General features: G+C 61.8%; 426 protein-coding genes, 7 tRNA genes, 18 pseudogenes and 1 riboswitch (1 of these 452 cut by a window edge). Of the genes and pseudogenes, 241 read left to right on the top strand and 210 right to left on the bottom strand.

From position 1 onward, the window contains the following. The 5 genes from X744_RS163140 to X744_RS163160 all read right to left on the bottom strand — a co-directional run. Positions 1 to 2,341, bottom strand: the 5' portion of a protein-coding gene (locus X744_RS163140) for a sarcosine oxidase subunit alpha family protein (protein ID WP_023757895.1). 614 nt of this gene lie to the left of the window's left edge; the window shows 2,341 of its 2,955 coding nt (coding positions 1-2,341); it begins with the start codon at positions 2,339 to 2,341; the stop codon falls past the left edge of the window. Further along, entirely contained in the window at positions 2,338 to 2,604 is a 267-nt protein-coding gene (locus tag X744_RS163145; protein WP_031259706.1) for a sarcosine oxidase subunit delta, read from the bottom strand. The genes X744_RS163140 and X744_RS163145 overlap by 4 nt, the downstream gene beginning before the upstream one ends. Before the next feature lie 14 nt (positions 2,605 to 2,618). Continuing rightward, positions 2,619 to 3,875: a sarcosine oxidase subunit beta family protein gene (locus tag X744_RS163150; protein ID WP_023757893.1), complete on the bottom strand. Its 1,257-nt coding sequence runs from the start codon at positions 3,873 to 3,875 to the stop codon at positions 2,619 to 2,621. A 10-nt stretch (positions 3,876 to 3,885) separates the two neighbouring features. After that, complete coding sequence (locus tag X744_RS163155) at positions 3,886 to 5,034, bottom strand: Xaa-Pro peptidase family protein (protein WP_023757892.1); 1,149 nt, start codon at positions 5,032 to 5,034, stop codon at positions 3,886 to 3,888. Between the two features lie 79 nt (positions 5,035 to 5,113). Continuing rightward, positions 5,114 to 6,304, bottom strand: a complete 1,191-nt coding sequence (locus X744_RS163160; RefSeq protein ID WP_023757891.1) for a M24 family metallopeptidase — start codon at positions 6,302 to 6,304, stop codon at positions 5,114 to 5,116. A gap of 226 nt (positions 6,305 to 6,530) precedes the next feature. Between X744_RS163160 and ehuB the strand changes: the two genes are divergently transcribed. From ehuB to X744_RS163185, 5 genes are read left to right on the top strand one after another with little or no spacing between them, the layout of a single operon-like run. Next, the gene (gene ehuB, locus X744_RS163165; protein WP_023757890.1) at positions 6,531 to 7,400 is read left to right on the top strand and encodes an ectoine/hydroxyectoine ABC transporter substrate-binding protein EhuB; all 870 of its coding nucleotides are present in this window, start codon (positions 6,531 to 6,533) and stop codon (positions 7,398 to 7,400) included. 52 nt (positions 7,401 to 7,452) lie between these two features. Further along, positions 7,453 to 8,181, top strand: a complete 729-nt coding sequence (ehuC, locus tag X744_RS163170) for an ectoine/hydroxyectoine ABC transporter permease subunit EhuC (RefSeq protein ID WP_023757889.1) — start codon at positions 7,453 to 7,455, stop codon at positions 8,179 to 8,181. Next, positions 8,178 to 8,837, top strand: coding sequence for an ectoine/hydroxyectoine ABC transporter permease subunit EhuD (gene ehuD / locus X744_RS163175; RefSeq protein ID WP_023757888.1), 660 nt, complete (start codon positions 8,178 to 8,180; stop codon positions 8,835 to 8,837). The genes ehuC and ehuD overlap by 4 nt, the downstream gene beginning before the upstream one ends. Beyond that, positions 8,834 to 9,613: an ectoine/hydroxyectoine ABC transporter ATP-binding protein EhuA gene (gene ehuA, locus X744_RS163180; protein WP_023757887.1), complete on the top strand. Its 780-nt coding sequence runs from the start codon at positions 8,834 to 8,836 to the stop codon at positions 9,611 to 9,613. The genes ehuD and ehuA overlap by 4 nt, the downstream gene beginning before the upstream one ends. Next, entirely contained in the window at positions 9,610 to 10,332 is a 723-nt protein-coding gene (locus X744_RS163185) for a GntR family transcriptional regulator (RefSeq protein WP_023757886.1), read from the top strand. The genes ehuA and X744_RS163185 overlap by 4 nt, the downstream gene beginning before the upstream one ends. Before the next feature lie 27 nt (positions 10,333 to 10,359). Here X744_RS163185 and X744_RS163190 read toward each other — a convergent pair whose 3' ends face one another. Further along, positions 10,360 to 11,550, bottom strand: coding sequence for an NADH-quinone oxidoreductase subunit D (locus X744_RS163190; protein ID WP_023757885.1), 1,191 nt, complete (start codon positions 11,548 to 11,550; stop codon positions 10,360 to 10,362). 64 nt (positions 11,551 to 11,614) lie between these two features. Continuing rightward, entirely contained in the window at positions 11,615 to 11,959 is a 345-nt protein-coding gene (locus X744_RS163195; protein ID WP_245266442.1) for a hypothetical protein, read from the bottom strand. 248 nt (positions 11,960 to 12,207) lie between these two features. On the opposite strand from X744_RS163195, the gene X744_RS163200 reads away from it, so the two are divergent. After that, positions 12,208 to 12,435 (top strand): hypothetical protein, encoded by a 228-nt coding sequence (locus tag X744_RS163200; protein WP_023757883.1) that lies wholly within the window; start codon positions 12,208 to 12,210, stop codon positions 12,433 to 12,435. A gap of 164 nt (positions 12,436 to 12,599) precedes the next feature. Next, positions 12,600 to 12,800, top strand: coding sequence for a hypothetical protein (locus tag X744_RS01000000169335; protein WP_032907017.1), 201 nt, complete (start codon positions 12,600 to 12,602; stop codon positions 12,798 to 12,800). Positions 12,801 to 12,913: 113 nt separating this feature from the next. Here the strand turns inward: X744_RS01000000169335 and X744_RS163205 are convergent, their stop codons facing one another. Then, on the bottom strand, positions 12,914 to 14,788 hold the full coding sequence (locus X744_RS163205; protein WP_023757881.1) for a DUF4396 domain-containing protein: 1,875 nt from the start codon (positions 14,786 to 14,788) through the stop codon (positions 12,914 to 12,916). A gap of 181 nt (positions 14,789 to 14,969) precedes the next feature. Here X744_RS163205 and X744_RS163210 point away from each other — a divergent pair, with 181 nt between their 5' ends. After that, positions 14,970 to 15,401: a hypothetical protein gene (locus X744_RS163210; RefSeq protein ID WP_023757880.1), complete on the top strand. Its 432-nt coding sequence runs from the start codon at positions 14,970 to 14,972 to the stop codon at positions 15,399 to 15,401. Positions 15,402 to 15,462: 61 nt separating this feature from the next. Here the strand turns inward: X744_RS163210 and X744_RS1000000174365 are convergent, their stop codons facing one another. The 5 genes from X744_RS1000000174365 to X744_RS163230 form a co-directional block, all read right to left on the bottom strand. After that, positions 15,463 to 15,624 (bottom strand): hypothetical protein, encoded by a 162-nt coding sequence (locus X744_RS1000000174365; RefSeq protein ID WP_023757879.1) that lies wholly within the window; start codon positions 15,622 to 15,624, stop codon positions 15,463 to 15,465. A gap of 104 nt (positions 15,625 to 15,728) precedes the next feature. After that, positions 15,729 to 16,196 (bottom strand): YbhB/YbcL family Raf kinase inhibitor-like protein, encoded by a 468-nt coding sequence (locus X744_RS163215; RefSeq protein ID WP_023757878.1) that lies wholly within the window; start codon positions 16,194 to 16,196, stop codon positions 15,729 to 15,731. A gap of 55 nt (positions 16,197 to 16,251) precedes the next feature. Then, on the bottom strand, positions 16,252 to 16,494 hold the full coding sequence (locus tag X744_RS163220) for a hypothetical protein (protein ID WP_023757877.1): 243 nt from the start codon (positions 16,492 to 16,494) through the stop codon (positions 16,252 to 16,254). 32 nt (positions 16,495 to 16,526) lie between these two features. After that, entirely contained in the window at positions 16,527 to 16,733 is a 207-nt protein-coding gene (locus X744_RS163225; protein WP_023757876.1) for a hypothetical protein, read from the bottom strand. Between the two features lie 80 nt (positions 16,734 to 16,813). Beyond that, positions 16,814 to 18,805, bottom strand: coding sequence for a protein-L-isoaspartate(D-aspartate) O-methyltransferase (locus X744_RS163230; RefSeq protein WP_023757875.1), 1,992 nt, complete (start codon positions 18,803 to 18,805; stop codon positions 16,814 to 16,816). A 325-nt stretch (positions 18,806 to 19,130) separates the two neighbouring features. On the opposite strand from X744_RS163230, the gene X744_RS163235 reads away from it, so the two are divergent. The 7 genes from X744_RS163235 to X744_RS163265 all read left to right on the top strand — a co-directional run bounded on the left by X744_RS163235 (position 19,131) and on the right by X744_RS163265 (position 27,763). After that, positions 19,131 to 21,542 (top strand): phosphoketolase family protein, encoded by a 2,412-nt coding sequence (locus X744_RS163235; protein ID WP_023757874.1) that lies wholly within the window; start codon positions 19,131 to 19,133, stop codon positions 21,540 to 21,542. Continuing rightward, positions 21,539 to 22,726, top strand: a complete 1,188-nt coding sequence (locus tag X744_RS163240; protein ID WP_023757873.1) for an acetate/propionate family kinase — start codon at positions 21,539 to 21,541, stop codon at positions 22,724 to 22,726. The genes X744_RS163235 and X744_RS163240 overlap by 4 nt, the downstream gene beginning before the upstream one ends. Before the next feature lie 165 nt (positions 22,727 to 22,891). Then, on the top strand, positions 22,892 to 23,896 hold the full coding sequence (locus X744_RS163245; RefSeq protein WP_023757872.1) for a L,D-transpeptidase: 1,005 nt from the start codon (positions 22,892 to 22,894) through the stop codon (positions 23,894 to 23,896). 168 nt (positions 23,897 to 24,064) lie between these two features. Further along, on the top strand, positions 24,065 to 25,132 hold the full coding sequence (locus X744_RS163250) for a type III polyketide synthase (protein WP_023757871.1): 1,068 nt from the start codon (positions 24,065 to 24,067) through the stop codon (positions 25,130 to 25,132). After that, positions 25,129 to 25,839 carry a methyltransferase domain-containing protein gene (locus X744_RS163255; protein ID WP_023757870.1) on the top strand — a complete coding sequence of 237 codons (711 nt, stop codon included), beginning with the start codon at positions 25,129 to 25,131 and terminating at the stop codon, positions 25,837 to 25,839. Before X744_RS163250 ends, X744_RS163255 begins: the two co-directional genes overlap by 4 nt. Before the next feature lie 2 nt (positions 25,840 to 25,841). Beyond that, entirely contained in the window at positions 25,842 to 27,092 is a 1,251-nt protein-coding gene (locus tag X744_RS163260; protein WP_031259700.1) for an NAD(P)/FAD-dependent oxidoreductase, read from the top strand. 206 nt (positions 27,093 to 27,298) lie between these two features. Next, positions 27,299 to 27,763: a DUF2231 domain-containing protein gene (locus X744_RS163265; protein ID WP_023757868.1), complete on the top strand. Its 465-nt coding sequence runs from the start codon at positions 27,299 to 27,301 to the stop codon at positions 27,761 to 27,763. A gap of 117 nt (positions 27,764 to 27,880) precedes the next feature. Here X744_RS163265 and X744_RS1000000171600 read toward each other — a convergent pair whose 3' ends face one another. Together X744_RS1000000171600 and X744_RS1000000175930 are read right to left on the bottom strand one after the other, a co-directional pair. Beyond that, complete coding sequence (locus X744_RS1000000171600; RefSeq protein WP_023757867.1) at positions 27,881 to 28,045, bottom strand: hypothetical protein; 165 nt, start codon at positions 28,043 to 28,045, stop codon at positions 27,881 to 27,883. A 229-nt stretch (positions 28,046 to 28,274) separates the two neighbouring features. Continuing rightward, on the bottom strand, positions 28,275 to 28,409 hold the full coding sequence (locus X744_RS1000000175930; protein WP_280948937.1) for a hypothetical protein: 135 nt from the start codon (positions 28,407 to 28,409) through the stop codon (positions 28,275 to 28,277). Positions 28,410 to 28,587: 178 nt separating this feature from the next. Between X744_RS1000000175930 and X744_RS1000000175925 the strand changes: the two genes are divergently transcribed. Then, positions 28,588 to 29,061, top strand: coding sequence for an isocitrate lyase/PEP mutase family protein (locus tag X744_RS1000000175925; protein ID WP_198032180.1), 474 nt, complete (start codon positions 28,588 to 28,590; stop codon positions 29,059 to 29,061). Beyond that, the gene (locus X744_RS1000000175920) at positions 28,953 to 29,474 is read left to right on the top strand and encodes an isocitrate lyase/phosphoenolpyruvate mutase family protein (RefSeq protein ID WP_084025183.1); all 522 of its coding nucleotides are present in this window, start codon (positions 28,953 to 28,955) and stop codon (positions 29,472 to 29,474) included. Before X744_RS1000000175925 ends, X744_RS1000000175920 begins: the two co-directional genes overlap by 109 nt. A gap of 25 nt (positions 29,475 to 29,499) precedes the next feature. Here X744_RS1000000175920 and X744_RS163270 read toward each other — a convergent pair whose 3' ends face one another. Both X744_RS163270 and X744_RS163275 read right to left on the bottom strand, forming a co-directional pair. After that, positions 29,500 to 29,721: a KTSC domain-containing protein gene (locus tag X744_RS163270; protein WP_023757865.1), complete on the bottom strand. Its 222-nt coding sequence runs from the start codon at positions 29,719 to 29,721 to the stop codon at positions 29,500 to 29,502. 71 nt (positions 29,722 to 29,792) lie between these two features. Beyond that, positions 29,793 to 30,179 carry a GFA family protein gene (locus X744_RS163275; protein ID WP_245266463.1) on the bottom strand — a complete coding sequence of 129 codons (387 nt, stop codon included), beginning with the start codon at positions 30,177 to 30,179 and terminating at the stop codon, positions 29,793 to 29,795. A gap of 424 nt (positions 30,180 to 30,603) precedes the next feature. Between X744_RS163275 and X744_RS163280 the strand changes: the two genes are divergently transcribed. Then, a complete protein-coding gene (locus X744_RS163280) occupies positions 30,604 to 31,212 on the top strand; it encodes an alpha-ketoglutarate-dependent dioxygenase AlkB (protein ID WP_023757863.1) in 609 nt (202 codons plus the stop codon). A 54-nt stretch (positions 31,213 to 31,266) separates the two neighbouring features. Here the strand turns inward: X744_RS163280 and X744_RS1000000173450 are convergent, their stop codons facing one another. Then, positions 31,267 to 31,443: a hypothetical protein gene (locus X744_RS1000000173450; protein WP_023757862.1), complete on the bottom strand. Its 177-nt coding sequence runs from the start codon at positions 31,441 to 31,443 to the stop codon at positions 31,267 to 31,269. A 365-nt stretch (positions 31,444 to 31,808) separates the two neighbouring features. After that, positions 31,809 to 32,042 (bottom strand): hypothetical protein, encoded by a 234-nt coding sequence (locus X744_RS163285; protein WP_023757860.1) that lies wholly within the window; start codon positions 32,040 to 32,042, stop codon positions 31,809 to 31,811. Between the two features lie 135 nt (positions 32,043 to 32,177). Here X744_RS163285 and X744_RS163290 point away from each other — a divergent pair, with 135 nt between their 5' ends. From X744_RS163290 to X744_RS163295, 3 genes are all read left to right on the top strand, one after another. Then, positions 32,178 to 32,795: an NAD(P)H-dependent oxidoreductase gene (locus X744_RS163290; protein ID WP_023757859.1), complete on the top strand. Its 618-nt coding sequence runs from the start codon at positions 32,178 to 32,180 to the stop codon at positions 32,793 to 32,795. A gap of 163 nt (positions 32,796 to 32,958) precedes the next feature. After that, positions 32,959 to 33,123 (top strand): DUF3309 family protein, encoded by a 165-nt coding sequence (locus X744_RS1000000171585; RefSeq protein WP_023757858.1) that lies wholly within the window; start codon positions 32,959 to 32,961, stop codon positions 33,121 to 33,123. Between the two features lie 88 nt (positions 33,124 to 33,211). Beyond that, positions 33,212 to 34,498: an Nramp family divalent metal transporter gene (locus tag X744_RS163295; protein WP_023757857.1), complete on the top strand. Its 1,287-nt coding sequence runs from the start codon at positions 33,212 to 33,214 to the stop codon at positions 34,496 to 34,498. 35 nt (positions 34,499 to 34,533) lie between these two features. Here the strand turns inward: X744_RS163295 and X744_RS163300 are convergent, their stop codons facing one another. Further along, the gene (locus X744_RS163300) at positions 34,534 to 35,247 is read right to left on the bottom strand and encodes an MgtC/SapB family protein (RefSeq protein WP_032907014.1); all 714 of its coding nucleotides are present in this window, start codon (positions 35,245 to 35,247) and stop codon (positions 34,534 to 34,536) included. Positions 35,248 to 35,373: 126 nt separating this feature from the next. Continuing rightward, complete coding sequence (locus X744_RS163305) at positions 35,374 to 35,634, bottom strand: hypothetical protein (RefSeq protein WP_023757855.1); 261 nt, start codon at positions 35,632 to 35,634, stop codon at positions 35,374 to 35,376. Between the two features lie 343 nt (positions 35,635 to 35,977). Between X744_RS163305 and X744_RS01000000169320 the strand changes: the two genes are divergently transcribed. The 4 genes from X744_RS01000000169320 (at position 35,978) to X744_RS163320 (ending at position 37,820) form a co-directional block, all read left to right on the top strand. Further along, positions 35,978 to 36,130, top strand: a complete 153-nt coding sequence (locus tag X744_RS01000000169320; protein WP_245266461.1) for a DUF2934 domain-containing protein — start codon at positions 35,978 to 35,980, stop codon at positions 36,128 to 36,130. A gap of 76 nt (positions 36,131 to 36,206) precedes the next feature. Next, complete coding sequence (locus tag X744_RS163310; protein ID WP_023757853.1) at positions 36,207 to 36,392, top strand: hypothetical protein; 186 nt, start codon at positions 36,207 to 36,209, stop codon at positions 36,390 to 36,392. After that, complete coding sequence (locus X744_RS163315) at positions 36,389 to 37,285, top strand: alpha/beta hydrolase (RefSeq protein ID WP_023757852.1); 897 nt, start codon at positions 36,389 to 36,391, stop codon at positions 37,283 to 37,285. Before X744_RS163310 ends, X744_RS163315 begins: the two co-directional genes overlap by 4 nt. A gap of 124 nt (positions 37,286 to 37,409) precedes the next feature. Continuing rightward, a complete protein-coding gene (locus X744_RS163320) occupies positions 37,410 to 37,820 on the top strand; it encodes a DUF427 domain-containing protein (RefSeq protein ID WP_023757851.1) in 411 nt (136 codons plus the stop codon). A 27-nt stretch (positions 37,821 to 37,847) separates the two neighbouring features. On the opposite strand, the gene X744_RS163325 is transcribed toward X744_RS163320, so the two are convergent. Then, a complete protein-coding gene (locus X744_RS163325) occupies positions 37,848 to 38,267 on the bottom strand; it encodes an HD domain-containing protein (RefSeq protein ID WP_023757850.1) in 420 nt (139 codons plus the stop codon). A gap of 219 nt (positions 38,268 to 38,486) precedes the next feature. Here X744_RS163325 and X744_RS163330 point away from each other — a divergent pair, with 219 nt between their 5' ends. Together X744_RS163330 and X744_RS01000000169315 are read left to right on the top strand one after the other, a co-directional pair. Further along, the gene (locus X744_RS163330; RefSeq protein WP_023757849.1) at positions 38,487 to 39,095 is read left to right on the top strand and encodes an isochorismatase family cysteine hydrolase; all 609 of its coding nucleotides are present in this window, start codon (positions 38,487 to 38,489) and stop codon (positions 39,093 to 39,095) included. Between the two features lie 95 nt (positions 39,096 to 39,190). Then, a pseudogene (locus tag X744_RS01000000169315) lies at positions 39,191 to 40,449 on the top strand (DUF763 domain-containing protein). Between the two features lie 22 nt (positions 40,450 to 40,471). Here X744_RS01000000169315 and X744_RS163335 read toward each other — a convergent pair. The 5 genes from X744_RS163335 to X744_RS1000000174350 all read right to left on the bottom strand — a co-directional run bounded on the left by X744_RS163335 (position 40,472) and on the right by X744_RS1000000174350 (position 44,449). After that, positions 40,472 to 40,915: a PPC domain-containing DNA-binding protein gene (locus tag X744_RS163335; protein WP_023757848.1), complete on the bottom strand. Its 444-nt coding sequence runs from the start codon at positions 40,913 to 40,915 to the stop codon at positions 40,472 to 40,474. Between the two features lie 53 nt (positions 40,916 to 40,968). After that, entirely contained in the window at positions 40,969 to 41,220 is a 252-nt protein-coding gene (locus X744_RS1000000174960) for a plasmid stabilization protein (protein ID WP_245266458.1), read from the bottom strand. Positions 41,221 to 41,359: 139 nt separating this feature from the next. After that, positions 41,360 to 42,958 carry a DHA2 family efflux MFS transporter permease subunit gene (locus X744_RS163345; RefSeq protein ID WP_050589481.1) on the bottom strand — a complete coding sequence of 533 codons (1,599 nt, stop codon included), beginning with the start codon at positions 42,956 to 42,958 and terminating at the stop codon, positions 41,360 to 41,362. Further along, positions 42,955 to 43,899, bottom strand: a complete 945-nt coding sequence (locus tag X744_RS163350; RefSeq protein WP_245266441.1) for an HlyD family secretion protein — start codon at positions 43,897 to 43,899, stop codon at positions 42,955 to 42,957. Before X744_RS163350 ends, X744_RS163345 begins: the two co-directional genes overlap by 4 nt. Before the next feature lie 373 nt (positions 43,900 to 44,272). After that, entirely contained in the window at positions 44,273 to 44,449 is a 177-nt protein-coding gene (locus X744_RS1000000174350; protein WP_023757844.1) for a hypothetical protein, read from the bottom strand. Positions 44,450 to 44,613: 164 nt separating this feature from the next. Between X744_RS1000000174350 and X744_RS163355 the strand changes: the two genes are divergently transcribed. From X744_RS163355 to X744_RS163370, 4 genes are read left to right on the top strand one after another with little or no spacing between them, the layout of a single operon-like run. Continuing rightward, the gene (locus tag X744_RS163355) at positions 44,614 to 45,231 is read left to right on the top strand and encodes a (2Fe-2S)-binding protein (RefSeq protein WP_023757843.1); all 618 of its coding nucleotides are present in this window, start codon (positions 44,614 to 44,616) and stop codon (positions 45,229 to 45,231) included. A 2-nt stretch (positions 45,232 to 45,233) separates the two neighbouring features. Next, positions 45,234 to 46,256 carry a xanthine dehydrogenase family protein subunit M gene (locus tag X744_RS163360; protein WP_023757842.1) on the top strand — a complete coding sequence of 341 codons (1,023 nt, stop codon included), beginning with the start codon at positions 45,234 to 45,236 and terminating at the stop codon, positions 46,254 to 46,256. A gap of 3 nt (positions 46,257 to 46,259) precedes the next feature. Further along, positions 46,260 to 48,539, top strand: a complete 2,280-nt coding sequence (locus X744_RS163365; protein ID WP_023757841.1) for a xanthine dehydrogenase family protein molybdopterin-binding subunit — start codon at positions 46,260 to 46,262, stop codon at positions 48,537 to 48,539. A 32-nt stretch (positions 48,540 to 48,571) separates the two neighbouring features. After that, positions 48,572 to 49,033, top strand: coding sequence for a RidA family protein (locus X744_RS163370; protein WP_023757840.1), 462 nt, complete (start codon positions 48,572 to 48,574; stop codon positions 49,031 to 49,033). 46 nt (positions 49,034 to 49,079) lie between these two features. On the opposite strand, the gene X744_RS163375 is transcribed toward X744_RS163370, so the two are convergent. From X744_RS163375 to X744_RS163440, 11 genes and pseudogenes are all read right to left on the bottom strand, one after another. Further along, a complete protein-coding gene (locus X744_RS163375) occupies positions 49,080 to 50,789 on the bottom strand; it encodes an HAD-IIB family hydrolase (protein ID WP_023757839.1) in 1,710 nt (569 codons plus the stop codon). A 1,062-nt stretch (positions 50,790 to 51,851) separates the two neighbouring features. Further along, positions 51,852 to 52,823: an SDR family oxidoreductase gene (locus X744_RS163385; RefSeq protein WP_023757837.1), complete on the bottom strand. Its 972-nt coding sequence runs from the start codon at positions 52,821 to 52,823 to the stop codon at positions 51,852 to 51,854. Positions 52,824 to 52,934: 111 nt separating this feature from the next. Beyond that, positions 52,935 to 54,959, bottom strand: a complete 2,025-nt coding sequence (locus tag X744_RS163390) for an ABC transporter ATP-binding protein/permease (protein WP_023757836.1) — start codon at positions 54,957 to 54,959, stop codon at positions 52,935 to 52,937. A gap of 1,603 nt (positions 54,960 to 56,562) precedes the next feature. Then, positions 56,563 to 57,888 (bottom strand): annotated as a pseudogene (locus X744_RS163405) (ISNCY family transposase); the annotation flags it as partial. A gap of 306 nt (positions 57,889 to 58,194) precedes the next feature. Further along, positions 58,195 to 59,016, bottom strand: a complete 822-nt coding sequence (locus tag X744_RS163410) for an MBL fold metallo-hydrolase (RefSeq protein WP_023757832.1) — start codon at positions 59,014 to 59,016, stop codon at positions 58,195 to 58,197. After that, positions 59,013 to 59,822, bottom strand: a complete 810-nt coding sequence (locus X744_RS163415; protein WP_023757831.1) for a TatD family hydrolase — start codon at positions 59,820 to 59,822, stop codon at positions 59,013 to 59,015. Before X744_RS163415 ends, X744_RS163410 begins: the two co-directional genes overlap by 4 nt. Beyond that, positions 59,822 to 61,372, bottom strand: a complete 1,551-nt coding sequence (gene metG / locus X744_RS163420) for a methionine--tRNA ligase (protein ID WP_023757830.1) — start codon at positions 61,370 to 61,372, stop codon at positions 59,822 to 59,824. The genes X744_RS163415 and metG overlap by 1 nt, the downstream gene beginning before the upstream one ends. 140 nt (positions 61,373 to 61,512) lie before the next feature. Next, positions 61,513 to 62,463, bottom strand: coding sequence for a DNA polymerase III subunit delta' (locus X744_RS163425; protein ID WP_023757829.1), 951 nt, complete (start codon positions 62,461 to 62,463; stop codon positions 61,513 to 61,515). Further along, positions 62,460 to 63,134: a dTMP kinase gene (gene tmk, locus X744_RS163430; protein ID WP_023757828.1), complete on the bottom strand. Its 675-nt coding sequence runs from the start codon at positions 63,132 to 63,134 to the stop codon at positions 62,460 to 62,462. The genes X744_RS163425 and tmk overlap by 4 nt, the downstream gene beginning before the upstream one ends. A gap of 142 nt (positions 63,135 to 63,276) precedes the next feature. After that, positions 63,277 to 64,443, bottom strand: coding sequence for a D-alanyl-D-alanine carboxypeptidase family protein (locus tag X744_RS163435; protein WP_023757827.1), 1,167 nt, complete (start codon positions 64,441 to 64,443; stop codon positions 63,277 to 63,279). A 103-nt stretch (positions 64,444 to 64,546) separates the two neighbouring features. Continuing rightward, entirely contained in the window at positions 64,547 to 65,773 is a 1,227-nt protein-coding gene (locus tag X744_RS163440; RefSeq protein ID WP_023757826.1) for a septal ring lytic transglycosylase RlpA family protein, read from the bottom strand. 466 nt (positions 65,774 to 66,239) lie between these two features. Between X744_RS163440 and X744_RS0136020 the strand changes: the two genes are divergently transcribed. Then, entirely contained in the window at positions 66,240 to 66,443 is a 204-nt protein-coding gene (locus X744_RS0136020; RefSeq protein ID WP_032907011.1) for a hypothetical protein, read from the top strand. A 500-nt stretch (positions 66,444 to 66,943) separates the two neighbouring features. On the opposite strand, the gene X744_RS1000000174345 is transcribed toward X744_RS0136020, so the two are convergent. Continuing rightward, positions 66,944 to 67,108 (bottom strand): hypothetical protein, encoded by a 165-nt coding sequence (locus tag X744_RS1000000174345; RefSeq protein WP_023757824.1) that lies wholly within the window; start codon positions 67,106 to 67,108, stop codon positions 66,944 to 66,946. Between the two features lie 462 nt (positions 67,109 to 67,570). On the opposite strand from X744_RS1000000174345, the gene X744_RS163445 reads away from it, so the two are divergent. Then, positions 67,571 to 67,660: transfer RNA gene (locus tag X744_RS163445), tRNA-Ser, on the top strand. 170 nt (positions 67,661 to 67,830) lie between these two features. Here the strand turns inward: X744_RS163445 and X744_RS1000000171565 are convergent. The 4 genes from X744_RS1000000171565 to X744_RS163465 form a co-directional block, all read right to left on the bottom strand. After that, positions 67,831 to 68,785 (bottom strand): IS630 family transposase gene (locus tag X744_RS1000000171565; RefSeq protein WP_245266439.1). Its coding sequence is split into 2 segments (ribosomal slippage): positions 67,831 to 68,431 and positions 68,430 to 68,785, totalling 957 coding nucleotides; the frame shifts between segments, so codons are not numbered across the junction. A 220-nt stretch (positions 68,786 to 69,005) separates the two neighbouring features. Next, positions 69,006 to 69,656 carry a class I SAM-dependent methyltransferase gene (locus X744_RS163460; protein ID WP_032907009.1) on the bottom strand — a complete coding sequence of 217 codons (651 nt, stop codon included), beginning with the start codon at positions 69,654 to 69,656 and terminating at the stop codon, positions 69,006 to 69,008. Next, a complete protein-coding gene (locus X744_RS1000000170855; RefSeq protein WP_050589480.1) occupies positions 69,653 to 71,686 on the bottom strand; it encodes a glycosyltransferase in 2,034 nt (677 codons plus the stop codon). Before X744_RS1000000170855 ends, X744_RS163460 begins: the two co-directional genes overlap by 4 nt. Before the next feature lie 13 nt (positions 71,687 to 71,699). After that, entirely contained in the window at positions 71,700 to 72,458 is a 759-nt protein-coding gene (locus X744_RS163465; protein ID WP_023757820.1) for a TylF/MycF/NovP-related O-methyltransferase, read from the bottom strand. 152 nt (positions 72,459 to 72,610) lie between these two features. On the opposite strand from X744_RS163465, the gene X744_RS163470 reads away from it, so the two are divergent. From X744_RS163470 to X744_RS163505, 9 genes are all read left to right on the top strand, one after another. Then, positions 72,611 to 73,534: a class I SAM-dependent methyltransferase gene (locus tag X744_RS163470; protein WP_023757819.1), complete on the top strand. Its 924-nt coding sequence runs from the start codon at positions 72,611 to 72,613 to the stop codon at positions 73,532 to 73,534. Positions 73,535 to 73,698: 164 nt separating this feature from the next. After that, positions 73,699 to 74,496, top strand: a complete 798-nt coding sequence (locus X744_RS163475; RefSeq protein ID WP_023757818.1) for a sterol desaturase family protein — start codon at positions 73,699 to 73,701, stop codon at positions 74,494 to 74,496. Between the two features lie 123 nt (positions 74,497 to 74,619). Further along, entirely contained in the window at positions 74,620 to 75,426 is an 807-nt protein-coding gene (locus tag X744_RS163480) for an alpha/beta hydrolase (RefSeq protein WP_023757817.1), read from the top strand. Between the two features lie 102 nt (positions 75,427 to 75,528). After that, positions 75,529 to 76,188 (top strand): DUF2161 domain-containing phosphodiesterase, encoded by a 660-nt coding sequence (locus X744_RS24270; protein WP_023757816.1) that lies wholly within the window; start codon positions 75,529 to 75,531, stop codon positions 76,186 to 76,188. 92 nt (positions 76,189 to 76,280) lie between these two features. After that, positions 76,281 to 76,688, top strand: a complete 408-nt coding sequence (locus X744_RS163485; protein ID WP_032907007.1) for a DUF930 domain-containing protein — start codon at positions 76,281 to 76,283, stop codon at positions 76,686 to 76,688. Between the two features lie 182 nt (positions 76,689 to 76,870). Further along, positions 76,871 to 77,530: a TerC family protein gene (locus tag X744_RS163490; protein WP_023757814.1), complete on the top strand. Its 660-nt coding sequence runs from the start codon at positions 76,871 to 76,873 to the stop codon at positions 77,528 to 77,530. Between the two features lie 139 nt (positions 77,531 to 77,669). After that, positions 77,670 to 78,983, top strand: coding sequence for a 30S ribosomal protein S12 methylthiotransferase RimO (gene rimO, locus X744_RS163495; protein ID WP_023757813.1), 1,314 nt, complete (start codon positions 77,670 to 77,672; stop codon positions 78,981 to 78,983). Positions 78,984 to 79,079: 96 nt separating this feature from the next. After that, a complete protein-coding gene (locus X744_RS163500; RefSeq protein ID WP_023757812.1) occupies positions 79,080 to 80,195 on the top strand; it encodes an acyltransferase in 1,116 nt (371 codons plus the stop codon). Positions 80,196 to 80,261: 66 nt separating this feature from the next. Next, positions 80,262 to 80,741, top strand: a complete 480-nt coding sequence (locus tag X744_RS163505) for a GNAT family N-acetyltransferase (protein WP_023757811.1) — start codon at positions 80,262 to 80,264, stop codon at positions 80,739 to 80,741. Positions 80,742 to 80,878: 137 nt separating this feature from the next. Here the strand turns inward: X744_RS163505 and X744_RS163510 are convergent, their stop codons facing one another. The 8 genes from X744_RS163510 to X744_RS163545 form a co-directional block, all read right to left on the bottom strand. After that, complete coding sequence (locus X744_RS163510) at positions 80,879 to 81,946, bottom strand: BMP family ABC transporter substrate-binding protein (RefSeq protein WP_023757810.1); 1,068 nt, start codon at positions 81,944 to 81,946, stop codon at positions 80,879 to 80,881. A gap of 50 nt (positions 81,947 to 81,996) precedes the next feature. Then, the gene (locus tag X744_RS163515) at positions 81,997 to 82,971 is read right to left on the bottom strand and encodes an ABC transporter permease (protein WP_031259678.1); all 975 of its coding nucleotides are present in this window, start codon (positions 82,969 to 82,971) and stop codon (positions 81,997 to 81,999) included. Further along, positions 82,971 to 84,101 carry an ABC transporter permease gene (locus X744_RS163520; protein WP_031259677.1) on the bottom strand — a complete coding sequence of 377 codons (1,131 nt, stop codon included), beginning with the start codon at positions 84,099 to 84,101 and terminating at the stop codon, positions 82,971 to 82,973. Before X744_RS163520 ends, X744_RS163515 begins: the two co-directional genes overlap by 1 nt. Beyond that, complete coding sequence (locus tag X744_RS163525) at positions 84,098 to 85,675, bottom strand: ABC transporter ATP-binding protein (RefSeq protein WP_023757807.1); 1,578 nt, start codon at positions 85,673 to 85,675, stop codon at positions 84,098 to 84,100. The genes X744_RS163520 and X744_RS163525 overlap by 4 nt, the downstream gene beginning before the upstream one ends. A gap of 178 nt (positions 85,676 to 85,853) precedes the next feature. Further along, positions 85,854 to 86,831 (bottom strand): quinone oxidoreductase, encoded by a 978-nt coding sequence (locus tag X744_RS163530; RefSeq protein ID WP_023757806.1) that lies wholly within the window; start codon positions 86,829 to 86,831, stop codon positions 85,854 to 85,856. A 22-nt stretch (positions 86,832 to 86,853) separates the two neighbouring features. Further along, positions 86,854 to 87,672, bottom strand: coding sequence for a phosphatidylcholine synthase (pcsA, locus tag X744_RS163535; protein WP_023757805.1), 819 nt, complete (start codon positions 87,670 to 87,672; stop codon positions 86,854 to 86,856). Continuing rightward, positions 87,669 to 88,283, bottom strand: coding sequence for a DUF1326 domain-containing protein (locus X744_RS163540; protein ID WP_023757804.1), 615 nt, complete (start codon positions 88,281 to 88,283; stop codon positions 87,669 to 87,671). The genes pcsA and X744_RS163540 overlap by 4 nt, the downstream gene beginning before the upstream one ends. 14 nt (positions 88,284 to 88,297) lie before the next feature. Next, positions 88,298 to 89,194, bottom strand: a complete 897-nt coding sequence (locus tag X744_RS163545) for a DUF2182 domain-containing protein (protein WP_032907045.1) — start codon at positions 89,192 to 89,194, stop codon at positions 88,298 to 88,300. Between the two features lie 111 nt (positions 89,195 to 89,305). On the opposite strand from X744_RS163545, the gene X744_RS163550 reads away from it, so the two are divergent. Both X744_RS163550 and hspQ read left to right on the top strand, forming a co-directional pair. Beyond that, a complete protein-coding gene (locus X744_RS163550) occupies positions 89,306 to 90,514 on the top strand; it encodes a UbiH/UbiF family hydroxylase (RefSeq protein ID WP_023757802.1) in 1,209 nt (402 codons plus the stop codon). A 175-nt stretch (positions 90,515 to 90,689) separates the two neighbouring features. After that, positions 90,690 to 91,013 carry a heat shock protein HspQ gene (gene hspQ, locus X744_RS163555; protein WP_023757801.1) on the top strand — a complete coding sequence of 108 codons (324 nt, stop codon included), beginning with the start codon at positions 90,690 to 90,692 and terminating at the stop codon, positions 91,011 to 91,013. Between the two features lie 64 nt (positions 91,014 to 91,077). On the opposite strand, the gene X744_RS163560 is transcribed toward hspQ, so the two are convergent. Continuing rightward, positions 91,078 to 91,707: an invasion associated locus B family protein gene (locus X744_RS163560; protein WP_023757800.1), complete on the bottom strand. Its 630-nt coding sequence runs from the start codon at positions 91,705 to 91,707 to the stop codon at positions 91,078 to 91,080. Positions 91,708 to 91,939: 232 nt separating this feature from the next. Between X744_RS163560 and X744_RS163565 the strand changes: the two genes are divergently transcribed. Next, positions 91,940 to 93,760 (top strand): extracellular solute-binding protein, encoded by a 1,821-nt coding sequence (locus tag X744_RS163565; RefSeq protein WP_023757799.1) that lies wholly within the window; start codon positions 91,940 to 91,942, stop codon positions 93,758 to 93,760. Between the two features lie 16 nt (positions 93,761 to 93,776). Beyond that, the gene (locus tag X744_RS163570; RefSeq protein WP_023757798.1) at positions 93,777 to 94,457 is read left to right on the top strand and encodes a DsbA family protein; all 681 of its coding nucleotides are present in this window, start codon (positions 93,777 to 93,779) and stop codon (positions 94,455 to 94,457) included. A gap of 36 nt (positions 94,458 to 94,493) precedes the next feature. Here X744_RS163570 and X744_RS163575 read toward each other — a convergent pair whose 3' ends face one another. Continuing rightward, a complete protein-coding gene (locus tag X744_RS163575) occupies positions 94,494 to 94,940 on the bottom strand; it encodes a hypothetical protein (protein ID WP_023757797.1) in 447 nt (148 codons plus the stop codon). A 600-nt stretch (positions 94,941 to 95,540) separates the two neighbouring features. Between X744_RS163575 and X744_RS163580 the strand changes: the two genes are divergently transcribed. Together X744_RS163580 and mgtE are read left to right on the top strand one after the other, a co-directional pair. After that, positions 95,541 to 97,433 (top strand): ABC transporter ATP-binding protein/permease, encoded by a 1,893-nt coding sequence (locus X744_RS163580; protein WP_023757796.1) that lies wholly within the window; start codon positions 95,541 to 95,543, stop codon positions 97,431 to 97,433. A gap of 270 nt (positions 97,434 to 97,703) precedes the next feature. After that, positions 97,704 to 99,060: pseudogene (gene mgtE, locus X744_RS01000000169310) on the top strand (magnesium transporter). 63 nt (positions 99,061 to 99,123) lie between these two features. Here the strand turns inward: mgtE and gor are convergent. The 3 genes from gor to rpiA all read right to left on the bottom strand — a co-directional run bounded on the left by gor (position 99,124) and on the right by rpiA (position 101,949). Then, positions 99,124 to 100,515, bottom strand: a complete 1,392-nt coding sequence (gene gor, locus X744_RS163585; protein WP_023757795.1) for a glutathione-disulfide reductase — start codon at positions 100,513 to 100,515, stop codon at positions 99,124 to 99,126. Between the two features lie 116 nt (positions 100,516 to 100,631). Then, a complete protein-coding gene (locus tag X744_RS163590; RefSeq protein ID WP_023757794.1) occupies positions 100,632 to 101,231 on the bottom strand; it encodes a DUF2059 domain-containing protein in 600 nt (199 codons plus the stop codon). Then, positions 101,218 to 101,949, bottom strand: a complete 732-nt coding sequence (rpiA, locus tag X744_RS163595) for a ribose-5-phosphate isomerase RpiA (RefSeq protein WP_023757793.1) — start codon at positions 101,947 to 101,949, stop codon at positions 101,218 to 101,220. The genes X744_RS163590 and rpiA overlap by 14 nt, the downstream gene beginning before the upstream one ends. 398 nt (positions 101,950 to 102,347) lie before the next feature. Here rpiA and X744_RS163600 point away from each other — a divergent pair, with 398 nt between their 5' ends. Further along, positions 102,348 to 103,037, top strand: coding sequence for a phosphoglycolate phosphatase (locus X744_RS163600; protein WP_023757792.1), 690 nt, complete (start codon positions 102,348 to 102,350; stop codon positions 103,035 to 103,037). A gap of 190 nt (positions 103,038 to 103,227) precedes the next feature. Here the strand turns inward: X744_RS163600 and X744_RS1000000175915 are convergent, their stop codons facing one another. Further along, positions 103,228 to 103,803 (bottom strand): ISAs1 family transposase, encoded by a 576-nt coding sequence (locus X744_RS1000000175915; RefSeq protein ID WP_050589479.1) that lies wholly within the window; start codon positions 103,801 to 103,803, stop codon positions 103,228 to 103,230. Here X744_RS1000000175915 and X744_RS1000000175910 point away from each other — a divergent pair. Further along, positions 103,802 to 104,572: a hypothetical protein gene (locus X744_RS1000000175910; protein WP_032907005.1), complete on the top strand. Its 771-nt coding sequence runs from the start codon at positions 103,802 to 103,804 to the stop codon at positions 104,570 to 104,572. The genes X744_RS1000000175915 and X744_RS1000000175910 overlap by 2 nt on opposite strands. 89 nt (positions 104,573 to 104,661) lie before the next feature. Here X744_RS1000000175910 and cbiB read toward each other — a convergent pair whose 3' ends face one another. After that, positions 104,662 to 105,630, bottom strand: coding sequence for an adenosylcobinamide-phosphate synthase CbiB (cbiB, locus tag X744_RS163605; RefSeq protein ID WP_023757791.1), 969 nt, complete (start codon positions 105,628 to 105,630; stop codon positions 104,662 to 104,664). Here cbiB and cobD point away from each other — a divergent pair. Together cobD and X744_RS163615 are read left to right on the top strand one after the other, a co-directional pair. Continuing rightward, positions 105,629 to 106,675: a threonine-phosphate decarboxylase CobD gene (gene cobD / locus X744_RS163610; protein ID WP_023757790.1), complete on the top strand. Its 1,047-nt coding sequence runs from the start codon at positions 105,629 to 105,631 to the stop codon at positions 106,673 to 106,675. The genes cbiB and cobD overlap by 2 nt on opposite strands. Next, complete coding sequence (locus X744_RS163615) at positions 106,672 to 107,181, top strand: tyrosine phosphatase family protein (RefSeq protein WP_023757789.1); 510 nt, start codon at positions 106,672 to 106,674, stop codon at positions 107,179 to 107,181. Before cobD ends, X744_RS163615 begins: the two co-directional genes overlap by 4 nt. Here X744_RS163615 and X744_RS163620 read toward each other — a convergent pair whose 3' ends face one another. Continuing rightward, positions 107,182 to 107,985 carry a creatininase family protein gene (locus tag X744_RS163620; RefSeq protein ID WP_023757788.1) on the bottom strand — a complete coding sequence of 268 codons (804 nt, stop codon included), beginning with the start codon at positions 107,983 to 107,985 and terminating at the stop codon, positions 107,182 to 107,184. Between the two features lie 161 nt (positions 107,986 to 108,146). After that, positions 108,147 to 108,530: a RidA family protein gene (locus X744_RS163625; protein WP_023757787.1), complete on the bottom strand. Its 384-nt coding sequence runs from the start codon at positions 108,528 to 108,530 to the stop codon at positions 108,147 to 108,149. Between the two features lie 266 nt (positions 108,531 to 108,796). On the opposite strand from X744_RS163625, the gene X744_RS163630 reads away from it, so the two are divergent. The 7 genes from X744_RS163630 (at position 108,797) to X744_RS163660 (ending at position 115,554) form a co-directional block, all read left to right on the top strand. Next, entirely contained in the window at positions 108,797 to 109,801 is a 1,005-nt protein-coding gene (locus X744_RS163630; protein ID WP_023757786.1) for an ABC transporter substrate-binding protein, read from the top strand. An 11-nt stretch (positions 109,802 to 109,812) separates the two neighbouring features. Next, positions 109,813 to 110,640, top strand: coding sequence for an ABC transporter ATP-binding protein (locus tag X744_RS163635; RefSeq protein WP_023757785.1), 828 nt, complete (start codon positions 109,813 to 109,815; stop codon positions 110,638 to 110,640). Continuing rightward, the gene (locus X744_RS163640; RefSeq protein ID WP_023757784.1) at positions 110,627 to 111,478 is read left to right on the top strand and encodes an ABC transporter permease; all 852 of its coding nucleotides are present in this window, start codon (positions 110,627 to 110,629) and stop codon (positions 111,476 to 111,478) included. Before X744_RS163635 ends, X744_RS163640 begins: the two co-directional genes overlap by 14 nt. Before the next feature lie 78 nt (positions 111,479 to 111,556). Then, complete coding sequence (locus tag X744_RS163645; RefSeq protein WP_023757783.1) at positions 111,557 to 112,858, top strand: cytosine deaminase; 1,302 nt, start codon at positions 111,557 to 111,559, stop codon at positions 112,856 to 112,858. After that, positions 112,858 to 114,261, top strand: a complete 1,404-nt coding sequence (locus X744_RS163650) for an FAD-binding oxidoreductase (protein ID WP_031259671.1) — start codon at positions 112,858 to 112,860, stop codon at positions 114,259 to 114,261. The genes X744_RS163645 and X744_RS163650 overlap by 1 nt, the downstream gene beginning before the upstream one ends. Before the next feature lie 202 nt (positions 114,262 to 114,463). Then, entirely contained in the window at positions 114,464 to 114,967 is a 504-nt protein-coding gene (locus X744_RS163655) for an NAD(P)H-dependent oxidoreductase (RefSeq protein ID WP_023757781.1), read from the top strand. Continuing rightward, positions 114,967 to 115,554, top strand: coding sequence for an NAD(P)H-dependent oxidoreductase (locus X744_RS163660; protein ID WP_023757780.1), 588 nt, complete (start codon positions 114,967 to 114,969; stop codon positions 115,552 to 115,554). The genes X744_RS163655 and X744_RS163660 overlap by 1 nt, the downstream gene beginning before the upstream one ends. Positions 115,555 to 115,723: 169 nt before the next feature. On the opposite strand, the gene X744_RS163665 is transcribed toward X744_RS163660, so the two are convergent. From X744_RS163665 to X744_RS163685, 5 genes are all read right to left on the bottom strand, one after another. After that, positions 115,724 to 118,174, bottom strand: coding sequence for an FAD-dependent oxidoreductase (locus X744_RS163665; protein ID WP_023757779.1), 2,451 nt, complete (start codon positions 118,172 to 118,174; stop codon positions 115,724 to 115,726). Next, a complete protein-coding gene (locus X744_RS163670; RefSeq protein WP_023757778.1) occupies positions 118,171 to 119,352 on the bottom strand; it encodes a pyridoxal phosphate-dependent aminotransferase in 1,182 nt (393 codons plus the stop codon). Before X744_RS163670 ends, X744_RS163665 begins: the two co-directional genes overlap by 4 nt. Then, a complete protein-coding gene (locus X744_RS163675) occupies positions 119,345 to 120,250 on the bottom strand; it encodes a homocysteine S-methyltransferase family protein (protein ID WP_023757777.1) in 906 nt (301 codons plus the stop codon). Before X744_RS163675 ends, X744_RS163670 begins: the two co-directional genes overlap by 8 nt. Next, positions 120,247 to 122,700 (bottom strand): FAD-dependent oxidoreductase, encoded by a 2,454-nt coding sequence (locus X744_RS163680; RefSeq protein ID WP_023757776.1) that lies wholly within the window; start codon positions 122,698 to 122,700, stop codon positions 120,247 to 120,249. The genes X744_RS163675 and X744_RS163680 overlap by 4 nt, the downstream gene beginning before the upstream one ends. Before the next feature lie 99 nt (positions 122,701 to 122,799). Beyond that, a complete protein-coding gene (locus tag X744_RS163685) occupies positions 122,800 to 123,363 on the bottom strand; it encodes an XRE family transcriptional regulator (RefSeq protein WP_031259669.1) in 564 nt (187 codons plus the stop codon). 204 nt (positions 123,364 to 123,567) lie between these two features. On the opposite strand from X744_RS163685, the gene X744_RS163690 reads away from it, so the two are divergent. Next, positions 123,568 to 124,272, top strand: coding sequence for a nitroreductase (locus tag X744_RS163690; protein WP_023757774.1), 705 nt, complete (start codon positions 123,568 to 123,570; stop codon positions 124,270 to 124,272). Between the two features lie 111 nt (positions 124,273 to 124,383). On the opposite strand, the gene X744_RS163695 is transcribed toward X744_RS163690, so the two are convergent. From X744_RS163695 to X744_RS1000000173440, 5 genes are all read right to left on the bottom strand, one after another. Beyond that, the gene (locus tag X744_RS163695) at positions 124,384 to 125,001 is read right to left on the bottom strand and encodes a sarcosine oxidase subunit gamma (protein WP_023757773.1); all 618 of its coding nucleotides are present in this window, start codon (positions 124,999 to 125,001) and stop codon (positions 124,384 to 124,386) included. After that, positions 124,994 to 127,987: a sarcosine oxidase subunit alpha gene (locus tag X744_RS163700; RefSeq protein WP_023757772.1), complete on the bottom strand. Its 2,994-nt coding sequence runs from the start codon at positions 127,985 to 127,987 to the stop codon at positions 124,994 to 124,996. Before X744_RS163700 ends, X744_RS163695 begins: the two co-directional genes overlap by 8 nt. Then, positions 127,984 to 128,280 (bottom strand): sarcosine oxidase subunit delta, encoded by a 297-nt coding sequence (locus X744_RS163705; RefSeq protein WP_023757771.1) that lies wholly within the window; start codon positions 128,278 to 128,280, stop codon positions 127,984 to 127,986. Before X744_RS163705 ends, X744_RS163700 begins: the two co-directional genes overlap by 4 nt. Positions 128,281 to 128,348: 68 nt before the next feature. Continuing rightward, positions 128,349 to 129,608: a sarcosine oxidase subunit beta gene (locus X744_RS163710; RefSeq protein ID WP_023757770.1), complete on the bottom strand. Its 1,260-nt coding sequence runs from the start codon at positions 129,606 to 129,608 to the stop codon at positions 128,349 to 128,351. 14 nt (positions 129,609 to 129,622) lie between these two features. Then, complete coding sequence (locus X744_RS1000000173440) at positions 129,623 to 129,835, bottom strand: hypothetical protein (RefSeq protein ID WP_156938482.1); 213 nt, start codon at positions 129,833 to 129,835, stop codon at positions 129,623 to 129,625. Here X744_RS1000000173440 and X744_RS163715 point away from each other — a divergent pair. The 9 genes from X744_RS163715 (at position 129,818) to X744_RS163755 (ending at position 140,937) form a co-directional block, all read left to right on the top strand. Next, positions 129,818 to 132,307 carry a mechanosensitive ion channel family protein gene (locus X744_RS163715; protein ID WP_023757769.1) on the top strand — a complete coding sequence of 830 codons (2,490 nt, stop codon included), beginning with the start codon at positions 129,818 to 129,820 and terminating at the stop codon, positions 132,305 to 132,307. The two genes, X744_RS1000000173440 and X744_RS163715, sit on opposite strands and share 18 nt — an antisense overlap. Positions 132,308 to 132,481: 174 nt before the next feature. Then, entirely contained in the window at positions 132,482 to 132,745 is a 264-nt protein-coding gene (locus X744_RS163720) for a hypothetical protein (protein ID WP_023757768.1), read from the top strand. Positions 132,746 to 133,038: 293 nt separating this feature from the next. Continuing rightward, positions 133,039 to 135,600, top strand: coding sequence for an FAD-dependent oxidoreductase (locus tag X744_RS163725; protein ID WP_023757767.1), 2,562 nt, complete (start codon positions 133,039 to 133,041; stop codon positions 135,598 to 135,600). 105 nt (positions 135,601 to 135,705) lie between these two features. Then, positions 135,706 to 136,527 carry a site-2 protease family protein gene (locus X744_RS163730; RefSeq protein WP_198032178.1) on the top strand — a complete coding sequence of 274 codons (822 nt, stop codon included), beginning with the start codon at positions 135,706 to 135,708 and terminating at the stop codon, positions 136,525 to 136,527. Between the two features lie 107 nt (positions 136,528 to 136,634). Continuing rightward, positions 136,635 to 137,483 carry a DUF1194 domain-containing protein gene (locus tag X744_RS163735; protein ID WP_023757765.1) on the top strand — a complete coding sequence of 283 codons (849 nt, stop codon included), beginning with the start codon at positions 136,635 to 136,637 and terminating at the stop codon, positions 137,481 to 137,483. A 343-nt stretch (positions 137,484 to 137,826) separates the two neighbouring features. Further along, on the top strand, positions 137,827 to 138,171 hold the full coding sequence (locus X744_RS163740) for a peptidase inhibitor family I36 protein (RefSeq protein ID WP_023757764.1): 345 nt from the start codon (positions 137,827 to 137,829) through the stop codon (positions 138,169 to 138,171). Between the two features lie 163 nt (positions 138,172 to 138,334). Next, entirely contained in the window at positions 138,335 to 139,285 is a 951-nt protein-coding gene (locus tag X744_RS163745) for an ABC transporter substrate-binding protein (RefSeq protein WP_023757763.1), read from the top strand. A 90-nt stretch (positions 139,286 to 139,375) separates the two neighbouring features. After that, the gene (locus tag X744_RS163750; protein ID WP_023757762.1) at positions 139,376 to 140,149 is read left to right on the top strand and encodes an ABC transporter permease; all 774 of its coding nucleotides are present in this window, start codon (positions 139,376 to 139,378) and stop codon (positions 140,147 to 140,149) included. Next, positions 140,146 to 140,937, top strand: coding sequence for an ABC transporter ATP-binding protein (locus X744_RS163755; RefSeq protein WP_023757761.1), 792 nt, complete (start codon positions 140,146 to 140,148; stop codon positions 140,935 to 140,937). The genes X744_RS163750 and X744_RS163755 overlap by 4 nt, the downstream gene beginning before the upstream one ends. Positions 140,938 to 140,955: 18 nt before the next feature. Here the strand turns inward: X744_RS163755 and X744_RS163760 are convergent, their stop codons facing one another. From X744_RS163760 to X744_RS163765, 3 genes are all read right to left on the bottom strand, one after another. Beyond that, positions 140,956 to 141,972 (bottom strand): GlxA family transcriptional regulator, encoded by a 1,017-nt coding sequence (locus tag X744_RS163760; RefSeq protein ID WP_348626149.1) that lies wholly within the window; start codon positions 141,970 to 141,972, stop codon positions 140,956 to 140,958. Between the two features lie 265 nt (positions 141,973 to 142,237). Beyond that, positions 142,238 to 142,372: a hypothetical protein gene (locus tag X744_RS1000000175905; RefSeq protein WP_013531161.1), complete on the bottom strand. Its 135-nt coding sequence runs from the start codon at positions 142,370 to 142,372 to the stop codon at positions 142,238 to 142,240. Between the two features lie 339 nt (positions 142,373 to 142,711). Further along, a complete protein-coding gene (locus X744_RS163765) occupies positions 142,712 to 142,897 on the bottom strand; it encodes a hypothetical protein (protein WP_023757759.1) in 186 nt (61 codons plus the stop codon). 215 nt (positions 142,898 to 143,112) lie between these two features. Here X744_RS163765 and X744_RS163770 point away from each other — a divergent pair, with 215 nt between their 5' ends. Next, a complete protein-coding gene (locus X744_RS163770) occupies positions 143,113 to 144,012 on the top strand; it encodes a LysR substrate-binding domain-containing protein (RefSeq protein WP_023757757.1) in 900 nt (299 codons plus the stop codon). Between the two features lie 33 nt (positions 144,013 to 144,045). Here the strand turns inward: X744_RS163770 and X744_RS163775 are convergent, their stop codons facing one another. From X744_RS163775 to X744_RS163815, 9 genes are all read right to left on the bottom strand, one after another. Further along, the gene (locus tag X744_RS163775; protein ID WP_023757756.1) at positions 144,046 to 144,999 is read right to left on the bottom strand and encodes an alpha/beta hydrolase; all 954 of its coding nucleotides are present in this window, start codon (positions 144,997 to 144,999) and stop codon (positions 144,046 to 144,048) included. Between the two features lie 228 nt (positions 145,000 to 145,227). Further along, positions 145,228 to 145,413, bottom strand: a complete 186-nt coding sequence (locus tag X744_RS1000000174340) for a hypothetical protein (RefSeq protein ID WP_023757754.1) — start codon at positions 145,411 to 145,413, stop codon at positions 145,228 to 145,230. Between the two features lie 236 nt (positions 145,414 to 145,649). Next, a complete protein-coding gene (locus X744_RS163785) occupies positions 145,650 to 147,803 on the bottom strand; it encodes an ASKHA domain-containing protein (protein WP_032907039.1) in 2,154 nt (717 codons plus the stop codon). Next, complete coding sequence (locus tag X744_RS163790) at positions 147,754 to 148,728, bottom strand: methyltetrahydrofolate cobalamin methyltransferase (RefSeq protein WP_023757752.1); 975 nt, start codon at positions 148,726 to 148,728, stop codon at positions 147,754 to 147,756. Before X744_RS163790 ends, X744_RS163785 begins: the two co-directional genes overlap by 50 nt. 79 nt (positions 148,729 to 148,807) lie before the next feature. Next, positions 148,808 to 149,899, bottom strand: a complete 1,092-nt coding sequence (locus X744_RS163795) for a methylenetetrahydrofolate reductase (RefSeq protein WP_023757751.1) — start codon at positions 149,897 to 149,899, stop codon at positions 148,808 to 148,810. Then, positions 149,896 to 150,507, bottom strand: coding sequence for a methylenetetrahydrofolate reductase C-terminal domain-containing protein (locus X744_RS163800; protein WP_023757750.1), 612 nt, complete (start codon positions 150,505 to 150,507; stop codon positions 149,896 to 149,898). The genes X744_RS163795 and X744_RS163800 overlap by 4 nt, the downstream gene beginning before the upstream one ends. Then, positions 150,500 to 150,802, bottom strand: coding sequence for a virulence factor (locus tag X744_RS163805; protein ID WP_023757749.1), 303 nt, complete (start codon positions 150,800 to 150,802; stop codon positions 150,500 to 150,502). The genes X744_RS163800 and X744_RS163805 overlap by 8 nt, the downstream gene beginning before the upstream one ends. 306 nt (positions 150,803 to 151,108) lie before the next feature. Beyond that, positions 151,109 to 151,888 carry a formyl transferase gene (locus X744_RS163810; protein WP_023757748.1) on the bottom strand — a complete coding sequence of 260 codons (780 nt, stop codon included), beginning with the start codon at positions 151,886 to 151,888 and terminating at the stop codon, positions 151,109 to 151,111. Between the two features lie 94 nt (positions 151,889 to 151,982). Continuing rightward, positions 151,983 to 152,558, bottom strand: a complete 576-nt coding sequence (locus X744_RS163815) for a DUF4893 domain-containing protein (protein ID WP_023757747.1) — start codon at positions 152,556 to 152,558, stop codon at positions 151,983 to 151,985. Positions 152,559 to 152,705: 147 nt separating this feature from the next. Between X744_RS163815 and X744_RS1000000174955 the strand changes: the two are divergent. Continuing rightward, positions 152,706 to 152,927 (top strand): annotated as a pseudogene (locus X744_RS1000000174955) (NAD-dependent epimerase/dehydratase family protein); the annotation flags it as partial. A gap of 178 nt (positions 152,928 to 153,105) precedes the next feature. On the opposite strand, the gene X744_RS163825 reads toward X744_RS1000000174955, so the two are convergent. Further along, positions 153,106 to 153,738 (bottom strand): DUF1638 domain-containing protein, encoded by a 633-nt coding sequence (locus X744_RS163825; RefSeq protein WP_023757745.1) that lies wholly within the window; start codon positions 153,736 to 153,738, stop codon positions 153,106 to 153,108. Between the two features lie 64 nt (positions 153,739 to 153,802). On the opposite strand from X744_RS163825, the gene X744_RS24620 reads away from it, so the two are divergent. After that, positions 153,803 to 153,943 carry an entericidin A/B family lipoprotein gene (locus X744_RS24620; protein WP_023757744.1) on the top strand — a complete coding sequence of 47 codons (141 nt, stop codon included), beginning with the start codon at positions 153,803 to 153,805 and terminating at the stop codon, positions 153,941 to 153,943. Positions 153,944 to 154,029: 86 nt separating this feature from the next. Here the strand turns inward: X744_RS24620 and X744_RS01000000169295 are convergent. Beyond that, positions 154,030 to 154,491: pseudogene (locus tag X744_RS01000000169295) on the bottom strand (B12-binding domain-containing protein). Between the two features lie 275 nt (positions 154,492 to 154,766). On the opposite strand from X744_RS01000000169295, the gene X744_RS163830 reads away from it, so the two are divergent. The 4 genes and pseudogenes from X744_RS163830 (at position 154,767) to X744_RS163840 (ending at position 159,452) form a co-directional block, all read left to right on the top strand. Then, positions 154,767 to 156,341 (top strand): trimethylamine methyltransferase family protein, encoded by a 1,575-nt coding sequence (locus X744_RS163830; RefSeq protein ID WP_023757743.1) that lies wholly within the window; start codon positions 154,767 to 154,769, stop codon positions 156,339 to 156,341. An 89-nt stretch (positions 156,342 to 156,430) separates the two neighbouring features. Next, complete coding sequence (locus X744_RS163835; protein ID WP_023757742.1) at positions 156,431 to 157,120, top strand: 4Fe-4S dicluster domain-containing protein; 690 nt, start codon at positions 156,431 to 156,433, stop codon at positions 157,118 to 157,120. 107 nt (positions 157,121 to 157,227) lie between these two features. Next, a pseudogene (locus X744_RS01000000169290) lies at positions 157,228 to 157,965 on the top strand (dienelactone hydrolase family protein). Positions 157,966 to 158,273: 308 nt separating this feature from the next. Further along, positions 158,274 to 159,452, top strand: a complete 1,179-nt coding sequence (locus X744_RS163840) for an NAD(P)/FAD-dependent oxidoreductase (RefSeq protein ID WP_023757740.1) — start codon at positions 158,274 to 158,276, stop codon at positions 159,450 to 159,452. 27 nt (positions 159,453 to 159,479) lie between these two features. Here the strand turns inward: X744_RS163840 and X744_RS163845 are convergent, their stop codons facing one another. Genes X744_RS163845 through X744_RS163870 form a run of 6 tightly spaced genes read right to left on the bottom strand, consistent with a single transcriptional unit; the run spans position 159,480 to position 161,803 of the window. Further along, a complete protein-coding gene (locus tag X744_RS163845) occupies positions 159,480 to 159,887 on the bottom strand; it encodes a DUF1801 domain-containing protein (protein ID WP_023757739.1) in 408 nt (135 codons plus the stop codon). A gap of 41 nt (positions 159,888 to 159,928) precedes the next feature. After that, positions 159,929 to 160,321 (bottom strand): VOC family protein, encoded by a 393-nt coding sequence (locus X744_RS163850; RefSeq protein WP_023757738.1) that lies wholly within the window; start codon positions 160,319 to 160,321, stop codon positions 159,929 to 159,931. Continuing rightward, complete coding sequence (locus X744_RS163855) at positions 160,318 to 160,791, bottom strand: DUF1801 domain-containing protein (RefSeq protein ID WP_023757737.1); 474 nt, start codon at positions 160,789 to 160,791, stop codon at positions 160,318 to 160,320. Before X744_RS163855 ends, X744_RS163850 begins: the two co-directional genes overlap by 4 nt. Before the next feature lie 10 nt (positions 160,792 to 160,801). After that, positions 160,802 to 161,017 (bottom strand): hypothetical protein, encoded by a 216-nt coding sequence (locus X744_RS163860; RefSeq protein ID WP_023757736.1) that lies wholly within the window; start codon positions 161,015 to 161,017, stop codon positions 160,802 to 160,804. A 55-nt stretch (positions 161,018 to 161,072) separates the two neighbouring features. After that, positions 161,073 to 161,483, bottom strand: coding sequence for an SRPBCC domain-containing protein (locus X744_RS163865; protein WP_023757735.1), 411 nt, complete (start codon positions 161,481 to 161,483; stop codon positions 161,073 to 161,075). Beyond that, positions 161,480 to 161,803 carry a metalloregulator ArsR/SmtB family transcription factor gene (locus X744_RS163870; protein ID WP_023757734.1) on the bottom strand — a complete coding sequence of 108 codons (324 nt, stop codon included), beginning with the start codon at positions 161,801 to 161,803 and terminating at the stop codon, positions 161,480 to 161,482. Before X744_RS163870 ends, X744_RS163865 begins: the two co-directional genes overlap by 4 nt. 153 nt (positions 161,804 to 161,956) lie before the next feature. Between X744_RS163870 and X744_RS163875 the strand changes: the two genes are divergently transcribed. From X744_RS163875 to X744_RS1000000174335, 3 genes are all read left to right on the top strand, one after another. Continuing rightward, complete coding sequence (locus tag X744_RS163875) at positions 161,957 to 162,517, top strand: RNA polymerase sigma factor (protein WP_023757733.1); 561 nt, start codon at positions 161,957 to 161,959, stop codon at positions 162,515 to 162,517. A 2-nt stretch (positions 162,518 to 162,519) separates the two neighbouring features. Further along, positions 162,520 to 164,706: a VWA domain-containing protein gene (locus X744_RS163880; RefSeq protein WP_023757732.1), complete on the top strand. Its 2,187-nt coding sequence runs from the start codon at positions 162,520 to 162,522 to the stop codon at positions 164,704 to 164,706. 361 nt (positions 164,707 to 165,067) lie between these two features. After that, a complete protein-coding gene (locus X744_RS1000000174335; protein ID WP_023757731.1) occupies positions 165,068 to 165,337 on the top strand; it encodes a hypothetical protein in 270 nt (89 codons plus the stop codon). Positions 165,338 to 165,350: 13 nt separating this feature from the next. Here X744_RS1000000174335 and bmt read toward each other — a convergent pair whose 3' ends face one another. Together bmt and X744_RS163895 are read right to left on the bottom strand one after the other, a co-directional pair. Next, on the bottom strand, positions 165,351 to 166,373 hold the full coding sequence (bmt, locus tag X744_RS163890) for a betaine--homocysteine S-methyltransferase (protein WP_023757730.1): 1,023 nt from the start codon (positions 166,371 to 166,373) through the stop codon (positions 165,351 to 165,353). 117 nt (positions 166,374 to 166,490) lie between these two features. After that, entirely contained in the window at positions 166,491 to 167,348 is an 858-nt protein-coding gene (locus tag X744_RS163895) for a helix-turn-helix transcriptional regulator (protein ID WP_023757729.1), read from the bottom strand. Positions 167,349 to 167,577: 229 nt separating this feature from the next. Here X744_RS163895 and X744_RS163900 point away from each other — a divergent pair, with 229 nt between their 5' ends. Continuing rightward, entirely contained in the window at positions 167,578 to 168,588 is a 1,011-nt protein-coding gene (locus X744_RS163900) for a fatty acid desaturase (RefSeq protein WP_031259663.1), read from the top strand. An 81-nt stretch (positions 168,589 to 168,669) separates the two neighbouring features. Next, positions 168,670 to 169,497, top strand: coding sequence for a PhnD/SsuA/transferrin family substrate-binding protein (locus X744_RS163905; protein WP_023757727.1), 828 nt, complete (start codon positions 168,670 to 168,672; stop codon positions 169,495 to 169,497). On the opposite strand, the gene X744_RS163910 is transcribed toward X744_RS163905, so the two are convergent. The 3 genes from X744_RS163910 to X744_RS163920 all read right to left on the bottom strand — a co-directional run bounded on the left by X744_RS163910 (position 169,462) and on the right by X744_RS163920 (position 175,112). Then, a complete protein-coding gene (locus X744_RS163910) occupies positions 169,462 to 170,817 on the bottom strand; it encodes a Xaa-Pro peptidase family protein (protein ID WP_023757726.1) in 1,356 nt (451 codons plus the stop codon). The two genes, X744_RS163905 and X744_RS163910, sit on opposite strands and share 36 nt — an antisense overlap. Before the next feature lie 9 nt (positions 170,818 to 170,826). Beyond that, positions 170,827 to 173,397: an FAD-dependent oxidoreductase gene (locus X744_RS163915; RefSeq protein ID WP_023757725.1), complete on the bottom strand. Its 2,571-nt coding sequence runs from the start codon at positions 173,395 to 173,397 to the stop codon at positions 170,827 to 170,829. A 137-nt stretch (positions 173,398 to 173,534) separates the two neighbouring features. Beyond that, positions 173,535 to 175,112: a trimethylamine methyltransferase family protein gene (locus X744_RS163920; RefSeq protein ID WP_023757724.1), complete on the bottom strand. Its 1,578-nt coding sequence runs from the start codon at positions 175,110 to 175,112 to the stop codon at positions 173,535 to 173,537. Positions 175,113 to 175,415: 303 nt separating this feature from the next. On the opposite strand from X744_RS163920, the gene X744_RS163925 reads away from it, so the two are divergent. The 6 genes from X744_RS163925 to X744_RS163945 all read left to right on the top strand — a co-directional run bounded on the left by X744_RS163925 (position 175,416) and on the right by X744_RS163945 (position 181,632). Further along, entirely contained in the window at positions 175,416 to 176,594 is a 1,179-nt protein-coding gene (locus tag X744_RS163925) for an MFS transporter (protein WP_023757723.1), read from the top strand. Between the two features lie 61 nt (positions 176,595 to 176,655). Then, complete coding sequence (locus X744_RS163930; RefSeq protein WP_023757722.1) at positions 176,656 to 178,725, top strand: prolyl oligopeptidase family protein; 2,070 nt, start codon at positions 176,656 to 176,658, stop codon at positions 178,723 to 178,725. Between the two features lie 99 nt (positions 178,726 to 178,824). Next, positions 178,825 to 178,965: a capsid protein gene (locus X744_RS1000000171535; RefSeq protein ID WP_084025154.1), complete on the top strand. Its 141-nt coding sequence runs from the start codon at positions 178,825 to 178,827 to the stop codon at positions 178,963 to 178,965. A 51-nt stretch (positions 178,966 to 179,016) separates the two neighbouring features. Further along, positions 179,017 to 180,396 carry an aspartate aminotransferase family protein gene (locus X744_RS163935; protein ID WP_023757721.1) on the top strand — a complete coding sequence of 460 codons (1,380 nt, stop codon included), beginning with the start codon at positions 179,017 to 179,019 and terminating at the stop codon, positions 180,394 to 180,396. Positions 180,397 to 180,537: 141 nt separating this feature from the next. After that, positions 180,538 to 180,903: a hypothetical protein gene (locus X744_RS163940; RefSeq protein WP_023757720.1), complete on the top strand. Its 366-nt coding sequence runs from the start codon at positions 180,538 to 180,540 to the stop codon at positions 180,901 to 180,903. A gap of 81 nt (positions 180,904 to 180,984) precedes the next feature. Further along, positions 180,985 to 181,632 (top strand): cytochrome c oxidase assembly factor Coa1 family protein, encoded by a 648-nt coding sequence (locus tag X744_RS163945; protein WP_023757719.1) that lies wholly within the window; start codon positions 180,985 to 180,987, stop codon positions 181,630 to 181,632. Positions 181,633 to 181,935: 303 nt separating this feature from the next. Here the strand turns inward: X744_RS163945 and mmsB are convergent, their stop codons facing one another. Both mmsB and X744_RS163955 read right to left on the bottom strand, forming a co-directional pair. Then, the gene (mmsB, locus tag X744_RS163950) at positions 181,936 to 182,820 is read right to left on the bottom strand and encodes a 3-hydroxyisobutyrate dehydrogenase (RefSeq protein WP_023757718.1); all 885 of its coding nucleotides are present in this window, start codon (positions 182,818 to 182,820) and stop codon (positions 181,936 to 181,938) included. Positions 182,821 to 182,845: 25 nt separating this feature from the next. Further along, positions 182,846 to 184,015, bottom strand: coding sequence for an isobutyryl-CoA dehydrogenase (locus X744_RS163955; RefSeq protein WP_031259661.1), 1,170 nt, complete (start codon positions 184,013 to 184,015; stop codon positions 182,846 to 182,848). Between the two features lie 227 nt (positions 184,016 to 184,242). Here X744_RS163955 and X744_RS1000000171530 point away from each other — a divergent pair. Both X744_RS1000000171530 and X744_RS163960 read left to right on the top strand, forming a co-directional pair. Then, a pseudogene (locus X744_RS1000000171530) lies at positions 184,243 to 184,806 on the top strand (dimethylsulfonioproprionate lyase family protein); the annotation flags it as partial. Then, positions 184,787 to 186,124 (top strand): annotated as a pseudogene (locus X744_RS163960) (cobyric acid synthase); the annotation flags it as partial. The pseudogenes X744_RS1000000171530 and X744_RS163960, both read left to right, overlap by 20 nt. Positions 186,125 to 186,132: 8 nt before the next feature. Here X744_RS163960 and X744_RS163965 read toward each other — a convergent pair. The 4 genes from X744_RS163965 to X744_RS163975 all read right to left on the bottom strand — a co-directional run bounded on the left by X744_RS163965 (position 186,133) and on the right by X744_RS163975 (position 188,567). Continuing rightward, complete coding sequence (locus X744_RS163965; RefSeq protein ID WP_023757714.1) at positions 186,133 to 186,552, bottom strand: VOC family protein; 420 nt, start codon at positions 186,550 to 186,552, stop codon at positions 186,133 to 186,135. Between the two features lie 72 nt (positions 186,553 to 186,624). Further along, entirely contained in the window at positions 186,625 to 187,455 is an 831-nt protein-coding gene (locus X744_RS163970; RefSeq protein ID WP_023757713.1) for an AraC family transcriptional regulator, read from the bottom strand. A 102-nt stretch (positions 187,456 to 187,557) separates the two neighbouring features. Next, positions 187,558 to 187,728, bottom strand: a complete 171-nt coding sequence (locus X744_RS1000000171525) for a hypothetical protein (protein WP_023757712.1) — start codon at positions 187,726 to 187,728, stop codon at positions 187,558 to 187,560. Between the two features lie 53 nt (positions 187,729 to 187,781). Then, the gene (locus X744_RS163975) at positions 187,782 to 188,567 is read right to left on the bottom strand and encodes a TSUP family transporter (RefSeq protein WP_023757711.1); all 786 of its coding nucleotides are present in this window, start codon (positions 188,565 to 188,567) and stop codon (positions 187,782 to 187,784) included. 117 nt (positions 188,568 to 188,684) lie between these two features. Between X744_RS163975 and X744_RS163980 the strand changes: the two genes are divergently transcribed. Together X744_RS163980 and X744_RS163985 are read left to right on the top strand one after the other, a co-directional pair. Further along, positions 188,685 to 189,116, top strand: a complete 432-nt coding sequence (locus tag X744_RS163980; protein ID WP_023757710.1) for a TerB family tellurite resistance protein — start codon at positions 188,685 to 188,687, stop codon at positions 189,114 to 189,116. 45 nt (positions 189,117 to 189,161) lie between these two features. Next, positions 189,162 to 189,647 (top strand): NUDIX domain-containing protein, encoded by a 486-nt coding sequence (locus X744_RS163985; protein WP_023757709.1) that lies wholly within the window; start codon positions 189,162 to 189,164, stop codon positions 189,645 to 189,647. A gap of 158 nt (positions 189,648 to 189,805) precedes the next feature. Here X744_RS163985 and X744_RS163990 read toward each other — a convergent pair whose 3' ends face one another. From X744_RS163990 to X744_RS164010, 5 genes are all read right to left on the bottom strand, one after another. Next, complete coding sequence (locus X744_RS163990) at positions 189,806 to 191,428, bottom strand: dipeptide ABC transporter ATP-binding protein (RefSeq protein WP_023757708.1); 1,623 nt, start codon at positions 191,426 to 191,428, stop codon at positions 189,806 to 189,808. Then, positions 191,425 to 192,294 carry an ABC transporter permease gene (locus X744_RS163995; protein ID WP_023757707.1) on the bottom strand — a complete coding sequence of 290 codons (870 nt, stop codon included), beginning with the start codon at positions 192,292 to 192,294 and terminating at the stop codon, positions 191,425 to 191,427. The genes X744_RS163990 and X744_RS163995 overlap by 4 nt, the downstream gene beginning before the upstream one ends. Further along, positions 192,291 to 193,238, bottom strand: a complete 948-nt coding sequence (locus X744_RS164000; RefSeq protein WP_023757706.1) for an ABC transporter permease — start codon at positions 193,236 to 193,238, stop codon at positions 192,291 to 192,293. The genes X744_RS163995 and X744_RS164000 overlap by 4 nt, the downstream gene beginning before the upstream one ends. A gap of 256 nt (positions 193,239 to 193,494) precedes the next feature. Next, positions 193,495 to 194,973, bottom strand: a complete 1,479-nt coding sequence (locus X744_RS164005; RefSeq protein ID WP_023757705.1) for an ABC transporter substrate-binding protein — start codon at positions 194,971 to 194,973, stop codon at positions 193,495 to 193,497. A 163-nt stretch (positions 194,974 to 195,136) separates the two neighbouring features. After that, complete coding sequence (locus tag X744_RS164010) at positions 195,137 to 196,417, bottom strand: acetylornithine deacetylase/succinyl-diaminopimelate desuccinylase family protein (RefSeq protein ID WP_023757704.1); 1,281 nt, start codon at positions 196,415 to 196,417, stop codon at positions 195,137 to 195,139. 221 nt (positions 196,418 to 196,638) lie between these two features. Between X744_RS164010 and X744_RS164015 the strand changes: the two genes are divergently transcribed. Then, complete coding sequence (locus tag X744_RS164015) at positions 196,639 to 197,067, top strand: L,D-transpeptidase (RefSeq protein ID WP_023757703.1); 429 nt, start codon at positions 196,639 to 196,641, stop codon at positions 197,065 to 197,067. Between the two features lie 70 nt (positions 197,068 to 197,137). Here X744_RS164015 and X744_RS164020 read toward each other — a convergent pair whose 3' ends face one another. The 11 genes from X744_RS164020 to X744_RS1000000174950 form a co-directional block, all read right to left on the bottom strand. Continuing rightward, positions 197,138 to 198,121, bottom strand: coding sequence for a lipid A biosynthesis lauroyl acyltransferase (locus X744_RS164020; RefSeq protein WP_023757702.1), 984 nt, complete (start codon positions 198,119 to 198,121; stop codon positions 197,138 to 197,140). Positions 198,122 to 198,134: 13 nt separating this feature from the next. Next, complete coding sequence (locus X744_RS164025) at positions 198,135 to 199,163, bottom strand: zinc-binding dehydrogenase (protein ID WP_023757701.1); 1,029 nt, start codon at positions 199,161 to 199,163, stop codon at positions 198,135 to 198,137. A gap of 36 nt (positions 199,164 to 199,199) precedes the next feature. Next, positions 199,200 to 200,477 carry a beta-ketoacyl-ACP synthase gene (locus X744_RS164030; RefSeq protein WP_023757700.1) on the bottom strand — a complete coding sequence of 426 codons (1,278 nt, stop codon included), beginning with the start codon at positions 200,475 to 200,477 and terminating at the stop codon, positions 199,200 to 199,202. Positions 200,478 to 200,528: 51 nt separating this feature from the next. Next, the gene (locus tag X744_RS164035; RefSeq protein WP_023757699.1) at positions 200,529 to 201,719 is read right to left on the bottom strand and encodes a beta-ketoacyl-ACP synthase; all 1,191 of its coding nucleotides are present in this window, start codon (positions 201,717 to 201,719) and stop codon (positions 200,529 to 200,531) included. 56 nt (positions 201,720 to 201,775) lie between these two features. After that, positions 201,776 to 202,057 (bottom strand): acyl carrier protein, encoded by a 282-nt coding sequence (locus X744_RS164040; RefSeq protein ID WP_023757698.1) that lies wholly within the window; start codon positions 202,055 to 202,057, stop codon positions 201,776 to 201,778. A gap of 230 nt (positions 202,058 to 202,287) precedes the next feature. Next, on the bottom strand, positions 202,288 to 203,430 hold the full coding sequence (locus tag X744_RS164045) for a slipin family protein (RefSeq protein WP_023757697.1): 1,143 nt from the start codon (positions 203,428 to 203,430) through the stop codon (positions 202,288 to 202,290). Between the two features lie 336 nt (positions 203,431 to 203,766). Further along, positions 203,767 to 203,841, bottom strand: a tRNA-Leu gene (locus X744_RS164050). 2 nt (positions 203,842 to 203,843) lie between these two features. After that, positions 203,844 to 203,917: transfer RNA gene (locus X744_RS164055), tRNA-OTHER, on the bottom strand. A 228-nt stretch (positions 203,918 to 204,145) separates the two neighbouring features. Further along, positions 204,146 to 204,694, bottom strand: a complete 549-nt coding sequence (locus tag X744_RS164060; protein WP_023757696.1) for a histidine phosphatase family protein — start codon at positions 204,692 to 204,694, stop codon at positions 204,146 to 204,148. 96 nt (positions 204,695 to 204,790) lie between these two features. After that, positions 204,791 to 207,073, bottom strand: coding sequence for a tetratricopeptide repeat protein (locus X744_RS01000000169285; protein WP_245266437.1), 2,283 nt, complete (start codon positions 207,071 to 207,073; stop codon positions 204,791 to 204,793). After that, a complete protein-coding gene (locus tag X744_RS1000000174950) occupies positions 207,070 to 207,825 on the bottom strand; it encodes a caspase family protein (RefSeq protein ID WP_245266435.1) in 756 nt (251 codons plus the stop codon). Before X744_RS1000000174950 ends, X744_RS01000000169285 begins: the two co-directional genes overlap by 4 nt. A 98-nt stretch (positions 207,826 to 207,923) precedes the next feature. Here X744_RS1000000174950 and X744_RS164065 point away from each other — a divergent pair, with 98 nt between their 5' ends. The 3 genes from X744_RS164065 to X744_RS164075 all read left to right on the top strand — a co-directional run bounded on the left by X744_RS164065 (position 207,924) and on the right by X744_RS164075 (position 211,662). Next, on the top strand, positions 207,924 to 208,871 hold the full coding sequence (locus X744_RS164065) for an AEC family transporter (RefSeq protein WP_023757695.1): 948 nt from the start codon (positions 207,924 to 207,926) through the stop codon (positions 208,869 to 208,871). Positions 208,872 to 209,096: 225 nt separating this feature from the next. Further along, positions 209,097 to 210,554: an NAD-dependent succinate-semialdehyde dehydrogenase gene (locus tag X744_RS164070; protein ID WP_023757694.1), complete on the top strand. Its 1,458-nt coding sequence runs from the start codon at positions 209,097 to 209,099 to the stop codon at positions 210,552 to 210,554. 85 nt (positions 210,555 to 210,639) lie between these two features. Then, positions 210,640 to 211,662, top strand: a complete 1,023-nt coding sequence (locus X744_RS164075; RefSeq protein ID WP_023757693.1) for an aldose epimerase family protein — start codon at positions 210,640 to 210,642, stop codon at positions 211,660 to 211,662. A gap of 141 nt (positions 211,663 to 211,803) precedes the next feature. Here X744_RS164075 and X744_RS164080 read toward each other — a convergent pair whose 3' ends face one another. Beyond that, on the bottom strand, positions 211,804 to 212,724 hold the full coding sequence (locus X744_RS164080; RefSeq protein ID WP_023757692.1) for a sugar kinase: 921 nt from the start codon (positions 212,722 to 212,724) through the stop codon (positions 211,804 to 211,806). 150 nt (positions 212,725 to 212,874) lie between these two features. Between X744_RS164080 and X744_RS164085 the strand changes: the two genes are divergently transcribed. Both X744_RS164085 and X744_RS164090 read left to right on the top strand, forming a co-directional pair. Then, complete coding sequence (locus X744_RS164085; protein ID WP_023757691.1) at positions 212,875 to 213,324, top strand: FixH family protein; 450 nt, start codon at positions 212,875 to 212,877, stop codon at positions 213,322 to 213,324. Between the two features lie 7 nt (positions 213,325 to 213,331). Beyond that, positions 213,332 to 214,531 (top strand): cytochrome c peroxidase, encoded by a 1,200-nt coding sequence (locus X744_RS164090; protein WP_023757690.1) that lies wholly within the window; start codon positions 213,332 to 213,334, stop codon positions 214,529 to 214,531. 1 nt (position 214,532) lies between these two features. Here the strand turns inward: X744_RS164090 and X744_RS164095 are convergent, their stop codons facing one another. Continuing rightward, entirely contained in the window at positions 214,533 to 214,985 is a 453-nt protein-coding gene (locus X744_RS164095) for an Lrp/AsnC ligand binding domain-containing protein (protein ID WP_023757689.1), read from the bottom strand. 164 nt (positions 214,986 to 215,149) lie between these two features. On the opposite strand from X744_RS164095, the gene putA reads away from it, so the two are divergent. Continuing rightward, a complete protein-coding gene (gene putA, locus X744_RS164100; RefSeq protein ID WP_023757688.1) occupies positions 215,150 to 218,761 on the top strand; it encodes a bifunctional proline dehydrogenase/L-glutamate gamma-semialdehyde dehydrogenase PutA in 3,612 nt (1,203 codons plus the stop codon). A 13-nt stretch (positions 218,762 to 218,774) separates the two neighbouring features. Here the strand turns inward: putA and X744_RS164105 are convergent, their stop codons facing one another. The 4 genes from X744_RS164105 to X744_RS164120 all read right to left on the bottom strand — a co-directional run bounded on the left by X744_RS164105 (position 218,775) and on the right by X744_RS164120 (position 222,905). Beyond that, on the bottom strand, positions 218,775 to 219,089 hold the full coding sequence (locus tag X744_RS164105) for an antibiotic biosynthesis monooxygenase (RefSeq protein WP_023757687.1): 315 nt from the start codon (positions 219,087 to 219,089) through the stop codon (positions 218,775 to 218,777). A 54-nt stretch (positions 219,090 to 219,143) separates the two neighbouring features. Further along, positions 219,144 to 219,983 carry an energy transducer TonB gene (locus X744_RS164110; protein ID WP_245266434.1) on the bottom strand — a complete coding sequence of 280 codons (840 nt, stop codon included), beginning with the start codon at positions 219,981 to 219,983 and terminating at the stop codon, positions 219,144 to 219,146. A 274-nt stretch (positions 219,984 to 220,257) separates the two neighbouring features. After that, positions 220,258 to 220,701 (bottom strand): hypothetical protein, encoded by a 444-nt coding sequence (locus X744_RS164115; protein ID WP_023757685.1) that lies wholly within the window; start codon positions 220,699 to 220,701, stop codon positions 220,258 to 220,260. Between the two features lie 5 nt (positions 220,702 to 220,706). Beyond that, positions 220,707 to 222,905: a TonB-dependent hemoglobin/transferrin/lactoferrin family receptor gene (locus tag X744_RS164120; protein ID WP_023757684.1), complete on the bottom strand. Its 2,199-nt coding sequence runs from the start codon at positions 222,903 to 222,905 to the stop codon at positions 220,707 to 220,709. A gap of 198 nt (positions 222,906 to 223,103) precedes the next feature. Between X744_RS164120 and hemP the strand changes: the two genes are divergently transcribed. Genes hemP through X744_RS164145 form a run of 5 tightly spaced genes read left to right on the top strand, consistent with a single transcriptional unit; the run spans position 223,104 to position 227,226 of the window. Further along, positions 223,104 to 223,310 carry a hemin uptake protein HemP gene (gene hemP / locus X744_RS164125; protein ID WP_023757683.1) on the top strand — a complete coding sequence of 69 codons (207 nt, stop codon included), beginning with the start codon at positions 223,104 to 223,106 and terminating at the stop codon, positions 223,308 to 223,310. 23 nt (positions 223,311 to 223,333) lie between these two features. After that, positions 223,334 to 224,395 (top strand): hemin-degrading factor, encoded by a 1,062-nt coding sequence (locus X744_RS164130; protein ID WP_023757682.1) that lies wholly within the window; start codon positions 223,334 to 223,336, stop codon positions 224,393 to 224,395. An 11-nt stretch (positions 224,396 to 224,406) separates the two neighbouring features. After that, positions 224,407 to 225,297, top strand: a complete 891-nt coding sequence (locus X744_RS164135) for a hemin ABC transporter substrate-binding protein (RefSeq protein ID WP_031259652.1) — start codon at positions 224,407 to 224,409, stop codon at positions 225,295 to 225,297. Between the two features lie 11 nt (positions 225,298 to 225,308). Next, positions 225,309 to 226,412, top strand: coding sequence for an iron ABC transporter permease (locus tag X744_RS164140; protein WP_023757680.1), 1,104 nt, complete (start codon positions 225,309 to 225,311; stop codon positions 226,410 to 226,412). A gap of 25 nt (positions 226,413 to 226,437) precedes the next feature. Continuing rightward, positions 226,438 to 227,226 carry a heme ABC transporter ATP-binding protein gene (locus X744_RS164145; protein ID WP_023757679.1) on the top strand — a complete coding sequence of 263 codons (789 nt, stop codon included), beginning with the start codon at positions 226,438 to 226,440 and terminating at the stop codon, positions 227,224 to 227,226. Between the two features lie 39 nt (positions 227,227 to 227,265). On the opposite strand, the gene rirA is transcribed toward X744_RS164145, so the two are convergent. Continuing rightward, positions 227,266 to 227,730 (bottom strand): iron-responsive transcriptional regulator RirA, encoded by a 465-nt coding sequence (gene rirA, locus X744_RS164150; RefSeq protein ID WP_023757678.1) that lies wholly within the window; start codon positions 227,728 to 227,730, stop codon positions 227,266 to 227,268. A 199-nt stretch (positions 227,731 to 227,929) separates the two neighbouring features. On the opposite strand from rirA, the gene X744_RS164155 reads away from it, so the two are divergent. The 3 genes from X744_RS164155 to X744_RS164165 all read left to right on the top strand — a co-directional run bounded on the left by X744_RS164155 (position 227,930) and on the right by X744_RS164165 (position 230,452). Beyond that, positions 227,930 to 229,225 (top strand): DUF445 domain-containing protein, encoded by a 1,296-nt coding sequence (locus X744_RS164155; protein WP_023757677.1) that lies wholly within the window; start codon positions 227,930 to 227,932, stop codon positions 229,223 to 229,225. A gap of 113 nt (positions 229,226 to 229,338) precedes the next feature. Then, a complete protein-coding gene (locus X744_RS164160; RefSeq protein ID WP_023757676.1) occupies positions 229,339 to 229,761 on the top strand; it encodes a phasin family protein in 423 nt (140 codons plus the stop codon). 193 nt (positions 229,762 to 229,954) lie between these two features. Continuing rightward, positions 229,955 to 230,452, top strand: a complete 498-nt coding sequence (locus X744_RS164165; protein WP_023757675.1) for a MaoC family dehydratase — start codon at positions 229,955 to 229,957, stop codon at positions 230,450 to 230,452. A 17-nt stretch (positions 230,453 to 230,469) separates the two neighbouring features. Here X744_RS164165 and X744_RS164170 read toward each other — a convergent pair whose 3' ends face one another. Further along, positions 230,470 to 231,939 (bottom strand): MFS transporter, encoded by a 1,470-nt coding sequence (locus X744_RS164170; protein WP_023757674.1) that lies wholly within the window; start codon positions 231,937 to 231,939, stop codon positions 230,470 to 230,472. Between the two features lie 130 nt (positions 231,940 to 232,069). Here X744_RS164170 and X744_RS164175 point away from each other — a divergent pair, with 130 nt between their 5' ends. Beyond that, positions 232,070 to 232,960 carry a LysR family transcriptional regulator gene (locus tag X744_RS164175; protein ID WP_023757673.1) on the top strand — a complete coding sequence of 297 codons (891 nt, stop codon included), beginning with the start codon at positions 232,070 to 232,072 and terminating at the stop codon, positions 232,958 to 232,960. 8 nt (positions 232,961 to 232,968) lie between these two features. Here the strand turns inward: X744_RS164175 and X744_RS01000000169280 are convergent. Next, positions 232,969 to 234,368 (bottom strand): annotated as a pseudogene (locus tag X744_RS01000000169280) (PLP-dependent aminotransferase family protein). A 105-nt stretch (positions 234,369 to 234,473) separates the two neighbouring features. Between X744_RS01000000169280 and X744_RS01000000169275 the strand changes: the two are divergent. Next, positions 234,474 to 235,338: pseudogene (locus X744_RS01000000169275) on the top strand (DMT family transporter). Between the two features lie 24 nt (positions 235,339 to 235,362). Here the strand turns inward: X744_RS01000000169275 and X744_RS164180 are convergent. The 3 genes from X744_RS164180 to X744_RS164190 form a co-directional block, all read right to left on the bottom strand. Then, positions 235,363 to 236,403 (bottom strand): zinc-dependent alcohol dehydrogenase family protein, encoded by a 1,041-nt coding sequence (locus tag X744_RS164180; protein WP_023757672.1) that lies wholly within the window; start codon positions 236,401 to 236,403, stop codon positions 235,363 to 235,365. A 118-nt stretch (positions 236,404 to 236,521) separates the two neighbouring features. Beyond that, entirely contained in the window at positions 236,522 to 237,172 is a 651-nt protein-coding gene (maiA, locus tag X744_RS164185) for a maleylacetoacetate isomerase (protein WP_023757671.1), read from the bottom strand. Positions 237,173 to 237,176: 4 nt separating this feature from the next. Continuing rightward, the gene (locus tag X744_RS164190) at positions 237,177 to 237,872 is read right to left on the bottom strand and encodes a fumarylacetoacetate hydrolase family protein (RefSeq protein WP_023757670.1); all 696 of its coding nucleotides are present in this window, start codon (positions 237,870 to 237,872) and stop codon (positions 237,177 to 237,179) included. Between the two features lie 175 nt (positions 237,873 to 238,047). On the opposite strand from X744_RS164190, the gene X744_RS164195 reads away from it, so the two are divergent. Then, a complete protein-coding gene (locus X744_RS164195; protein ID WP_023757669.1) occupies positions 238,048 to 238,731 on the top strand; it encodes a response regulator transcription factor in 684 nt (227 codons plus the stop codon). 29 nt (positions 238,732 to 238,760) lie between these two features. Here the strand turns inward: X744_RS164195 and X744_RS164200 are convergent, their stop codons facing one another. From X744_RS164200 to X744_RS164210, 3 genes are all read right to left on the bottom strand, one after another. Further along, positions 238,761 to 239,267: a GNAT family N-acetyltransferase gene (locus X744_RS164200; protein WP_198032177.1), complete on the bottom strand. Its 507-nt coding sequence runs from the start codon at positions 239,265 to 239,267 to the stop codon at positions 238,761 to 238,763. Positions 239,268 to 239,389: 122 nt separating this feature from the next. Next, positions 239,390 to 240,730, bottom strand: a complete 1,341-nt coding sequence (locus tag X744_RS164205; protein WP_023757667.1) for a hybrid sensor histidine kinase/response regulator — start codon at positions 240,728 to 240,730, stop codon at positions 239,390 to 239,392. A gap of 14 nt (positions 240,731 to 240,744) precedes the next feature. After that, entirely contained in the window at positions 240,745 to 241,995 is a 1,251-nt protein-coding gene (locus X744_RS164210; protein ID WP_023757666.1) for an FIST signal transduction protein, read from the bottom strand. A 199-nt stretch (positions 241,996 to 242,194) separates the two neighbouring features. On the opposite strand from X744_RS164210, the gene X744_RS164215 reads away from it, so the two are divergent. From X744_RS164215 to X744_RS164230, 4 genes are all read left to right on the top strand, one after another. Beyond that, entirely contained in the window at positions 242,195 to 242,695 is a 501-nt protein-coding gene (locus X744_RS164215) for a (2Fe-2S)-binding protein (RefSeq protein WP_023757665.1), read from the top strand. A 104-nt stretch (positions 242,696 to 242,799) separates the two neighbouring features. Further along, entirely contained in the window at positions 242,800 to 245,148 is a 2,349-nt protein-coding gene (locus X744_RS164220) for a xanthine dehydrogenase family protein molybdopterin-binding subunit (protein WP_023757664.1), read from the top strand. A gap of 114 nt (positions 245,149 to 245,262) precedes the next feature. Then, on the top strand, positions 245,263 to 246,060 hold the full coding sequence (locus tag X744_RS164225) for a xanthine dehydrogenase family protein subunit M (RefSeq protein ID WP_023757663.1): 798 nt from the start codon (positions 245,263 to 245,265) through the stop codon (positions 246,058 to 246,060). Between the two features lie 254 nt (positions 246,061 to 246,314). Next, the gene (locus tag X744_RS164230) at positions 246,315 to 247,337 is read left to right on the top strand and encodes an acyltransferase (protein WP_023757662.1); all 1,023 of its coding nucleotides are present in this window, start codon (positions 246,315 to 246,317) and stop codon (positions 247,335 to 247,337) included. Positions 247,338 to 247,380: 43 nt separating this feature from the next. Here X744_RS164230 and X744_RS164235 read toward each other — a convergent pair whose 3' ends face one another. Together X744_RS164235 and X744_RS164240 are read right to left on the bottom strand one after the other, a co-directional pair. Beyond that, complete coding sequence (locus X744_RS164235; RefSeq protein ID WP_031259644.1) at positions 247,381 to 247,878, bottom strand: GNAT family N-acetyltransferase; 498 nt, start codon at positions 247,876 to 247,878, stop codon at positions 247,381 to 247,383. Further along, positions 247,875 to 248,633 (bottom strand): copper homeostasis protein CutC, encoded by a 759-nt coding sequence (locus tag X744_RS164240; RefSeq protein WP_023757660.1) that lies wholly within the window; start codon positions 248,631 to 248,633, stop codon positions 247,875 to 247,877. The genes X744_RS164235 and X744_RS164240 overlap by 4 nt, the downstream gene beginning before the upstream one ends. A 269-nt stretch (positions 248,634 to 248,902) precedes the next feature. On the opposite strand from X744_RS164240, the gene X744_RS164245 reads away from it, so the two are divergent. After that, the gene (locus X744_RS164245) at positions 248,903 to 249,358 is read left to right on the top strand and encodes a carboxymuconolactone decarboxylase family protein (protein WP_023757659.1); all 456 of its coding nucleotides are present in this window, start codon (positions 248,903 to 248,905) and stop codon (positions 249,356 to 249,358) included. A 78-nt stretch (positions 249,359 to 249,436) separates the two neighbouring features. Here X744_RS164245 and X744_RS164250 read toward each other — a convergent pair whose 3' ends face one another. Next, on the bottom strand, positions 249,437 to 249,868 hold the full coding sequence (locus X744_RS164250) for a cupin domain-containing protein (RefSeq protein ID WP_023757658.1): 432 nt from the start codon (positions 249,866 to 249,868) through the stop codon (positions 249,437 to 249,439). A gap of 258 nt (positions 249,869 to 250,126) precedes the next feature. Between X744_RS164250 and X744_RS164255 the strand changes: the two genes are divergently transcribed. Both X744_RS164255 and X744_RS1000000171515 read left to right on the top strand, forming a co-directional pair. Then, positions 250,127 to 250,417 carry a hypothetical protein gene (locus X744_RS164255; RefSeq protein ID WP_023757657.1) on the top strand — a complete coding sequence of 97 codons (291 nt, stop codon included), beginning with the start codon at positions 250,127 to 250,129 and terminating at the stop codon, positions 250,415 to 250,417. 182 nt (positions 250,418 to 250,599) lie between these two features. Then, positions 250,600 to 250,845 (top strand): hypothetical protein, encoded by a 246-nt coding sequence (locus X744_RS1000000171515; protein ID WP_084025151.1) that lies wholly within the window; start codon positions 250,600 to 250,602, stop codon positions 250,843 to 250,845. A gap of 433 nt (positions 250,846 to 251,278) precedes the next feature. On the opposite strand, the gene X744_RS164260 is transcribed toward X744_RS1000000171515, so the two are convergent. Next, entirely contained in the window at positions 251,279 to 251,557 is a 279-nt protein-coding gene (locus X744_RS164260; RefSeq protein ID WP_023757656.1) for a hypothetical protein, read from the bottom strand. A gap of 571 nt (positions 251,558 to 252,128) precedes the next feature. Between X744_RS164260 and X744_RS164265 the strand changes: the two genes are divergently transcribed. The 3 genes from X744_RS164265 to X744_RS164275 all read left to right on the top strand — a co-directional run bounded on the left by X744_RS164265 (position 252,129) and on the right by X744_RS164275 (position 254,894). Further along, on the top strand, positions 252,129 to 252,509 hold the full coding sequence (locus tag X744_RS164265; protein ID WP_023757655.1) for a cytochrome c family protein: 381 nt from the start codon (positions 252,129 to 252,131) through the stop codon (positions 252,507 to 252,509). Positions 252,510 to 252,697: 188 nt separating this feature from the next. Continuing rightward, positions 252,698 to 253,627 carry a heme o synthase gene (locus X744_RS164270; protein WP_023757654.1) on the top strand — a complete coding sequence of 310 codons (930 nt, stop codon included), beginning with the start codon at positions 252,698 to 252,700 and terminating at the stop codon, positions 253,625 to 253,627. Between the two features lie 454 nt (positions 253,628 to 254,081). Further along, on the top strand, positions 254,082 to 254,894 hold the full coding sequence (locus X744_RS164275; RefSeq protein ID WP_023757653.1) for a DUF2189 domain-containing protein: 813 nt from the start codon (positions 254,082 to 254,084) through the stop codon (positions 254,892 to 254,894). Between the two features lie 56 nt (positions 254,895 to 254,950). Here X744_RS164275 and X744_RS164280 read toward each other — a convergent pair whose 3' ends face one another. The 8 genes and pseudogenes from X744_RS164280 to X744_RS164310 form a co-directional block, all read right to left on the bottom strand. Further along, positions 254,951 to 255,424 carry an aminoacyl-tRNA deacylase gene (locus X744_RS164280; RefSeq protein WP_023757652.1) on the bottom strand — a complete coding sequence of 158 codons (474 nt, stop codon included), beginning with the start codon at positions 255,422 to 255,424 and terminating at the stop codon, positions 254,951 to 254,953. A gap of 298 nt (positions 255,425 to 255,722) precedes the next feature. Beyond that, on the bottom strand, positions 255,723 to 256,118 hold the full coding sequence (locus X744_RS164285; RefSeq protein WP_023757651.1) for a cytochrome C oxidase subunit IV family protein: 396 nt from the start codon (positions 256,116 to 256,118) through the stop codon (positions 255,723 to 255,725). Positions 256,119 to 256,144: 26 nt separating this feature from the next. Beyond that, a complete protein-coding gene (locus X744_RS164290; protein WP_023757650.1) occupies positions 256,145 to 256,861 on the bottom strand; it encodes a heme-copper oxidase subunit III family protein in 717 nt (238 codons plus the stop codon). 12 nt (positions 256,862 to 256,873) lie between these two features. After that, on the bottom strand, positions 256,874 to 257,578 hold the full coding sequence (locus X744_RS164295) for a cytochrome c oxidase subunit 3 (RefSeq protein WP_023757649.1): 705 nt from the start codon (positions 257,576 to 257,578) through the stop codon (positions 256,874 to 256,876). After that, positions 257,575 to 259,344, bottom strand: coding sequence for a cytochrome c oxidase subunit I (ctaD, locus tag X744_RS164300; RefSeq protein WP_023757648.1), 1,770 nt, complete (start codon positions 259,342 to 259,344; stop codon positions 257,575 to 257,577). Before ctaD ends, X744_RS164295 begins: the two co-directional genes overlap by 4 nt. A gap of 21 nt (positions 259,345 to 259,365) precedes the next feature. After that, entirely contained in the window at positions 259,366 to 260,268 is a 903-nt protein-coding gene (locus tag X744_RS164305; RefSeq protein ID WP_023757647.1) for a cytochrome c oxidase subunit II, read from the bottom strand. A 288-nt stretch (positions 260,269 to 260,556) separates the two neighbouring features. Next, positions 260,557 to 260,994, bottom strand: a pseudogene (locus X744_RS1000000171505) (alpha/beta hydrolase); the annotation flags it as partial. A gap of 150 nt (positions 260,995 to 261,144) precedes the next feature. Continuing rightward, a complete protein-coding gene (locus X744_RS164310) occupies positions 261,145 to 261,789 on the bottom strand; it encodes a hydrolase (protein ID WP_023757644.1) in 645 nt (214 codons plus the stop codon). A gap of 154 nt (positions 261,790 to 261,943) precedes the next feature. Here X744_RS164310 and X744_RS164315 point away from each other — a divergent pair, with 154 nt between their 5' ends. From X744_RS164315 to X744_RS1000000173425, 3 genes are all read left to right on the top strand, one after another. After that, the gene (locus tag X744_RS164315; RefSeq protein ID WP_023757643.1) at positions 261,944 to 262,837 is read left to right on the top strand and encodes a LysR family transcriptional regulator; all 894 of its coding nucleotides are present in this window, start codon (positions 261,944 to 261,946) and stop codon (positions 262,835 to 262,837) included. 346 nt (positions 262,838 to 263,183) lie between these two features. After that, on the top strand, positions 263,184 to 263,405 hold the full coding sequence (locus X744_RS164320; protein ID WP_023757642.1) for a hypothetical protein: 222 nt from the start codon (positions 263,184 to 263,186) through the stop codon (positions 263,403 to 263,405). Continuing rightward, complete coding sequence (locus X744_RS1000000173425) at positions 263,402 to 263,548, top strand: hypothetical protein (RefSeq protein WP_023757641.1); 147 nt, start codon at positions 263,402 to 263,404, stop codon at positions 263,546 to 263,548. The genes X744_RS164320 and X744_RS1000000173425 overlap by 4 nt, the downstream gene beginning before the upstream one ends. Before the next feature lie 386 nt (positions 263,549 to 263,934). Here X744_RS1000000173425 and X744_RS164325 read toward each other — a convergent pair whose 3' ends face one another. Both X744_RS164325 and X744_RS164330 read right to left on the bottom strand, forming a co-directional pair. Next, positions 263,935 to 264,123, bottom strand: coding sequence for a hypothetical protein (locus X744_RS164325; RefSeq protein ID WP_210164160.1), 189 nt, complete (start codon positions 264,121 to 264,123; stop codon positions 263,935 to 263,937). A gap of 91 nt (positions 264,124 to 264,214) precedes the next feature. Then, positions 264,215 to 264,289: transfer RNA gene (locus X744_RS164330), tRNA-Asn, on the bottom strand. A 223-nt stretch (positions 264,290 to 264,512) separates the two neighbouring features. Between X744_RS164330 and X744_RS164335 the strand changes: the two genes are divergently transcribed. From X744_RS164335 to X744_RS164350, 4 genes are all read left to right on the top strand, one after another. Further along, the gene (locus tag X744_RS164335) at positions 264,513 to 264,770 is read left to right on the top strand and encodes a hypothetical protein (RefSeq protein ID WP_023757639.1); all 258 of its coding nucleotides are present in this window, start codon (positions 264,513 to 264,515) and stop codon (positions 264,768 to 264,770) included. A 430-nt stretch (positions 264,771 to 265,200) separates the two neighbouring features. Next, positions 265,201 to 265,274: transfer RNA gene (locus tag X744_RS164340), tRNA-Cys, on the top strand. Positions 265,275 to 265,366: 92 nt separating this feature from the next. Next, on the top strand, positions 265,367 to 266,035 hold the full coding sequence (locus X744_RS164345; protein WP_023757638.1) for a protein-L-isoaspartate O-methyltransferase: 669 nt from the start codon (positions 265,367 to 265,369) through the stop codon (positions 266,033 to 266,035). Between the two features lie 183 nt (positions 266,036 to 266,218). Continuing rightward, positions 266,219 to 267,607 (top strand): TolC family outer membrane protein, encoded by a 1,389-nt coding sequence (locus tag X744_RS164350; RefSeq protein ID WP_023757637.1) that lies wholly within the window; start codon positions 266,219 to 266,221, stop codon positions 267,605 to 267,607. A 73-nt stretch (positions 267,608 to 267,680) separates the two neighbouring features. Here X744_RS164350 and X744_RS1000000174790 read toward each other — a convergent pair whose 3' ends face one another. After that, positions 267,681 to 267,860: a hypothetical protein gene (locus tag X744_RS1000000174790; RefSeq protein ID WP_210164161.1), complete on the bottom strand. Its 180-nt coding sequence runs from the start codon at positions 267,858 to 267,860 to the stop codon at positions 267,681 to 267,683. Here X744_RS1000000174790 and X744_RS164355 point away from each other — a divergent pair. From X744_RS164355 to X744_RS164375, 5 genes are all read left to right on the top strand, one after another. Next, positions 267,823 to 268,620 (top strand): PopZ family protein, encoded by a 798-nt coding sequence (locus X744_RS164355; RefSeq protein ID WP_023757636.1) that lies wholly within the window; start codon positions 267,823 to 267,825, stop codon positions 268,618 to 268,620. The genes X744_RS1000000174790 and X744_RS164355 overlap by 38 nt on opposite strands. A 344-nt stretch (positions 268,621 to 268,964) precedes the next feature. After that, complete coding sequence (locus X744_RS164360; RefSeq protein ID WP_023757635.1) at positions 268,965 to 271,748, top strand: valine--tRNA ligase; 2,784 nt, start codon at positions 268,965 to 268,967, stop codon at positions 271,746 to 271,748. A gap of 359 nt (positions 271,749 to 272,107) precedes the next feature. Continuing rightward, on the top strand, positions 272,108 to 273,337 hold the full coding sequence (locus tag X744_RS164365; RefSeq protein WP_023757634.1) for an OmpP1/FadL family transporter: 1,230 nt from the start codon (positions 272,108 to 272,110) through the stop codon (positions 273,335 to 273,337). A 307-nt stretch (positions 273,338 to 273,644) separates the two neighbouring features. Beyond that, a complete protein-coding gene (gene ilvD, locus X744_RS164370; protein WP_023757633.1) occupies positions 273,645 to 275,369 on the top strand; it encodes a dihydroxy-acid dehydratase in 1,725 nt (574 codons plus the stop codon). After that, complete coding sequence (locus X744_RS164375; protein ID WP_023757632.1) at positions 275,356 to 276,195, top strand: tetratricopeptide repeat protein; 840 nt, start codon at positions 275,356 to 275,358, stop codon at positions 276,193 to 276,195. Before ilvD ends, X744_RS164375 begins: the two co-directional genes overlap by 14 nt. Positions 276,196 to 276,217: 22 nt before the next feature. On the opposite strand, the gene X744_RS164380 is transcribed toward X744_RS164375, so the two are convergent. From X744_RS164380 to erpA, 4 genes are all read right to left on the bottom strand, one after another. Then, positions 276,218 to 276,517, bottom strand: a complete 300-nt coding sequence (locus X744_RS164380) for a hypothetical protein (protein ID WP_023757631.1) — start codon at positions 276,515 to 276,517, stop codon at positions 276,218 to 276,220. 69 nt (positions 276,518 to 276,586) lie between these two features. After that, positions 276,587 to 277,381, bottom strand: a complete 795-nt coding sequence (xth, locus tag X744_RS164385) for an exodeoxyribonuclease III (RefSeq protein ID WP_023757630.1) — start codon at positions 277,379 to 277,381, stop codon at positions 276,587 to 276,589. Positions 277,382 to 277,398: 17 nt separating this feature from the next. Then, a complete protein-coding gene (locus tag X744_RS164390; RefSeq protein WP_023757629.1) occupies positions 277,399 to 277,794 on the bottom strand; it encodes a VOC family protein in 396 nt (131 codons plus the stop codon). 1 nt (position 277,795) lies between these two features. Then, positions 277,796 to 278,143, bottom strand: coding sequence for an iron-sulfur cluster insertion protein ErpA (gene erpA, locus X744_RS164395; protein WP_031259639.1), 348 nt, complete (start codon positions 278,141 to 278,143; stop codon positions 277,796 to 277,798). A 105-nt stretch (positions 278,144 to 278,248) separates the two neighbouring features. On the opposite strand from erpA, the gene X744_RS164400 reads away from it, so the two are divergent. The 13 genes from X744_RS164400 to X744_RS164460 all read left to right on the top strand — a co-directional run bounded on the left by X744_RS164400 (position 278,249) and on the right by X744_RS164460 (position 294,308). After that, positions 278,249 to 279,463, top strand: coding sequence for a deoxyguanosinetriphosphate triphosphohydrolase (locus X744_RS164400; protein WP_023757627.1), 1,215 nt, complete (start codon positions 278,249 to 278,251; stop codon positions 279,461 to 279,463). Between the two features lie 62 nt (positions 279,464 to 279,525). Then, positions 279,526 to 281,283, top strand: coding sequence for an arginine--tRNA ligase (gene argS / locus X744_RS164405; protein ID WP_023757626.1), 1,758 nt, complete (start codon positions 279,526 to 279,528; stop codon positions 281,281 to 281,283). 103 nt (positions 281,284 to 281,386) lie between these two features. Then, positions 281,387 to 284,839: an SPOR domain-containing protein gene (locus tag X744_RS164410; RefSeq protein WP_023757625.1), complete on the top strand. Its 3,453-nt coding sequence runs from the start codon at positions 281,387 to 281,389 to the stop codon at positions 284,837 to 284,839. 133 nt (positions 284,840 to 284,972) lie between these two features. Then, positions 284,973 to 285,992, top strand: a complete 1,020-nt coding sequence (nagZ, locus tag X744_RS164415) for a beta-N-acetylhexosaminidase (protein ID WP_023757624.1) — start codon at positions 284,973 to 284,975, stop codon at positions 285,990 to 285,992. A 61-nt stretch (positions 285,993 to 286,053) separates the two neighbouring features. Next, positions 286,054 to 286,854 carry a ScpA family protein gene (locus tag X744_RS164420; RefSeq protein ID WP_023757623.1) on the top strand — a complete coding sequence of 267 codons (801 nt, stop codon included), beginning with the start codon at positions 286,054 to 286,056 and terminating at the stop codon, positions 286,852 to 286,854. Beyond that, positions 286,851 to 287,618, top strand: a complete 768-nt coding sequence (gene scpB, locus X744_RS164425; RefSeq protein WP_023757622.1) for an SMC-Scp complex subunit ScpB — start codon at positions 286,851 to 286,853, stop codon at positions 287,616 to 287,618. The genes X744_RS164420 and scpB overlap by 4 nt, the downstream gene beginning before the upstream one ends. A gap of 168 nt (positions 287,619 to 287,786) precedes the next feature. Beyond that, positions 287,787 to 288,008, top strand: a complete 222-nt coding sequence (locus X744_RS164430) for a twin-arginine translocase TatA/TatE family subunit (RefSeq protein WP_013531295.1) — start codon at positions 287,787 to 287,789, stop codon at positions 288,006 to 288,008. A gap of 29 nt (positions 288,009 to 288,037) precedes the next feature. After that, the gene (gene tatB, locus X744_RS164435) at positions 288,038 to 288,838 is read left to right on the top strand and encodes a Sec-independent protein translocase protein TatB (protein ID WP_023757621.1); all 801 of its coding nucleotides are present in this window, start codon (positions 288,038 to 288,040) and stop codon (positions 288,836 to 288,838) included. Beyond that, positions 288,835 to 289,710, top strand: a complete 876-nt coding sequence (gene tatC, locus X744_RS164440) for a twin-arginine translocase subunit TatC (protein ID WP_023757620.1) — start codon at positions 288,835 to 288,837, stop codon at positions 289,708 to 289,710. Before tatB ends, tatC begins: the two co-directional genes overlap by 4 nt. A 187-nt stretch (positions 289,711 to 289,897) precedes the next feature. Next, on the top strand, positions 289,898 to 291,202 hold the full coding sequence (gene serS, locus X744_RS164445) for a serine--tRNA ligase (RefSeq protein ID WP_023757619.1): 1,305 nt from the start codon (positions 289,898 to 289,900) through the stop codon (positions 291,200 to 291,202). Next, positions 291,202 to 291,960: a 5'/3'-nucleotidase SurE gene (gene surE, locus X744_RS164450; protein WP_023757618.1), complete on the top strand. Its 759-nt coding sequence runs from the start codon at positions 291,202 to 291,204 to the stop codon at positions 291,958 to 291,960. The genes serS and surE overlap by 1 nt, the downstream gene beginning before the upstream one ends. Next, positions 291,957 to 292,610: a protein-L-isoaspartate(D-aspartate) O-methyltransferase gene (locus X744_RS164455; RefSeq protein ID WP_023757617.1), complete on the top strand. Its 654-nt coding sequence runs from the start codon at positions 291,957 to 291,959 to the stop codon at positions 292,608 to 292,610. Before surE ends, X744_RS164455 begins: the two co-directional genes overlap by 4 nt. A 186-nt stretch (positions 292,611 to 292,796) precedes the next feature. Continuing rightward, on the top strand, positions 292,797 to 294,308 hold the full coding sequence (locus X744_RS164460) for a peptidoglycan DD-metalloendopeptidase family protein (RefSeq protein WP_023757616.1): 1,512 nt from the start codon (positions 292,797 to 292,799) through the stop codon (positions 294,306 to 294,308). A 96-nt stretch (positions 294,309 to 294,404) separates the two neighbouring features. On the opposite strand, the gene X744_RS164465 is transcribed toward X744_RS164460, so the two are convergent. Further along, the gene (locus tag X744_RS164465; protein WP_023757615.1) at positions 294,405 to 295,280 is read right to left on the bottom strand and encodes an ATP-binding protein; all 876 of its coding nucleotides are present in this window, start codon (positions 295,278 to 295,280) and stop codon (positions 294,405 to 294,407) included. Positions 295,281 to 295,556: 276 nt separating this feature from the next. On the opposite strand from X744_RS164465, the gene yajC reads away from it, so the two are divergent. From yajC to X744_RS1000000171495, 9 genes are all read left to right on the top strand, one after another. Next, positions 295,557 to 295,895 (top strand): preprotein translocase subunit YajC, encoded by a 339-nt coding sequence (gene yajC / locus X744_RS164470; protein ID WP_008876289.1) that lies wholly within the window; start codon positions 295,557 to 295,559, stop codon positions 295,893 to 295,895. Between the two features lie 51 nt (positions 295,896 to 295,946). After that, positions 295,947 to 298,496, top strand: coding sequence for a protein translocase subunit SecDF (secDF, locus tag X744_RS164475; RefSeq protein WP_023757613.1), 2,550 nt, complete (start codon positions 295,947 to 295,949; stop codon positions 298,494 to 298,496). A gap of 28 nt (positions 298,497 to 298,524) precedes the next feature. Then, positions 298,525 to 298,917, top strand: coding sequence for an Mth938-like domain-containing protein (locus X744_RS164480; protein WP_023757612.1), 393 nt, complete (start codon positions 298,525 to 298,527; stop codon positions 298,915 to 298,917). Between the two features lies 1 nt (position 298,918). Continuing rightward, positions 298,919 to 299,761 (top strand): phytoene/squalene synthase family protein, encoded by an 843-nt coding sequence (locus tag X744_RS164485; protein WP_031259636.1) that lies wholly within the window; start codon positions 298,919 to 298,921, stop codon positions 299,759 to 299,761. Positions 299,762 to 299,843: 82 nt separating this feature from the next. After that, a complete protein-coding gene (locus tag X744_RS164490) occupies positions 299,844 to 300,278 on the top strand; it encodes a hypothetical protein (protein WP_023757610.1) in 435 nt (144 codons plus the stop codon). Continuing rightward, complete coding sequence (locus tag X744_RS164495; protein WP_023757609.1) at positions 300,278 to 301,225, top strand: sterol desaturase family protein; 948 nt, start codon at positions 300,278 to 300,280, stop codon at positions 301,223 to 301,225. Before X744_RS164490 ends, X744_RS164495 begins: the two co-directional genes overlap by 1 nt. 89 nt (positions 301,226 to 301,314) lie before the next feature. Beyond that, entirely contained in the window at positions 301,315 to 301,659 is a 345-nt protein-coding gene (locus X744_RS1000000173420; protein ID WP_156938480.1) for a DUF262 domain-containing protein, read from the top strand. After that, positions 301,625 to 302,086, top strand: a complete 462-nt coding sequence (locus X744_RS164500) for a DUF262 domain-containing protein (RefSeq protein WP_023757608.1) — start codon at positions 301,625 to 301,627, stop codon at positions 302,084 to 302,086. The genes X744_RS1000000173420 and X744_RS164500 overlap by 35 nt, the downstream gene beginning before the upstream one ends. Positions 302,087 to 302,091: 5 nt before the next feature. After that, positions 302,092 to 302,751 (top strand): HNH endonuclease signature motif containing protein, encoded by a 660-nt coding sequence (locus tag X744_RS1000000171495; RefSeq protein WP_084025145.1) that lies wholly within the window; start codon positions 302,092 to 302,094, stop codon positions 302,749 to 302,751. Between the two features lie 18 nt (positions 302,752 to 302,769). On the opposite strand, the gene trmFO is transcribed toward X744_RS1000000171495, so the two are convergent. The 3 genes from trmFO to X744_RS1000000171485 form a co-directional block, all read right to left on the bottom strand. Beyond that, on the bottom strand, positions 302,770 to 304,257 hold the full coding sequence (gene trmFO / locus X744_RS164510; RefSeq protein WP_023757606.1) for a methylenetetrahydrofolate--tRNA-(uracil(54)-C(5))-methyltransferase (FADH(2)-oxidizing) TrmFO: 1,488 nt from the start codon (positions 304,255 to 304,257) through the stop codon (positions 302,770 to 302,772). Between the two features lie 570 nt (positions 304,258 to 304,827). After that, entirely contained in the window at positions 304,828 to 304,968 is a 141-nt protein-coding gene (locus X744_RS1000000171490; RefSeq protein WP_023757605.1) for a DUF1127 domain-containing protein, read from the bottom strand. Positions 304,969 to 305,017: 49 nt separating this feature from the next. Continuing rightward, positions 305,018 to 305,158, bottom strand: a complete 141-nt coding sequence (locus X744_RS1000000171485; RefSeq protein ID WP_013531315.1) for a DUF1127 domain-containing protein — start codon at positions 305,156 to 305,158, stop codon at positions 305,018 to 305,020. Positions 305,159 to 305,393: 235 nt separating this feature from the next. On the opposite strand from X744_RS1000000171485, the gene X744_RS164515 reads away from it, so the two are divergent. Beyond that, entirely contained in the window at positions 305,394 to 306,512 is a 1,119-nt protein-coding gene (locus tag X744_RS164515) for a DUF2157 domain-containing protein (protein WP_023757604.1), read from the top strand. Then, complete coding sequence (locus tag X744_RS164520; RefSeq protein ID WP_031259632.1) at positions 306,509 to 307,093, top strand: GDYXXLXY domain-containing protein; 585 nt, start codon at positions 306,509 to 306,511, stop codon at positions 307,091 to 307,093. Before X744_RS164515 ends, X744_RS164520 begins: the two co-directional genes overlap by 4 nt. A 138-nt stretch (positions 307,094 to 307,231) precedes the next feature. Here the strand turns inward: X744_RS164520 and X744_RS25320 are convergent, their stop codons facing one another. Then, positions 307,232 to 308,227: a hypothetical protein gene (locus tag X744_RS25320; RefSeq protein ID WP_156938479.1), complete on the bottom strand. Its 996-nt coding sequence runs from the start codon at positions 308,225 to 308,227 to the stop codon at positions 307,232 to 307,234. A 113-nt stretch (positions 308,228 to 308,340) separates the two neighbouring features. Then, a tRNA-Leu gene (locus X744_RS164525) sits at positions 308,341 to 308,425 on the bottom strand. 376 nt (positions 308,426 to 308,801) lie between these two features. On the opposite strand from X744_RS164525, the gene tig reads away from it, so the two are divergent. Then, positions 308,802 to 310,274, top strand: a complete 1,473-nt coding sequence (gene tig / locus X744_RS164530; protein ID WP_023757601.1) for a trigger factor — start codon at positions 308,802 to 308,804, stop codon at positions 310,272 to 310,274. A gap of 160 nt (positions 310,275 to 310,434) precedes the next feature. Next, positions 310,435 to 310,959, top strand: coding sequence for a hypothetical protein (locus X744_RS164535; protein ID WP_023757600.1), 525 nt, complete (start codon positions 310,435 to 310,437; stop codon positions 310,957 to 310,959). Positions 310,960 to 311,020: 61 nt separating this feature from the next. On the opposite strand, the gene X744_RS1000000175900 is transcribed toward X744_RS164535, so the two are convergent. Both X744_RS1000000175900 and X744_RS164540 read right to left on the bottom strand, forming a co-directional pair. Next, a complete protein-coding gene (locus X744_RS1000000175900) occupies positions 311,021 to 311,275 on the bottom strand; it encodes a JAB domain-containing protein (RefSeq protein WP_280948936.1) in 255 nt (84 codons plus the stop codon). A 173-nt stretch (positions 311,276 to 311,448) separates the two neighbouring features. Beyond that, on the bottom strand, positions 311,449 to 312,477 hold the full coding sequence (locus X744_RS164540) for a LacI family DNA-binding transcriptional regulator (protein ID WP_023757598.1): 1,029 nt from the start codon (positions 312,475 to 312,477) through the stop codon (positions 311,449 to 311,451). A 339-nt stretch (positions 312,478 to 312,816) separates the two neighbouring features. Between X744_RS164540 and X744_RS164545 the strand changes: the two genes are divergently transcribed. From X744_RS164545 to X744_RS1000000174945, 9 genes and pseudogenes are all read left to right on the top strand, one after another. After that, positions 312,817 to 313,782, top strand: coding sequence for a substrate-binding domain-containing protein (locus tag X744_RS164545; RefSeq protein WP_023757596.1), 966 nt, complete (start codon positions 312,817 to 312,819; stop codon positions 313,780 to 313,782). Between the two features lie 98 nt (positions 313,783 to 313,880). Next, a complete protein-coding gene (locus tag X744_RS164550; protein WP_084025143.1) occupies positions 313,881 to 314,936 on the top strand; it encodes an ABC transporter permease in 1,056 nt (351 codons plus the stop codon). Between the two features lie 10 nt (positions 314,937 to 314,946). Continuing rightward, complete coding sequence (locus tag X744_RS164555) at positions 314,947 to 315,771, top strand: ATP-binding cassette domain-containing protein (protein WP_023757594.1); 825 nt, start codon at positions 314,947 to 314,949, stop codon at positions 315,769 to 315,771. 89 nt (positions 315,772 to 315,860) lie between these two features. Next, positions 315,861 to 316,862 (top strand): Gfo/Idh/MocA family oxidoreductase, encoded by a 1,002-nt coding sequence (locus X744_RS164560; RefSeq protein WP_032906992.1) that lies wholly within the window; start codon positions 315,861 to 315,863, stop codon positions 316,860 to 316,862. Next, complete coding sequence (locus X744_RS164565) at positions 316,859 to 317,818, top strand: sugar phosphate isomerase/epimerase (protein WP_023757592.1); 960 nt, start codon at positions 316,859 to 316,861, stop codon at positions 317,816 to 317,818. The genes X744_RS164560 and X744_RS164565 overlap by 4 nt, the downstream gene beginning before the upstream one ends. A gap of 1 nt (position 317,819) precedes the next feature. Beyond that, positions 317,820 to 318,593: a TIM barrel protein gene (locus X744_RS164570; RefSeq protein ID WP_023757591.1), complete on the top strand. Its 774-nt coding sequence runs from the start codon at positions 317,820 to 317,822 to the stop codon at positions 318,591 to 318,593. Positions 318,594 to 318,630: 37 nt separating this feature from the next. Continuing rightward, positions 318,631 to 319,632 carry an inositol 2-dehydrogenase gene (iolG, locus tag X744_RS164575; protein ID WP_023757590.1) on the top strand — a complete coding sequence of 334 codons (1,002 nt, stop codon included), beginning with the start codon at positions 318,631 to 318,633 and terminating at the stop codon, positions 319,630 to 319,632. A gap of 104 nt (positions 319,633 to 319,736) precedes the next feature. Continuing rightward, positions 319,737 to 320,357, top strand: a complete 621-nt coding sequence (locus tag X744_RS1000000176185) for a hypothetical protein (RefSeq protein WP_348626148.1) — start codon at positions 319,737 to 319,739, stop codon at positions 320,355 to 320,357. A 178-nt stretch (positions 320,358 to 320,535) separates the two neighbouring features. Continuing rightward, a pseudogene (locus tag X744_RS1000000174945) lies at positions 320,536 to 320,664 on the top strand (transposase); the annotation flags it as partial. 323 nt (positions 320,665 to 320,987) lie between these two features. Here the strand turns inward: X744_RS1000000174945 and radC are convergent. Beyond that, a pseudogene (gene radC / locus X744_RS01000000169270) lies at positions 320,988 to 321,825 on the bottom strand (DNA repair protein RadC). 308 nt (positions 321,826 to 322,133) lie between these two features. Continuing rightward, a complete protein-coding gene (locus tag X744_RS164590; RefSeq protein ID WP_023757587.1) occupies positions 322,134 to 322,823 on the bottom strand; it encodes a TetR/AcrR family transcriptional regulator in 690 nt (229 codons plus the stop codon). A 132-nt stretch (positions 322,824 to 322,955) separates the two neighbouring features. Between X744_RS164590 and X744_RS164595 the strand changes: the two genes are divergently transcribed. Genes X744_RS164595 through X744_RS164605 form a run of 3 tightly spaced genes read left to right on the top strand, consistent with a single transcriptional unit; the run spans position 322,956 to position 325,877 of the window. Beyond that, positions 322,956 to 323,960 carry an efflux RND transporter periplasmic adaptor subunit gene (locus X744_RS164595; RefSeq protein ID WP_023757586.1) on the top strand — a complete coding sequence of 335 codons (1,005 nt, stop codon included), beginning with the start codon at positions 322,956 to 322,958 and terminating at the stop codon, positions 323,958 to 323,960. Between the two features lie 7 nt (positions 323,961 to 323,967). Then, positions 323,968 to 325,209, top strand: a complete 1,242-nt coding sequence (locus X744_RS164600; protein WP_023757585.1) for an ABC transporter permease — start codon at positions 323,968 to 323,970, stop codon at positions 325,207 to 325,209. Continuing rightward, positions 325,206 to 325,877, top strand: a complete 672-nt coding sequence (locus tag X744_RS164605) for an ABC transporter ATP-binding protein (RefSeq protein ID WP_023757584.1) — start codon at positions 325,206 to 325,208, stop codon at positions 325,875 to 325,877. Before X744_RS164600 ends, X744_RS164605 begins: the two co-directional genes overlap by 4 nt. A gap of 323 nt (positions 325,878 to 326,200) precedes the next feature. Here the strand turns inward: X744_RS164605 and X744_RS1000000173415 are convergent, their stop codons facing one another. Both X744_RS1000000173415 and map read right to left on the bottom strand, forming a co-directional pair. Then, positions 326,201 to 326,686 carry a hypothetical protein gene (locus X744_RS1000000173415; protein ID WP_156938478.1) on the bottom strand — a complete coding sequence of 162 codons (486 nt, stop codon included), beginning with the start codon at positions 326,684 to 326,686 and terminating at the stop codon, positions 326,201 to 326,203. Positions 326,687 to 326,776: 90 nt separating this feature from the next. Next, a complete protein-coding gene (gene map, locus X744_RS164610; protein WP_023757583.1) occupies positions 326,777 to 327,604 on the bottom strand; it encodes a type I methionyl aminopeptidase in 828 nt (275 codons plus the stop codon). A 283-nt stretch (positions 327,605 to 327,887) separates the two neighbouring features. On the opposite strand from map, the gene X744_RS164615 reads away from it, so the two are divergent. Both X744_RS164615 and X744_RS164620 read left to right on the top strand, forming a co-directional pair. Next, positions 327,888 to 328,184, top strand: a complete 297-nt coding sequence (locus X744_RS164615; protein WP_023757582.1) for a DUF982 domain-containing protein — start codon at positions 327,888 to 327,890, stop codon at positions 328,182 to 328,184. A gap of 138 nt (positions 328,185 to 328,322) precedes the next feature. Next, entirely contained in the window at positions 328,323 to 328,586 is a 264-nt protein-coding gene (locus X744_RS164620; protein ID WP_023757581.1) for a DUF6074 family protein, read from the top strand. A gap of 288 nt (positions 328,587 to 328,874) precedes the next feature. Here X744_RS164620 and X744_RS1000000173410 read toward each other — a convergent pair whose 3' ends face one another. Then, the gene (locus X744_RS1000000173410) at positions 328,875 to 329,237 is read right to left on the bottom strand and encodes a hypothetical protein (RefSeq protein ID WP_156938477.1); all 363 of its coding nucleotides are present in this window, start codon (positions 329,235 to 329,237) and stop codon (positions 328,875 to 328,877) included. Positions 329,238 to 329,574: 337 nt separating this feature from the next. On the opposite strand from X744_RS1000000173410, the gene X744_RS164625 reads away from it, so the two are divergent. The 3 genes from X744_RS164625 to X744_RS164635 are packed head-to-tail and all read left to right on the top strand — an operon-like array spanning position 329,575 to position 331,649. Beyond that, entirely contained in the window at positions 329,575 to 330,813 is a 1,239-nt protein-coding gene (locus X744_RS164625; RefSeq protein ID WP_023757579.1) for a pilus assembly protein TadG-related protein, read from the top strand. A gap of 4 nt (positions 330,814 to 330,817) precedes the next feature. Next, positions 330,818 to 331,258 carry a TadE/TadG family type IV pilus assembly protein gene (locus X744_RS164630; protein ID WP_023757578.1) on the top strand — a complete coding sequence of 147 codons (441 nt, stop codon included), beginning with the start codon at positions 330,818 to 330,820 and terminating at the stop codon, positions 331,256 to 331,258. Beyond that, the gene (locus X744_RS164635; protein ID WP_023757577.1) at positions 331,248 to 331,649 is read left to right on the top strand and encodes a TadE/TadG family type IV pilus assembly protein; all 402 of its coding nucleotides are present in this window, start codon (positions 331,248 to 331,250) and stop codon (positions 331,647 to 331,649) included. The genes X744_RS164630 and X744_RS164635 overlap by 11 nt, the downstream gene beginning before the upstream one ends. A gap of 175 nt (positions 331,650 to 331,824) precedes the next feature. Here the strand turns inward: X744_RS164635 and X744_RS164640 are convergent. From X744_RS164640 to phaC, 3 genes are all read right to left on the bottom strand, one after another. After that, positions 331,825 to 331,899, bottom strand: a tRNA-Glu gene (locus X744_RS164640). A 293-nt stretch (positions 331,900 to 332,192) separates the two neighbouring features. After that, a complete protein-coding gene (locus X744_RS164645; protein ID WP_023757576.1) occupies positions 332,193 to 333,437 on the bottom strand; it encodes a YcbK family protein in 1,245 nt (414 codons plus the stop codon). A gap of 215 nt (positions 333,438 to 333,652) precedes the next feature. Then, a complete protein-coding gene (gene phaC / locus X744_RS164650) occupies positions 333,653 to 335,488 on the bottom strand; it encodes a class I poly(R)-hydroxyalkanoic acid synthase (protein WP_023757575.1) in 1,836 nt (611 codons plus the stop codon). Between the two features lie 2 nt (positions 335,489 to 335,490). On the opposite strand from phaC, the gene X744_RS01000000169265 reads away from it, so the two are divergent. The 9 genes from X744_RS01000000169265 (at position 335,491) to recJ (ending at position 343,170) form a co-directional block, all read left to right on the top strand. Further along, positions 335,491 to 335,979 (top strand): hypothetical protein, encoded by a 489-nt coding sequence (locus X744_RS01000000169265; protein ID WP_245266431.1) that lies wholly within the window; start codon positions 335,491 to 335,493, stop codon positions 335,977 to 335,979. A 45-nt stretch (positions 335,980 to 336,024) separates the two neighbouring features. Then, positions 336,025 to 337,242 (top strand): LL-diaminopimelate aminotransferase, encoded by a 1,218-nt coding sequence (locus X744_RS164655; RefSeq protein ID WP_023757573.1) that lies wholly within the window; start codon positions 336,025 to 336,027, stop codon positions 337,240 to 337,242. A 49-nt stretch (positions 337,243 to 337,291) separates the two neighbouring features. Then, complete coding sequence (locus tag X744_RS164660) at positions 337,292 to 338,605, top strand: homoserine dehydrogenase (RefSeq protein WP_023757572.1); 1,314 nt, start codon at positions 337,292 to 337,294, stop codon at positions 338,603 to 338,605. A 104-nt stretch (positions 338,606 to 338,709) separates the two neighbouring features. After that, positions 338,710 to 339,060, top strand: a complete 351-nt coding sequence (locus X744_RS164665) for a hypothetical protein (protein WP_023757571.1) — start codon at positions 338,710 to 338,712, stop codon at positions 339,058 to 339,060. Between the two features lie 70 nt (positions 339,061 to 339,130). Beyond that, positions 339,131 to 339,298: a Thivi_2564 family membrane protein gene (locus tag X744_RS1000000171475; protein WP_023757570.1), complete on the top strand. Its 168-nt coding sequence runs from the start codon at positions 339,131 to 339,133 to the stop codon at positions 339,296 to 339,298. 206 nt (positions 339,299 to 339,504) lie between these two features. Further along, positions 339,505 to 340,488: a class II fructose-bisphosphatase gene (glpX, locus tag X744_RS164670; RefSeq protein ID WP_023757569.1), complete on the top strand. Its 984-nt coding sequence runs from the start codon at positions 339,505 to 339,507 to the stop codon at positions 340,486 to 340,488. Between the two features lie 175 nt (positions 340,489 to 340,663). After that, positions 340,664 to 340,843 carry a hypothetical protein gene (locus X744_RS0135950; protein WP_031259626.1) on the top strand — a complete coding sequence of 60 codons (180 nt, stop codon included), beginning with the start codon at positions 340,664 to 340,666 and terminating at the stop codon, positions 340,841 to 340,843. 128 nt (positions 340,844 to 340,971) lie between these two features. Then, positions 340,972 to 341,196: a DUF6434 domain-containing protein gene (locus X744_RS0135945; protein WP_031259625.1), complete on the top strand. Its 225-nt coding sequence runs from the start codon at positions 340,972 to 340,974 to the stop codon at positions 341,194 to 341,196. A 189-nt stretch (positions 341,197 to 341,385) separates the two neighbouring features. After that, positions 341,386 to 343,170: a single-stranded-DNA-specific exonuclease RecJ gene (gene recJ, locus X744_RS164675; RefSeq protein WP_023757567.1), complete on the top strand. Its 1,785-nt coding sequence runs from the start codon at positions 341,386 to 341,388 to the stop codon at positions 343,168 to 343,170. Positions 343,171 to 343,176: 6 nt separating this feature from the next. Here the strand turns inward: recJ and X744_RS164680 are convergent, their stop codons facing one another. The 3 genes from X744_RS164680 to folE form a co-directional block, all read right to left on the bottom strand. Then, complete coding sequence (locus X744_RS164680) at positions 343,177 to 344,142, bottom strand: patatin family protein (RefSeq protein WP_023757566.1); 966 nt, start codon at positions 344,140 to 344,142, stop codon at positions 343,177 to 343,179. An 84-nt stretch (positions 344,143 to 344,226) separates the two neighbouring features. Beyond that, a complete protein-coding gene (gene hisI / locus X744_RS164685; RefSeq protein WP_023757565.1) occupies positions 344,227 to 344,688 on the bottom strand; it encodes a phosphoribosyl-AMP cyclohydrolase in 462 nt (153 codons plus the stop codon). Positions 344,689 to 344,697: 9 nt separating this feature from the next. After that, the gene (folE, locus tag X744_RS164690) at positions 344,698 to 345,357 is read right to left on the bottom strand and encodes a GTP cyclohydrolase I FolE (protein WP_023757564.1); all 660 of its coding nucleotides are present in this window, start codon (positions 345,355 to 345,357) and stop codon (positions 344,698 to 344,700) included. A gap of 239 nt (positions 345,358 to 345,596) precedes the next feature. On the opposite strand from folE, the gene X744_RS164695 reads away from it, so the two are divergent. After that, complete coding sequence (locus tag X744_RS164695) at positions 345,597 to 346,091, top strand: iron-sulfur cluster assembly scaffold protein (protein ID WP_023757563.1); 495 nt, start codon at positions 345,597 to 345,599, stop codon at positions 346,089 to 346,091. 458 nt (positions 346,092 to 346,549) lie between these two features. Here the strand turns inward: X744_RS164695 and X744_RS1000000174330 are convergent, their stop codons facing one another. Then, positions 346,550 to 346,663 (bottom strand): hypothetical protein, encoded by a 114-nt coding sequence (locus X744_RS1000000174330; protein WP_198032176.1) that lies wholly within the window; start codon positions 346,661 to 346,663, stop codon positions 346,550 to 346,552. Positions 346,664 to 346,863: 200 nt separating this feature from the next. Then, positions 346,864 to 347,166 carry a hypothetical protein gene (locus X744_RS0135930; RefSeq protein ID WP_023757561.1) on the bottom strand — a complete coding sequence of 101 codons (303 nt, stop codon included), beginning with the start codon at positions 347,164 to 347,166 and terminating at the stop codon, positions 346,864 to 346,866. Positions 347,167 to 347,429: 263 nt separating this feature from the next. Here X744_RS0135930 and X744_RS164700 point away from each other — a divergent pair, with 263 nt between their 5' ends. The 6 genes and pseudogenes from X744_RS164700 (at position 347,430) to blaOXA (ending at position 351,685) form a co-directional block, all read left to right on the top strand. Then, a complete protein-coding gene (locus tag X744_RS164700) occupies positions 347,430 to 347,984 on the top strand; it encodes a heme NO-binding domain-containing protein (RefSeq protein WP_023757560.1) in 555 nt (184 codons plus the stop codon). Continuing rightward, positions 347,985 to 349,514, top strand: coding sequence for an EAL domain-containing protein (locus tag X744_RS164705; protein ID WP_023757559.1), 1,530 nt, complete (start codon positions 347,985 to 347,987; stop codon positions 349,512 to 349,514). It abuts the gene before it with no gap. Between the two features lie 220 nt (positions 349,515 to 349,734). Continuing rightward, a pseudogene (locus X744_RS1000000174940) lies at positions 349,735 to 350,089 on the top strand (ISAs1 family transposase); the annotation flags it as partial. A gap of 34 nt (positions 350,090 to 350,123) precedes the next feature. After that, a pseudogene (locus X744_RS1000000171460) lies at positions 350,124 to 350,237 on the top strand (integrase); the annotation flags it as partial. Between the two features lie 99 nt (positions 350,238 to 350,336). Then, the gene (gene yidD, locus X744_RS164710) at positions 350,337 to 350,711 is read left to right on the top strand and encodes a membrane protein insertion efficiency factor YidD (protein WP_023757557.1); all 375 of its coding nucleotides are present in this window, start codon (positions 350,337 to 350,339) and stop codon (positions 350,709 to 350,711) included. Between the two features lie 146 nt (positions 350,712 to 350,857). Then, positions 350,858 to 351,685 (top strand): class D beta-lactamase, encoded by an 828-nt coding sequence (gene blaOXA, locus X744_RS164715; protein WP_023757556.1) that lies wholly within the window; start codon positions 350,858 to 350,860, stop codon positions 351,683 to 351,685. A gap of 6 nt (positions 351,686 to 351,691) precedes the next feature. On the opposite strand, the pseudogene X744_RS01000000169260 reads toward blaOXA, so the two are convergent. Next, positions 351,692 to 352,425, bottom strand: a pseudogene (locus X744_RS01000000169260) (class I SAM-dependent methyltransferase). Between the two features lie 266 nt (positions 352,426 to 352,691). Here X744_RS01000000169260 and thrS point away from each other — a divergent pair. Further along, on the top strand, positions 352,692 to 354,668 hold the full coding sequence (gene thrS, locus X744_RS164720) for a threonine--tRNA ligase (protein ID WP_023757555.1): 1,977 nt from the start codon (positions 352,692 to 352,694) through the stop codon (positions 354,666 to 354,668). 85 nt (positions 354,669 to 354,753) lie between these two features. Then, a complete protein-coding gene (locus X744_RS164725) occupies positions 354,754 to 355,692 on the top strand; it encodes a GNAT family N-acetyltransferase (protein WP_023757554.1) in 939 nt (312 codons plus the stop codon). Between the two features lie 13 nt (positions 355,693 to 355,705). Here X744_RS164725 and X744_RS164730 read toward each other — a convergent pair whose 3' ends face one another. Then, entirely contained in the window at positions 355,706 to 356,668 is a 963-nt protein-coding gene (locus X744_RS164730; protein ID WP_023757553.1) for a hypothetical protein, read from the bottom strand. 159 nt (positions 356,669 to 356,827) lie between these two features. Between X744_RS164730 and X744_RS164735 the strand changes: the two genes are divergently transcribed. The 3 genes from X744_RS164735 (at position 356,828) to X744_RS164745 (ending at position 360,080) form a co-directional block, all read left to right on the top strand. Next, entirely contained in the window at positions 356,828 to 357,412 is a 585-nt protein-coding gene (locus X744_RS164735) for a nitroreductase (RefSeq protein WP_023757552.1), read from the top strand. Next, the gene (locus tag X744_RS164740; RefSeq protein WP_023757551.1) at positions 357,413 to 358,021 is read left to right on the top strand and encodes a flavin reductase family protein; all 609 of its coding nucleotides are present in this window, start codon (positions 357,413 to 357,415) and stop codon (positions 358,019 to 358,021) included. A 157-nt stretch (positions 358,022 to 358,178) separates the two neighbouring features. Then, on the top strand, positions 358,179 to 360,080 hold the full coding sequence (locus X744_RS164745) for a hypothetical protein (RefSeq protein WP_023757550.1): 1,902 nt from the start codon (positions 358,179 to 358,181) through the stop codon (positions 360,078 to 360,080). A 103-nt stretch (positions 360,081 to 360,183) separates the two neighbouring features. Here the strand turns inward: X744_RS164745 and X744_RS164750 are convergent, their stop codons facing one another. Further along, positions 360,184 to 361,065 carry a CoA ester lyase gene (locus X744_RS164750; RefSeq protein ID WP_023757549.1) on the bottom strand — a complete coding sequence of 294 codons (882 nt, stop codon included), beginning with the start codon at positions 361,063 to 361,065 and terminating at the stop codon, positions 360,184 to 360,186. 3 nt (positions 361,066 to 361,068) lie between these two features. Then, positions 361,069 to 361,521, bottom strand: a complete 453-nt coding sequence (locus tag X744_RS164755; RefSeq protein WP_023757548.1) for a MaoC family dehydratase — start codon at positions 361,519 to 361,521, stop codon at positions 361,069 to 361,071. A gap of 151 nt (positions 361,522 to 361,672) precedes the next feature. Here X744_RS164755 and X744_RS164760 point away from each other — a divergent pair, with 151 nt between their 5' ends. Further along, a complete protein-coding gene (locus X744_RS164760; protein WP_023757547.1) occupies positions 361,673 to 362,794 on the top strand; it encodes a DUF2336 domain-containing protein in 1,122 nt (373 codons plus the stop codon). A 140-nt stretch (positions 362,795 to 362,934) separates the two neighbouring features. Here the strand turns inward: X744_RS164760 and X744_RS164765 are convergent, their stop codons facing one another. Both X744_RS164765 and parE read right to left on the bottom strand, forming a co-directional pair. Then, complete coding sequence (locus tag X744_RS164765) at positions 362,935 to 365,001, bottom strand: FUSC family protein (protein ID WP_023757546.1); 2,067 nt, start codon at positions 364,999 to 365,001, stop codon at positions 362,935 to 362,937. Between the two features lie 45 nt (positions 365,002 to 365,046). Next, complete coding sequence (gene parE, locus X744_RS164770; RefSeq protein ID WP_023757545.1) at positions 365,047 to 367,101, bottom strand: DNA topoisomerase IV subunit B; 2,055 nt, start codon at positions 367,099 to 367,101, stop codon at positions 365,047 to 365,049. 237 nt (positions 367,102 to 367,338) lie between these two features. On the opposite strand from parE, the gene cpaB reads away from it, so the two are divergent. The 10 genes from cpaB to X744_RS164820 all read left to right on the top strand — a co-directional run bounded on the left by cpaB (position 367,339) and on the right by X744_RS164820 (position 377,564). Next, a complete protein-coding gene (gene cpaB, locus X744_RS164775) occupies positions 367,339 to 368,262 on the top strand; it encodes a Flp pilus assembly protein CpaB (RefSeq protein ID WP_245266429.1) in 924 nt (307 codons plus the stop codon). A gap of 86 nt (positions 368,263 to 368,348) precedes the next feature. Further along, a complete protein-coding gene (locus X744_RS164780; protein WP_245266455.1) occupies positions 368,349 to 369,740 on the top strand; it encodes a type II and III secretion system protein family protein in 1,392 nt (463 codons plus the stop codon). Positions 369,741 to 369,744: 4 nt separating this feature from the next. Further along, complete coding sequence (locus tag X744_RS164785) at positions 369,745 to 370,017, top strand: hypothetical protein (RefSeq protein ID WP_023757542.1); 273 nt, start codon at positions 369,745 to 369,747, stop codon at positions 370,015 to 370,017. 30 nt (positions 370,018 to 370,047) lie between these two features. Then, positions 370,048 to 371,262, top strand: a complete 1,215-nt coding sequence (locus tag X744_RS164790; RefSeq protein ID WP_023757541.1) for a response regulator — start codon at positions 370,048 to 370,050, stop codon at positions 371,260 to 371,262. Further along, positions 371,259 to 372,680: a CpaF family protein gene (locus tag X744_RS164795; protein ID WP_023757540.1), complete on the top strand. Its 1,422-nt coding sequence runs from the start codon at positions 371,259 to 371,261 to the stop codon at positions 372,678 to 372,680. The genes X744_RS164790 and X744_RS164795 overlap by 4 nt, the downstream gene beginning before the upstream one ends. Positions 372,681 to 372,684: 4 nt before the next feature. Next, positions 372,685 to 373,650, top strand: a complete 966-nt coding sequence (locus tag X744_RS164800; RefSeq protein WP_023757539.1) for a type II secretion system F family protein — start codon at positions 372,685 to 372,687, stop codon at positions 373,648 to 373,650. Position 373,651: 1 nt separating this feature from the next. Beyond that, on the top strand, positions 373,652 to 374,614 hold the full coding sequence (locus X744_RS164805; protein WP_023757538.1) for a type II secretion system F family protein: 963 nt from the start codon (positions 373,652 to 373,654) through the stop codon (positions 374,612 to 374,614). Positions 374,615 to 374,692: 78 nt separating this feature from the next. Then, positions 374,693 to 375,520 (top strand): hypothetical protein, encoded by an 828-nt coding sequence (locus tag X744_RS164810; protein WP_023757537.1) that lies wholly within the window; start codon positions 374,693 to 374,695, stop codon positions 375,518 to 375,520. Positions 375,521 to 375,664: 144 nt separating this feature from the next. Next, positions 375,665 to 376,135 (top strand): hypothetical protein, encoded by a 471-nt coding sequence (locus X744_RS164815; protein WP_023757536.1) that lies wholly within the window; start codon positions 375,665 to 375,667, stop codon positions 376,133 to 376,135. 253 nt (positions 376,136 to 376,388) lie between these two features. After that, positions 376,389 to 377,564 carry a GGDEF domain-containing protein gene (locus tag X744_RS164820; RefSeq protein ID WP_023757535.1) on the top strand — a complete coding sequence of 392 codons (1,176 nt, stop codon included), beginning with the start codon at positions 376,389 to 376,391 and terminating at the stop codon, positions 377,562 to 377,564. On the opposite strand, the gene gcvP is transcribed toward X744_RS164820, so the two are convergent. From gcvP to gcvT, 3 genes are read right to left on the bottom strand one after another with little or no spacing between them, the layout of a single operon-like run. Further along, on the bottom strand, positions 377,565 to 380,375 hold the full coding sequence (gene gcvP, locus X744_RS164825) for an aminomethyl-transferring glycine dehydrogenase (protein ID WP_023757534.1): 2,811 nt from the start codon (positions 380,373 to 380,375) through the stop codon (positions 377,565 to 377,567). An 18-nt stretch (positions 380,376 to 380,393) separates the two neighbouring features. Continuing rightward, positions 380,394 to 380,762, bottom strand: a complete 369-nt coding sequence (gene gcvH / locus X744_RS164830) for a glycine cleavage system protein GcvH (protein WP_023757533.1) — start codon at positions 380,760 to 380,762, stop codon at positions 380,394 to 380,396. 5 nt (positions 380,763 to 380,767) lie between these two features. Next, positions 380,768 to 381,868, bottom strand: coding sequence for a glycine cleavage system aminomethyltransferase GcvT (gene gcvT / locus X744_RS164835; protein WP_023757532.1), 1,101 nt, complete (start codon positions 381,866 to 381,868; stop codon positions 380,768 to 380,770). A gap of 149 nt (positions 381,869 to 382,017) precedes the next feature. After that, positions 382,018 to 382,104: riboswitch (glycine riboswitch) on the bottom strand. A gap of 283 nt (positions 382,105 to 382,387) precedes the next feature. Here gcvT and X744_RS164840 point away from each other — a divergent pair. Further along, positions 382,388 to 383,389, top strand: coding sequence for a hypothetical protein (locus X744_RS164840; RefSeq protein ID WP_023757531.1), 1,002 nt, complete (start codon positions 382,388 to 382,390; stop codon positions 383,387 to 383,389). A 47-nt stretch (positions 383,390 to 383,436) separates the two neighbouring features. On the opposite strand, the gene X744_RS164845 is transcribed toward X744_RS164840, so the two are convergent. From X744_RS164845 to X744_RS164870, 6 genes are all read right to left on the bottom strand, one after another. Next, positions 383,437 to 384,228 (bottom strand): molybdopterin-binding protein, encoded by a 792-nt coding sequence (locus X744_RS164845; RefSeq protein WP_023757530.1) that lies wholly within the window; start codon positions 384,226 to 384,228, stop codon positions 383,437 to 383,439. A 1-nt stretch (position 384,229) separates the two neighbouring features. Then, a complete protein-coding gene (locus X744_RS164850; protein ID WP_023757529.1) occupies positions 384,230 to 385,111 on the bottom strand; it encodes a cytochrome b/b6 domain-containing protein in 882 nt (293 codons plus the stop codon). Between the two features lie 97 nt (positions 385,112 to 385,208). Continuing rightward, a complete protein-coding gene (locus tag X744_RS164855) occupies positions 385,209 to 385,886 on the bottom strand; it encodes a DUF1345 domain-containing protein (protein ID WP_023757528.1) in 678 nt (225 codons plus the stop codon). A gap of 31 nt (positions 385,887 to 385,917) precedes the next feature. Continuing rightward, entirely contained in the window at positions 385,918 to 386,385 is a 468-nt protein-coding gene (locus X744_RS164860) for a YaiI/YqxD family protein (RefSeq protein WP_023757527.1), read from the bottom strand. A 64-nt stretch (positions 386,386 to 386,449) separates the two neighbouring features. Beyond that, positions 386,450 to 387,019 (bottom strand): S-(hydroxymethyl)glutathione synthase, encoded by a 570-nt coding sequence (gfa, locus tag X744_RS164865; protein ID WP_023757526.1) that lies wholly within the window; start codon positions 387,017 to 387,019, stop codon positions 386,450 to 386,452. A gap of 67 nt (positions 387,020 to 387,086) precedes the next feature. Then, a complete protein-coding gene (locus X744_RS164870; protein WP_023757525.1) occupies positions 387,087 to 388,214 on the bottom strand; it encodes an S-(hydroxymethyl)glutathione dehydrogenase/class III alcohol dehydrogenase in 1,128 nt (375 codons plus the stop codon). Positions 388,215 to 388,412: 198 nt separating this feature from the next. Here X744_RS164870 and X744_RS164875 point away from each other — a divergent pair, with 198 nt between their 5' ends. Both X744_RS164875 and dnaE read left to right on the top strand, forming a co-directional pair. After that, positions 388,413 to 390,425 (top strand): acetyl/propionyl/methylcrotonyl-CoA carboxylase subunit alpha, encoded by a 2,013-nt coding sequence (locus X744_RS164875; protein WP_023757523.1) that lies wholly within the window; start codon positions 388,413 to 388,415, stop codon positions 390,423 to 390,425. A gap of 107 nt (positions 390,426 to 390,532) precedes the next feature. Then, the gene (gene dnaE / locus X744_RS164880; protein ID WP_023757522.1) at positions 390,533 to 394,060 is read left to right on the top strand and encodes a DNA polymerase III subunit alpha; all 3,528 of its coding nucleotides are present in this window, start codon (positions 390,533 to 390,535) and stop codon (positions 394,058 to 394,060) included. 99 nt (positions 394,061 to 394,159) lie between these two features. Here dnaE and X744_RS1000000170850 read toward each other — a convergent pair whose 3' ends face one another. Continuing rightward, positions 394,160 to 394,624 (bottom strand): hypothetical protein, encoded by a 465-nt coding sequence (locus tag X744_RS1000000170850; RefSeq protein ID WP_023757521.1) that lies wholly within the window; start codon positions 394,622 to 394,624, stop codon positions 394,160 to 394,162. A gap of 157 nt (positions 394,625 to 394,781) precedes the next feature. Next, a complete protein-coding gene (locus X744_RS164885; RefSeq protein ID WP_023757520.1) occupies positions 394,782 to 395,663 on the bottom strand; it encodes a DMT family transporter in 882 nt (293 codons plus the stop codon). 184 nt (positions 395,664 to 395,847) lie between these two features. On the opposite strand from X744_RS164885, the gene X744_RS164890 reads away from it, so the two are divergent. Further along, positions 395,848 to 396,354 carry a hypothetical protein gene (locus X744_RS164890; protein WP_023757519.1) on the top strand — a complete coding sequence of 169 codons (507 nt, stop codon included), beginning with the start codon at positions 395,848 to 395,850 and terminating at the stop codon, positions 396,352 to 396,354. 24 nt (positions 396,355 to 396,378) lie between these two features. Here the strand turns inward: X744_RS164890 and X744_RS164895 are convergent, their stop codons facing one another. Beyond that, positions 396,379 to 397,707, bottom strand: a complete 1,329-nt coding sequence (locus X744_RS164895; RefSeq protein WP_031259612.1) for a DNA polymerase IV — start codon at positions 397,705 to 397,707, stop codon at positions 396,379 to 396,381. 65 nt (positions 397,708 to 397,772) lie between these two features. Between X744_RS164895 and X744_RS164900 the strand changes: the two genes are divergently transcribed. Continuing rightward, the gene (locus X744_RS164900; RefSeq protein ID WP_023757517.1) at positions 397,773 to 398,348 is read left to right on the top strand and encodes a GNAT family N-acetyltransferase; all 576 of its coding nucleotides are present in this window, start codon (positions 397,773 to 397,775) and stop codon (positions 398,346 to 398,348) included. A 190-nt stretch (positions 398,349 to 398,538) separates the two neighbouring features. Then, positions 398,539 to 400,074: a hypothetical protein gene (locus X744_RS164905; protein WP_023757516.1), complete on the top strand. Its 1,536-nt coding sequence runs from the start codon at positions 398,539 to 398,541 to the stop codon at positions 400,072 to 400,074. Between the two features lie 13 nt (positions 400,075 to 400,087). On the opposite strand, the gene X744_RS164910 is transcribed toward X744_RS164905, so the two are convergent. Further along, a complete protein-coding gene (locus tag X744_RS164910; RefSeq protein ID WP_023757515.1) occupies positions 400,088 to 400,741 on the bottom strand; it encodes a hypothetical protein in 654 nt (217 codons plus the stop codon). Further along, positions 400,738 to 401,037 (bottom strand): DUF3572 domain-containing protein, encoded by a 300-nt coding sequence (locus X744_RS164915; RefSeq protein WP_023757514.1) that lies wholly within the window; start codon positions 401,035 to 401,037, stop codon positions 400,738 to 400,740. Before X744_RS164915 ends, X744_RS164910 begins: the two co-directional genes overlap by 4 nt. Positions 401,038 to 401,234: 197 nt before the next feature. On the opposite strand from X744_RS164915, the gene X744_RS164920 reads away from it, so the two are divergent. From X744_RS164920 to ugpC, 8 genes are all read left to right on the top strand, one after another. Beyond that, positions 401,235 to 401,651, top strand: a complete 417-nt coding sequence (locus X744_RS164920; RefSeq protein WP_280948933.1) for a response regulator — start codon at positions 401,235 to 401,237, stop codon at positions 401,649 to 401,651. Between the two features lie 33 nt (positions 401,652 to 401,684). Further along, positions 401,685 to 403,058 carry a PleD family two-component system response regulator gene (locus X744_RS164925; protein ID WP_023757513.1) on the top strand — a complete coding sequence of 458 codons (1,374 nt, stop codon included), beginning with the start codon at positions 401,685 to 401,687 and terminating at the stop codon, positions 403,056 to 403,058. Positions 403,059 to 403,772: 714 nt separating this feature from the next. Beyond that, the gene (locus X744_RS164935) at positions 403,773 to 404,507 is read left to right on the top strand and encodes a FadR/GntR family transcriptional regulator (RefSeq protein ID WP_023757511.1); all 735 of its coding nucleotides are present in this window, start codon (positions 403,773 to 403,775) and stop codon (positions 404,505 to 404,507) included. After that, positions 404,504 to 405,691 (top strand): PLP-dependent transferase, encoded by a 1,188-nt coding sequence (locus X744_RS164940; protein ID WP_023757510.1) that lies wholly within the window; start codon positions 404,504 to 404,506, stop codon positions 405,689 to 405,691. Before X744_RS164935 ends, X744_RS164940 begins: the two co-directional genes overlap by 4 nt. A gap of 29 nt (positions 405,692 to 405,720) precedes the next feature. Then, positions 405,721 to 406,998: a sugar ABC transporter substrate-binding protein gene (locus X744_RS164945; protein WP_023757509.1), complete on the top strand. Its 1,278-nt coding sequence runs from the start codon at positions 405,721 to 405,723 to the stop codon at positions 406,996 to 406,998. 177 nt (positions 406,999 to 407,175) lie between these two features. Then, positions 407,176 to 408,099 carry a sugar ABC transporter permease gene (locus tag X744_RS164950; protein WP_023757508.1) on the top strand — a complete coding sequence of 308 codons (924 nt, stop codon included), beginning with the start codon at positions 407,176 to 407,178 and terminating at the stop codon, positions 408,097 to 408,099. After that, on the top strand, positions 408,099 to 408,947 hold the full coding sequence (locus tag X744_RS164955) for a carbohydrate ABC transporter permease (RefSeq protein ID WP_023757507.1): 849 nt from the start codon (positions 408,099 to 408,101) through the stop codon (positions 408,945 to 408,947). Before X744_RS164950 ends, X744_RS164955 begins: the two co-directional genes overlap by 1 nt. 4 nt (positions 408,948 to 408,951) lie before the next feature. Then, complete coding sequence (ugpC, locus tag X744_RS164960) at positions 408,952 to 410,019, top strand: sn-glycerol-3-phosphate ABC transporter ATP-binding protein UgpC (RefSeq protein WP_023757506.1); 1,068 nt, start codon at positions 408,952 to 408,954, stop codon at positions 410,017 to 410,019. A 390-nt stretch (positions 410,020 to 410,409) separates the two neighbouring features. Here the strand turns inward: ugpC and X744_RS1000000171455 are convergent, their stop codons facing one another. From X744_RS1000000171455 to X744_RS165000, 9 genes are all read right to left on the bottom strand, one after another. Next, a complete protein-coding gene (locus X744_RS1000000171455; RefSeq protein ID WP_084025140.1) occupies positions 410,410 to 410,619 on the bottom strand; it encodes a hypothetical protein in 210 nt (69 codons plus the stop codon). Positions 410,620 to 410,852: 233 nt separating this feature from the next. After that, positions 410,853 to 411,020: a 50S ribosomal protein L33 gene (rpmG, locus tag X744_RS164965; RefSeq protein WP_006201775.1), complete on the bottom strand. Its 168-nt coding sequence runs from the start codon at positions 411,018 to 411,020 to the stop codon at positions 410,853 to 410,855. A 101-nt stretch (positions 411,021 to 411,121) separates the two neighbouring features. Further along, positions 411,122 to 411,631 carry a hypothetical protein gene (locus X744_RS164970; protein WP_023757505.1) on the bottom strand — a complete coding sequence of 170 codons (510 nt, stop codon included), beginning with the start codon at positions 411,629 to 411,631 and terminating at the stop codon, positions 411,122 to 411,124. A 109-nt stretch (positions 411,632 to 411,740) separates the two neighbouring features. Beyond that, positions 411,741 to 412,919, bottom strand: a complete 1,179-nt coding sequence (locus tag X744_RS164975; protein ID WP_023757504.1) for an MFS transporter — start codon at positions 412,917 to 412,919, stop codon at positions 411,741 to 411,743. Positions 412,920 to 412,996: 77 nt separating this feature from the next. Continuing rightward, a complete protein-coding gene (locus tag X744_RS164980) occupies positions 412,997 to 413,737 on the bottom strand; it encodes an NUDIX hydrolase (protein ID WP_023757503.1) in 741 nt (246 codons plus the stop codon). Positions 413,738 to 413,823: 86 nt separating this feature from the next. Beyond that, positions 413,824 to 414,270 carry a DUF983 domain-containing protein gene (locus X744_RS164985; protein WP_023757502.1) on the bottom strand — a complete coding sequence of 149 codons (447 nt, stop codon included), beginning with the start codon at positions 414,268 to 414,270 and terminating at the stop codon, positions 413,824 to 413,826. Beyond that, positions 414,270 to 416,588 carry a ribonuclease R gene (rnr, locus tag X744_RS164990; RefSeq protein ID WP_023757501.1) on the bottom strand — a complete coding sequence of 773 codons (2,319 nt, stop codon included), beginning with the start codon at positions 416,586 to 416,588 and terminating at the stop codon, positions 414,270 to 414,272. The genes X744_RS164985 and rnr overlap by 1 nt, the downstream gene beginning before the upstream one ends. 6 nt (positions 416,589 to 416,594) lie before the next feature. After that, positions 416,595 to 419,219 carry a type I DNA topoisomerase gene (gene topA / locus X744_RS164995; protein WP_023757500.1) on the bottom strand — a complete coding sequence of 875 codons (2,625 nt, stop codon included), beginning with the start codon at positions 419,217 to 419,219 and terminating at the stop codon, positions 416,595 to 416,597. A gap of 365 nt (positions 419,220 to 419,584) precedes the next feature. Continuing rightward, entirely contained in the window at positions 419,585 to 419,962 is a 378-nt protein-coding gene (locus X744_RS165000; protein ID WP_023757499.1) for a hypothetical protein, read from the bottom strand. 183 nt (positions 419,963 to 420,145) lie between these two features. Here X744_RS165000 and X744_RS165005 point away from each other — a divergent pair, with 183 nt between their 5' ends. From X744_RS165005 to X744_RS165025, 5 genes are all read left to right on the top strand, one after another. Then, positions 420,146 to 420,892, top strand: coding sequence for a cytochrome c biogenesis CcdA family protein (locus tag X744_RS165005; protein WP_023757498.1), 747 nt, complete (start codon positions 420,146 to 420,148; stop codon positions 420,890 to 420,892). A gap of 163 nt (positions 420,893 to 421,055) precedes the next feature. Then, a complete protein-coding gene (gene glmU, locus X744_RS165010; protein ID WP_023757497.1) occupies positions 421,056 to 422,414 on the top strand; it encodes a bifunctional UDP-N-acetylglucosamine diphosphorylase/glucosamine-1-phosphate N-acetyltransferase GlmU in 1,359 nt (452 codons plus the stop codon). A 175-nt stretch (positions 422,415 to 422,589) separates the two neighbouring features. Further along, positions 422,590 to 424,413: a glutamine--fructose-6-phosphate transaminase (isomerizing) gene (glmS, locus tag X744_RS165015; RefSeq protein WP_023757496.1), complete on the top strand. Its 1,824-nt coding sequence runs from the start codon at positions 422,590 to 422,592 to the stop codon at positions 424,411 to 424,413. 31 nt (positions 424,414 to 424,444) lie between these two features. Beyond that, entirely contained in the window at positions 424,445 to 424,747 is a 303-nt protein-coding gene (locus X744_RS165020) for a HigA family addiction module antitoxin (protein ID WP_023757495.1), read from the top strand. 80 nt (positions 424,748 to 424,827) lie between these two features. Further along, positions 424,828 to 425,583, top strand: coding sequence for a DUF502 domain-containing protein (locus tag X744_RS165025; RefSeq protein ID WP_031259610.1), 756 nt, complete (start codon positions 424,828 to 424,830; stop codon positions 425,581 to 425,583). On the opposite strand, the gene recG is transcribed toward X744_RS165025, so the two are convergent. Continuing rightward, positions 425,535 to 427,643 carry an ATP-dependent DNA helicase RecG gene (recG, locus tag X744_RS165030; RefSeq protein WP_023757493.1) on the bottom strand — a complete coding sequence of 703 codons (2,109 nt, stop codon included), beginning with the start codon at positions 427,641 to 427,643 and terminating at the stop codon, positions 425,535 to 425,537. The genes X744_RS165025 and recG overlap by 49 nt on opposite strands. A gap of 92 nt (positions 427,644 to 427,735) precedes the next feature. Between recG and X744_RS165035 the strand changes: the two genes are divergently transcribed. From X744_RS165035 to X744_RS165045, 3 genes are all read left to right on the top strand, one after another. Continuing rightward, positions 427,736 to 428,023, top strand: a complete 288-nt coding sequence (locus X744_RS165035) for a succinate dehydrogenase assembly factor 2 (protein WP_023757492.1) — start codon at positions 427,736 to 427,738, stop codon at positions 428,021 to 428,023. 71 nt (positions 428,024 to 428,094) lie between these two features. Next, a complete protein-coding gene (mfd, locus tag X744_RS165040) occupies positions 428,095 to 431,595 on the top strand; it encodes a transcription-repair coupling factor (protein WP_023757491.1) in 3,501 nt (1,166 codons plus the stop codon). Positions 431,596 to 431,808: 213 nt separating this feature from the next. Further along, positions 431,809 to 433,182, top strand: a complete 1,374-nt coding sequence (locus tag X744_RS165045; RefSeq protein ID WP_023757490.1) for a 3-deoxy-7-phosphoheptulonate synthase class II — start codon at positions 431,809 to 431,811, stop codon at positions 433,180 to 433,182. A gap of 112 nt (positions 433,183 to 433,294) precedes the next feature. On the opposite strand, the gene X744_RS165050 is transcribed toward X744_RS165045, so the two are convergent. Beyond that, the gene (locus X744_RS165050) at positions 433,295 to 434,365 is read right to left on the bottom strand and encodes a diguanylate cyclase (RefSeq protein WP_023757489.1); all 1,071 of its coding nucleotides are present in this window, start codon (positions 434,363 to 434,365) and stop codon (positions 433,295 to 433,297) included. Between the two features lie 343 nt (positions 434,366 to 434,708). On the opposite strand from X744_RS165050, the gene X744_RS165055 reads away from it, so the two are divergent. Both X744_RS165055 and X744_RS01000000169250 read left to right on the top strand, forming a co-directional pair. After that, positions 434,709 to 435,125 carry a GFA family protein gene (locus X744_RS165055; protein ID WP_023757488.1) on the top strand — a complete coding sequence of 139 codons (417 nt, stop codon included), beginning with the start codon at positions 434,709 to 434,711 and terminating at the stop codon, positions 435,123 to 435,125. Positions 435,126 to 435,206: 81 nt separating this feature from the next. Further along, a pseudogene (locus X744_RS01000000169250) lies at positions 435,207 to 435,493 on the top strand (diacylglycerol kinase). Positions 435,494 to 435,553: 60 nt separating this feature from the next. Here X744_RS01000000169250 and X744_RS165060 read toward each other — a convergent pair. Next, complete coding sequence (locus X744_RS165060) at positions 435,554 to 436,141, bottom strand: DedA family protein (protein WP_023757487.1); 588 nt, start codon at positions 436,139 to 436,141, stop codon at positions 435,554 to 435,556. Further along, the gene (locus X744_RS165065; RefSeq protein ID WP_023757486.1) at positions 436,138 to 436,701 is read right to left on the bottom strand and encodes a DUF1003 domain-containing protein; all 564 of its coding nucleotides are present in this window, start codon (positions 436,699 to 436,701) and stop codon (positions 436,138 to 436,140) included. The genes X744_RS165060 and X744_RS165065 overlap by 4 nt, the downstream gene beginning before the upstream one ends. 92 nt (positions 436,702 to 436,793) lie before the next feature. On the opposite strand from X744_RS165065, the gene X744_RS165070 reads away from it, so the two are divergent. The 5 genes from X744_RS165070 to gltX all read left to right on the top strand — a co-directional run bounded on the left by X744_RS165070 (position 436,794) and on the right by gltX (position 444,464). Beyond that, positions 436,794 to 437,510, top strand: coding sequence for a DNA-3-methyladenine glycosylase I (locus tag X744_RS165070; RefSeq protein ID WP_023757485.1), 717 nt, complete (start codon positions 436,794 to 436,796; stop codon positions 437,508 to 437,510). Between the two features lie 86 nt (positions 437,511 to 437,596). Further along, positions 437,597 to 439,273 (top strand): NAD+ synthase, encoded by a 1,677-nt coding sequence (locus X744_RS165075; protein ID WP_023757484.1) that lies wholly within the window; start codon positions 437,597 to 437,599, stop codon positions 439,271 to 439,273. A gap of 398 nt (positions 439,274 to 439,671) precedes the next feature. Further along, complete coding sequence (locus X744_RS165080) at positions 439,672 to 441,477, top strand: ABC transporter ATP-binding protein (protein WP_023757483.1); 1,806 nt, start codon at positions 439,672 to 439,674, stop codon at positions 441,475 to 441,477. A gap of 233 nt (positions 441,478 to 441,710) precedes the next feature. Next, positions 441,711 to 442,892, top strand: a complete 1,182-nt coding sequence (locus X744_RS165085; protein WP_023757482.1) for a hypothetical protein — start codon at positions 441,711 to 441,713, stop codon at positions 442,890 to 442,892. A 198-nt stretch (positions 442,893 to 443,090) separates the two neighbouring features. Next, the gene (gene gltX, locus X744_RS165090; protein WP_023757480.1) at positions 443,091 to 444,464 is read left to right on the top strand and encodes a glutamate--tRNA ligase; all 1,374 of its coding nucleotides are present in this window, start codon (positions 443,091 to 443,093) and stop codon (positions 444,462 to 444,464) included. Here the strand turns inward: gltX and X744_RS25895 are convergent. The 3 genes and pseudogenes from X744_RS25895 to X744_RS165100 form a co-directional block, all read right to left on the bottom strand. Next, a pseudogene (locus X744_RS25895) lies at positions 444,382 to 445,592 on the bottom strand (DUF2865 domain-containing protein). The gene gltX and the pseudogene X744_RS25895 sit on opposite strands and share 83 nt — an antisense overlap. A gap of 90 nt (positions 445,593 to 445,682) precedes the next feature. Continuing rightward, positions 445,683 to 448,007, bottom strand: a complete 2,325-nt coding sequence (locus X744_RS165095) for an NADP-dependent malic enzyme (RefSeq protein ID WP_023757478.1) — start codon at positions 448,005 to 448,007, stop codon at positions 445,683 to 445,685. Positions 448,008 to 448,183: 176 nt separating this feature from the next. Further along, on the bottom strand, positions 448,184 to 448,963 hold the full coding sequence (locus X744_RS165100; RefSeq protein ID WP_023757477.1) for an SDR family oxidoreductase: 780 nt from the start codon (positions 448,961 to 448,963) through the stop codon (positions 448,184 to 448,186). A gap of 120 nt (positions 448,964 to 449,083) precedes the next feature. On the opposite strand from X744_RS165100, the gene X744_RS165105 reads away from it, so the two are divergent. Beyond that, positions 449,084 to 449,899 (top strand): UDP-2,3-diacylglucosamine diphosphatase, encoded by an 816-nt coding sequence (locus X744_RS165105; RefSeq protein ID WP_023757476.1) that lies wholly within the window; start codon positions 449,084 to 449,086, stop codon positions 449,897 to 449,899. A gap of 125 nt (positions 449,900 to 450,024) precedes the next feature. Then, the gene (locus X744_RS165110) at positions 450,025 to 451,239 is read left to right on the top strand and encodes an MFS transporter (RefSeq protein ID WP_023757475.1); all 1,215 of its coding nucleotides are present in this window, start codon (positions 450,025 to 450,027) and stop codon (positions 451,237 to 451,239) included. On the opposite strand, the gene dgcA is transcribed toward X744_RS165110, so the two are convergent. After that, positions 451,210 to 452,193 carry an N-acetyl-D-Glu racemase DgcA gene (gene dgcA / locus X744_RS165115; protein ID WP_023757474.1) on the bottom strand — a complete coding sequence of 328 codons (984 nt, stop codon included), beginning with the start codon at positions 452,191 to 452,193 and terminating at the stop codon, positions 451,210 to 451,212. The two genes, X744_RS165110 and dgcA, sit on opposite strands and share 30 nt — an antisense overlap. A 76-nt stretch (positions 452,194 to 452,269) precedes the next feature. On the opposite strand from dgcA, the gene X744_RS165120 reads away from it, so the two are divergent. From X744_RS165120 to X744_RS165135, 4 genes are all read left to right on the top strand, one after another. Next, entirely contained in the window at positions 452,270 to 453,457 is a 1,188-nt protein-coding gene (locus X744_RS165120) for an ABC transporter permease (RefSeq protein WP_023757473.1), read from the top strand. Between the two features lies 1 nt (position 453,458). Beyond that, positions 453,459 to 454,280 carry an ABC transporter ATP-binding protein gene (locus X744_RS165125; protein ID WP_023757472.1) on the top strand — a complete coding sequence of 274 codons (822 nt, stop codon included), beginning with the start codon at positions 453,459 to 453,461 and terminating at the stop codon, positions 454,278 to 454,280. A gap of 14 nt (positions 454,281 to 454,294) precedes the next feature. After that, positions 454,295 to 455,668, top strand: a complete 1,374-nt coding sequence (locus tag X744_RS165130; RefSeq protein WP_023757471.1) for an MlaD family protein — start codon at positions 454,295 to 454,297, stop codon at positions 455,666 to 455,668. Between the two features lie 79 nt (positions 455,669 to 455,747). Continuing rightward, complete coding sequence (locus tag X744_RS165135) at positions 455,748 to 456,356, top strand: ABC-type transport auxiliary lipoprotein family protein (RefSeq protein ID WP_050589476.1); 609 nt, start codon at positions 455,748 to 455,750, stop codon at positions 456,354 to 456,356. Positions 456,357 to 456,509: 153 nt separating this feature from the next. On the opposite strand, the gene X744_RS01000000169245 is transcribed toward X744_RS165135, so the two are convergent. Further along, the coding region (locus tag X744_RS01000000169245; RefSeq protein WP_032906985.1) for a hypothetical protein at positions 456,510 to 457,006 on the bottom strand (497 nt) is incomplete at its 5' end.

The following is a 457,006-nucleotide window of genomic DNA, read 5'->3' as shown; positions in this document are numbered from 1 at the left end:
ACCCCATATGCGGCAGCGCTTCGTTGGAAACGTCGAGCGACGGAAATGCCGCCCCCAGGATCGCTCGGCTCTTCGGTCCGGCGACCGACATCGCCGCCCATTCATCGCTCACCGAGGTGATGGCGACGCGCAGTTCCGGCCATGCGGTGTCGAGCAGGAACTCCAGCCTCGACAGCACGTCGGCGGCCTTGGCGGTCGACGTGGTCATGAAGAACCGGTTTTCCGCCAGCCGCGTCGTGGTGCCGTCGTCGAAGACGATGCCGTCGTCGCGCAGCATGACGCCGTAGCGAGCACGGCCGACCGGCAGTTTGGCGAAGCCGTTGGCATAGACACGGTCCAGGAATGTGGCTGCGTCGGGACCCTGGACGTCGATCTTGCCGAGGGTGGAGATGTCCATCAGGCCAGCGGCCTGGCGCACATTTCGCATTTCGGCGACGTAGGCTTCGTTCACATCGGCTCCGGACTGCTTGTAGAACCAGGGTCGCATCCAGAGGCCGACTTCCAGCATGTCGGCGCCGTTCGCCAGATGCAAGTCGTGCATCGGTGTGCGGCGGAACGGCTTGAAATGATGGCCGGTGGCGCGGCCTGCAAGGGCACCGATGGCGACCGGCGTGAAGGGTGGGCGGAAGGTCGTGGTGCCGGTCTCGGGAACCGTTGCGCCACGCAGGGCGGCCATAGCCGAGAGGGCCAGGAAATTACTGGTCTTGCCCTGGTCGGTGCCCATGCCGAGCGTCGTGTAGCGTTTCAGGTGCTCAACCGCTTCATAGCCTTCGCGATGGGCGAGTTCGACGTCCTTTGTCGTCACGTCCATCTGGAAATCGACAAAGGCTTTTCCGCCTTGGGCGGACGGGATTTCGCGAAGCATGGTCGTAATGGTCTCGCCCAGATCGAGCTTTGAAGGAGCTGATACAGGCGCCGACTTGCCACAGAAGGATGCAGCTTCAACGCCGGCACGATGACCGCCCTCGATAGCATCGGCGGTCGCATAGTTTCCCATCATTGCGCCGGCGCCGAAACGGTCGGCTGGAAAGGCGCCTGGCACGAAGCCGTCGATGTCTTCGCGATATCGAGGCTTGACGCCCAGATGCGAAGTGAGGTGCACGGTCGGCGACCAGCCTCCGGACACGCAGACCAGATCGCAGGCGGCCTCGGACTGGCCGTACGGTCCGGCGAGTGTCGCGCCCCTGACGGCACGGCCGCCATGCAGGTCGACAATGCGCGTTGCGGTCCGCACCGTGACGCCGATGCGTGCGGCTTCCGCGACAAGCGCCGTTGGCGGTGCGGCGCGCAGATCGGCAACCGTTACCTCTGCGCCGGCTGCAGCATAGTCAAAGGCAGTGCGCCAGGCGCCGTCATTGACAGCAGTGACGATGACTTTCCTGCCCGGCAGAACGGCGAAGCGGTTGAGGTAGGTCCGGGCGGCCGAGGCAAGCATGACGCCGGGCCGGTCGTTGTTCGCAAACACCATTGGACGCTCGATGGCGCCGGTTGCGAAAACGATCGAGCGGGCGCGAAGCAACGTGACTGTTTGCCGAGCTTCGCCGGTTCGCGGCGGGCCGACTTGGTCGCGTTGTTCGACCAGGCCTATGACATTGCCGTCATAGACGCCGAAAGCGCTGGTCCGCTTCATCAGCGTGACGGTGTCGAAGCTTTTCAGTTCGGCTTCGATCTGGTTCAACCATGAAGCAGCCGCGCCGTCCGACCGTTCCGCCAGAAGCTGGCCGCCAAGCAGGAAATCCTGTTCGATCAGCGCTACTCGCGCGCCGGCGGCGGCCGCAGCCCGCGCCGCCGACAATCCGGCCGGACCACCACCGACAATTGCGACATCGGCAAAGGCATGACGAACCTCGTAGCGATCTGGATCCGGTTCGGTACCGGCTCTGCCGAGGCCGGCCGCCTTGCGGATGAAGTGTTCGTAGACCTTCCAGGCGCGCCGCGTCGGACCCATGAAGGTCTTGTAGTAGAAGCCGGCAGAAAGAAACGGCGCGAACAGGCCATTGACGCTTTGCACGTCGAAGGCCAGCGACGGCCAGCGATTCTGGCTTTCCGCAGCCATGCCTTCGCCTAGTTCCAGCGTCGTTGCCGGCAGGTTCGGCTCGCGCCTGCCCGCTGTCCCGAGCGTGACCAGTGCGTTCGGCTCCTCCGGCCCGGCGGAAAGAATGCCGCGCGGACGATGATATTTGAAGCTGCGTCCAACCAGGGTGACGCCGTTGGCAAGCAGCGCGGATGCGAGCGTGTCACCACGATATCCGGCCATCTTTTGGCCGTCGAAGCTGAATTCGACGGGATAAGAGCGGTCGATGCGACCACCGCCAGGTAACCGCTTGTTTTGGGCGTTCATGCTCGCGATGTCCTGGCGAAGGTAACGGAAGAAACGACGTGGTTGCGCGTGTCGCGCTCGACCACCAGCCACTGGCGGCAGCCGATCACGTGCTGCCAGAACTCGCGGTGGAGGCCTGCGGGGTTTTTCCGGACATAGACATAGGCGTACCAGGCTTCCGGATCGGGATCGTCATGGGTCGGACGGCTGACGGAAGCGTCGCCGCCATAGCGGAACTCGTCATGGTCACGCGGACCGCAGCAGGGGCATTCAATGCGCAGCATTTTCTTCCCGCCTCCTATTGCAGCCACGCGGAGGGGCCGGCGCCGGCCTCGTCCAGCGTGCGGCCGGTCCGGAAACGGTCGAGCCCGTAGGCCGCGATCAACGGATGCGGCTTGCCGGTTGCGATCGTGTGGGCGAAGCACCAGCCGGAAGCCGGCGTCGCCTTGAAGCCACCATAGCACCAGCCGCCGTTGAGATAGAGGCCGTCGATCGGCGTCGGGCAGATGATCGGGCTGGCATCCGGCGTCATATCCATGGCGCCGCCCCAATGCCGCAGCAGACGGATGCGCGAGATGCACGGCATCAAGGCGATCGCCGCCTCCGCCACTTCGCGCACGACGCCGAGATTGCCGCGCTGGGCGTAGGAATTGTAGCCGTCGAGATTGCCGCCAAAGACCAGCCCGCCCTTATCCGACTGGCTGACATAGAAATGATCGGCGCCGTAGGCGACGACATGGTCGACCAGCGGCTTCAGCGGTCCGGTGACGAAGGCCTGCAAGACATGGCTTTCGATCGGCAGTTCAAGGCCGGCCTTGGCGCCGAGCACGGACGTATGGCCGGCGACGGCAAGCCCGACCTTGGCGGCGCCGATCCGGCCTTTCGTCGTTTCGACGCCGACGATCCGTTCGCCATCGCGAATGAAGCCCGTCACCTCGCAGTTCTGGATGATGTCTACGCCATGGCCATCGGCGGCGCGCGCATAGCCCCAGGCGACGGCGTCGTGCCGCGCCGTGCCCGCGCGACCCTGGAAGATGGCGCCATGGATCGGAAAGCGGGCTGTGTCGGAAAAATCGAGATAAGGCACCAGGCGGCGCACTTCGTCTCGATCGAGGATGTCGGCGTCGATGCCATTCAGCCGCATGACGTTGGCGCGGTGGCCGAAGCCGTCGAGCTGATCGGCCGAATGCGCGGTGACGAGTTGGCCGCGCTGCGAAAACATGACGTTGAAGTTCAGCGCCCGCGACATGCCTTCCCAGAGCTTCATCGAGAATTCGTAGAACTGGGTGTTGCCGTCGAGCAGGTAGTTGGAGCGGATGACGGTGGTGTTGCGGCCGACATTGCCACCGCCGATGTAGCCTTTCTCAAGCACGGCGACATTGCGAATACCGTGGTTCTCGGCGAGGTAGAATGCCGTGGCGAGGCCGTGACCGCCGCCGCCGATGACGATCACATCGTAGGACGGTTTGGGCTCCGCCGCCCGCCAGGCGCGCTGCCAGTTCTTCTGGCCGGACAGCGCATTGCGGAAAATCTGGAATGCCGAGTAAGGCGCCATCCGTGCGGGCCTATTGAACGATCGGGCCGGTCGGCGTGCGGGTCAGCACTTCGGCACCCGCATCGGTCAACAGCACGGTGTTGGAGACGAAGTCATCGCCACGACCGGTGCCCATCAGCCAGGACAGGATGTGGAAGCTCATCCCGGTCTCGATATCGAGATCGGAATCGTGCCGCAGCCCGGTCACCGAATTGCCACCGGTCCATGATGGCGGCTGGCCGGCGCCGACGAGATAGCCGCAGTGATGGCGGCGATAGTGGGCAAGGCCGGCCTCGTCGGCGACGGCCTGCCAGGCGGCGTAGACATCGCGCGCCTTGGCCCCGGGCCGCAGCGCCTTGACGACCGCGTCGAATGCCTTGGCGGTCACTTCGGCCATAGCGGCGTCTTCGTCGCTGATATGGCCGATGCGAACGAGCCGGCCGAGCGGCGCGTGGTAGCGCGAGATGCAGCCGGACAGTTCGACGAAGACCGGCTCACCCTTGCGATAAATGCCGTCGCCCCAGGTCGTATGCTCCTCGCCAAGCCGCGCGGCCGGGCGGATGAACGGGCCGAAGCCCGGCGCATGGCCACCGGCGCGGATCATCGCCGAAACACATTGGGCGGCGACCTCTTGCTCGGTGGCGCCGTCCGAGATCGCCGCGATCGCGGCCCCGGCGGCAGCGTCGGTCACCCTGGCAGCCTGCCGCATCAGGGCCTGTTCCTCGGCGCTCTTCACCCGCCGCATCCTGTCGACCAGACCGGAGACGTCGCTCCATCTGGCATCCACCTGCGTCTGCAGCGCCACCGCAAGCCCGTGGCTGAGGCCTGCCGTCCAGTATTCGAGACCGATCCGCTTACCGGACAAGCCGAGTTCCGCCAGCACCCGCGCGGCAAGATCCGCCGCCGTTTCGCTGTCGGAATGGCCGCGAAACTCCGCTGCCGCCACCTGTTTTTCGATCGTCACTCTCTCCATCGCACGGGTGACCAGAACGGGCTTGCCTGCGAGCGGGACGATCAGCAGGTGAGGGGCAAAATAGCCCCAGTGATCGAGGCCGGTGAGATAGAAGACGTTCTCCGGCGAGGCGAAGACCGCCGCGTCAAGTTCGCGCTCGCCCAGTGCCGCCCGGATCCTTGCCAGACGGCCCTCGATTTCGGCTTCGGAAAAGGGATTGCGGTCCATCAGGCATCCTCGTGCTTGCTGCTGCCGGCTTCGTTGTGGGCAGGGTCTCTCAAAAGGTCCGGCTTCCCGCGCGCCATAGTCAGTCGATAACGATGAGTTCGCGCGCCACGTCGCAGAGGCGTTCCCCGCCGCGATCCGTGACGACGAAGGATTCCGAGATGGCGATGCCGAAATCGTCGAGCCAAACGCCAGCCATGAAATGGAAGCACATTCCGGATTGCATTTCGGTGGTGTCGCCAGGACGAAGGCTTGCGGTGCGTTCACCCCAATCGGGCGGGTATGCCAGCCCGACCGGATAGCCGACGCGGCTTTCCTTCTTCAGTCCGTTCTTGCGCAAGACAGCCTGCCACGCCGCTTCCACTTCTTCTGCGGTGTTGCCAGGTCGGGCCTTTTCGAGACCGGCGTCGACGCCCTCGACGATTGCCCTGGCGATATCGAGGATAGCCGCCGGCGGCTTGCCGAAATGCACGGTGCGCGTTAGCGCCGCGTGATAGCGGCGGCGCACGCCGGCAATCTCCAGGATCGCAAGTCCACTGTCCGGCAGCGGCGCGTCGGACCAGGTTAGATGCGGCGTGCTGGTGCCCTCGCCAACGGGCATCAGCGGACAGATCGCGGCATAGTCGCCGCCCGCTCCGGGCACGCCCATGATCTGCGCATGATAGATTTCGGCGATGACGTGGTTCTGGGGGACGCCGGGCCGCATCTTGTCGATGGCGCGGTTCATGGCATGGGTGCAGATCGCACCGGCCTTGCGGATCAGCGCCAGTTCGGCTTCGGATTTGACCAGCCGCGCCCAATTGACGAGGTCGTGGTTGTTGGCGAAGTGCGCGTCGGGCAATCCTTGGGTGAGATGGGCGTGGCAGCGCGCGGTGTAGTAATGCGCGTCCATCTCGACACCGACGCGAGCGGTTCCCCAGCCGCGCGAGCGGATCAGCTGGGCGAGCTCGTCATAGGGATGTTCGACGGGCTGCTGCACCAGCCGTTCCGAGAACGGCACGATGTTTTTCTCCGGTAGGCCAGTGGTCAGGCGCGCGCTGCGGGCATCTTGAGTCCTGCCGAACCAGATCGGCCGGTCCTCCTCCAGATGGACGAGCACGCACTGCGGAACATAAAACGACCATCCGTCATAGCCGGTCAGCCAGCACATGTTGGCGGGATCCTGACAGACGATGAGGTCGAAGCCGGCCTGTTCCATGCGTGCCTTCACGCCAGCCAGGCGCTGCGCATATTCCGCCTGCGTAAATGCCCCGAAATGGTTCGCGCTCGTCACTGGATGTCCAGCCTTCTGGATATGATCCGCCCTTGGACGGGAAAATCGCTTAAATTGTGCACAACTGGATGGCTACGTGTCGTTCTGCTGTCTAATTTTCAAAGGTTTCTGCGTCTTGGCTTGCACAATGTCTAGGGCAGTTGTATACGTCTGGTCAAGCGCGTTTCAACCTCGAAGAAGGCCGCGACGCTGGGAACCATCATCAGTTGTTCAATGGGAGAAAAGCATGTTCAAATCATCGATCTCGCGCCGTATCGTCGTGAAAGCGGCGGCCTGCCTGGCGCTCGCAGCGACTTCATTGACATCGCTGCCCGCTCATGCGGAAACCACCCTGGAGCGGGCCAAGAAGGACGGCTATATCCGCGTCGGCTTCGCCAATGAGGCGCCGTTCGGCTATGCCACGCCAGATGGTAAGCTGACTGGCGAGGCGCCCGAAGTCGCCAAGGCGGTGCTCGCCAAGATGGGCATCAAGCAGGTCGACGGCGTGCTGACCGAGTTCGGCTCGCTCATCCCTGGTCTCAAGGCCGGGCGCTTCGACATCATCGCCGCCGGCATGTTCATCACTCCCAAGCGCTGCGCCGAGATCAACTACTCCGAGCCTTCTTACGGCATCGGCGAGGCCTTGCTGGTGGCAAAGGGCAATCCGAAGGCCGTGAAGGACTTTTCGAGCTTCAAGGACAATCCCGATCTCAAGCTCGCCGTGATGGCCGGCGCGGTCGAGGGCGGCTTTGCCAAGGATGCCGGTGTCGCGGCAGGGCAGATCGTTTCCCTGCCTGACCAGTCCAGCCTCGTCGCCGCCGTCCAGTCGGGCCGTGCCGACGCCGCTGCGCTAACCGCCCTGTCTATCGCCGACATGGCCAAGAAGGCCGACGGCGTGGAATCGACGAAACCATTCGGCGAAGTTGCCGGCAAGTCGGTAAAGGGCCACGGTGGCTTCGGCTTCCGCAAGGAAGACACCGATCTGCAAGAGGCATTCAACGCCGAGCTGAAGAAATTCCTTGGCTCGCCGGAGCATATCGCACTCGTCGAGCCGCTCGGCTTCGGCAAGGACTACCTGCCGAACAAGACCACCGCCGAGCTTTGCGCCGGCAAATAAGGTCCCAACTGCTGGGCGGCGCGAAGGCGCCGCCTCTTTTTCGGAGAGGCAGATGGGAATTGGCACGCTTGTAGCGATGCTGGCGATTGCACTCGCGGTCATCGGCATCCTGGCGACACAGCAGGCCTACAGCCTGTTTCTACCCGGCTTGCTGCAGGGCGCGGTCTTGACGATCGAGATCGCCATCCTTGGCAGCCTGCTCGCGGTCATCATGGGTGTGCTTGCAGCACTCGCCCGGCTTTATGGTCCGGCGCCGCTCAGATGGCTGGCCACGGTCTATGTCGAGATATTCCGCGGCACTTCGGCGCTGGTGCAACTGTTCTGGCTGTTTTTCGTACTGCCGCAATTCGGCGTTTCGCTCGACCCATTCCCGGTCGCCGTCCTGGCGCTCGGGCTGAACGTCGGCGCCTACGGATCAGAGGTCGTACGCGGCGCGATCCTGTCTGTCGCTCGCGGCCAGTGGGAGGGATGCACGGCGTTGAATATGAGCCGTGCCCAGATGCTGCGGCGCGTGATCCTGCCGCAGGCCTTTGTGGCAATGATACCTCCCTGGGGCAATCTATTCATCGAGCTTCTCAAATCGACCTCGCTGGTCTCGCTGATCACGCTCTCCGACCTTGCCTTCAAGGCGCAGCAGATGAACCAGAATACGTTCAAGACCCTTCCAATCTTCACCCTCGTCCTGCTGATGTATCTCGTTATGTCGCTGGTCCTCACCATCGGCATGCGGCTGCTCGAAAGGCGGGCGTCGGCTGGTCTGGCGCGGGGGAAGGCAGCATGATCTGGGACTGGAATTTCACCCTCGAAATCCTGCCGGTGCTTGCGCACGCGGCGATCGTCTCGGTCGAAGCGACGCTGATCGGCTTCGTGCTTGCCGCCACACTGGGCCTGGTGCTGGCGGTCGTGCGCATCGCCATACCGCGGACCGGCTGGACGATCTCGGTTCTGGTTGAACTGATCCGCTCGACCCCACTGCTCATCCAGATATTTTTTATCTACTTCGTCTTCCCGAAATTCGGCCTCGTGCTCGACGCATTCACCGCCGGCGTGCTTGCCATCGGCATTCACTACGCCGCCTATTGTTCCGAGGTCTATCGCGCCGGTTTCGACAACATCCATCGCGGTCAGTGGGAAGCCTCGATCGCGCTCAATCTGTCGGCCTGGACGACGTTTCGCGACATCATCATCCCGCAGGCGGTTCCACCGATCGTTCCGGCACTCGGCAACTATCTCGTCGCCTTGTTCAAGGAGACGCCCTTGCTTTCCGCGATCGCCGTGATGGAGCTGATGCAGACGGCCAAGATCATCGGCTCGGAAACATTTCGCTACACCGAGCCGATCACGCTGGTCGGCCTGTTCTTCCTTGCCATGAGCCTGGTTTCAGCCGCGCTGATCCGGACTCTCGAACGCATGCTCAACCAGAGGGCCACGCGATGACGGAACAACCGATGGTCTGTTTTGACAATGTGTCGAAACGCTATGGCTCACTGACCGTCCTCGACGGGCTCAATCTTGAAATCGCGCGCGGTGAAAAGGTTTCCATCATTGGCCCTTCCGGCTCCGGCAAGACGACGGTGCTGCGAATGCTGATGACGCTGGAAACGATCAACGACGGCGTCATCTGGGTCGAAGGCGAGCCGCTGACCCACATGAAGAAGAACGGCATGCTCGTTCCCGCCGACCTTGCGCATATTCGCCGCATCAGGGCGAAGATCGGCATGGTGTTCCAATCCTTCAACCTGTTCCCGCACATGACGGCGATGGCGAACTGCATCGAGGCGCCGATGACGGTGCTTGGCATGAAACGCGCGGATGCAGAGGCGCGAGCAGCCGAATTGCTGGAACTGGTGGGGCTGGCTCAGAAGAAGGATCATTACCCGTCGCAGCTGTCCGGTGGCCAGCAGCAACGCGTCGCTATCGCCAGGGCACTGGCCATGCGACCCAAGATCATGCTGTTCGACGAGGTGACGTCGGCGCTCGACCCGGAGCTTGTCGGCGAAGTGCTGCAGGTGATAAGGCAGATCGGGCGCGAGCATGATCTGACCATGCTGATGGTGACCCATCAGATGGGCTTCGCCAAGGAGTTTTCCGATCGCGTTTGCTTCTTCTACCAAGGCAAGATTTGTGAGCAGGGGCCGCCAAACGAACTGTTCGGGGCGCCCAAAAACGAGCGGACACGGCAGTTTCTGCATGCTGTCCTGGAGGCTGGATGACGCTTGAAACGGATGCCGCGCCCACAGCCGTGACCCCGCGCCCGCTCTCGGCCCGGGAGCGGTTCGAGCGCATCTACCGGATCTTGCGCGACCGCATCTGCCTGCTGGACTATGCTCCGGGAAGCCATCTCTCCGAGGAAGAACTCGCCCAGGAATTCGAGATCAGCCGGACGCCGGTTCGGCGCGTGCTGGCGCGCCTCGAATCCGAAGGTCTTGTTCAATCCGTCCATGGCGTCGGCACGATCGTCACGGACGTCGATATCGAGGAACTCCAGCAGGTCTATCATCTGAGGCTGGAGCTGGCGCTTCTGGTCGGCAAGCTGTCGCCGATCCCGCGCAAGCCGGAAGATCTCGATCGGATAAGGGCGCTTATCGCACGCTGTGACTCCGATATCCTCAACCCCGATCAGCGCGCTTTCTTGCGCCTTAACATGGATTTCTTCTACGAACTCACCGCGATGACCGGCAACCAGCCGCTGCGCGAGATCAGCGAGCGCCTGTATTTTCAAGTCGCGCGGGTCGTCCTGAAGATGATGCCGCAATTGGGCCTTGTCGAAGAATTCACCGCCTTCCGCCGGGAGATGGAGGAAGTCCTTGCCGCTGCGGAGATCGGAGACTGGGAGTCGATCGGCCACATCAGGCGCGCCCACATCTCAATGAGCTTTCGCCGCATGATGCGTCACGCCGATGAGGCCACCGATTTCGACAATGGCATGTGATCTGCGGGCATGTGATTTGCGCACCGGTCAGCGGTCGATCTCGCCGAACACGATATCAAGTGAGCCTATGATTGCGGCGACATCGGCGATCATGTGCCCTCGGGACAGGAAATCCATCGCCTGCAGATGGGCGAAGGAAGGCGCGCGTATCTTGCATCGATAGGGAACGTTACTTCCGTTCGAAACCAGATAGACGCCGAATTCGCCCTTCGGAGCCTCGACCGCCGCATAGACCTCGCCGGCGGGCACACGATGCCCTTCCGAATAGAGTTTGAAATGCTGGATGGTTGCTTCCATCGAACGCTTCATTTTGGCACGTGGCGGCGGCGTGATCTTGTGATTGGGGATCGCCACCGGCCCCTGGCCTTGCGGCGAGCGCAACTTTTCCAGGCATTGCCTCATGATCCGGACCGACTGGCGCATTTCCTCCATCCGAACCAGGTACCGATCATAACAGTCTCCATTTTTTCCGACCGGTATGTCGAAATCCATCTCGGGATAACATTCGTATGGCTGTGCCTTGCGCAGGTCCCATGCCGCTCCCGATCCGCGTACCATCACGCCGGAGAAGCCCCACGCCCAGGCGTCATCGAGCCCAATCGCGCCGACATCGACATTGCGTTGCTTGAAAATGCGGCTGTTGGTGAGCAGGTCGTCGAGATTGTCGCAGACCTTGAGGAAGGGGTCGCAGAAATCCCAGATGTCGTCGAGAAGCTCGGAAGGCAGGTCCTGGTGCACGCCGCCGATCCTGAAATAATTCGCATGCATACGGGCGCCCGAGGCGCGCTCGTAGAAGACCATCAACTTCTCACGCTCTGCGAAACCCCAAAGCGGCGGGGTCAGTGCGCCGATGTCCATGGCCTGGGTCGTGACATTGAGGAGATGCGACAGAAGCCGGCCGATTTCGCAAAAGAGGACACGGATAAGTTGCCCACGCCTTGGCACCGATATTTCGAGCAATTTCTCGGCGGCGAGGCAGAAGGCATGCTCCTGATTCATCGGTGCGACATAGTCTAGCCGGTCGAAATAGGGCAGGGCCTGCAGATAGTTCTTGTATTCTATGAGCTTTTCCGTGCCGCGATGGAGCAGGCCGATATGTGGATCGGCTCGGTCGACGATCTCACCATCCAGTTCGAGCACCAACCGCAGGACCCCGTGGGCCGACGGATGCTGCGGTCCGAAATTGATGGTGAAGTTGCGAACAGCGGCTTCGGCCATGGCGGCTCTCCGCGACATCTGCGTTTCGTTGCTTCACGGCGTAGCCGTATGTTCGGACGGCCGATCAAGTTGTCGTTTGGATGATCAGCGTCAAAGTGCCATCACCATCGATGTTGGCGGCCACGACCTGTGAAGAGTTGAGCCCGTTGGCCCTCAGCGCCAATGTTGCCTGAGGCGATGCATCGATGGAGCTCTGCAGACGCAGCAGATCTTGCGCACTGGTCTGGGTAATCACGGCTTCCGCCTGTGCCTTGATTTCCGCAGGTAGGTCCTCGACGGCGACGATGGCGACATCGGTGAAATTCTCACCAGGAGCCCCTTGCCGGGGCGGTATCGGCTCGGGCTGGGGTTCCATCGGTGTCAGCTGTGGACCCGGCGGGTCGATGGTTTGCCCATAGAGAGGCTGCATGATGACCGCTCCCGAAAGCGCGGCAACTATCGTCAACATTCGCATGGTCGTTCCCTTGCATTCTCCGCAGGACGATTGGAGACACAACCTTTATGCCGAATGATGGTTCCGTGGGTCGGCCGCATTGGGCCAACTTCAATTGTTGTCGCATATCGGCTCAGCGGGTTTTGTACGAATCATACCATCAATTGATCTCCATCTCGGACAGGCTCAAAATGAAAGCTAACGTGGCCATGGGGAGGAGCCGCATGAGTATCGCTAGGGGAGCAATAAGGCCCGTCGGTACCGCGAGGGAATTTCTGGCGTTGGAGCTCGGAAGCGCGCGATACGGCGATATCGTCTCGGTCAAAGCGGTGATCGAGGCAATTCGCAGGGACGCGCCTTACATGCGGGATACGGATAACGAATTGATGGAGGAGATCGTCGACCTGACGCGGAAGTTGGGGTTGGCCGTCCTTTTTGATTCCCGCGAATAGGGCCGACAATTTCACGCCCATAGCTGAATCGACTTCCTTCTCTCTGCGGGAGCAAGTCTGCGCTAGCTAGTGATGAACTCACAGGGCGGTCTGCGCCACTTCGTACGAAACCGACAATTGGCTCCTGATTGAAAATGCGCAATCATTGCGAAATGGGACGCCGATTGGACGACAAACTTGATTGCAAGGCTTGCGGGACGATCCAGATGGACATTCCCGACAACGCCAAGGAGTCGACGCCAATCTATTGCAGCAATTGCGGCGCCTTCCTCGGCGAATGGGGTGAATTGCAGGACGATTTCTATCGCCAGGCTCGCGGCACCGAAGCATTCGACTTGCGCGACGGAAATATTATCAAGAAGTAGGACGCGACAATAGCAGCGTCCGGACGGTTGCTGGAGCTGGAGGTTGCTGGGTCGGTATGGGATCGCTCCTCTGTCGGCCGAGCGCACCGGTTCGGCCGTGGCCTCGGTGCCGGTTAGCTGACATCGATGATGACCATCAGTCCGCCGCCGCCCTTTTCCTCGACATTGTTGTTTGTCGTGTGATGCGGAATGTGGCAGTGGATCAGCCATTTGCCGGGCCGCTGTGCCTTCCAGACGACGTCATAGCGCTGCCCCGGCCCAACATTGATCGTGTCGGCCAGGAAGCGAGCCGAAGGGGCAAGAGTCTCGCCGTCACGGGCGGCGACCTCGAACGGTCCGCCATGGATATGCATCGGATGGACAAAGCCATTGTTGGTGCCGATGAAACGCACCTTCAGCGTTTCGCCGACCTTCATATGGATCGTATCGGTTGAAGGATACGCTTTGCCGTTGATGGTGAAGAAGTTCGGCATGCCGCCTTCCATCGGCATCGCCGGGTAGGTCAGGCCGTCGCGCACCAGCCATTCCTGGAGCTCGATAACGTAATCGTGGTCGGCCTGGATCTCGTCGGCGGGATTGGCGGGGTCGATGATCAGCGCTCCGTAGAGCCCGAGTGCCTGGGTGCGGTCGGGCTTGGCGTGCGGATGATAGAAATAGGTCCCGTGCTGTGTGGCGGTGAATTCATAGGAGTAGGTTTGCCCGGGCTCGATCGGCGCTTGGGTAATCTCGGCGGGTCCGTCCATCTGGTTCGGCAGGATCATGCCGTGCCAATGCACCGTCGTTTCCTCCGGCAGGTCGTTGGTGACATTGATGCGGACCCTGTCACCTTGGCGAATGTGGATGCGCGGCCCGGGAATCTGTCCGTTATAGGCGTAGGCATCGACCGCGACGTTGGGCAGTATCTGCCAACGGATCACTGACGGCCTGAGTTCGAACACCTTGACGCCGTTCTCCAGGCGGAACGGCAATTCCTGGCCGCCCTTGGCGGACAGATCGTAGGATGCCGTCACCCGACGCGGATCGGCTGCCGCCATGTCACGCATCGCCTCGGCCGGGGTATCGCGGCCCATGATCATGCCTCGCGGCATGATTACCCCGCCGACATCACGGGCCGACAGCGTCAGGTTCAGCCAGTTAGCCGGTGCGGCCATGCCGATCGCCAGCGCAATTACGGATACAATGCCGAGTGCCGAAACCTGCGGCGTCGTGGCGTCCGTCTTCATCTGGTGGCCACTGCTTTTGCCGCTGTGGGAGGTCTCGTTGTGGCCTGTTCCGTGCGGTTGGTGAGCAGATTTCTCTCGACTGCTCGTTCCGGTGGTCTGCCGGCGCTGCGTCATCAATCCATGCTTCAGTCCGCGCGCCACCAGCCAGACATTGGCAGGGTAGGCGAGTGTGAAGCCGGCGATGACGCCGATCGACATCACGCCCCAGAACAGCAGTTCCGTCGGCTCCATCGCGCGCATGTCGCGCCCCATCATCAGGAAGCTCATGACAGGCGCCATACCCGCCATCATGAAGTTCATCGAAATGAATTCGGGCAGGAAGCTTTTGCGCACGTTTTCCCAATAGCTGCCGCCCATCATCGACTTCATGAACAGCGACTGAAAGATGAACAGACCGAAGGCGAAGCCGGAAACATATTCGACAATGAGGTCGAGCCACATAGGAAGGCCGAGCGTCGCCGTGACGACGGCGGCGAGGATGATGCCTGTAGCATCTCCGGCAACGCAGTGAATGGTCGAGCCGACGCCCTGCTTCCACAGCGGCCTCGTGAAGTCCTCGTGCTCGCCCGGTCGCGGCTCCTTGTCGGCCAACACATAGAGCAGCAGGCCGACGGGGCCCATATAGAGGGTGACCAGGATGAACCCCCATTTCATCACCGCCGGTTCGGGATTGTTGCGGTGCTGATCTATCCCGACATAGACCGTCGAGGCAGCAGCAAGAATGAACCAGGCAACAAGAAAATAGTCGATCGGCTGGACGAGCATGGGCAAACCGCGGGCAGTGATGACCCCATCTCTTCGATGAACGCGTCCGGCGCGTTTACGATCCAGCCGGTTGAACTTGGCGGTGACGAATTCTGTCAGGCTTTTGCTCTTGTCGCAGCATCGCTGCGCGATAATTCCTCTGAAGGCGTGGGTGCATCTCCCTTTGAAACAGGAGCCGACCATGAAACATCAGACACTCGACCAACTGCATGCCGTCGCCGCCATCGAGTCCTCGGCTGCATATTCGGCAATGACACGAAACCAGCGCATCGAGCGCTGGGCTGAACTTCTCGAGCAGAATCCCGAGCGGCTCCTCGCAGCGTTTTCCGGCACCGAGCATCTGCACCCGGAAGCTCGTGCCACGGTGCGTGGCGAGGGTTCGGCAATTGCCGTCGCGTTCGAAGACTCGGTGCTGCGCGCGTCGGGCCTAAGGAATGACACCTATGGCGAAGCCAAGCGCTTCTTCGAGCTGAATGACTGGCAACTGCATGACATCGTCTGCGACTGTCACGTAGGCGCTTCCATGAAGGCGCGGTGGGCGGCAGCCCGGGTCCGCGCAACGATCGGCGGCAACAGGTTTCTCGCTTGGTTGAGGCAAAGGATCATGCACTGATCAGGGTTGGGAATCGTCGCGTGCCCGTAGCCGTGCGATTCCCGCCCGCCCACCTTCCCAATCATCGCCTGTCCTGGCGATACAGCCGGTCGGTTGCGCGGTCACGCTCTTTGCTTTCGGCGGGGCCAAGGCGGCGGCGTGTCAGCAAGACATAGGCCATCAGTATGATCAGCAACAGTGGCCCGCCGGCCACGACAATCAACCACATGACGCTTTCAAACATGACGCGTCTCCTTTCCCGAACGACCGTTAAGGAGAAGAACTGTTCCGTTCACGCCGACATCGGCCACGCGATCCGGGTTCCTTCCGCCGGCTGCAAGCAACCCATCAAATCCGTTCGTATGTTCCGACGAGTTCTGCCTGCTCGATCAGATGTTTTTGTGCTTCCTGCCAGATACGCTGGACGCCGGCGCTTGCCGGAATAGCAAGGTTTGGCGTGTCGAGTGCGGCCAGCCGGAAATGATAATGATGGACGCCGTGTCCGACCGGCGGTTCAGGGCCGTCATAATAGGCGTTGCCGAAATCGTTCGTCGCCTGCCTGAGGGCCTGCGGACCCGGCTTGCCGCTTGCCGCCTCGGGAAGTTCCCGGGTGTCGGGGGATATGTTGAACACCGCCCAATGGCCGAACGTTCCGCTTGGTGCATCCGGATCCTGGACGACGAGGACAAGGCTCCTCGTATCATCAGGTACCCCCGACCACTTCAGCGGCGGAGACACGTTCTTGCCGTCCCGCGTGTATCTTTCAGGGATTTTTGCGCCTTCGGCAAAGGCGGAACTGCTGAGCGTGAGTGGCATGACTTGCTCCTGCGGAAGACAATTGCTGCGCGGATATCGGTGTATGGGGCCGACCTCAACGACCTCCCCGATGCTTGTTGTGAGAGCTTTCCTGGTTCTCTCCGCGGATGATGTTCCGATCATCGGGGTCGGCAATATCCCTCAGCTTGGGCCTGAGGTTGTCCTGCCGCGAGGCTGCGCGCTCAGCGTCGGACTTTCTCAGATCCGTCTTCGCGTCGAAGTCCTTGCCGGCATTCTTCGTATTCTCGCGCTTTTCGATTACGCGAAGGCTTTGCTCGTGGGTTTTGTTTCCGGCCATCGATAGCCTCCCTTCTCGTGCAATTCGGCACGCTACTTGTTCGTCCGCATTTTCTGCCTTGGATTGATCCCGCCGGCGGCCGTCGTGTCATTCTCGACGTCGCCTTCGATCGTGTTTTCGCCTTCAAGGTCGAGGTCATCGCCTTCCTTGATCGTGCCCTTGGAGGTTCCGATGCCCGGATTGTTCACCAGGTCGGCATCGCTCGGCTTTTTCCACTTTGGATGTCTGCTCGTGCTCATGAGACAACTCCTTCGAGGGATTCGGTTTCAAAACCCGAGGCCAGCCGAAATGTTCCGGGCCATTCGCCTTTCGCCGGCGGCTAAAGTCCGAACGGATAGGTGTCGGGAACACCAGCTCTTGCATGCTCCGGGCCAAGTGGAGTTACCGCGGTGGTTTTGTCGAACCACAAGAAGGCGTCGAATTGCTGAGGCAGCGAAACATCCGCATAGTGGCTTCGCAGTTCGGTTTCCGGCCGATAGATCACCCCGATGAAGCGCTCCAGCCTGCGCTCCAGGAGCCGCTCGCGCAGCGCCTCGTCGCGCTTCAGGTCGAGCAGAAAACGCGGAATGCGGCAGTCATGGCAAAGCCGCTCGTAGCTGTCTGCGTGTGAGGGCCGCACCTGCTTCACCTTCATTTCGCCGTCCCAGTCGGAGGCGGCGGCCACGGTGCCGGAATGCGTGCCCAGGCCGATCAGGGCTGCCCTGTCGCCGAACCGTTGCCGGCAAAGCTGGCCGATATTCAGTTCGTCCCGGACAACCCCCATTTCGGTATAACGGGCATCGCCGATATGCGAATTGTGCGCCCAGACAACCGCCTTGGAATTCGGTCCGTTGGCGTCCAGCAGATGTTCCAGCGTTTCGAACATATGCGTGTCGCGGAGGTTCCAGGATTCCGCGCCGCCATAGTACATGATCCGGTAATAGCGTTCGGCGGAGGCAATCAACCGGGCGTTCTGAGCGGCATCGAGAAAGTCGCTGCCGTCCCGTCGGGCATAGTCCAGTTGCCTGGCGAGCAGGTCTCGACATTGCTCAAGAACCGCCTGCTCGCATGCCCGGTAGCCCGAGGTCAGCGCCGCACGGCCGTAGGTGGACGGTTCATTTTGCCATGGGGTCAGGCATCCATAGCGCTCGCGCGCGATCTTTGCTGCCTGCGGATCAACCCGATCAAGATATTCGAGAACCGCAGCAATGGACCCGCTCATATTGTAGATGTCGAGACCGTAGAATCCCGCTTGCCTGGATGGCTCGAGCTTCTCGTTGTGGTCGCGCATCCAGCCGGTGAAGGCCGCGACGTCGGTGTTGCGCCACATCCAGGTCGGGAACCGCTGGAATGGCGCGCTGACACCGGCTCGTGGCTCGCGATGACGAACATAGCGGTCGATGGCCGCGGCATCGGGCCAATCAGCTTCAACCGCAACGATCGTGAAACCGTGCTTGTCGACGAGCCGGCGTGTGATCGCCGCGCGCGCCTTGTAAAACTCCGACGTGCCATGGCTTGCTTCGCCAAGCAGAACGACGCGCCGGTCGGCGAACCGATCGAACACCTCGCCAAAGGTGGGATCGTCGAAATCCGGAAGCGGTTCGGCGGCCATTGCGATCATATCGGGCAGACTGGCGGGATGCGGATGTCGGAGCGGACGACGGATCTCGGCGATCTCGCCACCTTCGGGCCAGCCTTGCTCGCCGATGAGAGGGACGAACCGCACGCCGCCAAAATCCTCCTCGCTGTAGCTTGCAGCGCCCGTTCGGGTGACCTTGAGCAGGCGTTGCGAATCCAGATCGTCACCGACCGGAATGACAAGCCTGCCGCCGACATCGAGTTGTTCCTGCAGGGCGAGCGGCGCGCCTGGTCCGCTGGCCGTCACCACGATGGCGTCGTAGGGCGCTGCTTCCGGCCAGCCCTTGGTGCCGTCGCCGGTCCTGACCTCGATGTTCTCGTAGCCAAGCCTCTCAAACCGACGCCTCGCGGTTTCAGCCAATCCGGGATGGCGCTCGATCGTGTAGACCTGTTCGACGATCCGGCTCATCACGGCCGCCGCATAGCCCGAGCCGGTGCCAATCTCCAGTACGTGGTCGCCAGCCTTGACGTCCGCCAGTTCAGTCATGAGCGCGACGATGTAGGGTTGCGAAATCGTCTGCCCGTCAGCGATGGGCAGTGGTCCGTCTTCATAAGCGAATTCTTCGAAGCCGGGATCGACGAAAGCCTCGCGCGGAACTTCCCGCATGGCCTGCAGGATCTCGCGATTGCGGATGCCACGCCGGGCGATATGCACATTGACCATCCGGTCGCGAGCACTGGGAAGATCGAGCATTTTCAGCTCCCTTGGCGGCCGCTTGTCCGCAATTGTTCAAGGATATCCTTCGACATTGGCGGGTGGGCCACTTCTTCTGCCTTCGGTGGCTCTCCCGGCTCATGCCTCTAACCGTTGAAGGGCCCCAAAGTTCCTTCTTTGTTGCAGGTGTGTTGCAGGACAAGTCCACTGACCCGGCTGGAGACGCCGACGGTTTCTTGCTTGCCCCAACGTCGCCTGGACATTCCTTCGAACGCCATCGCCAATTTGGGCTTGCTCAGGCGCGAAGTCGCTCCAGTTATCTCCAGCGAAACGATGCTGGAAAACCGATGCTGGAGACTGGGCGATGAACGACAAGGCTGCCGCGACGACGCAGGCGATCAGCCTCGAACGGATCGATCTCATGAACCGCTACTGGAGCGCCGCGAATTACATCTCGGTTGGCCAGATTTATCTGCTCGACAATCCGCTGCTGCGCCAACCCTTGAAAGCCGAGCATGTCAAGCCGCGGCTGCTCGGCCATTGGGGTACAACGCCGGGCCTCAATTTCCTCTACTTGCATCTCAACCGAATTATCCGTGAGCGTGATCTTGATGTGCTGTTTATCTGCGGTCCAGGACATGGCGGTCCGGCAATGGTCGCCAACACCTGGCTCGAGGGCACGTATAGCGAGATCTACCCCGATATCGGCCAAGGCGAAGACGGCCTGAGAAAACTGTTCCGGCAATTTTCCTTTCCAGGCGGGGTGCCAAGTCACGTGGCGCCCGAAACGCCCGGCTCCATTCATGAGGGCGGCGAACTCGGATATGCCCTGGTCCATGCTTTCGGCGCGGCCTTCGACAATCCGGATCTGGTGGTTGCCTGCGTCATTGGCGACGGCGAGGCCGAAACCGGTCCGCTCGCGGCAGCGTGGCATTCCAACAAATTCCTGAACCCGGCCTCGGACGGTGCAGTGCTGCCAATCCTTCATCTCAATGGCTACAAGATCGCCAACCCGACGATCCTCGGCCGCATGGATGACCAGGAGTTGCGCAACCTGTTCACCGGCTACGGCTACGAACCGTTCTTTGTCGAAGGCCATGAGCCGGTCGCCATGCACCAAGCGATGGCCAGGACGCTCGACAGTGTGCTCGATCGGATCCATTCCATTCAGGAACAGGCACGAGGTCCGGGACGGCCTGGCGAACGTCCGCAGTGGCCGATGATCGTCCTGCGCAGCCCCAAGGGCTGGACTGGACCGAAAGAGGTCGATGGCGAAAAAGTCGAGGGCTTCTGGCGTTCGCATCAAGTGCCGGTATCGAACGCCCGCGGCAATGACGAGCACCGCAAGATCCTCGAAACCTGGATGCGAAGCTACGAACCGGAAAAACTGTTCGATAAGGACGGACATCTGCTGCCGGAACTCGCGGCCCTTGCCCCGACAGGAACAAAGCGCATGGGCGCAACTCCGTATGCGAATGGCGGGTTGTTGAAGCGCGACCTGGCGCTGCCGGACTGGAAGAGCCTGGCGCTCGAAGTACCTCGGCCCGGAGGCGTCATTGCCGAGGCGACACGGATTTGTGGTGGCTATCTTCGCGAAGTCTTTCGCCTTAACGCCAAAGCGCGAAATTTCCGGCTTATGGGACCGGACGAGACGTCTTCCAATCGCCTTGACGATGTATTCGAGGTCACGGATCGGATCTGGATGGAGCGCATCGAACCCTACGACGTCCATCTTTCCCGCGACGGCCGGGTGATGGAAGTGCTGAGCGAGCATCTCTGCCAGGGCTGGCTGGAAGGTTATCTGCTTACAGGCCGCCACGGCTTATTCTCGTGCTACGAGGCGTTCATTCACATCGTCGACTCCATGGTCAACCAACATGCAAAATGGTTGAAGACCTCTGGCGAGCTTGCCTGGCGCAAGCCGATCGCCTCGCTCAATTACCTGCTGACCTCTCATGTCTGGCGCCAGGATCACAATGGCTTCAGTCATCAGGACCCGGGCTTTGCCGACCTTGTCGCCAACAAGAAGGCCGACACGGTCAGGCTCTATTTCCCGCCGGATGCCAACACGCTGCTGTGGATCACCGACCATTGCCTGAGAACCTACAACCGCATCAACGTCATCACCGCTGGCAAGCAGCCGACGCCGCAATGGCTGTCTATCGAAGATGCTGAAGCGCACTGCAAGGCCGGCGCGGGCATCTGGGAATGGGCCGGCACGGTTTCAAAAGGCGAGGAGCCAGATGTGGTGCTGGCCTGTGCCGGCGACGTTCCGACGCTGGAAACGCTGGCTGCGACGGACATTCTTCGCTCTGCAATCCCCGATCTGAAAATCCGCGTCGTCAACGTCGTCGACCTGATGACATTGCAGTCGAACACCGAACACCCGCATGGGCTCACCGACCAGGCTTTCGATGCGCTGTTCACCAAGACAAGGCCGGTCATCTTCGCCTATCACGGCTATCCCTATCTCATCCATCGCTTGACCTACCGTCGTGCCAATCATGACAACATGCATGTGCACGGCTTTCGTGAGGAGGGCACCACGACGACGCCGTTCGACATGGTGGTGCTCAACGAACTCGATCGCTACCATCTCGCACTTGCCGCGATCGCACGCGTGCCGGGCCTGGCCGAAAGAGCCGAAAGCCTCGCTAGCGAACTTCACGATCGACTGGTCAAGCACAAGGCCTATGTCCGCGAGCACGGCGAAGACATGCCCGAGATCCGGAAATGGAGTTGGCCGGCTGCCAACGGGGCAAAGGCTGGTCGATGAGTCAGTCGATCCTGGCGCTGAATGCCGGCTCGTCCAGCGTCAAGTTCGCGCTATACGATCTTGGCTCATCGGATGGCCAGCAGCTGGTTTCGCGCGGCACTCTGGATCTGGGCGACACGCCCAGGCTCACTGCAAAGGCGGCCGATGGGACAGTGCAGTGTGATAGGCAGTTTAACGCGGACGATCCTCATGGCGCGGGGATTGGCGAACTACTGAACCTGGTGCAGCGCGAACTTGGTGGAAGAAAACTGATCTGCACCGGCCATCGCATCGTGCATGGCGGTAACGAGTTCAGCAAACCAGTCCGCCTGACGCCCGCTACCATTGAGGCCCTGGACAGGCTGACCGCACTCGCGCCTTTGCATCAGCCTCGCAGTCTCGCGCCAGTTCGCGCGATAGCTGCATTGCAACCGGATCTGCCACAGATCGGATGTTTCGATACCGCGTTCCACCAGACGATCGATCCGCTCGTGCGGCGCTTTGCCCTGCCGCAAAAATATGAAGGGGAGGGACTGCGACGCTACGGATTTCATGGCCTCTCCTACGAATATATTGCTAGGCGGCTGAGCGAGATATCGCCCGCGCTCGCGGCAAAACGGACAATCGTTGCTCATCTCGGCAATGGGGCAAGCCTTTGCGCTCTGCACGACGGCAAGAGCGTCGATACGACGATGGGCTTTTCGGCACTGGATGGTCTTGTCATGGGTACGCGTTGCGGCGCCATCGATCCCGGCGTGCTGTTGTACTTCCTGCTGGAGAGGGGCATGGCAGCGGACGAGCTGCAGACAATGCTTTATGAGAAATCCGGACTGCTCGGCGTGTCCGGCGTTTCGGGCGACATGCGCACGTTGGAGGCAAGCAGCGACCCTCGTGCCCGCGAGGCGATCGAGCTCTTCGCCTTCCGCGCCGCGAGGGAAGCAGGAGCGCTCGCGAACACGATGGGTGGTCTCGAATGCCTCGTGTTCACCGCCGGCATCGGCGAGCGGTCATCGTCCATCCGCAAGGCGATATCCGAAAGATTGACCTGGCTCGGCGTGGCGCTCGACGAGCCGGCCAATGACGCCCACGCTGAGCTCATCAGTCGTCCGGACAGCAAGGTGGACGTGCGTGTGATTGCGACTGACGAGGAAAGCGTCATCGCGCGTCACAGCCGCGCGGTAGTAGAGGTTGGGTCCGCAACTTAGGGCGAGCAAGCTGGCTTCCACTCACTTGGCACTAGCCTTGCCGTGTCCTTCGCACGAGGTCCTTGGCAAGCAAGCCCGCCGTCATGCATCTGTCAGAAAGGGAACCAGATAGGGCGTGCCGCGTCATAGAAGTAGAGTTCTGTTGCTGTCCAGGGAGTGACATCGATGATCAGGCTCCTTCTTGTCGCCGCGGCGGCGCTCGTCCTCGCATGCGGCGGGACGGAGGCGGCCAAGCTGGACCCATCCGCTGTCAATCAGGCCCAATTCGCCGCCGGCGAGCCGACGGGCATCGATCCGACAGTTCTGAAGGCGCAGATTCTCCTGGATCGCGCCCGTTTCTCGCCGGGCCTGATCGACGGCCGGCTATCAGAGAATTTCGCCAAGGCCATTAGCGCCTTTCAGACGGCGAACGGATTCCGGGCCGACGGCAAGCTCACCCCGGAAACCTGGGACAAGCTCGTGGCAAATTCCGCCGGCCCGGTCCTGGTACCTTATGAGGTAACGCCCAAGGATATACGCGGACCCTTCACCAAGCGTATTCCGGCTCGCATGGAGAAGATGGCCCACCTGCGGCGGCTCGGCTATCACAACGCGGTGGAGAAGCTGGCGGAGCGCTTCCATATCAGCGAACAATTGCTCAGAGAGCTCAATCCGGGTGTCGGCTTCAAGAGGGCAGGCGCGACGTTGGCGGTACCGGATGTTGGCCGGGGCGATCGTCCTGACGCCGTTGCCGCTATCGAGGTCGACAAGGGCGCTCGCTTGGTGCGTGTGCTCGATCCGTCCGGCAAATGGCTCGCAGTCTATCCCGCGTCGATCGGCAGCGACGAAAAGCCGGCGCCGAGCGGCGCGGCGGAAGTCAAACGCGTGGTGCACAACCCCACCTATCACTACGATCCGGACTTCGCCTTCAAGGGAGTGAGGAGCAAGCGGCCCTTTACCATCGCTGCGGGGCCCAACAATCCCGTGGGATCGGTCTGGATCGACCTCTCAATCGAAAGCTACGGCATTCACGGCACGCCCGAACCCGGCAAGATCGGCACAACCTTCTCGCATGGCTGTATCCGGCTGACCAACTGGGATGCCGAAGACCTCGCCGCCATGGTGCAGATGGGCACGAAAGTTAACTTCAAGGACGAGATGGCGGACGCTGGCGATACGCGGCCGCAGTAGCGGTCGACAGCCGCGACACCCGTGGCAGTGCGGCCGCCCGGGATGAAATCGGCGCTATGAAGCGTTCATGGAACAACGCTCAAACCATGCGCCCTAATACTAGCGCCATTCAGCAAAGATCACTCGGGCATCCGCGCCATGCAGCGTGCGGCGCCCTGGGAGACGGAAATGCCCGCTAACGCCTATATCAACCGGATTGCGACAGCGGTTCCCGAATATGAGGTTCATAGGTTCTATCTCCGGTTCGCGGCCTCCATGATCGCCGTCCGTCACCGGAGAATTTTCGAACGGATGGCCGGCCTTGCCGGCATAGAGAGCCGCTATTCCTGCTTTGCACCTGCTCTCGACCCGGAAGGGCCATCCGCCGACCTTGGCGGAACATTCATTCGCGGCGCGTTCCCGGGAACTGCTGTGAGAATGGCGATGTTTGGCGAAGCCGCTCCTGTGCTGGCGCAAAAAGCCGTCGACGGGCTGCACCTTGGCGACGACGCGTCGCGTATCACCCATCTCATCGTCACCACCTGCACCGGATTCTCCGCGCCCGGCATCGACTTGGATCTGGTCAAACGCTGCGGCCTCCCGGATGGCATCGAACGCACGATAATCGGGTTCATGGGCTGTTACGCGGCGATCAACGGCCTCAAGCTTGCCCGCCACATCGTCAGGTCAGATCCGCGGGCCAGGATCCTGCTGGTCAATATCGAGCTCTGTACTTTGCATCTCAGGGAAAGCCCCGAACTGGAAAAGCTGCTGTCCTTCTGCCTCTGGGGCGATGGCTGCGCGGCAACTCTTGTCACCGCCGAACCGCCCGGCCTTGCACTCGACAGCTTTCATTGCATGGTAGCGGATGAGCGGCGCGACCTGATGAGATGGGATATTCGCGACCATGGCTTCGACATGGTTCTTTCCGGCCAGGTGCCGACGGCGATCCAAGAGGTATTGCGGAGCAACCATGATGCCTTTCTCGGCGACCGGCCACCGGAGGCGATCGACCTCTGGGCCGTGCACCCGGGCGGACGTTCGGTTCTCGATGCTGTCGAGAGAGCGCTGAAACTCGAGCCCGCCGCGCTGACGCCATCGCGCGAGGTGCTGCGCCGATATGGCAACATGTCGTCGGCGACGGTCATGTTCGTGATGGAAGAAATGCTGAAGGCCCCATCCGGACTGCTCGGTTGCGGTATGTCGTTCGGACCCGGACTGACGGCCGAAACCATGCTTTTTCGAACCGTGTCATGAACGCGCTCAGTCACCGCAGCCTCGTCCCGGAAATCCTCGACGGACTTGCGGCCGGCGATCCGCGGGCGCTCGCCTCGCGCCGCGACCTCCGGTGGATCAATGCGCTGATGTTTCAGGCCCCGATCATGGCGTCTTTGCTAAGGAAATTCGTGCCACGACCACCGCGCCGCATATTGGAGCTCGGCGCCGGCGACGGCACCTTCATGCTCAAGCTCGCGCAGCGAATGGCACGGCACTGGCCCGAGGTAGAGCTGACGCTGCTCGACCGCGTCAGTCTCGCCGGTGCCGGAATCCTCACCGAATTCAACAGGCTGGGATGGAGCACTGAAGTCGTCACCGCCGACGTCTTCGACTGGGCCGAAGGGAACGGGGGCGAATGGTTCGACGCGATCACCGTCAATCTCTTCCTGCATCATTTCGATGACGCCGAGCTCGTGCGTCTGTTTTCACTGCTGGCGTGGAAAGCCCCGCTGCTCCTGGCGACGGAACCGCTGAGGGCAAGGTTCCCTCTGGCCGCGACCCGTCTTCTCCCGGCGATCGGCGCCAACGACGTCACGCGACATGACGCGGCTCAGAGCGTGCGCGCTGGCTTTCGTGCTAACGAGCTTTCCGACCTCTGGCTTGCGGCCGGCGGCAGGCCACTCGAGGAGCGGCGTGCCGGTCCGTTCTCGCACGTCTTCGTCGGCGCCAGTGCGCGATCGAGATGATCATGAGACGACCATCCACCCACGATGCGATTGTCATCGGGGCCGGCCCGGCAGGCACTTCGCTGGCTTTGCTGCTGGCCCGGCGCGGGTGGTCCGTGGCGATCGTGGAAAAGAAAATGTTCCCGCGCCGCAAGGTGTGTGGCGAATACATCTCCGCAAGCAATCTGGCGCTTCTCGACCGACTGGAGGTCGGCGATGCCTGGCGCGCCAATGCCGGCCCCGAAATCCGACGCGTCGGCTTCTTTTCCGGCGCGACTTGCATCGAGGCGCCGATGCCGGGTGCAAAATATGGGCCTCCTGTAGAAGGCACCTTCGGCCGGGCGCTGGGCCGCGACATGCTGGACCATTTGCTGCTGCAGGCGGCGCGATCGGCAGGCGCGGAAATCTTCCAGCCTTGCCGCGCTGTCGCCATTGATCAGGATGGCGACATGCAAGCGGTGCGAATTCAGGCAAAAGACGAGAATTCCGGGGACGGAACGACAATCTTGCGGGCTCCGGTGGTCGTCGCCGCGCATGGTTCCTGGGAACCTGGACCGCTGCCAAGCCAGCTCGAAAAGGCCAGCCACCCGTCGGACCTGCTCGGCTTCAAGGCGCACTTCGCCGGGGCATCGCTCGCGTCTGATCTGATGCCTCTGCTGATATTTCCCGGCGGCTATGGCGGCATGGTCCTGGCGGATCATGGCCGCATGTCGATCTCTTGCTGCATAAGGCGTGACATGCTCGCGCGGCTGCGCATGAACCATGTCTCCGAACCTGATAGGCCCCGGCAGGACGGCCATCCGTCGGCGGCTGAGGCGGTCTTTCGCCATCTCATGGCTTCTTGCCGAGATGTGAGCGATGCTCTTGACCGGGCGTGCCTCGACGGTCCGTGGCTTGCAGCCGGCCCGATCCGGCCTGGCATCCGCGCCTGCTATGAAAAGGATATCTTTCGCGTCGGCAATGCCGCAGGCGAGTCTCATCCGATCATCGCCGAAGGCATCTCGATGGCACTCCAGTCCAGCTGGCTGCTGGCCGCCGAACTCGCCGGCGCGTCAAGCGGCCGGGCGGGCCGCGAAGCTGCCGGCAGACGCTACAAAGCGGCCTGGAAGAGACTGTTTTCGACTCGGGTCTACGCAGCTGCAGCCATTGCCCGAACGGCCCTCTGTCCCGGCGGCGCAGCATTGATGGGTGCGGCCGTCCGTAGTTTCCCGCAAGCGCTTACACTGGGCGCCCACATGAGCGGCAAGACCAGGGCGATCCCCGGTCTTGGATGATCCGCGCTGCGGCGCTTCGCTTGCGGTCGTGGCATTGAGCGAGCCGGGTTATGGAACATTCCGTAGCAGCCAGCGTTCTGCCTGTGGTTTCGGGTTAGGCCCCTAGCCCGCATAGACGGGCATCTTGGTCCTCTATGCGCGCCATCTTGGACATGCACTGCCGCCGGCGTGGACGCGTCGGCGCGACGTCTGTTGGAGGCATCATAATGACCCACAACCCGCACAGCACAGCCAGTGTCTCCGGCCATCCAATCCATCCCATGTTGATTCCTTTCCCGATCGCTTTTTTTGTTGCCACCTTGGTTTGCGACCTGATCTTCTGGCGAACCGCTAACCCGGGCTGGGTCACCGGTACGCTTTGGCTCCTTGGAGCGGGCCTGATAATGGCCGCCCTGGCAGCCCTTGCCGGCCTCACGGATGTCTTGGGCGATGTTCAAATTCGCAATCTTACAACGGCATGGCTTCATGCAGGCGGAAATGTACTTGTCGTCCTGATCGAACTTTACAACTGGTATTCACGATACGAGCATGGGGCGGCGGCTGTGGTGCCAACCGGCCTGATCCTCTCGCTGATAGTGGTTCTCATCCTGTTGTTTACAGGCTGGAAGGGATGGGAGATGGTCTATCGGCATCGCGTGGGCGTCGCTGACGGGTCGAACGAGTTGCGCTGAACCGGCGCGTAGCCAAGTGCCTGTTCGAACTCTCGAAGGCGCAGTTGGGAAATGTCCGCAGGCAGATGGAGGCGTTAGGACTGGACGGTGGGAGTGCGTTACTTCCTTCTGAGGCGGCTATCCTTCCGCCTTGAAGTTCTTGGCTTCCTTTTCAACCTTCGAACTGTCCTTGCCATGCTTTTGCATGAGGTCCTTGGCCTGTTTCGGCGAAACGTCGGTCGTCTCCGCCAGGCGCAATGCCTTCTTGTCCTTGCTTTCGGTCTTCGGTTTCTTGGTAGGCATAGATTCTTGAACTCCCATTGCTGATCGCGACTGCGTCAGATGCCAGGGCTGCACTCGCGATTCCCGCCCAATCGGCTTTGCCAGCATTCCGTTGGCCTCGATACGGGCACAACGGCGGGACGACGGGGAGGTTCCCCCGAGACTTCTCACAAGTCGGTTGCGGATTTGATTTCCACCGACCATTCACGCCGCCAACGGCGCTCGCAATGTCTCGAAGGTCAGTCGAACGTCAGCGAAGGTGCTCAGCGATTTCGCTGGAGACCGCCAATTCTACGTTAGCGTTGATGGTGATCTCAAACAGACGCAAACCGCCAACCGCAACGGCGCCGGTAAGCGCATCCGGCAAGGCTGCAATGTCGTTCACTGACGTGAAGCGCCGCCCTTTGCCGCCTACCGCATGCACGAGCCCAATGAAATCGGGCCTTGAGAACTGCCAACTCCGGCTGAAGTCCTTTGTTCGCCAAAGCTCCTGGAACCTCGATCTATCGATCGCGTTTCCGACCGGAGGTTCGAAAATGGTCCGGCGTCCGTCCTGGAAATCGATGATTGATCATAACGCGCCGCTGGTGTTGCCGTCGGCCGGTGACGCGCTGACGGCCCGGTTGATCGAGCGCGCCGGGTTCCCGGCCTATCAGATCGGTGGCTTCGCTATGGTCGCGGCCATGCACGCGGTGCCTGACATCGATCTCGAACAGTTCGGTGAAAAGCACGCCAGGGCGCGTGAAATCGTCGAAGCTTCCGACCTGCCGGTGCTGATCGACGGCGACGACGGCTATGGCGATGTCAAGAATGTGACGCGCACTGTCAGGAGCTACGAGGCGATCGGTGCCTCGGCCCTGTTCATCGAGGACCAGAAGCCACCAAAACGCTGCGGCCACATGCCAGGCAAGGAGGTCGTTGCGTCGGAATTCATGGAGCAAAAGATTCGCGCCGCCGTCGCGGCACGCGACGACCCGGATTTCTTCCTGCTTGCCCGTACCGATGCGCGGCAACCGCACGGGCCGGCGACGCGATAGAGCGCGGCAAGCGCTATCTCGACGCCGGCGCCGACGGTGTTTACGTCGAGGGGCCGACCAGCGTGGAGGAACTGACACAGGTGGGCGAGGCGTTTAGGGACGTTCCACTGGCCACAAGCATCCTGGAGCGCGGCGGCCAGACCCCTTGGCAATCGCCCACCGAGTTGCATGAAATGGGCTACGACATGATCCTTTATCCGACCACGCTTTTGTTCCGCGCAGTCCATGCCGTGCAGCAGGCGCTCGACGATTTGCGGCAAGGCAAGCCGCTGGCGCCGGAAGCAAGCGTCGACCTCGCCAGCTTTGAGGACATCGTTCGCATATCAGAATGGGCCGGCATCGAGAACCGTTTCATGGGTCAACCTCACGACGGCATGATAAAGAAGATCAAGCAAAAGCTGTCCGGACAGTGACCCCCGCAAAGCCCCTTAAAGCACTTCATTTCCCGCCTGCCTCCCGTTTCACAAACCGGTGATGTTTGTGCCGGTCGCGAATGAATTCATTGAAGAAGCGGCCTTTGGATGACGCCTTTCTGAAAGCGGCGTAGGTTGCCGGGGGCACGTCCTCGTAATCATAGCGAATACCACTCGGCACAAACCAGACGGAAAGGATCCTGGTCGCGGGGTCGTAGTTCGTGTCGCGGATCACAGTCGACGGCATGTCGGCACCCGTTGTCACTCGGACAAACCCCCTCAGGATTGTCCGGTTCCACGGCGGGAGATGATACTCTGCTATCTGTCACGCGGATTGCCGAATTCCGCATTGCGCTTTCTCGAATACTGATCGATGCGCGGCAGGTCGTCGTCAACATCGACCCAAGGCAGTCGCAGGTCCCAATAGGCATGTGCCTGGGGCCGGAAACGTTCGGGATTATCGAAGAAGCCGATTGTCAGATAAAGCTCATTCGGCAGGCCATCATCGCTGTACCCTATCGAGGTCCCGCAGTCCGGGCAGAATGTCCTTACGACGCCGCGAGTCCTGGAAAAGGTTTTCGGCGTTCCCTTGAGCAGCCGGAATTGCTCGGGCCGATAGCCAACCCAGACCGTAAGCGGACTTCCAATGGCCCGCCGGCAATCGTCATCATGATCGTAGCATATCCAGAAAGGCTCACCGTGCATGACGGCGACAACCCCTCCGCAGAAGCAGGCGCCGGTCTCAAGTCGCGGCATTGGGAGACCTGGTCGCTGCTGGAGTCCGATGGGAGGGCGGTGGTGATACTGCGAATCCTCGGGCGCCAGCGCTCAGCGCATCGATTGGGAGTTCTGTTGCATTGGGCATGGTCAAGGAAACTCCGATGGACGGTCTTCGAACCGGTGAACCCGAAGGTGGTTCCAAGCACGCCAACTCCAGGTTGGTAGAAACCCAACCGTCTTGCGGCCGCTCTGTTCCATTGGACAACACAGGTGACGGCGCTCGGAGTGCGCGCGCCGACGCCGCGGGAACCGCGAGGATCGGCCCGTAGTCCAAACCGCTGACTACTCGGATGAACAGTGTTGGAAACCTGGAGGTTGCGGGATGGATTCGTTTCACCATCTAAGGACCATGTCGTCGCTGAAAACCAGGACTGCCGCTTCCGCGCGCCAAACCGATCTCTTCGGTGCTGCCGACGATCTGCCGCAGGGATTTTTCTATCAGCCCGACTTGATCACGCCGGAAGAAGAAACCGAACTCGCCCGGCAACTGCAAATCCTGCCATTCCAGGCATTTGATTTTCATGGCCATCTGGCAAACCGGCGTGTCATCGGTTTCGGCTTGCGCTACGATTACGACCGGCGTGAAGTCTTGGAGGCGCCCGCGATACCTGATTTTCTACTGCCTCTGCGCAAGAAGGTCGCGGCCTTTGCAGGCCGACCTGCCGAATCTTTCGAGCAGGTGTTGATCAACGAGTACCAGCATGGCGCTGGCATCGGTTGGCATCGCGACAAGCCACATTTCGAAGATGTGGCCGGCGTTTCGCTGCTGGCGCCGTGCAGTTTCCGCCTCCGGCGAAAGAATGGCACCAGATGGGATCGACGGACCATCGTCGTCGAGCCAAGGTCGGCCTATCTAATGACCGGTCCATCGCGCTCGGAATGGGAGCACAGCATCCCACCGCTTGCGGAGCACCGTTATTCAATCACCTTGCGGACATTGCGCCCTCGAAATCCCTGATGCCTCGCGCACTGGCTTTTCAGAATCGCGGGGCCTTGCGACGCGGTCGGATCATCACGACTCCTTGAACGCGAGCCGCTCCTGGGAACATCCCAACCGAAGGTTTGTTTGAAGCAGAAGTCCAGCTGTCAGCAAGGTGAAGAATCCGATGGCCAGTTCACAGTCAATGATGGTGGTCGCCAGGCGCCCGATCCACCAGACGCCGATGGCAGTTGCTAACGCCTGTTTCATCGGACGCTGACCTATCCAGCCAACCAGGCAACGCGGAATTGGACCATCTTGCCCGAAAACTGGGAGCTGCTCCTGCGCCAGTGGGAATATTCGCATGCAATCGCCGCCGGGCTCAATGCCTTGGCGTTGCTGATGCTTTTCATGTCGGCGCTTCGCACCGTACCGCGCTAAAGCACCAAGTCATTCTGGTCTTGTGTTCCCTTACGAAAAGCCCCACCGGCGCTGGGCCGGTGGGGCATAGTCCGAAAAGCCGACGCGATGGCTTTCCCGTCGCTGGAGTAAGGCGACTGCGACCTCAACACTCAAGGAAAGCCTAAGTTCCATTGTTTGCTAATATATCATCGCGTGAAGCCCGATTGCTTCATCTAGCTCGGTGCAAAATCCGTCGGCGCTTTCACGAATGGCTCGGGCGCCTCGATAGGCAGAAACTCACCGCAATTGGCGATCAACTGGCCATGCAGGTTCTTCGCGCCTGACAGCGTCAAACCCTCGAGATAGTCGTCGATCGACCCGAAGTCCGCGTCACCCCGGATGGCGAAAAAAGAGGAATTCGCGCGACGGGAAAAGACATGGCTCCGCAGCCGGCCAACGGTCTGCATGCCGTGTCCGTCCGCGGAACAAGGATTTACCCTTGGCGTTAAATGCCAAGCGATCCCGCAACGAGTTGCATAAACGCGCCGCCGCGTGGCAGTCGCGGCGATTGCAGCTGGCTGGGACAATGCAGGAGATCTCACATGCCACTTACAGCCTTCGCCCTCAATTGCTCGCTTAAAGCTTCGAATGACAGAGAGAAATCCTCGACGGACCGGCTGCTTGCCGATGTTCTGGCGGCGCTGGTGCCATACGGCGTCAAAGGCGAAATCGTCCGTTCTGTCGACCAGGATATCAAGCCAGGTGTGCTTTCCGATCTGGGCAAGGGCGATGATTGGCCGGAACTCAGGAAGAAAATTATGGCGGCCGACATCTTCGTGCTCGGCCTGCCAATCTGGCTCGGCCAGCCCTCGAGCATCGCCAAGCGCGTTCTGGAGCGAATGGATGCGTTTTTGGAGGAGACCGATGACAAAGGGCGCATGCCGGCAGCAGGAAAGGTAGCTTTGGTGGCCATCGTCGGCAACGAGGATGGGGCGCACCACTGCCACGCGGAATGTTTTCAAGCATTGAACGACGTCGGCTTCACCATTCCCGCCAACAGCGGGGTCTATTGGGTCGGCGAAGCCATGGAAGATGTCAACTATGTCGACTTGCCGGAAACACCGGAAAAGGTCTCTGGCACTATCGAAATGGCTGCTTCCAACGCCGCCCACCTTGCTGGATTGTTGAAAGGCCAAGGCTATCCAGGCGTCGCGGGATGACCTTGGTCAAGGCATGTTGAAACTGCCGATGACCGACATGTCAGAGCCAGTGGACCCCCGCCCGGGAACTGGAAGGCTTGTGGCGAGTTCATATCCTCAGCAGGCGGCCGCCGGTGGCTTCGGACGGCGGGAAGCTGCAAAAAGGAGAGGGAGAGGAAACGTCATGAGTCTCGGCACCATCCTCATCATCATTCTAATTCTTGCATTGCTTGGCGGCTTTAGTGGACTTGGCGGCGGGCCATTCTATGGCACCGGCTATTATGGTGGCGGCGGCCTCGGTCTGGTGCTGCTTATTGTTATTATTCTGGTCGTGCTCGGGCGCATTTAGCGTCACCTGACCCGAATGTTCGGCTCGTCGCTTTTGAGCGGGCGGCGGGCTTTGTAATGCCTGACGTAAAACGACAGCGAAGGAGAGAGTGCTGAACGCCAATGCTTCCGGTGGAGTGAGGGCGCCAAAATCGCGGCTTCTCACCGTCTTCGGGCCGGGCTTGATAACCGGAGCCTCCGACGATGATCCGAGCGGCATTGCCACCTATTCACAGGCCGGCGGGCAACTTGGCTACGGACTGGCGTGGACGATGTTGTTCAGTTATCCGCTGATGTCCGTCGTTCAGGAAATCAGTGCGCGCATTGGCCGGACCACCGGCCGGGGCATTGCCGGCAACATGCGGGTCTACTATCCAGACTGGCTTCTGCAGGCGATTGTTTGTCTTCTTCTCATCGCCAACACCATCAACATCGGCGCCGACCTTGGTGCCATGGCCGATGCGTTGCGGCTTATCGTTGGCGGTCCGCAACTCCTCTACGTCGCGCTTTTTGCGGGCATATCCGTGGTTCTTGAGATATTTCTAAAGTACAGCAGCTACGTTTCGATCCTGAAATGGCTGACCGTTTCGCTTTTTGCCTATTTCGGTACGATCCTGTTCGTGCACGTGCCATGGGGAGAAGTCGCGCGCGGACTATTCGTCCCGACATTGTCGCCAGACCCGCAATTCTGGACCACGGTCGTGGCCATTTTCGGCACTACCATCAGCCCTTATCTGTTCTTCTGGCAAGCCTCGCAGGAGGTTGAAGAAGAAAAAGCCAGTCGACGCAAGCCTCTGAAAAAGGCACCGCGGCGGTTAACCCACGCCATCAAGCGCATCCGGCTGGATACTTATGTTGGAATGGCATTCTCGAATCTGGTGGCCCTTGCCATCATAATCACCGCAGGCGCCACACTGCATGTCAGGGGCATCACCGACATAACATCCTCGAGCCAGGCAGCGGAAGCGCTGAAGCCCGTCGCCGGCCAGTTCGCGTCGATGATTTTTGCCCTCGGCATCATCGGAACCGGGCTCCTGGCAATTCCGGTCCTTGCCGGGTCGGCTGGTTATGCGCTTGGCGAGGCGCGCAAATGGCCGATCGGGCTGGAGCGCAAGCCGCTGCAGGCGAAAGCGTTCTACGCGGCGATCGCCCTGGCGACGCTCCTTGGTGCGTGTCTCGACTTTACGCCTGTCAATCCGATCAAAGCCCTCTACTGGAGCGCGGTGGTCAATGGGGTGGTCGCGGTCCCGGTGATGGTGGTGATGATGCTGATGACGGCGCGACGCGATGTGATGGGGAATGCCGTTGTCCCATTGGCCATGCGCCTGGTGGGCTGGGCAGCGACAGGCATCATGGCGCTGGCGGCCGCGGTCATGATTTTCCAATTGTTCTATTAGCAGGCATTCATGTTAGGCAGGACAATCGCAATGTGTCAGTGCGCCGGCTCGCTGACGAGACTGAATTTCTTGACTTCGCAGTGCTGGTCTAAGAGCGAAAGCAAATCTGTCGGCGGGCCGCCACGGTCCGGTCGCGTCCAGGCGATTTCAAATGAGAAGACGGGATCCTGGTGATCCGGGCGCTCCATGCCAACCAAGCGTGCCCGGTAACCCAGCGGCTTGACGAGCTCGCCGAGATCGCTCGTCTTGCCCTCCCTCCAGGCGATATCGAGTTCGGCGTGATGGTCGCGGGGAATGCGCACGTCGATCCATTTCAGCACGAGAAGTGTCAACAAGGTCAGCGCCGTCCCAGCCAACCCCAAACCGTATTGGCCGCCGCCGAACGCCAGCCCGATCGCAGTCATCACCCACAATGTGGCGGCCGTCGTGACCCCGCTGACAAGATTGCCGCGGCGAAGAATGGCGCCGCCGCCGATAAAGCCGACACCGGTCAGCACGCCAAGCGGAAAGCGCAACACGTCCATGGAGGCAAAGGAACCGGGAGTTTTGCCGACGACTCCCAGCAGCAGATTTGCCTGAGACATTGTGAGAGCGGCGGCCAGACCGACCAGAATGGTTGTCCGCAGCCCTGCCGCGTGGCCGCGCGCTTCGCGATCCAATCCTATCAGCGCGCCGGCAAGCACAGTGAAAACCAACCGTGCCGCTATATCTTGCCAATCCGGACTAAGGGGCATCGCAATGACCTGCATTCGAACCCTCGTGGGCACTCAATCCGCGGTCGCACGTTAGGTTCCAGACGCCGTGTTGCCGGCGAGCCGCGCGATCAATTGGCAGATGGGATAACGGCGCCGGGTCAGCCCCAGCGAGCAATGGATTTACGGGCGCGGATGGCGAACCGGAATCTGCACCACATTTTCCGATCCAGGCAGGTCGAACGCCATGGCCAAGCGGCGGACGGAGGCCATTTCCACGATCAGTTCTTCGATCGAGAGGTCCGGCAAACCTGTCTTCACCTTCTGCCTTACCCTGGCTGCAAGTTCATGAACCCTGACGGGGACGAAAAGCGGACTGTCGTCCAGGAGGTGGCTGATTTCGATCACCACGTCGGCGTCGATGTCTTTCGGCAATTCCCGCATGGGCGTCACCTTGATCTCGAAATGACTGTCACGTCTTTCGATCCGCGGCGATCAGGGCACTGCCCATCAGCCGATGGCGGAGGCTAGGGTACAGAGCGCAGATCAACAGCCGGATACATAAAACCGTCAGCGCTGGCATGTCACGAAAAAACGTCGGTACGGCAATAACCAAGTGCTTGTGCACGCAATCCACATGCGTCTTGTTTGAAACGCAGCGCCCGCAGTGGCTCTCTCCCCGGCAGAGAGGAACAAAAAATATCGTCCCGAATTGAGATTGATAGATTGGAGGATCGAATGTCATGGACAACAGGGAAGAGCGCATCAAACGGCGCGCCTATGAAATCTGGGAGCGCGAGGGCCGTGTCCGACTGGGCGCGAGCAGGAGCACTGGGATCAAGCCGTACAGGAGATAGAGGGAGAAGGTCCGGAGACTGAACGCGGCCCCGCAGTGCCTGATCCGACAGTCGGCGCCGGCTCAAAAAGCTCGAAGGACTGAAGGCTGGCCCGAGCGCCCGCCAAGGCAACCAAATTCGCCGAGCCTCGTTTGTCGATAACAGCCAGAGGAGATTTCGATGAAGAAATCCTTGTCGCTTCTGGTGTTTGCTGCTGCTCTAGCGCTTGGCGCCTGTGATAACAGCACCGAACCGACGAAAGCCAACACCGACACTATCGACAAGAACCCGCAGGTTGACCAGGATGCCAGGTCGAAGTCGACGACTGGCGGCGACCAGCCGGTTAAAGCGCCGGAGAGTAAATGAACCCCGTCTTATCTTGCGATACGCCACTGCTGCGCATCGCCTATCTCGGTGGCGGGCCAGAAAATGGTGCGCCCGTTATCCTGTTGCACGGTTGGCCGGACGACGCGACCACTTACGCGCGCATTTCGCCGGTCCTTCATGAGGCTGGCTTTCGGACGTTTTCGCCTTGGCTGCGAGGCTTTGGACGGACATCGTTCCTGTCGAATGAAACCATGCGATCCGGCGAAATTGCCGCAATGGCGCGGGATGTACTCGACTTTGCCGACGCGCTTGGCCTCAGCCGTTTTGCGGTCGTAGGGCACGACTGGGGAGCTCGGATCTCTTACCTCCTGGCCTCGATTTTTCCCGATCGCATCAGGTGCTGTGCTGCGCTGTCGCTTGGCTGGCAACCCGGCAAGCCGGCAACGCCAGCGCCCGAACAGGCGAAAGCATTTTGGTATCAATGGTTCATGGCAACAGGGCGGGGCGCCGAGTTCGTGAGAAAGAACCGCAAGGAATTCGCCAGATTCCTATGGGACAGCTGGAGCCCATTGGGCTGGTTCGACGATGCTATTTTCGATGAAGTGGCTGTATCCTTCGAAAATCCGGATTGGCCCGATGTGACGTTGCATTCCTATCGGGTTCGCTGGGGTGAGGCGGAGCCCGATCCCCGCTACGCGGAACTGGCCCGCCGGCAAACATCGGTCAAGATCATCACTGTGCCGACCTTGACGCTTCATGGTGGCGACGACCGTGTTGTGCTGACCGCATCGTCGGAAGGCCTGGAGGAGCACTTCACTGCGCCCTACAAACGAGTGGTCCTGGATGCAGTCGGGCACTTTCCGACACGTGAGGCCCCACAAGAGGTTTCGCGACTGTTGACGAGCTTTCTCGACAGTTACGGCAGGCGATAAGCCTTTGGCTCGCCGGTCTCGGCTCATCGGACAGGCTGGAACCTGATGCATCGCCGCGCATTTCGTCTCCATGGATGGCGGACCGGAACGCCGTCGCGGTCAATGGCAGCCACGGAGAATTCGGATGCAAACCTCAGGCGCAACTTCAGAGCACCATCATCGCCCACTAACCATAGAACCGTTTGCCGGCACGGTAACAGTGCGATTCTCCGACGCGATAGTCGCAGCCACGGAGCGCGCGAAGGTACTCAGGGAAGAGGGACATGAACCGGTGTTCTATATCCCTTTCGAGGACATCTATTTCGACCTTTTCGAAAAGACAAACACGACAAGCAGCTCACCTTCGAAGGGAACCGCTAGTTATTGGCGTGTCCATGCAGTTGGTGGCGCGGCCGATGATTTCATGTGGGCATACGAGACGCCGGATCCCGCAGCGCGGGCCATTGCACGTCACGGCGCATTCGATCCGAAAAAGGCACGCATCGATATCGACCCGGTGGAGGACGAACGGCACACGCCACATGTCATGGAATAGTATCGTTGAACCTCTGGCAGGCATTTGCTAGCGCTCGGAGAATTCCTCGTCGAGGATGCGCAAGGCTTCTTCGTATTTGGCTGTCGAGGCCCCAATTTGCCGTGACTGCCAGATGTTGTCTTCGAGGTCAGCGCGTTTTACCGGCAGCGCCAGCGGATTCGATGCAGCCCGCCGCACGAACATGAAATAGTCCTCGCCGTCTCTGCGCGACATGGCATCGACCGCAGAAGCAATCGACGGTCCAAAGCCGGTCTCTTCCAGCTTGGCTCGAGACCAGCCTTCGCCTTTTTCCAGGACATCATGCAGATAGGCGACGACTTTCTGATCCATAGTCTCGACAGCGTCGACGACACGTCGGCAATGCTCGATATAGGGCCGACCGGTCTTGTCGCGCTGCGCGGCGTGAACCTCTTCCGCAATCTTGGCCGCTCGATAGAAAATGCTCATCGTCGCTGTCCCGGCCGCTTGTCGAAATGCTGATAAATGGCAGCCATCGGAATTTCTTGTGAGTTCATCTCCAAGTCGGATCCATGAGGCGAAAACGCCGATGGCTGATGTCGGTTCCTGTAGCGATTGGGAACGAGTGCCGGCACGGGACGTTCTGATCCATGCCTCCGACGGCAAGGGAAGCCTCATGAAAGAATCCGACCGGGTACGGATCGCCTGATGTCGATGCCGGGTTTGACCTATGGGCCTCTGGGCGACCGCTGCATGCATGTCTGCGTCGACATGCAGCGGCTGTTTGCCGAGCCGTCACAGTGGGCAACCCCATGGATCACTCGCGTCCTCCCTCGCATTGAGAGCCTGGTCGACAAGAAGGCGCAGCAGACGGTCTTTACGCGCTTCCTGCCTGCCCAAAAGCGGGGGCAGGGGGTCGGCACATGGAAGCGCTACTACGAGCGCTGGGCCTCGATGACGATCGAAAGCATCGGCGACGAAATGATCGAACTGTTGCCGGTGTTGGCCGCTCACTGTCCGCCGGCGGCCGTCATCGACAAGCACATTTACTCGCCCTGGTTCGAAGGTCGGCTCAGGCGTTTTCTGACGGAGCGCGATATCGATACGCTGGTCGTCACTGGCGGCGAAACCGATGTATGCGTCCTCGCCACGGTGCTCGGAGCAATCGATTATGGCTATCGCGTGGTTCTCGTCACGGACGCGCTTTGCAGCTCTTCCGATGCGACGCATGACGCGCTGCTGACCGTTTATCACCAACGATTTGCGCAGCAGGTCGAGACGGTAGAGATGGAGGTGGTTCTCTCGCACTGGACTTGATGTCGCCGGCGTTCAGCCGGACAGAAGCATCGGGTGCTTCTTCGTGCGATCTGGGATACCTATCTGTCGAGGAAACGGCAGGCATAGGAACGGACGTGGCGCAACGATCGGGAAGTGCTGATCTTCCACTTCATGGTGGACGCGTGCCGAAATGGCTTGGCGATCGCATGACGCGCCTGGGCGCCGTGATGTGCGAGGCCATCATCCATCAGTACGGCCGCAACGAGTTGCTGCGCCGGTTGGCGCATCCGTTCTGGTTTCAATCGTTTGGCGCCGTCATGGGCATGGACTGGCACTCGTCCGGCATCACGACCAGCGTCGTCGGCGCCTTGAAGCGCGGTCTGACGCCGCTCTCCGGCGAACTTGGCATTCATGTCTGCGGCGGCCGCGGCACCCATTCGCGCAAAACTCCGCATGAACTCGCAATTATTGGCGAGCGCGTCGGCTTCGACGGAGCAGGTTTGGCAACCGTGAGTCGGCTTGTTGCGAAAGTGGACAGCGCTGCCGTCCAGGACGGTTTCGACCTTTATCTGCACGGGTTCATCGTCACGGATGACGGCGATTGGGTCGTGGTCCAGCAAGGCATGAACGGCGACAGCAAGTTGGCGCGCCGCTATCATTGGCTGTCCGAAGGTTTGAAGAGTTTCGTCGATCAGCCGCACACGGCCATCGAAGGCGCCAACCAAGGCGAGATCGTCAATCTGACCGACCGGCGCGCCGAAGCTTCGCGCCGCGGACAGTTGGATCTGTTGCAGGATCTCGGTCCGGATCGCATCCTCAAGGAGTTCGCCGCATTGGAGCGCGGCACGGCACCGGCACCGCAACAGCTGTTGCTGCCGCATCTGATCATGCCAGCTCATCACGATGTGCGCGAAAGCGATGTCATCATGCGTCGGCTGCATGGAAACATGGCGGCCGCTGCCGAACGCGGCCCCGAGGATTTTTCCGAGCTCCTTTTGGTACCAGGTGTTGGTGCGCGCACGGTGCGCGCACTGGCCCTTGTCGCCGAAGTGGTGCATGGCGCGCCGTGCCGTTTTTCCGATCCTGGCCGGTTCTCTCTGGCGCATGGCGGCAAGGACAGGCATCCATTCCCGGTACCTCTGAAAGTGACGAGACCATCGGTGTGCTGAAGTCCGCCGTGCAAAAGGCGAAACTCGGTCATGAAGACGAAATCGGCGCCTTGAAGCGGTTGGACGACCAGTCGCGGCAGGTCGAGCGATACGTCACCGGCCCCAGCCTGAAGGAAATTGTCAGCGAAGAGTTCGACCGGTCGCATCTGCTCGGCGGTCGCAGCGTCTTTGGCTGGGAAGTTGCGCCAGACAAGATGCCCGCAGATACGAACAGGAAAGCGTGACAAGATCTCGCGAATTTGGGCGTCAGGCGTCCAGATCGATCAAAGCGACGCCGAGTTCAGGATGCTTGCGACGGCGAAGGTGGCCGGGCGCTTCCACAAGAGTAATTTCGAGCGTTGGCCGGACGATGCCGCCAAGCAGATGTCCACCCCGGGTGGTGCCGTCGCTCAATCCGAGCACTGCGTGGACGTGAAGGCTGGGCTTGCCATCGTCGCCGAGCGCTACGTCGCCGATCGCGCTCAGGACCTCGCATTGCTCGTCGATCGGGATTCTGCGATAGGTCCTCGCATTCGGATCAAACCAGCCCACGGTCGCGCTTTCGAAAGCCCCGATGGCGGTCAAGGACGCACTGCCGACTTTCTGGTCAACCGCAAAGGCGGTCAGCGCGGCGAACGCTTCTTCGCCGGGGTCGAGCACCACGACGAATGTCCTTTGTCCGCTGATCTCGTTGACGCGCTGCGATTTCATGCACGTACTCCCATCGCCTTGGGCCTTGTCAGCCTGAATGGGCTTCGTCCAGGTCAATGAACGTGGTGTTCGGCATTCCGCTTACGTGTTGCTGCAGCCGATTCCGATCGGCTTGCGGCCGATCGTGATGCGGATGCCGTGCCGCCGCTTTTGCCGCCCTTGTGCGCCGCAGGATGGCCGGTATGTTTGCCGCGTCCGGATCCGCCTTCTTTCTTGCCGCCGCCATCGTCCTTGTTGACGGTCGCCCATGCCCGCCTTTCGGCTTCATGCCCGGAAACCCCGCGCTTTTCATAACCTTCCGCAATATGATCGGCTTTGCGTTCCTGCTAGTCGGTGTATTTCGATTTGTCACCTCGTGGCATGACTGTTCTCCCTGTTCTGTAAAGTCTGAACGGAGAGCCACCGAGAGAGTTCCAATCGAAAGATCGCAACATGCAGGCAAGGCTATCGGCTGTCGGGTTTGGGGTTTGAAGACCGCAACAGCAAGGCGAGGGGAACAAACAGTGCCGTCACGATTGCGCAGTACCGAAACACGTCGATATAGGCGAGCAATGAAGCCTGACGCGCGATCAATTGTCCGAGCCAACCGATCGCCTGCTGCTTCGCTTCGACCATCGGTGAGCCCTGAGCGACGAAGTGCTCGGTTACGTGACGCAGCATCTGTTGATAGGTTGGTGAGGATTGCACGGTGTGGCCGACAAGATTTGCCTGATGCAGTTGCGCGTTCTGGGCGAGCACCGTGTTGGACAGCGACACGCCGATGCTGCCGCCGATGTTGCGGGCAACGTTGATCAGCGCCGACGCTTGGTTTGTTTGCTGCGGAGCGAGGCCGACGTAAGCCGCCGTCGAAATCGGGATGAACAGGAACGGCAGGCCGATCATCAGGAAGATGCGCGCAAAGGCAAAGAAGCGGAAGCTGGCATCCGGAGTGAGCGACGTCATGTGCCACAAGGCGATCACCACAACGGACATGCCCATCATAATCAAATATTTGGGCTGAACGATGCCTGCGGCAAATCCGGAAATCGGCATCAGCATCAGCATGGCAATGCCGCCGGGCATCATCGAGAGGCCCGACAGGGTCGCCGTATAGTCGAAAGCGGTCTGTTGCAGCTGTGGCATCAACTGCGTCGTGCTGAACAGCACGGCGCCGACTGCCATCATCACTAGGAATGACATACCGAACTGGCGGCTGAACAGCAGACGGATGTCGACGATTGGATCGCGGTGGCGGAATTCCCAGGGGATGAGCAGCAGGAACGAGATCGCTGAAATCACTGCAAAAATCGTGATGAAACCCGATGCGAACCAATCGTTGCGCTGACCTTCGTCGAGGAAGATTTCCAGGGAGCCAAGTGCGGTGGCGACCAGGAAGAACCCAACCCAATCTATCCTGAGGCCGCCCTTCAGCCGTTCCTGGCGTTCGCGCTCGATCACCTCCGGCTCGACGAGCAGCCACTGCACCAAAGCCAGCGACATGATGCCGAAGGGCACGTTGATAAAGAAAATCCAGTGCCAGGAGAAATGGTCGGTCAGCCAGCCGCCAATGGTCGGGCCGACCGTCGGTGCGACGATGACGGCTATGCCATAAAGGGCAAAAGCTTGGGAACGTTTTTCGGGCGGAAACGTGTCGGCAAGGATGGACTGTTCACTCGGCGCCATGCCGCCGCCGCCGAGGCCCTGCAAGATCCTAAACAGGATGAGCATTTCCAGATTGGGCGCGAGGCCGCATAGCAGCGATGCGATGGTGAAGGTCGCGACGCAAAGCATGTAGTAGCGCTTCCGTCCGATCACGCTGGCCAGCCAGCCGCTGATCGGTATGATCACAGAATTCGCGACCAGATAGGTGGTGATCACCCACGTGCTTTCGTCCATCCCGGCCGCCAGGCTGCCGGCGATGTTTCGTAGCGCTACGTTGGCGATCGAGGTATCGAGCACCAGCATGAAGGTCGCGATGGAGACGACGATAGCGATCAGCCATGGATTGCGCCCACCGGCGGCGGACCGGCTTTCGCTATGGTCGCTGACCATTTCGTCGCTCATCGCACCTTGACCGCCGGCACCACCGACAGGCCCGGGCCCAGCAGCACGCCAGGTGGTTTGTCGAAGACGATCTTCACCGGCACGCGTTGCACCACCTTGACGAAATTGCCGGTGGCGTTTTCTGCCGGCAGCAGGCTGAAGGCGGTGCCGCTGCCCGCCTGGATGCTGTCGACGCGGCCATGGAAGGATCTCTCCGGATAGGTGTCGATGTCGATGTCGACCGGCTGCCCCGGCCGCATCAGATCGAGCTGAGTTTCCTTGAAGTTGGCCTTCACCCAAACCTCGTCGGGTACAAACATCATCAGCACCTGGCCGGGTTGGGCATAGGAACCGTTGGCAACCGAGATGCTGGTTGCTCGTCCGGAAACCGGTGCCGTGATAGTGGTGCGGGACAGTGTTGTGCGCGCTTGGTCCTGGCTCGCCTTGGCCTGATCGAGTTTGGCTTCGGCGCTCTTGACCTGTGCCTGCAAGACAACGATCTGGCTCTTGGCAGCAGCCACATTGGCCACAGCACTATCGAGAGCAGCCTGATCCTGGCGCAGCGTCGACGCTGCCTGCTGTGCCTGCTGTTGGGTCGCTGTGCCCTTGGCCAGAAGGTCACGGTTGCGCTGGTCCTCGGCCTTGGCGAAATCGAGTGCCGCCTGGGCCTGCGCCATCTGCTTCTGCGCTGCATCGACCTTTGCGTTTTGGGCTTCAATCTGAGCCCTCATCTCGACAATGTCGGCTTGCGCCGAGGTTACGCCGGCATCGGCTTGCTTGAGGCCGGCCTGATAGTCGCTGTCATCGATGCGCAACAGGACGTCGCCCGCCTTGACCGGTTGGTTGTCGGTCACCGCCAGGTCGGTGATACGTCCCGATATTTCGGCGCCGATGGTTATCGTGCGGGCGTCGATGAAGGCATCGTCCGTCCATTCATATTGGCGTGCGTTCAGCCACCACATGGTCATTCCCCCGGCGGCCAGCGACAGCACGATCAGGATTGTAATGGATATGTAAGGGTGCCGCCGGGGGAAGCTTTGGAGGCTGGGCTTTTGGTTATCCGCCCCCTTGTCCCGCGCTTCGCGCTCCGGAGTGCCGGGCTGCGCCGCATCGCCCTTGCGTTTTGCCGACGCATCCGATCTGGCCCTGCTCGAAGCCCCGCGCGGATCTCTGGTTTTGTCTGGTTCTTTGGTTTCGGTTTTCGCGTCCACGGGAGAACTCTCAAGCAAAGGCGCCGACCGCTTTTTTCGGGTCAACGGCAGCTGTTCACAAAAGTTCCTGACGAACAGGCCAGCGTGACAGTTGGCATTTTTCGGGGATTGCAGCCGAAGCCATTCAGCCGACAGCGAATCTCACCACCGCTATGAGGATCACAATACCGACGAGGCCTGCGACGAAGATGATACGGCGTGTGCGGGTCCGCAAGATGATCTCGCCTTGCCGCGCCTGTTCAGCCGAAAAGACAGGGCCTTCTTTCTGATCGCTGCGTCGATCGCTCTGGTCACTGCTCATGCTCGTCTCCTTCGTTGGAGCCTGACGAAGACAACCACCGCGTTGCTGGTGAAGTTCCACGTGACCGCCCCGCAAAAGAAGCGATCACAGCGATGTGAGGACGGAACTTTGTTTCCCGCGAGCAGTTTGGTCCGCTTGAGACCTCAGCCAGTTGGGAACCAGCCATGTCTAATTCCACAAGTCCCGGCGGCCTGAGCAGACGCACCTTCATGACGGGCTCTGTTTCGGCAGCAGCGGCAATGCCCCTTGTAGCCACGTCGACGAAAGCCGCCGAGTCACCGACCGCCAAAGCGGCCGAGCCGCGCGATCTGTCGACGATTTCGATGCGGATCAACAAGCAGGCCTACACCCTCGCACTCGACAATCGCACGAGCCTACTCGACGCACTGCGTGATCATGTTGGCCTGACCGGAACAAAGAAAGGTTGCGACCACGGCCAATGCGGTGCCTGCACCGTTCTTGTCGATGGGAAGCGGGTGCTCTCCTGCCTGAGCTTCGCTGTCATGAACGAAGGCCGGGAGGTGACGACGGTGGAAGGCCTGGCTTCAGCTAACGGAGAACTGCATCCGATGCAGCAGGCCTTTGTCGACCATGATGCCTTTCAATGCGGCTACTGCACGCCGGGCCAGATCATGTCCGCCATCGGCTGTATCGACGAAGGCCATGCCGGGTCGGACAATGACATCCGCGAGTATATGAGCGGAAATCTCTGCCGGTGCGCGGCCTATCCCAACATCGTCGCGGCGATCGTCCAGGCGCGTGACGAGATCAGGAGGGCCTAGAAATGCGTCCTTTCGTCTATGAAAGACCAACGAGCGTTTCGGTGGCGATCGCCATGGCTTCCCACGTCGACGCCAGGCATGTTGCGCCAACACAGGCCAACACCCAATTCATCGCTGGCGGCACCAATCTGGCCGACCATATGAAGCTTGGCGTCGCGCAGCCTGTGCGACTGCTCGACCTCAACACTCTTGCCGAGCCTGCCCTGCGGCAGATCAGGGTAACCGATGACACCATCCGGTTCGGTGCGCTGGTCCGGATGGGAGAAGCAGCTGACAACAATGACGTCAAGCATAGGTGTCCGCTCCTTGCCGATAGCCTGAAATTTGCCGCCAGCGGCCAGCTTCGCAATATGGCGAGCCTTGCCGGCAATGTGCTGCAGCGCACTCGATGCGAGTATTTTCGTGAAACCTCCTGGGCTTGCAACAAGCGTGAGCCCGGTTCCGGCTGTGCCGCGATGGAAGGGTTCAACCGCCAGCATGCCGTGCTCGGCACCAGCGATGCCTGCATCGCTACCTATCATGGCGATTTCGCACAGGCCCTGATTGCTCTCGATGCGGTCGTAGAAGTGGAGGGACGGCATGGCCCGCGCAAGATCCCGTTCGCAAGACTGCATCGGCTTCCCGGCGACACGCCCGACATCGAGACGGATCTGGCCGCCGATGAAGTCATCGTCGCCATCGATGTTCCGCTCGAAGCATGGAGCCGCCGCTCGCGCTACCTGAAGATACGCGATCGCGAATCATATGCATTCGCGCTCGCCTCCGCGGCCGTTGCGTTGGACATGGACGGAGACACCGTCAGACAAGCGCGCATAGCGCTAGGCGGGGTCGCGACCGTGCCATGGCGGGCGAGGGCGGCGGAGGCCGCGCTTCAAGGCAAGGTGATGGAAGAAGACGTGGCCGAAAAGGCTGCCGACGCCGCTTTTGCCGATGCCAAACCGCGCGAACACAATGCGTTCAAGGTGCCGCTCGGAAAGCGCACCCTGGTGCGAGCGCTGTTCGAAACACGCGACATGAAGGTCTGAACCATGAACCAAGCCGCGCCAGTTCCAAAAGAAAACCAAGGCGAGCCGGTTGTCCGCATAGACGGCAGATTGAAAGTTACCGGGCAGGCCAACTATCCGGCCGACATCGCCACAGCCAATGTTGCATATGGTGCCCTTGCAACCAGCAGCATCGCTCGAGGCAAGGTTTCCAAACTCCACACGGATGACGCCAGGGCGGTCCCCGGAGTGCTGGATATCATAACCTATGGCGACATGGACAAGACCGATAAGCCGAAATTTGGCAACACCGGTGCAAGCTCCATAGCACCCTTGCATGACAGGACAATTTTCCACGACGGCCAGATCATCGCGATGGTTGTTGCCGAGACATTCGAGGCGGCGGAAGAAGCGGCGATGTTGATCCGCGCCGATTACGAAGACGACCCGCCCAGCGCCAGCTTCGATTCCAAAGGCGCGAAGGTGGAACCGGCGGCCGGCAAGAGCCCGATGTTGAAGGAGGATGTCAAAGTCGGCGACTTCGACACCGCCTATGCATCCGCTGCCGTCAAGATCGACCAAAAATATTCGACGCCGACCCAACATCACAATCCGATCGAACTGTTTTCGACCACGGCGATATGGCAAGGCGATCAACTCACCATCCAAGAGCCAAGCCAGAATGTCACCGGCTGGAAAATCGAACTCGCCCGGCAGTTGAAGATCGATCCCGCCAATGTGCGGATTGTCAGCCCTTATGTCGGCGGCGCCTTCGGCTCCAAGGGACCTATGACCGCTCGCACGGCAATTGTCGCGATTGCCGCGCGTCGCGTCGGACGGCCGGTGCGCTGCGTCGTCAGCCGCATGCAGGCATTCAACACCCAGACCTATCGCGCCGAGACGCGGCATCGAATCCGCATAGGCGCCGGCAAGGACGGCCGCATCACGGCGTTCGGACATGAGGGCTGGGAGGTGACATCGCGACCTGACTCTTATGTCGTCGGCGGCACGTCAGCCACCGGCCGCATGTACAACTATGGCTCGGTGCTCACTCACATCTCGCTCGTCCATGCCGATCGCAACACACCGGGCTACATGCGCTCGCCGCCCGAGACGCCCTATGTCTACGCGCTCGAAAACGCCATGGACGAAATGGCCGTGGCGCTCCGGATGGATCCCGTCGAGTTTCGGCGTGTCAACGAGCCTGAAAAAGAGCCGATCGGCGGCAAGCCGTTCTCCAGCCGGTCGCTGGTCAAATGCTACGACCAGGCTGCGCAAGCCTTTGGCTGGTCGAAGCGCGATGCCGCGGTTGGGTCGATGCGCGACGGCGACTGGCTGGTCGGCATGGGTTGCGCGACCGCCATCTATCCAACGGCCAGCGCGCCATGTGCGGCTCGTGTCCGCCTGACGGCCGATGGCCAGGTTCGCGTTCAGTGCGGCTCGCACGAGATCGGCACCGGTGTGCGCACCGTGGCAGGCCAGATGGCGGCTGAACGTCTTGGGATAGGGATGGACAAGGTCAGCGTCGAGATGGGCGACAGCGCCTTGCCGCCGGCGCCGGTCTCGGGCGGCTCGATTTCGACGGCCAGCGTCTGCTCGGCGGTTCTGAAGGCCTGTGACGCCGTGCGCGGAAAACTTTTCGCGGCAGCCGTTGCTGGAGACGGGCCATTGGCTGGTTCCGGCAATGCCAAGCTGGAAATGGAGCAGGAGAAGATCGTGGCCAGCGGCGGCAAATCCGCCAAGCTGTCGGATGTCTTCAAGGCGATGCAGATCGGTGCGATAGAAGAATATGCCGAATTTGCCCCAAACGGTTCGACGCCGGAAGCACTGAAGAAACTCTATGCCGGGCAGGCGGAATTCCACGGTGGCGATCAGGACGAGGACTCGGTGAAATATGCCTTTGGCGCCGAGTTCGTTGAAGTCCGCGTCAACAGTTACACACGCGAAATCCGCGTGCCGCGCATCGTCGGTGCCTTTGCCGCGGGGCGTATCATGAACACGCGCACCGCGCGCAGCCAACTGATGGGCGGCATGATCTGGGGTATTGGCCAGGCCCTTCACGAGGCGACGGAAATCGACCGGCGCAACGCCCGCTATGTCAATCGTGACCTGCAAGATTATCTGGTGCCGGTCAACGCGGACGTCAAACAGGTCGACGTCATCCTTGTTCCGGAGATAGATCTGGACGTCAATCCAGCCGGCGTCAAAGGATTGGGGGAACTCGGCAATGTCGGGACGGCGGCCGCTGTCGCGAGCGCCGTATATCATGCCACGGGCAAGCGCATTCGAGATCTGCCGATTAGAATAGATGATTTGATCGCCTGATGATCAGGGGCGCGACGGCGCCGAACAGGAACATGGAACTCGTAACCCATAAGAAATTCAAGAACGGCCGGTTGATGCCGTGGGGAAAAGGTACGGTCGTTACCGGAGCAAAGGGATTTGTCTACCTTTGCGGAAACACGGCAACCGCCGACGACTATGACCCAGCCGGCAAAAGGGGAGGTGGCTTCGCTGGCGATGCGGCGGCACAGTGGCGCGAAGTTTTGACGAACATCAAATCAGATCTGGAGGAACTCGGCAGCGCGCTCGACTATCTCATTCGGCTGACCTTCTTCATCAAAGGGCCATTTCCCGATGGCGGCGTCCTGAGTTCTCCGAATTTTCGCCTCGACGTGCTGGACCAGTTCTTTGCCGAGCATTGCCCGAAACACTGTAGTTATAACAATCCGCCACCCTCGGAGGTGATCGGGGTTGCGGCGCTTGCGCAAGCCGACATCGTTGTTGAAATAATCGCGGTCGCCGCGCTACCCGACTGAGGAGAAGTTCCGCGTACGGAACCAATGGCGCCGGCGTCGTTCCGCCTCATTCCGGCGCCGTGGCGGGCGCCGTATATCGCCGCCGAACCGCGTCGAGTACCCGCTTGCGGCTTTGCTCGGCTGAAAGCGTTTCGTCCTTTTCCGCCTCGGCTGTTTCGCGTGCCAGGTCCTTGTCTCTGATCTGTTGGCGGAACCATTTGGAATAGTCGCCGGCGCGCAGGTGAAACTCCCAGGTCTTGTCGTCTATGCCCTCGGCCATCTGGGCGAAAATCATCAGATTGTGGGCCCTGAGATTCATCGCATCGTCGGGGCCATGGAAATAGAAACTGCCCGCCTCATCGAGTTGTCCCTCGGCATATTTGCGGCTGTGCCGCTTGAGCGACTGGCGTGGCTCGATCACCTTGACCATGGCGAATTTCTTGCGTTTCTGCGGCCGCCAGAACAACACGCGCTCGCCCTTGGGCGAGGAGATCTCCTTAGGCGGCTCGATGCCGGTCACTTTGCAGAAGACCTTCACGACGTCCTTCGCCTTGGGGCCAAGCGCAATGATGGCTGTCACCAGGCGCAACGCGTCGGTCGAGATCGCTTCCGGGTGAACGGTGATCAAGATCGTGCCAGGCAATTCCAACGACAGGACTGCCCGCGTATCGTCGCGCCGCTTGGGCAGGAGATGGTGTGCTTCGTCGATAAGGAGCCAATGCGGTCTCGCTGTGCGACGGCGGAAACTGCCGAGGCCAGGCAGCAGGTCGGCAAAGAAATCCGGTCGCTCATTGACGCGCAGGGACAGCCCATTGACGACGATATTGCTTTCGGCCTTGGCGATAAGATCCAGCACTTGCGCCTTTGTCGGCGCGCTGGAGCCGTCTCCCAGCCGAACGGCGCCTTCGAGACCGTCATAGTCGCCCTCGGGATCGAAGACGCAGAACTGAAACCGGGTCTCGATGAAGCGTTCCGTCAGCGCGGTGGCCAAAGTGGATTTGCCGATGCCCGAACTGCCGGCAATGAGGACAGTATCGGTCGGCGACAAATAAATCTCGTTGCCGCCGGCCGATCCGAGAACGATGCCGTCATGGCGCCTCGGCACGATCTCATGATCACGCTTGATCAGTCTGTCGGTCAGTTCCTCCACGCCCTTCCCACGTGCGCCACGCATGACCAGATCGGCTGTGGCCTTGACAGCGGGAATTGCGTTATCGACGGCGACGCTGCAGCCGCACGCCTGCAGGAAGGCATGGTCATTCTCGGCGTCGCCGACGCCCACCACATTGTGTGGCGAAAGCCGAAGATCCTGTAGTGCCGCAGCCAGTCCGGTGGCTTTGTTGATGCCGCTCGGCAGGATCATCACCGCGCCCTTGTTGAAGATGATTTCCAGCTCCAGCCCCAGCTCCTTGATGACCTCGAGCACGGTGGCGTGATGGGGTTCCCAGGTTGCGACGATCGACCGCCCGACCGAAAGCGGCTTGACGCCCTGCTTCTTCAACCTGGCAACGAATTTGGGTTCCGGCGGCGGCGAAATCACCCGTTCTTCCTCACTGGCGGGCGTGTAGATCAGCGCTCCATTCTCGGCGACGACCTTGTCGAAAAGGCCGATTTCGGAAAAAACATGCTTCAAATCGGGCAGTTCGCGCCCGGTCACGAGAAGCAGCTTGCGGCCGCTTTTCTTGAACCGTTCAAGGGCAGCGAGGGTCTTCCTGGAGACTGTCCCGTCATGAGCCAGCGTGCCATCGTAGTCCGTCGCCAACGCAATGAAATACATTCTGCCGACCTTTCACCGTTCCGGTTTGCATTCCGGTTAGAACGTGTGATCGACACAAAGGCTCCCATCGGACGCGGATCGCGGCGTTTCGAAAAAGGAGTAACGGTTTCGCCCCGGAGACCAGGAACTCCTCCGGTACCGGCACGTTGACCAGCAAGCCGGGACGAGTCCCGGCTTTCGCAGGCGGCGGGCAAAAACCGCAGCCGAAATCAACCTTGATAACAATGAAAGGCGAGGCCATGGGCTTCTTTTCGAAGGACATCAAGACACTCGACGATCTCTTCGTACACACGCTGCGCGACATCTACTACGCCGAAAGGCAGATCGNAGTTCAGACGTGTGCTCTTCCGATCTCGCTGCCGAAGATGATCGACAAGGCAACCGACCCGCAATTGAAAGCCGGATTTGAAAAGCATCTCGACCAGACCAGGGGCCATATCGAGCGCGTCGAGCAGGTGTTCGAGTTGCATGGCGTTAAGGCCAAGGAGGTCAACTGCCCAGCAATCGACGGCATTCTCGAGGAAGCCGACGACGTCAGCGGCGACGTCGACGACAGGGAGGTTCTCGATGCGGCGCTGATAGCCTCGGCGCAGGCCGTCGAGCACTATGAAATGACCCGCTATGGCACGCTCATCGCCTGGGCCAAGCAGCTTGGTCGCAGCGACTGCGCCAACGTGCTGGCCAAGAACCTGAAGGAAGAACAGGCGACCGATCGCAAGCTCACCGAAATCGCGGAAAGCAAGGTAAACCTGCAGGCAGCCGAGTGAGGCTACTCGGTTCGGCCAGTCGTCGCGACGGCTGGCCGGCCGATCCAACATGATCCAATCCTGCGGAGGACACCGCCTCGGCAACGCAGGGGAATAAGCGGATCTTCATCCGGCTCCGCGATTGTTCCCCGAAAAATTGAAGCAATCGTCAGCGCGCCGGGTCGACTCCCGGCACCATCGATTTGCTGCCTTAGCGTCTCGCTATCGTGCGGCGCGTGACGTGTAGATTTCGCTATTTCCCGGACTATCCGTCTCACTCTGTGGTCATCACACGTCAGTGTCTTTTGTCCTCATGTCAGTAACCGCCGACCACCGGCAAGATTTCGCCGGTAATGTAGCTCGAGCAATGTGGCGAGGCGAGGAACACATACGCGGGTGCGAGCTCTTCCGGCTGTGCAGGCCGTTTCATCGGCGTGTCCGCACCGAATTTCGAGACGTCGTCTGCTTCCTTGTCCGATGGATTGAGCGGTGTCCACACCGGGCCTGGCGCAACGGCGTTCACCCGAATTCCCTTGCCGATAAGGTTGCCCGAAAGCGCGCGCGTAAATGCGTGAATGCCGCCCTTGGTCATCGAATAGTCGACGAGCTGCCTTGAACCTTCAATGCCGGTCACGGAGCCGGTGTTGATTATAGCCGAGCCTGGCTTCATATGCGGCACCACTTCCTGCGCCATATGAAAATAGCCATAGAGATTGGTCTTCAGCGTCGTGTCGAAATGTGCCTCGGTCAGGTCGCTGAAATCGCTGGAATGTATCTGGAAAGCAGCGTTGTTGACCAGCACATCGATCCGGCCGAATTTCTGCACCGTGACCTCCACCGCGTTGTGGCAGTGTTTGCGTTCGCTGACATCGGCCCTTATCAGAATACAGCGCCGCCCCTCTTTTTCGACGGCCGCCTTGGTCTCTTCGGCGTCCTTGTCTTCGGCCAGATAGACGATCGCAATGTCCGCGCCCTCGCGGGCAAACAGCACGGCCACCGAACGGCCGATTCCGGAATCGCCACCTGTGATGAGCGCTACCTTGTCGTCGAGTTTTTTCGACCCCAGGTAATAGGGCGCATCGTAGAGAGGAGGGGGCTCAATCGCCCATTCATGCCCCGGCTTGGGCTGATGCTGCTCGGGAAAGGGCGGCTCAGGATATTTGCGGGCGCCGGCTTGCATTGCACGTTGAGCCTTGCCGTTGCCCTTGGCTTTGTCCTTGGCGTCAATGCCGCGTTGGATATGCCGTTGCTTGGCGGCTTCGCCTGATGTCTGCGACTTCATCTGCATGTTTGTCTCCTCGGTTTCGAGAAGGAACAACGCACGTCGGACAAAAAGGTTTGCGCAAAAGCCACAGCGCTCACCGCCACCTTATCCCGCGGTATTATCTGGCCGTATTATCTAAGGTCGTGCCGCCTTTCGATTTGACGCGCCGGAGCCCCACAAGGCGCGCCCGAGCAAGTTCCGTCTGCCCTTGCGCGGGACAAGATCGATATCGCTGACAAGCTTTGCGCCGCCCTCGCGCCGCTCCAATGTGATCTTGCGGCTATGGAAGGCTTCCAACTCGGCGCGATGTGCCACACTGATGATGGTGACGTCAGGCAATTCGTGGATGACCATCTCCATCATCTTGTCCTGGCTCTTCTCATCGAGTGCCGACGTTGCTTCATCGAGCACGATGATATCGGGTGTGTGCAGCAGTAGACGCGCGAAGGCGAGCCGCTGCTTTTCGCCGCCCGACAGGATCTGGTCCCATGGCGCGTCCTCCTCGATTCTGTCGGCGAGATAGTTTAGCCCCACCTTGTCGAGGGCAGCGTTGATCTTATCCAGCGTCCAATTGTCTGCGGCAGCGGGATAGGCAACCGCGCGGCGCAGCGTCCCGGAGGGGATGTAGGGGCGTTGCGGCAACATGAACAGGCGCCTGCCGGCACGGAAATTGACGCCGCCGCCACCCCACGGCCACAGGCCTGCGACGGCCCGCACCAGCGTGCTCTTGCCCGAACCGGATTCGCCGGCCACCAGCACCCGCTCGCCCGGTTCGATCGCGACCTCGGTTTCCTTGACCACTGCGGTGCCGTCGTCGAGCGTCACGGAGAGATCGTCCAGGCTCAGTATGGCACCACCTTCGGTTTCACCGCGGCTGATGCGTCCGAGCGCGTCGCTCTGCTCGGCGCGCTCGAGCCCGTCGAGCGACATCATCAGCGAGGCGATGCGCCGAGCACAGGCGTTCCAGTCGGCGAGACGGGGATAGTTGTCGACCAGCCACCCGAATGCGCCCTGCACGATGGCAAAGGCAGAGGCAGCCTGCATCACCTGTCCGAGCGTCATCGAGCCTTCGAGAAACTTCGGTGCACAAAGCAAAATCGGCACGACCGGCGCGAATAGGCTCGATCCCTGCGACACCGCCGCCGTGCGCATGTGCTGGCCGGTCAGCAGCGCCCATTGCCTCAGCACATGGCCGAAATTCCTGTCGATGCCGCTGCGCTCCTCCTCCTCGCCGCCGAGCAAGGCGATGCTCTCGCCGTTTTCGCGCACGCGAGTCAGCGTGTAGCGCAGTTCGGCCTCTGCCTGGTTCTTCCGCTCGGACAGCTGGACGAAGTTGCGGCCGATGACCACCATCGAGGTGGAGGTGATGGCGGCATAGATCATTGCGGTGATCACCAAGAAGCCGGGGATGGTGATGCTCTCGCCGCCGATCGGCAGGGTGAGCGCGCCGCCGATGGTCCACAGCACGACGATAAAGGTCGAGGCCGACAGGAACGCGTTGAGGACGCCGGCGGTGAAATCGACCGGGGATTCGGTGGCGATGCGCAGATCCTCGGTCATGCGGGCCTCTGGGTTCGGGTGGTCGCCGCTGACGAGGTTCAACTGGTAGTACCGGCCGTTGGCCAGCCAGCGCGCGATGACCGCGGTGGTTAGCCAGGAACGCCAACGGCGCTGGATCGTCATGCGCAGGTAGACCTGCGCGACGACAAGGCTCCCGCTTCCGAGCACGAGCGGCACGAAAACAGCGCTTAGAACATAAACGGTGTGGGCATCACGCTGCTCGAGGGCGTCGAAAATCGCGCGGTTCCAGCGATTGATCCCATACTGGAAGCCGACGTTGACGCATATCAATATCAACAGTCCGATCGTGAACGGCAAGGCGAGCCGATCGCCGCTGCGGCCCCAGTAGCCGCGCGCGCTGATCCAGAAGCGCCGCAGCAAATATCGCTTGCGCGCCTGCTCCGCCTCTTCGGGCGTCAGTTCTGGACTGGGTTCGACAACCTCTGGCGGCGGTGCGGACTGGCCGTTGACCTCGGGCGCGGCCTGGCCGTCGGGCTCGGGCACGGCTTCGACCGCCGAGGCCTTTTCCGGACGCGACTTTTCAGCACCGCGCGGTTTGGCACCCTCGACCGATTTCCGCTTGAATTTGGCCCCGGACATAACCGCGATAACGGGCCAAAAATTAAAAGGTTTCATGATGTCCGTCGACATGCCAGCTATCGCCGGCATCAAGGGCCGACAGCCTTGCGTGTGATTGTTCTCCACGATCTCCCATCTGTGAACCGAGCGCAGCTTGTCGAATGTCGATGCAGGGCAGGGATGTGCTGCCCTGCATGGAACTCGACGGCATAGGCCTTCGCTGCCATGATCGTGCTGATGCAAGCGAAGGCGCAACTCCTTCACACGCCGATCCTGCAGGGGCTGACCGGCCCGCTCAACGCGACCCTTGAACTGCGGGTGTGGCGACGGCTGCTACAACAGATGTTCCCGCAGTTTGAAAAGTCACCATCTGTGCAAAGTAGAAATGTCGCATCGAGCCATTTCAGGGCAGGGTGCCGGCAAGTTAGAATGCGACAGTAACGCGCTTCCTGTCACGGACCTGAGCGTCCGGCCGGTGCCCGGTCGGGTGCGGTCATTTTTGCCCGTTAGCCTGTTCTTCGGTTTCGCTCGAAGCCAAGCCGTCAATTTCACGACGCATTACAGTAGGTAGTGGCTCCGCGCGTTCTCCCTTCCGTCTACCGCGGCGGTATTTGCTCTGATACTCGCGTCGCTGTTTCGCGATTTCGTAGAGAACGATACCCGAACTAGTTCCGAGGTTTAGGCTCTCGATCATTCCGAACATTGGGATTGCTACGCACATTGTGCCGCGTATAGTCCCCCTCATGCAGAAAGACGCTGGTCTTTCCCTTTATATGCGGTGAGGTAACGACGGACACAAAGCCCTGCTTTTCCAGATGGTTGAGGCAGGCGTCGGTGCTGTCGAAGCGTTTCACAAACGTCCATTTGACAGCCGATACAGACGTTTCGGAAAGCGACCTCCGCTGGCGCATTTGCTGCCAGTCACTGGGAAGTGGCTTTGCGTGGATCGACGATGTAGACTTTTTCAACGCCGAGAGCGTTTGCGTTTCGAATTACCGTTCCGATGTTCCTGATGTCATTCGGATCTTCGACAACGGCTACTAAGTGCTTGCAGCGAAACGACTTGACCGCGGTCGCACGCCTGCGAACCGATACTCTGGGTCGCCTCAATAGCTGCCACAACAGATGTTGCAACCAAGTTCGAATGTCGCGCTCTCAGCAAAGTAGAAATGTCGCATCCACGTCGATGCGGCCCGGCCTAGCGCAGATCTGAGCGCCCGATCGGGCGTCAGCTGGTCGGGGTTGCGCAGCCCGATCGGGGGCGATCCAGTAGATCTCCGTCGGCTTTAGCTTTGAGATCCGCGTGGCCCTCTTCGAGCTAAAAGCCGGCTTCCGTTGTCGGTTGAGCCTTCCGGTTGATTGGAAACTCGTCCAGCACTGCGAGCACATCCGCAATACGATGCCTATCGCTTTCTGTGAGTGTCAGATCGACTTTGACGGCCTGGCTCTCGACCTTGGCTGCGGGCGTTCTGGCAAATGCCTGCTCACACCGCACGACGACTGCAGGGTCCTTTGTGAAATCCGCCTTCTTGCCGGGCTTGCGGCCACGCTTCACATAGCCATTGCTCTGGCTGCCATCGGGAATGCCGAACATGTGGNCCTTTGTGAAATCCGCCTTCTTGCCGGGCTTGCGGCCACGCTTCACATAGCCATTGCTCTGGCTGCCATCGGGAATGCCGAACATGTGGTTCGTCTGTCCGGTGCGCCGCGGCCCGCGCTGGCTGCGATGAAGCTCCCGGCCAGCCTGCATCTGGGCGACCAGGTCCAGGGCAGCATCAAGTCGCTTGTTCTCGACGATCTCTGATCTGTGAACTGAACGCAGCTTGTCGAAGGTTCTGTAGGGTAGGGCGATGCCGTCGTGCATGATCTCGAGGCGACCGTCGGGATAGTCGCAGACAACGACCTTTTTGCGGGCAAGCCGCTTCGCGGTATCGGTCGGATTGAGAATGAACAGCACCTTGTCGTAGCGCAGCGTCAAAGCCTGAGACAGCGTGCGAACCTCCTTTCGGCACATGGCGCCGTCCAGATTCTCATGCTCGGCGAGGGGCCGGTGCATGTTCTTCGGATTGCGGGGTTCCTTGCCGAAGCGTGCGTTGAAGTCCGCCATGAACTCGGGCGCATAGGCATTGGCCGCTTCGATCGTGCTGATGTCGCGCAGGCGCAGTTCCTTCACAAGCCGGTCCTGGAGCGTCTGGTTGGCGCGCTCGACGCGACCCTTGGCCTGTGGGGTGTTGGCACAGATGATATCGATGTTGAGCTCGTAGAGCGCACGGCCGAACTGCGTCAGGCCGGTACTTCTATCCTTCTCGGAATCATGGGTCGCTCGGAAGACCCCATGCTTGTCGCTATAAAACGCAAGCGGCTTGCCCCATTCCCGCAGATACGCCTTTGCCGCATGAAAGTAGTCGAACGTGTTCTCGGAGCCAGCAAAGCGCAGATGAAGCAGCTTGCCGGTCGCATCGTCGATGAAGACGAGCAGGGCGCATTTGGGACCGCGGTTCTCGAACCACCAGTGATGCGAGCCGTCGATCTGCACCATCTCGCCCAGGCAGTCTCGTCGCCCGCGGGGCTGATGCAGCCGCTGCTTGCGTTCACGGCGCGACGTCCAGATTCCAGCTTCTGTCATCCACTTGCGCAGCGTCTCCTTGCTGACCGCGAGCTGATGCCGTTCGATCAGCTTCTCGCGGGCAAGCGTTGGACCGAAGTCGATGTAGTGTTCGCGGATCAGCTCCAGCACGAAGTCGCGAACACCATCGACAATGCGATTGTTGGAACGCCGGCCACGCGCCTTGTGCCGGAGAGCCGCAGCACCATCCGCTTGGAACGTCTTCAACAGACGCTGGACCTGACGAACAGAAACATCGAGCAGGTTTGCCGCCGCAACGCTTGTCATTCGCCGCTCAACAATCTTCGACAGAACCTCGATACGCCGCAGTTCGCGTTCGCTCATCAGAACCAGTCCCAATCTGCAATCTCCCACGCTCTCGAACGCGGGCAGATTGGCAAGGCAGGAGCGACATTCCTACTTTGCCAGATCCGGACATTTTAACTTAGCTGCTACAACGGAAAGTCGCATAAGATAGATTATGGAACTTTCGCGTTGAGGTAAGGCTGGAAGAAATAATAGCCCGATGTTTTTCATACGCTGACGGACAGCCGCTTTTCGCCGTCGAAGCCGATCCAAGCCGACAAGATGATCTACCAGCCTTCGCCGCATACATTGCTGTCTGCACGGCATCGGTGTGAAGAGCCGTTCCTATTGCGCTGAGTCGTAAGGGATTTCGATCACCATTCCATCATAGGCCGGCTCGACATTGGCTGGGGTCTCAGCCATGACCGCGGCGTAGTCGAGCGGCACATGCATATGCGTCAGCACGGCGTTTTTTGGTGCCAGCCGCTCGACCCATTCAAGCGCCTCGCCAAGTGAGAAATGGCTTGGGTGCGTCCGGTACTGCAGCGCGTCGATGATCAGCACGTCGAGGTCGCTCAGCCGTTCGGCTGTGGCCTCCGGAAAGCCGCTGATATCAGGGCAATAAGCGAGCGCGCCGACGCGAAAGCCGAGCGATATGATGTCGCCATGGATCTGCGGCAACGGCTCGAGGGTGAGGGCACCCCCCTCTCCTTCGATGACCAATGCCCTGGCGTGATCGATGAGATGCGGCTTGACGATCGGCGGATAGGAACTGCCCTGCGGCGTCTCGAAACAGTAGCTAAACGCCTCCCGCAGCCGAAGCATTGTTGCGCTGTCGGCGTGGATATCGATCAACTGGCGCTGATCGAGCACGAAACCACGCAGGTCGTCGATACCGTGAATATGGTCGGCATGTGGGTGCGTATAGACGACCGCATCGATGCGCCTGACGCCGGCCAGCAGCATCTGCTGGCGGAAATCCGGCCCGGTGTCGATAACGACGGTTGTGCGGCTGCCATTGGCCGCGATCCGCTCGACCAGTGCGGCGGTGCGCATGCGGCGGTTCTTCGGATTGTCCGGATCGCAATTGCCCCAGTCGCCGGTGATGCGCGGCGTGCCTGGCGACGAGCCGCAGCCGAGAATGGTGAGGCGCAGCCGGTCGGTCATCGTTCAGGTGCTTTGCTCGGCCAAGCGGGAGGTCGCGGCATCTTGCCGAACAGGCGGAAGAAATTGTTCGTTGTCAGCGCGGCGATTTCAGCCTCGCTGACGCCGATCGTTTCGGCCAGCACCTTGGCGGTATGGGCGACATAGGCCGGCTCGTTGCGCTTGCCGCGAAACGGCACGGGCGCCAGATAGGGCGCGTCGGTTTCGACCAGCAGTCGGTCATGCGGCACATCGGCGGCAATGGCGCGCAACTCAGCCGAATTCTTGAAGGTCAGGATGCCTGAGAACGACACGTAACCACCGAGCGCAACACCGATTTCAGCAAGCCGGCGCCCTGAGGAAAAGCAATGCAGGATGAACGGGAAGGCGCCCTTCCCTGTTTCGTCTTCGAGGATGGCTGCCATGTCTTCATCGGCATCGCGCGAATGGATGACCAGCGGCAATCCTGTCTCACGCGCCGCGGCGATGTGATTGCGAAAGCCCCGTGCCTGCACATCGCGCGGCGCCTTGTCGTAGAAATAGTCGAGCCCGGCCTCGCCGATCGCCACCACTTTTGGATGAGCGGCCAGCCGTACGAGCTCGACCGACGTCACGTCCAATTCTTCCGCGACATTGTGCGGATGGGTGCCGACCGAACAGTAGACATCATCGAAAGTTTCGGCGATTTCAATGACTTGCTGGAATCGCTTCACACGGGTCGAGATCGTCACCATTCGGCCGATCCCGGCCGCCTTGGCGCGCGCGACAATGGCCTCCCGCTCCTCGGCGAAATCCGGAAAATCCAGATGGCAATGGCTGTCGACGAGCATCAGATGTTCGCGTCCGGCTGTTCGACATAACGCGGAAACACGCCTTCCGGCGGGGGCAATGCGGTGCCAGGCACCAGCGCATGATCCGCGTGGACATGTGCGAAATCGCGGCGCTCCGCCGGCACTGCCAGCAGGTCGAGCAGCTTGTTGGCCGATCCCGGGACGAAGGGCTGACACAGCAGCGCCACGCGACGCACGACCTCTGCGGTCGTCCACAGCACGGTTTCCATGCGCGCCGGATTGGTTTTCTTCAACGCCCATGGTGCCTCGCCGGCGAAGTATCGGTCGGCCTCCGCCACCACGCCGAAGATTGTCGCCAGCGCCAGATGGATAACCTGCTCGGCCATCGCCTTGCGCGCACTGTCCAGGGCAGCGACGGTCCGATCCAGGATCCCGCTATCGGCATCCGTAAGGTCGCCGCGCTGCGGCACCACGCCGTCGCAGTTCTTGGCGATCATCGACAGCGAGCGCTGCGCCAGATTACCGAGGCCGTTGGCAAGGTCGGCGTTTGTGCGATTGACGATCGCGTCATGGCTGTAGCTGCCATCCTGGCCGAACGGCACCTCGCGCAGGAAGAAGTAGCGCACCTGGTCGAGACCATAGTGCTCGACCATTGCGAATGGATCGACGACGTTGCCAACCGATTTCGACATTTTCTCGCCGCGGTTGAACAGGAAGCCATGCGCGAAAACGCGGCTTGGCAACTCGATGCCGGCCGACATCAGAAAGGCCGGCCAGTAGACCGCATGGAAGCGGACAATGTCCTTGCCGATGATATGCGTGGCCGGCCAATACTGCCATTTCCCGGCCTTTGTGTCGGGATAGCCGGCGGCGGTGATGTAATTGGTCAAGGCGTCCACCCAGACATACATCACATGCTTGTCGTCGCCTGGCACTGGCACGCCCCATTTGAAGGTCGTACGGGAGATCGACAGATCCTTCAGCCCGGACTTGACGAAGCTCAGCACCTCGTTGCGGCGTTCGGTCGGCCCGACGAAATCAGGCTGGCTGTCATAAAGGGCCAGCAATTTGTCCTGATAGGCAGAAAGCCGGAAGAAGTAGCTCTCTTCTTCATTCCATTCGACGGGCGAGCCAAGCGGTTCGCGCCGCACGCCATCCTCGCCGAGCGTCGTCTCACCTTCGTCGAAATAGGCTTCCTGGCGAACCGAATACCAGCCGCTATAGCGGTCGAGATAGATGTCGCCATTGGCGGCCATCGCTTTCCAGATTGCCTGGCACGATTCATAGTGTCGCGGTTCTGTCGTGCGAATGTACTCGTCATTCGAGCCGCCCATCGCCTCGGTCATCTCGCGGAAAATCGCCGAATTGCGATCGGCGAGCGCCAGAGGCGTAATGCCTTCCTTCTCGGCCGTTTGCTGCATCTTGAGGCCATGTTCGTCGGTGCCGGTCAGGAAAAAGACGTCCCTGCCGTCCAGGCGCTGGAAGCGAGCCAGTGCGTCGGTTGCAATGACCGTATAGGCATGACCGATATGCGGCTTGCCGTTCGGATAAAAGATCGGGGTGGTGATGTAGAATTTGTCGCGTGACATGAATGAACCGTCATGAATGTCTGAAAGGAAAGGCGTGGCGGTGGATATCGCATCGGGGGGGCGATTGCCATCCCGCTGCCATGCATGCCGTCCAAAAGTGGCCCCGCTTCCAGGGGCAACGGCATGCATCAAAAAGGCCGTCACATTCGCATTGCAGAATTCAGGCGGTCGATCATGGTCAAGGCGTGTTGCTTCTTGTCGAGATTGTAGGTGTCGGTCTCAGATATAGCGTCCAGCGCCTCATGCCAAGTGTCCGACAGGGTTTTGGCCCGCGCGAGGTCGCCCGCCAGCGCCGCCTGGCTTGCCGCGTCCGACAAAAGGTCAAGCGCCCGGCGGTTGAAGATATCGAACTGGATCGCCTGGTCGCGGCCGGCGACGGCTTCGGCAAGGCGGAAGGCGCCGCCGACATCGCTCTTTCTTCCGGTAACGAGAGCGTCGAGCGTGGAAGCGATCTCCAGCCCGCCATACTGCGTCAACAGGATGGCATTGCGCGCGCTACCCCCTGCCCGGCCGACCAAAGCCGCCCGCGCAGCCGGATCGTCAGGCGGCAATGGCTCAGTCGTTTCCAGCACCGCCATCAGGTCGTCGGCGTCGAGTGGCGTCAATCGCACCACCTGACAGCGCGACCGGATCGTCGGCAGCAGGCTGCCCGGAGCATGGACGATCAGGATGAACAGCGTTCGTGCCGGCGGCTCTTCAAGGTTTTTCAGCAAGGCATTGGCGGCATTGGTGTTCATGTCATCGGCCGGATCGACGATGACGACCCTGTAGCTGCCGTCATGCGAGGTCAGCGACAGGAAGCGGCTCACCTTGCGGATTTCATCGACGGTGACGACTGTCTTGAAACTCTTGGTCTTGTCGTTAAGCGGCCGGGTCAGATGCAGGACGAGATCGGAAGAGCGTCGTGTNGTCGCCTTGCCGATGCCGATCGGTCCGGAGAAGATCAGCGCATGCGGCAGCTTTCCCGCGCGATAGGCGGCGGTGAGCATATCGGCGGCCTGCCGGTGTCCGACCAGGCGTGGCGTTTCGGATGGTTCGGGCACGCCGTCCAGTGTGTCGTGCTGCTCCGGCGCGATACGTTCGAAGATCATGCTGGCGTCGCCCGCATGTTGCGCGCCGGCGTTCTTGACGCCAGCGCCGCGAACACGGCAGCGGTGACGACATTCTCGACCGCATCCGGCTCGGCGGCCGCGTCGATCACGATACAGCGCTCTGGCTCGGCCGCGGCGATCGCCAGGAACGCTTCGCGGCGGGCCTGATGAATCGCCAGCGTCTCTTTTTCGAAGCGGTCGGCGTCTGCGTCGGCGCCGCGTCGCAGTGTTGCGCGTCTCAGGCCTTCGGCCGGATCGATGTCGAAGATCAGCGTCAGGTCGGGCATCATGCCATTGATGGCGACCTGCTCCAGCGCATTCATGAACGCTGGATCGATGCCACCGGTGACGCCCTGGTAGACGCGGGAGGAATCCAGGAAGCGGTCGCAAAGCACGATGGAGCCACGCTCGACCGCCGGTCGGATGACCTGTTCGACATGGTCGGACCGCGCCGCCGCAAAAAGCAGCGCTTCCATCTTCGGCCCAAACGGTTCGGCGGCCCCCGAAAGCAGCACGTGCCTGACCGCTTCGGCACCCGGCGAGCCGCCTGGCTCACGGGTAAGGAGGACATCGTATTTCTTGGCGCGCATCTTCCTGGCCAGCCGCTCGATCTGCGTCGACTTGCCTGCCCCTTCGCCGCCTTCGAAGGTGATGAAAAATCCGCGTGCCAACCGAGAGGCCTTCTTGTCCATGCTTGAATGGGCTTGTAGCGCTCTAGATAGTCCGCGTTCGACGAAACGTCCATGCCGTCGATTTTTTGCTTTTATGCATGTCGCTGCCCCAAAACCGGGGCGACTTTTGAGCGACATGCATTTAGCGCAGCCAGCCGACCGCCAGCTCCTTGACAGCATCGAGCGCGCGCTGCGGCAGCGTGCCGACGCCGATCGATTCGGCTGCGAAAAGCGGCGTCTCCTGACTGAGCGTATCGCCGATCCAGACCCGCAACGCCCCCACCGGCTGCCCCTCTTCCACGGGTGCGGCGACCGGGCCGTTGTAGACGATCCTGGCCGTCAGCTTGTCGCGGTTGGTGATCGGCAGGAAGATGTCGATCGGCCCCTTGGCCTTCAGCATCACCCCCGATTTGGCGCCGCCGAAAACCTGGGCTTCTCCAACGATCTCATCCTTTGCGAAGATTTCGGTCTTCTCGAAGGAGCGAACGCCCCAGTCGAGCAACTTTCGCGCCTCCTCGGCCCGCTCCTTGTCGCTGGCGAGCCCGCTCATCGCAGCGATCACCCGAGTGCCGTTATGGCTGACTGAACCGACGATGCCGAAGCCTGACGTCTCGCTGGCGCCGACCGCCAGGCCGTCGGCGCCGATATCCATCGCCAGCAGTGGATTGCGGTTCCTCTGTGAGATCTTGTTCCAGGTGAAATCCTTCTGGCCATAGTAGCGATAGAAATCCGGATAATCGCGCCACAGGTGCACGGCCAGCTGCGCCAGTTCACGCACAGTCGTCTGCTGGCCATCCGCCGGCAGGCCGGTCGAGTTGATGAAAGTCGATGTCTTGAGGCCGATCTGGCGGGCGCGCTCGGTCATCTGCGCGGCAAAACTGTCCTCGGACCCGGACATGCCTTCGGCGATGACGATGCAGCCATCATTGGCCGCCTGCACGACCACGCCCTGAATCAGGTCCTCGAGCCGGACCGCCGACTTGAGCTTGGCGAACATCGTCGATGTTCCCGAAGGCGCGCCACCCTTGCGCCAGGCGTTTTCGCTGACCACGAACGTATCGTCGAGCTTCAGGCGGCCCGACTTGATGGCGTTGAACACCACTTCCATGGTCATCAGCTTGGCCATCGAGGCCGGTGGTATCGGCTTGTCGGCATCCTTCGAAAACAGCACCGTCCCGGTCTCGGCATCGATCATGAAGACCTGCGTGGCCTTGGTCTCGAACAGCTGCGCACGCACTGGAGCCTGCGAAAACAGCAGCAGGCCAAAAACCAGAAGCCCGGCCAGAGGCTGGAGCAAGCGCAATTGCATGATATTCGACCCATTGGCCGGCCCGTCCGGCAAGCCCGCAAAAAGTATCAGGCCTTTTGCGGGCCGGATCAACCGCACAGCGGAAATCCGGCCTGGCCTCCGCTCAGTTGCGCACAGCCAGCGCATCCGGCGCGCCATGCGACCATGCTGCCTGCAGCAAATCATCCAGATTGCTGTGGCCGTCGGGATAGAGATTGACCGAATACCAATCCTCGCCATCGAGTTCCGAACGCTGGATCTCGATCTTGCCGAATGCGGCAAGCTGAGCGGCAATGCGCTTGGCCTCCGCTATACCCTCGAACGAACCGGCAGCGACGTAGTCGGTAGCCGAACCCTGCGGCTGTCGCTTCCATGATTGAAGGACATCGGCCGGCGACATACCATCGCCACCCAGTGCGGCGAACGCATTGGAGGCGCGTTCGACCCGCTCGTCCGCATAGGACAGCGAGGCCACGGCAAACGGAGATTGCCGCGGCAAATTGATTTCCGGGCGCTCCGGCACGATCGGGCCGAATTCGGGCAGCGTCAGATCGACGTAATCCGGCGCCTGCGCCGACATGTCCGGCTGGGCGACACCGGAATCGGTCAACTGACCCGGAAACGGCATGGCGGCAGCGCCGGCAGGCAGGCTTGGCGACGGTCCGTTCATGGCCACCATGACGCCGGTCGGCAATCCATCCGACGGATCCGGCGCCCTGTTGCCGGGGTGGTAGGAGGCCATCAGATACTGGTCGTCATCACCGTCGAGCGGTGCACGGCCGACATATTCGACCTTCACTTGAGCGGTGCCGGTGTTGGCGTAGTCAAGCATCTGGGCGGCGCGCTCCGACACATCGATGATGCGGCCTTCGTGATACGGGCCGCGATCGTTGACGCGAACGATGACCGAACTGCCGGTCGCGAGATTGGTGACGCGCGCATAGCTTGGCAGCGGCATGGTCGGATGCGCCGCCGTCAGGTGGGTCATGTCGTAGACTTCGCCGTTGGCGGTAAGCCGGCCGTGGAAGGCGTCGCCATACCAGGAAGCCAGGCCGACCTTGGCGTAGCGCTTGTCTTCCCGGGGGTAATACCACTTGCCGCGAACCTGATAGGGTTTGCCAAGCTGGTCACGGCCGCCGCCGCGTTGCATGCGCCCGTTCTTGGAGAACACGCGCGGGCTTGCCTTCACGCCATATTCGGATTCGGAAAAATATTCTTTGGAGCGGGTCTTCTTGTAGAGCATCGCTTTCGGCTCATGCTGCGACGCGCACGCCGCCAGCAAGGCGGCCGAAACGGCAAACAACGCAACTGTGGTAGCGCGACGAAGGCGCGGGTGCGTCGCAGCCTGCATTTTCCTGATGTCCCCTTCAGTCTCGACCTAGGACGCCGCGTTCAAGCATCAGAGGATGCCAAAACACTTACTCGACGAATATAAAAGACGCCTTGAACCCCGATCCCTTGTGCGCAGGAATTGTTTATCACGATATTAACCGATTGTGGCCAGAACCGGGCAAGATTGTGACGCTGCCGCCATGCCGACCACCCCGAAAAGTCACGGCTTTGCGTCGCTGCCTACGCGGCCCACATTGTCGACGCAATGAATGGCGAAGGCGCCGGCCTCATGGTTCGGACGTGGCCCAAAGTGACCACCTCCTTGCCCGACGGCGAGGCCGGCGTCATCGACAACAACAAGATGTAGCCGGGGCGGAGTTATATCGTTTTACACAACCCCTAATTGCTAGCTCGCGGGACACACCGGCTGTTAATTTAGCCTCAGGGCGAGGAGGGAAAGGTAGCGAACCGGGAGGATATAGCGCATGAATTACGATTTCGGCATCCATCGTTCTGAAGAGGATCAGCCTTACGAAGTTACCTCTTTCGCCAAAAAACATGGCTTGACGTTACGCGCTGCGGACGCCGTTCTTTTCGCCAAGGGCCCATCACGAACGGCCTGCGATGCGGCAGCATTGGCTTTCCTCTGTGCAGTCGCCGCACAAGCCAAGAAACAATCGACGCGCTAGCCTTCCGCGACCACGACTCGGCTCGATTTGTTTGGCCGGCGCCATCTCCAACCTGACTAGGTTGCCGGCCATTATCGTCTTGCTGAAGTCGCAAGCCGCTCCCTTTCCAGAAAGTGGCTTGTGGCTAACTGCGGCACGCGACCCTCGCGGCCGTAACAAGTCCAGGCCGCATCGACAGACCGCTTAATCGAAGGCCCGCCGCCTCATTTGCGAGGCGACGGGCCCTTCCCCACCCACAATCGCCTCGACGCAATTGCGGTGCCAAATTGATTGACCCATTATGGGTCACTAACCGCACCAGTGCTCGCCTCCCTTCCGCGATCACACCATAGGCTAACGCGATCTCGCAGTTCACAATACGACTACAAGCGGTCGATTCCTTAGGGATGTAGCCACTCCAAAAGCCCGCCGCAGGTCGCTCCCGTGGCGGGCTTTTCATCGATTAGGGGTTCGGGCCGGATTGCGGGCTTCCCATTGGATCGCCTATTGGGGCGGCCCCCTTAGCGCTTCTTCGGCTTCGGCGTAATTTCTTGAACTCGCACCTTGTCGCCGATCTCCTTGGCCATCGCCAGGGCTTTGGCCTTGTCCTTGGTGGTCAGCACGGTCCGCCAATGCGGTTTCTCGAACACGCTGACAACGTAGGTTGTTACCGGCGTGTCTTTCATCTTATGCCCTCCCCGGAACCCGCGCCATTTGCGGAGCCGATCGGACCTTGCGCATCCCGATCTTCAGCAGTGATGGGCTGAGCATCGCCTGCCGCAAGCACAACCGTTAGAGATCGCTAATGTTCCGTTAAGCCGTTTTGGCTCGCTCGAATGTTGGCTTCCAGTCCTGATTGCGCACCCTCTGTTGGCCTTCAGGAATGCATGTGAAGAACACCGGCCGGCCCGCGGCCTTACACGCCAAGCAGCCGAAGAGCCCGACCACGCAATCCGTCGGTACGCTGAATATTTATGCGCCCATGATGCCGGGCAGTTGGAAGGCACCGCAGCGGTGGTTGACGCAGCCCTCAATGCCGCACTACAGGAATGAAGCACGAACCAGTCGGCAACGCCTTCGGTGCCAATCCGGTGCCAACAGGTCAAAACCGGCCGGACGAGCAAGCCTAAGTGATGAAAAATCACGATGGAGGAATGGCCGAGCGGTTTAAGGCACCGGTCTTGAAAACCGGCGTGGGTGCAAGCTCACCGTGGGTTCGAATCCCACTTCCTCCGCCAGTCAACTTGTCCAGCCCGGAGACATGGGTAACAGTCTGTACCTAAGTGTGAGCTTTCAGAGGGTTGTCCATTCGGACCCTCCGGTGAGTGCTGCAGCTTGGTAACTCCAGTCTCCTCGGTCCGGTCCGAATGGACAACCCTTGAAAGCTCACAACTAGAGCGGCGGACTTTCATGTGAGTCCATACCCTGCGGCTGCGAAGTAATTTCTGCATTCTGTTGGAGAGAAGAGATTGCAGATATCGCCAATGGCCTGCCACAGGGCGTCGATGGTTCTGATGGCCTTTGCGCGCAGGTGCGCCTTGAGCTTGGCGAATGCCATTTCGATGGGATTGAGATCTGGGCTGTAGGGCGGCAGGAAGAGCAGCCATGCGCCTCTGGCCCGGATCGCTGCCTCGGCGGCCGGGCTCTTGTGGGCAGCGAGATTGTCGAGGATGACGACATCGCCCTTTGCCAGCGTCGGAGCGAGCTGCGTTTCGACATAGGTTTCGAAGATGCGCCGGTTCATCGGCATGTCGATACCAAAAGGGGCCGTGAGCCCATGACAGCGCAACCCGGCGATGAAGGTCTGCGTCTTCCAATGCCCGAACGGTGCCTTTGAGCGCAGCCGATGGCCCTTTAGGCAGCGGCCGCGCAGACGTGTCATCTTCGTAGTGGTCCCGGTTTCGTCGATGAACACCAGCCGATGTGGCTTAAGCCGCATCCGCGGCTGACGCCTGGTCTGCCACTCCTGCCGCGCCTTGCTGACGTCGGGACGATCTTGCTCGCTGGCCAGCAGCGTTTTTTTTTAAGCGATAGCCATTCCTGATGAGCCAGCGCGAGATCGAGGCAGGAGCGACCTGGACGTCTGTAGCAGCGGCCAGTTCGGCGGCAAGCTCCGGCATGGTGATGTCATCCTTCTCGGCCACAGGGCCAAGCAGGAACGCTCGATGCGGGTCGAGCTTGGAATGGCGGCGGCCACCGCTGGCCTTGGGCGCAAGGCTCTCGGTCTTTCGATAGTTCCTCATCAGGATCACGACAAACGAAACCGACACCCCAAAATGTGCCGCCGCCGCAGGCCGCGAGTGGCCAGCCTCGACAAACCGCACAACACGTTCACGCAAATCGAGCGAATAGGGCTTGGGCATGGCAAATCACCTCCTACAGGAAGTGAATCATGAACCACGCCTCACTGGAATCCCTCGCGATTCAAACTGAACGTCCGACGCTCTAGCTCAGATAAGATCATTTAAAGACAAATGCTTACGCGGATACTCCATGCGACGGCTTCCGCACCGTTTCGGTTCCTCCCCATGCCAGTTTCGTCGACCAGATAAGCCCAACTCGCAAATCCTGCCCGGAATAGATCTATCCCTGACCGGTCAAGAGAGACTGACGTCTGCCCTGCGGCCGTTTTTCAAAGACGACAATGCTGTCATAGACACAGATCGCGTCTGTTGTGTGGGTGAAAGCACTCGCCGCGAGGACGCCGCGTGCGTGATGTGCGTTGATCTCGTCGAGCTTTCCCTTGGCGAATTCCATGAACGAACCTACCTTGCGCAGTCCGCCACCGTAATCATCCCAATAGCTTGTGTGTGTGTCCTCGACGAAATAGACCCCGTTCGGCTGTACGTGATGGTAGAGATGCTCGAATGTCGCGATGACATGATCCATCATGTGGCTTCCGTCATCGATGACGATGTCGATAGGGCCATACTTTTCAACGATCCGATCGAGAAGTTGCGGATCATCTTGACTCCCAATGAAGACCTCTATTCCATCGGATTCGTGTACCTTGCATGTAGGATCGATATCGATGCCAACAATTCGCGCACCCTCGCCGAAATATGCGCGCCACATCTCAAGAGAACCTCCCTTATAGACGCCGATTTCAACAACGATTGGCCGTTGGTTCCGGAACCGTTCGAAATGACGTTCATAAACGTCGAAATAGTGCAGCCATTTGTACATCTCCTTGCCACTGTTGTTCAAAAAGTACTTGTGCAAGAACCCGCTCACCGCAGTCTTCTCCTCAGCCTCGCAACTTGCCGCCGCCAGCTGCTTTGATTGTGACTGTCACGCCCTTTGCCGACGAGGTTGGCTCTGAGCCGCGCAAACACGGGCTCCCATTCATTTGCGACCATGCAAAGGGATTCGTCGAGGCTTGGCTGGATCTCAACAAATTCCATATTTGCGAAGCGTTTGACCGCATCGACGATCCATGAACGATCGTATTTGTCCTTACCAAAGCCGGATATGACGCTGAGGCCGGTCCAGGGCGCGGCAATGGTGAACACGTCGAGATCCGGGCGAAGCGTCTTGAGCGCTGGAACCAATTTCCACACATCGCCGGTGTGGAATTGCGTTGTTGGCGGCACCCTTTGCGTCGCGTCGTCTAGCGGCGCTGTGTCATGTACGAGCAGAACCGAACTGGCGTCGCAGTAGCGTTCAAGGTTCGCAAAATCGCGCAGCACCTGGACGAAGGTGTGTAGCCCGTCGATGAACCCGACACCAACCCGGCGGCTGCCAAGCAGGAGGTCTGCAGCGCCACGATCAAAGAAGGCGTCGCTCGTCTCAGGAAAAATGTGCGTCTCCGCGCCGAGCGCCACTGTGGCACGTGGATTTGGATCGATGCCTATTGCAAGGGACGGAGCCTTGATCTTGGAAAGCGATACGCCGTCATAGACCCCTATCTCAACCACGACAGCGGGCTTCAGTTCTGCGTAGAGACGCTCCAGCCAATCGTAGTAAGAGGGTCCCGACATCCGTATGCTGGCCAACCCGATATGGGCGTCCACGCTATCAGCGGCAAGCGCTAGCGCGTTGCGGTATTGAACTTCAGCCGTCTCGTTCGCACCGATGGCGCGGTGTGCATCGCCGATCGCCATAAAGTAGGTGGCATCTCGTGCGTGGCTGCTCCGTGAAAGAACGCCGGCGGACAAAAGAAGTCGCGACGCTGCAAGATCGGCGGGTGCATGGCTGCTTGCCAGGCGAACGATGTCTGCCGCCGCCTTGTAGTTTCCGCGCTCGAATTGGACATTGGCCAACGTGACGAGTGCCGCCGAAGTCCGGTTCGTTGGAGCGGGCTCGTCCGATGGCTTTAATTGCGCCCTGAAGCCGGCGGCCGTGGCCGGTGCGACGCCGTGCGGAGACGCAATCATGGCACGGGCAAAGTGCGGAAGCAGCGACGCAGGCAAGGTTCCCACGAACGCCGAGGGGATGTGTAGGAGAAGATCCCCTGGCCCTCTCAATGCATCCCGTTCGGCTTTCCAGAGGGGCCAGTTTTTTGGTTGCATCTCGACGCTTGCATTGGTGGAGACACCGCCGTGCAATTGGTGAAATGTTGCCTCTCCCAGCGTGAGGATGAGCCTTGCCTGCGGCAGCTTCATTGCACGTTCCAGAGTGTCGAGGTTGACGAGGCCACCTCCCGGATAGCTGAAGCGTTCGTCCACGCCATGGATGGCATGCCAGCTCTCCCGGTGCATGAAAAGGGCATTCGCTTCGGCTATAGGCGAAAACCACGGATCCACCGACGATTCATCCATCGTCCCGATCTCGAACAGCCGATATCCATCATCCGGCCATCGGATTGATTGCAAAAGCGAATCCTCGATGGCCCTTGTATAACCGTTCCCAGGCGCATTCACCTGGACATCACTTCCAAGATACCAGCCGGGCGCTGCCACGACCGCCGTTGGGGCCATATCCACGCCGATGCGTGCGAAATGCACCAAACCGGGCGTCACGATGCGCGCGCCGTCAATCATCATGCCGATTTTGTCACCCCTGGCCGCCTTGATTCCGCGGTTGACGGCGGCCGCTGGCGAAGGTGATGCATCATCGATGCGCAGCAGGCGAAAGTTCGGCCCATATTCCGCGACCAGGCTCTCGCTGATGGCCGGTGACGATCCGTTGTCGACGACAATGACCTCGTAGTCATCCGATGTCACGCCTTGCTGGTAGGGCGACGCAAGCGAAAGTAAAGTTCGGGGCAGTTCTCGGGGAATGTTGTACGCGACAACAACGACGGACACGTGGTTCTGTTTCATCGCGCTTCCGTGCTTAATTGCCGGTGACTGGCTTTTGCCACCAACCGCCGGTCCAGTCTATCTCGTGTACCTCGGCTTCGATGGCGTTGCATGCGCGATAGTCATCGACCGCCTGCCGGCATGGTGGATGCGCAAGGTCGTCGATGATCGCGAACCCGCCGGGCGACAACCTCGGATAAAGCGCCTCAAGGCTATCCATTGTCGACTCGTACATGTCGCCGTCCAGACGGATGAGAGCTAATGGACCCGCCACCCGCTCAGGCAAGGTGTCACCAAACAGGCCTTTGACGAAGACCACCTGGTCATCCAAAAGGTCGTAGGCGGCAAAGTTGGATTCAACCTGCGCCTGATCGATCGCCAATTGGCGGTATTCGTGTAGCCGGTCACCACTGTCGGCTGGAAAATTCCCGGCATCCGGCGGTGGCAAACCGTCGAACGAGTCGGCAACATAGATCTTCCTGTTCTTGACCTCATTGGCAGCCAACACTCCCCTCATGAGGATACAGCAGCCACCTCGCCAGACGCCGGTTTCGATGAGATCTCCTGGCACATTCTCATCGATGACTCGCTGGACAAGGTCACGCACATTCGTCAAGCGTTTTATGCCCGCCATGGAATGGGCAACCGCCGGCCAATCGCGGCCCAGGAGACGATCTTCGCGATTGAAGGGGGTCGTCTCTCCCATTTTCGAGGGATCGATCACCTGCGAAGCGGAGCCGTAAATCGTATTGGCAATGACCTTGATAAGAAGATCTGTATAGAGGCGGTTCATAGTCGACCCTTCAAGGCGTCACGTTTTTCGAATTGAATATGCTGTTGCGGACTTCGAGCCAAAGTGCAACTGAGCTACAGTCATTTTTTGCGACGGTCTAACCAATTGCCCGTGCAAGCGAGCTGCAACCCAGTAATCCAGGGAGCTACCCAATGCCAACCGCAGATCAAGCGATAGGCATGATCGAGACGCTCGACATTGCTATTTTCCAAGTCAAAACCGAGAGCACCCTCTGTGACCGAACGAGTTTCCTGCGCGTGCAGAACTTTGCTCGTTCGGTGCTCGGCCATTATGTCTACCTTGAGGTTGGTTCACATATCGGCGGTAGCCTGTTCCCACACCTGCTCGATCCAGCCTGCGAGGCTGCGATATCGGTCGACCCGCGACCCGCGACGCAGCCTGACGAGCGTGCACAGGTCTTTCACTATCCTGAAAACTCGGCGGCTCGGATGATCGCCGTGCTTTCGGATTGGGTTCCCCCCACCGAAATGGCTAAACTTATCACAGTTGACCTAGATGTCTCCGATGTGCGGCCCGAGGTGATCGAGCCCAGGGCCACGCTCGCGCTGATCGACGGAGAACACACGAACACGGCCTGTTTTTCGGACTTTGTCGGTGTTTTACCGCTTATGAAATCGGAGTGCATTATTTCCTTCCACGACGCCAACCTGATCGCGGACGCTATTGTCAATGCGGAACGCTTCCTCGATCATCTAGGTATCACCCATGAGACGGTGTTCCTGCCGGACACGGTGGCCGTTATGGGTCTCGGGAAGCTCGCATCTGCAGTCCAGAATCAGCTTCAGCCTCACGCATTGGATCGGCAGAGTTACTTGGACCGATCACAACGGCAGCTATGGTCTCATATAGCCAGCGTGCACTCGCCCAAAATCCATGCTGAACTTGAGCGCCTGCGTTCTGAGAATTCGCAGCAGGCCGAGGAAATTGAACGTGCGCAAAAGGCGAGCCTGGACGCACAGACCCGCCTGGACGCCTTGATATCTAGCACGACCTGGCGCGCATCCGCCCCGGCAAGGGCGCTGGTCGATTGCATCAAGCGCGGCTTTGCGCCCTGACATGATGGTCACATAAATACAAATAAAATCAATAATTTAATAATGATTTCATGCTCACGGTTTGCGTTTGCGTTTTGCCTCTGCGCGAACACAGAACCTTTAGCCTTTGGAAAGGGGAGATGTGGTTCTTCTCAGAGGCGCAGGCGGCGCGCTGGGGCGAATGAATGGATATCTTTGGCATCAAGGCACTGTTGATCTGCGCGCTGATCTTCATTCCGTTCGAGAACCTGTTTGCCGAGCGGCCGCAGAAGGTTTTCCGCAAGGGCCTGATCGTCGATCTGATCTACATGCTGTTCAACGGCTTCTTCATAAAGATGGCCATGGCCATGATGGCGGCCGGTGTCCTCGGCTTCGCTGCGATCCTTGTCCCGCAATCGATAACCCAAGCCGTCAGTGGCCAGCGCGTCTGGCTGCAGGTTGCGGAAATCATCCTGATCACCGATATCGGCGTCTATTGGGCACATAGGGCTTTCCATAAAATCCCCGCGCTTTGGAAATTCCACGCAGTTCACCACGGCATCGAGGAACTGGACTGGCTTGGGGCTTTCCACAATCACCCGGTCGACATCATTGTCACCAAGGCGATATCGCTGACGCCGGTCTATTTCCTTGGGTTTTCCGATGCCTCGATCGCCGTTTTTTCGATGATCTACTTCGGCCACACAATGCTTGTTCATTCAAACGTGCGGATTCCTTTCGGCCCCTTGAAGTGGCTGATCGCCAGCCCGCAGTTCCATCGCTGGCACCATGCCAACCAGCGCGAAGCCTATGACAAGAATTTCGCCGGGCAGCTGCCTTTCCTCGACGTCATGTTCGGCACCTATAATGCCACCGGGGACAAAGTGCCGGAGAAGTACGGCGTCGACGATCCAATCCCCTCGACCTATATCGGTCAGACCGGCTATCCGTTCCTTCCCCGCAGGAAGCTGTCGAACCGACAAGCGCCGCGCACCGAAGCCTGACATCGATGGGTTGTCACGTCAGGGCGCTTGTCAACTCGGGAAGCACAGGTAAAACTCGCGAGAGCGCAATGCCGCGCCAGCGGTTATTGCGGGTTTTTCCCGTTTGCCTTGAGACCTTTCAGCATGGAATACCACGACGGCGACCTTCAGAAATTCGAAGCGTATGGCGCTGCCCCTCTTCCGGCCGCAAGTAACGAAGGCCAGGTGGAGCACGAAGGTGCGGAAATCTGGTACGCGACTTATGGGACAGGCTCTCCCGTGATTTTGTTGCATGGCGGCCTCGGCCACAGCGGCAATTGGGGATTCCAGGTTCCGGCATTGGTCGGGGCCGGCCACCGCGTCGTGGTGATCGACAGCCGGGGCCACGGGCGCAGCACGCGCGATGAGCGGCCGTACAAATACGAACTGATGGCCTCCGACGTTCTGGCCGTGATGGACCGTCTGGAGCTGAAGAAGGCGGCTGTGGTGGGCTGGAGCGACGGCGCATGCGTCGCTTTGATCCTAGGCATGATGGCCGCGGATCGCATCGCGGGTGTATTCTTCTTCGGCTGCAACATGGATCCCAGCGGCACGAAGGAAATCGAGCCAAGCCCGGTTCTCGACCGGTGTTTCGGCCGGCACGTCAAGGACTATGCCGCATTGTCGGCTACGCCGGACCGGTTCGCTGCATTTGTTGATGCCGTAGGCCTGATGATGAAGACCGAACCCAACTATTCCGCGGCCGACCTGGCACAAATACGCGTGCCTGTGGCGATCGTTCAAAGCGAGCATGACGAGTTCATCAAACACGAGCACGCCGATTATCTCGCCCGCTGCATCCCGGCGTCCGAGCTGATCATCCTGTCCGGCGTAAGCCATTTTGCCCCGTTGCAGCGGCCTGAGCAATTCAACAGCGTTCTGCTGGCTTTCCTCGAAAAAGTTCATTCTTGAGGACGCAGGACGCTGCATTTCCAGCCCGGGTGCTGGCGACGTGGCGTTGGACGATCGCACCGCGGGAGGCTTTTCGCGTCGAATCGGCTAGACCTTCGCGGCATGAACGAGACGTCACTCTATGCGCCGGTGAAGCTGTTCCTCGAAAGCCTCGACTTTGTCGTCAAAGGCGAGATCGGCGGCTGCGACATCGTCGCACTGCGCGAGGGTGAGCCGCCCGTCGTCGTCATCTGCGAACTGAAGCTGCAGTTCAATCTCGAGCTGGTGCTGCAAGGTGTCGATCGTGCTGCGGCCTGCGACGAGGTCTGGCTGGCCGCGCGCATGTCGGCCCGGGGCAAGGGCCGCGAAAGCGATGCACGGTTTCGCAATCTCTGCCGCCGCCTTGGCTTCGGCCTGCTTGGCGTGACCGCGACCGACCGCGTTGAAGTGCTTCTCAGTCCGATCGCGCAGGCGCCGCGCAAGAATGCGCGCCGGCGCTCCCGCCTGGTCGACGAGCACCAGCGCCGTCGCGGCGATCCCGTTGCGGGAGGGGGATCGCGCAATCCGATCATGACGGCCTACCGGCAAAGCGCCCTCGCCTGCGCTGCCGCCATGGTGGACGGACCCAAGCGGCCGCGCGACCTGAAGGCGCTGACGCCGATCGCGCCGAAAATCCTGCAGCACAATGTCTACGGCTGGTTCGCGCGCGTCGACCGCGGCCTCTACGATCTCACGGATGCCGGCCGTGCTTCGCTGGTCCGTTGGCCACAGGGCGCACGATGAATCCCGACACGCAATTTTGAACGCATCGAGCATTTGATTGATCATGCCTGCGGGGTCCAAGGTGGTCCCTTGGTTGATTCCTCCGACAAAATATGGTGCTTGTCCCGCCCATGAAGAAGCTCTGCATGATCGCCTTGGCGTCTGTGACATTGAGTTTTCCGGCCAGCGCAATGGACAGTGCATTGCGCGCAGGCCTGTTGAAACTCGATCTCCAGACCCGTCTTGAACAGCGTTGTGACGCCGAAGTGCTCGACCGGATCACCCACGATGACCGCAAGTTCAAAGCCGATCGCGTCGTCGCCTACGCCTTCGCGACACCCGAGATGGACGCTGATGCAATCAAAAGCCCGGGCGCTGCGTTTCGGAGCAACGGGCAATGGTACCGGCTGAAATTCAAGTGCGAGACGGCGCCCGACCATATGGAAGTTTTGCAACTGCGCTACCGGATCGGCGACGAGATACCGGAAGCCGATTGGGCCAAATATAATCTCTACGATTGATTTGTGATCGGCCATGGTTTTGCCCAGCTATCGACGAGTGCCGCGGAGCCTCTGATCCAGATTTGACGTAACGATGCTTCGGTGATGTCGCCACGAGCGATCCCTTGACGCCAAGGGACCGCCAAGTTAGGCCCTCGGGATAATCGAGGATCACTCGGCAAATCAGCAAGGGCTTCCGGTCGATGGACATTTTCAGCGCTGCCAGCCTGACGGCCCTGCTGCAGGTCATAGCCATCGACCTTGTGCTTGCCGGCGACAATGCGATCGTCATCGGCCTCGCCGCAGCCGGCCTGCCGGCCGAACAACGCAAGAATGCGATCCTCATCGGTGTGCTGGCGGCAACCGTGCTGCGCATCGGTTTTGCCGCGGTTACCGTCAAACTGCTGGCGATCGTAGGCCTGCTGCTGGCCGGCGGTATCCTGCTGCTGTGGGTCTGCTGGAAGATGTACCGCGAGCTGCGCACATCCCAAGCCGATGAGCTGGAAGCGACCGAGGCGCTGTCGAACCTCGATCTCAACAGCGACAAGGCGGTGGCCGGAAAGGCGAAGCGCAAGACGCTCGGCCAGGCAGCCTTGCAGATTGTCGTCGCCGACGTGTCGATGTCGCTCGACAATGTGCTGGCGGTCGCGGGTGCTGCGCGCGACCATTTCCCTGTGCTGGTCATAGGTCTCGTGCTGTCGATCGCGCTGATGGGCCTCGCCGCGACTTTCATTGCCAAGCTGCTGCATCGCCACCGCTGGATCGCCTATGTCGGCCTGTTGATCATCCTCTATGTGGCGGTGGACATGGTCTATCGCGGGGCGGTGGAAGTCTGGCCGCATATAAACGGCGCGGTCAGCTGAGGCGGCTGTCCGCCGCGTCTTCGACCGAAAGCTCCGCAGTGCAAACGCCGTGCGTTTTGCCGCATCGCAGGCGTGCCCATACCATTGCCGTAATAAGTGTGGTACTGCGCCGGCAATCCTGAAAGCCCGGAAAACCTATATGTCCGCTCCCCGCGTGAGTTTTGTCAGTCTTGGATGCCCGAAGGCGCTGGTGGATTCGGAGCGTATCATCACGCGCTTGCGCGCCGAAGGCTACGAGATCGCACGCAAGCATGACGGTGCCGACCTTGTCGTCGTCAACACTTGCGGGTTTCTCGATTCCGCCCGCGACGAGTCGCTCAATGCCATCGGCTCAGCGCTTTCGGAAAACGGCAGGGTCATCGTCACCGGCTGCCTCGGTGCCGAGCCCGACGTCATTCGCGAGAAGCACCCCAATGTGCTGGCGATAACCGGACCGCAGGCCTATGAGAGCGTCATGGCCGCTGTGCATGAGGCCTCGCCGCCTTCGCACGACCCCTACATCGATCTCTTGCCGCCGCAAGGCGTCAAGCTGACGCCGCGCCACTACGCCTATCTCAAGATTTCCGAAGGCTGCAACAACCGCTGCACCTTCTGCATCATTCCCGCGTTGCGTGGCGACCTCGTCTCGCGGCCGGCGGCCGATGTGCTGCGCGAAGCCGAGAAACTGGCCAAGGCCGGCGTCAAGGAACTCCTGGTCATCTCGCAGGACACCAGCGCCTACGGCATCGACATCAAGTACCAGGCCAGCATGTTCGGCGACCGCGAAGTGCGCGCTAAGTTCCTCGACCTTTCCGAGGAACTGGGCAAGCTCGGCATCTGGGTGCGCATGCACTATGTCTACCCCTACCCGCATGTCGCCGACGTCATCCCGCTGATGGCCGATGGCAAGATCCTCCCCTATCTCGATATTCCGTTCCAGCACGCTTCGCCGCAGGTGCTGAAGAACATGCGCCGGCCGGCACATGGCGAAAAGACGCTGGAGCGCATCCGCGGCTGGCGCGAGATCTGCCCGGATCTCGCCATCCGCTCGACCTTCATCGTCGGCTTTCCCGGCGAGACCGACGACGATTTCCAGATGCTGCTTGACTGGCTCGACGAGGCCAAGATCGATCGCGCCGGCTGCTTCAAATACGAGCCGGTCCGGGGCGCCCGCTCCAACGAGCTCGGCCTCGAACAGGTCCCGCAGGAAATCAAGGAGGCGCGCTGGCACCGCTTCATGCAGCGCCAGCAGAAGATTTCAGCGGCGCAGCTAGCCAAAAAGGTCGGCAAGCGCTTGCCGGTGCTGATCGACGAGGCGCACGGCACATCGGCAAAGGGCCGCACCAAATACGACGCGCCCGAGATCGACGGCTCCGTGCACATCCAGTCGCGCCGTCCGCTGCGTCAAGGTGACATCGTCACCGTCAAGATCGACCGCGCCGATGCTTATGACCTCTATGGTTCGGCGGTTTGACGGGCGCTATTTACTACATCCGGCGATAGTTGGGGCCCTTAACCCGTCCAACCGCGATCCGCAGTAGAGTTTCCGTACTATAAATACGGAACGCGGATGGACGCCAAACCTTCGGGGCAGGATTATATCGCGACGCTGGACCTGCTCAGGCTGGCGGCAGCACTTGCTGTCGTGCTCTTTCACTATTTCTTTCGCGGCGCGGCCGCCGAAGGCTTTCTTGCCGAGGGTTATCCGCTTGCAGCGCCGTTCGCCCTCTACGGCTATCTCGGCGTCAATCTGTTCTTTCTGATCAGCGGTTTCGTCATTGCCTGGTCGGCGGAAAACCGCAGATGGGGCGAGTTTGCGGTCGCACGTTTCGTTCGCCTTTATCCTGGCTTCCTGCTCTGCATGACGCTCACCTTCACGATGGTCATCCTTGCCGGCACACCACTGATTCCAGCCTCTTTCAGTCAGTATGCCGCCAATCTGTCGATGTTCGCACCGGCCCTCGGCCAACCCTTCATGGACGGCGTGTATTGGTCGATTGTGCTTGAGCTGGTTTTCTACGGTTGGGTGACGCTGGCGCTTTTCACCGGGCTCTTCCAGAAACGCAAGCTAGAGCTGATTTTCGTCTGGCTGGCGGTGTCGGCGTTGAACGAGTTTTTCGTAGGCAGCGGCGCGGCAAGGCTGCTGTTCATCACCGAGTTCGGACCGTTCTTCGCCGCTGGCGTGGTGTTTCATCACATCCACGCACACGGCCGTTCACTACCGGCTTTGCTGCTGCTTGTCGCATCATTCCTGATGTCCTGCGGCACACTGTCGGTGACGCAGCGCTGGATGCAGGGCCACTACGGCATCGCAGTTACATCGGCCAATCTCGTCCTCGCCAATGTCGTCATGCACGCGGCCTTGATCGGCGCGGTGCTGTTGCGCAACCGTGTCAGGCCGTCGGCGCTCACCCTGGCGCTGGGCGGCCTGACCTACCCACTCTATCTGCTGCATCAGAAGATCGGTTATCTCGCGATCAATGCCGCTGCACCCCTGATCGGCAAATGGTTTGCCGCCCTCGGCTGCATCGCGCTCATGCTGGTTGTTTCATGGCTGATCTGGCGAACGTGCGAACGACCGGCTCAGCGGCTGCTCAGGATCTGGCTCGGCCTCGCGGTCGATCGGTTACGACGTGGCCGCGATATTCAAAGAGACGGGCTCCGGGACGAAGCTAGATCGTGTTGAGCGCAAAAAACTTCATGGCTCTTGCACAAGCCAGACAGTCGGCAAATTCGATAAAGGAGTTACTCAATGATTTCGTTAAGGCCAATGCTAGACAGCGAGTTTTTAGCTTATCTCGAGTATTTTATTCCTGACTACGCATCCGAGATCGCCTCGAACTACCGGCTTTCCGATAATGAGTCTCTTGCACAAGCGAAACAGGAAATCGCATCTGACTTACCTGACGGCGTCGATACGACCGGGCACGTCTTGCTGTGCCTGGTCGATCCGACCGGAACCCCTGAAAGGCTTATTGGGTACCTATGGTACAAACAGGATCCGACGATGCGCGCGGCATTCATCAGTGATTTTCACATCTTTCCTGCCTATCAGGGTCAAGGCCTCGGTAAGCGGGCCTTAGAAGTTCTTGAAAACGACCTGAAACGCAAAGGTTTTCAACAAATAAAGCTCCGAGTGGCTGATGATAACAAACGCGCCAGGCATGTTTATGAAGCCACGGGCTTTCGGGTAACCGGAATCAACATGAGCAAACCGCTCGTGTCGAAGTGAACCCCATTTCGCCCCCTACCGGAACCGACCCCTTCTATGTCGGGCTCGCGAGATTTCGTCACACATAAGCCGGGGCACAACCTGCCGAATGAAAAAGGGCGCCTCGCGGCGCCCTCCTCATTTGTATCGCTCGCTGCTCACTGCGGCAGCTTGTCGTCGACACCCTTCACATAGAAGTTCATGCCGAGCAGCGTGCCGTCATCGGCGACTTCGCCATCCTTCAGCCACGGCGTGCCGTCCTGCTTGGCGATCGGTCCGGTGAAGGGATTCCAGCCGCCGGCGATCTTCTTTTCGGTGGCTTCCGCCATCGCCTTCACGTCGTCGGGCATGTTGGTGAAAGGCGCGAGCTTGACCGCGCCATCCTTGATGCCGAGCCAGACATTGTCGGGCTTCCAGGTGCCGTCGAGGGCTGCCTGGACCCGGCTGATATAGTACGGACCCCATTCGTCGGTCAGCGCGGTCAGCTGCGCGTTCGGCGCGAACTTGATCATGTCGGAGGATTGGCCGAACCCGTGCAGCTTGCGCTCCTCGGCCACCTGCAGGGCAGCGGTCGAATCGGTGTGTTGGACGATGATGTCGGCGCCTTGGTCGAACAGCGCCTTGGCGGCATCGGCTTCCTTGCCCGGATCGAACCACGAGTTCACCCAGACGATCTTGGCCTTGAAGTTCGGGTTGATCGACTGTGCGCCGAGCATGAAGGAGTTGATGCCCATCACCACTTCGGGGATCGGGAACGAAACGATGTAACCGGCGACGCCGGACTTGGATTCCTTGGCGGCAATCTGGCCAAGCACATAGCGGCCTTCGTAGAACCGCGCATTGTAAATGCCGAGATTGTCGCCGGTCTTGTAGCCGGTCGCGTGCTCGAACATCACCTTGGGGAATTTCTTGGCAACCTTCACTTCGGCGTCCATGAAGCCGAACGATGTGCCGAAGATCAGCTTGCAGCCTTCGCGCGCCAGACGCTCGAAAGCACGGTCGGCATCGGGGCCTTCGGAGACGTTTTCAAGATAAGCGGTCTCGACCTTGTCGCCCAGCGCCTTCTCCACCTCGAGACGGCCCTGATCATGCTGGTAGGAATAGCCGAAGTCGCCGATAGGACCGGTATAGACCCAGCACGCCTTCAGCTTGTCCGCAGCCTCGGCGGTTGCCGCCAGCGATAGGGCGGCGGTTGTTGTCATCAGGGCAATAAGCAGTTTTTTCATTGTGTTACCTCTCTGAGTTAAGCCTTGGAGCTTCCCGTTTGTTTTTGTTGTCAACGATCCGGAACGAATGGCTGCCCCAAGGAAGCCGGCGTGTTCATCATCGTCAGACGCTTGTTGCGCGAGATTAGAACGAGAACCACGACGGTTGCCAGATAGGGCAGAGAAGAAAGCAGTTGAGACGGAAATGATTTTAGGAAAGCGATGACCTTGTAGATCACCCAGGGAGCATCGACGAAGTCTTGGAGGTTGATTGCCTGCACGTGAAGCTGGCCAACCCAAATGGCGCCGAAGATATAGGCGCCGGCCAGCACCCGCCATGGCCGCCACGAGGCAAACACGACCAGTGCCAGCGCGATCCAGCCGCGGCCGGCAGTCATATTCTCAACCCATTGCGGCGTGTAGACCAACGACAGATGGCCGCCGGCAAGACCGGCGCAGGCGCCACCGAAGATGACGGAGAGATAGCGGTAGCGAATGACCTTGATGCCAAGCGCATGCGCCGACGTATGGCTGTCGCCGATGGAGCGCAGTGTCAGCCCGGTCCGGGTCTTGAACAAGAACCACGTGACGGCAGCTGTGAGCGCAATCGAAATGTAAAAGATCGGGTCCTGGCCGAACAGCAATCGGCCGATCACCGGGATCGAGGTCAGGCCGGGAATGTCGAGGTTGGGCAGCCGTTCGCCGGGCTGACCGACGAAGCTCGTCCCCATCATGCCGGAGAGGCCGAGCCCGAGCAGCGTCAGCGACAGGCCGGTCGCCACCTGGTTGGTGGCCAGGGACAGCGTCATGACGGCAAACAGCAGCGAGAACACGGCGCCCATGGCAATTGCCGCCAGCAGCCCGATCCAGGGTGATCCCGTGAGATAACTGACGCCAAACCCGCCAACGGCGCCCATGATCATCATGCCTTCGACGCCCAGGTTGAGCACGCCGGAGCGCTCGACCACCAGTTCACCGATCGCTGCGATCAGCAGCGGCGTTGCTGCCGTGGCGATGGTCAGAAGGATGTTTACGGTGATGTCCATCAACGGGCTTCCTTCAGCTTGGGCTCCGGATCGAGTTTCGCGGCACCCTCCGGTTTTGTCAGCGCCAGGCCGACCAGCCGGATGCGGTAGTGGATGAGCGTGTCGCAGCCGAGCACGAAGAACAAAAGCATGCCCTGGAAGACCCGCGCCACCTTGTCTGAGATGCCGAGTGCGCTCTGCACCGCTTCACCGCCGAGATAGGTCAGCGCCAGCACCAGGCCGGCGGCGACGATGCCGAGCGGGTTGAGGCGGCCGAGGAACGCCACGATGATGGCGGTGAAGCCGTAGCCGGGCGAAATGACAGGCTGCAGCTGGCCGATAGCGCCCGAGACTTCCGAGATGCCGGCAAGCCCTGCCAACGCGCCCGACAGCAGGAAGGCGAAGAACACCATGCGTTTGAGGCCGAAGCCGGCGAAACGCCCTGCCCGCGGGCTTGAGCCCAGCACGCGCACCTCGAAGCCCTTCAGCATGCGGCTCATCAGGATCCAGATCAGCACCGCAGCGACCAACGCGAAGACAAATCCCCAATTCGCCCGACCGGCGTCCGGCAGCAGTTCCGGCAATACGGCCGAGTCGCCGAACTGGATCGTCTGCGGGAAACCATGGCCTTGCGGATCGCGCCAAGGACCGCGCACCAGCCAGTCGAGGAAAAGCTGGGCGACATAGACCAGCATCAGGCTGGTCAGGATCTCGTTGGTATTGAACCGGGTCTTCAGGAAGGCGGGGATCGCCGCATAGACCGCACCGCCGACCATGCCGAGCAAAAGCATCAACGGCAGCACCAGCGGCCCTTCGAATTGCGGAAACAGCACCGGAATGATTGAGCCGAAGATGGCGCCGAAGATGAACTGTCCTTCGGCACCAATGTTCCAGACATTGGCCTTGTAGCAGACCGACAGGCCGACAGCGATCAGGATGAGCGGAGCTGCCTTGATCGCCAGCTCGTGCAATTGCCAGACCTGGCTGATCGGCTCGATGAAATAGATATTGAACGCGGTCAGCGGGTTGACGCCGAGCAGTGCGAACATGATGGCGCCGGCGATGATCGTCAGCGCGAAGGCGATGAACGGCGACAGGGCTGAAAACAGCGCCGAGCGTTGCGGGCGTTTGACGAGTTCGAGGCGCATCATGCCGTCTCCATCGTGTGTTCGGCGTGACCGGGTTCGGCGCCGCCCATCAGCAAGCCGACTTTCTCGAAGGTCGCTTCGGCGATCGGCATCGGCTCGGACAGCGCGCCATTGTGCATGACCGCGATCGCATCCGATATCTCGAACAGCTCGTCGAGATCCTGGCTGATCACCAGCACCGCCGATCCGCTGCGCGACAACTCGATCAAGGCTTGGCGGATGTGGGCGGCGGCACCTGCGTCGACGCCCCAGGTCGGCTGGTTCACGACCATGACGCTTGGCCGGCGGTCGAGTTCGCGGCCGACGATGAACTTCTGCAGATTGCCGCCCGAAAGTGCCGCCGCCTCCGGATCCGGCGCGCTCTTGCGCACGTCCATCGCCTCGATGATGCGTTGAGCGGCGGCGTAGATGGCCGCGCTGTCGACCATTCCGCCGCCGCCGACGAAGGCCTTGCCGTCGGTGGCATGGCGCGACAGCAGCAGGTTTTCCGAAAGCTTCATGCGCGGCGCGGCGCCATGGCCGAGGCGTTCTTCCGGGACGAAAGCGGCGCCCAGCAGGCGCCGTCCGGTGATGGAGAGATTGCCTGCATTCTTGCCGCGGATCCGCACCGAGCCGGCATCCTGCTGCAACACCTCGCCGGAGACGGATTCAAAGAACTCGCCCTGGCCGTTGCCGGCGACACCCGCGATGCCGATCACCTCGCCGGCCCGAACATTCAGGTCGATGCTCTTGAGCGGGATCGAGAACGGCGTCGCCGGCTTGCGGCTGAGGTTGCGGATTTCGAGAAGTGGCTGTGCCGTGGCGATGCCCTCGACGGGTGCGCGCACCACCGCCTGCACTTCGTTGCCGACCATCATGCGCGCCAGGGATGAGGCGGTTTCCGCACGTGGGTTGCAGTGGCCGACGACCTTGCCATGCCGCAGCACGGTGGCCCGGTCGCAGATGCGTTTGACCTCTTCGAGCCGGTGCGAAATGTAGAGGATGGATTTGCCTTCCGAACGCAGACGATCCAGCGTCTCGAACAGTTTGTCGGCTTCCTGCGGCGTCAGCACCGAAGTCGGCTCGTCAAGGATGATGAGCTGCGGCGTTTGCAGCAGGCAGCGGATGATCTCGATACGCTGGCGCTCGCCCACCGACAGGTCGCCGACCAGCGATTCAGGATCGAGCGGCAGGCCATAGCTGAAGGAAAGCGCCCTCGCCTTCGCCGCAATGCTGCTGATCGGCGAACCGTCGTCCAGCGATAGCGCAATGTTCTCGGCCGCAGTCAGCGCCTCGAACAGCGAAAAATGCTGGAACACCATGCCGATGCCGAGTTTTTTGGCCACGCCGGGGCTGGAAATCCTGACCGCCTGGCCGTTCCAGAAGATCTCGCCGGAATTGGGCTCCAGCGAACCGAACAGCATCTTGACCAGCGTCGATTTGCCGGCGCCGTTTTCGCCGAGCAAAGCGTGGATTTCACCCCTGGCGATGTCGAGATCGATATGATCGCACGCCGTCAGCGTGCCGAATATCTTGGTGAGGCCACGGACCTCGAGCAGGTTTGTGCCGTCCTGATTTGCACTCACAGTGCCTCCCATCTGGTTAGCCAGACATGTTCTGTGTTCCCGAAAGCATGGTAGGCGCGGCCGGCTCCCATCGGAAAGCGGCACGCGTCTTGAAAGAGCTTCAAGAATTTCAGCGGAAATTCAAGCAATAGCAAGGAAGAACGGACTAAGGGACTGTTTTGGCCGACAGAGTAGAGTTTGTAATCGGTCTCTAGGGAATGAGAATGGTCGTTCCCGTTGTCCTGCGGCCCTCGAGGTCGGAATGCGCCCTGCCCACGTCCTTGAGCGCGTAGCGCTGATTGATCTTGATCTTGACGGCGCCACTGAGCACGACCTCGAACAAGGCTGCGGCGGAGGCTTCGAGGTCCTCGCGCTTTGCATTGTAGACGAACAGCGTCGGCCGGGTTGCGAACAACGAGCCCTTCTGCGCCAGCAACGACATGCTGAATGGCGGGATCGGCCCCGAGGACTGGCCGAAGCTGACGAACATGCCAAGTGGCCTCAAACAGTCGAGCGAAGCCGGAAACGTGTCGTTGCCGACCGAATCGTAGACGACGTCGCACTTCCTGCCGTCGGTGATGGCGGCGACCCCGGCGACGAAATCCTGCTCCTTGTAGTTGATGACATGGTCGAAGCCGTGTTCCTTGGCGAGCTCGATCTTATCGGACGAACTGGCGGTGCCGATGACCGTCGCGCCGAGATATCTTGCCCATTGGCCGAGGATCAGCCCGACGCCGCCTGCAGCGGCATGGAATAGGATCGTGTCGCCCGCCTTCACCTTGAACGTCCGGCGCAGCAGATACTCAGCGGTCATGCCTTTCAGCATCATCGCGGCGGCCTGTTCGTCGCTGATGCCATCCGGCACCTTGACGACGCGGCTGGCGTCGATGACGCGCTCTTGCGCGTAGGCTCCAGTCGTCACGGCGTAGGCGATCCGGTCGCCGGGCTTCAGCCACTCGACGCCTTTGCCGACCCCCAGCACGACGCCGGCGGCTTCGCCGCCAGGAACAAGCGGGAACCCGCCGGGCGGCGGGTAAAGGCCCGAGCGATGATAGACATCGATGAAATTGAGGCCGATCGCCGTGTGCCGGATCAGGATCTGCCCTGCTCCGGGCTGGCCTGGATCGGCGTCCTCATAGGTCAGGACTTCCGGGCCACCATGGGCGTGAATGCGGATCGCTTTGGACATAGGCTGGGCTTCCTCTGGCTGATCAGGCCTTCTTGGCACCGAGATTGGGAAAGAACTGCATGATGCCACCAATGCTGGCGAGGTAAAGCCCCGTGATGGTGATGCCGATCTTGGTGAAGGTGCCGACTTGTTCTCCCAGCACGCCGATCTGATCGTAGAAGGCGGCGAGTGCCGCCTGTGCAAGGGCAAGCGCGCCGAAAGCACACCATAAGAGGGTCATCGCAAGGTTGATACGGCGCAGCCGCACCACCCGCACCGGATGGATGAAGTTGATCGGGACGAAAGTCAGAATGCCGGCCACCACCACCACCGCGAACGAAACCCATTGTCCGGGCTCGATGACGAACAGCGTGAACACCACCATGTTCCAGACCACGGGGAATCCCTTGAAGAAATTCTCCTTCGTCTTCATGCCGGTGTCGGCATAATAGATGGCGCTGGAGACGACGATGATCGCCGCCGACAGGAACGACAGGCCCTCGCCCATGAAGCCTCGCTGATACAGCGCGAAGGCCGGGATCAGGACATAGGTCACGTAGTCGATGATGTTGTCGAGCAGTTCGCCCGACCATGTAGGCAGGATTTCCTTGACCTCGAGCTTGCGCGCGATCGGCCCATCGATGCCGTCGACGAACAGCGCCAGCCCGAGCCACCAGAACATCGCGGTCCAGCGCTCTTCGCTTGCCGCCACCAGCGACAGGAAAGCCAGGAACGAGCCCGACGCGGTCAAGAGATGGACGGAGAACGCCCTCGCCTGCGGCCAGGTGACTTTCTTCTTCGGCCGCGGAATCCGGTCGGTGATCTTTTTGGCGGCTTTCCGGGCCGTTGTGTTCTTGCTCACGGGCCCCGCCAATCCAGCTTGCAGATTTCGGCCGAACGGCCGGCAAAATTCCAGTTGCGGCCGAAGGCCCGCATCTTGCTCTTGTCTGACCTGGCGACGATGATCTCGGGCGCGATCCAGTATTCCGAGTTGCTGATCACCGTATCCTTGTCACGATCCTTGCCGGGGACCGGTGTCACCGCACCGTCGATGATCTTCGGTATCTGGAAGATACGCGTCTTGTCACGCGTCTCATAGGTGATAGGCACTTGCTCGACGCCGAGGAATTTGCCGACGAGGATGGAGAGCAGCGATGTGGTTCCGCCTGCCTTGCCGGTGAAGATCTTCGTCAGCGCCTTGACCGCATAGACTGAGGCACGCTTGTCGATGAACAGGCCGGCGGTCCAGTTGCCGCGGCTCATGTAACCTGGGATTTCCATGACCAGCCCAAGATTGAGGCCGGATAGGTCGACGTCCCCGAAATGGCCGGCATCGATGCGAAACCCCGCCCAGGTCTGACAATAGCCTTCGGTCGGCGGATGATTGCCGAGCGACAATACGCAAGGGCAAAAAACCGTGCAATTACAGGAGAGTACTAGCTCTCCTTTCATCGCCCAGTCCTGATCTGCCATTGATTTTCCCCCACTCAGAGTGAGACTACTAGCAGCGCGGCTGCCCAGACAAGCAGTATCGCACCGGCCAGCCGGGTTGGAACCCTGCTCGCTGTTTGTTTTTCGATCAGGGTGAACAGCCCGATCAACGCCATCCAGAAGACGTTCATGACGCCGACAGCGAACATCACCATCATCAGCGCCCAGCAGCAGCCGAGGCACCAGAGGCCTTGCTTGACCCCAAGCCGGAAGATGCCGACCGGCCTTGCGCTCCAGTTCGCGAAAAGGATCGAGAACGGGTTCTTGCACTTTGTCAGGCAGGCTTCTTTCAAGCCGCTGAACTGGTAGAGGCCGGCAGTCAGAAGCGCCAGCGCACCGGCAATGCCGACGACCGGGTCCAGCATCCCGTCTGGCGAGCCGAATGCGTGGGCGGCCAAGGTCGGTGCGGCAAACGTCACAGAGGCGCCGAGCCAGACACTGAGGTAGCCGGCGACCAGCACCAGCGGATGGACGGCCGGCTCGCCCTTGATGCGTGCCGTATCGGCGATTTCGCAGTAAGTCCGGATCATCGGCGCGGCTGAAGGCAGCATCGTCGCGATCGCCATCAGGAACCACATCGAAACGAGCCCACCGGCCTGCAGGGCGAGGCTTGCATCCAGCGGCGCCGGCGACAGGCAAAGCGCAAAGAACCGTTCCAGGAAATCGGGCAGCGGCGGTTGCGGCAGCTTGCGCAGGATCGTGTCGCCGGGGGCGCTGACGCTTGCAATCCCGGCTTCGGCGCCGCGGATTGCCATCGCGGCAAGCAATAGCCAGGCGAGCAGGATACAAGCGCCGACAGCGACGTTTACCGTGACGCGAGGATTGCGCGCGATGGTGGCCGTTGCGCGGCCGGCGCGATCGAGGTGGCTGAAGTCGTCCTGCTGGCCGGTCATGTCATCCGATTGGGCCGAATCGCCGCGTTGATCAAGCGGCATGATCTGCCCTATATGCTCATCGACGGGCAGGCCGGGTGGCCGCCTCGCATTGCAAGCCGGAAGCCGATCTTGGAGCATGAGCGAACTGCGCGGATACTGGTTGCTGGCACGGGGCCGGCGGGACTGATCGCGGCGCTCGGTTTTGCCGCTGCCGGTTTCCCGGTGACGCTGGTCGGCCCCGAGGCCTCTGCCCCCGATGGTCGCACGACGGCGCTGATGAACCCTGCCGTGAAAATGCTTGAGCGGCTGGGCGTGCTCGAAGGGATCAAGTCCAAGGCGGCGCCCTTGAAGGTGATGCGCATCGTCGACGCGACCAGTCGGTTGATCCGCAGTCCGGTCGTCACCTTCCGCGCCAGCGAGATAGACGAGGACCAGTTCGGGCTAAACCTGCCCAACAGCGTCCTCAATCCGGCGCTCGCCAGTGCCGTCGCCACGGATGCCGGCATCGAATGGCACAGGGTTATGGTGGCGAACTGGCAGCTCGACGCCGCACACGCCCGTGCCGTCCTGGCCGATGGCAGCACGGTGGACGCATCGCTGGGGGTGGCAGCCGACGGCCGCTTGTCGCCGGCCCGCCAGGCTGCCGGCATCTCGACCTCGGCTCGCTCCTATCCGCAGGCAGCCCTTGTCCTCAATTTCGGTCACAGTGGCGACCATGCCTTCACATCGACGGAATTCCACACCGAGACCGGTCCGTTCACACAGGTCCCCCTGCCCGGCAATCGCTCGAGTCTGGTCTGGGTGGTGAAACCCGAGACCGCGGCCGAACTCGCGGCGTTGGACGATGCAACGCTTTCGATGCGGATCGAACAGCAGATGCAGTCGATGCTGGGTCGGGTGACGGTCGAGCCGGGCCGGCAGATCTACCCGCTTTCGGCTGTGACGCCGCTGCGTTTTGCGCGAAACCGGATGGCGTTGATCGGCGAAGCCGCCCACGTGTTTCCCCCGATCGGCGCGCAGGGCCTCAATCTCGGTATCAGGGATGTCGAAGATCTAATTGGAATCGCGTGTGAAAATCGTAGTGACCCGGGAGCTGCCAAGGCCCTGGCGGCATATGATTTCAAGCGTCGGCCCGATATTCTGGCGCGCAGCAGCGCGGTCAATCTGCTCAACATGTCGCTGCTTTCCGGCATGCTGCCGGCACAGATGGCCCGCGTTGCCGGGCTCGGCGCGCTTGGCGGCTTCGCGCCGCTCCGCGCTTTTTTCATGCGCGAGGGCCTTCGTCCCGGCAGCGGCTTCGCGGCGCTGGCCGGCGGTCGGCGAAGGCCGACACGCTGACAGCGATCTTCCCGTTTCCGACAAGCTGCGTCATCGACGATCATCGACATCGGCCGCATGCGGCAAAACCTTTGCGCCTCGTCTTGCGTAGCTTCGGAGCGCGCTGAAGCGCTTCGGGATTGAATTGAGGCCCAGTCTGCGCCAAATAAAGCCAAGGAATTCAGTGGTGAGTACGATGAAAACAGCCAAATTCGCAATCGGACAGGTGGTTCGCCACCGGCTGTTTCCATTCAGGGGCATCATTTTCGACGTCGATCCGCAATTCGCCAACACCGACGAATGGTACGAAGCCATTCCTGCCGACGTGCGGCCGCGCAAGGATCAGCCTTTCTACCATTTGCTCGCCGAGAATTCGGAGACTGAGTACGTCGCCTATGTCTCCGAACAGAATCTGCTCGAGGATCAGTCGGGGGAACCCGTCCGGCATCCACAGATCAAGGAGATGTTCGACAAGAAGCCGGATGGGGGCTACCAGCCGAAACGGCAGTCCAGGCATTAAGCGACGGTCATAAAAAAAGCGGGGCATGACCCCGCTTCTTTGTTTGGCCTGCGATATCGACCGGTCAGTTGGCGGTCTTCGCCTTGTCCTGCTCTTCCTTGAGCTTCTTGGCGAAATCCTGGTTGTTCTTGGCGACAAAATCCTGGAGCTTCTTCTGCCGGTCCTCGATATCCGACTGCTGCAGCGCCGGGCCGTCATAGGCGCCACTGAAGCCCTGCAGGGCGACCTTGATCGGGTTGGGCTGGTTCTGGAAATTGACGGAGGTCAGCGTAATCGCCTGGCCTTTCTTGAACGCGGCGACGAGCTGATCGGTCAGCGGCACTTCCGCCACGCAACGATCAGGAAAGCAGATTACATAGTCGAGCTTCTGCGCCTTGCCGGTATCGATCTGCAGGCCGATGCCGGGAGGCACCAGACGACCGGTCGGGACCGTGACCTGGAACACCTTGCGGTTCACCTTGCCCTTCAGTTCGATCAGGCTGACGCCGGTGACCAACTGGCCGTTGCCGGCGGTGGTGATGTTCTGGACATTGCAGATGTCGACGTCTTCCTGCTTGGTGCAGGCCTTGAACCAGCCTTGCGGAATCTGCTGTTGCTGCTGTGCGGAAGCAGCGGAAAGTCCTGCGCAGAGAAAGCCGACCACGCCAGCGGCCATGACCGACAGGCGGTACGCGTTGCTGTTCAGGCTCGTCATGTCGTGCACTTCCTCTCAAATGATCCCGGAACCGGCTTCTTCGTGCCGTGTGGTCCAGCTACCTGTTGCCGAAATGAGGCAACAGAATGACTTCGGAGGGCGTGTTACACTGCAAGCGGTGTCGAATCCAGCCCGATGTCAGCAATTGTTGAAAGCACGATTGGCCGGCGCGCAGCTGCGTCATGCTAGGGTACGCACCGAATCATCAAGCCGACCCATTAAGGAGACGGTCATGGGCCGCGTTCTTGTTTGGCTGATCACCGCGATATCGTTTCTCGCACTTTCGCACCAGCCGGCCGCATCCGAGCCGAAGCACGCCATCGCCATGCAGGGCGAGCCGGCGCTGCCGCCCGACTACACGCATTTCAACTATGTCAATCCCGATGCGCCCAAAGGTGGCAACATCACCTATTGCGTCGTCGGCAGCTTCGACAATCTCAATCCTTTCATCCTCAAGAGCCTGCGCACGACGGCGCGCGGCATGATGGATACGATCTATGGCAATCTGGTCTTCGAGCCGCTGATGCAGCGCAACTACGACGAGCCGTTTAGCCTTTACGGCCTGCTGGCCGAGACCGCCGACATGGATCCCGAGCGCAAGAGCATCGAGTTCCACCTCAACCCGAAGGCCAAATGGTCCGATGGTGAGCCAGTGACGCCGGAAGATGTGCTGTTCAGCTATGACGTCTTTACGGAGAAAGGCCGCCCGCCTTACAGCGACCGCATGGCCAGGGTCGCCAAGCTCGAAAAGACCGGCGACCACAGCGTACGTTTCACCTTCAATGACAAGGCCGATCGCGAATTCCCGCTGATCATCGCGCTGACGCCGATTGTCCCGAAGCACGCATTCGACAAGGAAACCTTCGACAAGACGACGCTGAAGCCGGTGATCGGCAGTGGTCCCTATACGATCGCGCAGGTGCAGCCCGGCCAGCGCATCGTCTTCAAGCGCAACCCGGATTACTGGGCCAAGGATGTCCCTGCCAAGCGCGGTTTCGACAATTACGACCAGATCACCATAGAGTATTTCCTCAACGCCAACGCCAAGCTCGAAGCGTTCAAGAAAGGGCTTTGCGCCATCGACGACGACGGCGATCCGGTAAAGCGCGAGCGCGATCTCGATTTTCCCGCGTTCCACAAAGGCGACGTGGTTGCCGAAACCTTCGACACCGGCATTCCGCCCGTGGTGACCGGTTTCCTGTTCAACACGAGGCTGCAGAAATTCGCCAACCCGGTCGTGCGGCGCGCGCTCGGCATGCTCTACGACTTCGAATGGGCCAACAAGAACCTGTTCGGCGGCAAATACACGCGCACGATGAGTTACTGGCAGAATTCCGAGCTCTCCGCGCTCGGCCATCCGGCCGACGACAGGGAGAAGTCGCTTCTGGCGCCCTATCCCGGCCGCGTGCCGGCCGATGTGATGGACGGCTCTTACCGGCCGCCGGTGACTGACGGATCCGGCCAGGATCGCCGCGTGTTGAAGGCAGCTTTCGACCTGCTGAAAGGCGCCGGCTACCACGTGCAGAATGGAACGATGCTCGATCCTGACGACAAACCTTTCGGCTTCGAGATCCTGACCGCCTCGCAGGATGAGGAGCGCCTCGCCGGCATCTACCAACGCACGCTGGAGAAGATCGGCGTCAATGTCACCATTCGCGGCCTCGACGGCGATCAGATCCAGTCGCGCAAGCAGCGCTTCGATTTCGAGGTTCTGGTCGGTTCGAGCGGCTTCAACAATTCGCTGTCGCCCGGCATCGAACAGACCGGGCGTTGGAGTTCGGCCGCGGCCAGGACGGAAGGCTCGTTCAATCTTGCCGGCGTCGCCGATCCGGCGGTGGACGCGACAATCGAAGCGATGCTGCGCGCGCGCACGAAGGAGGATTATGTTGCCGCGGTTCGTGTTCTCGACCGGCTGCTGATATCCGGCAACTACATGGTACCGATGCAGCACAACACGCAGCAATGGATTGCCTACTGGAACTATCTGGAACATCCGCGAAAGACGCCCATATTTGGGTATCAACTGCCGACCTGGTGGCGCAAACCGAAGTGAAATTCAGGAGATCGAGATGAGCGAACCGAACGCCGTCACCGTCGATGTGGTGTCCGACGTCGTCTGCCCATGGTGCTTTATCGGTCAGAAGCGGCTGGACAAGGCAATTGCCGCTGTCGGCGATATCGACGTGCATATCCGGTGGCGCCCCTTCCAACTCGATCCGTCCATTCCGCCGCAGGGCAAGAATCGCCACGAATACATGCTGGCCAAGTTCGGCAGCGACACGCGTATCCGCGAGATTCATGACCGCATCGAGCCGCTGGGCGAGGCTGAGGGCATTTCCTTTGCCTTCGACGCCATCAAGGTGGCGGCCAACACGCTCGATGCGCACCGCCTGATCCGCTGGGCCGGTGCTGCCGGCGAAGCCGTGCAGAACAGGCTTGTGCGCCGGCTGTTCCAACTGAATTTCGAGGAAGGCGCCAACATCGGCGACCATGGCGTGTTGACCGAAGCCGCGCGCGAAGCCGGCATGGATGCGTCCGTGGTCGCCACGCTTTTGCCGACGGACGCCGATGTCGAGGCGGTTCGCACCGAGATCGCCACCGCGTCGCGCATGGGCATAACAGGCGTGCCGTGTTTTCTGCTCGAAGACAGGTACGCGGTCATGGGCGCGCAGGATGCCGATACCCTGGCTGATGCCATTCGTCAGGTGGCGGCTGCCAAGGCGCGTGGCGAATTGGAGAAGGTCGGCTGAGGCCGGCCATCCCTCGCCTTCCCGACAAGGCAAGCGTTACTTCACCGTCGCCTTGGCCTTGCTTATAAAAAATCCATGTCCGTTCGTGGCCGTGCAGGTCAGTCCCTTGGTTGACGACTGGCACGAGAACGGCCCCGCACTCCAGCTGTGGCCGTAGCCAAGCTTGTCGACGTCGCTGCAGCAACCCTGCTCGCCCGGGTTCTTGATCAGCGTGGCCGGCCCCTTGGGTCCGAGGATGATGGTGATATAGCTCGGTTCGATGCGCGAGCAGCTCAGCTCCGGGCCGCCGTCCCGCGGCTCATAGGTGCCGGTGCCGCCCTTCGGTGTGTAGATGCAGCCGATGTTGGCGGACGGCGTGTTGAACTCGATCTGGCCTTCGGCGCTTGACGGGATGCCCTGCGAGGCGGCATGCGCCGGAGGTACCCAGGCAAAGAGAGGCAGCCCGGCGAAGAGGGACAGGATTGCGGCCGCGCGTGCAAGCATTGGAAACTTCCTTGTTGGAGAACCGGACATGCATGGGTGTCGACAACGCCAGGCAAGGTTCAATTCCGAACGATGAATTGTCAAACGCAGTTCCCCCTCCTCCTCGACAGGAGGGGACGCACCGCTCAGATGATTCCGGTCACTTCCTCCTCAGGAAAGGATCGTGACGGCGTCCCCCGGCGAGATCACGAACGGAAAATTTTCGGGTGCTCAGGTCAACCCGCAGTGAGAAAATCGGTCGGTTCGTGTGATTTCGAGTTCACAAAACCGTGTGAGGACCTTCCCTTGGGGAAGCTGCCGTGACAGCTGGTCGCTGCAGGTCAATTCCTTGAAATCAATCACTATATCCTGATTTCTGCCGACCGTTGCCGTCGTATTTCAGCGTGCACTCTGTTGCCTCACGGCAACGGCTGCCGGGGTAATCCAGTCGGCCGGGTTTTAAATTAATGGAAAATGATCAATTGGTGTTACCATCCGTAACAAAAGAAAAAAGGTTTGGGCGGGATCGTGATTCGGGTCGGTAGACCATCGCAAGAGTCAGTACCGGAAAAAACACCTCGCGATGCCTCAGGGCGATCGCTTCTGACGCCGGTATCGTCGATGCGCAGCTTCTGGGGCCTGATGCGGGCCTACTGGGTCTCCGACCGCTGGAAGGAAGCCTGGACACTGACGCTGGTGATTGCGCTGCTCACGGCGCTGTCCAGCAAGGCCGGTGTCTGGTTCGCCGAGGCCTCCGGCGAACTGGTCAACTCGATCGCCTTCTTCCATGACGCCGCCAACACCACGCCGCTTCGCTCGCTGCTGGTCAATGCCGGCATCCTCGTGCTGCTGGTCTTGCTCAAGGACGCCGGCTTTACCGGCATCCGCAATCTTGTCTCGGCGACATTGCACCGCAAATGGCGCGGCTGGCTCGACAGTCGCTTCAATGAAGCGTTGCTGGATGGCAATCATACCCATTTCCATGCTCAGCATGCGGCGACCGGCAGCGGCGCACCGGCCCCCGACAACATCGACCAACGCGTCCAGGAATCCATCAAGGACATGACCGGCGGCGCCATCGGCCTCGCCATGGGCGTGCTTGGCGTCGCCACTTCGCTCTATTTCGTCGGCCAGAAGCTGCTCGAAAACTCCGTCGAGGTGAAAGGCCTGGAGTTCCTCGGCAACTATGGCAGCGCCATCCTCGCCTTCCTGGGCGTCGCCACCTACGTGCCGCTGAACACATGGATCGCGGTCAAGCTCGGCAGCCTGCTCGAGCGCCTCAACGTCAGGATGCAGCAGGCGGAAGGCAGCTATCGCGGCGAGCTGACGACGTTCCTGCGCCGCAGCTTCCATGTCGCGGCGTCTCAGGGCGAAGGCGTACAGAGGACTATGCATGGCCGGCTCTATGTCGATATCGACGGCACCTGGACGCGGCTGAACATCGTCAACACGGTCTACATGTCGTTCGAACTGATCTACAATTTCATCGGCGCCCGCATTGTCGCCTACGGACCTGGCCTGGTGCCGTTCATCCACAACGGCCTCGACCTCAAGGGCTACATAACCGGTTCCGAGCTGGTCAATTCGCTGATCGGCCAGTGTTCTTGGTTCATCCATGTCATGCCCGCCATCGCCACGCTGCGCGCCAACAGCCAGCGTGTCACCGAATTGGCCAACGCGATCGAGAATGTCCAGCATCCGCAGGAATTCTACAGCCAGACCGGCCGCTCCGACTTCCAGTATGCCAGCCAGAACGCGGTTTTCGGCCTGACCATCCAGAAATTGGAGCTGGCGCATCAGGGCGAGGATGCCACGCCGTTCCTTAGCGCCGCCAATCTGCGCTTCCGGCGCGGCGAATGGACCTTCCTGAAAGGCGAATCCGGTTGCGGCAAGACCTCGCTGATCAAGGCGATCAATGGCCTGTGGCCCTATGGCCGCGGCACCATCGTCTTCCCGGAAGGCGTCAAGAGTTTCTTTGCCGCCCAGGAGGTCAAGCTGCAGCCGGTGTCGCTGAAACAGCTGGCCTGCCTGCCCGGCTCCGACCACGACCATAGCGACGCGCAGGTCGCGTCGGCGCTGCACAAGGCCGGGCTTGGCGATTTCATCGAGCACATGGCCGACGAAAACCGCGAAGGCAAAAGCTGGGATCAGGTCCTGTCGGGCGGCCAGAAACAGAAGCTGGTGGTGGCCCGCATCGTGCTGCAGCAGCCGGGGCTGCTGTTCCTCGACGAGGCGACCGGAGCGCTCGACCCCGATGGCAAGGTTGCCTTCCACCAGGCCATCAAGGACAACTGCCCCGATGTCACGGTGATCAGCGTCATGCACGAGGCGGTGGCGCCGCGATCGATCACCGGCAGCGAATTCTATCACAGCATCGTCGCCATCGCCGACGGTGTCGCCACCAAGAAGCCGCTGGTTCCGACCTTGCCCGTCGAGCTCACAACCATTCTCGCACAGCCAAGGCCGGTCGAGGACAAGTGGCTACGCTTCTCGCGCCGGCTGAAGCAGAAATAGCGCCCCAGCGGTTTGAGTTGGCCGCAATGCGGCTGCCGACGATCACAGTCGCGCGATCTCGGCCGCTCGCCGGTATTATCCTTCCTCACCGCGATTGACACGGCAAGTTGCGCTCCTATGTTGCGCCCGCTTGCAGACAGTCAAACGCGAACCCGCAAGCAGAAAGGTCACCGCGCCATGCCTGGCGACAGTCACAGTCGAACGCAACCGCCGTCCGCCTGGACGTGACCTCCAATGGTTCATGTCCTGCCGGACGGCAAGGAGTGAGCCATGAACGAATTTACCACGGTGGCGAGCGACGAAGCCGTCGCCATCGCCCGCATCCTCGCCAATGATCACGTCGCCGACATCGTCGAGGCCCTGAACAGGGAGCCGCGGGAAACCGCGACGGAACTGCTTTGTGAAGTGACATTCGAGCGGCTTGTCGAGATCTTCGATCAGCCTGAACTCGACGGCGCGTCCGAACTCATGGAGGCGCTGCCGCGCGCCAAGGCGGGCAGACTTCTTACCGCCATGTCGGTTGACCGCGCCGCCGATATCCTGCGCGAGCTCGACGAGCCGGCCCGTTCCGAGCTGCTCGGCGGGCTTGCGCCGCCTCTGCGTGCCACGCTGCTTGCCATTCTCGGCTATCCTGAAGGCAGCGCCGCATCAATCATGACGACGGAGTTAGTCAGCGTGCCCGCGGACTGGACCGTCGGGCGCACGCTCGACTACATCCGCAAGGTCGAGCGGACGCGCGAGACCGTCTACGCGATCTATATCGTCGATCCGCAAACGCATCTCCTGGTGCGGTCGACCGGCCTGCGCCGGCTGATCACCGGACGATTCGATCATGACCGTGGCGCCGGATCGTGCGCCGGTGACGGTCACCCCGCTCACCGATCGCGAAACCCTGGCGCAGACGATCTCCAAATACGATTTGCTGGCCGTCCCGGTCGTCGACCACGGCAAAATCCTTGGCATCGTCACCATCGACGACATCATCGACACGATGATCGAGGAGACGACCGAGGACGCGCACCGCTTCGGCGGCATGGAAGCGCTCGACGAGCCGTACATGAAGATGAGCTTCCTCGCCATGATCAGGAAGCGCGGCGGCTGGCTGTGCGCGCTGTTCATCAGCGAGATGCTGACCGCCAACGCCATGCAGAGCTATGAGGGCGAGCTGGAGAAGGCGATCGTGCTGACGCTGTTCATCCCGCTGATCATGAGCTCGGGCGGCAATTCCGGCTCGCAGGCGACATCGCTCGTCATCCGGGCGCTGGCATTGCGCGAGATCGGTCTTGGCGACTGGTGGCGGGTGGCGCTGCGCGAGCTGCCCACCGGTCTCGTGCTCGGCGCCATGCTCGGCGTGGTCGGCATCTGCCGCATCGCGCTCTGGCAATATATGGGCTTCTACGATTACGGCCCGCATTGGCCGCTGATCGCGACCACAGTCGGCACGGCCCTGGTCGGCATCGTCACCTTCGGCTCGCTATCGGGATCGATGCTGCCATTCGCCTTGAAACGCATCGGCTTCGATCCGGCCAGCGCATCGGCACCGTTCGTCGCCACGCTGGTCGATGTCACCGGGCTGGTGATCTATTTCTCGGTGGCGCTAGTGATCCTGCGCGGGACATTGCTGTAGCGGCTTCCTGAACTCCGCCGTGACCGTGCCGCGGCGGAGTTCCTCAAGCCCGGGTTTTGCCCGTCAATCCACCCGCTCGCCGCCCTTCACGCGATAGGTCGGCTTGTACATGGTGACCAGTTCTTCCGCGGCTGTCGGATGCACCGCCATCGTGCGGTCGAAATCGTCCTTGGTCAGGCCGGCCTTCAGCGGAATGGCCAGAAGCTGCGCCATCTCGCCGGCGTCCGGCCCCAATATGTGGGCGCCAAGCACTTTCTTCGACGCGCCATCGACCACCAGCTTCATCAGCATCTTCTCGTCACGACCGGACAGCGTGTGCCGCATCGGCCGGAATGTCGCGCGGTAGATTTCGATCTCAGGGAACCGTTTGACCGCATCGTCCTCCGACAGGCCGACGGTGCCGATCTCGGGCTGCGAAAACACGGCCGTGGCGATCGTGTCGTGGTCGGGCGCGGTCGGATTTCCTTTGAAGGCAGTTTCGATGAAGCACATCGCCTCATGGATCGCCACCGGCGTCAGCTGCACGCGGTTGGTGACGTCGCCGATCGCCCAGATGTTGTCGAAATTGGTGCGCGAGTATTGGTCGACGGCGATCGCACCGGTCTTGGTCATCTCCAGGCCGATGCCTTCCAGCCCCATATTCTCGGTGTTGGGAATGCGGCCGATGGCCAGCATCACCTGGTCGACCGTCAGCACCTCGCCGCTGCTGAGAAGTGCGTCGAGCCGGCCGTCCGGCCGCTTGCGCACCCATTCGGACACGGAATGGCAGAGGATCCGTATTCCCTTCTTTTCCATCGTCTCGTGCAGCATGCGCCGCAGGTCCATGTCGAATCGGCTGAGGATCTCCTTGCCGCGATAGACAAGCGTGGTGTCGACGCCGAGACCGTGGAAGATGTTGGCGAACTCGACTGCGATGTAGCCGCCGCCTTCGATCATGATTGCCTTGGGCAGTTCCTTGAAGTCGAAGGCCTCGTTGGAAAAGATGCAATGTTCGTGGCCCGGCAAGGCCGGATGCGCCGCCGGGCGGCCACCAGTCGCGATCAGGATCTGATCGGCGGTGACGGTACGGTCTTCGCCGAGAAGATGCACGACATGCGGGTCGACGATCGTGGCCCGCGAATGGAAGGTCTCGCCGCCGGGGCCCTCGACATTACGCTTGTAGATCGCCTCCAGCCGGCTGATCTCGCGATCCTTGTTGGCGACCAGCGTCTGCCAGTCGAAACTGGCTTGCGGAACCGTCCAGCCATAGCCGGCGGCGTCAGCAAAATGCTCGGGAAATTGCGAGGCATAGACATAGAGTTTTTTCGGCACGCAGCCCCTGATGACACAGGTGCCGCCGAAACGGTATTCCTCGGCAATACCGACCCGCTTGCCGAGTGCCGCCGCCACGCGAGCCGCGCGCACTCCGCCGGAGCCGCCGCCGATGACGAAAAGATCGTAGTCGTAACCGGCCATGACGGCTCCTCGAGCTTCGGAAATTTGAGAGACAGGTAGGCTGCAAAACGCCAAAAGAAAAGCCCGGACAAGCCGGGCTTTGCTGATGGCCGCAAGGCCGTTTGAAATGCGGGGGGTCAGTTGTTGTCCGCGGGCGCCGCACCATCGGCGGGTGCGGCATCATCCGCAGGCGCGGCTCCGTCCGCGGGCGCGGCAGGCGCGGCAGGCGCCTTTGCCTTGGCGGCCGCGGCCAATGTTTCGCCGACCTGCTGGGCGAGGTCGCGGCCGACACCGTTCTGCCAGATGTCGGCTGCCTTAACCAGGTCGCGGGTCACCGTCGGGCCGCTATCGAGGAGCTTCTTGCCCGAATCGGAATTGTAGAAGTTGGCGATGTCGGTCAGTTCCTTTTCGGAGAACACTTTTGCGTAGGCGAGTGCTGCTTCCTTCTCGAGGTCGGCGCGGCGCGAAGCAAGCGCCAGAGCCTTCTCGCTGATCGTCTTGCCGATCAGTTCCTGCATGTCCGGGTTCTTCTGGATGAGCTGCGATTCAAGCGCGGCGGCTGCCTGCGGCAAGATGTTGTCGAACGGGTCGGTCGCGTGGATCGCGGCTACCGCGGCACGGGCGGCCTTCAGGTGCGATTCCGTCACATCCTGCGAAAACGCCGGCGACGAGAAGGCGAAAACGGCTGAGGCCGCCAGAAGGATGGAAAGGCTGCGAACCCGGTTATGCAACATCATGATCGGTAGAACTCCCTGGTTTTCGGGCGGCATGGACAGTTTCGATACCGTCGCCGCCGGCGATGATGGCCACTGACGCCAGCCCGATGAAAAGACCGTGCTCGACCACGCCCGGAATGGCGTGGAGAGCATTCGAAAGCGCTCTTGTATCCGGAATGCGGCCAAAAGATGCATCGAGGATAAAATGGCCGCCGTCTGTAACAAAAGCCTGCTCCCCCGTCATCCTCAATGTGACCGGACCGGAAAGACCGAGCTTTTCAGCCGCGGCGCCGATCGCGATTTCGGTTGCGCGAAGGCCGAACGGATTGACTTCGATCGGCAGGGGAAAACGGCCGAGTGTGGCGACCATCTTCGAGCGGTCGGCGATGACGATCATGCGCTGCGATGCCGCGGCGACGATCTTCTCGCGCAGCAGCGCGCCGCCGCCGCCCTTGATCAAGGTCAGTTCCGGGTCGACCTCGTCGGCGCCGTCGACGGTGAGATCGAGTTCGGGCGTTTCCTCCAGTGTCGACAGCGGCACGCCAAGCTCGCGGCAAAGCACGGCGGTGCGCTCCGAAGTCGGCACGCCGATGACAGTCATGCCGCCGGCGACCTTGTCGGCGAGCAGCCGCACGAACTCTTCGGCCGTGGTTCCGGTGCCGATGCCGAGCCGCATGCCGTCGCTCACATGGGCGAGTGCTGCCCGTGCGGCTTCGACCTTCAATTGCCTTGCATCCATGCCGCTTGCTGCCCCGAAACCCTGACGTTTGGGGCTCGTAGCATCTTTGCCGGTCCGGTCAAAGCCCCGGCCGCTGCGTGCCCCGGAGATGTGCAGCATCGCATCGATGTTGTGCATGCGCGGTCACCGGGCGACGCAGGGGCGACGGATATTAGGAATTATTTCCTTAAACGCGTTGACCGGTGACGGCAGCTGTGCTACATATTTGTCTATGGTGCTGATTTGCGCCAACAACCCGCCGCCATGGCGGGTTTTCCATTTCTGGCGGCTCGCCGCGAAATGCCCCGCCCGATATCTCCCTGACCAGGCTGGCCCCGTGCGCTTGCCCAGTGAGCTTGCCTTGACGCGCCGCAGCCGCTATCGCCTGCCCATTGCATAAACTTGGCCCAGGACAGACCATGACCCGCCCGATCATCGTGTTCGACCTTGACGGTACGCTGATCGATACGGCGCCGGACCTGCTCGACAGCCTGAACCACAGCCTTGNCCTTGCCGCCAGCCAGATCTCGGCGGTCGACGAGGCCGGCTTCAGACGCTTTGTCGGCCACGGCGGCCGCGTGATGATCGAACGGGCGCACGCCGCCCAGCGGCGATCGCTTGATGTCGAGGAGCACGACCGGCTGCTCAAGCTTTTCCTCGATCACTACACCCTCAACATCCCCGGCAAATCACGCCCCTACCCCGGCGTCGTCGAAGCCATCGCGCGCTTCGAGGAAGCCGGCTATATCCTGGCCATCTGCACCAACAAATACGAAGCCAACTCACTTGCACTGATCGAGGCGCTCGGCATGACCAGGCATTTCGCGGCCATCGCCGGACAGGATACGTTCGCCTTCCGCAAGCCCGACCCGCGCCACCTCACCGAGACCATCAAGCTGGCCGGCGGCGATCCCCACCGCGCACTGATGGTCGGCGATTCGCAGACCGACATCGACACCGCAAAAGCGGCCGGCATTCCGGTGGTTGCGGTCGATTTCGGCTACACCGACCGCCACGTGCGCGAATTCGAACCGTCGGCTGTGATCTCGCATTTCGACGCCCTGACACTCGATCTGGCGCAAAAGCTGATCGCCGCTGCCGGTCAGTGAGGGGGAAGCCGCCAAGGCAATCGCAAAGGGGCAAAGGCGTGCGCCCTACGAATACCCCCACCCCTAACCCCTCCCCACAAGGGGGAGGGAAATTCTCGCAGGCGCGGATACCGGCAAACTACCGAAAGTCGACGCCGAGTATGATGAACAAAAGGCGCGCGGCAGCATTCCCTCCCCCTTGTGGGCAGGGCTATCGCATATGAGTAAAGAGCTGGAAGAGGAAGTCTCTGTTCCATCTGGCTCTTCGCATCTTGCTGGCGATGGGTTTGTCGAGAGGATGGGCTTGCANGAAGAGGAAGTCTCTGTTCCATCTGGCTCTTCGCATCTTGCTGGCGATGGGTTTGTCGAGAGGATGGGCTTGCAAGATGTTTTGGGCGAGGCGTCTGATGATGGCCAGGTTTTGCGGCCCGTTATCCTTGCGGGTTCGGGCATCGTCCTCATGGAAGACNACATCGAGGCTCCAGTGCAACTGGTTCTCGATGGTCCAATGTGCTCTGACGGTCTCGGCCAGTCTTTTGGGCATGAGCACTTTGGAAAGCGCGACATAGCGGACCGAGGTGGTGGGTTTGCCGCCCGCCACGCTGCGCGAGGCCTCGATGCGGCCGATCGCCTTGAGGCCGGGAAAGGCCGGCGGATCCAGCAGCCGTTTGAGCGGCAGGACCGAGGCTCTTCGTGTTTCGGTGCGACCATGCGCGCTTTCGCTGGTCTCGAAGAAGGCGATCTCGGCAGCTGCGGCGAAGCTTCGCTCCGCCGCAGCGAACNCCATGCGCGCTTTCGCTGGTCTCGAAGAAGGCGATCTCGGCAGCTGCGGCGAAGCTTCGCTCCGCCGCAGCGAACAGCTTGGGACGATTGCCTTTCAGCCCCAGCGCATAATGCGCCTTCTTGCCGATCAGCGCCTTGGCGGTGTCGGGACGGCAGTGCAGCGCATCCGCCGTCACCGTGCAGCCCTTCAAATCCAAGCTCTTCAGAAGATCCAGCGTGGCTGTGACCTCGTCGCCCTCGGGCGCGCGGGCAGCGGCAATCGACAGCCTCGTCTCGGCGTCCCACACGCTCACCATCAAAGGCGGCATAAAGACCCGACCCTTAGTGTAGCCGCGCCGCAGCGATTTGCCGTCGACCGCCACCACGCCGCGCGGCGAAGGCCCGAGCGTTTGTCGCAGCGCTGCCATGAAAGCGGCAAAGCTGCGCGAAAGCTCATCGGCATCAAGAAGTCGAAACACCCGGCTGAACGTGTCGTGGCTCGGGCAACCATGCTCCAGCGCCACGATCTCTCTCAGCTCGTCTTCCCGACCCTCAACAAAATCGGCAATGTCAACACAGCTCTTGGCCCCACACAGGGTCGCAAGCAGAGCCAAGAACAGAAGCTCCGCCAGATCATGACGCGCGTTGATGTCACGCGGATCCCGAATTTCACGCAAAATCGAAAGCAGAAACGGCATTGGGTCTCCTCTTCAAAGAGAAGGCCCCTAAAGAATCAACCTTTCCACTCAACGCAAGACTTACTCTTACTCATATGCGATTCCCCTGCCCCTTGAGGGGNAAAGAATCAACCTTTCCACTCAACGCAAGACTTACTCTTACTCATATGCGATTCCCCTGCCCACAAGGGGGAGGGTGAAATAGGTCACGCCACAATGACGATGATCGAAATCAGCCCGAACAGCGCAATCAGCAGATAGTCGGCGACGCGATAGAGTTTCAGCGCCTGCCTTATATCGGTGCTGTCGGCTTCGCGGCGGCCGCCTCCGCCCATGAAGACGTCGTCGACCAGGACGCCGCCGTAGCTGCGCGGCCCGGCGAGTGCCAGGCCGAGCGCGCCAGCCATCGCCGCTTCCGGCCAGCCGGCATTCGGCGAGCGGTGCTTCTTCGCGTCGCGCCACACCGCGTGCCAGGCATTGCGCGGGTCGGCGTCCCTGACCAGGAAAGCCGCCAGCACGATCAGCAGCGCCGTCAGCCGTGACGCCGGCAAATTGATCCAATCGTCGAAGCGTGCCGCCGCCCAGCCGAACGCCTCATGGCGCGGGGTACGGTGACCGATCATCGAATCGGCGGTATTGGCGGCCTTGTAGGCGGCGCCGCCGGCGAGGCCGCCGATTCCGGTCCAGAAGGCGGGAGCGACGATGCCATCGGAAAAATTCTCGGCCAGGCTCTCGATCGCCGCGCGGCTGATACCGGCCCTGTCCAGCGTCTCGGGATCGCGGCCAACGATGCGCGAGACGGCCACGCGGCCCAGAGCGAGGCCGCCAGTGTCGAGCGCGTCCGCCACCGCCTCGACATGTTCGTAAAGGCTTTTCTGCGACAGGAGCGAGGTTGCCAGAAGGGCCGTGATGATGAGTCCCATGGGAACGAACCAGAGCAGGATCTGCATGCCGAGGCCGATCAGCGCCGGCACGAGCACGATGACCAGCAGCGCCTGGACACCGCGCTTGCGACGCAGTGCGTCGGGATCAGCAGCGTGGTTGAGCCTGCGGTCGAGAAAGGATATCAGCCTGCCGAACCATGTCACGGGATGGCCGATGGCGCGAAACAGCCAGTCGGGATAGCCGAGGGCGAATTCGACGGCCAATGACAGGAAAGCGATCAGAACTGACATGAAGCTTCTTGAAGGAGCGGTGGACCATGGTGGAAGTCTTGGCCGGGCGAGGGCGCTGTTCCCTCACGCTTCGCGGCCTTTCGTCGACCTCTCGACCGGTATCAATCCGCACTCCTACCCGCTTTTCGACCTGCCCGCCACCTCGCTGTCGCGATTGCCGGAGGCCGCGCGCACGCGTGACCTGTTAGAGATCGCGGCCAGCACCTACGGCGCGCCGTCGCCAGCCAACCTCGCGGCGGCACCGGGCACGCAGATCCTATTGCCGCGCGTTGCATCGCTGATCGCGCCCGGCAAGGCTTTGGTGCTGGGGCCGACCTATGCCGAACATGCCCGCGCTGCGGCGATCGCCGGACACCGAGTGTTGGAGGTCAACGATTTCGAAGCGCTGGCAGACGCCGACCTTGCCATTGTCGTCAATCCGAACAATCCGGATGGACGCATCGTCGAGCGGGACCGTTTGCTGGCGCTGGCCGCCCGACTGCGCGCCAAGGGCGGGCTGCTGGTCGTCGACGAGGCGTTCATGGATGTCGGCCCGCGTGAACATAGCCTTGCCGGCGATGTCGAGAGTGGCGGCATCGTCGTCCTGCGCTCGTTCGGCAAGTTCTTCGGTCTTGCCGGGCTGCGGCTCGGGTTCGCACTGTGCGATGTAGCGACGGTCGAACGGCTGGAAACGCAATTCGGGCCATGGGCTGTCGCCGGCCCGGCGCTTGAATACGGCATCCGCGCGCTTGCCGACATTGACTGGCAGGACGCGATGCGGGCATCCCTTGCGGAAGCATCGGCGCGGCTCGATACGCTGTTCGGCCGCTTCGGCATTCTCGTCGCGGGCGGCACGACCTTGTTTCGCTATCTCCGCCTGGCCGATGCCGATGGCCTGTTTGCAGCCCTTGGCGAGCGCGGCATCCTGCTTCGGCATTTTGCCGACCGGCCACATGTCCTGCGCGCCGGCCTGCCGGGGAGCGAGGAGGAATGGCAGCGGCTTGAATCCGCTCTTGCCGAATGGACGGCGCGGCGCGAGGATCGATCAAAGGGTTCGAAGCAATGATCTATGTCTGCTCGTTGGCAAAGATCGAGGAAACGGTGGCAAGGACCGGTGCCGAGCGCATGCTGTCGCTGCTTGCCGCTGGAACGGAGGTGGTACGTCCCGCCTCGATAGCGAGTGAAAACCATCTGCACCTGGTCATGCATGACATTGCGGTGGCGCAGGACGGCATGACCATGCCGGGCGAGGATCATGTCCGCAACCTGCTCGATTTCGCGCGCCGCTGGGACCGGGCAAGGCCGATGGTCGTGCATTGCTATGCCGGCATCAGCCGCTCGACCGCCTCGGCCTATATCATCGCTGCAGCACTGGCGCCGAAACGCGACGAGGCCGAACTGGCTCAAACGCTGCGAGCGCTGTCACCATCGGCGACACCCAATCCGCGACTGATTGCGGTGGCCGACACGCTGCTCGATCGCAACGGCCGCATGGTCGAGGCGATCGAAGCGATCGGGCGCGGTGCCGACGCTTTCGAAGGCACGCCTTTCGCGCTCAAGATTGACGGCTAGCTATTTCAGCCAGTCGACGAGTTTCGCCTTGCGCACATCCCGCAGCAGGCTGATGAAACCATCGGCCTGATATTCTGCCGTCAGCCGGCCTTTTTCCGATGTGGCGATGCTGGCGTCGCCGACCACGCCATTCGGGTTGAGATCGCTAGCGATCCAGGCAAAGGCGTGGGTGCCGGTGTGGCGCAGCAGCGAGAATTCCTTTTCGGCCTTGGCGACGTTGGAAACGAAATTGTCGGCCTTGCCCATGTCGACAAGGTCCGGCCGGAAATGCAGCATCAGCGAGGTCTCGACATCGCCGCCATGGATGCCGTGACGGTCCTCGAGCTCGGTGTACATGCCGGCCGGGCGGCCAAAACGCTGCCAGCTGGTCTTCACCGCCAGCATTTTTTCGCGCACGCGCAATTCGCGCGTGACGATGCCCATGATCTCCTCGTTGCCACCGTGCGAATTGACGACGACCAGTTTTCGCACGCCGGCGCGCGCGATCGACAGGCCTAGCTCGGTCCAAGCTTCGATCAGCGTGGTTGCCGGCAAGGTGAGGGTGCCCGGCGCGTGCAGATGCTCGTTCGACTTGCCCACTGCCTGGACCGGCAGGATTCGGATGTCGAGATCATCAGGCAGGCGCGAGATGACCGTGTCCAGCATGCCATTCATGATCGAGGTGTCGGTCGAAACAGGCAGGTGCGGTCCATGCTGCTCGATCGCAGCCACCGGCAGCACGGCGACCGTCGCCTCCGGATCGATCGAGGCGTATTCGGTGGTCCGGTAGTCGCCCCACCATACGCGTTTCTTGCCAGTAGTCATGTCGCGCCTCTTCAATGATCAGGTCAGACCTAGCGCGGTGCGGCCGGCCTGTCGATCACCCGGCCGCGATGGCCTCGACCTCNACGCGCTTCTTCGCAACCGTCATGTCATGCCTCTTCGATCAACCAGCCAGACCTAGCGCGGGAAGGACGGCCTGTCGATCACCCAGCCGCGATCGCCTCGACCTCGACCTTGAATTCGGGCCGCGCAAATCCGGAGACGATCATCAGCGTCGATGCCGGAGCGGGGCTGGAGAACAGGCGGTCGCGGACATCCATGTAAGGCCGCAGATGCGCGCGGTCGGTAACATAGGCGTTGATGCGCACGATATCCCCGAGGGCCAGCCCGGCCTCGCCGAGCACCGCGGCGATGTTGCGGAAACAGAGCTCGGCTTGTGCCCCCGCGTCTTCCGGGATCTCGTCGTCCGCCGTAATGGCAACCTGGCCCGAGCACAGTACCAGCCGCTTGCCGGCCGGCACTTCGACGCCATGGCTGTAGCGGGCAAAGGGCGGCTTGATCGACTTCGGGGTGAGGAATTTGAACATGGCAATCTCCTGGATGCCGCCAGCCTAAGGCCTGACCCGTCACGCATTCAAGATGGCGGTGCATGTTGCTGGTGCGATTGTGGACAGGCGTTCAAAAAATAGGCACGATGCCTCTCGTGCAGCACGACCTTGTCCGGCTTTCGCAGATGGCTGTGGTGCAAGCGGGCGGTCCCGGCGCAAGGCGCTGGTGGCATATGTCTTGCTTCTTGATTCTTTGGTGTCGAGCTTGGCGCGTGGCGCGCCGGAGCAAACAGAGGGTGGTGTCGATGTACGGAAAACAGAAGATTTCGGCGGCGGTGGTGGCGCTGCTTGCAGCCGGCACGCTGAGTGCCGCTGCGAATGAGAAAGTCACCTTCGGCACCAACTGGTTGGCCGAGCCGGAACATGGCGGATATTATCAATCCGTGGCCGATGGCACCTACGCTGCCTGCGGCCTCGATGTCACCATCATGCAGGGCGGCCCGCAGGTCAGCGGTCGGCCGATGCTGCTTGCCGGCAAGATCGATTTCTACATGGGCGGCAATCTCCTGTCGGCTTTCGATGCCGTCCAGCAAGGCATTCCGATGCGCGTGGTGGCGGCGGACTTCCAGAAGGATCCGCAGGTCATCATGTCCCACCCCGGCGAAGGGCTCGACAAGTGGGAAGACCTGAAGAACGCCGACCAATACATATTGGGCGACGAGGGCGTGCAGACCTTCTTCCAATGGATGGTCATCGAACTCGGTTTCGACGCCTCCAAGCGCGCGCCCTACACCTACAACACCGCTCCTTTCCTCGCCGACAAGAAGTCGATCCAGCAGGGCTACGTCACCTCCGAGCCGTTCGCGGTAAAGAAGGAAGGCGGCTTCGTGCCGAACCAGTTCCTGCTGGCCGACTATGGCTGGGACACCTACGCGACGACGATCGAGGTGATGCAGGACACGATCGACAAGAAGCCGGAGGTGGTCCAGTGCTTCGTCGATGGCTCGGCCAAGGGCTGGTACAAATATCTCTACGGCGACAACAAGGCCGCCAACGACATGATCAAGAAAGACAACCCCGACATGAACGACGAGCAGATCGCGTTCTCGATCGATCAGATGAAGAAGTTCGGCCTGGCCGATTCCGGCGACACGGAAAAGCTCGGAATCGGCGCAATGACCGATGCGCGGGTCCAGAGCTTCTACGACAAGATGGTCAAGGCCAAGGTCACGCCAGCCGGCATCGACGTCAAGAAGGCCTACACGCTGACCTTCGTCAACAAGGGCGTCGGGCTCGAGCTGAAGAAGTAGGCCGTCCCGGCATGATGCAGGAAAAAGTGGCGCCAGCGCCGTCTGCGTCGGGCACGTCCTCGACGCTTCTGGCGCTGCGTGGCGTCGGCAAGGTTTTTTCCAACGGTGTGACGGCGCTGAGCGATGTCGACCTGACGATCCGGGAAGGCGATTTCCTCAGCCTGCTCGGACCATCGGGTTGCGGCAAGTCGACGGCGCTGCGGCTGATCGCCGGCCTGTCGACGCCGACCTCCGGCGTGCTCGACTGGCGCGGCGGCGGCTCGCTTGACCGCTCGAACATCGGCTTCGTCTTCCAGGAGCCGACGCTTTTGCCCTGGGCAAATGTCTTCGACAATGTCTGGCTGCCGCTTCGGCTGAAAGGCATTTCGCGCGCCAAGGCGACACCGGCGATAACGGAAATGCTGGCGCGGGTGCATCTGACCGGTTTCGAAGACGCGGTGCCGCGCGAACTGTCCGGCGGCATGAAGATGCGCGTCTCGATTGCGCGGGCCATGGTGACCAAGCCACGTGTGCTTTTGATGGACGAGCCGTTCGCGGCACTCGACGAGATCACCCGCTTCAAGCTCAACAATGATCTGCTGGAGCTGTGGCAAGACGAACGCTTCACCGTCGTGTTCGTCACCCACAGCGTCTTCGAAAGCGTCTTTCTCTCCAACCGCGTCGTCATCATGGCGGCACGGCCGGGCAGGGTGTTCGACGAACTCGCGATCGAGGCCACCTATCCTCGCGACGAGGCGTTTCGCACCTCGCCCGACTATGCGGCACTGTGCCGCCAGGCCTCCGATGTGCTGGTCAAGGCCATCAACGCAACAGCAGGCACACACCATGACGGCCATTGACGAGAGGGTGCTCGAACTCGACCCCGAGGAAGCACGCCGGGTGCGCCAGGAACGCTTCGAGCGGATCGGCCGCTGGGTGCTGCCGCTGGCGATCATGATCCTGGCGATCTGGCTGTGGGACCGCATCTGCGTGTGGAACGAGATTCCGCAGTACATCCTGCCGCGCCCCGGTGTGGTTCTGTGGACGCTCTACAACGATGCCGGCCTGCTGTTTTCCTCCCTGCTGGTCACTTTGCGCATCACCTTCCTCAGCCTGGCTCTGGCCGTCATCGGCGGGGTCGGGTTAGCGGTGCTGTTCGCGCAATCGAAATGGGTCGAGATGTCGTTCTTCCCCTTCGCGATCGTGCTGCAGGTGACGCCGATCGTGGCGATCTTTCCGTTGATCAACATCTATGTGAATGACCAGACGACCAAGCTTCTGCTGTGCGCCTGGATCGTCGCCTTCTTTCCGATACTGTCCAACACCACGCTTGGCCTCAACTCCGTCGACCGCAATCTGCGCGACATGTTCAAGCTCAATGGTGCGACGCGCTGGCAGCAGTTGCGCTATCTCAGGCTGCCGGCGGCGATGCCTTATTTTCTCGGCGGGTTGAAGATCGCCGGCGGCCTGTCGCTGATCGGCGCCGTCGTGGCCGAATTCGTCGCCGGCACCACCGGCCAGTCGTCGGGGCTTGCCTCGCGTATCATCGAGGCTGGCTACCGGCTCAACGCGCCGCGGCTGTTCGCGGCGCTGTTCTTGATCTCGCTCACCGGCATTTTGATCTTCCTCGTGCTGTCGCTGATTTCGCATCTCATCTTGCGGCGCTGGCATGAAAGCGCACTGAAGCAGGAGCGCTAGGATGACTATAATGTTGGCGCGAAATACCCCCCTCTGTCCTGCCGGACATCTCCCCCTCAAGACAGATGGGGGCAGGCCTTGATACCAGCCTCCGGCTCTTATCAGCTCGCTAACGTCCGTGTTCATCAATCACTGACGTCGGGCCTTACTGCAACTTACGACAGTGACGGTTTCGCGCTGGGCGACATTGCCGTCGCCGACGGCAAAGTCGCCAGCATTGCAGCGCATGGCAAATCGAAGGCACGTGCCGATGCCGTCGACCTCGCCGGCCGTATAGTGCTGCCGTGCTTCGTCGACTGCCACACGCATATCGACAAGGGCCATATCTGGCCGCGAATGCCCAATCCCGACGGCACCTTCATGGGTGCGTTGAACGCCACCGGCGCCGACCGTGCCGCGCGCTGGAGCGCAGAGGACGTGGCGCGGCGTATGGATTTTTCGCTGCGTTCAGCCTACGCCCATGGCACAAGGGCGCTGCGCACGCATCTCGATAGCGTCGCACCGCAGGAGGAGATCTCCTGGCCGGTGTTCGAGACGATGCGCGAGGCATGGCACGGCCGCATCGAGTTGCAGGGCGCCTGCCTGCTCGGCATCGAGGGCGTGCGCGACAAGAAGTGGTTCGACAGGCTGGCCAAGCGGGTCGCGGCCGCGAAGGGCGTGCTCGGGGTCGTCACCTATATGGTGCCGGACCTCGAAGAGCTGCTTGACCATGTCTTCGCGCAGGCGATCAAGCATGGCCTCGATCTCGATTTCCATGCCGACGAGACCGGCGATGTTGCCGCCATATCGCTGAAGAAGATCGCGGAAGCCGCCCTTTGGAACGGCTTCGAGAGCAAGATCCTCATCGGCCATTGCTGTTCGCTGGCGCGCCAGCCGGACCTCGATGTGCTGGACACGCTGGACAAGGTGGCGAAGGCGGGGCTGGCCGTCGTGTCGCTGCCGATGTGCAATCTCTATCTGCAGGACCGGCGCGGCAACGGCACCACGCCGCGCTGGCGTGGCGTGACGCTGCTGCATGAGATGAAGGCGAGGGGCATTCCGGTGGCGGTCGCATCCGACAATACGCGCGACCCGTTCTATGCCTATGGCGATCTCGACATGCTGGAGGTCTACCGCATGGCGACGCGCATCCTGCATTTCGATCATCCGGTCGCCGACTGGCCGCAAGCAATCACCGCGACGCCGGCCAAAGTGATGCGGCTCGACGGCTTCGGTACGCTCGCCGCTGGTGGCGATGCCGATTTCATCGTGTTCAAAGGTCGAAGCTGGACGGAATTGCTGTCGCGGCCCGAATCGGATCGCGTTGTCGTGCGCGGCGGCAGGGCGATCGACCGGCAATTGCCCGACTATGCCGAACTCGACGAACTGATGGTGGAATGATGGACGTTTCGGCGCTCAAACGCGATCTCGAAGGCCTGAAGGTCGACGACAATCCGGCCATCGTCCAGCAGAAGAGCCGCGATTTCTATTGGTATAGCCCGGTGCTGAAGCAGCAGCTCGATCATGTCACCGGCGATTTGATCGTGACGCCGAAGACCGAGGCCGAACTGATCCGCGTGCTTGCGGCCTGCCATCGCCATGGCGTGCCGGTGACGCCGCGCGGCAGCGGCACCGGCAATTACGGGCAGGCGATGCCGCTCTCCGGCGGCGTAGTGCTCAACCTTGCCGAGATGAATGAAATCAAGTCGATCGCGCCAGGTCGCGTGGTGACCGGACCGGGAGCCATTCTGGCCGACATCGACAAGGCAACGCGGGCGCATTCCGGCCAGGAGCTTCGGCTGTCGCCGTCCACCTACAACACGGCCTCGATCGGCGGCTTCATCGCCGGCGGTTCGGGTGGCATCGGTTCGATCAATTTCGGCGGCCTGCGCGATTTCGGCAATGTGCTTCGGCTGCGCGTGGTGACGATGGAAGCGGAGCCAAAAGCGCTCGAACTCACCGGCGAGGACCTGCACAAGGTGACCCATGCCTATGGCACCAACGGCATCATCACCGAAGTCGAGATGCCGCTGACCGCTGCTTACGATTGGGTCGATGTCATCGTCGGCTTCGACACTTTCATGGATGCGGCCCGCTACGGCAATGCGCTTGCTTGCCAGGACGGCATCCTGACCAAGCTGATCACACCGATAGCGGCACCCGTGCCGCAGCTCTATTTCAAGCGCCACCAGAAATTCCTTCGGGAAGGGCAGAGCATTTGCGTGGTCATGGTGGCGTGGCATGGGCTGGATGCCTTCCTGGCCTTTACCCGCCGTGCCGGCGGCGAAGTGATCTTCAACGCGGCCACCGTAACGCCGGAGGAGAAAAAGGGCCTGCCGCCAGCCTATGAATTGGCGTGGAATCACACGACGCTGAGGGCGCTGCGCGTCGACCCTTCGATCACCTATCTGCAATCGCTTTATCCCTTTCCCAACCAGTTGGCGCTGGTCGAGAAAATGGACGCGATGTTTCCGGGCGAGGTTTTCTCGCATCTGGAGTTCGTGCGGCTGGACGGCAACATCACCTGCTTCGGCCTGCCGCTGGTCAAGTTCACCACCGAGGCGCGGCTCGACGAGATCGTGCGCCTGCATGAGGAGAATGGCTGCCCGATCTTCAACCCGCACCGCTACACGTTGGAAGAGGGCGGCATGAAGCAGACCGACGCGGTGCAGCTTGCCTTCAAGCGCGAAACCGATCCGCAAGGCCTGCTCAACCCCGGCAAGATGATCGCCTGGGAGAAGCCGGACTACGACTACCGATCGGGCCGGACTTTTTTGTTCAAGGGGCTGCAGAGGACGGGATGAGAGGTTCGCGCTTGAACACCCCCCTCTGTCCTGCCGGACATCTCCCCCGCAAGGGGGGAGATTGGCAGCCTCTCGGTCGCGACCATCCTGCGGCGTTGACAGTTGGCGAAAGCGATGCGGCAGTCCGATCTCCCCCCTTGCGGGGGAGATGCCCGGCAGGGCAGAGGGGGGTGCCTCGCGCTGACCTGCGAGACTTCATCCCATGAACATCCTCGTCCTCTACGCCCATCCGGTCGAGACCAGCTTCAATGCCGGCCTGCATCGGCTGACGCGCCGGGAAAGGCTGGACTATCACAACCAGCGCGGCTCCTCCGATGCGGTGGCTTCCTATGTCGAACGCCTGCTGCGGGCGGATGCGCTGGTGCTTTCCTATCCGGTCTGGAACTACGGCTTTCCGGCGATCCTGAAAGGCTTCTTCGATCGCGTCTTCCTGCCGGGCGTCTCGTTCAAGCTGGTCGACGGCAAGGTGCAGCCGTCGCTGCACAATATCCGTAAGGTCGCAGCGGTGACCACCTATGGCGGCAGCCGGTTCCGCGCCATGCTGATGGGCGATCCGCCCCGCAAATTGATCAAGCGTATGCTGCGCGCCACCGTAAAACCGGGCGCGCCGGTGAGCTATCTCGCTCACTATGCAATGAACCTGTCTACAGACGGCACGCGCAAGGCCTTCGCGGCAAGAGTCGCAGCCAGCATGGACGCCTTCTGATGCGCGCGCTGTTGGTCTACTGCCATCCGGTGCCGGAGAGTTTTTGCGCCGCAATCCGCGATACCGCCGTGGACGTGCTGAAGGCGAGGGGCTGGGAGGTGCGGCTGCTCGACCTCTATGCCGAGAAATTCGACCCGGTGATGACCTGCGACGAGCGGCGCTCCTACAACGACCAGGCGCCGCAGGACCCGGCGCTGAGGCCGCATTTCGAACTGCTCAACTGGGCCGAAGCGATCCTGTTCGTCTATCCGACCTGGTGGTATGGGCTGCCGGCGATGCTGAAGGGCTGGCTCGACCGGGTGTGGGCGACGGATGTCGCCTTCAAGCTGCCTGCTGGCAAGGGACGCATCAAGTCGCTGATGACGCATGTGACCAAGGTCGGCGTCATCACCACCTGCGGCGCGCCGACCTGGTGGAGCGTCGTCGTCGGCCAGCCCGGACGCAAGACCCTTTTGCGCGGCATGCGGGCGCTGTGCGCGACACGTTGCCGGACATTCTTCCTGGCGCACTATCTGATGGATTCCTCGACGCCACGGTCGCGCGCAGCGTTTCTGGCGAAAGTGCGGGCGAAGCTGGAGCGGTTTTGAGTGGCACGCCTTTCCCTTCTCCCCTTGTGGGAGAAGGTGTCGCCGAAGGCGACGGATGAGGGGTGTTCCAGGGAACGCCAACGTCTCACTCCGCTGGAACACCCCTCATCCGTCTCGGCGCTACGCGCCGATCCACCTTCTCCCACAAGGGGAGAAGGGTAGGGCTGCGCTATATCCTCACCCTCTCCGACTTCGGGTCGTACATCGGCTTCAGCGATGCTTCCGCCGCAAAACGCTCGCCGGCGATCTCGATCTCGTAGGATGAGGCCAGCACGTCCGCCTCGCTCTCGCCTTGGCATGGCACATAGCCGAGCCCGATGGCGCCGCCGAGATGATGGCCGTAATTGCCTGATGTGATCGGACCGGCGATCTTGCCGTCGCGCAGGATCGCCTCGTTGTGGAAGAGCAGGGGTTGCGGGTCCTTCAGGCGGAATTGCACCAACCGGCGTGACAGTCCGGCTTCCTTCTTGCGCAGCACGGCATCGCGGCCGATGAAGTCGCCCTTGGCCGCTTTAACCGCGAAGCCGAGGCCGGCTTCCAGCACGTCGTCCTCATCGGTAATGTCATGGCCGAAATGCCGAAAAGCCTTTTCGATGCGGCAGGAATCCAGCGTGTGCAGGCCGCAGAGTTTCAGCCCGACATCGGCCCCTGCCTCTTCGATTGCTTCGAAGACATGGGCTGCCTGGTCGGTCGAGACGTAGAGTTCCCAGCCGAGCTCGCCGACATAGGTGACGCGGTGGGCGCGGGCCAGGCCCATGCCGATCTCGATCTCCTGGAACGTGCCGAACGGATTGGCTTCGTTGGAGAAATCGTTCGGGCTCACCTTCTGGATCAGCTTTCGCGAGTCCGGTCCCATCAGGCAGAGCACGCTTTCGGCCGCCGTGACATCGGTGATGACGACGAATTCGTCGGTGAGGTGTTTTCTTAGCCAGGCGAGATCGCGCTGCAGCGTGGCGCCGGGAACGACCAGAAAGAACGCTGTCTCCGACAGGCGCGAGACGGTGAGGTCGCTCTCGATGCCGCCGCGCTGGTTGAGCATCTGGGTATAGACGATCTTGCCCGGCGCGACGTCCATGTCGTTGGCGCATAGTTTTTGCAGGAAGGCACAGGCGTCGCGGCCCTCGACGCGGATCTTGCCGAAGGAGGTCATGTCGAACAGGCCGACCTTGTTCCTGACCGCGAAATGTTCTTCGCGCTGGTTATCGAACCAGTTCTGCCGCTTCCAGGAATAGCGGTATTCGCGCTCCTGGCCTTCACGGGCGAACCAGTTTGCGCGCTCCCAGCCGGCGACCTCGCCGAAGACAGCACCACGCGCCTTCAGATGCGCATGCAGGGGTGAGCGGCGGACATTCCTCGATGTCGCCATCTGGCGATAAGGGAAATGGTCTGCATAGAGCAAGCCGAGCGTTTCGGAGACCCGCTCCTTGAGATAGCGGCGGTTCTTCTGGAACGGCTGGGCGCGGCGGATATCGACTTCCCAAAGGTCGAAAGGCGCTTCGCCATCGTTGATCCACTGCGCCAGCGCCATCCCGGCGCCGCCGGAGGAGACGATGCCGATCGAATTATAGCCGGTCGCCATCCAGTAGCCGGACAATTCTGGTGCCTCGCCGAGATAATAGCGGTCGTCCGGCGTGAAACTCTCGGGGCCGTTGAAGAAGGTGTGGATGCCGGCGGTCGCCAGCATCGGCATGCGGTTGACGCCCATTTCGAGGATGGGCTCGAAATGATCCATGTCCTCGGGCAGTTGGTCGAAGCAGAAATCCTCTGGGATGCCGTCCATGCCCCAGGGCTTTGCCACCGGCTCGAAAGCGCCGAGCATCATCTTGCCGGCGTCTTCCTTGTAATACGCGCACTCGTCGGGCACGCGCAGCACCGGCAGGCGGCCGAGACCGGGGATCGGCTCGGTGACGAGATAGAAATGCTCGCAGGCGTGCAGCGGGATGGTGACGCCGTTCTGCGCGCCAAGCTCGCGCGCCCACATGCCGGCGCAGTTGACGACGATGTCGGCTTCGATGGCGCCTTGGTCTTCGCCCTGTGCCCAGGACACGCCGGTGACGCGACCGGCCCTGGTGTGGATCTTGGTGACCTTCACATTCTCGACGATTGTGGCGCCGCGCTGGCGCGCGCCCTTGGCCAGCGCCATGGCGATGTTGGCGGGGTCGCACTGGCCGTCGAGCGGCAGATGCACGGCGCCGACGACATCGGAGACATTGAGATGAGGGTACATCTCTTTGACTTCATTGGGCGAAATCTCGCGGACATCGACATCGAAGGCGCGGGCGAGAGAGGCTTGTCGATAAATCTCGTGCTTGCGCTCCTCGGTCAGCGCCACGGTGATCGAGCCAACCTGGCGCATGCCGGTGCCGACCTCGGTCTCGGCTTCCAGCTTGACGTAGAGGTCGGCGGAATATTTCGCCAGCCGCGTCATGTTCTGCGAACCGCGCAACTGGCCGATCAGGCCGGCGGCATGCCATGTCGTGCCCGACGTCAGCTGCTTGCGTTCCAGGAGCACGATGTCGGTCCAGCCGAGCTTGGCAAGGTGATAGGCGACCGAACAGCCGGAGACGCCGCCGCCGATGATGACGGCTCTTGCTTTGGCGGGAACTGCCTTGCCCGTCATGCGGCCTCGCGACGGTAGCTGGAGGCAAAGCGGCGCAGCCGGAGCGCTGCTTCCTGCAGCACGAGTTCGGGCTGGCAGAGGCTGATGCGAATATGGCCGGCTGCGGCTTCGCCGAAGCTGGAGCCGGGCATCACGGCGACATTTTCCTTGTCGAGCAGAGCCCAGGCGAATTTCTCGTCGTCGGGTTCGAACGCACTGATGTCGAGCATGACAAACATGCCGCCCTCGGAACCGCGCACGTTGACATTGTTCATGCCGCGCACGGCGTCGAGCAGGACGGTACGGCGCGCCGCATAACGCTCGGCGATCTCCTTGACGCCATAGCGGTTCTCCAGCGCCTCGGCGCAGGCGATCGAGATGAAGGCCGGCAAGCCGTAAGTCGTCACCAGATTGAGATTGGTGAGCAGTGTGATCATCGCCTCCGGGCCTGTCAGCCAGCCCATGCGCCAGCCGGTCATGCCGTGGCTCTTCGACATCGAATTGATGACCAGCGTGCGCTCGGCCATCCCGGGCAGCGAGCGCGGCGAGACGTGCTCGCCGCCGCCCAGTGTCCAGTAGACCTCGTCGGATAGCAGCCAGAGGTCATGCTCCCTGCAGACCTCGGCGAGTTGTTCGAGCCGCTCTCGCGAATAGACCGCACCGGTCGGGTTGTTCGGCGTGTTGATCAGGATGGCGCGCGTGTTCGGCCGGAGTGCCGCCCGGATCATGTCGGCACGCGGTTGGAAGCCGTCTTCGGCGGGCGTCTCGACGACGGTGAAATCGGCGCCTGCAGCGCTGAACGTGTTTGGATAGGTGGCGTAGTAGGGCGCCACGACGATGGCGTGGTCACCCTGGTCGAGCACGGCCTGGATGGCCGCGTAGAGCGCGGCCTGGCCGCCGGGCGTGGCGATGACCTGATCTGGTGTCGTCTCGACGCCGGTGCAGGCGCTCGAGGCCGCCGCCATCGCCTTGCGCAGGCGCGGCAAGCCGGGAAGCGGGGTGTAGTGGTGGTTGCTGCCGCGAACCGCTGTCACGCAGGCTTCGATGGTTTGCGAGGACGTGTCGAAATCATGGTCGCCGACCGACAGCATGATGATGTCTTCGCCGGCCTCCTTGCGGGCCCAGGCGGCCGAATGGACTTCCCAGCCGTCCTTGCCCGAAGGCACGATGCCGGAGATGCGCGATGATGGCTTAGGCATGAAAAACTCCCGAAATTTCGTAGCCGGCCTGTTCGAGCCGGTCGCGCAGAGCTGCGATATGCGGCGGTCCAACCTCGCAGCAACCACCGACAATGTCCGCGCCGGCCTCCACCCAGCCGATCGCCTGGTCGGCATAGGCGTCCGGGCCGAGATCATGTCGGGCATGCAGCACGTCGACGGTGCCGCCGTGCTTGAGCGCTTCGGTGGAGGTGAAGCCGTTGGCATAGGCGCCGACCGGGCCGCCGAGGTCGATCAATTCAGGCAGTGCCGCGGCAATCGCTTCCGGCCGGCAGCAGTTGAGCAGCCGTGCAGTGACTGCCAAGCCGTCGAGCGCGCTTGCCGCGGCGGTTATTGCCTCGCCGCTGCGCAGCCGCGGTTTGCCGTGATCGGCCAGCGTCCACGAGACCCATACGGGCTTGCCGCTTTCCGATGCCGCGGTGACTGCCGCGCGCGCCTCCTCTGCGGACGCCATGGTTTCGCACAGGAACAGGTCGACGCCATCAGCCTGCTCGGCAACGACGCGCCGGTAGATGTCGAGCGTATCCTGATATGAAATGGTCAGTGCCGGTGCGTAACTGCCGAACAGCGGCGACAGGCAGCCGGCGATCGCCGCATCGCCGGCCTCGTCGCGGGCTTGCCTCGCCAATTCGATGCCGCGCTTCTGCAATGGCTTGAAGAGGTCCTCGGCGCCCTCACGCGCCAGGCGTTCGGGTGTCGCTGAATAGGTGTTGATGGTGATGACGCGAGCGCCGGCACGGATGAATTCCGCGTGCAGGCCGCGCACCAGATCCGGCTCATCGATCAGCACCCTGGCCGACCAGAGCGGTGTCGGCTCGGATTTGCTGCGGCGAACCAGTTCCTGTCCCATGCCGCCATCGGTGAGAATGATCCTCTTCATGCGCGCAGCCTCTCGTTCTTCGGATCCCATAGCGGCTCATCTTTCTGCACGACCGCCTGGAAACGGTCGCCGAAGATTTCGACCTCGATTGTGGTGCCGGGTTCGGTCAGGTCGGCGCGCAGCATGCCGAGCGCGATCGATTTATCGATTCGATGGCCCCAGCCGCCCGACGTCGTCTCGCCGACGATCCGGCCGTCATGCCACAGCGTCGACATGTAGGGAGCGTCGCAGTCGCCGGGATTTTCGACGATCAGCGTGACGAAACGCTTCTTCACACCCTGTTGTTTTTCGTTCAGCAACGCCGACTTGCCGCGGAACTCGGGCTTATCCCATTTGACGAAGCGCTCGAGCCCGCCTTGCAGGATCGAATAGTCGGTCGAAAGGTCGCCCTTCCAGGTGCGGTAGCCTTTTTCAAGCCTGAGCGAATCCAGCGCATACATGCCGAACGGCTTCAGTCCGTGCTGCTGTCCTGCCGCGCAGACCGCGTCGAAGATGGCGGCAGTGTCGTCGACCCTTGTGTGGATCTCCCAGCCGAGTTCGCCGGCGAAGGAGACGCGCACAAGTTTCGCCCAGCGGCCGGCGATCTTGGTCTCCTGATGCGTCAGCCATGGCAGAGCGAGGTCGGCTTCGCAGACATCGGCGAGAATTTTTCGCGAGTTGGGGCCGGCCAGGACCTGTGTCGAGAATTCCTCGGTCCGGTCGATCAACTTGAATGGTGCATCCTTGGGCATGCGCGACTTCAGCCATTCGAAATCATGCCATTGCGCGACCGCCGCGGTGATCAGCGTCATCAAATTCTCGTCGTGACGCACGACGGACATTTCGGTGACGATGCGGCCCTTGTCGTCGGCGAAATAGACGAGGCCGATGCGGCCGGGTTTCGGCACCAGCCCGGTAACCTGCAGGCTCAGCCATTCGGCGGCGCCCGGGCCGTCGAGGTTGAAGCGCGAGAAGCCTGGCAGGTCGAGGATGCCGGCTGCGTCGCGCACCGCCAGGCATTCTTCGCGCACGCGATGCTGCCATGGTCCGTCGCGGCGGAAGGTCAGTGTGGCTTCCTCGGAAACATCATCGCCGTCTTTCGCATACCAGGTGGCGCGCTCCCAACCATTGTAGGCGTCGAAGCGGGCTCCGAACGCCTTGATGCGATCGTGGATCGGCGACAGCTTGCGGTCGCGGCCTTCAGGCCAGACATGGCGCGGAAACTGGATGGCGTATTCGTTGCCATAGATCTCCATGCCCTTGGCGACGCAATAGTCTGGCGCCGAGGCAAAGGACGTGAAGCGGCGCGGATCGCACGACCACATGTCCCATTCGGTCTGGCCTTCGGTCACCCATTCGGCCAGCACCTTGCCGGCGCCGCCGCCCTGGGCGATGCCGAAGGTGAAGACGCAGGCCTCGAAGGCATTGGGAACGCCGGGCATCGGCCCGATCAACGGGTTGCCGTCCGGCGTGTAGGGGATCGGCCCATTGATGATCTTGGACAGGCCGGCCGTGCCCAGGATCGGCACGCGGGCGACGGCGTCGGCCAGATAATGTTCGAGCCGGTCGAGATCGTCGGGGAACAGCTGGAAGGAAAAATCCTCCGGCATCGGATCGTTGTGGGTGGCCCAATGCGCGCGGCAATTGCGCTCGTAGGGGCCGAGGTTCATGCCGTTCTTTTCCTGGCGCAAATAGTAGGAGGTGTCGACGTCGCGCAGCAGCGGCAATTTCTTGCCCTGTTCCTTCGACCACGCCGCCAGTTCCGCAATTTCCTCGAACAATATGTACTGATGGCTCATCACCATCATCGGTACCTCGCGGCCGAACATCTTGCCGACTTCGGCGGCGCGGTAACCGGCAGCATTGACGACGATCTCGCAGCGGATCTCGCCTTGCGCTGTCTCGACCACCCATTCGTCGTTCTCGCGGCGCACGCCTGTGACCGGGCAGAAACGGATGATTTTCGCGCCCATGTCGCGTGCGCCCTTGGCCAGCGCCTGCGTGAGCTGCGCCGGATCGATGTCGCCATCGCTCGGATCGTAGAGCGCGCCCTTCAAATCATGCGTCTCGATGAAGGGATAGCGGCGCTTGATCTCATCGACGCCGACAATGTCGATGTCCATGCCCTGATAGCGGCCCATGCCCTTGGCGCGCTGAAACTCCTGCATACGCTCTTTCGTATGAGCAAGGCGCAGCGAACCGGTAACGTGGTAGTTCATGGGATAGTCGACCGCTTCGGCCAGCCCGCGATAAAGCTCGGTCGAATAGCGCTGCATGTTCATCAGCGACCAGGACGAGGAGAAGGTCGGGACGTTGCCGGCAGCATGCCAGGTCGAGCCGGAGGTCAGCTCGTTCTTTTCCAGAAGCACGCACTCGGTCCAGCCCGCCTTAGCGAGATGATAGAGCGAGGAGGTGCCGACGGCACCGCCTCCGATGATCACCACGCGAGCCGTGCTCGGCAAACCCGCCATGTTCTTCTCCCAAACCTGAAGCGCGTCGCGCTTCTATTTTTGTTTTGATGCATGTCGTTCTCCCAAAACCGCTGCACACTTTTGGGCGACATGCATTCTTCAATAGACTGGTGGTGAAACCACCCAGATGACAATTGCCGGCTCGGAACCCGGATTGCGCCAACGGTAGGGCTTGCCTTCGAAGCGAAAGGAATCGCCCTCGCCAAGCCGATGCCAGACGCCGGCTATTTCGATGTCGAACAGTCCGGATGCGACGTACCCGGCTTCCTCGGTCGGCCGCTGTGCCTCGGCCTTCAGTTCGGCACCCGGCGCGAAGACCGAACGCACCATTTCGAAGCTACCGCCGAGATCGGGCGACAGAAGCTCCTCCACCAAGCCGGTTTCGCTTGTGCCAAGCGTGCGACGTCTGCCGGCGCGCACAACCACGCCGCGCTCGCTTTCGACAGGCACGTCATGGCTGAAGAACAGGCTGATCGGCACACCAAACAGTTCGGCGAAAGCTCTGAGGTCGCTGAGCGATGGCGTTGACAAGCCACGCTCCACCTGACTGACCCAACCGACCGAACGGCCAAGCTTCAGGCCGATCTCCGCCAGCGTCAGACCACGCAGTTTGCGCAAGGCCCTAATATCGCCGGCCAGCACGCGTTCGTCAGGTCCCTGCAATGTACTTGCTGTAGGCGAAGGCAAGGCGCTCACTTCATGAAAAAATCCGCATAAATTTCATGAGAAATCAAGCGCATGAAAAAATCAAGTGGATTTTCACGCTTGCTCAAGATTTGCTTGCACGATTTTGATGGTTCATGCAAAGGCTCGGGCACGAACGGCGAGTGGGGACGTCTGGTCGAGACGAGGGTTAAGGGACGGCCCATGCTGGAAAACAACACTCGAATCGCGAGCGAGGCCGAGATCGTCGACGAGGCGATTCTGTCGCGCCGCTCGGTGCGCGCTTTCCTGCCCGACATGGTCGACGACGATACGATCCGCGCCATTCTGGCAGTTGCAGCGCGGGCTCCGTCGGGCACCAACATGCAGCCGTGGAAGGTCTATGTCACCAAGGGCGAGACCAAGCAGCAGATTACCGACGCCATTCTCAATTCTGGCATTCGCGCCGAAAAAGCCGACTGGGACGAGTACCGCTACTATCCCACCCAGTTCTTCGAGCCGTACCTGACCCGGCGCCGCGCCAACGGCTTCGGCCTCTACGGCGCGCTCGGCATCGGCCGCCGCGAGGTCGACAAGATGCGCGCCCAGCACGACCGCAACTTCGTCTTCTTCGACGCGCCGGTCGGCATGATCTTCACCATCGACCGCCGGCTCAACCAAGGCTCATGGATCGACTACGGCATGTTCCTGCAGAACATCATGGTCGCGGCGCGCGGTAGGGGTTTGCACACTTGCCCACAGGCAGCGTTTGCACCCTACCATCGGCAGATAAGGCCGGTGCTCAACATTCCCGACGAGGAGATCGTCGTCTGCGGTATGGCGCTTGGCCATGAGGACCTATCCAAACCGGAAAACACCTTCCGCACCGACCGCGTGCCGCTGGAAGAGTGGGTGACGTTCAGCGAGTAAGCCGGTCCGGCTAGGAACCCAGGTGGTAGGTAGGCAAGCAGCGCACAGAGCGTGATGACGCCCTCAATCACGAACAGGAGGCGGAAGTCGTCGGCGAGAGGCCGGCCGCCTCTACTGCACCTCGTAGCCAACTTCCTCGCTTGCATGACAGAGCGCCTTCCAGAACGACCGGGCGAAGGAGCGGAAGACGTAGATGTCGAACTGGTCGGCGCCGGTGCGCTGGATCTGGGCGAAGACGTCGTGATGGGTGGTCGACCGGCCGGCGCCGACCGGGAAGGCCGGCAGCGAAAAGTCGATGGCGAAGAATTTCGCCAGCACCCATTCGGCCTTCGGCCCGGCGATGCGGATGGCGGTGCGGCCATGCGAGAGGTCGGTGACGGTACCGATGGCCGGGGTAACCACCTTGGCAAAGGCCGCGGCCAGCCCCTCGGCCTCGTCGGCAACGGTGAACTTTCCTGGCGCGAAGCCGAACACCGACTTCACGCCGTCGCTCACACCGCCGCCGGCGCCATCGGGCAGCGCAAGCCCAGTGACGGTGCGGATGGCTGCAATCAGCTTCTTCTCCTCGCCGGGCCAGGCGGCGAGCTGCACGATCGAGCCCGGCGTCGTTTCGGTCAGGATGATTTCGACGCCATGCTCGAAATTGCCGTGCGAGCCGACGTGAAATTCCGGCTCGAGTGGCGACAAGTGCTCTGGCGGCTTGCGCTCGGGTGATTGGCGCTCAACCATGCATGCGACTCCCATCCGGATCGAAGAAGTGGTTGGAGACGATCTCGACCGGTCCGAACCGCTTGCGCAAGGGATCGGAGACATGGGCGCGCGTGCCCTGCCTGGCCTTGCCGCCCTTGATCAGCGCAAGCGCGATATGCTTGCCGAGCGCCGGCGAATAGCAGCAGGCGGTGATGTGGCCGATGGAACCGTGCGGATTGGCCTCGTCCAGTTCTTCGACGATGTGCGCGCCGCCGTTGAGTGGCCGGTTGTCGAGCGAAATCAGGCCGACCAGTTCCAGGCGGTCAGCGGCGATCAGGCCTTCGCGGTCCATCATCGCCGAGCCGATGAACGGCTTCTTCTTCGACAGCATCCAGTCGAGATGCAAATCGCGCGCAGTGGTGCGGCCATCGATCTCGGCGCCGGTGACATGACCTTTCTCGATGCGCATCGTGCCGAGCGCCTCGAGCCCGTAGGTGACCAGCCCGAATGGCTTGCCGGCCTCGATCAAGGCTTCCCAGACATGGGTGCCGTAGCCGGCGCCGGAATAGACTTCGAAGGCCATTTCACCGGAGAAAGACAGCCGGCAAATCATCACCGGTACGCCTGATATCTCGCCACGAACGATGCCCATGAACGGCAAGGTAGCGTTGTCCACCGCTGTGCCAGTGACACATGTAGCAAGGATCTGCCTGGCCTTGGGCCCGCCGATCGCGGCGCCCGCCCATTCGTCGGTCACCGAGGTGACGTGGACTTTCAGGTCCGGCCAGATCACGTCGAGGAAATATTCGAGATGCTGCATCACCTTGCCAGCGTTGGCCGTGGTGGTGGTCATCAGGAAATCCTGCTCGCCGAGTCGCCAGGTGGTGCCGTCGTCGAAGGCGAGGCCGTCCTCGCGCAGCATCAGGCCGTAGCGGGCCTTGCCGACGGCGAGCGTCGAAAACATGTTGGTATAGACGCGGTCGAGGAACAGAGCGGCGTCGGGCCCTTGCACCGCAATCTTGCCCAGTGTCGAGACATCGACGATGCCGGCGCTCTCGCGCGTCGCCTTGGCTTCGCGGACATAGGCCTGCTCGACCGTCTCGCCGGCATGGCCATAGATCATCGGACGGTACCAGAGGCCGGCGGAATACATCGTTGCACCATTGGCTAGATGCCAGTCATGCATCGGCGTCAGCCGTTCGGGCTTCAGGTCGCCGAAGCGCTCGGCCGCCAGCGAACCAATGGAAACCGGCGCAAAGGGCGGCCGGAAACGCGTCGTGCCGACCTCTGGGATCGGCTTGCCCAGCGCTTCGGCCATGATGGCAAGGCCGGGCACGTTGGAGCTCTTGCCCTGGTCGGTCGCCATGCCGAGCGTGGTGTAGCGCTTTAGATGCTCGACCGAGACAAAGCCTTCGCGGTGCGCCAGCCGCACGTCCTCGGCGGTGACGTCGTGCTGGAAGTCGACAAAGCTCTTGCCCTTGGCCCTGATCTCGAACACCGGGGCAGGACGGGGGTCACAAGGCAAGGATTCGATAATCGGGTACGCCATCGGCGTGACTGTTGCGCCGACCGCCGAAAAACCCGCGTTGCGGCCGTCCAGTATTGCCTCGAGGGTCATGAAATGGCCGTTGAAGGCGCCGGCGCCGACCCATTTCTGCGTCGGCTTCGGCGGCAGGAAAGCTTGCAACGCCTCGTTCCATTCCGCTTTGGCGCCAGCCTGACTTGCGAGATGAATGGTCGGCGACCAGCCGCCTGACATCAGCAGGCAATCGGCATGGATGCTGCGCGCATCGCCGGTGAGCGTTCCGTTGGTCATGTCGAAGCGTTGCAACTTGAGACCGGACAGCGCCTTGCCACCTTCGGTGGCGATGACGGCGTGACCGGCGAAGATCTCGGCTTCGACTTCCGCGGCCAACTTGCGCATTTCTGGCGAAAGCTCCGGCCTGATATCGGCGATGGCGACGATCGCGGCGCCGGCCCTCTTCAAGGCGACAGCCGCGCCATAGGCGCTGTCATTGTTGGTGAACAGCGCGATCCGCTCCCCCGGCAGCACGCCGAACTCGTTGGCATAGCGCTCGGCGGCATGCGCCAGCATCACGCCTGGCCGGTCATTGCCGGGGAACACCAGCGGCCGTTCGAAAGCGCCGGTGGCCAGCACCACGGATTTGGCGCGGATCGCCCAGTAGCGATGGCGCGGCTCGCCTTTGCCTGGCTGCTCCTTGTGATCGTTGACCCGTTCGAGCGCGGCGAGCGTGTTGTTATCGTAGTAGCCCCACACCGTGGTGCGCGGCAAAAGCCGGACATTGTCGCGGCCTTCGAGCTGGGCGACGATGCGGCGAGCCCAATCGGCGGCCGATGCGCCATCGATGGTCTCGTCGGACCAGTTGGCCGAGCCGCCGAAACGCGGTTCGAGATCGGCCAGCATGACGCGGACGCCCAGATCGGCGGCGGTCTTGGCTGCCATCAGGCCGGCCGGGCCGGAGCCGACCACCAGCACATCGCAAAATGCGTTCATGCGCTCGTAGCGGGCCGGGTCCTTGGCCGATCCGGCGCTGCCGAGCCCGGCGGCACGACGGATGAAATGCTCGCAAAACATCCAGAAGCGCGTGCCCTTCAGCGGACCGAACACCGGTCCCATGAACGTCTTGTAGTAGAAGCCGGCCGACAGGATCTTGCCGCCGAGCTGGTTGACGGCGTTGATGTCCCAGGTAAGCGAGGGAAAGCGGTTCTGGCTGATGGCAACCAGCCCGTCATGGATCTCGACCATGGTCGCCGGAATATTAGGCTCGCGAACCTCGCCCCTCAGCACTGTCACCAGGGCGTTGGGCTCCTCGATGCCTGCGGTGACCAGGCCGCGCGGGCGGTGGTATTTGAACGAGCGACCGAAGAGGGTGATGCCCTTGGCCAGCAGGGCCGACGCCAGCGTGTCGCCGGCATGGCCGGTGTAGGTCGCGCCGTCGAAGGTGAAGCGGATCGTTTTCAGCCGGTCGATGCGGCCGCCGGTGTCGGTGCGGCGCGGGCTCATGCCTTGTCCTCCGCCTTGCGGCGCGCGGCCGAGCCATGATCGCCGCGCACAAAGGCGACGCTGGAAATCTCATGCGTCAGCGTGTTGCGCACGACCCTCAGATGCGCGCGGCAACCACCGGAATGCTGCCAGATCTCGTTGTGTTCGCCGGCCGGGTTCAGGCGGTCGTAGACATAGGCGTTCCACGCCTCGAAATTCTGCGAGGCAGGGTCGGGACGCTGACGGTTGCCGTCACCTTGATAGGTAAACTCGATGACGTCGCGCGGGCCGCAATAGGGGCAGGTGATCAGCATCGAATTTTATCTTCTTGGTTGACCATGAGCTTATCGGAAAACCGTTCTCCACTTTTCCGCATCATGGTTTAATGCAGCCGCGGGTTTGCACCCTGGCCCTTGTCGTCGATCATCAGGCCGCGATGGAAGCGGTCAAGCGTGAAGGGGGCGTTGAGGTCGTGCGGCTGATCCTTGGCGATGGTCCAGGCGAAGCACCAGCCGGAAGCCGGCGTCGCCTTGAAGCCGCCATAGCACCAGCCGCAGTTGAGATACATGCCGGGCAGGGGGCCGGTGGTGATGATCGGCGAGCCATCCATCGACATGTCGCAGACGCCGCCCCAGGAGCGCAGCATGCGCACGCGGGCAAGGCCCGGAAACAGCGCCAGCATCTCGCTCATCACCTCATCGACGATAGGCAAATTGCCGCGCTGGGCGTAACTGTTGTAGCCGTCGATGTCGCCGCCATAGATGAGGCCGCCCTTGTCCGACTGCGACATGTAGAAATGGCCCATGCCAAACGTGACGACGGTGTCGATGAAGGGCTTCAGCGATTCCGTCACGAAGGCCTGCAGCACATGGCTTTCGATCGGCATCGTCTCGATGCCGGCCAGCTGCATGACGCGTCCAGTGCTGCCGGCCACCGCGACAGCCACCTTCTTGGCGCGGATGTCGCCGCGCGACGTCGTGACGCCCGTGATGCTGTCGCCATCGCGAAGGAAGCCGGTGACCTCGCAATTCTCGATGATATCGACGCCACGGCGGTCGGCGCCACGCGCATAGCCCCAAGCCACCGCATCGTGGCGAGCAGTGCCGGCGCGCCGCTGCATCAAGCCGCCGACCACCGGAAAGCGTGCGTCGCCGGAAACGTCGAGCGCCGGGATCAGGCGCTTGATCTGCGCCGGTGTCATCAGCTCGGCGTCGACGCCGAGATGGCGCATGGCGTTGCCGCGCCTTGCATAGTCGTCGAACTGGGCCGGCGTGTGCGCCAGGTTCAGGCAGCCGCGCTGCGAAAACATGACGTTGTAGTTGAGCTCGTGCGAAAGGTTCTCCCACAACTTCATCGAGTGTTCGTAGAAGCGCGTGTTGGCCGGCAGCAGGTAGTTCGAGCGCACGGCTGTCGTGTTGCGGCCGACATTGCCGGAGCCGAGCCAGCCTTTCTCCAGCACGGCGACATTGGTGATGCCGTGCTCCTTGGCGAGATAATAAGCGGTCGCCAGCCCGTGGCCACCGCCGCCGATGATGACGACATCATAGGACGCTTTCGGGTCCGGCTTCCGCCAGGCCGGCTTCCAGTCCTTGTTTCCCTTGAGCGCGTTCGCGAGCAGCGAAAAGGCCGAGTACTCTGCCATCATGGTCATCCGGTTCAGGCGATGCGGCAGACTATAGAGCAGGCCGCATCGGCAAAGCCAATATTGCGCCATTGCCTTTCGACTGGCCGACGCACTGTGTGATCGGACGGGCCAGTGATGGTTGCGACGGCTTGCCCCATGATATGGCCGTCTCTATCAAGGACAGGCAATTTCAAATTGCCTTTGCCGCACGAGTCGCCATCAAAATCATGATTTTCCGATTGCATCGCCTCATTTTGATCCTCGCGCTCGTTTTCTCGGCGCTGCACCCGTTCGACGCTACTGCGCAGGCGCTCGGCCAGGGCGCCGCCGGACTGATCACCGATCAGCAGAAAGTCATTCAGGGCCTGACGGCCAAGACTGACGACCTCGAGAAGAAGATACAGCAGGACGGTGAGGACGATGCCTCGCTGGTGGATATACGTCTGCAACTGGAGGGTCTGTCGCGGGCGGCCCTCACCGGTGCGCTGGCGTTCCGTTCGCGCCTCAACGATATCAACAATCGGATCGAGACACTGGGTCCGCCGCCGGCGGCAGGCCAGCCGCAGGAGCCCGACATAGTGACCGGCGAACGCCAGGCGCTGGCGTCGGAGAAGGCCGAGATCAATGCGGTCGTCGCCAGCGCGCAGAACCTGTCGATCCGCATCAGCGGGCTGATCGACAGGATCGGCAGCATGCGCAGCGAGCTGTTCCGCAATCTTTTGACCAAGCGCTACGTGCTATCCGATGCACTGAGCCCGCAGGTCTTCTCCGACGCCAGGGACGAATTCGACAATTTCTACAAGGCGGTATCGTCCTGGCTGAGCTTCGCCTTCAAGTTCAAGTTCCAGGCCGTCCTTGCCGCGACCTTCGTGGCGCTCGGGCTGGCCCTGGTGCTGCTGGTCGGCGGCAGGCGCCTGTTCGGGCGGGTGTTCGAGGCTGACCCCACCAACGAAGATCCATCCTATCTCAGCCGTCTTTCGGTGGCCTTCTGGTCGACCTTGCTGCCGACGATGGCGGTCGGTGTATTCCTGGCCTCCACGGTATTCTTTTTCAACTATTACAATGTGCTGCGCGGCGATATCGGCCTCTTCCTGAATGCGCTCGCGGCGGTTATCGGAGTGGTGTTCTGCGTCAACAGGCTGACCAACGCGGCGCTTGAGCCGCGGCTGCCGAACTGGCGGCTTATCCCCGTCGAAACCGGCCCGGCGCGCTGGCTGGCGCGGCTGACGACCGCCATGGCGGTGGTCATCGGCGTCAACTATTTCCTGTCAGTGGTCAACGACAAGATGGGCTCGCCGCTGTCGCTGATCATCGCCCGCAGTTTCGGTGCCACCATCATCGTCGGCGTTATCCTGATCCTGATGGCGATGCTGAGGCCGTTCAAGGCGCATGACGGAAGCTGGCGGCCGTGGCCGGCATGGCTCCGCTATACATCGCTTGCGCTTGGTCTTTTCACTATCGTTGCCGCGCTGCTCGGCTATATCGGACTTGCCTTGTTCGTCTCTCAACAGGTGGTTGTTACCGGCACCGCGCTGGTCACAGCCTATATCGGCTTCCTGTCGGCACGCGCGATCGGCGAGGAGGGCGCTTTCACCAACACGTCCGTCGGGCGCTGGCTGTCAGCCAATTCAAGTTACGAGGATACCGCGCTCGACCAGCTGGGCCTCGTCGTCAGCGTCGCCATCAATGTGATGATCGTGCTGGTATTTCTGCCGCTGATCCTGCTGATGTGGGGCTTCCAGCCCGGCGATATCGAGGCCTGGGCCTACAAACTGGCAACCGGGATCAATATCGGTTCGGTGACGATTTCGGTCACCGGGATTCTTTCGGGCATCGTCGTCTTCATCATCGGTTATTTCCTGACGCGCTGGTTCCAGGGCTGGCTCGACGGTTCGGTGATGGCGCGCGGCAAGGTCGATACCGGAGTGCGCAATTCGATCCGGCTGGCGGTCGGCTACGCCGGTGTTGCGCTGGCGGCGCTCGTCGGCATATCGGCGGCGGGCATCGACCTCTCCAGTCTGGCGCTGGTTGCCGGCGCTCTTTCCCTCGGTATCGGTTTTGGTCTGCAGAACGTTGTGTCCAATTTCGTTTCCGGCCTGATCCTTCTGGCGGAACGGCCGTTCAAGGTCGGCGACTGGATCGTCGCCGGCGATGTCAGCGGCACCGTCAAGAAGATCAGCGTGCGCGCCACCGAGATCGAAACTTTCCAGCGGCAATCGGTCATCCTGCCCAATTCAAACCTGATCAACAATGCCGTCGGCAATTGGACGCATCGAAACAAGCTCGGCCGTATCGATATCAAGGTCGGCGTTGCCTATGGCAGCGACGTCAAGCAGGTACATGCCGTCCTGCTGGACATCGCCCGCAGCCATCCCTTGGTGCTGAAAAACCCCGAACCCTTCGTGCTGTTTTCCAACTTCGGGCCTGCCGCACTCGAATTCGACATCCGCGTGTTCCTGGCCGATGTGATGAACGGCAACATCGCGCAGAACGACATCCGATTTGCCGTGCTTGAGAAATTCAGCGGCGAGCACATCGAAATTCCATCGACCCCGCGCGCCGTCGTCGATGTCCACAAACCCAAGGCCTGGCCGACCGATGATGACAAGATCGAGGCCGACTTCGCCGAACAGGAGCAGGCCAAGATGGAGGCTGCCGCCGAAGCAAGACGGGCCGCCAAGACGGGACGCAAGGTGCGCAAGCCAGATCCCGACTAAGGTTGTGCCGATTTCAGCCAGCCCGCCAATTGACGCGCTCGGACGGCAAAGCCAATTACGGCATGAATGCGGCATTCAGTTGCGGTTCAGCTTCCATCTCATATAAGCTCCCATGCAAAGGCGAAAGTGCCTTGCGAAATGCAACAGAGGCGGTGGGAACACCGATATTGCACCATGTGGAAGTCTCTCGTCGCTGCCGTCGCTTTGCTCGCCGTGAGCGGCTCGACCCATGCCGCAAGCGCGGTCAACAAGGACGCCGAGACCCGCACGCTGATCGTGACCGAGGGTGGCAGCAAAAGCGACCTGGCGCTGGCCGCTGGCGAAACCGTCGAGTTCTGCCCGAATGGCTGTTTCGTCACCTTGCCCAACGGCGACCTCGAAGCCCTGACCGGCTCGGAAACGGTCGAAATCTCGGGTGGCGTCGCCCGCATCAAGTAATCTTGGCGGCATGATTGGAAAGGCCGGGCATTTGCTCGGCCTTTTGCCGTTCCGGTATCGAGTGTTTAACAATGACGCCGGAAATAGCGCCACGGCAGCCACAACCAAACGCAACCGGCCTGCCAGCGGTGCCTGAGTTAACCCCGCTTCGGAAGGCGACCCGCTCAAGTCCCCAATGTGAAGCATTTCACCCTGTGGTCGCTCGGCTTTTTGCCAATGTCGCAAACAGGCTTCATCAGCGCCACCGCTCCGCCCTATAGTCCGCCCGCTTTATCACTTTGGAGTCGCGGGCAATGGCAGAGTTTCCGAAAAAGGCGAAGGTCGTCATCGTCGGTATGGGCGGTATTGTCGGCGCATCGATCGCCCATCATCTGATCGAGCGGGGCTGGGACGATATTGTCGGCATCGACAAGTCAGGCATCCCGACCGATATCGGCTCGACCGCGCACGCCTCCGACTTCTGCTACACCACCAGCCACGATTTCCTGTCGTGCTGGACGACGCTCTACTCCATCGATTTCTACGAAAAGATGGGCCACTACGCGCGCATCGGCGGGCTCGAGGTCGCACGTGTCGGCGACGACAGCCGCATGGAAGAAATCAAGCGCAAGATCGCTTCGGCCAAGGCGTTTGGCACGCGCGCCCGGCTGATCGAACCGGCTGAGATCAAGGAAAAATTTCCGCTTATCGAAGAAGCGATGGTGCAGGGCGGCCTGTGGGACCCGGACGCCGGTCTCGTCATTCCGCGCTCGCAGACCGTCGCCGGCAAGCTGGTCGACCAGGCTGAAGCGTCGGGCAAGCTGAAATCCTTCGCCAACACGCCGGCCCGATCGCTTGTCGTCAAGGACGGGCGCATATCAGGCGTGGTGACCGATCGCGGCACCATCGAGGCAGACTATGTCGTTGTCTGCGCCGGCATCTGGGGCCGGCTCATCGCCGAAATGGTGGGCGAGGACCTGCCGGTCATGCCGATCGACCATCCGCTGACTTTCTTCGGCCCGTACAACGAGTTCGCCGGCACCGGCAAGGAGATCGGCTGGCCGCTGCTGCGCGACCAGGGCAACTCGGCCTATATGCGCGACACAGGCGACCCCAGGACCGCCGAGGGCGGGCAGATCGAATGGGGTTATTACGAAGAGACCAACCCGCGCCTTTGCCATCCGCGCGACCTGCTAGAGAAGGACCAGGCGCGGCTTTCGCCGTCGCAGCGCGATCTCGACATGGAACAGATACTGGCCCCGCTCGAACGCGCCATGGAGCTGACGCCGATCCTCGGCGAACTCGGCTATAACGAAAGCCATTCCTTCAACGGTCTCTTGCAGGTGACCGCGGATGGCGGCCCGTCGATGGGCGAAAGCCAGAAGGTGCGGGGCCTTTGGTATGCCGTCGCCATCTGGGTCAAGGACGGCCCCGGCATGGGCAAGCTCATCGCCGATTGGATGACCGACGGCCGCACCGCGATCGATCACCACGCCATCGACTATGCGCGCTTCTATCCGCACCAGACAAAGGAGCAGTTCATCTGGGATCGCTGCACCGAGACGGCGATGAAGGTCTACAATCCGGCGGTGCATCCGCGCGAGCCTTTCTCCAAGGCCCGCAACATCAGACGTTCGCCGTTCTGGGAGCGCGAGAAGGAACTCGGCGGCTATTTCATGGAGCTGGGCGGCTGGGAGCGCGCGCATGGTTATGCCGCCAACGAGCATCTGCTGGAAAAATACGGCAACCGGGTGCCGGTGCGCGAGAACGAGTGGGACAACCGCCATTTCTGGCGCGTCTCCAATGCCGAACACCTCGCCATGAGCGAGGATGTCGGCATCGTCAACCTGTCGCACTTCGCCATGTATGACATCGAAGGTTCCGACCATGTCGCGTTGCTGGAATGGCTTTGCGCGGCCAAGATCGGTGGCGACAACAACATCGGCAAGGGCATCTATACCCACTTCCTCGACGAGGAAGGCATGGTGCGCGCCGACTTCACCGTCATCCGCATGGCCGACCGCTGCCGTTTGATCGACGGCGCCGACGCCGGCCCGCGCGACTTCCAGTACATGCGCCGCACCGCACAGGACAAAGGCTTTAACGTCACCATCACCGATGTGACCGAGAAATTCGTTACCATCGGCATCTGGGGGCCGAACGCCCGGGCGACCCTGCAGAAAGTTGTCGAGAATCCGGACGGGCTTTCGCATGAGAATTTCCCGTTCGCGGCGATCAAGCCGGTCAGCATCGGTGGCAAGGATGTCACGGCTTTCCGCATCTCTTATGTCGGCGAGCAGGGCTGGGAACTGCATATGCGCTACGAGGATGGCTTGGCCGTCTGGGATGCGTTGCGCTCGACCGGCGTGATGCCGTTCGGCGTCGAGACCTATGCCAATACGCGCCGCATGGAGAAGAGCCTGCGCCTGCAGAACGCCGACCTTTTGACCGAGTACAATCTGCTCGAAGCGGACCTCGCTCGTCCGAAGGTCAAGGAGAACGATTTTTGCGGCAAGGCCAAGCATGTCGAATACCGCGCCCGCGAGCACCAGCCGGCCATGCTGTGCACGCTGGTGATGACCGAAAACGTCGATTCCAAAGGCGTTGCCCGTTATCCCGTCGGCACAATGCCGGTGATGGATCCGAAGACCGGCGAAACGCTGGTCGATGAGCTCGGCCGGCGGTCCTTCACCACCTCGATGGCCTATGGCCCGACCATCGGCAAGAATATCGGTCTCGCCTATCTGCCGTGGGCCTACGCCCAGGAAGGCCGCAAGCTCACCGTCGAGTATTTCGGCGAAACCTATCCGGTCGAAGTGGCCGCCGTCGGCTACAAGCCGCTCTACGACCCTGAGAACCTCAAGCCGCGCAGCTGATTGCCCGTGCAGAACGACATGATTGCAAAGCCCGGCTTCGGCCGGGTTTTTGTCTTTTTAACCGGGTGATTCTCGCTTACCGTCACGCCGGGCGGAGAAATGCACTTGCAACGGTTCGGCTGGGACAGGAAGAACGATGTGTTTGTGTTCAGGACGAGCTGGAATATTCCCGTTCGTATCAGCTGGACTTTTGCTGTTCCAATCATCCTGCCTTTTCTGCGTGAATGGTTGACGCGGCCCGCCGACGCCTTGATCCATACAGCCGTTTTTGCCGTGCTTTTCTTCGTGTCGGTGTTTTTGCATGAACTGGCGCATGCATGGGCCGCTCGCCGGCAAGGCATAGGCACCGAGAGGATAGAGCTCTATCTCTTTGGCGGGATAGCTTATTTCAAGCGGGGCGTAGCTTCGTCGCGGGGATGGGCATGGATCGCCTTTGCAGGCCCATTGGCGAACATCGTTTTGGCGGCAGGTTTCGTTGCTTCCTACTGCCTCATGGTGGCGCCGTTCCTGCCCGTTGAATCAGATAGTTTCTTCAATTCGCCGCCTCCAAGGCCGACCAGTCTTGTGGAGTGGACGCTTTGGCTTGGCGCTTTGCTGAATGGGGTGCTCTTTGTCGTCAACATCCTCCCGGCCTATCCCCTAGATGGCGGCACGATCGCACGGCATCTGCTTACAAGCCGCTTCGGACCCGGTAGGGCCGTGCGAATCGTTGGTTTCTGTGGCCTCGTCCTCTCGATCTTGCGTTTTGCCGTGATCCTCTCTGCTGCCGTCGCAGGCGTTCTGCTATGGCTTCCACCGTCGTTCAGGCCGAACTGGCGAGCGTTTCGCGGCACGGGCCGGAAAACCCCCAGTCCGCCGGGCTCAGCGGTCGAGGTTACCGATGAAGTGGAATGGCGCGGCAGAGGCGGATGGCCGATCAACAAGTGATCCCGGTCGAGCGCAGCCATCCTCTGGTCCTTTGAAGGGTAGATCCCCGAAGCCGCGCTCCCTGCTTTTTTCTTTGCCGCACAGCGATTCTCGCTTACCCTTGCGGCATGTCTGCTTACTCTTGCGCAAGACATTTCCTTTCAGGCTGCGCCGCGTTCGCGCTGACGCTCTGGCTGACGCCGGTGTCCCTCGCGGATGAGCCGGTCGATGTGGAATTGGTGCTGGCTGTCGATGTTTCGCTGTCCATGTCGCCCGACGAACTCGAGATCCAGCGTCACGGCTATGCAGCGGCGCTGACGCACGACAATGTGCTGCAGGCCATTGCCGATGGCGCCCACGGCAAAATCGCCGTCACCTATGTCGAGTGGGCCGGCACCAGCTGGCAGCGCGTCATCGTGCCGTGGACGGTGATTGCCAGCCGCACCGATGCGGAGCGAGTGGTTGCGCAATTGTCCGCCCAGCCTCCCAACAGTGCGCGACGAACCTCGATCTCCGGCGCGCTCGAATTCGGCAACGACCTGTTCGCCGAAAGCGGCTACCAGGGGACGAAGCGGGTCATCGATATTTCGGGCGACGGCCCCAACAACCAGGGCGCGCCTGTCAACCTCACTCGGGACGAGCTGATCAAGCAAGGCATCGTCATCAACGGCCTGCCGCTGATGACCCGAGGCGGTTTTTCCGGCGCCTACGACGTCAACAATCTCGATCGCTACTACAGCGACTGCGTCATCGGCGGCCCCGGGGCCTTCATGATCCCGGTCAACGACTGGACGCAGTTTCCCGAAGCCATCCGCCGCAAACTGGTGCTGGAACTCGCCGGCCCGGCCTCGCCGCAATGGGCGGTGGAAGAAGCCGCGCATCCGCCGGTGGTGTTGGCGCAGGACAGTCCCGCCACAGACTGCCTGGTCGGCGAGAAAATGTGGCGCAACCGCAGCTGGATGTTCGACAGCCGCTAGGCGGCAGGGCAACGAACTCGGGTTAACGGGTTCCTTCGGAGCCTTCGCCGGCGCGTTGGCTGACTGAGCATCAAACGAAAAACCCGCCTGTGCGGCGGGTCACTGGCGCAAATCAGCACCATGGACGAATATGTACCATAGCTGAGGGCACGGAGTCAAGAAAAAATTCCTATCCTGAAAAGCTGCCGGCACAAAAGCTGCCGACACCGCCGAACTGGCTGCCGTAAGGTCCTTTGTTAAGCTGAGTTCGGTGCCCTACGCTATGCGGCCGAAGCATTGGCAAAATGGCCGGACCGCGCTATCCAGCCGGAGGGGGCCGCGGTCGAAACGGAGGAAACATCAGATGAAACGTCTAGCCATCCTGACTGCTGTCGCGTCCGTGCTTTTTGCAGACGGCGCGAGCGCCCAATACAATGACGAGCCCGCCTGCATGATGTTCGAGCACGCGAATTTTCGCGGACGGTCCATCGGTATGGGCCCCGACGATTCCGTGAACTTTCGCGGCGGTCAGTTCTGGAACGACCGTGTCTCGTCGGTGATCGTTCGCCGCGGCTGCACGCTAGTTGCCTACGAGGACTCGCGCATGGGGGGCCGCTCGATCGAGATACGGCGCAGGATCCGCGATTTTGGTGGCAGCGACTGGAACGACCGCATCTCCTCGGCGGAGTGCTACTGCAACGACTACTGAAGGCCATGCTGGGTTTCTGGCCGCCCGCACCTGTTCGGGGACGGGCTGCCGATCGAGCTGCCTTCGCCACCGGGCCTGCCCGGTGCCTCACCAAGCTGTTCATTGACAAGCCGACTAGCGTCTGTGAGACAATTTCCTCAGCGAAAACAAAAGGGGAACTGACATGACTAGGATCGCCGCTCTTGCCGCAACATTGACAGTTGCCGCCGGTCTGTCCGCACCGGCGATGGCCGCTACCTCGGTTACCATCGGCATCAGCGGCTGGACCGGCTTCGCGCCGCTGACGCTTGCCAAGCAAGCGGGCATTTTTGAGAAGCACGGTCTGGATGTGACCTTGAAGAAAGTGCCGCAGGCGAGCAGGCCGCTTGCCATCGCCAGCGGCGACCTGCAATGCGCCGCTACCACGGTCGAGACCTGGCTGGTGTGGAACGCCAGCGGGGTTACTACCAAGCAGATATTCCAGCTCGACAAATCCTATGGCGCCGATGGCATCGTTGCCCGCAACGACATCAAGACCGTCGCCGACCTCAAGGGCAAGACCGTCGCATCCTCGGCCCCGGGCACGTCACCCTATTTCATGCTTGCCTGGGTGCTGAACAAGAACGGCATGTCGACCAAGGATGTGACCGTCGTCAACCTGGAGCCGGACGCGGCGGCGCAAGCCTTCCTCGCCGGGCAGAACGATGCGGCGGTGACCTATGAGCCGTTCATTTCGGCGGTGCGCGACAAGTCCGACCAGGGCCACATCCTGGCAACCACGCTCGACTACCCGATGGTGCTCGACACGGTTGGCTGTACGCCCGAATTCCTCAAGGCCAATCCGGATGCGGCCAAGGCGCTCGCCGATAGCTATTTCGACGCGCTCGACCTGATCAAGAAAGATCCGCAGAAATCCTACGAGACCATGGGCGCCGATGTGAAGCAGTCGGCCAAGGAGTTCGAGGATTCGGCGAAATACCTGAAATGGGCCGACAGGGCGGAGAACAAGCAGTTCTTCACCAAGGAATTCCAGGATTTTTCCAAGACCGCCGGCGAACTGCTGCTGCAGATGGGGCTGATCAAGGAAGCGCCCGACGTCACCACACTGGCCGACACCAGCGCGTTGTCGAAGTGACGGTGCTGCCTTTGACCGCAATGCGGCGGCGCTTGGCGCCGCCGCCTTCTCCTGGACAAGTGACGATTTGACGATGGGGACGATTTGACGATGCGCCCCTTGCATCCGGTCTCGCCGGGCACCCGAACCGTGCTCGGCATTTCCTTCTTCGTGCTGTTCGTGGTCTTCTGGGCGTGGATCACGCTTGGCGGCCACGTCAACCGCATCTTCCTTGCCGATCCGCTATCGATGCTGCGGGATGGCTGGCGGCTGCTGGTCGAGGATCGTTTCTGGCTCGACATACTGATCACGATCTGGCGGGTTTTCGGCGGCTTCCTGCTAGCGTCGGTTGTCGCGGTGCCGCTCGGCATCGCGATGGGCGCCTGGAAGCCGGTGGAAGCGTTTTTGGAGCCGTTCGTCTCCTTCGCACGCTACTTGCCGGCCTCGGCCTTCATTCCGCTGCTTATCCTGTGGGCCGGCATTGGCGAGCTGGAAAAATTGCTCGTCATCTTCGTCGGCTCGGTGTTCCAGATCGTCCTGATCATCGCGGTCAAGGTCGGCAGCACGAGACGCGACCTCGTCGAGGCGGCCTATACGCTCGGATCCACCAACGACGGCATCGTCAGACGGGTGATCATGCCGGCCAATGCGCCCGAGATCGCCGAGACCTTGCGCCTGGTGCTCGGTTGGGCCTGGACCTATGTCATCGTCGCCGAGCTTATCGGCTCGTCCTCCGGCATCGGCTACATGATCATCAACAGCCAGTCGCGGCTGGCAACGGGGCAGATCATCTTCGGCATCATCGTCATCGGGCTGATCGGGCTGTTGTCCGACTTCGCCTTCAAGGCATTCAACCGCTGGCTCTTTCCGTGGAGCCTGGCGTGAGCAAGCTTCTCATCGAAGGGGTCTCGCGCACTTTTGCTGGCGTGAGCGGCGGAGAGCCGGTCAAGGCATTGATGCCGATCGACGTGGCGGTCGCCGCCAACGACTTCATCACCATCCTCGGGCCATCCGGATGCGGGAAGTCGACATTGCTGCGGATCGTCGCCGGGCTCGAAGCACCGAGCGAGGGCCGCGTGCTGCTCGACGGCAAGGTGGTGACCCGGCCCGGGCCGGATCGCGGCATGGTCTTCCAATCCTACACGCTGTTTCCCTGGCTGACGGTTGCCGAAAACATCGCCTTCGGCCTGCGCGAACGCGGCATGCCTGAGAGGGAGCGGGACGGGATCGTCGCCTCCTATGTCGACCTTGTCGGCCTGAAGGGGTTCGAGAACCATTGGCCGAAGCAGCTCTCCGGCGGCATGCAGCAGCGCACGGCGATTGCACGGGCGCTGGCCAACGATCCCGAAATCCTCTTGCTGGATGAGCCGTTCGGCGCGCTCGACAACCAGACCCGCGGGCTGATGCAGGAGCTGCTGCTCGGCATCTGGGAACGCCGCAAGAAGACGGTGCTGTTCGTCACTCACGACATCGAGGAGGCGATCTTCATGGCCTCGCGGGTGATCGTGATGACGGCGCGGCCTGGCCGCATCAAGTCGGATGTCGCCATCGACCTGCCGCATCCGCGCCATTACACGCTGAAGACCAGCCTGGAATTCTCGGCGCTGAAGGCACGGCTGACGGAAGACATCCGTGTGGAGGCGATGCAGACAGCGCAGGCTCAGCCGGCGTAGCTCCCCAGATCTATCCGATCAGGCCGCCAGCAACTGCTTGCGGTCGACGCGCTCCTGCTGCGGCGAGCGGGCGTAGAGTTCGCGGTAGCATTTGGAGAAATGCGAGGCCGAGACGAAGCCGCAGGCGACCGCCACCTCGACCACCGGCATCGACGACTGGATCAACAGGTGTCGAGCGCGGTCGAGCCGGATTTCGAGATAATAGCGGGCGGGGGATCGGCCCATCTCGGTGCGGAACAGCCGTTCGATCTGTCGGCGCGACAGGTCGACATGGTCGGCGATCTCTATCAGCGACAGCGGCTCGGAAAGATTACCCTCCATCAGTTCGATGATGGTCAGCACTTTCGAGTTCTGGACGCCGAGGCGGGCGCGCAGCGGCAGACGCTGGCGGTCGGTAGGGCTGCGCACGCGATCGGTCAGCACCTGCTCGCAGACGCGGTTGACGAGGTTCTCGTCAAAGTCGTCGCCGATAAGTTTCAGCATCATGTCGAGCGCCGCGGTGCCGCCGGCGCAGGTGTAGACGTTCTGGTCGATTTCGAACAGGTCGGCAAAGACATTGGCCTTCGGGAACGCCTCGGAAAAGCCCGGCAGGTTCTCCCAATGGATGGCGCAGCGCTTGTTGGACAACAGGCCGGCTGCCGCGAGGATATGCGCGCCGGTGCACAGACCGCCGACGGCGACGCCGCGATTGTACTCCTCGCGTAGCCAGGCAAAGGCTGACTTGTTCTGATAGCGCTCGACATCGATGCCGCTGCAGACGATGGCCATGTTCGGCCGGTCGGGGCCCGCCATCTTCCTGCGCTCTTCCTCCAGCGAGGTGTTGACAGCGCATTCGACCCCGTTCGAGGCACGCACCGGCTTGCCATCAATGCTGGCCAGGCGCCAGCGGTAGGCTTCGTAGCCGAGCATGCGATTGGCGGAGCGTAGGGGATCGAGCGCGGTCGCAAAAGCGATCATGGTGAAATCGGGAACAAGGAAGAATACAAACGATCGCTTGATCGGATGCTTTACGGCGTTCAAGTGAACCTCACTCATCCATGGCGCGAACAGGATGTCGCGAATAGCATAGCGACATCAGGAAAAACCATGTCTGTCAATTGGCTACGTCGCCCGGAAAAGATTAAATTTGCGACATGGGTCGCAAATGGGCAATCTGCGTGCAGCGAGCCCCGGAAGTGGCACCCGCTGTTCAAAGGACAGGCAGCGTGCGTCCACCGGCAGAACAAAAACGCCGCTCTGGCTGGAGCCAGGCGGCGTTACAGTTCTAAAGCAGCGGCAGGGATGCGCTGCCTCTTAATCTTCAGGCGACGAAGCCCAGGCGCGCCGCATTCATGGCGCCGGTCTGGCCGGGCATGGTGTTGGCGAGGCGCTGGCGCTCGAGAGCGGTGGTCAGGTTCATTTCGCGGCGGGCGAAGAGGCGTGCAAAAAGCTTCATAATCATCTCCATTTGTTGCTCAGACGGGTCGCCTTCGCTTGATGGAGTGGGGCAGCTCGTTTGCTGGCGGTGATATAGGCTCGTGTAAGCAGAAACTAAATCGCAAAAGCGAAGCACTTGATATGAAAAGCGACATCCAATGCGACAAATTTGGGCAAGATGCCCGAAATTTATCATTGTTTACAACGAATTAATTGGAAACAGGAGCTGCTATGCGGCTTTCTCATATGCGTCATGCGCGAACCACATGGCTCCGAAACTCATTTGAATACAAATAAAATAGGGAAGGCCTGCCGGGCTGGTTCGCGCGGCAGGCCTTCAGCAAATGCTACACACGATCTACTTTGCTCCAGCCCAGGATCCGGCGCCATGGCGTGCATTGGTCTTGGCGTCGGAGGCTTCAGGCCAGCCGATATCCTTCTGCAGTTCGATCGGCAGGGAGCGGATAGCGCGTTCGGTCTGGTAGCGGGCGCGGGCCGCGCTGAATTCGGCCGCGATACGACCGATGGACGACAGAATAGACATTATGTTCTCCTTTGGCATCTGGCGCAGCCAGACTGCGCGTTGGCAAATCGGGTTCGTTTCAACTTCATTCGCGTCGAAGGTCCTGGTTCGCAGGTCATTTCATGGTGCCGATGGCAGCGACCTGCTTCGATGGAGTTGACTATCCTCCCGTTCTGATGTTCAATCAAACGAAATGGAATGATGTTTTGTATCAGAAAAATTGAAGGTCGGTCCCCATGAACGCCCCGCTCAATCATCCACTGCCGTTGCTCGATCTTGACGTTTTGCGCACTTTCGTGGCGATTGCCGAGACCGGCAGTTTCACCACCGCCGCCAATGCCGTCTTCCGCACGCCGTCGGCCGTCTCCATGCAGATCAAGAAGCTGGAGGACATCCTTGGCCGCTCGATGTTCGCGCGCGACGCCCGCTCGGTGTCGTTGACCACGGATGGCGAAATGCTGCTCGGCTATGCCCGCCGGCTGCTGTCGATCAACCGCGAGGTGGTGTCGAAGTTCATCATTCCCGAGATTGTCGGCGTGGTGCGGCTTGGTTCGCCGGATGATTACGGCGAGCGCGTGCTGCCGCATGTGCTGAAGCGTTTTGCGCAGTCGCATCCGTCGATCGCCGTCGACGTCACCATCGACCAGAGCAGCAATCTGCGCCGGCGCATGGACGACCGGGCGCTCGACATCACACTGCTGACCAATTCCTACAAGACCAGCGCGCTCGGCGCCGAGGTGCTGCTGACCGAGCCTATCGTCTGGGCCGGCGCCAAGGGCGGCTGCGCGCATCTGCGCGAGCCGTTGCCGGTATCGCTGTGGGAAGAGGGATGCGCCTGGCGGGCGGGAGCGCTCGATGCGCTTGGCCGCGAGGGCCGCAATTACCGCATTGCCTATATGAGCGCGCACACGGCCGGCCAGCGTGCCGCGATCATGTCCGATCTCGCCGTGGCGCCGCTGCCAAAGTCGTTTCTCGGCAACGACATGGTCGAGCTTTGCCCGAAGGACGGCATGCCCGACATCGGCACCTACAATCTGGCGATGGTGGTGGCGCCGGACGCCAGCGCGCCGGTCAAGGCAGTCGCCGACCACATCCGCGCGACCTTCGAAGTGTTCCGGGAAACCGGCAAGTTCTGATCCGCCAATAGGTTCGAACTGAAAGCAGAAGCACTACTCCGCCGCCGCGGCGGAGGGCGCTTCGAGGCCGGTTCTCATGTCTTGCCCGATCGGCAAGCGGTCCTCACTGAGAAATGCGACGATGTGCTGGCGGGCGCGGCGTGATTCCGGCATGTCGATCAACGGCCAGACGTGGAACATGCCTTCCTCGTAGACGACATCGACTTCGACGCCGGCGGCACGCGCCTTTTGCGCGAAGATCAGATTGTCAGGCGTCAACAAATCGCGTGAGCCAGTCAACAGCAGCGTTTTCGGCAGCACCGACAGATCGCCATAGAGCGGGCTGATGTGCCAGTCTGACGGATCTATTCCTGCACTATAAAGGCGGATTGCCTCCCGCCCGCCCGCAATGCCCAGCCATGGGTCGTCGCGTTCGGCCTCGAACACTTCGGGGTTAGCAAGCGACACGTCGAGGCCGGGTGAAATCAGCACATGGCGCGACGGCACCGGCAGGCGCTGTTCTGCGGCCATCATGGTCAGCACCACAGCCATGTTGCCGCCGGCGGAATCGCCCATGAAGACGATGTCTTCGGCCTCCGTCTCGTCGAGCACCTGGCGGTAGACGTCGCCGACCATGCCGAACATGGCGTGGAAATCGTGTTCGGGGGCGATGGGGTAGATCGGCACGGTGATGCCGTAGCCCAGCCGGTCGGCCATGTCGGCGATCAGGTGCCAATGATAGGGCGTGATTTCAAAGACATAGGCGCCACCGTGTAGATACAGTATCCGCTTCCGCTCGCCGGCCCTGGGGGCGATTTCATAGACGGGGAAGCCATCGATCGTATGCATCTCGACGTTAAGACGCTGACGCAGCGAGACAGGAGGCTGGTGATCCTCGGTCTTGCGCGCGGCGGCGATCCAGCGCTGCAGGTTCTCCGGGCTGGAAAACGCCTTCTTGCGGCTGTGCCTGAGCACGAAGGACACGACGTGGCTTTTCAGACTTGGCATGCTGATACACGAACTTCGGCCAAAGCCGACTAAGAGAACCCCTCTATTTCTGAAGATTGTGCCGTCGCTGAAAATGTCAAGATTTGTGTGTCTACACGGTGGTGTGATCCGCGCGCGGAGGTCAGCGATGCGGCAAAAGCGCGGCACGCAGCCGGTTGCTTGTGATTGTCGGGGCCATGCGAGGTCCGCGGCGGACGCCGAGCAATTTACATTTGTCGGCGAAGGTCATCAGCGCGATGTAGCCAGAAGCAGCGAGGCAAGCGCGGCTTGAGGATCGTTCGGCGGCGATGCTGGCCAACCAATATCCTTCTGGACATGAGCCGGCAGGCTATTCAGCGCGCGGATCGCCTTGTTGCTGGCGTGGGTCTGCCTGATGGTCACACCGAAGCGACCGAGATTTCCAAACATCGACATTTTCATCTCCCTTGACGAGCGGGGCCGAGGACTATCTTCGGCCGCCTTTCGATGCTCGGGTAAATGCACCTGCCATGTATCAGACGGATTTCGCTAAAACGGCGGTTTGGTTTCCAAGTCGTCGCGATTTGGAAACATTTGCATACAAATGAAATTATACCGAAGTCAGTGCTCCGGCGCCAACGCGCGTGAAAAAACGAGGCGTCCGATGACTCGAATAATTTCCTGTTGCGCCCTTACTGCTCCCGACCACGCCGCCGCCCCTCGTGGCCTTCGCGCGAACGCCGGCGCGGGGCGGCATCGCCGGCAACGCCATCCTCGCTGACCGTCTTGCGCGGCGGCAGTTTCACCGCCGCCGATAGTTTCGGGAATGGATCGACCTTGTTGGGCAGCGCCATGGCGTAGACGAAATGCTCCTGGAATTTCGGTTCGAGCGCCGTCTCGATCTTCTCGATCTTGCTGACCGTGTCCTCGATCTCGCGGCGATAGCCCCGATTGAGCAGCGCCATGCGGGCGCCGGCACCGGCGGCGTTGCCGACCGCTGAAACCTTGTCGAGGTCGCAATCCGGGATCAGACCCAACACCATGGCGTATTTCGGATCGATGAAGGAACCGAAGGCACCGGCGAAGTGGATGCGGTCGACATGCTCGGTGTTCTGCTTTTCCATCAACAGCTTGGTGCCGGCATAAAGCGCTGCCTTGGCGAGCTGAATGGCGCGCACGTCGGTCTGGGTGATGGTGATCTTCGGCCCATCTTCCTTCAATGCGGAGCCTTCCTTCAGCACGTAGGAGAAGGTGCGGCCGTTGGCGACGACACGCGGCGAGCGGGCCGCAAGCCCTCCATCGATGACGCCGTCCTCCGAGATGATGCCGGCGAGATACATCTCGGCTACCACCTCGATGATGCCGGAGCCGCAGATGCCGGTGACGCCGGTTGCCTGGACGCTGTCGACGAAGCCCGGCTCGTCGGACCACAGGTCCGAGCCGATGACGCGGTATTTTGGTTCCAGAGTGTCGGGATCGATGCGTACGCGCTCGATTGCGCCGGGCGCGGCTCGCTGGCCGCCGGAGATCTCAGCACCTTCGAAGGCTGGGCCCGTGGGTGAGGAGGCCGCGACGACGCGCGTGCGGTTGCCAAGCACGATCTCGGCATTGGTGCCGACGTCGACGATCAGCATCATCTCGTCCTGGCGATGCGGACCTTCCGACAGCGTCACCGCCGCCGCGTCGGCGCCGACATGGCCGGCGATGCAAGGCAGCATATAGAGCCTGGCGCCCGGGTTGAGCTTCAGGCCGATGTCCGATGACTTGATATGCACCGCGCCCGAAACGGCGAGCGCGAAGGGCGCGCCGCCAAGCTCGGTCGGATCAATGCCGAGGAACAGATGGTGCATGATCGGATTGCCGACGAAGACGGAATCCAGGATGTCGTTGCGCTGGACGTTGCCTTCGGCGCAGACCTTGTCGACAAGACTGGAAATCGCCTCGCGCACGGCGACCGTCATGCCTTCGCGGCCGTCCGGGTTCATCATCACATAGGAGACGCGGCTCATCAGATCCTCGCCGAAGCGGATCTGCGGGTTCGATGTGCCCGACGAAGCGGCGACGCGGCCCGACAGCAGCGACACCAGATGCATGGCGATGGTCGTCGAGCCGATGTCGCAGGCGAGCCCATAGGCCTCGTTCTTAAGACCGGGCCAAAGTGCCACGACACGCGCGGTCTCGCTGTCGGCATCCTTGTAGATCGCGGCGGTGGCGGTCCAATTGCCCTTGCGCAGGATGCCTTGCACCTGCGGCAGCAGATAAAAATCGAAATCGAGGCTTTTCAGGCCCCAGTCGTGCATCAGCGCGATCTTCAGGCGGTCGAGGTCGCCAAGCGGCTTATGCATGTCGGGTTCTTCGATCTCGACATAGCACATGCGGATCGCCGAATCGCGGGCGATCACCCTGGTGTCGGCATCCTTGCGGATCGTCTGCGCGTTGATGACCGTGTCCTGCGGCACGTCGATGACGAGGTCGCCCAGGATCTGCGCCGAGCAGGAGAGGCGGCGCCGTTCGGGCAGGCCACGGACGCGCTCATAGCGCTCTTCCTTGGCGCCCTTGGGCGTGATGTGATCGTTGGAGGAAACGATCTTGTGCTTGGCAAAATTGCCTTCCTGCACCTCGACCTGGCAGCGCCCGCAGGTGGCACGTCCACCGCACACACTTTCGACGTAGACGCCGAGCTGGCGCGCGGCATCGAGCACCGGCGTCCCGACAGGAAACCGCCCGCGCTTGCCCGACGGCATGAACAGCACGAGCGGATCGGTGATATTTGCAGGTGAGTTCACGATTGCGCGCTTATCCTCGACCCATCCGAGCTTCACGGCCGCCACGGCGGCGGCCGCCATTGTTGGCGCCTTCGCCCGGCGCGTTGACTTGCGTCGGCGCGGCGACCGCCTGGCCGCCCTCGGCCGGCTTGTAGTCCTTGTAGGTGCGGATCCAATTGGTGCAGTTCTCATCGGTGCCGTTGAGCACATTGGCGCCGCGCACGGCTTCCATCTCCTGCGGCCGCACCGGGTTCATGATCGCCGACGTCATGCCGGCGCCGATCACCATTGGGATGAAGGCGGCGTTGATGCCGTGGCGATGCGGCAGGCCGAACGAGATGTTGGACAGGCCGCAGGTGGTGTTGACCTTGAGCTCCTCGCGAAGACGGCGCAGCAGCGCGAAAACCTGGCGGCCGGCATCGCCCAGCGCGCCGATCGGCATGACCAGAGGATCGACGACGACGTCATGGGCGGGAATGCCGAAATCGGCGCAGCGCTGCACGATCTTCTTGGCAACGGCGAACCGCACATCCGGATCCATCGAAATGCCGGTCTCGTCGTTGGAGATGGCGACGACGGGCACATTGTATTTCTTGACCAGCGGCAGGATGGCTTCGAGCTTTTCTTCCTCGCCGGTGACGGAGTTGACCAGCGGCCGGCCCTTGGCGACCTTGAGCGCGGCTTCGATCGCGGCGGACACCGAGCTGTCGATCGACAGCGGCAGGTCGACCAGACCCTGGACGATTTCCAGCGTCTGCACCAAGAGGCCGGGTTCGGTCTCGTTCGGGTTGACCGAGGTTACGCCGGCATTGACGTCGAGCATGGTAGCGCCACAGGCTGCCTGCTCGAGCGCATCCCTGATGACGGTCTCGAAATTGCCCGCGATCATCTCGGCCGCCAGCTTTTTGCGGCCGGTCGGATTGATGCGTTCACCAATCACGCAGAACGGCTGGTCGAAGCCGATGATGATTTCTCGTGTCGCCGAGGCGACGATGGTACGGGTCATGAATTCTCTCCGCCATGATATAAAGATTTCTTTATATCGTTGTCTGTTTTCGTTCAAGCGAGCCGGTGGTCGTGCGCTATCAGTGCGCGGTCCTCACCATGTCCACCTGCGTTTCGGTAATGTCGTCGTGCAAGATGCTGTCGAGCCGGTCGGCGACAAGCTGGTCGTCGCGACGGATTTCGCGTTTCCACGGCTGGCGGCCCTTCAGCACGCCCGATTCATCAACGATCTCGGCGACATATTCCTCCTGCCGGTAGGCCATCACATGGACGCCGGAGACGCCTGATATTTCCTTCACCTCGTTGATGATGTCGATGCAGAGCTGCTTGCCTTCCTTCTTCTGGTCCTGGGCGCCTTCCAGCCGCTTGATGACCTGATCGGGAATATGGATGCCTGGCACGTTCGAGCGAATCCACTTGGCCGTCTTGGCCGAGGCGAGTGGGCCGACGCCAACCAGGATGAAGCATTTTTCGGTGTAGCCGAGGTCGCGCACCTTCTGCATGTAGGTGCGAAACATCGGCACGTCGAAGCAATACTGGCTCTGCACGAATTGCGCGCCGGCGGCGATCTTCTTGCCCAGGCGATGCGGGCGGAAATCGATCGGCGGCGCGAATGGATTGATCGCAGCACCGAGGAAAAGCTGGGGCGGCGTCGTCAGCTTGCGGCCGGACAGGAACTTGCCGTTATCGCGCATGATGCGGCAGGTCTCGAGCAATGACATGCAGTCGAGGTCGAACACCGGCTTGGCGCCGGGCTGGTCGCCGGCCTGCACGCCGTCGCCGGTCAGGCACAGCATGTTGGCGACGCCCATCGCGGCACCGCCCAGCACATCGCCCTGGATGGCGATGCGGTTCTTGTCGCGGCAGGCGATCTGCATGATCGGCGCATAGCCCATGCGGGTCAGCAGTGCGCAGATGCCTACCGACGACATATGGCAGTTGGCGCCGGATGCATCGACGGCATTGATGGCATCGACCCAGCCATCGAAAATCTTGGCGCGGTTATAGACGTCTTCCGGATCGGCGCTGTCGGGCGGATTGAGCTCTGTCGTCACCGCGAACTCGCCACGCCGAAGCACGCGCTCCAGCCGGCCGCGCGAGGTGTGGCCGGGCAGGGGGTCGAGCGGCAGGTGGATACCGGCCGGGTTCTCATCGCGCTGGCGTCCGATCATGCCGATGCCCCGGTGTTTGCCGCCTCATTCTTGGCGGCAGCGGCGGCTTCACGCGCGGCGGCGGCCTGCGCGGTCACCCGCAGCCACGCCGAGGTCTCACGCAGAGACTGGTCGACCGGCTTCTGCACCGTCAGGATCCTGTCGCCGTGAACCATGTTCTGCGAGCCTTCCCAGGCCTTGACCCAGACGCAGGGCATATCGGGCTCGACCTCGCAATTGCCGTTGGCGCGGACGCCGCCGCAAGGGCCGTTGCGCAGCTGCTTGGGGCAGTTCATTGGGCACGACATGCCGGTCGACGACAAGATGCACTGGCCACACATGCGGCAGTCGAACATGAAGCCCTTGACGCGCTTCTCGACGAATTTGATCGGTCCTTCGACGCGGCCGTAGCCGATGCCTTTCCACAGGGGATGGAGCGTCAGGAACATATCGGCGAATCTGGCGTAGAACCATTCGAGCAATCGCGAGTGCCGCACAGACCATAATCTGACCGCGAAGGAACGCTGCACGCGCCGCTGCGGCGACACGTCAGCCGGCTTGTAGTCGGATTTTGGCGCTGCCTTCTTGACCAAAATGGCCTGGGTAATCGCCGGGGTGGTTTCAGACATTTTCCTTGCCGCCCGCCTTGACCAGACCGACAAGCCGCTCGCGGTCATATTTCGTGTCGATATCGTTGAAGGCCTTCTCGACCTCGGCTTCAAGGTCATCGCTGACCGGAACGGGATCGGCCTTGCGCCATTCGGCCAGATAGTCGTCAGTGCCACCGGCGCCGGTGCGCATAGCGCACATGTCGATCGCCTCGGTGAAGCGCAGCGGCAGTTCGCGCTTGGCGTTCTGCCGACCCTTCTTGACGATCACCTGGGCAGGAATGTCGCGCCAGTAGACGACGATCAGATCGGCCATGAATTCTCGCTCCCGTAGAACGCCTCCCGTCCGCTTGGACGCACACAAGGACACTCTACCACTTCAATTTGCTGCATCAGGCTTTCCGAAGATCGATTCCTATTTTCGGGGCCGATGCAATATCCGAGCATTGCCGCAACCGCAGTTGGGTCGCTTGTTATGGGACGACGCGCGCGCATTCAAAAGCGACGCATTTGGATGTCGTAAAATGAAAGGTGTGCTTATTCGTCTGTGGCGCGTGCCGGCGGCAGATTAGACGCGTTGGAAAAGCCGGCGCGCGGCATGCGGATCCGGGAGAAGAACGCGCTACCAGATGCCCGTTCTCAGGCCAGTCCAGAGGTAGAACCAGATCGTTGGATGATACCATTGTTGCGACGGCAGGCCCGGGTCGATGGTGGTGAGTTTTCCGGCCAGCGCGTCGCTGATAGCCTCGACGCAGATGTCGCGCGAGAACGCGGCCTGACGAAGCGCGTAACTGGAGATGGTGTCGCCGCGTTTCGGCTGACCGTGCACCTGTTTCAGCACGCCGCCAGTGTCGACGCCGGCATCGACCAGATGCACGGTGGTACCGAAATTCTGCGGATCGCCTGAAGTCAGTGCCCAATAGCCGCCGTTCATGCCGCGGTATTTCGGCGTAATGCCAGCGTGATAGTTGAGCACCGGGCAAGGCATCCTGGCCAACATGCCCTTCGATAACAGCCTGCAGCCGTTCAGCAGGACAACGCCAGGCTGGAGCTTGTTGATCGCCTCGAGGCACTCCGGCCCGTTGGCCGAAGCAACATGGATGATTTCCTGGCCTCGCCGCGGCTCGACCTCCAACTTTTCTTCGGCAATTAGCCGCGCGGCATGGCTGGCGAGAAGCCGTTTGCCGAGTCTGCTGAGCACCATCGTGCCAAGTTGACCCACGGCGGAGATCCAACCCTGACGGCGAGCCCGACCACGAAGCAATTGCTTTTTGGATTCAGGCGTTTCGAGGACGACGCTGACAGGGCCGACGCGGTCGGTGATCGCGTTGACGATAGCCCAGACATGCTGGCCTCCTCCAGTGACGACCACGATCCGCGTACTGGATTCTGATGCTGCCATGGATCTTGCCCCCTCCAAGCAACCCGTTCTCGACAATGGGCGGGATGCTAGGGCGTTCGGGTTAATCCTTGGTGATCAGCTCTTCGATACATGGTCAGCGCTGGAACTCGATGATGTCGAGCTTCGATTCATAGTAGGGCGCCGGAAATTCGATGCGCCATTCCTTGGCGCTGTTGCGAAAGGCATAGCCGACCTGGTCGGTCTGCGGACCACTGCCATAGGGCTTTGCCGGATCGCTGTTGACATAGAAGGAGCCGAGATAGATCGCACGTTTTTCGCCATCGTCGAAGAAACGGCCCTTGGTGCGCTGCGAGCCGCTGATCTTTTCCAGCTGCCAGCCGGAACCGTCGTCGGTCACCTTACATTTGAACCAGCCATAGATGACGAGCGGCAAAGGGCCGCCGGCCTTGATCGTGCGGCACTGCCAGTTGCCGGTCAGGCCCTTGTCGGAGAAGGAAACCAGCGGCTTCGCCAGCAAGGTATCGAGTTGCTTGAGCTCGGCCGGGTCTCCCGCTTTCGCCTCGGCGAGCGCCGCCTTGCGCGTCTCGCCATACTTATCGAGCCGCGCCTTGTCTGCGGCGGTGATGAGTTTCTGCACCTCGCCATCGGCAAGGGCGGGAAGAGTGCAGCAGAGCAGGCCGACAAGGGCGAACAGCGGGCGAAGGGTCATAGGAGGCTCCCGGTTGAAGTCTGGTGCAGTGCCGGCTGGTGCATAATCTATCGGGTCGCTGGCGCCTGTCATCCGTGCTTAACAGCGTCACGGTCAAAAATCATGGTGTGACGAATGCGAATCTTGCTCACGGGATCGTCGGGTTAGTTGGGCAGCGCACTGGCACCGCGCCTGCGCGCGATTGGGCATGACGTCATCGGGCTCGATCCTGCGCCATCCGCGGAGAAGCGCCTTGTCGGCTCGATCGCTGATCGCGACCTTGTCATGCGGACGGTCAGGGAAAACCAGATCGACGCGATCATTCACAGCGGCGCGCTGCACAAGCCCAACATAGAGAGCCGCGCAAACAGCGATTTCGTCGCCACCAATGTGCAAGGCACGCTCAACCTGCTCGACGCGGCGGTGGCCGCCGGCGAGCAGCGCTCTGATCGCCGATGCTCCGTCGGTCGTAGTGCGCAATTTCCCGGATTTTCCGGGCCCCTACGCGCGAAAGGGCTGGACGATATTTTCCTCGATCGACCGGGTCTACGGCGCCGCGCGGGGCGGCCTAGCCGGTGCCGGCAGCGGCCTGCGCCACTCCGGCCGTCAGATCGCCATAGCCGGTGGCGCGGCGCTCATAGACCAGACCGAGCATTTTCGCAGCCTTTTCGGCTACCTTGTCGAGCTCCGGATCATCGGTCTGGGCGAGATAGATCAGCTTCTCGTAATTGCCGAAATAATCCTTGATCAGCTCCGGGTGCTTGTCGAGGCCGAGCGGCTTCATGAAGAAGGCGTCGAACTGACGGCACAGGAAGTCGGTCATGTAGAACGACATCATGTCGTCGTCGGCGACCTTCGTATAGGCGTCCATGCCTTGGTAGAAGGCGAAGCAGTGCGGCCCTGCCATGCGCTCGACGCCATGCTTCTCGCAGACGCGGTCGAGCATGCCGCCCGTGCCGCAATCGGCATAGCCAACGAAGATGTGCTGATAGCCGTCCGCCCTGGCCTTTTCGATCGCATTGTCCATGGCCGGCGCTATGCGGTCCGGATAGAAATGGAACTCCGCCGGCAGGCAAGTCAGGTCGAGATGATCGAGCTTGAGCTGCTCCTTGACGGCCAGAACCTCGCGCGCAATCATCCCACAGGCGATAACGAGCAGCCTGTCGTCTTGATTCGGTTTCGTTATTTGCGTCTTTGCCATGGGACCAGTCGGGTCGGCTTTCGTTGCTGTGGCGCTGATTTATCTATTGAGGGAGACACCGTTCATGAAACTGCTACGCATCGCGCCGATTGCCATATTGGCCTGCGCGCTAGCCCTTACGGCTTGCGCGAACACTGTCCGCGGCGTCGGCAAGGACGTCAAGTCGACGGCCAAGGCAGTCGAGGACACCGTCACCAAGCCTTGATCCACGCGCAGCCTTCCTCATCATCTGGGGACAAAAAAGCCGCGCTGCAAGGCGCGGCTTCTTTCATGGAGCATTTCGGGGCCGGCTCAGGCCGAAGCGCGAACGTTGTGCTTGCGCTTCATGTAATCCTTGGCGGTCTCGACCGCCACCGCCGCGTCGCGGCAGTAGGCATCGGCGCCNATTGTTGATGCCGAGGTCGATGACGTCGAAGCCGGCGCCCTCCATCATCATGCCGACAAGGTTCTTGCCAATGTCATGGATGTCGCCCTTGACGGTCCCGATCACCATCTTGCCCTGCTTCGGCGCACCAGTGGCGGCGAGCAGCGGACGCAGGATGAACATACCGGCCTTCATCGCATTGGCCGACAGCAGCACTTCGGGAACGAACAGGATGCCGTCGCGAAAATCCTCGCCGACGATGCGCATGCCTTNAGGATGTTGGTGCCTTCCTCGATCTCTTCCTTCAGCCCGTCATAGAGATCGTCGTGCATCTGCTGCACCAACTCGTCGTCGGAAAGTTCGGAAAGGATGATCTCGTCGTCGGACATTTGTATCGAACTCCTGCCGGCATCGCGACTGCGTCGCAAGGCACCAAATATTCACGGTCATTCCTAACCCGCTAGGGGCATGTATCCATAGCTGATTTGCGACTTCCCGCAAAAGGAAAGCGACCGCAAATCTCTTGCAATTCTTGTCGATTTTGCGACAGGCGTTGGCGCTGGCGGGCCGTTTCGAATAGGGTGCATGGCTACGATCTGGCAGGAAGCGGCGAGAGGCAGTCGCTACGGATTCCAGACAAGAACAAATTCAGGGAAGAACGACCATGAGCGAACACGCGGCAGTCGATCAGGAAGCGTCAAACGCGCGACGCGGGCGCGGCGCTAGCGGCGGTGCTGCTGCCCGGCGCGCAGCACGTTCGGGCGGTGGCCCCGGCACCCAGCTCACCTACATCAAGCGCAAGATCAACATCTATGAGGTGCTGGATGAGGAAGGCCTGGCGCTGATCGAGAAGAACACCGACACGGTGCTCGAGGAGATCGGCATCATCTTCCGCGATGACGCCGAAGCGCTGCAGCTCTGGAAAGAGGCGGGCGCCGACGTCAAGGGCGAGCGCGTGCACTTTCCGAAAGGGCTTTGCCGTTCGCTGCTCAGGACCGCACCGTCCGTCTACACCCAGCACGCCCGCAATTCCGAGCGCTCGGTGCAGATCGGCGGCAATGCCACGGTCTTCGCGCCGGTCTACGGTCCGCCCTTCGTGCGTGACCTCGATGGTGTCAGGCGTTACGCGACGATCGAGGATTTCCGGAATTTCGTGAAGCTCGCCTATATGGCGCCGTCGATCCACCATTCGGGCGGCACTGTGTGCGAGCCGGTCGACGTGCCGGTCAACAAACGCCATCTCGACATGATCTACAGCCACATCAAATATTCCGACAAGCCATTCATGGGTTCGGTGACCGCGCCGGAGCGCGCCGAAGACACCGTCGCCATGGCCAAGATCGTGTTCGGCGACGATTTCGTCGAGAACAACACGGTGCTGACCAGCCTGATCAACGCCAACTCGCCGATGGTGTTCGACGAGACCATGCTCGGCGCGCTGAAAGTCTATGCGCGCCACAACCAGGCCTGCATCGTCACGCCATTCATCCTTGCCGGCGCGATGAGCCCGGTGACGGTGGCCGGCACGCTGACGCAGGTTCTGGCCGAGGTGCTGGCCGGTGCATCGTTCACGCAGCTGATCCGGCCGGGCGCGCCGGTGCTGTTCGGCACCTTCGCGTCGTCCATCTCGATGCAGTCGGGCGCGCCGACCTTCGGCACGCCGGAGCCGTCGCTGGTTTCCTATGGCGCGGCACAGCTGGCGCGCCGTCTCGGCCTGCCGTTCCGCACCGGCGGCTCGCTCTGCGCGTCCAAGGTTCCGGATGCTCAGGCAGCCTATGAAAGCGCCAACACGTTGAACTCGACCATCCTGGCCGGCACCAATTTCGTGCTGCACTCTGCCGGCTGGCTCGAGGGCGGGCTCGCGTCCTGCTATGAAAAATTCATGATGGATATCGACCAACTCGGGATGACGCAGAAATTCTCGGAGGGCATCGATCTGTCGGAAAACGGCCAGGCGATGGATGCGATCCGCCAGGTCGGGCCGGGCAGCCACTATCTCGGCTGCGACCACACCCAGGCCAATTTCCAGACCGCCTTCTATCGCTCCAATATCGCCGACAACAATTCCTATGAGCAGTGGCTGGCCGAAGGCGAGAAGACAGCGCCGCAGCGAGCCAACGAGCTTGCCCGCCGCTGGCTGGAGAGCTACGAGGCGCCGCACCTCGATCCGAGCATCGACGAAGCCTTGAAGGACTTCATCGCCAAGAAGAAGGGATCGATGCCCGACGCCTTCACTTGAAAGGAGCCCGAGTCAGGCGGGGCTAAAGTCGCCAACATCATTCACAAGGAAGTCTGGCGGAGCGCTTTCTCCGATCCGGTCAAGAAGGAATGACTACGCCTGCCTGCAGCGTTGACAGCATCGCTGGGGCGTTTCTCGCCAACGGCCTCGTTCTTCGCGGCGGTTTCAATTTTGCGCCTGGCGAAGCCTCGCCAAGGGGACCATCGGGCGCGCCGGCCAGAGCTATTCTGCTGGTGGGGCAGGCGGGTGCCGCTCCCTGGCCGTATTTCATGCGTTGGCGCGAACAGCAACCACAGAAAATCGCCAATCCGCTCGACAGCTGGTCGCGCGAAGCGATCGGTGCCGTGGCGAAGACATTCGGGGCGCGCGCCGTTTCGCCTTCCGACAAGCCTTACCTGCCGTTCCAGCAATGGGCGATGCGAGCGGAGGGGCTGAAGCCTTCACCGCTCGGTATCCTCATGCATCCGCAATACGGGCTCTGGCACGCCTATCGCGGCGCGCTGCTGTTCGAGGACGAGCTTCCGGTTCGGGCCGCCGAGGCAGCGCCCCACCTTTGCGATACCTGTGTCGAAAAGCCCTGCCTAAAATCCTGTCCGGTCGCTGCTTATTCCCCGCAAGGATTCGCCTATCAGTCCTGCTTGGCGCATGTACGAGGGGCGGACGGCGAACCGTGCCGTGCCGGCGGCTGCCTCGATCGCAATGCCTGTCCCTATGCCACGGCCTATCGCTATCCCGCGGAAGTTCAAGTCTTCCACATGGCGGCATTCGCGGGGCTGTAGGCCGACACCCAATCCCGCACGATATGTTGACTACCAGGTTTAGAGAGCGCCTTGCCGTATCGGCTTGGCCGGATATGTATCGCACGACAACCGAACGGAGCCGGGCGATGACGAAACAACACCTTCACATCGAGACCAGGGATGGCGTTGCCAAGGCAGGGCTTTTCCGTTCGGCAAAGGCATCTTCGACCAAGGCCGGCGTCATTCTTTATCAGGACGCTTTCGGTCCGCGGCCGGCGCTCGTCAGCATGGCCGAGCGGCTGGCAATGAAGGTTATGCAGTGCTGGTGCCGGACCTGTTCTACCGAAATGCGCCTTACGGGCCGTTCGACGCCAAGACCGCCTTCGTCGAGGAAAACACCAAGGCAGCGCTGACGGCGCTGGTCAGTGGTACGACGCAGGAGATGACCATCCGCGACAGCGGTGCATTCCTCGACGCTCTGGCTGCTGAAGGCATCACTGGACGCATCGGCACCGTTGGCTATTTGCATGGGTGGCGGCCGGGCACTGAATGCCGCCGCGACCTATCCGGACAGGATAAGGGCCGCGGCGAGCTTCCACGGCGGCAATCTGGCCAGCGATGCCGCCGACAGCCCGCATCGCAAGGCAGCCTCCATCAAGGCGCGGGTCTATGTCGGCATGTCGGGTACCGACAGAAGTTTCCCGCCGGAACAGTCGGCACGACTGGCCGAGGCGCTCAGGGTGGCGGACGTCGACTACCTCATCGAGAACTACGTCGGCGTGGCGCATGGCTGGTGTGTGCCCGACCATAGCGCTTTCAATGCCGTAGGTGCGGAGCGCCACTGGAAGCGATTGACGGAGTTCTTCGCCGAGACGCTCGTCTAATGTCGGGATTCACTGCCAGGTCAGAAGATGACTATCTGCGCGCACCGTCATAGCGACGTGGCCTATTCCATTGATCGCACAGATCGCCCTGCGCGGAGCGCCATGCGATTACGACCGCACGACCGATGGAACGAAGAATGAGCGGCGGCGGCAGATGATTTTCACCTTGCCGCCGCTCCCAGGCAGCGCCTACTAGCTCTGCTCTTCCGCGGCTGTTCTTGCCTGTTGGCTGCCCGTCTCGTTCGCTGTATCAGGCAGCACAAATGGCGCGGCCCCGGATGAGCGGGTCGAGCGGGAACGAATAGCTGATGCAATCCTATGATGTCGTGATCATCGGCGCGGGTGCCGCCGGAATGATGTGCGCCGTGGAGACGGCCAAACGCGGCCGTTCGGTGCTGATCCTCGATCACGCGGCAATGCCTGGCGAAAAGATCCGCATCTCCGGCGGCGGCCGGTGCAATTTCACCAACATCCATGCCAGCCCGAAAAATTTTCTCTCGGGCAATCCACATTTCTGCATTTCGGCGCTCAGCCGCTACACACAGCGCGATTTCATCGCGCTCGTCCAACGCCACCGCATTGCCTACCACGAGAAGACGCTTGGGCAGTTGTTCTGCGACGGCTCCGCACGCCAGATCATCGACATGCTGGTCTCGGAAATGCAGGGCAGGGGCGTGGAGCTGGCACTGTCGACCAAGGTTGAGGATGTCCGCAAAACCGCCGAGGGGTTTATGCTCACCCTCTCCACGGGCACGGTCACTTGCCAGTCCGTTGTTGTGGCCTGTGGCGGCAAGTCGATCCCCAAGATGGGGGCGACCGGTTTCGGCTATGAGCTTGCGGAACGGTTTGGCCTTGCTGTTGTCGAAACGCGGCCGGCGCTGGTACCGCTGACCTTCGACGCCAACACGCTCGAGCGGTTGGCGCCCCTGGCTGGCAACGCCGTCGACGCGGAAGTCGCCTGCGGCAGCACGCGGTTCGCTGAAGCGATGCTGTTCACGCATCGCGGCGTCAGCGGACCGTCCATCCTGCAGATATCGTCCTATTGGCGCGAGGGCGATGAAATCCGCGTCGCCATGCTGCCGGGGATGGATGTGGCGGACCTCATTCGCGCCGCCAAGCACGGCAATGGACGGCAAGCGGTGCAGACAGTGCTGGCAAATCATCTGCCGAAGCGGCTTGCACAATCGATCGCTGAGCGAACCGGGCTCGACGGTAACCTCGCCGATCTTTCTGACGCCCAGATCAAAACCGTCGCCGCCGCGGTCAATGAATGGCGCATCAAGCCGGCCGGTTCAGAAGGCTACCGCACCGCCGAAGTGACGCTGGGCGGGGTCGACACCAACGGACTCGACCAGAAGACGATGCAGGCGAAATCCGTGCCGGGCCTGTTCTTCATCGGCGAAGTCGTCGATGTCACGGGTTGGCTGGGCGGCTATAATTTCCAATGGGCATGGTCGTCGGGCTGGGTGGCGGGGCAGGCAGCTTAGCGCCGATCCACGACGGGCTTGGTAGTTTTACTTCTGTGGCTTTGCTCCAGTAACCACCGGCGCCTTCTTCTTCTTTTTGGCCTGATTGTAGTCGATAGCGGCACGGACGAGCTCTTTCAGGGCATCCTCATCGAGCTTATCGCCCTCAAAGATGTCGATTGCCCGCCACACCTTGCCGCCAAAACCGTTGTTGAACAGCTTGTCTGGATCGGGCAGGCTGGCGCCATGGGAAAAGGTGAGCTTCACCTTGTCCTTGTGCGCGTTGCCGACCACGATGTTTCCGTCGAGGCACCATACCGGGCTGCCCATCCACTTCCATTCCTCGACGATGTCCGGGTTGGCTGCAAGGATGGTCTTGCGGATGCCGGCGAGCGTCTCGCCGCGCCAGTCAGTGAGGCCGGCGATCAGCTGGTCGATCTGTTCGGATGGGCTCATTGTGTGCCTTCCTGCGCTTTGACGCGTTTTCAATTGCCGCCTTACCAGCGCGCCAGCTGGGTGATCTGAACGAGGTTACCACAGCCGTCGTTCAGCTGGGCGATCGTTGAACCCGTGACCTCGGTCGGCGCCATCGTGAATGCTGCGCCCTTCGCCTTGATGCGCTCATGGTCGCCCTTGACGTCGTCGGTGAAGAACATAACCGCGGGCTGGCTCTGTTTGAAGATGGCTTCCTGATAGGCCTTGGCGGCCGGGTTGTCATTGAGCGCGAGCTGCAGCTCGGTCCCGTCGGGTTCTTCGGCAGATGCAACGGTCAGCCAGCGATAGGGCCCATTGCTGAAATCGGCTTTCTTGATAAAGCCGAGCACGTCGGTATAGAAGCGCAGTGCATTTTCCTGGTTGTCCACGTAGACGCTGGTCAGCTTGATCTTCATCGCTCTTTCTCCTCTGTCGTATTCGGTCGCTGCGGGATCCAGCCGGGCAGGGCCGCGGCTTGTTTCACCCAGTCCGCCATCCGCGCCTCGTCGAACTGGTCTTCGCGGATGTCGATCCAGCGCACATCCTTGCTCTTTGCCGTGCCGCCGGGCGGGATCGGCCGCAATGACGTGCCGCTGAAGAAGGTCACCTTCACGTAATGGGTGAAGACATGGAACGACACGAACCAGCCCTGGCCCTCGATGCCGTAGAATGGCGAGTTCCATCGCACGGCCTTGCGCACGTCAGGCACGTTGCGCTGGATGAGTGCGTCGAGGCGCTCGCCTAGGCCGCGCTTCCAGCCCGGCATTGCGGCGATGTATGCCTGCACCGGGGCGTCGCCGTCGCCTTTGGCTATCTGCGGGTTGCCGCCCGACAGCAGGACCGGTGCGGCGCTGGCCTTGGTCGATTGTCCCGGCGTCTTGGCCATTCTGCCACTCCTATCCGCCCGCATGCTGCGCGCGGTTGGCGGCATAGGGCAGCACGAACATGTACAGACCGCTGAACAGCAGCAGGAAGAGCGGCAACAGTGGTGAGTAGACCACCCAAGCGGGAGGCTGCCCGAATGCCATGGTGACGAAGTTGGCGATGACGGTCAGCGTAAAGATGATCGACAGCCAGCGATGAATTTGCCGGATCCATTTGTTCCAGTCCAATGAGACCTCCCGTCAGGCGAGCCGAAGCGGACCAGCGATCCGCTTGCCGACAGTTTCAATCCAGCCGCGCCAGCACATCCTCCAGGGCAGTGAGGAACCTTTGCCAGCCTACCGTGGCGCCGCGGAAGTAAGGCTGCTGATCCGACCGGAAGCCCGTCTGCTCCATGCGCAGATGGGTCCCCTTGCTCGTAGCGGTAAGCGTCCAGGTGACCACGCTCTCGAGATCCTTGGTATCCCAGGTGTAGGATAGCGTCTTATTGGGCTCGACTGTCTGGACCTGACAGGTGACGCCGCCCCAGTCGGCGCTGAGATTGAACCGGTGGTCCACGACTGGCTTGAAGTTGTTCTTCATCAGCCACTCCTCGATCAGATGCGGTTGGGTGAGCGCGCGCCAGATCTTTTCCGCCGGATAAGGTATCTCGCGTTCGACGACGACGGAGCGCGTTTCGGTTGCAGTGTTGGTCATTGGTCCATTCTTTTGAGCAAATTTTCGAGGTCGTCGAACCGGCTCTGCCAGAACGCGTTCATCTGGTTCGTCCAATCGGTCAGTGGGGAAAGCGCTGCGAGCTGGGCGCTATAGTGGGTCTGCCGTCCCTCATGGCGATCGCGCACCAGCCCGGCCTGCCTGAGCAGACCGAGATGTTTCGACACCGCCGGCTGTGACACGCCGGATTGAGCCGTCAACGCCCCCACCGTCTGTTCACCCTCGCGGCACAGGCGCTCGAAGATCGCCCGACGCGTCGGATCGGAGAGCGTCCTGAAGAGGACATCATGAGCGTTGGTCATTGGATTGATAACTCACCAGCTATTGATTTGACGTATAACCGCCGAGATATAGATGTGTCAAGCGGGCGTTGATGGTCACGATCCGGCTGTTTCCAAAAAAATCTTTCCATTGCCCAAAGGAATCGCCATTAGCCTTCGTCCAACAGGCAAATGATGGCGATGATGCTGGATGAAAGCGAAGCCTCCGACGCCGAACTGATAGGGCGTGCGAAGGGCGGAGACAGGGGGGCCTTCGGCACATTGCTGGAAAGGCACTATGACTTCGTCTATCGCGCCGCCTATCGCTGGTGCGGCAAGAAGGCGGACGCCGAAGACATCGCCCAGGAAGTCTGCGTGCGGTTGGGCAAGGCGATCCGCGATTATCGCGGCGGCGGCGCCTTCACGACATGGCTCTATTCCGTGACGATGAACGCCGCGCGAGACATGATGCGCAAGACCGCGCGCGAGACTATCAAGACCGAGGCCTATGGCATCCATGCGCTGATCGCGGGCGAGGCTTCGGCGGAACCGGAAGACCCGGCCGATGCGCTTTGGGCAGCGGTGCGGCAATTGCCGGACAAGCAACGCGACGCGGTGCTGCTGGTCTATGGCGAAGGATTGAGCCACGCGGCCGCCGCCGAGGCGATGGCGATCTCGGAGACGACGGTTTCCTGGCACATCCATGAAGCGAAGAAACGGCTGAAGACGCTGATGCGCACGGCCGGGGAAGTGTGACCATGGTCGACGACAACGAACTCAAGAGACTGCGCGATATCGCGGCGCCGGCGCCGGGCGGGAGCGCGAAGGCCCGTGCCTTCGAAGCTGCTCTGCGCGCATACGATCAGGAAAATATTTCTGCTGTCACCCAAGGAACGGTTGGCGGGCTTCGTCTCACAGAGCGAGCACAAAAGCTCTGGAGCGAGATCATGCAAAAGAAACTCATCGCCACACCGGCCCTTGCAGGGCTCGTCGCCCTGCCGATCGCCGGATACGCCACCTTCCATCTGCTGAGGGAACAGCCGCCTAAGTTCGGCGGCGACGAGAAGATCAGCGAGACACTGGCCGACAAGCCGGCGATCGTGAAGCCGTTGGCCGAGCCGAAGCCGGCTCGCACCGAGTTGGAGAAAGACAAGAAGACCGACGCCGATGTGGAAAGCCGCGACGCCACCGATGCGCTCGTGGCGCCGACCTCGCCGCCGAAATCCGAATCGACCGTTACCGGCGGTGCGACACAGCAGGAATCGGCGACGGGCGCTCCCCGCCAGGACGCCGCTAACGCTGGAAAGATGAACATTGCACCTCCGGCGCCAGCCCCGACGGGCGAGTTCGCACTGGATAGCCGAGCCGCGCCGTCTGGCAGAGTGGTGACGGGCCTTATGCCATCTCCAAATGCCGATGGCACGTCGCGTGCCGCCCGTATCCAGGCCGAATCCAAGCTGGTGGCGCCGCAGCAACCCGCCACCATGCCGGCCGACCAGCTGGCGCCACAGGAAGAGAACCGCGACCGCATCGAGGATTTCAAGACCAATCCGGTGCATGCCGCGCTCGAGGATCCGGTCTCGACCTTCTCGATCGACGTCGACACAGCCTCCTATTCCTTCGTGCGCAGCTCGCTGAAGCAGGGCACCCTGCCGCAGGCCGATACGGTGCGCGTCGAGGAGATGATCAACTACTTCCCGTATGACTGGAAGGGACCGGAGTCTGCGTCGACGCCGTTCAACGCGACCGTCAGCGTGATGCCGACGCCGTGGAACACACACACCAGGCTGATGCATGTCGCCATCAAGGGGTTTGACGTCAAGCCGACCGAGCAGCCGAAGGCCAATCTGGTCTTCCTGATCGATGTCTCGGGCTCGATGGACGAGCCGGACAAGCTGCCGCTGCTCAAGTCGGCTTTCCAGCTGCTGGTCAGCAAGCTGAAGGCTGACGATACCATCTCAATCGTCACCTATGCCGGTGATGCGGGCACAGTCCTGGAGCCGACCAAGGCGTCCGAAAAGGACAAGATACTCAGTGCCATCGACAATTTGACGCCCGGTGGTAGCACGGCCGGCGAGGCGGGCATCAAGGAAGCTTACAGGCTGGCGCAAAAATCCTTCGTCAAGGATGGCGTCAACCGGGTGATGTTGGCCACCGACGGCGACTTCAATGTCGGCCAGAGCGACGACGATGATCTGAAGCGGCTGATCGAGAGCGAGCGCAAGACCGGTGTCTTCCTGTCGGTGTTCGGTTTCGGCCGCGGCAATCTGAACGACCAGATGATGCAGACCATCGCCCAGAACGGCAACGGCACCGCCGCCTATATCGACACACTGGCCGAGGCCGAGAAAGTGCTGGTCGAGGATGCCTCCTCGACGCTGTTCACCATCGCCAAGGATGTGAAGATCCAGGTCGAGTTCAACCCGAACAAGGTCTCGGAATATCGCCTGATCGGCTATGAGACCCGGGCGTTGAACCGCGAGGATTTCAACAATGACCGCGTGGATGCCGGCGATATCGGTTCGGGCCATTCCGTCACCGCGATCTACGAGATCACGCCGAATGGCAGCGGTGGCGAGCAGATCGATCCGCTGCGCTATGGCCAGGCGTCAGTGGACAATGGCGGCGTTGCCAATGCGGACGAATATGCCTTCGTCAAGATACGCTACAAGCTGCCCAATGAAGACGTCTCGAAGCTGATCACCACGCCGGTGACCTCGGCCAACGAGATTTCGTCCTTCGACCAGGCCAGCACCGACCAGCGCTTCTCTGTCGCCGTTGCCGCCTTCGGCCAGAAGCTGCGCGACGAGGATGCGACCGCGAAGTTCGGTTACGACAAGATCATGGAGATCGCCACTGCCGCTCGAGGAGCCGACCCGTTTGGGTACAGGTCCGAGTTCCTCTCGCTTGTGCGCCTTGCCTCGGCGCTGGGCGGTAACCGGTAGCGGTGATAACGGCCGGTTTCTTCAGACGGGATCGTTCCGACAGGGGAACCGACCAACGGGCGGGTGAGGCAGGCCGGTGAGGGGTTATTCCCTTGCCGGCCTTTTTTCGGATCTATTGATATTCAGGTGAGACCGGCCTGCAAATGGAGGTTCTCTGCGCTTCCGGTGCTCGCGTACTTTAAGTACGCTCCACTCCGGTTCTCGAAAACCACCATTTTCGGCTCGGTCTGACCTGAATCTCAACAGATCCGAAGCGCGGCGTTAACCTGCATGATCGTTAAATTGCTCGGCATTTCCGGTACCGGATCGCAACCTCCTCCTTGCTACACGGGATAGGTCTACGGGGCTTGAGGAGGCGAAATTGCAGATCAGGACTATCGCCAACTCGATGCCGCCGGCACGAGACGCTTCGGCGGTTCCATCTGCCCCGTCATCCGAATCCAGGCGCATCGGCGACGATGTCGCGCAGGCGCGCCACACCGCCATGTCGGCGCTGAACAACGACCGCTTCCGCATCATGCTGGAGCAGATCACTGATCCGACTTCATCCGGCGCGCTGATGACGATGCGCAGCGACAGTTTGGTCGATTTCAAGTCGGCGCAGTCGAGCTACGCCGACAACAGCGAGTAAAAGACCCACAGGATCAGGCGCGGCTGCGGCGGCGCTCGCGGCGGGCTTCACTGGTCTCGGCGGTGTTTTCCGTCGCCACCTTGTTGCGCATCGGACCGATGCGCTCGACGATCTTTTCGACGGTCGGACGATCCGCCTTGGTGTGGGCGTCGAGCGCCTTGCGCATCGCGGCAAGGTGCTGGAACGAGGTGCCGCAGCAGCCGCCTATGATTTTGGCGCCGCCATCGACGGCGAGCCTGACATAATCGGCCATCAGTTCGGGCGTGCCGGAATAATGGATTTCGGTGCCGCGGAATTCAGGAATACCGCAATTGCCCTTGACGATCACCGTCGCCTCCGGCTTCGCCTCGGTCATGTCGAGCAGCGAGGCCAGGATATCGGATGCTCCGACACCGCAATTGGCACCAACGCCGAGCGGCGCCTGCGACAACCCATCGGTGACGCCGTGGATATCCCTAGGCAGCAGACCCATCATAGTGCGGCCGGCGGTGTCGAAGGAGCCGGTGTAAGTGTAGGGCAGGCCGACGCGGATGGCAGCCTCGGCAGCGGCGCGGATCTCGTCGGGAGCCGACATCGTCTCGATCCAGGCAACTTCGGCGCCGCCGGCCTTGAGGCCCTCGATCTGCTCGGCGAAGGCGTCGACCGCCTCGTCATAGGTCATGGCGCCAAGCGGTACCAGCAATTCGCCGGTCGGGCCGACCGAGCCGGCGACGATCACCTTGCGACCGGCCTTGTCGGCGACGGCGCGCGCAAGTTCGGCCGCGCGCTTGTTCAGCGCATGCGCGCGGTCCTGCGCATGGTGCAGCTTCAAGCGATGACGAGTGCCGCCGAAAGAGTTGGTCAGGATGATGTCGGCGCCGGCATCGACGAAATTCTGGTGCAGGCTTGTGATGGTGTCGGGCGCCGTCTCGTTCAGCAGTTCGGGCGCCTCGCCGGCCTCGAGCCCCATGGCGAACAGATTGGTGCCGGTGGCGCCATCGGCGAGCAGCACACCCTTTTCAGCCAACAGCGCATCGATCGGGTTGGTGGTCGTCATCGGATTGGCTCTCATGTTTCGAATTCGAATAAGGATATAAAGAAGTCTTTATGTGCAGTCAATGAAATAGCAGTGACGGCAGGATCCAGTCCGCCCATGGAATCATAATCCCGAGGCTCAGACAGTGCCTGATGGGAACGACATGCCGGCCAGTCTGTGCGCGAAGCCTGCCGCCTCGTGCGCGTTGATGTCGGCGGCGCGGATCAGATTGTCGAAATGCTGGATCAGCGTCTGGATCGGCTGCGTGGCGTTGAGCACCAGATACATGTCGCCGACATAGATGGCGGCGCGATAGGGCCCGAAGATTGTGTAGGGGATCGAATAGCGCATCCGCCCGTCATAGAGAAACAGCCGGAATGCCGGATAGAGATCGTCGAGCAGGGTCGCCATGTGCAGCAGCTGGGCGCGCCGATCGGCTTCCGGGAAACGATCCCAGACGCCCAGCCCGCGCGCGAATATCTCCAGCGTATGGCGCGGCATGCAGACTTCCATGTCGGTTTCCGGCCGCCTGTTATAGTCGATGCGGTATTGCGTTTCGCCGGCCTGCGCCAGGCGGCTCTTGTTGGTGATGCCCGCTTCGTACTCGACCAGCGCTTCGGTGCGCAGGAGATCGGGAATGCCGGCCGGCACGTAGCGGATCTTGGTGCCGGCGGCCTCGGCATGCCATTTGGCCAGCAGCGTGCGATCGAAGCCATCGGGTGCCTCCTCGATCTCGAGGCTCTCGCGGATTTCGCCGGTGAGGCCCTCGTCCTGGCTGAGGCCGAGAAGCCAGTCGAGCGACACTTTGAACTCGGCAGCGATGTTGAGCAGCGTCTCGGCGCGAGGCAGGCGGGTCGAGGCGCCTGACAGCAACTGCGACAGCGCCGAGCGATCGATGCCGACCGCAGTCGCGAAAGCCGACTGATTGAGGTCGGAGCGTGTCAAGAGCATTTTCAGGCGTTCGCGAAAGATGGTCGACAGATCACGCTTGTCCATATCGGTGCTCCGGTCCGATTGAGGAAAAATTTGCGCCGAAGCGTCTTCGAGCGCTCCCTAGGCGTAAATGAATCCCTAAGTCTGTTTACAATGTATAACATGTGCGGTCAAAAATGCGCAATCGCAACAGCTTGTGCACTTTGTCGCGTTGAGTGGAATCATTTCTCCTGACACAATGCTGTCAGGAACCAGTTGGGGTTCCGGCGACTGAGGGGCAGTGGTCGATAGCATGACGGGCAAGAGCATCAGGCGACAAAGCATACCGGCTATCGAATGGCCGACAGTGGCTCTCGCTTTCTTCTGTTACGCAACATGGCTAGCCGCCGGTTTCCTGCTCTGGCCATCATACCCCATCCCCGCGCTCGCCGTCCTCGCCTTCACCGCCGCACTCCAATCCTCGATCATGCACGAAGTGCTGCACGGTCATCCGACGCGCAATGCGCGGGTCAACGAAGCCTTCGTCTTCCTGCCGATCGGCCTGGTCTGGCCGTTCCGACGCTTCAAGACCATACATCTGCGCCACCACGCCGACGAGCGGCTGACTGACCCGTTGGACGATCCGGAAAGCTATTATCAGGCGCTGTGGCAGCATGAAGAGCTGCCGCCGACGATGAAGTTTCTCCTCAGGATCAACAACACCATGACCGGCCGTCTGGTGCTCGGCCCCTGGCTGTCATGCATCGGTTTTTTCATCGACGACACCAGGCAAATGATCGCCGGCGAGAAGGTGGTCCGCAGAGCTTGGCTGCTGCACGCGATCGGGCTTGCCATCGTGGTGCCGATCGTCCAGTTCGGCTTCGGCATTCCGCTGTGGCTTTACATTCTCGTGCCGGTCTGGCTCGGCCAGTCGCTGATTTCGATCCGTACGTTTGCCGAGCATCAATGGTCGGAACACCCGGAGGGCCGCACGGTGATCGTCGAGCGCTCGCCGCTGTCGTTCCTGTTCCTCAACAACAATCTGCATTTCATCCACCACAAGAGCCCGACAGTAGCCTGGTACCAGCTTCCAAAGCTGTTTCGCGACCGTCGCGACGAGTGGCTGCGGATGAACAATGGCTATGCCTATCCAAACTATTTCGCGCTGATCAAGGCCTATGCCTTCAAGGCGAAGGAGCCGGTCGTGCACCCGGTACTGCGGCGCCAAGCGGAGCCCGGCAGGGCGTTCAAGCCGCGCGTAAGGGCGCGCAGCATCAGCGGGCTTGGCAGCGCGCCGGTTCCCGCCGAGCCGCCCAAGGAATGAGTTTTGCGGCAGGCAGGTGCTGCCTGATTGACTGGCTGGGATCGGTTCCCTTCAGTCCAGACATAGTGGTCAGATTCGGTCATGAGTGAATTGGTTGCGGCGTTGCCGATGTATGATTGGCCTGAAGTGCGCGCCCAGATCGACGCTCAATGGGCGGGATTGCGCGATGCATTCCGGCAAAAGGCCATCGACGCGCCGGAAACCATCGTGCGCCGCAATGGTGACCTGCCGCCGATGCCGGGCGGGATTCACGATGCCCAGGGAGCACTGATCGCGTCCGACCCGGCGACATTGCCGCCGGACGAACTCGATTTTCACAGACTGTGGCTGCACCCGGCGCTGCTGTTCGCGCAGACCTGCTGGGGGCCGATGGAGCTTGGCCTGTCCAGGCATGTGCAGGTGATCGGCCAGCCGAGCTACGACGGCTATGAAGGCGGGCAGGGCGAGCTCTACTCCAGCGCCATCGTCATGCTGGCGGATGGCGCGCCATCGGTTGCCTCGCCAGCTGACGGCGGCCCGCTGATCCCGCTCGATCGCATCCGCGGCAAGCGCTTCACCTTCAACAATCTCGATTCCATGTCCGGCCTGATCGGACTGACGCGCGACCTGGAGGCGATGGGCGAGAGCCTTGACCTCTTTGCCTCGCGCAGCAAAAGCGGCGGGCACCGTTCCTCGATCGTCGCAATTGCAGAGGGCAAGGCCGATGTCGCGGCCATCGACTGCGAGAGCTGGGTGCTGGCGCAGCGCTTCGAGCCAGCAGCTCGGAAAGTAAGGGTCGTTGGTTGGACGGGACGGCGCAAGGGCCTGCCTTACATCACCGCCGCAACGACACCGGAAAAGACGGTAACCTCACTGCGCGAGGCGCTTGCCGGCCTACCCGAGCAACCGCTGGTCAAGCGGATAGGTTGAAAGCTGCTCGTTGCCGGTCTCAGTGATGAGGATCTGCTCCTCGATCTTCACGCCTTCGCGCCCGCCAAGCCTGCCGATATAGCTTTCGGCGCACAGCACCATTCCCGGTTCCAGCGCGCCATCCGGCGTATCCGACGTCCAGTCGCCGGCATGCGGCAAGGTCGGGTATTCGTCGGCCAGACCGACCCCGTGATAGAGCACGCCGTAACGAGCCGGGTAGCTGTCTCCCGGTGGCACCGCCGAGTGCTCGACGAGGTCGCGGAACGACATGCCGGGCTGCAACAATCGCGTGTTGTGCTCAATCTGGCCGGCGGCGATGCGAAACAGCTCGCGCTGCTCGTCGGACGGCTTTGCATCGCCGCACAGCCATGTGCGCGATAGGTCAGCGCAAAAGCCGTAGGGACCGATCAGGTCGGTGTCGAAGGCGACGAGATCGCCTGATACAATTTTGCGTGACGAGCATTCCTGGAACCACGGATTGGTGCGCGGGCCTGACGTCAGCAGCCGCGTCTCGATCCATTCGCCGCCGCGGGCGATGTTGCCGCGATGCAGTTCGGCCCATAGCTCATTCTCGGAAATCCCTGGCTTCAGAGCCTGTTCCATCTCCCCCATCGCCGCCTCGCAGGCTGCGATAGCGCGGCGCATGGCAAGGATTTCGTCCGGCGACTTGATCAGCCGCGCATTCTCCATCACCGCCTCGCCATTGCCGATCGAAACGCCAAGGCGCGCCAGTTCCTCGACGCCTTCAGGGTTGATGTGGTCGACTGCGATGCGGCTGTTGGCGCCGCCATGTTCCCGAACCAGATCGGCGATGCCGGCGGCCCAGCGGCGGACCTTTTGCTCCGTAAGCTCGCCGCTATAGAGGTACATCCACGACACAGCGGGGCGAACCTCGTCAACGATGCCGGAATGGTCGGAGAGGTGTTCGCAGGAGAAATAGTCGAACAGCACCACCGGTCCGTCGGTGGCAACGAAGCAATGCCGCGTCGGATTGTGCGCCACCCACGACTGCATGTTGGTGGAGTCCGTCGCGTAGCGGATGTTGACGGGGTCGTAGAGCAGGGCGCCGGCATAGCCGCGGCGCCTCAACTCGGCGCGGATACGCTCCAGCCGGTATTGACGCATCGCAGGCAGATCGGGAGCGGCAATGCCTGCCGCGGCCCATTCAGCCTCCGCCTGCGCGCCATAGCCCAGCACATGCTGGTTGAGCGCCGCCGCCTTCTGCCGGGAGGCGTCGCGCAGCGCCTCGATCGAGCCCGGCTCGAACGGCATGATCTTGCGATGCCGGCCAAAGCTGCCCTTTGGCCCCGCGCTGTCCATGATCGAACCTCAGGTCCGCATCTTTTCGCCGCTCGGATCGAAGGGTGCTGCGACATTGATGCGGGCCGGGCGCCGATGTCCGAGGATTTCGATTTCGAACAGGCCCGCGCTTTCGTCCTCGGCAAGAGCCGCCGGCACGTAGCCCTGCGCCATCGACTTCCTGACATAGTGGGCATAGCCGCCCGACGTGACCCAGCCGACCACGCGCCAGTCGCCGTCGACGATGCCGCGCACGGCCGAAGCGCCTTCGGCCGCCTTGGAGCCGCGTATCTCCTTACCGCCCGTGTCGAAGCGCGGCGCGCCATAGCCATGCGGCTTCTCAACCGTGCCGTAATCCTTGCTGACCCTGGCCCAGATCGGCTCGTCGCCCATGACATCGGCATCCGCGGCATCGACGATGAAGGAAACGCGGCGCAGTTTCGGCCCCTCGGCGTGTTCCTTGGCGGCAGCCTCGCGGCCGATGAAATCGTTCTTCTCCAGCTTGATGAAGCGGTCCATCGCCCCTTCGAACGGTCCGTAGATCGGCCGCAGCTCGCGGAACCAGGTCGGAAAGTTCTTTTCAAGACGCATCGACAGCAGAGCCCGCATGCCGAAATCGACGAGGCCGAATTCCTCGCCGGCATCCTTGATCTGATGATAGACGAGGCGTTGGTAGGTTGGCGCCATCCAGATCTCATATCCGAGATCGCCGGTGTAGGTGATGCGGTTGACCAGGCACGGCGCGCCGCCGACCGCCATCTCGCGGAAATCCATGAAGCGGAAGGATTTGGTCGAGATGTCGATATCGACCAGCTTCTGTAGCAAATCCCGCGATTTCGGTCCGGCGATCGACAGGCCGACCAGCGTCTGGTCGAAGCGGTGGATGCGCACCGAACCGTCCTTCGGCAAATGCTTCTCGAACCAGCGCATGTGGTATTTCTGCGCCGCCGATGAGCCCCAGATCATGAAGCGGTCTTCAGCGGCCTTGGCGATGGTGAAGTCGCCGATCAGCTTGCCGAATTCGTTGAGCATCGGCGACAGCACGATGCGGCCGGTCTTCGGCATGCGGTTGGTCATCAGCCGGTTGAGGAAGTCCTCCGCCGCCGGTCCCGACACTTCGTATTTGGCGAAGTTGGCGATCTCGGTGACGCCGACACGCTCACGCGTGGCGCGCACTTCCTCGCCGATCGGCCCAAAATCGTTGGAGCGATGGAAGGAGACGATATCCCTGGGCTCCTGGCCTTTCGGTGCGAACCAGAGCGGTGTCTCGAGACCCCAGGAGTCACCCATGACGGCGTTGTTGGCCAGCATGGTGTCGTAGAGCGGCGTTGTCTGCGCCGGGCGTGCGGCCGGGAGTTCTTCATTGGGGAAGCGGATGGAGAAGCGGCGCGAATAATTTTCGCGCACCTTGGCGTTGGTGTAGCGCAGCCCGGCCCATTCGCCGAAGCGGGTGACATCCATGCCCCATACGTCGAAGCCGGGATCGCCATGAACCATCCAGTTCGACAGCGCCAAGCCGACGCCGCCCCCCTGGCTGAAACCGGCCATGACGGCGCAGGCGCACCAGAAATTGGTCAGGCCCTGCACTGGGCCGACCAGCGGGTTGCCGTCCAGCGCGAAGGTGAAGGGGCCGTTGATGATCTGCTTGATGCCGGCCTTCTCGATGCCGGGGAAATGCTTGAAGCCGATTTCCAGCGACGGCGCGATGCGGTCGAGGTCGGGCGGCAGCAATTCGTGGCCGAAATCCCACGGCGTGTTGACCGGCGACCACGGCTTGCAGGCCTTCTCATAGGTGCCGAGCAGGATACCGTTGCGCTCCTGGCGCGTGTAGATCTCGCCCTTGAAGTCGAGCACGCCGATCATCTCGCGGCCGGTCGATTTGTTGAATTCCTCGACCTCCGGCATCGGCTCGGTCAGGAGATACATGTGCTCCATGGCCAGCACGGGCAGTTCGACGCCGACCATGCGGCCGATCTCGCGCGCCCACAGGCCGCCGCAATTGACGACATGCTCGGCCTTCACCGTGCCCTGTTCGGTGACGACATTCCAGGTGCCGTCGACCTCCTGCGTCAGTTCGACGACGCGGTTGCGCAGCACGATCTCGGCGCCGAGTTTCTTGGCCGCCTTGGAATAGGCGATCGTCGTGCCGGACGGATCGAGATGGCCTTCGACCGGATCCCACATGGCGCCAACGAAATTGGTTTCGTCCATCAGCGGAAACATCGCCTTGGCTTCGGACGGGGTGATCAGTTCGGTGTCCATGCCGAGATAGCGGCCCTTGGCGTGGGCAAGGCGGAGGAAGTCCATGCGTTCGGGCGTATCGGCCAACATCACGCCACCGGTCAGATGCAGCGAGCAGGATTGGCCGGATATTTCCTCGATCTCCTTGTAGAGTTGCACCGTGTAGGCCTGCAGCTTGGCGACATTGGGGTCGCCGTTCAGCGTATGGAAGCCACCGGCCGCGTGCCAGGACGAGCCGGAGGTAAGCTCCGAGCGCTCGATCAGCATGATGTCGGTCCAGCCGGCCTTGGCCAGATGGTAGAGAACCGAGCAGCCCACGACGCCGCCGCCGATCACAACCGCTTTTACATGAGATTTCATCTAGATAGGTCCGTTTTTGAAGGGAATGAATCGATTGAGAGCGGCGTGCGCCCTTCCTCTACCCCGTCGATCGGGGGAGAGGTGTCGAGCGCAGCTCGACGGAGTGGGGGTCGACTGTTCATCAACAACACAGATGATCAAAAATCGGTCGGGGCGCCGCCCTCGGACCGGCGCTTGGCGACGAAGGCGTTGAGTTCCTCGCGGATGGCCGGGTCCATGTAGGGCTCTTCGTAGGACGTGAGCCGTTCCTTCCAGACCTTGTTGGCCTTTTCGAGTGCCGTCGGCGAGCCGGCTTCCGCCCAGGTCTCGTAATTGCGCCAGTCGGACAGGATCGGCGAGTAGAACGCGGTCTTGTAGCGGTCCTGCGTGTGCTGGGTGCCGAAGAAATGGCCGCCGGGACCGACCGACTGGATCGCGTCGAAGCCAAGCGCCTCGTCGGAAAGGTCGAGCGGGGTCAGGAATTCAGCCACCATCTGCAGCAGGTCTATGTCGAGAATGGTCTTCTCGTAGGAGCAGCGCAGGCCGCCCTCGAGCCAGCCTGCGGCATGCATCATCAGATTGCCGCCGCCCTGGATGGCACCCCACAGCGAGAACACGCTTTCATAAGCCGCCTGGGCGTCGACCGTGTTGGCGGCGCAGGTGTTGGAGGTGCGGTAGGGGATGTTGTAGCGGCGGGCAAGCTGGCCGCCGACGAGCTGCGCCTTCATGTATTCCGGCGTGCCGAAGGCCGGCGAGCCGGACTTCATGTCGACATTGGAGGTGAAGCCGCCGTAGCCGACCGGCGCGCCCTTGCGCACCATCTGGGCGAAGGCGATGCCGGACAGTGCTTCGGCGTTCTGCTGCACCAGCGCGCCGGCGATGGTGACCGGCGCCATGGCACCCGACAGGGTAAACGGCGTCACGACGACGACCTGGCCCTTGCTCGACATCTGGATGATGCCTTCCATCATCGGCACATCGAGCTTGAGCGGCGAATTGGTGTTGATGATGGTGAAGACGGACGGCTCTTCGAGCAGCTGCTCGTGGCTGATGCCGCGCGCGATCCTTGCGATCTCGATGCCGTCCACATTGCGCTCCTTGCCGAGCGAATAGATGTGGAACACCTTGTCAGTGAGCACGCTGAGATCGCGGATGCATTCGAGGTGGCGCACGGACGGATGGATATCCGTCGGCTCGACCGGATAGCCACCCGTGCAGTTCAGGATGTTGTGCATCTGTGCGAGTTTTAGAAAGTTGCGATAGTCCTGCTGATTGCCGGGCCGGCGGCCATGATCGAGGTCGGAGCAATTGGGCGCCGACGCCATCATCGAGATGATCACATTGTTGCCGCCGAAGCGCACATTGTGCGCCGGATTGCGGGCATGGATGGTGAATTCCGACGGGCAGTGCGACACCAGATCCAGGATCATGTCGCTGTCGAAGCGCACGCGCTCGCTGCCGTCGCGCACGTCGGCGCCATGTGCCTTCATGATGCGGCGGGCTTCGTCATGCAGAACGTCGACGCCGATTTCCCGCAGCACGCGCAACGAAGCGAGGTGGATCGACTCCAGCTCGTCGTCGGAGACCAGCCTGGTCGGCGCCAGCGGGTTTTTCAGTTGGCGGAAAGCCGGCTGCTCGAACGCGGCCGAGCCGCCGGCGCGCTTTCCGGCGCGGCCGCCGCGGCGGGCACGATCGGTGGCCAATGCCGGTTCTGCTGGTTGTAGGGCGGCGGTCATGGTGGTCCTCGTACGATGCGATAGCGGGCGGCATAATGGACCGGCGGCTGTCCAGCCATTGCGGAGGCGGCGACCACTAGGGCTAGGGAAGCGACATACCGGAACGGCAGTTGCGCGGCCAAATGCGTTGCCCCGTTGGCGCAAACGGATTTCGCCGGCCGGCCCTTCCTTTCCCCGGATCGAACCGGTAGCCAGTCGGGCTTGCCGGCCGGATGGCCAGCACATTTCACACGGATGACGGCATGGTCGCGACCACCACGTAGCTCAATCGATAATCCTGCAACCCCGATAGCGGTGCGCACAATGAACCTGGCGGAATCGAACGACGAGACGATGCAGTGGGCTGGTATCACCGGCGTGATCGCGACCGTATCTGTGTTCGCCATCGCGCAGGGCCTGTCCTATCCGCTGCTGAGTTTCATCCTGCAGCGCCAGGGCGTTTCTCCAGCGATGATCGGCCTTTCGGCGGCGATGACGCCGATCGGCTTCATCGTGTCGTCGCCATTGATCCCGTCGCTGGCGCGGCGGTTCGGGGCAGGGCGTACGGCGCTCATTTGTGCCGCGCTTTCTGCGGTTGTGCTGGCGCTGGTCGGCTGGACGCAGAATGTTTATCTCTGGTTTCCACTGCGCTTCCTGATCGGCGTCGTCACCAATCCGCTTTACGTGCTGAGCGAGATCTGGGTGATCGCGCTGGCGCCGCCGGCGCGACGCGGTCGCGTCATGGGCGTTTACTCGACGATCATCTCGGCCGGTTTCGCGGCTGGCCCGCTGTGCCTGCTTGCCGTCGGCACGGAGGGCTGGCCGCCATTCCTCGTCGGCATTTTCGCCTTCGTGCTATGCGGCATCTGCCTGGCCTCGGTGCTGCCGCGCTTGCCCAAGGTCGACGAGGCCGGGCATCAGGTTTCCGTCCTAGGTTTCGTGCCGCTGGCGTGGCTGCTTTTGTTTGCCGTCATCGTGGCCGCCGGTTTCGAACAGGGCGCGCTGGCCCTGCTGCCGGTCTATGGCACTCATCACGGCATCGCCGAAGCCCGCATGTCAGCGCTGTTGTCGTTGATGATCGCCGGCAACATCGCCATGCAGGTGCCGCTCGGATTGCTGGCGGAAAGGCTTTCCGCACACCTGGTGCGGCTTGCCTGTGTTGCGCTGACGGTGCTCGGCTGCGTGCTTCTGCCGCTGCTCATCGAGACGCCGCTGATCTGGCCGATGATTTTCGTCTGGGGTGCTGTTTCCTACGGCATCTACACGATGTCGATCATCGAGCTCGGCGAGCGCTTCACAGGCTCGACACTGGTCGCCGGCAACGCAGCATTCTCCTTGATGTGGGGCGTCGGCGGCATCGCCGTGCCGCCGCTGGCGGGCGGCGCCATGGATATTCTGGGCGCCGGCGGGCTGCCGATCACGCTCGGCCTGATGTGCCTGGCGCTGGCCATCGCGAGCCTGGCTGGCCGGCGGAAAGCCTCAATTGTGCGCCGAACATATTGAATATCGGACATAGCATATCGATGTTGGCAATCCCCAAAGCGACGCGTTTATCGGAGACCTCATGACCAAGCCCATCCAAAAACCAGGATCCGCCACCGAGACCAACGATCCGTTTCTCTGGCTGGAAGACAGGACAGCCGCGCAGTCGCTTGACTGGGTGCATCGCCAGAACGAGGTCACGGTTGGCGAGCTGCAGGGTGATCCTTCCTATCAGGCGTCGTTCCAGACCGCGCTCGATCTGATGACGGCCGAAGACAACATTGCAGTCGGCGCATCACTCAAAGGCCATGTCTATAATTTCTGGCAGGACAAGACTAATGTGCTCGGCCTCTGGCGCCGCACGACGGTTGCTTCCTACAAAACCGAAAAACCCGACTGGGAAACGATCATCGACTTCGACCAGCTTGCGGCGAAAGAGGGGATCAAATGGGTGTTCGGAGGCGCAAGCCGACTCTATCCGGACTTCAATCGCTGTCTGGTGAGTATGTCGCCGGATGGCGGCGACGCCAGCGAGATGCGTGAATTCGACATCGAAACGAAATCCTTCGTGGAAGGTGGGTTTCGCGCGCCCGCATCCAAGTCGGGTTTCAGCTGGCTGGACAAGGACACGGTCATCGTTTCGGCGGCGTTCGAGGAGGCCGACAAGACTGAGTCCGGGTATCCGCGCGTGATCAAGCTCTGGAAGCGCGGCACCAAGCTCGAAGACGTGACACCGATCTTCGAGGCGCAGAAAGAGGATCTCGCCGTTGGCGCAGCTGTCGAGTTCGACGGCGACAGGCGCTATTTGATCTTGGCCCGGACGCTGAATTTCTTCGCTTCGCACATCTTCCTGCGGCTGCCGTCCGGCGAAAACAAACAGCTGCCGGTGCCGGACGACATGACCGACACCGCGATCTTCAGGGATCAGCTCGTCTTCGGCCTGCGCAGCCCGTGGACGGCGCCCGATGGCACGTTGTGCAAGCCTGATGGCCTCTATTCGCTGGATCTGGCGCTCTGGGTCGAGACCGCTACGCTCGGTCCGGTGGAAACCGTGTTGGAGCCGGCATATCGGGTGTCCATCGCCGGCATTGCCCGCACGCAGGACCGGCTGTTCATCAACCTGATGGACAATGTGCGCGGCAAGGTCGTCGTCTGCGAGCGCAAGGAGGGCGGCTGGTCGCTGAAACCGGTCGCGTTGCCCGAAAACGGCAATGTAGGCATCAGCCATGCCGAGCAGTTCGGGTCGAGTGTGTCGTTCTCCTTCACCGATTTCCTGACGCCGAGCTCGATCATCTGGTCGGACGACAATGGCGAGACACTGGCAACCGTGAAGTCTCAGCCGGCGCGTTTCGATGCCTCGCCGCTGATCTCAGAACAGTTCGAGGCGCGCTCGAAGGACGGCACGATGATCCCCTATTTCGTCGTCAGGCGGCGCGACCAGAAGAGTCCGGTGCCGACGCTGCTCTATGGCTATGGGGGCTTCGAAGTGCCGTTGCTGCCTGGCTATGCCGGCGTGCGCGGCAGGCTGTGGCTGGAGAAGGGCAACGCCTATGTGCAGGCCTGCATCCGCGGCGGCGGCGAGTTTGGCCCGGCCTGGCATCAGGCGGCGCTCAAGGGCAATCGCCAGAACGGCTTCGACGATTTTGCGGCAGTAGCACAAGACGTCGTTAGACGCGGGATTGCGACAGCAGCCTCGCTCGGCATCCAGGGCGGCTCGAATGGCGGCCTGCTGACCGGCGTTTCCTTGACGCAGCGCCCCGAACTCTTCGGTGCCGTCATCATCGAGGTGCCGCTGCTCGACATGCTGCGCTACACTGAATTGCCGCCGGGTGCTTCCTGGATGGCCGAATATGGCGACCCGTCGAAACCGGAAGACGCGAAGTGGCTTTCCGCCTATTCGCCCTATCAGCATGTCGATGCCGGTGCTGCCTATCCGCCGGTTTTGCTGACCACCTCGACCGCCGACGACCGGGTCCATCCCGGACATGCGCGCAAGATGGCCGCCCGTCTGCAGGAAGCCGGTCATACCAAGACGATGTTCTTCGAGGAGACCGAGGGTGGGCATGGCGGCCGAGGCGACCGCCGGCCGCAGGCGGCGCAGACCGCGATGAAATATGTCTTCCTGCAAAGGGCGCTGGGTGGAACGGCATAGACGGCAGATTTTGATGCAATTCCCGAGGAAGAGCACTACGCACTTTCCTCCGGGAAAACCGTTTCACACTTTTCCCGAAATTGCTCTAAGGTGCCATCCATGGCTCTCGAAGGGACATTGGCTGGCGCATTCGGGCTTCGCGCATTGCGGGTCGCGGTGACACCGTCACCGCGCACGCTGCGCGCCGAGCTTTTGCGGCTGTGCGCCCGCATCGGTTATTCGCCACCTGTCTGCCTCTGACGCATTCGCCCCGGCTTGGGCCGGATAGAATCCAGAGGAAAGATCAGATCCATGACTTATCAGAATTATTCGCTGAAGCAGCTTCAGCAGATCGATGCCGCGCATCATCTGCATCCGTTCACCGATCACAGGGAACTGCGCGAAGTCGGCTCGCGTATCATCACCCGCGCCAATGGGCCGTTCATCTATGATTCCGAGGGGGCTGAAATCCTCGACGGCATGGCCGGGCTGTGGTGCGTGAACGTCGGCTATGGGCGCGACGAACTGGCCGAGGCAGCCTATGCCCAGATGAAGGAGCTGCCCTACTACAACTCCTTCTTCAAATGTTCGACGCCGACGCCGGTGCTGTTGTCACAAAAACTGGCGGAAATCGCACCGAAGAACGTCAGCCAGGTGTTCTACGGTTCGTCCGGTTCGGAAGCCAACGACACGGCGCTGCGCCTTGTGCGCCATTACTGGGTGTTGGAAGGCAAGCCGGAGAAGAACCGCATCATCTCGCGCAAGATGGCCTATCACGGCTCGACCGTTGCCGGCACCTCGCTCGGCGGGATGGATGCCATGCACAAGCAGCTCGGCGGTGCGGTGCCCAACATCGTCCATGTGATGATGCCCTATGCCTATGAGCTGGCGCTGCCGGGCGAGAGCGATCATGATTTCGGCTTGCGCGCGGCCGGGGCTGTCGAGGTCGCGATCCTCGAAGCCGGCGCCAACAAGGTTGCTGCCTTCATCGGCGAGCCGGTCATGGGAGCAGGCGGTGTGAAAATTCCGCCGGTCAGCTACTGGCCGGAGGTGCAGCGCATCTGCCGCAAATATGATGTCCTGCTGATGCTGGACGAGGTCATCACCGGCTATGGCCGCACCGGCGAGTGGTTCGCCGCGCAAACGCTCGGCATCGAGCCGGACACGATCACCACGGCCAAGGCCCTGACCTCCGGCTATCAGCCGCTGTCGGCATTGTTGGTCGGCGACCGCATAGCCTCTACGCTGGTCGAGAAGGGCGGCGAGTTCAATCACGGCTACACCTATTCCGGCCACCCGGTGGCCTGCGCCGTGGCGTTGAAGAACCTCGAGATCATCGAGCGAGAAGAGCTGGTCGACCGCGTCCGGAACGATACCGGCCCCTATTTCGCCAAGGCGTTGCAGGAGCGCATTGCCGGGCATGATCTGGTCGGCGAGGTGCGTTCGATCGGGCTGATGGGCGCGATCGAGATCGTCAAGGACAAGGCGACCAAGGAGCGGTTCCTGCCGGCGGGAAGCGCGGCGGTGACCGTGCGCGACCACGCCATCGCGCACGGCATGATGCTGCGCGCCACAGGCGACACGATGATCCTGTCGCCGCCGCTGATCTGGACCCGTGATACGATCGATATGGCTTGCGAGCGCATCTCGAAGGCGCTGGATTTGGCGCAAGCCGATCTGCGCAAGCGGTAGGGCTCGAGCCCCGACCGGGCGTTCCTCGGCAGGAGCGCCCGGTCTCGACAACATGATCAAGCGGCGAGTGAACGAAATGCATCCCCATCGCGTAGTGTGTGGGGCAGCGGCTGATTCGGCCGCGACAAGGGGTTTGTCTGGATGAGAAAGATCGGCAAGAGCCGACGGACGCAACAAGCGGCCAGCATCGGCGGTGATCTGATGCTGGCGCCGCTGGTGGCGATGATGCGGCTGCCGCTGATGGCCATGGATGGCGGGAGCAGCCAGCCATGGGGCACGGAGACGGCGCGTGCGGTAAACGAGAAGACCGCCGCCATGGCCGAAGGCGCGTTTGCGGCGCAAATGTCTTTCCTGCAGTCGGCATCGCGGTTCTGGCCCGAGGTCTTTTCCGGCCGCACGCCGTCGCTGTTCAACGGTGTTGCGGCGGAACGCTCGATCAGCGCTGCGCTGAAGCCGGCAAGCCGTGCCGTGAAGGCGAATTTTCGTCGACTGTCCAACAAGACCTGACCGAGTTGCAGACCTTTGATTTTGCGCATCGAGGAGTGCATGCGCTAGAACCAGTCGGTACAGTTACCGATGGGGGACACGATGGCCGGACAACCGCTCAACCAGCCGGCTGAAATTCCAGCCGAACTCGACCGCTGGAATTGGGGCGCCTTCTTCCTCAACTGGATCTGGGGCATCGGCAACAGCACCTTCATCGCGCTGCTGGCGCTGATCCCGTTCGTCAACATCATCATGATCATCGTGTTGGGTGCACGCGGCAGTCGCTGGGCCTGGCGGAACCGCGTCTGGCGCGACGCGGAACAGTTTCGCAGGACGCAACGCAACTGGGCAATCGCCGGCGTTGTCGTGTGGGTGGTCGGGATCGGCGGTTGTGCGACGATGGTCGGCAGCATCCCCTACGTCCTGAAAGGCAGCGATGCCTATCACATGACCATGGACAGACTTCGCGCCGACGATCGCGTGAAGGCCGCGCTCGGTGATGATGTGGCGGCCGACAGTTTCTGGGTCGGTGGCCATCTCAATATCAATGCGAATGGTTCTGGCGACGCCCTGTTCAGCATTCCGGTCCACGGCGCCAAGGGCAAGGGCACTGTCTACTCAACCGCAGTCCGCGCTGCCGGCACGTGGAGCCTGCGCCTGCTGGTCGTCAGGCTCGAGGGGGCCGATGCACCGATCGTGCTGATCAACGAAGATCATGTCCCGATCCCGAATGCGGCAATCGGAATATAAAAACCAGACAGTGCGGATAAACTGGCGGAAACGCAAAAACCGCGCTCCATCGGGAACGCGGCTTTGCCAGATACGCATGGCGCTTCGCTACTCAAATACTTTGCGAAACCAACGGCATTTGTCGAAACTTACAGGCTCCGGTACGCGAGACCTGATCCGGAGCGCCGGGCGGATGCGATATGTCCGCCTCGCAATCCGTTTTATAGGAACATCGTTACCGCAGAGTTATCGAGAGCTTAAGCAAATCTAAATTTGCATTTTTTCTGCCGAAGGAAATCGGAAAAAGCCCGCCAAGTCCGTTGGTTACGCTGGATTGCCGCGCAGAAAATTAATTATGCCGGAGAAATCGGCGCCGCCATGTCCCTGGGCGTTGAACAAGGCATAGAGCTGGGCTGCTTCGGCGCCAAGCGGCGTCACCGCACCCGCGCTTTGTGCTGCTTCCTGGGACAATTTCAGATCTTTCAGCATCAGTGCCGCTGCAAACCCTGGCTTGTAGTCCCTGTTGGCGGGTGAAGTCGGCACAGGGCCGGGCACCGGGCAATAGGCGGTCAAGGACCAGCATTGCCCCGACGAGGTCGAGGCAACATCGAACAGTGCTTGGTGCGAGAGGCCGAGCTTTTCCGCCAGAACGAAGGCTTCGGCGACACCGATCATCGAGATGCCGAGGATCATGTTGTTGCATATCTTTGCCGCCTGTCCGGCGCCGTCGCCGCCGCAATGGACGATGCGGCCGGCCATCGGCTTCAGGACCGGCTCGGCGGCGGCGAAGGCATTGCCGGAGCCTCCGGCCATGAAGGTGAGCGTGCCGGCCGCGGCACCGCCTGTGCCGCCCGAGACGGGCGCATCGATGGACAGCAGGCCGTGTTTGGCGGCAACGGCATGCGCCTTGCGCGCCGATTCGACGTCGATGGTCGAGGAATCGATGAACAACGCGCCTTTTTTCGCCTTGGGCGCGATGTCCTGATAGACCGACAGCACGTGCTTGCCGGCCGGCAGCATGGTGATCACCACGTCGGCGCCCTTCACCGCGGCTGGTGCGTTGGCCATGACGACCACGCCATGCTCGCGCGCGACGGTAAGGTTCTCCGGCACCAGGTCGAAGCCGTGCACGGCATGCCCCGCCTTGACCAGGTTGGCGGCCATCGGATTGCCCATGTTCCCGAGGCCGATGAAGGCAATCGTCGTCATTGTCTGTCTCCCAGAGTTGCTGGCTTCAGCGGCCAATCAGCGCGCGAGCGATGATGACGCGCATGATTTCGTTTGTGCCTTCGAGGATCTGGTGCACGCGCAGGTCCCGCACCAGCTTCTCGATGCCGTAGTCGTGCAGGTAGCCATAACCGCCGAGCAGTTGCAGTGCATCGTTGGCGACATTGAAGCCGGTGTCGGTGACGAAGCGCTTGGCCATCGCTGACCATTTGCCGGCATCCGGCGCCTTGCGGTCGAGCTTCGAAGCGGCGGCATAAAGGAAGATGCGCGCCGCCTGTAGCTCGGTCTCCATGTCGGCCAGCTTGAACTGCAAGGCCTGGAACTGATTGATCTTCGAGCCGAAGGCCTTGCGCTCGGCAGTGTAGGCAAGCGCCTTGTCGAGCGCCGACTGTGCGCCGCCAAGCGAACAGGCGGCGATGTTCAGCCGGCCGCCATCGAGGCCCGCCATGGCAATGCCGAAGCCGGCGCCTTCGCCCGACAGAAGGTTCTCCGCCGGCACCTTGCAATCCTCGAAGATGACCTGGCGGGTAGACTGCATGTGCCAGCCCATCTTGTGCTCGTTGGCGCCGAAGGAGAGCCCTGGTGCATCTTTCGGCACGACGATGGTGGAGATGCCTTTCGGCCCCTCAGTGCCGGTGCGCACCATGACGGCATAGACATCGCTGTCGCCGGCACCCGAGATGAACTGCTTGGTGCCGTTGAGGACATAGTCGCCGCCACTCTTGACCGCGCGCGTCTTGAGCGCCGCGGCATCGGAGCCCGAGCCCGGCTCGGTCAGGCAGTAGCTCGCCAGCCATTCCATCGAGGTAAGTTTCGGCAGGAAGCGCTGGCGCTGTTCCTCATTGCCGAAACGGTCGATCATCGAGGCCACCATGTTGTGGATCGAGATGAACGACGAAAAGGCCGGATCGGCGTGCGACAGCGCTTCGAAGATCAGCACGGCATCGAGCCGGCCCAGCGCCGAACCGCCGACATCGTCCCTGATATAGATGCCGCCGAGGCCAAGCGGCCCGGTCTCGCGGATCACATCGGCGGGAAAGTGTTTCCGTCGATCCCAGTCGAGCGCATTCGGCGCGACGCGGTCGGCGGCGAAGGCCTGCGCCATCTCCTGGATGGCGCGCTGTTCCTCATTGAGTTCGAACTGGCTGGTGCTCGCATCGACCGNGGCCTGCGCCATCTCCTGGATGGCGCGCTGTTCCTCATTGAGTTCGAACTGGCTGGTGCTCGCATCGACCGAGGCGTCCATTGGCGTGCTCCCTATGTGCTGGCCCAGCTAGCCCGCTGGCCCGTCGTTTTTGGCTTTGCGCGCGCCCCAATCTAGACCAATGATGCCGCCGCGCAACCCGACCCATCAACCGCCCATTTGGGGAGCGGCTGTGCATCAATGCCTGTCCGGAGCATGACGTGACGACAAAATTCGATGATTTGCTGGGGCAGTTCCACGCATACCTTGCGTCCGTCGATCACGCCCTGGTGCGCGATGCCGTGGCGCGGATCGGCTGGGACATGCCCGCCCGCACGCTGGAGCCGCATCCGCTTGCCTGCCTGCGCCATCTCGATCGCGTCGTGGAACTGGCGCCGCCGGATGCCAAGCCGCTGGTGCGGCTGCTTGCCGAGCATCGGAACGATTTCCGCTGCGGGCAGACCTACAGCGAGGCGGATTTCGGAAAAGAGTTCATCGACAATTACGGCTGGCTCGAAGTGTTCGGCACGCGAGGCCACTTCGCCAATGACGAGGTCGCCGCCGGCCTGCTGATCCTTGGGCCCGACATCGTCTATCCCGACCACCATCATGTTGCCGAGGAAATCTACATTCCGCTGACCGGTGGCACCGAATGGCGCATGGGCGAGAGCGCTTTTTGCCCGCGTATGGCCGGCGAGGTCGTCCACCACGCATCCAACGTCAATCACGCCATGCGCACCGGCAAAGAGCCGTTGCTGGCGCTCTACATCTGGCGCGGCGGGCCGNGACAACAACCATGGCGGCGGCGAGATCGGCCGTGCCCAATGGCTGCAGGCGATCGCTTGTGGCGTCGCGCCATCGGTCCACATGAACCCGGTGCTGCTCAAGCCGCAGACCGATGTCGGTGCGCAGGTCATCGTGCAGGGCAAGGTGTTCGGCGAAGCGCGGGCGCGCGACTACCAGGCGCTGAAGGGCCGGCTGATGGATGCCGTTCTGGACTCCTGGGGCAAGGTCGGCGAGGGCGCCGATCTGGTCATCGTCGAGGGCGCCGGCTCGCCGGCCGAGATCAATCTTCGCAGCCGCGACATCGCCAATATGGGCTTTGCCACGCGCGCCGACGTGCCGGTGGTGCTGGTCGGCGACATCGATCGCGGCGGCGTCATCGCTTCGGTTGTCGGTACGCATCTGATCCTGTCGGAAGAGGACCGGCGCATGATCGTCGGCTATCTCATCAACAAGTTCCGCGGCGACGTTTCACTGTTCGATGACGGCATCAGGTCGATCGAAAAATTCACGGGATGGCGCTGTTTCGGCGTCGTGCCGTGGCTGAAGGCAGCGTCACGCCTGCCTTCGGAGGATTCGGTGGTGCTGGAACGGCTGGCGTCCGGCGAAGCGCGCGCGTTGAAAGTCGCCGTGCCGATGCTTGGCCGCATCGCCAATTTCGACGATCTCGACCCGCTCAAGGCCGAGCCGCAGGTCGAGGTGGTGTTCGTGCCACCGGGAAGACCGCTGCCAGCCGATGCTGGGCTGGTGGTCATTCCAGGCTCGAAGTCGACGATCGGCGATCTCCTGAAGTTCCGCGAAAACGGCTGGGATCGCGACCTTCTCGCGCACGCCAAGCGCGGCGGCCATGTCGTCGGCATCTGCGGCGGCTTCCAGATGCTCGGCCGTATCGTGCGCGATCCCGACGGCATCGAAGGCAGCGTCACCGAGGCAGAAGGCCTCGGCCTGCTCGACATCGAAACGGTGATGGAACCAGAAAAGACGGTGCGCAACGTCAGCGCCCGTTCGGTCCTGTTCGACCTGCCGCTCGAAGGCTACGAGATCCATCTCGGCCGCACCACCGGACCGGATACGCTGCGACCGTCGGCAGTCATCAACGGCGTCGATGACGGGGCAGTCTCGGCCGATGGCAAGGTGATCGGCACCTATATGCACGGGCTGTTTGGTGCCGACGGCTTTCGCGGGAAATTCCTCGAAAGCCTCGGCATCAAGGGCGGTGGCATCGACTATCGGGCCGAGGTCGAGCGGGCCTTGGACGAGGTCGCAGCCGAGCTGGAGACCCATCTCGACTGCGACGCGATCTTTGGCTTGGCGCGCTAAGGTCCAATTCAGGCTTTTTCGCCTGCCTTCGGCCAGTAGGTGCCGAACGACCAGACATTGCCTTCCGGGTCGCGGCAGATGAATTCGCGGCTGCCATAGTCGCGGTTCGTCAATTCCTGGATGATCGTGGCGCCGGCCTTCCTGGCCTTCGCATAGGCGGCATCGGCGTCGTCGACGGCGATGTAGATAGACTTGCCGCCGCCTGAGCCGGGTTCGCCGACCATCTTCCCGTAGTCGTCGTCGCGCACCGTGCCGAGCATGATCATCGAGGAGCCGAAGACCAGTTCGGCATGGTGCACGACATCGCCTTCGCCATAGCGGGCCTGGACGCTGAAGCCGAAAGCCTCGCTCAGCCAGTCGATCATCTCTGCCGCGTTCTTGTAGCGCAAAGCGGGGTAGAGGCGGGGCGCTTCGTTGCTGGTGGTCATGTCGATCTCCTTCAATGGGGTTGGTCGATGCCCCACTCTGGGCGAAGGCCGTTCCAGCGTCTTGAAGAAATGTTACCTGACTGAAAGCGAGGTCGGCGTCTCGCCGGCAAGGTCACGGAACTCGCGCACCAGATGCGCCTGGTCGGCATAACCGCAATCGGCGGCGATATCCGCCCAGTCGGCGGTCTGCTGCCTCGACAGGCCGAGCGCGCGGTTGAAGCGCACGATGCGCGACAGCGTCTTGGGGCCGATGCCGATGGCGTTGGAAAAACCGCTGGCGAGATGCTTGCGGCTCCAGCCCAGTCTTTCTGCAATCGATGAAATGCGGGTCCGGCCTCCGGATGTGATGATGCGGTCATACGCCCAGGCGATTTCGAGGGGTGTTTCCGCGGCATTCTTGAGACGAGCGGTGACGAAGGCTTCGGCCATGTCGAAACGTGCCGTCCAGTCCGGCGCGTTGCCGAGCCGTTCACGCAGCGCCATGCCCTGCGCGCCAAGCACGTCGTCGAGAACGACCATGCTGTCGGCTAACTCGCTCATTGGCAGGCGGAAGAAACGGCGCGCGCCAAGCGGCGTGAAGTTGACCTGGACGCAGCAGGCGCCGCCGAAGGATTCGATCACTACCGGTCCGGCATAGAGACCGGCGGCGAAACTCGCGAAGCGGTCATTGTCGCCGGGCGCCTTGCCGAGCCCGATGGCGAAAGCTTCGGCGAAGCTGATGACCAGGGGTACGGTGAGCGACGCGTATTCGACGTTACGCATATGGCCGGGCGCCATTTCGCGATAGCCGCAAATGTCCGACACAATGCCCTGAAGTCGAGGATCGGGCAGGCGCCGGCGCATCTCGAACCGCCCGGCGACGGATTGGTCCTGCTCTTGCTGGAGTTGCATCTCGACTGGCATCGGCCATCCTTGCGCCAAGTCAAATCTAGCAGATCCAGGGCCGGAAACAAAAGCGCCCGGCTTTTGGCCGGGCGCTCTTCATCCCCACTTCAAGGGAATTGGTCAGGCGCCGCGCATCAAGCAGCCGCCGGCAAGCACGATGAAAGCAATAAGAACAATCCACACCGATGCGAGTGGAATGAACGCAAGAATGCCAAGCGCGGCGAGAACGCCGATGATGGCGATAACAACGGAAATGATAAAAACGATCTGGGTGGGTGCGCTAAGATTCATGTTTGGCTCCTCGCAACATGATTCGAACAGCGGCAGTCTATCAGTGCACGTGATCACACACCAATCATGGCACGCAGCGGATTCGCCGGGTCGGCCAGAAGCTTCGCGGCCAGCGCCAGACAGACGATCACCAGTAACGGCTTGATCAGTCTTGCGCCGATGCGCATGGCCAGGCTGGCGCCGACGCGGGCGCCGAGGAACTGGGCAATGCCCATCATCAGGCCGATCTTCCAGTAGACGACGCCGACCGCGGCGAAGACGATGAAGCCGCCGATGTTGGAAGCGAAGTTGAGCAGCTTGGTGTGCGCCGTCGACTTGAGCACGCCGTAGCCGGCAAGTGCCACGAAACCCAGCATGTAGAAGGAGCCGGCGCCTGGCCCGAACAGGCCATCGTAGAAGCCGATGGCGGGCACTAGTGTCAGTCCGAACAGGAACGGCGACAGGCGCTCGGCGCGGTCGACATCGTTCATGTTGGGTTTGAATGCGAAGTAGACCGCGATGGCGATCAGCACGATGGGCAAGGCCGCCCGCAGAATGTCACCGGGCACGATCGTTGCCAGCAAGGCACCGATGGCGCTTCCGACAAGGGCCAAAAGCGCCGACGGCAATTGCCGGCGCAGGTCGACATGACCCTTCGACGCGTAGTGGATAGTCGCCGAGCCCGACCCGAACATACCTTGCAATTTATTGGTTCCAAGCGCCTCGACCGGCGAGAAACCGGCAAGCAGCAGTGCTGGAATGGTGATCAGTCCGCCGCCGCCGGCGATCGAGTCGACAAAGCCTGCAGCAAAGCCGGCGAAGGCGAGCATGGTGACGGTCTGGATGCTAAGGTCGATCATCTGATGTATGGAGGGATCCGGCTGGCTGAGATGTCGGGCGTTCGACCACGACCGCCCTGTTTGCGCAAGACCGATTCCGCGCTACCTCTATTCAAGAGGAATCGGAAAGGGACCCTGATGGCGTTCGCATTGCTGGACCAGATACGTCAGATCTTCGACGGCGACCCGGGCGTGCGCAAGGTGGCTGACGATCCAGTCCTGTCGGCGGAACTGCTGATGCTGTTTCGCATGATCCTGGCCGATGGGTCGGTCAGTGAGAGCGAGATGGTTGCCTTCCGGCGCATCTGCAGGGACGCCTTCGGAATTGCGGAAACCAGCGTCGACAGCGTCATCCAATATCTCAACGAGTTCGGCTACGAGACCAATGGCTCGCAAGCGATCGCGCTGTTCCGCGACCTCGACATCGAACGACGCAAGCAATTGGCCCGCCATATGGCTGACATCGCCAAGGCGGATTCGCAACTGGCCGAGAGCGAGGTGCGCCTGCTGCGCCGCACGCTCGACCTGCTCGATATCAACCCGGTCGATTTGGTGAAGCCGGAAGGCTAGGCATTGCCTGGGCAACGGTTCGCTGACGTCAAAGGGGGTATTCAAGTGGCCTTTGCCGACAGCTATCTGGGACAATTGCGGGCATTGATCGGAAGCCGTCTGGTGTTGATGCCGGGTGCGCGCATCGTCATCGAACGCGCCGACAGCCGCATCCTGTTGCAGAAACGGACCGATTTTGGCCTGTGGGGCCTGCCCGGCGCCAATGCCGAGGAAGGCGAGGGCCTGGAAGCGGTGGTCATCCGGGAGGTGCTCGAGGAAACCGGGTTGATCGTCAGTGATGTCGAACCATTCGGGTTCGGCTGCGACCCGCACTATGAAACCTTCCAGTTTCCGAATGGCGACCGCGCTCAGTTCTTCGCGCTGATGTTCTATACGCGCTCGTTTGAAGGCGAGCCGGCGGTCGCCGATGACGAGAGCACCGCTGTCGGCTGGTTCGCGCCTGACAGCTTGCCCGAGATGCTGCCCAACATGGCGCGCAGCATCGAGGCCTATCTCCGGTTCAAGGCCACCGGAAAATTCCAGATGATCTGAGAGACTGTTTGGAAATTCTACTCCGGCGGCCATCTGGAGGCGTTTTCTGCGCTTCTCACGGACCCAAATGTCCGCTGCGCTCGTCGCTCCGCGACCCCGAAACAACCACCACCTGGCTCGCCAGAGCGAATTTCGAAACAGTCTCTGAGACGCTTTAGTTAGCCCTGTTCCCGCATCCGCCGAGCGATCGCCCGGTACAAATCAGGGGCGGCGGTGACAAGCGCCTTGGCCGCCTCGGACTGCGGGTGATCGAGCACGTCGCTGGTCTTGCCGCGCTCGACGATCTTGCCATCATGCATGACCAGCACCTCGTCCGTGATGGCGCGGGCGACGGTCAGGTCGTGGGTGATGAAGAGATAGGCGATGCCGAGCTTCTGGTTCAGCTCTGCGAACAAATCAAGGATCTGGGCACGGATGGAGACATCGAGCGCCGAAACCGGCTCGTCGGCGACGACCAGTTTCGGGCGCGTGATGATGGCGCGGGCGATCGACAGACGCTGGCGCTGGCCGCCGGAAAATTCGTGCGGGTATTTGTCCATGTCGCGCTGGTCGAGGCCGACTTCGTGCAGTGCGTGCGCCACCATCTCGCGGCGCTCGGCGCGCGTCGGCTTTTTGTCCAGCACATGCAGGGGTTCGGCGACCAGTTTTTCGACCTTCTGGCGCGGATCGAAGGAACCATAAGGATCCTGAAAGACAACCTGCATGTCACGGCGCGCCGGCTTCAGCTCGGCTTCGCTCTTGCCGGTGATGGTTTCGCCGCGAAACCGGATGGTGCCCGAGCTTGGCCGGTCCAGCGCCAGGATCATGCGGGCGAGCGTTGACTTGCCGCAGCCGGAGCGGCCAACCAGCGCCAGCGACTGACCCGGCGCCATCGACAAGGACACCTGGTCGACGGCGCGGATATCAGGCGCCCGCCTGAACAGCGAGGTGCGCCGACCGGCATAGTCGCGGGTCACGCCCTCGACCTGGAGCAAAGATCGGCCCGTCTCGAGACCATGCGGCTTCGAGCGCGCCGGCACATGGATCGAGGCCTGCGCCAGCTGGCGCGTGAAGGGGTGGAGCTGTTCGGACAGCGTGCGCGCCGTGTCGCCGGTTTCCATTACCTCGCCGCGGCGCAGGATGGTGATACGGTCCGCCATCTCGGTAACCACGGCAAGGTCGTGCGAGATCAGCAGCAGCCCCATGCGGCTCTCGGCGACGAGGTCGCGCAGGAGGTCGAGGATCTGGGCCTGCAGCACCACGTCGAGAGCCGTGGTCGGCTCGTCGGCGATCAGGAGCTTCGGCTTCAGCGCACAAGCGATGGCGATGACGACGCGCTGGCGCTGGCCGCCCGACAGTTCGTGCGGATAGCGCGACATTGGGAATTTCGCCGAGGGCAAGCCGACCCGGTCGAGCATTTTTCGCGCCCGGTCTTCGGCTTCGGCGCGGCTTGCCTTGGTGTGCCAGCGAATGCCTTCGGCGACCTGTTCGCCGATGGTCTTGACCGGATTGAGCGCCGTCATCGGCTCCTGGAACACCATGCCGATGTCATCGCCGCGCAGTGCGCACATCTGGTCCTCGGTTGCCGCGAGGAGGTCGATGCCGTCGAATGTGACGCGTCCAGTAGCGCGCGCGGCATAGGGCAGAAGCTGCATCACCGTCAGCGCGGTCATCGACTTGCCCGAGCCGGATTCGCCGACCAGGCCCATCACTTCGCCGGGCGCGACGGAAAGTTCCATACCCTTGAGGATCGGCGTGTCGTCGATGGTCAGCGAAAGGTTCTTGATGTCGAGCAGGCTCATCGCTGCCGCCGCGATTTTGGATCGAGAATGTCGGCGATCCCATCGCCCAGGAGGTTCAGGCCGAGCACGGTGACGACGATCGCCATGCCGGGAAAGATTGCCATCCATGGCGCCACTACCATGCGGGTCTGCGCGTCGAACAGCATGCGGCCCCAGCTCGGCATTGGCGGCTGGGCGCCCAAGCCTAGATAGGAAAGCCCGGCCTCCGCCAGGATACCCAGCGCGAACTGGATGGTGCCTTGCACCAGGAGCAGCGTGGCAATGTTGGGCAGCACATGTTCGATGGATATCTGCGTGCTGCTCTTGCCGGCGGCGCGCGCGGCAAGAATGAACTCGCGTGGCCAGATCGCCAGCGCGCCGGCCCGGGCGACACGGGCAAAGACCGGTATGTTGAAGATGCCGATGGCGATGATGGCGTTGACGGCGCCCGGCCCGAAGATAGCGGTGATCATGATGGCCGACAGCAGCGCCGGAAAGGCGAAAACGAGGTCGTTCAGCCGCATCAGCGCCTCGTCGACGAGGCCGCCGCGTGCTGCGGCAAAGGCTCCGAGCGGCACGCCGACCCCCATGCCGATGCCCACAGCGACCAGCGCCACGGCAATCGAATTGCGGGCGCCGACCATGACCATCGACAGGATGTCGCGACCGAAATGGTCGGTGCCGAACCAGTGCGCCAGCGAGGGTACTTGGGTCTTGTCCGATATCATCAGTTTCGTGACGTCGTAGGGCGTCCAGGCATAGGAGACGATTGCCATTGCCAGGATCAGCACGGTGATGACGAAACCGGCAACGAAGGCGGTGTTCCTGAATGCCTTGGCCAGGATGGTGCCGAAGGTCTCTTCGGGAATGTCGATGTGCAGCGTCATTGCCGGGTTCTCAGGCGCGGATCGACGACCGCATAGGAAAGGTCGACCAGAAGGTTGACGGCGATGACGGCGGCGACCAGCAGCATGACGACGCTTTCGACGACGATCAGGTCGCGCTGGGTGATTGCCTGGAACACCAGCCGGCCGAGGCCGGGCAGGTAAAAGACATTCTCGATGATGATGGTGCCGGCAAGCAGGAAGGCGAATTGCAGGCCCAGGATGGTCAGCACGGGGATCATCGCGTTGCGCAGCGCGTGCCGCCACAGCACGGCGCGATAGGGCAGGCCCTTGGCGCGGGCGGTGCGGATATAGTCCTCGTTCAGCACCTCGATCAGCGCCGAGCGGGTGACGCGCGCCAGGATCGCGGCTTGCGGCAAGGCAAGTGCAACCGCCGGCAGCAACAGCGATTTCAGTGCCGGCCAGATGCCGGCACTCCAGCCGGGAAAGCCGCCGGCCGGAACCAGCTGCAGCCAGACGGCGAACACATAGATCAGCATCAGGGCGAACCAGAAATTGGGCACGGCGACGCCAAGCTGTGCGGCGCCCATGGAAATCGTGTCACCGGCGCGTCCACGCCGGCTGGCGGAAAACAGGCCAACGGGAATCGCGATCATTGTGGAGAGCGCAAGCGCAATCAGCGCCAGCGGCAGCGAAACGGCAAGCCGCTCGCGCACCAGGTCGATGACCGGCACCGAATAGGTATAGGAGCGGCCGAAATCGAGACTGAGCAGGCCGCCGGCCCAGTGAAGATAGCGCAGGGCCAGTGGTGCGTTGAGGCCCATCTGGTTGCGCAGCAGTTCGACCTGGTCGGCGCTGGCGTTCAAGCCCAGCATCAGCCGTGCCGGATCGCCGGGCAGGACTTCCAGCACGGCGAACACCACCATGGAGGCCAAGATCAGAGTGGCGATGGCGATGGCGAGGCGTTTTAGGAGATAGGCGGTCATGGAAGGTCGGGGACCGCTGTTTTGCCGGGGGCAGGCAAGAGGTGACTATAGCGTTCTACGGCGCCCCCCTCTGTCCTGCCGGACATCTCCCCCTCAAGGGGGGAGATTGGAAGTTTCAGCGCCGGTGGCACAAATACAGCGTTGATGATTGGCGAAAGCAGCAGCGAGAGCGCAATCTCCCCCCTAGAGGGGGAGATGCCCGGCAGGGCAGAGGGGGGCGCGAAGGAACGCAAGGGTCGCCTTTTGGCCAGCAACCTCACTCGCTCCACTTCACCTTGGTCAAATCATTGGCCTGGATGGGTGCGTTTTCCCACAGGCCTTGCAACTTGGCGTCCCAGACGCCGACCTTGGGCAGTTCGTAGAGGAAGCCGACCACGGCATCGTCGGCCAGGATCTTCTGCGCCTGCCCCAGCAATTCCTTGCGCTTGGCCTCGTCGGAGGTGACGCCGAGATCGGCGATCACCTTGTCGAAGGCCGGATTGTCGTAGTTGAAATAATAATCCTTGCGCGAATAGATATCGATGTCGTTGGGTTCGGTGTGGGAGACGATGGTCAGGTCGTAGTCTTTCTTGGTGAACACCTGATCCAGCCACTGTGCCCATTCGACCGGGATGATCTCGAGATCGATGCCGACGTCGCGAAGCTCGGAGGCGATGATCTCGCCGCCAAGCCTGGCATAGGTGGGCGGCGGCAATTTCAGCGTCGCCTTGAAGCCTTTCTCCAGCCCCGCCTCCTTCAGCAATTCCTTTGCCTTGGCGACATCATGCGGATAGCGGCCGGTGAGATCGACATAGTCCTTGTTGGCGGGCGACATGTGCGAGCCGATCGGCACGCCGAGGCCGGCCGAGGCGCCGTCGATGATCGCCTTGCGGTCGAGCGCATAGGAGATCGCCTGTCTCACCTGCAATTTGTCGAAGGGAGACTTCTTGTTGTTGATCGACAGGATGGTTTCGCCTTCGGTCGCGCCGATCACCACCTTGAAGCGCGGGTCGTCCTTGACCTGCGCGACGCTGTCGGGATCAAAGAAGGGAAAGGCCTGGATATCGCCGGAGAGCAGCGCCGGCACGGCGGCCGCGGCATCCGGAACGATGCGGAACTCAGCCTTGTCGAGAGACGCCGGCGTGCCCCAGTAATTGTCCGATTTGACCAGGGTGATCGAGGATCCCTTGGCCCAGCTCTGGAACTTGAACGGGCCGGTGCCGATCGGCTTCTCCTTGTTGGTGCCGGCAGTCTCAGGCGCCACGATCACCGCGTCGCCCCAGCCCATATTGTAGAGGAAGGAGCCCTGCGGGTTCTTGAGCGTGACCTTGACTGTTGCGGGGTCGACGATTTCGACCGTGTCGATGGCCGCGAACAGGCCCTTCTGCGCATTGACCGAATTGTCGGCGCGGGCGCGGTCGAGCGAGAATTTCACGTCACTGGCATCGAAGTCGGTGCCGTCGTGGAATTTCACGCCGGTGTGCAGCTTGAAGGTGTAGACCTTGCCGTCATCGGAAATGGTCCAGCTTTCGGCCAGATCCGGCAGCACCTCGCCATTCGGCCCGATGCGCGTCAGGCCCTCGAACACGTTGGCGTAAAGCACCTCGTCGATCGCCGCGGCGGCCCCGGCGGTCGGATCGAGATGCGGTGGTTCGAGCGCGATGCCGATGACCAGGTCGGTTCGCGCGGCAAACGCGGAGGTGCTGGCGGCCAGTGACAGCACTGCGGCGGCCAGGATGGTTTTCCACAATTTCATCGTGCAACTCCCCATGCGTTTCAGACAGGTGCTCAAACCCGGGCGATAGAAGCGTGATTTCGCCGCGGAGTAAATTGCGTTTCGTTCTGCCCGTTGGCATCGTCGGGAATGTTTTTGTCCTGGGGGCCTCATCGGCAGGTCGAAGCTTGTCGCCGTGCGCGCCTTATCCCGTGGCTGTGCCACGCAACAGCACGTTGAGCCCGATCGCCATCACCTTGGCCGCTTCCACCATGTCCGATATCCCGACCCATTCGTCCGGCCGGTGGGCAAGGTCGAGAATGCCTGGACCATAGGCGATGCAATCGTAGATGTGGCCGATACGGGCAATGTGCTTCTGGTCGTAGGTGCCTGGCGAGATGACGTAGTCGGGTTCGCGGTCGAACACCGCCATGATGCCTTGCGCCACCGCCTTGACCACCGGCGCGTCGCGCTCCGTCATCAGCGGCAGCACTTCCATCAGGTCGCGGATTTCATAGTCGAATTTTTTCCGCTCGCGCTTCAGGCGCTCGAGAATGCCGGTCACTTCACCTTTGACGGTATCGAGATCTTCCTCGAGCAGGAAGCGACGATCGATGGTCAGCCGGCAGGAATCGGGCACGTTGGGCGAGGGCAGGCCTGGCCGGAAATCCTCGGTCTGGCCGCCGTGGATCGAATTGATGTTCATGGTCGAGCGTTTTGCGCCTTCGGGCACGACCGGCATGCGCGTCATCTTGCGGTCGAGTGCGGGGAACAATTCGTCCTCGAATGCCCTTAGCACGGCACCCATGTGGCGCACCGCATTGTCGCCGAGGAACGGCATGGAGCCGTGCGCGATCTCGCCCTTGGTCTCGATCTCCGCCCACCAGACGCCACGATGACCCAGACAGATGCGGTCCTTGTTCAGCGGCTCGGGAATGATGACGTGGTCGACCCTGGGTTTCGAGAAATAGCCGAGGCTGGCCAGATGGGCCACGCCGCCGAAGCCACCGGACTCCTCGTCGACCGTGCCGGAGATTTCGATAGCGCCGGGAAAGTCGGGGAAGACTTCCAGGAAGGCCTCGGCGGCGATGATCGAAGCGGCCAGGCCGCCCTTCATGTCGCAGGCGCCGCGACCATAGACCTTGCCGTCCTTGACGACACCGGCAAAGGGATCGACCGTCCAGCCGTCGCCGGCTTCGACCACATCGATGTGCGAGTTGAAGTGGACGCAGGCACCGGGCGACCTTCCGTCGAAACGGGCAACGACATTGACGCGCGGGTAGCGGTCGGTGTCGCCGGGCGTGCCTTCGGCGCGAATGAATTCGGTCTCGAAACCGCTCTTCTTCAGCCGCGCGCCGAGATATTCGGCGCATGGCCGGTAGGCATCGCCGGGCGGGTTGATGGTCGGAAAACGGATCAGATCGGCGGTCAGCGCGACGACATCGTCGCGCCTGATATCGATTGCCTGGAGGAGTCGCTCGTTCATGCGCAGAGTTGAGCAACGATCGTCTTGATTTTGCAAGCCCACCGGTGACCAAGCCCGAGCGGCGTGTCGTTGCGGCAACTATTGCGGGAAATCGTTCAAATTGGCTGCTTTGGATTGGCGAATTGGTCAAGGAGTGTGTGTTACCCGGTTCACCTGCCATTAAAAAGGTGAAAACAACGTGATGGCAGGCAAGTAAGGGGCAATCAAAGGGGTTTGATCGCATGAAAAAGACAGTTCTCATGGCGGCCATTTTTGTCGCGATGCTGTTCGGTGCTTCGGGGCAGGGCTGGGCAGCCAGCCTCGTTGCAAACATAGACGTGTCGTCGCAGACGATGACGGTCAGATATGGCTTGTCGGTTTACCGGTGGAGCGTGTCCACCGCGCGTCCCGGTTATTTCACGCCGCGCGGCAGCTATAAGCCGCAGCGTACGGCACGGATGTGGTATTCGCGCAAATACCATATGTCGCCAATGCCATACTCCGTCTTCTTCCATGGCGGCTATGCCATCCACGGGACCGGTGCCGTCAGGCAACTCGGCCGCCCGGCGTCGCACGGCTGCGTGCGGCTGCACACGGCCAATGCCGCAACTTTCTATGCGATGGTGCGCGAAGTGGGTTTCGGCAACACGCGGATTGTCGTGACGAACTGAGGCGATCCAGAGTCGCTGAAGTCGGCATTATCGGCTGGTGTAGGACTAATCTCCCCGCCAGCGGCGAGGCTTAAGCGTTTGCGGCCGGAGCGGGCTTCGGCCGGCGCTTTCGTCGTCCGCCGCCGATCTCCCACCTTTTGTGGAACCACATCCACTGGCCGGGATCTTCGCGTACCCAGCGTTCGACCACGTCGTTGAGACGCTGGGTGGTGGCGCGGACATCAACGCTGCCGTCAGCGGTGCGCGGCAAGGTCAACTTGTCCTCGATCTCGAGCCGGAAGCGGTTGCCTGGCAGCCTGACGCAGCGCGCCGGATAGACGTCGCAGTCGTAGTGACGGGCAAGGGTGGCCAGCACCCGATTGCTTTGGCAGGGGCGGCCGAAGAATGTCGTATCCAGGCCGTTGGAGAATTTCTGATCGACAAGGATGCCGATGTTGCCGCCATTCTCCAGGACCCCAGCCAGCGCGAATGAGGCGCCGGCCATCGATGGCAGCAATGAGCCCATGGTCGAGCGGCGCGTTGAGAGGATGTAGTCGGCGAGATAGGGATTGTTGGGCGGCCGAAACAGCGCCGTGATGTTCATGCCGAAGGTCGCCGCCGCCACCGGCAGCAACTCGAAATTGCCGAGATGGCCGGTGAAAACGATATGCGGCTTCCGTTCACCTGCGATCTCGACGAAATGCTCTGTTCCCTTGACCTCGACGCGGCCGGGCTTGCTGGCCGCAGGATCGTAATCGAACAGGGCGTCGAGAAAGATGTATTCGGCGGCAAGACGGGCCATGTTGCCCCACATGTCGGAGGCGATCGCCTGGATTTCGGCTTCGCCCTTTTCCGGATAGGCCTTGCGCAGATTGTCGACGGCGACCTGATGGCGTCCCACCCAGGGGCCGATGCGGCGTGCGACGCGGTCGGCGAAATTCAGCGCACTGTCGGCCGGTAGCAGACGCAGGATCGAGATGATCATCATCGCCGCGCGCGCAACCAGCCAGTAGTTGAACTGGCGCAACTGCCTGCCGTAGCGAAATTTGAGATCTCGGCGAAACTTCTTGAACACAGAGGTCAAGGCTCTAGCCGACGCGCAGGATGATCTTACCGAACACGTCGCGGCCTTCCATGCGCTTCAGGGCGGCATCGATACCGTCGAAGTCGACCTCGGTGTCGATGACCGGTGCGACCTGTCCCGCCGCCATTTTCTGCATGGCGTTGGCCATGTTCTCCATGCGGCAGCCGAAGGAACCGAGCAGTTTCAGTTGCTGCTGGAAAAGTTGCATCAGATTGATTTGCGTCGATACGCCGGAGGTCGAACCGCAGGTCACAAGGCGGCCGCCACGCTTCAGGCACAGCATCGAAGCGGCAAAAGTATCGGCGCCGACATGTTCGAAGACGACATCGACGCCTTTCTTTTTGGTCAGCTTACGCACGACGCCCTCGAAACGGTCGTCACGGTAGTTGATGACATGGTCGGCGCCGAGCGCCTTGGCCTTGTCGATCTTGTCGTTCGAACCGACCGTGGTGATAACGGTGCAGCCCATCCGCTTTGCCAGCTGGATAGCCGCCGAGCCGATGCCGGATCCGCCGGCATGGATGAGAATGGTCTCGCCGGGTTGCAGCCTGGCATTGTCGAACAGCATGTGCTCGACGGTACCGAAGGTGACGGGCGCCACCGCGGCACCGACGTCGGTCACGCCGGGTGGCGCAGGAACCAGCAGGCGAGCCGGCAGGTTGATTTTCTCCTGCGCGAAGCCGTCGAGATGGAAACCGTGAACACCCGAAACATGCTCGCAAAGATTGTCTCGGCCTTCGCGGCAGGCTCGGCAAAGGCCGCAGGTGCGGGCTCCATAGATCGACACCAATTGTCCGGGCAGCAGCCTGGAAACACCGGGGCCGACCGCTTCGACCTCGCCCGAGGCTTCCGCGCCGACGACCAGCGGCAGCTTGCGCTTGGCGAAGGCCATGCCGCGCCAGCCCCAGACGTCGATGTGGTTCAGCGCCACCGCCTTGATGCGCAGCGTGACTTCGCCGAGTGCCGGCGGTGGGGGAGGCGGCAGGTCCACCGTTTCAAGACGGCGGTCCTCGATAAGTTGCAATGCGCGCATGGGGCCTGTCGGTTCAGTCTGGCTGAAAAAGGTCGCTTAGACCGGTTCCCGCGCCATGACAAGGCAAGTGTTCTGGCCGCCGAAGCCGAAGGAGTTCGACAGAACCGTGCGTACCTCGGCATTGCGCTTCTTGTTCGGCACCACGTCGAGCACGATCGCGGGATCGGGATTGTCGTAGTTGATGGTTGGCGGAATGACGCTTTCGCGCATCGTCATCAGCGAGAACGCCGCCTCGACTGCGCCCGCCGCCGACAATGTGTGGCCGATCATCGACTTGTTCGACGAGACAGGCATCGAGCCGATCCGCTCGCCGAACACCGTCGACAGTGCCAGATGTTCCATCTTGTCGTTTTCTGGCGTCGACGTGCCATGGGCGTTGACATAGTCGATCTCGTCTTCCCTCAGGCCGGCATCGGCGAGGGCAGTGCGAACCGCGGCGATGGCCGGCGAAGCGTCGGGCTTCGAACGGGTGCGGTGGAAGTCGTCGGCCTTCTCGCCGCAACCGCCCAGGATACCGAGGATGGTCGCGCCGCGAGACAATGCCGCTTCGAGCGATTCCAACACGAGCGCCCCGGATCCCTCGGCCAGCACGAAGCCGTCGCGGTCCTTGGAGAAAGGCTTCGATGCCTTTTCGGGAATGTCGTTGTGCGTGGAGAGCGCCGAAAGCAATGAGAATCGGATCAGTGCCTCGGCGGTGGCAGAGCCATCGGCGCCGATCGACAGCGCGCGTTCGCATTCGCCGCGTCTAATCGCCTCGACACCGAGCTGAATCGCGGTGGCACCCGAAGCGCAAGCCGTCGACAGGGTGATCGGCAGGCCGCGTGTGCCGAGGCGTTCGGCAAGGCGGTCGGCAATCGAACCGAACTGAGTCGTCTCGAAGATATCCAGCTCTTTCAAGCTGCGCGCCACCCGAAGCAGTTTTTCGGCGGCGGTGTCATCTTTGTCCTTGCCGGAATTGTAGAGCGAGAAGCGCTCGGCCCAATCGAGTTCGACCGGTGGCGAGGCGAGGAAGAGCGGTCCGCCGAAATCGCTGGAATCAAGACCGGCTTCGGCCACCGCTTCAAGGCCCGCAAGCTCGGCCAACTCGTATGTGAGGGGGCTGGCGCCCTGCGAACTCGACGGCAGGAAATCGACCATGCCGGAGATGCGGGTGTTCAGTTGATCGATCGGAAAGCGCGTGATCGGGTGGATGCCTGACTTTCCCGAGGTCAACGCCGCCCAATTGTCTGTCTTGCCGACACCAAGCGAGGTCACCACGCCGATGCCGGTGACGGCGACAATCGGCCTGCCCTTGTGATCGTTCAGATTGGCCATCCGGGAGTTCTCGACTTCTTATCGTTGCAGCATGGATTGCGGAGCGCCGTCTCAGGCGGTGTTGACCAGCGCCATGCCCTCGAATTGGTGATAGCCGACCGCCGTTGCAAGGACAGTTGCGGGAACGCCTTCGAACGGCTTCTCGGCTGCGGCATCAAAAACAGGATAGGCGGCCCTGCGGTGGACAGCGAGAGCCGCCAGCGCTACGGCGAAGGGAAACTGTGCTTCCTTCATGTGTCCGGTCAGCGTCGAGAAACCGCGCGCTGATATCGCCGGATTGGCATCGAGTGCTGCTTTCTCGGCTGATGTCGCGGCATGGGCGCCCGATGCGCCCGACAGGGCCAGCAATTTGCCGTTCGGCAATACAGCCTGCTTGAGCAGCGCGGCGATCGCCATATCGAGTTCTCCTCGCTGCCGCCTGGAGCGGCCGGAGACCACCGGCCCGAGCTCGGCATAGATTTTGCGCCCACGGCTTATCGCGTGTTCGCGCTGCTCCAGCACCAGGAAAGCGCCGCCAGACCCGGTCACGACGCCGCCGCCCTCGCCACCCTGTCTTTGCCAGACGGGTTTCCACGGGCCGCGATGCAAATAGCCGGCAAGCTCATAGCCCAGCAGCATGTCGGAATGTTCGGTCTGGAAGGCGCCGCCGACCAGGATGTGCGTCGACTGGCCGGAACGGATGCGTGCGGCGGCGGTCTCGACGGCGGCGACGCCGGCACCTTCCTCACCCATGAAAGTTCTGGACGATCCCGTCACCTTGTGGACGATGGAGATGTTGCCGGCGAGCAGGTTGGACAGTTGGGCCAGGAACAAAGTAGGCCGCAATTCGGTGGTCAGCTTCTCGTTGAGCAGCACGTCGCGGTCGTTGCGGCTTTCCGAAGCGGCGAGAATGGCAGCATCGACCGCCTCGTCGCGCTCGCCGCCACCGGCGGCGACGACCATGTCCATGGTTGTGCAGAGTTCGTCATTGCCCTTGATGCCGGCGTCGTCCAGTGCAAGTCCCGCGGCATAGGTGCCAAGCCTCTGCCAGGTTTCCATCTGGCGCTGGTCGCCACGCTTGGCGATCTGCAGGTTCCAGTCAATCTCCGGCAAAGGATGGATAGTGTAGGGCGAAAAGCGCGCGGTTTCGAGCACCGGTTCCAGGCCCGGCTGCGCGAGCTTCTGCCAATGGGCGTCCGGACCTTCCCCCAAGGAGGAGACCAGGCCGATACCAGTGATGATGACGTCGCGGGGGCTGCTCATGGGCGGCTTTGTGGGTCAGGCGGCAGAGCGCGTCAAGGTCGCGCGCTCAACTGACGTCAGGCGGTTTTGGCGGCGACCAGTGCGTCGATCTTGGCGCACAAGTTCTTCATGACGAAGTAATCGTCGGTCGAAGCCTTGCCGTCATTGACCTCCTGGGTCCACTTTTCAAGCGGCACCTTGATGCCGAATTCCTTGTCGATGGCGAAGACGATATCGAGGAAATCGAGGCTGTCGATGCCGAGATCGTCGATCGTGTGGCTCTCCGGGGTGATGGTGTCGAGATCGATCTCGCTGGTGTCGGCAATGATCTTGGCGACTTTGTCGAACGTGCTGGACAAGGGCTTTTCCTTCGGTTGCGGGCGGAATCTGTCCGCATCTGGTTTCGGCGCTGTCTAATCGGTTTTTCCCTGCAGGAAAAGGCCTCATACGCCGGGCGCAGATGGGAACCCGCTCTGCAAAGGCAAGAAGGGCCGCCGGCTGACCGGCGGCCCTTCCCTTGACGTTACGTCAGCCTTTGTTTCGATGCAGGTCGCTTTCCCAAGCTGGAACCAGTCTTGGGCGGCATGCATCAGCTGTCGCGGAGCTTGACCAGGTCGTTGAGCAGTCCGCCCGTTCCGTTGTGGACGGTCAGCCGCTCGACCTTGCCGGCGATGGTTTCCAGAGCCTCGAGCTCCTTCAGCCGCAGCATTACCGGGTTTTCCGCCATCACCCTGGCCGTGTTGAGCAGCGAACGCGTGGCGTTCGTCTCCTCGCGGCGACGGATGATGTTGGCCTCGGCCTGCTTTTCGGCCGACACCACCTGGTTGAGGATCTCGCGCATCTCGCCCGGCAGGATAACATCCTTGAGGGCGATATCGCTGACCTCCACTCCGATCTCGGCCATATCGGCGCGAACCTTGGCCGCCGCCTCCTCGTCGATCGTCACCTTCTTTTCAAGGATCTGGTCGAGCGTCAGCGCGCCAAGCGTCTTGCGGAAGGCATACTGCAGGGCGCGGTAGAGGGCTTCGGAGAAGTCCTTCACCATGCTCACCGCCTTGACCGGGTCGACGACCCGGTATTCGGCGGCGATGTTGACGCGGATCGTCACGCGATCCTTGGTCAGCACTTCCTGCCCGGCAACGTCAAGCGACTGGCGCTTGAGGTCGACGACCTTGATCTGCACCATGCGTCCGACGTTCCAGAAGCCATGCACACCCGCCGTCAGCGTCCTGACCAGGACACCGTCGATGAACAGCAGTCCGGCCTGACCATCGACGACCGGATGGACGGACATCAATTCCGCCTTCCGGGCCTGGCCGAGCCGGCGCATGACCGCCGCATCGATGGCGAGGTCGACCGATGTGTCGATCAGCGTCACCTTCCACGGACCGGCATCCGTCCACAGCACCAGCTTGCGGTCCGGCGCCAGCACAGCGTGCAAATTGCCGTCACGTTCGATGATTGCGACGTCCGTGCGCCCGGTGCGAACGACGGTGAAATGACGCGCGGCCACCTCCGGGAGCTTGTCGAACAACGCCTTCTCGTATCCCGAAACGAATTCCGGGTTCTTTAGGTCGTGCCGGGACACTTCGAGGCTGCCGCGCCGGTTGGCGAGCCAATGCTCGCCCGGCATCAGGACAGCCTTGATCTCACCCTTGTGCAGGGTCAGGGCACGTTCGTTTTCCCTTACGAGGACGCGCTCGCGTCCAAGAACCTGATCGAGAATAGTCATTGTCTTTCACTCCAGTCGGGCATGGCCCCATGCGAGGCGTCAAGTCATGCGTCGATCGTCCTTTTCGTTTCTCGTTTCACATCGTTTCGTCCGGGCACGAATGATCCGGGGACTGGTGGCATCAATCCGTGGCGGGCCTGCGGGAGCGGATCGCGAGGCAGCGAAGCGAGCGCCGGAGGCCTTGGCCTCCCTTGCCGGCGACACTGCGCCTTGATCGTCACCGCGGGCCTGGCCGCGAGCCGATGGCGGAAGACGCTCAGGATGATCCGTGCCCGAGGGCCTGGGCCATCCGTCCAGTCTTTCGCATTCCAATCCCCGGACCGTTTTCGAATGGCTTGGAAGCCAATGGAGAAGGAATCGAACCTTCGACAGTCAGATTCTCGATCTGATGCTCTACCCAACTGAGCTATCCGTGGTGCAGATGAAGGGAATTGAACCCCCGACCTCCGGACCCAAATCCGGCGCTCTCCCGCTGAGCTACATCCGCGATCCCAATCCCCAAAGCGGCGCCGTATACAGGGCGGCAAAGCCGCCTGCACGGGCGGAGACGAAAGCTCCAACCGTTGTGCTCACTCCAGTTCTCGTGACCGGGAGCGCGCCTATAGCCCCTGCGACGGGTTGTCGCAAGCGGGATTGTCGCGGCTGATTTGCGGCGTCTTTCAATGGTGGCATTTCGGCAACACTGCTTCAAACCATCCGTGATGGAGTGCAGTGCCTAAAAGGTGACCCGGCCGAGTACGCGCAGGCCATCGTCCTGCGGTTCGACGACCACGGCCTCGCCTTCGCGGGGCGAAACGCCGGTCAGTGCCTGGATATTTTCCAGATGGGTGACCATGACCAGATTGTCGGAGCCGGAATAGGCGCGGATCTCCTTCAGGATCGCTGCGATCTGAGAGGCTTTTTGCGCCGCGTCGCCCTTCAGGAGATCGAGCGGTGCAAACAGCTTCGGTTCGGCCTCGAAAGCAATGCGGGCGGTGTCCACGCAGCGGCAGTAGCGGCTGGACAGCACGCGCTCGATAGGAGCTGCACGAGCGGCGAACAAGGCGCCGATCTTGCTCGCCTGCTGCTTGCCGCGTGCGGACAGGTTGACCTGGGTGGCACAGCTGTCGATGTCGAAATTGACCGGATCGGTGGTGCCGGTGACCATGGCATGACGCAGTAGTACGACATGGCCGCCATCGCGTAATAGTGCCCAGCCGGCGTCCGTGGCGTGGGTTGCGGCCGGGATGGCCAGCAGAAGCAAAGCCAGCACAAGTCGAATCATAGGCTATCCTTCTCCGGTTCCCGGCAATGGGTTCCGGTGACCGGACATATAGGGACGTAAAGCCAGCCGAAAGACAAGGCGCGGTCGGGCGGAGCCTTACTTCTTGGCCATCTGCTTCTTCGCTAGATCGATTTTCTGGTCGGTCAACGGAATGGGCATCGTGTAGCCGGCTTCGGTAAACCCCCGCTTGGCGCTCTCGAAGAATTCGATGGCTTTCAGATATTCCAGCCTACCCGCGCCATAACTGGCGTGGTTCCAATGGACGTCGCCGAGGTTGTTCTGTTCGAACGCCCACTGCAAGGGCTGACTCTCGCGGGTGAATACCTTCAGCGTCGCCGTGAAGGCTGCCTCTGCGTCATCGAGGTATTTGTCCGTGCGTTCGAGATTGCCGAGGTTGAGCAGACTCAAGCCTATGCCGTTCTGGGCGTTGGCCCAATCGATGGGGGCGGCTTCGATAGTCAGCACCTCAAGCGCTGCCCGCCGGGCCGCGATTGAATCCTGCAGGGTTTTGGGATTGGCATCGCTCATGCTCAGCCAGTGCAGCGCCGACCCGAGACCGGCCTCACTCAGCGCCCATTGCCGCGGGTTCGTCTCGCGCTTGTACTCGCGCAACGCATCGCGATAGGCGGCGATCGCCTCGCCGTAATGTTCGGGCTTGTCCGTGACACCGGCGAGAAGCTGCAGCGTGTTGCCGAGATTGTAGTGGCTCATCGCCCAGTCGAGGGGGAATTTTCGCCTGACATAGACGTGCCGCGCGGCCCGGAAGGCGCTCACCGATTGCTCGAGCTTGGCCGCGTCGCGGGTGCGCTGGCCAAGCGTCTGGTAGATCGAGCCGAGATTGTTCTGCGCCGACGCCCAGTCCATCGGGAAACGCTGCCGAGTAAACACCGTCAGAGCATCGTCATAGGCCGCCGCTGCCTCTTCGAGCGCGCCGGTTCCCATATCGAAGCGGGCGACACCGCTCAGTGCGTTGCCGAGATTCAGCCGGCTGGTTGCCCACGAGACCGGGAAGGTTTCGCGGGTTCGCACCTCGAGCGCGGCACGGAATGCATCGGCCGCCTTGTTGATCTTCTCCTTGGCGTTGAGCTGAATGCCGAGCGACACCAGCGTGTTGCCGAGATTGTTCTCGACCATCGCCCATTCCACCGGCGCTTTTTTGCGGGTGTATTCCTCGAGCGCCAGCCGGTAGGCGGCTTCGGCTTGCATCAGATGCTCGCTAGTGGGTTCGCGTTCGGAAAGCGCATAGAGCGCCAGACCGAGATTGTTTTGCGAAGCCGCCCAGTCGAGCGGCACCTTGTCGCGCGGGCGCTTCTCGAGTGTGGCGCGCATCGCCACCACCGCTTCATTCAGGCGCTTCGGGTCGCTCTCGCGTTCGCCGATCTTCAACAGCACATTGGCCAGATTGTTCTGCGCGGCGGCCCAGTTGAGGTCGTCCTTCTCGCGCTCGAACACGACAAGGGAATCGCGAAAGATCCGTGCTGCCTCTTCAAGGCGCGCGGTCTCCGTCTCGCGCTCGCCGATGGTCTGCAGCACCACCGCCATGTTGTTGCGGGTGATCGCCCAGTCGCGGTTCTGTTCGCCATTGGGAATGAAGTTGAGGATGATGCGATAGGCCTCGATGGAGTGCTGCAGCGCATCGAGGTCACCGGTGGCGTAGCCGTAAGCGTTCAGCGCCTCGGCTTCCTGGTTCTTGTAGTTCCAGCGCAGCTTGTCGTCCCATTTTTCCGCCAGCGAAAACGCCTTGGCATAGTCGCCGGCGGCGGATTTGTAGTCGAAGACCAGTGCCGAGGCACCGGCGCGCCTGGCGTAGATCGCGGCATCGGCAAGACGCTTCTGCTTGACGAGATCCTCGGCCTCATCAACTGCATCGTTGGTCTGCTCGACCCGGCCGACGGCGTCGTCGAGGAATTTCCGCGCCGTCACGATGGCGCCCTGGCCGATCGCCTTGTCGGCGGAGGCGACCAGCCGTTTGATCTCCGGATCGTCGGTGCGCAGTGCGGCGCGCTCGGACATCATCTTCTTCAGGCGCTCGGCCTGGGCGTCGAGCACTTTTTGCAGGTCGGTCGGATCTTCGGGGATCTTTTCCGTGCCTAGCGCCTTCAGCACGCCATAGAGTGCGTCGAGCGGCACGCCTTCCTGCAGCGACGCCAGTTCCACCTGTGCCCGTTTTGGGTCGGGCAGCTCGGAAATCGTCAACAGCAGCTGGCGCCGTTCGCCGGTGATCAGCCCGTCGTCGCCGGTCGGCTCCGCTGGTGCGACGCCGAAATAGAGCAGCCGGCGCAGGCTTTCATTGACCCAGGGACGCTGTTTTGCCTTGGTGTCGAGATAGACCTCCTCGGTCACCATGCGCATGACCGAGCCGAACTCGGTGCCCTTCATCGCCGCGAGGTGGCGCAGCAGGGCGGCCGCGTAGGGGCTGTTTTCGCCGGCGGCGCCATCGAGCGCCGGNGCCCCGGACGGCCTGGCTCGGCGGCAAAGCCGACCACCGTGCCCAGGCTTGCGTCCGTCGCAGGCGCATTGCCGAGCGCCTTGGCGCCGCGCACCGGTTCCAGCCCGCCGGCACCGATCGGCGAGGCGGAGGCGGTCGGGGCGTGCCGCACCGCGGCGCCCGCGGGAAACGGGTTAGTGCGGCATGCATCGAGCAGCACGATCGTCACCGGCACGGTCGTTTTCAGCGCGTCCATGACGGCGGATATCGGCACCAATGCCTTGTCGGCATCTCTGAGTGACGACACGTCGGCATCGACCGGAACCAGATAGTTCTCGCCGCCGGCCTCGATGCCGTGACCGGAATAATAGATGAAGGCGACATCTGCACCTTCGGCATCTTCCGTGAAACGCTCCAGGTCGCGCTTCAGCTTGGCGGCGTCGCGATCGGTGACGCTGCGGGCGTCGAAGCCGAGATCAGTCAGCATCTTGGCCATGTCGCGGGCGTCATTGGCCGGGTTGGGGAGGGGGGCGATGTGCTCGTATTTCGACTGGCCGATGATCAGCGCCACGCCCTTGAGGTTCTTGGTTTCCGCGGCCTGAGCCATACCAATCCCGAGGCAAAGCAGCGCGGCGACGAGAGCTGCCAACCGTCGGACAAGATTGCCGTTCCAAGTGCCGACAAAGGCCATTTGTCGTTTCATCCGCCCGATGCTTCAAACCCTCTATAAGCCTGCCAGCCGACGATGATCAAATTCGGGCGCGATTGCGCCGCGACCATGGCTCGCCTATCACGGGAAAAATGTCTCCGCTCACCGAAACCGTCCTTTTTGTCTTCAGTCTTGTCGCGCTCGGCTATCTCGCCGGGTTTACCGGCTATCTGAAGCCGGCGAGCGGCGAGGGCATAGCCGATTTTGCGGTGAGCGTAGCGATGCCGCTGCTGTTGTTCCAGACCATGGTGAACGCGGATTTCCACGGAGTGGCACCTTGGTCGCTGTGGGGCGCCTATTTCGCGGCCGTGGCAATCACCTGGGCCGCCGGGCATCTCGTCACCAGGCGGATATTCGGGCGAGATGCACGCGCCGGCGTCGTCGGCGGAGTTTCGTCGGCCTTTTCCAATATCGTGCTGCTCGGCGCCCCCTTTATCCTCGGCATATTCGGAGCGGATGGTTTCGAGGTACTGTCGTTGCTGGTGTCAGTGCATCTGCCGATCATGCTGATGGCCTCGATCGTGTTGTTCGAAGCCTTCGGGCGCGCCAGCGGCGAACCGGTGCATCCGTTGCGCGTTATCCATAGCTTCCTCAAGCGGCTTTTCATGAATCCGTTGATCATCGGCATTCTGGCAGGACTTGCATGGCGCATCACAGGTGCGCCGCTGCCTGATGTCGCCATGCGCCTGGTCGATGCATTGGCCGGTACGGCGGGGCCGGTGGCGTTGTTCGCCATGGGGCTCAGCCTGCGCCGCTTCGGCATTTCGGGCAATATCAGGCCGGCGCTGGTGCTTTCGGCGTTGAAGCTGTTCCTGATGCCGGCGCTGGTCCTCGCCTTCGTCTGGCTGCTCGGCCTGCCGCCCTTGACTGCCAAGGTGGCGGTGATGGTTGCCGCGATGCCATCCGGCGTCAATTCCTATCTGATCGCGGTGCAGTTTAACACGGGCCAGGCGTTGGCGTCGAACCAGATGATCATCGCGACCGCCTGCGCCGCCATCACCACCGCTTTCTGGCTGACGGTGGTGCTCCACGTTTTCTGATACCATGTGTGCCGATTTTCGGGCGATGCCCGCCTGCGATCGGCATCTCATAAGCGAGCCTGCTCTCGCCCCCGACTGGCCCAACCCCTATATGCCATGTAGCGATTGCTTGCGGGCCTTGCCCTAGGTAAAGAGCAATGGCTCCGGCGTGCGGGCTTCAGTCCATGGCGCGCGCTCACCGAAGACTTCACAGACCGGCCGTCAGTGCCGAACGGAGGATAGACCATGCTTCAGAAAACCAGCCATTTCATGCGGCAGGCCAATCTCATCAACGGCGAATGGGTGCAGGCCGACAGCGGCCAGACGGTCGACGTCAACAATCCGGCCACCGGCCTCAAGATCGGCACTGTACCGAAGTCGGGCAAGGCCGAGACCCGCCGCGCCATCGAAGCCGCCGCAGAAGCTTTCAAGAGTTGGCGGAAGACGACTGCGCTCGAGCGCTCGAAGCTGCTGCGCAAGTTGCACGACGCGATGATGGACAGCCAGGACGTGCTGGCCGAGCTGCTGACCATCGAGCAGGGAAAGTCGCTGTTCGAATCGAAGGGCGAGATCGGCTCCGCCGCATCCTATGTCCTGTGGTTCGCCGAGGAAGGTCGCCGCACCTATGGCGACGTGGTACCATCGCCGTGGGCGGACCGCCGCATCCTGGTGACCAAGGAGCCGGTTGGCGTCATCGCCGCCATCACGCCGTGGAATTTTCCGTCCTCGATGCTGGCCCGCAAACTCGGCCCGGCGCTCGCCGCCGGCTGCACCGCGGTGGTAAAGCCCGCCTCGCAGACGCCTTACTCGGGTCTTGCCTGGGGCGCGCTCGCCGAGGAAGTCGGTTTCCCGAAGGGCGTCATCAACATCCTGACCGGCTCGGCCAATGAGATCGGCGACGAGATCTGCGCAAATCCGCTGGTGTCGAAGATCACCTTCACCGGCTCGACCGAGGTCGGAAAGCTTCTCATTCAGAAGTCGTCGGTCACCGTCAAGAAGGTGTCGATGGAACTCGGCGGCAACGCGCCGTTCATCGTCTTCGACGACGCCGACCTCGATCGTGCCGTCGCCGGTGCGATCACCGCCAAGTATCGCAATTCCGGTCAGACCTGCGTTTGCACCAACCGCTTCCTGGTTCAGTCTGGCGTCTATGACAAATTCGTCGAGAAGCTCGCCGCCGCCAGCAACGGGCTGAAGGTCGGTTCCGGCCTCGAGGACGGCGTGCAGCAGGGACCGCTGATCGACGAGAAGGCGGTCGAGAAGGTCGAGGAACTGATCGCCGACGCGACGTCCAAGGGCGGCAAGGTCGTCGCCGGCGGCAAGCGCCATGCGCTCGGCGGTTCCTTCTTCCAGCCGACGGTCATCGCCAACGCGACACCCAAGATGCGCTTCATGAAGGAAGAGATCTTTGGCCCGGTGGCACCGGTGTTCAAGTTCGACACCGAAGAGGAAGCCGTCGCGCTCGCCAACGACACCGAATTCGGTCTCGCCTGCTATTTCTACACCGGCGATCTCGGCCGCGCCTTCCGCGTCATGGAAGGACTGAAATACGGCATGGTCGGCGTCAATGAAGGCCTTATCACCACACCGGAAGCTCCGTTCGGCGGCGTCAAGGAATCCGGCCTCGGCAAGGAAGGCGGACATCAGGGCATCGAGGATTATCTCGATACCAAATATGTCTGCATTGGCGGCCTCGGCCTCTGATAATCTATTCCTGAGATGGGGAGGCCGATGGCCTGCCCGTTTTGTGCGGGAAACCAGCCGACTGGATCAACTGGCATTTGCGGGCATGGCGATGAAGGACGGCGAGGTTTTCGGTACGACGCAGGCAGGCGAGGCGGTGCGTCGCTTCACGATCAGGGGCGGCGGCATCACTGCCAACATCCTTGGCCTGGGAGCGATCATCCAGGATCTGCGCCTAACCGGGCACGATGCGCCGTTGGTGCTCGGCTATGACAATCTGGGATCCTATGAGACCGATAGGGCCTTCTTCGGCGCGGTCGTCGGCCGCTATGCCAACCGCATCCGCGATGGCCGTTTCACCATCGCCGGCAGTCGCTATCAGACCGAGCAAAATTTCCTCGGGAAACATACGTTGCATGGCGGCTCGCAGGGCTATTCCCACAGGCCGTGGACGGTTTCGCTGCATGGCAGGGATTTCGTCACCCTGACGCTGCATGACCCCGATGGCTCGATGGGCTTTCCCGGCGCGCTCGACGTCACCTGCACCTATCGGCTGAAGATCCCGGGCACGCTCAGTGTCGAGCTGACTGCCACCTGCGAGGAGCCGACGCTGTGCAATCTCACCCAGCATTCCTATTTCAACCTGGATGATGGCGGCGCCGGCGACATTCTCGACCACAGGATGATGCTGAATGCCGGTGCCTATCTGCCGGTCGATGGCGACATGATCCCGACCGGGGTGGTCAAGCCGGTTGACGGCACGCCGTTCGATTTCCGCCAGGCGCGGCCCTTGCGCATGGAGATCGAGGGCGAGCAACTGCCCTACGACCAGAATTTTTGCCTTGCCGCGTCACGTGGACCGCTCAAGCAGGCGGCATGGACGCAAGGCGCCAGTTCCGGTGTCGAGATGGAAGTCTGGACCACCGAGCCCGGCGTTCAGCTCTATACCGGCCAGTACGTGACGCTGCGTACCGGCCTCGAAGGCCGCAACTACAAGGCCTTTTGCGGTTTCTGCCTGGAGCCGCAGATATGGCCGGATGCGCCGAACCGGCCCTACTTCCCGCAGGCAACCTTGTGGCCGGGCGCGATCTATCATCATGTGACGGAGTATCGCTTCCGCCTGCCTTAAGGTCCGCCGATATTCAGGTGAGACCGGCCTGCAAACAGCCGTTTCCTGCGCTTCCGGTGCTCATATTCCCAAAAAGGACGTCCGCTCCGGTTCTCGGAACCTGCTGTTTTCGGCTTGGCCTGACCTGAATCTCACCGGACCTTAGCCTTCGAAAGCGTTTCGCAGCGTCTCGAACGGCGCCAGTGCGCCGCGCACCTGCACCACGGCGGCGGCGACGCGATGGGCACGGCGTGCGGCTTCCAGCGCCTCATGGCCGGCAAGACGAGCCGCAAGATAACCGCCGTTGAACGAATCGCCTGCGCCGGTCGTATCGACGGGGTCGGCGACATGGATCGCCGGGACCTCGCACAGCGTTTCTCCTTGGGCAATCAGTGCCGGCGCTTCGCCATTCTTGACGACGACCTCACCGACGAGTTGCCCGAGCCGCTCGGCCGTCGCCCGCGGTGTTTTATCACCAAACAGCATCTGCTCGTCGGGGTAGGTCGGCAGTGCGATATCGGTGACGACAAGGGCTTCGGCGATCGCGGCCTGCGCCTCCTCGCGATTGCGCCAAAGCCGCGGCCGGTAATTGGGATCGAACGCGACAGTCGAGCCGGCTGCCCGCGCCTTGGCGACAGCCGCCAGCAATGTGGTGCGCGCGGCCTCGCTCAGAATTGCCAAAGTGATGCCGCTGAAATAGACAAGGGCCTGATTTTCCAGGTTTTTCGATAGTGCTGCAGGATCCGAGGCAAGCTGCCGGGCAGCAGCGTCGGAACGCCAGTACGTGAAGGAGCGCTCGGCGCCGGTGAGCGTGATGGCATAGAGACCCGGTCGCGCCCCCGCTATGATGGGGCTGGAGCCGATGCCGATGCCGTTTTCCGCGAAGAAGCCGATTTGGCCTTGGGAAAACGGATCGTCGCCGAAGGCCGAGACATAGGTTGCGGGCCGCTCAGTGCTCAACGCGTGCAGTGCCCAAAGCGTGTTGAACGTGTCGCCGGCAAAGCCCATGCGCCAGTTTGGTCCCGTCTGACCCGACAGTTCGAGCATGCATTCGCCGATCGAGGCGACGCCGTTTCCCGCCATCTGCAATCCTCCAGTGATCTCGCTGCTGTAGCTTTTTGCCACCGGCAGCGCCATGCTTGGCAAGCAGGGTTTTTTCCGCCATGGCGTTTTCCCACAGCTGGCGGGATGCGATCCGTCCGGCAGAGCGTTGTCTGCAGAAGAGGAAACGGTTTGGCATCGATATGGCGCTATCTTCTCGCAGGTTTTGGTCTGGCTGCCTTGCTGGTCGGAATTCTCGCGGTGGTCTATCTGACGGCGCCGCGGTCGTCGCACCCTGCCGGCCCGGATGTTTCGCGCACGAAGAACACCGACAACGGGCTATTCGTGGCTAGTTTCTTGCCGGAGCGGGGCGTTGTGCGGCAAGGCCAGCTGCAATCGTGGCTGCTGACGCTGAAGACAAAGTCTGGAACTCCGGTCGAGGGGGCCGCGATCACGATCTCCGGTGGCATGCCGCTGCACAGTCATGGCCTGCCAACCAGCCCGCAGGCGACCGACTATCTCGGCGACGGACGCTATCGCATAGAGGGGGTGAAGTTCACCATGAGCGGCTGGTGGCAGCTGCATTTCGCCATTTCGGCCAATGCCGGCTCCGACACCGTGCTCTTCAATGTGGTGCTGTGAGCGAGAAATGAGGTGGCTTTCACGTTTTCTGGCAATGATGGTTGCCGTTATGCTTGCCGGTTGCGGCGAGCCTGACTTCTCCGACGCCGAGAAGAAGACCATCGCCTCGCTGGCGCTGTCCTCACTGCCGCCGCCCAAGCCCGACACCACCAACCGCTTTGCCGACGTGCCGGCCGCCGCCGCACTCGGTTCGACGCTGTTTTTCGATCAGGGCATGAGCCGTGATGGCACGGTATCCTGTTCGACCTGCCATAAGATCGACCGGCAATTCCAGGACGACCTGCCACAAGCCGTCGGCGTCGGCCACACCAACCGGCGCACCATGCCGCTGGCCGGAGTGGCGCGCGATCCCTGGTTCTTCTGGGACGGCCGCCGCGATAGCCTGTGGGCGCAAGCGCTAACACCGCTCGAAAATCCACTGGAGCAGGCAGGAAACCGCGCTGCCTACGCCCATTACATCAAGGCGCGCTTCGGCGAACGCTACGAGCGCATCTTCGGGCCGCTGCCCGATTTTTCCGACATGCCGTCGAATGCCAGCCCGCTTGGAAACGATGCTGAGAAGGCTGTTTGGGACGCGATGAGCGGCGTGCAGCGTGACGCCATCAACGGCGTCTTTGCCAATATCGGCAAGGCGATCGCCGCTTTCGAACGATCGATCGAGCCAGCGCCGACGCGCTTCGACCGCTTTGCGATGGACCTCGTCACCGGCGCCGAGCCGAAAGGCGACGCTGTTTTTTCGAAGGAGGAGATCCTTGGGCTAAAACTGTTCATCGGCAAGGCCAATTGCGTGACCTGCCACAACGGCCCGCGCTTCACCGACAACGGTTTTCACAACACCGGCGTGCCGCCCGTTGCGGGCCTGCCGCCAGATCGCGGCCGCATCGATGCCGTGCGCCAAGTCGAAGCCGACCCGTTCAACTGCTTCGGCGCCTATCGCGATGGCGACGCCACCGCCTGTGGCGAACTGCGCTTCATGGTCAAGGATGCGCCGCAACTCATCCGCGCCTACAAGACACCGTCGCTGCGCGGAGCCGCAACGCGGCCGCCCTACATGCATGCCGGGCAGTTTTCGTCGCTCGACGAAGTGGTGGCGCACTACGCCAAGGCGGCCCCTAGCGTGGAGGGTACGTCCGAAATTCATCCGCTGGAGCTGTCGGATCATGAACGTGCGGCGCTGGTGGCGTTCCTGAAGACGCTTTCGGAGTGAGTTACCGATCCTTCACCGTCTCCATTGCCACGAAGGTCGAGGTCTGGGCGACGTGGGGCAGGGCTGAAATACGCTCGCCCAAGACGCGGCGGTAGGCGGCGATATCCCGGGTGCGAACCTTCAGCAGATAGTCGAAGCTCGACGCCATCATGTGGCATTGTTCGATCTCCGGCACGGCCTGCACGGATCGGTTGAAGGCGTCGAGCGCGGCGGATCGGGTGTCGGACAACTTCACCTGGACGAAGGCAACATGGCCTTCGTCCATGCGCTCGCGGTCGATGATCGCCTGGTAGCCCCTGATGTAGCCTTCCTTTTCCAGCCGCTTCACCCGCGCCTGGACGGGCGTCTTCGACAGGCCGACCTTTGCCGCCAGTTCTGACATGGACAGCCGGCCATCGCTTGCCAGCGCCGCCAGGATATTCCTGTCGATGCGGTCCAATTGGTCTTCTGTCATCGAAGTTTCAGGCCATATGTCAATTTCTGGACGCCCAAGATAGGGCAAATGAGCTGCAGTGTCGATTTCTTTGGACCGGCCGAAATTTCGCATTTGTGCTAGCTTGCGCCATTCGGTTCGGTGACCGCCGGCCCGATCCCCTTTGCTCGATCCATGGGACCGCCATGCCAGCGCTTGATGCCATCCGCCAGCAGATCCGCGCCAACTATCTGCCCGACGAAGACGAGGCCGTGAAGCGACTGGCCGAGGCGACGGGGCTTTCAGCGAAAGACCGCAAGGCAATCTCTGCCCGCGCCGCGGATCTGGTGCGGGCGGTGCGTGGATCGTCCGATCCAAGGCTGATGGAAGTCTTCCTCTCCGCCTACGGTCTTTCCACCAAGGAAGGCGTGGCGCTGATGTGCCTGGCCGAGGCGTTGTTGCGCGTGCCCGACACCGAGACGATGGACGACCTCATCGCCGACAAGATCGCGCCGCACGACTGGTCGGCGCATTCGGGCGGCTCGAGTTCCATTTTCGTCAACGCCTCGACCTGGGCGCTGATGCTGACCGGCCGTGTCCTCGATGAAGGCGAGGGCGGCATCGAAGGCACGCTGCGCTCGATGGTGCGGCGGTTGGGCGAGCCGGTCATCCGCAAGGCAGTGGCCGCCGCCATGCGCGAAATGGGCGAGCAGTTCGTGCTCGGCCGCACCATCACTGAAGCCGTCAAGCGCGGCCGGCCAATGACGCAGAAGGGCTATCTCTATTCCTTCGATATGCTGGGCGAGGCAGCCCGCACCGAGGCCGATGCCTTGCGTTACCACAAGGCCTATGCCGACGCGATTTCCTCGCTCGACGCCGGTTCCAATGGCCCTGATATCCGCCAGAACCACGGAATCTCGGTCAAGCTGTCGGCGCTGCATCCGCGCTATGAGGTGGCGCAGAAGGACGGGATGCTGCCGGTCATGGCCGAGCGACTGCTGTCGTTGGCGCTGGCCGCGCGCCATTCGCGCATGGGTCTCAACATCGATGCCGAGGAGGCCGACCGCCTCGATCTGTCTCTCGATGTCATCGAGCGGGTGCTGGCTGAGCCGGAGCTCGCCGGCTGGAACGGTTTTGGTGTGGTGGTGCAAGCGTATGGACCACGCGCGGCCTTCGCCATCGACTGGCTCTATGCACTGGCCAAGAAGTACGGCCGCAACATCATGGTGCGGCTGGTCAAGGGCGCCTATTGGGACACCGAGATCAAGCGGGCGCAGACGCTCGGGCTCGCCGGTTATCCCGTCTTCACCCGCAAGGTCAACACTGATGTCTCCTACATCGCTTGCGCGAAGAAACTGCTTGGCATGACCGACCGCATCTATCCGCAATTCGCCACCCACAATGCCCACACCGTCGCCGCCATACTGTCGATGGCTGACAATCGCGATACCTTCGAGTTCCAGCGCCTGCATGGCATGGGTGAGGCCCTGCACGAAACGGTGCGCCGGGCCGAGGGCACGCGCTGCCGCATCTATGCACCAGTCGGTGCGCATTCCGATCTGCTTGCCTATCTGGTCCGCCGGCTGCTGGAGAACGGCGCCAACTCCTCATTCGTGCACCAGCTCACCGACGAGGACGTCGAGCCGGAGGACATTGCCCGCGATCCACTCGAAACCGTGGAGAGCCAGGGTCCGGCCGCCAATCCGGCGATTGCCCGGCCTTCGCAGATTTTTGGGGCCGGTCGCCGCAACTCGAAGGGTTTCGATATCACCGACACAATGACGCTGGCGGCGATCGACAAGGCCAGGGCGGCCTTCGTCGGGCCGGATCGCTGGCATGCCAAGCCGATCACCCGGGCGGCCGGCTACGGCAAGCAGCGTCCAATTGTAAACCCGGCAAAGCCTTCCGAGGTGGTCGGCACGGTCAGTGAAGCCGCTGCCAAGCAGGTGGCGACCGCCGTTCGCTTTGCAGTGGAAGCGCAACCGGCCTGGACGAAGCGTCCCGTGGGCGAGCGCGCGGCCATCCTGAACCGCGCTGCCGATCTCTACGAGGCGAATGCCGTCGAGTTCTTTGCACTCGCCACTCGGGAGGCCGGCAAATCGCTGGCCGACGGCGTCGCCGAGGTGCGCGAGGCCGTCGACTTCCTACGCTACTACGCCACTGAGGCGGCCAATGCGGAGGCGGGCACGCAAGCGCGCGGCGCCATCGCCTGCATTTCGCCGTGGAACTTTCCGCTCGCCATCTTTACCGGCCAGATCGCCGCCGCACTCGTCACCGGCAATTCGGTTATCGCCAAGCCGGCCGAGCAGACGCCGCTGATCGCTTTCCGCGCCGTCGAATTGCTGCGCGAGGCCGGCGTGCCGGAAGATGTCATCCAGCTTCTGCCCGGCGACGGCCCATCGGTCGGCGGGCCGCTCACCGCCGATCCGCGCATTGCCGGCGTCTGCTTCACCGGCTCGACCGAGGTCGCGAAGCTGATCGAGAAACAGCTGTCAGAGACGGCCGCGCCCGACGCAATGCTGATCGCCGAGACCGGCGGTCTCAACGCGATGATCGTCGATTCCACCGCGCTGCCCGAGCAAGCCGTGCGCGACATCCTGGCCTCGGCCTTCCAGAGTGCCGGCCAGCGCTGCTCGGCGCTGCGCGTGCTCTATGTGCAGAAGGACGTCGAGAAGAAGATGCTGGAGATGCTGAAGGGCGCCATGGAGGCGCTCAGCGTTGGCGATCCCTGGCGGATTTCGACCGATGTCGGCCCTGTCATCGACGACGAGGCGCAGAGTTCGATCCGCGAGTACTGCACGAAGATGGGCCTGCAGGGCCGGCTGATCGCCAAGCTCGAGGCGCCCAAAGTGGGCCGCTTCGTCGCGCCGCATATCTTCCGGGTCAAGGGCATCGAGGACATGGAGCGCGAGGTGTTCGGGCCGGTGCTGCACGTCGCCACGTTCGACGCCGACGAGATCGACGGGGTCATCGCCGCCATCAATCGCAAGGGCTATGGCCTCACCTTCGGCCTGCACACCCGCATCGAGGGCCGCGTTCAGCATTTCGTCGACCGCATCCATGCCGGTAACATCTACGTCAACCGCAACCAGATCGGTGCCGTCGTCGGTTCGCAGCCGTTTGGCGGCGAGGGGCTTTCAGGCACCGGTCCGAAGGCTGGCGGTCCGCACTATCTCCGCCGCTTTCGCAAGGGGCCGGAGGCCGGCACCCATTTGCAGGATGGCCATAAGGTCACGGCGACCGAACTTGCCGACAATCTGCCCGATCCCACACTTGGCGGCTGGTCGACGCGCCCGGACCGGATCGCCATTCTGAGGAAGCATCTGCGCGGCAAGGGTGCCGCAGCCATTGGCGCTGCCGCCGGCATCGACTTCGGCCAGGTCGATCTGCCGGGACCGACCGGCGAAGCCAACACGCTCTCGCTGTCGCCACGCGGACGGGTGCTATGCCTTGGTCCCGATGGCGATACGCTGCTCGCTCAGACGATCCAGGCGCTCGCTGCCGGCAATGCGGTGCTGGCGGTCGCGCCCGGCGCACCGGCGGCGCTCTCGGCGCTGACCGGCAAGGGCCTGCCCCTGGCCGCCTTGGACGGCCGGCCGGATCCGGTCGAAGCGCGATCGCTGCGCGTCGATGTCGTCGCTTTCTCGGGCACGCCCGAGGCTGCGCGTGTCGTGCGCAAGGTCATTGCCAACCGCTCCGGTCCGATCGTGCCGCTGGTCAGCGAGGTGTTGAACCCGGCGGCCTATGCACATGAACGGGCTGTCTGCGTCGATACGACGGCTGCCGGGGGCAATGCGAGCCTGCTGGCCGGAGCTTGACCCCGGCCTGTTATTACGCGCCCTCGACGACCGAAAAGCCCTCGAACTGGGGATGGCCGAGATAGTGCACTTTTGTCGTGCCGACATTGCCGTGGGCGGCACGGAAATTCTCCGATTTGGTCCAGGCGATAAAATCATCATGGCTCGCCCACACCGTATGCGACGCAAACAGCGTGTAGCCTTCGGCCTCGTTGACCGGGCCACGCAGCAGGTGAAATTCCCTAAACCCCTTCATCTCCGCGAGGCTGGAGTCGCGGTTCTTCCATACGGCCTCGAAATCGGTCTCCGAGCCGGCCTGCACCTTGAAGCGGTTCATGGCGATGTACATCGTGATTCCTTTCATGCTTGACGATCGATGGCTGGCGTAACGGGCCACGGAGACTCAGAATGGGCCGATTGGTGCTTTGAACCGCCAGCTTAACTTTCCGGTCTCCGGCGGAATGGGAGGGAAGGGTGCCTGTTTTCGCACCAGCTCCAACGCGAATTGATCGAGTTCCGGAGAGCCTGAGCTTTTGGCAAGTTGCAAGTCGCTGATGGTTCCATTGGCCAGCACCACAAATGCCACCATAGCATTGTTGCGGGCGGTCGATTGCGCCGCTTTCGAAACGCGGCGATTGGCGCGAGCCAATTTGTTGGCCACCTCGCCGCTATAGAGAGACGTTGCCGCGTTGCCGGCATCGGTTCGTTTTTTGCCTTTGCTGGCAATTGCCGCTTTTATTTCGTGGCCGTCCGCTGTGCCGCGCTTCTCGTATGGTTCGCTAGCAGTTGCTGGGACAACTGCAGGAATTGGCCTGGCGCTTGGAATCGGCGCCTGTTCTGGAACGGCGACAGGCATTTCGATGCTCTCGGCCTGAACCGTCGGCTGTGCCGGCGTTTCGGCCTTGGGAGACACGCTCTGGTCATCGGGGCGTGGGGCGCCGGCCACCAATATGTCCGGGGTGATCGTCTGCTGTTTGACAGGTTCCGGCAAAGGCTTGAGCGGCGGCTTCGCCGCTTGCCGGGCGGGCTGCGCAGGTTCTGTTGGCGGCGCCGGCTTGGGCGGCGTTGCCGGCTGTGGTTTAGCCGGTTGCGGGTTCGGCACCAGCGCAACATTTATGGCCGCCGGATCCTTATCCAGCGTGCTGCCGACCACGTTGCTGCCCGACTGATCACTGCCTTCCGGCTGCTCGGCATCCCTGGAATCGAATGTCCCCGAAGGCGAGACCAGAAAGGCCGCCGCCACCGCGGCATGGAGCAGGCATGAGACGACGATCGCTGCCGTCCATTTGCGGTTCCAGACCGATGGCCGCGGCGGTGCGAGCGGCTCGGTTGGTTCTATGGCCAACTCGGCGCTGGCGTCTGTGAGGGGGCTGATATCCTGCATGTCTCGCGTCGAGACCTGCAGCGACCCGAGCAGAATTGTCAAATCAAGATCGCTTGGTCCAGAGGACAGCGCGCGGAAGCCGGCCACAGGCCATGCCACTGTGTTTCGCGTGAATGCGGGATGCAGTCCCACCTCAGACGCCGAAAGCGATTCCGGTCTTGGTGTCCGTCTTCAGCTTGCGCATGCAGGCATTCGGTTCGACGCCGATGCCGGTGCATTCGGTCGCGCTGTTGATCAGCACGCGGCTGACTTTGGCGCATTCGATGCCGGCCAGATCGAAACGCGTCACCTTGGTCTTGCCCGCCGGCAATTCCTTGAAGTCGAGCACTGTCAGCCGGTCGACGACGCCGGCTTCGTTGAACAGTGCGATCTCGAACGCCGCCTTGGATAGGTCGGCGCCGAGATTGTTGTTGACCACGAAGGTCAGGCGGCAACCCCTGTCGGAAGGTTGCGCAGCGTTGAGTTCGAGGCTGAGCGCGGGGACCGGCGCGGACTGTTGTGCCCACGCCGGAACCATCGCAAGCGACATCGCCAGCGTCGAGGTCAGCAGACGAAGGGATGTCGTCAAGCTCGTCATTGTCATCAGCTTCCAAATCGCATGGTCGCCGCCAGTTTCAGTGTGATGCCGGGCTCGTAGGCGGCGAAGACCGGCTGCGCCGGCTGGCCAGCCGTGGTGAGGTTGAGCGGGTTGGCGTATTTGACATCGAACAGATTGTCGGCGCGGAAATCAATCTTCAAATTGTCGGTCGCCTGGTAGCTGGCGAAGGCATTGACCAGCGTGTAGTCCTCGGCGATCGGATTGCCCTTCGGCTTGCCATTGTATTGGACTTCGCCGCCGACAGTCAGCTTGTCCTCGAGGAACCGCAGGCCGAGCTGCGCGGTGACCTGGGAGGAGAGGATGGTGGCGAGGTCCGCTTCCACATCCTTGTAGGAAATTGTGTGACCATTGGTGATGGAAGCTGAAAGTGCAGCATAGCCCCATCCAGCGTCATAGACGCCTTCCAGTTCAAAGCCATGGATCTTGGCCTTGGCGAAATTCTGATACTGGAAGCAGATCGGGATGCCGGGGCCGAACGGGCAGCCGCTGGTCGGGTCGAATGCCGACAGCGTCACGCCATCGATATAGTCGTCGACGTCGTTGTTGAAATAGGCGGCCTTGAGACGAAACGCGTCGCCAGCCTCGAGGATATCGTTCTGCTTGTAGTTGATGCCGAACTCGGTCGTCTTGCCGGTCTCGGGCCGCAGATTGGGATTGGGCAGGAACGGGAAGCTGACGCCCGCCGGATGATTGCCGCTGATCAGCGTCTCGGTAATCGACGGCGAGCGATAGCCCTCGGCGTAGGTGCCATAAAACTGAAGACCTGCAAGGCCTGCCGATTCGAACGGTGAGACACCGACAGTGATCCGGGGCGATACCCTGTCGCCAGATATATCGTGGGTGTCATCCTTGAGGCTGTAATTGTCGTAACGCAACCCGGCGATGACTTCGAGCCAATCCCAGGTGAGCTTGTCCTGGATATAGGCGCCTGACACGTTCCGCTTACCGGAGGGCGTGTAGAAACTGTCGCCGCCGGCCGTGCCGCCAGTCTTGACGTTATCGCCGGCCCAGTCGCCGCCATAGGTCAGTTCGTGCGCGATACCCGCGGTCTCGAATCTGGATGTGTTCCAGATATCGATGCCGGTCGTGCCGATATCGAACGTCGATGTCGAGCCAGCCGGCAACACCACGGGAAGGCCGGTGCTCGGATCAAACCGTTTGAGAGGAACGAGGCTGGTCAGGTCGAGGTTGGTCTTGTTGTAGGAGGTGTTGATGTGGAGATCGAGCCAGCTCTTGTCCTCATCCGTGATGTTGTAGCGGGCCGTGAAGGTATTCGACTTCAGGTCGACGTCATTGACGGGCACGCCGCCGCTGATCTCGTTCCAGCCGTCGCTTGAGCCGACCCAGCCGAGCTTCAGTTCACTGTTGTCGGTCGGCCGGATGGTGGTCTTGAGCAGGCCGCTGAGCACGTCGAAGCCGGTGCCCTTGACGGTATCACCGCCGCCATCCTTGTAGTCGTCGTAGTCGCGGTAGACTATGTTGCCGAGCGCATCCCAGTTCTCGTTGAAGCGGTAGGCGCCGGATGCGCTGGTGGTCCAGCCCTTGCCGTTGCTCTCATAGCGTCCGGTGACGGAACCGGCCCACGTCTCGTCCGGCTTGAGAAAGTCCGTGGCGTCCTTGGTATCGAAGAAGACGACGCCTCCGATGGCGCCCGAGCCGTAGGTGTTGGCGACAGGACCACGGATCACGTCGACGGATTTGACGAGTTCCGGGTCGATATAGAAGGTCGACTGCGTGCCGTGGTCGGAGCGCTGGAAATTCTGCCGTGCGCCGTCGACGATAACCGCGACGCGGCCGAAATCCTGCAAGCCGCGGATGTTGATGCTGGTGCTGACGCGCCTGGCGTCGGCCTGCGCCGCGACACCGGGCACGCCCAGCAGCATCTCATTGGGCGTCGTCGCCATGCGGCGGTCGAGCTGTTCCTGGCCGACATGACTGGCCGACGCCAGCGATTCGATCGCCGTCTCGCCGGTGCGGCTGATGACGAGGATCTTGTCGAGCAGCGTTGCTCCCGCCGGTGCCGCCTTTTCCTCGTCAGCCTTCTTCGTCTGATCCGCCGGCTGCGCCGCCTGCTGGGCGTTGGCCAGTTGCGCCGACAGGGCGATCGCCGCCACGCTTGCCAGCAAGGCCGCCGCACCGTTCGCCGCCGACCGGCCGCGCCATTCCCAATTCACCAACCCCATGCCCCAACTCCAAAGTCCAGGTTCCATGCTGGCTGGCCTGGGGCTGGCTGGCATTTTTGATCGTGTCCGGTGTCTTAAATCTTGACTCATTTAATCCTGTATTGCACTGACTAGTAAACCTGATTATTCAAGTCAAGAAATGAATCGGATTACGCAACGCCTAGCCAGACGCCCGGCACAGGAAAGGGATCGATCCAGATGAACACCCACAATCCCAACGATTTTCGCTATCGCGTCCGCCGCTCCGACGATGCCTCCGCCCGTTTCGACCGGGTTCCGCTGGCGGTGCGAACCTTGTCCAGCAACACCCTGTTCCAGGGCGAGCACGAGATCGGCATCGAGCATCATGGCGCGCTCTACCGGCTGAAGATTACCCGGCAGGGCAAGCTCATTCTCAACAAGTAAGGCAAGGCAATAGGGACCGAGATATGGACCAGCGCGTAAAACCCGCCCCGCATGAAATCCGGCGGGCACGGACAGACAATCCGAAGGCGCGCGAGCGTGATCTGGCTGCCCGACTCGGCATTTCGGAGGCCGAGCTGGCAGCCGCGCATTGCGGCGATGGCGTCGTTCGCATCGAGCCGCGCGTCAACGATCTTTTGACCGGCCTCGAGGCCGTCGGCGAGGTCATGGCGCTGACCCGCAATGAAAGCGCGGTGCACGAAAAGATCGGGGTCTATGACAAGGTCGTCACGGGCAACCACAATGCCATGGTGCTTGGCGAAAACATCGACCTGCGCATCTTCCCGAAAGCGTGGGTGCATGGCTTTGCCGTGGAAAAGCGCGATGGCGACGAGATTCGCCGCAGCCTGCAGTTCTTCGACGCGGCTGGCGAGGCCGTGCACAAGGTGCATCTGCGGCCGGCTTCCAGCCTCTATGCGTATCAAAAATTGGTCGCCGCGCTCGAATCGCCCGATCAGGAGCCGACGGTCGACATTTTCGGGCCAGTCTCCGATGACGAGATCCATGGCGACGAAGCGACCGCCAATCTCGACGATCTGCGCGACCGCTGGAGCCGGCTAACCGACGTGCACCAGTTCTTCGGCATGCTGAAGACGTTGAAGCTCAGCCGCCGGCAGGCGGTGCGCATGGTCGGCCAGGACTATGCCTGGCTGCTCGACAATGACGCTGTCCGTGTCATGTTCCATCATGCCGCGGAGGGCGAGATACCGATCATGTGCTTTGTCGGAAACCGCGGCTGCATCCAGATCCATTCCGGACTTATCAAATCCATCAAGCCGATGGGACCATGGATCAACGTGCTGGATGAAACCTTCCACCTGCACCTGCGAACCGATCACATCCACGAGGTCTGGGCCGTGCGCAAGCCGACCAAGGACGGTCATGTCACCTCGCTCGAGGTTTATGACGCCGACGGCAAGATGATCATCCAGTTCTTCGGCAAGCGTCATGAGGGCGAGAGCGAGCGTGACGATTGGCGGTTCCTGGCGGAGAACCTGCCGCGCATCCCAAGCCCGACTGCAGCCTGAGGAGAACGACAATGGGTTGCATTTCCAAGATCATCGCCGGGCCGGCGATCGGTCTGTCCCTTGCTTTCGTCGCACTGCAACCTGTCAATGCCACGGAAGGCACGGCCGTATTTGCCGATCCCTCGAGGATTGCGGCCATTGGCGGCTCGATCACCGAGATCGTCTACGCGCTCGGCGAGGAGAAGCATCTGGTGGCGCGCGATTCCACCAGCCGGTATCCGAAAGCGGCGCTTGAGCTGCCTGATGTCGGCTACATGCGCGCGCTGTCGCCGGAAGGCGTCCTGTCGGTCAACGCGACAGGCATCCTGGCGCTGCACGGCAGCGGTCCCAAGGAAGCCGTCGATGTCTTGAGGAAGACGAGCATCCCGTTCATCGAAGTGCCCGAGCACTATAGCCACGAGGGTATCCTCGAGAAGGTCCGCATCGTCGGCAAGGCGCTCGGCGTTGACGCCAAGGCCGAGGTGCTGGCCAAGGAGCTCGATGCCCGGCTCACGGCCGCCGAAAAGCAGACGGCCCCGATCATGCAGCGCAAGCGCATCCTGTTCGTGCTGTCGATACAAGGCGGCAAGATCCTGGCTGCCGGCAGCGAGACCGCCGCCGACGGAATGGTCAGGCTGGCTGGCGGCGTCAACGCGGTCGAAGGCTTTTCCGGCTACAAGCAAATGTCCGACGAGGCTGTTATCACCGCCAGGCCGGACGTGATCCTGATGATGAGCAATGCCGGGCCTCCGGTGTCGGACGACGAACTGTTCGGCAATCCGTCGATCGCCTCGACGCCTGCCGGAACCGCGCGCAAGCTGATCCGCATCGATGGCTCCTATCTGCTCGGCTTCGGGCCGCGCACCGCTGACGCCATCCACGAGCTCGCCGTCTCGCTTTATGGCGGGCAGGTCACGGATTGAGCAGGCAAATTATGGTCGATCAATCGATCGCCGGTCCGGTGAAGGCGATGGCGAGCGCATCCGAAGGCGACCGGTCAGGCCGAGCCCGCATCGTCATCCTGCTGCTGTGCCTGGGGCTCTTCATTGCCGTCCTGCTATCACTGACATCAGGAGCGTCAGACGCGTCAGCGGTCAATGTCATCAGCGGTTGGCTGTTCGGCACCGTGCCTGATAACGCCGCGTTGAGCGCCCGCGACAGCTTGATCGTCTACGACATCCGTTTGCCGCGTATCACCCTCGGCCTGCTGGTCGGCGCGGCGCTCGCAGTCTCCGGCGCGGTCATGCAGGGGCTGTTCCGCAATCCGCTGGCCGACCCCGGCCTCATTGGCGTTTCGGCTGGCTCCAGCCTCGGCGCGGTTGCCGTCATCGTACTCGGCGCCACAGTGTTGGCTCCCGCGACAGCCATAGTCGGCACGCTTGCGCTGCCACTGGCGGCCTTCTTCGGCGGGCTTGCGACGACTTTGGTGCTCTATCAGGTTGCGACACGACGGGGGCAGACCTCGGTTGCCACAATGCTGCTCGCCGGCATTGCGCTGGCCGCGCTCGCCATGGCGCTGACCGGCATTCTCGTCTTCATGGCCGACGACCGCCAGTTACGCGACCTGACCTTTTGGTCACTCGGATCGCTCGGCGGTGCGACCTGGGCGAAGATTGCTTCGGTTGGGCCGATCATCGTCTTGGCGCTGGCGGCGATGCCGTTCCTGGCACGGGGCCTTAACGCGCTGGCGCTGGGCGAGGCGACCGCTGGCCATCTCGGCATTCCGGTGCAGCGGCTGAAATACACGGCCATCGTCGGCGTCTCGGCGGCGGTCGGCGCGTCCGTCGCGGTCAGCGGCGGCATCGGCTTCGTCGGCATCGTGGTGCCGCATCTGCTGCGCTTGGCTATCGGCCCGGACAATCGCTATTTGCTGCCGGCGTCGGCGCTGCTCGGCGCCTCATTGCTACTGCTGGCCGATGCGGTCGCTCGCACCGTCGTGGCACCGGCCGAACTGCCGATAGGCATCGTCACCGCGATCGCGGGCGCACCGTTCTTCCTTTGGATCCTGCTGCGCAAGCGCGGCGTAGTCGACCTGTGAGAGTCGTTTATTTGCGAGAGTTGGGATGATCGAGGCAAGGGACGTTTCGGTTGACATCGCAGGCAAGCGTATCGTCAGCGGTGTCGATTTCCACGCGCGGCCCGGCGAGATCGCCGCCATCGTGGGCCCCAATGGTTCGGGCAAGACGACCTTCCTCAAGGCGCTCTCCGGCGACCTCGCCTATACCGGGCGCGTCGCCCTCAACGGCCGCGATCTCTGCGCGATGAAGCCGGTCGAGACCGCCGTCCAGCGCGCGGTGCTGCCGCAGGCGACGACGCTGTCGTTCCCGTTCACGGTGCGAGAAGTGGTCAAGCTTGGCCTTGTCGGCGGCCGCTCGGGCGTCCTGCCGGGCGAGGATGCGCGGCTGCCGGAACGGGCGCTGGCGCGCGTCGATCTCGACGGTTTTGCCGGACGTTTCTATCAGGAACTTTCGGGCGGCGAGCAGCAGCGCGTCCAGCTTGCGCGCGTGCTGTGCCAGGTCTGGGCGCCCGTGCTCGACGGCAAGCCGCGCTATCTCTTCCTTGATGAACCGGTTTCCAGCCTCGACATCAAGCACCAGCTGATCATCATGGACATTGCTCGCGACTTTGCCAGAAGAGGCGGCGGCGTGGTTGCCATCCTGCATGACCTCAATCTGACGGCCATGTCTGCCGACAGGATATTCGTCATGCATTATGGCCGGCTGGCCGCCACCGGGTCGCCGCAGGACGTGCTGAGCGATGACCTGATCGAGAAAGTGTTCGACTGCCGGCTCAGGGTCGGCGTGCTGCCGGCCGGGAACATGCCGTTCGTGCTGCCCCAGTCAGCGGCCTAATTTATTGCAGTAGGTCTAGCCAGACACACGTCGCCAGGTTCAGGCAGCCGGGGCGCGGCGCTCCAACAGCATGTCGATGCCGAGTAGGTTGCGCACATTCGGGCGCGCCGCCACCAGATCGGCGATCGTGTAGCGCTCCAGCACCGCGAAGAACGCGTTCAGCGCCTCGCGCAGCGCCGAATTCAGCGCACAGCTATCGACCAGCGGGCATTCGGCGGCATCGTTCTCGAAGCATTCGGCCATAGCGAAGCTTTCCTCCGTCACGCGCACCACATCGAACAAGCTGATCGCTTCGGCGCCACGGCCAAGCTTGACGCCGCCATTCCTGCCCCGCACGGTCTGGACAAGGCCATGTTCGACCAGCGGCTGCAGGATCTTGAACAGGAACAGTTCCGACACCGAATAAGCGGCGGCGATCTCGGGGATGCGGCTCAGCCGGTCATCGTTTGCCGCGCAATACATCAGGATGCGCATGGCATAATTGGTTTGGCGCGTTAACCGCATTTTGTCCTCGCAAAGCAATAGGTTGAATCGAATATGGCCCATACCTTGGAATAATTCCAGACTAGCGCGGCATAATAGGTGAATATTCGCGTCAACTTATGTGCAAGGCCGGGGAAAACCGTGACCGCGCAGGATAGGGCGGGCATTCGGACAAGCGAGATACTAGATTAGCTCGCAACGGACGAGGAGTAGCTCGACCATGGCACAATCGGCCCAGGCCATGACCCCTTTGCGAATCGGTAGCGACGCGGACGCCAAGCTTTCGGCGCTGCGACGCACGAAATTCGCGGCAACAGCCGCACTGGCGCTGTGCGTTCTCGTCTTCGCCATGGCCAAGTCGTTAGAGCATAGCTATCCGTGGCTCGGCTTCGTCGCTGCCTTTGCCGAGGCCGCGACCATCGGCGGGCTGGCCGACTGGTACGCGGTGGTGGCGCTGTTCAGGCGGCCGCTGGGGCTGCCGATCCCACACACCGCCATCATCCCCGAGAACCAGACCCGCATCGCCGACAATCTCGGCCGCTTCATCGAGGTCAACTTCCTGGCGCCCGAGCCGGTGCGCGAAAAGCTTGCCGAGGTCGATTTCTCGGCGCTGGTCGCCGACTGGCTGGCCGATACCGAGCGCGCCGCCGACCTGTCGCGCTTCGTCGTGCGGCTGGTGCCGCAGACGCTGGCCGCCGTCGAGCAATCCGGCCTGCGCGGCTTCGTCACCAGCCGCATGCTCGAGCAGATCGAGAAGGTGCCGCTGGCGCCGCTGGCAGCCGAGCTGTTGTCCGCGCTAACCGATGATCGCCGTCATCAGAAACTGTTCGACGAGTTCACCAAGGTGATCGGCCGGTTTCTCAACGACGAACAGGCGCTGGCGACGATGCGCGAGAAAATCCGCGAGGAATTGCCGTCGCTGTTCAACCTGTTTCGCGCCGACGCCTATCTCCTGAAGAAGATCGTCGCCTCGGCCGGCTCGCTGCTCGACGAGGTGAGGGCCGATCCGGATCACCCGATGCGCGCCGAATTCGACCATTTCGCTCTGGGCTTCGTCGAAAGGCTGAGGACATCGAAGCAATATGCCAAACGCGCAGAGAAGCTGAAGCGCGATTTCCTGGCACGGCCGGAGGTCAAGGCATTGGCCGGCGACATGTGGGCAAGCCTCGGCCAGTTCATCGAGCAGGACGCCAAGGCGCCGAATTCGGTTATCCGCGCGCATCTTGCCAACATGTTCGTCGAGGTCGGGCGGCATCTTGCAAGCGATGCGCAGATCAGGGCCGACATGAACACGGGGTTCGTGGTGGCGCTCGCGTCGTTCGTGGAGAGCCAGAAAAGCGGCGTGTCGACATTTATCGCCGACCAGGTCAAGCGCTGGGATCTTGCGCAGCTGACGCGATTGATCGAGATGAACATCGGCAGGGACCTGCAATACATCCGCTTCAACGGCATGATCATCGGCGGGCTCGCGGGTGTCGTGCTCTATCTGGCAGAGCGGCTGTTCCTCGTGAATTGATTGCGCGCCAGGCTGGCGTTGATTTCCATCGGGTTCGAAATGGACACACGGCACGCGAGTGCTATTCTCCCGCTGAGGGTGCCCGCATCCGCGGCAAAGGGGAGAAAACCAGCATGGCAAAACAACCGGAATCCGATTCCTTCATGGACATGTTCGGCAGATTCGGCCGCGACCTGAAGGTGCCCGATGTCGAGGCGATCCTGGCCCATCATCGCAAGAACCTCGAAGCGCTGGAGAAATCGGCGCGGGCCGGTGCCGCCGGCGCGTCCTCGCTGTTGTCCAGGCAGCGCGAGATGTTGCAGGACACGCTGCGCGAAGTCACCGATATGGCACAAAGCTACAGGGCGCCTGGCAATCCGCAGGAATTGATGGCCAAACAAACGGAATTTGCCAGAAAGTCCTTCGAGGCGGCATTGAAGAATGCCGGCGAAGTCGCTGAACTGGTCAAGAAATCCGGTACCGAATCGGTCGATATTCTGCGCACGCGCATCAAGGAGGCGATGGAGGAAATTCGCGCCGGCTACGAGAAGAAGTAGCAGCTGTGGCCCAGGCCGGCTCATTGCTGCCGGCCGCTCTGAAGGCCGGGAAATCCCGATTTGACCAGCCCCTTGCGCAGGGAGCCATGGCGCGATTGTGGCCTGGTTCGGCGGAACGGATTCGCGCAGGGCGAATTGACAGAGGCCGTCAGTTCGTGGTCCGGAGGCTTGGCAAGCGATCGGGAAACCAGGAATGACCGAAATACGGCCTAAAACGCCGCCGACCTACGAGCAGTTGAGGATGATGGCCGGGCAGGAGCTTGGCGTGTCGGAATGGACGACGGTCGACCAAAACCGGATCGACCAGTTCGCCGAATGCACCGGCGACCATCAATGGATCCATGTCGATCCTGAACGGGCGCGGCGGCAAAGCCCCTTCCGCACGACGATCGCGCATGGCTACCTGACATTGTCGATCATCGGCGCGCTGGCGCTCGGCATGGGCATCGTGCCGGAGAATACCCAGGCCGCCTTCAACTATGGCTTCGACAGGGTGCGTTTCCTAGCGCCGGTCAAGGTCGGCGCACGCATCAGGCTGCGCATCACGCTGCTGTCCATGGAGGACAAAGGCCCCGGCCAGTATCTGATGAAGGCGGCCAATACGGTCGAGATCGAAGGCGAGGAAAAGCCCGCTCTGACGGCTGAAACGCTGGTCATGCTCTATGAGCGCCGCAAGCGGGCAGGGGCCTGAGCGCCGGTTCGCGCAGATCAGAGGTTTTGCGACACTTCCACCAGTCTCTGCCGCCTGAACTCGGCGCGGACCGAGAGCAATGCGAGGACCAGCGCGACCAGCGCCAGCACCGTTGCCGTCTGAAAGGTGACCTGCATTCCCCGTGCGGCGGCATCGGAACTCAGAGGACCAATACCTTCGTGTCCTCTAGCCGACGCGACGGCGAATATGGCGCCCATCAACGATGCGCCGGTGATGAGCCCAAGATTGCGTGAAAGATTGAGCAGGCCGGAGACGACGCCGCGCTCGCCGGCACCGACACCGGTCATGACGGCTGCATTGTTGGATGTCTGGAACAGCGCGTAGCCGACGCAGGTGACGGTGATCGGAACGACATAGCCGACAATGCCGAGTTTGGTCATGGCGAGTGACAGCAGGAAGGTGCCCGTGGCAAGGCTCAGCAGGCCGGCGACCATCATCCTGTGAGCGCCGAAGCGGTCGGTCAGGCGTCCGGCCACCAGCGCCGACAGGGTCGAGACGAGCGGGCCGGTCGACAGCACGAGGCCGACCATTGCGGCATCCAGCCCGAGCCCGCGCGACAGGTAGAACGGGGCCACCACCAAGGTCGCCATCATCACCGTGGCGACGACCAGGCTCATAGCGAGACTGGCGCTCAGCTGGAAGTTTCGGAAGCTGGCAAGCTGGATCAAGGGTTTTTTCACTTTCGTCTGCACCCTGGCGAACAGAACAACGCCAATGCCGGCAATGACCAGCAGGCTGATGTTGAGCGCCCCGAAATTGCCTCTGCCAAGCGTTAAGGCCAGCGCATAGGCGGCCAATGTCAAGGCCAGCAGGACCGTGCCCATCACATCGAACGTGCCTCGGTCGACCTGCGCGGTTTTATTGCGCGCCGGCAAGGCACGCCAGGCGAGAGCGAAGGTGAGCACACCTAGCGGGACATTGACGAGGAAGATCGCCCTCCAGCTGAAGCCGGCGATCAAGAGGCCGCCGAGCGAAGGGCCAAGCGTCGTCCCGATCGCGGACATGGCACCGAGCAGGCCCATGGCACTGCCGGTCCGTTCCTTGCTCACCGTTTCCGCGACAAAAGCCAGCGTCAGCGCCATTATCAACGCCGCGCCAAGCCCTTGCACGGCGCGCGCGGCGATCAGCAGCCCGAGTGTCGGCGCCAGGCCACAGAGCCCCGATGCCGATGTGAACAGCGCGATGCCGCCAAGCAGCAACGACCGGCGCCCGAACATGTCGGCCAGCCGTCCGGCGCTGACGATCAGTGTGGTGATGGCGAGGAGATAGGCCAGAACAACCCATTGCACGGACTGGAATGATGCGCCGAAGTTCTGCATCAGCGATGGCAGCCCGACGCTGGCAATGCTGGTTCCCAGCGACGACAGCAGCGTGGCGAGCGACAGGCTTGCCAGCGCCCAGCGGGCGGATTGCATCTGCTGCAGCGCCGAAGCGCGCCCGTCCCGATTTTGCTCAGCGATTGCCACGGCGATCTCCCTTCCATCAGCTCCAGAACCAGAGTCAGCGGAGATCTAGTCCCTTGATCGATATGGCGGAAGACGCAGCATTTGCATCTTATTCGTGCATCAAACGCCATATGATGTGCTATGATCCGGCATGGCATCGCCCGATCTCAATTTGCTGTTTGCTCTCGATATCCTGCTGTCCGAAGGCAGCGTGGCGCGCGCCGCCGGACGCCTGCGGGTTAGTCCTTCGGCGATGAGCCGCACCCTGGCTCGGCTGCGCGAGGCAACAGGCGATCCGCTGCTGGTTCGCGCCGGACGTGGCCTGGTGGCGACGCCGCGCGCGGAAGAACTGCGACGGCAGGTCGGCCGTGTCGTCCAGGATGCGGAGGCGCTGCTGCGGCCTGCCACCCTGCTTGATCTCCGTAGCCTGGACAGGGTCTTCACGCTGCGCACCAATGAAAGTTTCGTCGAAGAATTCGCGCCTCGTGTCGTCGCCCGTATCCAGGCCGATGCGCCCGGCGTGCGGCTGCGCTTTGCACCGAAATCCGACAAGGACGTCATGTCGTTGCGCGACGCGGCGATCGATCTGGACATAGGCGTCGCTGGCGAGACCGGACCGGAGGTGCGCATTCAGGCATTGCTTCGCGACCGCTTCATCGGCGCCGTGCGAACGGGTCATCCCTTGAGTGAGGGCGCGGTGACGCCCGAGCGCTATGCGGCGGGCCGGCACATCAGCGTTTCACGGCGTGGCCGCGAGAAAGGGCCGATCGACGAGGCTTTGAGCCTGCTCGGGCTGCAGCGGACGGTCGTGTGCATGGTTTCCGGTTTCTCGGCAGCACTTGCCATGGCCCGAACATCCGGCCTGATTGCCAGCGTTCCGGAGCGGCATACGGAGGGCGCACGCGCCGGCATGCATAGTTTTCCCCTGCCGGTCGCCACAGCGGGGGTCACTATCTCCATGCTGTGGCACCCGCGGCTCGATGCCGATCCGGCGCAACGCTGGCTACGCGACTGTGTGCGAGAGGTTTGCGCGGCGCGGTAACAAGCAAATCAACGCGCTATCGCCGCCTCGAGCACCCTGAAAATCCGCTCGTCCGCGCATTGGGCAACGTTGAAGCGCAGGAAGCGGCTGGCAGTTCCGGACAGGCTGAATGCGTTGCCGGGCGCTAGCACGATGTTGTCGGCCAAGGCGCGGCGGGCCACTTCAGCCGCATCCACCCCATCCGGCAGGCTGCACCACAGGAACGGGCCGGCCGGCTGATCGATCCAGGGCGCGATGCCGATCGATTTCAGGCGGGCGCTCGTCTCGCCCATGGCGCGCGCAAGCCTCGCGCGCAGCAACTCCATATGCTTGCGGTAGCTGCCGTCCTTCAGCAGCGTCAGCACCAGTTCGGCCGCAAGCCGCCCGCCGCCGAAGGTCGTAGCGATCTTGAGGTCGGTCAGGCCCTCGATCCAGTCGCGGGGTGCCGCGATGAAGCCGCAGCGAACCGACGCTGAAAGTGTCTTGGAGAAGCTGCCGATGTGGACGACGCGGTTCAGGCCATCGAACGCTGCCAGCCTGGGGGCAGGGGCATGTTCGAAATCGGCGAAGATGTCGTCCTCGACGATGGTCAGATCCGATTGGTCGGCGAGCTTGAGAAGGCGGTGCGCGGTGACCGGCGACAGGACCGCACCGGTCGGGTTGTGGATGGCGGAGTTGGTGATGTAGAGGCGCGGGTGGTGCTCGGCCAGCGCCTGCGCGAACAGGTCGATATCCGGTCCCGACGGCGTATAGGGGACGCTGACGACCTTGGCCCGGTGAGCGCGCAGCAGGGCGTGGAAGTTGAAATAGCAGGGGTCGTCCATCAGCACGGTGTCGCCGGGTTCGATCAGGAACCGGCACAGGAGATCGATGGCCTGCGTGCCCGATTCCGTCAGTATGATCTGGTCGGGCGAGGCTTCGATTCCATACCCGGCCATGCGCCGCGCCAGCAATTGCCGCAGCGGCGGCAGACCGAGTGGCGTGCCGTAGTCGGCCAGCGAAATATCGGCCGCACGCGCCACCGTGCGCAATGCCCGGCGCAATCCGGCCTGCGGCATCCAGGAGGCCGGCAGCCAGCCGCAGCCGGGCTTCAGCATGTCGTCGCCGGCTTCCAGCGACTGGCGCGAGATCCAGAGCGGATCGACGGCGCGGTCGAGGCGGGGACCGATCTCGGCCAGCGACAGTGGCGCCAGCGAGCCGGCGGCATAGAAGCCCGAGCCCGGCCGGGACCGGATCCCGCCTTCGGCGGCGAGCCGCTCATAGGCTTCGACCACGGTGGATTTGGACACTTGCATGGATTTGGCGAAGGCGCGGATCGACGGCAATCTCGCTCCCGGCGTCAGGCTGCTGCCGCGATCCGCTGACGGATCGTCGTCATGACGCCTTCGACCAGCGTTCCGCTGCTTTCGCCTGTGGTCTGTCTGTCCATCCGTACTGCTCAATTGCCCATGACAGTTTTGTATAACTGTACCGCATTGTCTCTGGCAATGCCACGGGCTCCGCTCGATACAGAGCCGACAAAACGGAGCATATGATGGACAAGATCGCGAGCGGCTGGGTGAACGGGTTCATTGGCGTGTTGATCTTCAGCGGCTCGCTCCCGGCAACGCGCGTGGCGGTGAAAGATTTCGATCCGACATTCCTGACGTCGGCCCGGGCGGCGATTGCCGGAATGCTCGGCCTGGCGCTGCTGCTCCTGTTCCGGCAGAAACGCCCGGAGCGTGGCGATCTGCTGTCGCTGGTGATCGTTGCACTTGGCGTGGTCGTCGGTTTTCCCTTGCTGACCGCCCTGGCGCTGAAGCACGTCACCACGGCCCATTCCATCATCTTCGTCGGCCTGCTGCCGCTGGCGACCGCGATCTTCGGCGTACTGCGCGGTGGTGACCGTCCGCGCCCGGCGTTTTGGCTGTTTTCGTGCGTTGGAAGTGCGCTGGTCGCAGGCTTTGCCCTGACGCAAGGCGTGACGGCTTCGCCGATCGGTGATGGCCTGATGCTCGCCGCCATCGTCGCCTGCGGCCTGGGCTATGCCGAGGGGGGCAGCGCTGTCGCGCAAGCTCGGCGGTTGGCAAGTGATCTGTTGGGCGCTGGTGCTGTCGCTGCCGATCATGTTGGTGCTGACTTTCGCGACGCTGCCGCCGTCCTTTGCCGGCGTCGGATCCAACGCCTGGATCGGACTGGGCTACGTCTCGCTGTTCAGCATGCTGATCGGCTTCGTCTTCTGGTATCGCGGCCTGGCGCAAGGCGGCATCGCCGCCGTTGGGCAGTTGCAGTTGCTGCAGCCCTTCTTCGGCCTCGCCCTGGCGGCGACGCTGCTGCACGAGCAGGTCAGCCCGCTGATGGTCGTCGTCACGCTCGGCGTGGTGTTGTGCGTGTTCGGCGCGAAGAAGTTTGCAAGGTAGGGCCGACTCGGGCGACCGGGCCGGCTAAAACTTCGTCACCACGCCGATGCCGATGCCCTCGAAGCCGCCCATCGCCATCAGGGCCGCGGGTGCTTCGTCGAGGCTGATCTTCTTGCCGACGAGCAGTTCGGGCCTGAGCTTGCCGTTGCGGATCATGTCCATCATCGCCTGGTAGCGGTAGGCCTGCATGCCGTGGCTGCCGAGGATTTCGAGTTCGAAGGCGATCACCTTGTCCATCGGCACCTGCGGCCGCGCATGCTCGCCCAGCATCAGGCCGACCTGCACATGGCGGCCGCGCCGGCGCAGATTGGCGATCGAATTGAACGAGGTGGTGGGGTGGCCGAGCGCGTCCATCGACATGTGCGCGCCGCCATTGGTGATCTGCTTGACCGCCTTGACGACATTCGACGTCGTGGACGCATTGATGGTGGCGACGGCGCCGATCTTTTTGGCGAAATCCAGCTTCTCGTCGGTGAGGTCGATGGCGATCACATTTGCGCCCATGGCACTGGCAATCATGATCGCCGACAGGCCGACGCCGCCGCAGCCATGCACCGCCACCCATTCGCCGGGCGTGACCCGGCCCTGATCGACAATGGCGCGAAACGAGGTGACGAAGCGGCAGCCGAGGCTGGCGGCGGTGGCGAATTCCATCTCGTCGGGCAGGCGCACCAGATTGGTATCGGCGTGTTCGATGGCGACATATTCGGCGAATGAGCCCCAGCCGGTGAAGCCAGGTTGCGTCTGGTGCTCGCAGACCTGGTGATTGCCCGAATTGCACTCGAAGCAGCGGCCGCAGCCGACGGCGAACGGCACGGTGACGCGTTCGCCTGCTTTCCAGCGGGTGACCTGCTTGCCGGCCGCGACCACGATGCCGGCCAGTTCGTGCCCCGGCACATGCGGCAGCGTAATGCCGTCGTCATGCCCCATCCAACCATGCCAGTCGCTGCGGCAAAGCCCTGTCGCCTCGACCTTGATGACGACGCCATCGGCAGCCGGCTTCGGATCGGGAACAGTCTGGATCGTCGGCGCTTCGCCGAATTTCTCGAAGACGACGGCTCTCATAGGTCACACTCCCACCCTGCTGCGTTGCAGGAAAACGATAGCCGATTCCCAGTTGGGTCAAGCGGAAATCGATTCCGCCAGAACCGGGCGCCGACGTTACGCGTCGGCCGATGAAGCCCTATTCAGCATCGATCTGGTTCTGGGGCGCCGCCTTCTGGAAAGCCGGCAGCGCCATGCACGCGGCGTTGATGCGAGCGATCGTCGGATAGGGGCTCAGGTCGACGCCGAAGCGGGCGTTGCTGGTGACTTGCGCGGCCAGGCAGATGTCAGCCAGCCCCGGCGTCTCGCCATGGCAGAATGTTCCGGTCTCGGGCGACGAAGCCAGGATCTTCTCAAGCGGTTGAAAGCCTTCGTTCACCCAATGGCGGAACCAGTTGGTGATGTCCTGGTCGCCGGCGCCGAACAGGGTGCGCAGCGAGGTCAGCACGCGCAGATTGTTCACCGGGTGGATGTCGCAGGCGATCATCTGCGCCAGCATTCTCACGCGTGCCCGACCAGCCCGATCGCTTGGCAGCAGCGGTGGTTCCGGGCTGGTCTCGTCGAGGAATTCGATGATCGCCAGCGATTGCGTCAGCAGTGTGCCGTCGCCGAGGACCAGCGCCGGCACCAGCCCTTGCGGATTGACTGCGAGATAGGCCGGTTCCAGATGCTCGCCATGGCGCAGATGATGCGGCACGTAGTCATAACTCAGCCCTTTCATCTCCAGCGCGATCCGCACCCGGTAGGAGGTGGAGGAGCGATAGTAGTTGTGCAGGACGAGGTCGCTCATGCGATCACTTCGGTTGGCCGATGGTTATTTCGATCGTGCCGATGCCGTCGACGCCGCCAGTCATCGTGTCGCCGGCACGAACCGCGCCGACGCCGGCCGGCGTGCCGGTGAAGATCAGGTCGCCGGGCTGCAACTCCATCGCCTCGCTGCAGATCGACACGATATCCGATATCGGCCAGATCAGCTCGGCGAGGTCGGCATCCTGCCTGACCTGGCCGTTGACGGCGAGCCAGATGCGGCCCTTTTGCGGGTGTCCGGATCTCGCCGCGGGGACCAGTGGACCGCAAGGCGCGGAGCGGTCGAACGCCTTCGCCCAGTCCCACGGACGGGCGGCCTTCTTGGCCTCGTCCTGCAGATCGCGGCGGGTGAGGTCGATGCCGACGCCATAGCCCCAGACATGATCCAGCGCCTTGTCACGGGCAATGCGGAAGCCGGCTTTGCCGATCGCGGCAACCAGCTCGATCTCGTGGTGCAGATTGGCCGTCAGCGGCGGGTAGTGAATCGTCGAACCGGAATCGACCACCGCGTCGGCTGGCTTGGTGAAGAAGAAGGGCGGGTCGCGCTCGTCATTGCCGAGCTCGCGGGCATGCGCCGCGTAGTTGCGGCCGACGCAGAAGATGCGGCGCACCGCGAAACGCTCAGGCGAGCCCGCAACGGCCACCGATGCGATTGCGGGCGAGGGAAGGACGAAGTCTGTCATGTAGGTCTCTGCCTGATTACCGCAACATTCGACCGATTTGGGCGGCCGGGCAAGGCGATTTGGTCGAGGAAGTGCCGGCGGCGCTTTCCGCCGGAGATGGCGATATACTATTTGGCAATAATCTGGCCATGCTGGCGAGGTTATTCTAATCGCCCACGAACTGAAATGAACCCCTATGACCGCAATCCACGATCGCGCCCGGTTCCTGATCATCGACGACCATCCGCTGTTTCGCGAGGCGCTGCACAGCGCGGTGCAGATGGCCTATCCGGAAGTCGACACGGTGGAAGCGCGCTCGATCACCGAGGCGCTCGATCTGCTGGCCGGCGCCAAGCCGTTCGACCTTGCGCTTCTCGATCTCAGCATGCCTGACGTGCACGGCTTTGACGGGCTGCTGCAGCTCAGGACCCGCTATCCGCGCCTGCCGGTGGTGATCGTTTCCGGCCATGAGGAGCCGAAGATCATTTCTGAGGCGCTGTCCTATGGTGCCGCCGGCTTCATTCCGAAATCGGCGCGCAAGAGCGACCTGGCCGCCGCCATACGCTCGGTGATGGAAGGCGCGATCTATGTGCCGGAAACCTATGAAGGCCGCACGCCCGACGCCGAAAGCGTCGACCGCGCCGACATGGTGCAGCGCCTGTCGACGCTGACGCCGCAACAGCTGCGGGTGCTGCAGATGCTACGCCAGGGCCTGCTCAACAAGCAGATCGCCTATGAGCTGCAGGTGGGAGAGACCACGGTGAAGGCGCATGTGTCGGAAATCCTGCGCAAGCTCAATGTCTACAGCCGCACGCAGGCGGTGATCGAGGTGTCGAAGCTCGACAATGCGGAGCTGTTTCGGGACCAGGCTGGGTTTTGAGGGCCAACGGCGGGCGTGCGCGTCGTGGCTTATGACAATGAAAGTCTCATCAGCGGGTGGGCCGCATCGCGGTGTGCTATGGCTTGGAACCCTGCGCTCTCGAAGGTCGACACGTACCCGCTACCCGTTGCGCTCGGCGACTTGCTGCCATCGAGCGGCATCGCCTCGATCGCCTCGGCGCCATGTCGTCTTGCGTGAGCGATGCTCGCCTTGATCAGTACTCGAGTTATCCCGCGTCGACGATGGCCCTTGCGGACGTAGAAGCAGGAGATGAACCATGTCTTTTCCCGACGGTCTTCGGCGCCGGTCCACCTTGTCTTGAGGTAAGGCACTGCTTCGACGGGCGTGATTTGGCACCATCCCACGGTCACTTCTCCGTCGAAGGCCAAAAGGCCCTGGGGCACATCGCCAGATAACGCCGATTGCTGAAATGCACGCCGATTTTCATCGGGTAGCCGCTGGCGGTAAGCCGGGCCAATCTTTCCGTACATGCACCAGCAACGACCGACCGGTCCGCTCACCGAAAACAGATCCACGAACGCCGGCCAATTCTGTCGAGCAAGCGGTTCGACTCTAAAGCTCATTGCCCACAAACGCCGACAGTCGCCATCGGGTTTCGGTTGCCAGGCAAATGCGCACTTGTCACCGTAGTTCCGCCCTAAGCCAGCAAATGCGCCAGCAGTGCCCTTAACTGCGCCGGCTTCAGTGGCTTGCGCATAAGTTCGATGCCACCCGCACGCGCCGCCTTGGCGACCGCTTCGGAACTGTCGGCGGTGACGATCAGCGCCGGAACGGCGCGACCGAGATAGTCGCGAACTTCGGCGATGGTCGCGGTGCCGAGATCGCCGCCGTCGAGATGCTGGTCGGCAATGACGATGTCGGGCACCCAGTCGGTGTCGCCGAGCATGTCGAGGGCATCGTCGGTCGAGGTCGCGGCCCGCACCAGGCATTGCCAGCGCTCGAGCAGGAAGATCATGGCCTGCAGCACTTCGACATCGTTCTCGACCAGCAGCACCTTGGTGCCGAACAGCCCATAGCCGCGGGGCCGTTCCATGTCGGCAAGGCTGGCGATCGCGGCGGCCGGGGCGCCGAAGCCGACGGGAACATCGATGTGGAAGATGGTGCCGCGCCCGACCTTCGATGAAAATGTCACGGGATGGCCGAGCGCGCTGGACATGCGGCGCACGATGGCAAGTCCGAGGCCGAGACCGCCACCGTCCAGTTCGGCATTGGCGGACGAGGTGCCGCGATGGAATTCCTCGAACACCGCCTCGCGCTGGTCGTCGGGGATGCCGCAGCCGGTGTCGGCGACGTCGATGCGGATGGTGTCGCCGCGATGCCTGGTGCCGACCAGCACGCCGCCCGAGCGGGTATAGCCCAGCGCGTTGGAAAGGATGTTCTGCAGGATGCGGCGCAGCAGCGTGCGGTCGGAGCGGACCACGGCATTGACCGGCCGGAACTTCAGCGACAGTCCTTTCAGTTCCGCCACCGGCTGGAAATCCGAACGCAGCGACGAGAACAGCGCCTCCAGGCTGACGTCGCTTATGTCGGGCTGCACCACGCCGGCATCGAGCTTGGAGATGTCGAGCAGCGTGCGCAGCAGGTCCTCCATCGTCTCCAGCGAGCGCTCGACCTGCCGCACCAGCTTCTTGCCCTCGTCACTGGTCTGCACTTCGGCGAGCGCCGAAACGGAGAGGTGGGCCGCGTTCAACGGCTGCAGCACGTCGTGGCTGGCGGCGGCGAGAAACCTTGTCTTGGACAGGTTTGCCAGTTCGGCGTTTTCCTTGGCGGCGCTGAGGTCGATGTTCGATTGCTCCAGCCGGCGCAAGGTCGAGTGCAGTTCCTCGGTTCGCGTGCGCACCCGGTTTTCCAGCGAAATCGCTGTCTGGAACAGCGAGAAGGCGTTGCCTTGCTGGTCCATCGACCGTTCGACGCGGCTGACCAGTGCCGCGTTGATCTTCTTCAGCTTTTCAAGATCGTTTATGTCCCTCAGCGGCATCGTATTCCGCCGCCTTATTCCGCCGCCTGGCGCTCGCCGAAGGCGATGCCGGTAAAAGTCTGGTTCAGATGCATCGACCGGTACTGTTCGCCATAGGTGCCGAAGCCGATGACATTGTTGACCCGGTAGAGTTCCGAGATGTCGCGAAACACTTGCCGGTTGCGCGCATCCAGCCGGCGCAGCACGCAGTCGAAGCCGAGGATCATGTCGATGCCGCCAAGCCTCTCCTCGACATCGCGCAGTGCCGCCCGCGTCGCTTCGATCATGTCCTTGGGCTGGGCGATCGACAGCACGACGCCATCGTCGATGGCGCAGAAGAATGACAGCGAGCCGTCGGGATGCATCTTCTGGATCGAACGGCAGTAATATTCACCGCCGACCTTCACCACCACCGGATGCGAAGCAAAGCTCAGCGGCGTCAGCATCTGCGCGACGATGCCGACGGAAGCGGCATATTCCTCCGCGGCATTGGTGGCATTGAACTCGCGCACGATGCGGTGATCGGGATCTGACGACGTCACCACCAGCTTTTCGTCTGTTGGAACGAAATTGTCGGTCTTGAAGACATGGAAAGGAATTTCGGTTGCTACCAGTACGATGATGGCGCTGTCGGAGGTGACCTTGCCGTTCGAGATCAGGCGCGTCGTCTCGAATTTCAGATCGTCACCGGCCGAGCCGCCAAGCAGCGGTATGTCGTCTAGGCCCCAATGGATGGCCGAACTCACCGCTTCCTCGGCATAGGAAAGTCCGTCGATGAAGCAGAGCGCGAACGTTCCCTGGGTGCGATCGCAACCCAGGCGCGCGCGCAGCGACCGCCGCAAGGCCTCGACCTCACTGGTGATGATGTCCATGCCCGACGACGACAAATTGTCGACCATCACGCTGACGGCGGTGAACACGGCGGACGGAAGCAGCATGGCGAGCACGTGGCCATCCTCGAGGCCTTGCGGCGTGATCTCGCCGGCGGTCGAGCAGCCAGCGTGATGGAGGGCCGGTGCGTGGGTCATGAGCGCCTGGGCAAGCGCGCTGGCCTCGACCAGGCTCTGGGAAAAGAACAGCAGCGCAAAGCCGGCGTCGATCACGGCTGCCTCCAGCGCGATCGCCCTGGCGAACGCCTCCATGTCGGGCTCGTCCGTGGTGAGCGCCGACAGGCCGCATGCATAGCGCGTCCGTGAATTGGCCAGCGATGTTCTCCGCGTTTCCTCCGACGCGTTTTTGTGCGCGCCCTGTTTTTTGTGTGCTTTGGCGCCCGCGTCGACAAACATTGTTGCCTTCAATCTGTGTTTTGGCAATGGGCAGGCCGGGATTGCAGGGTGGGGCGTGGCCATGACCGAAAGTATAATGTGCCGCGTTTGCGACGTGCTGTTTTTTGTCCGTTGTGCGGTGTACGAATAATGCATGGGGTTGACGCGCCAACACCGCGTCGGCAGCGTGATGACCAAGGTTGATACCCAGGGAGGGACCATGTCGGATGTTTCGTTGATGGTGAACGGAAAACGGGTCAGCGGTGCTGCCGAAGACCGAACGCTTCTGGTTCACTTCCTGCGGGAAAATCTCGGCCTTACCGGAACGCATGTCGGTTGCGACACCTCGCAATGCGGTGCCTGCGTCGTTCATGTCGACGGCAAGGCAGTCAAATCCTGTACGATGCTTGCCGCGCAGGCCTCCGGCTCGACCGTCGTGACGATCGAAGGCCTGGCCAACGGCGCCGACCTGCATCCGGTGCAGGCCGCCTTCAAGGAACATCATGGGCTGCAATGCGGCTTCTGCACGCCAGGCATGATCATGACGGCGACCGATATGATCAACCGCCATCCCGAAGGCCTCGACGAGGCGACTGTGCGGGCCGAGCTCGAAGGCAACATCTGCCGCTGCACCGGCTACCACAACATCGTCAAGGCGATCCTCGCTGCATCGAAGACGATGTCCAAGGCGTCCAAGGGCAAGGCGAAACAGGCTGCCTAGGGTGAATAGTGAATGGTGAATGGTGAGTAGAGTGGCCGCGGGCTCCTCCTCCATTTCGACCATTCATCAATTCACCATTCACTATTCACCGGGAGGAATTTCTGATGGGCATTGAAGGTGTTGGCGCTCGGGTCGCGCGCAAGGAAGATAAACGGTTCATCACCGGCGCCGGCCGCTACGTCGACGACATGGTGGTTCCAGGCATGAAGCATGCCGCCTTCGTGCGCAGCCCGCACGCGCATGCGCAGATCAAGAAGATCGACGTCAAGAAGGCTCAAGACATGCCGGGCGTCATCGGCGTGCTGACCGGCAAGGAACTCAAGGCCGACGGTATCGGCAACATCATCTGCGGCTGGATGATCCACTCCAAGGACGGCTCGCCGATGAAGATGGGGGCGTGGTCGCCGCTGGCCTTCGACCGCGTCCGTTATGTCGGCGATGCGGTCGTGATCGTCGTCGCCGAGACCAAGGGGCAGGCGCGTGATGCCGCCGAGGCGGTCGAGATCACCTACAAGGAGCTGAAGGCCGTCGTCGATGCCTCCAGGGCAATGGACAAGGGTGCGCCGCAGATCCACCCGGAAGCCGACAACAATCTGATCTTCGACTGGGATATCGGCAATGCCGACGATACGGCCGCGGCCTTCGAGAAGGCTGCTCACGTCGTGAAGATGGACATCATCAACAACCGGCTGGTTCCCAACGCCATGGAGCCGCGCGCGGCGCTTGGCCACTATGACAAGGCGGAGGATCATTACACCTGCTGGACGACCTCGCAGAACCCGCATGTGGCGCGGCTGGTGATGAGCGCCTTCTACAACGTCGCGCCGGAAAACAAGCTGCGCGTGATCGCGCCAGATGTCGGCGGCGGCTTTGGCTCGAAAATCTACATCTATCCCGAAGAGATCGTCTGCCTATGGGCATCTAAGAAGACCGGCGTGCCGGTCAAATGGGTGGCCGACCGCACCGAGAGTTTCCTCACCGATGCGCATGGCCGTGACCATCACACCCATGCCGAAATGGCGTTCGACAAGGATCACAAGATTCTCGGCCTCAAGGTCGAAACCAAGGCTAATCTCGGCGCTTATATGTCACTGTTTTCGTCGGCGACGCCGACTTACCTCTACGCGACGCTGCTGTCGGGCCAGTACAACATCCCGGCGATCCACGCCAATGTGAAGGCGATCTACACCAACACCGCACCCGTCGATGCCTATCGCGGGGCAGGGCGGCCGGAAGCGACCTTCGTCATGGAACGCATGATGGAGACGGCCGCGCGACAGTTCGGCGTTTCACCCGCCGAGTTGCGCCGCAAGAACTTCGTCACCTCGTTCCCGCACCAGACGCCGGTCATCATGTGCTATGACGCCGGCGACTATGCGGCTTCGCTCGATGCGGCAATGAAGGCGTCGGACTATGCCGGCTTTGCCAAGCGCAAGGCCGCCGCCGCCAAGAAGGGGCTGCTGCGCGGCATCGGCATGAGTTGCTACATCGAGGCCTGCGGCATCGCGCCGTCCGCTGCGGTCGGTTCGCTCGGCGCCGGTGTCGGCCTGTGGGAATCGGCAGAGGTGCGCGTCAATGCCGTCGGCACGATCGAGGTGCTGACCGGCTCGCACAGCCACGGCCAGGGCCATGAGACGACTTTCGCGCAACTGGTCAACGAGCGCTTCGGCGTGCCGCTTGATTCCGTCTCGATCGTCCATGGCGATACCGACAAGGTGCAGATGGGCATGGGCACCTATGGCTCGCGCTCGGGCGCGGTCGGCATGTCGGCGATCGTCAAGGCGCTCGACAAGGTCGAAGCCAAGGCCAAAAAGATCGCGGCACATCTGCTCGAGGCCGATGAGAGCGATATCGTCATCGAGAACGGCGCGCTGAAGGTCGCCGGCACCGACAAGCACGTGCCGTGGTTCCAGATGGCGCTCGCCGCCTACACCGCCCATAATCTGCCGGGCGGGATGGAACCGGGACTGAAGGAGACGGCGTTCTACGATCCGTCGAATTTCACCTTCCCTGCCGGCTGCTACATCTGCGAGGTCGAGGTCGACCCGGAAACCGGCATGACCGAGATCGTCCAGTTCGTCGCCGCCGACGATTTCGGCAACATCATCAACCCGATGATCGTCGAGGGTCAGGTGCATGGCGGGCTTGCGCAAGGCATCGGCCAGGCGCTGCTGGAAGGCGCCCACTATGACAATAGCGGTCAGCTTTTGACCGCGAGCTACATGGACTACACCATGCCTCGCGCCGGCGACCTGCCGTCGTTCAAGGTCTCGACCTCGAACACGCCATGCCCGGGCAATCCGCTCGGTATCAAAGGCTGCGGCGAAGCCGGCGCCATCGGCTCGCCGCCGGCGGTGATCAATGCCATCACCGACGCCATCGGCAGCAACGATCTCGCCATGCCGGCAACGCCGTCCACCGTGTGGGCAGCGATCCGCGCGACGAAACATTGAATGCGAATAGCGAATAGGGAGTAGCGAATCGGGAAGAGAAGGCGGTGCGACGGGACAAATCCTATTCGCTAATCGTTCCTCCCTATTCGCTCTTTCACCCAGGGAGAAATACAAATGTACTCAGTCAATTATCACCGTGCCGCCTCGGTCGCCGATGCCGCCAAGCTGGTCAAGACGGGCGACGCCAAGCTGCTTTCGGGCGGCATGACATTGATCCCGGCAATGAAGACCCGGCTCGCCGCACCGTCCGACCTTGTCGACCTGTCGCGGATCAAGGAGCTGCAGGGTGTTACAGTGTCGGGCAAGACGGTCACCATCGGTGCTGCCACCACGCATCACGCTGTCGCCAACGACGAGAAGCTGAAGAAGGCCTGTCCGGCGCTTGCCCATATGGCATCGCTGATCGGCGATCCGGCGGTGCGCCACAAGGGGACGATCGGCGGCTCGGTCGCCAACAACGATCCGGCGGCCGATTATCCGGCGGCGCTGTTGGCGTTGGGCGCCACCATCGTCACCAACAAGCGCCAGATCGCGGCCGACAAGTTCTTCAAGGGCCTGTTCGAGACGTCGTTGAAGGATGGCGAAATCATCACCGCTGTCACGTTCACCGCGCCGGCCAAGGCGGCCTATGAAAAATTCCGCAATCCGGCATCGCGCTACGCCATCGTTGGCGTGTTCGTGGCCAAGGGCAAGGATGGCGTCAGCGTTGCCGTTACCGGTGCAGGTGATGACGGGGTCTTCCGCTCGAAGGAGATCGAGGCCGCACTCGCCAAGAATTTCGCGGTCGCGGCGCTCGATGGCGTGAAGGTTTCGGCGAAGAATTTGATGACCGACATCCATGCCTCGGCCGACTATCGCGCCAATCTGATCGCGGTGATGGCCAAGCGCGCGGTGGCTGCCGCCAACGCCTGATACGATCAGCTGCGAACAACGAAAGGGGCCTCATTGGCCCCTTTTGTGTGTTGCAACTGTCGTTGTCCAGTTCGCGCACCAACCCTTTGCTTGAGACAATTGCGGTCGACCCTTCGGCCGGTACTGATCCGCAGCAATCTCGCACTTGCACAAGTTTATCTTGCACTGCAATATGGACTGGGGCGGGAATGCGAGCCGGGTCGGCGCGGTTCACCGCCGTGCCCTTTCGCATGCCTAAATGCGAAAGGATCGGCATGACCGACATCTCCTCGACGCATGTCGTTCCGTCTCGATCCGCCGCCGACAGACCGGCCCGAACAAGACTGGCCTATCTCGACGGCTGGCGTGGTCTTTCAATCGGGCTGGTCCTGATCGGCCATTTTTTCCCTGTCCCCGGAATCAATCTCGGCGTACTGGGCGTCGAATTCTTCTTCGTGCTCAGCGGCCGGCTGATGGGCGAGATCCTGTTCATCGAACGTTATCCGCTGAAGAAATTCTTCAAGCGCCGGTTCTCCCGCATCTACCCGGCTCTCCTGGTTTTTGTGATCGTCGCGATGATTGCGCTCGTCAGCACGTTCATCTCCTTCAAGTGGAAGGCGGCGCTGACGGCACTGACATTCACGTATAATTATGCCGGCATTCTGGTGACGCGGGCAGGGGCGCTCGACCATATCTGGTCGCTTTGCATCGAGGAGCATGCCTATGTCATCCTGGCGCTGATCAGCGTGATCGTCTCAACGCGCTCCCGCGTCGTCGTACTGCTCCTGGCGCTGGCCTCGCTTGCCATGGCCAACGGCGCGGTTTCGTACTGGGTCCTCGGGATGGATTACGAAACCACTTATTGGCGCACCGACGTGCACATCGCGTCGATCCTGCTGTCGGCTTCGATCTGCCTGCTCAAGGCCGATGGCAGGCTGCCGTCGATCATGACAGGCAAGCATGTGGCGCTCGCTGCATCGATCTGTGCCGTTCTGCTGTTCCTCGATCCGGTGCCGACGCCGATCCATTATCTCCTCGCCGTCCCGCTGCTGGCTCTGGCCGTCAATGTGCTCGATTTCAGCCCGCGCTATTTTTCCGGATTGCTGTCCTCCTGGCCGATGGCGACGCTGGGCCTGTGGTCGTACTCGCTGTATCTGTGGCAGCAGCCGTTCTACAAATTCGTCTACGAGCAAGGCAGTGCGCCGGTCCTGATGCTCGCCGGCGTCTTTGCCTGCGCGCTCTGCAGCTACTACGTCATCGAGCGCCCCGCTCGTGAATGGCTCAACCGCAATTGGTGAGGCAATCGAGCCGTTCAGGCGTTTTGCGGTGCGCTCGGCCTGTCTATGCCTGCAGCGACCTGACGTAATAGCGCACCGCTTTCTTGCCGCCATAGATCACGGCGTCGCCGGCTTCGGCAAAGCCGAGGGCGGCGTGAAAGGCATCCGAGGCGGGGTTCGGCGGGTCGATGTTGACTTCGCAGGTGACCAGCGTGTGGCCGGCGCGCTCAACATGGCCGAACAGGTCCTGATAGAGCCGGCGGGCATGACCGCGGCCACGCGCTTGCGCCGCGACGACGACGCGGTCGACATAGATGAAGCGCTCGTAGCGTTCGCGGAACCATAAGAAATTCGGACTGTCGTAACGGGCGTCCTGATCAAAAGTCATGATGAACGCTTCGAGATCGCCGATGCGGCGCGCGTAAAATGCTTCCCCAAGCAGGAAGGAGAGCCGTTCGGGCTCGAGCCAAGACAGTTCTGCGGCATGCTCGTTGTTGAGCGCCAGGATCTGCGCTTCGTCTTCGGCGGATACGCGGGTCATCGGGGCAGGGATTGTGATCATGCCTTGGCTGCCTTGATGGTGGCTGCCACCAGGTCGGTGTCGGTCAGTGTGTTGCGATACTCGCGGTCGAGGTCGGAGCCGCCCATGCCGACCTGGGGGTTGCGATAATCCATGGCGCTCGGCACCTCCCTGAGGGCGGCGAAATGCATTTCGGACAGACCGGTTTTTCTGCGCACTTCGGCAATGTTGCCGAGATCGAGCCCGCCGCAGCCGAGGATGACGATGCGATCGCCGGCCTGCCGCACCAGATCCGCCAACAGCGGCAAGCCTTCGATGGCGGTGTCACGCTGGCCGCTGGTCAGCACGCGGCCGACCTTGCTGCGGATCAGCGCTTCGAGCGCCTCGGCCGGGTCACGCGTCATGTCGAAAGCGCGGTGGCACGTGACGTTCAAGGCCCCGGCAGCCTGCGTCAGTTCGCTCATGCGCGCCTCGTCAATGGTGCCGTCGCCGTTCAGGCAGCCGAACACCACGCCGGGTACGCCGAGGTCGCGCAGCGCCGAGACATCGGCGAGCATCGATGCGTACTCGTTCTCACTGTAGAGAAAATCCCCGCCGCGCGGCCGCACCATGACGTGGAATGGCACGGTCGCCTGGTCGAGGGCGGCGCGCACGGTGCCGAGGCTCGGCGTGATGCCGCCTTCAATGAGGCTGGCGCACAGTTCGACCCGGTCGGCGCCGGCAGCCTGTGCTGCCAGAAGGCCGTCGATACCTTCGACACAGATTTCGATCAGCGGCAGGCGAGTTTCTCTGGTCAAGGGCTATCCAATCCATGATGTCGCCGCCAGCCCTAGCATTGGGCCGGTTGGTGTGAAAGCGCGAACAGCGCCGCCATTTGGGCCAGCGGACATTTCCTGCTTGACTCTCATAACTGTTGAGTTATGGGTAAACCCATAGCCATGTGGTTATTGGTTTCCTGTGGCAGCGCGGCGTTGCGGCCGACAATCCTTTCAAATTCACAACCTCGGATGCCTTGCATCCGGGTCGGCAAAACACGTCCCGACGAACACCTCAAAGGAGAAAGACCATGCAAGCAAGAATCAAGAACCCGGTGATGCTCATTCCCGGTTCCGTGCAGGCGCTGCTGGCGCTGGACAAGTCGACCGAGTCAGCCGAATTGCCCTATGTCACCCGCAAGCTCATCCATCTGCGCGCCAGCCAGATCAACAACTGCGCCGTCTGCGTCGACATGCATGCCCGCGAACTGAAGAAGGCCGGTGAAAAGGACGAGCGCATCTTTGCACTCGCGGCATGGCGGGAGACACCCTACTTCACCGAGGCGGAGCGCGCGGCGCTGGCGCTTACCGAGGCCGGCACACGGCTCGCCGACCGGTCGGACGCGGTACCGGACGATGTCTGGGACGAGGCCGCCCGGCATTATGATGAAAAGGCGCTGGCCGCGTTGGTCATCCAGATTGCGCTCATCAACGCCTTCAACCGGCTGAACGCCACCACGAGGCAGATGGTCGGTAGTTGGGGCTAGCCTTGCACGGGGGTGGGGCGGTGCACTGTGACGCGCGGCACACCTCCTGACATCTGGGCGCGGATATCGCCTTGGCCGCTACTGGCGCAGTTCCGTATTCTTGGCGCCTTCCTCGACCTGATCGATGACCAGTAGCTTGACCGGGCCATCGCCGATATTGGTGGCCTGATGCCACTGACCGATCATTTCGATAATGAAATCGCCTGATTTGTAGGTGTTGCTGTTGCCGGTCTCGACATTGGTGACCTTCAGCGTTCCGGCCTGGACATAGGCGTAGCGCGGGAAGGGATGTCTGTGAACCGGTAAAGTCGCGCCTGGCGCGATGTCATAGGTCGACACCAGCACCTGCACGTTCTTCTGCGGCAGCATGATCGGCTGACCGGACGCGGTCGTCGTGCGCGATGCCAGTGGCGTCACCACGACGGGCGCTCCGCTGCTGTCCAGCGCCCGAGCCGGATTTACGGAAAAAACCGCCGCGAGCAGCAGCCCCGACACCAGAATTTTTCGCATGATTCGTTCCAACCCTGGCGACAGCATCGCGCGGCGGCCACTGGCATGCAAGGTTGCGCTGGGCGCCGGGTCTAGTGGGCCTCGTGCGGCAGAGTTGGGCTAGCGGCCAAGAGTAGGTCGGTGACACAGACAGGCTCCGGGTTGCCTGCCGGGTCGCCTCTGCACGTTTTTGGAACAATCGCCGTTTTCAGGGAACCGTTCGTTCAGCTCTCGGTTGGTGTCGAGGCGCTTTATCGCTCTCTAAATCAGGAGTTGATCATGAAAAACATTCTTCTGACCTCGGCCTTCCTTGTCATGTCCGCCGGATTTGCATTTGCTCAGTCCGGCACATCAACCAGCGGGTCGTCGACGACGACGACAACTATGCCAAGCACCACCGACCAGGGCACCGACAAGACGACCACGAGCGGCATCAATCCGAACTCTGCCAAGGATTGTGCGCCGGGCCAACAAACCGGCAGTGCGAAACAGTCCGCTCCTGGTCAGCAGGACACCGATGCCAAGACGGCTGCTCCAGGCCATGTGAAAAAGACCACCGAAGGTTGTTAGCCGTCCCCAACTGAACCGGACGGGAATTGCCCGTCGCCGAGCCGCCTTGCGGCTCGGTCGCAAGACTCCCCATTTCCCAGGTTTTTCACGCCTCCTGACTGCGGCTGCCGGCGGACTTGCCAGGTCAGCCTCACAACAGCCAACGCTAATATAAGATTCGGGTGTTGCAACAGGAGGTTCGAATGATTGCCGCAATTGCAAATCAACCTCGGCAAGTACCCGAAAAACAGACGGCGGTGGGAAAGCCGGAAACGAGCGAAGAATTTTCGCCAGGCCGCAGCGCAGACGCCGTCGGACATCTCGCCAAAATCATGGTTGCCGCAAGCGGCGACGTGGATTCTGGTGCGCAAGGTCGCGCAGCATCCAAGATCGCCAGAATGGACATCACAGTTTTGACGCCACCACCTGAAGAACCACCACCGGAGTAAGATAGTCCGGACGCGTCGGAGCCGCGCTCGTCATGCGATCCGATCGAGGGCTACGCGACGGCACTCAGCACAGATTCTGCCAGCGTCCCCAGGCCGGCACATCCCGAGCATGCGATCGTCTTTCCGGGGCAACCGATCCGATGGGTGCCTTGCGGGCAGCAATGGCCGTTTGACGCATACCATTTGGAACAGTCGAATATCCTGCCGCTGCTGTGACAGCGCGGGCATTCCATATTCACTGAAGTCATTGCCAATTTTGTCGAACTCAAATGCACAAGCCCCGCGCCGCAAGTAGCAGAGATCGTTGCGCTTTCAAGCATAGCGCCCTGACTTAAATTGGGTGGATTGGCGATGAGGGGAGATGGCCAGCGCGGACGGGTGAAGGGCTGGTGGTGGGCTGCCTGAGCCTTGGAAGATCGATCCAAGTCTGGGGCTATTGTCGCCCGGCGATAATCAAGGTCGTCGTGATAAGCTTCCTCGGCTCAATTCGCTTAAGGCAATGATCGGGCGTGTTTGGGATTGGAAATATTTCAGATCGGGAATCTTGGGGCGTCGCCTTGGCGCATCCTTCCCCGGTGACAGCAACAGGATCGCTGGGCTGCGTACTGGCAGCTTGGGTGGCCGCGGACGCAAAAAGGATCGTTTGGGTTATGAGAGCCGAAAAGGCGGCAACCTGGACCAACACCGCGGCGAGGGCGATTTTCTTGAGCATGCGACAGAACGCTCTTCAACGCCCCCGGTTCCTCCGGCTTCTAGTTTTTAAGCTCCTGACGGGAACAAGAGACCGGCGATCCGGTTAACTGGATCATGTCCAACACGATCAAGGAACCGCCACCGAGCCCCGAACCGAAGGAGCTACCTGTCCATCGCGACAAAAGAGCACCGTCAGAACTTGAACATGTCGAACCGCCACCGCGAGACGTGCGAGAGGCACCGGTGCCCAATCCAAACGGCGAGAAGAAATCCTGACGAGATCGCAGAAGCCAAGACAGGGCATATGCCTGCTCTGGCGAAAGCGCGGAGGCCCGGCGTCGCGACATCATCGACGAGCGCACTCCGAAACCGAAATCGAGGAACGCGCGGTTTCGCTCGCCATGCTGCAGACCGCCTAAACCTTTGGACGGTAAGCCTCTTCTACCTGCCGGCCAGATTCCGTGTTATATAGGTGTCGCAATCCATATGGGAGAAGCGGACAATCTGTTCTGCCGTGAAAGGCGCATTTCTGTTGGTACCGGCATGCGCGGATCGTCTCAGGCACATTTGACGATAGGGAGGAAAAAGTCATGCGCTTGGTCGCATTTTTCGCCGTCGTGTCCGTTGCAACCTTCGCCGCCAATCCGTCGCAGGCTCAGGACGCTGCGGCTGGCGAGAAGGTCTTCACCAAATGCAAGGTCTGCCACATCGCAGACGAGGATAAGAACAAGATCGGACCATCGCTGCACGGCGTCATCGGCCGGACCGCCGGTACGCATCCGGATTTCAAATATTCTGATGCCATGATTGCGGCCGGCAAATCAGGCGTTAAATGGGACGAGCCAACACTGACCACCTATCTTCACGATCCCAAAGCCATGGTCAAAGGAACCAAGATGGCGTTTCCCGGCCTCAAGAACGATGCAGACGTGGCCAACGTCATTGCCTATCTGAAAACGTTCTCCAAGTGACGTGGCTCCTCCGCAATATGGCTAACCGCTTGTCCTGTCGTGGTCTATCCGGACCGGAGGGCAACGTGAGCAAAAACCGTGTTCCAGTTTTTGCACGCGCGCGCCTTCAGTTCGGGATCGTGGCCTAATGCACGTCGCGTCCACTTTTGAGCGACTTGCATTGGGTTGCCTGCTTCCTTCGGTCTGCGATGTCGACTAGGGAAAGCCGCCTCAAGGATACCGGCATCCGCCTTTCGGAAGCGACGGCGGGTGATTTCTTCACGCTTATGAAGCCGCGGGTCATGGCGCTTGCAGTATTCACTGCTTTCGTTGGCCTGATGGCGGCGCCTGGCGCGATGAATCCGGTCATCGCCGTGATTGCAATCGGTGCGATTGCGATCGGAGCAGGAGCGGCCGGGGCCCTCAACATGTGGTACGACGCCGATATCGACGCGCTGATGTCGCGCACATCAAAACGGCCGGTTCCGTCGGGCCGCGTCACGCCGGGTGAAGCGCTCGGCTTCGGCCTGGTGCTTTCCGCGCTTTCGGTCATGACGCTCGGCGTTCTGGTTGGCTGGCTTGCCGCATCGCTGCTGGCCTTCACCATCTTTTTCTACGTCGTCATCTATACGATGTGGCTGAAGCGCTCGACGCCGCAGAACATCGTCATCGGCGGCGCGGCGGGTGCCCTTCCTCCTGTCATTGGCTGGGCGGCCGCCACTGGCGCGATCGGCATCGAAAGCGTCATCCTGTTCCTGATCATCTTTCTGTGGACGCCGCCGCATTTTTGGGCGCTCGCGCTGTTCAAGGTCGGCGACTACGCAGCTGCCGGCATCCCGATGATGCCAAACGTGGCCGGCCAGGCGTCGACCAGAAAACAGATACTCGCCTATTCGCTGCTCTTGGCGCCAATCGGCGTGCTGCCCTGGGCGGTTGGATTCGCGAGCGTGTTTTATGGACTTGTTTCGGCTGCATTGGGCGCGGGTTTCATCTGGCACGCCTGGAAGGTCCTGGCCGCTCCAGACGCGGAGATGAAGACTGCAAAGGCGCTGTTCGCCTTCTCGATTTTCTATCTTTTTGCGATCTTTGCCATGCTGCTTGCCGACACCATCGCAATGCGGGCGTTCATGCCAGGTTGACGGCCTGACCGCTGTTCTTGGAATCCTTGACGAGCCGAGGGTCGGTAATTGCCAGGACCGGCTCGGCGATCACGATGGTATTGCACAGAATCCCAGGATCAGCAGGGCGACTATGCCAAGGCCGAGTATGAGAACCGTCCTTCCGTCCATGGCATTCACCTTTGACTCGCCGCATGACCCTTGAAAATCGGAATCGATTTTCGGCAAGGATCATGCGCCAGCCAACGCGGTACAGCGTCCTTTGCGCGCCCAAAAAGGACGCGCGGCGCTGTATGAGAATATCGGAAAAGAACCACCAGAGCCAGCCGGCGGAGCTCTTCCGACAAAGGGCGACAAGTCCCTGGCAAAAGAGTATGTTGGTTGCGGTGCAGGTCGCGGTTTTGCGAGGCCATTCATGCAGAACGGCAGCACCCTGAAACCGCGACCTCACCGGACCCGCTCTGGAGGAACGGTCATGGCAAGTTTTCATGTGATAGCAGGCGCCAGCGAGACGCTGGAGCATACCAAAATTCGAAAAATCGGTGTTGCCGACCTTTTCGACGCGCTCAAGCGTGGCGTCGACGATTTCATGGTCAAGCCGTCGCACATCGTCTTTCTCTGCCTGATCTATCCGCTGGTGGGAGTCGTGCTCGCCGTCTGGACGTCGGGCGCCAATGCGTTGCCGTTGTTGTTTCCGCTCGTCTCCGGTTTTGCGCTGATTGGCCCTTTTGCGGCGATAGGTCTCTATGAAATCAGCCGCAGACGGGAAGCCAGACTCGACACCTCCTGGAGGCACGCTTTCGAGGTCAGGAATTCTCCGGCACTCCCGGCCATCGCGGCGGTCGGGATCATGCTGCTGGCAATCTTCATCACATGGCTTTTGACCGCCCAGCTATTTTACCAGTATCTCTTCGGCCCGGCACCGCCGGCATCGATATCCGGCTTCATCAACGAAATATTCGCCACCGGACGTGGCTGGACGCTGATCATCCTGGGTCACGCCATCGGCTTCGTCTTCGCTGCGGTCGTGTTGTGCACAACGGTCATCGCCTTCCCATTGTTGCTGGACCGCGACGTCGGCGCTTACGAGGCCATCCACACCTCGGTGCGCGCGGTGCTGGCGAACCCAATCACCATGGCTGTCTGGGGGCTGATTGTCGCCGTCGCCCTGATCATCGGCTCGCTGCCGGTGTTCGCCGGGCTGGCCGTCGTGTTGCCGATTCTCGGTCACGCCACCTGGCATGTCTACCGCAAGGTCGTGGAGCCGCCCTCCAGATCGGCGAGTTGAGAACGTTCTGCCCCATCCCGCGCCGGCGAGAGTGCGGTGCGGGATGATCGAAGCCGTCAGTAAGCGGCGTGGCTGAAGCGGGCCTGGTAGGCACCCATCGTCAGGTTGCGGAAATCCTTGCCGCTGACATGCACTAGCGTTTTATGGTCGCCGCCTTCGAAGTAGACGTCGGTGGCGTCGCCAAGGCTTTCATCGACGATCACTGGCACATTGTAGGCCGCGCCGATCGGCGGGATCGCGCCGGTGTCGCAATCGCCGAAGAGCGAAGCCATCTCGTCCTCGGAGGCGAGTCCGAGACGCTTGTCCATGACGTCTTGCAATGTGCCGAGCTCGATCCTGTGGGTGCTCGGAACCACGGCCACTGCATAGCCAAGCTCGTGGTGAACGACCACGGATTTCGCCATGATGCTGCCGGGCACATGCGCGGCTATTGCCGCCTGCCTGCTTGTCGAAGTGCGATGATGAGCGACGGTGTCGTAGGGAATTCCCTTGCCGTCGATGAAGTCCTTCAGTCTGTTCGCGATCGTCATCTTGGCCTCCCTTGCCGGAGTTTGCGACGCATCGGGAAACGACGGCAATCATCCCACTTATGTCGTTTCCGATGTCAGAGCCTGTTCTGTTCCGAAAGTCGGGATCGGCTCTCTTGTTGTTCGAGCAAGATCTTTTTCGAAACGAAGATCGGTGGAGCAAAAACCGGATCCACTTTTCGGGATCATGCTCTAACAAAATGGGCCAGTTGCCGATTGTTTCAAGGCGCCGGCCACCGAACTGGACACACGCCGGATGCGTGGGGCCTGACCAGAATGCCATGGCACTCCGGATTGGGCCTCAGGGCCCGGACCCGAAAAACGTCAGCCGGGTGAAAAGCGTATAGTCCGCTTCGAGGACCATCATTGTCACGAACACCAGCACCAGTATCGGCGGCAGGATGATCGCATAGGCCAGCGCCAGCCGTTCCCAAGCCATGTGCATGAATACGGCGACTATCAGCCCTGCCTTGAGGATCATAAAGATCAGGATCAGCGACCATCTGAGATAGCCGTGAAGGCCGAAATAATCGACCAGGTACGAGCACGTGCTGAGGATGAACAGCCATGCCCAGACCACCAGATAGAGTTTGATCGGATGTTCCTGATGCGCGTCGGCATGGGCGACGGCGGCCGGCGCTTCATGCGCAGCGTGAAGTGCGTGTTGCCCGAGGCCGTTTGCGGTTGCTTCAGCCATTTTTTCCTCTCACCAAAGCCTGCCTCTCACCAAAGATAAAAGAATGCGAAGATGAATACCCAGACCAGATCGACGAAGTGCCAGTACAGCCCCATGATCTCGACATTCTCGTAGCGCCCCGTGCGGCTGGTGAAGAAGCCGCGTCGCCCGGTGTCGAAATCTCCGCGCCATACCTTGCGCGCCACGATGATCAGGAAGATCACCCCGATCGTCACATGGGTGCCGTGGAAACCGGTGATCATGAAGAAAGTCGAACCGAATTGTGCGGCGCCCCAGGGGTTGCCCCAGGGCCGTACCCCTTCGGTGATCAGCTTGGTCCATTCGAAGGCTTGCATGCCGACAAAGGTCGCGCCGAGTGCCGCGGTCAGAAGCATCAGGATCGCTGTCTTGCGGCGGTCGCGGCGATAGCCGAAATTGACCGCCATGGCCATTGTTCCGCTGCTCGAGATCAGCACGAAGGTCATGATCGCAATAAGGATCAGCGGGATATCCGAGCCGCCGATACGAAGCGCAAAGACCTCGCTCGGATTAGGCCACGGCACGCGTGTCGAAATGCGAGCGGTCATGTAGGAGAGCAGGAAGCAGCCGAAGATGAAGGTGTCGCTGAGCAGGAAGATCCACATCATGGCCTTGCCCCAGGACACGTTCTTGAACGCCCGCTGATCCGAGGACCAGTCGGCGGCAATGCCTTGCCAGCCTGAGGGCCGTGGCTCCGTCTGGGTATGCGTGAGTGTCTCTGCCATTCGTTTGATCCCTTAGGTCAGCAACTGTCGGCAAATGTCGATGAACGTCGCGGCCCAGCCGGCCAGTAGGGCAAAGACGGCGAGCCAGACGAAGAGCAGGAAATGCCAGTACATGGCGCACAACTCGACACTGAGGCGAAGCCGTTCGGGCCGCGCTGCGTTCCAGGCGCCGGCGGTTGTTCTGCCGAGGCCCACCAGCCCGCCCAGTATGTGCAGGCCATGCATGCCGGTGATCAGGTAGAAAAAGCTGTTGGCCGGATTGGAGGTCAGAAAATAGCCGTCGGCGGTCAGCTGCCGCCATGCCATGAGCTGTCCGATCAGGAAGGCAAGCGCCGTGAGCCCGGCCGTGGCGAGGCCGAGCCTGACCATGTCGATCTGGCCCCTGCGCGCCGCGACCGTGGCGCATTGCAGGGCAATGCTGCTCAGGACCAGCACGCCGGTGTTGAGCCAGAGCAGCCGCGGCAGCGGCAGCGGCTGCCAGTCCGACACCGCCATCCGCATGAAATACGCGCTGGTGAAGAGCGCGAACAGGCAGCCGACGACGGCGAGGAAGACACCGAGGCCGATTTTGGCGGTGGGTAGCGCCGACCGGTCGAGGGCGACAAAATCGCCGGCCAGACCTTGCTCGAGCCATGGCTTCGACATCAGCCCCTGATGTGAAAGCCACCATCCGGCAAAGCCGGCGATGACGAACAGGAAGACTATGATGACGCTCATGCCGGCTCCCTCGAGGGGCCGAAGGAGCCCGGCATGTTCTGCGGAATGAAATCCTCCTTGGCGCCTGGCACGCTGTAATCATAGGCCCAGCGATAGACGATCGGCAGGTCCTTGCCGAAATTGCCGTGGGCGGGCGGTGTTTGCGGCGTCTGCCATTCGAGGGTCGTGGCCCGCCACGGATTGCCGCCGGCCTCGCGGCCATGGCGGATGCTCCAGATGAGATTGAACAGGAACACCATCTGGGCGAAGCCGACGATGAACGCCATGATGCTGATGAACGAGTTCAGGTGGTGGGCTGACTCGGTCATGACAGTCATGTCGGTCAGTTCAGCATAGCGCCGCGGCACGCCCATCAGGCCGAGGTAGTGCATGGGGAAGAAAATCAGGTAGGCGCCGAGGAAGGTGACCCAGAAATGGAACCGGCCCAGCATTTCGTTGAGCATCCGCCCGGTGACCTTCGGGTACCAATGATAGATCGCGCCAAAAACCACGAGGATCGGGGCGACACCCATGACCATATGGAAGTGGGCGACGACGAACATCGTGTCGGACAGCGGAACATCGACGACGACATTGCCAAGAAACAACCCGGTCAACCCACCATTGACGAAGGTGACGATGAAGGCCAGGGCAAAGAGCATAGGTATGGTGAGATGGATGTCGCCGCGCCATAAGGTCAGCACCCAGTTGTAGACCTTGATGGCGGTCGGAATGGCGATGATCAGCGTCGTGGTGGCGAAGAAGAAACCGAAATAGGGGTGCATGCCGCTGACATACATGTGATGCGCCCAGACCACGAAGCTCAGCGCGCCAATGCCGACGATGGCCCAAACCATCATCCGGTAGCCGAAAATGTTCTTGCGTGCATGAGTGCTGATCAGGTCGGAGACGATACCGAAGGCCGGCAACGCCACGATGTAGACCTCGGGATGGCCGAAGAACCAGAACAGGTGCTGAAACAGGATCGGGCTGCCGCCATTGTGCTGCAGTTGCTCGCCCATCTCGGAGATCGCCGGCATGAAGAAGCTGGTGCCTAGGACGCGGTCGAGCAGCATCATGACGCAGGCGACGAACAGCGCCGGAAAGGCAAGCAGCGCCATGACGGTTGCTGTGAAGATGCCCCAGACGGTCAGCGGCAGGCGCATCATCGTCATGCCGCGCGTGCGGCCCTGCAGCACCGTCACCACATAGTTCAGGCCGCCCATCGTGAAGCCGATGATGAACAGGATCAGCGAGGAGAGCATCAGGATGATGCCCCAGTCCTGGCCGCCCGGCGTGCCGCTCATGATGGCTTGTGGCGGGTAGAGCGTCCAGCCGGCGCCCGTCGGTCCGCCCGGTGCAAAGAAGCTCGACACCAGGACCAGCACGGCGAGCAGGTAGATCCAGTAGCTCAGCATGTTGACATAGGGGAAAACCATGTCGCGCGCGCCGACCATCAGCGGAATCAGATAGTTGCCGAAGCCGCCGAGAAAGAGGGCGGTGAGCAGGTAGATCACCATGATCATGCCGTGCATGGTGATAAACTGGTAGTAGGCTTCCGGGGTGATGAAGTCGAACGTGCCGGGGAAGCCGAGTTGCAGCCGCATCAGCCAGGATAGCACCAGGGCGACCAGGCCGATTCCCGTTGCCGTCGCCGAATACTGGATGGCTATGACCTTGGCGTCCTGCGAGAAGACGTATCTCGTCCACCAGCTGTGCGGATGGTAAAGCTCCACTTCGGCGACTTCGGCCGGGGGGATGCCATCTGCAGGTGTGATGTCGACCATAGGAACACCTCCGCGTCCTTTTCAGCGAGACCCGACCGTTTCGAGCTTTGCTGCAATTTTCAAACCTGGCGCTATGGTCTTGGCCGGCGCCATAGTCTTCCCGGGAGCGTTGTCTGCCGCGCCCGTTTGCTGGGGTGCCGACAACTGCGCGAAAGTCTGCTGCTGGCCAAACCAGGCCAGGTAGTCCTGCTGCGTGTCGACCACGACCACACCATGCATCAAGGGATGCCCCTGGCCGCAAAGTTCAGCGCACAGGACCTGAAAGGTTCCGGTCTTGGTCGGTGTGAACCAGAAATAGGTGACCGAGCCCGGGATCATGTCCATCTTGGCGCGGAATTCCGGCACATAGAAATCATGCAGCACATCGATCGAGCGGAGCAGCATCTTGACCGGCTTGCCGACCGGCAAATGCAGATCAGCCGCTTCGACCAGGACATCGTCCTGACCATTGGGATCGCTGGCGATCACGCCCAGCGGATTGTCGGTGGTGACGTCCCGGGTGTCGGATGTGCCAAGCTTGCCGTCCTTGCCGGGCAGACGGAAACTCCACTGCCATTGCTGGCCGACGACTTCGACCTCCGTCGCGTCGCTCGGGACGTTGACGAACCGGCTCCAGACGAACAGGCCGGGAACCAGCAACGCCGTGACCCCGACCGCGGTGACGATCGTCAACCAGGATTCGAGCCGCTTATTCTCCGGCTCGTAGGCGGCCCGGTTCCCTTCCCGATGACGGAAGCGGAAGACGCAATAGGCCATGAATAGGACCACGGCGGCGAAGACGACGCCGGTAATCCAGAAGGTAATGATGATGGTGTTGTCGATATAGACCCAGTTCGAGGCAATCGGCGTCCACCACCATGGGCTCAGCAGGTGAAACAGCACCGAGCCCACTACAATCAAAACGAGTACAAGCGCTACGGCCATGTCCCGTTCCTCCCCGGCATTCTGGAGGACGCGAAGCTGGTCCCGGCGAATGCCAAGGTCATCATAGCTCTTTTTTCGGTTGAAATTCCAGAGCCGACTATCTTGACGGGAAAAATGTCGCCAAGATTAAACTCTTGAAGACGCTTGCACTGGAAGGAGAGGGCTGACGTCCAACTGCGAGCAGGCGGCGCTCGCAGTTTTGATTGAAATGGCTCCCCGGAGTCGATGAAGCTGAGAAATGCGAATTCGCTATCACCCTGCGCCACATTCGCCGAAAATGCGCAAAGGTCCACCGGTGGAATGGCCGATGTGAACCGCGTCCTTCAGGTCCAGCGCCCAAACGCGTCGGCCGCGTAATGATCGATGTCGTGACCATCGGCGACCTGCTCCGAGCGTCCGTGGCCGCGCCGGTTATGCGCGACCACTCGATAGCCCTTCGACAGGAAGAAAAGCATCTGCGCGTCCCAGTCGTCGGAGCTGAGCGGCCACCCAGGTGAAAAACGATCGGCTGGGCGTCCTTGTGACCCCAGTCCTTGTAGAAAATCTGTACGTCGTCGTCGGTCGTGACAAAACCCGTGGTGTATTCTCCCTCCGGAACATTGTGGTTACGGGCCCCGCCGCGCACACGGCGCCCCGCGGAAGGGTGAAGCTCGCGGCGAGCGCCGGGGCCGAGATCAGGACGTCGCGGCGGTCGAGTGGCAGGCCAAGGGTGAAGGCGGGAGGCATCGAGGAACTCCGCGAGTTATTCAGAAGGCGGCGGGTGGGATCACACGCAATCGCCGCACATGAGCGGCTTTGTTTCGGTAGAAGGGCGGCGAAGGCCGGCAAGCGGATCGATTCCGACCTTCACCGAAGTGCTCGCCATGCCGACCGGGATCAGCCGGCTACTGGCGTGTTGAGAAGCTGCTGCTCCCAAAGATACGCGATGCCGCTGCCGCCGAAGTGCTGGATGAGAATCTCGGTCAGCTCCTCGACATGCTCGGTGCGCGCCCAATCGCGTTGCCATTCGCCAGCGAGCGCCATCACGGTCATCACGTTCGCGCCGGCCGCGATCATTCGCTGGATGGCAACTTCGTGAGACTCCTTCGAAATCCCGCCCGACGCGTCGGTTATAACGGTCACATCCCAGCCTTCGCCGGCGGCCTGGATCACAGGCATTGCGACGCAGACCTCGGTCCACAGGCCGGCGATGATCAGCTGCTTGCGGCCGGTCGCCTTGACGACGTTCACCACATTCTCGTCCTGCCAGGTGTTCACCCAGGTGCGATCGATGACTTCCTGGTCCGGAAATACGTCGGTGATCTGCTTGAAGAGAAGTCCACCGCGCGCCGCGATCACGCTGGTGAGAATGGTCGGAACATTGAAGGCTTTTGCTAGCTTCGCCAGCGCGGTCGTGTTGTTGACCACCATGTGCGGATCGTGGCTGTTCAGGTTTGCGAGCTGGTAAGGTTGGTGATCGATCAGAACGAGGACCGAATCTTCGGGACGAAGAAGCGAATCGAGGCCGTTGCGAGGGGTCATCAAGACTTCCTTTCTCTGCCGCCATGGACGGCAATGGGTTCACGGGAGACATGCGCCAGCGGGCGACGTTGTCTGGACGCAATTTGCCGTTCCTTTTGGTGATGCGGTAGTGCCATAGTCAGGCAAGCTGTGTCGCGAAACGAGGAACGCTGTATTGGACATCGAAGATCTACAGACATTCGTCGCAGTGGCCGATGCAGGGGGCGTATCGGCCGCCGCGCGCCGGCTCGGCGTCTCCAAGTCAATCGTCAGTCGGCGGCTCTTTCGGGTTGAAGCGGAGCTCGGGGTTCAGCTTCTTGCAAGAACAACCCGCGGCGCCGCGCTTACGGAAGCGGGAATCACGTTCAGGGACCATGCGGCCCGGGCCAGCGCCGAGATCGACACCGCAAGGGAAACGATCCTCCCCACCGGTGAGCTGCGCGGCCGCCTGAGGGTTGCCATGCCGCTTACTTTCGGCCCAACCCACTTCGCCCCCGTGCTCGCGGAGATGGCGCGCCAGCACCCGCAGCTTCACATTCATACCTCCTACAGCGATCGCTTCGTCGATCTCATCGCAGAGGGTTTCGATTGCGCGATCCGGGTTGGCTACCTTCAGGACTCCAACCTGATCGCGAAGCGCGTCGGGCCGTTCCATGGCAAGCTTGTCGCCAGCCCGGATTATATCGAAGCGCACGGTTCACCTGAGACTCTGGACGAACTCGTCACCCATCAGGCCCTCATGCAGGGAACAGAAACCTGGCAGTTCATGGATAATGGCAAGGTTGTCACGGTTCAGCCGCAGGGCAGGTTCAAGGCCGATAGCGCTACGGCGCTTGCCGCCGCGGCGGCGGCAGGTCTCGGCATCGCCTGGCTCGCCGATTGCATCACACATGAATATGTGGCCTCCGGCACGCTGGTCCCGATCATGACACGCTATCCGGTACCTCCGGCGGCCGCGTATGTCGTCCGCCCGCCGGGTCAGCATCCCACGCGGAAAGTCAGGGTGCTCACCGAAATGCTGACTGAGTATTTCAAACGCAACCCGGAACTTTGGGGTCTCGACAGCTAGGACACGAACGCTGCGAAGCCTCTCGAAGACCTGTGTTCGAGGTGGCACTCCTTCGGCGACCTGGCCCGCACGTTCCACTTGCTGCGACGCTGCTTGACCTATCTAGGGGCTATCGTGCAGACGGTCGCGCGCCAGTCTTAGACATTCAGGAAGCCTAGGACCGGAAGCCCAGGAGAGGATGGCTGGCGCGAGAGGCTGCTTCGTTAAGCTATAGCTAATATAGATGAGCCCGCGTCATCCAATCGAGGGATGGCGCGACGTAAACCCCCGCTCCACCTAATGGCAAGGCAAAGGGCGGCAACCCGGTTTTGCCGCCCAATGGGCCTGCTGGCTCTAGGGGCTAAATATGAGCAAGACGACTCTCGTACTCGCTATCCTCGCGATCAGCATCAGCTATGCCGATGCCAAGGGCCATAAGGTGAACCTGCCGGTTTGCACCGCGTCAAGCTCACTCGCCGAAGTCCTGGGGGACAAATGTTTTCTCGTCAAAGGTTCGAAGATCTATGGCGACATCGCCGATCTTTCCCAGATAGTCATTTGGGCTGGTGGCGGAGCTGGCGGTCTGTGACGGGTGCCCTTGGGCAGTGCGACGACCGCGAGCAAGACGACTGCGACGACGAGGAAGGCGGCGACTCCGAGCCGGACAACGACTGCGAACAGATTATGTGGCGCGACGATCTGACTGATCAGACCGTACTGGTGCGGCTATGAAGGGAAACATCGCTTTGAGTCCATCGCCCGGACGGTCGATCCCGCGAACGGCGATATAATCTGGTCCATCGGACCGAAGACTCCAGCGGCGGACGTTCGTTCGCTTGTCGCAGAGCTGGGCGCGGAGTTCCGGTCCTATTTTTCCGAGATGAACCGCCAGAAGGCGAACTGATCAAACCTGCAAACTTGCAGGATTGGCTGCCGATGGTGGCGGGCTTTCTTTATCTTGTGGCAGAAAAGTCACTCAGCTGGAATATGCTGAGCTTCAACCGGTGCGAGCTTATTATCCAGCTAGGTGAGGCGTACCGTTGTTTCGCGGGCAAAGGGGATGCCCGACACTCCTCCCGAACTAGGCCCGCTGCCCGCAAAGGCGGCGGGCTTTTTGCTTAGCCCATCCTGGCCTTTTCCAGTTGCGACGTTGTCGGCGTTTGTGCTTCGGCAGCTAGGGCCAGGATGATGGCGCCGGCGAACTCACTCTCGTGGAAAAGTCTGATTGCCAGGTTGATCTGATTTGACGCCGCCTCTTTGCGTGTCATCCGCAAGAGCTTCCCAAGGGGCAGAGCTTTGTTTGGCATTTCTTGCATCTGTAGCCCTAGATGTAGCCCGCACTGAATTTTGCCAGCAGACTGGCAGTAGGGCTGTTTCGGCTAAGTGGTTGGAAATATTTGGCTCCCCGGGCCGGATTCGAACCAGCGACCAACCGGTTAACAGCCGGTTGCTCTACCACTGAGCTACCGGGGAACGGAGGCTCTTATGCGAGTTGCGCAGCGTATAGCTGCCCTTTTCGGCTTTGCAAAGAAGCAATTCGCATTTTTCCGAGGCTTTTTCGCACAGGCGTTTCTCGCAATCGTCGAGAGATGCCCTCATATTAGCAGCCTTGGCAGGGATACGGAACCGAAAGCGCGGCCGCGCTTGGGTTCGCTGATGCTTCTGAACGATCAAAACGGGTCAATCTTTCGAAACGATGACAGCACAAGATAACCACATGCCGGCGCGCAAAATCTCAGTTTTCGGGCGCGAGTTCAAAATGCCGCGCTCGCGCGGGCTCAGAATCACCATCGGTGTCCTGCTGACCATCGGCGGCATCCTCGGGTTCCTGCCGATCCTCGGTTTCTGGATGGTTCCGCTCGGATTGCTGGTGCTTTCCTATGAGTTCGCCATGGTGCGGCGCCACCGCCGACGCTTTGTCGTCTGGTGGGAACGGCGGCGCCGGCCGGATTGACATGGCGTGGGCACGCCTCAGCGGGCCCTTGCTTCACGGATCTGCTTGAGAATCGGCTGAGGCAAGCCTTGCCCTGTCGTGCGGCGACAGGTGCCCGCGCCTTCAATGGACAGGCCGGTCGGTGGCGTAGTGCAAAAACTCTCTGCACCGCGCTCAGGACAGGCCTGGCGGCGCATTCTTGTCTATCATCTCCATTGCCTGGCGCATGGCTTTGTCTCCTGCCGTGCTCAACGCGTGAACCCCGAAGGGGTTTTTCCTGCGGCAGGCTATGCTTAAGAATCGTCTAATGTAGCTGTGGGCTTGGGGCCTGACGATTTGACAGGGTCTGCCCGGATCGGCGCACAGGGAAACCGTTCGGAATGCACGGTGGCCGCTTGACGGCATTTTCGCCGCAACCTATTGGAACCGGGTGGAACGCCGGGAGCAACGAGGCCTCGTGGCGGAGTGGTTACGCAGAGGACTGCAAATCCTTGCACCCCGGTTCGATTCCGGGCGAGGCCTCCAATGCCCGGGCCCCCGCGCAGCAAGCGTAGGGGGCCTGAAGTTCCTGACGTAATGAACCGCGGTTCTGGCGCGGCAAGCGGATTGGTTGGAACATGAGCGCTGATTTCTCCGAGCTTCGCGTCAAGATGGTCGATGGCCAGGTTCGCACCACCGATGTGACCAGCGCGCCGCTGCTCGAGGCCATGCTCGTCGTGCCACGAGAGGCTTTTGTTGGCGCCGCCCAGCGCGATCTCGCTTACATCGACGAGGACATTCGCATTGCCACCGGCGCGGACGGCGCGCGCTACCTTATGGAAGCGTCACCGCTGGCCAAGCTCATCCAACTGGCTGAGATCAAGCCGACCGACTCGGCGCTCGATGTCGGCTGCGGCACGGGTTACGCTTCGGCCATCCTGTCGCGGCTGGCCAGGTCCGTGGTGGCGCTCGAAAGCGATTCGGCGCTGGCGGAAACCGCCAGATCGACGCTATCGTCGCTTGGCTGCAGCAATGTGACCGTTGTGCAGGGGGCGTTGCCACAAGGGCATGCCGCCCAGGCGCCTTATGACGTCATCTTCGTCGGCGGCAGCGTCGCGGAAGTCCCAGTGCCGCTGCTCGACCAGCTTGCCGAAGGCGGCCGACTCGTCGCCGTTGAAGGGCAAGGTAATTCCGGCCTGGCCCGACTTTTTTTTAAGGCGGGAGGGGTTGTAACCGGAAGACGCGCGTTTAATGCGGCAATTAAGCCACTACCGGGATTCGAACGTATTCATGCTTTCGAGTTTTGAGTGATTTTGCCTTGCAGCAGAGGCATTGTCATGGTCGCTTGCATTTGAACAATTGTTGCTGATCCGCAAACTGGGGGCACTTTGGGGCTGAGCAGCAGGGAACATCGAACACGCGGCGGCGGCTGATCACGACGAGAAGCCGGTGCGGCGCAGTTCCCATGGAAAACGAATGAGGGTTTAACCGTGCCGTCTGTACGAAAGTCACTTTTCACCGCCGTCCTCGTTTCGGCGACCATGCTGTCCCCACTGACCGCTTCGGCGGAAACCATCTCAGGCGCGCTTGCAAAGGCCTATCAGTACAATTCTTCGCTGAATTCCGCCCGCGCCGGCGTTCGTATTACCGATGAGAGCGTCGCCATCGCCAAGTCGGGCTGGCGTCCGACCATCAACGGCTCGGCGACAATCGACTATTCCAGCAGCCATCTCACCGGTGCGGATCGGAGCGTACGGCTGACCACCGGCAATTTTGGTGTCCAGATCAATCAGACGCTGTTCGACGGCTTTCAGACCAGGAACAATGTCGCTGCCGCCGAATCACAAGTTCGCGCTTCGGTCGAAAGCCTGCGCAACACCGAAGAGAACACCCTGTTCAGCGCCGCCCAGGCGTATATGAACGTGATTCGCGACCGCCAGATCGCCGTGCTGACCGAGCAGAACCTGCAATTCCTCACTGAAACGGCGCGCGCGGCGCGTTCGCGTTTCGAGGTTGGTGAAGGCACGCGTACGGACGTCGCGCAGGCCGATGCTTCGCGGGCCGCCGCCGTGGCATCGCTGAGCGCCGCCCGGGCGCAGGCACTGGCGAGTGCCGCGACCTATCGCGAGATCGTCGGCGACGAACCAGGCAAGCTCAAAGGCGCTTCGCCGGTGGCAAAGCTGTTGCCGTCGAGCCTGGCTGCCGCCATCGGGGTGGCCTCGAACGAGCATCCGGCTATCCTTGCCACCCAGCATCTGGTCGACGCTGCTTCGTTTTCTGTGAAGTCGGCCGAAGGCGCGCTGCTGCCGCAGCTGTCTGCTTCCGCCGGCGTCTCGAGCGCGTATCGCAACACCGTGCCGGGCTTCCTCTCGACGCAGGACGGCACCACCAATTCGGCCAGTGTCGGGGCAACGCTGACCATCCCGATCTATTCCGGTGGCCGCACCTCGGCGATTGTGCGCCAGGACAAGGAATCGCTCAGCCGGGCCCGCATCGAGGTCGACGTGAGCCGCGACCAAGTGCGCCAGGCCGTCACCGCCGCCTGGACCGAGTACACTGCCGCGCAGCAGCAGCTGACGGCCAACAGGCAAGTGATCGAGGCGGCAAAGCTGGCGTTGAACGGCGTCATCGAAGAACGCAATGTCGGCCAGCGCACCACGCTCGATGTCCTCAACGCACAGGCTACGGTCATCACCGCCGAGATCAACCAGGCGAGTTATGAGCATGATGTGGTGGTGGCGAGCTATGCCATCCTGCAGGCGACCGGCCGCCTGTCTGTCGACCGCCTTGGCCTGCAGGTGACGAAATACAAGCCTGAAGAGCACTACAACGCCGTCAAGGACAAGTGGATCGGCCTGCGCACGCCGGACGGCCGCTGAGGGCGCCCGGTCCGGATTTTTCCGTCTCGCCGTTTGAGCAGGATTGCTTGCTCGGCTGCTCGTGGGTTTAAGATCACGCTAATCTGTTGAAATCCCACAAGTCCCCAGATTGGGGATTCTCGTGCGGCGATCCGTCGGCTACGCTGTTGCCATGATTCGATCCGGCCTTGCCGGAGCGGAAATCCACAGAGGTCACAAAGGCGGCGGATGTGACGATGGCAACGGCAAGCAGCGCACAGCGCGAACCTTCCATGGAAGAGATCCTGGCTTCCATCAGGCGAATCATCGAGGACAGCGACGGCGGCCGCAAGCAGCCGGGCGACGCCGATGAGTTGCGCCAGGATCTGGAGCCGGCGTCGAGCGGCGATGCTGCCCCCGACGTCGAGGCATTCCGTGCCGACCTGCATGCCGGCCCCGAGGTCAGGAAGCCGGTGACGCTGGCGGAAGTCCAGGCACAGCTGCCGGCGGCCGAGCCGGCGATTGCGCGTATGGAAACGCCGGTGCGCGCCGATCCAGCTCCGGCGAAGCCATCGATGACACTTGCCGAGGTCAGTGCCCGGATTGCCGCCGAACCGGCCGCGGTCGACGCGTCGGCACCACGTCCCGTCATTGCCCCCGTTGCCGATTGGCGGCGCGAGATCGCCGCGGTTGGTGAGCAGGCAAAAATGGCCGAGGCACGCAAGCCGGTTGCCCAGCCGCCGGCCGACGATTCAAGGGACGAACCGAGCGCGAAGGCGACCTCCGAGACACCTCGTCCAGACGCGGCACGGCCAACGCCAGTTAGTGACGCGGCGCGTCCGGGGATCGTTTCCGAGCATACAGGCCGGCAGGTTGCCGCCGCTTTTGGCGAGCTTTCCGACGCGTTTGCCAGCCGCAGCAAAAAGACATTCGACGAGATGGCCGAAGAGATGCTGCGTCCGATGCTGCAGGATTGGCTCGACAACAATCTGCCGACGCTGGTCGAAAGGCTGGTGCGCGAAGAAATCGAGCGCGTGGCGCGCGGCGCCCAGTAGTTGCCAAAAAGAGACGGCGCCCTCGTGGCGCCGTTTCTTTGGGGGAGGTCAGTTTGTATTGGTGGCGAGGCAGACAGGTCGCCGCCGGATTCCCTTACCACAATGGACCATGTTCGAGATCTTCTACGTCCGCCGGTCGGATTATGGCTATCCGGCATGCAGAAAACCCTATCGGACGCCAAGGGCGAAGCTCTGCGCCAAATGCGGGCATGCCTTGCGTTGAAATGAACAGGGCCGCGCCTATCTGCCCGTGAATGCCGCGACAGCCCTTGCGGTTGACTTGGCCAAAACCTTCCGATTTACACCGGACCAGCATAACTCCCGACAGCGCGGACCATTTTCCCATGCTTGAAAAGACCTACGACGCCAAAACCGTCGAGCCGAAGATCGCCAAAGTCTGGGAAGAGGCCGACGCGTTTCGCGCCGGTGCCGGGGCCGAGGAGGGGGCGGAGGCCTTCACCATCGTCATCCCGCCGCCGAACGTCACCGGTTCGCTGCATATGGGGCACGCGCTTAACAACACGCTGCAGGACATATTGGTGCGCTTCGAGCGCATGCGCGGCAAGAACGTCTTGTGGCAGCCGGGCATGGACCATGCCGGCATCGCCACACAGATGGTGGTCGAGCGCCAGCTTATGGAAAAGCAGATCCACCGCCGCGACCTGACCCGCGAGCAGTTCATCGAGAAAGTGTGGGAGTGGAAGGCCGAATCCGGTGGCGCGATCTTCAACCAGCTGAAGCGGCTCGGCGCCTCCGCCGATTGGTCACGCGAACGCTTCACCATGGACGAGGGCCTGTCCAAGGCCGTGCTTGAAGTGTTCGTCACGCTCTACAAGGAAGGCCTGATCTACAAGGACAAGCGTCTTGTGAACTGGGACCCGAAGCTGCTGACCGCGATCTCCGATCTCGAGGTCGAGCAGCAGGAGGTCAACGGCAATCTCTGGCATTTCCGCTACCCCATAGAGGGCCAGGCCTTCGACCCGGAAAACCCAAAAACCTTCATCACCGTGGCGACGACGCGCCCCGAGACGATGCTGGGCGATACGGCCGTTGCCGTATACCCCGACGATGAGCGTTTCCGGCACCTGGTCGGCAAGAACATCGTTCTGCCGATCGTCGGCCGCAAGATTCCCGTCGTGGCGGATGAATATTCCGACCCTGAGAAGGGCTCCGGGGCGGTCAAGATCACGCCGGCGCACGACTTCAACGACTTCGAGGTCGGCAAGCGTCACAAGCTGCCGGCGATCAACATCCTGACCACCGCGGCGGCGGTAAGCCTCAAGGACAATGAGGATTTTCTTGCCGGTCTCGAGGTGACGCCGGAGCGCCAGGCGGTCTGGAATGAACTCGACGGGCTCGACCGCTTCGTCGCGCGCAAGAAGATAGTCGAGCTGATGGAAGAAGGCGGTTTCCTCGAAAAGGTCGAGCCGCATCGCCACGCCGTACCGCATGGCGACCGCGGCGGCGTGCCGATCGAGCCGTTCCTGACCGAGCAATGGTATGCCAACGCGGCGGAGCTGGCCAAACCGGCGATCGCATCGGTGCGCGAGGGCCGCACGAACTTCGTGCCGAAGAACTGGGAGAAGACCTATTTCGACTGGATGGAGAACATCCAGCCCTGGTGCATCTCGCGCCAGCTCTGGTGGGGTCACCAGATCCCGGCCTGGTACGGGCCGGACGGACGGGTCTTCGTCGAGAAGACCGAGGAAGAGGCGCTCGGCGCGGCGATCGAATATTATCTGGCGCTGGAAGGGCCGTGGAAGGCATGGGTCGAGGACAAGCTCGAGAATTTCCAGCCAGGCGAGATCCTGACCCGCGACGAGGATGTGCTCGACACCTGGTTCTCGTCGGCGCTGTGGCCGTTCTCGACCTTGGGATGGCCGGACGAGACACCCGAGCTGAACACCTACTACCAGACCGACGTGCTGGTGACCGGCTTCGACATCATCTTCTTCTGGGTCGCCCGCATGATGATGATGGGCTTGCACTTCATGGACGAGGAGCCTTTCCACACCGTCTATGTCCATGCGCTGGTCCGCGACAAGAACGGGCAGAAGATGTCGAAGTCGAAAGGCAACGTCATCGACCCGCTCGACCTCATAGACGAATACGGCGCCGATGCGCTGCGCTTCACCCTGACGGTGATGGCGGCCCAAGGCCGCGACGTGAAGCTCGACCCGGCGCGCATCGCCGGCTATCGCAACTTCGGCACCAAGCTGTGGAACGCGACGCGTTTTGCCGAGATGAACGAGGTTGCGCGCGATGACGATTTCTGGCTGAACGACGCCAAGCTGGCGGTCAACCGCTGGATCCTGACCGAGCTGACGCGCGCCGCGCGCGAGATCACCGACGGCATTACCTCATACCGCTTCAACGAGGCGGCGGGTGCCGCATACCGCTTCGTCTGGAACCTGTTCTGCGACTGGTACCTGGAACTGCTGAAGCCGGTGTTCATGGGCTCCGACGAGGCGGCGAAGGCCGAAAGCCGCGCTTGCGTCGCTTTCGTGCTGGACGAGATCTACAAGCTGCTGCATCCGATGATGCCGTTCATGACCGAGGAGCTGTGGGCGCAGACCGCTGGCGAAGGCAAGGAACGCGCGTCGCTGCTATGCCATGCTGCATGGCCGTCGCCGGACTTCGAAGACGCGGATGCCGCCGCCGACATCAACTGGCTGGTCGACCTCGTTTCAGGCATCCGCTCCGTGCGCTCGGAAATGAACGTGCCGCCGGCTGCCATTGCACCGCTGGTGGTGGTCGGTGCCAACGATGTGACGCGCGAACGGCTTGTCCGTGAGGATTCGGCGATCAGGCGGCTGGCACGCGTCGGCGACATCTCGCTGGCCGATGTTGCGCCAAAGGGTTCGGCGCAGATCGTGCTCAACGAGGCGACGATCTGCCTGCCGCTCGGCAGCCTGATCGATCTTGTCGCGGAGGCGGCACGGCTGCGGAAGGAACTGGCCAAGGTGACCGAGGAAATCGCGCGCCTGCACAAGAAGCTGTCGAACGAAAGGTTCGTCGCCAGCGCGCCGGCAGAGATCGTCGAGGCAGAGCGCGAAAAGCTCACCGAATACCGCGACGCGCAGGAGAAGCTTTCGGTCGCGTTGACCAGGGTTCGCGACGCCGGTTGAGGGCGGGATTCGCGAGATTTTAGCGCCCTCTAAAATGGCAGCATTTTTGCCTCGAAAACAGGCATTCCGTTGCGTTAATGTTGACGTAAACGGAAGTTTTAGCCCCATTGTTGCCATAATGTAACAATGGGGCCGGATACCCGCAAAATGCCCTCTTCTTGGGCCATTTTGGAGAAGTTTCCCCGATTTTGTTGGTTCATTTGCACCCAAATGCCGTGTTTTCGGTCTTGCGGGAGAGTCGGAATTTTGCGGAAAACGCACTCTGATCAACTGTACGTGTACGCTTCTTGAATTCGTTGTTGCACCGTTAACCTGAATTGGTTCTAGCTTGATGCACGGTTATTCGGGGGAGGACATCCATGAACAATTTGCGTCTGAAAGCACTGCTGGGGGCAGGGTGCTTGTCGCTGGCTTTGATCGGAACCGCGATGAGTTCGGCGCATGCTGGCGGCCTGGAGCGCGGCGGTTACGACATCGATCTTTTGTTTGACCCTGCGCCGTTCTCTACGGAAGCGGAAGCGACTTACGTGATGCCGGATCGTAAGCTCAAGAATGCGCGCGGTCCTGGCGGGGCCGACCTAGGTTTCGGGACCTCGGCCGATGGGGCCGAGAACTATTGGGTCCCGCGCATCGGCGCGAAGGCCCAAATCGTCCAAGGTGTCGACTGTATGATTGACTACTCGCAGCCTTGGGGTGCGCATGTTGCGCCCGGCGTGTGGAATGGTGCGTTTTCCAACATGGAAACCGACATCAAAAGCGATAACTACGCTGCGACTTGCTCTTACAAAATGGATGCGGGCAAGGGTCAACTCCGCTTTATCGGCGGTGTTTTCTACCAGAAGGTCTACGGTTTCAAGGAAAGCCTGGTGTCACCGCTGGTGCCCGACTTCGGCGGCACCGGTCGCGTCGATCTGACGAGCAACGGCTGGGGCTGGCGCGCCGGCCTTGCCTACGAAATCCCCGACATCGCGTTGCGCGCGAGCCTCGTCTATAATTCGAAAGTTAAGCTCGATAGCATTTCGGGCACGCTCGATCTGACAAATGTCGGCAGCGTCGTTCTTCCGATCTACGGCTCAACGCAGTACATGCCGGACGTGGTGGAATTGAAAATGCAGTCGGGCATCGCGCCCGGCTGGCTCGCCTTCGGTTCGATCAAGTGGGTTAACTGGAGCGTGCTACAGAGTGTGCCGATCTGTCCGGTCGGTGTCCCAAGCGCGTTTTGCTTCACGAACTCGCCAGGCGAAGTAACGTCGCTCGACCTGATGTATCGTGACGGCTGGACGGTCACGGGCGGCATCGGTCATAAGTTCAACGACGAGTGGAGTGCGGCCGGCCAGCTCTCCTGGGATCGCGGCACTTCGCATGGCTACGGCTCGCAGACGGACTCCTGGACGCTGGGGGGCGGTGTCGCTTACACCCCTAAGCCGAATATCGAGGTTCGCTTGGCTGGCGCGGTTGGCGTGCTGACAAGCGGTCATTCCGGTATATTGATTGGGGAGAACGGTAAAGTTGTTGGAGATGACGCCACCTACGACTTCGGCAACGATCTCGTCACAGCGATTTCAGGCGGCCTCAAGATCAAGTTCTAAACCTCTGAAAAGCTGAACGAAAAAGGCCGGGCATCGCTCGGCCTTTTTCGTTGGCAGGTCTGGTCAGGCGTCCAGTTACCCAAGCCGCGTTGCATATAAATAGCACCGCTTTCACCTCGTGCAATTGTGACGTTTCGGCAACACTTTCTGAACAACCCCTGCGCTAAAGATCAGGCCAAGGAAATTGCCCATTTCCCGCCATAAACCCGGCGCACCTCGATCTTGTCTCGGGACACGCGCCAAAAGGCTCGGCGATGGGGCAGGCCGCATCGCCCCCTTTTCAGGGAAGATGTGGGCAAGGAAGAGTATGGACGCCAAAGTCATTTCCAAGGCTAAGCTCCCCAGCCGCCATGTGACCGTCGGTCCGGCGCGGGCGCCGCACCGTTCCTATCTCTACGCAATGGGCTTGTCGGCAGCCGAGATCGCGCAGCCGCTGGTCGGCGTCGCATCCTGCTGGAACGAGGCGGCCCCCTGCAACATCTCGCTGATGCGCCAGGCGCAGGTGGTCAAGAAGGGCGTTGCGGCCGCCAATGGCACGCCGCGCGAATTCTGCACCATCACCGTCACCGATGGCATCGCCATGGGTCACCAGGGCATGAAGTCGTCGCTGGTGTCGCGCGAGGTCATAGCCGATTCAGTCGAACTCACCATGCGCGGCCATTGCTATGACGCGTTGGTTGGGCTGGCCGGCTGCGACAAGTCGCTGCCCGGCATGATGATGGCCATGGTGCGGCTCAACGTGCCGTCGATCTTCATCTATGGCGGTTCGATCCTGCCCGGCAGCTACCGCGGCCGCCCCATCACCGTGCAGGATGTGTTCGAGGCGGTCGGCCAACATTCGGTCGGCAAGATCGATGATGCCGAACTTCTCGAAATCGAACAGGCGGCCTGTCCGTCGGCTGGCTCCTGTGGCGCCCAGTTCACCGCCAACACCATGGCCACCGTCGCCGAAGCGATCGGCCTGGCGTTGCCCTATTCCTGTGGCGCGCCGGCGCCGTACGAAATGCGAGATCGTTTCAATTTCGCTTCGGGCGAAAAAATCATGGAGTTGATCGCGAAAAATATCCGGCCGCGCGACATCGTCACGCTGAAGGCACTGGAAAATGCGGCGACCGTGGTTTCGGCCACCGGCGGCTCGACCAACGCAGCACTGCATCTGCCGGCGATCGCACACGAGGCCGGCATCAAGTTCGACCTGTTCGACGTGGCGAAGATCTTCGAGAAGACGCCTTACATCGCCGACCTCAAGCCGGGCGGCAAATATGTCGCCAAGGACATGTTCGAGGCCGGCGGCATCCCGCTGTTGATGAAGACATTGCTCGACCACGGCTATCTGCACGGTGACTGCCTGACCGTGACTGGCCGCACTTTGGCCGAAAATATGGAGCACGTTGCCTGGAATGAACACCAGGATGTGGTCCGCCCGGCCAACACACCCATTACCCAAACCGGCGGTGTCGTTGGGTTGAAGGGAAACCTCGCCCCCGAAGGCGCGATCGTCAAAGTCGCCGGCATGTCGGAGCTGAAGTTCTCCGGCCCGGCACGCTGTTTCGATTCGGAAGAGGAATGTTTCGAGGCGGTAACGCATCGCAACTACAGGGAAGGCGAGGTTCTCGTCATTCGCTACGAAGGGCCGCGCGGCGGCCCCGGCATGCGCGAAATGCTGTCGACGACGGCAGCGCTCTATGGCCAGGGCATGGGCGGCAAGGTGGCGCTGATCACCGACGGGCGCTTCTCGGGCGCGACGCGCGGTTTCTGCATCGGCCATGTCGGGCCGGAGGCAGCGGTGGGCGGTCCGATCGGGCTGCTCAGGAATGGCGACGTGATCTCGATCGACGCGGTGAACGGCACGATCGATGTGGCGTTATCCCAAAGCGAACTGGCGGCGAGGGCGAAGACGTGGAAGGCGCGCAAGACCGACTATCAGTCGGGCGCGATATGGAAATATGCACAGACGGTGGGGCCGGCGCGCGATGGCGCGGTGACCCATCCGGGCGGTGCGAAAGAAACACATTGCTATGCGGACATCTGAGTTGTTGAGGTCGTCTGTCTTTTCGGCACTGGTCGTGGCTGCCACTTTTGGCGCGACCTTTGGCGCCGTGGGCCAGGCCATGGCCTTCGATGACAAGGTGTTCGACGACAAGACCGGCGTGAAGCCGCAGTCGAGCCCGTGGGCGGTGTTCCAGTTCGGCTTCTCCGCCTACAAGAACGGACACAAGGAACAGGCTGCCGAGGCCTACAAATATGCCGCCGAAAACGGCCAGATCGGCGCCACCTGGAAGCTTGCCCGCATGTATGCGGAAGGCGACGGCGTGGCGCGCGACGACTATGAGGCGTTCAAGTTCTTCTCGGAGATCGTCGACCAGGATGTCGAGCCCGGCTCGCCCGAGGAAAGCTATGTCTCCGATGCGCTGGTGGCGCTCGGCGACTATCTGCGCAAGGGCATTCCCGGCAGTCCGGTCACCGAGAACGAGGTGGCCGCTCAGGAATATTACATGCGCGCCGCCGCCAACTACCGCAATCCGAACGCGCAGTTCGAGATGGGGCAGATGTTCCTGAAGGGCGAGGGCGGCGTGAAGGCCAGTGTCAAGCAGGCTGGGCGCTGGTTCCAACTCGCCGCCGAGAAGGGCCATGCCGGCGCGCAGGCGACATTGGGCCACCTGCTGTTCCAGAGCGGCAAGATCGTTCGCGGCCTGGCGATGATGACGGCTGCGCTCGAACGCGCTTCGCCGGCCGATCAGCCCTGGATACGCGGCATGCAGGAGGAGGCATTTGCCACCGCCGGCGAAGCCGACCGCCGCACCGCGATCTCGCTGGCGGACGATATCCTCACCAAGGGCAGCAACTCGGACCAGTAGGCGCTGCTGCCGCCTGTCGGAATCAGTTCTCGGTCGGCTCCGTCGGCACCATGCTGGGCGCGGGCGTCGAGATCGGTGTGGCATGCAGGTGCGGCGCCATCGTGTTTGCGGGGCAGTTGTCGCCGACCTTCGTCCACGAGGTGTTGTTGAGCACCATGTCGCAGCGGGCAAGATGGCTCTGGCCGGCAAGCGTCAGGCAGGCGACCTGGCCAAGCTGGTAGGATTTTCCATTGGCCAGGCATTCCTGATCGGCAAGCGCCGCGGCAGGAGCGGCCATGGCAAATGCCAGGCCGATCGGACAAAGATGAAATCGTATGGTCATAGAATCCCAGCCGCCATGCTGACCAAGCAATGAACGGCGCGAAATGTGGCGATATGAGGGTTAGCGCCGTCAGGCTGGCTGGAGCGCGAGATCGATCGCCACCGGGACGTGATCGGACGGCTTTTCCCAGGCGCGGACATGCTTTTCGATCATGGCCGATGAGAACCGGTTGGCGGCTTCCGGCGACAAAAGCAGATGGTCGATGCGGATGCCGTTGTTCTTCTGCCAGGCGCCGGCCTGATAGTCCCAAAACGTATAGGCGTCAGTCGCGTCGGTGACTGCGCGCACCGCCTCGGTGAACCCAAGGTTGAGTAGCCGGCGGAAGGCTTGCCGCGTCTGCGGCTGGAACAGCGCATCGCCCAGCCAGTTCTCCGGAAACCGCGCGTCGATCGGCTCGGGGATAACGTTGTAGTCGCCGGCCAGCACAAGCGCCTCTTCGAGCTTCAGGCGCTCTTCAGCCCAGCGCTCCAGACGTGCCATCCAGGATAGCTTGTAGGAGAACTTCTTCTCGTCATCGATCGGATTGCCGTTCGGCAGATAGAGCGACGCTACGCGCAGCGCGCCCTTGTCCGTCGAGAAAACGCCTTCGATGAAACGCGCCTGCTCGTCGGCATCGTCGCCGGGCAGGCCCCTGACAACTTCGTCGAAGCGCAACTTCGACAGGATGGCGACGCCATTGAAACCCTTCTGGCCATAGGTTTCGACATTGTAGCCAAGCGCCTCGATCTCGGCGCGCGGGAACTGCTCGTCGACCGTCTTGATCTCCTGCAGGCAGGCGATATCGGGCGCGCTTTCGGTCAGCCAATGAGTCAGGTTGCCGATGCGGGCGCGCACGCCGTTGATGTTCCAGGTGACGATTTTCATAACGGTTCCGATGCTGCTCAGTTGGGGTCTTGCGGCGGATGGCGTTCGACGAGCCCGATCGTATTGCCGGCCGGGTCCTTTAGGAAGGCCATCCATTCGGTTTCCCCAGCTGGGCCGAACTGGCCCTCGCTGTCACGATGGACAAGCGTCGGCGTCGCTGTGAAGGGGACGCCGGCCGCCGCCGCCGAGGCGTGGAAATCGTCGAGACCCGATATGTCGAGATAAACTGTCCCTGCCGGTATGCCGTCGGTGAACAACAGCCTGATATCGCCGGCCATGATAAACGCGATGCCGGGCGGATCGAAGCGCGCATGCAGGTTCATGCCCAGTACGTCGCGCCAAAAGGCTAGCGTGGCGTCGAGGTCGCGGCCAGCCGCCAGCGCGATCTGACGGACCGCGCCGATGGCAGGCATTCTATATGGAAAAGCTCGTGCCGCAGCCGCAGGAGGCGACTGCGTTCGGATTTCGGATCTGGAACGACTGGCCCATCAAATCATCGACGAAATCGATCACCGAACCGCCCATATAGACCAGCGACAGATCGTCGATCAGCACCGTGGCGCCATCCTTCTCGATGGCGACGTCATCGTCGTTGCGCGTGTCGACCAGATCGAACTTGTAGGAAAAGCCGGAGCAACCGCCGCCTTCGACGGAAACGCGCAGCGCCGTCTTGCCCGCCTCACCCGAGACAATCTTTGCGATCCGCTTGGCGGCGGCCTCGGTCATGTCGACTTTCATGGCAGTCTTGGCATCCGCGCCCATCGGCGTCACCTTGCTTTCGGTTTCACATGATAGGTATGAAGCGCGAGGGGCCAAGTCAACCAGGCTCAAATTATCTGGACCAAGTCAACTGCGGCGGCATCAGCCATGACCAATGAGTTGGGCGACATCGGATTTGGTTATCGGCCACGCGCGGCCTATGCCTGCGATCCGGCAAAGTCGCGCGGACGGCTTTTCGACGAGGTGGAGAGCCCGACCCGCACGCCGTTCCAGCGCGACCGTGACCGCATCATCCACTCGACGGCCTTCCGCCGTCTCAAGCACAAGACGCAGGTGTTCATCGCCCATGAAGGCGACCATTACCGCACTCGGCTGACCCATTCGATCGAAGTGGCGCAGATCGCGCGCGCTTTGGCACGAGCGCTGCGCGGCGATGAGGATCTCGCCGAGGCGGTGGCTCTGGTGCATGATTTCGGCCATACGCCCTTCGGCCACACCGGCGAGGACGCGCTGAACGAGAAGATGGCCGCCTGGGGTGGTTTCGACCACAATGCGCAATCGCTGCGCATCGTGACGAGGCTGGAGGCGCGCTATGCCGAATTCGATGGGCTCAACCTGACCTGGGAAACGCTGGAAGGCCTGGTCAAGCACAATGGACCGCTGACGGATGCCGACGGTCAAGGCCTGAAAGGGCGGGTGCCGCAGGCGATCCGTGATTATTCCGAGCTGCACGACCTCGAACTGGACCGGTTTGCCGGCATCGAGGCGCAATGCGCTGCGATCGCCGACGACATCGCCTACAACACGCACGATATCGACGATGGCCTGAGAGCAGGGCTGCTGACGCTGGATATGCTGGAGACGGTTTCGCTGCCCGGAACCATTCTGAAAGGTGTGCGCACACGCTATCCCTCTCTTGATGACGTACGCACCGGCCATGAGCTGATGCGGCGGCAGATCACCGCCATGGTCGAGGATGTTATCGTCTCCACCACTGCCAATCTGGAGCGCATCAGGCCACGGAACGCCGATGCCGTGAGAGCGGCTGGCGAGACGATGGTGACTTTCTCGGCCGAAATGGCCGCCTTCGAGAAAGAACTGAAGGCCTTTCTCTACAAGCATCTTTATCGGCACGCGGAAGTCATGCGTGTGCGCGCGGACGCCGAGCGGATCGTCAACGATCTGTTCGACGCCTATTTCGCCGATCCGCGCGCCATGCCGGACGGCTGGCGCGAGGGACTGGATCGGGCCGCCGTTCGCATCAAGGCGCGCAGCGTTGCTGATTTTCTGGCGGGTATGACCGACACCTATGCGCTCAAGGAACATCGGCGTTTGTTTGACCATACGCCGGAATTGAGCTAGGGCGGGCTCGATTTTGCCGGCCAACGAGCCGGATTCCCTGTAAAGCCACCAGAGCCATTCCCATGAATATCTTCGCCGACTTCACCGCGCGAATCATAAAAGCTGTCGAAGCGCTTGATTTGAAAGACAGTAATGGCGTTTCGCCGGATCTGTCGCGCATTGCCGTCGAGCCGCCGCGCGACGCCAGCCATGGCGACCTGGCGACCAATGCGGCAATGGTGCTGGCCAAGCCGACCGGCCAGAACCCGCGCGCGCTGGCCGAGAAATTGGCGCAAGCGCTGCGTGACGACAAGGATGTCGCCGCCACCGAAGTGGCTGGCCCTGGCTTCGTCAATCTCCGGCTCAAGGACGGCTTTTGGCAGGTGCATCTGACCGCCTTGCTTGGCGAAGGCCGCAACTATGGCCGCTCGACGATTGGCGCTGGCAGGAAGACCAACGTCGAATATGTCTCGGCCAATCCGACAGGGCCGATGCACGTCGGCCATTGCAGGGGCGCTGTCGTTGGCGACGCGCTGGCCAACCTGATGGCCTTTGCCGGCTACGACGTGACCAAGGAATACGTCATCAACGATGCCGGCTCGCAGATCGACGTGCTCGGTCGCTCCGCATTCCTGCGGTACCGCGAAGCGCTCGGCGAGGACATCGGCGAAATACCTCCCGGTCTCTATCCCGGCGATTACCTTGTCCCTGTCGGGCAGACGCTGGCCAAGGAGTTTGGCCGCTCTTTGCTGCAGATGCCGGACGACGAGGCGCTCGCCATTGTCAAGGACCGCACCATCGATGCGATGATGGCGATGATCCGCGAGGATCTGGCGATGCTCAACGTGCATCACGACGTGTTCTTCTCCGAGCGCACGCTGCACGCCGACAATGCCAGGAAGATCCGCTCGGCGATAAACGATTTGACGCTGAAGGGCCACATCTACAAGGGCAAATTGCCGCCGCCCAAGGGCGAGAAGCCTGATGATTGGGAGGACCGCGAGCAGACGCTGTTCCGCTCGACCGCGGTCGGCGACGACATGGACCGGGCGCTGGTCAAGTCGGACGGCTCCTTCACCTATTTCGCCGCCGATGTCGCCTATCTCAAGGACAAGGTCGATCGCGGCTTCGTCGACCTGATCTATGTGCTCGGCGCCGACCATGGCGGCTATGTCAAGCGACTGGAAGCGCTGGCGCGGGCGATTGCCGGCGACGAGGTGAAGCTCACCGTGCTGCTTTGCCAATTGGTGAAGCTGTTTCGCGACGGCGAGCCGGTGCGCATGTCGAAGCGGTCCGGCGATTTCGTGACGCTGCGCGAAGTGGTGGAGGAGGTCGGCCGAGACGCGATCCGCTTCATGATGCTCTACCGCAAGAACGACGCGCCGCTGGATTTCGATTTCGCCAAGGTGACCGAGCAGTCCAAGGACAATCCGGTGTTCTATGTGCAGTACGCTTCGGCGCGCTGCCATTCGGTATTCAGGCAGGCGAGCGAGCAACTGGGCGAGGCTAATTTCGATCGCAACAGCCTCGCGTCCGCCGTGGCTTTGCTGGCCGACGAGGGCGAAATCGGCCTGATCCGCAAGCTTGCCGAATATCCCCGCCTGATCGAGTCGGCCGCACTTGCGCTCGAGCCCCATCGGCTGGCATTCTACCTTTATGATCTGGCCTCCAGCTTCCACGGACACTGGAACCGTGGCACGGATAATCCCGACTTACGTTTTGTTAAGGTTAACGACCGACAATTGACGCATGCCAGACTAGGGCTGGTGCAGGCTGTTTCAGACGTTTTGACGTCCGGCCTGACGCTGATCGGAGCCGCCGCGCCCACCGAAATGCGTTAGGTTTGACTAAATAACCTGTCACCTTTTGCCCACATTGCGCTGGTAAGGGCCAACCCTACGCGACGTCCATGGCGTCCGAATGAGTGCGAGTTCGGGAACAATAATGGCAGACAGAACCCAGCTGAGAGTAGCCGACAACAACGACATCGCCGACGATGATCCGTTCGCGGAACTGACCAGGATCATGGGGTTCGACCCGCGCCAGCCGGTCAAGCCGCAGTCGCCCGCCCAGCCGAAAGCCCCAGCCGCCGATCATGCGGCGGAAGAGGGCGATTTCGATATCGATCTCGAGAAGGAAATGATGGCCGAATTCGGCGCTGACGACAGCGACGCCGTTCCGGTTGCCGAGGTCCATGAGCGGACTTCCGAACAGCCTGCGTTCGAAACGGCTGAGGCCGTCGCAACGGACGACGAGTTCTCGGTTTCGCTCGACGACGATTTCCATCTGGACATGGCTGACGTCGACGACCAAGCTACCGGCTCCAGCCAATCGGGCGCTGCCGAAGCCGCACCGTCCGTCGAGCCGGCTTTCGACGCCGATTTCGGCAATGCCGTCGCCAGTTCGCTTGAGGATGTCTCGCCCTTCGAGGACGATCAGCCGATGGCGGACGAGTTTGCCGCGTCGCTCGACCATGACTTCCGGATTGACGAGGAAGCTGAAGAGGTCCAGCACGCTGTTGACGACGCGCCTGCTGCCGAGACGGCCGCCTCCGATCATGAATTCGACGATGTGATTGCGATCTCGCTCGAAGACGAGCTGATGCTCGACGACCATTCGGTGATGGAACAGGCCCACAGGGCTGCCGATCCCGTCGAGTACCCCATGCCGGAGCAGGCTGCTGCGCCTGACGGTCAGGCCCCCGACGAAAATTTTGCCTCCGACGAAAATCTTGCCAGCCATCTCGACGACGGCATGGCAGATGTCGACATGGATTTTGACGTTCGCGCTGACGAGCCGGTCGCATCCGAGGAGCCGGAAGCGCATGATATGCTTGCCGATAGCGCGGATGCGCAGGGCGAGACGCCCAGCGCTGAAGCAGGGTCGGATGATGCTTTCGACCTGAATTTCGACGACACGTTTGCCGAAACAGTCGAAGAACCGGCCACTGAGTTTGTCGCCGCTCCGGTCCAGCCGGTGGCGCCAGACGTCATCGCAGCCGAGCCGGAGCAAACCCCGATCGAGGACGAACGGAGCCTGGAAGACGAGTTGAATGCGCTGCTGGGCGCCATGACCGCGCGCTCGGCGCCTGTAGCCAAGGAGGAGCCGGTCATGGCTCAGCCGGCTGTCGCCGCGCAGTCGCCTGTCGCCGAGGCTGCAGAGACCACCGAGGAGCCGGCCGATGTTGTCGGTGAGCTCGACTGGGATCTTGACGAACCCGCTCCTGAGGAGCCTAACCACCTCGGCACCGCCCAGGCGGCCGATGCCGATGTCGACGATCTTTTGCATGATGAACCTGAAGATCGGGATCCGGGCTCGGAGGCTGCCGGACATGGTGATGTCGATTTCGACGATGACGCCTTCGACGCGGCCTTTGCCAAAAGCCTGGACCCGCGTGATGCGTCCGCTTCCCGGGACAATTCGACGGATTCTCTCGATTGGCCGGCGGAGCGTTCCACGCCGCCCGAGCCAGTCCGTTCGTGGAGCCGCGTGACGCCGGTTCCGCAACAGCCCTCATTTAGCGCTCAGCCTCCGGTTGGTGGTCAGCCGGCCGCTTCGATGGCACCCATGACCACAGCCTCGGCGGTCGCCGGGGTGACGTCCTACCGTTCGGCCGAGCCGGTCGAAACTGTCGCCCCTGTATCCGCGCCGCAATCGCGCCAGTCAGCGCGTTACGAAGACATGCCCGATGTCGAGACTGTCGATGTGCCCGAGCGTGTCGTGGCGCTGGCGGACGATCTCGACATTCCGGAACTGCATTTCGAGGATGATCAGCCGGCGTCACCTGGCTATGACGATCTCGACGCCGAGTTCTCCAGCCTTCTCTCCGAGATGAACGCGGTGGAGGTCGCTCCCGCCGCCGCGAGCTACGTGGCGTCTTACGAAGATGATTCTTACGCCGCGGGTTTCAAGCCGGGTTATGACACAGCCAAGCAGGGCTATGACAGCGCGAAGCCGGGCTATGACAGCGTCAAGCCGGGCTATGACAGGGCCAAGCCGGGCTATGACAGGGCCTCGCTGGGTTATGAGCCGGAAGCGCGGACCTATGCGGCGCGGCCCATGGAAGTGTCTGCCCGCACGGCGGCGCCTACAGGTTATGCCGATGCCGCCGACGGCTTCGATCTCGACAGTCTGCCCGGCAATCAGCCGGCTTCACAGGCGGACGATTTCACCGTCGACGAACTCGACTACGATCCCGAACTCAATGAGGCGATGGCTGTTCCGGGCCTCGGCGAGCGTGAGGCCGCAAGGCCTTCGCGCGGACGTGGCCTGCTCATCGCCGCGATTGTCGGTGGGGTGGCGGTCGCAGGCGGCCTTGGCGCCTTTGCGCTGTCTTTCGGCGGCAAGGGCGGTAGTGAAGCGCCCGTGATCGTTAAGGCCGACAACGCGCCGATCAAGGTCAAGCCGGAGAATCCGGGCGGGGCCGTGGTACCGAACCAGGACAACAAGGTCTATGACGCGGTCAGGGGTGCGAAGCCCGCCGAGCCGGTCCAGGAGAAACTGGTTACCAACACCGAAGACCCGGTAGACGTACAGGCGAAGGATCCGAGCCGCGCCATCGATCTTTCGCCGGACCAGAACGCCGGCGCCGCAGTCGCCATCGGACCCGATGACGGCAACGCCGCGCCGACCGCCGGTGCCGCTTCGGCCGACAACACAGCGCCCGCGCCCAAGTCCGAGGATCGCATCGCGCAGGTGCTGCAGGATGCCGACAAAGGTACCAACGCCGATGTCGTTGCCGTTGCGCCGCGCAAGGTGAGGACCATGGTGGTCAAGTCGGATGGTTCGCTGGTGCCGCGTGAGGATCCGGCGCCGGCCGCACCGCAAGTGGCCGCAACCGAGCCGGTCGACCCGGCGCCGCAGCATGTTGCGCCGTTGGCGAAGGCCGATGCGGACCAGACCGGCACTGTGGCGCCCGCCGCCGCCCAGGCAGATGATGGGCCGGCTCTCAAACCGGTGGCTGCAGCGCCGGTGGCGGCAGCGCCGGTAGCGACAGCCAAGCCCAAGGCTGAGGCCAAGGCGCAGTCCGCCAACACGCCGACCAAGGTTCCGGTCGCGCCGCAGCGTCCGTCCGACCAGCCGGTTGATGTCGTCGGCGAGGTCAAGCCCGATCAGGTCGCGTCCATCGATCCGGCGTCGACCGCGACCGGCGGCGGCTCGTGGTCGATGCAGATTGCTTCACAGCCGACGGTCGAGAGCGCCCAGTCCAGCTATCAGGATCTGCAGCGCCGCTATGGCAGCGTGCTCGGCGGTCGTACCGCCAACATCGTCAAGGCCGAGATCGCCGGCAAGGGCACGTTCTACCGCGTGCGCGTTCCGGCCCAGTCGCGCAATGATGCGATCAATTTGTGCACCAGCTACAAGGCCGCCGGCGGCAACTGCTTCGTCTCGCGCTAGAGCCGGAGCCAACCAATTGAAAAAGCCGGCGCGGTGACCGCGCCGGCTTTTTCATGGGGAAAGCAGATCTGGCGTTTGACGGCTTGTGACCCAGATGATTCCCTTTGATCGCGTGAAGCCCTAAACTGCTGACATGACCGAATCAAAATCCATGATCCTCGGCTGTGCCGGGAAATCGCTCACCCGCGAAGAAATCAATTTCTATCGCAATGAATGCCCTTGGGCCTTCATCCTGTTTGCGCGCAACATCGGCGAGACCGAACAGATCCGCGATCTGGTCGCTGAGATGCGCGACTGTATCGGTCGTCCGGACGCTCTGGTGTTCATCGACCAGGAGGGCGGCCGTGTGCAGCGCCTGCGGCCGCCATTGGCGCCGAACTATCCGGCCGGTGGTGCGCTCGGCGCGCTGTGGCGCGACGACCATGATGCCGGCGCCCGCGCGGCCTGGCTGATGGCGCGGCTGCATGCCTTTGACCTGCTGCGCTACGGCATCACCGCGGATTGCCTGCCGGTGCTCGACGTGCCGATCGAGGGCGCCAGCGATGTCATCGGCGCGCGTGCGTATGGCAAGGAACCGCGACCGGTGATCGAACTCGGCCGCGCTGCGGCCGAAGGGTTGATGTCGGGCGGCGTGCTGCCGGTCATGAAGCACATTCCGGGCCATGGACGCGCCTTTGCCGATACGCATTTCGAATTGCCTGTGGTCAATGCCTCGCTGAGCGATCTGCAGCGGCATGATTTCGCCCCGTTCCGGGAGCTCAATCATCTGCCGATGGCGATGACGGCGCATGTCGTTTATAGCGCCATCGATCCCAACAATCCGGCGACCACCTCAGGCAAGGTCATCGACGAGATCATCCGGCGCGAAATCGGTTTCGACGGGTTGCTGATGAGCGACGACACCTCGATGAAGGCACTTTCTGGGGATTTCCCGACAAAGGCGGCCTCGATCCTTGCCGCGGGCTGCGATCTGGTCCTTCACTGCAATGGCGTTTTCGAGGAGATGGCCGGCATCGCATCGCGGACCACGGGGCTCGAGGGCGCGTCGCTGGAGCGCGCAAAGCGGGCGCTGACCTATATAAAGAACCGGGACACGGTTGAAGAAACCGAAATACGTGCCGAATTCGCCACCTACTTCGATGCGGTGGCCTAGCAAGGGAAAGTGAAAAGCAGTGGCGGAAACATTGGAAAGCAAGGCCGCGAAGGCCGCACCGATGGACCGTCTGTGGGCTGAGAATGACGATTCACGCGTCACCGGCGACCCATCGCTGGTCGTCGACGTGGCCGGCTTCGAAGGTCCGCTCGATCTTCTGTTGCATCTCGCCCGCACCCAGAAAGTCGATCTGGCGCGCATTTCCATCCTGGCACTGGTCGAGCAATATCTGACCTTTGTCGAGACGGCGAGGGCACTCAGGCTCGAGCTTGCCGCCGACTATCTGGTGATGGCGGCGTGGCTGGCTTTCCTCAAGTCGAAGCTTCTGATCCCCAAACAGCCGGGCGATGAGGGCGAAAGCGGCGAGGAACTGGCGGCGGTGCTGCAGTTCCGGCTGAAGCGGCTGGAAGCCATGCGCGACGCCTCGGCTCGCCTTGTCAACCGCAACCGGCTTGGCCGTGATGTGTTCGCGCGCGGCATGCCGGAAATGGTCATCGTCGAAAAGCGTAACGCCTATTCGGCCTCGCTCTACGATCTCCTGACCGCCTATGCCCAGCAGCGGCAGAAGCAGGCGATCAACAATGTGACGATCGCCAGGCGTGGTGTCTGGTCGCTCAAGGACGCGCGCGATATCCTGACCCGCCTGGTCGGAGCCCTGCACGACTGGGCGACGCTGGAAAGTTTCCTGATCGTGTACATGACCAGCCCCGAGGAGCGGCGCACGGCGATCGCCAGCTCTTTCGCGGCCACGCTGGAACTGGTGCGCGAAGGCACGATGGACATGCGGCAGGACGAAGTGTTCGCTCCGATCTATCTGCGCGGCCGCGCGCAGGCAATCAAGGCAGTCGAGGTGGCATCATGAGCGAACGCGCCAACGCTTCGGTTATCCCGTTCAAGGTCGGCGATGAACCCGAAGAGGAGTCGCTCTCCCAGTATCCTTCAGAGCAGCAGGTGCAGAATCCGGCCGAGCGGCTGCATCTGGCGGAAGCCGTACGCATGGCGGAGGCAATCGTGTTCGCCAGCGCTGAACCTGTCAGCGAAAAGCAGCTTGCGGCGCGTCTGCCAGATGGCATCAACGTCGCCCTGGCCATGGCCGAACTGCGCCAGATCTATGCCCGGCGCGGCGTCAATCTGGTGCGCGTCGGCGATGCCTGGGCATTCCGCACCGCCGGCGATCTGGCTTTCCTGATGAGCCGCGATACTGTCCAACAAAGGAGGCTGTCGCGCGCGGCGCTCGAGGTGTTGGCGATCATTGCCTATCACCAGCCAGTGACGCGCGCCGAAATAGAGGACATCCGCGGCGTTGAAACCTCGAAAGGGACGCTCGACACGCTGCTGGAAACGGAATGGGTGCGCATGCGTGGCCGGCGCAAAACGCCGGGACGCCCTGTCACCTACGGCACCACCGACACTTTCCTTGATCATTTCGCGCTGGAGGAGATCCGCGATCTTCCGGGCATGGAGGAACTGAAAGGGGCCGGGCTGCTTTCGGGCCGCATGCCGTCGAATTTCTCCATTCCGCAGCCGCCGGCCGATCCCGACGCGTTGACCGACGACGAGGACGCTCTGACCGACATCGACCTCGAGGAACTCGGCCTGCTGACGCCGCGCGTCACGGAGGATTGACTGGCGTAGCTGCCAATCTGTCGAGGATGCGCGGATTCGTAGCGGGCCATCGCGTTGAAAATGCGTGACATCCGCCACCCTTTCATAAACTCTGTCGCAGTTGTGTTTGAATCCCTACGCGAAAGCGCATAGATCATCGCCAGGGAAAACGTTCGAGAGAGATTTGCTATGGGTTCATTTTCGATTTGGCATTGGATGATCGTGCTGGTGATCGTGCTGCTGGTGTTCGGCCGCGGCAAGATTCCCGAGCTGATGGGCGACATGGCCAAGGGCATCAAGAGCTTCAAGAAGGGCATGGCCGACGATGACGTTGCCGAAGACAAGCGCACCGTCGAACACCGTGCGGATGAGACCGTTGCGGCCGCGAAGGAAAAAGCCAGCAAGAGCTGAGCCACAGGTTCTAGTCGGAACAGAGTGCCATGTTTGAAGTCGGCTGGACCGAAATGCTGGTCATCGCGATCGTCATGATCGTGGTCGTCGGACCCAAGGATTTGCCCAATATGCTGCGCACTTTCGGGCGCACGACGGCGAAGCTGCGCGCGATGGCGTCCGATTTCCAGAAGCAGTTCAACGAAGCGCTGAAGGAAGCCGAGCTTGACGACGTCAAGAAGTCGGTCGACGAGCTCAGAGGCCTCAGCCCGATGGCCGAGATCAAGAAGCAGCTCAATCCGTTCGAGCAGGCCGCGGCCGACGTTCGCTCCGGCGTCGATGCGGCGATGAAGCCCAAGCCGGCGGCCGATCCGGCAATGCCTGCCGCTTCGACGCCGCTGGCGGCCGAGCCTTTGAAGAATGGCGCAACGACCATGCCTGGCGTCAACGGGCCGGAAGCCACGCCGGCAGCGCCAATTTTCCCGGCAATGGCCGATGACTCGGTGGTGACGTCGTCATTGCCGACAGAACCGGTCGTGGCGCCAAAGGCGTCCGCGGCGAAGGTGGCCAAGGCTGCGCCGGCAAAGGCAATGCCGGTTGCAAAAGTACCGGCCACGGCTTCGACGAATGTCGCAAAGGCTCCTGCGCCGGCGAAAACGATCGCCACCAAGGCCCCGCCTACGCCCAAAGCGCCAGCGAAGACCGTGGCGGCGGCAAAGGCTGAAACGCGCAAAACCGCGAAGCCTGCTGCGGCCAAGGCGATCGCGATCAAGACCGTGGCGAAAGCCGATCCGAAGCCTACGCCGGCCAAGACACCGGCGGCCAAGAAGACGGCGGGAGCCGCCAAGTGAGCGTTTCGGACAAGGAAAAGGACGAGATCGAGAAATCGTCGGCACCGCTGATGGAGCATCTGATCGAGTTGCGCCGGCGGTTGATCTGGTCGCTGGGCGGCTTCTTCGTCGCGTTTCTCGTCTGCTTCTTCTTCGCCAAGAAGCTGTTCAACCTTCTGGTCGTCCCGTTCAGATGGGCAACGCAGTGGGCAGGGCTCGATCCGCACAAGGTCGAGCTGATCTACACCGCGCCGCAGGAATTCTTCTTCACCCAGGTCAAGCTCGCAATGTTCGGTGGCATGGTGATCGCCTTTCCGCTGATCGCCACGCAGATCTACAAGTTCATCGCTCCAGGCCTCTATAAGAACGAGCGCAACGCCTTCCTGCCGTTCCTGATCGCTTCGCCGATCCTGTTCCTGATGGGCGCGTCTCTGGTCTATTTCTTCTTCACGCCGATGGTGATGTGGTTCTTCCTCGCCATGCAGCAGACCGGCACCGACGAACAGGTGCAGATTTCGCTGCTGCCGAAAGTGTCGGAATATCTCAGCCTGATCATGACGCTGATCTTTTCCTTCGGCCTGGTATTCCAGCTACCGGTGGTGACCAGCCTGATGACGCGGGTCGGCATGCTGTCGTCCAAGGCGCTGGCCGAGAAGCGCAAATGGGCAATCGTGATTGCCTTCGTCGTCGCCGCGGTGCTGACACCACCCGATCCGATGAGCCAGATCGGCCTGGCCCTCCCGACGATCCTTCTCTACGAGGTCTCCATCTGGGCTGCCCGTCTGATCGAGCGCGATCAGGAAAAGCAGCGTGTGGCGCGCGAGAGACAGGACACAGCGGAAACCGTGGCGGACAAAGCCCCAGACGAGCCTCCGGCGCCTGCTGCCTCCTAATACCGGGCTGCGTGGAAAACGGCTGCCGCTGCCTCGCCTCATCTTGCATCGATCAAGGATGCGGTTTACCCCCTCTTGCTGAAACGCATCGCTATCAAGCGCTGCGTTTCAGTTTTGTTTTGAGCATGTCGTTGTCCAAAACCGCTGCGCACTTTTGGGCGACATGCTTCCTGAGGACGGATGAACCATGCTTGACATCAAATGGATTCGCGACAACCCGAAGGCCCTTGTCGAGGCGCTAGTCAAGCGCTCGTGGTCGGCCGGTGAGGCGCAGTCCACGGTCGACGGGCTGATCGCCTCGGACGAGGCGCGGCGCGAACACGTCACCGAATTGCAGACCAAGCAGGAGCGCCGCAATGCCGCCTCGAAAGAGATCGGCAACGCCATGCGTTCAGGCGATGCGGCACTTGCCGAAAGACTGAAAGCCGAAGTCGGCGAGATCAAGACCTTCATCCAGAATGGCGAGGCGCGCGAACGCGAACTCGACAAGGCGCTGAACGATGCGCTTGCGGTGCTGCCCAACGTGCCGCTCGACGACGTACCTGTCGGCAAGGACGAGCACGACAATGTCGTCAAGCGCGTCGTCGGCAAGGCGCCGACACCGCCGAACTGGGTGAAGGAGCATTTCGAGATCGGCGAAGCGCTCGGCATGATGGATTTCGAGCGGGCGGCAAAACTGTCGGGCTCGCGGTTCACCGTGCTGAAAAGCGGCCTGGCGCGGATGGAACGCGCGCTCGGACAATTCATGCTCGACCTGCACACGACCGAGCATGGCTACCAAGAAGTCATCCCGCCACTGATGGTCAAGGACGACGTTCTGTTCGGCACCAACCAGTTGCCGAAGTTCGAGGAAGATCTGTTCTTCACGCCGCACGGGGAGGGCAGGCTTGGCCTGATCCCAACAGCCGAAGTGCCGCTCACCAATCTGGTGCGCGAAGAAATCACCTCGCATGAAAAACTGCCGCTGCGCTATACGGCGCTGACGCCGTGCTTCCGTTCGGAAGCGGGTTCGGCCGGGCGCGACACGCGCGGCATGCTGCGTCAGCACCAATTCTACAAGGTCGAGCTGGTGTCGATCACCGACCAGGAGTCCTCGCTCGCCGAACACGAACGGATGACGCAATGCGCCGAGGAAGTGCTGAAGCGGCTCGGCCTGCCGTTCCGCACCGTGACGCTGTGCACCGGCGACATGGGCTTTGGCGCGCGCAAGACCTACGACATCGAAGTCTGGCTGCCCGGCCAGAACGCTTATCGCGAGATTTCGTCCTGCTCGGTGTGCGGGGATTTCCAGGCGCGCCGCATGGACGCCCGCTACAAGGACAAAGACGGCAAGGGCAACCGCTTCGTCCATACGCTCAACGGTTCGGGCACCGCGGTTGGTCGCGCGCTCATAGCTGTCATCGAAAACTATCAGAATGAGGATGGCAGCATAACCATTCCTGAAGTGCTGCGGCCTTACATGGGCGGTCTGGAAAAGATCGAAGCGAAATAATGCGCATCCTCCTGACCAATGACGACGGCATTCATGCCGAGGGCCTGGCGTCGCTCGAACGCGTCGCTCGCACCCTGTCCGACGACGTCTGGGTGGTGGCTCCGGAGCAGGATCAGTCAGGCTACGCCCATTCGCTGTCGATCTCGGAGCCGCTGCGGCTGCGCAAGATCGGCGAGAAGCATTTTGCCGTGCGCGGCACGCCGACCGATTGTGTCATCATGGGAGTCAAGAAGATCCTTCCCGGCGCACCCGACCTGATCCTGTCCGGCATCAATTCCGGCGCCAACATCGCCGACGATGTCACCTATTCCGGCACCGTCGCCGGTGCCATGGAAGGCGCGCTGCTCGGCATCCGCTCGATCGCGCTCAGCCAGGGCTACAGCTATGTCGGCGAGGACCGCGTCGTCCCATACGAGACGACCGAGGCGCTGGCGCCGGCGCTGCTGGAGAAACTGGTCGCGACGCCGTTGCCGGACGGTGTTTTGCTGAACGTCAATTTTCCGAACTGCCTTCCAGAAGAGGTCGCCGGAACGGTCGTCACCTCGCAAGGCAAACTGGTGCACAGCTTGTGGGTCGATGAGCGCCGTGACGGGCGCGGCCTGCCTTATTACTGGCTGCGTTTCGGCCGCGAGCCGGTCGAAGGCAAGCAAGGCACAGACCTCTATGCTCTGCGCAACAGGCTGGTGTCGGTGACACCACTGCAGCTAGACCTCACCGCGCATGAAATCCGTGATCAACTGAGCAAGGCGCTTGCATGAACCAGGGCCTCGATGACCGTGAAGGCTTTGCCGCCTTTCTGTTGCGCCTGCGCGGCAGGGGGACGGTGCCGAAGGCGTTGATCGCAGCCTTCGAGGCGACGCCGCGGCGCGGCTTCCTGGCGGCCCAGTTCCATCAGATCGCCTGGTCGGACCGCATGCTGCCGATCGAATGCGGCGAGGCGATCGAAGGCGCGGACATGCAGGCGGCGGTGATCGCCGCACTCGCCATCGAGCAGGGCAATCGCGTGCTCGAGATCGGCACCGGCTCCGGTTATACCTCGGCCGTGATGTCGCGGCTGGCGGCGCGGGTCGTCACCACCGATCGCTACAGGACGCTCGTCGAGCAGGCCAGGCAGCGTTTCGAGGCGCTCGGTATCGGCAATGTCATCGTGCGCCAGGCCGATGGTTCCGGCGGGCTGCCGAACGAAGGGCCGTTCGATCGCATCGTCGCATGGGCAGCCTTCGACAGCCTTCCGCGCTTCCTGCTCGATCAATTGTCGAGCGGCGGCATCGTCATCGCCCCGATCGGGCCCGAGGAGGGCGAGCAGGTGCTGGCCAAGCTGACCAAGGTCGGCAGCCGGTTCGAGCGTGAGGATATCGGCCTTGTCCGCTTGCAGCCTATCCTGCGCAGCGTGGCCGCCGTCATATAGGCGATGTTGCAAACGCCAGCTTCGCGCCCGTCCTCGACACCGGCTCGGCTGACGTAAAATCTCCCCTCAGCTCACCCTCTAATATTTTAAGAAAAATTTCGCCGGATTCCATGGGGTTAACCGTCGAGTAACATTAACGCGCTTTAATCATGCCTAGTTTGTACCGGGTATGTGCGGGTTAGTGCGATGCAACTCAGAGTTTTGAAGACAAACGGTCGCAATCTGGCGCGAGGCTGCGCCATACTGGTGGTCGCGGGTGCTGCTGCGGGATGCAGTTCCCAGGTTTCGCGGTTCAATGGCGTCGACGACGTCTTTACATCCTCGACGAACAATCAGCGCGCGATCATCAACAAGCAGGATGCCGTACAGCAGCCCTATCCGGGTGATGTCGCGGCCGCCCCCATCGATGGCAGCCACACACAGTCGGTCAGCCGCTCCAGCCTCGAGCCGGTTTCGACGCGGCCATTGCCGCCGCCCGTTGCCCAGGCGCAGCCGGCTCCCGCACTGGCGCCTGCCGCAAAGCCGATGCGCACCGCATTGGCTGCGGCGCCGCATGTCGACAGGACCACGACCGGTACCGTCGCTCCGGCCGCATCGCCGTTCAAGGTTGCGCAGCCCGATGCACCGCGCGTGGCAGCTGCTGGTACGCCGCATGCGACCGAGATCGTCGTCAGGGACGGTGAAACGATTTCAGGCATAGCGCAGCACTACAAGGTGCCGGCCGACGCGATCATGAAGGTCAATGGGCTGAGCGCGACCAAGGGTCTGAAGACCGGCCAGAAGCTGGTTATCCCGGCCTATGCCTACTCGAACAAAGGCGAGCCGAAAGTCGCCGAGGTCAAGCCGGCGAAAGACGGCAAGCACGACCAGCCGGCCACGGCACCCGAAAAGGTCGCGGTCCTGCCCCAGCAGCCGAAGCTGAAGGAGGGCAAGTCCGCCGCTCAGGTCGACACGGCGGCCGCCGCAAACCAGCCCAAGCAGCCCAAGCCGCAGATGGCCGCGGCCAAGGCCGCTGGGACCTACACGGTCCAGTCGGGCGATACGATGTCTTCGATTGCCAGGAAGACCGGCGTTGGCGTCGTTGCTCTGAAGCAGGCCAACGGGATGAAGGATGGACTGCTTAAGATCGGCCAGACCCTGAAGGTGCCGACTGGTGGGGCCGCGACGGTCGCCAGCGCCAAGCCTGCCAAGATCGATCCGGTGACCACGGCCACCACGCAGCCAGCGGCAAAGACCACGCCGTCGGAAACGCTGGCGTCCTACACGCCGCCGAAGAAAGATTCGAAAGTCATCCAGCAGGCCGAGGACGACGATGCCGTTGCGCCTGACGCCACCGGCATCGGCAAGATGCGCTGGCCGGTGCGCGGCCGCGTGATCTCCGGTTTCGGGTCCGGCAAGGACGGCGTCGACATCGCCGTGCCGACGGGAACGCCGGTCAAGGCGGCCGAGAACGGCGTCGTCATCTATGCCGGCGACGGGCTCAAGGAATTCGGCAACACGGTTCTGGTGCGCCACGAGAATGGCCTGGTCACCGTCTATGGTCACGCCAGCTCTATCGAGGTGCAGCGCGGCCAAAAGGTCAAGCGCGGCCAAGAAATCGCACTGTCGGGCATGAGCGGCACGACGGACTCGCCGAAGCTGCATTTCGAAGTGCGCAAGAACTCTGCCCCGGTCGATCCGTCGGGCTACCTCGAATAGAAAAAAAGCAATTTGCAGGCCGTCTGACCTCCAGTCCGGCCCGCCGGCTCAGCCCGCTCCGCCAGGAGCGGGCTTTTTCAGTTTGCCTTCTCCGCCTTAGTCCTTCAGCGGTTTGCCGAGCCGGCCGGCCAGGTCCTGGGTGAACTGCCAGGCGACGCGGCCCGAGCGGCTGCCGCGGGTCGTCGCCCATTCCAATGCTTCGGCGCGCAGTTGCTCTGGATCAATGGCGAGGTCGTGATGGCGGACATAACCGTCGATCATGTCGAGATATTCGTCCTGGGAGCATTTGTGGAAGCCGAGCCACAGGCCGAAACGATCGGAGAGGGAGACCTTTTCTTCAACCGCTTCGGACGGGTTGATGGCGGTCGAGCGCTCATTGTCGATCATGTCGCGCGGCAGGAGATGGCGACGGTTCGAGGTAGCGTAGAAGATGACATTGGCTGGGCGTCCCTCGACGCCGCCTTCGAGTGCCGCCTTCAGCGACTTGTAGGAGGTGTCGTCGTGGTCGAAGGAGAGGTCGTCGCAAAACAGGATGAAGCGGAAGGGGGCTGCCTTCAGCAATCCCATCAGCTTCGGCAGCGTGTCGATGTCCTCGCGGTGGATTTCGATCAGCTTCAACGGCAGCTCGGACTTGGCCTCGCCGTTGATCCGCGCATGGACGGCTTTGACCAGCGACGATTTGCCCATGCCGCGCGCACCCCATAACAACACATTGTTGGCCGGATAGCCGGCGGCGAAGCGTTCGGTGTTGTCGACCAGGATGTCGCGGACGCGATCGACGCCACGGATCAGGCCTATGTCGACGCGGTTGACGTTGCGCACCGGCTCCAGATAGCCCGGATCGGCCTGCCAGACGAAGCAATCGGCCTCGCCGAGGTCGGTTTGGGGCACTGGCGGCGGGGCGAGGCGGCTCACCGCCTCGATCAGCCTGTCGAGTTTCTGGTTCAGGGCTTCAATGCTGCTGTCGGTCATGTCTGTCTTTTGTTTTCTCGTTTGGACGTACGCGAGCGTGAACCCGACCTGTCGCGTCGAGGTTCGAAATCGGTTGCAACCTTTTGTTCGAGCATGATCTTTTCGCAAAACCGGCTCGCGCTTTTCGCGATCATGCTCTAACACGGCCCAACAGGCCGGAAAAGCAGCCGATTTGGCTGGCCGCGCAGTTGCATTGACAACTTTACCGACTATATTCCGGCCAAATTTCAAGGGGCCGCCAAGTTGGCGGCTGTTTCTAAATTCAGGAGTACCTCGATGTTCGTGACACCGGCATACGCTCAAGGCGTCGGCGCTTCTCCCGACATGTTCATCAGCATTTTGCCGTTTGTCCTGATTTTCGTCATCATGTATTTTCTGATCATCCGGCCGCAGCGTACGCAGCTGAAGAAGCGCGGCGAGATGCTGGCGGCAGTTCGTCGCGGCGATACGGTCGTCACCGGCGGAGGCTTCGTCGGCAAGGTGACCAAGGTGATCGACGATAACGAGCTCGAGATCGACCTCGGCGGTGGCACCAAGGTGACCGCGTTGCGTTCGACGATCGCCGACGTGCGCGTCAAGGGCGAGCCGGTGGCGAACCAGAACGCCAAGAAATAACCAGAATTCAGGCGGAGCGATCCGCGGACACGCTCTGACGGACGACGCCATATGTTGTACTTTTCGCGCTTCAAGATGATCCTGATCTGGGTGGCCGTGGCCATCACGGTGATCCTCGCCGCGCCCAATCTCATCCCCGCAAGCACCTTGGCCCAACTGCCCAGCTGGGTGCCGAAGCGTCAGATGACGCTCGGCCTCGACCTGCAGGGCGGCTCGCACATCCTGCTGGAAATGAATCAGAACGATCTGATCAAGGACCGGCTGGAGACGACGCGCGACGAAATCCGCACACTGCTGCGTGACGCCAAGATTGGCTATACCGGCCTTGCCGGCACGGGGCGGACCTTGCAGGTCCGCATCACCGATCTCGCTCAAGTGGATGCCGCCAAGACAGCGCTGAAGACGCTGACCGAACCGGTTGCTGCCGGCCTGTTCACCGGTGGCTCCATCAAGGAAATGACGCTCGACGATTCCGAGCCCGGCCTGCTCAAGTTCAACGTCACCGACGCCGGCATCAAATATCGCACGTCGACGGCGTTGACGCAGTCGATCGAGGTGGTCGAGCGCCGCGTCAACGAACTCGGCACGACCGAACCCATCGTGCAGCGGCAGGGCGACGACCGCATCCTTGTCCAGGTGCCGGGTCTTCAGGACCCGCAGCGGCTTAAGGAAATCCTCGGCCAGACCGCCAAGCTGACCTTCCAGATGGTCGACCAGTCGATGCCGGTTCAGGACGCCCTCAACGGTCGTCCGCCTGCCGGCTCGTCCGTGCTCTATTCACAGGACGACCCGCCGGTCCCCTATCTGATCGAGAACCGCGTCATCGTTTCGGGCGAAAATCTCGTCGATGCGCAGGCGACATACAATTCGCAGAACAATGAGCCGGTGGTCTCCTTCCGTTTCGATTCGAAGGGTGCTGCGCGTTTCGGCCAGGCCACCGCGCAGAATGTCGGGAAGCTGTTCGCCATCATCCTCGATAACCAGGTGATTTCGGCGCCGCAGATCCGCGAGCCGATCCTCGGCGGCACCGGCCAGATCTCGGGCAATTTCACCGCCCAGAGCGCCAACGACCTGGCCGTGCTGCTGCGCGCCGGTGCCTTGCCCGCGACACTGACGGTGATCGAAGAGCGGACGGTTGGCCCGGGTCTCGGCCAGGATTCCATCCATGCCGGCAAGGTCGCCGGCATCATCGGTTCGATTCTGGTCGTCGTGTTCATGTTCGTCGCCTACGGATTGCTCGGCTTCCTCGCCAACATCGCGCTGGCGGTGCACGTGGCGATGATCGTCGGACTGCTGTCGCTGCTCGGCGCGACACTGACCTTGCCGGGTATCGCCGGTATTGTGCTGACCATCGGCATGGCAGTCGATTCGAACGTGTTGATCTATGAGCGTATCCGTGAGGAGCGGCGTGCAGGCCGCTCGGTGATCCAGGCGATCGATACCGGTTTCACCAAGGCGCTGGCGACCATTGTCGATTCCAACATCACCTCGCTGATCGCGACCGTAGTGCTGTTCTATCTCGGGACCGGACCGGTCAAGGGCTTTGCCATCACGTATGCGATCGGCATCCTGACGACCGTCTTCACCGCGTTCACCTTCACCCGTCTGCTGGTCTCGATCTGGCTGCGCCGCGCTCGCCCGAAGGAGTTGCCGCGCGCGCCGGTGACCTTCGTCCCAGCCGGCACGAAAATCCCGTTCATGGGAATCCGTCGCTGGACGTTCACGCTCTCGAGCGCGCTGTCGATCCTGTCGGTGGTGCTGTTCATGACGGTCGGCATCAACTACGGCATCGATTTCAAGGGCGGTTCGCTGATCGAGGTTCAGGCCAAGAGCGGCAATGCCGACCTCGCAGACCTCCGCGGGCGACTGACCGGACTCAATATCGGTGAGGTGCAAGTCCAGCAGTTCGGTACGCCGAACGACGTGTTGATCCGTGTCGGGACCCAGGATGGCGGCGAGAATGCCGAGCAGACCGTCATCGACAAGGTGCGCGGCGAACTGCAGGACAATTACGACTTCCGCCGCGTCGAAGTGGTGGGGCCGACCGTCTCGGGCGAACTCGCCAAGCAAGGCACGATCGCCATGCTGATCGCGCTGCTTGGTATCCTGATCTATGTCTGGTTCCGTTTCGAATGGCAGTTCGCGGTCGGCGCCATCGTGGCGACGGTACACGATGTGGTCATGACACTTGGCTTCTTTGTCATCAGCGGGCTCGAATTCAACCAATCATCGCTGGCGGCGATCCTGACCATCATCGGCTATTCGCTGAACGATACGATCGTGGTCTATGACCGCGTTCGAGAGGATTTGCGAAAGTACAAGCGGATGCCGCTGCCGCAACTCTTGAACAACGCCATCAACGAGACGCTGTCGAGAACGACACTGACCTCGGTGACGACGATCCTTGCGTTGCTGGCGCTGGTCCTCTTCGGCGGCGAGGTGATCCGCTCGTTCACCATGGCGATGCTGTTCGGCGTCGTCTTCGGCACCTATTCGTCGATCTTCATCGCAGCGCCGTTGCTGATCCTGTTCAAGCTGCGGCCGCAGGCTTCGGCAGACGAGGAGAAGCCGCTCGGCGGCGGCAAGGCGGTCGCGACCTGACGCGCCGCCCCGAAGGGGTAACAAAACGGTGACCAGTAAAGGCATCGTCATCCGCGATGCGCATTTTCCCGGCCGCGCGCCGATCGAAGCCTACGGCAATGGGGGGTTTCGCTTTGCCGACATGTCGCATCGCGGCTCGCTGCTCTGTCTGCCATCCGGCATCCATGGCTGGGAACCGGCCGATCCGTTTGCCCTGACCGTGGCGGATTTCGACAAGCTGCTGGCAGAAGCCGGAAAAGTCGAGATACTGCTGGTCGGCATGGGCAGGGATCTCAGGCCATTGCCCGCCACACTACGGGCCGCGCTGAAAGCGGCCGGCATTGCGTCCGACCCGATGTCGACCGGTGCAGCGGTACGGACCTACAATGTCCTTCTGGCGGAAGAGCGCGCCGTGGCCGCCGCGCTCATTGCCGTCGACTGACATGTCTCAAAATGCCGAAATCGTCATGGACGCAGTGCGCGCCGGCGACCCTGACCGCTATCTCACGGCGCTTTATGCGCCGGCAGACAAGCGCGACGCGCTGTTTTCGCTTTACGCCTTCAACGCCGAAGTCGCAGGCATCCGCGACCGCATCCATGAAGCGTTGCCGGGCGAGGTGCGCCTGCAATGGTGGCGCGATGTCATCGCCGTCGGCGGCGAGGCCGGCGCCGGCCATCCCACAGCCGAAGCCTTGAATGCCACCATAGCGACATTCAACCTGCCGAGACTGGCCTTCGAGAACATGCTCGATGCGCGCATCTTCGATCTTTACGACGACCCGATGCCGTCGCGCACCGATCTTGAAGGCTATTGCGGCGAGACGGCCGCCGCGCTCATTCAGCTTGCGGCAATGGTGCTCGATCCCGGCGAGGCGCCACGCTTTGCCGAACTGGCGGGTAGGGCAGGCTGCGCGCAGGCAATGACCGGTCTGCTGCTGTTGCTGACGTTGCACCGCAAGCGCGGACAGTGTTTTATCCCAGCCGATATCCTTGCTGCGGCTGGCTCTTCGCCGCAAGAATTCATCGCAGGCGATGGCGGTCCTGGTGCCAAACGCGCAGTGGCGGCAATGATCGCTCTGGCGCGGGACCATCTTTCCGCCTTCGAGCAAGGTGCTGCGGCGTTGCCGGTCTCGCTGCGCCCGGCATTTCTGCCGCTGGCGCTGTCGCGCGCTTACCTCACGAAAATGGAGCGCGGCTCCCCACTCGACGGCGTGGCGCGGCTGTCCGCCTTGCGCCGGCATTGGCTGCTTTTGCGCCGCGCGACCAAAGGCTGGCCGGCATTTTGACGTAAACGTCAATCATGCTAAGGAGTCCTCGAGCCAGAACTGTTGCCAAAGACGACAGGCCGGCCGGAGGAGATACCCGTTCATGAGCCTGCCGCTGCTGATCGCGATCGTCGCCCTTGGCATTGCGCTGTCGGTTGCCGCGGTGCATTTCACCGGCGGCAGCAAGACGGCGACGCTGGCCGGCGCCGATCAAGCAATGAGCCGATTCGCCGAGGATTTTCCGGACGAGATAGCGGCATTGGTCCGCCTGACGGCGGACGCCAGGACCGCTTTTCTGGATATCGGGCAAGGGCGCATCGGGATCGTTCATAGCGTCGGAGACTGCTTTTTGACCCGCATCGTCGGGCCTCAAGATGTCGCGGTTTTGAATACCGAAGATGTCAATGCGGTCTCGTTCCGGCTCGCCGATTTCACCTGGACGGGCGGCCGCTTTCGCTTTTCCAGCGCAGCAGATGCACAAGGCTTGCTGAAGACACTTCAGCCGCAACATCCAAGTTCCGCCCGGGAGGCTGCGTGATGGACGAGTACAACTTCCCGCAGGTCACGCAGCTGGCCATCCCGCTCTTCGTTGCCGCGATCCTGATCGAGCTCTGGCTGGTGCGAACCGGCCGCGCCAAGGGATCGTTCGAGACGCGCGACACCTTGACCAGCCTGATAATGGGCACCGGCAATGTCGTTGCCGGGCTGCTGCTTGGCGTCGTGTCCTACTGGGCGCTGCTGTGGCTGTGGCAATTCCGCGTCTTCAATCTCGGCCTGTCGGTCTGGGTGTTCCTCGCCGCCTTCCTGCTCGATGATCTGCGCTACTATTTCTATCATCGCATCGCGCACCGGGTGCGCTGGGTATGGGCGGAGCACGTCAACCACCATTCCAGCCAGCACTACAATCTATCGACGGCGCTGCGGCAAAGCTGGACCGGCCTGTTTACCTTCATGTTCGCGCTGCAGGCGCCGCTGGTGCTGCTCGGCTTCCATCCGGCGGTCATTGCCTTCACCTTCGGCTTCAATCTGGTCTGGCAGTTCTGGATCCACACCGAGACGATCGGCAAGATGTGGGGCTGGTTCGAGTTCGTCTTCAACACGCCCTCGCACCACCGCGTCCACCACGCCACCAACCCGCGCTATCTCGACGCCAATTTTGCCGGCACGCTGGTCATCTGGGACCGCATGTTCGGCACCTTCGTCGGGGAGCTGGAGGAAGATCGGCCGCGCTATGGCATCGTCAGGAATCTCGGCACCTTCAATCCGCTGAAGGTCGCGTTCCATGAATGGATCGGCATGTTCAAGGATGCAGCGATGCCGGGGCTGACCTTGAGCCATCGCCTGAATTACCTGATCAAGCCTCCCGGCTGGAGCCACGACGGCTCGCGCGAAACTTCGGAGACGCTGAAGGCTGCCTATGTCAGGCGAAATCCTGACGAGGCCGGCAAGCCAGGGCTGCCCGGTTCCTTACGAGCCGAACAATAGGCGAAATTGCCGGCAGACAATAAATTTATGTTGACTTACATTGCTTGTCACGAATGATTGGCAGCACTCGGCGGGATGGGGAAATTCTAATGGTTGACGGTTTAGATACTAAAGTTGGAAACTCTGAAGATTTTCTGATACTCCAAAATAAGTTAGGCGATCCAAATGATATGGAGTCATCTGATATCTCAGTTGAACCTGAGGATGAAGACGAAGGACCATTAGATCTACCAAAGTCTGCGTTTACTCCGATTAATTTTTCTTCCGCAGCTAGGCGCGTAATCGATCTATATCGCGCATGTAAGGAGGACAAGGAGCTTGATCCTCGCCCCTCATTTCAACGTGGTTATGTCTGGGATAAAAATAAAGCAACAAAACTAATCGAGTCCATCCTACTTCATGGAAGAAGAGAATGGGCTGGAGGTCGTGATTGATGGCCAACAAAGGCTGACCACTTGCTTCTCTTTTATTGAGGGTTTTTTTCCGCTTTCAAAGAAGGATGAGGAGAGACGTACTCGTGGCGAGAATGTAAAGCATCGACCGTTTCGGCTCGGAAAAATGAAAATTCTTTCCCAGTATGAAAAGATTGGTTACGCGGACTTGCCTCCTGATCTGCGGAAAACCATTAATAATTTTACTATTCAAATTATAAAAATTTCGAAAGAATCTCACCCAGACGTGAAATTCGAAATATTCGAACGCCTAAATACAGGATCTGTCGCACTGGCTGATCAGGAAATTAGAAATTGTATTTATAGAGGTCCTTATAATAACAAGTTGTGCGACCTGGCTAACAACCCGACTTTTCAAAAAATGCTTGGGATAAATAATTCCGCAGCGAGGATGCAAGATGTTGACTGAGATTTATGGCTTTTAACGAATCTACTCATTTAAATTACAATGAAAAGATGAGGTCATTTTTAAATAGCCATATGAGGGAACGTAGAAATATTTCTCCGGATTTGAGCGAGAAGTATACCAGAGATTTTTCGAATGCTGTGGAATTGTCATTTACTGTTTTTGGCGAAAATGCTTTTCGACGCTATTCGGAAGGCAATGACAATAACCCGCGTGGAAAATGGGAGCGCTCGATCAACAAAGCCGTATTTGACGTGGTTATGTTTTGGTTTGCGCGCTACGAAAAAAGGCAAATTATTGAAAATAAGGATGAAATTAGAGAGAGGTATATCAAGATGTGCGTTGCTGATCGCGACTTTAACGACGCCATCATGCTAGGTACTGCCGAAGCTGCTCGGGTCAGAACTAGATTTAAGAAATGGGGCGATGCACTCGAGGAAATCATCAAAGTCCGTCCAAAGGAGCGGCGAGTCTACTCCTACGTTGAGAAGCGCCAATTGTATGAGCTAGAACCCACTTGTGGGATTTGCAAACAGCAGATTGAGCATATTGATGACTCCGAGGTCGATCACATCCAACCATTTTCGCATGGCGGTGAGACTGCGATGTCAAACGCAAGATTGAGCCATCGATATTGCAATCGTTCGCGTGGGACAGCTTCAGCCTAGCTTGCTGATCGCATGTAACTACTCCGCGGCTTCGGCTGTTTGCACCGGCAGTCCCAACCACTGCCGGCAATCGGCGCGTGCGCGTGATGTGATGGCATGGCGCTTGGCGACGGTCTTGTCCTTGCCGCGCATGCGTTTGCCCTCGGACTTCGGCGCCTCCACGGGTGGGAACAGGCCGAAATTGACGTTCATCGGCTGGAAGGAGCGTTTTCCCGGTTCGTCATCCGATACGATGTGGCCTCCGGTGATGTGGTTGAGCAGCGCGCCGAACGCTGTGGTGAGCGGCGGCAGCGACGGTGCATGGCCGAGCCTTTCGGCAGCGGCGAAGCGGCCGGCGAGCAGGCCGATCGCAGCACTTTCGACATAGCCTTCGCAGCCGGTGATCTGGCCGGCAAAACGCAGGCCTGGGCGCGATCTCAGCTGCAGCGACGCGTCGAGCAGGGTCGGCGAGTTGATATAGGTATTGCGGTGCAGGCCGCCGAGCCGGGCGAAATCGGCGTTTTCGAGACCCGGTATGGTGCGGAACACGCGCACCTGCTCGGCATGCTTGAGCTTGGTCTGGAAACCGACCATGTTGTAAAGCGTGCCCAGCGCATTGTCCTGCCGCAGCTGGACGACGGCATAGGCCTTTACCGTCGGGTTGTGGGCATTGGTCAGCCCCATCGGCTTCATCGGTCCGTAACGCAGCGTCTCGACGCCGCGCTCGGCCATGATCTCGATCGGCAGGCAGCCGTCGAAATAGGGCGTGCCTTCCCATTGCTTGAACTCGGTCTTCTGGCCGTCGACCAGCGCCTGGACGAAAGCAAGGTACTGGTCCTTGTCCATGGGACAATTGATGTAGTCCTTGCCGGTACCGCCGGGTCCGACCTTGTCGTAGCGCGACTGGCACCAGCAGATATCCATGTCGATCGTGTCGAAGTGGATGATGGGCGCGATTGCGTCGAAGAAGGCGAGCGCATCGGCGCCGGTTGCTTCCGCGATCGACTGGGCAAGTGAGGGCGCGGTCAATGGACCCGTGGCAATGATCGCCTGATCCCAATCCGCCGGCGGCAGGCCCGGTATTTCCTCGCGCTGGATGGTGATCAGCGGGTGGGCTTCGAGTTTTTTCGTCACAGCGTCGGAGAATCCGTCGCGATCGACGGCAAGCGCACCGCCGGCCGGCACCTGGTTGGCGTCGCCGGCGCTCATGATCAAGGAGCCGGCCAGCCGCATTTCGGCATGCAACAGGCCGACGGCGTTGTTTTCGGCGTCGTCGGAGCGGAAGGAGTTGGAGCAGACCAGCTCGGCCAGGCTATCGGNCAGGCCGACGGCGTTGTTTTCGGCGTCGTCGGAGCGGAAGGAGTTGGAGCAGACCAGCTCGGCCAGGCTATCGGTCTTGTGTGCATCGGTGCCGCGAACGGGCCGCATTTCATGCAGGATGACGGGAACGCCGGCTTGCGCTGCCTGCCAGGCGGCTTCAGAGCCGGCAAGGCCGCCACCGATGATGTGGATGGGATTTGTGCTCATGAGCGTCGGAATAATCGCTTGATGCGGCGATTGCAATTGCCGTGCGTGGCGCAGGCAAACAGCGGTCGGAGAATCAACCCTGAATATAACAACACCCGCCGGGGGAGGAGGTCCGGCGGGTGTCGTTTTTGGGGTCGACCCTCGGGAGGAGGTGAAGGCCGACCGTATTCGTCATTGCCGGGGAGGAGGTCGGCTTTGACGAAAACTCTTTCGCCGTTTTTGAAAGGGGCGAAACCTTTGGGGCAAAATTCGTTTTGCCCCTGGCAAACAACGCCCGCCGCGGGAGGAGGTTGCGGCGGGCGCCGTTTTTGTGGCCAACCTTCGGGAGGAGGTGAAGGTCGGGCCTATTCGTCATCGCCGGGGAGGAGGTCGGCTTTGACGAAAACTCTTTCGCTTTTTGAAAGGGGCGAAACCCTTTTTGGGGCAGAATTAGCTTTGCCCCGGGGAAACAACGCCCGCCGCGGGAGGAGGTGCGGCGGGCGCCGTTTTTGTGGTCAACCCTCGGGAGGAGGTGAAGGTTGACCGGATCCGTCAAGGTCGGGGAGGAGGTCGACCCTGGCGAAATTCTGGTTAGATCGCCCGGCGGGCGATGACCTTGATTTCGTCGCGGACGATACCGAGGTCATGCAGCTGGCGGTTCGAGAGGCGACCCAGCTCGGTAACCGTCTCGCGATAAACGCGCCAGTTACGATAGTTGCGGATCAGGTTCATTGTCGTTCTCTTTTTCAAAATTGGTTCGGACCATTCGCGGTCCGAAGAATTAGACCGCCTTGCGAGCGACGTAAGGAATATCGCTGCGGCTGATGCCGAGGTCGGTCAGTTCGCGGTTGCTCAGGCGGCTCAGCTCGGACACGGTGTCTCTGTAGCGGCGCCAGTTGCGGTAGTTGCGGATCAGGTTCATGGTAGTTCTCGTTTCGTCTTTCTTGCGGATCATTCCGTTTGTGTACGAACCATAAATAGGCGGGGCTATATCGATTTAAAAGCGCTATGGCTGCATGGCAGCAATGCAAATTGTGCAATGCAACATTAATGCGCGTTCACGGACCTGACACAAAGAAACCCGAATCGGAAAATGCCGTAGCGTCAACGGTTTGACCTCGTCGGCTGACAAGAAGACCAAACTGGGGAGAAGCGGCATGGCGGGTTATTCGTCGCGGGTCAGGGCGGATATCGCCCGCTGGCAGCAGGCTGGGCTGATCGACGCGCCGACGGCCGACGTGCTGGCGCGCGATATCGAGGCTAACGAGCGCAAATCGCTCAGTTTCGGCTCGATCCTGGCGATGATGGCTGCGTTGCTGTTCGGCGCCGCCATCCTGATTTTCGTCGCCGCCAACTGGGATGCGATTCCGCGGCTGGCGCGCGTTCTGGCCCTCTTTGCGGTCATCGTTGGCGGCTACATCGGCGGCGCGGTGTTGAAGACGCGCGACCATGCGGCGATCGGCGAGGCGCTGTGGATCGTGGCCGCAGCGGCTTTCGGCGGCTCGATCGCGCTTATCGGCCAGATGTATCATCTGTCCGGCGACGAGGCGTCGGCTTTGGTCACGTGGGGCACGGGCACGGCATTGGCGGCGGTGATGTTGCGTTCGAACCCGCTGACTGTCGCTTCTGTCGGCATTGCCGATGCCTGGCTGTTTCTGAAAGGCTTCGACCATTTCAGCCGCAGCGAATTTCCGCATGGCTTCGTCGTCATGGCGACCGTGCTGTATGCCGTCTCGTTCTGGACCCGCAGCCAGCCAGCGCGGCACCTGATCATCCTGTCGGTGCTGTTCTACCTGGTGCTGCTGATCACGAACCACGACACGCTTCAGGTTGCGATCCCGCTGGTCATCGTTTCGGCGCTGCTGTTCGCGGCCTCGGTCTTGGCGCCGGACCCCGTCGACAGGATCGTGCAACTCGGCGGCCACTTACCCTTGCATTCGCTGCTCGGCTTCCTCACCGGCCTGGCGATGATCCAGTTTGAACTGGCTGACGAGAGCACCTACAACGGCGGTTTCGCCATCGCTTCGGTCGTCGCCCTGGCTGGCATCGTCGCGGCAATCGTGCTGGCGGGACGGGAGAGCCGTGGGTTGCGCTGGCTTGCCTATGCCGGTTTCGCTTTCGAACTCGCCATCATCTATGTCGTGACCTTGCAATCGATGCTCGATACCGCCGGCTTCTTCCTGGCCGCCGCGGTGCTGCTCGGCGCCCTTGCCTTGGTCATCATGCGCGTGGAAAAACGCATGAAGGGTCCAGTCGCCGGGGGAGTCGCAGCATGATGACCGGGAAAAGACTTGTTGTCTCGGCGCTGGTGCTGGTGCTTGTCCAGATCGGCTTCCTGAGCTGGATCATCGCCGGTCGAGCGGCGATTCTGCGCAACGGCAAGGAGGTGCTGCTAAAGGTCGAACCCATCGACCCGCGCGACCTCCTGCGCGGCGACTATGTTGTCCTCGGCTATGAGATTTCGCGGATACCGGTGAAAATGATCGCCAACATACCGGCCGACAAATTCTCGAGCGACGACACCGCTATCGTCGTCCGCCTGAGGAAGGGCGCCGACGCCTATTGGCAGCCGACGACCGCTTGGTTCGGCAAGGCGCCGACGCCGGCCGCTGCCGACGAGGTTGATATCGTTGGCCATGTCGCCGAGGGCTGGGATCTTCGCGGCGATGTCACGACCATCGCGCCGGACTATGGCATCGAGCGCTTCTACTTGTCGGAAGGCGAGGGGACGACGATCCAGGACGACATGCGGGTGCGGCCGTTCGGCATCCGGCTCGCCCTTGCCAGCGATGGCACCGCGCAGATCAAGGCACTGGTCGACGGCGACAGGACGCTGTTCGAGGAACCGCTATATTAATAACGACGGACGCCGGTGATCGGTGCGAATCAAGAGACCAGACCCCCATAAATCAAGTGTAGGGGCCTTGCCGTACAAGCGTTGCGGCAGATTTTTTGCAAGAAAAGTTCACTGTTTCAGGATGGACAACTCCGCCGATCAACTCCGGACCTTACTCGTTTCGGCGATGATTTTGGGAAAGGGGCCAATCGATGTTGTGTAGCTGAAGTCTGCTACGCCTTTTTCCTGCTTGTGTATCGAGGGGCTGCGCACAACCCAGTCATACACGCCAGAAACCATGCAGCGATCGTTTGCACAGGTGACCACAATGCTGTCATTGCGGACGTTATATGCGCGTTCTGGCCATCGGTGGTAATAGTTCCTCTTGTCCTGAATGATCGAACTCAGGTTCGTCAATTTGCCATAATAGTCGACCGTGCGAGCGTATGACGCCTGAACTTGAGCAAGAGCGAAATCGTCGTTGTCGCCATGATGCTCGATGAGATCCTTGACGAAGGCGACTGCGGTGCTCTCCGCCTGTTGCCTTGCGTCGGGTGCAGGCATTGCGGGCGATTGGTTCGCTGCAACATTGGTCACACGTAACTCTGCCATTTCACTGGCCGATAGATATCTTATGTCATCCTTGTCATAGCTCGAAGCCAATTCGATCAGCTTGGGGTCCACTCCCATCTCGACTACATAGGATGTGATTGCGGCCGTTCCGAGCTGGACACGGGCCTTTGCTTCTTCTCTGGACATCCCGTCAGCCGGTTTCAAAGACGCCCGATGAACGCCTATAGAACCTGGTTCGGCAACACGGTGGACGCCACCCAAGAAGGCCAGTGAGCAGGCTGAAGCGCACTGCAATTGGCGAACCTGAAGCGTATCCAACCCCGCCGCGCGGATCATCCGCCCCAACCGAAGCGCGCTGCCGACATTGCCGCCGGGGGAGTTGAATACGATCATCCGGGCCCCGCTGCCCACAACCGCGTTGCTAAAAGCGTTCAGGGGTTCATTGTCCTTGAACTCGCCGGAAACAACAAGAAACGGCTGCTGCCCTGGAGACGAAGCAGGCGTGTATTCTAGGGCCTCAACTTTACATGTTGCTGCCGCGACAATTGACGCTACCGCCACAACTAGAGAAACTGCACGCACAGCCCGACAGAGCCCCCAACCCGCCTGCCGCAAGTAAGAACCCGTCAGCGAACTATTTCAAGGGCCATCTTTGAAACTTGGATTTCATCGAAGCGGTCATTGGCCTGCAAAATTGGTGCGGATGAAGGGACTCGAACCCCCACGCCTTTCGGCACTGGAACCTAAATCCAGGGCGTCTACCAGTTCCGCCACATCCGCATGGACCGGCAATCCCATGTAGCCATCATTCTGTCAATGTCGGAGACAAGATGTTGGATCAGAGACAAGATGTTGGATCAGGGTCAAAATGTTGGTCATTCGCCGAAATGCGAAGACTGTTGAAAATTGGCCTCGCCTGTGACAAAAGGCGTGTCAAATGTGACGGGACGCGCCGATCCGCTTCTGCAGAATGTGATAAGAAGTAGGAAAAACAAGAACTTATTCACATTTTGGAACGCAGTTTGGGAGAGTTTGAGCCGTATTTTCGGTCAAATCGCCAGGTTCCGTACCAAAAGCCATTCCCGGCAAGAATATACCGGCAGGCTGTAAACGGCAGAGGCCGTGCAGTCTCATTGGTGAAAACAAAGGTTTTACGATGCAGGTCACCGAAACGCTCAACTCCGGTCTCAAGCGCGAGATCAAGATCACCGTGCCGGCCGGTGATATGGAAGCCAAGCTGATGGCACGGCTTTCGGACGCCAGGAACAAGGTGCGCATCAACGGCTTCCGCCCCGGCAAGGTGCCGGTGCAGCACCTGCGCAAGGTCTACGGCAAGTCGTTCATGGCCGAAGTGGTCAATGAGATCCTCAACGATTCGACCCGTTCGATCATTACCGGGCGTGGCGAAAAGGCTGCCATGCAGCCTGAAGTCATCATGACCGAGGACGAGAAGGAAGCTGAGAAGATCCTGGCCGGCGGCGCCGACTTCGAGTTCCGCCTCAACTACGAGGTCATTCCGGCGATCGAGATCAAGGACTTTTCCGACATCAAGGTGACGCGTCAGGTGTTCGACGTGCCGGACAGCGAGATCGACGAGCAGGTCCAGCGCGTCGCCGAATCGGCACGCAGCTATGAGCCGAAGACGGGCAAGGCCGCCAATGGCGACCGCGTCACCATCGACTATGTCGGCAAGATCGACGGCGAGGCCTTCAATGGCGGCGCCGGCACCGATCAACCGCTGGTGCTAGGCTCGAAGGAGTTCATCCCCGGCTTCGAGGATCAACTGGTCGGCGCCAAGGCCGGTGACGAAAGGCAGGTCACCGTGACCTTCCCGGAAAACTACCAGGCGGCGCATCTTGCCGGCAAGGAAGCGACCTTCGACGTTACCGTCAAGGAAGTGTCCCAGCCGGGCGCGCTGGAAATCAACGACGAGACCGCCAAGAACCTCGGTCTGGAGTCGCTTGAGCGCCTGCGCGACGTCGTGCGCGGTCAGATCGAGAACCAGTTCGGCGCCATGACGCGCCAGAAGGTCAAGCGCCAGCTGCTCGACCAGCTCGACGCGTCCTACTCGTTCGAGGCGCCGTCGAAGCTTGTCGATGCCGAGTTCAACAATATCTGGGCGCAGGTCGTTCGCGACCTGGAAGCGGCTGGCCGCACCTTCGCCGACGAAGAGACGACGGAAGAAGAGGCGCGCGCCGAGTATCTGCGTCTTGCCGAGCGCCGCGTGCGCCTCGGCCTGGTGCTGGCTGAAATCGGCGAGAAGGCCGGCGTCACCGTGTCGGATGACGAGTTGCAGCGCGGCCTGTTCGAGCAGGTGCGCCGCTATCCCGCCAACCAGCAGCAGGAGGTCTTCGAGTTCTACCGCAACAACCCGGAAGCGCTGAACACGCTTCGGGCACCGATGTTCGAAGAGAAGGTGGTCGATCATCTGCTCGGCCAGATTTCGGTTACCGACGTCAAAGTCAGCAAGGAAGAGCTGATGGCCGACGACGAGGAGGACGAAACCGCTAAGGCGAAGCCGGCGAAGAAAGCCGCCGCCAAGAAGGCTGACGAGAAGAAGGCCGACGACGCCGAAGAGACCAAGAAGAAGGCCGCGCCGAAGAAGAAGGCCGCCAAGGACGCCGAATAACACCAGCGCCCTAGCTAAAACAGGAAGGCCGCCCTCGGGCGGCCTTTTTCGTTGCCAAACTGCAACAGCCGCGACACTTCGCGCGGTACGGCCTGTGGCGACCAAGCTTTGATCATTATCTGCGCTTCTATTGCAGCCGCTTGGGTTGTTGGAGGACGTGTTGAAGCTGTTCGTCGAAATGGGACACGCTGCGGCAATTGCCCTGGTGCTGGTCTCGGTATGCGGCATTGCCCGTGCCGAAGCGGTGCTTGACAATTGGCGGTTCGAAACGGGCGAAGACGGCGTCGTCACGGCCTCGCTCTATGCCACCAACAAGCTGATCACCGGTGGCGGCGCCTTGAGCTACAGCCCGATCCTAACGATTGCCTGCAGGGCAAACGGGGAGCCGCATTGGACCGAATGGCTGCAACTGAATGACGGTGTCTCGGCCAGCCGCAAGATCACCATGTCGGTGACGGTCGATCAGGGCAGCAAGTTCGACGAGAGCTGGTCGGTCGGGCCCCGCGGCAGGATGCTGGTGCGCGATGGCGCCGATGGCATCAGGCGCCTTGCTGCCGCGAACCGGCTCCAGCTATCATGGCGCTTCGGGCTGCTTTCGGGACGCGGCGAGGCCGACTTCAACCTCGCCGGGTTCGGTGAAGCGGTCAACCAGGTGGCCGGAAACTGCAACGCCGACCCGCCGTGACCGGATCGACGGGCCAAAGCGGCATTGTTTGCTCAAGCGCTCACCTTTTGGAACCCACCACTTAGATTAGCAGCAGGCCCTTCATCGAGGCGTTGCCCTTGCGACCGATGATGATGTGGTCATGCACAGCGATCCCCAGCCGCTTGCCGGCGTCGATGATCTCCTTCGTCATCTCGATATCGGCGCACGACGGCGTCGGATCACCTGAAAGATGATTGTGCATCAATCTTGAGAAACGACGTAACAGCTTGAAAAAGCGTCGAAAAATGAGATTGGCGGAAGGCGTTGATGCCGGTAATTGAGAGCGGTTAATCATGGGTCCCCGTGAATGTCACGCGCCATCAGACTGGTTCATGGACGGGCGGCGGCACTTCACGATACTCTGTTGCTCCTAAGCCTTCTTGGCCGCACGTGGCCCAAAGCGGACGTGAAGACGTAGGTGCACCCCAGCCTGCCATTTGGATGGCCAACTTAAGAGCCAAGTCGTCATCAAACGCTCTCGGGGCTGTACATATCGAATGGAAACGTGATCCTAAATACCCCGTTATCAGGACCTGCGTTCTTCGCTTTCACCAGAGTTGCGATAGTCTCAGATGCAAAACGCTCTATGGGGTGTGACAGGATCAGCGAAATCGTACCGTCTATCAAAGCAGCCCGCGTATCTTCAAAGAGTTCATAGCCTACGGTAACGAAGTCTTCCCGTTTTGGAGTAGCCCTGAGTGCGGCTATCGCACCTGTAACACCACCCCCTGAGATGAATAGTCCGCACATATCCGGATGATCTGTCAGCAGCTTTTCGACATGTTCACGGGCAACCACGGCTGACTCGTAAGTTGGCAACGGTTCGAGCAGCGTGAATTCCGAATTATGTTCACGGAAGTAAGAACGAAACCCGCTTTCGTTCATTTCCTGGTTCCGCAATCGGTGGCTGCCGACAAGAATGCCTATCTTGCCCGGTTCCCGCACCATGCGGTCAAACGCCCAGGCAGCGGTGCGTCCTACTTTCCAATTATCGAGCCCGACAAAGCTGATGGCTCCCTTGGCCGTGAGGGGGCCGATAAGTGAAACGACCGGCACGCCGCTTTCAAGAACTGCGTCAATCGCGTCAGCAACGGCAGGATGCTGCGGCGCTACAATCGCAAGTGCTTCGCACCGCCCGCCGAGCGACTGAATATGTGCCGCGACTTTCTCCGGCGTGAGGTCTTCCATGTACTCGACCGTTAGATCGATATTGCAGGCAGGATAAGCTTCCGCAGCTTGCGCAATTGAATCGCCGAGTAGGCGATAGAAGCGTCTCTCCCGTCGCTGCAGCAAAACCCCGACACGGTGGATCACCTCTTGTGGCTTCGCCGCCTGCTTGATGGTGCCAAGTCCGTAGAAGCCGATTTCCTCAGCGGCTGCCAAAACGCGTGTGCGCGTATTGCTCCGGACCGATTCAGGCTCGGACAGTACACGATTGACCGTTGACACGGATACACCTGCAGCTTTTGCCAAGTCCGGAATGGTTGGTCTCTTCATGTCAAAAATTCCATTACTCTGGTTTCGGCGTCTCAAGAAATATCATCCATACAAATTTTCGAAACGATTTGAGACGATTTTCCGAAGAGATAGTAATCCATATTGACCTGAAAGATGTCAACGTAGCATTCATTACGCGTTGACAGTGCTCAGCGATCTACGAGCTGTCAGCGCTTTTGGGGGGAGGCCCAGCGCACAATTGGGACGAGGAGGCTCAACGTCGTTGTGTTGAGATCGCGGACCTGCGCGTGCCTACCGGGATCGGCCGCACGGCCAAAAAAGGCAAAAAAGTATGACGAGCCGCAGCCATGCGGCTTTAACCTGAGGAGGAATTTCGACATGTCGTTCACCAAGAAAATCGCCACCGCAGCCATGGCATTCATGCTGGCATCCAGCGCTCATGCGGGTGACACGGATATCGCCGTCATCGTGGGTTCGGCCCAAGATGGCTTCTGGAACATGGTCAAGAAGGGCGTCGATGATGCTTCGCTGATGGTCAAGGCCAATGGCGGCACCGTCAATTTCATGCAGACCCAAAACTATGACAACTTCGGCCCGGACCTCGCTTCGCTAATCGAACAGGCTGTAGCCCAGGGTGCTAAAGGTATTGCTATCCCGAACTGGCTGCCAGAATCCGAAACCCCTGCCCTTAAGGCCGCGCGGGACAAGGGCGTGGTGATCATCTCCTTCAACGCTGGCCAGAGTGAGATGGATAATTACGGCTCGCTAAACTATTTCGGGTCGGACGAATATCTGGCAGGTGTTGAGGGTGGCAAGTATCTCGCTTCTCATGGTGCAAAGAAAATCCTCTGCCACATCCAGAACCCAGGTGCCGTAAATCTCGAGACCCGCTGCAAGGGCGTTCAAGACGGTGCAAAGAAGGCTGGCGCAGACACCTTCATCCTCCGTGTTCCTGCTAACCTTGACCAGGACATGAATGGTACCTCTGAAGCAATCAAATCCGAGCTGATCGCCGATCCGTCCATTGACGCCGTCATCACGCTCGCTGCATGGGCTGCAGATGCTGCCGCTAGCTCCATCGATCAGCAGAGCAAGGCCGGCAAGATTCAGCTTGGCACCTTCGATATGTCCGCCTCGGTTCTGGATCGCATTTCGAAGGGCACCCAAACCTTCGCAATCGACCAGCAGCCTTATCTGCAGGGGTTCCTCGCAACCTCCATGCTGTTTGCAAACCTGAAGTTCGGCACTGCGATTGCAACGAAGCCGGTTCTGACTGGTCCGGCGATTGTCGACAAGACCAATGTTGCTTCGGCAATCGAAGGCGTCAAACTCGGCGCACGTTGAGGCTGGCCCGAGGCTGAGACCTGGCCGCTAACCTGGCCGGGTCTCATCCATGCTCCCTCTATGTAGCTTCGTCTGCGCCAACTGAGGATTTTGCTTCCATGACCGCCACAAACCAAAGAACCAGCACCGTTGAAACACCCGCCATCGAGAGTGAATCGGCCATTTCATCCATTAAGGCCTTTTTTCGCACCCCTGCCGCTGGTGCTTTCATGGGTTTCGTGGCTGTATTCATCCTTTTTGCGATGTTCGGATATAGCCGCAACTTTTTGTCCGTAGCTGGTGTAACTACGTGGGTGAACTTCGCGTCACTCATAGGAATGATTGCAATTCCGGTCGGGTTCCTGATGATTGCCGGTGAACTCGATATTTCAACCGGTGCTGTACTTCCCGCGTCCACGATGACAGTTGCGATTGTCTGCGAGCACTATCAGATGCCTGTGCTTGTCGGTGTAGCTGCAGCGCTTGCCATCGGTGCACTGATCGGCTTCATCAATGGATACATCGTAACTCACACGCGCGTGCCGTCGTTCATCGTGACATTGGCGACGCTCTTTGCAGTGGCAGGCATCACGCTCTACCTGTCGATCTTCTTCATCAACAACACCAATTCCTTCTATCACGCGCCAGATTGGGCAAAATCGCTCTTCGGCGGGAAGGTGTATGGCTTCAATTCTTCCGTCTTCTGGTGGGGTGGGCTTATCGCAGCCTTCGTCTTCTTTCTGCATTACTCTCCGAAGGGAAGCTGGGTCTTCGCTCTTGGTGGAGACCAAGAAAGTGCGAGAAACGCAGGTATTCCTGTAACCAGGATGAAGATTGCACTCTTCATGCTGTGTTCCATATCGGCGGCCTTTGCTGGTGTCCTTCAGGTGATGACATTCAGCTCCGCAACGTCTCAGGCCAATTTTGGCCTAATCTTCAACACCATTATCGCCGTGGTCGTAGGTGGGGTTCTCCTCACGGGTGGTTTTGGTACTGTAATGGGCATTGTCTTCGGGGTGCTCACCCTTTCGATTGTTACCCAAGCTATTGGTTTCACGGAGATCGACAGAAACCTGTCCTTCCTAATTATCGGTGTCATGCTTTTGATCGCTGTCCTGCTCAACGACACGTTTCGTCATTTGGCCACCAGCTGGTCGACGTTCAAGAAGAAATAAGAGAGCGACAATGTCCGATAAGAAACCCGTTCTCGAATTTCGAAACGTCGACAAATCGTTTGGCCATATTGATGTTCTGAACGATATCAGCCTCAAGGTGGGTGAAGGCGAAGTGCTCTGCCTGCTTGGCGACAACGGCGCGGGTAAGTCGACGCTCATCAAAACGCTGTCTGGTGTCTATCAGCCGACGCGTGGCGAAATTCTGATGGATGGTCAGCCCGCACTTTTCTCCAGTCCCCGTGAGGCTCAGGAACGCGGGATAGCTACGGTTCACCAATTCGGCGGGACATATCCATTGATGTCCATAGGACGCAACTTTTTCATGGGTTCGGAGCCGACAAAGGGTTGGGGACCGTTCAAGTATTTCGACCGTAAAACTGCCAACCTAGTGGCGGTTGCAGAGGTTCAGAAAATGGGGATCACACGCATCACCGACGGGGATCGTTTGGTCGGTGGCCTTTCCGGAGGAGAGCGCCAGTCGCTCGCGATTGCCCGTGCTGTCTATTTCGGAGCCCGTGTGCTCATTCTCGACGAACCGACGGCAGCCCTCGGCGTCAAGCAGGCTGCTCACGTACTGCGTATCGTCAATGAGGCCAAGCGTCGTGGCCTCGCGGTCATTTTCATCACCCATCAGGTGATGCATGCCATGGCAGTGGGCGATCACTTCGCAGTGCTCATTCGTGGTGCAATCGCGGCCGACTTCCGCAAGGGGGAAAAGACACGCGAGCAGATCGCTGATCTGATGGCCGGTGGTGAATCCATGGCCAGTCTCGAAGCCTCACTTGAAGGGTATATGGAGACCCATGACGGTCTTCCGCCACCGCCCGCTCACTGAGTGAATATTGGCATAGCCGACAAGTAGTGGAATTTGTTGAATGGAAGCGGTTGAGCTCTTGTGCCAACCGAATGGAAGGAGTTTGTCCAATGGTGCGTGTAGCAGTCATTGGTGCAGGTCTGATGGGCGCTGACCACGCCAAGATCGTCGTGGAGGAAATGCCGGGCGCGACCCTTCAGGTGGTCTGCGACATGGATACAGTCCGCGCGCGCAAGGTGGCCGATGCCCATGGTGCGGCAGACGTTGCAAGTAATCCGGAAGCCGTGATTGCCCGTGCCGATGTGGATGCGGTGATCGTCGCGAGCCCGGACGTCACTCATGCGCCGCTGTCACTCGCCTGCATCAACGCAGGCAAGAAGGTGCTCTGCGAAAAGCCCCTATCGCAGTCCTCGGCCGAATGCCTCTCGATCATGCAGGCCGAACAGGAAGTTGGTCAAAAGTTCGTCCAGCTCGGCTTCATGCGGCGCTACGACCAGTCCTATGTCGAGATGAAAGAGACAATTGAAAATGGCACGCTTGGCCGAGTCCTGATGATGCACAACTTCCACCGCAATGTGGAAACGCCAGCCTCCGACTTCACCGGTGCCATGGCAATCACCAACTCCGCCCCGCATGAGTTCGACGTCGTGCGCCATGTACTTGGCACCGAATATGCCTGGATCTCTGCCTTCCAGCCGAAGCGCTCTGATCGACGCGTCGCGCCCGTCTTCATGGTCCTCGAAACCGTCGATGGCCAGCTCGTCAACATCGAGATCAACAACAACGCTGCGTACGGCTACGACGTTCGTGCCGAACTCGTGGGCGAGCAGGCGAGCATTTCCATGAGCCATGTCGCTTATACCCATCTCGAACGCTCGCTTGGCGTCCACACCGGCTACGATGCCGATTGGCGGACCCGCTATTTCGATGCCTATCGCCGCCAGAACCGCGCCTTCCTACGCTTCGTCGACACAGACGTGTTTCCCGAGATCGCATCAAGCTGCTGGGATGGCTATGCCGCAGCAGTTGCCGCCGAGGCAGGCGTGACGGCACTCGCTTCCGGGCAGAAGCAGCTCGTCACCATGATTCCCAAGCCGGAGTTCTACGCATGAAACTGGGTTTTGTGTCTGACAGCCTCGGCGGCATGCCGCTCGACGACCTTCTCGACAACGCTGCACGCATGGGCGTCTCCGGTATTGAGGTCAACACCTGCGGCTGGTCGACCGCACCGCATTTCGATCTCAAATCCATGCTGGGTAACACGGTCGCGCAGAAAGACTTCCTCAAGGGCTTTTCAGATCGTGGGATTGATGTGATCAGCCTCAATGCCAATGGCAATCCGCTTCACCCGTCCGATCCGGCTCAGGGCGAAGGTCTGAAGAACACCATCCGGGTCGCAGGCGAGATGGGCATCAATACGGTCTGCACCATGTCTGGCCTGCCTGCGGGCAATCCGTCCGATACCATGCCAAACTGGGTCGTCTCTTCCTGGCCTCCGGAAACGCAAGCTATCCTCAAATACCAGTGGGAAGAAAAACTCTTCCCGTTCTGGACCGAGATCGTGGCGCTGGCAAATGAATGCGGTGTGAGAAAGATTGCGCTCGAACTGCATGGCAACCAGTGCGTCTACAATGTGCCGTCGCTCCTGAAACTCCGTCAAGAAGTCGGCCCTGTCGTTGGCGCGAACCTGGATCCCTCGCACCTCTTCTGGATGGGAGCCGATCCGCTGATAGCAGCCGAGGCATTGGGGGAGGCCGTCTATCACGTCCATGCCAAGGACACATTCCTGAACGCTCCCAAACAGGCAGTGACCAGCCTCCTCGAAAACGGCAACCTGACCGACATTCCAGCCCGCTCCTGGTCATACATAACACTCGGCTTCGGCCACAGTGAGGAGTGGTGGCGACAGTTTTGCTATCGCTTAAAGATGGCTGGCTACGACGGCTGGCTTTCAATCGAGCATGAGGACGTGCTTCTCAACTCACTTGAGGGCCTCGAAAAATCCGTGGCCCTTCTCAAGGGTGTCATGCCGGTTGCACCGGCCGATTTCAAACTTCAGGAAATCTAAGATGAGCTTCCAACTTGCTGCTTGCGCCGAAATGCTCTGGCGCGACAAACCAATCGAATGGCGGGCAAGCCGCCTGAAGGAAATGGGCTTCGGCGTTGGCCTTTGGAACTGGCCCGCCTGGAATCTTGATGCGCTTGAAAAAACCGGTGCCACCTTCACTATCATGAATGGCTATCTCGAAGGTCGGCTCACCGATGCAGAAGGTTGTGAGATGCTTCTGGCATCTGCCACGGAAACGGCGAAGGTCGGCAAGCGGCTCGGTGTCCACCGCCTCAATCTGCATGGCACAGGGCTTGGCGACATGGGCATTCCGATCCTGAAGATCGGTGCCTTCGCGCCGGGCATGGAACAGCGGGCTCGCGATACACTCAACCGCATCTGCGATCTGGCAGAAGCCGAGGGTCAGGTCTTCACGTTGGAAAACCTCAACCCAATCGATCACCCCGGCTGCCCCTTCGGCTCGACGGCAGACGTGCTTGCGCTCGTTGCAGCCGTCAACCGCCCGCAACTGCGAATTAACCTCGATCTCTACCATACCCAGATCGGTGAAGGTGATCTTATCCGCTGGTGTAAGGCCTGCCTGCCCTGGATCGGGGAAGTTCAGGTGGCTGATAATCCCGGCCGTTGCGAGCCGGGCACGGGCGAAGTGAACTGGCATGGCGTCGCAAAAGCCCTGAAATCCATGGACTACGCGGGGCCGGTCGGTATGGAAGCCTTTGCCTCCGGTGATCCGGAAGCTGCACTCGAAGCCTTCCGCACCGCTTTCACTATCTGATGTTGTTTTCCTAAGAGGATCATCCGTGTCATCCACCATTCTGAACGTCGGCCTTTTGGGCGCAGGCCGTATTGCTGGCGTCCATGCCACCGCCATTTCCACCAATCCCGGCAGCCGCCTTGCGGCTGTCTCGGACATCAATCAGGCCGCCGCTGATAAGATCGCCGCCCAGTATGGCGCCGAAGCCTGCTCGACCGATGCGATCCTCAATGATCCCGCCATCAATGCCGTGCTGATTGCCACCTCCACCGATACCCATTCCGACTTGATCGAGCGGGCGACGGCAGCGGGCAAGGCCGTGCTTTGTGAAAAGCCTGTCGACCTCAGCCTTGCAAGGGCACAGTCTTGCCAGAAGGTGGCCGCCGCTACCGGCAAGCCGGTGATGATCGGCTTCAACCGCCGTTTCGATCCCAACTTTGCGGCTCTCAAGGCAGCAGCCGACCGTGGTGAAATCGGCAAGACGGAACTGCTCTCGATCACCTCTTTCGACCCCGCGCCGCCGCCGATCGCCTATATCAAGGTTTCGGGTGGTCTTTTCCGCGACATGATGATCCATGATTTCGACATGGCTAATTTCGTTATGGGGACAGCGCCGGTCTCCGTCTCGGCGGTGGGTACATCGATTGTCGATCCGGAAATTGGCGCGGCAGGCGATGTCGATACCGCCGTCGTGACCCTTGCCTATGCGGATGGCCGGATCGCCGTGATCAAGAACAGCCGCCGAGCCGTCTATGGTTATGACCAGCGGCTGGAGCTTCTCGGCTCCGAAGGGCTGCTACAGGCGCAGAACATGTTGGAAAACACCTTGGTCAAGTCCACGACTTCCGGTGTCACGGGCGCAAAGCCCACCTATTTCTTCCTCGAACGCTACATGCCCGCCTATGCGGCGGAATGGGCAGCATTTGTCAACGCTGTGAAGACAGGCTCGGCTCTGCCGGTCAACCTTGATGATGGTGTCGCAGCGCTCGCCATGGCGGAAGCTGCAACCCAGTCTGCAAAGAACGGGTCTCCGGTGAAATTGGTAGAGATTCTTGGCTGAGCTTTCGGAGAAGCAAGACAATCTCTGTCGGACAACTCCTCCTATCCGATCTAGCGGCGGCCCGACCTTCGGATCGAGCCGCCGCATACTCCTGATGCCGGAGGATGCGACGCGAAGGACTCGATCAAACGAGCTGCTGCGACTACAGGTACCGGCCACAGGATATCAGCTTCAGCGATGGTGCGGACGGGAATGTTCGCCATCCGAAGGAACGTTTTCCCAGACTTCGATCCGGTCGTCCACTTGTGAAGAACGTGGATTGTGCCGGATGGCTCGTCGTCGAAGCGGGCATGATTCCGCGATCTCTCCTCCTAATACATGGCGCAGCCCTGTGTTTCCATCCACGCAAAGTTCGGGGGTTAGATGACAACCTCCAACGACCCTTCCCAATAAGTCATGGCCGAACAAGCACCGGAAGCATGATCATGAGCGCGGAAAAAACCATTCGAAACCTGACGACCATCGCCGAGCTAAAGGATATGATTGTAGCAACCAGGCTTAGCCTCCCAGAGCAACAGGAGCGCGTCGCACGCACGGCTCTCGCCCACCCGGAAATTGTAGCATTCGGCACCGCGCAATCGCTTGCGGACCGATGCGAAGTGTCGCCCTCAACCGTGGTCAGAGTGGCCACTGCTCTCGGGTTCGATAACTTCAGGGAGTTCCGACAGGTTTTCCGTCAGCACATCCGGGAGATTTCGATACGAGCGGCGGACACCCTATGCTGACAGAAAAGCCGCAATAACCGTAAGCGCTGTTGTGGGACCACCTTTCGGGAGTGGTCGCGATCTGTGAGGTTGCCGATCCTGTATTGGGATCGGAGATCGGCTTGTGTCTGGACTTGACCTTACGCTTGGCCCAGAGCGGCAGCCTCGGCGTTTCGAGGTGATCAACGGTGCCGGCGGTCGGCGTCAGTGGTCGGTGGATGACAAGGCGCGGATCATCGCGGAGACGCTGGAGCCGAACGCAGTCGTTTCCGAGGTCGCCCGCCGGTATGGCCTCAGGCCGCAGCAGGTCTTCGCCTGGCGCCGCGAAGCGGGCAAACAGGCCGCTTCGGTGCAGCAAGATTCTCCTGCCTTCGTGCCGGCGGTTGTGGCGGCGGCGAAGCCTGTACCCAGGCATCCACCGAAGCAGCGGAAACGGCAAGCCACTCGGGACGCCGGCATGATCGAGCTTGAGATCGACGGCATCGCGATGCGCGTCGGCCGGGCCGCCGATGCCAAGACGGTGGCCGCAGTGATCCGCGCGCTGAAGGCGACGTCGTGATCGGGCCGACGGGTGCGGTCAAGGTCATGGTGGCGACGAAGCCGGTCGACTTCCGCAAGGGCCTCAAGCGCTCACCTTTTGGAACCCACCACTTAGATCAGCAGCAGGCCCTTCATCGAGGCGTTGCCTTTTCGCCCGATGATGATGTGGTCATGCACAGCGATCCCCAGCCGCTTGCCGGCGTCGATGATCTCCTTCGTCATCTCGATATCGGCCCGNGATGTGGTCATGCACAGCGATCCCCAGCCGCTTGCCGGCGTCGATGATCTCCTTCGTCATCTCGATATCGGCCCGTGATGGTGTCGGATCGCCTGACGGGTGGTTGTGGACCAGGATAATGGCGGTCGCCGAGAGTTCGAGCGCGCGCTTGACCACTTCGCGCGGATAGACGGGCGTGTGATCGACGGTGCCTGTCTGCTGCACCTCGTCGGCGATCAGCGCGTTCTTCTTGTCGAGAAACAGGATGCGGAACTGCTCGCGTGCCTCGAACGCCATGACTGATCGGCAATAGTCGAGAAGCTGCGTCCACGACGAGAGGATTTCGCGGCCGTGGACCTCGCCGCGCGCCATGCGCTGGGCGGTCGCCGCGACGATTTTCAGGTCGAGCGCCACAGCCGGGCCGATGCCCTTGACCTCCTGAAGCAGGCCAAGCGGTGCGCCAAGCACTTCAGCCAGCGTGCCGAAGCGTGCCAGCAGCGCCTTGGCCGCCGGCTTGGTGTCGGCGCGAGGAATCAGGCGAAAGAGCAGAAGTTCCAGAACTTCGTAGTCGGGCAGGGCGTCCGGACCTGCCGAGGCAAAGCGCTCGCGCAGGCGGTCGCGATGGCCGAGATAGTGCGGCTTTTCGCCGACCGCCGCCTTGGTTTTCGCAGCTGGTCGCATCGGCGCTTCGGAGAAGAAACTCCGCTCGTCGTCGTCGCTTGTGTTGGCCATATGCCCCCCGGCGCTGACATTAGAACCGTTCTGGCCCGGATCGAAACATTTCCGTTCTCCGATCGCGAGACTATCCCTACAGATCGTGACGGCTGCCTATCAGCCTCCGGCTTCNAGACGTGTGCTCTTCCGATCTGATGAAACCACGATTTGCGCAACAAGACTTAACATCGCTTAGCGCATGCGGCCACGTTCATCTGACATGTGACGGGATCGAAGGCTCGTTGCCTCGCTATACTTAAGCAGGGATGTTGGCCAAGCATGCGGAGGCGTGGCGCGGAACCGCGATCCTTGGTGAAGCAAGATGGCTAGCCCGCCTGCAGGAAGGCGCGGGCAAAGCCGGGCTCCACGGCTTTGATCGTTCCGTCGGGCAGCTTGAGCAGGCGGTCGATCGCGACACCGTAGAGCCTGAGGCGCTCTTCGAGCAGGCGCGCGGCCTCCTCGATGTTTCCTTGGTCGGCCTGACGAAGCGCGCGATGCATCACGTCGCGAAAGATCAGCCTGATCTGCAGCAGCATGTCGGCGAACGCCAAGGGATCGGGTACGTCAAAAGCGTCCTCTTCGCTACCCTTCTTCAGCAGATCAGCTATCAACGGTAGGGCAAGCTCCCTGGCAGCCAGATCGACCCGGTGGAAGAGCACGACGTTCTCAGGTCGAAACAGGACCGCAAAGGTCGTCCTGAGCTGCGGCGCGAGCTCGACATTCAGCCGCTGCGAACCTGCGAAAAGCGCGTTGAGCCGGCCGACTGGTCCGAGCGACGGATCGTCGAGCATCGGTTGCAACTCGGCGAGGCTGTCGCGGGCAAGCCGCGCCGCGAGCGCCTCCAGCAGCGCCTCCTTGGAGGCGAAGTAGTGGTAGAAGGCACCTTTCGACAGGCCAGCCGCGCGGATGATGTCTTCTACCGTCGTATTGTCATAACCGCGCTCGAAGAACAGGCGCTGTGCGCAGTCGAGAAGCTCGGCGGAGCGTATTTCAGGCGCTTTTCTTGCTCTGGCCAATAACGTTTCCCGCGGCGGCTTTCCTGAAAAACGTGATCGACGGACCGGAACGCGGCAGCCGCCAAGACGTTCTCCCGTACTATAGACCGACGGTCGGTCTGACGCCACAGGTCTCGCCAAAAAGGAGCATGCATGCGGTTGAGGCGCTGGATTGCGGGTATGGCCATCGTTGCGGTGGCGGCAGGCGGTGCCGCGGCCTGGTATTTTCTGAGGCCGGCACCTGTTTCGGTGGTGACCGCCAAGCGCGGCGACGCCGCCGAGATCGTCTATGCCAGCGGCGCAGTCGAGCCCAAGATCTGGGCCAAGGTGGCGCCGGTCGTGCGCGAGAGGATCATAGAGCAGTGCGACTGCGAAGGATCGCGGGTCGGGCGCGGCCATGTGCTCGCCAAGCTTGACGACAGCGAGGCGAAGGCCGTGCTTGGCGAACTTGAGGCGCGGCGGGCGCTCGCCGAACAGGAGTTCCAACGCCAAACCGTGCTCGCGCAAAAAAATGCAGCGAGCCAACAGGCGCTCGATCGCGCGCGTAGCGAACTATCGCAGATAGAAGCGCAGCTTGCCGCGCAAAAGGCACGACTTGAGACTTACATATTGCGGGCGCCGAGTCCCGGCGTCGTGTTGAGGCAAGACGGCGAGGTGGGCGAGATCGCCGAGCTCGGCACCGTGCTGTTCTGGGTCGGCGAGCCGCGTCCGCTGCGGGTGGTAGCGGAGGTCAACGAGGAGGATATTGCGCGCGTCGAGGTCGGCCAGCGAGTGCTCCTCAGGGCCGATGCGTTCCTCGGGCAGAATCTCGAAGCAGCGGTTGACAGCATCACGCCCAAGGGCGACCCGACGACGAAAACCTATCGCGTCTATCTGCGCCTGCCCGATGACACGCCGCTGAGGATCGGCATGTCGACCGACGTCAACATCGTCACCCGCGAAGCGAAGAACGTGCTGTTGATTCCCTCGGCTGCGGTCCAGGGGAACGACGTATTCGTGATCGAAGGCGACAGGGCGCGGCGGCGAGAGATCCGCGCCGGCATCCGCGGCGTGAACGGTGTCGAGGTGTGGTCCGGCATTGGCGAGCAGGAGCGGGTCGTTTCGCCCTACCCAGCGGACCTTGCCGACGGCGCGCGCGTCGCGGCCCGAGAATCGTGAGGTGGAAATGCCGCTGATCCTCGACATCGCAGTCACGCACATCGCCGGCCGCGGCCGGCAGACGCTCGTCGCGGTGATCGGCGTGGCGGTCGGCGTCGGCTTCTCGATCGCCATGGCAGCGCTCATGCAGGGCGGCCAGGACGACTTCGTGCGCCAGCTCGTCGACACGATGCCCCATGTCGACATCACCGACGAACAACGCACAGCCCGACGCCAGCCGGCCGAGGATATGTTCGACACTGTCGCGATCTCGGGGCTGAGGCCGCGTGATGACCGCCGCGGCATCATCAACCCGACCGAGGCGACCGCCTGGCTGGAGAGCTGGATTCCCGGACGCTACGCGCCGAGCCTCAAGACACAGGGCGTGATCCGCTATTCCAGCCGAGAGGTGGGCGCGACCATCATCGGCGTCGAGCCGGAGCGCGAGCCCGGCGTATCGCCGATCGTGGAGGATTTCGTCCAAGGCAGCTTCGCCGCACTTGCGGCCGGCGGCAACAATGTGCTCGTCGGCGACACCATGGCGAACCGGCTCGGCGCCGGGCTTGGCGACACGATCACGGCGGTTTCCTCGCAAGGCCAGGCGCGCAATTTCAAGATCGCCGGGCTGTTCCACACCGGCACGACCCAGCGCGACGAGAGCGAGGCCTACATTCTTCTAAAGAACGCGCAGATCGTGTCCGTGCGGCCGAACGCGATCAACGAAATCCGCATCAAGCTCGACGATCCGAACCGCGCGCCCGCGGTGGCGAGGCGGGCTGAAGCCGAGCTCGGCTACAAGGCCGTGGCGTGGCAAGAGGCCAACGAATCCATCCTTGAAGCCTTCGTCATCCGCAACGTCATCATGTACACCGTGGTCGGCGCGATCATGCTGGTGGCCGGCTTCGGCATTTTCAACATCATCTCCACCATCACACACGAGAAGGCGCGCGACATCGCCATCATGAAGTCGCTCGGTTTCCCCGAGGCCGACATGCGCCGGCTGTTCCTGCTGGAAGGGGTGGCGATCGGCGCCGGCGGTTCGGCGCTCGGCTGGGTGCTCGGCTTCGCGATGGTCTACGCGCTGTCGCTGGTTCGCTTCGAGATCGCCGCGACCGGCCAGGAGATGACGCATCTTCCGATCGCCTGGAGCGTGCTGCATTACGTCATCGCCACGGGCTTCGCGGTCGGTTCGGCGGCGGTGGCCGGATATCTGCCGGCGCGTCGGGCGGCGATGCAAAACCCGGTCGACATCATCAGAGGCGCGACATGACCACGCTGGTCGAGACCGAAGGGCTGATGCGCATCCTGCCGGAAACAGTCCCCGTTACGCTGGTCGAGGACATCACGCTTGAGATCCGCGAGAAGGAGTTCATCGCCGTCACCGGTCCATCCGGCTCAGGCAAGTCGTCGCTTCTCTATCTGCTCGGGCTGCTCGATCGGCCGACCCGTGGGACTCTGAAGATCGGTGGCCGTGACGCCGGTCCCATGGACGAAAGGGAGCGGGCAAGAACGCGGCTTGAGATGCTCGGCTTTGTGTTCCAGTTCCACTTCCTGCTGCCCGAATTCACTGTGCGTGAGAATGTCGAGATCCCGATGCGCAAGCTCGGCAGATTAAAGCGAGAAGAGATGCGCGAGCGCGCCGGCGAGTTGCTTGGCTCGCTGGGACTTGCCGAGCATCTGGACAAGCGGCCCGACCAGCTCTCGGGTGGTCAGCGCCAGCGTGTGGCGGTGGCGCGCTCGCTCGCCAATGACCCGCCGCTCATCCTCGCCGACGAGCCGACGGGAAGCCTCGACTCCAAGAGCTCCGAGCAGGTGTTCACAATTCTCGAAAAACTGGTGCGCGATCGTGGCAAGACAGTCGTCGCGGTCACGCACAATCTCGATATGGCAGAGCGGATGGACCGCCGCCTCCATATCGTCGATGGCAAAATCGAGTGAGGGTGGATCGATTCTCAGGCGAGACCTGCCTGCATGCACCGGCTTTCTGTTGCTAATGGCGATGCGTTGCTTCAGGTCTATTGTTGTGGACCTTTGCTCAATAGAAGCCCGGCACACTTGAGGCGAATGGCGAATTTATTTTCCCAGAACTGAAACGCTTCGTGTGCGTCAAGTACACGGCCTGGTGGCCTCATTATCCATTTGCCGAGCGGAGCAGAGGGAGGGTGTGTCAAGTCGAACAACGTGGAGGTAAAATATGTCATGGCAAATGGATGGTACAGGCCGCGGAAAATGGTAAGCTGACAAAGTACTTTAGTCGGAAATCAGGCGACGCCGAGAGTCAATCCGAAGAACTGCACCTGGTTTCGGTTGCATGGAAGCCGCAAAATATCGATAAAACCTGAATTGGAGGAAAAATCTGTGGGTGACGTCGATAAGAGATCCAGCGAAACACCAGATTTCGTGGTCACCAACGTTCTCCGCCACCTCGAGTATTCTGATAGCGGAGTTGCTGTTTCGCTAATCGATACGCAGGGAAGCCGCATTCGCCTGCACCTAACGACCGTCACCGCTGAAATGCTTTGCGAACGAATTGCAGATGCGCTGGAATCCCGATACGGCAAATCATAAACGACAATTGTTGATCGATTGCTCCGTGCCAGTTCGTTCTGGTTTTCGAACCATTCTTCAAGGAAGATGCGTTGCGCAGCATTGGTCACGGCGGCAGGATCGAATTGCAGGACAACCAACTCAACGGACAGGTCGTCACCATCGACCTGCCGAAATGCTACGGGTGTTCCAATCGTCATAAGACGATCTCACGTCCAGTCGGGCATGATGCCGTGCTCTACGCAAGCGGCCGGGATCGAGGTGCCAGCGCCGCCCTACACGACAAAACTCTAGGCTGGCAGGCCCGGACGGTCGAGTTTTTTGGGCGACAGCGTGAAAATCTCGCAACCGGTGTCGGTGACGCCGATCGTGTGCTCGTATTGCGCCGACAGCGAGCGGTCGCGCGTCACCGCGGTCCAGCCGTCCGACAGAACCTTCACGTGCGGCCGGCCGAGATTGATCATCGGCTCGACAGTGAAGATCATGCCGGGCCGCATCTCGACGCCCTCATTGGCGCTGCCGTAGTGCAGGATGTTCGGCGCATCATGGAAAAGCTGGCCGACGCCGTGGCCGCAGAAGTCGCGCACCACCGAGCAGCGCTCGCCCTCGGCATAGGTCTGGATGGCAGCACCGATGGCGCCGGTGCGTGCGCCTGGCCTGATCGCCGCAATACCACGCATCAGGCATTCATGCGTGACTTCGAGCAAGCGCTCGGCGGCGCGCTTGATCGTGCCGACTGGATACATGCGCGAGGAATCGCCGTGCCAGCCGTCCAGGATATAGGTGACGTCGATGTTGACGATGTCGCCATCCTTGAGCGGCTTGTTGTCGGGGATGCCATGGCAGACGACATGGTTGATCGAGGTGCAGGACGATTTCGTGTAGCCGCGATAGTTGAGTGTCGCTGGCAGTGCGCCATGGTCCATGCCGAATTCGAAGACGAAGCGATCGATGGTTTCGGTGGTGACGCCGGGCTCGATCATCGGCACCAGCTCGTCGAGGCAGCGCGCGGTGAGATCGCAAGCCTTGCGCATGCCGGCAAAGCCTTCCTCGCCATAAAGGCGGATCTGGCCGGTGTTTCTGAGTGGTGCAGTGGCTGCGTCGAGATAGGTGACCATTTTGTCCGTTTAGGCGGTAGGGCCCTGCAAGAGAGCCGATGTGAAAATCTCCCCAGATTTGGCACTTGAGGGCAGAAGGTTCAAGGAAGAACTGCCCAATGCGGCCGCGCTTCGGGATATTCCTCTTGCATGGGGCTATGTCTAGCCGATTTTTGCGCGGCTTGCTTTTCCCTTCTGACGATCCCAAGTGACGACACATTTCTGGGCCAAAAGCCGGTCAAGGCAATTTTTTGACGACGAACGGCATTGCCGCCCCCGGTGACGCCAGTTCGGGAGATGTGGGATGGACAGATTGCAATTCGAGGTGCCTGTGCGCATCGCACCCGCACCCGGCCTGCCAGTCGAGGAAATCTACGGGGTCGAACAGGCGCTCGATTTTCTCCAGGACTGGCCTGCGCGCCATCAGGGCCCGATTTATCAGAAAGCTTTCAACGCCTGCTTTGGCGCCACGGTGGACGTGGTCAAGACCGAGGATGCGTGCCGGGCGTTCATGGCGTTTTGCCGGGCGAGCGGGCTGATGGCCAGGGACATGATGACGCCGCGCAAGCGCGACGGTGGGTCGAGGGCGCTCCAGGCCTGAGGGCTGCCGCCGCTTCGCCTTGTCCGATTGCAATGCGCACCAACGTCAGCGCCGTTAAGCTTCCGTTTCCACCTTGCCGGCTACGTCATTGCTTGTTGGCAATGGTTGATTCGTTGCGTCGGTCTCATGGTTCGGAAGATGTCCCCAGAAAAAGTTCGTGCATTCCCGATCGATCGTCAGGTGTTCTTGGTCAGAGAAGTTGCCGCGAAGCTCTGCAACCTGCACGGCGAAACCGCCACCTCCTTCTGGAGAGCGAAGGCATCGGAGTTGCTCGATCTCGTTGTCGGATCCGGCAGGGACAGAACAGCAGCCAGCGACGAAGTGCGCAGGTTCTTCCTGGCCGTTCAGAGAGAGATGTCGGCTGGGGCAGTCGCGGAGACGATGCCAGTTCTTTCCGCTTGAAAACAAACTTCACGGCTATGGACAGCGCCTCATGGCTGCATGGGTTCGAGCGGTCGCTGAACCGGGGCAGCAACACATCGGTGTTCGGCAAGGGCACGGATCACTCGCCGGCAGGGTACCTGGCGGATGTAGGCAGGACGCACTAAGACGGTCGCTCTCGAGGCCGTGGCTTGCTGGCGCTGGCCCCGTGCGGCCGCCAAGAAACGCGACTGTGAAAAAAGCCCGCACCGGCGAACCGGCGCGGGCCACAAGGAGTGTCACGTCAAAGCGCCACTACCCCAAAGCTATCTATTCCGTAGAGCCAGTGGTTTCGTCCGATGAGTCATCCGTCGTGTCTGCCGGATCTTCAGTTGCGTTCTTCGCCAAGAGCTTGTCCAAGGCTGCCTGCAGGGACAGCGTAGCCTGCGGTGATGCCGGCGTGGTCGCCACGACGCTGAGCGCTTTTGTCAAACCACTGGTCGAAGGATCTCTTGCCGCCGCGGATGTCGCAGCTCCATGCCCCTGCGATCCAGCTCCGGCTGAATTCCCGCCGTTTCCGTTCCCACTGCCGTGGCCGCCGCCATTACCACTGCCGCCAGGACCCGCGAAGACCGGAGAGGCGAGAAGTGCGAGCGCCGCAACCGCTGCGAGCAGATTGGTTCGATTTTTCATGGTCCATCCTTCGAGTCGGCCGTCCCGCTCGGTGAATCATGCGACGTCGTCGATGAACCCGCTAGACGGACCTTGGTCCCCGATTTGCCGCGCATAAGTCCCATTGCGAAGTTGAGCCGGCCGATCCTTGCCTCCGGCTCTGCAATCGTGCTGTTAGCAAACGGTAAACTATCCTCGGAACTCATCCATCGGGGCACGGCCTGTAAGTCGTCCGTTGCCTTGCATGCTCGCTGATCAGACAACGAACCCATTTTTTTGAGGACAACAGATAGCTGATCAAAAATGAACTGAACTTTTTAGCCATTCGTTCATACATGCGTGCTTTCTAATCTAGGTTATGACCTTCATTTGCTTCACCCGGATTCGACGTATCGCGAACGGCATTCGCCGGGGAACAAGCGCAAATGTTGCCACCATTTTTGCCCTGACCTTACCCATTGTGGTCGGTGCCGCGGGCTTCGGTGTCGAGACCTCCTATTGGTACTACAACAGCCTGAGATTGCAGGCGACGGCCGATGCCGCCGCCTATGCCGGCGCGCTTGAACAGATCTCGGGTTCCGACAAGCCGACCATCGTCGCGGCCGCGACCCAGTCGGCCGCCACGAATGGGTTGGGCTCGGGCACGATCGTCGTCAACACGCCGCCGACGTCGGGACCGAATACGACGAAGAAAGCAGTCGAGGTCATAGTCCGCCAGAACCTCGACCGGATGTTCACCTCAATCTTCACCCAGGCCCAGGTTCCCGAGCAGGCGAGGGCGGTGGCCCTGATCACCGACGCCTCAAAGGCCTGCATGGAAGCGCTCGATCCGACCGCCTCGCAGGCTGTAGGGTTTTCCGGCAATACCAGCGTTAAGGTCACACACTGCGTCATCATGTCCAATTCGAACGCCCCGGACGCCATCAAGCTTCAGGGCTCGGCGGCCCTCCAGGTCGATTGCCTGATATCGGCGGGCGGTGTCTCTCTCAGCAATCCCGTCACCACGGTCTGCGCCGCGCCGATCACCCAGGCGCTGCCCGCCAGCGACCCATTTGCCGACCTACCAACGCCGGCGGCCAGCAACCCGTGCAAGAATATTAACGGCAACAAGACGACGCAGACAATCCAGCCCGGGACCTATTGCGGTGGCATGAACCTCAACGGCACCATCACGCTTTCTCCCGGCGTCTATGTCGTGCAGGGCAATTTGAAGATCAACGCGGGTGCGGTCATTTTGGGCAGCGGGGTTACCATCTTCATGCAAGGCAGCAACACCGTCAGCATGAACGGCAACGCCACGGTGACGCTGAGCGCGCCGACCTCAGGCACCTATTCCGGGGTGCTGTTCTATGGCGACAGGACGGGGACCGCGGCGCAGAGCACCTTCAACGGCACGGCGGACTCGCTTTTGACCGGCGCGCTCTATTTTCCCAAGCAACAAGTCAATTACCTCGGCAATTTCTCGGGCAACAGCGGCTGCACCCAGGTGGTTGCCAACACGATTCAATGGTCCGGCAGCGCGACTGTCAATCAGAATTGCTCGAGCCTCGGAATGCGCGACATTCCAGCCGCGCAGTCCGTGGCACTGGCCGAGTAGCTACGTGGAACGCCGATCGACGCCGATCCTTGGAGATGATGCGGGCGTTGCGGCGGTCGAGTTCGCGCTGGTCCTGCCCATCCTTTGCCTCGTGCTGCTTGGTATTCTGGACGGCTGGTCCTACGTAACGAGTTCGCTGTCGATGCGCGCTGGCGTGAAGACTGCGGCGAACTTGATCATGGCAGGATCGACCAACGATACGGCGACGCAGGCCGTTGCCATTTCGAGTTGGGAGAATCGGCCGGAGGACGGTCAGGTCACGCTAAGCCGGATCTACATGTGCGGGACGACCGTGGTCGACGCTTCCACCATGTGCAGTGGGCCGAAGGCGCCATCGGTCTATGTTCAGATCCAGGCAACGGCCACCTGGTTGCCGCCCGTCGCCTTCGGTGCCTTTTCCGGTTCCAGCACCATCGGCCATCTGGAGGTGATCCGTGTCCGCTAAGACGAACGCGTTCAGTCAGGATCGGTCGGGCGGGGCTGGGTTGGAGTTCGCGCTGATCGCGCCTTTCCTCGTCATGCTGCTGTTCGGGATCTTCGCCTTCGGCTGGTCGATGCACTCCGTGTCCAGCGTTCGCTATGTGTTGGAAACATCATCACGCTCGTTGCAGCTTCAGAACACGCTGACCCAAGCCGACATCCAATCGATCGCCACGCAGAAACTGCAGGCGTTGGGTTTGACGGATGTGAATGTCACGATCGTCATCGACCCGGCGAGTGGTGGCTTCCGCATGGCGCATCTGACCGCCACCTACGCCTTCGTCGTCGATTTCCCTTACTTCAGCAACTTCCCGGTCAACTACGCGACCACCGTTACCGTGCCGCTGGTCGGTTAGGCTGCCCAGTGTGGGAACGCGGCGGTCGCACCGCCGTCCCGTGTTTCTGCCAACCCGTGAAGAGGGCGCGTTAACCGGCGGGCGCCCCTTCTCAGTATAGGCTCTTGCCGCAACGCCGCCTTTGTCACGGTCGCGTCAACTGGCCGGCACCTTGCAAGCTGCGTTTGGAAAGTTCTGGTACGCCCAAGGGGAATCGAACCCCTGTTACCGCCGTGAAAGGGCGGTGTCCTAACCGCTAGACGATGGGCGCGCTCAGACGAAGCGGCTTATACTGGCGTTGCGCGCAACCGGCAACCCGTCAGGCGCCACCTTGGACAACTTTTTTCCGGCTTGTAAAAGCGGCACATTCGCCAGGGCTGGGCAGGGTGCCAGCATGCCTCGGCGATCAGCGGACTCATCGCTTCATCATCCACTGGGCGCAGCAAGGAGCGCGGCGACGCAGCGCAGACCCAAGTGACGAAGTGCAGGAGGCTAGGCTAATCACGAATGTCGGGGATGGTCCCTCGGGCTGCTAACACACTTCCGGCCCGTGAAATCGCGCCACTAGCCGTCGTCACCGCCGCTGCGCCGGCGGCAACGCCAGTTCCAGTCGCGCTCTGGGCCGACGTCGACGTGGACGGATTCTGTGTGGCAGTAGGTGCCGACGCCGCCACGGCCGGGCATGGTTCTGATGTAGCTCGCCAGTTCCCATTTCGAAACGCCGGGGACCTGGATGTCGGCGGCGGCGCAATACATGTGCAGCGAATTCTTGGCGCCGTTGGCGCGGCGGTTGCGAGCCGGGTCTCGATAGCCCGAGGTCACCATCATCTTGCGGCCGTAGTGGCCCTCGATCGTCTTCAGCACGCGGACCAACGACGGCTTCAGGCAGGCCACGTCGACGCTCTCGTTCTGCTTGAGCAGCCCGTTGGGCGCCAACCGGGCCATGCCGGCGGCGGACGCAACCTGATAGGAGCCGCCGATTGGCCCCTCGTCCTCGTTGAGGTCGACATCGCTTTCGTCGTCGAGGCCGGACTTGCGCTTGATTTCGAACAGGGCCGTCTGGCGCACGCCGGGCAAGGCATCACTGCCGGTGATGTGGCCGGTCTCGCCGCCTGTCGAAGCCAGTTGCACCGGCTTTTCCGCGGAATTGGCCGAGGCGAGCATGATGATCGGCTTTGCCGCGGCTGGCGCCGGTTTGGCCTGCATCGCTGGCTGCTCGCCCGACCGGGTGTTGATGAGCGGCGTCGCCGAAGCAGGCGTGGCGCCAAACATCGAGGCCAGGAAGCCTCTTTTCTTCGGCGCGTCGGGCTGCGGCATCTCGCCAGCCGTCACATAGACCGGATTGTTCATGACCGGAGCGGCTGTCGGCTTCGGCGCATTCACGCCGGCATCGGCGGCCGCGATCTTAGCGGCGACCGCGTCGCTCTGCTGCGTTGTCTGTGCCTGCTGCTGCAAGGACTGAGGAGTTTGTCCGACAATCGTTTCGTTGCCGGCCGGAGTGGTCAGCGGAAAGGCGGCTTGGGGCTTGGCCATCGGGACATAGGCGATTGTCTCGGGAAGTGTCGTATCGCTGGCCGTCATCACGGTCGTCTGCTCGGTCGTGACCTCGGACGAATCGGCTGCGGCGGTCGGCGTGGCGCCAGAGGCCTTATTAATGTCCGATGCCGTGGCATTATAGCCGGGCATTCCAACCGACATCGTCGGGTCGCCAGCCGAGGTGCAGGAGGCCAGAAGCAATGAGCAGAGCGCTGCCACGATGGCGTGGCGTTCTCCCTTTGCGAGGCTCCATCCTGCTGATTTCAAAGTCAAATTCCCCCTCGATGCCCGGTCGGTATATCCCTGGTGCGGCAGCGATACGCCGTGTCAAGGTGACCTTTGTCTCCGATCCGGAAACGAGACTTGTATCAAATCCGCAAGCCTGGAAGTATTTTTGCAGTGATTGCCGAATTACGGCTGCTCAATGGTTGACTACACCATTTCGCCCGCTTTTACCGGTGCGTCAACTCACCAGACATTACAGTCCGTTACACACGCACCTTCACATAGGTGCCAGGAGCATCCCCTAAGGTTTTCATATGCTTGCCGGGTTTGCGAGCGGGCACACGGGTGTTGTCCTTGGCCTCTATCCAGTCTTGCCAGTGCGGCCACCAGGAACCTGGATGAGCGGTGGCCTTGGCTGTCCATTGGCCGAAGTCGCCCGTCGGCGTATCGCCGGTCCAGTACTGGTATTTGTTGGATGCCGGCGGGTTGACGACGCCTGCGATATGGCCTGATCCGGCCATGACGTACTCGACCTTGCCGCCGAAATATTTCGAGCCGAGAAACACCGAAAGCGCCGGCGCGATGTGATCTTCCTTGGAGGCGAGGTTGTACACAGGAATGGTGACGTCTCCGAGCGAAACCGTGTGGCCCGCCAGTTCCATCGTGCCGCGCGAGAGGTTGTTCTCGAGATAGCAGTTGCGAAGGTAGAAGGAGTGATTGGCCGCGCCCATGCGGGTCGAATCGGCATTCCAGTAGAGCAGATCGAAGGGCAGGGGATCCTTGCCACGCATGTAGTTGTTGACGACATAGGGCCAGATCAGGTCGCCGGACCGCAGCATGTTGAAGGCAGTCGCCATCTTGGTGCCGTCGAGATAGCCCTTTTCGCTCATCGACTTTTCTACCGCCGCGACCTGCTCTTCATCGACGAAGACTTTCAGGTCGCCGGCATGGGTGAAATCGACCTGCGTGGTGAAGAACGTCGCCGACTTTATTCGGTCGTCGCCTTCGCGCGCCATCAATGCCAGTGCTGCCGCCAAAAGCGTACCGCCGACGCAATAGCCGATCGCATTGACGTCGCGTTCACCGGTGGCCTTTTCGACGGTGTCGAGGCCGTATTGCAGGCCCTCGCGGATGTAAGCCTCCCAGCCCTTGGTGCCGTGGCGCTCGTCCGGGTTGACCCAGGAGATCACGAAAACGGTATGGCCCTGATCGATCGCCCAACGGATGAAGGATTTCTGCGGGTTCAGATCGAGGATGTAGAACTTGTTGATCCATGGCGGGCAAATCAGCAGCGGTCGCTTGAGCACCGTCTCGGTTGTCGGATCGTACTGGATGATCTCGGCGACATCGCTGCGGCCAACCACCTTGCCTGGGGTGGTGGCGATGTTCCTGCCGATCTCGAAAGGCGAGTAGTCGGCCTGGCGCAGCTTCAGGTCGCCCTTGCCGGCGGCGATGTCCTCGGCCAGCATCTTCATGCCGCGCACCAGGTTCTCGCCGTTGGAGGCGACGGTTTCGCGAAACAGTTCCGGATTGGTCAGGATGAAATTCGACGGCGAGATGGCGTTGGACACCTGCTTGACGTAGAAGCCGGCCTTGTGGCGGGTATGCTCGTCCAGACCTTCGGCGTGTTCGACCAGGTCGGCCGCCCAGCGCGAGGTGACGAGATAGGCCTGTTTGAGAAAATCGAAGAACGCGTTGCGGCCCCATTCCGGGTCGAGGAAGCGCTTGTCGCCGCGCTCCGGCTTGACGGCATCTTCGGTGGCTTCCGCGGCGTTGCTGGTGCGCTGAATGGCGTTGGCCCAGACAGTCATGTAGCCGGAGAACAACCGCGTCTGCGCTTCCAGCGCGCGCTGCGGATCGGACAGCCAGTATTCGCTGAGCTTGGAAAAGGTCTTCACCATGTCGACGACCGGCTCGGCGACGTGATCGCGCACCTCGCCTTTTTCGCGGGGCTCAGCCCAGGCGGAAGCGGCCTTGCCGGCCTGCTCGATCATGCGCGCCACGTTCAGGGCGAAGCGTTCCGGGTCCTTCACCAGATATTGCTCGACGGTCGAAGGCTCGTCATCTTCCGCTTTGCCCGAATCGGGTGTTTTGGACATGGTTGGCGGGGTTCCTCCCGAGGCCTTTTCTTGACATATTAACATGGGACATCCGACCGGGTCCAATCTCGCTCTACATCGGCTGCCAAGGAAACAATATGACGATTAATATTGGCGAGACTGTTTTTTTCGGCGCCGGACGTTTTTGCCGCATCGGTGCGGCGATTGTCCTCATGGGGATGGCCGGGTGCTCGAGCACCAACAGCAGCGGACCGACGCCGATTGCTGTGAGCGCGGGACCGAAGGATACCGGTACTTTTCCGAACCTGAACATCAAGCCGCAAGTCGCGGCGCCGCAGTTCACCGAAGCCGAGAAGAATGCCAAGCTTGCGCAATTGAAGGCGGATGAGAATTCGCAGGCGGCAAAAGGCGGCAGTCCGAAGGTCGCCGATCAGGCGGCGCTGACGGAGCTAGCCAAGAAGCACGGTGACGAAACTCTGAAGCAGATCGAAGCCAAATGCGACCCCGCCCTCGACCCTACCTGCAAATAAGTATATAGCGCGCGCCCAATACCCCTTTTGCTGTCTGGAACTGCCATGGAAGAATTTCACAAGGTCCGCCGGCTTCCGCCTTACGTCTTCGAGCAGGTCAATCGGCTCAAGGCCAGCGCCCGTTCGCGCGGCGCCGACATCATCGACCTCGGCATGGGCAATCCGGACCTGCCGACGCCCAAGGCCATCGTCGACAAGCTGTGTGAGGTCGTGCGCGATCCGCGTACGCACCGCTATTCCTCGTCGCGCGGCATTCCGGGCCTGCGTCGCGCCCAGGCCAACTATTACGCCCGCCGCTTCGGCGTGAAGCTCAACCCCGACACGCAAGTGGTGGCCACGCTTGGCTCGAAGGAGGGCTTCGCCAACATGGCGCAGGCGATCACCGCGCCGGGCGACGTGATCCTGTGCCCGAACCCGACCTATCCGATCCATGCCTTCGGCTTTATCATGTCGGGCGGCGTCATCCGTTCGCTGCAGGTAGAGCCGGACGACGGCTTCATCCCGGCGCTCGAGCGCGGTGTCAAGCATTCGATCCCGAAGCCGCTGGCGCTGATCCTCAACTACCCGTCGAACCCGACGGCGCTGGTCGCCTCGCTAGATTTCTACAAGGACGTGGTCGCCTTCGCCAAGAAGAACGATATCATCATCCTGTCCGATCTTGCCTATTCGGAGATCTATTTCGACGGCAATCCGCCGCCTTCGGTGCTGCAGGTGCCGGGCGCGATCGACGTCTGCGTCGAATTCACCTCGATGTCGAAGACCTTTTCCATGCCCGGCTGGCGCATGGGCTTTGCGGTTGGCAACGAGCGCCTGATCTCGGCGCTGACCCGGGTAAAGTCGTATCTCGATTACGGCGCCTTCACGCCGATCCAGGTGGCGGCGGCACACGCGCTCAACGGCGACGGCGCCGACATCGCCGAAGTTCGCGACATCTACCACAAGCGCCGCGACGTGATGGTCGATGCCTTCGGCCGCGCCGGCTGGCCCATTCCGGCACCGGCGGCATCGATGTTCGCCTGGGCGCCGATCCCTGAGCCGTTCCGGCATCTCGGCTCGCTCGAATTCTCCAAGCTGCTCATCGAACATGCCGACGTGGCGGTGGCGCCAGGTGTCGGCTTCGGCGAACATGGCGACGATCACGTGCGCATCGCGCTGGTCGAGAACGAGCACCGGATCCGGCAGGCCGCGCGCAACATCAAGCGCTTCCTGGCGACCAGCGCCAAGCAGCCCAACAACGTCGTGCCGCTTTCCGCTCACCGGTAAGCTTGCAGCCGCGGACAATTTCGATCTGACTTGAGGGACGTCGCCGGACATGGCTGAAGCATTGCGTGTTGGAATAGCCGGTCTCGGCACCGTCGGCGCGTCGGTGGCGCGCGTGCTGCGCGACAAGGCGGCGGAACTGACCCGGCAGTGCGGGCGCGATATCATCGTCACCGCGGTCTCGGCGCGCGACCAGAAGCGTGATCGCGGCGTCGATCTCAGTGCCGCAACTTGGTTCGACGATCCGGTCGAGATGGCCCAGATGGCCGAAATCGACGTGTTCGTCGAACTGATCGGCGGCGACGAGGGGCCGGCGCGCCTGTCGGTGAAGGCGGCACTCGAAGCCGGCCGCCATGTCGTCACCGCCAACAAGGCGTTGCTCGCCAAGCATGGCGTGGCGCTGGCCGAGATCGCCGAGAAGCGCGGCGTGCTGCTCAACTACGAGGCGGCAGTGGCGGGTGGCATCCCCGTCATCAAGACAATGCGCGAGGCGATGGCCGGCAATTCGGTTACCCGCGTCTTCGGCATTCTCAACGGCACCTGCAACTATATCCTGACCCGCATGGAGGCCGAGGGCATCTCGTTCGACGCCTGCCTGAAGGACGCACAGCGGCTGGGCTATGCCGAGGCCGATCCGACCTTCGACATCGAGGGCCATGACACGGCGCACAAGTTGTCGATCCTGACCAGCCTTGCCTTTGGCACAAGGATCGCCGCCAACGACATCTACATGGAAGGCATTTCCAACATCTCCCAGGCCGACATCCGCGCGGCGGGCGATCTTGGCTACCGGATCAAGCTGCTTGGCGTCGCCCAGCGCACTGACAGCGGCATCGAGCAGCGCGTGCACCCGACCATGGTGCCGACGGCCTCGGTCATCGCGCAGGTGCATGGCGTCACCAACGCGGTGGCGATCGAGACCGACATTCTTGGAGAGCTGCTGCTGTCCGGTCCCGGCGCCGGCGGCAATGCCACCGCATCGGCCGTCATCGGCGACATCGCCGACATCGCCAAGAGTCGGCCCGGCTTCCAGCATGGCCCCGTGTTTGGTCGGCCGGCGAAGGAACTGAAGCCCTACAAGAAGGCGCAGATGCGCAGCCATGCCGGCGGCTACTTCATCCGGCTGACCGTGCATGATCGCATCGGCGTGTTCGCGGCAATAGCCAAGCGCATGGCCGACAACGACATTTCGCTGGAATCGATCGTCCAGCACGCGGTCAACGGCGAAGCGGCGGCGCAAAAGACGGTGATCCTCGTCACCCATGAGACGACAGAGGCCGCCGTGCGCAAGGCCGTCGATGGCATCACCAAGGACGGCCATCTGACCGACAAACCACAGGTCATCCGCATCGAACGGGCAGGCTAGTTTCCCGCCCGATAGCCGCGTCTGACGGGGCTAGCAGCCGCGGCCGACCGGAACGAATTCGTACCGGCGCCGTTCTTTTGATCAGCAATCAAAGGAACCGCCTCATGGCCGACACCAACAAATCCGGCACCCCTGATATTGACGACATCCAGAAGACGCTGGAAAAGCAGATCGCCGAACTGCGCAAGGAGATCACCAAGATCAACAAGAGCATTTCGGCACGGGGCGCGGAAATGCTCAATGACGCCAGCGAGCAGGCGTCCGAGTTCTACGACACGACCCGCAGGTCGCGAACCGCGCAGCAGCTGCGCACACACGCCCATGCGGTCTCGGAAGTCGCGCGCGAAAATCCCGGTACGACGACGGCCGTGGTCGGCGTGATCGGTCTGCTCGGCTTTATGGCAGGGTTCGCCATTGGTCAGTCGATGAACGATACGTCGCGCCGCTGGTACTGACCGCAGCGCGACAAGGCCGGCTTTTCCGGCCTATTTCCCTGTTTCAGCACGTCTTTTGGAGGAGGGTACCATGGCTTCATCTGCCTTGATCGGCATCCTGATCACCTTTCTGGTGATCATCCTGGTTCTCTATCTTGTCCAGCGCTTGCCATTGGATGGCAGGACGCGGCAGATCGTCCGGATCATCGTCATCATCATCGGCATCATTTCGCTGCTCAAATATCTCGCGGTGTTCTAGGCAGAGAATGGCGCGATTTTTCACCTTTTGAAGGCCGGTGCGGTCCGCAGCGAGCGGGCGGATGTCGTTTCAGATTGCAGTTTAATCGATTGATATTGCTATCTTTTCGGACAAAACTATTGGCAGGTCTTGCCGTTGTCATGCTCGTTTGACAAAAAAGGCCCACCTCCGGCGGGAGGCTGTATTGCCAACGAGGAAATCACCAGATGAATGTGGCCCAGAACATCGTCGCCGGTCTCGACCGGATACTCACCATGGAGCTGGTGCGCGTCACCGAACGGGCAGCAGTCGCCGCCGCCAAGCTACGCGGGCGCGGCGACGAAATGGCGGCTGACCAGGTCGCCGTGGATGCCATGCGCCAGGAGCTCAACCGGCTTGCCATCAAGGGCACGGTGGTGATCGGCGAGGGCGAACGGGATGAGGCGCCGATGCTCTATATCGGCGAGGAGGTCGGCACCGGGAAAGGTCCGGCCGTCGATATCGCGCTCGATCCGCTGGAAGGCACGACGATCTGCGCCAAGAACCTGGCCAATGCGCTCGCCGTTATCGCAATCGCTGAGAAGGGTAGCCTGCTGTTCGCGCCCGACGTCTACATGGAAAAGATCGCTATCGGTCCAGGCTATGCCGACGGGATCATCGACATCGATGCCTCGCCGGCCGAAAACATCGCCAATATCGCCCGGGCCAAGGGCGTCGCCGTGTCGGACATCACTGCCTGTATCCTCGACCGGCCGCGTCATGCCAAGCTGATCGATGACGTGCGCGCCACGGGCGCAGCGATCCGTCTGATCGGCGACGGCGATGTCGCCGGCGTCATCCACACCACCGATCCCGAGGAAACCGGCATCGACATCTATCTCGGCACTGGCGGCGCACCCGAGGGCGTGCTGGCCGCGGCCGCGCTGCGTTGCACCGGTGGCCAGATGCAGGGCCGGCTGATCCTCGACACGCCGGAAAAGGTCGCTCGCGCCGCGAAGATGGGCATTTCCAATCCAAAGCGGGTCTATCGGGCCGAAGACATGGCGCGCGGCGACGTGCTTTTCGCGGCCACCGGCGTCACCGACGGCAACATGCTGGCAGGCGTCAAGTTCGGCCACAACTATATCACCACCCACACGATCGTGCTGCGCTCGTCGTCGCGGACGGTGCGCGAGATCAAGGCCCGCCATCAGGACCTGGATAAGTTCTAAGACTTCATCCGGCTGTTGTAGTTGACAAACCCGATCTGCCATAACTGTGCGGCGATGCGTAGTGTCGTTTGCTGCATGGGGATTTGTCGTGCCATTCCAATCAATCCTTCGGCGTTTCCGCAAAGCCTGGGCGTCAACGCTTATCAAACGCGTTGACGTGAAGGGACGAACTTTCATGCTAGCTTTCAAGGTTTTCCAAGATGGCGAGGGGGAACGAAAGGTGTTGTTGGCAGGTCGTCATCTGGGAGGCGACGGTGAAACCTATTCTATGAAGCCGGACGAGTTTGACCGCTTCCTAGAAGCCGCACTCGCAGTGAAAGCGGCGTTGCATGACGGAGAGCACTCCCAGCCGTAACGAAAACCGTAATGTCATACGGGGCTCTAATCGGCTTTAATCAAGGTTGTTGACCTGGGCGCTTGCGGACCGGCATCGCACTTGTTAGCCCTGTGGCGGCATCCGATGCCGGCTGCAAGGATTTGACGATGAACCCGTTCGACTGGCACGCGGATCCGATTTCGCGCGCCACCGCCATCACGAAGTCCTATCGCAGTACCCAGAACGTGCGCCGCTTTCTCATCCGGGAATGCGGCGATGCGTTCAGGTTCGACCGGCCTTTCATGGCTTGGCTCAAGGACGGTGCGGAAAAGACGATGGGCGATGCGCCGACGAATGGCTGCGGGCGCCAGGCTGAAAAGCGGAAAGCGTAGTTTTCTTGAAATCTCCCGGGACGGCGCATCTCCGCGCACCACTTGGCCTTGCCTGTCTTTGGCCTAATGCGCGTCGCGTTCACGCGACGCGCATTAGGTTGTTGTTTATGCATGTCGTTGTCCCAAAACCGCTGCATACTTTTGGGCGACATGTACTATCCTGCGGCCAACCATGAGTCGGCAAACAGTATGACCGGCGAAAAACGCCTCTTCCTCGATGTCAGGCAGTCGGTATCCGGGGTTTCCTGGGAACACCGGCTGACCGAGCGCCAGGACATGACCGCGCTCGCCATCGCGCAAGGCCATGGCGTGCCCGACATCGTCGCACGGGTGCTTGCCGGGCGCAGCGTCACCGCCGAGCAGACCGAGCGGTTTCTCGACCCGACGATCCGCGATCTTCTGCCGGATCCAGCATCGCTGACCGACATGGACAGGGCGGCGGCCCGCATCGCCGCCGCAGTGATGGCCAGGGAAAAGGTGGCGATCTTCGGCGACTATGATGTCGACGGCGCCGCTTCGTCGGCCCTGCTGAAGCGGTTCCTTGCGCATTTCTCGGTGCCTTCGGAAATCTACATTCCGGATCGCATTTTCGAGGGCTATGGTCCCAATCCAGACGCCATGCGTGAATTGGTCTCGCGTGGCGCGACACTGATCGTCACCGTCGATTGCGGCACCAACAGCGCCGTTTCCATCGACGCCGCCAACGAGGCTGGCGCCGATGTCGTGGTGCTCGACCATCACCAGGTCGGTGGTGCCTTGCCGGCGGCAATTGCCGTCGTCAATCCCAACCGGGACGACGACCTTTCCGGGCAGGGTCATCTCTGTGCCGCCGGCGTGGTCTTCCTCGCCCTTGTGCAGACGGCCAGGATCCTGCGTGGCCGGATGGCCGATGCCACGCCGCCCGACCTGCTTTCGCTGCTCGATCTCGTCGCCCTTGCCACCGTCTGCGACGTGGTGCCGCTGACCGGCGTCAACCGCGCCTTCGTGGTCAAGGGGCTGCAGATGGCGCGCCAGCAAAAGAACGAAGGGCTGGCGGCGCTCGCACGGGTCTCGCGTATCGGCGAGCCGGTCAGCACCTTCCATCTGGCCTACCTGATCGGCCCGCGCATCAATGCCGGCGGACGCATCGGCGATGCCGCGCTCGGCAGCCGCCTGCTTGCGACCGACGACCCGGTCGAGGCGCGCAGTATTGCCGAGACGCTCGACCGGCTCAACCAGGAACGGCAGCTGATGGAGCAGGAGATGCTCGCGGCGGCACGTGTCGAGGCCGATGCCGAGCTTGCCGGCGGCAATGGCCCTGCCATCGTCGTCACCGCCAGCAACACCTGGCATCCTGGCATTGTCGGTCTGCTTGCTTCACGGCTGAAGGATCATGCGCGGCGGCCCGCCTTCGCCATTGCCTTCAATGCCAATGGCACCGGCACCGGTTCGGGCCGCTCGGTGTCGGGCTTCGACCTCGGCCGGCTGGTACGCGAGGCGGCCGATGCCGGGCTGATCGTCAAGGGCGGCGGCCACGGCATGGCGGCGGGTATCACCGTGGAGCGGGCGAAGCTCGGCGAACTCAGGGCGTTTTTCGAAGAGCGGGCGGCCGCCGACGTGTTCCGCCTGCAGAGCGAGGAAAGCCTGGCGATCGACGGTGCGCTTGCCGCCGAAGGCGCGACGCTCAGCCTTCTTGACGCACTGGAAAAGGCCGGACCCTTCGGTGCCGGGCATGTGGCACCCGTTTTCGTGCTGCCGCGTCACCGACTGGCCGATGCGCGGCCGGTCGGCACCAACCACATTCGCGTCGAGCTACAGTCGGAAAGCGGCGGCCGCATCCAGGCGATCGCCTTTCGCGCCGTCGATACCGCACTAGGCGAATTCCTGTTCAAGAACCGCGGCAAGACAATCCACGTCGCCGGTTCGTTGTCGGGCAATCACTGGAACGGCAACCGCACCGTACAGTTTCGCATCACCGATGCGGCGCGGGCATGACGTCGATCAGGCGAGAACCGTTTGCAGCCGGGTCAGTTCGCCGATCTGCGCCATCGTCGCCTGATAGCCGAGGCTGATCGCCTCGTCGGCGCGGTGGAATTCGGTCAGGCCGATATGGCTGAGCTTCGGCTGCAGCGACATGTCTGGCGGATCGCCGGCAAGCCTGGCGCGCGAAATCCGGTCCTGGATGATGTTGAAAGCCTCGACCATGACGCCGGTGATGCCGAGCCGCGTCTGGTGCGACTGGCGCTCGGTGTCGACCTGGCCGGGCTTTGGCGCGTCCTTTTCGACGACCAATTCGCCGGCACTATGCTTGATGACGGCGGCGCGGCCGAACAGATCGTAGTGAAGGTTGACCGCCACGACGAGCGGCTGCTCATAGGCGCGGCAGACCGAAACAGGAACCGGGTTGACCAGCGCGCCATCGACGAGCACGCGGCCGTTGCAATTCACGGGCTCGAACACGCCGGGCAGCGCATACGAGGCGCGCATGGCGGTGATCAGCGAGCCACTTGAAAGCCAGATTTCATGCCCCGTGCGGATTTCGGATGTGACGGCGACGAATGGCCTGGCGAGGTCCTCGAAACGAATGCCGGCCATGTGCTCGCGCAGCCGGGCGTCGAGCTTCATGCCACCGAAAAGGCCGCTGCCGCGCAGGTTGAGATCGAGCAGGCCGAAGATACGTCGCTTGGTCAGGCTGCGGGCGAATTCTTCGAGTTCGTCCAGTTTGCCGGCGAGATAGCAACCGCCGACCAGCGCGCCAATCGAGGTGCCGGCGATCATCGAGACTTCGATGCCGGCTTCGTCAAGCGCACGCAGCACCCCGATATGCGCCCAGCCGCGGGCGCAACCGCCGCCCAAGGCGAGCGAAATGCCGGTTTGACTTGCTGTTTCCGATGCGCCGCCGGAGGAGGACAGGCCGTTGGCCTCCCTGACATCTGGTCTGTTACGCAATGACGCCCACTCGAGCATCAAGATCTCCCTTGTCCCGGGGCTAATATACAGGCGGGCCGTATCGAAATCATGAATTTGTGTCGCTGGTGTCAGGCAGAAGGTTCAAACTGGTGGTTTCCGATATGTGTTTTCCGCATCGAACAGCGGCTTGTTGCCGTCGTCGGCAAGCGTCCCCTTGCCATCGACAAGCCTCACCGTCCGATAAAAGCATGAACGCCGGCCGGTGTGACAAGTTGCGTCGTGGCCCAACACTTTGACGCGCAACCATATGGCGTCCTGGTCACAATCCGTGAGCACGTCGACAACCTGCTGGAAATTGCCTGATGTTTCGCCCTTTTTCCACAGCACATTGCGCGAGCGCGACCAGTAGTGAGCGATGCCGCTCTCCAGCGTCAGTGCCAGCGCCTGCGCATTCATGTGAGCCACCATCAACAGCATGCCGTCTGCGGCATCGGTGACGACGACGGTGACCAGGCCGGCTGCATCGAAGCGCGGTGAAAACACCGCGCCTTCCTCCAACGCCTTCTTGTCCGACGGAGCTTTTGGAAATTCCAGTGCCGACATCGCCGGTCCTTATCTAGCGAAGTCGGTGGGGCTATCAGATCCGCCGCCACGCACCATGGTGACGAAACGAACCTGCTCTTCGGGTGTATCCTTGAAGACACCGGTGAAGGTCGAGGTCAGCGTGGTTGAACCCTGCTTGCGGATGCCGCGCATGGCCATGCACATGTGCTCGGCCTCGATCATCACGGCGACGCCGCGCGGATTGAGTACGTCCTGGATGACGCCGGCGATCTGCGCCGTCAGGGCCTCCTGCGTCTGCAGGCGATGGGCAAAGATATCGACCACGCGCGCGATCTTGGACAGGCCGACGACCTTGCCGTCGGGCAGATAGCCGACATGCGCTTTGCCGATGATCGGCACCATGTGGTGTTCGCAGTGCGAGTGGAATGTAATGTCCTTGACGATGACCAGGTCGTCGTAGCCGGCGACCTCCTCGAAGGTGCGGCCGAGCTCGTCGGCCGGGCACATATCGTATCCGCCGAACATTTCGCGAAAGGCCTTGGCCACGCGCTTTGGCGTGTCGACCAGCCCTTCGCGGTCCGGATTGTCGCCGGTCCAACGCAAAAGGGTGCGCACGGCGGCCTCGACTTCGGCTTCGCTCGGCCGGTCGGTAACCGGCTTCTCCATATAGGCCGACTGGGGCATGAGTTTTTTAATAACGGCATCCATAAAGGCGTCTCCCGTAGTCCCTCTCGGCGGAGGAACGAGTTGAACGGACCACGACCTTTCGGTGTCGGAAACTCGCCCCGTTTCCAGCCCCGCAAGTGGCGTGAACTTTCCGGCTAGGACACTGACTTTCGTTGTCTTGTCGATACCGGACTGCCAGCATTATATAAGGTCATGACGAGCGAAAGGAAGACACGGCAGCGGCAATCGCTGTTCGCTTGGCGGCGACGGATTGGAAAATAATGATAAACGACGTCTATAATGCGAAAATTCTCGGTTTTGCCGGAAACATCGCCCGCATCGGTCGCTTGGAACATCCCGACGCGACCGCCAAGGCGCATTCCAAGCTGTGCGGCTCGACCGTCACCGTCGACCTCAAGATGCAGGACGGCGTGGTCACGGATTTCGCACATGACGTGAAGGCCTGCGCGCTCGGCCAGGCATCGTCCTCGATCATGGCGCAGCATGTCGTCGGCGCGAACGCTGAAGAACTGCGTGCGGTGCGTGAGGCCATGCTGAAGATGCTGAAGGAAAATGGCGCGCCGCCTGACGGCCGCTTCGCGGATCTGAAATATCTGGAGCCGGTGCGCGACTACAAGGCGCGGCATGCCTCGACCATGCTGACTTTCGACGCCGTGGTCGATGCGATCGGCCAGATCGAGAGGAAGCGCGCCGAAGAAGCGGCCTCAGGGCCGATAACCGACGAGGAACGAATTATGGTGCGGCCGGCGGAATGAAGCTTGACCCCACCATAACGGGCGGCACATCGAAACCGAATACGGTAAAAGATTGTGCCCCCGGCCAGCAGACCGGCAGCGCACAGTCCTCGGCGGCTGGTCAGGCGACAGTCGACGCGAAGGGCGCCGCCCTTATCCAGATGAAAAAGACAACTGCGGGCTGTTGAATCATCGCCGCCCGCTTCGCCAAGCGGTATCTGAGTCTTGACGCTCCGTCATGTGGAGGGGCGTTAAGCCTTCGCCTTCCGCTTCGCGGGCGCCTTCTCAACAGGTCCAGCCTTGCGGCCGAGACCGCTAGCATCCGTGTCGCGGCGTAGTTTGGCGCCACTATCGGAAAGTCGGAAGGCAGGCTTCACTTAGCGATATTCTTTTGGCGTCATGCCAAGCAAACCAGGTGGCGTTTCAAGTGGAAAGGCCAGGTTTCCGAACACAGTTTTCGATGGGTAGATCACCGGGAACTAGAACACCTGCGCGATGTTACGGTCAGCCGTCCTGACGCGCGTGACATCCCGGTCGCCAAGCACGACACGTCCGTCCGACGGGAACAGCAATCCCGACATGATGTTCAGCATCGTGGCCTTGCCACAGCAGGACGGACCGAGCAACGCGTAGTCTTGCCGTCCTCGAACAGAATGTCCGACTTCTCAAGTGCATAGGGGGCAGCGCCATAGCGGTGGTCGAGGCCATCGAGGTAGACGGGCCATCAGGATTGCCCTCCCATGGACGGCTCCGGCGCGGCCATCAGGACGCCGTCGCTGTCGGCGGCGAAGCATTAGAAGCGATCGGGGTTGATCGCGACTGCAATGTCGTCACCGAGAGTTACGCTGTGCACACCCTCGACTTGGATCACCGCCGACCCGAAAGGCGCATCGAAATAGAGGAAGGTCTCGGAGCCTGAGACCTCGGAGAAAGTCACGCGGCCGGTCGTCCCCGTTACCGCCAAGGAGAGTTCGTTGGCCCGGATACCAAACCGGTAGCGGCCCGGTTTCAAGGTTTCCAAATGACGCGCGCGCAGCACCGCGATGCTACCGGCCAGGCGGATGTGCCACCGGCGCCGCCGAACAGACTGCGCCAACCGACGGATCCGCGTCTGTCGACGGCGCCAGCGATCCAATATCCACGCCGTCGCGGAGTTTGCCGGTATTCTGGCCGCTCCTCTAGGGCGCGCCTCCTTGTCGAGGGAGTGGGCCGCCAGCATTGCCTGCAACGTCGACGGCGTACGGAGAGGCAACTTATGTGACCGATTTTTTTCATTCTTAATTATACCCTTAACTATACATTCTATGCTGCGGTTTAGGCTCAGAACTGGGGCCGGTCCAATAGGCGAGTGAGGGCAACATGAAGGGTATGGTATTCACCGAACTGCTGGGCTTCGTGGAACAGACCTATGGGGCTGATGCGGTGGATGACCTCATAGAGGCTTCCGATCTGCCGAGCGGTGGCGCCTACACCGCGGTGGGAACTTATGACCACAAGGAGATGCAATCTCTCGTCACCACATTGGCCGCGCAAAGCCACACGCCGCCAGACGAGTTGCTGGGTTTATTCGGCCAGCATTTGATCGGGCGTTTCAAGGCTTCGTTCCCCGACTTCTTCAAGACGGCAGCCACCCTCTTTGATTTCCTCGAAAGTATCGATAGGCATATCCACGTGGAGGTGCGTAAGCTCTACCCCGATGCCGAGCTGCCGGAATTTCGGGCCGAGCGCGTCGGTCATGGGGCAATGAACCTTGATTATCGCAGCAGCCGTCCCTTCGAGGCGCTTGCCTCCGGCCTCATTCTTGGAGCGGCTCAGATCTACGGTGAGACTGTGCGAATAGAGCGAAGCTCCCACGAAAACGGCGGCGAGAAATTCGTTCGTTTTTCGATCCAGAAGACAGGTGCGATAGCTTAAATGCTCTCGGAAGCCAGCCATTCCGAGGATCGCGTTGCGCGTCTCGAACGGCGTCTCCAACGCGAACGGCGAGCACGTGAAGCGGCCGAATGGCTGCTCGAGGCGAAGTCGCTTGAGCTCTACAACGCCAACAGCCACCTGACTGTGCTGGCCAACGATCTCGAAATGCGCGTCCTCGATCGCACTCACGAGTTGGAGGTCTCCCGTCAGCAGGCCCTGTTCCTTGCGGAGCGCGATCCTCTGACCACGCTCGCCAATCGGGGCAGTTTCGCTCGCGATCTGGACGCGGCCATCAATGCGGCCCATGTTCAAGGTGGCTGTGTACAACTTCTGTTTGTAGATCTCGACCGGTTCAAGGAAATCAACGACAATTACGGCCATGCCGTAGGAGACGCGGTGCTGCTGGCGGTTGCCGACCGGTTGCGGGCAATTTGCAAGGAACAGGAGGTGGCAGGCCGGCTGGGTGGTGATGAGTTCGGTGTTATCTGCGTGACGCCAATTCACAGCGAACGTGCCCGCGAGATCGCGGCGAAGGTCATGGAGGCCATGAGCAGGCCTATCGCTTGTGGCCGCCTGCAGTTGATCGTCAGTTGCTCGGTCGGTTTTGCAAGCTTCCCCGGCAATGCCACGGATTCGCCAACGCTGCAGCGCTTCGCCGATATAGCTCTGTACCGCTCCAAGTCGGCGGGGCGCTCGACATGGACGGAATTTGACGAAACGATGGCGGCAGAGCTTGAGCACCTCCAGGGATTGGAAGCAGAATTGCGCAGCGCCGTGGCGGCGCGAGAGATCGAGCCCTGGTATCAGCCGATTATCTCCACCCAGAGCAACAGGATCGTCGGGGTGGAGGCGCTTGCACGATGGCAGCATGCCGAGCGCGGGCTCATTCTTCCCGGGCTGTTCATCCCGCTGGCCGAGGAAAGTTCGTTGATCATCGAACTCGGCCTGGCGATGATCGACCGCTGCTGCCAGGAGATGTATCCGCTCATCCGCGAAGGTCGTCTCAACTATGTGTCGATCAATCTATCGACGCGCCACTTGCGTTCGCCCTCGGTGGTCGAGCAGATCGCCGCGACGTTGGCTCGTCATCGCTTTCCGCCCTCGGCGCTTCAGCTTGAAATCACGGAAAGCCGGCTGCTCATTGATTTCGAACAGGCTGAGGAGCGGCTTTCACACTTTCGCGCGCTCGGCATCCGAATTGCCCTCGACGATTTCGGAGCGGGCTATTCAAGCCTTTCATACATCAGGCGGTTGCCGTTGGACGTTATCAAGATCGATCGCTCGTTTGCCAGGGACATCAGCTCCGACGGGCAGGCCGAAGCGGTGGTCAAAGCGATCGTTCAACTCGCACAGGCCCTGGACCTGCATATCATCGCAGAAGGCATTGAAACCGAAAGCCAGGCGCTCCGGCTGACCAGCTGCGGCTGTTTCGTCCAACAGGGATATTTGTTTGGCAGGCCGATGTCCTTGAGGAAAATCACGCAATATCTTGAGGCCGGTGCGAATCCGATGCATGCCACCCAAAGATAGGATGACGTTTTCTTGCGTCCCTGAGGCGGCGCCCACAGGAGTGGCGCGACCACGAATGCGTCCCACAGCACCACGACGAGATATTTCAACGCCTTCATCGGGTGGGGTCCGCGCGGCCAGACCGTGCCAACGACGATGAAGGGCCTCCCAGCTGGTTCATATCCCCCGCGCTGTTACCGAGTGCGGCGTTACACCTCGCACCCCAGTTTGGAACCGCAGGAGGGAAGCGGTCCCCGACAAGAGCAGCGAAACGACGGCCATTCCCGTGCTCTTGCAGCGGCTGGGAGCAAATGAGGGCTTGAAAGGCGCGCTGGTCTCGATCGACGCCATCGCCACCAATGCCACGATCGCCCAAGCCATCCGCGATCAAGGGGGGCGACTATCTGTTGGCCGTCAAGGCCAACCAACCCACACTCAGAGCCGAGATCGAGCACTATTTCGACGACGCTCCCGCCGATTGCCTCGACAGCGCCGTCGATCTCGACAAGGTCCATGGCCGCATCGAGGAGCGCATCGTCACCGTCAGCCACGAGGCCGGCTGGCGCAAGGGCCAGCGTCGCTTTCCCGGTGAACTGCCCGTGATGCTCTGCCGCTGCTGCCGAACCACCCCTGGCGCATCCGCGCAAGCTGCCGGTGGTCCTGAGCCGCGACGAGGTTGCCCGGCTGCTCAACGCCACCACCTGCCTCAAGCACCAGGCCGCGCTGTCGGTCGCTTATGGCGCCACACACCGTCCGTGACGGCGGGAGGCGCACAAGGAGTGGGATTGCGTTCTCCTGACGAAGCCCACATCTATCGCGTGGGAGCGCGATACGGAGACCGCAGTGGGCGACCAGCATGGACATGCGCATAGCGCCGGACCGCCAAGGCGTGGGCGCAACTGGCCCGGCCCGTGGCGCAAGACGCCCGGCCGTGTCCTAGGCACGACGCTCGTGCGCATTTACCAACTGACACTGTCCGGCTTTGTCGGCAATTCCTGCCGGCATTTGCCGACCTGTTCCGAATACGCGCACGAGGCGATCGCCCGCCATGGCTTGTGGGCCGGCGGCTGGATGGGCTTTTTTCGGGTGCTGCGTTGCGGCCCATTCGGCACGCATGGCATCGACCGCGTGCCGGAAACCCTGGCTAAGCGCTATGTCTGGTTCACGCCCTGGCGCTACTGGCGGATCGGCAGCAAGCCGGGCGAAGAGCAGGGGTGACGGCGCCAGCGAAATCTCGGCCGTATTGCGAGTTTACGATCCGGTAGGGTTAACGTCAGGCTGCACAGAGACTGCGCATTTGAGACAAAATCGAGACAAGAGACCTCGCTAAGCCGCTCGCGAACCCCCTCTGGAGCGAGCATCAAATGCGTAACATAGACCGTCTTCCCTTCATCTTTGCCGGCGTCCTGTTTCTGCTCGCCTGGCTGCTGGGATTTCCGATGCGCGCGCAATCGGCGCCGCTGATGGACGTGCAATGCACGCTGATCGCCGATGCGGCGAGCGGCAAGACGCTCTACCAGAATGGCGTGTGCGATCAGCGGTTCAGCCCGGCCTCGACGTTCAAGGTGCCGGTGTCGCTGATCGGTTATGACAGTGGAATCTTGGGCGACGAGCACACACCGAGCTGGGATTACAAGCCGGAGTTCAAGGCCTTGAAGCGGGACCAGAAGACCGTCGATCCGATGATCTGGGAAAAGGATTCGATCCTCTGGTATTCGCGTGAAATCACCCGCCGGCTTGGGCCGCAAAGCTTTGCCGGCTATGTCTCGAAATTCGACTACGGCAATGCCGATGTTTCCGGCAATCCCGGCAAGAATGATGGCCTGACCCGGTCCTGGGTGAGTTCCTCCCTGAAGATCACGCCGGTCGAGCAGGTCGATTTCCTGCGCAGGTTTCTGGCCCGCAAGCTACCGGTCTCGGCCAAAGCGTATGACATGACATCAGCCATCATCCCGACTTTCCAGGCAGGAGGCTGGACGGTGCAAGGCAAGACCGGCAGCACCAAGCTGGCTAACGATGCCGACAAGGTCCAGGAAAAGCGCTCGCTCGGCTGGTTCGTCGGCTGGGCGAACAAGGACGGCCGCCAGATCGTCTTTGCGCGGCCGGTGGTCGACACCAACCGCACCGATATGCCCAAGGGCCTCAAGACGCGGGCCGCGTTCCTGGAGGACTTGCCGCTGCTGGCGAAATAAGTCTGGTCAGAAACTTCGGCGCGCGTGGATGATGTGGCCACCGGAGTTGGGCGTCGCTCCCCTCGGAGCTCCGGAAAGGCGGGCGGCAATATCGCCGCTCTCGAGATCTTCGATCTCATCGAACCCGAGGTCGTTCAGGGATTTCGCCAGCTCACCAGGGATGAAGAAGCTGATCCAGGGCTCACCGACAGACGCGACGCGCGCCGCGTGGCAGGCCAGGGCGGCCTGTCCCGCAGCGTCGCGTATCTCGGCCGGTTCGCTATAGTCGAACACGACCTCCGACCTGGGGATGCCAGCTATCCAGGACAGCGTGTTGAAGATCGCTTCCTGCGTCAGGTAGGGTACGACCCCCAGCCAGATGAAGAAGCTGGGTTCGGTCGACCGCAACCCTGCCGCAGCCAGTTCTTCGGGCAGGCTCTGCCGCTCGAAATCGACCGGCACGCCTGTGTCGCCGGGTGGTCGACTTCGAACACGCTGAGATCCGGATATGGGTTGCGCAGCGAAAACGTATCGAGGCCGGCGCCAAGCACGACGAGCTGCCGGATAGCGCGACCGACCGCCACCGCCAACCAGTCCTCGGCGAACCGGGCGCGCGCCGCCACGAACAGGCGCATGCGCCGTCGGCGCTCGTCTTCCTGCTCGAGCTCCTGTGCCGAGGGAGCGGCTTCACCCAGAATTGCGATCGCGTAGGGATCGCGAAACAGCCACGCTTGCGGTGAAAATTGATGGAGAGCCCTCATACGTGCGACGCCAAGGGCGGTTCGGCTGGGTGTTGCGTCTTCCATGTCGATGATTCCAGTTCATGTCGCGCATTTTCGCAAGCCTCTGCGGCCAGCCTGCAACATCTGTGGCGACATTTCCTGACGGCTGCGCCAACGACCACCCTTTACCTGACGCGGCACTGCCTCTAAAACCCGCCCGCTGCCGTTGTCCATGTAGATTGGCGCGTCCGGCTTAACCCCACGACCACCCGCGCTCGTTTGCGGGACTGGATAGGAGATACATGATGCTGAATTCCGTTTCCCTGACATTTCCCGATGGCTCCGTCCGCGAATACGACGCGGCGATGACCGGTGCTGGTCTCGCCGAATCGATATCGAAATCGCTGGCCAAGAAGGCCGTCGCTTACGCCATCGATGGCACCGTGCGCGACCTCAGCGATCCGCTCGGCAAGTCCGGCAAGGTCGAGATCGTCACCCGCGACGATCCGCGCGCGCTGGAACTGATTCGCCACGACGCGGCGCATGTGCTTGCGGAAGCCGTGCAGGAATTGTGGCCGGGAACGCAGGTGACCATCGGGCCGGTGATCGAGAACGGCTTCTATTACGACTTTGCTCGCAACGAGCCGTTCACGCCGGACGATTTTCCGGTGATCGAGAAGAAGATGCGCGAGATCATTGCGCGCAACAAGCCGTTCACCAAGGAAGTCTGGTCGCGCGACAAGGCGAAGAAAGTGTTTGCCGACAAGGGCGAGCAGTACAAGCTGGAGCTGATCGACGCCATTCCCGAGGATCAGGATCTCAAGATCTATGCCCAGGGCGACTGGTTCGACCTTTGCCGCGGCCCGCACATGGCCTCAACCGGGCAGATCGGCAATTCCTTCAAATTGATGAAGGTGGCCGGTGCGTATTGGCGCGGCGACTCGAACAATCCGATGCTGACGCGCATCTATGGCACGGCCTGGGCCGACCAGGCGCAGCTCGAAGCCTATCAGATGATGCTCGACGAGGCAGAGAAGCGCGACCATCGGAAGCTCGGCCGCGAGATGGACCTGTTCCATTTCCAGGAAGAGGGCCCAGGCGTCGTCTTCTGGCACGCCAAGGGCTGGAAGATGTTCCAGAACCTGGTCAACTACATGCGCCGCCGCCTCGACGAGCAGGGCTACCAGGAAGTCAACGCGCCGCAGGTACTCGACAAGAGCCTGTGGGAGACGTCAGGCCACTGGGGCTGGTATCGCGACGCCATGTTCAAGGTGACGGTCGCCGGCGACGATACCGATGACGATCGGGTCTTCGCGCTGAAGCCGATGAACTGTCCGGGCCATGTGCAGATTTTCAAGCATGGGTTGAAGTCTTATCGCGATCTGCCCGTAAAGCTTGCAGAATTCGGCAATGTGCATCGCTATGAGCCATCTGGCGCGCTGCATGGGCTCATGCGCGTGCGCGGCTTCACGCAGGACGATGCGCATATCTTCTGCACCGAGGAGCAGCTGGCGTCGGAGTGCCTGCGCATCAACGACCTGATTCTGTCGACCTATGCCGACTTTGGTTTTGACGAGATCAGCGTCAAGCTGTCGACACGGCCGGACAAGCGTGTCGGCACCGACGAAGCGTGGGACCACGCCGAAGCGATCATGGGCAGCGTGCTGGAAACCATCAGGACGCGGTCCGGCAATCGTATCAAGACCTCGATCAATCCGGGTGAGGGCGCCTTCTACGGGCCGAAATTCGAGTATGTGCTGAAGGACGCCATCGGCCGCGAATGGCAGTGCGGCACGACGCAGGTCGATTTCAACCTGCCGGAACGGTTCGGCGCCTTCTATATCGGCTCGGATTCGGAGAAGAAGCAGCCGGTGATGGTGCACCGCGCCATCTGTGGCTCGATGGAGCGCTTCCTCGGCATCCTGATCGAGAACTATTCCGGCCATTTCCCGCTGTGGTTCGCGCCGCTGCAGGTGGTGGTGGCGACGATCACGTCGGATGCCGACGGCTATGCGACCGAAGTGGTGGCAAAGCTGAAGGCCGCAGGGCTGTTGGCGGAAGCGGATCTGCGCAACGAAAAGATCAACTACAAGGTCCGCGAGCACAGCCTGGCCAAGGTTCCCGTCATCCTCGTCTGCGGTAAGCGCGAGGCGGAAGAGCAGACTGTCAACATGCGCCGGCTGGGCTCACGCGACCAGGAATCGCTTGGCCTTGACCAGGCGATCGCGAAACTGACCGAAGAGGCTGTTACACCCGACCGCAAGCGCAAACGCGCGGCCTGATCGGCATAGTTCCGGCCAAATGGCGGTGGAGCGATCCACCGCCATTTCACATATCCTTGTCACGCGGAACTTGTAACGAGCCCATATGCTCAAGCTGAAATTGCGCGAACGACCCTTTCCCGAGCTTTCCTATGCCAATCCGCGCCAGCCGGCGCTGACGCGCTGGTTCATCCATTCGGTCGAAGGCCTGTCGGGCCGCGACCGTTACACCGCGCTTTACGATTTCTGGCGCCGTCAGGTCGTGCCGACAGGCGAGCGCGTGTTCGGTCGCATGCTCGACCTGATCGATGTACGGGTGCGGACGTCAGACCAATGGCCACCCGCACAATTGCCGGATACGCCGCTGGTGATCGTCGCCAATCATCCGTTCGGCATCGGTGACGGCATTGCCGTGCTGTCATTGGCCGAGCAGCTCGGACGCCCGTTCCGGGTGATGATCCACAAGGATCTGCTCAAGATCCGCGAGATGGAGCCTTACTCGCTGCCGATCGACTTTTCCGAGACCAAGGACGCGCTCAAGAACAACATGGCCGTGCGCCACGAGGCGGTGCGGCTGCTCAAGCAAGGCGTCACCATCGTGGTGTTTCCCGCCGGTGGCGTCGCCACCGCGCCAAATGGTTTTGGCCGGGCGCGCGACCTGCCGTGGAAGATGTTTCCGGCGCGTCTCATTCAGGAGGCAAAGGCGTCGGTGATCCCGATGCATTTTTCCGGGCAGAATGGCAGGCTTTTCCATCTGGTCAGCGGGCCGATGAACATGGCCGAGCGCAACGGCCGCCTGGCGAAGTTCGTCGGCAAGGCGTCGCTGACATTGCGGACGTCGCTGCTCATCCACGAATTCGCGCGGCTGTCCGGCAAGGCGATCGACGTGCGTGTCGGCGAGGTGCTGAGCTGGAGCGAACTGGAGCCATTGCGTGACCGCAAGGCATTGCTTCACCGCCTTTATCGCGGCGTGTTCGACCTGGCGCCGACCTTGCCGCGCCGCCGGATTCCGTTCCTGCCGGCGCGGACCAAGCTGGCTGCTTGAAATCAATTGAAGGTCAGTCCGCACCTTCTTCGGGATCCATCGCCGCCGCTTCGGTGGCCAGAACCTCGATCTCCTGGTTCTGCCCGGCCACGACCGTGAAATCCTTCTGATAGATGCGGTCGCGGTTCTTGGCGATGATGGTGTAGTCGCCCTCGGCCAGCACCATGGATGCGAACGCGCCGACAGTTTCCTTGATCGGATCGCCGGATTCGTTGAGCAACGACCATGACGTGTCGGCGATCGCCTCGCCACCGGTCTCGCGCACCAATTTCATCGTGATCTCGGCGGCGTGGTGCTCGACGGTGGCTTCGGTCAGCTTGCCGGCCTCGACGCGGATGTCGGAGCGGATGACCGCATTGACCGCGCCATAGGTCGAGACGACATGGTAGATGCCGGCGTTGAGCCGTACGACACTGTTGGGCTCGACATCGGGGATGATCAGCGCGCGGTCGCCATTAGCCTCTGCCGTGCCCTCGTAGATCGAAAAGCGCAGCTTCTTCGGCGGAATGCGCACGCCGCCGGACAGCACAGCATCAAGCTTGAGGCCGCCGGCATCGAGCACGAGGCTCTCGCGCTTGGCGTCCTTGCCGACGGTGATGCGCTTGGTGGCGCCGGCCCGACCGTAGGAGGCATGAACAAGATAGCTGCCGGGTTCGAGCTGGAAGACGGCGGTCCCGCCATGCGCGGAGGCGACCATCGGCAATTTTCCGTTGATGGCTTCGGGCTTGAAGACCCGCCAGACGATGCCGCGGGTGATGTCGGAACCCTTGTCGGTCAACTGCGCGGAGAGCGTGATGGCGCCGCCGCCGCTCAGCGCCAGCGACCTCTCGCCTTTCGGCGTCGCATAGCTTGAGATTCCGGGAAGCTTCAGGTCGCTTACGCCATCGACGTTCTGCGCCATGGCGAACGAAACCGGCGCCATGAACAGCAGGGCGCTGAGCCAGACCAGGAAAAGACGGATAGTCCCCTCAAACATGCCTTGCGTTGAAGCCCATGGCGGTGGCAATTTCAAGGCTTAAGAGTCCGATCGATACGACTCTCCCATCCGGCGTATATTCCGCGCCAATGCCCGAGTCGCCCGAATTCCCGATGGTGCGCTTCAGCTCAAGACAGACTGTTCAGGAGACTTGCGCCCATGGCGTCGCCGATCATCGACTTTCTGCTGAGCCGAAACTCCGCGCCGATTCCTGATTTGAAGGAGCCGGCGCCGAGCGATGTGGAGATCGCGACGATGATCGCCGCCGCCTCGCGAGTGCCCGATCATGGCCGATTGGAGCCTTGGCGCTTTATCCTCTATCGTGGCGATGCTCGTATCGAGATCGGCAGACAACTGGCAGCACTTGCCGAGCAGCGGGAGGGTCCATTGCCGGAAGGCCGCCGCAACCAGGAACTGGCGCGGTTCTCGCGCGCGCCGCTGGTGATAGGCGTGATATCGATCCCAAGGGAGAACCCAAAAATCCCGCAATGGGAAATGTTCCTGTCGGGCGGTATGGCGGCGATGAACCTGATGATTGCAGCCAACGCGCTGGGTTATGGCACCAACATGATCAGCAACTGGTATTCGGATGTGCCGGAGGGTAGGGCGCTGCTCGGGCTGGCACCGCTGGAGCGCGTCGTCGGTTTCATTCATATCGGCTCTTATGCGGGCCCGGCGCCGGAGCGGCCGCGGCCAGATCCCGCAAAGCTTTATGGTGACTATTCGGGGCCGTGGGCGGGCTGAATGTTCTACGAACCTTCAAAGGGCCACGGCCTGCCGCACGACCCTTCGAAGGCAATCGTCGCGCCGCGCCCGATCGGCTGGATTTCGACGCTGAACGGAGCCGGCGAGGTCAATCTCGCGCCGTACTCCTTCTTCAATGCCGTTTCGACGCGGCCCTTCATCGTCTGGTTCTCCTCAGAGGGCGAGAAGGACAGCGCCTCCTTCGCGCAGGAAACCGGTGAGTTTGTCGCCAATCTGGTCAGCCGCGATCTCGCCGACAAGATGAACCGCACATCGGTCAATGCACCGCGCGGCGTCAATGAGTTCATCTATGCCGATCTTGCGATGGCGCCGTCGCGCCTGGTCGCGCCACCGCGTGTGGCGGCAGCGCCGGCCGCACTCGAATGCCGGGTGACGGAGGTCTTTCGGCCAAAGGCGCTGGACGGATCGCCGACAAGCGCTGTCGTTGTCGCCGGCGAAGTGGTCGGCGTATACATCGACGACGCCTTCCTGACAGACGGTCTGTTCGACATCACCAAGGCAGGCAATGTCGCTCGCCTCGGCTATATGGAGTATGCCAGCGTCGACGAGGTATTTTCGATGCGCCGGCCGCGCTGGGACAAGGACTAATCCTTGGGTCGGCCGCCGTCCGCCGCGTCGGCGGATTCCCTGGCCGTGGGCACGCGAAAGCGATTCCCCTTTATTTGAACACAGGCTAAGAGAGCGGCTTCGGCGATGCGCTAGAGTCGGCGCATCGACCTTGGGGATATTGCGGGGCGTCGGCTAAATGAAGAAACGAGACTCGCTGGCAACCCGGCTGCGCTACGGGTTTGACAAGAGCATGGCCGCCGGCCCGATCGCGCTGATCGGCTGGCTTGCCGTCGTTTCACTGCTGATCATCGTCGTCGCCGCGAGTTTCCTTGCGGTGACCCGCATCGCGCCCGAAGGCGGCGAGCCGCTGAACTTTGTCGAAGCGTTCTGGGAATCGCTGATGCGCACGCTCGATTCCGGTACGATGGGCGGCGACACTGGCTGGGCCTTTCGTCTCGTCATGCTGTTTGTCACGCTTGCCGGCATCTTCGTCGTTTCGGCGCTCATCGGCGTGCTGAGCGCCGGCGTCGACAGCAAGCTCGATGAATTGCGCAAGGGCCGTTCGCGGGTGCTGGAGACAGATCACACGGTCATCCTCAACTGGTCGCCGTCGATCTTCGACGTCATCTCCGAGCTCGTCATTGCCAATGCCAGCCGCCGACGTCCGCGCATTGTGGTCATGGCCAATATGGACAAGGTCGAGATGGAGGACGAGATCGCGGCCAAGGTCGGCAAGCTGGGCAACACGCGCATCATCTGCCGCAGCGGTGACCCGACCGATCTCTACGACCTTGCCATCGTCAATCCGCAGACCTCGCGGTCGGTCATCGTGCTGTCGCCGGACGGCGACGATCCGGATTCGCAGGTCATCAAGACGGTGCTGGCGCTGGTCAACGACCCGAACCGGCGCACCGCCCCCTACAACATCGCCGCCGAGATCCGCGATGGCAAGAACGCCGAGGTCGCGCGCGTCGTCGGCGGAGCCGAGGTGCAGCTCGTGCTGGCCGACCAGTTGATCTCGCGCATCGTCGTGCATTCAAGCCGGCAGTCGGGCCTCAGCGGCGTCTATTCGGAGCTGCTCGATTTCGACGGCTGCGAAATCTATACGACCGAGCAGCCGGACCTCACCGGCAAGACCTTCGGCGAGGCGGTGATGGCGTATGAACACTGTGCGCTGATCGGGCTTTGCGACCAAGAGGGACGCGTCAATCTCAACCCGCCGTCGGACCTGGTGATCGGCAAGGACATGCGCGCCATCATCGTCGCCGAGGACGATGCGGCGATAAAGCTGGGGAGCGCTGGCATCAAGATCGACGCGGCGGCGATCCTCGAGCCGCGGCCCGTCGAGACGAAGCCGGAGCGCACGCTTGTCCTCGGCTGGAACCGGCGCGGTCCGATCATAACCTACGAACTGTCGCGCTACGTCGCGCCTGGTTCGATCCTGACCATAGCGGCCGATACGCCCGACCTTGAGCAGGAGGTTGCCGGCCTGCCGGTCGCCAGTGACAATCTGTCGGTTTACTGCCGCGTCACGGACACATCGAGCAGCTCCGCTCTGGCAAGCCTGGACGTGCCTTCCTACGACCATGTGCTCGTCCTCGGCTATAGCGAAACCATGCCAGCGCAGCCCGCCGATACGCGCACGCTGGTGACGCTGCTGCATCTGCGCAAGATCGCGGTTGACGCCGGTATGCACATCAGCATCGTCAGCGAGATGATCGACGTGCGCAACCGAGATCTTGCGGCAGTCACCAAGGCCGATGATTTCGTCGTCAGCAACAGGCTGGTCAGCCTGATGCTGGCGCAGGCGTCCGAGAACCAGCACCTTGCCGCGATCTTCGATGACCTGCTCGATGAGGAGGGTTCCGAAATCTACATGCGTCCCGTCGCTGACTATGTCGCCATCGAGCGGCCGCTGACCTTCTGGACAATCGCGGAATCGGCGCGGTTGCGCGGTGAAATCGCCTTGGGTTACAGGCGCATTCGCGCCGGAGACGCCGACCAGCGGGCGCTGGGCGGCGTCACCGTCAACCCGTTGAAGTCGGAGCCGTTGGCCTATTTGCCGGAGGATCGGATCATCGTGTTGGCGCGGGACTGAGAGCAGGGCGATCCGTCGTTTCACGAAAACGCCAAACCGGTCGAATGCCCTGTTTTGACGCAACTCGGACAGAAACGGTTTCACACTTTTCCTGAAAATGGCTCTAAGCGGAAACGCCGGCCGCTCCGGCACGCGCCAGAAGCCGCTCGGCCAGCCGCAGATGCGGGCGGTCGTACATCTTGCCGTCGATGCCGACGACGCCGGGATTTCCCGCCGCCTGGAACGCCGCGACGATTGCCGTCGATTGCCTCACCGCCTCGACTGACGGCGTGAAGGCGGCGTTGATGACCGGCACCTGGTCGGGGTGGATCGCCATCTTGCCGGTGAAGCCGTCGCGCTCGGCTTCAGTGCATTCCGCTTTGAAGGCGGCCATGTCGCGAAAATTCGGGAAGACGGTGTCGATCGCCGCAACCTCTGCCGCGGCAGCGGCGAGTATGGTCATGATACGAGCGTGGCGGAAAACGTCGGTGTAGCGGCCATGCTCGTCGCGGACCGCACGTGCACCAATCGCCGCCGACAGATCTTCCGCTCCCCAGGTGAGACCGGCAAGCCGCGCGCTTGTTCCGGCATAGGTCGCGGCCGCCAGCACGCCTGCCGGCATTTCGGTGATGATCGGCAGGATCTTGATCGCGCCATCGGCCAGGCCGTTTTCGGCCTCGTGCACCCTGAGCTTTGCCGAGAGATGCTGCACATCCTGGCCGCTGTTCGACTTGGGCAGCATGATGCCGTCGGGTCTTGCCGGCACCAATGCCGCCAGGTCGTCATCGGTCAGCCCGGTCGACAGATCGTTGACCCTGACATAGATGACTGAGCTGGTTTGCGCCCTGCGTTCGACGATGAAGCGCGCCGCCACTTCGCGCGCCAGCGCCTTGTTGTGCGGCGCCACGGAATCCTCGAGGTCGACGATGACCACGTCGGCACCGGCTCCAAAACCCTTTTCCAGCTTCTTCTGGGAATCGCCGGGGACAAATAGCAGTGAACGCATGTTTCAGGTCGCCTTCTTCAGCATCATCGCTTGCCGCGTGCATTTGGCGACGAGATCGCCGTGCTGGTTGTAGGCGCGATGCTCGAATTCGACGATGCCGCGATCGGGTTTCGACCTGGACTCGCGTACCGAGATGACTGTTGTCTCGACCCGGATGGTGTCGCCATGGAAGACCGGATGCGGAAACACGGTTTCCTTCATGCCGAGATTGGCGACCGTTGTGCCGACGGTGATGTCGTTGACCGAAATGCCGATCATCAGGCCGAGCGTGAACAGCGAGTTGACCAGCGGCTTGCCCCACTCGCTTTTGGCGGCGAAGTCGAAGTCGATGTGCAGCGGCTGCGGGTTCAGCGTCATGACCGAAAACAGCATGTTATCGCTTTCGGTGACGGTCTTGCGCAGCGTGTGCTGGAAGACGTGGCCGACAACGAACTCCTGGAGATAAAGCCCGGCCATTTTCTCTCGCCTCCACTAGCTGACGGTTGATATGCGCTGCACCCAGCGCTCGCAAGCCAGTTAATGAACATGGTGAACCGTTCGTAAACCATTTCTGCCTACCGTCTCCACGGGGCCAGGACCGTTCTGGCAAGGGGCGTAAGCAGGCGGCATGGTTGTTTCGCATTTTTTGAGATGGATTTGCACGGCCAGGGTGACAGAGCGCGCCGCCGCGGCAAGCGCGCTGGCCCGAGCCTACGTCAATTCCGACCTGCCGTTCGAGGACCGTTGCGCCGCGGAGGCGGCGCTGACGCTGTTGCTCGACGATGCTTCGTCGAAGGTGCGGCTGGCGATGGCCGAGGCACTGTCGATGAGCCACCACGCGCCATTGCAGATCATCAGTGTGCTGGCCTCCGACCAGCCGGAAGTCGCCGGCATGGTACTGGCGCGTTCGCCGCTGCTTACCGACGCCGATCTGATCAACCGCGTAGCCTCAAGTCCGAAGGTGACGCAGAGACTGATCGCCGACCGGCCGGTCGTCTCGATGGCGCTGTCGGCCGCGATCGCCGAGATCGGCGAGGCCGAAGCCTGCGCCGTGTTGCTCGCCAACAGCGGCGCCGACATCGCCTCGCTCAGCTTCCGCCGCATGGCTGAACGCCACGGCCATCTGCCTCTGGTTCGTGAGGCGCTGATATCGGACGCCCGGCTGCCTGCCGACTGTCGGCATATGCTGCTCGTCAAGCTCGGCGAGATGCTGAAAACGTCGCCGTTGGTCATGGCAATGATGGGCGCGGCGCGCGCCGACCGCGTCATGCGCGATGCCTGCGTCAAGGCTTCGGTGACGCTGATCGAGGGCACGCGCCAGGAAGAACATGCCGCACTGATCGAGCATCTCAGGCTGCGCGGCGATCTCACCGCCAGCTTCCTCATCCGCACCATCGCGCACGGCAAGGTCGATTTCTTCGGCTCGGCGCTGGTCGCGCTCAGCCAGCAGTCCGAACAAAGGGTGAGGGCGCTGCTTGCCGGCGGGCACGATGTCGCCCTGCAGGCGTTGTTCCGCAGCGCCGGCCTCGCCGCCGCCACACACGCCATCATCCTGCGCGCATTGAAGATCTGGCGCGAGGTCGCCAACGGCAAGCGCGTCGCCGGTGTGCAGGAGGTCAGCTGGCTGATGCTCAAGGAAGTGGGTGGACAGTCGGCGGAAGGCGATCTGGCCGCGCTGGTCAAGTCGATCCATCTCGACGCGCTGCGCGAGAACGCGCGGGGCCATGCGCTGGCGATCGCCGCCGCCTAAAGTATCGATATTCAGGTGATGCCGGCCTGCGAATGACGGTTCCCTGCGCTTCCGGTGCTCACAAAAGTACGCTCCGCTCCGGTTCTCGGAACCCGCCATTCTCGGCTCGGCCTGACCGAATCTCGACACACTTGGGCACGCTAGTTTTGACCCTTCGTGAAGAAATCCGGGAAATCCTCCATCGCCGCGGCGATGATGCGCAGCGATACCGCTATCTGCAGCAATTCGCCGGTGCCGTTTCGCTGGGCGATGTTTGCCGCATATTGGCGGGCGACGGCGACGGTCGACGTCTGCGGATCGCCGAGGGCGCGAAAGAGCAGTTCGCGCGCCAGCGCCCGCAGGAAGTTGGTGATCGAAACCGCGGTCTCCGATGGGATGGCATGGCTTTGGCTTGCTCCGCGCAGCCGGAGGATCTCCAAGCCGACGGTGACGGCGGCGACGCCGCCGCCTAAGACAGCATCGCCCCTGCTGCCGGCATTCTGCACCAGAGGCATCAACTGGTTGATGCGATCATAGGCGAGGCTCTCGAAGGCCGAGCGCCTCGGCACACGCTCATGCAGGCAAAGCCGCGCCAAATCCTCGCGCATGGCGCGCACGATGCGGTTGGCCGCGAGCCACGGATCGGCGGGCAACACGACGATGAAGACGCCGATCGCCAGCAGAATGCCGACCAGGATCGATGCCGAACCGGCGAAGAAGGGGCCGGGATCGTAGGTCATCGCCTGATGCGGACTGAGGAAGGCGAGGAAGTTGATGGCGAAGGCCGTCGCCACGCCGACATAGCGTGGATTGGCCATCGCCAGCGCCGTGGGCACCAGGATCGGCACGACAAACAGCATGAACCAGCCGAAGCCGGGCAAGGCGGGCAACGCGATCTGGCCGACAAGAAAGGCAAAGGGCAAAGCGAGCAACGTTCCCTTGAAGAACCCCCAGGCGACCTGCACAGGGTCGGGACGGGCCGCAAACAGGCTGGATACGACGGCAACGAGAATGACCGTGCCGGCCGCTTCCGACCATTTCGTCGTCAGCCAGAAGGCGGCGACCAGCAAGGTGGCCAAGGCAGCGCGCACGGCATTGCGCGATGCGCCGGAGTAGTCGCGATGCACCACCAGCGCGGGCTGCCTGCTGCCCCGGACCGGGCGCGTGGCGGGCGCGCGCAAGGCATCGAGGCCGCGCAGCACCTGCTTGAACGCCTCGGCGAAATCGGCGGCGATAGTAAGGCGGGTGATGGTGCCGACCCAGTCGTCGCCCTGATCGGTCGGGGCATCGGGCATTTGCCGGGCCTTGGCTGAAATGGCGTCAAGTCGCGTCATCCAGGGCGCGGTGTCGTCCAGCGCGCCGGGTTTCGCAGCCAGTTCGCTGACAAGGGCGTGCAATTCCGATCGCACCGGGATGAGTGCGGCGTTCTTAGGGGCAGCGTGCGAATGCAGCGCGCGTGCCGCCGAGAGGGCCGAGAGCAGCTGTCCGATGGTGCGTCGGACCGGATGGGAGCGCGGCGCAAAGCTCGGCGCTTCCAGCCTGGCATAGGCGCGCATCTCGCCGAGCGTCTGGGTGTCGGCGACCAGCTTTCGGTGCAGGCCGGACAGCGTTGCAGGATCGCCGCCGGAGAACGCGCCGCCGGCGTAAGTCGCAAGATCGAGAATGCAGCGTTTCAGCCGCGAGACGATGGCGTTGCTGGCCAGCTTTGGCAAGATCAGCCGGCTGGTCAGGCCGGCGCAGATAATGCCGAGCACGATCTCGGCGCATCTCGCGACCGCGAGGTCGACGACGAGGTGCGGCTGTCCGAAGGCGGGCAGGCCGATGATCATCGCGGTGTAGCCGGCAAGGGCGGCGCCATAGGCTTCGGGATTGCGCAGCAGCGACGAGACGAAGGTGCAGATGCCGATCCAAAGGGCAAGCACCGTCACCAATACCCAGGGGCCGGTGCCGAACACCGTGGTGATGCTTATCGCAGCCATGCCGCCGACCAGCGTGCCGAGCAATCGGTAGAAGCCCTTCGCCAGCACCATGCCGGCAACCGGCTGGGCGACGATGAACACCGTCATCATGGCCCATTGCGGGTGGTCGAGCTTCAACGCATAGGCGGCCAGCAGCGCGATCAGGCCGGCCGAAACAGTGCGCAGGGCGAAAATCCAATCCGAACGCGTCGGTTGCGTTAGCGCGGCGAAACTGGTCTCGAAATGATCTTTCAGCCGCCTCCAGGTCACATGCACGTCTCCGAAACTGGAGCCTTGTTATGGACCGGCGGGAGGCTAGATATCCAGCACTTCCGTTTCGGCGAATTCGGCGCGTTCCTGGATGAAGCGGAAGCGCGCTTCCGGCTTGGTGCCCATCAACGCATCGACGGCATCCTTGGTCGCTGCCTCGGCGTCGATCACATCGATCCGAAGCAGCGTGCGCTTTTTCGGGTCCATGGTGGTTTCCTTGAGCTGCGCGGCCATCATCTCGCCCAGACCCTTGAAGCGGCCTAGCTCGACCTTGCCGCGCCCGGTGAACTCGGTGCGCAGCAGCTCGTCCTTGTGCGCGTCGTCCCGGGCATAGGCGACCTTGCCGCCTTGCCTGATCGAGTAAAGCGGCGGCACCGCCAGATAAAGGTGGCCGCCACGCACCAGCGCCGGCATTTCCTGGTAGAAGAAGGTGATCAGAAGCGAAGCTATGTGGGCGCCGTCGACGTCGGCGTCGGTCATGATGATGACCCGGTCGTAGCGCAAATCCTCGTCGCGATATTTCGACCGCGTACCGCAGCCGAGCGCCTGGATCAGGTCCGAAATCTGCTGGTTGCCGGCAAGCTTGTCGTTGCCGGCGCTGGCGACGTTGAGGATCTTGCCGCGCAGTGGCAGCACCGCCTGGCTGGCGCGGTCGCGCGCCTGCTTGGCCGAGCCGCCCGCCGAGTCACCTTCGACGATGAAGAGTTCGGCACCGGCCGCGGCATTCTGCGTGCAGTCGGCGAGCTTGCCGGGCAGCCGCAATTTGCGCACCGCGCTCTTGCGCGAAACTTCCTTTTCCTGGCGCCGGCGCACCCGTTCGTCGGCGCGCGCGATTACCCATTCGAGCAGCTTCGATGCTTCCTGCGGATTGTCGGCCAGCCAATGATCGAACGGATCGCGGATGGCGGTCTCGACAATCCGAATCGCCTCTATCGTCGCCAGCCTGTCCTTTGTCTGGCCGACGAATTCCGGCTCGCGGATGAACACCGACAGCATGCCCGCCGCCGAGATCATGACGTCCTCCGAGGTGACGATGGATGCGCGTTTGTTGCCGACGAGATCGGCATAAGCGCGCAGGCCCCGCGTCAGCACATTGCGGAAGCCGGCCTCATGTGTGCCGCCTTCACCGGTTGGGATTGTGTTGCAGTAGGAATTGATGAAGCCGTCGCCACCGAACCAGGTCACCGCCCATTCGAGCGAGCCATGGCCGCCTTGCTTCTCGCTCTTGCCGGCAAAGATTTCGCGCGTCACCTGGAAATCGTCGCCGAGCGATGCCTTGAGATAGTCCTTCAGGCCGCCGGGAAAATGGAACTCCGCCTTGGCCGGCGTCTGGTCCTTTTCCTTGATCAGCGACGGATCGCAGGTCCAGCGGATCTCGACGCCGCCGAACAGGTAGGCCTTCGAGCGCGTCATGCGGTAGAGCCGTGCCGGTTCGAATGCCGCGCCCTTGCCGAAAATCTGCTCATCAGGGTGAAAGCGGATTTTTGTGCCGCGCCGGTTGTGAACCTCGCCCAACTGCTCGAGGCCGGTTACCGGAACGCCGCGCGAGAAGCGCTGGCGATAGAGTTGGCGGCCTCGCGCGACTTCGACCTCGAGATGGTCCGACAGCGCGTTGACCACGGAAACGCCGACGCCATGCAGGCCGCCGGATGTTTCGTAGACCTTCGAGTCGAACTTGCCGCCCGAATGCAGCGTCGTCATGATCACTTCGAGCGCAGGCTTCTTGAACTTCGGATGCGGATCGACCGGAATGCCTCGGCCATTGTCGGTGACGGCGAGATAACCATCGGCCGAGAGTTCGACATCGATGAAGGTGGCATGGCCGGCAACCGCTTCGTCCATCGAATTGTCGATGACCTCGGCGAACAGATGGTGCATCGCCTTGTCGTCGGTGCCGCCGATATACATGCCTGGCCGGCGGCGCACCGGCTCCAGCCCTTCCAGCACCTCGATGTCGGCGGCGCTATAGCCCTCGCTGCCGTCCTTTATCGCGGCAGGACGCTTCGTTGCTTGCACCAGCGGATCCGCCGGGCGCGCTGGTGTGCGAACCGGCGGCGGCTGCTTGTCCATATTGCCGAAAAGATCGTTGCTGTCGTCCATGCCTGCCATAGGGTCCGGTGCTGCGAATCACCTCGCGATACTGCCACGCTTTTCAGCGCCAAGCGACCGAGGTTCCTGTTCCGTTCGGGGATTCGGCCCCTCTTACCCCAAAACCATTCGATAACCAAGCCGGCGGAAATAGGTCAAATGCGTCCGCGCAAGATTCCTGATTCTTTAACAATGCCGCCTAGCGTGAGCCCAACAAAACAAGAAACTGCGGGCATCAGGGGTTTCGGCGTGAGGGGCAAGGCCATATCGATGATCGGCATCGCCGCCGTTTTCGGCGCGATCTCGATCTTTGCCGCGGATTTCTGGGTCAAGAGTCAAGCCAAGGCCGATTCCGAAAAGACGGCGTCGATCGCAGCACCCGTCGCCCCTAAGGTCGCATTCAAGACCATCGTGGTGGCGAATGCCCCGTTGCGCTATGGCATGGAACTCGACCGCACCAAGCTCAGCGAAATCCCATGGCCGCAGGATTCCCTGCCGCAGGGCGCCTTCGCCACCATAGATGGTTTGCTCGGCGAGGGCAGCCGCGTGGTGCTGTCGCCGATCGAGGTCAACGAACCGTTGCTGCTGACCAAGCTGTCGGGGCCAAACGGCCGCGCGACGCTTTCGAATATGATGACGCCCGGGATGCGGGCTGTGACGATCCGCACCGACGAGATTGCCGGTGTCGGCGGCTTCGTCACGCCGGGCGACCGTGTCGATGTCGTGCTGACGCGCGACGCCGGCGAAATCCAGGAAGTGGCCAAGAACGCACAGGGAGCGGCCGGGTCGACGGTCACCTCCGAGATCGTCGTTGCCGATGCCAAGGTGCTGAGCGTCGGGCAGGGTGCCGATGAGCGCCAGACGACACCGCAGATTTCCAATTCGGTGACCATCGAGGTGACGACTGACGGCGCGCAGAAAGTGGCGCTGGCCCGCACTGTCGGCACGCTGTCGCTGTCGCTGCGCTCGGCCAGCGAAGGTGGCGACGGCAAGGGCGGCGTCACCACCATCTCTTCGTTCGGCGGATCGGTCGCCTCGAACGTGCAGGCTGCTGCCGGTTCGCTGTTCGATGCCGTGGTGAAAGAGCCGGAGAAACCGAAGTTCAAGACCGTCATCGTGACGCGCGGCACAAAGGCCGAGGAATACCAGGTTCCTTCGCGGGACCAAAAATAGAAGCCAGTGGGGACTGGGCGAGGAACGGGACGATGTTGGCGTTGATTACATTTCGGGTCGCGGGGCGGTTGCGCGTTTTGCGCACCATGGCTGTCGCGGCTTCGTTGGCTGCCGCCGCGATGCTGGCCTTCGGCACCTCGGCAAGGGCGGACAACGACATCGTCTATGTGTCGTCGACCAAGAATGCGTCCATCAAGGTTGCCAAGGGCAAGCCGAAGACGATCATGACCAGTGCCGCCTTCTACCAGATCGTCATCGGCGATCCGGACATCGCCAACGTCAATCCGCTGACCGATAAATCCTTCTATGTGCTGGGCAACAATCTCGGCACCACGGGCATCGCCCTGTTCGACGAAAAGAAGCAGCTTGTCGGCACCGTCGACATCGAGGTGACGCTCGACACCGACCAACTGGCCAGCACCATCCGCGCCAGCGTGCCGGATGCCAGGATCAAGGTCGGCTCGGCCAATGGTCGTGTCGTGCTGTCGGGCGAGGCGGATGACGCAGTCGCCGCCGACAAGGCAAACAAGATCGCGACGCGCTTTTCCGGCGCCGAAGAGGTGATCAACTCGGTCAATATCTCGTCGTCGCAGCAGGTCCAGCTCAATGTCCGCTTCGTCGAGATCAACCGCCAGGCGGGCCAGGATCTGGGCGCCAAATACGCAGCCAATTTTGCCTATGGCCTTGGTGGCCGTGATGTGACGATCGATCCGGGTACCGTGCCGACCGCCGGCACCGGCGAGATCATCGGACGGCTGTTGTCGAACGGCGTGTCGATCGATATCGCCATCAAGGCGCTGGAAGAACGCGGCTTGGCGCGGCGGTTGGCCGAGCCGAATTTGATCGCCCGTTCCGGCCAGACGGCGAGCTTCCTCGCCGGCGGCGAATTCCCGATCCCGGTCTCCGAGGACAACGGCAAAATCTCGGTCAGCTACAAGAAATACGGCGTCAGCCTGGATTTCACACCGACCGTGCTGAAGGACGGGCTGGTCAGCCTGGACATCGCGCCGGAAGTCTCCTCGATCGACGCGTCCGCGTCCTACAACATAGGCAACATTGCAGTGCCTGGTTTCATCGTGCGCCGCGCCAGGACGTCGGTCGACCTGAAGAACGGCCAGAGCTTCATGATCGCCGGATTGCTGCAGTCGCAGAACGACATCACCACGTCGCGCATTCCGGGCCTCGGCAAGATGCCGGTGCTTGGGGCGCTGTTCTCGTCGAAATCCTATCAGCGGCGCGAGACCGACCTGGTCATCATCGTCACTCCCTATCTGGTCAAGCCGGTCGATCCGTCGAAGAAGCTCGTGGAACCGACCGACGGCACGCAGCCGGCCAGCAACGCCGATTATTTCCTCAACAACACCGAAGAAGTGAAGGGCTCCGATACCGGTCGCACCGTGGCGCTGGCCGACGGCCGTGTCACCCAACCTGCTGCGTCCGCTTCCGCGGGGCATTTCCTCGACCTGCCGAAGGACTGAAGCCATGCGTCTGGCCCTGAGATCGAGTATCGCCTTGCTGCTGGCCGGCCTTGCCGCTGGCTGCACCAGCGACGACTATGTGCGCAGCGAGGGGCCGACGACGGGAGCCGGCGAGGCGCAGGCCGCCAACACTGTCATGCAGATGGTCGATCCCTGGAAATATGGGGTCCAGAACACCAGGCTTAAGGTGCCCGCCCAGAGAGGCAACGTCGACCCCCCCGCTACACCCGATCAGGCGGCCGATGCGAAGGCGTCGCAGAGCGGCACAACCAACTGACCCAACGCGACGACCTGACAGGCTGACAGAATGGCAAACGGCATCAAGACCAGGAAGATCCTGCTCGTATCGACCGACAGGACCTTTGTGCAGGACACCCGAACCGCGTTCGCGGCCTCCGAGGTCATCCATCTCTCGACAGTGGAGAAGCACGTCACCGAGCTGCGCGGCGAAATCCAGGAAGCCGACTTCGGTGCCATCATCGTCGACATGGACGCGGCAAAGCTGGAGGAGGTCGAGTCGCTGCAGCGCATCATGCGCCGGCTGGAAGACAAGGTGCCGGTCGTCGTCGTCACCCAGGAGTTCAACGCGGCCGCGGTGCGCATTCTGGTGCAGCTCAAGGTCGCGGATTTTCTGGTCAAGCCGATCACGACCGCCGATCTCGTGCGCTCCGTGGTGCGGGCGCTGCAAGGCCCCGGGCGCGAGGAAAACACCGAATCGCAGATCTACACCTTCATGCCGGCCGCCGGCGGCGTCGGCACCACGACGCTGGCGCTGCAAACCGCCTTCCAGCTGCATCACTCGGTCACGCGGGGCGCGTCGACCTGCGTGGTGGACCTCAATTTTCAGCAGGGCGCCTGTGCCGAATATCTCGACCTCGAACCGCGATTCGACATCACCGAGATCGAGAACCAGCCCGAACGCCTCGACCGGCAACTGCTGGATGTGATGCTGTCCAAGCATGCGAGCGGACTCTGCGTGCTGGCTGCCCCCACGCATCCATCGGAAATGCGCTCGTTCAAGACCGATGTCGTGGTGCGCATGCTCGATCTCGTCTCCGCCTATTTCGACAATGTCGTCATCGATATGCCGCGCACCTGGTTTCCATGGACCGAGACCGTGCTGCTCGGTTCCAACAAGCTCTACATCGTCGCGGAAATGACGGTGCCGTGCCTGCGCCACACACAGCGGCTGATCCAGGCGGTCTACGAGACCGCCGGGAAGGAAGTGAAGCCAAACGTCATCGTCAACCGTTTCGAACAGAAGATGTTCGACAACGGCATCAAGCAAGCGGACGTCCAGGAAATTCTGGGCGAGCATTTCGTCGGTGGCATCGCCAACAACTACCGGCTGGTGCGCGAGGCGGTCGATCGCGGCGTGCCGTTGCACGAGATCGATCCGAACGCCAATGTCATCAACGATTTGAAGAAGATCATCCTGCCGGAGGAGGCAATCCCAACCCGGGCAAAATCGCGCTCGCTGTTTGGCATGGGCCGTGGATTGCTGAAGAGGAAGGCCGGATGACCAGCCGCTTTTCCACCCTGCAGAACCGCGATTCACGTCCGCAGCGCGCGCCCGAGCCGATGACGGTCGCCCATCATGCCGTCGTCATTCCGACGAGCCGAAAGGCATTGCCGGCCAAGCCTGAAGCAGCGCCCGCAAAGAATGCCAACAAGGTGCTCGATGCGCGCGTGCGTATCCACAGGCTGCTGCTCGAGGAGATCAATCTTGTCGCGCTGGAGCGTTTGCCCAAGGGTGAGATGCGCCGGCAAGTGCATGATTTCGTGTCGGAAAAGATCAAACAGGAGCGGATGGCGATCAATACCGTCGAGCTTGACGCGCTGGTTGACGACATCGTCGACGAGATGGTCGGCCTCGGTCCGCTCGAGCCACTGCTCAAGGACCCCGACATCAACGACATCCTGATCAACGGTCACCTGAACTGCTTTGTCGAAAAGAAGGGCAAGCTGCAGCCGGTCCACATTCCGTTCAAGGATGAGGCGCATCTCTTGCGCATCGTCAACAAGATCGTCGCCGCGGTCGGGCGTCGCGTCGACGAATCGCAGCCGATGGTCGATGCACGCATGCTGGACGGCTCGCGTTTCAATGCGGCCATTCGTCCGGTTGCGGTCGACGGGCCGCTGGTCTCGATCCGAAAATTCTCCAAGAACAAGCTCGGCCTGCACAAACTGGTCGAATTCGGCGCCATCACACAGAACATGGCCGAAGTGTTGGCGGCGGCCGTGCATGCCCGCAAGACGACGATCATTTCGGGCGGCACCGGCACCGGCAAGACGACCATGCTCAATGCGCTGTCGGCCTTCATACCGGAAGATGAGCGCCTGATCACCATCGAGGACGCGGCCGAACTCCAGCTGCAGCAACCGCATGTCGCGCGCATGGAGACACGCCCTGCCAACATCGAAGGCCATGGCGAGCTGAAGCAGCGCGACCTGGTCAAGAACGCGCTGCGCATGCGTCCGGACCGCGTCATCCTCGGCGAGTGCCGCGGCGAGGAGGCCTTCGACATGCTGCAAGCGATGAACACCGGCCACGAAGGCTCGATGGCGACCATCCATGCCAACACGCCGCGCGACGCCATTTCGCGGCTTGAGCAGATGCTTGGCATGACCGGCATGCCGATGACGGTGCAGTCGATCCGCAGCCAGATCGCCAGCGCGCTCGACCTGATCGTCCAGCTGACGCGCCTGTCCGACGGCAAGCGCAAGGTGACCAGCGTTGCCGAGGTGACCGGCATGGAAGGCGACGTCATCCAGATGCAGGAGATATTCCGCTTCGTGCGCACCGGCATGGAGGCCGACGGCAGGATTCTCGGCCACTACGAGGCGACCGGCATCCGGCCGCGATTCCTCGAGGATTTGCGGGCGATGGGCATCGAGTTCCCCGGACGATATTTCGAACCCGGCCGGCCGCAGGAGTAGCCAAGTGTTCGACGGATTCAGCGCGATTTATGTCGTCTATGCCGCGGCAGCCCTGACCGGCATCCTGATCGCCGAGGCCTGCTACCTGCTTTATGCCGTCCGCAGCGATAAGCGCACAGCCATCAACCGGCGCATGAAACTGCAGGAAAACAAGATCAGCCAGGAGCAGGTGCTCGTCCAGCTGCGCAAGGAGCGCGGCCTTGAAGCGGGCACGCCGCTGTTTTCGCCGGACCGGTTCCGCGCGTTGCGAATCCAGTCGGGCATGATCATGCCGGTGCCGAAATTCCTGATGATTACCTGCGGCGTGGCGATGGCCATGGCCTTGGTCGCCATCTGGTACGGCTTGCCGCCGCTGATGGGGCTTGTGCTGTTTGTGATGCTTGTGCCGATTCTGCCGGTGCTGACGCTGCGTTTCAAGCGCAAGCGGCGGCTGAAGCGGTTCGGCGTACAGCTGCCGGAGGCACTGGAGCTGATCACGCGTGGTCTGAAGGCCGGCCACCCGGTGCCGGTGGCGATCGCCATGGTGGCGCGCGAGATGCCGGACCCGATCGGCTCCGAATTCGGCGTCATCGCCGACGAAGTGACTTATGGCTCCGATCTGGTGTCGGCGCTGAACTCGCTCTTCGACCGGGTCGGTCAGGAGGATCTGCCGCTGTTCGTCACCGCCGTCTCGATCCAGACCAGTTCGGGCGGCAATCTGCGCGAGATCCTCGATGGCTTGGCGACGACGATCCGGGAGCGCGGCAAGCTGCGCCGCAAGGTGCGCGCCATCGCGACAGAGGGCCGGATGTCGGCCTACATCCTGACGGCGGTCCCGGTATTGCTGTTTACCGCCATCATGGCGCTGATGCCGGGCTTCTACCGCGACGTCTGGGACGTGCCAAAGACATGGTACCTGATGGGGGGCTCGATCACCTGGCTGATGCTCGGCAATCTGATGATGTTCAAGATGTCGAATTTCAAGTTCTGACATGCAGGGCTTTGTCGAATTCCTCGCCTCGCTTGCGCCGACCTCGTTGATGCCGGTGGCCGTCCTGCTGCTGGCCGCGGGTGCTGCCGCGTTCGCCTGGCCGATGATGGCGGCGAAGGGCGATCGCAACGAGGTCAAGCGCCGGCTCAAGGTCGATGACGGTCCCGTCGCCGCGAAACCCGAGCCGGTGCAGAAGAAGAATACCGGCGTCGTGCGCGAGAAGGCGGTTAAGAGGGCGCAGGAATTCTACGCCAGGAGCGATCCGGAAAATGTCGCCCGGCTGCGCATGAAGCTTATCCAGGCGGGATATATGGAGCCGCGCGCTGTCGGCATGTTCTTCCTGATCCGGTTCACCGCGATGGTCGGCACGGCAATCGGCGTGTTCGTGCTCAACCGGTGGATGGCGAGCCCCGACGCGACGATGGCCAGCCGCTGGACATTCGTCATCCTGTCAGGAGCGGCCGGCTATTTCCTGCCCGGCCTGGTGCTGAGCCAGAAAGTGCGGGAACGCAGGCGTGAGTACCGCAACGGCTTTCCCGATTTCATGGACCTGATGATCGTCTGCTCGGATGCCGGCATGAGCATGGAGGCCGGCATCGAGCGCGTCTCGAAGGAACTCGCCAAGACCTACCCCGCGCTTAGCCAAAACCTGCAGCTGGTGTCGCTGGAACTGCGGGCCGGGCGCAGCCTTGACGATGCGCTGAAGGCACTCGCCGATCGCCTCAGCCTGGACGAGGTGCGTTCCTTCGCGACGCTGCTGCAACAGTCCAAGGAACTCGGCACCAGCCTGTCTGGGGCGCTGCGCGTCTTTTCCGACGACATGCGCCACAAGCGCATGTCGCTGGCCGAGGAAAAGGCACATGCGTTGCCGGCCAAGATGTCGGTTCCGGTGGTGGTGTGCATCCTGCCGGTGGTGTTGATGATTGCAGCCATTCCAGTCATCGTCAAAATGACGGCGCACTAGCGAGTGCTCACGGGAGCCCTAGCGAGGGGCTGACCACCGGTTACTCTACCGAACTCGACGCCGCAACGTGAGAAGCCCATGCGAATTCTGCTGCGCACCCTCTTTCTCGGTCTTGTCGCCGCCGGCTTGTCGCCCGCCTTGGCCTTCGCCGACGATTGCGGCGATGCCGCCGCACTGGTGCAGCAGGCCTATCCCAAGGCTCAAAAGAGCGCCGACGGCGCCTCGTTCACGCTCGAACCCCATATCAGCATCGCCCTGACGGATAGCGACGCGCCATTTGGCCTGGTCTGCAAGATCTGGCCCGCCCATGACGACCTGCTCTTGGTCGCGGTGCCGCTTACCGACAGCGCCCAATCGCGCGACGACGGGCATGTCGGCGATATCGAGCTTCTGGTCGTCGACAGGAACAGCCTGGAGGTGCGCCAGCGCTTGCTCCAGCCAGGGCTGATCACCGATGATGCCATCGACATCCGCAAGATCGAATTCGATACCGGCCGCTACAGGCTGGCGCCCGATGTCGGCGCCTTCGGCCTGCGCATCGAAATGGCAAACCGTTCGCAGCCCAATCCCTTCAGGGAAACCGACCTGCGGCTCTATGCCCTCGCCGGCGATGCCCTGCGCCTGGTGCTCGACGGCATCGACGTGGCCGGCTTTGGCGGCGAAGGCGACGGCAGTTGCGCGGGATCCTTTCAGTCGAGCCAGGTCAGCCTGGCGATGAGCCCGGCAAGCCACCATGGCTATCACGACATCACCGTGGTCGAGCGGGTGGATATGGACAATTGGTCCGCCGATGAGAATGGTGAGTGCCAGTCTCATCCCGGCAAGTCCGTGAAGCGCACCTACCGGCTGCGCTATGACGGCAGTCGCTACCAGTTTCCCGAGGGGCTCAAAGCCTTGGAGCCGTGAAGCCTTCCACTTATGCCTGGGTGGTTAATGGCTCGTGTGCTCGAAACCAAATTTTAGCGGCATTTTGGCACCGAAGTTTAATTGCCGCTAATGTAGTTTGTTTCCTGGAGAACGACCCGGCAAATCGGGCGATGAGGCAGGGGCATGCGTCGCAATAACTTCACGGCAATGGCCGCCATGGCGGCCGTCTTGATGATGTCTGGCTGTACGACGGGTGGCGTCGATACCACCAAGACCACCGCTATCCAACCGGCGGCAAAGGACATCGACACCTCCGATCTGGCGCAAGGCAAGGCGCAGTTTCGTGACGCCAATTACGGCCTCGCCGAAAAGCACTTTCGCAAGGCCGTCGAGTTGAAGGCGGACGATGCGGAGGCCTGGATGGGGCTCGCCGCTTCCTATGATGAACTCGGCCGCTTCGACTTCGCCGATCGCGCCTACGGCCAGCTTTTGAAAGTCGCAGGCCGCAAGCCACAGATCGTCAACAACATGGGCTATTCGCAACTGCTGCGCGGCAATCGCAAGATGGCCAAGGCGTTGCTGCTCGAAGCGAAGGCGGGCATGACGGATACCACGGTCGTCAACGCCAATCTGGCCTTGCTGAACAAGGGTTGATCTGGTCGTTGCTTCCTACTCTTTGTCTTGACGCAATTCCCGAGGGAAAGCGCTACACGCTTTTCCCGGGAAAACCGTTTCACACTTTTCCTGGAATTGCTGTAGGGGTCCGGTTTCGGGACATAAGGCATCGACGCTTTGTAAACCCTATCGGCAGGTTGCGTCGAAAGATCGGCTGAAAACCATGTCTGAGAGCTGCGGCTAACCTAGAATACAGCGCAACCCGCCGACGCTCGAGAGGCCTTCGCCCGATATGCTGGACTTCAGTTCGCTCCTGCTCGCAGCCGCGCTGTCGGGCATCTGCCTTAGCGTCACCATGTTTGCGATCTGGTTCACCGCGCCCAAGGCAGGCTTCGTGCTGACGGTGGCGTGCGGCATTCTGGTGCTCGTCGCGCATGTGGTCCTGTTCTGGCAATACACCAAGGATCCCGATCCACTACTTTGCCAGATCGTGCTTGCGTTGCTCAGCCTGGGTTTCCTGATCATTTGCGTGTCGGCCATGCAATATCTGGGCGTGCCCGGCTACAGACGTGCCGTTGCGCCGGCGCTTGCCGCCATGGCTGTCTGTGCCGCCGTCACCTTCCTGGGCCTTGACGGCGTCGGCTTCATCGTCACCTACACCACGGTGACGGCGCTCCTGTCGGCGATCGGCGCCATGTTCTGGATCAACGGCAGCCATGATCGCCGGATCCTGCTTGTGGTTTCGTTTCTGAGCGGCACCTGCGCGGTTTCGTTTGCGCTTTGCGGCGTGGTTCTGCTGACCAAAGGGCAATGGACGCTCGCGGTCGCGCCCGACAACTGGGCCGAACGGCTGAATTCCGTCGTGGCCGTGGCCTGCATGACCGGACTCGGTGCCTTGACGCTCTCGCTCCACCATCTGCAGGCGCAGATCGAGCTGAAGGCCGAGACCATGACCGACCCGCTGACGGGGTTGATGAACCGCCGGGCGTTAACGTCACTCTACGGCGAGCGGAGTTTCGGTCCGTTCATGTCCGTCGTCATGTTCGACCTCGATCATTTCAAGCGGACGAACGATGTCTATGGTCACCCGGTAGGGGACCAGGTCCTGTGCCGCTTCGCCGCGGTGATCAAGAAATATGCCAGGACCGGCGTCGACGCCTTTCGCCTGGGTGGCGAGGAATTCGCCGTCGTCATGTCGCGAATGACGGAAGAGAAGGCCCATGACCTCGCCAGCAAGATCTGTGTGGCGTTCGGCACCGAGATCGTCGCCACCCAACTCGGCAAGTTGCGCAGCACGGTCAGCGGCGGCCTCGGCTTTGGCGAGGTAAGCGGCCGCACCCTCGATGACGTGCTTGCCGAAGCCGACGCGGCGCTCTATTCCGCCAAGCGCGCCGGTCGAAATTGCGTCATCGGTCGGGCGGCACTAGGCAAGGCCGACCCGGTCGAGCCGGCCTTGCGCTCCGCTTAATTATTCCGCCGCGCCCAGATAATCCGACAGGGGCGGGCACGAGCAGACCAGGTTGCGGTCGCCGGCGACATTGTCGATGCGTGACACCGGTGGCCAGTATTTGGCCGCCTTGTCGGCGTCGCCAGCCGGATAGGCCGCCTCCAGGCGCGAATAGGGATGGGTCCACTGGCCGGCCAGCGCCTCGGCGGCGGTGTGCGGTGCGTTGACCAGCGGATTGTCCGTCAAAGGCCATTCGCCCCTGGCCACTTTCGCGGCTTCTCCTGAAATGGCGATCATCGCCTCGCAGAAGCGGTCGAGTTCGCACTTGGGCTCGGACTCGGTTGGCTCCACCATCAGCGTGCCGGCGACCGGGAACGACATGGTCGGCGCGTGAAAACCATAGTCGATCAAGCGCTTGGCGATGTCATCGACACTGATGCCGGCGCCGTCCTTGAGCACGCGGGTGTCGAGGATGCATTCATGCGCGACGCGCCCCTGGCTGCCTTTGTAGAGCACCGGGAAATGCGCATCGAGCCGCGTCGCGATGTAGTTGGCGGACAAAATCGCCGTTTCAGTCGCTTGCTTGAGGCCCGACGCGCCCATCATGCGGATATACATCCAGGTGATCGGCAGGATCGAGGCGCTGCCGAAGGGAGCAGCGGAAACGGCATGGCCCGAGCCTTCGGTGACATGGCCGGGCAAATACGGCTTCAGATGCGCCTTGACGCCGATCGGGCCGACGCCGGGCCCGCCGCCGCCATGCGGAATGCAGAAGGTCTTATGCAGGTTCATGTGGCAGACGTCGGCACCGATGTCGCCTGGACGGGCAAGCCCAACCAGCGCATTGAGGTTGGCGCCGTCGAAATAGACCTGGCCGCCATGCTCATGGATCAGCGCGCAGAGATCACGCGCGCCTTCCTCGAACACGCCATGCGTCGAGGGATAGGTGAACATCAGCGCGGCGAGATTTGGCGCGTGCTCGGCCGCCTTGGCCTTCAAGTCGTCCATGTCGATGTTGCCATCATCGGTGCAGCGCACGACGACGACGCTCATGCCGGCCATCGCAGCACTTGCCGGGTTGGTGCCATGCGCCGACGAGGGGATCAGGCAGACGGTGCGGTGATTGTCGCCGCGTGAGCGGTGATAGCCGCGAATGGCGAGCAGGCCGGCATATTCGCCCTGGCTGCCGGCGTTGGGCTGCAAGGTGACGGCGTCGAAGCCGGTGATCTCCGACAGCCAGCCTTCCAGTTCGGCGATCATGGCACGATAGCCGGCCGAGTGCGCGGCCGGCGCGAAGGGATGCAAATTGGCGATGCTTGGCCAACTCACCGGCATCATCTCCGCGGCAGCGTTGAGCTTCATGGTGCAGGACCCGAGCGGAATCATGGCGCGATCGAGCGCCAGATCCTTGTCGGCCAGCCGGCGCAGGAAGCGCATCATCTCGGTTTCCGACTTGTTTTCATGGAAAACAGGCTGGGTCAGAAACTCCTTGCCACGCGGCTTGCCGGGCACCGTGCGGTCGGCGGAGGGACCGGCCTTGGCGCCGAACAGCGTCGCGATCGCGTCGAGATCGGCATCGGTCGAGGTTTCGTCGAAGCTGATGCCGACATGGTCGGCATCGATGACGCGCAGCAGCCGGCCGGTCTTTTCAGCCGCAGTGGCGATCTGCGCCGCCTTGCCCTTGGTCTTCACGGTCACAGTGTCGAAACGGCTGGCGCCGAGCACCGACACGCCTGCCGCGTCGAGGCCGCTTGCGAGACGGTTGGCTCGCGCATGGATGCGCCCGGCAATCGCCTGCAGCCCGGCGGGGCCGTGCCAGATGGCGTAAGCGGTCGCCATGTTGGCGAGCAGCGCCTGAGCAGTGCAGATGTTGGACGTCGCCTTGTCGCGGCGGATATGCTGCTCGCGTGTCTGCAAGGCAAGCCGGTAGCCGGGCCGGCCCTTGCTGTCGGTGGACTGGCCGACAAGGCGGCCTGGCATCAGCCGCGTCAACTTGTCGGAGACGGCGCAGTAGGCGGCGTGCGGACCGCCAAAGCCCATCGGCACGCCAAAGCGCTGCATCGGACCGACTGCAATGTCGGCGCCAAGCTTGGCCGGCGCATCGGTCAGCGTCAGGCCGAGCGGGTCGGCGATGAAGACAACGATGGCGCCAGTGGCGCGCGCCTTGTCGATCGCTGCCTTGTGGTCGCCATAGACCCCAAACGTATCCGGCCAGGAGACGAGCAGGGCGGCGGTGTTGTCGTCGATCGTCTCGCCATTGATCTCGATACTGAGCGGCTCGGCGCGCGTGCGCACCACGTCCAGCGTCTGCGGATGCGGCGTGCCGGCAAATGCGATCTTGGTGCGCTTGTCGCGGTGGTGGCGCAAGGCGATGCCGACGGCTTCAGCCACCGCCGTCGCCTCGTCCAGCAGCGATGCCGACGCCACCGGCAGACCGGTCAATTCGGTGACCAGCGTCTGGAAGTTGAACAGCATTTCCAGACGGCCCTGGCTGATCTCGGCCTGATAGGGTGTGTAGGCCGTATACCAGGCCGGGTTCTCGAACAGGTTGCGCTGGATCACCGGCGGCACATCAACGCCGTGGTAGCCGGCGCCGATGAAGCTCTTCAGCACCGTATTCCCTGCCATGACAGCCGAAAGTTCGGCCAGCGCCTCCGCCTCGCTTGCAGGTGCCGGCAGAGCGAGCGGCCGGTCGAGCCGGATCGACCTCGGCACCGACTGGCTGATCAGGGTCTCGACGGAGGGCACGCCGATAGCGGCCAGCATCGCTCTGGTGTCGTTGAGGCCGGGGCCGATATGGCGGGCCGAGAAGGGGTAGGGTGCTGCGGTCATGTCTTTCGAGTCCTGATGTCAGCCGATATGGGCTTTGTAAGCGGCTTCGTCCATGAGGCCGGCGAGCTGGCTTTCGTCGGCGAGCTTCATCTTCCACAGCCAGCCGGCCCCGGTTGCCGCCGAGTTGACCAGCGACGGATCTGACGACAGCGTGGCGTTGGCTTCGGTGATCTCGCCGTCGACGGGTGCATAGACATCGGAAGCCGCCTTAACAGATTCGACGACGACGGCGGTATCGCCCTTGCTCAGCTTCTTTCCGGTTTCGGGCAGTTCGACGAAGACGAGATCGCCGAGTTGTTCCTGCGCGTAATCGGTGATGCCGACGGTGGCGATGCCGCCCTCGACGCGGAGCCATTCGTGATCTGATGTGAAATAGATCTTTGCCATTGAAATTATCCTTTGCGGTAGCGATGTGGCGTGAAGGGCAGGGAGCTGATATCGACGGGGATCTTCGTGCCGCGAACATCGGCGAAAACCCGTGTTCCGGGCTTGGCCAGGGGTGCCATGACATAGCCCATGGCGACCGGATGGCCGGCTGACGGGCCAAACCCGCCCGACGTGACATGGCCGGCGGGCTTGCCGTCGGCGTCAAAGAGCGCAGCACCGGCGCGCACCGGCTGGCGGCCTTCCGGCTTCAGCCCGACGCGCTTTTGCGCGGGTCCTCGTTCCACGGCGGCGCGGAGCGCATCGGCACCGATAAAAGTGCCGGACGCGCGAACCTCCTTCGGGATCGCCCACATCAGTGCGGCGCTCGCGGGGTCGATCTCCGGCGTGATGTCCTGGCCGTGCAGGCAGAGTCCTGCCTCCAGCCGCAGGCTGTCGCGAGCGGCCAGCCCGATCCACAGCACGCGTTCATCACCAAGCAGCTTCGCAACGAGATCGCGCGCATCGGCCTCCGGCAGCCCGATTTCGAAGCCGTCCTCGCCGGTGTAGCCGGAGCGGCTCATGAACCAGTTCCTGCGCGGTTCGACACCATGCATGAACAGCAGCGAGCCGGTCTCGATGCCGGCTCGGGAAAGGGCCGCCCAGGCTTCAGGACCCTGGATGGCCAGGAAGACGCGGTCGAGCGCCTCGACCCTGACGTCGAAATCCGCGGCAAGCGCACGCAAATGCTTTTCGTCGGCGACGGCATTGCCGGCGTTAGCGACCACCATGAACCTGATATCGCCAAGCCTGGTGACGATCAGATCGTCCAGAATGCCGCCTGCTTCGTTGAGGAAGAAGGACAGTTTGGATTGTGAGATTTTGAGCGCGCCGGCGTCAAGCGGGCAGGCGCGATTGAGCAGTGAAACCGCCTCCGGCCCGCTGACCTCGAACAGTTTCATATGCGAGATGTCGAACAGGCCGGCCTGTTCGCGGGTGTGAAGGTGTTCCTTCATGACGCCGGCCGGATAGGTCAGCGGCATCGACCAGCCGGCAAAGGCGCCAAAGCGCGCACCAGCAGCCACATGGATATCTTCGAGGGGAAGGTGTTTGCTGTCGTCGCCCGTCATGTCATCTCCAGAGTCGCACGCAATCGGTCGCGAATGGCGACCAGTCCGTGCCCCTCTGTCTGAAGCCTGAGAGACTTGCGCAGCCGGAACTCTGTCAGCGGCGCTTACACCTTCGGCGCGGGGGCAAGCCCCGACTTTCCAGAGTGTCTTTCCCGTCTACGGTTCTTTTGCCTGAGAGATTTCGGGCGATTTCCCCTTCGGCGGCAGCTTTCGCTGCTCTCTCCCGCAAACAGGTAGGACTCAGACCCTGAGTCCTCGACGTGCCATCCATAGCTTGTGCGCGACGGCTTGTCACCTGTCCGCGACATCTAAAGTGCGCCGCGCTGGCGATGCGCTTTAGATGCTTGTGTTGATGCATGTCGTCCTTCTCTCAAGCCCGCGGCACGCCTTGGGCGACATGCATTCGCCGACAAGTCTTCGCTAACCACGCCGTTTGCCGGTTTTTCAAGACACTGCTGATATCTTGGCAGCCATGACGCTTTGGGGCCGGCATTGGGCGGCGGCGGACGGGGACGACAAATGGGCGAATTGATCATGAGCGCGCCGGTGGCGGGGCTGACCTCGAAAAGCCGCATCGCCACGGAGGACGTGACGATGTTGCGCCGAGAGGTGTTCGGCGACGGTGTAGTGACGCGCGGCGAAGCCGAGGCGCTGTTTGCGCTCGATGCCACGGCGAAGGACAAATGCCCGGAATGGCCGCTTTTCTTCATCGAGGCGGTCACCGATTACATCGTCCACCAGGAGAAGCCGTCGGGCTATATTTCGCAGGACAATGCCGACTGGCTGATCCGCACGATCTCGCGCGACGGCATGGTCGACAGCCGCACCGAACTCGAATTGCTGGTGCACGTGCTGGAAGAGGCGAGATCGTCGCCGGGCCAGCTTTGCGTCTATGCGCTGCAACAGGTCGCCCACGCCGTCATCGATGGCAAGGGGCCGCTGATGCTCGGCGATGCGCTGGTTCCCGGGCTGATCGCCAAGGCGGAGGTCGAACTGCTGCGCCGTATCCTCCATGCGCACGGTGGCGACGGCAACATTGCCGTCACGCGCGCCGAGGCAGAAGTGCTGTTCAAGATCAACGAGCGCACCGCCCATGCCAGCAACGATCCGTCCTGGAACGAGCTGTTCGTCAAGGCGATCGCCAATTTCGTCATGTGCTCGGCCGGCTATGAAGCGCCGACGCGCGATGTGGCACTACGCCGTGACGCTTTCCTCGAACACGCCGATCCGGAAATCGGCGGCTTCTTCAGCCGCATGATCTCCGGCGGCCTCGCCGGCATCATGGAGGCCTACCGGTCCCCTGATGACATCGAGGCCGATTGGGAAGCCAAGAACAGGGCGGCCGAGGCGCTTGCTCGCCGCGCCGAGACGATCGATGCCGGCGAAGCAGGCTGGCTGGTCGAGCATATCGGCCTGGACAGGCCCCTCTACGAGAACGAACGCGCGCTGCTCACCCTGATCAAGCAGGCATCGCCAGAAATCCATCCGGCGCTGCGGCCGTTGCTCGACAAGGTTGCTTGACGTGCTGAGGGTTAAACCGCTGATCTCAGGGCATTATCCCCTAACTGTCAGATGCCGCCGTACCAGTCGTAGCCATTGTCTTCCCAATAGCCGCCCCTGCCGCCGCCGATAGTGGCGAAGCCGTCGACGAGTTCGATCTTGTAGAGGTATTTCGGCATCTTATAGCCGAGCTGCCGCTCGACACGGACGCGCAGCGGTGCGCCGTTCTCAACCGGCAGCGGCTTGCCGTTCACGCCATAGGCGAGGATCGTCTGCGGGTGACGGGCATCGATCAGGTCGATCGAGCCGTAATATTTGATGTCGCCGGAAAGGCTGCGGTCGATCGTGTCGAGGCAATGGAACATTGCGTAGCGCGCCTGCGGCTTGACCACCGCCTGGTCCAGCACCAGCGACAGCGGCGTCCCGGTCCATTTGGCGATGCAACTCCAGCCTTCGACGCAGTCATGGCGGGTGATCTGGGTGCGGCTCGGCATGTTCATCAGCTGCTCACGGCTGAGCGACAGCGGCTTTTCGACCAGGCCTGTAACCTCCAGTCGCCAGTCGGCGAAGTTGTTGGCAAGCAGACCCTTGTAAACATCGTCGTCCGGCGCAGTCACACCATTCGGCCGCTGCGGCTGGCGGATGTCGGCCTCGGTGAATTCCGGCGCCAGGGCGTCGCGTCCCGCGAGCAGGCGCTGTGCCCGGTATGTCAGGTCATTGGCGTTTTCGAGAAAACTGCGCAAGCCACTGCCAACGCTTAGCTGGCTGTCGAAGGCGTCGCAGCCCGACAGCATGATACCGGAGGCACCGAGACTGGCACCCGTCAGGAATTTGCGGCGGCTGATCTCAAACTTTGCCATGTCAGGCACTCCTCTCGGTTGTCTTGTCGTCCTGTGCGGGAGGATCGGTGCGGTACCAGCCGGTGATGATCGAACGCAGTTCGTTTATCGGGCCGGCGGCCAGGATCATCAGGATATGAACGATGAAGAAGGCGACCAGCAGCACCATGACGGTGAAATGGATGGTGCGCGCCGTCTGCCGTCCTCCGAGCAGATCGTTGAGGAACGGCAGCACCGAATCCATACTGGGAGACATGGCCAGGCCGGTGATGATCATCAGCGGCAGGAGGACGAACAGCACGCCGCCATAAGCCATCTTCTGCAGCGTGTTGTACTCCCGCGTGTGGTGGAATCTGAGCTTGGCGTGATCGATGATGTCCTGCGGCAAGCGCTTCAGGTCGTCGAGGCGTGGTGCGAGGTCGCGGCGCAGATGGCCGTTCATGGTGCTGGCGACAAACCAGACGATCAAGGTCGTGGTCAGTATCCAGGCGAAGAAGAAATGGACGACGCGGGCGGTGCCGAGGTCGTAGTAGGACGGGATGGTCGCCCAGGACGGAAATGCGCGGGATGTCTCCTGGCCCGCCGGCCCTGACCAGCCGAGCACCCCTGTGGTGTCGAAGCGATGTCCAAGGATTTCAGTGTAGCCGCGTGGCCCGACGTTGGTGTTCTCGGCGCCGATGGCGAAGATGGTGTTGTTGTAGCCAAAACCAGACTCCTTGCCGATATAGAGCTGCGGGCGGGCATTGAAGATCTGCAGGCCGGACAGCAGCATGAAGAACAGCGAGATGGCCCAGAGCCAATGCGTCAGCCGCGTCCAGCGCGACTGCCGGTAGATCAGCGGTTTTTCGTTCGACGCCGAAGCACCGGGATCGGCGGCGGATTGGCTTCTGGCAACGGATTCCATCTTGTCTCGTCTCCCGGCCTCACGGCGTGGCCCGCGCGTTCATTGTCCTCCTGATACGTCGCGATCCAAACCAATGTTTCATCCGATCACGGATTTATTACGGAGCGCCCAGGCTGACGGCGAGGTTGACAGCTGCGGCGACGATGACCGTGTTGAAGAAAAATGACAGGATCGAATGGACAAGCACGACACGTCGCATATGCGTCGTCGAGATGTTGGTGTCGGCGGTCTGCGCCGTCATGCCGATAACCGTCGAGAAGTAGAGGAAATCCCAGCCTTCCGGCCGTTTGTCGCCCGGGAACAGCAGTCCGCCGACCGGGATCTTCTTCTTGGTCTCGGCGTCGACCGCATCGCCGTCCATCCAGTAGACATGGGCATAATGGAGCGCCGCCATGGCATGGATCGTGAACCAGCCAAGCGGGATCGACAGCAGCGCGAAGATCAATTCGATAGGGTGGGTGCTGTCTTTCTCATTGATCAGCTGAAACAACGAGAAGGTGGCAACGCCGACGACGACCAAAGTCACCGCGAAGATGACCAGCATCGGCTGGTCAGTGGCGCGCGCATTCTTGCTCAGATACCTGCCGGTGAATTTCGGCATCTGGGTGACGACAAGAATGACGTAGGTAGCAAAGAATGCGTTGGCGCCGATCGAATAGGCGAGCGAGGCATGAAGCAGCAACGCCACGGCAAGCGCCACGACGCCGAAGCAGGCCGACACCGCAAACAGCATGTGGCGCTGCAAGGGAGGCTTCATCGGGGTTTCAGCAGCCATGGCGGTTCCAACCTTGGATGGCGCTCGGTTTCTACTGCGGTGTGACGGATTTGAGCGCCCGCCGCAAGATGCGGTCGAGTTCGCCGAGAAAGCGCGAACGGTCCTGTGGGGCGAAGCTGGCATTGTAGCCCTTGCTCTCGCCGGTCTCGCGCAGATGCTGTTTGAGGTCGCGCATCGCCACCGCCATGCCGATCGTTTCCGGCGTAAACGGACGTCCGGTCGGCCCAAGCACATGCGCGCCAAGCGCAACCGCACGAGCGGCGAGCGGAATGTCCGCGGTGATCACGATGTCGTTGGATTTCGCGTTGTCGACGATCCAGTCGTCGGCGGCATCGGCGCCCTTTGAGACAACGACATTGCGGATCATCGGATCGCGCGACGGCCGCAGGCCACCATTGGAGACGTAGGTGACGACGACGCCATGGCGCTCGGCGACCTTTTCGACCTCGGCCTTGACCGGGCAGGCGTCTGCATCGACGTAAATGGCAGGTGCCGGCATTGTCTCTCCAAAATGGACAGGGGCCGGAAACGTGTCCGGCCCCGTCCCTGAAATCTTACAGCTGTCAGGCCGGCAAGGCCCCGGACTTCTTGGCGGTCCAGGTGGCGATGTAGTCCATCAGGCCGGGATTGAGGCAGTCATAGGGTTCCAGCCCGATCCCCTTCAACTGGGCACGAATGCCCTCCATTCGCTTCGGATCGACACCCGATTCGATGATCGACGAGACGAAAGCGGTGAAGCCCGGAGGTGACCAGCCATCCTCGACGAAACGCTCGGGGTGGATGAAGGACAGGCCCTTGAACGCGTGGTCGCGCTCGACTGGCCCGTGCATGTGGACACCGCAGCCGGTGCAGGCATGCCGCTGGATCAGCGCTGAGGGGTCGACCACCTTGAGCTTGTCGCCGTTCTCGGTCACGGTGACGTCGCCCGTGCCTGCCACGGCAACGACCGAGAACAGCGCGCCTTCCGGCTTCCAGCATTTGGTGCAGCCGCAGGCATGATTGTGCGCGATCTGGCCCTTCACCTTAACCTTGACCGGATTGCTGGTGCAGGCGCAGACCAGCGTGCCGCCGGCAAAGCTTGCGCTTTCCCGGGGCAAGCCATTGTCGATTTTCGGATGCAGTTTCTCCGCCATGTTTTTCTCCTCCCAGTTGTGAACCACAGAGGTCGCAGGCCGATTGGTCGGCGGCTTGTGGTCTTCTTCAGTAAATAACCACACTCCGGATCGACTTGCCCTCATGCATGAGGTCGAACCCCTTGTTGATGTCCTCGAGCTTCAACGTGTGGGTGATCATCGGGTCGATCTGGATCTTCCCGTCCATGTACCAGTCGACGATCTTCGGCACGTCGGTGCGGCCGCGCGCGCCGCCAAAGGCGGTGCCCATCCAGGTCCGCCCGGTGACCAGTTGGAACGGCCGCGTCGAGATCTCCTGGCCGGCGCCGGCGACGCCGATGACGACAGACTTGCCCCAGCCGCGGTGCGAGGCTTCCAGGGCCTGGCGCATCACCTTGGTGTTGCCGGTGCAGTCGAAGGTGTAGTCGGCGCCGCCGATCTGGTCGGCACCGCGCTTGGTCATGTTGACGAGGTGGGGGACGATGTCGCCGTCGATCTCCTTCGGATTGACGAAATGCGTCATGCCGAATTTTTCGCCCCACGCCTTCTTGTCGTTGTTCAAATCGACGCCGATGATCATGTCGGCGCCGGCGAGCTTCAAGCCCTGGATGACGTTCAGGCCAATGCCTCCGAGGCCGAAGACGACGGCGGTCGCGCCGATCTCGACCTTGGCCGTGTTGATGACAGCACCAATGCCGGTGGTGACGCCGCAACCGATGTAGCAGATCTTGTCGAAGGGAGCGTCGGCGTTGACCTTGGCCAGCGCGATCTCGGGCAGCACGGTGAAATTCGAGAAGGTCGAGCAGCCCATATAGTGGAAGATCTTGTCCTTGCCGATCGAGAAGCGCGACGAACCGTCCGGCATCAAGCCCTGGCCCTGAGTGGCGCGGATCGCCGTGCACAGATTGGTCTTGCGCGACAGGCAGGACGGGCACTGGCGGCATTCGGGCGTGTAGAGCGGGATGACGTGGTCGCCCTTCTTGACCGAGGTGACGCCCTTGCCAACATCGACGACCACGCCGGCGCCCTCATGGCCAAGAATGGCCGGGAACAGGCCTTCGGGATCGGCACCCGACAGCGTGAATTCGTCGGTGTGGCAGATGCCGGTCGCCTTGATCTCGACCAGCACCTCGCCCTCGCGCGGACCATCGAGGTCGACCTCCATGATCTCCAGCGGCTTTCCGGCGGCGACAGCGACAGCGGCGCGGGTTTTCATCAGGCGTCCTCCAATACGAATTTTTTTCCAAGGTTTCAGGTTTTGTCGACACGATCAACTGGAAGCTGATGCCTGGACTGGGCCACAGCGATGAATTGGAATCGCAAATCGATTGAAAGGCAGCGATTTGCATGGTCGGCTTGACCCGGCAAGCACAGGCCATAAAAGGAACGGCCGACCCGAGGGATGACATTCCGCATGTTCACCAAGATCCTGATCGCCAATCGCGGCGAGATTGCCTGCCGTGTCATCAGAACGGCGCGCAAGATGGGCATCGCCACGGTTGCCGTGTATTCAGACGCCGATCGCGATGCCGTGCATGTCGAAATGGCCGACGAGGCGGTGCATATCGGACCTTCGCCCGCGGCGCAGAGTTATCTCGTCCCCGAAAAGATCATCGCCGCCTGCAAGGAGACCGGCGCCCAGGCCGTGCATCCCGGCTACGGGTTCCTGTCCGAGCGGGCGGCTTTCTGCGAGGCGCTGGAAGCGGAAGGGATCGTTTTCATCGGCCCGAAGCCCAAAGCGATCAAGGCGATGGGCGACAAGATCGAATCGAAGAAGTTCGCCAACGCCGCCAAGGTTTCCACCGTGCCCGGCTGGCTCGGCGTCATCGAAAATGCCGACCATGCCGAAAGGATTGCCGGCGAGATCGGCTATCCCGTGATGATCAAGGCCTCGGCAGGTGGCGGCGGCAAGGGCATGCGCATCGCCTGGAGCCAGGCGGAAGTACGCGACGGCTTCGATCGTGCACGCTCGGAAGCGAAGGGCTCGTTTGGCGACGACCGCGTCTTCATCGAGAAGTTCATCGTTGATCCACGCCATATCGAAATCCAGGTGCTGGCCGACGCGCATGGTAACGCGCTCTATCTCGGCGAGCGCGAATGCTCGATCCAGCGCCGCAACCAGAAGGTCGCCGAAGAGGCGCCGTCGCCATTCCTTGACGCCAATACGCGCAAGGCCATGGGCGAGCAGTCGGTGGCGCTGGCCAAGGCCGTCGACTACCAGAGCGCCGGCACGGTCGAGTTCATCGTCGACAAGGACAAGAACTTCTATTTCCTTGAAATGAATACACGATTGCAGGTCGAGCACCCGGTGACCGAGCTGGTCACCGGCATCGATCTGGTCGAGCAGATGATCCGCGTTGCCGCCGGCGAAAAGCTTGGCCTGAAGCAAGGCGATATCAAGCTGAACGGCTGGGCGGTGGAAAGCCGGCTTTATGCCGAGGACCCGTACCGCAATTTCCTGCCCTCGATGGGCCGGCTGACGCGCTATCGGCCGCCGGAGGAAGGACAATTCGGCGATGTCGTCATCCGCAACGACACCGGCGTCACCGAAGGCTCGGAAATCTCCATGTTCTACGATCCAATGCTCGCCAAGCTGTGCACTTGGGCGCCCACGCGGCTCGCCGCTATCGATGCCATGTCGGAAGCGCTCGACAGCTTTGTCGTCGACGGCATCGAGCACAACATTCCGTTTCTTGCCGCCTTGATGCAGCATCCGCGCTGGCGGCAAGGGCTGATATCGACCGCTTTCATATCGGAGGAATATCCCGACGGTTTTGCGCCCGTCGTGCCGAACGACGACGAGAAAGCCGTGCTGGCGTCGATTGCGACCGCGGTTGAACTGCTGCGCCGCGACCGGCTCGACCGGCTTGGCGGGCGACTGGCGCCGCATTCGGGAGCGCTGAAGCGCGACTGGGTGGTGAAGGTCGGCGATGACTATCTGTCGGCGTCGATCGTCGAGGGCATGATTTCCATTCCGATGGAAGTCGATCTGGCGATCGAGGGCGGCAAGCCGCTGACCGTCGCATCCGACTGGCGGCCGGGCGACCTGATCTGGCGCGGCACGGTCGGCAAGCGCAAGGTTACTGCTCAGATCAGGCCTGTTGCCAACGGCTTTCGTATTGCCTGGAAGGGCATGTCGGTGACCGCGCGCGCCATGCTGCCGCGCATCGCCGAGCTTGAAAGGCTGATGCCGGAAAAAATGGCGCCGGACACGTCGAAGATGCTGCTTTGCCCGATGCCTGGCCTTGTCGTGTCGATTGCCGTTGCCGAGGGCCAGGAGGTCAAGGCCGGCGAGACGCTGGCGGTGGTCGAGGCGATGAAGATGGAAAACGTGCTGCGTGCCGAACGCGACCTTGTCGTGTCCAAACTCAACGCCAGGCCGGGCGACAGCCTGGCCGTGGACGCGGTGATCATGGAGTTTGCGTAAGACCAGCCGGGCAGGCAGCCTGTGATCAGCAATGGTTTGTGCTGGACTGGCAGCGCGCGGTCCCGGACAATACATCTCCATCGACTCAAGGACCTTCACGCAGCACCATGGCCGACGAAAAACTACCCCGCGATCCCCTGAAGCGCGAAGCAGCGATTGCTGCGGCGCGGCCGGAGGCGCCCGCACGGCCTTTCGTCCATCTGCGTGTGCATTCGGCCTATTCGCTGCTGGAGGGCGCCTTACAGATCGGCACGGTGGTGGCTCACGCGGTCAAGGACGGAGCTCCCGCCATTGCCGTAACCGACACCAACAATCTGTTTGGCGCGCTGGAATTCGCGCAGAAGGCAGTGAAGGACGGTATCCAGCCGATCATCGGCTGCCAGGCTGCGCTCGCATTTTCCGGCGAAAGCAATGATGGCCAGCGCGACCGCAGGCGGCAAGGCCCGGACATGCGGCCGGTCGTCCTGCTTGCCGCGACCGAGGCCGGCTATTCCAATCTGGTCAGGCTGGTCAGCCGCGTCTACCTCGAAACGCCGCCGGGCGAGGCGGTGCACCTGACCACTGAAATGATGCAAGGCTATTGTGACGGGTTGATCTGCCTCAGTGGCGGGCCGCGCGGACCGATCGGCACTGCGCTCAAGGAAGATCGCCGCGATCTGGCCGAAACACGGCTCTTGACCCTCAAGTCGATGTTCGGCGACCGGCTCTATGTCGAACTGGACCGGGTTTCGGGTTATGATCGGGTGATCGAGAAATCCTCGATCGATCTTGCCTATGCCCATGAATTGCCGCTGGTCGCCACCAACGAGGCGTTCTTCTTGGCGCGCGACGATTATGACGCCCATGATGCGCTGATCGCGATCGCCGAGGGCTCTGTCGTCGCTGTCGACAATCGCCGCCGTCTGTCGCCGGACAATTTCCTGCGCAGCCAGGCCGATATGGCGCGGCTGTTCGCCGATCTGCCGGAAGCGATCGACAACACCGTCGAGATCGCACTGCGCTGCTCCTACTATCCCAGGAATCGCAACCCGATCCTGCCGCGCTTCACCGGCGGCGATGTCGCCGACAACGATGCCGCCTTGCAGGCGGAAGCCGACGAATTGGCCCGCCAGGCGCATGAGGGGCTTGAGGCGCGGCTGGCCGCGCATGGCCCGACTGCCGGCTACACCGTAGAGCAATATCGCGAGCGGTTGAATTTCGAGCTCGGCATCATCACCAAGATGAAGTTTCCGGGGTATTTCCTGATCGTTGCCGACTTCATCAAATGGGCGAAGGCGCAGGGCATTCCGGTCGGGCCGGGACGCGGTTCGGGCGCAGGCTCGCTGGTCGCCTATTCGACGACCATCACCGACATCGACCCGTTGCGCTTTTCCCTGCTGTTCGAACGCTTCCTCAACCCCGACCGCGTGTCGATGCCCGACTTCGACATCGACTTCTGCCAGGATCGCCGCGAGGAAGTCATCCGTTACGTCCAGCAGAAATACGGCCGCGACCAGGTCGGCCAGATCATCACCTTCGGTACGCTGCAGGCACGCGCCGTGCTGCGCGACGTCGGTCGCGTGCTGCAGATGCCCTATGGCCAGGTCGACAAGCTCTCGAAGATGGTGCCGCAGAATCCGGCCAATCCGGTCAAGCTCGCCGATGCCATCGCCAATGAGCCGCGCTTTGCCGAAGAGGCCGAAAGGGAGCCGATCGTCCAGACGCTGCTCGACATGGCGCAGAAGCTGGAGGGCCTCTACCGTCACGCCTCGACCCACGCAGCCGGCATCGTCATCGGCGACCGGCCGCTGTCGGAACTGGTGCCGATGTACCGCGATCCGCGCTCGGACATGCCGGTTACCCAGTTCAACATGAAATATGTCGAGCAGGCCGGGCTGGTGAAATTCGACTTCCTCGGCCTGAAAACACTGACCGTACTCGAAACGGCAGTGAAATTGATCCGCCGGCGCGGCATCGAGATCGACCTGGCGACGATCCCGCTCGATGATCCCGAGACCTACGCCATGCTGTCGCGAGGCGAAGTGGTCGGCGTGTTCCAGGTGGAAAGTGCCGGTATGCGCAAGGCGCTGATCGGTATGCGGCCCGACTGCATCGAGGACATCATCGCGCTGGTGGCGCTGTACCGGCCGGGACCGATGGAGAACATCCCGACCTACAATGCCAGAAAGCATGGCGAGGAGGAGATGGCGTCGATCCATCCCAAGATCGACCATCTGGTGAAAGAGACGCAAGGCGTCATCGTCTACCAGGAACAGGTGATGCAGATCGCGCAGGAGCTTGCCGGCTATTCGCTCGGCGAAGCCGATTTGCTGCGCCGCGCCATGGGCAAGAAGATCCGCGCCGAGATGGACAAGCAGCGCGAACGCTTCGTTTCGGGCGCGGTCGAGCGCGGCGTCGGCAAGCCGCAAGCCGACTTCATTTTCGACCTGCTGGCCAAGTTCGCCGACTATGGTTTCAACAAATCGCACGCCGCCGCCTATGCGGTGGTGTCGTACCAGACCGCCTACCTCAAGGCGCATTATCCGGTCGAGTTCCTGGCGGCGTCGATGACGCTCGACATGGGCAACACCGACAAGCTCGCCGATTTCCGCCAGGACGCGCTGCGCCTCGGCATCGAGGTTCTGGCGCCGTCGGTAATATCGAGCTTTCGTCCGTTCGAGGTCGGTGAGAACCGCATCTACTATTCGCTGGCCGCGCTCAAAGGCGTCGGCGACGCGGCGGTCGAGCACATCGTTGCCCAGCGTGGCGAAAAGCCGTTCAAGAATCTCGCCGATTTCTGCGAGCGGGTCGATCCCAAGATCGTCGGCAAGCGCGTCTTCGAAAGCTTGATCATGGCCGGCGCGCTCGACTGCTTCGGCCATGATCGCGCCTCGATGATGGCAGGCGTGGAACGCATGATGGGGCTGGCATCGCTGGCGCAGCAAAACGCGGTTTCCGGTCAGCACGACATTTTCGGCGCCTCGCTCGGCGCCCAGTCGCAGGCACTCAATCTGCCGACGACGGAACCGTGGCTTGCCGCCGACCGGCTGCACCGCGAATTCCAGGTGGTCGGCTTCTATCTCTCGGCACACCCGCTCGACGAGTACAAGGCGGCCCTGCAGAAGATGCGGGTGCAGACGTGGGCCGAATTTTCGGCGGCCGTCAAGCGTGGTGCCGCCGCCGGGCGTCTAGCCGGCACGGTGACGTCCAAGCAGGAGCGCAAGACGCGCACCGGCAACAAGATGGGCGTCATCGCCTTTTCCGATACATCCGGCCAGTACGAAGCCGTGCTATTTTCGGAAGGACTGGCGCAGTATCGCGACCTGCTCGAGGCCGGCCGCTCCGTCGTCATCACCGTTGCGGCCGAGGACAGGCCGGAAGGCGTCAATTTGCGCATCAACTCGGTGCAATCGCTGGAGGACGAGGCAAGCCGCGTCCAGAAGGCACTGCGCATCTTCGTGCGCAACGCCGCGCCGATCAACACGCTGGCCGGCCAACTGATCGTCAAGGGCGAGGGCCAAGTCAGCTTCGTGCTGATCAAGGAAGAAGGCGAGGGGGAAATCGAGATCGAGCTGCCGAACCGCTACCGGATCTCGCCACAGATCGCCTCGGCGATGCGGGCTGTTCCGGGCGTGGTCGAAGTGGAGCTGGTGTGATCACGGCATATCGCTGTAATGCCGGCGGCACCTCCTCAAGATATCCGATGACGGCAATTGACGGCGAGCCCATCCCGCCGCAGTCGAGGCCCAATTCGCTCAGAACTGCGGACTGCCTATCTGACTGTAGCTGATACCGTCGAAAATGATGTCCGACGGGCCGGGAGCCGCCATCTTGCGCTTGTGGCCATCGCGGCAGTCGAACACCGGCCACTCCGTCTGTTGGCAATAGACCTCCTGGCACATTCGGCTAAGGCAATCGCCCTGCGTAAGCAGGAACAGCCTATCGCCGATGCGCCGAACCGTGCTTCCATCGTCTGAACGCCAAGCCCAGGGGATGCGCATCGAGGAAACGAAATCGCCGATAAGACCATTCTGCAAATGCGTGCTCAGGTTTGTTCGATAATGCAGCATGGACGCGGAATAGTCGGCTACGATCTTCGGACCAAAGGCAGAAGCGGTAAGATTGTCCGGCACGTCAAGATGCGTTGCCGCTTCGGCTTGCGCCTTGCTGGTGGCCAGCACCGTCGACACCAATAAAATAGCGACGATCACGACACGCATCGTTGCACGATCTCACGCTGGCACTTTCTTGCTCTTCGTCTCCGGACCATCTCACCCCGCCGCCGCGGCGGCAAGGCGACAATCTCAGGTCAGCGCATAAATTTGCGCAGCCAAGATCTTCACCGGAGGCGTCACCAGGCCAGACCAATGCATCGGGCTAAGACGCGGCGATGTCCGCCGGCTGCGGCGCTTTTCGCTGAAGATTGAGCAGATTGCCCATCAGGATCAACAACGCGCCGCCGGCGGTGAAGGCGTCGATCTGCTCGCTATAGAGCAGCCAGCCGATCAGCGCCGATAGTGGCACGCGCAGGAAATCCATCGGCGAGATGACTGTCGCATCGGCATAGCCAAGTGCGCGGGCCATGCAAAAATGCGACGACATGCCGGTGAAGGCGATTAGCACGATCCATGGCCACAGTTCCAGCGGCGGGTTGCGCCACGTATAGAGCGCCGGAACCAGACCGACCACCGACTGGATGATCAGCATCCAGAAGATGATGCGCACGACGCTGTCAGTCCGCGTCAACGACTTGACCATGACCACGGAGATACCGAAGCAGACCGCGGCACCGAGCACGACGAGATGTCCCGGATCGACCGAGCCGACACCGGGGCGCACGATGATCACGACGCCGACCAACCCCAGCACGATCGCCGCAAGTTTTGGCCGCGAGAGCCTTTCGCCGAGAAAAGCCACCGCCAGGATTGCCGTCCAGATCGGTGTGGTGAATTCGATCGAGATCAGCACGGCCAGCGGGATCAGCGTCAGCGCGTAGAGCCAGGCCGCCTGGCCGGTATAGTGGATGACATTGCGGGCGAGGTGGGCGACGGGGCGTTGCGTGCGCATGGCTGGAAAGCCGCCGCTCATCATCACCAGCGGCAGAAGGATGAAAAAGCCGATCACCGAGCGCAGTTCCAGCACCTGGAAGACGTTGAGTTCGGCTGTCGTGGCGCGGCCGGCGACCGACATCGCCAGGAACGAGGCGATCGACAATGCCATCCAGAACGCGGCCTTTGGAATCGAAGGGGTAGGTGCCATGCCGGCTGTGTCGCAGGCCGCAGCTTTTGCCGCAATCACTAGTCGCTGCATTCTTCTGGGCCAGTCGGACGGATGTTGTCAGACAGGCGGAACCTGAAACGGCGAGGGGCGTTGAGCCCGGGTAGCCGACCGTGCCTGTGTCGTGAACTGTCCCACTTTTGCGAGATCGTCAAGGAGAGTTTCGATGAGATTATTCGCGCAATTCGGCCTTGCTGGATGTCTGTTGGTTGCGGCAGGCGCCGCGCATGCCGACGAGACCAGATTTCTCCAGTCGTTCAATGGCGATTTTACCGGCAAGGGTATCGTCAAGGTGACCACAGACACGCCAACGGTCAATGTGTCCTGTAACTTCAAGTCGAACGCGACGTCGACCTCGTTGTCGCTCGACGGCAATTGCCGCGGACTGATTGTGGTGACGCGCGCCATCAGCGCGGACCTGAAAGCCAGCGGTGCCAAGTATAGCGGCACGTATGTCGGTTCTCGTACCGGGCCGGCGCAACTCAACGGCAGCCGCTCCGGCAACGCGATCAATCTCGGCATCCGCTGGGCCAAGGAGGTCAATGGTGACCGAAGGGCACAGATGACGGTCGAGAAACGCGGCGAGAACGGCATGCGGCTGACTGTCATCGACACCGATCCGAAAACCGGCAAGAGCGTAGTGACAAGCAGGATAGACCTGCAGCGCAGTTGAATTTCAACACGGCGATATGCAGCGTCACTCCTCAAGGGGCTCAGGCGGGTGGGCATCGCGGCCTTTACCGAATGTGTAGCCGGTTTCCACTGCCTTGCGGCCGAACTTGTCGCGCAGGGCGTCGATGGCGCCTTCGGCCATGGCACGCTTGCGCGACTGGACATCGACCAGATCGGGCGGGTCGGCCTTGTCGTCGTCCGAGAGGTCGCTGACGCCTATCCCGAGCAGCCGGTATTTCGTGCCGTCGGCTTCCTTTCGCAGAAGCTCTACCCCGGTTTGAAAGATGCGATCGGCGAGCCGGGTCGGGTCGCCGAGCTGGCGGTTGCGCGTGCGCAGCTTGAAATCCTGGGTTTTCAGCTTCAGCACCACGGTGCGCCCGGCGATGCCGGATTTCTTCAGCCGTGCCGAAACCTTTTCCGAAAGCCCTCTCAGCACCGCGACCAGCTCTTCCAGCGACGCGATGTCTGTGTCGAAGGTGGTTTCGGCCGATACGCTCTTGGCGTCCTGATCCGGATCGACGCGACGGACGTCCTCGCCACGCGAAAGCCGGTAGAGCCGGTCGCCCATGGTGCCGTAACGCCGCATCAGGTCGCCACGATCCATTTTCTGAAGCTGGCCGATGGTGCGGATGCCGTCGCGCTCCAGCGTGGCGTTGGACGCCTTGCCGACGCCCCAGATCATGGTGACCGGCTGCACCGCCAGGAAGCCGACCGCCTCGGCCTCGCCGATGACCGAGAAGCCGCGCGGCTTGCGGAAGTCGGACGCTATCTTGGCGAGAAACTTGCAATAGGACAGGCCGGCCGACACGGTGATGCCGACCTCCTTCTCGACTGCGAGCGCAAAGCGCGCCAAGACTACTGCCGGCGGCTGGCCGTGCAGACGCTCGGTGCCGGCGAGGTCGAGAAACGCCTCGTCGATCGACAGCGGCTCGACCAGCGGCGTCAGCGCCTGCATCATGGCGCGCACCTCGCGGCCGACGCGCACGTATTTTTCCATGTTGGGGCTGATGACGACCGCCTCGGGGCAGGCTTCGAGCGCCTTGAACATCGGCATTGCCGAGCGCACGCCCTGGATACGGGCGATGTAGCATGCGGTGGACACGACGCCGCGCTTGCCGCCGCCGATGATCAGCGGCTTGTCCTTGAGCGCCGGATTGTCGCGCTTTTCGATCGCCGCATAAAAAGCATCGCAATCGATATGGGCCAGATGCAGCCGGTAAAGCTCGGGATGACGCGCGAGCCTGGGACTACCACAGCGCTCGCAACGGCGCGCCTCGCTGCGCTGAAATGTCAGGCAGTCGCGGCAAAAACCGTGGTCGGGATTGTTGACAGGAGCCGCCATTTGTGGGAACATACAGAGAACAAACGCAATATTACGACAGCGCAAGACCAGCGACAAGGGTGGTCTGGGGAGAACGCATGAGCACGACCATAGCGCCGTTGACGCCCGCGCTATGGGCGGATTTCGAGGACCTCTTCGGCAAGCAGGGTGCCTGCTACGGATGCTGGTGCACGCATTTCCGCATGGCGCCGGCAATGCGCCGCGAAAGCAGCCGGGAGCGCAACAAGGATCACATCAAGGCGCGCATCGAAGCCGGCCCGCCGCCGGGTCTGCTGGCATTCGAGGATGGTCAGGCGGTCGGCTGGATGCAGATCGGACCGCGCGCCGACGTGCCCGAATGGAACAATCAGGGCAGGGGGTCGGCGCCGGTCGATCCCGCCGACGCCATGGATCCGGCCGTGTGGGCCATCTCCTGCTTCTTCATCCGCAGCAAGGCGCGCGGCAGGGGTATGACGCATCGCCTGGTCGAAGGCGGCATTGATTTCGCCCGCCGGAATGGCGCCCGGCTGGTCGAGGCCTGCCCGATGGACCTGTCTCGCGATTCGCGTTCGATTGGCCTGTTCGTCGGCTCGTCGCGGGTGTTCGAGAAGGCCGGCTTCGAAAGGCTTGTGGAACGTAAGGTGGGCCGGCCATTGATGCGGCTCGTGCTTTGATCGAGGCATTCTGCTTGGCAGCGTTGTAGTTGATCCCGCCTTGCGGTCGTGACGGTAATTTCATACCAGACGAATAAAGCGTTTCTTCTAAAGCGCATGCGCTTTAGGTTGTTTGTTTGATGCATGTCATTCTCCCGAAACCGGGGCGCACTTCTGGGTGACATGCATTACGCCAAAACGGAGAATTCACGTGAACCGTGCCCTGCCATTCGTGTTCCTTCTTGCGTTGAGTGCGCCTGCTTTCGGTCAGACCGTCGACAGTCAGGGTGCGAAGCAATTGTCCGGCGACTTGTCCCGCTATGTTGGCAAACAGGCGATCGACAAAGGCATTGTGAAGGTTTCGCTCGAAGGTGATGCCTACAAGATCCTGTTTGATTTCAAGGCACTTGCCGCATCGTTTCCGGACCAGAAGCTGGTGAAATTCGACTTCGCGCCCTATGCGCTCATGGTCAAGCCGCGCAGCGATGGGTCCTGGGATGTCTCGATGGACTTTTCGCAAAACGCATCCTTCGAGTTCAACGGGCCCGAGGGGCTGCAAAGCACGCAGCTTTCCATCAAGGACGGCAAGGGGACGGGCGTCTACGATCCCAATCTGGCGGCTTTTACCAGCGGCACCAGCTCCATCGCCGGCATGACGATGGCATCGAAGGATACCAAGCAGCACATCGAAGCCAGCACCGGCGCCGGCACCGCGACTATTGCCGCGAGCAAGTCCGCGACCGGCGGCATCGATTTCACAAGCTCGCAAAAGGTGTCGAGTTTTGTCGAGGCGCTCAATTTCGACGATCCCGAGAGCGGGCTGAAATTCCCGGTCACCCTCAGGTCGCCGGAACTGTCGGTCGAAGCCAGCGGCAAGGGTGTGCGGACAAAGCCGCTGCTTGATCTCCTGGCATTTGCCGTGGCCAATGAGAACGAGGCAACGCTGAAGGCCAACCAGGCGCAACTCAAATCGCTTCTGCGCGCGGCATTGCCGCTTTGGGACCGTGTGGAGGGAACCTACGGCTTCAAGGATTTCGTGGTGGAAAGCCCGGTCGGCAATTTCGGCGCCACCCAGCTCTCCACCGTGTTCGGCACCGACGGCGTCGCCCAGAGCGGCAAAATCACCTATGGCATCAAGGCATCGGGGCTAACCGTGCCGCAGCAGCTTCTGCCGAGCTGGAGCGTCGCGCTGCTGCCCACCGATATCGATCTGAACTTCGGCGGCGCCAATATCGATCTCGACACCATGGCGAAGAAGACAATCGAAGCCTTTGATCTTAATCGGGATCCGCCGCTGTCGCCTGAATTCGGCGAGCAGCTCAAAGCCGACTTCATGGCCAAGACGCCGAAGGTCGTGCTCGGCCACAGCACCGTGAAGAACAAAGACACGGAGATCGCGCTGGAAGGCGAGATGACGTTCCCCGGCGAAAAGCCCGAAGGAAACGTGACGGTCGATGTCACCGGCTTCGACAAGATGATCGAAGGTTTGCAGGAGGCGGCAAAGTCGGAGCCGGAGGTGGCGCAATATGTGCCGGTTGCGCTCATGGCGAAGGGTTTTGGCAAGGCGCTGCCCGACGGCCGGCTGGAATGGGTCGTCAACGCCAAGGCCGATGGTTCGGTTACCGTCAACGGCGTCATGCTGAAGCCTGCCGATCCGGCGGTCGACGACAGCGTGGATGATGGTGACGGCGGGAACGATGACAGCGGAGACGACAGCGGCGGGGCAGGAGCGAAACTGAATCCATGAGGGGCCGGGGGCTTTAGAGCCCCAGCGCGCTCGTGATCCTTGGGGCGGCTTCATGCCAATCCTGTACGACGATGACGTCGTCCGGGACTGGCGGCAGGAATGCGCGCAGCGAATTGTCAGCCATCAAGTGAAACAGCTCGGCATCGGCGACGGCATTCTGTACCGACGCCAGGTTGCGCGGCTGATCGTCGACGAAGACGACCGGCCGGCCCCCTTTGCCGCGAAGCTTGGCCACCGCCGGCCCCTTTGCCATTTCCGTGGTCAGAAGGGGATAGCTCACCCCGAGGGCATCGAGATGGGCGCGGCGCACGGCCCGGTGCCTATGCGGCATAGCCGTAAGCAAGATGATTTGCGCGCGGTCGCCGAGTTCTGCCAAGGCTTCCGCAGCACCTTCCGTGATACTCTGCCAGTCGGCCTGCGCGTCGAAGAAATCGCCCAGAAGTGCGGTGACTTCGGGCTGTTCGATCAGGCGGCCGCTCGCCGTTTCGGCGATGTTTCCGGTCAGCTGGAAGGAGGCCAGCGTAAGATCATAGCCGCGCGCCCTGAGAAAATTCGGAAACGGGCGGATGAATTCGAGCAACACGTCGTCGACATCAAGCACCAGCAGCGGGCGGTCGTCAGCCATCAGTTCCTCGATCTGACGCGCGGTTTCAGGATCGTCGCTCATATGGAATGCTCGTGGTTGTCGTCACCTAGCGGCAGCGCCCGCAAGGCCTTGCCTACGGCAGCCGGCGGCGTGCCGGTTTCCTCGGCAAAGCGCATCAGCGTCGGCTCATGGGCAAGAATGAACTGCAGGACACCGGCCAGGAATCCCGGCTCGCTGGCAGCCTGACGGATCGAATGCGCCTCGATGCCGGTGATCGCCAGAAAGCGCGGCAGCAATTCCGGATCGGAGGCGACAAAGCCCAGGGCCTTCACGGCAATGGTTTCCGCCTCTTCACGCATTGACGCTGCGTTTGCCATCACTACCTTCGGTGTGGAATGAGTCTCTCCCGCAGTAATGGCAAGAGTTGCTTGCGGCAAGCCATTAGAGCGTGGCGCGCCCTTTGGACGCGCGAGGACGGGGTGGAATTTGCGCAGTTTTCCAGCCGCGGATTTCCGTTTCGTCAATGATATTGCCGTAAAGTGAAGCAGGGTTTGGTGCGTCTGGACGTGGGCGCATGACGGTCGCCTTTGAGCGGAAGGACGACCGGGACGGGATATCGATGCCGAAGAAGGTCATGATCGTCGAGGACAATGAGCTCAACATGAAGCTCTTTCGGGACCTCATCGAGGCAAGCGGTTACGAGACCGTGCGCACCCGAAACGGTCTGGAAGCGCTCGACCTGGCGCGCCAGCACCGGCCGGACCTCATCCTGATGGATATCCAGCTGCCTGAAGTGTCGGGGCTGGAAGTGACGAAATGGCTGAAGGAGGATGACGAGTTGCACGTCATCCCGGTCATCGCGGTGACCGCCTTCGCGATGAAGGGCGACGAGGAACGCATCCGCCAGGGTGGCTGCGAGGCTTATATTTCGAAGCCGATCTCGGTGCCGCGTTTTATCGAAACCATCAAATCCTATTTGGGCGATGCGTGATGTACCTTTTCAGCCGAGCCGGAGCTTTGTGAAATGACTGCACGGATCCTCGTCGTCGACGACATCCCTGCCAATGTTCGGCTGCTGGAAGTCCGGTTGCTGGCCGAATATTTCGAGGTGCTGACCGCCAGCAACGGGCCGGATGCGATTGAGACCTGCGAGAACGGCAAGGTCGATGTTGTGCTGCTCGACGTGATGATGCCGGATATGGACGGCTTCGAGGTCTGCCGGCGGCTGAAGAGCGATCCGGCGACATCGCATATTCCGGTGGTGATGATCACGGCGCTCGACCAGGTTTCCGACCGGGTGCGCGGGCTCGAAGCCGGCGCCGACGACTTCCTGACCAAGCCGGTCAACGATCTGCAGCTGATGACGCGCGTCAAGAGCCTTGTCCGGCTGAAATCGCTGACCGACGAGTTGCGGCTGCGCGCCTCGACGACGCGCAACATCGGCATCGAAGAACTCTTGAGCCGCAATTTCGCAGCCGAAGACACGATGCCGAAAGTGCTTTTGATCGACGAGCGCAAAACATCCGTCGAGCGCATCCAGAAAATGCTGCGCGACCGTGCCGACCTCGACATCTCCAGTGATCCGCATGCCGGCTTCTTCCAGGCTGCCGAGACGTCCTATGAATGCGTGATGATCTCGACGGCGTTCGCCGATTTCGATCCGCTGAGACTGTGTTCGCAATTGCGCTCGCTGGACCGCACTCGCTTCGTGCCGATCATTCTTTTGGCGGAGGAGGGCGAGGAGGAACGCATCATCCGCGGCCTCGAACTCGGCATTAACGACTATCTGATGCGGCCGATCGACCAGCAGGAGTTGACGGCACGGCTGCGTACCCAGGTGCGCCGCAAGCGCTACAACGACCAGCTGCGTGCCAGCGTCACCCAGACCATCGAAATGGCGGTGACCGACGGGCTGACCGGGCTGCACAACCGCCGCTATCTCGACAGCCATCTGCAGACATTGTTCGATCGCGCCGTGGCGCGGCGCCGGCCGCTGTCGGTGATGATCACCGACCTCGACCGCTTCAAGGCGATCAACGACACGCACGGCCATGACGGCGGCGACGAGGTGTTGCGGGAATTTGCGCGACGGCTGCGCAAGAATGTCAGGGGTATCGACCTTGCCTGCCGTTTTGGCGGCGAGGAGTTCGTCGTGGTGATGCCGGACACCGAGGGCGCGGTGGCCGAGAAGGTGGCCGAACGCATTCGCGCCGAAATTGCCCAAGCGCCTTTTGCCATCGGCCAGGACGGCACGAAGATCGAAGTCACCGTCAGCGTCGGCGTGTCGTCGGTGCTGAAGGGGGTAGATACGGTGGCGGCACTGATGAAGCGTACCGACCTCGCGCTCTACGAAGCCAAGAGCGGTGGCCGCAACCGAGTCGTTGCCAAGGCGGCCTAATCGGTTCAGCCCCCAATTTTCCAGTCAAGCCGACAGGGTTACCCGTTTACCTTAATCCAAGCAATTCGCGAGCCTTGGTTAAGAAACTGTTGATTTTCATAAGCTCTTGCGCAAGTGTGAAGGCCAAGACGAAGCCGGCACGAGGATAGACAACCGGCTCCGATCTCCAGGAATACCCCATGATGCTCAGGTCCGCCGCATCTCCTGGGTCCGTGGGGTCGGCCGGCCGGCGCTGGCACATAGTGGCCTCCTCGTACCGCTGCCAAACGCCGTCCGGCCCCCTTCCTTCCAAAAGAACAGCAGAGCTCCGTACCAAAGACGGGGCTCTGCTTTTTTGCGTGTGAAGATCTGGTACTGTCTTGGCGCGGCGACGGCCGTTCCTTAGTCGCTATGGATGGCGCGACAAGCTCTTTCGTGGCAACCGAACATCGGGGGGAACAGCACCCCCTCCATTTCGTACATATGGCGCACAAGGGGCTTGCGGCAAGACCCGGCTCCTCCCGTAAAACCGCGACCCGAACCAAGGTGCGCAAAGCGGGAGTGACGCCTGCCGCTGTTGATTAGCAGAAGGCTGGAGCTGGCTGGCACGACCTGCCGAAACGGATTGTCGCAACCGTCAACAGCATGAAAAAGGACGTATCCCCTGACAATCGATTGACAGGATCTTTCATCTATGCAGGAATTGGTTGGACCATTGGACCACTTGGAGGAAGTGTGGACCAGAACAGCCTGCCACCCATTCAGACGACGGCGCGCGATGACGCCGTGCTGAAGGCATTGGTGGGGTTTGTTCGAGCCGAGGCCTTGCAGCCCGGCGAGAGACTTCCGACGGAGCGCATCCTGGCCGAGCGGCTGAAGGTCAGCCGCAACACGGTGCGCGAGGCGCTGACTCGCTGGGAAGGGCTCGGCCTCGTCGAGCGCCGGCAAGGCAGCGGGACTTACCTCAAGGCGGCCGTCTCACCCGACATGTTGCACATGCCGCTGACGCTGGCGGGCGGCAATGATTTTACCAGCCTGATGCAGACGCTGGAGATCCGCCGCGCGCTGGAAGCGGAGGCCGCGGCCCTTTGCGCCGAACGTGCAAGCCAGGCCGATATCGCCGAGATAGCGCGCAAGCTCGACATCATGGAGCAGGCGTTCCGCACGCGCGAAGGCATGTCGTCGGAAGAGGATTGGGAGTTCCACCAGGCGATCTACCGGGTCTCTGGCAATCCGCTATTCGAGCAGATCATCGCCGCCATGCATGAATTGTTCCACCGCTTCTGGGAGCATCCGCTGGGCGTTCGTGATTTCGGCCACGCCAGCTTTCCCTACCACCGAACCATCTATGAGCGCATCGCTGCCCGCGACCCGCAGGGCGCCCGCGCCGAGGCGCTCAAGCTGATCTCCACCGTCGAGGACGATTTGAAGCGCGGTGCCGCCAAACTCAAGCTTTCGAGCCAGACATGAACGAGCATCCATCCGGTTTTGATCACGACTATCTTGCCGAGGCGGCGACATTGCTGGCGCATGACGAGCCGTTCCCCGGGGGTGCCGTGGTGCCGCCGATCTATCAAACCTCGCTGTTTACCTTCGCCAGCTATGCCGAAATGGCCGACACCTTTGCCGGCAAACGAAAGCAGCCGATCTATTCGCGCGGCGACAATCCGACGGTGATGGAGTTCGAGGCGCGGGTGGCCGCACTCGAGGGGGCCGAGGCGGCGCGCGGCTTTTCCAGCGGCATGGCGGCGATCAGCGCCACGGTGCTTGCCTTTGTCGGTGCCGGCGAGCGCATCGTGGCTGTGCGCAATTGCTATGGCGATGCCTATCGGCTGTTCGAGCGGCTGTTGCCGCGGCTCAACATCAAGGTCGACTACGTCGACGGTTCCGACCCCGATGCGGTCGCGGCAGCACTTCCCGGCGCCAAGCTGCTGTACCTGGAAAGCCCGACCTCGATGATGTTCGAGGTGCAGGACATCGCGCATCTGACGCGGCTGGCCAAGGAGCAAGGCATCGTCACCACGATCGACAATTCCTGGGCGACGCCGGTGTTCCAGAAGCCGATCACGCATGGCGTCGATCTGGTGCTGCACTCGGCCTCGAAGTATCTCGGCGGCCACAGCGACACCGTGGCCGGCGTGGTGGCGGGTTCCGCTGCTCATATCAAACACATCAACGAGCAGACCTATTCCTATCTCGGCGGCAAGCTGTCGCCGTTCGAGGCCTGGCTGCTGCTGCGCGGCCTGCGCACACTGCCGCTGCGCCTGCCGCATCACATGAAGAGTGGCCTGACCATCGCCGAACGGCTGAAGGCGCATGCCAATGTCGAGCGGGTCAACCACCCCGTCTATTCGAACCATCCGGGCAAGGCGACCCTGGCCGGCTATGCCGGATTGTTCTCCTTCGAGGTGACGGACGATATCGACATTCCCATCTTCGTCGACGCGCTGAAATATTTCCGCATCGGCGTCAGCTGGGGCGGGCATGAAAGCCTGGTCGTACCGGCCAAGGCGTCGCTGGAGCAGACGCCGGGCCTGAATTCGATGGCGCGCTTCGGCGTCAGCCCCCGAACCATCCGCTTCAATGTCGGATTGGAGAGTGTCGAGGACCTATGGGCTGACGTCGCCCAGGCCTTCGAAAAAGCCAGAAAATAACAAGCGGGTTCAAAATGGGAGTCTTGAACATGAAAAAACTGACCGTCATGCTTGCCACCGTTGCGGGGCTGGCGATTTCCGCCGGAAGCGCTATGGCCGATTCGACCCTGAAAATGGTCGAAGTCATCACCAGCCCGCCGCGCACCGAATTCCTGAAGAAGCAGATCGCTGAGTTCGAGACGGCCAATCCCGGCGTCAAGGTCGAGCTGATCTCGCTGCCCTGGGGCCAGGCCTTCGAGAAATTCCTGACCATGGTGCAGGCCGGCGATACGCCTGACATTGTCGAAATGCCGGAACGCTGGATGGGCCTCTATGCCAACAATGCCCAGCTCGAGGATCTCGGGCCCTACATGGCCAAATGGGACGACGCCAAGACGCTCGGCGACCGTGCCAAGCAGTTCGGCTCGACCGTCAACAACACCCAGTACATGATCCCTTACGGTTACTATGTGAACGCGCTGTTCTGGAACAAGAAATTGTTCAAGCAGGCCGGCCTCGATGGCCCGCCGGCGACGCTCGATGATTTCATCGCCGATGCCAAGAAGATTTCCGCGATCCCGGGCAAGTACGGCTACTGCCTGCGCGGCGGGCCGGGCGCCTTCAACGGCATGCACATGTTCATGAACATCGCCGCCGGCAAGGGTGGCTACTTCAACGAGGACGGCACCTCGACCATCAACGAAGAAGGTTCGGTCAAGGGCCTGCAGATGCTGGCCGACATGTACAAGGACGGCCTGGCGCCGAAGGATTCGGTGAGCTGGGGCTTCAACGAAACGGTCACCGGCTTCTATTCCGGCACCTGCGCCATGCTCAACCAGGATCCCGACGCGCTGCTCGGCATTGCCGACAAGATGAGCGCCGACGACTTCGCCGTGGCGCCATTGCCGGTCGGGCCGAGCGGCAAGTCCTATCCGACGCTCGGCTATGCCGGCTGGGCGATGTTTGCCAACTCGCAGCACAAGGACGACGCCTGGAAGCTGATGGCGACGCTTTTGTCGCCGAAGGACAATCTGGAATGGGCCAAGGAAGTCGGGGTCGTCCCGATCCACAACGGCGCCGACCAGGATCCCCATTTCAAGACCGAGCAGTTCAAGGGCTGGTTCACGGAGCTGAGCGACAGCTCCAAATATGAAATGGTGACGCCGCCGACGCATCTGGAGAACCTCGGCAACTTCGTCGACCAGGTGGCGATCAAGAACTTCCAGGAAGTGCTTCTTGGCCAGAAGACGGCCAAGGACGTCGCCGACCAATGGGCTGCCTTCCTGACCAAGGAACAGCAGGACTGGCTGGCGAAGAACAAGAAGTAGCTCTTCTCTCCTTCTCCCCGTTCACGGGGAGAAGGAGTCACGAAGTGACGGATGAGGGGCGGCGCCAGGCTTTGGTTGGTTCGCGCTGCCCCTTATCTGCCTGCCGGCATCTTCTCCCCGTAGCGACGGGGAGAAGGACGCTGCCCGACGTCGCTCCAGGGAGCCGATCCTCAGCCAATGACCTATGCCGTGTCCGAAATACGATCCGTCGGCAAGCCGCATCGCAAGCGGCTATCGCACGTCGCAATCGAGCCATGGCTCTATCTCAGCCCGGCGATCATCCTTCTGGTCGTGGTGCTTCTGGTGCCGCTGGTCATCGGCATCAGCTACTCCTTCCGCAAATTCTCGGCGTTCAAGTCCGAATATGTCGGGCTCGGGCAGTATCAGGCGATGCTGTCGGATCAGGTGCTGGGGCAGGCGCTGGTCAACACGCTGTGGTGGACCGTCGCCAGCCTGTTTTTCCAGTTCTTCCTCGGCCTCGGCCTGGCGCTGCTGCTCGACAAGCCGTTTCGCGGCCGCAAACTGGTGCAGGCGCTGGTGTTCCTGCCCTGGGCGGTGCCATCCTTCCTGTCGGGCCTGACCTGGGCCTGGCTGTTCAACCCGATCATCGGCCCGTTGCCGCACTGGCTGTTTGCGCTGGGACTGAAGGCCGAGCCGACCAATGTGCTGTCCGATCCTTCAACTGCCATGTGGGGGCCGATCGTCGCCAATGTCTGGTTCGGTATTCCGTTCTTCGCCATCACGCTGCTGGCGGCCTTGAAATCCATTCCATCGGAACTGCATGAGGCGGCGGCGATCGACGGCGCCTCGCCCTGGCAGCGCTTCACCAAGGTGACGCTGCCGTTCCTGGCGCCGACCATCGCCATCACCGTGATGTTGCGCACCATCTGGATCGCCACCTTCGCCGACCTGATCTTCGTCATGACCGAGGGCGGACCGGCCGGCTCGACCAACACGGTTCCGGTCTACATCTACGTCAGCGCCTTCAAGTCGCTGGACAAGGGCTATGCCTCGGCGGTGGCCGTGCTGCTGCTGGTCCTGCTCATTGCCTACGCGATTGCCCTGATCGGCATTCGTCGCACGCTGGTGAGGCACGTCTGATGATCGCAGGGCGTTCAACCTCGCAGCGCTTCTTCGGCGGCATCGGCCTCTACGCGGCGATCGCGGCATACGTGCTCTTTGCCCTGTTTCCGATCTATTGGACGCTGAAGATCTCGGTCACGCCGGAGCGGCTTCTGTATTCCGAAGGCATCACCTTCTGGCCGTCGCAAATGACGCTGCAGAATTTCGTCACCGTGCTCGAGGCCACCGATTTTCCGCGATATTTCCTCAACAGCGTCATCGTCTCGGTGTCGACGGCGGCGCTGGTGACAATCATTGCTTCGCTCGCCGGCTATGCCATGTCGCGCTTCACCTTTCGCGGCAAGGCAGCACTTGCACTGATGTTGCTTTTGACCCAGACTTTTCCGCTGGTGATGGTCATTCCGCCGATCTACCGCGTGATGGGTCAGATCGGCCTGATCAACAGCCTGGCCGGGCTGATCATCATCTACACCGCCTTCAACACGGCCTTTGCCACCTTCCTGATGCAGTCCTTCTTCGACGGCATTCCGAAGGACCTGGAAGAGGCGGCGATGATCGACGGCTGCACCCGGGCGCAAGCGATGCGCAAGGTAATCGTGCCGCTGACGCTGCCCGGCATGGGCGCGACGCTGGGCTTCGTCTTCACGGCCGCGTGGAGCGAGCTTCTGTTCGCGCTGATGCTGATTTCCAGCGATGACCAGAAGACCTTCGCGGTCGGCCTGCTTACCTTCATCGGTAAGTTCGCCGTCGACTGGGGACAGATGATGGCAGCATCCATCCTGGCACTGATCCCGGTCTGCATCTTCTTCGCCTTCCTGCAACGCTATCTCGTCACCGGCCTGACCGCCGGCGCCGTCAAAGGATAGACCGATGGCTTCTGTCACGCTCGAAAAGGTCCGCAAGGATTATGGCGCCGTCCGCGTCCTGCACGCGGTCGACCTTGAAATCGCCGATGGCGAATTCGTCGTCCTGGTCGGGCCGTCAGGCTGCGGCAAGTCCACGCTTTTGCGCATGATCGCCGGGCTGGAGGAGGCTTCCGGCGGCGAGATCCGCATCGGCGAGCGACTGGTCAATGACGTGGCACCCAAGGACCGCGACATCGCCATGGTGTTCCAGTCCTATGCGCTCTATCCGCATATGGACGTGTCGAAGAACATGGGCTTCAGCCTGCTCTTGAAGAAAGCGGAGAAGACGACGATCGACGCGAGGGTGGACGGCGCGGCCAAGCGGCTCGGGCTCGACACGCTCCTGCAACGCCTGCCGCGGCAATTGTCCGGCGGCCAGCGCCAGCGCGTCGCCATGGGCCGTGCCATCGTGCGCGATCCCAAGGTCTTCCTGTTCGACGAGCCGCTGTCGAACCTCGACGCCAAGCTGCGCGTCCATATGCGCGCCGAGATCAAGGCGCTGCACCAGCAACTTAAAACCACCTCCGTCTACGTCACCCACGATCAGATCGAGGCGATGACCATGGCGGACCGCATCGTCGTCATGCATGACGGGCTGATCCAGCAGGTCGGCGCGCCGCTCGATCTCTACGACCGGCCGGCCAACATGTTCGTCGCCGGTTTCATCGGTTCACCCGGCATGAATTTCCTGCCGGCGACGGTTCGCAAGGGCGGTGCCTCGGAGGCCGTGCTGGCCGATGGCCAGGCGCTGCTGTTGCCAGAAGGCCTGCCGCTGAAGGGCGGCGACGCCATCACAGTCGGTCTGCGGCCCGAGCATATCCGGCTGGCAGACGACGGCGCATTGAAGGGCGAGGTGGTGGTGGTGGAGCCGCTCGGGCTTTCGACGCAGTTCTACGTCAAGCTGGCCAGCCAGCAGCTTTGCGTCTTTGCCATGGGCCGAGCCGGGGTAAAGCCCGGCGACGTGGTACGGTTGGCAGCCGATCCGGCGTCGCTGCATCTGTTCGATCCCAAAAGCGGTGATCGCATCGGCTGATAGAACTCAGCTGGTGAGGGGATTTGGGACGCGATCGACACCGTTGCACAGCGATCTGTACAGCGCGCTGAACAACCTGAATGACGGGCCTATGGATTACGAACGGCCGCAGCAGGCACCGTTCCCGGGTGGGAAATACAAGGGATGACTACATCTCCATTAACTAAAGTAACGGAACGTCCAACAGACATTTGCGGAACCTAACGAGACCCCTCAGACCTTTGCGAGTAGAGAACAAGACTTTAGTCCTGCCGCCTTCTAAAAGAACGGGAGCCATTTCGCCACGCGTTGGGCCGCCATGCGAGAGGCAAATACCGCCGGCTGCATCTGCAAATATGAGCGAGTCGGCGGTGCATGATTATGGTGCGATCGCGTGAGGCTGCCGTGGCTCTATCCGCGAGGGCTTCTTTTGGGCAGCGGCGAGCTGTCCAAGGGGTTCTCAGCCGACTTGGCTGATCGCCGTTCTTTTAGCCATAGGGACTTCTTTCTTGCCGCCAGAATATCGTCCCGAACGCTATCTTCGGCGGTCACTCCCCTGTGCATCGCGGCAATCGCATAGTCGGCTCTGTTGGTTCGATAGTCGCCTTTCTGAATGGACATGGTTCTCTCCCATTTCGAGGCATCCCCCCTTTAGCCTGACGCTGAACTAACTGCCTATCCGTCGTGGGAGTCTACCAATTGGCGATTGTGTTAAAATGATACACTTCACAGACTTGGTGAAGCCGTGAGGGCGTGAAGCGTTTAGAAATGTACGAGGTGCGCGACCTCCGCACGTTACAAACGAAAACGCCGCCCATTGGGCGGCGTTTCGGCATTGCAGAGGGAAACCCAGATTACTTGATCTTGGTTTCCTTGAATTCGACGTGCTTCTTGGCGACCGGGTCGTACTTGCGGAACGACAGCTTGTCCGTCTTGGTGCGGCTGTTCTTGCTGGTCACGTAGAAGAAACCGGTGTCGGCGGTCGACAGAAGCTTGATCTTGATGTTTGCGGCTTTGGCCATGATATCAGTCCGTTTGTTCGTGGGGTTTTGGCCGCTGGAGCACGGGGAAACACCCGGACGCGGGAAACTTGGCGCGACACATAAAGAACGCGCCTGGAAAGTCAAGCCCGGTATGCCTTGTGCGACCCGCCCGAGCCTGCCGGTGACTGGAAATCAGCGGTTTCTGTCGCCGCTGCCGCGACCTTCTTCCAGTCTCCGGTCGTGTTCCACCAGCGATTCGGATTGGCGCGGTCATCCAGCCCCTTGGAACGGCTGGCCAGGATCGGCTGAATGCGGATCACCGGTTCCTGGTAGGAATGGGCCTGGAAAATCGCCTCGGCGACGCGGGCGGCCAATGCCTGGTCGTCGGGCAATTCGAAGGAAACCTCGACAGTGCCCGGGCGCCGCCGCAATTCGGTTTCGGCCCCGGCGGCCGCACCGTCGAGCGGCCTGTAGCGCTCGATGCCATTTGCCGACTGATAGGCATTGCGGTCATATTTGCCCATGGCCAGCGGCGCGATCGCGACCACCGCGTCCATGATGCGGTCGACATCGGCGGCCGGGGCCTGGAAGGTCACAAGCAGAAGCAGTGTCATTCGTAGCGATGTGGTTTCAAAGCCGCTGTCGATCATGGAAGTGTCCTCAAGTGTTTTGGGACACCCTTTTAGCCCTGTGCTCCTGACACGGTTCTGTCAGCAGCCTCTCACCGTGCCATCCCAATGCGGGCTGGCAGCAATCGCGCTACAGCAGGATCTTGCGGACCAGCCTGAAGGCGACCAGGGCAATGTAGGCGGCGAAGAACAGGCCGAGCGACCAGCCGAAGCCGGTTGGACCGAATGCATCCATGCCGATGCCGATCGCCTGCGGACCGAGAACCATGCCGACGCCGTAGCACAGCACGAAGGCGGCGTTGGCCGACGCCAGTTCATGGCCCGAAAGCTGCGAGCCGAGATGGGCAAGGCCGATCGTGTACATGGCAGCGACGACGCCGCCCCAGACGAACAGTAGTGCGGCCATCAGATGCCAGTTCTGGGCGAAGAAGGGCATGAAGGCCGTGCCGGCGAGGCCAACCATGGCGCAGGCAATCAGCAAATAGCGGCGGTCGCTGACGCGGTCGCTGATCATGCCGATGGGGATCTGCAGCAGCACGTTGCCAAGGCCTATCATGGTCAGGAGAAGGGCTGCGTCGGCCTCGGAATAGCCGATGCGGCTGCCGTAGATCGGGAACAGCGCAAAGCCGCCGGTTTCCACCGCGCCGAATACCAGCACGGCTGCGGTCGCCGACGGCACCAGCCAGATGTAGCGCAGGAAATTGCTGGTCTCGCCGTCGGAGACGATGGTCGGGCTCTCGTTGCGCGCTGCAAGCACCGGTATGGCCGCCAGCGTCACCAGACAGATGATGACGCCGAACGGTCTGAAGCCGGAACTGCCAAGATGGGCGAACAGCCACGGTCCGGCGGCAAAGCCGAGCGACAGAACCGTGGCGTAAATGCCGAGGACAAGGCCGCGCCGGTGCGGCGGCGCCGAGGTGCTGATCCAGAATTCAGACAGGATGAACAGTACCGTCAGCGCGATGTGCAGCACGATGCGCAGTGGAAACCACATCCAGAAGTCGGGTGCGAAATGAAAGCCGACAAAGGCCAGCGCGCCGGCGGCGATCATGGCAATCATGGTCCACGCGACGCCGAAGCGCATCGCAAGCGGTGTGGCCAGCGGTGCACCGGCGATCGAGGCGAGGCCGGCGACGGCCGTGTTGAGGCCGATCATCGAGGCTGAATGGCCGCGTGTTTCGAGGATGACGCTGAGCAGCGGCATGCCGAGCCCGATGGCAATACCGACGACGCTGATCGACGAGATCGCCGCCACCATCGGCAGCCAGTGTACGCGTTCGTCGCCCTGTTGTTGGGTATCGACCGTCATGGGTGCTGATTACTCTGTCTTTTTGATCTTACGCAATTCCGGACGGAAAACCGCGTCACACTTTTCCTGGAATTGCTCTAGAGAAGTTCGCGGGTGAAGCGGTTGCGGACAAGCCGGTAGAAGGGTACGGGGCCGGCCGGACGCAGCAGCGGATCATGGGCGAGGCGCCTTTGCAGCTCGTCCAGGATCATTCGGGTGATGTCGGGTATGTCGGCTTCCCGGGCCTTGGCAAGCGGCAGCCAGACCAGCTCTTCGAGTTCGTTGGTCGGACCGCCACCCGGCAGTTCGACCGCGACATCGTCGCGCCAGGCGCTAAAGAAACGGGTGTCGAAGCGGCGCACCCGGTTGGGCGGCGTGATAGCGCGTGCGATGAAACGCAGCATGTCCAGGGAGGGCTGCACGCCGTGTTCGGCAAAGCCTTGCCAGTCGGGCCGGGCGGTGGTGAAAGCGCCTTTGCGGCCGATCAGCAATCCGGCTTCTTCATAAGTCTCGCGGATGGCCGACAAGGCGATGGCGCGAGCTCGTGCGGTGCTTGTGCGGCCGGGCCCGGCGATCAGCCTGGCTTCCTGCTCCGGATGCAATGCGGCAGCGACAGGGATGCGGCTGTCGGCCGGATCGGTGCGGCCGCCGGGAAAGACGAACTTGCCTGGCATGAAGGCGTGGCCGGCATGGCGGCGACCCATCAGGACCAGCACGTCATCGCGCTTGCGGTCGAGCAGGATCAGCGTCGCGGCATCACGGGGGCGAATTGGCTGGTCGCTTTGGGCGATCATGCTCCGTCCGATCTTGTCGACTTCCGCCTTGGTCATACCGTCCATGCGCAGGAACTAACGGAAACTTCTGGCAAGCGAAAGTGGCCTTTCACGGTCGGGATGTTGCGCCAGGCCGCATTCTTGGTTGCGATTCAGGCTCCGGGATGCGGCTCGATCACATCGTTTTCGTCGCCGAAGCCATGCATATAGAAGGCCCATTGCAGTCCGATGACGGCACCCTTGACCGGCTGCAGCAGCGCGACCGACAAAAGTATGGTCAGCGGCACCCAGATGGCGATGTGCTGCCACGTGGACAGGGTGGACGTTGCCTCCACGCCCATGAAGGCGCCGAGCACGATGTGGCCGACAATGACGATGACGAGATAAGCAGGCAGGTCGTCGGCGCGGTGGTGATGCAGTTCCTCGCCGCAGACACTGCACGCATCGACGGTCTTGGTGAACGCGCCAAACAGCTTGCCATCGCCGCAGTGCGGGCAGCGACCGAGCAGGCCGCGCTTCATCGCCGTCCATAGCGGGCGGGCAGCCCGGCCCGAGTGATGTTCTCCGCCGAAAACCTGTTCTTCCGTGGCTGTTGTCATCATCGTCTCCTGCCGCGCGAACCCGGTCGCGATTGCGACGCGCGGGCGCGGCCTTTGGCCTTGTGAAACGACCGCTTGGAGCCCGGCAAAGGCTTCGGATCGGTCAACATCTCGAAGCGCATCGCGCCGGCCATCGGTGCCACCTCGACGAGCCGGACCTCGACGCGGTCCGCGAGCTGGTAGCCTTTGCCCGAGCGTTCTCCGAACAGGGAACGGGCTGTCTCGTCGTATATGTAGTAATCGCCGTTCAATGTTGACACAGGGATGAAACCATCCGCGCCGTACTGCGGCAATTGGACAAATAGTCCTGATTTGGTGACGCCAGAGATGCGGGCGTCGAAACGGTCGTCGATGCGCTCGGCGAGATAAGCGGCGACAAGACGGTCGACCGTATCCCGCTCTGCCGCCATTGCGCGGCGTTCCGTGCCTGAGATCAGTACCGCGACGTCTTCGAGACGAGCCGCTTCGTCCTGCGTCAACCCGCCCGGACCAAGGCCGAGTGCGGCAATAAGTCCGCGATGCACGATCAGATCGGCGTAACGCCGGATCGGCGAGGTGAAGTGAGCGTAGCGCCTGAGGTTGAGACCGAAATGGCCGATGTTCTTGGGCGAGTATTCGGCCTGGCTCTGCGAGCGCAGCACCACTTCGTTGACAAGGCCCTCATTGTCGGCGCCGCGCACGCGCTCCAGGATGCCGTTGAACTGGCTTGGCTGCATCTGCGCGCCGCGGGCCAGCGACAGGCCCAGCGTTTGCAGGAACTCACGCAGCGATTCCTGTTTGGCGAGCGATGGCGCGTCATGCACGCGGTAGACCAGTTCCTGCTTCTTCGCCTCCAGCGTCTCGGCTGCCGCGACATTGGCCTGGATCATGAATTCTTCAATGAGCTTGTGGGCATCGAGCCGATCCGGCACGATGACGCGATCGACGGTGCCGTCCGGCTTGAGCACGATCTTGCGCTCCGGCAGGTCGAGCTCAAGCGGCTGGCGGCCCTCGCGGCCGCGCTTGAGGATCGCATAGGCTTCCCACAGCGGCTTCAGCACCGTATCGAGGATCGGACCGGTCTTCTCGTCCGGCGCGCCGTCGATCGCCGCCTGAGCCTGGCTGTAGGCGAGCTTTGCTGCCGACTTCATCATGACGCGGTGGAAGGAGTGCCTGAGTTTGCGGCCTTGCGCCGAAAACACCATGCGCACCGCCAGCGCCGGACGGTCCTGGCCCTCGCGCAGCGAGCAGAGATCGTTGGAGATGCGCTCGGGCAGCATCGGCACCACGCGATCCGGGAAATAGACCGAATTGCCGCGTTTCAGCGCCTCGCGGTCGAGCGCCGTTCCATAGCGCACATAAGCCGCGACATCGGCGATCGCCACGGTGGCGACCACGCCGCCGGGGTTCTTCTCGTCGAGATCCGGTGTGGCGAAGACGGCGTCGTCATGATCCTTGGCGTCGGCCGGATCTATGGTGACCAGCGGCAGGTCGCGCCAGTCCTCGCGGTGAGCGAGGGTCGCCGGCTTGACGGCTTCGGATTCGGCGATGACGTCGGCCGGAAAAATATGCGGAATGTCATGTGCGTGGATGGCGATCATCGAGACCGCCTTTTCGCTGGTCAGCGAGCCCAGCACGTTGAGCACCTTGGCTCTCGGCAGCCCATAGCGGGAGGCCCGCGCAGGCTCGACCTCGACCAGGTCGCCGCTTTTGGCGCCGTTTTGGAATTCCTTGTCGACGATCAGTTCGGGCTGGCGCCGTTCGACCGGCTCGATGCGGAATGTGCCGTCCTGCAGGATGCGAAAGACACCGAGCACGGCGTCAGTGCGCTTTTCGAAGATCTTCACCACGCGTCCGGTGTATGCCGGACCTCCCAGGGCGACATTCGTCTCGTCGGCGGGAAAGGTCTTGGCCAGCACGCGATCGCCAATGCCGGGGGCCGGTCCCCCGCCACTGCGCGACAGGCGGATGGAAACGATGGGTGGCGGTCCGTTGGCTGAATGTTCGGTAGGACGCGCCAACAGCACGCCATCTGCATCACGATCAAAAATATCCAGGACCGTGACGTGGGGCAGGGCACCGACGCGGGCCAACCTTTTGCGCTCCTTGGTCAGGAAACCTTCGTCCTGCAGGTCGCGCAGCAGATCCTTCAGCCAGATGCGGTCGTCGCCGCGCAGCGCGAACGCCTTCGCGATGTCGCGTTTTCCGGCGCGATCGGGATTTTCGGCGATGTAGCGCAGGATTTCGTCACGCGAGGGCCGATAGTCGTCCTTGACCTTGGCCCTCGTGTCGGCGGTGCGCGGATCGCCGTGGGTTCTACCGGTGATCTTGCGCGCCACGCCGTCCTACCCTCTTTTCTTCGCTGCCGGCTTCTTGGCTGCGGTTTTCTTGGCCGCGGGCGCCTTGGCTGCTGCCGCTTTCCGGAACGGCTTCTTGGCGCCGCCGCCGCCCTTGGCTTCTTTCTCGGCAATCAACGCCAGCGCGTCCTCGATCGTCACCGACTGCGGATCCTTGCCCTTGGGCAAGGTGGCATTGACCTTGCCGAAATTCACGTAAGGCCCGTATTTGCCGTCGCGTACGACGATCTTGCCACCGCCGTCGGGGTGTTCGCCAAGCTCCTTGAGCGCTGCGGCAGTGCCGCCATTGCGGCCGCCCTTGCCCTTCAACTGCTTCTCGGCGATCACCGACACGGCGCGGTTCAGCCCGATCGAGAACACGTCCTCGATGCTGTCGAGATTGGCGTAGGTGCCGTCATGCAGGACGAACGGGCCGTAGCGGCCGAGCCCGGCCGAGATCATCTTGGCCGTTTCCGGATGCTGGCCGACGTCGCGCGGCAGCGACAGCAGCGCCAGCGCCTTCTCGTGGTCGATCGATTCTGCCGTCCAGCCCTTGGGCAGACTGGAGCGCTTGGCTTCCTTGCCGTCGCCGCGCTGCAGATAGGGGCCGAAGCGGCCGCTGCGCAGCGTGATTTCCTCTGACGTATAAGGATCCTTGCCAATGACTTTGGTACCGTCTTCGCCGCCGCCATTCTCGCCATTGGGGTTGGCAGCGTCGCCGAGCTGGCGGGTGAAGGAGCATTCGGGATAGTTCGAGCAACCGACGAACGCACCGAACTTGCCGAGCTTCAGCGACAGGTTGCCGGTGCCGCATTTCGGGCAGATGCGCGGATTGGAGCCATCCTCGCGCGCGGGAAACACCAGCGGCGCCAGTTCCTCGTTGAGCGCATCCAGCACGTCGGTGACGCGCAACTCCTTGATGTCGCCGACGGCGCCCGAAAAATCCTTCCAGAAATCGCGCAGCACATCCTTCCAGGCGAGCTTGCCGTCGGAAATCTCGTCGAGCTTTTCCTCGAGGGACGCGGTGAAGTCGTACTCGACATAGCGCTTGAAGAAGCTTTCGAGGAAAGCCGACAGCAGGCGGCCCTTGGCCTGCGGCACCAGCCGGCGCTTGTCGATGGTGACGTAGTCGCGGTCTTCGAGCGTCTTCAGGATCGCCGTATAGGTCGACGGGCGACCGATGCCGAGCTCTTCCAGCTTCTTGATCAGCGAAGCCTCGGAATAACGCGGCGGCGGCTCGGTGGTGTGCTGCGTGGCGTTGATTGCCTGGCGGGCAAGCTGCTCGCCGGCGCGGATCTCGGGCAGGCGACGGTTTTCCTCGTCTTCCGCGTCGTCTTCCTTCTGGTCGGTGTAGGCGGCAATGAAGCCGTCGAAGCGAACGACCGAGCCGACGGCGCGAAGCTCGGCGGTGCGCGCGCCGTTGACCGCCTCGATTTCGGCGGTGGTGCGCTCGATTTCGGCCGGCTGCATCTGGCTGGCGATCGCACGCTTCCAGATCAACTCATAGAGGCGCATCTGGTCGGAATCGAGATACTGTCTGACCGATGCCGGAGTGCGCATGAAATCCGTCGGGCGGATCGCTTCGTGCGCTTCCTGGGCGTTCTTGGCCTTGGTCGTGTAAAGGCGTGGCTTTTCCGGCAGGTATTTCGGGCCGAATTCCTTGGCGATGGCATCGCGTGCGGCGTCGATCGCCTCGGGTGCCATCTGCACGCCGTCGGTTCGCATATAGGTGATCAGGCCGGTGGTCTCGCCGCCGATCTCCATGCCTTCATAGAGCCGCTGCGCCACCTGCATGGTGCGGCTGGCCGAGAAGCCAAGGCCCGATGAGGCGGCCTGCTGCAGTGTCGAGGTGGTAAAGGGCGGGCCGGGATTGCGCTTGGTCGGCTTGGCTTCGACCGACACGGCCTTGAAGGTCGCGCCTTCGAGCATCGTCTTGATGTCATCGGCCTGCGCCTTGTTGGAAATGTCGAGCTTTTGCAGCCTCTTGCGATCGAAGGCGGTCAGCCGCGCTTCGAAGTTCTCGTTGCGCGGCGTGCCCAGCAGAGCCGCGATCTGCCAGTATTCCTCGCGGATGAAGCGCTCGATCTCGGATTCACGGTCGCAGACCAGGCGCAGTGCAACCGACTGGACGCGTCCGGCCGAGCGGGCGCCCGGCAGTTTGCGCCACAGCACCGGCGACAGCGTGAAGCCGACGAGATAATCCAGCGCCCGGCGGGCGAGATAGGCATCGACCAGCGGCGCATCGATCTGGCGCGGATTGGCCATCGCTTCCAGCACCGACGACTTGGTGATGGCGTTGAAGACGACGCGGCTGACCGGCTTGTCCTTCAGCGCGCGCTTCTGCTTCAGCACCTCCAGCACATGCCAGGAGATGGCTTCACCCTCGCGATCCGGGTCAGTTGCGAGGATCAGGCCGTCGGCATCCTTGACCGCCTTGGCGATGTCGGCAAGCCGCTTGCCCGAAGCGGTGTCGACCGCCCAGGACATGGCGAAATCCTCGTCCGGACGCACTGAGCCGTCCTTGGCTGGCAAATCGCGGACATGGCCGAACGAGGCCAGAACCTTGTAGTTCTTGCCGAGGTATTTGTTGATTGTCTTTGCCTTGGCCGGCGATTCGACGACGACGACGTCCATGAGGTCTCATATCAGCTGTGGTGCGGCAGAAGAATTCCGCTGCGCGCGACGAAATCTCGTTCATGTGTCGCTCACATGGCGGCGCTTTTGCATCCGGTCAAGGGGAAGCGCCCCAAATTGCGGGGCTCTCTGCAGCAATACACTCTTAGAGTGTATGGAGGAAATCACAGAATTTTGGAAAAGGGAGATGGTGACCCCTAGCCATCGGAAAAGGCGCGATGTCATTGAAAACGACCGATCTGCTTTCCACGCGAGTCGCTGAACCGAAACCGGTGGTTTGCTGCAAGGTGGTCGACGCCCGCCGCATGAAGATTGCCCGGCGACCAGCCCTTGTACCGCCATCAGGCGGCTGGGTACCGAGTACGCTAGTCGGCCTTGACGATATGCCAGACCTCGCCGACGCCGTCGCCGCTCACATCGCCGGGCTTCTTGTCCTTGATAAAGGTATAGACCGGCTTGCCGTCATAGGCCCACATCTTGGTGCCGTCGGTGCGGCCGACAACGCTCCATTCGTCTTCCGGCTTGGCGCCGGCTGCGGCCTTCAGCGGCGGCCAGTTGGTGGCGCATTTGTCGTAGCAGTTGCTCTTGCCCTTCTCGTCCTTGTCATAGGTATAAAGCGTCATGCCGTTGGCGTCGGTGTATATCTTGGTGCCATTGACCTCGGCTTCCTTCCACGCGTCGGCAGCGAAGGATGCAGCGGTGCTGAGCAACAGCGCTGCCAGCCCAACGGTTATGGTTTTCATGGAGATCTCCTTGACTGATATCTGGAGACGCGCGGGAAATCGCGGCCTCACCGCATCAACGCCTGCGCGTCCCCGTTTCTTCCCGGCAAGTGCGCTCGGCAAGGATGATCTTGCCAACACTATGGTGATTGGTGGACAAGGCTGCGCGTCGCTATATCAGCCACGGCACTGGAGTTCTTGGAAATGGCATTGGACATCGGCTATGTTAGCGCGGTCGGGGCGGGAGCGATCTCGTTCCTGTCGCCTTGCGTGCTGCCGCTGGTGCCGCCCTATCTCTGCTATATGGCAGGCGTCTCGGTCGATGATTTCCGCGGCAATGCGGGCGCGACGGCGCGCGAAGGCGCACGTGGCGCGCTGCTCTATTCCTCGATCGCCTTCGTGCTCGGTTTTTCCACCGTGTTCGTTGCGCTCGGAGCCGGTGCGTCGACCATCGGCCGGCTGCTGCGGGTCTGGCAGGAGCAACTGGCGATGGGCGCCGGTGTGCTGATCATCCTGATGGGCCTGAACTTCCTCGGCATCCTGCGCATCCCGCTTTTGTCGCGCGAGGCGCGCTTCCAATCGCAAGGCAAGCCGGCGAGTGTGATCGCCGCCTATGTGATGGGGCTGGCTTTCGCGTTCGGCTGGACGCCATGCATCGGCCCGGTATTGGGGCCGATCCTGACACTGGCCGGCGGCCGCGAGACGGTGGGCGAGGGCGCGCTGCTGCTTGCCGCCTATTCGCTCGGCCTGGGCGTCCCATTCCTGATCGCGGCGCTGTTTTCCGGTGCGTTCATGCGCTTCCTCGGTAAATTCCGCGTCCATCTCGGCCGCGTCGAAAAGGCGATCGGCGCGCTGCTAGTCGTCGCCGGCGTCTTCTTCCTCACCGGCGGCGTGCAGACCGTGTCGTATTGGCTGCTGGAGAATTTCCCGGTGCTGGGAAGGTTGGGGTAGGCACCCGACATAAGATTTGCACTCTGGATCCACTGATGCACTCTGGACCCACTGATTAAGAGTCAGCTGCTCCACCATCTCACCGGAATTTAACCGCATTGGTGCAGCATGGCGCCACTGTTAGCATGTCCTGATTCCCAACCCCTTCATATGGTTGCCTTCCATGAGCCAGAGATCCTGCCTGTCCGTCATCCTCGCCGCCGGCGAAGGCACGCGCATGAAGAGCGCGCTGCCGAAGGTGCTGCACCAGATTGCCGGGCTGCCGATGGTCGCTCATGTGGTGAAGGCGGCGGAAGCCGCCGGTGCCGGCGACCAGGCGCTGGTGATCGGCCATGGCGCGGAAGAAATGCGCAAGGCGGCGGCAAAATTCGCTCCGAAAGCCGAGACCTTTGTCCAGGAAAAGCGCCTCGGCACCGCACATGCCGTTCTGGCCGCACGCGATGCGATATCAAAGGGTTATGACGATGTCCTCGTGATGTTCGGCGACACGCCGCTGATCGATCCGGGCGCGCTGATCGCGGCGCGGCGTAAGCTGGCGGGAGGCGTTGCCGTCGTCGTCATCGGCTTTCGTACCCCCAATCCAACTGGCTATGGCCGGCTGATCGAAAAGAGTGGCAAACTGGTCGCCATCCGCGAGGAGAAGGATTGCAGCGAGGAAGAGCGGAAGATCACTTTCTGCAATGGAGGGTTGATGGCGGTAGTCGGCGTCCAAGCGCTGAAGCTGCTCGACGCGGTCGGCAACAAGAATGCCAAGGGCGAGTATTACCTCACCGACATCGTCGAGATTGCCAGCGCGCGAGGCCTCGATGTCGTTGCGACCGAAGCCAGTTTTGAAAATGCACTCGGCATCAACAACCGCGCCGAATTGGCGCAGGCCGAAGGCATCTGGCAGGCCCGCCGTCGGCGCGAGGCGATGTTTTCGGGCGTGACGCTGATCGCGCCGGAGACCGTGTATTTCTCGCACGATACCGAGATCGGGGCCGATACGATCGTCGAGCCCAATGTCTGGTTCGGTCCAGCGGTGAAGATCGCCACAGGCGCCAGGATCCATGCCTTCAGCCACATCGAAGGCGCCACCATCGCTTCGAATTGCGATGTCGGGCCGTACGCGCGGCTGCGGCCGGGCGCCGATCTCAGGCAAAGGGCCAAGGTGGGCAATTTCTGTGAGGTCAAGCAGGCTGTTATCGAGGAGGGCGCCAAGGTCAACCATTTGACCTATATCGGCGATGCGCGGGTTGGCGCCGGAGCCAATGTCGGCGCCGGCACCATCACCTGCAACTATGACGGCTATTCGAAGTTTTTCACCGACATCGGCGAGGGCGCCTTTGTCGGCTCGAATTCCTCACTGGTGGCCCCTGTCACCATCGGCAAGGGCGGTTATATCGCCTCGGGCAGCGTCATCACCGAAAGCGTGCCCGACGATGCGCTGGCCTTCGGCCGCGCCCGCCAGAAGACGATCCCTGGCAAGGGCAAGGAGCTGCGCGAGCGCTTTGCTTCGGCCGCGGCGGCGAAGAAAAAGTAAACCCGGCCCGGAAAAAACCGAACAATTGCAGTAACCGGATTGCAAGAGCGATCTGTCATGGTGCATGCGTGCAGAAGCGTTCCGTTACACGGGACGAAATGCAATGTGACTTTCGCGGCAGGCCGGCCATCCCTAAATAGCGCTGGTTTTCCATGGGGAATCGGGGGCTGTCTGTATGTGCGGTATTGTTGGGATCGTCGGCCACTCGCAGGTTGCGCCGCTCATCGTCGATGCGCTGAAGCGGCTCGAATATCGCGGCTATGACTCGGCCGGCGTCGCCACCATCGAGCACGGCCAGCTTGGCCGCCGCCGCGCCGAAGGCAAGCTGGTCAACCTCGAGCGCTTGCTGAAAAACGAGCCGCTCGACGGCACGATCGGCATCGGCCACACGCGCTGGGCGACGCATGGCGTGCCCAACGAAACCAATGCGCATCCGCATTTTTCCGACGGCGTCGCCATCGTCCACAACGGCATCATCGAGAATTTCGCCGAGCTGCGCGACGAACTGATCCGCGACGGCTATTCTTTCTCGTCGCAGACGGACACCGAGGTCGTGGCGCATCTGGTGGCGCGCGAACTTGCCAAGGGGCTAAAGTCAGTTGATGCCGCGCACCAGGCGCTGAAGCGGCTGGAAGGCGCTTTCGCGCTGGCGATCATGTTCAAGGGCGATGAAGACTTGATCGTCGGCGCCCGCAACGGTCCGCCGCTGGCTGTCGGCCATGGCGATGGCGAGATGTTTTTAGGGTCCGACGCCATCGCGCTCGCCCCGTTCACCAATTCGATCACCTATCTCGAAGATGGCGACTGGGCGGTGGTGCGCCGCGACGGCGTCACCATCTTCGACATCGACGGCACAAAGGTCGACCGCAAGCGCCAGCAGTCGCTCTCGACCAGTTTCATGGTCGACAAAGGCAATAGGCGCCACTTCATGGAGAAGGAAATCCATGAACAGCCCGAGGTGATCTCGCACACGCTGGCGAATTATCTCGACTTTGTCGGCGGTGTTTCCAAGCCGCTGGACCTGCCTTTCGATTTTGCCAAAATCGACCGGCTGGCGATTTCAGCCTGCGGTACGGCGTATCTAGCCGGCCTGATCGGCAAATACTGGTTCGAGCGCTATGCGCGGCTGCCGGTCGACATCGATGTCGCCTCCGAATTCCGCTACCGCGAAATGCCGCTGTCGAAGAGCGACGCGGCGTTCTTCATCTCGCAGTCGGGCGAGACCGCCGACACGCTGGCCTCGCTGCGCTACTGCCGCAAGGCGGGGATGAAGATCGGTGCCGTCGTCAACGTGCGAGAATCGACCATGGCGCGCGAATCCGACGTCGTGCTGCCGACGCTCGCCGGGCCGGAGATCGGCGTCGCCTCGACCAAGGCGTTCACCTGCCAGCTTTCGGTGCTGGCATCGCTCGCCGTGCGCGCCGGCGTGGCGCGTGGCACGATTTCGAAGGAGCAGGAAAAGATCTTTGTGCGCGAGCTTTCGGAGGCGCCGCGCTTTGCCAACCAGGTGCTGAAGCTCGACCATCAGATCGAAAAGATCGCGCGCGAGCTCGCGCACTACAAGAACGTGCTCTATCTCGGCCGCGACACCAACTTCCCGCTGGCCATGGAAGGCGCGCTAAAGCTCAAGGAAATCTCCTACATCCATGCCGAGGGCTATGCCGCGGGCGAACTGAAGCATGGCCCGATCGCGCTGATTGACGAGAACATGCCGGTCATCGTCATCGCGCCGCATGACCGCATCTTCGAAAAGACCGTGTCGAACATGCAGGAAGTGGCGGCGCGCGGCGGCAAGATCATCCTGATCACCGACAGCAAGGGTGCGGCACTGACGAGCGTGAAGACGATGGAGACGATCGTGCTGCCGGACGTGCCGGAAATCATCTCGCCGATCATCTATGCGCTGCCGATCCAGATGCTCGCCTATTTCACCGCCGTGTTCATGGGCACGGACGTCGACCAGCCGCGCAATCTGGCGAAATCGGTGACAGTGGAGTAAGTTTTGCCCCCAAATCGGGAGGTTGAGCCGAATGGCATCGAAATTCGCACGTCCAGTTCATCCTGGAGAATTCCTGCGCGAAGAATATCTCGCCCCGCTCGGCATGAGTGCCGGCGCGCTGGCAAAAAAGCTTAATCTTCCGCGCACCCGTATCGAGCGCATTGCCAAGGAGGAGATCGGCTTGACCCCCGATACGGCCCTCCGCCTCGCCAGACTTTTCAACACCACACCCGAATTCTGGATGAATTTTCAACAGGCCTATGAGCTTGAAACCGAAGCCAAGAAACTGGCGCCGGAACTCGAGAAAATCGAACCGCTAGACGCGGCGGCATAATCGGCGCTTTAAAAACTTCGCAGTTCCAATGCGCCCTCTGGTTCATTATGTTGCGGTGCAACCCGCGTCCCCGGTGAACCATGTCCGACGCTCCTAAGACCTCCGGCATGACCCGGCTGAGGAATTATTTCCTCACAGGCTTCGTTGTCTGTGCGCCACTGGCGATCACCGCCTACATCGCCTGGTCGTTTATCGGCTGGGTCGATTCCTGGGTGAAGCCCTATATTCCGTTGCGCTACAGTCCTGATACGTACCTGCCGTTTCCGGTTCCGGGGTTCGGGCTGATCGTGGCGCTGATTCTGATCACGCTGATCGGTTTCCTGACGGCCAACATCGTCGGCCGCGCCATCGTCAATTCCGGCGAACGGCTGCTTGGCCGCATGCCGCTGGTGCGAGGCATCTATGGTTCGCTGAAGCAGATTTTCGAGACCGTGCTGTCCAACAAGGGCGATATGTTCCGCCAGGTCGGGCTGGTCGAATATCCGCGCAAAGGCGTTTGGTCGCTGGTGTTCGTCGCTAGCGAGAAAGAGACCGAGATCAACCAGAAACTCGATCAGGAAGGCGATCCGCTGATTGCGGTGTTCATGCCTTGCACACCGAACCCGACGACCGGCTTTCTGATGTATGTGCCGAAGTCGGACATCGTGCTGCTCGACATGACGATCGAGGACGGCGCCAAGCTGATCGTCTCGGCCGGGCTGGTGGCGCCCGAGGTCAAGCAAATGGTCGTCGTGAACGGCGAGCCGATCGAGGGAATGCTGGCCAACCCGTCGGTTGCCGCCTTGGCTCAGCCGGCGCGCAGGAGCCGCACGGCCTCGTCGCGTCCGAACAAATAAAGCAGCAGGCGCAGCGCCTCGCCACGCTCGGATTGCAGCTCCGGGTCGCGCGACAGGATCAGCCTGGCGTCGTCACGGGCGGCCTCCAGAAGGTCGGCATGCGCCTCGATGCGCGCCACCTGGAAACCCGGCGTGCCGGACTGGCGGGTGCCCAGCAATTCGCCTTCGCCGCGCAACTTCAGGTCTTCCTCGGCAATCAGAAACCCGTCTTCGGTCTCGCGCATCACCGACAGCCGGCGTTTCGCGGTCTCGCCGAGCGGGTCCTTGTAGAGCAGCACGCAGGAGGACGGCTTGTCGCCGCGCCCCACCCGCCCGCGCAACTGGTGCAACTGGGCGAGGCCAAAGCGTTCGGCATGTTCGATGACCATGACGGTGGCGTCCGGCACATCGACCCCGACCTCGATGACCGTGGTGGCGATCAGGATGCGTGTCTCGCCCTGCTTGAAGGCGCGCATCGCCTCGTCCTTCTCGGCGCCCTTCATGCGGCCATGGACAAGGCCGATGCGGTCGCCGAACAGCGGCTTCAGCGAGGCAAAACGGTCCTCGGCGGACATCAGCTTGATCTCTTCGGATTCCTCGACCAGCGGACAGATCCAGTAGATCTTCTGGCCGCCGGCAACGGCGTCGACCATGCGGCCGACCAGTTCGTCCAGCCTTTCCAGCGGCAAGGTGACGGTGCGGATCGGCTGGCGGCCGGCCGGCTTTTCCGTCAGCTTCGACACGTCCATGTCGCCGAAGGCGGTCAGCACCAGCGTGCGCGGGATTGGTGTCGCCGTCATCACCAGCATGTCTGGTGCATCGCCCTTGGCGGTGATGGCAAGGCGCTGGTGGACGCCGAAGCGGTGCTGCTCGTCGATGACGGCGAGGACCAGGTCGTGGAAGGTGACGGTCTCCTGGAACAGCGCGTGGGTACCGACGACGATATCGATCTCGCCGCTGGCCAGGCCTGCCAACGTGTCGGTGCGCTCGCGGCCCTTTTCACGGCCGGTTAGAATGGCGATGCGCAGTCCGACCTTGGCGGCAAGCGGCGCGATCGTCGCCAGGTGCTGGCGCGCCAGGATTTCCGTCGGCGCCATCAAGGCGGCCTGGCCGCCGGCCTCGACGGCACGCGCCATGGCCAGCAACGCCACAACCGTTTTGCCGGAGCCGACATCGCCCTGCAAAAGCCGCAGCATGCGTTCGGGATCGGCGAGGTCGGCATTGATTTCGGCCAGCGCAAACTCCTGGCTTGATGTCAGCGAGTAGGGCAGTGCGGCGCGCAGCTTCTCGACGATGCTGCCGTCGCCGACCAGGGGACGACCAGACAGGCGGCGAACTTTTGCCCGCACCAGCGCCAGTGAGACCTGGCCCGCCAGCAACTCGTCATAGGCGAGCCGCCGCCACGCCGCGCCGTCGACAGAGACGTCGATCGGGTCTGCCGGATTGTGGATGCGGGCGAGCGCATCGCCAAAGGCCGAAAAGGTGTGCCGGCGCATGAAGGCGCCGTCCTGCCATTCGGGAAATTCAGGCACGCGCGCCAGCGCCTGGCCTATCGCCCGGCGCAGCACCTTGCCCGAGAGCCCTGCGGTGAGCGGATAGACCGGTTCGACCAGTGGCAGGTTCTCCGCTTCGCTGGCCAGCGCTATATGGTCGGGGTGGACCATGGTCGGGCGGCCGTTGAACCATTCCATACGGCCGGAGACCACCACATGCTCGCCCTCGGGCATCGCCTTTTCGAGATAGGAAGCATGCGCATGAAAGAAGGTCAGCGCGATCTCGCCGGTGTCGTCATGGGCATAGACCCGGTAGGGTATCGACCTGTTGCCGCGCGGCGGCGGCTGGTGGCGGTCGATGCGCACGTCGAGCGTTACGATCTGGCCTTCAGCGGATCCTGCGATACCCGGACGGCTGCGGCGGTCGATGACGCTGTGCGGCAGCACGAACAGAAGGTCGGCGGCGCGGGCGGCGCGATCGCCGAGATCGGCGGTGACGACTTTCTCTATCAGGGCGCCAACCTTCGGCCCGACGCCGGCAAGCGAAGTGATCGGGACAAACAAGGGATCGAGGATGGTGGGGCGCATGATGTCAGCTTATGTTGCGACGGCTACAGCGCAAGGCTGACAGCACCTTCTATCCACGCTATATGCGCCGCAGCAAGCGAGGATGCGGCACAATGACCGGAACGACGAGATCAAGCGAGGGGCTGGACGCTCACCGCCGCAAGCTTCTGTTTCGCTCCTGGCATCGCGGCATGCGCGAGATGGACCTGATCCTCGGCACTTTCGCCGACGCTGAGATCGGCGCCTTGACCGACGAGGAAATCGACCAATATGAGAAGCTCCTCGACATTCCCGACACTGAATTCCTGCCCATGGTCACCGGCGAACGCCCGGTCCCGGCAGATATCGATTGTGCCGTCCTGCGAAAGATCCTGGCGTTCCGCCACTCCATGACATTCTGAACACAAGCAATTCCAGGAAAAGTGCGAAGCGGTTTTCCGTCCGGAATTGCGACAAGCAAGACAGTGATTTCATGAGCCTCATTCCCACCATCGGTCTGCCGAAAGGCCGCGCCGGCCAGTTCATCGTCGACGGCGTCGCCGACGGCTACGAAGCCTTCGCGCTGGTGCAGGCGGCATTCGAGATCGCGCCCGACAAGCCGGTGCTGTTCGTGGCGCGCGACGGCCAGCGCCTGCCGGCGATCATCGAGGCGCTGTCCTTCGCGGCGCCAGGTCTGCCGATCCTCGAACTACCGGCCTGGGATTGTCTGCCCTACGACCGCGTGTCGCCTGGTTCGGATGCCGCCGCCAAGCGCCTCGATGCGCTGACCGCCATGATCGCGCTGGCGAAAAAGCCGCATCGCGCCGTCATCCTCACCACTGCCAATGCACTGCTGCAGCGCATTCCGCCGGCTGAACTGGTCGAGGCACAGACCTTCCACGCCAGGCCCGGCAACCAGATCGACATGAACGCACTGGTGTCGCGGTTGGAAACATCCGGCTTCGAGCGGGTGCCGACGGTGCGCGGCATCGGCGAATTCGCGGTGCGCGGCGGCATTCTCGACCTGTTTGCCCCAGGCTGGACGGAGGCGCTCAGGCTCGACTTCTTCGGCGACACGCTGGAATCGATCCGTGTCTTCGACGCCGCTACCCAGCGCACTACGGGCCAGCGCAAATCGATGGCGCTGCAGGCGATGAGCGAAGTGGCGCTGACGCCGGAAACGATCAGCCGCTTCCGCCGCTCCTATATCGAAGCTTTTGGCGCACCGCAGCGCGACGACGGGCTCTATGCGGCGGTCAGCGAAGGCAGGCGCTTCGCCGGCATGGAGCACTGGCTGCCGTTCTTCTACGAGCGGTTGGAGACGGTGTTCGACTATCTCACCGATACACCTGTCGTCTTCGACCATCTGGCGCATGAGGCGCTGGCCGAACGCCACACGCTGATCCTCGATCACTACGAAGCGCGCAAGAAGCAGGCCGACGGTGCGCTCAGGGATGCCGTGCCCTACAAGCCGGTGCCGCCGGATCTGCTCTATCTCTCGCCGGAAAACCTGATCGCCTCGCTAGGGCCGCGCGAAGCGATCGATTTCACGCCGTTCGATGCGCCCGATGCCGGCGCGAAGAAAGTCTACCACGCCGGTTCGCGGCACGGCCGCAGCTTCGTCGAGGAACGCGCCGACCCCAGCATCAATGTGTTCGACGTCGTGGTCAAACACATCGCCGACGAGCGCGCGGCGCGCCGCCGCGTCGTCGTCGCCGGCTGGACCGAAGGTTCACTCGACCGGCTTGGCCAGATCCTTGGCGAGCACCATCTCGGCAACCTCAAGCAGGTCGCGACCCTGGCGGAAGCCGAAAAGCTCGAGCCGGGGCAGGCGGCGCTCGCCGTGCTGCCGCTCGAATCCGGCTTCGAGACCGAGAAGCTGGTCGTCGTCGCCGAACAGGATATTCTCGGCGACCGGCTGATCCGGCGCTCGAAGCGCAAGAAGCGTCCCTCGGATTTCATTGCCGAAGCCTCGGCGCTGTCGGCGGGCGACATCGTCGTCCATGCAGACCATGGCATCGGCCGTTTCGTCGGTCTGCGTACCATCGAGGCAGTCGGCGCGCCGCATGATTGCCTGGAAATCCACTATGCCGGCGACGACCGGCTGTTCCTGCCAGTCGAAAACATCGAGCTTTTGTCGCGCTACGGTTCTGACACCGCCGAGGCGACGCTGGACAAGCTCGGGGGCGGCGCCTGGCAGTCGCGCAAGGCGCGGCTGAAGAAGCGCCTGCTCGACATGGCCGGGCAATTGATCCGCATCGCCGCCGAACGGCAGATGCGCGCCGCACCGGCGCTGGTGCCGGCCGAAGGCCTCTACGGCGAGTTCTCCGCCCGCTTCCCCTACGAGGAGACCGACGACCAGCAGACGGCGATCGACTCGGTGCGCGACGACCTTGGCGCCGGCAAGCCGATGGACCGGCTGATCTGCGGCGATGTCGGCTTCGGCAAAACCGAGGTAGCGTTGCGGGCCGCCTTCATCGCGGCGATGGAAGGATTTCAGGTGGCGGTGGTGGTGCCGACGACACTGTTGTCGCGCCAGCATTTCAAGACGTTTTCGCAGCGTTTCTCAGGCCTGCCGATCCGCGTTTCCCAAGCCTCGCGTCTGGTCGGTGCCAAGGAACTGGCGGAAACGAAGAAGGGCATTGCCGAGGGCCAGGTCGACATCGTCATCGGCACCCATGCGCTGCTTGGGTCCGCGATCTCGTTCAAGAACCTTGGCCTGCTGATCATCGACGAGGAGCAGCACTTTGGCGTCAAGCACAAGGAACGGCTGAAGGACCTGAAGACCGATGTGCACGTGCTGACCCTGTCGGCGACGCCAATCCCGCGTACGCTGCAACTGGCGCTGACCGGGGTGCGCGAGCTGTCGCTGATAGCCACGCCGCCGGTCGACCGCCTGGCGGTGCGCACCTTCATCTCGCCCTTCGATCCGCTGGTGATCCGTGAGACGCTGCTGCGCGAACGCTATCGCGGCGGGCACTCCTTCTACGTGGTGCCGCGCATCAGCGATCTCTCAGAAATCCATGACTTCCTGAGAGAATCCGTACCCGAACTGAAAGTTGCGGTGGCCCATGGCCAGATGCCACCGGGCGAACTCGATGACATCATGAATGCCTTCTACGACGGCCAGTACGACGTGTTGCTGTCGACCACCATCGTCGAATCCGGCCTCGACATCCCAACGGCCAATACGCTGATCATCCATCGAGCCGACATGTTCGGCCTGTCGCAGCTCTACCAATTGCGCGGCCGCGTCGGGCGTTCGAAGGTGCGCGCCTATGCGCTGTTCACGCTGCCGGCCAACCGCAAGCTGACCGACACCGCCGAGCGCCGGCTGAAGGTGCTGCAATCGCTCGACACGTTGGGCGCCGGCTTCCAGCTGGCCAGCCACGACCTCGACATCAGGGGCGCGGGCAATCTTCTGGGCGAGGAGCAGTCCGGCCACATCAAGGAGGTCGGCTTCGAACTCTACCAGCAGATGCTGGAAGAGGCCGTCGCCGAGGTGAAGGATTCCGGCGAGGTGCTGGATGGCGGCTGGTCGCCGCAGATCGCCGTCGGCACGGCGGTGATGATCCCGGAAGGCTATGTGCCGGACCTGCAACTCAGGCTGGCGCTTTATCGCCGTCTCGGCGATCTCGAAAACACCGAGGAGATAGATGCTTTCGGCGCCGAGCTGATCGACCGCTTCGGCCCGCTGCCCGAGGAGGTCAAGCATCTCTTGAAGATCGTCTTCATCAAGGCGCTCTGCCGCAAGGCCAATGTCGAGAAGCTCGACGCCGGGCCGAAGGGCGTCGTCATCCATTTCCGCAAGCGTGAATTCTCCAACCCGGTCGGGCTGGTCAGGTTCATCGGCGAGCAGGGGTCGCTAGCCAAGATCCGGCCGGACCACAGCGTCGTGTTCGTGCGCGACTGGCCAACGGCCGAGAAGCGGCTGGCGGGCTCCGCGGTCGTCATGACACAACTGGCGCGGCTGGTGGAGAAGGCGGCGGCGTAGGGCAGGGATAGGACACCGCCTCGCCAGGCGCGCATTCGCCACGCAGCCAAATCCGGTCTAGAATAGGAAATCGGCTTCGTGTATGGAGCCGCGATCCCTTTATAGGGCGGGTTGGCGGGCGATGGCGCCCATTTGTTTGTTTGACGCAATTCCGGACGGAAAACCGTTTCACACTTTTCCTGGAATTGCTCGGAAAGAGCGTTGGGTGCAGCGATGACGAAATGGTCGCCGAATTCTTGGAGAGCAAAACCGATCAAGCAGGTTCCTGCCTATCCGGACCTTGCCGCGCTGAAGACCACGGAAGCCCAGCTCGCGACCTTTCCGCCGTTGGTTTTTGCAGGTGAGGCACGCAAGCTGAAGAAGCAGCTAGCGGCCGTCGCTGCCGGTGACGCATTCCTTCTCCAGGGTGGCGATTGCGCCGAGAGCTTCGCCGAGCATGGCGCGGACAACATCCGCGACTTCTTCCGCGTCTTCCTGCAGATGTCGGTTGTGCTGACCTTCGCCGGCGCACAGCCGGTGGTGAAGGTTGGCCGCGTTGCCGGCCAGTTCGCCAAGCCGCGTTCGTCCGACAACGAGACCAAGGGCGGGGTGACGCTGCCCAGCTACCGCGGCGACATCATCAACGGCATCGAATTCGACGCCAAGTCGCGCATTCCCGATCCTGCCCGCCAGGAGATGGCCTACCGCCAGTCGGCGGCGACGCTCAACCTTCTGCGCGCATTCGCGCAGGGCGGCTATGCCAGCCTGGAGAATGTGCATAGCTGGATGCTCGGCTTCGTGTCCGACAGTCCGCAAGGCGAGAAGTATGAATCGCTCGCCAATCGCATCACCGAGACGATGGACTTCATGAAGGCCGTCGGCATCACCTCGGAAACCAACTACGCACTGCGCGAAACCGATTTCTACACCAGCCACGAGGCGTTGCTGCTCGGTTATGAGGAGGCGCTGACCCGCGTCGATTCGACCTCCGGCGACTGGTACGCCACTTCAGGCCATATGATCTGGATCGGCGACCGCACACGCCAGCCCGACCATGCGCATGTCGAATATTGCCGCGGCATCAAGAACCCGCTCGGCCTGAAATGCGGCCCGTCGCTGACGCCGGACGGGTTGCTGGAACTCATCGATCTGCTCAACCCCGAGAACGAGCCCGGCCGGCTGACCCTGATCGCGCGCTTCGGTTCCGACAAGGTCGCCGACCATCTGCCGAAGCTGGTGCGTGCCGTGCAGAAGGAAGGCCGCAGCGTGGTGTGGTCGTCCGACCCGATGCACGGCAACACGATCGAGGCCGCTGGCTACAAGACGCGGCCGTTCGACCGCATCCTGAAGGAGGTGCAGACCTTCTTCGAGGTGCACCGCGCCGAAGGCACGCATCCGGGCGGTATCCATGTCGAGATGACCGGCAAGAACGTCACCGAATGCACCGGTGGCGCGCGAGCCATCACCGCCGAGGATTTGCAGGACCGTTACCACACCCATTGCGATCCGCGCCTCAACGCCGACCAGGCGATCGAACTGGCCTTCCTGGTCTCGGATTTGTTGAAGAAGAGCCACCCGGTGCAGCACAAGCAGGCCGTCAACGGCTGATTTTTCGGCGCGATCCGGATGAGGTCATGAAAAGGCGCCCGAGAAATCGGGCGCTTTTCAGCCCTGCGTTCGTGCTGCCGGCACAAGCCGCGAGGGGCAGGAACCGAAGGTTTCAGTCCTTCTTGTAGAGCAGCCAGCTCTTGCCGGCCCGGCCAGCCATCGTCGAGTGCCTGGTGACGCGGTTGCGGCCACTGACCTTCGAGCGATAGAGCGCCCGGTCGGCCTTGGTGTAGAGGTCCTCGGGCCCCTCGGCCTCGGATGCCATGCAGATGCCCATCGAGACGGTGACAGTGCCGTAATTGGTACCGGTCTGGCTGCTGGTGAACGGCGTCTCCTCGATCAGGGCGCGAATGCGTTCGGCTATCTCGTAGGTGGCATCCTCGCTTGCGCCCTCGATGATCAGCGCGAACTCCTCGCCGCCGGTGCGGGCGACGAACATGTCGCCGCGAATGCCTGTCTGGAAAATGTCGGCTATGATCTGGATGATCTTGTCGCCGACCGGGTGGCCGTAGCGGTCGTTGATGTCCTTGAAACGGTCGATGTCGGCAAGGATCAAGGCGTTGAACAGGATACCCTTGTTGCTGTTGTAGATCTTCGTAATTTCCTTGTCGAAGGCGCGGCGATTCCAGATATGGGTCAAGGGATCGGTATCGGCCAGCCGCTTGTATTCCTCGAGCTTCGACTTGACGCTCTCCAGTTCGGCAGTCTTGTCGCGGAGCGTCGAGGCCACCTGCCGACCGTGATCGATCGTCGAATTGGTGGCAACCGACATGGCATTGGCAATCTTCTGCAAAAGATCCTGAGACAGAAGGCTGCGGCCGCTGAGGCCACTCGATGTCTCATCGAGGATCCTGCCGTATTTCTCGATGTGGCTACGCTCGCTCCGCAACAGCGAGGCGACCTCTTCAAGCTCCTTGGCAATAACGTCCCTGGCATGCTCGACGATGCCGGGGCCATGGTTCTGGGCAAAGAAAGTGCGCCCGATCTGGTCCAGTTCATCCTGTGTCGGCCGGTTGCTGAGCGAAACGACGGCGAGGCTGAGTTCGCGATTGGTGCCGCTCAGGGCCTCGTAGAAGATCTCGTAGTTGCGCGGCAGGCCGAGCACGCCCAGCTGGCGCATTGTGGCGATGACACTGGCTGCGATGTCGGTCTTTCGTTCTGTGGGGACGGCTGCCAGCTGCATGTTCTGATCACTCTTCCCCTCGGATCCCGCCGTAGAATTTGCAGGTTCCACGTGTCGCCGTCCTGGGGAATGCCGCCCGATAGTCCACAATCTGCGACGAGACGCGTCCCCACCCACGACCGTCGCTTGCCGTGACCATAAATGCGCCGGCGCTAAAGTTTCCTTAATTTGTAAAGGCCGGACACGTTTTTCTCTATTTGCGGCTGTAGAAGCTTGAATGAAACTGAATTTCGCGTTCGCGGCGCCAGCATGTGTCGCATTTGCTGGCGCGTGGCTGCCGCAAAGCTGGAAACGTGATGGCGAAGCTCGTGCCAAGCAGAGTTTTCTCCAAGAAGGAGTCGCCATGAGTGATGGTCATCGAGGCTCGTGTCTGTGCGGAGCGGTCCGCTTCAGAACGCACGGAGCGCTGCGTGGCGTCGTCTATTGTCATTGCTCGCAATGCCGCAAGCAGAGCGGACATTTCTACGCCGCGACCAATGTTGCCAATGCCGATATCGTGATTGAGGGCAAGGAAAACATCACCTGGTACGAGGCGTCTGCCTTCGCAAGGCGTGGTTTTTGCAAGGCGTGCGGATCGGTGATGTTCTGGGAGCCGCGACACCAGGACTACATCTCAGTCATGGCAGGGTCGTTCGACAAGCCGACAGGCCTTGAGGGCGAATGCCATATTTTCGTCGGCGACAAGGGCGACTATTATTCGATCGACGACGGCCTGCCACAGTTTGAGAAATCGACACCGTCCATACCGGTCGCCGAATGATTCTTGGAAAAATCGCCTTATTTCGTTGATCTGGCCAGCAATTGCATTATCCCGTGCCGGTGATTCGGAAAGGGGTTTGGCATGCAGCGGCTGATCGGCGCTTATTTCAATTCGGTGCGGGCGTTTCGCAAGCTGGCGGCCAGCGAGAAGGCTTTCCAGCAGGAACTGGTGCTGCTTGCGCTTGCCTTNTGGTCGAAGTGCTGAACACCGGCATCGAGGCGGCATGCGATGCCTTCAGCCGCGAGTTCAATGTCGACATTCAACTGGCGAAGGACTGCGGTTCGCTGGCGGTGCTGATTTCGGTGCTCATCGTCGCCGGCGTCTGGGGCATCGCCATCATCGAGCGGATCACGGGCCTACCGATTTAGCAGGAGGTGCTGGAATATCCGGGTGATGGCGGCATGACCTGAATCTCAAGCACATCCAGCTCAGCTCTCCCTGGCGCGCTCCCTGTTAGCGATGTGACGGGCAACGAACCAAGCAAGGATCGCCACGGTCAGGCCGATGCCCAGCCCGACCAGCAACCGCTCGTGGCGCATCAATGCCTGGCCGATGAAGTGCTCGGCTCCCAGTCCAAAGACATAACCTATCGTGCCGAACAGCACCGCCCAGATCGCCGACGAAATAGCGTTGAGGATGACGAAGAGCGGCGCGGGGATATTGGAAAGCCCGGCCGCGATGCCGCCGACGAGGCGCATGCCGTAGATATAGCGGTTCGACAGGACGAAAATGTTCGGATGGGTGTTGAGCAGGCGAAAGGCGCGGCGAAAGCCGGGTCGCTTGCGCAATCTGACGACATAGCGATGGTCGGCAAAGCTACGTCCAAGGATGAAGAAGAAGGTATCGCCGACGAAGGCGCCGAGGCCAGCCGCGACAAAGGCGTGCCACAGGACGAAGACCTGCTGATGCGCGACGAAGCCGCCGAGGATGGCGGCACTTTCACCCTCGGCAACGCAGCCGAGAAATATGGCAAGCAGTCCATATTGTTCGATGAAATGATGGATGGCCTCCGTCATGAGGGCTGGGTCTGGGGGGCAAGTCGCTCGTCAATCCGCTTCACCTGTTCGGCTATCTGCGCGATCTCGTCGCGCATGCCGATGATCTGGCTGTGGCGCAGCTCGTCCAGCTTTTCGTGCAGCGCCATGATCTCGATCTCGGCTTTAAGGTTGACCTCGTAATCGTGCGCGGCGTCGAGACGGTCGCGCGCCGCTTGGCGGTTCTGCGACATCATGATCACCGGCGCCTGCAAGGCGGCGATCATCGAGAGGACGAGGTTGAGGAAGATGAAAGGGTAGGGGTCGAACGATTCTCGCCCCAGCAGCCACCAATTGGCACCGATCCAGAGGATCAGGAAGGCGATGAAGGACAGGATGAACGTCCACGAGCCGCCGACGCGCGCAATGGCGTCGGCGATACGGTCGCCCATGCCCTGAAGGCCGGCAAGATTGACATTGATGTCCTGCGCTATGGGCTTGCGGTCGACGGTACTCTGCAGCACCCGCCTCTCAAGTTCGCTCAGGCTCTCCGGGGTTCGCCTCAGCCAGCGATTGGCGAGTTCCGGCACGGTCTTGTTCATGGATGTCTCCATACAAAGCATCGGCTTGGCAGCCTGATTTCCATATAGGAAGATGCCGGTCGTCAAAAGCATGACGCGAGGACGCAAGCAGAATGGCCGATTTCGCAAAAATCCGCGCACGTGCCGCAAAACGCAAGGGTGGCGAAGCGGAGCTTTCGTCACTGCTGGGCCCCCTGCCCGACAATGCCGCCATGGCTGAGATCGCGGACGATCGCATTCTGTCTGTTATGGCCGAGCGCGTGTTTGCCGCCGGTTTCGTCTGGCGCGTCATCGAACAGAAATGGCCGGGCTTCGAAGAGGCGTTTCTCCACTTCGAGCCGAAGCGGCTGTTGTTCCAACCCGATGATTTCTGGCACGATCTGGCTTCCGACCAGCGCATCGTGCGCAATCCGCAGAAGATCAAATCCGTTCGCGACAACGCTGCCTTCGTCGAGCGCGTGTCGAAGGAGCATGGTGGCTTCGGCGAATTCCTCGCCAAATGGCCGGCCGACGACCAAGTCGGCCTGATGGCCTATCTCGGCAAACATGGCAGCCGGCTCGGCGGCAACACCGGCCAGTATTTCCTGCGCTGGCTAGGCTGGGATGCCTTCGTCATTTCGGGCGACATGGCGGCGGCATTGCGCGACTCGGGGCTCGAAATCGCCGAAAGCCCGACCTCGAAGAGAGATCTCGACAAGATCCAGGCCCAGATCAATCAGTGGGCGGCGCAGACACGTCTGCCGCGCCGCCACATATCGCGCATCCTGGCAATGTCGATCGGGGAGAACCATTCTCCGCAATCGTTGCGCGAATATATGGGTGACGACTGATCGCCGGCAGTGCGGCCACAATCAGTCCGAATTGGTCCAAACGAACGCCATTGCCCGACGAAATTTGCCGCGCTAAGTCAGCAGGCATGACCAAGATCCTCGACATCCTGCGCATTGCAATCGCCCAGCTAAACCCGACCGTCGGTGACGTCGCCGGCAATCTCGCCAAGGCCCGCGCGGCGAGAGCCGATGCTGCCCGCCAAGGCGCCGATCTCGTGCTCTATACCGAGCTTTTCCTTGCCGGCTATCCGCCGGAAGATCTGGTGTTGAAGCCGGCTTTCCTGAAGGCCTGCGAAAAAGCGGCACAGGACTTTGCCGCCGATACCGCCGACGGCGGTCCGGGCGTCATCATCGGCACGCCATTGAAGCGCAAGAGCGGCACGCACAATTCGATTGTCTTCGCCGATGGCGGCAAGATCATCGCCGAGCGCTACAAGCTCGATCTGCCGAATTACGGCGAATTCGACGAGAAGCGCGTTTTCCAGGCCGGGCCCGAAATTCAGGGGCCGGTCAATTTCCGCGGCGTGCGGATCGGAATTCCGATCTGCGAGGACATCTGGGGCGATGTCGACATTTGCGAGACGCTGGCCGAAAGCGGGGCGGAAATCCTGCTGGTGCCGAACGGCTCGCCCTATTATCGCGCCAAGATCGATGTTCGCCACCAGGTCGTCATCCGCCAGGTCATCGAATGCGGGCTGCCGATGATCTATGCCAACCAGCTTGGCGGCCAGGACGAGCTGATCTTTGACGGCGCCTCGTTTGCCATAGGTTCTAACAAGACACTGGCCTTCCAGATGAGCCAGTTCGAGGAAGCAATCGACGTCACCACCTGGAAACGGCAAGGCGAAGGATGGGTCTGCTCGGAAGGGCCGATGTCGAAAATCCCGGATAGGGAAGAGGCCGATTATCGCGCCTGCATGCTCGGCCTGCGCGACTACGTCAACAAGAACGGTTTCAAGAATGTCGTGCTTGGTCTCTCGGGCGGCATCGATTCGGCGATCTGCGCGGCCCTTGCCGTCGATGCACTCGGCGAGGAGCGCCTTCGCGCGGTGATGATGCCTTACCGCTATACCTCGAAGGACTCGCTGAAGGACGCCGAGGACTGCGCCCGTGCGCTCGGCTGCCGCTATGACATCGTGCCGATCTTCGAGCCGGTCGAAGGCTTCCTGCACGCTTTGACGCAGATGTTCGAAGGAACCAAGGAAGGCATCACCGAGGAGAATTTACAGAGCCGCGCGCGCGGCACCATCCTGATGGCGATCTCCAACAAGTTCGGCTCGATGGTCGTCACCACCGGCAACAAAAGCGAGATGTCGGTCGGCTATGCCACACTCTATGGCGACATGAATGGCGGCTTCAATCCGATCAAGGACCTCTACAAGATGCAGGTCTATGCGCTGTCGCGCTGGCGCAATAGCCATGTGCCGCCGGGCGCGCTCGGGCCTTCTGGCGAGGTGATCCCGAAGAACATCATCGACAAGGCGCCGTCGGCGGAATTGCGCGAGAACCAGACCGACCAGGACTCGCTGCCGCCCTATCCGGTGCTGGACGACATCCTCGAATGCTTGGTCGAGAACGAAATGGGCGTCGACGACATCGTTGCGCGCGGCCATGACCGGGCGACGGTGACGCGCATCGAGCATTTGCTCTACATCGCCGAATACAAGCGCCGGCAGGCGGCTCCGGGGGTGAAGATCACAAAGAAGAATTTCGGCCGCGACCGCCGCTACCCCATTACCAATCGTTTCAGGGATGGAGGCTAGACGCTGAAAGCCCGCGGCTGGCTTACATCAGCCATTGTTGCAAAATAATCGCAGTGGTTGGGCCAGATACACTTTTGGCGTGCGCTGATCTTGGCGATGCATCGGGGCGTCTCTATAAGGGGCCTCTCCGCGATTCATTTGCGGGAGGTCTGAATGGCAGTATTTCAAATGGTAATGCGAGGCCGCGAAGCTTAGGTCTCACCCGGCGCTCCGCGAAGGTTTGCCCTTCGAGCCGATGCCGGATTGAGCACAGGCTTATGCCGATGCCGGTCGCCGCCCGATTACGGGCGAGACGCCAAATATGCCACTCCGCTTTCCGGGCACTCATTGGCCCCTTGCGCGGCTTCTTCAATTTTCGACCTTACTGGGATCGGGCTCGTTTGCGCCCGAATGACATCATGGCTCGTTTTCGAATCGATTTGCGCGCGGGCGCGTTTCGCAGCGTTCTTGGCTTCACGCTCACCCATTGGCGGCGCCAGCCGTGGCGGCTTTCGCTCATCATGGGCGGCTTCCTGCTGTCGACGCTGGCCGATGTCCTGACGCCGCTCTATTCCGGCCGGCTGGTCGACGCCGTCGCCAGCAGCGCCGGTGCCGACGCGATTGCCTGGAATGCCGCGATGACGGCGTTTTCGATGCTGATGGCCCTTGCATTGACCGGCGTTGTTTTGCGCAACCTTGCCTTCATGGGCATCGTCGAATTGACGCTGAAAATGATGGCGGATATCGCTGCCGACGCCTTCCATCGCGTCCAGCGCTTTTCCACCGACTGGCATGCCAACAGCTTTGCCGGCTCGACCGTGCGCAAGGTGACACGCGGCATGTGGGCGCTCGACCTGCTCAACGACACGATCCTCATCGCGCTGCTGCCGTCCGTCGTCATGCTGGTCGGCTCGACGCTGCTGCTCGGCTGGTTCTGGCCGCTGATGGGCGCGGTCGTTGCCGCCGGTTCGGTGCTGTTCATCATGGTCACGACGATGCTGTCGCTTGGCTATGTCGCCCCGGCGGCAAGGCTCGCCAACACCTGGGACACGCGCCTCGGCGGCTCGCTGGCCGACGCGGTGAGTTGCAACGCCGTGGTCAAGGGCTTTGGCGCCGAGGAGCGCGAGGAGCGACGCCTCGCCAGGGTCGTCGCCAAATGGCGTGCGCGCACGCGGCGCACCTGGGTGCGCGGCACCATCAACGGCACCACACAAGGGGCGCTTCTGGTGGCCATGCGCGCCGCGGTGATCGGCCTGGCGCTGATGCTGTGGTCGTGGGGTCAGGCGAGCGCCGGTGACGTCGCCTTCGTTCTGACCTCGTTCTTCGTGCTGCAGGGCTATCTCAGGGATATCGGCACGCATATCCGCAATCTGCAGCGCTCGATCAACGATATGGAGGAGCTGGTCGATTTCCAGTCCGAACCGCTCGGTATCGAGGACCGGCGCGGCGCTAAGCCGATCCGGATCACTGAAGGACGGATCGGCTTCGATAACGTCACCTTTCACTACGGCAGTCACCGATCGGCGCTCTATCGTGATTTTTCGGTCGACATCGCGCCGGGTGAACGTGTCGGCCTGGTCGGCCATTCGGGTTCGGGCAAGACGACTTTCGTCAAGCTGATCCAGCGCCTCTATGACGTGAATGCGGGAAAAATCCTGGTCGACGGCAAGGACATCTCGCAGGTGGCGCAAGCGTCGCTGCGCGGGCAGATCGCCATCGTCCAGCAAGAGCCGATCCTGTTTCACCGGTCGCTGGCCGAAAACATCGCCTATAGCCGGCCGACCGCGACGCAGGATGAGATCGAACATGCCGCAAAGCTGGCGAGCGCGCATGACTTCATCACCAACCTGCCGAAGGGCTACGGCACTCTGGTCGGCGAACGCGGTGTGAAACTGTCGGGCGGCGAGCGTCAGCGCGTGGCGATCGCGCGAGCCTTTCTTGCCGATGCGCGCATCCTGATCCTGGACGAGGCGACATCGAGCCTCGATTCCGAATCGGAAGTGCTGATCCAGCAGGCGATGGAGCGGCTGATGGTCGGTCGCACCACGTTGGTCATCGCGCACCGGCTTTCGACGGTGCGGGCGCTTGACAGGCTGCTGGTCTTCGATCGCGGCAAGATCGTCGAGGAAGGCTCGCATGACGAGCTGATCCGGCTGAAAGGCGGCATCTATCGCCGTCTGTTCGAACGCCAGGCCCTGGAACTGACCAAGGGTCTGGTGATCTGACACTGAGGTGGCCGCCGGCTTCGGCCGACGGCCAGTTCGATTAGGCACTATCAGCCCGCGGAAGCGGGCAGCGCACATCTGTCGCCCAGAGTATACTGGCCAAGCAAATCCGACTGTGGAGTGCCTTTCCAGCTCCTGGGTTTGAGACGTCTGTTTACGTTACCCATCGAAGATGCGTTGTGTCCGTCATTGCCTAATATAAGCATACGCAAGCAACCGGAGCAGTCCTTACGATGCATCTTGTTTCCGCAAATGGCGGTCCCGAACAGCTTGCTGCGCCGTCGGTGCTGGAATCTCGGCACGGCTCGGTTCGGCCGCTCGCTGCCTCAGATATCGAGGGCGTCGCCGCACTCTTCCTGACCAAGTTTCGCCGGAGGCGCCGTCGTCTCCTCGAACGCGCGATCGCGGAGACGGCCGATTATATGAGAGAGATTTATCTTGACCCTGCCAGCCAGACCGGCGTGAGCAGCGCTCTCGTCCAGATCAACCGGCAGGGTCGTCTGGGTGGTTTCCTCGGCGTCCTGAAGGCCCGCTACGAGCTCAAGGGAGCGGCATTGAACGCGGCGATCATCGGTCCACTCATGGCCGACCCCGGCACCGATGACGGTACGGCCGGACCGCAATTGCTGCGTGCCTTGCACCAAGGCGAATTCGATCTGCAGCTGACCGATTCGGCCAACCGGACATCTTTGGCCTTCGCGCGCCCGATGAAATATCAGCTTCTGCCGGTGCATTGTCTCGGATGGACCTATGTTTTCCGGCCGGCCGCGATGGCCGCCGCCACGCTGCACCGTAAATGGCCCGGCCTGCCTCGCTTGGCGCTCGATCCCTGCGCAAGAGCATTGGATAGTCTTGCGAAAAGAAGGTTCGAGCCCCCCGTCCAGGCTTCGCCGTCGCAACGCGTCCACTGTGAGCCGATCGATGCCGCGCAATTTGCCGAGCGGCTGCCGACCCTCCTGTCCGATTACTCCCTTCGTCCGAGTTGGAAGAATGGCGAGTTGCCACGGCTGCTCGCACTGGCGGCCGAGAAGCGGGCCGACGGCCCACTTCATTTTGGTGGAAGCTACGACGAAACGGGCAAAATGCTCGGTTGTTATGCCTTCTACGGTCAAGCCGGGGACATCGCGAGCCTGTTGCAAATCCAGGCGTCCGGATCGCACTGGCGCGCGACGCTGGATGGTCTCATCGCGGCCGCGTGGGAAATGGGCTGCGTGGGCATCACCGGGCAGACTCAGAGCAGATTCATGCCTCAACTCTTCGGCTACAAGAATCTCTTCTTCCGCTATGCCGGGGGGACGATGGTCCGCTCGCGAATCGGCGAGGTTACGGAAGCGGTCCGCTCCGGCGATGTCTTTATCGGTGGGGTGATGGGCGACCGCTGGACCCGCCTCAGTTCCGATGACTTCGGCCGCTGATCGCCTTCAACGACCGTTCGGCGGCGCCACCGGCTGGCTGCGCTCGGACGTGGCGGGCGCCGCCGGACTGGCCGCCGCCTAAGCGCCGACCAGGCGCACACCGCCCGGTCTTTTCATTCCAGCCGCCATGTTCTATGTCTGCCGGGCAGCGTGGGGGCGCGTCTTGTCAATCGCAAAAGCATCCGGTACGCCCCGTTTATGACAGTTACCGTTCGTTTCGCCCCGTCGCCAACCGGCCGCATCCATATCGGCAATGCGCGCACGGCCTTGTTCAACTGGCTGTTTGCCATGAACAACAAGGGCCGCTTCATCCAGCGCTTCGACGACACTGACATGGCCCGCTCGAAGCAGGAATTTTCCGACGCCATCCTCTATGATCTGCATTGGCTGGGCATTTTCCCGGACGCCACCGAGTACCAGTCGCGGCGTTTCGAAATCTATGACGCGGCGGTTGAGAGGCTGAAGGCATCAGGTGTTCTTTATGCTTGCTACGAAACGCCGGAGGAGCTCGATCTCCGCCGCAAGGTGCGCCGAACGCGCGGCCTGCCGCCGGTCTATGGCCGCGAGGCGCTGGCCCTGACGCACGAGCAGATCGCCGAATACCAGGCCGATGGCCGCCGGCCGCACTGGCGTTTTCTCCTCCCAAATTTCTCGGTCGATCCGCAACAGCCGGAACGCACCGAAATCCAGTGGAACGATCTGGTGCGCGGCGAGGAAACGGTCGACCTTGCCTCGCTTTCCGATCCAGTGCTGGTTCGCGAGGACGGTACTTATCTCTATACGCTTCCCTCCGTGGTCGACGACATCGAGATGGGCATCAGTCATATCATCCGTGGCGACGACCACGTCACCAACACCGGCGTGCAGATTGCGCTGTTTAAGGCGCTGGCGGCCGAGCCGCCAGTATTCGGCCACCACAATCTGCTGACCACCGCATCGGGCGAGGGGCTGTCGAAGCGCACCGGCGCGCTCTCCATCGAAAGCCTGCGCGAGGACGGCATCGAGCCGATGGCGGTCGCTTCGCTGGCCGTGCTGGTCGGCACCTCGGAGAATGTCGCGGCGATGCCGACGATGAGTGAACTCGCCGAACATTTCGATCCCTCGGCGACATCGAAATCCGCGGCCAAATTCGATCCGGACGAGCTGTTCGTGCTCAACCGGACGCTGCTGCACCACATGCCATTCGCCGAGGCGCAAGACCGGCTGATCGTGCTCGGCGTCTCGGGCGAAGAGGCCGAACCGTTCTGGCTGGCAGTGCGTGGCAATCTCGACAGGCTGGCCGATGCGGCCAACTGGTGGCGTATCCTGCGCGAAGGACCGCAGGAGAAGCCGGAATTTTCCGATGACGACCGCAATTTCCTTCAACAGGCGTTCGATCTGCTGCCGGAGGAACCCTGGACCGCGACGATCTGGAAGGATTGGACGGGCAAGATAAGGGAAGCGACCGAGCGCAAGGGCAAGGCCTTGTTCATGCCGCTCAGGCTTGCCCTTACCGGGCTGCCTTCGGGGCCTGAGCTTGCAGATCTATTGCCGCTGATGGGTCGGGAAGGAACGTTGGCCCGACGACCCTGATTTTGCGCTGGTCCGGCGGCAAGGCTGATACCGGCGACGTCACTGGTTTGGCGGAAAGCCTCTTGATCGCCTCGCGGTCGAGCCCACCTTGCAGATTGGCCAAGGTTTCCGGATCGGAACCGGGGTCCGGCTTGGAAATCGGGACTGGGATGATCGGTGCAGCATCCGTTTCGGGCTGGGATCGTTCCGGATTTGGCGGGTTGCCGGCGATGATCTGGAAATTCTGCGCCGCGTTGCAGCCGCAAGCCGGCGGCCGCGACATGTCTGGCTGCTTGTAGAGATAGGCGGTCGGCAATTCGCGTAGGGCCGGCCGGTGACTGACGATGTCATCGAGGCCGAATCGTCGTCCATGCCGCGCGAATAGAAAACCTGCATCTCGGTGCCGGGGCAGCTCGATTCGCAATTCTTCTGGTCACGTTCGAAATCGCCTGCCGAGGCCGAGTTCGACATCGGGAAGAAGTAGCCGTCGCAGGTGCGCACGCAGGAGGTGTGGAATTCGCCGCCGACGCTCGGAAAGTCCGGTATGCCGGGCCGGTTGAGCACCCGGCGGACGCTGCGCTCCTCGCCGGGATCGTCAAGCTGATCAAGAGTATCCGATGTATCGAGCTGCTGGCTGTTGCCGCCGAAAAGCTGATCGAACAGATTTGTGCTGCCGCCTTCGCGGTTGGCTTCCTGCAGCGGCGCGCGCCTTGGCGCAACTGTGTCGTCGCGGCAGCCATTGGCATCAAGCGATGCCAGGATGCGTCCACGGTCACGGCGCGAGCCGCCGTCGGCCAGCCGCTCGCGCTTGCTCTGCAGCGCATCGAGATTGGCATTCATACGGTGGATGGTGGCGTTGAGCCCGGCACATTGATCGACGTTGCGGCCAAACAGCGAAAAGACGCACCCAGCCCGGCTCGCTTGGCTGCGAGCCTTCGAAATCTGCTCGCGTTGCCGGGCAATTGCGGACTCGTATTTCCGGATCAGCGCCGGACCGCCACCGCCACCGCGAGAGGCTGCGGCAAGGTCGTTTTCCAACTGGCGGCAGATTCGCGAGGCGGCCTGTGGCTCGGCTACCTCCCATGTTGCGGACAATAGAAGGCCAAGCAGCACGGCAGCATGCGCCTGCTTCCACCCTCCGCTTGGCATCCACCCAAACTCCGCCTGCCCAAATCCCGCCCGCTGGCCCGCAAGGCTACCGTGTTCGCGGTTAACTGCAGTTTACCGCGAAATCCGCGTTCAGCCCAGGTTGACGACTGCCTGCGCCTTGTGGGCGGCTTCGACCACGGCCAGTGCCGTCATGTTGACCACGCCGCGTGACGTGACCGAAGGCGTCAATATGTGCGCGGGCATGTCGGTGCCGAGCAAGATCGGCCCGACATGCAGTGCATCCATCATGGTCCTGAGCGCGGTCAGCGTGATGTTGGCCGAATCGAGGTTGGGGAACACCAGCAGATTGGCTTCGCCCTTCAGCCTGGAGTGGGGATAGACGCGCTGGCGCAGATGCTCCGACAACGCAGTATCGGCATGCATCTCGCCGTCGCACTCCAGCTCGGGCGCGATGCGCGCCAGGATCGCCGCCGCTTGCCGCATCTTGATCGCGCTCGGCGAATCGCGCGAGCCGAAATCGGAATGCGACAGGAGTGCTGCCTTCGGCTCGATGCCGAAACGCTGGATTTCTTCTGCTGCCAGCACCGTCATCTCGGCGATCTCCTCCGCCGTCGGGTCGACGGAGACGTGCGTGTCAGTGAGAAAGATGATGCCGCGCTGCGAGATCAGCATCGAGAGCGTGGAGAGGTCGCGATCCCGGACGCCGGTGCGCGCGCCTATGATCAGTGTGACGTTGCGCAGATGTCGCTCGAAGCGTCCTTCGAGGCCGCAGACCATGGCGTCGGCATCGCCGCGCTTCAGCGCAAGTGCTGCGATCACCGTGTTGTCGGTGCGCACCATGGTGCGCGCGGCCTCCGTCGTCACGCCGCGGCGGCCGGCGAGTTCGATCAGCAGGTCGACATAGTTGCGATAGCGCGGATCGTCCTCTGGATTGATCAGACCGAAATCGACGCCGGGCTTGATGCGCAGCCCATACCGCTTCAGGCGCACCTCGATCACATGCGGGCGGCCGATCAAAATCGGTTCGGCGATACCTTCCTCGAGCACCACTTGGGCAGCGCGCAGCACGCGCTCGTCCTCGCCGTCGGCGTAGATGACGCGCTTGGCGGTCGATGCCTTGGCCGACGAGAACACCGGCTTCATCACCAGGCCGGAGCGGAAGACGAAGCGGTTGAGCTTGTCGATGTAAGCGGCGAAGTCGGTGATCGGCCTGGTCGCGACACCGGTATCACAGGCAGCCTTGGCGACCGCCGGGGCGATGCGCAGGATCAGGCGCGGATCGAAGGGCGAGGGGATCAGGAACTCGGGGCCGAAGATTGGCGTCTCGCCGGAATAGGCACGGGCGGCGACATCGGAAGGTTCTTCACGGGCGAGTGCTGCGATCGCCCGCACCGCTGCCATCTTCATCTCCTCGTTGATGGCGCTGGCGCCGCAGTCGAGTGCGCCGCGAAAGATGTAAGGAAAGCACAGTACATTGTTGACTTGATTGGGAAAATCGGAACGGCCGGTGCAGATCATCGCATCGGGGCGCGCGGCGCGCGCCACCTCCGGCATGATCTCGGGATTCGGGTTGGCCAGCGCCAGGATCAGCGGCTTCGGCGCCATATGCTGGAGCAGTTCCGGCTTCAGCACGCCTGCCGCCGACAGGCCGAGAAAGACGTCGGCGCCTGATATGACATCGGCCAGCGTGCGTGCGTCCGTGTCCTTCACATAAGGATCTTTCCAGCGGTCCATCTCGTCGGTGCGGCCCTTATAGGCGACGCCGAAACGGTCGGTGACCCAGATGTTTTCCACCCGCGCACCAAGCGAAACCAACAGGTTGAGGCAGGCAAGGGCGGCAGCGCCGGCGCCAGAGCTGACGATCTTGATGTCCGTTATGGTCTTGCCGGCGAATTCCAGTCCGTTGAGCACGGCGGCGGCGACGATGATGGCGGTGCCGTGCTGGTCGTCGTGGAAGACCGGAATGCCCATGCGGGCCTTCAACTGCTCCTCGACCTCGAAGCACTCCGGCGCCTTGATGTCTTCGAGGTTGATGCCGCCGAAGGTCGGCTCCAGCGCCGAGATCGTCTCGACCATGCGCTCTATCCCCGGCGCGTCGATCTCGATGTCGAAGACGTCGATGCCGGCGAACTTCTTGAACAGGACGGCCTTGCCTTCCATGACCGGCTTGGAGGCCAGCGGGCCAATATTGCCGAGGCCGAGCACGGCCGACCCGTTGGAGACGACGCCGACCAGATTGGCACGCGCGGTGTAGTCGGCGGCGCTCGCCGGATCGTCGCGGATTTCCAGGCAAGGGGCGGCGACGCCTGGCGAATAGGCGAGCGCGAGGTCACGCTGGTTACCGAGCGGCTTGGTCGCCTGGATCTCGAGCTTTCCCGGCCTTGGGTGCTTGTGGAAGTAGAGGGCGGCTTCGTCGAGGTCCGAACGTGCCGTCTTTTTGCTCTCGCCTTCCATACGGCTGCTCCCTCGGAATCTGCGTGAAGACCCCTTTTAGCATGCAGCCGAGGTTTTTCGCGACGCTAAATGACGCGCCGACAGCTTTACCCGACGGTGCGCCTAAAACAGTTAACTATCAATGATTTATGCCGATTTGATAGCAAATGAGTACTGCTGGTTGGCAGGCGCTTCGATCAGAAGGCGCTGACGTAGAGACCGCCATCGACCGGTATGTTCTGCCCCGTCAGATAGCCGGCATGGACCGAGCACAGGAAGGCGCAGATCTGGCCGAATTCCTCCGGCGTGCCGAGCCGCTTGGCCGGAACATCGGCACTGATGCGGGTCTTGCGCGCAGCGGCGGCGGCGGGATCTTCAACTGTACCGGCCTCGTGCGGTCCGCGCAGCCGGTCGGTGTCGAGCTTGCCCGGCAAAAGACTGTTGATGGTCACGTTGCGATCCACCACCGTCCGCGCCACGCCGGCCAGGAACGAGGTCAGGCCGGCGCGCGCGCCGGACGACAGGTCGAGGCCGGGAATGGGCACGTAGACCGATAGCGAAGTGATGTTGACGATACGGCCGAAGCCGCGCGCGGCCATGCCGTCGAGGACGGCCTGGACCAGCTCGATCGGCGTCACCATGTTCTGGGTGACGCCTTCAAGGATCTTTTCGCGGTCGAGCGTGCGAAAATCGCGAAGCGGCGGTCCACCATTGTTGTTGACGAGGATATCCGGTTCCGGACAGGCCGCGAGCAGCGCCTTCTGCACCTCGGGCTTGGAGACGTCGCCAACGACTTCCGTCACCGTGACGCCGTAACGCTGGCGCAACTCCGCGGCGGTTTTCGCCACCAGATCTGCATTGCGCCCGTTGACGACGATGTTGCATCCGGCTTCCGCCAGCGCCATCGCGCAACCGCGTCCAAGTCCCTTGCTCGAAGCGCAGACGATAGCCTTTTTCCCGCTGATGCCGAGATCCATGATGATTTCTCCTTGTGAGCCGGCGGCAAGCTAGTCCTTCGGCTGGACCAATCGCAACCGTCATACGGTTGTTGCATGAATCGGGGCATAGGCTCTCGCGAAAGCAACGGTGAAATCGCGATGTCCGGCCAAGAGCCCCGCACTTTCCGCAGCATGTTTATCTCCGATGTCCATTTGGGCTCGAAGGCGGCGAAGGCCGAATTCCTGATCGACTTCCTGCGCCATCACGATGCCGATATCATCTATCTGGTCGGGGACATCGTCGACGGCTGGCGGCTGCGGCGGAACTGGCACTGGCCGCAAAGCCACAATGATGTCGTGCAGAAATTGCTGCGCAAGGCGCGCAAGGGCGCCAACATCACCTACATCGCTGGCAACCATGACGAATTCGCCCGCCAGTTCCAGGGTGTGCATTTCGGCGGCATCGTCGTCGCCGACCGCGCCATCCACGAGACCGCCGACGGCAAGCGCCTGCTTGTCATCCACGGCGACCAGTTCGACACCGTCGTCCACAATGCGCGCTGGCTGGCCTATCTCGGCGACCACGCCTATGACGCGGCCATGCTGGTCAACCGCGTGGTGACGCGGCTGCGCCAGCTGCTCGGACTGCCATACTGGTCGTTCTCCTCCTGGGCCAAGGTCAACGTCAAGAAGGCGGTCAACTTCATCGGCTCGTTCCAGACGATGCTTGCGGACGAGGCGCGCCGCTCGCATGTCGACGGCGTGATTTGCGGCCACATCCATCATGCCGTCATCGAGAATTTCGGCGATGTCCAGTACATCAACACCGGCGACTGGGTGGAAAGCTGCACGGCAGTGGTCGAACATTTTGACGGCCGGATGCAAATCCTGACCTGGGCACAGGTGCTGCCCGAGGCGCCGGACGAGCCCTTTATCCCGCTGCTCATCGAAGAACGGGTAGGGCAGGCGGCATAGCGCCGGCGGTCGTCCCGGGTCCGGGATCAATCGATTGGTCCAACCGGTTCCGCCGGGTTTTTGCCCATGTTAAGGGATCGATACACGTTGCCGTCAGGTCGAGTGCAGCGTGATTGGATCGATTCATGTCCCTGCCGCCGCTTTCGCCCGAACAACTCGTCAAGCCGCGCCATTTCGAACTGCGCATGAGCATGATCTTCGCGACGCTGTTCGTGCCGCTCGGAACACATCTGCCATATTTTCCGCTGTGGCTGCAGGCCAAGGGTTTTCATGCCGAGCAGATCGCCGTCATTCTGGCGGCGCCCATGTTCCTGCGCGTGGTGACGACGCCATTGCTGACCGCGCTCGCCGACCGTGCCAAGGACCGCGCCGATGTCTATGTCGCGCTGGTGGCTGCGTCGCTGCTCTTGTCGGCCGGTTATTTCCTGGTGCCGACCTATGCCACGGTGCTGGCGGTGTCGTTGGCGCTGACAATCGTGTGGACGCCGCATTCGCCGATCGCCGATTCGCTGGCGCTTTCAGGCGTGCGCCGCTTCGCCTCGAACTATACGAGCATGCGCAAATGGGGCTCGATCTCCTATCTGTTCGCCAATGTCGCGGGGGGCTTCATTCTGTCGGCGACAGGCTCTCGGGCCGTTCCGGTGATCATTCTCGTGGCGTTTGTCGCCGCTCTTGCCGCCGGCCTGCTGGCGCCGCGTCTTGGCCGTCCGCGGCGCGCCTCGCCGCTGTCGGCCACCGATATCCAGCACGCCGCGCCGAAGCTTCTCAACCCATATTTCCTGTATTTTTCGATCGGTGTCGGCGTCATCACCGCCAGCCACGCATTCCTCTATGGCTTCGTCTCGATCTACTGGAAATCGATCGGTATCAGCGATTCGGTTGTTGGCCTTTTGTGGGCGTGGGGCGTGGTTTCGGAAGTCTGCATGTTCATGATGTTCACCCGCTTTTTCGACCGCTTCTCCGTCGTGTCGATCATGGCGATGGCGGGGATCGGCGCGATCGTGCGCTGGATCGCCTTTCCGCTGGTCTGGCCGCTCGGCCTCGGCATTGCCGGATTTTTCGGCGTCCAGACGCTGCACTCGGTCTCGGTGGCGCTGGTGCTGATCGGCCTGCAGAAGATGATCGGCGAAACGGTCTCCGAGGAACGAACCGGTGCCGCGCAAGGCATCGCCTATTTCTCCAATGGCTTCTTCATGGCGGTAATGACGCTGGCATCCGGCCCGCTTTACGAGCGGTTCGGCGTCGACGGCTTTTTTGCCATGGTCCCGATCGCCTTGATCGGCCTGGTGCTGATCGGGCTTGCGGCGCGCTCAGCCCCACAGCGCCTTCTCAGGCGGTGACACCAGCGATCCCTGATAGACAAGGCCGGGCACACGGTCGCGAGCGAGCAGCAGCGGACCGTCGAGGTCGACGAAATCGGCATCCTGAGCGAGCAGCACCGCCGGCGCCATCGCCAGCGACGTACCGACCATGCAGCCGACCATCACGCTGAAACCGAGTTCGCGGGCGCGATCGCGCAACACAAGGGCGGCTGTCAGGCCGCCCGACTTGTCGAGCTTGATGTTGACGGCGTCGTAGAGGCCGATAAGAGCTCCGAGGTTCTTCACCTCGTGCACGCTTTCATCGGCGCAGACCGGCACCGGATGCGCAATATGGCGCAGAATCTCGTCATGGCCGGCCGGCAGCGGCTGTTCGATCAGCGCAATGCCTTGCTCGGCGGCAAAAGCGAGGTTGGCAACGATATTGTCGTCTGTCCAGCCCTCGTTGGCGTCGAGGATGATGCGGCTGTCGGGCGCTGCTTGCCTCACGGCACGGATGCGCGCGACATCGTTGTCGCCACCGATCTTGACCTTGAGCAGGGGCCGCGCCGCATTGGCGCGGGCCTGTGCCGCCATCGCCTCCGGTTCGCCGAGCGACAGCGTGTAGGCGGTTTCGAGCGTCCGTAAGGGAGCAGCACCTATGGCATCGGCTACGGATGTTCCGCTGACCTTTGCCTCCAGATCCCACAGGGCGCAGTCGATGGCGTTGCGGGCAGCTCCGGCCGGCATGGCCGTGAGCAAGGCGGTTCGGCTGATGCCGCCGGCGATCCGGTCGCGCATGGCCTCGATCGCCTCGCGCACGCCGTCCATGGTCTCGCCATAGCGCTTGTAGGGAACGCATTCGCCGCGGCCGGCGTGGCTGCCCTCGCTGATCGTGCAGGAGATCACTTCGGCTTCGGTCTTGGAACCGCGCGAAATCGTAAAGGTTCCTGCGATTGGAAAACGCTCGGCCTCGACCGAAATGACACGCGCCATATTTTTCTGCTCCTGCTATGCGACAAGGGTTGTCGGCAAATCGACAGGTCAGACCCGTCAAGCTAAACAGGATGCCATGTTCAACATCGGCAAGCGCGACGCAAGCGGCACGACCGCAGGGAAGATTGACCACGAACCGCGCGTGGCGATCGGCGAGGAGGACGGCGTTCTCGGCTGCGCCTTCTCCGGAACCTGGACCACACGGACCGTGGCGTTGATCGACGCCGACCTGCGCAGAATAGAGAAACGCAGCGGTTTCAAGACTTTGGCACTCGATCTTTCCAAGATCGAGAAGATGGATACCGCCGGCGCCTGGCTGATCGACCGGCTGGTCAGCGCCTTCGAGAAGAAGGGCGTCAAGATACAGTTGCAAGGCCAGAGCGAGATCGCGTCGATCCTGCTCGACGCGGTGGGCGAAGCTGTACGGCGCGACCGTGAATCCGGCCCGGCGCGACCGCCCAACATCGTCATTCGCGCGCTGGAGGCGGTCGGCCGGCGCGTCTACGAGATGCGCGACGACTTCCTTTCCTCGATGAACATCCTCGGCGCCACCATCCGCGGCGCGCAGATGAAGCTCGGCCGTGGTCATGCCGTCAACCCGGCGGCGATCTTCAACCAGATCGACCGCATGGGTGTCGGCGCCATTCCTGTTGTGGTGCTGATGTCGGCGATCGTCGGCGCCATCGTTGCCCAGCAAGGCGCCTATCAGCTCAGCTATTTCGGCGCCGATATTTTCGTCGTCGATCTCGTCGGCGTGCTGATCCTGCGCGAGCTCGGCGTGCTGATGACGGCGATCATGATCGCCGGCCGCTCGGGCAGCGCGATCACCGCCGAGATCGGCTCGATGAAGATGCGCGAAGAGGTGGATGCGCTGAAGGTCATCGGGCTCAACCCGATCGGCGTGCTGGTGTTTCCACGGCTGGTGGCGCTGGTGATCGCCTTGCCGTGCCTGACCATCATCGCCAATTTCGCGGCACTTGGTGGCGGCATCGTCGCCGCTTGGCTCTATTCCGACATCCCGCCCGCCGCCTTCCTCGACCGGTTGCGCGTCGCTATCGATCTGAGCACCATCTTTGCCGGCCTGATCAAGGCGCCGTTCATGGCGATGATCATCGGCACCATTGCCTCGGTCGAGGGCATGAAAGTCGGCGGCAGCGCGGAATCACTTGGCCAGCACGTGACCGCTTCGGTGGTGAAGTCGATCTTCGTCGTCATCATCCTCGATGGACTTTTCGCCATCTTCTACGCAGCGATCGAGTTCTGAGATGAAGCTGCGAAACCGGAAAAAGGCAGGTGCGGTGGCGGACCACACGGGCGAGGGCGACATCGTGCTTTCCGCGCATGACATCACCGTGTCCTTCGCCGACAAGGTCATCCTCGACAAGCTGTCGCTCGACATCAGGCGCGGCGAGATTCTCGGCTTTGTCGGTGCCTCGGGTGCCGGCAAATCCGTTCTGTTGCGCACCATTCTCGGCCTGACGCGCAAACAGTCGGGCACGATCAAGCTGTTCGGCCTCGACATCGAGAAGGCGAGCGAGGTGGAGCGCCTGCGCGTCGATATGCGGCTTGGCGTGCTGTTCCAGCACGGTGCGCTGTTTTCAGCGCTGACGGTGCTGGAGAACGTCCAGGTGCCGATGCGCGAATATCTCGACCTGCCGAAAAAGCTGATGGACGAACTGGCGATGCTCAAGGTCGAGCTGGTCGGATTGCCGCCGGACGCGGCGCATAAGTTTCCGTCGGAACTTTCCGGAGGCATGATCAAGCGAGCGGCGCTGGCGCGGGCATTGGCGCTCGACCCCGATATCGTCTTCCTCGACGAGCCGACATCCGGCCTCGATCCTATCAGTGCGGCGGAATTCGACGAACTGGTCGTCAAGCTGCGCGATACGATGGACCTGACCGTCTATATGGTGACGCATGATCTCGACACGCTTTTTACCGCCTGCGACCGCGTGGCCGTGCTCGGCAACAAGAAAGTACTGGTCGAAGGAACCATCGACGACATGCTGAAGAGCGAGGAGCCGTGGGTAAAGTCCTATTTCCGCGGAAAACGCGCCCGGCAACTTGATCTTGCGGCGCGCGCATAGCCATAAGTGGGACAATGGAAACCAGAGCCAACTACGTCATCGTCGGCATTTTCACGCTGGCCGCGATCCTGGCGGCGTTCGCCTTCGTCTACTGGACGGCGGCGATCGGCGAAAAGGGCGAGACGACGGTGCTGCGCGTGCGCATCCCGGGTTCGGCGTCCGGGCTTGGCCGCGGCAGTTTCGTGCTGTTCAACGGCGTCAAGGTCGGCGATGTCAGGCGCGTCTATATCGACGTCGACAATCCGACAGTCGCCATCGCCGACACCGAGATCGATCGCCTGACGCCGATCACCAAGTCGACGCAGGCCGATATCGGTCTTGCTGGCCTCACCGGACAGGCCAATATCGAGCTCAAGGGCGCCGACCCCAAGGAAGTAAAACTCCTCGACCAGGCGGAAAAGGAAGGCAAGGTCGCCGAGATCATCGCCAATCCCTCCGCCGTGACCAACCTTTTGCAGACAGCGCAGAACATCTTCACCCGAGCCGACAAGGTGCTCACGGAGCTGGAAGGCTTCACCAAGGACGTTCGCGGACCGCTGACCCAGACCGTGCACAACGTGCAGACCTTCTCCGACGCGCTGGCCAAGAATTCGGACGGCATCGACAAGTTCCTATCCGCCACCAGTGCGCTGGCCGATGAGCTGAAAGGCGTTTCCGGCAAGCTCGACGGCACGCTGAAGGCAGCCGAAGGCCTGCTCAATGCTGTCGACAAGGACAAGATCAAGAGCATTGTCGCCAACGTCGACACGGTGACAGGCAACCTCAAGGAAACGTCGCGGCAGCTCGACGGCGTGATCAAGAACGTCGACACGGCGGTCGGGTCGGTCAACGATTTCGCCAAGCAGACGCAAGGCACGCTGGCAAAGGTCGACGGCGTGCTCGACGGCATCGATCCGGCGCAGGTGCGCACAGCGCTTGCCAACATCCAGAAGGCCAGCGAAAGCGCCAACAAGGCCGCCGCCGACATCGCAGAGGTGACTGACAAGTTCGCCAACCGGGCCGACGACATCAACCAGACGATCAAGGATGCCAAGCAACTGGCGCAGCGGCTCAACGATGCCTCGGTGCGTGTCGATGGCATCCTCGCCAGGGTCGACCACTTGCTCGGTTCCGGGCAGGCCGATGGCGTGATGGCCGACGCCAGGGCCACCCTGAAATCGTTCAAGCAGGTTGCCGACACGCTGAATGCCCGCCTTGGCGTCATAACCGACAATCTGGCGCGTTTCTCGGGCCAGGGGCTGTCGAATGTCGAGGCACTGGTGCAGGACAGCCGCCGCTCGATCAGCCGCATTGAGGAGGCGGTGACCGATCTCAGCCGCAATCCGCAGCGCATCCTTTCGGGTGGCGAAGGCGAGGTAAGGCAGTTCGATGGCAGGGCGCGGCGTTGACTTCGGAGTTGGTGCGCCCCAATAACATGAGCCGCAAAAGCGGGTTGATCTTACGATCCGGGGACAACGGGGATCGCGCGTGAAGTCTGTGTGGTTGAGAACGGGCGGGTTGACATCGGCTGCGGCACTGCTTGCCCTGACGCTGGCCGGCTGCGCGGTGTTTGGAGGCAAGCCTGCGCCACTCGACACCTTTGAGCTGTCGGCGCCTTCGGTTGCTGCGCGCGGCCACAGCCGTCGCCAGATCCTGATCGCGCAGCCGTCGGCGCTCAAGGCACTGGACAGCCAGAACATCGTCATCAAGCCATCGGATCGCTCGCTCCAGTATCTCAAGGGAGCGCAGTGGGCCGACCGGCTGCCGCTGATCGTGCAGGCGCGGCTGGCCGAGACGTTCCAGCGTTCGGGCAGTTTTGCCGGCGTCGGCAAGCCGGGCGAAGGCCTGGCCATCGATTATCAGGTGATCGTCGAGATCCGTTCGTTCGAGGTGAGCGTCGACGGCGGCGAGCATGCCGAGGTCGACCTGTTCGTGCGCATCCTCAACGACCGCAATGGCGAGGTGCGTGCCTCCAAGAGCTTCACCGCCTCAGCGCCTGTTTCAGGCAGCGGCAATCCAGCCTATGTCAGCGCACTCGACAACGCGTTCGGCGATGCGGCCAGGCAAATCGTGCACTGGACGGATTCGGTGATCTGATTCCGTAAAAGGCTTGATCGCATAACACTTCTGCCAACGCTGTAGTCAGAGGCGCTGCAACGGCCGCGGAGCCGTAAATGCGCCAATAATACAAATCGGTCGACATGAAAAAGGCGGGAAATTTCCCGCCTTTGTTTGTTGAAGCAACCGTCCCTACTGCAGGCGGCCGCTGGCGTGGGCCAGCATGGTGTAGACCTTGCCGGTGTCCGACGTCAGGTAGGTCTGCGCCATGATGTTGTCGCGGTCGTTGCGCGAGACATCCTTGAGCAGCTTCTCGAAATCGTCGCAGTAACGGTCGACGGCGGCGCGGAACTCGGCCTCCGCCTGGTACTTGCGACGGATCTCGTCGAACGTCTGCTGACCCTTCAGCGTGTAGAGCCGCCGCGTGAACACGTCACGCTCGCCGCGCCGGTAGCGGTTCCACAACTCGATCGATGCGTCGTGGTCGATGGCCCGCGCGATATCGACGGACAGCGAGTTCAGCGATTCCACGACATGCAGGGGCGAGCGCTGGGCAGGCGCCGCGCGCGGCGCTTCCGCCGGCCCCGAGGGTGCCGCAGGCCTCAGATCCTCGTCATTCGACGCCGCGGTCAGCAGATCGCGCACCCAGCCGCCCTGAGGCGTGCGGGCATTGGCGTCGGGCCGCGGAC

It is taken from the genome of Mesorhizobium sp. LNHC252B00 (genome assembly GCF_000502955.1).
Lineage (GTDB): Bacteria > Pseudomonadota > Alphaproteobacteria > Rhizobiales > Rhizobiaceae > Mesorhizobium.
This window is presented reverse-complemented; position numbering and strand designations above follow the sequence as displayed.

Bases quoted from the DNA above. Each gene is read 5' to 3' on its own strand.
- X744_RS163145 (WP_031259706.1), bottom strand. From the start codon at position 2,604: ATGCTGCGCATTGAATGCCCCTGCTGCGGTCCGCGTGACCATGACGAG.
- X744_RS163150 (WP_023757893.1), bottom strand. From the start codon at position 3,875: ATGGCGCCTTACTCGGCATTCCAGATTTTCCGCAATGCGCTGTCCGGC.
- X744_RS163155 (WP_023757892.1), bottom strand. From the start codon at position 5,034: ATGGACCGCAATCCCTTTTCCGAAGCCGAAATCGAGGGCCGTCTGGCA.
- ehuB (WP_023757890.1), top strand. From the start codon at position 6,531: ATGTTCAAATCATCGATCTCGCGCCGTATCGTCGTGAAAGCGGCGGCC.
- ehuC (WP_023757889.1), top strand. From the start codon at position 7,453: ATGGGAATTGGCACGCTTGTAGCGATGCTGGCGATTGCACTCGCGGTC.
- ehuD (WP_023757888.1), top strand. From the start codon at position 8,178: ATGATCTGGGACTGGAATTTCACCCTCGAAATCCTGCCGGTGCTTGCG.
- ehuA (WP_023757887.1), top strand. From the start codon at position 8,834: ATGACGGAACAACCGATGGTCTGTTTTGACAATGTGTCGAAACGCTAT.
- X744_RS163185 (WP_023757886.1), top strand. From the start codon at position 9,610: ATGACGCTTGAAACGGATGCCGCGCCCACAGCCGTGACCCCGCGCCCG.
- X744_RS163190 (WP_023757885.1), bottom strand. From the start codon at position 11,550: ATGGCCGAAGCCGCTGTTCGCAACTTCACCATCAATTTCGGACCGCAG.
- X744_RS163195 (WP_245266442.1), bottom strand. From the start codon at position 11,959: ATGCAGCCTCTCTATGGGCAAACCATCGACCCGCCGGGTCCACAGCTG.
- X744_RS163200 (WP_023757883.1), top strand. From the start codon at position 12,208: ATGAGTATCGCTAGGGGAGCAATAAGGCCCGTCGGTACCGCGAGGGAA.
- X744_RS163205 (WP_023757881.1), bottom strand. From the start codon at position 14,788: ATGCTCGTCCAGCCGATCGACTATTTTCTTGTTGCCTGGTTCATTCTT.
- X744_RS163210 (WP_023757880.1), top strand. From the start codon at position 14,970: ATGAAACATCAGACACTCGACCAACTGCATGCCGTCGCCGCCATCGAG.
- X744_RS1000000174365 (WP_023757879.1), bottom strand. From the start codon at position 15,624: ATGTTTGAAAGCGTCATGTGGTTGATTGTCGTGGCCGGCGGGCCACTG.
- X744_RS163215 (WP_023757878.1), bottom strand. From the start codon at position 16,196: ATGCCACTCACGCTCAGCAGTTCCGCCTTTGCCGAAGGCGCAAAAATC.
- X744_RS163220 (WP_023757877.1), bottom strand. From the start codon at position 16,494: ATGGCCGGAAACAAAACCCACGAGCAAAGCCTTCGCGTAATCGAAAAG.
- X744_RS163225 (WP_023757876.1), bottom strand. From the start codon at position 16,733: ATGAGCACGAGCAGACATCCAAAGTGGAAAAAGCCGAGCGATGCCGAC.
- X744_RS163230 (WP_023757875.1), bottom strand. From the start codon at position 18,805: ATGCTCGATCTTCCCAGTGCTCGCGACCGGATGGTCAATGTGCATATC.
- X744_RS163235 (WP_023757874.1), top strand. From the start codon at position 19,131: ATGAACGACAAGGCTGCCGCGACGACGCAGGCGATCAGCCTCGAACGG.
- X744_RS163240 (WP_023757873.1), top strand. From the start codon at position 21,539: ATGAGTCAGTCGATCCTGGCGCTGAATGCCGGCTCGTCCAGCGTCAAG.
- X744_RS163245 (WP_023757872.1), top strand. From the start codon at position 22,892: ATGATCAGGCTCCTTCTTGTCGCCGCGGCGGCGCTCGTCCTCGCATGC.
- X744_RS163250 (WP_023757871.1), top strand. From the start codon at position 24,065: ATGCCCGCTAACGCCTATATCAACCGGATTGCGACAGCGGTTCCCGAA.
- X744_RS163255 (WP_023757870.1), top strand. From the start codon at position 25,129: ATGAACGCGCTCAGTCACCGCAGCCTCGTCCCGGAAATCCTCGACGGA.
- X744_RS163260 (WP_031259700.1), top strand. From the start codon at position 25,842: ATGAGACGACCATCCACCCACGATGCGATTGTCATCGGGGCCGGCCCG.
- X744_RS163265 (WP_023757868.1), top strand. From the start codon at position 27,299: ATGACCCACAACCCGCACAGCACAGCCAGTGTCTCCGGCCATCCAATC.
- X744_RS1000000171600 (WP_023757867.1), bottom strand. From the start codon at position 28,045: ATGCCTACCAAGAAACCGAAGACCGAAAGCAAGGACAAGAAGGCATTG.
- X744_RS1000000175925 (WP_198032180.1), top strand. From the start codon at position 28,588: ATGATTGATCATAACGCGCCGCTGGTGTTGCCGTCGGCCGGTGACGCG.
- X744_RS163270 (WP_023757865.1), bottom strand. From the start codon at position 29,721: ATGCCGTCGACTGTGATCCGCGACACGAACTACGACCCCGCGACCAGG.
- X744_RS163275 (WP_245266463.1), bottom strand. From the start codon at position 30,179: ATGCACGGTGAGCCTTTCTGGATATGCTACGATCATGATGACGATTGC.
- X744_RS163280 (WP_023757863.1), top strand. From the start codon at position 30,604: ATGTCGTCGCTGAAAACCAGGACTGCCGCTTCCGCGCGCCAAACCGAT.
- X744_RS1000000173450 (WP_023757862.1), bottom strand. From the start codon at position 31,443: ATGAAACAGGCGTTAGCAACTGCCATCGGCGTCTGGTGGATCGGGCGC.
- X744_RS163285 (WP_023757860.1), bottom strand. From the start codon at position 32,042: ATGCAGACCGTTGGCCGGCTGCGGAGCCATGTCTTTTCCCGTCGCGCG.
- X744_RS163290 (WP_023757859.1), top strand. From the start codon at position 32,178: ATGCCACTTACAGCCTTCGCCCTCAATTGCTCGCTTAAAGCTTCGAAT.
- X744_RS1000000171585 (WP_023757858.1), top strand. From the start codon at position 32,959: ATGAGTCTCGGCACCATCCTCATCATCATTCTAATTCTTGCATTGCTT.
- X744_RS163300 (WP_032907014.1), bottom strand. From the start codon at position 35,247: ATGCAGGTCATTGCGATGCCCCTTAGTCCGGATTGGCAAGATATAGCG.
- X744_RS163305 (WP_023757855.1), bottom strand. From the start codon at position 35,634: ATGCGGGAATTGCCGAAAGACATCGACGCCGACGTGGTGATCGAAATC.
- X744_RS163310 (WP_023757853.1), top strand. From the start codon at position 36,207: ATGAAGAAATCCTTGTCGCTTCTGGTGTTTGCTGCTGCTCTAGCGCTT.
- X744_RS163315 (WP_023757852.1), top strand. From the start codon at position 36,389: ATGAACCCCGTCTTATCTTGCGATACGCCACTGCTGCGCATCGCCTAT.
- X744_RS163320 (WP_023757851.1), top strand. From the start codon at position 37,410: ATGCAAACCTCAGGCGCAACTTCAGAGCACCATCATCGCCCACTAACC.
- X744_RS163325 (WP_023757850.1), bottom strand. From the start codon at position 38,267: ATGAGCATTTTCTATCGAGCGGCCAAGATTGCGGAAGAGGTTCACGCC.
- X744_RS163330 (WP_023757849.1), top strand. From the start codon at position 38,487: ATGTCGATGCCGGGTTTGACCTATGGGCCTCTGGGCGACCGCTGCATG.
- X744_RS163335 (WP_023757848.1), bottom strand. From the start codon at position 40,915: ATGAAATCGCAGCGCGTCAACGAGATCAGCGGACAAAGGACATTCGTC.
- X744_RS163345 (WP_050589481.1), bottom strand. From the start codon at position 42,958: ATGAGCGACGAAATGGTCAGCGACCATAGCGAAAGCCGGTCCGCCGCC.
- X744_RS163350 (WP_245266441.1), bottom strand. From the start codon at position 43,899: ATGTGGTGGCTGAACGCACGCCAATATGAATGGACGGACGATGCCTTC.
- X744_RS1000000174350 (WP_023757844.1), bottom strand. From the start codon at position 44,449: ATGAGCAGTGACCAGAGCGATCGACGCAGCGATCAGAAAGAAGGCCCT.
- X744_RS163355 (WP_023757843.1), top strand. From the start codon at position 44,614: ATGTCTAATTCCACAAGTCCCGGCGGCCTGAGCAGACGCACCTTCATG.
- X744_RS163360 (WP_023757842.1), top strand. From the start codon at position 45,234: ATGCGTCCTTTCGTCTATGAAAGACCAACGAGCGTTTCGGTGGCGATC.
- X744_RS163365 (WP_023757841.1), top strand. From the start codon at position 46,260: ATGAACCAAGCCGCGCCAGTTCCAAAAGAAAACCAAGGCGAGCCGGTT.
- X744_RS163370 (WP_023757840.1), top strand. From the start codon at position 48,572: ATGGAACTCGTAACCCATAAGAAATTCAAGAACGGCCGGTTGATGCCG.
- X744_RS163375 (WP_023757839.1), bottom strand. From the start codon at position 50,789: ATGTATTTCATTGCGTTGGCGACGGACTACGATGGCACGCTGGCTCAT.
- X744_RS163385 (WP_023757837.1), bottom strand. From the start codon at position 52,823: ATGCAGATGAAGTCGCAGACATCAGGCGAAGCCGCCAAGCAACGGCAT.
- X744_RS163390 (WP_023757836.1), bottom strand. From the start codon at position 54,959: ATGTCCGGGGCCAAATTCAAGCGGAAATCGGTCGAGGGTGCCAAACCG.
- X744_RS163410 (WP_023757832.1), bottom strand. From the start codon at position 59,016: ATGACCGACCGGCTGCGCCTCACCATTCTCGGCTGCGGCTCGTCGCCA.
- X744_RS163415 (WP_023757831.1), bottom strand. From the start codon at position 59,822: ATGCTCGTCGACAGCCATTGCCATCTGGATTTTCCGGATTTCGCCGAG.
- metG (WP_023757830.1), bottom strand. From the start codon at position 61,372: ATGTCACGCGACAAATTCTACATCACCACCCCGATCTTTTATCCGAAC.
- X744_RS163435 (WP_023757827.1), bottom strand. From the start codon at position 64,443: ATGCAATTGCGCTTGCTCCAGCCTCTGGCCGGGCTTCTGGTTTTTGGC.
- X744_RS163440 (WP_023757826.1), bottom strand. From the start codon at position 65,773: ATGCAGGCTGCGACGCACCCGCGCCTTCGTCGCGCTACCACAGTTGCG.
- X744_RS0136020 (WP_032907011.1), top strand. From the start codon at position 66,240: ATGAATTACGATTTCGGCATCCATCGTTCTGAAGAGGATCAGCCTTAC.
- X744_RS1000000174345 (WP_023757824.1), bottom strand. From the start codon at position 67,108: ATGAAAGACACGCCGGTAACAACCTACGTTGTCAGCGTGTTCGAGAAA.
- X744_RS1000000170855 (WP_050589480.1), bottom strand. From the start codon at position 71,686: ATGAAACAGAACCACGTGTCCGTCGTTGTTGTCGCGTACAACATTCCC.
- X744_RS163465 (WP_023757820.1), bottom strand. From the start codon at position 72,458: ATGAACCGCCTCTATACAGATCTTCTTATCAAGGTCATTGCCAATACG.
- X744_RS163470 (WP_023757819.1), top strand. From the start codon at position 72,611: ATGCCAACCGCAGATCAAGCGATAGGCATGATCGAGACGCTCGACATT.
- X744_RS163475 (WP_023757818.1), top strand. From the start codon at position 73,699: ATGGATATCTTTGGCATCAAGGCACTGTTGATCTGCGCGCTGATCTTC.
- X744_RS163480 (WP_023757817.1), top strand. From the start codon at position 74,620: ATGGAATACCACGACGGCGACCTTCAGAAATTCGAAGCGTATGGCGCT.
- X744_RS24270 (WP_023757816.1), top strand. From the start codon at position 75,529: ATGAACGAGACGTCACTCTATGCGCCGGTGAAGCTGTTCCTCGAAAGC.
- X744_RS163485 (WP_032907007.1), top strand. From the start codon at position 76,281: ATGGTGCTTGTCCCGCCCATGAAGAAGCTCTGCATGATCGCCTTGGCG.
- X744_RS163490 (WP_023757814.1), top strand. From the start codon at position 76,871: ATGGACATTTTCAGCGCTGCCAGCCTGACGGCCCTGCTGCAGGTCATA.
- rimO (WP_023757813.1), top strand. From the start codon at position 77,670: ATGTCCGCTCCCCGCGTGAGTTTTGTCAGTCTTGGATGCCCGAAGGCG.
- X744_RS163500 (WP_023757812.1), top strand. From the start codon at position 79,080: ATGGACGCCAAACCTTCGGGGCAGGATTATATCGCGACGCTGGACCTG.
- X744_RS163505 (WP_023757811.1), top strand. From the start codon at position 80,262: ATGATTTCGTTAAGGCCAATGCTAGACAGCGAGTTTTTAGCTTATCTC.
- X744_RS163510 (WP_023757810.1), bottom strand. From the start codon at position 81,946: ATGAAAAAACTGCTTATTGCCCTGATGACAACAACCGCCGCCCTATCG.
- X744_RS163515 (WP_031259678.1), bottom strand. From the start codon at position 82,971: ATGGACATCACCGTAAACATCCTTCTGACCATCGCCACGGCAGCAACG.
- X744_RS163520 (WP_031259677.1), bottom strand. From the start codon at position 84,101: ATGATGCGCCTCGAACTCGTCAAACGCCCGCAACGCTCGGCGCTGTTT.
- X744_RS163525 (WP_023757807.1), bottom strand. From the start codon at position 85,675: ATGGGAGGCACTGTGAGTGCAAATCAGGACGGCACAAACCTGCTCGAG.
- X744_RS163530 (WP_023757806.1), bottom strand. From the start codon at position 86,831: ATGTCCAAAGCGATCCGCATTCACGCCCATGGTGGCCCGGAAGTCCTG.
- X744_RS163540 (WP_023757804.1), bottom strand. From the start codon at position 88,283: ATGGCAGATCAGGACTGGGCGATGAAAGGAGAGCTAGTACTCTCCTGT.
- X744_RS163545 (WP_032907045.1), bottom strand. From the start codon at position 89,194: ATGACCGGCCAGCAGGACGACTTCAGCCACCTCGATCGCGCCGGCCGC.
- hspQ (WP_023757801.1), top strand. From the start codon at position 90,690: ATGAAAACAGCCAAATTCGCAATCGGACAGGTGGTTCGCCACCGGCTG.
- X744_RS163560 (WP_023757800.1), bottom strand. From the start codon at position 91,707: ATGACGAGCCTGAACAGCAACGCGTACCGCCTGTCGGTCATGGCCGCT.
- X744_RS163565 (WP_023757799.1), top strand. From the start codon at position 91,940: ATGGGCCGCGTTCTTGTTTGGCTGATCACCGCGATATCGTTTCTCGCA.
- X744_RS163570 (WP_023757798.1), top strand. From the start codon at position 93,777: ATGAGCGAACCGAACGCCGTCACCGTCGATGTGGTGTCCGACGTCGTC.
- X744_RS163575 (WP_023757797.1), bottom strand. From the start codon at position 94,940: ATGCTTGCACGCGCGGCCGCAATCCTGTCCCTCTTCGCCGGGCTGCCT.
- X744_RS163580 (WP_023757796.1), top strand. From the start codon at position 95,541: ATGCGCAGCTTCTGGGGCCTGATGCGGGCCTACTGGGTCTCCGACCGC.
- gor (WP_023757795.1), bottom strand. From the start codon at position 100,515: ATGGCCGGTTACGACTACGATCTTTTCGTCATCGGCGGCGGCTCCGGC.
- X744_RS163590 (WP_023757794.1), bottom strand. From the start codon at position 101,231: ATGATGTTGCATAACCGGGTTCGCAGCCTTTCCATCCTTCTGGCGGCC.
- rpiA (WP_023757793.1), bottom strand. From the start codon at position 101,949: ATGGATGCAAGGCAATTGAAGGTCGAAGCCGCACGGGCAGCACTCGCC.
- X744_RS1000000175910 (WP_032907005.1), top strand. From the start codon at position 103,802: ATGCGCGCTTTCGCTGGTCTCGAAGAAGGCGATCTCGGCAGCTGCGGC.
- cobD (WP_023757790.1), top strand. From the start codon at position 105,629: ATGAAGCTTCTTGAAGGAGCGGTGGACCATGGTGGAAGTCTTGGCCGG.
- cbiB (WP_023757791.1), bottom strand. From the start codon at position 105,630: ATGTCAGTTCTGATCGCTTTCCTGTCATTGGCCGTCGAATTCGCCCTC.
- X744_RS163615 (WP_023757789.1), top strand. From the start codon at position 106,672: ATGATCTATGTCTGCTCGTTGGCAAAGATCGAGGAAACGGTGGCAAGG.
- X744_RS163620 (WP_023757788.1), bottom strand. From the start codon at position 107,985: ATGACTACTGGCAAGAAACGCGTATGGTGGGGCGACTACCGGACCACC.
- X744_RS163625 (WP_023757787.1), bottom strand. From the start codon at position 108,530: ATGTTCAAATTCCTCACCCCGAAGTCGATCAAGCCGCCCTTTGCCCGC.
- X744_RS163630 (WP_023757786.1), top strand. From the start codon at position 108,797: ATGTACGGAAAACAGAAGATTTCGGCGGCGGTGGTGGCGCTGCTTGCA.
- X744_RS163635 (WP_023757785.1), top strand. From the start codon at position 109,813: ATGATGCAGGAAAAAGTGGCGCCAGCGCCGTCTGCGTCGGGCACGTCC.
- X744_RS163640 (WP_023757784.1), top strand. From the start codon at position 110,627: ATGACGGCCATTGACGAGAGGGTGCTCGAACTCGACCCCGAGGAAGCA.
- X744_RS163650 (WP_031259671.1), top strand. From the start codon at position 112,858: ATGGACGTTTCGGCGCTCAAACGCGATCTCGAAGGCCTGAAGGTCGAC.
- X744_RS163655 (WP_023757781.1), top strand. From the start codon at position 114,464: ATGAACATCCTCGTCCTCTACGCCCATCCGGTCGAGACCAGCTTCAAT.
- X744_RS163660 (WP_023757780.1), top strand. From the start codon at position 114,967: ATGCGCGCGCTGTTGGTCTACTGCCATCCGGTGCCGGAGAGTTTTTGC.
- X744_RS163665 (WP_023757779.1), bottom strand. From the start codon at position 118,174: ATGACGGGCAAGGCAGTTCCCGCCAAAGCAAGAGCCGTCATCATCGGC.
- X744_RS163670 (WP_023757778.1), bottom strand. From the start codon at position 119,352: ATGCCTAAGCCATCATCGCGCATCTCCGGCATCGTGCCTTCGGGCAAG.
- X744_RS163675 (WP_023757777.1), bottom strand. From the start codon at position 120,250: ATGAAGAGGATCATTCTCACCGATGGCGGCATGGGACAGGAACTGGTT.
- X744_RS163680 (WP_023757776.1), bottom strand. From the start codon at position 122,700: ATGGCGGGTTTGCCGAGCACGGCTCGCGTGGTGATCATCGGAGGCGGT.
- X744_RS163690 (WP_023757774.1), top strand. From the start codon at position 123,568: ATGCTGGAAAACAACACTCGAATCGCGAGCGAGGCCGAGATCGTCGAC.
- X744_RS163695 (WP_023757773.1), bottom strand. From the start codon at position 125,001: ATGGTTGAGCGCCAATCACCCGAGCGCAAGCCGCCAGAGCACTTGTCG.
- X744_RS163700 (WP_023757772.1), bottom strand. From the start codon at position 127,987: ATGAGCCCGCGCCGCACCGACACCGGCGGCCGCATCGACCGGCTGAAA.
- X744_RS163705 (WP_023757771.1), bottom strand. From the start codon at position 128,280: ATGCTGATCACCTGCCCCTATTGCGGCCCGCGCGACGTCATCGAGTTT.
- X744_RS163710 (WP_023757770.1), bottom strand. From the start codon at position 129,608: ATGGCAGAGTACTCGGCCTTTTCGCTGCTCGCGAACGCGCTCAAGGGA.
- X744_RS163715 (WP_023757769.1), top strand. From the start codon at position 129,818: ATGATTTTCCGATTGCATCGCCTCATTTTGATCCTCGCGCTCGTTTTC.
- X744_RS1000000173440 (WP_156938482.1), bottom strand. From the start codon at position 129,835: ATGCAATCGGAAAATCATGATTTTGATGGCGACTCGTGCGGCAAAGGC.
- X744_RS163720 (WP_023757768.1), top strand. From the start codon at position 132,482: ATGTGGAAGTCTCTCGTCGCTGCCGTCGCTTTGCTCGCCGTGAGCGGC.
- X744_RS163725 (WP_023757767.1), top strand. From the start codon at position 133,039: ATGGCAGAGTTTCCGAAAAAGGCGAAGGTCGTCATCGTCGGTATGGGC.
- X744_RS163735 (WP_023757765.1), top strand. From the start codon at position 136,635: ATGTCTGCTTACTCTTGCGCAAGACATTTCCTTTCAGGCTGCGCCGCG.
- X744_RS163740 (WP_023757764.1), top strand. From the start codon at position 137,827: ATGAAACGTCTAGCCATCCTGACTGCTGTCGCGTCCGTGCTTTTTGCA.
- X744_RS163745 (WP_023757763.1), top strand. From the start codon at position 138,335: ATGACTAGGATCGCCGCTCTTGCCGCAACATTGACAGTTGCCGCCGGT.
- X744_RS163750 (WP_023757762.1), top strand. From the start codon at position 139,376: ATGCGCCCCTTGCATCCGGTCTCGCCGGGCACCCGAACCGTGCTCGGC.
- X744_RS163760 (WP_348626149.1), bottom strand. From the start codon at position 141,972: ATGAGTGAGGTTCACTTGAACGCCGTAAAGCATCCGATCAAGCGATCG.
- X744_RS1000000175905 (WP_013531161.1), bottom strand. From the start codon at position 142,372: ATGAAGCTTTTTGCACGCCTCTTCGCCCGCCGCGAAATGAACCTGACC.
- X744_RS163765 (WP_023757759.1), bottom strand. From the start codon at position 142,897: ATGTCTATTCTGTCGTCCATCGGTCGTATCGCGGCCGAATTCAGCGCG.
- X744_RS163770 (WP_023757757.1), top strand. From the start codon at position 143,113: ATGAACGCCCCGCTCAATCATCCACTGCCGTTGCTCGATCTTGACGTT.
- X744_RS163775 (WP_023757756.1), bottom strand. From the start codon at position 144,999: ATGCCAAGTCTGAAAAGCCACGTCGTGTCCTTCGTGCTCAGGCACAGC.
- X744_RS1000000174340 (WP_023757754.1), bottom strand. From the start codon at position 145,413: ATGTCGATGTTTGGAAATCTCGGTCGCTTCGGTGTGACCATCAGGCAG.
- X744_RS163785 (WP_032907039.1), bottom strand. From the start codon at position 147,803: ATGGCGGCCGCCGCCGTGGCGGCCGTGAAGCTCGGATGGGTCGAGGAT.
- X744_RS163790 (WP_023757752.1), bottom strand. From the start codon at position 148,728: ATGACCCGTACCATCGTCGCCTCGGCGACACGAGAAATCATCATCGGC.
- X744_RS163795 (WP_023757751.1), bottom strand. From the start codon at position 149,899: ATGATCGGACGCCAGCGCGATGAGAACCCGGCCGGTATCCACCTGCCG.
- X744_RS163800 (WP_023757750.1), bottom strand. From the start codon at position 150,507: ATGTCTGAAACCACCCCGGCGATTACCCAGGCCATTTTGGTCAAGAAG.
- X744_RS163805 (WP_023757749.1), bottom strand. From the start codon at position 150,802: ATGGCCGATCTGATCGTCGTCTACTGGCGCGACATTCCTGCCCAGGTG.
- X744_RS163810 (WP_023757748.1), bottom strand. From the start codon at position 151,888: ATGGCAGCATCAGAATCCAGTACGCGGATCGTGGTCGTCACTGGAGGA.
- X744_RS163815 (WP_023757747.1), bottom strand. From the start codon at position 152,558: ATGACCCTTCGCCCGCTGTTCGCCCTTGTCGGCCTGCTCTGCTGCACT.
- X744_RS163825 (WP_023757745.1), bottom strand. From the start codon at position 153,738: ATGGCAAAGACGCAAATAACGAAACCGAATCAAGACGACAGGCTGCTC.
- X744_RS24620 (WP_023757744.1), top strand. From the start codon at position 153,803: ATGAAACTGCTACGCATCGCGCCGATTGCCATATTGGCCTGCGCGCTA.
- X744_RS163830 (WP_023757743.1), top strand. From the start codon at position 154,767: ATGAGCGAACACGCGGCAGTCGATCAGGAAGCGTCAAACGCGCGACGC.
- X744_RS163835 (WP_023757742.1), top strand. From the start codon at position 156,431: ATGACTACGCCTGCCTGCAGCGTTGACAGCATCGCTGGGGCGTTTCTC.
- X744_RS163840 (WP_023757740.1), top strand. From the start codon at position 158,274: ATGCAATCCTATGATGTCGTGATCATCGGCGCGGGTGCCGCCGGAATG.
- X744_RS163845 (WP_023757739.1), bottom strand. From the start codon at position 159,887: ATGAGCCCATCCGAACAGATCGACCAGCTGATCGCCGGCCTCACTGAC.
- X744_RS163850 (WP_023757738.1), bottom strand. From the start codon at position 160,321: ATGAAGATCAAGCTGACCAGCGTCTACGTGGACAACCAGGAAAATGCA.
- X744_RS163855 (WP_023757737.1), bottom strand. From the start codon at position 160,791: ATGGCCAAGACGCCGGGACAATCGACCAAGGCCAGCGCCGCACCGGTC.
- X744_RS163865 (WP_023757735.1), bottom strand. From the start codon at position 161,483: ATGACCAACACTGCAACCGAAACGCGCTCCGTCGTCGTCGAACGCGAG.
- X744_RS163870 (WP_023757734.1), bottom strand. From the start codon at position 161,803: ATGACCAACGCTCATGATGTCCTCTTCAGGACGCTCTCCGATCCGACG.
- X744_RS163875 (WP_023757733.1), top strand. From the start codon at position 161,957: ATGGCGATGATGCTGGATGAAAGCGAAGCCTCCGACGCCGAACTGATA.
- X744_RS163880 (WP_023757732.1), top strand. From the start codon at position 162,520: ATGGTCGACGACAACGAACTCAAGAGACTGCGCGATATCGCGGCGCCG.
- bmt (WP_023757730.1), bottom strand. From the start codon at position 166,373: ATGACGACCACCAACCCGATCGATGCGCTGTTGGCTGAAAAGGGTGTG.
- X744_RS163895 (WP_023757729.1), bottom strand. From the start codon at position 167,348: ATGGACAAGCGTGATCTGTCGACCATCTTTCGCGAACGCCTGAAAATG.
- X744_RS163900 (WP_031259663.1), top strand. From the start codon at position 167,578: ATGACGGGCAAGAGCATCAGGCGACAAAGCATACCGGCTATCGAATGG.
- X744_RS163905 (WP_023757727.1), top strand. From the start codon at position 168,670: ATGAGTGAATTGGTTGCGGCGTTGCCGATGTATGATTGGCCTGAAGTG.
- X744_RS163910 (WP_023757726.1), bottom strand. From the start codon at position 170,817: ATGGACAGCGCGGGGCCAAAGGGCAGCTTTGGCCGGCATCGCAAGATC.
- X744_RS163915 (WP_023757725.1), bottom strand. From the start codon at position 173,397: ATGAAATCTCATGTAAAAGCGGTTGTGATCGGCGGCGGCGTCGTGGGC.
- X744_RS163920 (WP_023757724.1), bottom strand. From the start codon at position 175,112: ATGACCGCCGCCCTACAACCAGCAGAACCGGCATTGGCCACCGATCGT.
- X744_RS163925 (WP_023757723.1), top strand. From the start codon at position 175,416: ATGAACCTGGCGGAATCGAACGACGAGACGATGCAGTGGGCTGGTATC.
- X744_RS163930 (WP_023757722.1), top strand. From the start codon at position 176,656: ATGACCAAGCCCATCCAAAAACCAGGATCCGCCACCGAGACCAACGAT.
- X744_RS1000000171535 (WP_084025154.1), top strand. From the start codon at position 178,825: ATGGCTCTCGAAGGGACATTGGCTGGCGCATTCGGGCTTCGCGCATTG.
- X744_RS163935 (WP_023757721.1), top strand. From the start codon at position 179,017: ATGACTTATCAGAATTATTCGCTGAAGCAGCTTCAGCAGATCGATGCC.
- X744_RS163940 (WP_023757720.1), top strand. From the start codon at position 180,538: ATGAGAAAGATCGGCAAGAGCCGACGGACGCAACAAGCGGCCAGCATC.
- X744_RS163945 (WP_023757719.1), top strand. From the start codon at position 180,985: ATGGCCGGACAACCGCTCAACCAGCCGGCTGAAATTCCAGCCGAACTC.
- mmsB (WP_023757718.1), bottom strand. From the start codon at position 182,820: ATGACGACGATTGCCTTCATCGGCCTCGGGAACATGGGCAATCCGATG.
- X744_RS163965 (WP_023757714.1), bottom strand. From the start codon at position 186,552: ATGACCACCAGCAACGAAGCGCCCCGCCTCTACCCCGCTTTGCGCTAC.
- X744_RS163970 (WP_023757713.1), bottom strand. From the start codon at position 187,455: ATGCCAGTCGAGATGCAACTCCAGCAAGAGCAGGACCAATCCGTCGCC.
- X744_RS1000000171525 (WP_023757712.1), bottom strand. From the start codon at position 187,728: ATGAATCTTAGCGCACCCACCCAGATCGTTTTTATCATTTCCGTTGTT.
- X744_RS163975 (WP_023757711.1), bottom strand. From the start codon at position 188,567: ATGATCGACCTTAGCATCCAGACCGTCACCATGCTCGCCTTCGCCGGC.
- X744_RS163980 (WP_023757710.1), top strand. From the start codon at position 188,685: ATGGCGTTCGCATTGCTGGACCAGATACGTCAGATCTTCGACGGCGAC.
- X744_RS163990 (WP_023757708.1), bottom strand. From the start codon at position 191,428: ATGAGCCTGCTCGACATCAAGAACCTTTCGCTGACCATCGACGACACG.
- X744_RS163995 (WP_023757707.1), bottom strand. From the start codon at position 192,294: ATGACGCTGCACATCGACATTCCCGAAGAGACCTTCGGCACCATCCTG.
- X744_RS164000 (WP_023757706.1), bottom strand. From the start codon at position 193,238: ATGACCGCCTATCTCCTAAAACGCCTCGCCATCGCCATCGCCACTCTG.
- X744_RS164005 (WP_023757705.1), bottom strand. From the start codon at position 194,973: ATGAAATTGTGGAAAACCATCCTGGCCGCCGCAGTGCTGTCACTGGCC.
- X744_RS164010 (WP_023757704.1), bottom strand. From the start codon at position 196,417: ATGAACGAGCGACTCCTCCAGGCAATCGATATCAGGCGCGACGATGTC.
- X744_RS164015 (WP_023757703.1), top strand. From the start codon at position 196,639: ATGAAAAAGACAGTTCTCATGGCGGCCATTTTTGTCGCGATGCTGTTC.
- X744_RS164025 (WP_023757701.1), bottom strand. From the start codon at position 199,163: ATGCGCGCATTGCAACTTATCGAGGACCGCCGTCTTGAAACGGTGGAC.
- X744_RS164030 (WP_023757700.1), bottom strand. From the start codon at position 200,477: ATGGCCAATCTGAACGATCACAAGGGCAGGCCGATTGTCGCCGTCACC.
- X744_RS164035 (WP_023757699.1), bottom strand. From the start codon at position 201,719: ATGAGCAGCCCCCGCGACGTCATCATCACTGGTATCGGCCTGGTCTCC.
- X744_RS164045 (WP_023757697.1), bottom strand. From the start codon at position 203,430: ATGACTATTCTCGATCAGGTTCTTGGACGCGAGCGCGTCCTCGTAAGG.
- X744_RS164060 (WP_023757696.1), bottom strand. From the start codon at position 204,694: ATGATTCGACTTGTGCTGGCTTTGCTTCTGCTGGCCATCCCGGCCGCA.
- X744_RS01000000169285 (WP_245266437.1), bottom strand. From the start codon at position 207,073: ATGAAGGGCACCGAGTTCGGCTCGGTCATGCGCATGGTGACCGAGGAG.
- X744_RS164065 (WP_023757695.1), top strand. From the start codon at position 207,924: ATGTCTCCGCTCACCGAAACCGTCCTTTTTGTCTTCAGTCTTGTCGCG.
- X744_RS164070 (WP_023757694.1), top strand. From the start codon at position 209,097: ATGCTTCAGAAAACCAGCCATTTCATGCGGCAGGCCAATCTCATCAAC.
- X744_RS164075 (WP_023757693.1), top strand. From the start codon at position 210,640: ATGGCGATGAAGGACGGCGAGGTTTTCGGTACGACGCAGGCAGGCGAG.
- X744_RS164080 (WP_023757692.1), bottom strand. From the start codon at position 212,724: ATGGCGGGAAACGGCGTCGCCTCGATCGGCGAATGCATGCTCGAACTG.
- X744_RS164090 (WP_023757690.1), top strand. From the start codon at position 213,332: ATGAGGTGGCTTTCACGTTTTCTGGCAATGATGGTTGCCGTTATGCTT.
- X744_RS164095 (WP_023757689.1), bottom strand. From the start codon at position 214,985: ATGACAGAAGACCAATTGGACCGCATCGACAGGAATATCCTGGCGGCG.
- putA (WP_023757688.1), top strand. From the start codon at position 215,150: ATGCCAGCGCTTGATGCCATCCGCCAGCAGATCCGCGCCAACTATCTG.
- X744_RS164105 (WP_023757687.1), bottom strand. From the start codon at position 219,089: ATGTACATCGCCATGAACCGCTTCAAGGTGCAGGCCGGCTCGGAGACC.
- X744_RS164115 (WP_023757685.1), bottom strand. From the start codon at position 220,701: ATGACGAGCTTGACGACATCCCTTCGTCTGCTGACCTCGACGCTGGCG.
- X744_RS164120 (WP_023757684.1), bottom strand. From the start codon at position 222,905: ATGGGGTTGGTGAATTGGGAATGGCGCGGCCGGTCGGCGGCGAACGGT.
- hemP (WP_023757683.1), top strand. From the start codon at position 223,104: ATGAACACCCACAATCCCAACGATTTTCGCTATCGCGTCCGCCGCTCC.
- X744_RS164130 (WP_023757682.1), top strand. From the start codon at position 223,334: ATGGACCAGCGCGTAAAACCCGCCCCGCATGAAATCCGGCGGGCACGG.
- X744_RS164135 (WP_031259652.1), top strand. From the start codon at position 224,407: ATGGGTTGCATTTCCAAGATCATCGCCGGGCCGGCGATCGGTCTGTCC.
- X744_RS164140 (WP_023757680.1), top strand. From the start codon at position 225,309: ATGGTCGATCAATCGATCGCCGGTCCGGTGAAGGCGATGGCGAGCGCA.
- X744_RS164145 (WP_023757679.1), top strand. From the start codon at position 226,438: ATGATCGAGGCAAGGGACGTTTCGGTTGACATCGCAGGCAAGCGTATC.
- rirA (WP_023757678.1), bottom strand. From the start codon at position 227,730: ATGCGGTTAACGCGCCAAACCAATTATGCCATGCGCATCCTGATGTAT.
- X744_RS164155 (WP_023757677.1), top strand. From the start codon at position 227,930: ATGGCACAATCGGCCCAGGCCATGACCCCTTTGCGAATCGGTAGCGAC.
- X744_RS164160 (WP_023757676.1), top strand. From the start codon at position 229,339: ATGGCAAAACAACCGGAATCCGATTCCTTCATGGACATGTTCGGCAGA.
- X744_RS164165 (WP_023757675.1), top strand. From the start codon at position 229,955: ATGACCGAAATACGGCCTAAAACGCCGCCGACCTACGAGCAGTTGAGG.
- X744_RS164175 (WP_023757673.1), top strand. From the start codon at position 232,070: ATGGCATCGCCCGATCTCAATTTGCTGTTTGCTCTCGATATCCTGCTG.
- X744_RS164180 (WP_023757672.1), bottom strand. From the start codon at position 236,403: ATGAGAGCCGTCGTCTTCGAGAAATTCGGCGAAGCGCCGACGATCCAG.
- maiA (WP_023757671.1), bottom strand. From the start codon at position 237,172: ATGAGCGACCTCGTCCTGCACAACTACTATCGCTCCTCCACCTCCTAC.
- X744_RS164190 (WP_023757670.1), bottom strand. From the start codon at position 237,872: ATGACAGACTTCGTCCTTCCCTCGCCCGCAATCGCATCGGTGGCCGTT.
- X744_RS164195 (WP_023757669.1), top strand. From the start codon at position 238,048: ATGACCGCAATCCACGATCGCGCCCGGTTCCTGATCATCGACGACCAT.
- X744_RS164205 (WP_023757667.1), bottom strand. From the start codon at position 240,730: ATGCCGCTGAGGGACATAAACGATCTTGAAAAGCTGAAGAAGATCAAC.
- X744_RS164210 (WP_023757666.1), bottom strand. From the start codon at position 241,995: ATGTTTGTCGACGCGGGCGCCAAAGCACACAAAAAACAGGGCGCGCAC.
- X744_RS164215 (WP_023757665.1), top strand. From the start codon at position 242,195: ATGTCGGATGTTTCGTTGATGGTGAACGGAAAACGGGTCAGCGGTGCT.
- X744_RS164220 (WP_023757664.1), top strand. From the start codon at position 242,800: ATGGGCATTGAAGGTGTTGGCGCTCGGGTCGCGCGCAAGGAAGATAAA.
- X744_RS164225 (WP_023757663.1), top strand. From the start codon at position 245,263: ATGTACTCAGTCAATTATCACCGTGCCGCCTCGGTCGCCGATGCCGCC.
- X744_RS164230 (WP_023757662.1), top strand. From the start codon at position 246,315: ATGACCGACATCTCCTCGACGCATGTCGTTCCGTCTCGATCCGCCGCC.
- X744_RS164235 (WP_031259644.1), bottom strand. From the start codon at position 247,878: ATGATCACAATCCCTGCCCCGATGACCCGCGTATCCGCCGAAGACGAA.
- X744_RS164245 (WP_023757659.1), top strand. From the start codon at position 248,903: ATGCAAGCAAGAATCAAGAACCCGGTGATGCTCATTCCCGGTTCCGTG.
- X744_RS164250 (WP_023757658.1), bottom strand. From the start codon at position 249,868: ATGCGAAAAATTCTGGTGTCGGGGCTGCTGCTCGCGGCGGTTTTTTCC.
- X744_RS164255 (WP_023757657.1), top strand. From the start codon at position 250,127: ATGAAAAACATTCTTCTGACCTCGGCCTTCCTTGTCATGTCCGCCGGA.
- X744_RS1000000171515 (WP_084025151.1), top strand. From the start codon at position 250,600: ATGATTGCCGCAATTGCAAATCAACCTCGGCAAGTACCCGAAAAACAG.
- X744_RS164260 (WP_023757656.1), bottom strand. From the start codon at position 251,557: ATGCTCAAGAAAATCGCCCTCGCCGCGGTGTTGGTCCAGGTTGCCGCC.
- X744_RS164265 (WP_023757655.1), top strand. From the start codon at position 252,129: ATGCGCTTGGTCGCATTTTTCGCCGTCGTGTCCGTTGCAACCTTCGCC.
- X744_RS164270 (WP_023757654.1), top strand. From the start codon at position 252,698: ATGTCGACTAGGGAAAGCCGCCTCAAGGATACCGGCATCCGCCTTTCG.
- X744_RS164275 (WP_023757653.1), top strand. From the start codon at position 254,082: ATGGCAAGTTTTCATGTGATAGCAGGCGCCAGCGAGACGCTGGAGCAT.
- X744_RS164280 (WP_023757652.1), bottom strand. From the start codon at position 255,424: ATGACGATCGCGAACAGACTGAAGGACTTCATCGACGGCAAGGGAATT.
- X744_RS164285 (WP_023757651.1), bottom strand. From the start codon at position 256,118: ATGGCTGAAGCAACCGCAAACGGCCTCGGGCAACACGCACTTCACGCT.
- X744_RS164290 (WP_023757650.1), bottom strand. From the start codon at position 256,861: ATGGCAGAGACACTCACGCATACCCAGACGGAGCCACGGCCCTCAGGC.
- X744_RS164295 (WP_023757649.1), bottom strand. From the start codon at position 257,578: ATGAGCGTCATCATAGTCTTCCTGTTCGTCATCGCCGGCTTTGCCGGA.
- ctaD (WP_023757648.1), bottom strand. From the start codon at position 259,344: ATGGTCGACATCACACCTGCAGATGGCATCCCCCCGGCCGAAGTCGCC.
- X744_RS164305 (WP_023757647.1), bottom strand. From the start codon at position 260,268: ATGGCCGTAGCGCTTGTACTCGTTTTGATTGTAGTGGGCTCGGTGCTG.
- X744_RS164310 (WP_023757644.1), bottom strand. From the start codon at position 261,789: ATGACCCCTCGCAACGGCCTCGATTCGCTTCTTCGTCCCGAAGATTCG.
- X744_RS164320 (WP_023757642.1), top strand. From the start codon at position 263,184: ATGAGCAAGACGACTCTCGTACTCGCTATCCTCGCGATCAGCATCAGC.
- X744_RS164325 (WP_210164160.1), bottom strand. From the start codon at position 264,123: ATGCCAAACAAAGCTCTGCCCCTTGGGAAGCTCTTGCGGATGACACGC.
- X744_RS164335 (WP_023757639.1), top strand. From the start codon at position 264,513: ATGACAGCACAAGATAACCACATGCCGGCGCGCAAAATCTCAGTTTTC.
- X744_RS164345 (WP_023757638.1), top strand. From the start codon at position 265,367: ATGAGCGCTGATTTCTCCGAGCTTCGCGTCAAGATGGTCGATGGCCAG.
- X744_RS164355 (WP_023757636.1), top strand. From the start codon at position 267,823: ATGGCAACGGCAAGCAGCGCACAGCGCGAACCTTCCATGGAAGAGATC.
- X744_RS1000000174790 (WP_210164161.1), bottom strand. From the start codon at position 267,860: ATGGAAGGTTCGCGCTGTGCGCTGCTTGCCGTTGCCATCGTCACATCC.
- X744_RS164360 (WP_023757635.1), top strand. From the start codon at position 268,965: ATGCTTGAAAAGACCTACGACGCCAAAACCGTCGAGCCGAAGATCGCC.
- X744_RS164365 (WP_023757634.1), top strand. From the start codon at position 272,108: ATGAACAATTTGCGTCTGAAAGCACTGCTGGGGGCAGGGTGCTTGTCG.
- ilvD (WP_023757633.1), top strand. From the start codon at position 273,645: ATGGACGCCAAAGTCATTTCCAAGGCTAAGCTCCCCAGCCGCCATGTG.
- X744_RS164375 (WP_023757632.1), top strand. From the start codon at position 275,356: ATGCGGACATCTGAGTTGTTGAGGTCGTCTGTCTTTTCGGCACTGGTC.
- X744_RS164380 (WP_023757631.1), bottom strand. From the start codon at position 276,517: ATGACCATACGATTTCATCTTTGTCCGATCGGCCTGGCATTTGCCATG.
- xth (WP_023757630.1), bottom strand. From the start codon at position 277,381: ATGAAAATCGTCACCTGGAACATCAACGGCGTGCGCGCCCGCATCGGC.
- X744_RS164390 (WP_023757629.1), bottom strand. From the start codon at position 277,794: ATGCCTGCCATCGGCGCGGTCCGTCAGATCGCGCTGGCGGCTGGCCGC.
- erpA (WP_031259639.1), bottom strand. From the start codon at position 278,143: ATGGGCGCGGATGCCAAGACTGCCATGAAAGTCGACATGACCGAGGCC.
- X744_RS164400 (WP_023757627.1), top strand. From the start codon at position 278,249: ATGACCAATGAGTTGGGCGACATCGGATTTGGTTATCGGCCACGCGCG.
- argS (WP_023757626.1), top strand. From the start codon at position 279,526: ATGAATATCTTCGCCGACTTCACCGCGCGAATCATAAAAGCTGTCGAA.
- X744_RS164410 (WP_023757625.1), top strand. From the start codon at position 281,387: ATGGCAGACAGAACCCAGCTGAGAGTAGCCGACAACAACGACATCGCC.
- nagZ (WP_023757624.1), top strand. From the start codon at position 284,973: ATGACCGAATCAAAATCCATGATCCTCGGCTGTGCCGGGAAATCGCTC.
- X744_RS164420 (WP_023757623.1), top strand. From the start codon at position 286,054: ATGGACCGTCTGTGGGCTGAGAATGACGATTCACGCGTCACCGGCGAC.
- scpB (WP_023757622.1), top strand. From the start codon at position 286,851: ATGAGCGAACGCGCCAACGCTTCGGTTATCCCGTTCAAGGTCGGCGAT.
- X744_RS164430 (WP_013531295.1), top strand. From the start codon at position 287,787: ATGGGTTCATTTTCGATTTGGCATTGGATGATCGTGCTGGTGATCGTG.
- tatB (WP_023757621.1), top strand. From the start codon at position 288,038: ATGTTTGAAGTCGGCTGGACCGAAATGCTGGTCATCGCGATCGTCATG.
- serS (WP_023757619.1), top strand. From the start codon at position 289,898: ATGCTTGACATCAAATGGATTCGCGACAACCCGAAGGCCCTTGTCGAG.
- surE (WP_023757618.1), top strand. From the start codon at position 291,202: ATGCGCATCCTCCTGACCAATGACGACGGCATTCATGCCGAGGGCCTG.
- X744_RS164455 (WP_023757617.1), top strand. From the start codon at position 291,957: ATGAACCAGGGCCTCGATGACCGTGAAGGCTTTGCCGCCTTTCTGTTG.
- X744_RS164460 (WP_023757616.1), top strand. From the start codon at position 292,797: ATGCAACTCAGAGTTTTGAAGACAAACGGTCGCAATCTGGCGCGAGGC.
- X744_RS164465 (WP_023757615.1), bottom strand. From the start codon at position 295,280: ATGACCGACAGCAGCATTGAAGCCCTGAACCAGAAACTCGACAGGCTG.
- yajC (WP_008876289.1), top strand. From the start codon at position 295,557: ATGTTCGTGACACCGGCATACGCTCAAGGCGTCGGCGCTTCTCCCGAC.
- secDF (WP_023757613.1), top strand. From the start codon at position 295,947: ATGTTGTACTTTTCGCGCTTCAAGATGATCCTGATCTGGGTGGCCGTG.
- X744_RS164485 (WP_031259636.1), top strand. From the start codon at position 298,919: ATGTCTCAAAATGCCGAAATCGTCATGGACGCAGTGCGCGCCGGCGAC.
- X744_RS164490 (WP_023757610.1), top strand. From the start codon at position 299,844: ATGAGCCTGCCGCTGCTGATCGCGATCGTCGCCCTTGGCATTGCGCTG.
- X744_RS164495 (WP_023757609.1), top strand. From the start codon at position 300,278: ATGGACGAGTACAACTTCCCGCAGGTCACGCAGCTGGCCATCCCGCTC.
- X744_RS1000000173420 (WP_156938480.1), top strand. From the start codon at position 301,315: ATGGTTGACGGTTTAGATACTAAAGTTGGAAACTCTGAAGATTTTCTG.
- X744_RS164500 (WP_023757608.1), top strand. From the start codon at position 301,625: ATGGAAGAAGAGAATGGGCTGGAGGTCGTGATTGATGGCCAACAAAGG.
- X744_RS1000000171495 (WP_084025145.1), top strand. From the start codon at position 302,092: ATGGCTTTTAACGAATCTACTCATTTAAATTACAATGAAAAGATGAGG.
- X744_RS1000000171490 (WP_023757605.1), bottom strand. From the start codon at position 304,968: ATGAACCTGATCCGCAACTATCGTAACTGGCGCGTTTATCGCGAGACG.
- X744_RS1000000171485 (WP_013531315.1), bottom strand. From the start codon at position 305,158: ATGAACCTGATCCGCAACTACCGCAACTGGCGCCGCTACAGAGACACC.
- X744_RS164515 (WP_023757604.1), top strand. From the start codon at position 305,394: ATGGCGGGTTATTCGTCGCGGGTCAGGGCGGATATCGCCCGCTGGCAG.
- X744_RS164520 (WP_031259632.1), top strand. From the start codon at position 306,509: ATGATGACCGGGAAAAGACTTGTTGTCTCGGCGCTGGTGCTGGTGCTT.
- tig (WP_023757601.1), top strand. From the start codon at position 308,802: ATGCAGGTCACCGAAACGCTCAACTCCGGTCTCAAGCGCGAGATCAAG.
- X744_RS1000000175900 (WP_280948936.1), bottom strand. From the start codon at position 311,275: ATGATTAACCGCTCTCAATTACCGGCATCAACGCCTTCCGCCAATCTC.
- X744_RS164540 (WP_023757598.1), bottom strand. From the start codon at position 312,477: ATGAAGAGACCAACCATTCCGGACTTGGCAAAAGCTGCAGGTGTATCC.
- X744_RS164545 (WP_023757596.1), top strand. From the start codon at position 312,817: ATGTCGTTCACCAAGAAAATCGCCACCGCAGCCATGGCATTCATGCTG.
- X744_RS164550 (WP_084025143.1), top strand. From the start codon at position 313,881: ATGACCGCCACAAACCAAAGAACCAGCACCGTTGAAACACCCGCCATC.
- X744_RS164555 (WP_023757594.1), top strand. From the start codon at position 314,947: ATGTCCGATAAGAAACCCGTTCTCGAATTTCGAAACGTCGACAAATCG.
- X744_RS164560 (WP_032906992.1), top strand. From the start codon at position 315,861: ATGGTGCGTGTAGCAGTCATTGGTGCAGGTCTGATGGGCGCTGACCAC.
- X744_RS164565 (WP_023757592.1), top strand. From the start codon at position 316,859: ATGAAACTGGGTTTTGTGTCTGACAGCCTCGGCGGCATGCCGCTCGAC.
- X744_RS164570 (WP_023757591.1), top strand. From the start codon at position 317,820: ATGAGCTTCCAACTTGCTGCTTGCGCCGAAATGCTCTGGCGCGACAAA.
- X744_RS1000000176185 (WP_348626148.1), top strand. From the start codon at position 319,737: ATGCGACGCGAAGGACTCGATCAAACGAGCTGCTGCGACTACAGGTAC.
- X744_RS164595 (WP_023757586.1), top strand. From the start codon at position 322,956: ATGCGGTTGAGGCGCTGGATTGCGGGTATGGCCATCGTTGCGGTGGCG.
- X744_RS164600 (WP_023757585.1), top strand. From the start codon at position 323,968: ATGCCGCTGATCCTCGACATCGCAGTCACGCACATCGCCGGCCGCGGC.
- X744_RS164605 (WP_023757584.1), top strand. From the start codon at position 325,206: ATGACCACGCTGGTCGAGACCGAAGGGCTGATGCGCATCCTGCCGGAA.
- X744_RS1000000173415 (WP_156938478.1), bottom strand. From the start codon at position 326,686: ATGACGATTGGAACACCCGTAGCATTTCGGCAGGTCGATGGTGACGAC.
- map (WP_023757583.1), bottom strand. From the start codon at position 327,604: ATGGTCACCTATCTCGACGCAGCCACTGCACCACTCAGAAACACCGGC.
- X744_RS164615 (WP_023757582.1), top strand. From the start codon at position 327,888: ATGGACAGATTGCAATTCGAGGTGCCTGTGCGCATCGCACCCGCACCC.
- X744_RS164620 (WP_023757581.1), top strand. From the start codon at position 328,323: ATGTCCCCAGAAAAAGTTCGTGCATTCCCGATCGATCGTCAGGTGTTC.
- X744_RS1000000173410 (WP_156938477.1), bottom strand. From the start codon at position 329,237: ATGAAAAATCGAACCAATCTGCTCGCAGCGGTTGCGGCGCTCGCACTT.
- X744_RS164625 (WP_023757579.1), top strand. From the start codon at position 329,575: ATGACCTTCATTTGCTTCACCCGGATTCGACGTATCGCGAACGGCATT.
- phaC (WP_023757575.1), bottom strand. From the start codon at position 335,488: ATGTCCAAAACACCCGATTCGGGCAAAGCGGAAGATGACGAGCCTTCG.
- X744_RS164655 (WP_023757573.1), top strand. From the start codon at position 336,025: ATGGAAGAATTTCACAAGGTCCGCCGGCTTCCGCCTTACGTCTTCGAG.
- X744_RS164660 (WP_023757572.1), top strand. From the start codon at position 337,292: ATGGCTGAAGCATTGCGTGTTGGAATAGCCGGTCTCGGCACCGTCGGC.
- X744_RS164665 (WP_023757571.1), top strand. From the start codon at position 338,710: ATGGCCGACACCAACAAATCCGGCACCCCTGATATTGACGACATCCAG.
- X744_RS1000000171475 (WP_023757570.1), top strand. From the start codon at position 339,131: ATGGCTTCATCTGCCTTGATCGGCATCCTGATCACCTTTCTGGTGATC.
- glpX (WP_023757569.1), top strand. From the start codon at position 339,505: ATGAATGTGGCCCAGAACATCGTCGCCGGTCTCGACCGGATACTCACC.
- X744_RS0135950 (WP_031259626.1), top strand. From the start codon at position 340,664: ATGCTAGCTTTCAAGGTTTTCCAAGATGGCGAGGGGGAACGAAAGGTG.
- X744_RS0135945 (WP_031259625.1), top strand. From the start codon at position 340,972: ATGAACCCGTTCGACTGGCACGCGGATCCGATTTCGCGCGCCACCGCC.
- recJ (WP_023757567.1), top strand. From the start codon at position 341,386: ATGACCGGCGAAAAACGCCTCTTCCTCGATGTCAGGCAGTCGGTATCC.
- X744_RS164680 (WP_023757566.1), bottom strand. From the start codon at position 344,142: ATGCTCGAGTGGGCGTCATTGCGTAACAGACCAGATGTCAGGGAGGCC.
- hisI (WP_023757565.1), bottom strand. From the start codon at position 344,688: ATGTCGGCACTGGAATTTCCAAAAGCTCCGTCGGACAAGAAGGCGTTG.
- folE (WP_023757564.1), bottom strand. From the start codon at position 345,357: ATGGATGCCGTTATTAAAAAACTCATGCCCCAGTCGGCCTATATGGAG.
- X744_RS164695 (WP_023757563.1), top strand. From the start codon at position 345,597: ATGATAAACGACGTCTATAATGCGAAAATTCTCGGTTTTGCCGGAAAC.
- X744_RS1000000174330 (WP_198032176.1), bottom strand. From the start codon at position 346,663: ATGCTGAACATCATGTCGGGATTGCTGTTCCCGTCGGACGGACGTGTC.
- X744_RS164700 (WP_023757560.1), top strand. From the start codon at position 347,430: ATGAAGGGTATGGTATTCACCGAACTGCTGGGCTTCGTGGAACAGACC.
- X744_RS164705 (WP_023757559.1), top strand. From the start codon at position 347,985: ATGCTCTCGGAAGCCAGCCATTCCGAGGATCGCGTTGCGCGTCTCGAA.
- blaOXA (WP_023757556.1), top strand. From the start codon at position 350,858: ATGCGTAACATAGACCGTCTTCCCTTCATCTTTGCCGGCGTCCTGTTT.
- thrS (WP_023757555.1), top strand. From the start codon at position 352,692: ATGCTGAATTCCGTTTCCCTGACATTTCCCGATGGCTCCGTCCGCGAA.
- X744_RS164725 (WP_023757554.1), top strand. From the start codon at position 354,754: ATGCTCAAGCTGAAATTGCGCGAACGACCCTTTCCCGAGCTTTCCTAT.
- X744_RS164730 (WP_023757553.1), bottom strand. From the start codon at position 356,668: ATGTTTGAGGGGACTATCCGTCTTTTCCTGGTCTGGCTCAGCGCCCTG.
- X744_RS164735 (WP_023757552.1), top strand. From the start codon at position 356,828: ATGGCGTCGCCGATCATCGACTTTCTGCTGAGCCGAAACTCCGCGCCG.
- X744_RS164740 (WP_023757551.1), top strand. From the start codon at position 357,413: ATGTTCTACGAACCTTCAAAGGGCCACGGCCTGCCGCACGACCCTTCG.
- X744_RS164745 (WP_023757550.1), top strand. From the start codon at position 358,179: ATGAAGAAACGAGACTCGCTGGCAACCCGGCTGCGCTACGGGTTTGAC.
- X744_RS164750 (WP_023757549.1), bottom strand. From the start codon at position 361,065: ATGCGTTCACTGCTATTTGTCCCCGGCGATTCCCAGAAGAAGCTGGAA.
- X744_RS164755 (WP_023757548.1), bottom strand. From the start codon at position 361,521: ATGGCCGGGCTTTATCTCCAGGAGTTCGTTGTCGGCCACGTCTTCCAG.
- X744_RS164760 (WP_023757547.1), top strand. From the start codon at position 361,673: ATGGTTGTTTCGCATTTTTTGAGATGGATTTGCACGGCCAGGGTGACA.
- parE (WP_023757545.1), bottom strand. From the start codon at position 367,101: ATGGACGACAGCAACGATCTTTTCGGCAATATGGACAAGCAGCCGCCG.
- X744_RS164780 (WP_245266455.1), top strand. From the start codon at position 368,349: ATGGCTGTCGCGGCTTCGTTGGCTGCCGCCGCGATGCTGGCCTTCGGC.
- X744_RS164785 (WP_023757542.1), top strand. From the start codon at position 369,745: ATGCGTCTGGCCCTGAGATCGAGTATCGCCTTGCTGCTGGCCGGCCTT.
- X744_RS164790 (WP_023757541.1), top strand. From the start codon at position 370,048: ATGGCAAACGGCATCAAGACCAGGAAGATCCTGCTCGTATCGACCGAC.
- X744_RS164795 (WP_023757540.1), top strand. From the start codon at position 371,259: ATGACCAGCCGCTTTTCCACCCTGCAGAACCGCGATTCACGTCCGCAG.
- X744_RS164805 (WP_023757538.1), top strand. From the start codon at position 373,652: ATGCAGGGCTTTGTCGAATTCCTCGCCTCGCTTGCGCCGACCTCGTTG.
- X744_RS164810 (WP_023757537.1), top strand. From the start codon at position 374,693: ATGCGAATTCTGCTGCGCACCCTCTTTCTCGGTCTTGTCGCCGCCGGC.
- X744_RS164815 (WP_023757536.1), top strand. From the start codon at position 375,665: ATGCGTCGCAATAACTTCACGGCAATGGCCGCCATGGCGGCCGTCTTG.
- X744_RS164820 (WP_023757535.1), top strand. From the start codon at position 376,389: ATGCTGGACTTCAGTTCGCTCCTGCTCGCAGCCGCGCTGTCGGGCATC.
- gcvP (WP_023757534.1), bottom strand. From the start codon at position 380,375: ATGACCGCAGCACCCTACCCCTTCTCGGCCCGCCATATCGGCCCCGGC.
- gcvH (WP_023757533.1), bottom strand. From the start codon at position 380,762: ATGGCAAAGATCTATTTCACATCAGATCACGAATGGCTCCGCGTCGAG.
- gcvT (WP_023757532.1), bottom strand. From the start codon at position 381,868: ATGACGGGCGACGACAGCAAACACCTTCCCCTCGAAGATATCCATGTG.
- X744_RS164840 (WP_023757531.1), top strand. From the start codon at position 382,388: ATGGGCGAATTGATCATGAGCGCGCCGGTGGCGGGGCTGACCTCGAAA.
- X744_RS164845 (WP_023757530.1), bottom strand. From the start codon at position 384,228: ATGGCAAAGTTTGAGATCAGCCGCCGCAAATTCCTGACGGGTGCCAGT.
- X744_RS164850 (WP_023757529.1), bottom strand. From the start codon at position 385,111: ATGGAATCCGTTGCCAGAAGCCAATCCGCCGCCGATCCCGGTGCTTCG.
- X744_RS164855 (WP_023757528.1), bottom strand. From the start codon at position 385,886: ATGGCTGCTGAAACCCCGATGAAGCCTCCCTTGCAGCGCCACATGCTG.
- X744_RS164860 (WP_023757527.1), bottom strand. From the start codon at position 386,385: ATGCCGGCACCTGCCATTTACGTCGATGCAGACGCCTGCCCGGTCAAG.
- gfa (WP_023757526.1), bottom strand. From the start codon at position 387,019: ATGGCGGAGAAACTGCATCCGAAAATCGACAATGGCTTGCCCCGGGAA.
- X744_RS164870 (WP_023757525.1), bottom strand. From the start codon at position 388,214: ATGAAAACCCGCGCCGCTGTCGCTGTCGCCGCCGGAAAGCCGCTGGAG.
- X744_RS164875 (WP_023757523.1), top strand. From the start codon at position 388,413: ATGTTCACCAAGATCCTGATCGCCAATCGCGGCGAGATTGCCTGCCGT.
- dnaE (WP_023757522.1), top strand. From the start codon at position 390,533: ATGGCCGACGAAAAACTACCCCGCGATCCCCTGAAGCGCGAAGCAGCG.
- X744_RS1000000170850 (WP_023757521.1), bottom strand. From the start codon at position 394,624: ATGCGTGTCGTGATCGTCGCTATTTTATTGGTGTCGACGGTGCTGGCC.
- X744_RS164885 (WP_023757520.1), bottom strand. From the start codon at position 395,663: ATGGCACCTACCCCTTCGATTCCAAAGGCCGCGTTCTGGATGGCATTG.
- X744_RS164890 (WP_023757519.1), top strand. From the start codon at position 395,848: ATGAGATTATTCGCGCAATTCGGCCTTGCTGGATGTCTGTTGGTTGCG.
- X744_RS164895 (WP_031259612.1), bottom strand. From the start codon at position 397,707: ATGTTCCCACAAATGGCGGCTCCTGTCAACAATCCCGACCACGGTTTT.
- X744_RS164900 (WP_023757517.1), top strand. From the start codon at position 397,773: ATGAGCACGACCATAGCGCCGTTGACGCCCGCGCTATGGGCGGATTTC.
- X744_RS164910 (WP_023757515.1), bottom strand. From the start codon at position 400,741: ATGAGCGACGATCCTGAAACCGCGCGTCAGATCGAGGAACTGATGGCT.
- X744_RS164915 (WP_023757514.1), bottom strand. From the start codon at position 401,037: ATGGCAAACGCAGCGTCAATGCGTGAAGAGGCGGAAACCATTGCCGTG.
- X744_RS164920 (WP_280948933.1), top strand. From the start codon at position 401,235: ATGACGGTCGCCTTTGAGCGGAAGGACGACCGGGACGGGATATCGATG.
- X744_RS164925 (WP_023757513.1), top strand. From the start codon at position 401,685: ATGACTGCACGGATCCTCGTCGTCGACGACATCCCTGCCAATGTTCGG.
- X744_RS164940 (WP_023757510.1), top strand. From the start codon at position 404,504: ATGAACGAGCATCCATCCGGTTTTGATCACGACTATCTTGCCGAGGCG.
- X744_RS164945 (WP_023757509.1), top strand. From the start codon at position 405,721: ATGAAAAAACTGACCGTCATGCTTGCCACCGTTGCGGGGCTGGCGATT.
- X744_RS164950 (WP_023757508.1), top strand. From the start codon at position 407,176: ATGACCTATGCCGTGTCCGAAATACGATCCGTCGGCAAGCCGCATCGC.
- X744_RS164955 (WP_023757507.1), top strand. From the start codon at position 408,099: ATGATCGCAGGGCGTTCAACCTCGCAGCGCTTCTTCGGCGGCATCGGC.
- ugpC (WP_023757506.1), top strand. From the start codon at position 408,952: ATGGCTTCTGTCACGCTCGAAAAGGTCCGCAAGGATTATGGCGCCGTC.
- X744_RS1000000171455 (WP_084025140.1), bottom strand. From the start codon at position 410,619: ATGTCCATTCAGAAAGGCGACTATCGAACCAACAGAGCCGACTATGCG.
- rpmG (WP_006201775.1), bottom strand. From the start codon at position 411,020: ATGGCCAAAGCCGCAAACATCAAGATCAAGCTTCTGTCGACCGCCGAC.
- X744_RS164970 (WP_023757505.1), bottom strand. From the start codon at position 411,631: ATGATCGACAGCGGCTTTGAAACCACATCGCTACGAATGACACTGCTT.
- X744_RS164975 (WP_023757504.1), bottom strand. From the start codon at position 412,919: ATGACGGTCGATACCCAACAACAGGGCGACGAACGCGTACACTGGCTG.
- X744_RS164980 (WP_023757503.1), bottom strand. From the start codon at position 413,737: ATGGACGGTATGACCAAGGCGGAAGTCGACAAGATCGGACGGAGCATG.
- X744_RS164985 (WP_023757502.1), bottom strand. From the start codon at position 414,270: ATGACAACAGCCACGGAAGAACAGGTTTTCGGCGGAGAACATCACTCG.
- topA (WP_023757500.1), bottom strand. From the start codon at position 419,219: ATGGACGTCGTCGTCGTCGAATCGCCGGCCAAGGCAAAGACAATCAAC.
- X744_RS165000 (WP_023757499.1), bottom strand. From the start codon at position 419,962: ATGAAAACCATAACCGTTGGGCTGGCAGCGCTGTTGCTCAGCACCGCT.
- X744_RS165005 (WP_023757498.1), top strand. From the start codon at position 420,146: ATGGCATTGGACATCGGCTATGTTAGCGCGGTCGGGGCGGGAGCGATC.
- glmU (WP_023757497.1), top strand. From the start codon at position 421,056: ATGAGCCAGAGATCCTGCCTGTCCGTCATCCTCGCCGCCGGCGAAGGC.
- glmS (WP_023757496.1), top strand. From the start codon at position 422,590: ATGTGCGGTATTGTTGGGATCGTCGGCCACTCGCAGGTTGCGCCGCTC.
- X744_RS165020 (WP_023757495.1), top strand. From the start codon at position 424,445: ATGGCATCGAAATTCGCACGTCCAGTTCATCCTGGAGAATTCCTGCGC.
- X744_RS165025 (WP_031259610.1), top strand. From the start codon at position 424,828: ATGTCCGACGCTCCTAAGACCTCCGGCATGACCCGGCTGAGGAATTAT.
- recG (WP_023757493.1), bottom strand. From the start codon at position 427,643: ATGCGCCCCACCATCCTCGATCCCTTGTTTGTCCCGATCACTTCGCTT.
- X744_RS165035 (WP_023757492.1), top strand. From the start codon at position 427,736: ATGACCGGAACGACGAGATCAAGCGAGGGGCTGGACGCTCACCGCCGC.
- mfd (WP_023757491.1), top strand. From the start codon at position 428,095: ATGAGCCTCATTCCCACCATCGGTCTGCCGAAAGGCCGCGCCGGCCAG.
- X744_RS165045 (WP_023757490.1), top strand. From the start codon at position 431,809: ATGACGAAATGGTCGCCGAATTCTTGGAGAGCAAAACCGATCAAGCAG.
- X744_RS165050 (WP_023757489.1), bottom strand. From the start codon at position 434,365: ATGCAGCTGGCAGCCGTCCCCACAGAACGAAAGACCGACATCGCAGCC.
- X744_RS165055 (WP_023757488.1), top strand. From the start codon at position 434,709: ATGAGTGATGGTCATCGAGGCTCGTGTCTGTGCGGAGCGGTCCGCTTC.
- X744_RS165060 (WP_023757487.1), bottom strand. From the start codon at position 436,141: ATGACGGAGGCCATCCATCATTTCATCGAACAATATGGACTGCTTGCC.
- X744_RS165065 (WP_023757486.1), bottom strand. From the start codon at position 436,701: ATGAACAAGACCGTGCCGGAACTCGCCAATCGCTGGCTGAGGCGAACC.
- X744_RS165070 (WP_023757485.1), top strand. From the start codon at position 436,794: ATGGCCGATTTCGCAAAAATCCGCGCACGTGCCGCAAAACGCAAGGGT.
- X744_RS165075 (WP_023757484.1), top strand. From the start codon at position 437,597: ATGACCAAGATCCTCGACATCCTGCGCATTGCAATCGCCCAGCTAAAC.
- X744_RS165080 (WP_023757483.1), top strand. From the start codon at position 439,672: ATGGCTCGTTTTCGAATCGATTTGCGCGCGGGCGCGTTTCGCAGCGTT.
- X744_RS165085 (WP_023757482.1), top strand. From the start codon at position 441,711: ATGCATCTTGTTTCCGCAAATGGCGGTCCCGAACAGCTTGCTGCGCCG.
- gltX (WP_023757480.1), top strand. From the start codon at position 443,091: ATGACAGTTACCGTTCGTTTCGCCCCGTCGCCAACCGGCCGCATCCAT.
- X744_RS165095 (WP_023757478.1), bottom strand. From the start codon at position 448,007: ATGGAAGGCGAGAGCAAAAAGACGGCACGTTCGGACCTCGACGAAGCC.
- X744_RS165100 (WP_023757477.1), bottom strand. From the start codon at position 448,963: ATGGATCTCGGCATCAGCGGGAAAAAGGCTATCGTCTGCGCTTCGAGC.
- X744_RS165105 (WP_023757476.1), top strand. From the start codon at position 449,084: ATGTCCGGCCAAGAGCCCCGCACTTTCCGCAGCATGTTTATCTCCGAT.
- X744_RS165110 (WP_023757475.1), top strand. From the start codon at position 450,025: ATGTCCCTGCCGCCGCTTTCGCCCGAACAACTCGTCAAGCCGCGCCAT.
- dgcA (WP_023757474.1), bottom strand. From the start codon at position 452,193: ATGGCGCGTGTCATTTCGGTCGAGGCCGAGCGTTTTCCAATCGCAGGA.
- X744_RS165120 (WP_023757473.1), top strand. From the start codon at position 452,270: ATGTTCAACATCGGCAAGCGCGACGCAAGCGGCACGACCGCAGGGAAG.
- X744_RS165125 (WP_023757472.1), top strand. From the start codon at position 453,459: ATGAAGCTGCGAAACCGGAAAAAGGCAGGTGCGGTGGCGGACCACACG.
- X744_RS165130 (WP_023757471.1), top strand. From the start codon at position 454,295: ATGGAAACCAGAGCCAACTACGTCATCGTCGGCATTTTCACGCTGGCC.